The sequence below is a fragment of the Streptomyces sp. DH24 genome, assembly GCF_029813775.1.
GTDB lineage: Bacteria > Actinomycetota > Actinomycetes > Streptomycetales > Streptomycetaceae > Streptomyces.
Genome location: NZ_JARVKW010000001.1, coordinates 2,501 through 373,392, shown reverse-complemented (window position 1 = coordinate 373,392; position 370,892 = coordinate 2,501). Strand labels below are relative to the sequence as shown.

The window sequence follows — 370,892 nt, the reverse complement described above, 5'->3', positions numbered from 1 at the left end:
GTACGCCGGCGCGCCCCGGCCCAGGCCGTAGCCGCCCTGCGGCTGCGGGGCCGCGGGCACCGGCGTGTGCTGGAGGATCTCCTGGACGACCTGCTCCGCCGTGCGCCGGTTGAGCTGGGCCTGGGCGGTGGGCAGCAGACGGTGGGCGAGGACGGCCCCGGCGAGCGCCTGGACGTCGTCCGGCAGCGCGTACTCCCGGCCGCTCAGGGCGGCGGACGCCTTCGCCGCGCGCAGCAGGTGCAGCGTCGCGCGCGGGGAGGCGCCGAGTCTGAGGTCGGGGTGGGTGCGCGTGGCGGCGACCAGGTCCACCGCGTAGCGCCGGACCGGTTCGGCGACGTGGACGCCGCGCACCGCCTCGATCAGCTTCAGGATCTCGTGCGCGTGCGCCACGGGCTGGAGGTCGTCCAGCGGGTTGACCCCGCCGTGGACGTCGAGCATCTGGAGCTCGGCCTCGGCGCTCGGGTAGCCGATGGAGACGCGCGCCATGAAGCGGTCGCGCTGCGCCTCGGGCAGCGGGTAGGTGCCCTCCATCTCGACCGGGTTCTGCGTCGCCACCACCATGAACGGGCTGGGCAGCTCGTACGTGCTGCCGTCGATGGTGACCTGCCGCTCCTCCATGGACTCCAGGAGCGCGGACTGGGTCTTGGGCGAGGCGCGGTTGATCTCGTCGCCGATCACCACCTGCGCGAAGATCGCGCCCGGCTTGAACTCGAAGCCGGCGCGCTGCTGGTCCCAGATGGACACCCCGGTGATGTCCGACGGCAGCAGGTCCGGCGTGAACTGGATGCGCCGCACCGAGCAGTCGATGGACCGCGCCAGTGCCTTGGCCAGCATCGTCTTGCCGACTCCCGGGACGTCCTCGATCAGCAGGTGTCCCTCGGCGAGCAGCACGGTCAGCGAGAGCCGTACGACCTCCGGCTTGCCCTCGATCACGCGTTCCATCGAACCCCGTACGCGCTCCGCGACGTCGGTCAGTTCAGTGAGGCTCGCTCGATCGTCATAGGTCGTCACCCGGCCCTCCTCGGCCCTTCCCCGCGCTCACAGGGGAGCAGGGGGTACCCCAAATTTCCCGGGCCGACGCTCTGTGGTGCGGACCGGCCCACCCCGAACACGGACACCGTGCGTGAAAAGTTCCGCGCGATGCCACACCCGCATTCTTGCTGCCGTTACCGATTCGTGTCACTCGCCTGTGGACAACTGGCCGCGATATGTCGGGTCTTAGGATCTTTCGTGCGGTGCGCGGTGTGCCGTTTTCGGGGTGGGTGGCCTGGTCAGGCGGGGTCGATCTCCTTCAGCAGACCCGTCTTCACGTCGAAGACGAAGCCCCGGATGTCGTCGGTGTGCAGCAGGAACGGCGAGGTGCGCACGCGCTGGATCGACTGGCGCACGTCCTGCTCGACGTCCTTGAAGGACTCCACCGCCCAGGCGGGGCGCTGGCCGACCTCCATCTCGATGTCGTGCCGGAAGTCCTCGGTGAGGGATTCCAGGCCGCAGCCGGTGTGGTGGACGAGGACCACGCTGCGCGTGCCGAGCGCGCGCTGGCTGATGGTGAGCGAGCGGATCACGTCGTCGGTGACGACGCCGCCCGCGTTGCGGATGGTGTGGCAGGAGCCGAGTTCCAGGCCGAGGGCCGCGGGCAGGTCGAGACGGGCGTCCATGCAGGCCACCACGGCGACACCGAGCGCGGGGCGGGCGTCCATGCCGGGGTCGGTGAACGCGGCAGCGTACCGCTCGTTCGCCTCGACGAGACGGTCGGTGACAGTGCCGGCGGCTGCGGCGCCCTCGGAGCCTGCGGGTACCGATGCAGAAGTCGTCATGCGGAGAACGGTACTGGTCAGGAACGATTCAGGCTCGCTGTGAGACAGGACAAAGAACGTCATCGAGCCGTGTTGTGAGCTAATCCACAAGAGTGGCGGCCGTCCCGCCGGACGAGTGATTTCCCGTTGATTTCCCGCGCCGGAGAATCCGCCCGCGACCGGGACCCACGACGCGCAGGCCGGTTGATTGACCGGGCGACACGGTGGACTAAAGTGACGCGAAGCGGGAGGCGAGGCTCTCCCTGCTGGACTGAATTCTCCCGGAGACCCCGGCACGACGTCCGGAGATCTCCCCACGTGCGCGGCGCGTACGTACGGCTCGGCCTCCCCGCTCCCGGTCGGCTGACGCTTCCGGCGCCGGCCGGCCTCCCCTTTGCGAGCGGGGCGGGGACCGGGCGGTGCGGACGGCCTCGTGCCGGATCTGAGAGGGCCCCTTGAGTCAGAGTCGACACGTCCCGGTGATGCTCCAGCGGTGCCTGGACCTGCTGGCGCCCGCCCTGGAGCGGCCGGGAGCGGTCGTCGTCGACTGCACCCTCGGCCTCGGCGGCCACAGCGAGGCCCTGCTGGAGCGGTTCCCCGAGGCGCGCCTCGTCGCCCTCGACCGGGACAAGGAGGCGCTGCGGCTGTCCGCCGAGCGGCTCGCCCCGTACGGGGAACGCGCCACTCTGGTGCACGCCGTGTACGACGAGCTCCCCGAGGTGCTCGACCGGCTCGGCGTCCCGCGCGTGCAGGGCGTCCTGTTCGACCTCGGCGTCTCCTCCATGCAGCTCGACGAGGCCGACCGCGGCTTCGCCTACGCGCAGGACGCGCCGCTCGACATGCGCATGGACCAGACGACCGGCGTCAGCGCCGCCGAGGTCCTCAACACCTACCCGCCGGGCGAGCTCGTCCGCATCCTGCGCGCGTACGGCGAGGAGAAGCAGGCCAAGCGGATCGTGGCCGCCGTCGTGCGCGAACGCGCGAGGGAACCGTTCAGCAACAGCGCGCGGCTGGTCGAGCTGATCCGCGACGCGCTGCCGCAGGCCGCCAAGCGCACCGGCGGCAACCCGGCCAAGCGCACCTTCCAGGCACTGCGCATCGAGGTCAACGGCGAACTGGCGGTGTTGGAGCGGGCCGTTCCGGCCGCCGTGCGCGCTCTCGGCGTCGGCGGGCGGATCGCCGTGCTGTCGTACCACTCGCTGGAGGACCGGCTGGTCAAGCAGGTGTTCGCGGCCGGTGCCGCCAACACGGCGCCGCCCGGACTGCCCGTCGTGCCCGAGCGCTACCAGCCCCGGCTCAAGCTGCTGACCCGCGGTGCCGAACTTCCCACCGAGGAAGAGATCGCGGCGAACCGCCGGGCGGCACCGGCCCGGCTGCGCGGCGCCGAGCGCATCAGGGAGGACGTGGAGTGAGGCGGGTGCCGCACGGTCGGTTCGGAAAACGAACCCGGGGGAGGGCGCGTGAGTAGGAAAACCCAACTCGCTGGAAAACCGCAGTCGAGCGCGAAGCCCGGGGCGAGCGCCAAGGCGCCGCCGGCCGGCAAGTCCCTGCTGGGCAGGAAACCCGAACTCCGGGGGAGGGCGGCCCGTCTCGCGCAGCTCCTGCCGACCGGGCAGGTCGGCCAGGCGGCCCGCACCCCGTTCGTGCTGCTCGTCGTCCTGCTGCTCGGCGGCGGCCTCATCGGACTGCTGGTGCTGAACTCCGCCCTGAGCGAGGGTTCCTTCCGGCTGGACGACCTGGAGCGGCAGACGCAGGACCTCACCGACGAGGAGCAGGCACTCCAGCGGGACGTCGACGCCTACTCCGCCCCCGACGCCCTGCAGCGCCGCGCCCGCGAACTCGGCATGGTCCCCGGCGGCGACCCGGCCTTCCTCGGCCCCGACGGCAAGGTCAAGGGCGTCCCGAGCCCGGCCTTCGGCACGCAGACGGCGAGCCGTACGCCGCTCATCCTCCCGCCCCGGGCGATGCCCGCCGAGGGCCCGGCCGCGACTCCCACGGCGCCCGCGCCACCCGTGAGCACACCACCCGCGGGCGCGCCCGCCCCGGCCGCCACCGACCCCGCCCCGGCCGCCACCGACCCCGCCCCGGCGGCCACCGGCCTCGCCGCGCCGACTCCCTCGCCCGCACAGCCCGCCACGACCTCGACCCCCGGCAGGTGACGGAAAGTGTCCGACAGGGAACCGCCCCGCCGCCGCGTACCCGGACCCGCCGGGCCCGCGCGCCCCGGCGGCGCCCGGCCGCGCGGAAGCGGCGCCCGCCCGGCCGCCCGCCGCCCCGGCCCGCCCCGCCCCGCCTCCCCGCGCGTCATCCGGCTGGGCAGCCCCCGCCCCCGGCTGCGCATGGTCGGCGTCGCGCTCACCCTGGTGCTGATCGCCTTCACCCTGCGCCTGCTCCAGGTACAGGCCGTGGACGCGAGCACGTACAGCGCCAAGGCCCAGCAGAACCGGTACGTCGTGCACACCCTGGCCGCCGAACGCGGCGGCATCACCGACCGCAACGGCGTGGCCCTCGCGGCCAGCGTCGACGCGTACGACATCACGGCCGACCCGACGATGTTCACGCGCAAGCAGCTCAAGATCGGCGACGGACCCGAACAGGCGGCGGCCCTGCTGGCGCCGATCCTCGGCCTCGACCAGGCCGACCTGGCGAAGAAGCTGCGGCCCGCCAAGAAGGACCTGCGCTACGTCCGGCTCGCCCGCAGCCGCACCCCCCAGGTCTGGAACCAGATCAAGGACCTCAAGAGCGCGCTCGCGAAGAAGGCCGAGAAGGACAGGGCCACCGTCAACGTGCTCGCGGGCGTCTTCGCCGACCCCAGCAGCAAGCGCGTGTACCCCAACGGCGACCTCGCCGCCGGGATACTGGGCTGGGTCAACAGCGAGGGCAAGGGCGGCGGCGGCATCGAGTCCCAGCTCGACAAGCAGCTCACCGGCAAGGACGGCAAGGTCCGCTACGCCCAGTCCGGCGGCCGGCAGGTCCCGACCGCGGGCTCCAACGAGACGCCCGCCGTGCCCGGCAGCGACGTCGAGCTCACCATCGACCGCGACATCCAGTGGGCCGCGCAGAACGCGATCGCCGAGCAGGTGAAGAAGTCCCGGGCGGACCGCGGCTACGTGATCGTGCAGGACACGAGGACCGGCGAGATCCTCGCCATGGCCAACGCGCCCGGCTTCGACCCGAACGACCTGTCCGGCGCCAGCCCCGAGGCGCTCGGCAACGCGGCCCTCCAGGACGCCTACGAGCCCGGCTCCACCGCCAAGGTCATGTCGATGGCGGCCGTGCTGGAGGAGAACGCCGCCACGCCCATGACGCACGTCGTCGTGCCCAACCGGCTGCACCGGGGCGACCGGCTGTTCAAGGACGACGTCGACCACCCGACCTGGTACCTGACGCTCAACGGCGTCCTCGCCAAGTCCAGCAACATCGGCACGATCCTGGCCACCGGCCAGCTCGGCAAGACGCAGCGGGAGTCCAACCAGGTCCTGTACTCGTACCTGCGCAAGTTCGGCCTCGGGGGCTACACCGGGCTCGGCTTCCCCGGCGAGACCAGAGGCATCCTCGCCCCGCCCGACGAGTGGTCCACCTCGCAGCAGTACACGATTCCTTTCGGCCAGGGCGTGTCCATCAACGCGATGCAGGCGGCCTCCGTCTACTCGACCATCGCCAACGGCGGCGTACGCGTCGAACCCACCCTGGTGCGCGGCGCGAAGGGCGCCGACGGGCGCTTCACACCCGCCCCGAAACCCAAGAAGACGCGGGTCGTGAGCACGAAGACGGCGAAGACCCTCGCCGAGATGCTGGAGTCGGTGGTGGACGACGAAGAGGGCACCGGCACCAAGGCGCGCATCCCCGGCTACCGCGTGGCGGGCAAGACCGGCACGGCCAACCGTGTGGATCCGGCCACCGGCAAGTACCGCGGCTACACCTCGTCGTTCGCCGGATTCGCGCCCGCCGACAAGCCCCGCGTCACCGTCTACTGCGCCATCCAGAACGCCACGAAGGGCAGCTACTTCGGCGGCCAGATCTGCGGACCCGTCTACAAGCAGGTCATGGAGTTCGCCCTCAAGACCCTCCAGGTCCCACCGACCGGCGCCCCGCCCGCCCGGCTTCCCGTCACCTACCAGCCCTGATCAGCCCGCACCCCTGGCCGGTCGCACCCGGTCAGCACGGAACCACCCAGGAACACCTCGTGACAACGATCACCCCCGACCCCGGGAACCAGAGCGACCCCGGCCCCTCGCTTCGCTCCAGGACGGGTACGCCCGGTACGCTCACCGCCGTGCCACACGCTGATCAGTCCCAAACCACCCAGAAGGGCCACCCCGTGACATATCCGGGACCGCCCCGGCCGGAGCGGGTCACCGCCACACCCCTCGCGGAACTCGCCGGTCAGCTGGGTGCCGAGCAGCCGGAGACGGACCGCGCGGTCGAGATCTCGGGCATCACCCACGACTCGCGCGCCGTCCGGCCAGGCGACCTGTACGCCGCGCTGCCGGGCGCCCGCATGCACGGCGCCGACTTCGTCAGACAGGCCGCGGGCCTCGGCGCGGCGGCCGTGCTCACCGACCCCACGGGCGCCGAACGCGCCGCCGCCACCGGACTGCCGGTGCTGGTCGTGGCCGACCCGCGGGCCCGGATGGGCGAGCTGGCGGCCACCATCTACGGCCGGCCCGGGGGCGACCTGCTCCAGATCGGCATCACCGGCACCTCCGGCAAGACCACCACCGCCTACCTCGTCGAGGGCGGTCTGCGGACGGCGCACTCGACCGGCCTGATCGGCACGGTGGAGATGCGCATCGGCGACGAGCGCATCAAGTCCGAGCGCACCACGCCCGAAGCGACCGACCTGCAGGCCCTGTTCGCCGTCATGCGCGAACGCGGCGTCGAGGCCGTCGCCATGGAGGTCTCCAGCCACGCGCTCGTGCTCGGCCGGGTCGACGGCTGCGTCTTCGACGTCGCCGTCTTCACCAACCTCAGCCCGGAACACATGGAGTTCCACTCCGACATGGAGGACTACTTCCGGGCCAAGGCACAGCTGTTCACGCCGAAACGCAGCAAACTCGGCGTGGTCAACGTCGACGACGAGTACGGCCGCAGGCTCGCCAAGGAGGCCACCGTCCCGGTCGTCACCTTCTCCGCCGAGGGCCACCCGGACGCCGACTGGCGCGCCGACGACGTCCGGGTCGGGCCGCTGGACTCCACGTTCACCGTGATCGGCCCCAAGGGCGAGCGGATCACCGCCACATCGCCGCTCGCCGGCCCGTTCAACGTGGCGAACACCCTCGCCGCGATCGTCGCCCTCGCCGCCGCGGGACTCGACCCGCAGGCCGCCGCCGACGGCGTGGCCGCCGTACCGGGCGTGCCGGGCCGGCTGGAGCGCGTGGACGCCGGGCAGCCCTACCTCGCGGTCGTCGACTACGCGCACAAGACCGACGCCGTCGAATCGGTCCTGCGCGCCCTGCGCAAGGTCACCGAGGGCCGGGTGCACATCGTGCTCGGCTGCGGCGGCGACCGGGACACCACCAAGCGCGAGCCGATGGGCGCCGCCGCGGCCCGGCTCGCCGACACCGCCGTACTGACCTCCGACAACCCCCGCTCCGAGGACCCCCTCGCGATCCTCGCGGCCATGCTCCAGGGCGCGGCGTCCGTGCCGGCGCACGAGCGCGGCGAGGTCCAGGTCTTCGAGGACCGGGCCGCCGCGATCGCCGCCGCCGTCGCCCGCGCGGAGCCCGGCGACACCGTGCTGGTCGCGGGCAAGGGCCACGAGCAGGGCCAGGACATCGCCGGAGTGGTCCGTCCTTTCGACGACCGCCAGGTGCTTCGCGAAGCCATTCAGAAGACCCAGGGATGAAATCCCGCATGATCCAGGGGATGAACTTGTGATCGCCCTCTCTCTCGCCGAGATCGCAGAAGTCGTCGGCGGGCAGACGCACGACATACCGGACCCCTCCGTGCAGGTCACCGGGCCGGTCGTCCGGGACTCCCGCGAGGTGGAGCCCGGCAGCCTCTTCGTCGCCTTCGTGGGCGAGCGCGTGGACGGCCACGACTTCGCGGAAGCGGTCGTGGCCGCGGGAGCGGCCGCCGTGCTGGCGTCCCGCCCCGTCGGCGTGCCCGCGATCGTCGTCGAGGACGTGCAGGCCGCGCTCGGCGCCCTCGCCCGCCACGTCGTGACCCGGCTCGGCGCCACCCTCGTCGCCCTCACCGGCTCCGCGGGCAAGACCAGCACGAAGGACCTCATCGCCCAGGTGCTGCGGCGCAAGGCGCCGACGGTGTTCACGCCGGGCTCCCTCAACAACGAGATCGGACTGCCGCTCACCGCGCTCAGCGCCACCGAGGACACCCGGTTCCTGGTGCTGGAGATGGGCGCCCGGGGCATCGGCCACATCCGCTACCTCGCCGAGCTGACGCCCCCGAAGGTCGGCCTCGTCCTCAACGTCGGCACCGCCCACATCGGCGAGTTCGGCGGCCGCGAGCAGATCGCGCAGGCCAAGGGCGAACTCGTCGAGGCCCTCCCCACGGCCGACGAGGGCGGCGCGGCCATCCTCAACGCGGACGACCCGCTCGTACGGGCCATGGCATCCCGTACGAAGGCGAAGGTGCTCCTTTTCGGAGAGTCCGACGAAGCGGACGTTCGAGCCGAGAACGTGCGACTCACGGACAGTGGACAGCCCGCCTTCAGGCTTCACACACCCTCCGGTGCAAGCGATGTGACCATGCGCCTGTACGGTGAGCACCACGTGTCGAACGCGCTCGCCGCGGCCGCCGTCGCCCACGAGCTGGGCATGTCCGCAGACGAGATCGCCGTCGCGCTCTCCGAGGCGGGCTCCCTCTCCCGCTGGCGGATGGAGGTCACCGAGCGTCCGGACGGCGTGACGGTCGTCAACGACGCCTACAACGCGAACCCCGAGTCCATGCGGGCCGCCCTGCGCGCCCTGGCAGCCATGGGCGAAGCCGCACGGGCGAAAGGGGGGCGCACGTGGGCGGTGCTCGGCAAGATGGCCGAGCTCGGGGACGAGGCGCTCGCCGAGCACGACGCGGTCGGACGGCTCGCCGTCCGGCTCAACGTCAGCAAGCTCGTCGCGGTCGGGGGCAGGGAAGCGTCCTGGCTGCAACTGGGCGCATATAACGAGGGTTCGTGGGGTGAGGAGTCGGTGCACGTGTCCGACGCACAGGCGGCGGTCGACCTGTTGCGCAGCGAGCTGCGCCCGGGAGACGTCGTACTCGTGAAGGCGTCCCGGTCGGTCGGCCTGGAGAGCGTCGCCGAGGCGCTGCTCGCGGCCGGTGCCGAGGGTGAGGTTGCCGCCCGATGATGAAGCAGATCCTGTTCGCAGGAGTCATTGGTCTGTTCCTCACCCTGATCGGCACTCCGCTGCTGATCAAGCTGCTGGCCCGCAAGGGCTACGGCCAGTACATCCGGGACGACGGCCCGCGCGAGCACCACAGCAAGCGCGGTACGCCGACCATGGGCGGTATCGCCTTCATCCTGGCGACGATCGCCGCGTACTTCCTCAGCAAGGTCATCACCGGCTACCAGCCCACCTTCTCCGGCCTGTTGGTGCTGGGCCTGATGGCGGGCATGGGCCTGGTCGGCTTCCTCGACGACTACATCAAGATCGTCAAGCGGCGTTCGCTGGGCCTGCGGGCCAAGGCGAAGATGGCCGGCCAGCTCATCGTCGGCATCGCCTTCGCGGTGCTCTCCCTGCAGTTCGCGGACAACCGCGGCAACACCCCGGCCTCCACCAAGCTGTCGTTCATCACGGACTTCGGCTGGACGATCGGCCCGGTGCTGTTCGTGGTCTGGGCGCTGTTCATGATCCTCGCGATGTCGAACGGCGTGAACCTGACGGACGGTCTGGACGGTCTGGCCACCGGCGCCTCCGTCCTCGTCTTCGGCGCCTACACCTTCATCGGCGTCTGGCAGTTCCAGGAGTCCTGCGCCAACGCGCAGACCCTGACCAACCCGGGCGCCTGCTACGAGGTCCGCGACCCGCTCGACCTCGCCGTCGTCTCCTCGGCGCTCATGGGTGCCTGCCTCGGCTTTTTGTGGTGGAACACCTCGCCGGCCAAGATCTTCATGGGCGACACCGGTTCGCTCGCGCTCGGCGGCGTCCTCGCGGGCCTGGCGATCTGCTCCCGCACCGAGCTGCTGCTCGCCATCCTCGGCGGCCTGTTCGTCCTGATCACCATGTCCGTGGTGATCCAGGTCGGCTCCTTCCGCCTGACCGGCAAGCGCGTCTTCCGGATGGCGCCACTCCAGCACCACTTCGAACTCAAGGGCTGGTCCGAAGTCCTTGTGGTGGTCCGCTTCTGGATCATCCAGGGCATCTGCGTGATCGTCGGACTGGGCCTCTTCTACGCGGGATGGGCAGCGGACAAGTGACCGACTGGCAGGGGAAGAACGTCACCGTCGCCGGGCTCGGCGTCTCCGGCGTCCCGGCGGCCAAGGTGCTGCACGGGCTCGGCGCGCGGGTCACCGTCGTCAACGACGGCGACGACGAACGCGCCCGCGCCCAGGCCGCCGAACTGGAGGCCCTCGGCATCACCGTGCGCCTCGGCGACGGGGCGACCCTGCCCGACGGCACCGAACTGATCGTCACCGCGCCGGGCTGGAAGCCCGACAAGCCGCTGTTCGCCGCCGCCGAGCGGGCCGGCGTCCCCGTCTGGGGCGACGTCGAGCTCGCCTGGCGGCTGCGCGGCCCGGACGCCGCGCCCTGGCTCGCGGTCACCGGCACCAACGGCAAGACCACCACCGTGCAGATGCTCGCCTGCATCCTGGAGGCGGCCGGCCTGCGCACCGCCGCCGTCGGCAACATCGGCGTCTCGCTGCTGGACGCCGTACTCGGCGACGAGCAGTACGACGTCCTGGCCGTGGAGTTGTCCAGCTACCAGCTGCACTGGGCGCCCTCGCTGCGCGCCCACTCCGCCGCCGTGCTGAACCTCGCCCCCGACCACCTCGACTGGCACGGCTCCATGGAGGCCTACGCCAGGGACAAGGGCCGCATCTACGAGGGCAACCGGGTCGCCTGCGTCTACAACGCCGATGCCACCGGCAAACCGTCCACCGAGGACCTGGTCCGCGAGGCCGACGTCGAGGAGGGCTGCCGCGCCGTCGGCTTCACGCTCGGCACCCCGGCCCCGTCCCAACTCGGGGTCGTGGACGGCATCCTGGTCGACCGCGCCTTCGTCGAGAACCGGCAGAAGAACGCCCAGGAACTCGCCGAGGTCTCCGACGTCAACCCGCCCGCCCCGCACAACGTCGCCAACGCCCTCGCGGCGGCGGCCCTCGCGCGCGCCTTCGGCGTCCCCGCGCAGGCCGTGCGGGACGGGCTGCGCGCCTTCCGGCCCGACGCCCACCGCATCGCGCACGTCGCCGACGTGGCCGGGGTGGCGTACGTGGACGACTCCAAGGCCACCAACACCCACGCCGCGGAAGCCTCGTTGGCGGCGTACGAGTCGATCGTGTGGATCGCCGGCGGGCTCGCCAAGGGCGCCACCTTCGACGAGCTCGTCGCCCGGTCCGCCGGCCGGCTGCGCGGCGCCGTCCTGATCGGCCGGGACCGGGCCCTGATCCGCGAAGCCCTCGCGCGACACGCCCCGGAAGTACCGGTGGTCGACGTCGACCGGACCGACACTGGGGCGATGCTCCAGGCCGTCCGGGAGGCACAGCGGCTCGCGAGTCCCGGTGACACGGTGCTGCTGGCCCCGGCCTGCGCCTCGATGGACATGTTCGTGAACTACAACAAGCGCGGTGACGCGTTCGCGGAGGCCGTTCGCGAACTCGGCGCCTGACCCGGCCGCCTGCGCCGGGCGACTTCGGGAGGGACGCGTGGGACGGTCCAGGCCGACGGACAGCGGAGGCTGCGATGCCCGGTAGCCGTACCCGGCGTCCGCCCGTGCAGCGGGCCGTCAAGCGCCCCGTCGTCGGCGGACCGCCGCGCGACAACCCCGTACTCCGGCTCCACCGGCGGGCCCGCCGGGCCTGGGACCGGCCGCTGACCGCGTACTACCTGATCCTCGGCGGCAGTCTGCTGATCACCGTGCTCGGCCTGGTGATGGTCTACTCGGCCTCCCAGATCACCGCGCTGCAGATGTCGCTGCCCGGCTCGTACTTCTTCCGCAAGCAGCTCATCGCGGCCGCCATCGGCGGCGGGCTGATGTTCCTCGCCTCCCGGATGCCGGTGAAGCTGCACCGCGCGCTGGCCTACCCGATCCTCGCCGGTGCCGTCTTCCTGATGGCCCTCGTGCAGGTGCCGGGGATAGGGATGTCGGTCAACGGCAACCAGAACTGGATCTCCCTCGGCGGCTCCTTCCAGATCCAGCCCAGCGAGTTCGGCAAGCTCGCGCTCGTGCTGTGGGGCGCCGACCTGCTCGCCCGCAAGCAGGACCGGAAGCTGCTCACCCAGTGGAAGCACATGCTGGTGCCGCTGGTGCCGGCCGCCTTCATGCTGCTCGGGCTGATCATGCTCGGCGGCGACATGGGCACGGCGATCATCCTGACGGCGATCCTGTTCGGCCTGCTGTGGCTGGCGGGCGCGCCGACCAGGCTGTTCGCCGGTGTCCTGGCGGTCGCGGCGCTGCTCGGCGCGATCCTGATCAAGACCAGCGAGAACCGGATGGCGCGGCTCGCCTGCCTCGGCGCCACCGACCCCGGCCCCGGCGACGTCTGCTGGCAGGCCGTGCACGGCATCTACGCCCTCGCCTCCGGCGGACTGTTCGGATCCGGGCTCGGCGCGAGTGTGGAAAAATGGGGCCAACTCCCCGAAGCGCACACCGACTTCATCTTCGCCATCACCGGTGAGGAACTGGGCCTGGCAGGGACGCTGTCGGTGCTCGCCCTCTTCGCGGCTCTAGGCTATGCGGGTATCCGCGTGGCCGGACGCACGGAGGACCCCTTCGTGAGGTACGCCGCGGGAGGCGTGACCACCTGGATCACGGCCCAGGCCGTGATCAACATCGGTGCGGTGCTCGGTCTGCTGCCGATCGCCGGCGTCCCGCTCCCGCTGTTCTCCTACGGGGGTTCCGCCCTGCTGCCGACCATGTTCGCCATCGGGCTGCTCATCGCGTTCGCGCGCGACGAGCCCGCTGCGCGGGCGGCGCTTGCGATGCGGCAACCCCGCTTTGGTAGAAAGCGGGGGGCTGGGGGCCCGGCGGCCGGTCGGAGTCCCCGGAGTTGGAACACGATGCGACGGCGTGCCTCGGCGGCACGCTCGTCCGGAGAGCGGTGAATTTCGGTGCATGTCGTACTCGCCGGCGGAGGAACCGCGGGCCACATCGAGCCCGCGCTCGCCCTCGCGGACGCCCTGCGCAGGCAGGACCCGACCGTGGGGATCACAGCCCTGGGCACGGAGCGCGGTCTGGAGACCCGGCTCGTGCCCGAGCGGGGCTACGAGCTGGCGCTGATCCCGGCCGTACCACTGCCGCGCAAGCCCACCCCCGAGCTGATCACCGTCCCGGGCCGGCTGCGCGGCACGATCAAGGCGACCGAGCAGATCCTGGAGCGCACCAAGGCCGACTGCGTCGTCGGCTTCGGCGGCTACGTCGCCCTGCCCGGCTATCTCGCGGCCAAGCGGCTCGGCGTGCCGATCGTCATCCACGAGGCCAACGCCCGCCCCGGCCTCGCCAACAAGATCGGCTCGCGCTACGCCTCGCAGGTCGCCGTCGCCACCCCGGACAGCAAGCTCCGGAACTCGCGCTACATCGGCATCCCGCTGCGCCACTCCATCGCCACCCTCGACCGGGCCGCCGCCCGCCCCGAGGCCCGCGCGATGTTCGGCCTCGACCCGAACCTGCCGACGCTGCTGGTCTCCGGCGGCTCCCAGGGCGCCCGCCGCCTCAACGAGGTCGTCCAGCAGGTCGCGCCCTACCTCCAGCAGGCCGGCATCCAGATCCTGCACGCGGTCGGCCCGAAGAACGAACTGCCGCAGGTGCACCAGATGCCGGGGATGCCGCCGTACATCCCGGTAAGTTACCTGGACCGGATGGACCTCGCGTACGCCGCGGCCGACATGATGCTCTGCCGCGCGGGCGCGATGACCGTCGCCGAACTCTCCGCCGTCGGGCTCCCGGCCGCCTACGTCCCGCTGCCCATCGGCAACGGCGAACAGCGGCTGAACGCCCAGCCGGTGGTGAAGGCCGGCGGCGGCCTGCTGGTCGACGACGCGGAACTCACCCCGCAGTGGGTGCAGCAGAACGTGCTGCCCGTGCTCGCCGACCCGCACCGGCTGTACGAGATGTCCCGCGCCGCCGCCGAGTTCGGCCGCCGGGACGCCGACGACCTGCTCGTCGGCATGGTGTACGAGGCGATCGCCGCGCATCGTGCACAGCGCTAGACACGTGTGACGGAAGGCAGGAAGCGTGGCCGGAACGACGACCGCCGAGCGCGGTGAACGCCAGCAGGAGTCGTCCGGCCCGCCCGTCGTACGGCGCCTCGGACCGCGCCGCCTCCGTACGATCGCCGCCGCGGCCCTCGCCCTGGTCCTCCTGACCGCGGGGGCCGTGTGGCTGCTCTACGGCTCGGACCGGCTGCGCGTCGAGCGCGTGACGGTGTCCGGCACGCGCGTGCTGACGGACGCTCGGGTGCGCGAGGCGGCGGACGTGCCCCTCGGGGCGCCGCTGGTGTCCGTCGACACCGACGCGATCGCGGCGCGACTGCGGGAAAAGCTGCTCCGGATCGACACGGTCGACGTGGAGCGTTCCTGGCCGGACGGAATCGGACTGAAAGTGACCGAGCGAAAGCCGGTACTCCTTGTCCAAAAGGCCGGAAAGTTCGTGGAAGTGGACGACGAAGGTGTCCGTTTCGCCACGGTTTCCCAGGCCCCGAAAGGCGTTCCGCTCCTGGAATTGCGCCCCGCCCGGTCCGGTTCGGCCGCCGCGAGCCTGCGCCGCTTCGGCGAGGCCAGACTGGTGCGCGAGGCGGTGCGGGTCGCCGGTGACCTCCCGGCCGCGGTCGCCCGCGACACACGGAACGTCAAGGTCCGTTCCTACGACGACATCTCGCTCGAGCTGGCCGGCGGACGCACCGTCGCATGGGGCAGCGGCGAGCGGGGCGGGGCGAAGTCTCGCACGCTCACGGCCCTCATGAAAGCGACGCCGGACGCCGGGCACTTCGATGTCAGCGCTCCCAGCGCCCCTGCGTCATCGGGGAGTTGACGCACATCCGCGCAGGCCAGCACCCTGGTTGGGCGTCGCTGCGCCTGATCACATAGGGTGAAAAGAAAAACGGGAGGTTCGGCGTGTTCGTTGAACGGGCGCCACTTGTCGACTTAGTGTCCTGTTCAGAAGGGTCAGACGAAGACCAGCAACAGACACACTGGTAACCCTAAACTTCAGCGTTAGGGTTCGGGTCGGCGATACGGACCGTCCCATTCGGCATCAGTCGTCGGATCGCGGAGCGCGGCGCGTTACGGTGATTCGACGACACGTAACTCGAGGCGAGAGGCCTTCGACGTGGCAGCACCGCAGAACTACCTCGCAGTCATCAAAGTCATCGGTGTCGGCGGCGGTGGTGTCAATGCCATCAACCGGATGATCGAGGTCGGTCTCAAGGGCGTCGAGTTCATCGCCATCAACACCGACGCGCAAGCCCTGTTGATGAGCGACGCCGACGTCAAGCTCGACGTCGGCCGTGAACTCACCCGCGGACTCGGCGCCGGAGCCAACCCGGCCGTCGGCCGCAAGGCCGCCGAGGACCACCGCGAGGAGATCGAGGAGGTCCTCAAGGGGGCCGACATGGTCTTCGTGACAGCCGGTGAAGGCGGCGGCACCGGCACCGGCGGCGCACCCGTCGTGGCCAACATCGCACGCTCGCTCGGCGCCCTCACCATCGGCGTGGTCACGCGCCCGTTCACCTTCGAGGGACGGCGCCGCGCGAACCAGGCCGAGGACGGCATCGCCGAGCTCCGCGAAGAGGTCGACACCCTCATCGTCATCCCGAACGACCGGCTGCTGTCCATCTCGGACCGTCAGGTCTCGGTGCTCGACGCGTTCAAGTCGGCCGACCAGGTCCTGCTCTCCGGTGTGCAGGGCATCACCGACCTCATCACCACGCCCGGCCTGATCAACCTCGACTTCGCCGACGTCAAGTCGGTCATGTCCGAGGCCGGTTCGGCCCTCATGGGCATCGGCTCGGCCCGCGGCGACGACCGCGCGGTGGCCGCGGCCGAGATGGCGATCTCCTCCCCGCTGCTTGAGGCGTCCATCGACGGCGCCCGGGGCGTGCTGCTGTCGATCTCCGGCGGCTCCGACCTCGGCCTGTTCGAGATCAACGAGGCCGCCCAGCTGGTGAGCGAGGCCGCCCACCCCGAGGCCAACATCATCTTCGGCGCGGTCATCGACGACGCCCTCGGCGACGAGGTCCGGGTCACCGTGATCGCGGCCGGCTTCGACGGCGGCCAGCCGCCCAACAAGCGCGACAACGTCCTCGGCTCGTCCTCGGCCAAGCGCGAGGAGCCCGCTCCGGCACGGCAGCAGGAGAGCCGCCCGTCCTTCGGCTCGCTCGGCAGCGTCACGCCGAAGGAGGACCCGGAGCCCAAGCCCGAGCCGGTGAACGAGCTCCCGGTCGCCCCGCCGGTCCCGCCGGCCCCGCGTACCTACTCCGACAGTGCGGCCGAGGAGCTGGACGTGCCGGACTTCCTCAAGTGATAGGACAGCGCGACACCGCGAACGGCGCGCACTTCGCCTTCACCGACAGGTGGGGCGGGGTGAGCGCCGTTCCGTACGAGGAGCTCAATCTCGGCGGCGCGGTCGGCGACGACCCCGACGCCGTACGTACCAACCGCGAGCTCGCGGCCAAGTCCCTCGGGATCGACCCGGCCCGCGTGGTCTGGATGAACCAGGTGCACGGCAACGACGTCGCCGTGGTCGAGGAGCCGTGGGGCGCGCGCCCCGTGCCCGAGGTCGACGCGATCGTCACCGCCCGCCGCGGCCTAGCCCTCGCCGTCCTCACCGCGGACTGCGTGCCCGTTCTGCTCGCCGACCCCGTCGCCGGTGTCGTCGCCGCGGCCCACGCGGGCCGGCCCGGCCTGGTCGCCGGGGTCGTCCCGGCCGCCGTACGGGCGATGACCGAACTCGGCGCCGAGGCCTCCCGGATCGTCGCCCGCACCGGGCCCGCCGTCTGCGGCCGGTGCTACGAGGTGCCGGACGACATGCGCGCCGAGGTCGCCGCCCGCGAACCTGCGGCGCACGCCGTGACCTCGTGGGGCACACCGGCGGTCGACGTGAGCGCCGGGGTGCACGCGCAGCTCGACCGGCTCGGGGTGCGCGACCGGGAGCAGTCGCCGGTGTGCACGCTCGAATCGGGCGACCACTTCTCGTACCGCCGCGACCGCACCACCGGGCGGCTCGCCGGCTATGTCTGGCTGGACTGATGGGGCATGACGGACCGTAGGGACGCACTCGCCGGAAACCTGGCGAAAGTGGAAGAACGCATCACCGCCGCTTGTGTGGCCGCCGGTCGCAAGCGGGAGGAAGTGACCCTGATCGTGGTCACCAAGACCTACCCGGCGAGCGATGTGCGGATCCTGTCGGAACTCGGTGTGCGTCACGTCGCCGAGAACCGGGACCAGGACGCGGCGCCCAAGGCCGCCGCGTGTTCGGATCTGCCTCTCGCATGGCACTTTGTCGGTCAGTTGCAGACCAACAAGGTGCGATCCGTGGTCGGTTATGCCGACGTCGTGCAGTCGGTCGATCGTTCCAGGCTTGTCACAACTCTGTCCAAGGAGGCGGTGCGGGCCGGGCGCGAGGTGGGCTGTCTCATTCAGGTCGCTCTCGACGCCGGGGAGAGCGCGCGGGGAGAGCGCGGTGGCGTGGCTCCGGGAGGGGTCGAGGAGTTGGCCGACCTGGTCGCCGGTTCGCCGGGGCTGCGGCTCGACGGCCTGATGACCGTCGCTCCGCTGACCGGCGAGTACGCCGGGCGGCAACAGGCGGCGTTCGAGCGGTTGATGGATTTGTCGACCCACCTGCGCCGAGCCCATCCGACTGCGAACATGGTCTCGGCAGGAATGAGTGCGGATCTCGAGCAGGCCGTGGCGGCGGGAGCGACACATGTACGCGTCGGCACTGCGGTACTCGGAGTCCGCCCCAGGCTCGGGTAACGTCGCCAAGAAGTCGGACCACAGCAGAAAATATGGTCATTACCGCCGAAAGGCGGTCAAAACGACCTCGTGGATCGCGGGCACTTGGCAGTCAGCCGATCCACCACAGAGCGGAGGACTCAGAGCATGGCCGGCGCGATGCGCAAGATGGCGGTCTACCTCGGCCTCGTGGAGGACGATGGGTACGACGGCCGGGGATTCGATCCCGACGACGACTTCGAACCCGAACTGGACCCCGAGCCCGAGCGGGACCACCGGCGGCACGAGCCGTCGCACCAGTCGCACGGTGCACATCAATCCCAAAGGGATGAATCGGTGCGAGTGGTGCATCCTCCGGCGCCGCGCGAACCGGTGGCGCAGTCCGCTTCGCTACCCGCGGAATCCAGCCGCCCGGCGCGCATCGCGCCCGTGGCGTCCATCACACAAGAACGTCAGTCCCTGGAGAAGAACGCACCGGTGATCATGCCCAAGGTCGTGTCCGAACGAGAGCCTTACCGGATCACCACACTGCACCCCCGGACCTACAACGAGGCCCGTACCATCGGGGAACACTTCCGTGAGGGCACGCCGGTGATCATGAATCTGACTGAGATGGATGACACAGACGCGAAGCGACTTGTCGACTTTGCGGCCGGTTTGGTGTTTGGTCTTCACGGCAGCATCGAGCGGGTGACGCAGAAGGTGTTCCTGTTGTCGCCTGCTAACGTCGATGTCACGGCGGAGGACAAGGCCCGCATCGCAGAGGGCGGGTTCTTCAACCAGAGCTGAGACGCACGACCGGTAGAAGTACTTTGGAAGTACGCAGGCAGGGGAGAGGGAAGCACGAGTCATGAGCGTGGTCTTGGATGTCGTCTACATCGCGCTGATGTGCTTTCTCATCGTGCTGATCTTCCGGTTGGTCATGGACTACGTCTTCCAGTTCGCCCGCTCGTGGCAACCCGGCAAGGCGATGGTGGTCGTTCTGGAGGCCACCTACACTGTCACTGATCCACCGCTCAAGCTTCTGCGGCGGGTCATCCCGCCGTTGCGTCTCGGGGGCGTGGCGCTCGACCTGTCCTTCTTCGTACTGATGATCATCGTCTACATCCTGATCTCGATCGTGAGCCGGCTGTGAGCGATGTGACCTACCGTCTTGCCGAATGCCGACGACTACGTTGAGGTGAAGAGATGCCGTTGACCCCCGAGGACGTGCGGAACAAGCAGTTCACGACCGTCCGCCTCCGAGAAGGCTATGACGAGGACGAGGTCGATGCCTTCCTCGACGAGGTCGAAGCCGAACTGACGCGACTCCTCCGCGAGAACGAGGACCTGCGCGCCAAGCTCGCCGCCGCCACGCGTGCTGCTGCCCAGAACCAGCAGAACATGCGGAAGCCGCCCGAGCAGCAGGACCAGCAGCAGCAGGGCATGCGAGGTCCCGGCGCTCCGGTGCCCGCCGGCATATCGGGCCCGCCGCAGCAGCAGATGGGTGGCCCCATGGGTGGCCCGCCCCAGCTGCCGAGCGGTGCCCCGCAGCTGCCCGCCGGTCCCGGCGGTCAGGGTGGTCCGCAGGGTCCCGGCCCCATGGGTCAGGGTCCGATGGGCCAGGGCCCGATGCAGGGCCAGATGGGCCCCGGTGGCCCGATGGGCGGCCCCATGGGCGGCCCCGGCATGCCCGGTCAGGGCGGCCCCGGTGGCGACAGCGCCGCGCGCGTCCTGTCGCTGGCCCAGCAGACCGCCGACCAGGCGATCGCCGAGGCCCGTTCCGAGGCCAACAAGATCGTCGGCGAGGCGCGTTCGCGTGCCGAGGGTCTTGAGCGTGACGCCCGTGCCAAGGCCGACGCCCTGGAGCGGGACGCGCAGGAGAAGCACCGTGTCGCGATGGGCTCCCTGGAGTCCGCCCGCGCCACGCTGGAGCGCAAGGTCGAGGACCTGCGCGGCTTCGAGCGCGAGTACCGCACGCGGCTGAAGTCCTACCTGGAGTCGCAGCTGCGTCAGCTGGAGACCCAGGCCGACGACTCGCTGGCCCCGCCGCGCACGCCCGCGACCGCGTCCCTCCCGCCGTCCCCGGCGCCTTCCATGGCCCCGGCCGGCGCGAGCGCCCCGTCGTACGGCGGCGGCAACCAGACGATGGGCGGCAACCCCGGCCCGTCCGGCGGTCCGTCCTACGGCGGTCAGCAGCAGATGTCTCCCGCCATGACCCAGCCGATGGCACCGGTCCGGCCGCAGGGCCCGGGTCCGATGGGTCAGGCTCCCTCCCCGATGCGTGGCTTCCTCATCGACGAGGACGACAACTGACGGGTTGTAGTACGCCGTAGGCGTCGGCAGCGTTCAGGGCGGGGCCCCGGATCTCTCGGTCCGGGGCCCCGCCTTGTGCTGTGCGTGTTCGCGGTTCTTGGGGCGGCTGTTCGAAGGCCGGGGCAGTTGTCCGGCGTACGCAACGCCGAAGGCCCGGGCCCGCCAAGATTCTTGGCGGGCCCGGGCCTTCGTGCTGCCGGTTACACCTTGCGCAGGCGGAACGTCAGGGACAGGCCCTCGTCGGCGAACGGCTCGCCGAACGTGTCGTCCGCCTCGCCCTGGGCGTAGTCCGTGGCGAGGACCTCGTCGGAGATCAGCGACGCGTGCTCGGTCAGGGCGGCGGTGGTGGCCGGGTCCGTCGACGTCCAACGCAGCGCGATGCGGTCGGCGACGTCGAGGCCGCTGTTCTTGCGGGCCTCCTGGATCAGGCGGATCGCGTCACGGGCGAGGCCCGCGCGGCGCAGCTCCTCCGTGATCTCCAGGTCGAGCGCGACCGTGGCGCCCGCGTCGGAGGCCACCGACCAGCCCTCGCGCGGGGTTTCGGTGATGATCACCTCGTCCGGGGCGAGGGTGACGGTCTCGCCGTCGACCTCCACCGACGCCGTGCCCTCGCGCAGGGCGAGGGACAGCGCGGCCGCGTCGGCGTTCGCGATGGCCTTGGCGACGTCCTGGACGCGCTTGCCGAACCGCTTGCCGAGCGCGCGGAAGTTGGCCTTCGCCGTCGTGTCGACCAGGGAGCCGCCCACCTCGGAGAGGGACGCCAGGGACTCGACGTTCAGCTCCTCCGTGATCTGCGTGTGCAGTTCGCGGTCGAGGGTGTCGAAGCCGGTCGCCGCGATCAGCGCCCGCTTCAGCGGCTGGCGGGTCTTGACGCCCGACTCCGCGCGCGTGGCCCGGCCGAGCTCGACGAGCCGGCGCACCAGCATCATCTGCTTCGACAGCTCCGGGTCGATGGCGGTGAGGTCCGCCTCCGGCCAGGACGACAGGTGCACCGACTCCGGGGCGTCCGGGCTGACCGGTACGACCAGGTCCTGCCACACCCGCTCGGTGATGAACGGGGTGATCGGCGCCATCAGCTTCGTGACCGTCTCCAGCACCTCGTGCAGGGTGCGCAGCGCGGCCTTGTCGCCCTGCCAGAAGCGACGCCGGGAGCGGCGCACGTACCAGTTGGAGAGGTCGTCGACGAACGCGGACAGCAGCTTGCCGGCGCGCTGGGTGTCGTACGCCTCCAGCGACTGCGTCACCTGGTCGGTGAGCGCGTGCAGTTCGGACAGCAGCCAGCGGTCCAGCAGCGGGCGGTCGGCCGGGGCCGGGTCGGCCTCGGACGGGGCCCAGCCGGAGGTGCGGGCGTACAGGGCCTGGAAGGCGACCGTGTTCCAGTACGTGAGGAGCGTCTTGCGGACGACCTCCTGGATGGTGCCGTGGCCGACGCGGCGGGCCGCCCACGGGGAGCCGCCGGCCGCCATGAACCAGCGGACCGCGTCGGCGCCGTGCTGGTCCATCAGCGGGATCGGCTGCAGGATGTTGCCGAGGTGCTTGGACATCTTGCGGCCGTCCTCGGCGAGGATGTGGCCCAGGCACACGACGTTCTCGTAGGACGACTTGTCGAACACGAGCGTGCCGACCGCCATCAGCGTGTAGAACCAGCCGCGGGTCTGGTCGATGGCCTCGGAGATGAACTGCGCCGGGTAGCGGGACTCGAACAGTTCCTTGTTCTTGTACGGGTAGCCCCACTGCGCGAACGGCATCGACCCCGAGTCGTACCAGGCGTCGATGACCTCCGGCACGCGCGTGGCCGTCTTCGCGCAGCCGTCGTGCGGGCAGGCGAAGGTGACCTCGTCGATGAACGGGCGGTGCGGGTCCAGGCCCGACTGGTCGGTGCCGGTCAGCTCGCCGAGTTCGGTGAGCGAGCCGACGCAGGTGAGGTGGTCGTCCTCGCAGCGCCAGATGGGCAGCGGGGTGCCCCAGTAGCGGTTGCGGGACAGCGCCCAGTCGATGTTGTTGTTCAGCCAGTCGCCGAACCGGCCGTGCTTGACCGTGTCCGGGAACCAGTTGGTGTTCTCGTTCTCCTCAAGGAGGCGGTCCTTGACGGCCGTGGTGCGGATGTACCAGGAGGGCTGCGCGTAGTAGAGCAGCGCGGTGTGGCAGCGCCAGCAGTGCGGGTAGCTGTGCTCGTACGGGATGTGCTTGAACAGCAGGCCGCGGCTTTCGAGGTCAGCGGTGAGCTTCTCGTCCGCCTTCTTGAAGAAGATGCCGCCGACGAGCGGGACGTCCTCCTCGAAGGTGCCGTCCGGACGGACCGGGTTCACGACCGGCAGGCCGTAGGCGCGGCAGACCTTGAGGTCGTCCTCACCGAAGGCGGGGGACTGGTGGACCAGGCCCGTACCGTCCTCGGTCGTGACGTACTCCGCGTTGACCACGTAGTGGGCGGGCTCGGTGAACTCGACCAGCTCGAAGGGGCGCCGGTACGTCCAGCGCTCCATCTCGGCACCCGTGAAGCTCTGCCCGGTGGTCTCCCAGCCCTCGCCGAGCGCCTTGCCGACCAGCGGCTCGGCGACGACCAGCTTCTCCTCGCCGTCGGTGGCGACGACGTAGGTGACCTCGGGGTGCGCGGCGACCGCCGTGTTGGACACCAGCGTCCAGGGCGTGGTCGTCCACACCAGGAGCGCGGCCTCGCCGGCGAGCGGGCCGGAGGTGAGCGGGAAGCGGACGTAGACGGACGGGTCGACGACCGTCTCGTAGCCCTGGGCCAGCTCGTGGTCCGACAGGCCCGTGCCGCAGCGGGGACACCAGGGGGCGACGCGGTGGTCCTGGACCAGCAGGCCCTTCTTGAAGATCTCCTTCAGCGACCACCAGACCGACTCGATGTACTCGGGCTCCATGGTCACGTACGCGTCGTCGAGGTCGACCCAGTAGCCCATGCGGGTCGTCAGCTCGGCGAAGGCGTCGGTGTGGCGGAGCACGGACTCGCGGCACTTGGCGTTGAAGTCGGCGATGCCGTACGCCTCGATGTCCTTCTTGCCGGAGAAGCCCAGCTCCTTCTCGACGGCGAGCTCCACCGGGAGGCCGTGGCAGTCCCAGCCGGCCTTGCGGGCCACGTGGTAGCCGCGCATGGTGCGGAAGCGGGGGAAGACGTCCTTGAAGACGCGGGCCTCGATGTGGTGGGCACCCGGCATGCCGTTGGCGGTGGGCGGGCCCTCGTAGAACACCCACTCGGGGCGGCCCTCGGACTGGTCCAGGCTCTTGGCGAAGATCTTCTGCTCGCGCCAGAAGTCGAGCACCGCGTGCTCGAGCGCGGGCAGGTCGACCTGGGCGGGTACCTGGCGGTACTGCGGCTGCGTATTCAAGGAGCTTCCTCCGGCGGACGTGCTGCCTTCCGTCGGAGGGACGAGAGCCTTGTCTTTCCTGTACGCCGTGTGCGGCGCGCTCCCGCGGTACCACCCTCCTTGGCTCCCCGCGCGTGGTGTGCGGCGGTGAGCCCCCTCATTGGGGTCGCGAAGCCGGTTCTACTCGCCACGCTGGGCTTTCTTCCGGCGGCTCCGGGGTGATCTTCACGTCGCGCTCGCCCCCGGGCTCACACCGTCCCCGGGTCGCTCTGGGCTGCGTACGCCGCTACTCGTCCCCATCCACGCTTTTCGCTGCGCCCAGTGTACGGCGCCGCGCGGACAGCGGCCGACCGGTTTTCGGGGCCTCGGAGACCTGGGTGGCGTATGGCCCTGTTTGACCCGAATGGCACGGTATGCGCGTTCGGAACCCCAGGCGCCCGGCTCGGCGGATTACCCGGCGGGGAGCTGGGCACAACGCATGCATGCTTGCGCGCGCGATCCGCGAGGCGGGCGAATCGGGCGGTGTGCCCCGTTGCCGCGGGGCTCAAGTCGATTTATCGTCCCAGCACGATTCGCGAGCAAGATCACAATATGTGAAGGGGCCGCGGCCATGGTGGCGAAGAAGAGCGCACAGGGAGGCTCGGCGGCCCGGGCCGGCGGCGCGGCGACACGGGTGAAGAAGGCCGCCGCGAAGAAGACGGCGACCGGGAAGAAGAAGGCGGTGAGCGGGGGGACGAAGGCGGCGACCGGGGAGAAGGCGGTCGCGGAGGGGGTGACGGCCGAGAAGGAGACCTCGAAGAAGGCGCAGAAGGAGGCCTCGAAGAAGACGGTCGCGAAGAAGACGGTCGAGAAAACTGTGGTCGCGAAGAAGGCAGTCGCGAAGCAGGGGGCGGCGAAGAAGGCCGTCGCGAAGAAGGCCGTCGTCAAGAAGGAGGCCGCTCAGGCGGTCGCCGAGAAGCCGGTCGCCAAGAAGGCGGCTGCCAAGAAAGCCGTCGCCAAGAAGGCCGCGGCCAAGAAGGTGCCGGGCACGCCGGGCAAGAAGGAGGGCGCGAAGGAGCCGGTCGGCGGGGCGGCGGGTGCCGAGAAGGCCGCGGCGAAGAAGGTGCCCGCCAAGAAGGCGGGCGCGGGTGGGAGCAAGGCGGCTGCCGGGAAACCGGCTGCCGGGAAGAGCACAGCCAAGGAAGTGGGCGCGGCGCAGGCCGCGGAGCAGACGGGAGCCACGACGGTGGTTGCGAAGAAGACTCCTGGCACGGCCACGGCGGCGAAGACCGCCGTTCCCAAGGCACGGGTAGCCGCGGCGGAGCCCGGCGACCTCGCGGTGCGCCCCGGTGAGGACCCCTGGACCCCGGAAGAGGTCGCGGAGGCCCGCGCGGGGCTGCAGTCCGAGCAGGAACGGCTGGAGACCGAGATCGCCGAGTCCGAACGGTCCCTCGCCGGCCTGATGCGGGACTCCGGGGACGGTGCCGGCGACGACCAGGCGGACACCGGCACCAAGAACATCACGCGCGAGCACGAGCTGGCGCTGACCGCCAACGCGCGCGAGATGCTGACCCAGACCGAGCACGCCCTGGAGCGCCTGGACGCCGGCACGTACGGCCTGTGCGAGAACTGCGGCAACCCCATCGGAAAGGCGCGCATGCAGGCGTTCCCTCGGGCCACCCTGTGCGTGGAGTGCAAGCAGAAGCAGGAACGGCGGTACTGATCGGGACGGGGTGGAGGCGTGCCGTACCCTCGTGCTCAGTCAGGTACCTAGGTTGAGGGACTCACGTGGCAGAGGCGGAGCGCATCATCGGTACGCCGGACACCCCGGACACGGCGCGGGCGCGGCAGGACCGGCCCGAGGAGAACGCGTCGCCGGGCACGCCGTCCGGCTCCGAGGGGGCCGCGGCCCCGGCCGGCGGGTCCGGCACCGGTGGGGCGGCGCACCCCGCCGGTGAGGACCCGGCGGGGGCGGCGGACGGGACGGCGGCAGGGGCCGAGCGGCCTCGGGGCAAGCGCCGTATCGCCGTGCTGTTCGCGGTCGCCACGGTCGCGTACGCCCTCGACCTGATCAGCAAGATGATCGTGGTGGCCAAGCTGGAGCACCACGAGCCCATCGAGGTCGTCGGGGACTGGCTGAAGTTCGAGGCCATCCGCAACGCGGGCGCGGCCTTCGGCTTCGGCGAGGCCTTCACCGTGATCTTCACGGTGATCGCGGCGGTCGTGATCGTCGTGATCGCCCGTCTGGCGCGCAAGCTGTACAGCACGCCGTGGGCGATCGCACTCGGGCTGCTGCTCGGCGGCGCGCTCGGCAACCTCACCGACCGGATCTTCCGTTCGCCGGGCGTCTTCGAGGGCGCGGTGGTCGATTTCATCGCGCCCAAGCACTTCGCCGTGTTCAACCTGGCCGACTCCGCGATCGTGTGTGGCGGCATCCTGATCGTGCTGCTGTCCTTCCGCGGCCTCGACCCGGACGGCACCGTCCACAAGGACTGAACGCCCCGTTTGTCCACAGGCCCGGTCGGGACCACCGGGCGGGTCCGGCATACTCGACGGGTGAGCACGATTCCCGAGATCCGTACCCTGCCCGTGCCCGACGGCCTGGAGGGCGAGCGCGTCGACGCCGCCATCTCCCGCATGTTCGGCTTCTCCCGGACCAAGGCGGCCGAGCTCGCCGCCGCGGGGAAGGTCACGGTCGACGGATCGGTGGTCGGCAAGTCGGAGCGCGTGCACGGCGGCGCCTGGCTGGAGGTCGAGATGCCGCAGGCCCCCGCGCCCGTGCAGGTGGTCGCCGAGCCCGTCGAGGGCATGGAGATCGTGCACGACGACGAGGACGTGGTCGTGGTCGTCAAGCCGGTCGGGGTCGCCGCGCACCCGTCGCCGGGCTGGACCGGACCGACCGTGATCGGCGGCCTCGCCGCCGCCGGATACCGCATCTCGACGTCCGGTGCCGCCGAGCGCCAGGGCATCGTGCACCGCCTCGACGTCGGCACGTCCGGCCTGATGGTGGTCGCCAAGTCGGAGCGCGCGTACACGTCGCTGAAGCGCCAGTTCAAGGAGCGCACGGTCGACAAGCGGTACCACACGCTCGTGCAGGGCCACCCCGACCCGACGAGCGGCACGATCGACGCGCCCATCGGCCGCCATCCCCACCACGACTACAAGTGGGCGGTCACGGCCGAGGGCAAGCCGTCCGTCACGCACTACGACCTCGTCGAGGCCTTCCGCGCCGCCTCCCTGCTCGACGTGAAGCTGGAGACCGGCCGCACCCACCAGATCCGCGTCCACATGGCGGCCCACCGCCACCCCTGCGTCGGCGACCTGACCTACGGCGCCGACCCCACGCTCGCCAAGCGGCTCGGGCTGACCCGCCAGTGGCTGCACGCCGTCCGGCTCGGCTTCGAGCACCCCGGCGACGGCCAGTGGGTGGAGTACGCCAGCGACTACCCCGAGGACCTGCGGAAGGCCCTGGACCAGGTCCGCGAGGAGACCTACGCGTGAGCCGGCCGAGGTACGCGGTGCGCGTCGCCGAGGACCCCGCCGACCGCGAGGCGTGCTTCGCGGTGCGCAATGAGGTCTTCGTCGTCGAGCAGGGGGTGCCGGAGGACCTGGAGTACGACGCCTACGACGCCGGTGCCGTGCACGTGCTGGCGGTCCGGGACGACGGCATACCGCTCGGCACCGGACGGCTGCTGTACGGCGAGGCGGCCGCCGCGAAGAACGGCGGGGACCACGAGGTGGGCTCCCTGGGCCGGCTCGCGGTGACGAAGGACGCGCGCGGACTCGGCGTCGGGGCCGCACTGGTGCGCGGCATCGAGGACGCGGCACGCGCGCGGGGGCTGACGGCCGTCGACCTGCACGCGCAGACGCAGGCCCTCGGCTTCTACGAGCGGCTCGGATACGTGGCGTACGGGCCGGAGTTCCCGGACGCCGGTATGCCGCACCGGGCGATGCGGCGCCCCCTCTAGACCGGCTCCGACTGCCGGGCCGGCTCCGACTGCCGGGCCGGCTCCGACTTGCGGGCCGGCTCCGACTTCCGGACCGGGTCCAATGGTGTCACTCCCGGACCGGTTCCAACGGCGTCGCTCCGGACCGGTTCCAACGGCGTCGAACCGGCTGTTCGCAGGGCCGGCGTGGCAGGGTGGAGGGCGCCGTGTGACGTCGTACCCCCGGAGCGCTGACCGTGGATCAGTTGGCCCTGCTGTGCGTGCTGTTGCTGGGGGCCCTGGTGAGCGTCCCGCTCGGGGAACGGCTGGGGCTGCCGTCGCCGGTGCTGATGACGGTCCTCGGGATCTGCCTCGCGCTGCCCGACTTCGTGCCGAACGTCGACATCCCGCCGGACCTGATCCTGCCGCTGGTGCTGCCGCCCCTGCTGTACGCGGCCGTGCGGCGGACGTCGTGGCGGCAGTTCACCATCAACAAACGGCCGATCTTCCTGCTGGCGGTGGCGCTCGTCTTCGTCACCACCGTCGCCGTGGCCGCCGTCGCGGGCGCGATCGTGCCGGGCATCCCGCTCGCCGCGGCCGTGGCGCTCGGCGCGCTGGTCGCACCGCCCGACCCGGTCGCCGCGACCGCCGTGGCCGCACGGCTCGGCCTGCCCCGCCGCCTGGTCTCCATCCTGGAGGGCGAGGGGCTGTTCAACGACGTGACCGCCATCGTCCTGTACCACGTGGCGATCGCCGCGGCCGTCAGCGGGACGTTCTCGGCGTGGGAGGCCGGGCTCGACCTGGTGCTGTCCGCCGTCGTCGCCGTCGCGGTCGGGCTCGCGCTGGGGTGGGGCGCGGACAAGCTGATGAACCTGCTCGGCGACGCGACGCTGCAGGTCGGCCTGAGCCTGCTCGTGCCGTACGCCTCCTACGTGCTGGCCGAGGAGCTGCACGGCTCCGGAGTGCTCGCCGTGCTCACCACGGCCCTGTTCCTGACCGAGTACGCCCACGACGCCGACGACGTGATGACACGGCTCGCCGGGCACACGTTCTGGGACGTCGTCGACACCCTGGTCACCGGCGTCGCGTTCGGGCTGATCGGTCTCGAACTGCACAACGCGATCCGGACGGCGTCCGGGCGGTGGGGTGAACTCCTCGGCTGGGCGGGGGTGATCGTCGTGGTGGTGGTCCTGGTGCGGCTGCTGTGGCTGCTGCCGGCGGCCTGGCTGGCGAAGCGGCTGCACGCCCGGCGCGACCACGACGAGGACATCCCGATGAGCAAGCGGGAGACCGTCGTCATGTGGTGGGCCGGGATGCGCGGCGTCGCCTCGGTCGCGCTGGCGCTCGCCATTCCTCTGCACACCGACGACGGCAGCGCCTTCCCCAACCGGGACGAGATCGTGTTCATCGCGTTCGGGGTCATCATGGCGACGCTGCTCCTCCAGGGGACGACGCTGCCGTGGCTCGTGGAGCGGCTGGGCGTGCAGGCCGACACGGAACGGGAGAAGGCGTTCGAGAAGCAGCTCGCGGTGCGGGCGGCGAAGGCGGCGAAACGGCGGCTGAGGGAGATCGAGGAGGTCGAGGAACTGCCGGAGGACATCAGCGAGCAGATGCTGCGGCGGGCCTTCGACATCGGGTTGCGGATCAGTCCGGACATCGGGGAGGCGGAGCGGCGGGAGGCGTACGCGCAGCGGGCCCGGCGGATCAAGCGGGTACGGCGCATCCAGGGGGAGATGCTGAGCGCCGCACGGCACGAGGTGCTGGCGGCGCGCAGTGAGCCGGGGGCCGATCCGGAGATCGTGGACCGGGTGCTGCGGCATCTGGATGTGCGCAGCCTCCGCTGACTCCACGCCGATGCTTCGGTGACTTCTTCGGTGACCCCTTCGGGGGTTCCCGCCCGCGCGCCGGGCGCCGCCGCCGACGGCCGCGCCCGGCGCCGGGGTCAGTGCCGCGGCGTGCCGTGCGCGCGGCGCGTGACCTTGCCGTCGGGCGCCGACAGGTGGCCGTCCTTCACCGGGCGCCGGCCCTCGGGCAGGGTGCCGCGGCCGTCGCGGGGCGGCGGTACGGCGGCGTCCGCGGTGTTGACGCGGGGCAGGGCGTACGGGTGGTGGTCGGCCAGCCAGCGCAGCATCTCCTCGCGGACCGTGACCCGTACCGTCCAGATGTCGTCCGCGTCCTTGGCCGTCACCAGCGCCCGCACCTGCATGGTGTTCGGCGTGGTGTCCGTGACGGACAGGTTGTGGGCGCGGCCGTCCCAGGCCGGGCACTCGCGCAGGATGTCGCGGAGCTTCTCGCGCATCAGGTCCGTCGGCGCCGAGTGGTCGAGGTGCCAGTAGACGATGCCGGTCATCTCGGCGCCGCCGCGCGACCAGTTCTCGAACGGCTTGGACGTGAAGTACGACACGGGCATCGTGAGCCGGCGTTCGTCCCAGGTGCGCACGGTCAGGAAGGTCAGGGTGATCTCCTCGACCGTGCCCCACTCGCCGTCCACCACGACCGTGTCGCCGATGCGCACCATGTCGCCGAAGGCGATCTGCAGCCCCGCGAACATGTTGCTCAGCGTCGACTGGGCGGCGACACCGGCGACGATGCCGAGGATCCCGGCCGAGGCCAGCAGCGAGGCACCCGCCGCGCGCATCGCGGGGAAGGTCAGCAGCATCGCCGCGGCGGCGACCACGCCGACGATCGCGGAGACCACCCGCACGATCAGCGTCACCTGGGTCCGCACCCGGCGGACCCGGGCGGCGTTGTGATGGGTGCGCGCGTAGCGCGAGTACGACGTCTCCACGACGGCGGCGGCGATACGGATCACCAGCCAGGCGGTGGCGCCGATCAGTACCAGTGTCAGGACCCGGCCGACACCGACCTCGTATGTCTCCAGCACCTGCGCCTCGTCGTAGGCGCCTCTCAGGAAGGCGGCGCACAGCACGAGCTGGTACGGGATGCGGCCGCGACGCAGCAGCCCCCACATCGGGGTCTCCGGATGCCGCTGGTCGGCCTTGCGCAGCAGAAGGTCGGTGGCCCAGCCGATCACCAAAGTGAGCGCGACCGAACCGCCGACCACGATCAATGGACGGAGCAGGTTCTCCATGCCTTCGAACCTAACCGGCCCCCGGGGGTCACGAACATGTGACTTCCGGAACGCGCGGGGTACCGGGTGCCGACCGCCGGACCGACCGCCCGCCCGCCCGGCCGTGCCGCCGCGTTGTCGTACCCGGCTGGCACCATGGCCTCATGGACATCATGCTCTTTCACTCGACCTATGGCCTCAGGCCCGCGGTGCGCGCGGCGGCGGACCGGCTGCGCGCCGCCGGACACGAGGTGTGGACGCCCGACCTCTTCGAGGGGCGCACGTTCGACACGGTCGAGGAGGGCATGGCGCACCAGGACGAGATCGGCAAGGACGAGCTGCTGAAGCGTGCCGTGCTGGCCGCCGCGCCCTACTCGGACCGGGGCCTGGTGTACGCCGGTTTCTCGTTCGGCGCGTCCGTCGCGCAGACCCTGGCCCTCGGTGACGACAAGGCGCGCGGGCTGCTGCTCCTGCACGGCACGTCGGACATCGCGGCGAACGCCTCGGTGGACGACCTGCCGGTCCAGCTGCACGTGGCCGAGCCGGACGCCTTCGAGACGGACGACTGGCTGAGCGCCTGGTACCTGCAGATGGGCCGGGCCGGCGCCGACGTCGAGGTGTACAGATACGCCGGGGCCGGTCACCTCTACACCGACCCCGACCTGCCCGACTACGACGAGGAGGCCGCCGAGGCCACCTGGCGGGTGGCGCTCGGCTTCCTCGACTCGCTCGGGGAGCGTCAGCCGGCGGCCCGGTAGGCTGCCCAGTTCTCCTGCATGCGCGTCACCTGGCCCGCGGTGAACTGGTACATGCACGCGTCGTACGTGTAGTCCATGAAGTTGTGGATCGGGTCGGCGCCCGGCTTGTTGGTGCAGGTGTCGCGGCCCGTCGGGCACTGGTACGCGGCGCTCTTCTCGGCCGGGGTGTCGGTGACGTAGTCGCCGTTGCCGTTACAGCCGCCCTGGAAGGTGTGGTACAGGCCCATCCAGTGGCCGACCTCGTGGGTCGCGGTGTCGCCCTCGTCGTAGTTGGCGGCCGAGCCGCCCGGCAGCGAGGCGTCCAGGACGACGACGCCGTCCATCGACGGGCTGGACTTGTACGAGCTGGGGAAGGTGGCCCAGCCGAGCAGGCCGTCGCCGATGTTGGCGGTGTAGAAGTTGAGCGCGTTCGCGCCGCCCTTGCGCAGGGCGGACTTCATCGCCTTCTCCTCCGGCGAGCCGTAGCGGACGGTGTACCAGGCGGCGTTGTCGGTGTAGTCGGTGCCGGCCAGCGTGAACTGGAAGCCCGAGTCGGTGTTGCCGGTGCCCTGGCCGGCGTAGGCCGAGTTCAGGACGTTCATCTGGGCGGTGATGTCGGCGGAGCTGAGCTTGCCGGTCTCGCCGTCGTGGATGACGTGGAAGTAGACCGGGATGGTCGTCGAGGCGGCGGCCGTCGTGCTGCGGCCGTTGGCGCGCAGCTTGTCGAGCTTGGCGCGCAGGTCGGCGTTCATGGCCTGGGCGCGGGCCTCGCTGATCTCGTTCGGCTCGGCGACGTGCTCGCCGTGCCCGGGGCGGGCCTCGCGGGCCGCGGCGTGGGTGTGGGCGTCCTCGACGCACTCGGCGGCGGGGGTGCCGGCCGCGGCGACGCCGGTGGGCGCGGACAGGGGAGTGAGCATCAGGGTTCCGGCCATGACGGCCGTACCGAGAAGGCGTCTGCGCGACAGGGACGATATCCGGGCAAGCGCACGCATGCGGGCTCCTAGCGGATGCGGTGGGGAAATGGGGCACAGGGGTCTTCCTGGCCGCCGCCCGGAGATTACGTGGACATGCCCATGCGGCAAGAGCAGTGATCAAGCCCAATCAAATAACCGGCAAACAAGGGCAATCGGGAAAGTGTCGCGTGCAGAAACGTAACGTCGTCCGGAGTTTGAGATCCCGACGTAACGAGTTCGGTTACCAGGCGGGCGGTGTGTCCGCATTCGGCTCGCGGCCCGCACCACCCGCCGTAGCGATGTGATCTTTCGTTAACGCTTCGCGCTCTGGTCGGGGTTGGCTGAAAAGCGCCCCTGTGGAGGGAGGTGGCGGGAACTACACGGGGTCGTAGGTCCGCTCGACCTTCTGGGTGCCGCTGCGCGTGCGGTACGAGCGGGCCCAGGACGAGGTCGCGTCCCGCTTCGTGCGGTCGGACAGGACGTAGTAGTCCATCTGCGCGCGCTCGGCCGTGAGGTCCAGGACGCCGTAGCCGTGCCGGTCGGTGTCGACCCAGTGGACGTGCCGGTTCGCGGCGCGGATCAGCGGGGCGGCGACCGCCGAGACCGTGCCCTCGGGGACCTTCACGATGTCGTCGAGGTTGTCGGAGGAGACCGAGGTGACCACGAACTCCGTGGCGGCTGAGGCCGACAGCGGGTACGTACCGGCGTTCACCGGCACGTCGTTGGCCCACGCCATGTGGATGTCGCCGGTCAGGAACACGGTGTTGCGTATCGCGTGGGACCGCAGGTGCGCCAGGATCTCGCGGCGGTCGTCCGTGTACCCGTCCCACTGGTCGGTGTTGATGGCGAGGCCCTCCTGCGGCAGCCCCAGCAGCTCGGCGAGCGGCTTGAGCAGTTCGGCGGAGAGCGAGCCGATCGCGAAGGGCGCGATCATCACGGAGTTGCCGACCAGCCGCCAGGTCGTGTCGGACGCCTTCAGGCCGGACTTGAGCCAGTCGAGCTGGGCGCGGCCGGTGAGGGTGCGCTCCGGGTCGTCGACGTCGCCGTTGCCCATCTTGACCTGCTGCGAGCGGAACGAGCGCAGATCGAGCAGGGACAGGTCGGCGAGCTTGCCGAAACGCAGCCGGCGGTAGGTGGTGCCCGAGATCGCCGGGCGCACCGGCATCCACTCGAAGTAGGCCTGCCTGGCGGCGGTCTGCCGGGCGGACCAGGCGCCCTCCGCGCCCTCGGTGTGGTTCTCGGCGCCGCCCGACCAGGTGTCGTTGGCGAACTCGTGGTCGTCCCAGATCGCGACGACCGGCGCCGCCGCGTGCAGCGCCTGGAGGTCCGGGTCGGTCTTGTAACGGGCGTGCCGGGCGCGGTAGTCGGCGAGGGTGACGATCTCGTGCGCGGGCTCGTGCGGCCGTACGACGGTGCCGCGCGTGCCGTACTCGCCGGTCCCGTACTCGTAGATGTAGTCGCCGAGATGCAGCCAGGCGTCCAGGTCGCCGCGGGCCGCGAGATGGCGGTACGCGGCGAAGTGGCCGGCCTCCCAGTTGGAGCAGGAGACCACGCCGAAGCGGAGGTTGGCGACGGAGGCGCCGGCGGCGGGCGCGGTGCGGGTGCGGCCGACGGGGGAGTCGGCGGTGCCGGCGGAGAAGCGGAACCAGTAGTCGGTGGCCGGTTCCAGGCCGCGGATGTCCGCCTTGACGGTGTGGTCGGAGGCGGCGGTGGCGGTGAGGGAGCCCTTGGAGACGACGTCCGTCAGCGCCCGGTCCCTGGCGACGACCCAGCTCACCTCGGTGGCCGGGCCCGTCCCGGAGCCGGGTATCGCCTCGGGCACGGGTGTCACGCGCGTCCACAGCAGGACACCGTCGGGCAGCGGGTCGCCGGAGGCCACGCCGTGCAGGAAGGCGGGGGCGTCCGTGGCGGCGCGGGCGGGCAGCGCGCCGGTGAGCGGCCCGGCCAGCACCGCGCCGGCGGCGGCCGCCTTGACGACCGTACGGCGGCGCGGCGAGAGGGAGTTGGGGGAGGCCGTGTTCTCGGTTGATCTGTATCGACTGGTCACGGCCGATCAGATTACTGAGCGGTAGGAACAAGAGCGGGCGAACTCGTGAAAGTTCGCCCGCTCTTCGGCGCGGAGTCAGCGGCCCGTGGCCAAAGGCCGGTGGTCGGCGGCCGGGACCGGGGCCGGCTTCCGCTGGCTCAGGCCTTCAGCGCCGCCTCGATCGCCGTGTTGAACTCCTCCGCGGTCATCGGCGCGTTCTTGCCGTCCGCGCCGGTGAGCTTCTTGCCGTCCATGAGCAGGGTGGGCGTGCCCTGGAAGCCGTACTTCTCGCCGTCGGCGTCGAACTTCTCGCTCATGGTCAGCGCCCACTTGTCGAAGGTGCCGTCCTGGACGTCCTTCTGGAACGCCTTGTTGCCCTTCAGGGCCTCGACGCTGTTCGCCACCTCGATGAGGTAGTCGTCGTCCTTGAACTTGTCGTCGGTCTCCTCGGGGTGGAACTTCGCCGAGTAGAGCGCCGCCTTGTAGTCGAGGAACGCCTCGGGACTCACGTCCAGGGCGGCGCCCAGCGCGCTCAGGGCGTTCCTGGAGCCCTCGCCCGGCACGTTGTTGTCGATGAACGTGGCGCCGACGAACTGCACCTTGTACTTGCCGTCGTCCAGGCCCTTCTGCACGGACTCGCCGATGGCCTGCTCGAAGGAGGCGCAGACCGGGCAGCGCGGGTCCTCGTACATCACCAGGGTCTTCTTGGCGCTGCTCTCGCCCACGACGACGGTCGTGCCGTCCTTGCCGGTCGTGTTGGCCGGCTTCACGAGCTTGTCGTCCTTCGCCGCGTCCCAGTACTCCGGCTTGCTCGCCTGCACCGCCGCGTAGCCGATGCCGCCGGCTATCGCGAGGACGCCGACTATGGAGCAGGCGACGATGATCTGCCGCTTGACCTTCGCCCGCTTCGCCTCGCGCTCGCGTTCGATGCGCAGACGCTCCCGGGCCGCCGTCTTCGCCGCCTGGCTGTTCCGCTTGCTCATTGGGTTTTCTCCATGGGGGACGCGCACACGTCGTGTGCGGGATATGTAGGGGGAACTACTGGTGCTCAGGGTGGTGCCGACGTGGAGGCGGTGGCCTCAGACGAGGGCGGCCGGGCACGGAGGTCCACGCCGTCCCAGGGAGTGCGCGAGGAGCAGACCGCGGGCGGGCGCCGTACGGGGCGCCGGGCGCGGGAAGGGGCGCGGCGCCGAGCCGGTCCGCGCGGTCACGGCGGCCACGGCGATCAGCAGCGGCCGGAACGTGGCCGCCCCCACCGCCCGCAGCAGCTGGGCCAGGGCCCGCTCGCCGCGGCGCAGCCAGGCGGCCGCGAGCAGCCCGACGGCGAGGTGCGCGCCGAGGAGAAGCCAGGCGGTGGCCGGCTCGGCGTGCACGACGAGCGTCGCGAGCCGGTCGGTGTCGGCGCCGGTGACCTGGGCCAGCGGCGTGCCGACCGGGGTGCCGTCGCCGCACAGCACGTCGAAGCCGACGGAGCGCAGCGGTCCGGCGACCGGGCCGCCCGCCCTGCCGTAGCAGACGTGCTGGCCGGTGGTGAGGACGGTGTCCGCGGCCAGCTCCAGCGGGACCAGCAGCGCGGCGATCCGGCCGAAGGAGCGCTCGCGGCCCGCGAGGGCGTACGCGACGGCGAACACGGTGGCCGCGACCGCGGCCACCGTGTTCAGCGGCAGCGGGGCCCGCGACAGCAGCACGTGCGACGCGGTGCTGAGCGTCACGACGAGTGCCGTGAACAGCGCCGCGCGCAGGGCTCTGATCGGGGTCCCGGACATGTCCATAGCGAAAGGAGAGTCTGTCACGTGCTCCGGTAAGGGGCTCCTAAAGGGAACCTGTGAGCGGGGGGATGGATGGTTACAGACCCGGAATCCGGCCGTTGCGGAAGAGGTCCACGAAGATCTGGTGGTCGGCACGCGCGCGTGCGCCGTAGCTGTGCGCGAAGTCGACGAGCAGCGGCGCGAAGCCGTCCTCGTCCGCCGCGATCGCCGCGTCGATGGCGCGCTCGGTGGAGAACGGCACCAGCGACTCGCCGGACTGGTCGTCCGCCGCCGCGTGCATCGCCGCCGTGGCCCGGCCGAGGTCGGCGACGACCTGGGCGATCTCCTCCGGGTCGTCGATGTCGCCCCAGTCCAGGTCCACCGCGTACGGCGACACCTCGGCGACCAGCTGGCCCGCCCCGTCCAGCTCCGTCCAGCCGAGCCACGGGTCGGCGTGCGCCTGGAGGGCGCGCTGCGAGATCACCGTGCGGTGGCCCTCGTGCTGGAAGTAGTCACGGATCGCCCGGTCCGCGATGTGCCGGGAGACGGCCGGGGTCTGGGCCTGCTTGATGTAGATCACCACATCGTTCTCCAGGGCGTCGCTGTTGCCCTCCAGGAGGATGTTGTACGACGGCAGGCCCGCCGAGCCGATGCCGATGCCGCGGCGGCCCACGACGTCCTTCACGCGGTAGGAGTCCGGGCGGGCCAGCGACGACTCGGGCAGCGTCTCCAGATAGCCGTCGAAGGCGGCCAGCACCTTGTAGCGCGTGGCCGCGTCCAGCTCGACGGAGCCGCCGCCGGCCGCGAAGCGGCGCTCGAAGTCGCGGATCTCGGTCATCGAGTCCAGCAGCCCGAACCGCGTCAGCGCGCGGGCGTCACGCAGCGCGTCCAGCAGCGGACCCTGCGCGGTGTCCAGCGTGAACGGCGGCACCTCGTCGCTCTTGGCGCCGGTCGCCAGGGCGTGGATCCGCTCCCGGTACGCGCCCGCGTACGTCAGCACCAGCTCGGTGATCTGCTCGTCGCTGAGCGCCTTCGCGTACCCGATCAGGGCCACCGAGGCGGCGAAGCGCTTCAGGTCCCAGGTGAACGGGCCGACGTAGGCCTCGTCGAAGTCGTTGACGTTGAAGATCAGGCGGCCCGTGGCGTCCATGTACGTGCCGAAGTTTTCCGCGTGCAGGTCGCCGTGGATCCACACGCGCGAGGTGCGCTCGTCCAGGAACGGCCCGCCGCGCCTGTCCTGCTCCAGGTCGCGGTAGAAGAGGCACGCCGTCCCCCGGTAGAAGGCGAACGCCGAGGCCGCCATCTTGCGGAACTTCACGCGGAACGCCGCCGGGTCGGCGGCCAGGAGCTCGCCGAACGCGGTGTCGAACACGGCGAGTATCTCCTCGCCGCGGTGCTCGTCGCTGAGCTGCGGGACCGACATCGCTGGGTGCCTCCTGGTGCGGGTGGTGCGTGACAAGCGTGACAAGCGTGACAAGGGGGACGGGTGCGGCCGTCCGGCGGTGCGGACGCCCGTCGCCTCTTCCAACGGGCGAGGGTACGGCGGAGTGCCCGCGACCCGCGCACGAAGGTACGCGGGTCGGCCCGCGGGTGTCAGTGCCGAGGCATAGACTTCGACGCTGTCCCCCAGACTCGTCCGCAGCCTGTCGGACACCCGTCGACTCCCGTTCCCCTTGGAGGCCGCAGCCGTGTCGAAGCCGCCGTTCACGCACCTGCACGTCCACACCCAGTACTCGCTGCTGGACGGTGCCGCGCGGCTGAAGGACATGTTCAACGCGTGCAACGAGATGGGCATGACGCACATCGCCATGTCCGACCACGGCAACCTGCACGGGGCGTACGACTTCTTCCACTCCGCGCAGAAGGCCGGAGTCACCCCGATCATCGGGATCGAGGCGTATGTCGCCCCCGAGTCGCGGCGCAACAAGCGCAAGATCCAGTGGGGCCAGCCGCACCAGAAGCGGGACGACGTCTCCGGTTCGGGTGGTTACACCCACAAGACGATGTGGGCGGTCAACAAGACGGGTCTGCACAACCTCTTCCGGCTCTCCTCCGACGCGTACGCCGAGGGCTGGCTGCAGAAGTGGCCCCGGATGGACAAGGAGACCATCGCCCGGTGGTCCGAGGGCATCGTCGCCTCCACCGGCTGCCCCTCCGGCGAGGTCCAGACCCGGCTGCGCCTCGGCCACTTCGACGAGGCCCTCAAGGCGGCGGCCGAGTACCAGGACATCTTCGGCAAGGACAAGTACTTCCTGGAGCTGATGGACCACGGCATCGAGATCGAGCGCCGGGTCCGCGACGGCCTGCTGGAGATCGGCAAGAAGCTCGGCATCCCCCCGCTGGTCACCAACGACTCGCACTACACGTACGCGCACGAGGCCACGGCCCACGACGCCCTGCTGTGCATCCAGACCGGCAAGAACCTCTCGGACCCCGACCGCTTCAAGTTCGACGGCACGGGTTACTACCTGAAGTCCACCGACGAGATGTACGCCATCGACTCCTCGGACGCCTGGCAGGAGGGCTGCGCCAACACCCTGCTGATCGCCGAGATGGTCGACACCACGGGCATGTTCGAGAAGCGCGACCTGATGCCCAAGTTCGACATCCCCGAGGGGTACACCGAGGTCACCTGGTTCCAGGAGGAGGTCCGCCGCGGCATGGAGCGCCGCTTCCCCGGCGGCATCCCGGAGGACCGCCAGAAGCAGGCCGAGTACGAGATGGACGTCATCATCTCGATGGGCTTCCCCGGCTACTTCCTCGTGGTCGCCGACTTCATCATGTGGGCCAAGAAGCAGGGCATCGCCGTCGGCCCCGGCCGGGGCTCCGCGGCCGGCTCGATCGTCGCCTACGCCATGGGCATCACCGACCTCGACCCGATCCCGCACGGCCTGATCTTCGAGCGGTTCCTCAACCCCGAGCGCGTCTCCATGCCCGATGTCGACATCGACTTCGACGAGCGCAGGCGCGTCGAGGTGATCCGGTACGTGACGGAGAAGTACGGCGCCGACAAGGTCGCCATGATCGGCACGTACGGCACCATCAAGGCCAAGAACGCGATCAAGGACTCCGCGCGCGTGCTGGGTTACCCGTACGCGATGGGCGACCGCATCACCAAGGCCATGCCCGCCGACGTCCTCGGCAAGGGCATCCCGCTGTCCGGCATCACCGACCCCGAGCACCCGCGCTACTCGGAGGCGGGCGAGGTCCGCGCGATGTACGAGAACGAGCCGGACGTGAAGAAGGTCATCGACACCGCCAAGGGCGTCGAGGGCCTGGTCCGGCAGATGGGTGTGCACGCCGCCGGCGTGATCATGTCCAGCGAGACCATCACCGACCACGTCCCGGTCTGGGTCAGGCACACCGACGGCGTGACCATCACGCAGTGGGACTACCCGAGCTGCGAGTCGCTCGGCCTGCTGAAGATGGACTTCCTGGGCCTGCGCAACCTGACGATCATGGACGACGCCGTCAAGATGGTGAAGGCCAACAAGGGGATCGACATCGATCTCCTGAGCCTCCCGCTCGACGACCCCACGACCTTCGAACTGCTCCAGCGCGGCGACACCCTCGGCGTCTTCCAGTTCGACGGCGGCCCCATGCGCTCGCTGCTGCGGCTGATGAAGCCGGACAACTTCGAAGACATCTCCGCCGTGTCGGCCCTGTACCGGCCGGGCCCGATGGGCATGAACTCCCACACGAACTACGCGCTGCGCAAGAACGGGCAGCAGGAGATCACGCCGATCCACCCCGAGCTGGAGGAGCCGCTCAAGGAGGTCCTGGACGTCACCTACGGCCTGATCGTCTACCAGGAGCAGGTGCAGAAGGCCGCCCAGATCATCGCGGGCTACTCGCTCGGCGAGGCCGACATCCTCCGCCGCGTGATGGGCAAGAAGAAGCCGGAGGAACTGGCGAAGAACTTCGTCCTCTTCAAGGAGGGCGCCCGCAAGAAGGGCTACAGCGACGAGGCCATCCAGGCGCTGTGGGACGTGCTGGTCCCCTTCGCCGGCTACGCGTTCAACAAGGCGCACTCCGCCGCGTACGGCCTGGTGTCGTACTGGACCGCCTACCTCAAGGCGAACCACCCCGCCGAGTACATGGCCGCCCTGCTCACCTCGGTCAAGGACGACAAGGACAAGTCGGCGGTCTACCTCAACGAGTGCCGCCGCATGGGCATCAAGGTCCTCCCGCCCAACGTCAACGAGTCCGAGGCGAACTTCGCCGCCCAGGGCGACGACGTGATCCTCTTCGGCCTGTCCGCCGTGCGCAACGTCGGCACCAACGTGGTCGAGTCGATCATCAAGTGCCGCAAGGCCAAGGGGAAGTACACGTCCTTCCCGGACTACCTCGACAAGGTGGAGGCGGTCGTCTGCAACAAGCGGACGACGGAATCGCTGATCAAGGCCGGCGCCTTCGACTCGATGGGCCACACCCGCAAGGGCCTCACCGCGCAGTACGAACCGATGATCGACAACGTGGTCGCGGTCAAGCGCAAGGAGGCCGAGGGCCAGTTCGACCTCTTCGGCGGCATGGGCGAGGAGGACAGCAGCGAACCCGGCTTCGGCATGGACGTGGAGTTCTCCACCGACGAGTGGGACAAGACCTACCTGCTCGCCCAGGAGCGGGAGATGCTCGGCCTCTACGTCTCCGACCACCCGCTGTTCGGCCTGGAACACGTGCTGTCCGACAAGGCCGACGCGGGCATCTCCCAGCTCACCGGCGGTGACTTCGGCGACGGCGCGGTCGTCACCATCGGCGGCATCATCTCGGGCCTGCAGCGCAAGATGACCAAGCAGGGCAACGCCTGGGCCATCGCCACCGTCGAGGACCTCGCCGGCTCCATCGAGTGCATGTTCTTCCCGGCGACCTACCAGCTGGTGTCGACGCAACTCGTCGAGGACGCCGTGGTGTTCGTCAAGGGCCGGCTCGACAAGCGCGAGGACGTGCCGCGGCTCGTGGCGATGGAGCTGATGGTCCCCGACCTGTCCAACGCGGGCACCAACGCGCCCGTGGTCCTCACCATCCCGGCCACCCGGGTCACCCCGCCGATGGTCAGCCGCCTCGGCGAGATCCTCAGCCACCACAAGGGCGACAGCGAGGTGCGGATCAAGCTCCAGGGCCCGACGAAGACCACCGTGCTGCGCCTGGACCGGCACCGGGTCAAGCCCGACCCGGCCCTCTTCGGCGACCTGAAGGTGCTGCTCGGCCCGTCCTGTCTGGCCGGCTGACCCGTACGCACGGCGGAGGGGCGCACCCGGAACCGGGTGCGCCCCTCGTCATGTGCTGTGGGCCGCAACGGCCCGTTAACCAGCCGTCAGTTGTGACCGAAGCGCTTCTGCCGGCCCTTGCGGGCGACGTCACCGGGCGTCACCGGCGAGACACGCTCGTGCGCCTGCGTCTCCAGCGCCGTCTGCGTCGCCTCCTGGCCGCGCTCGGCCTGCGGCTGCTTGCGATCACGGTTCTTGTTCTTGGCCATGGTGATCTGCCTCCTGTGGGGGATCTAGGGGCCAGGGCCGGGATCAGATTCACATAGGCTGACAAAGAACGCATTTCGGGTAATTACCGTCCGTGACAGGGTTCGTCGCCCCGCGCGGACCCGAAACGCCACGCCGAAGATCGAGTTCGGGCCGTTAACCCAGGCGTGGTCGGGCAGACTCGAAGCAAGCCCGAAGCAAACCTCCCGGAAAGAGGGTGGACCGCGTGGACCGCTGCATCGTCCTGGTGGACGCCGGGTATCTGCTGGGGGCCGCCGCCAGTCTCCTCGCCGGGGAACCGTCGCGCTCCCGCATCACCGTCGACCACACCGCCCTCATCCGGGGCCTGCGAGAACGGGCCGAGGCCGAGACCGAGCAGCCCCTGCTGCGCATCTACTGGTTCGACGGCGCCCCCGACCGCGTCCCGCAGCCCGAGCACCGCAGGCTGCGCGTGATGCCCCGGGTCACCGTCCGGCTCGGCGCTCTCACCCGCAGCGACGGGCGCTGGGCGCAGAAGGGCGTCGACGCCGCGATGCACGCCGAGCTGACCGAACTGGCCCGCAACCGCGCCTGCTCCGACATCGTCCTGGTCACCGGCGACGGCGACCTGCTGCCCGGCATGATGGCCGCCAAGGAACACGGCGTCGCCGTCCACCTGTGGGCCGTGCAGGCCGCCGACGGCGACTACAACCAGTCCGAGGACCTGGTCGCCGAGGCCGACGAGCGCCGGGTCCTGGACCGCACGTGGATCACCCGGGCGGTCCGCGCGAAGGAACTCACCGGAGTGTGCGCGCCGCCGCCCGTGCCCCGGCCGGAGATCGCCGCGATCCTGTCCGCGCCGCTGCCCGAGTCCGCGCTCGCCGCTCCCGAGCGGCCCGTCGACGAGACCCCGCCGCCCGCCGCCGCGCCGAACGGCAGCCAGGACCGGGCGCCCGCCGCGAAGGGCGGCGTGCCCACGCCCAAGGACCTCGCCGCCCTGCGCGCCCACGGCCAGCACCCCGCGCAGCACCCCACGACCGCGACGCTGCGCTGGTCCTCCGACAAGGGCTGGGTGGACCGCCCGCCCACCGAGCCGCCGGAGGCTGCGTCCATGCCGACGCTCGCCCAGCTGACCACGGCCGAGCAGCGGTGGGCCGACCGGGAGGAGGACATCACGACCGTCGGCGGCGACCCGTTCGAGGTCGGGCAGGTCTTCGCTCGACGCTGGGTGGAGCGGCTCGGCGACCAGAGCCACCTCCAGCGGCTGTCCGGCATGTACCCGCGCGTCCCGCACCGCATCGACGGGGAACTGCTCAGGTACGCCGCCCGGTTCGGGCTGCTCGCCCACAAGGACGACCAGATCGACGAGCACGACCGCTATGCCATCCGGGCCGGATTCTGGCGCGAGATCGGCGTCCGCACCGGCGTCGAACACGCCCCGGCGGCCGACTGAGGCCCCCGCCGTCGCGGGCCCCGAGGACAGACCGGGCCCGCGGACCCCGTAGTCTCGTCCCTTGTGAGTACGCGCGCGGCACAGGCACTTCGGCACGGCGGAGACGTCGTGTGTGCGGTGCGCGGGCTGACCAAGACCTATCCGGCGGTACGGGGCAGGCGCGGCGTACCGGGCACGCCCGAGGTCAGGGCCACGGACGACGTCCGGCTCGACATCCGGGGCGGCGAGATCTTCGGACTGCTCGGCCCGAACGGCGCCGGCAAGTCCACCGTCGTACGCCAGCTGACCGGGCTGATGCGGCCCGACAGCGGCAGCGTCGAGATCCTCGGCCACGACATCGTGCGGCACCCGGAGCGGGCCGCGCGGCTCCTCGCCTACCTCGGCCAGGAGTCCACCGCCCTCGACGAGCTGACCGTGTCGCTGGCCGCCGAGACGACCGGACGGCTGCGCGGCCTGGACGTGCGCAGCGCGCGCGCCGAGCGGGACGGCGTCCTGGAGGAGCTGGGCCTCACGGCGATCGCCGGACGCCCGCTGAAGAAGCTGTCCGGCGGGCAGCGCCGCCTCGCCTGCTTCGCCGCCGCGCTGGTGGGGGAGCGCCCGCTGCTCGTCCTCGACGAGCCGACCACCGGCATGGACCCGGTGGCGCGGCGCGCCGTCTGGGCCGCCGTCGACCGGCGCCGCGCCGAGCGCGGCACGACCGTCCTGCTCGTCACGCACAACGTCATCGAGGCCGAGACGGTCCTCGACCGGGTCGCCGTCCTCGACCGGGGACGCGTGATCGCCTGCGACACCCCGGCCGGGCTGAAGGAGCAGGTCGCGGGCGAGGTGCGCGTCGACCTGGTGTGGCGCGAGACCGCCCCGCTGCACGTCCCCGAGGTCGCCGCGCTGCGGGACCACGCCGTGCGGTCGGGCCGCCGCTGGACGCTGCGGCTCGCGCCCGACGAGGCCCGCGCCGTCGTCGCCACCGTCACGGGCGGAGCCGCGTTCGCCGCCCTCGACGACTTCACGCTGGCCACGCCCAGCCTGGAGGACGTGTACCTGGCGCTGGGCGGCGCCGCGCAGCAGGGGCTGGTGAAGGCGTGAACCCGCGGGTCCTGAGCGCGACAGCCGCCGCATCCGTACCGGACGGGGCGAGAGCCGGAGTGGAACCTGGTGAAGGGGAGCAGCGCGACGTGAGTGTCGTACCCGCCGATGTCCTGCCGGGCGGTGCCCTGGCCGTCGAGGAGACCGCCACGCGCGCCGCCGAGCTCGCGCCGCGGGCGCGGCTGTGGCCGTCGCTGGCGGCCGTGTACCGGGCGCAGCTGTCCCGGGCGCGGGTCGCGCGGATCCCGCTGCTGTTCGTGGCGACCTTCCAGTCGGTCGGCATCATGATCCTCATGCGCGGCGTCGTGGACGGCGGCGAGGAGGCGCAGGCCGTCGTCGCGGGCTCCGCGGTGCTCGTCGTCGCGTTCGTCGCGCTGAACCTGCTCGCCCAGTACTTCGGCCAGCTGCGCGCCGGGGGCGGCCTCGACCACTACGCGACGCTGCCCGTGCCGCCCGCGGCGGTGGTGCTCGGCGCGGCCGGCGCGTACGCCTCCTTCACGGTGCCCGGCACCGTCGTGACCGCCGTCTTCGGCTGCGTGCTGTTCGGGCTGCCGCTGGCCCACCTGTGGGTCCTCATCGCCGTCATCCCGCTCGCGGGCGCCGCGCTGGCCGGACTCGGGGCCGCGCTGGGGCTGCTCGCGCCGCGGCCCGAACTGGCCACCCTGCTCGGCCAGCTCGGCATGTCGGCGGCGCTGCTGCTCGGCGTGCTCCCGGCGGACCGGATGCCCGAGGTGGTGCGCCTGGCGCGGGACCTGCTGCCGTCGACGTACGGCGTGGAGGCCTTCGCGCGCACCTTCGGGCCCGACCCCGACTGGGCCTTCGTACTCGGGGACCTCGCCGTGTGCGGCCTCGTCGGCGTCGTCTCGCTGGCCGTGGCGACCTGGGCCTACCGCCGGGCCGCCGTCCGGTGACGCGCCGTGCGGACCCGCCTGGCACGATGTCAGGGTGACCGCACCTCTTACTCCACCTCCACCACCGCACGAACAGTCCGCGCACCGGGCGTGGCAGCAGCCCGCCGCCGGGTACGCGGCGGACGCGCCCCGGGGAAGCGGGCTCGGCTGGTACGGACAGGACGGCCCCGGCATGAAGACGGAACTGCGGGAAGCCGCCGTGACCACGGTGGCCGTGACGCTGTGCGGAGCGCTGCTCGGGGTGCTGTGGTGGTGGCTGGCGCCGCACGTGCCGCTGGTCGGTGACGTGACCGGCGACAGCTGGGTGGTCTACCTCAAGGACACCGAGGGCGAGCAGGCGGTGGGCGTGGACGGAACGTTCACGCTGCTCGCGCTGGCCTTCGGCACCGTCAGCGCGGGCATCGCCTTCCTGGCGCGGCGGCGCGGGGGAGTCCCGCTGGTCGTGGCGCTCGCCGTCGGCGGACTGCTCGGCTCGCTGCTCGCGTGGCGGCTCGGGGTGTGGCTCGGGCCCGAACAGGACGTGGTCGCGCACGCCAAGCAGGTCGGCCAGGGCGTGACCTTCTCGGCGCCGCTCCGGCTCGGCGCGAAGGGCGCGCTGCTCGCGTGGTCCCTCACGGCGCTGGTCGTCCACCTCGGCCTGACGGCGATGTTCGGACCGCGCGACCCGGAGCCGTACCCCCCGTACCAGCAGGTCCAGACCCCGCAAGGGGTCCCGCCGAAGCAGTGAGCGCGCCGCGCGGGGCGGGCCTCCACCTCGCGCCGGGGCGGGTCTCCGCCACGGGAGGCCCCGTGCTCCGCCGCGCTCGGCCCTGCGTCCGGCGGGAGGTCCCATGTGCGGCCCCGCGCCCGGCTCCGCGCCCGGCCGCACGCGCCGCCGCGCGGCCCGTGGCTCAGGCCCGGCCGATCGGTGCCAGTACCGCGTCCGTCAGCTTGGCCAGGTCGTCCGGGGACAGCTCGACCTCCAGGCCGCGGCGGCCCGCCGAGACACAGATCGTGGCGTGCGACGACGCCGACGCGTCCAGCACCGTGCGCAGCCGCTTGCGCTGGCCGAGCGGCGAGATGCCGCCGCGGACATAGCCGGTGGTGCGTTCCGCGAGCGCCGGGTCGGCCATCGCGGCGCGCTTGCCGCCGACCGCCGCCGCCAGCGCCTTGAGGTCCAGCTGGCCCGCCACCGGCACGATCGCGACCGTCAGGGTCCCGTCGACGTCCGCCACGAGTGTCTTGAAGACCCGGTCCGGGGAGACCCCCATCGCCTCGGCGGCCTCCTCGCCGTACGACGGGTGGGCGGGGTCGTGGTCGTAGGAGTGCACCGTGTACGACACCCCGGCCGCCGTGAGCGCCACCGTCGCGGGCGTGCCGCCCGACCCCTTGTCCTGCTGCTTCTTCGACTTCTTCGCCATCCCGCCCTGTTCCCTGGGAGTTCCGCGCCTCAGTTGAGGCTCGTCGGGCCGCGCGTCAGTTCCGCCGCCGGCAACGACGGAAGACTACGGATGATCGCCGTCTCCGAGCGAAGGAGTTTCAGCTCGTCGCGCAGCCTGGACGCGGTGTCCGGCGCCTGGAGCAGCCGCTGCTTCGTCGGGGTGTCCAGCATCATCGCGGCGGCCACCAGGTACGACACCACGGACGGTTCGTCCGGCAGGTCGGCGCCGGTCGCCAGCGACCGCTCCCGCGCCCCCGCGAGCCGCTTCTGGTACTGCCGGAAGGCCCGCAGCACGCCCTCGGCCAGCGCGCCCGCCCCGTCGCCGGACTCCTCCTCCAGGGTCTCCAGCTCGGCCGTCAGGAACGGGCCGGAGGCGTCCACCGACACCAGTCGCACCCGGGTCGTGCCGGTCGCCAGCACCTCGAAGGTGCCGTCGGGACGCTCCCGGACCGTCGCCGCGTCCGCGACGCAGGCCACCTTGTGGAACGCCCTGAGCGGGTCCGGGCCGAAGCCGGCGGACGGCCCGCGCTCCGGCAGCGCCGTCGGGTCGGGCAGGCCGGGCGAGGTGGACGCCACCTCGTGGCCGTCGCGGATCGCCACGACGGCGAACCGGCGCGGTTCGTCCTCGGCGGTCTTGAGCAACTCGCGCATCATGGCGCGATAGCGCTCCTCGAAGACGTTGAGCGGGAGCACCAGCCCCGGGAACAACACCGAGTTCAGTGGGAAGAGGGGGAGCCGGACGGTGGTCACGACCCAGAAGCCTAATGCTCCGCGGGGCCGACACGTCCGCCCCGCTCACCGTGCGGGGGGCCGAAACCGGTGGCCGGAAGGGTGGCGGCCACCGCGGCGCGGACGTCGCCCCGGACCTGGAGGAACCGGCCGAGCGGGTCGTCGGTGTCCCGGTCCCAGGGGAAGGACGTGGCGTACGGGCCGGTCAGCCGGAACTCCTCCAGGGCGTCCCGGTACCGGTCCAGACGCACCAGCACGTACGCCAGCAGGTTGCGGAAGCCCGCCGTCCAGGGGTCGGCGGGCCCGGACACCGCGGACAGGGCGACGGCCCGGTCGGCCGCCGCGTCCAGCCTGTCCCGGCCCACGCCGGCCGGATCGCCCTCGGTCAGACAGGTGAACGCCGCCCGCAGCGGCAGGGCCTGGACCAGGGAGTCGAGGGGCGCGTCCTGCGCGGCCGTCTCGGCGAAGTCCAGGCACTCGCGGTGGGCGCCGGGTGAGGCCGCGGCCAGGTAGTCGAGGGCGGCGACATGGCAGCCGTAGTGGTGCGGGGCGCGGCGCACCGCCTGTTCCCACAGCGTCTCGAACTCGGCGTGCGGCGCGTCGGTGCCGCGGGCGTGGTCCAGCGCGACGCGCCAGGGGACCGGGTCGGGGCCGCCGCGCTCGACGGCCGCGCCGACCAGCGGGCGCACCCGGTGCAGGAGTTCGCCCGGGGCCGGCGACTCCCAGCAGCGGTCCACCGCCAGCCGGGCGCGCACCAGCAGCGCGCCCGGGTCGTGCGGGGCGGTGGCGCACCAGTGCTGGAGCCACTCGGCGCGGAACCGCGCGAAGTGCGCGAGCCGGGTCACGTACCGGTCGCGGCGCTCCCACTCGGCGCCCTCGCGGGTGCCGGTGAGCAGGCCGGCGGCGGGCCGGTACTCGCCGCGCGCGGCGGCGACCAGGACCGGGCCGAGCCGGTCGTCCGCGGCGTCCAGCAGTACCTCCCCGTCGCCGGGCAGCCCGAACGACAGGGGCGACGCCCTCCGCCGTGCCCGGCTCGTACGGAGGAACGCGTCCAGCAGAGCCATGGTGCGGGGCCCTCCTTCGCGCCGGGGACCGGCGCCGCCACGGCGGGGCCGGTTCGCTCACCGACGTGGTGGTGCGGTCAACGTTGTGCGGGTGTCCTGACCGGCGACGGGCGGTGATGGTTGTGCCCCCGTACGGGTGGTGTTGACGCGTGCGTACGGACGGCCCCGACGGCGGGGGCCGTTCCGCCCGGTCGGCGGACCCGGTGCCGTTCCGTCGGTTCCGGCGGCCCGTGCCGGTCTCCCGGCGTCAGTTCCGGTGCAGCAGCCGTGTCGCGCCCGCCGCCACTGTCGTGGCAAGTACCCAGCCCAGCAGGATCATTGCCGCGGCCAGCCACTGCCAGCCGCCGCTCAGCTGCCAGAAGCCCACCTGGCCCAGCTCGATCACCGGAAGCAGCAGGTCGAGGGCGAACAGGGCGGGGTCCCATTCGGGGTGCTCGCCCCGCTTCAGCGGTGGGTGGTCGGCCTGCGCGAAGGCGAAGGAGCCCGCCGCCCACAGCACCGCCATCCACACCGCGGCCCGCCCCGGCCGGTACCCGTAGGCGACCGTCCAGTCCTGCGCGTAGCCCCACATCTTCGCGGCGAGCGGCAGGCTCTCGCGGCGCCTGCGCTGCTTGGCGAGGAGCACCTCGCGGGCGTCCTCGTCCTCGCCGCCGGCCCGCAGCACGGCGGCGAGCAGTTCGTACGGCTCGGGGTTGTACTCGGCGGTCGCGGCGGCCACCCAGTCCAGGCGCTCGGTCAGCGTGAACGGGCCGCGCGGAACCAGGTTCTCGTAGGTGAAGCCGCCCATGTGCAGCCGGCCCGGTCCCGGCCAGCTGTCCGCCCGGTCCATCAGGTTGACGAACCGCGCCCCGGACAGCACCACCCGGCCGCGCTCCGGGCGGTCGCCGAGGAAGCGCAGCTCGGGCGTCTGCACCCGGCGCAGCGACACCTCCTGCTCGTCGGTGAGGACGAACCGGGCCTGGCCGAAATCGACCGCGTCCCCGAACCGGCCGTCGTCCAGCCGCACCCCGCCCCGGCACTCGAAGCGCTGGACGCGGGTGCCCTGCGCCGGTGTCGTGCCGCTCATCAGGGGGTTCCCGAGGCCGGCGGGCGTCAGGTACAGGGTGCGCTCCACGGTCAGCTGCGGGGCGTTCAGCGCGAGGCGCGTGTAGCGGTTGGCCAGCCGGGCGCCGCGCAGGCTCAGCGAGACGCCGACCGTGGCGCCGCGCAGGCTCAGCTCGCCGTCGGTCTCCAGCATCTCCGCCTGGAGGTCCTGGCCGACGGCGAGGCCGTCCGCGGCGATCGAGCGGCCGCTGCGGTCGCGGTGCACGATCGCCTGGTTGAGCATCAGGTCGGTGCCTATCTGGGCGTCGGTGAGCCGGATGCCCCGGTGGAACCGGCAGCGCGGCAGGTGCAGATCGCCCTCCGTGTGCACGCGGGCCGCCTCCAGCCGCGGCACGTCGCAGTCCACCAGCCGGACGGTGCTGAAACGGGCCTCCGGCAACAGGATCTCCCGCTCGAAACGGCAGCCGCGCATCTCCAGGTACGGCGCCACCGTGCCGCCCGCGAGGTCCAGCGAGCCGCTGATGTGCACGCCGACCAGCTTCAGCGCCGACACCCGGCCCGCGAGGGCGGGCGGCCCGTCCAGCAGCAGCCAGCACACTATGCGGGCCCGCACGGTCCGCTCCGGGCCCCACGGGTGCCCGCCGTGCGGGTCGTCCACCTGCGCGTCGCCGCTGCTCAGGTCGTACACGCTGCCGTTGCGGAAGGCCTGCCACATGCCGGCCTCGGCGGCGGTCAGGTCGTCCGGCAGGTCTCCGGCGCGGATGCCCGCCCCCTCGTTCACAGCAATCCCTCCCTCCACTGCTACTCGCGAGTCGGTGTCTTCGTACACCTGTTCATGCCCGCTTAGTGACGGGTCGAACACTGAAAGTCACCAAAAGTAAGGGGTGACTTTCCGGCTCGCCCGAGGGTGCCGCACCGGTCGGCGGGGAGGCCGCGCGAGGGGTTCGTATCAGCCATTGATACGCGGGCACGGTGCTTGTCACGGGTCTGAGAGAATTGAGCACGTGATCTCCCGAATCGATCTGCGCGGCGACACCCTCCCGGAGGGTCCCGCCCTGCGCGACCTGCTGCCCCGAGCCGACTTCGACGTCTCGGCCGCCCTCGAAAAGGTGCGTCCGATCTGCGAGGCCGTGCATCATCGGGGCGACGCGGCGCTGATCGACTTCGCCGAGAAGTTCGACGGCGTCAAGCTCGACCAGGTGCGCGTACCGGCCGCCGCGCTCACCCGTGCCCTGGAGGAGCTGGACCCGGCCGTGCGCGCGGCCCTGGAGGAGTCCGTCCGCCGCGCCCGTCTCGTCCACCGCGCCCAGCGCCGCACCACCCACACCACGCAGGTCGTGCCCGGCGGCTCCGTCACCGAGAAGTGGGTGCCGGTCGAGCGCGTCGGCCTGTACGCGCCCGGCGGCCGGTCGGTCTACCCGTCGTCCGTGATCATGAACGCCGTGCCCGCACAGGAGGCCGGCGTCGAGTCGATCGCGCTCGCCTCACCGGCCCAGGCCGAGTTCGGCGGGCTGCCGCACCCGACGATCCTCGCCGCGTGCGCGCTGCTCGGCGTGGACGAGGTGTACGCCGCGGGCGGGGCCACCGCCGTCGCGATGTTCGCGTACGGCACGGAGTCCTGCCCGGCCGCCAACATGGTCACCGGCCCCGGCAACATCTGGGTCGCCGCCGCCAAGCGCTACTTCACCGGAAAGATCGGCATCGACGCCGAGGCAGGCCCCACCGAGATCGCGGTCCTGGCCGACGCCACCGCCGACCCGGTGCACGTCGCCTCCGACCTGATCAGCCAGGCCGAGCACGACCCGCTGGCCGCCGCCGTCCTCGTCACCGACTCCCCGGAGCTCGCGGACGCGGTCGAGCGGGAGCTGAAGCCCCAGGTCGCCGCCACCAAGCACGTCGACGACCGGATCGTGCCGGCCCTCAAGGGCAGGCAGTCCGCGATCGTGCTGGTCGACGGCATCGAGGAGGGCCTGCGCGTGGTCGACGCGTACGGCGCGGAGCACCTGGAGATCCAGACCGCCGACGCCGCCGCGGTCGCCGAGCGCGTCAGGAACGCCGGCGCGATCTTCGTCGGCCCCTGGGCGCCGGTCTCCCTCGGGGACTACGCGGCCGGCTCCAACCACGTCCTGCCCACCGGCGGCTGCGCCTGCCACTCCTCCGGCCTGTCCGTCCAGTCCTTCCTGCGCGGCATCCACATCGTCGACTACACGAAGGACGCGCTGGCCGAGGTCGCGCACCACGTGGTGACGCTGGCGGAGGCGGAGGACCTGCCCGCGCACGGCGCGGCGATCAAGGCGCGGTTCGGATGGAAGGTACCTGAGAGCAAGTGAGCTTCGGCATCGACGACCTCCCCGTACGGGACGAGCTGCGCGGCAAGTCCCCCTACGGCGCGCCCCAGCTGGACGTCCCCGTACGGCTGAACACCAACGAGAACCCCTACCCGCTGCCCGAGCCGCTGGTCGAGCGGATCGCCGAGCGGGTCCGCGAGGCCGCCCGGCACCTCAACCGCTACCCGGACCGCGACGCCGTCGAACTGCGCACGCGGCTCGCCGGGTACCTGACGGACACCTCCGGGTACGAGGTCGGCCTCGCCAACGTGTGGGCGGCCAACGGCTCCAACGAGGTCATCCAGCAGCTGCTGCAGACCTTCGGCGGGCCCGGCCGCACGGCGATCGGCTTCGAGCCGTCGTACTCGATGCACGGTCTCATCGCGCGCGGCACCGGCACCGGCTGGATCTCCGGGCCGCGGGGCGAGGACTTCACGATCGACCTCGACGCCGCCCGGCAGGCCGTCGCCGAGCACAGGCCGGACGTCGTCTTCGTCACGACCCCCAACAACCCCACGGGCACCGCGGTCCCGCCCGAGACGGTCCTCGGCCTGTACGAGGCCGCGCAGGCGGCGAAGCCGTCCATGGTGATCGTGGACGAGGCGTACATCGAGTTCAGCCACGGCGACTCGCTGCTGCCGCTCATCGAGGGCCGGCCGAACCTGGTCGTGTCCCGCACGATGTCGAAGGCGTTCGGCGCTGCCGGGCTGCGCCTCGGCTACCTCGCCGCGCACCCTGCCGTCGTGGACGCCGTCCAGCTCGTCCGGCTGCCGTACCACCTGTCGGCCGTCACCCAGGCGACCGCGCTGGCCGCCCTGGAGCACACCGACACCCTGCTCGGCTACGTCGAGCAGCTGAAGACCGAGCGGGACCGGCTGGTCGCCGAACTGCGTGCGACGGGCTACGAGGTGACCGAGTCCGACGCCAACTTCGTGCAGTTCGGCCGCTTCGACGACGCGCACGAGGTCTGGCGGAAGATCCTCGACCGGGGCGTCCTGGTCCGGGACAACGGCGTACCGGGATGGCTGCGGGTCACCGCGGGCACCCCGGCCGAAAACGACGCGTTCCTCGACGCGGTCCGTGAGTTGAAGAAGGAGCAGAGCGCATGAGCCGCGTTGGGCGCGTGGAGCGCACCACCAAGGAGACGTCGGTGCTCGTCGAGATCGACCTCGACGGCACCGGGAAGACCGACATCGCCACCGGCGTCGGCTTCTACGACCACATGCTCGACCAGCTCGGTCGGCACGGTCTGTTCGACCTGACCGTGAAGACCGAGGGCGACCTGCACATCGACTCCCACCACACCATCGAGGACACCGCCCTCGCGCTGGGCGCCGCCTTCAAGCAGGCCCTCGGCGACAAGGTGGGGATCTACCGCTTCGGCAACTGCACGGTCCCGTTGGACGAGTCCCTCGCCCAGGTCACCGTCGACCTGTCCGGCCGCCCCTACCTCGTGCACACCGAGCCCGAGAAGATGGCGCCGATGATCGGCGAGTACGACACCACGATGACCCGGCACATCCTGGAGTCCTTCGTCGCGCAGGCCCAGATCGCGCTGCACGTGCACGTGCCCTACGGGCGCAACGCGCACCACATCGTGGAGTGCCAGTTCAAGGCCCTCGCCCGCGCCCTGCGCTACGCGTCCGAGCGCGACCCGCGCGCGGCCGGCATCCTGCCTTCCACGAAGGGCGCCCTGTGAGCGGCGCACGCCCGGCCGCCGGGCCGCGGACGACGACGAACGCCGCACCTCCGCGCCGCGCGGGCGGAGAAGCGAACGGAGGGGCACAGTGAACGGCCTGTCGACCCTGCTGATCGGCGTCGGCCTGTTCCTCACGGGCGGCGTGATCTCGTTCGTCAAGCAGCAGATGCCCAAGAGCCTGATCGTGCTCCTCTCGATCGGCGCCGCGATGTGCCTCGTCGCGGGCGTCATGAGGCTGGAGGTGTGGAATTGAGCGCCAAGAGCGTCGTCGTCTTCGACTACGGCTTCGGCAACGTCCGTTCCGCCGAGCGCGCCCTCGCCCGCGCGGGCGCCGACGTCGAGATCACCCGTGACTTCGACAAGGCCATGAACGCCGACGGGCTGCTGGTGCCCGGCGTCGGCGCGTTCGCCGCCTGCATGGACGGCCTGACCCGGGCGCGCGGCGACTGGATCGTGGACCGGCGGCTGTCCGGCGGGCGCCCCGTCATGGGCATCTGCGTCGGCATGCAGATCCTCTTCGCGCGCGGCATCGAGCACGGCGTGGAGGCCGAGGGCCTCGGCGAGTGGCCCGGCTCGGTCGAACCGCTCCAGGCCGAGGTCGTGCCCCACATGGGCTGGAACACCGTGGACGCACCGGCCGACTCCCGGCTGTTCGCCGGCCTGGACCCGGACGCGCGGTTCTACTTCGTGCACTCCTACGCCGTGCACGACTGGAACCTGGAGACGCACAACCCGACCTTCGCCGCGCCCAGGGTCACCTGGACCACGCACGGCAAGCCCTTCGTGGCTGCCGTGGAGAACGGTGCCCTGTGGGCCACGCAGTTCCACCCCGAGAAGTCCGGCGACGCCGGAGCCCAGCTCCTCACCAACTGGATCGAGACCCTGTAGAGATGAGCACGCTCGAACTCCTCCCCGCCGTCGACGTCCGCGACGGCCAGGCCGTCCGCCTCGTGCACGGCGAGTCCGGCACCGAGACCTCCTACGGCTCCCCGCTGGACGCCGCCCTCGCCTGGCAGCGGTCGGGCGCCGAGTGGCTGCACCTGGTGGACCTGGACGCCGCGTTCGGCACCGGCGACAACCGCGAGCTGATCGCCGAGGTCGCGAAGGCGATGGACATCAAGGTCGAGCTGTCCGGCGGCATCCGCGACGACGACACCCTCGCCGCCGCCCTCGCCACCGGCTGCACCCGCGTGAACCTCGGCACGGCCGCCCTGGAGACCCCCGAGTGGGTCGCCCGGGTCATCGCCGAGCACGGCGACAAGATCGCCGTCGGTCTCGACGTACGCGGCACGACGCTGCGCGGCCGCGGCTGGACGCGCGACGGCGGCGACCTCTACGAGACGCTGGAGCGCCTCAACAAGGAGGGCTGCGCGCGCTACGTGGTCACGGACATCGCCAAGGACGGCACGCTCCAGGGCCCCAACCTGGAGCTGCTGAAGAACGTCTGCGCGGCGACCGACCGCCCGGTGGTGGCCTCCGGCGGCGTCTCGTCCCTGGACGACCTGCGCGCCATCGCCGGACTCGTCCCCCTCGGTGTCGAGGGCGCGATCGTCGGGAAGGCCCTGTACGCGAAGGCGTTCACCCTGGAAGAGGCCCTGGAGGCGGTGGCCAAGTGAGCGATGTACGGCGCGTCACGACCGGAGCGCCCTGGGAGGAGACCTTCGGGTACTCCCGGGCGGTGGAGCTCCCGAACGGCCTGGTGCTGGTGTCCGGCTGCACGTCCGTGGTGGACGGCCAGATCGCCGGGGGAGACCCGTACGAGCAGACGGTCAACTCCTTCAACGTCGCGTTCGAGGCGCTGGAGCAGGTCGGCCTCGGCCGCGACGACGTCGTGCGGACGCGCATGTACATCACCCACGCCCGGGACGTGGACGAGGTCGGACGCGCCCACAAGGAGCTGTTCGACGCGATCCGGCCCGCCGCATCGATGATCATCGTCTCCGGCTTCGTGGACCCCAGCCTGGTCGTCGAGGTCGAGGTGGAGGCGTTCCGCACCGGCGGAGAACACGGAGCATCCGCATGACCCTGGCCGTACGAGTCATCCCCTGCCTGGACGTGGACAACGGCCGGGTCGTCAAGGGCGTCAACTTCCAGAACCTGCGCGACGCGGGCGACCCCGTCGAGATGGCCAAGGTGTACGACGCCGAGGGCGCCGACGAGCTGACGTTCCTGGACATCACCGCCTCGTCCGGCAACCGCGAGACCACCTACGACGTGGTGCGGCGCACCGCCGAGCAGGTGTTCATCCCGCTGACCGTGGGCGGCGGCGTGCGTACCGCCGAGGACGTGGACAGGCTGCTGCGCGCGGGCGCCGACAAGGTGGGCGTCAACACGGCCGCGATCGCCCGCCCCGAGCTGATCCGGGAGATCGCCGAGCGCTTCGGCCGGCAGGTGCTGGTGCTGTCGGTGGACGCGCGGCGCACCGAGTCGGGCTCCTTCGAGGTGACCACCCACGGTGGCCGCCGGGGCACCGGCATCGACGCGGTGGAGTGGGCGCACCGGGCGGCCGAGCTGGGCGCGGGCGAGATCCTGCTCAACTCGATGGACGCGGACGGCACCAAGGACGGCTACGACCTGGAGATGATCGCGGCGGTCCGCAAGCACGTGACCGTCCCGGTGATCGCCTCCGGCGGTGCCGGCAAGCTGGCCGACTTCGCGCCGGCCGTCGAAGCCGGCGCGGACGCGGTGCTCGCGGCGTCGGTGTTCCACTTCGGCGATCTGCGGATCGGCGAGGTCAAGCAGGCACTGCGCGAGGCCGGGCGGCCGGTCAGGTAGCACCCGGATTCCGGAACTCCGAGCCCCGGTCGCCCGTCGGTGGCGGCCGGGGCTTTCCCGTCCCCAGATGCGCAAGAGAAGTTGCGCAAAATATGTTGTGCAACTTTTCCTTCGCGTCTACGGTGAGCCCATGGCAAGCAAGGAGAACCGGCGGATCACCGACATGGGCACGCTCAAGGCGCTGGCCCACCCGCTGCGGATGCGGCTGTACCGGCTGCTGTACGTGAACCGCACGGCCACCGCCTCGCACCTCGCCGACCAGGTGGACGAGGCCGTGTCCCTGGTCAGCTACCACCTGCGCAAGCTCGCCGACCACGGCCTGATCGAGCAGGCCGAGCCGCAGAGCGGGGACGGGCGCGAACGCTGGTGGCGGCCCGCGTCGGACGGCCTCAGCATCCACGACGAGGACTTCAGCGACGCCCCCGAGAAGGTCGCCGCGCACACCGCGGCCTCCCGGCTCATCTACGAGCAGCGCAGCGAGCTCTACCGGCGGCACCTCGACGCCCGGCCCCACTGGAGCGCCGAGTGGAAGAGCGCCTCCTTCGACTCCGAGTACCTGGCCCGGCTCACGGCCGCCGAACTCGCCGAGCTGTCCGGGGAGTTGCACGCCCTGCTGAAGAAGTACGACGCCAAGGGCCGCGCCGCCGAGGCCGCCGGCGACAGCGAGGGGCGCGAGAACGTCGCGCTGCACGTGTACGGATTCCCGTTCCGCGTCTGAGAGGACGTCCGCCCGTGGCCACGACACTCCTGGGCAAGAGCCCCGTCACCGGCGGACCCGCGCACCGGGACGGCAACGTCCTGCGCTGGGTCGGGGCCTACACCGCCTCGATGGTCGGCGACCAGATGTACTACATCGCCCTGTCCTGGGCCGCCGTGAGCACCGGCACGCCCGCACAGGCCGGGCTCGTCATGACGGCGAGCGCGGTGCCGCGTGCGCTGCTGATGCTGGGCGGGGGAGTGATCGCCGACCGGTTCGGACCGCGCCGCGTCGTCATCGGCAGCGACATCGTGCGCTGCGCGGCCGTCCTCGCGGTGGCCGCCCTGCTGTTCCTGACCGAACCGGGACTGTGGCCGCTGGCCGCGCTGGCCCTGGTGTTCGGCACCGTCGACGCGGTGTTCCTGCCCGCCGTGGGCGCCCTGCCCGCGCGCCTGACGAGCCGGGACCAGCTCGCACGGGTGCAGGGCATGCGCGGCCTGGCGGTGCGCGTCGCGGGCGTGGTCGGCGCCCCGCTGGGCGGCCTCTGCGTGGCCCTCGGCGGCGCCGCCACCGCGTTCGCCGTGGCGGGCCTGCTGACCGCGGTGTCGGTGCCGCTGCTGATCGGCGTCCGCGTCCGGGACCTGCCGCCGGACGACACCGTGACCGCGCCCGCCGTGACCGCGCCCGCCAGGACCGCGCCCGCCGGTCCGACGGCCCGGGCCGAACTGCGCGACGGACTGCGCTACATCCGCCGGCACCGCGTCCTCGCCCCCCTCGTCCTCGCCATCGCCCTCGCGGACCTCGGGTTCGTCGGCCCGCTCAACGTCGGCCTGACCCTGCTGGCCGACGAACGCGACTGGGGCGCCACCGGCATGGGCTGGATCCTGGCCGGATTCGGCACGGGCGCCGGACTCGCCTCGCTGCTGCTGACCGTACGGGGACGGCTCCCGCACGCCGGGTACGTCATGGCGGGCACGATCCTGCCCGGCGCCGCCGCCCTCGGCTACCTCGCCCAGGCGCCCGGCGTGCTCGTGGCCGTCGGCACCGCCCTGCTCGTCGGACTGCTCGCCGGACTCAGCGGGGCCCTGTGCGGCGCGCTGTTGCAGACCACGTCGGAGCCCGCCTACCTCGGCCGCGTGACCTCCGTGGCGAGCATGGTCGCCCTGGGGCTCGCCCCGCTCAGCATGCCGGTGGCCGCCGCCGCGATCGGCGCCTGGGGCACCGGCCCGGTGTTCGCCGCCAGTGCGGCGGTCTGCGGCCTCGGCGGGATCGTCGTGCTGTGCTTCGGCGAGCTGAGGCGCGCCGAACTGCCGCGCTGAGCACCCGAGCCGAGCACAGCGGCGGGCCTCAGACCTTGGGCTGCGCCAGCTGGATCAGATTGCCCACCGTGTCGTCCAGCACCGCCGTGATCACCGGGCCCTGCTCCTGCGGCTCCTGCGGGAAGAGCACGCCGAGGCCGCGCAGCCGCTCGTACTGGGCGCGCACGTCGTCCACCGAGAACACGATGGCCGGCAGCCCCGCCTCGCGCACCGACCTGCGGTACGGCTCGGCGATCGGGCCCTGCCCGGGTTCCAGCAGCAGCTGGAGGTCCGGCTGGGCCCCCTCGGGCGCGCCCACCGTGACGAACAGGTCGCCGCCGCCCATGTCCATGCGGATGCGGGTCTCGAAGCCGAGGATGTCCGTGTAGAAGGCGTGGGCCTTCGCGACGTCGTCGACGTACACACTGGTCATGGCGACCTTGATCACGGGGCGTCCTTCCGCAGGCGGTCCGGGTCAGATCCCGAGCTGCTTCGACTCGTGCAGCCTGGCGATCGCGTCCGCGTCGCCGTCCGTCTCCACCTTGGCGGCGCTCTGCCGACCGTATGCGAAAAGCACCAGCTCCGACGGCTCACCGGTCACCGTCACCACCGGCGTGCCCCGCCGGGCCACCGCCGTCTGCCCGTCCGGACGGCGCAGCACCAGACCGGTCGGCACCCCCCGGCCCATCAGCCGTGCCGTGCGCTCCAGCCGGGACCACAGGGCGTCCTGGAACACCGGGTCGAGCTCGCGCGGCGTCCAGTCGGGCCGGGCCCGGCGCACGTCCTCCGTGTGGACGTAGAACTCGACCGTGTTCGACATCTCGTCGACCTGCTTCAACGAGAACGGCGAGAATCGCGGCGGGCCCGTCCGGATGAGCTGCATCAGCTCCTCGTACGGCTTCGCCAGGAACTCCGCCGTCACCCGCTCAAGGCGCGGCGCGAGCTGCTTGACCAGGATGCCGCCCGCCGCGTCCGGACGGCGCTCGCGCACCACCACGTGCGCGGCCAGATCACGGGTCCGCCAGCCCTCGCACAGGGTCGGCGCGTCCGGACCCGCCGTCTCCAGCAGGTCGGCGAGAAGAAGTCGTTCACGCTTCGCATGGGTCGACATGCCGCCAGCCTACGACCGCCCACCGGGTCCGCACAGTGGACGCTGCGCCGGACACCCGGGCGCCGCGCGGCACAATGGCCCCCATGACCAGCTCGTCCCCCCGGCCCAGCCGCCTCGACCCCGAGATCGCCGCGCGCCTCAAGCGCAGCCCGGACGGTCTCCTGCCCGCCATCGCCCAGCAGTACGACACCGGAGAGGTGCTCATGCTCGGCTGGATGGACGACGAGGCGCTGCACCGCACCCTGACCACCGGCCGCTGCACCTACTGGTCCCGCAGCCGCCAGGAGTACTGGGTCAAGGGCGACACCTCCGGGCACGTCCAGCACGTCAGGTCCGTCGCCCTCGACTGCGACGCCGACACCGTGCTGGTCAAGGTCGACCAGACCGGCGCCGCCTGCCACACCGGCGCCCGCACCTGCTTCGACGCCGACGTACTGCTCAAGGACGACGACAGCGGCCCCGCCGCCCAGGATCAGTAAGGTCACCCGCCATGGACCTCGACACGTTCCGCAAGCTCGCCGTCGACCGCCGCGTCATCCCCGTCACCCGCAAGCTCCTCGCCGACGGCGACACCCCGGTCGCCCTCTACCGCAAGCTCGCCGCCGAGCGCCCCGGCACCTTCCTGCTGGAGTCCGCCGAGAACGGCCGCTCGTGGTCCCGCTACTCCTTCGTCGGAGTCCGCTCCGCCGCCACGCTCACCGAGCGGGACGGCCAGGTCCACTGGCTGGGCGTCCCGCCCGTCGGCGTCCCCACCGACGGCGACCCGCTCGCCGCCCTGCGCGCCACCGTCGAGGCCCTGCACACCCCGCACCAGGAGGGTCTGCCGCCCTTCACCGGAGGCATGGTCGGCTACCTCGGCTACGACATCGTGCGCCGCCTGGAGAAGATCGGTCCCGGCGAGCGCGACGACCTGCGGCTGCCCGAGCTGACCATGCTCCTCACCAGCGACCTCGCGGTGATGGACCACTGGGAGGGCTCGGTCCTGCTGATCGCCAACGCGATCAACCACAACGACCTGGAGACCGGCGTCGACGAGGCGTACGCGGACGCCGTGGCCCGCCTCGACGCCATGGAGGCCGACCTCTCCCGGCCGGTCGCCCAGCCCCCGGCCGTGCTCCCGCCCTCCGAACTCCCCGAGTACACCGCGCTGTGGGGCGGCCCCGACTACCAGCGGGCCGTCGACGACATCAAGGAGCGCATCCGCGCGGGCGAGGCCTTCCAGGTCGTCCCCTCGCAGCGCTTCGAGACGCCCTGCACGGCGAGCGCCCTCGACGTCTACCGCGTCCTGAGGGCCACCAACCCCTCCCCGTACATGTACCTCTTCCGCTTCGAGGGGTTCGACGTCGTCGGCTCGTCCCCCGAGGCGCTGGTGAAGGTCGAGGACGGGCGGGCCATGGTGCACCCCATCGCCGGCACCCGGCACCGCGGCGCCACCCCGCAGGAGGACCAGGCCCTCGCCGAGGAACTCCTCGCCGACCCCAAGGAACGCGCCGAGCACCTCATGCTGGTCGACCTCGGCCGCAACGACCTCGGGCGGGTCTGCGAGCCGGGCTCCGTCGAGGTCGTCGACTTCATGTCGATCGAGCGGTACTCGCACGTCATGCACATCGTCTCGACGGTCACCGGACGCGTGGCGCCGGGCCGCACCGCCTTCGACGTCCTCACCGCCTGCTTCCCGGCCGGCACGCTCTCCGGCGCGCCCAAGCCGCGCGCCATGCAGATCATCGACGAACTCGAACCGTCCCGGCGCGGCCTGTACGGCGGCTGCGTCGGCTACCTCGACTTCGCCGGCGACTCCGACACCGCCATCGCCATCCGCACCGCCCTGCTGCGCGACGGCACCGCCTACGTCCAGGCCGGCGCCGGTGTCGTCGCCGACTCCGACCCGGTCGCCGAGGACACCGAGTGCCGCAACAAGGCCGCCGCGGTGCTGCGCGCGGTGCACACGGCCAACCGGCTGGGCCGGTAGGCGCCACGGAACGGCCGGGGGCGCGGTGGGGTGCTTCTCTCGTGAACCCCGGGTGACGGTTCGCCCCGGGCTCGGGCGACACTGGAGCACGTGACTGCTGCACCGCACCCCCGTTCCGAAGCCGAAGGACCCGCACGGGCCGGCCGCCGGAGCCTGGCCGCCGCCCTCCTCAGCGGCGCGCTCGGCGCGGCCGTGACCCTGCTGGCCACCCGTCAGCGCTGGTCGGAGGGCACCGCGACGGTGGCCGGCGGCGAGTTCCCGCTGACCGTGAAGGGCAGCGACGTCACCGGCGTCCCCGCCGCGCTCGCCGTCGTGGGCCTCGCCGCCCTCGTCGCCGTCTTCGCCGTCCGCCGCGCCGGTCGCGTCGCCGTCGCCGCCCTGCTCGCCCTGTGCGGCGCCGGCACGATCACCGCCGCCCTGCTCGGCGCCTCCGACAGCGGCGCCCTCGACGAGAAGGCCGCGCGGGCCACCGGCGACACCTCGGCCACCGTCGACGCGCTCAGCCACACCGGCTGGCCCTACGTCGCGGTCGCCGGCGGCGTGCTCCTCCTGCTCGCCGGACTGCTCGCGCTGCGCCACGGCCGGCTGTGGCCCGCGATGTCCGGCCGCTACGAGCGCGGCACCGCCCGCCCCGGCCGCCGCGCCGCCCCCGCCACCGACCCCGACCGCCCCGAGGACCTCTGGAAGGCCCTCGACCGGGGCGAGGACCCCACGGGAGCCTGATCGCCCCGGGCGCCACGCGCGCGTGGCGCACCCCCGCTCACGGCACGCGCACGCGTGCGGGACAATGAGCGCGAGCATCCTGCTCAGACACGTACACAGCAACGAGGAGCAAGCAATGGCGGGCAGCAGCCACGGTCACACCCCGGCCGCCTGGACCGGTGTCATCATCGCCTTCATCGGTTTCTGCGTCTCGGGCGCGTTCATGGTGATGTCGGTGCCGGCGGGCTTCTGGGCCGGCATGGTCATCGTGCTGATCGGCGGCGTCATCGGCGGCCTCATGAGCAAGGCGGGCCTCGGCCAGCCGCGCAACGCCCGCACCGCGCGCAAGACGCAGGAGCGCGAGCCGGCCGGCGCCTGAGCGGAACCCCGTACGACCTCGCCGAGGGGCGGACCCGGACCCACGGGCCCGTCCCTCACGCGCGTCCGCGCCCCGCGCGGGGCACAATGCGGGACGTGGAAACCGACAGCCCGCGCACGACGGACGTCCAGCACCCGGCGGCCCGGACGACGGGCCCGCCGCCCCCGCGTCCCGTGCTGCGCCGGCTCGCCGCACCCGCCGGGGCCCTCGCGGCCGTCGCCGGCGCCTTCGCGTACGTCGGCACGGTCGACCCGAACGAGCCCGGCCACTACCCGGCCTGCCCGCTGCTCCGGTTCACCGGCATCTACTGCCCCGGCTGCGGAGGGCTGCGCAGCGCGCACGCCGTCGTCCATGGCGACCTCGCGGCGGCGCTCCAGGCCAACGCGCTCGCCGTCGCCGGCTATCTGTTCTGCGCGGTGCTGTGGACCGTCTGGGTGGTCCGCGCGGCGCGCGGCCGGCCGTTCCGGCTCGACCCGGGGCCGGTCCACCTGTGGACCGCGGGGACATTGCTGCTGGTCTTCACGGTGGTCCGCAACCTGCCGTTCGGCGGCTGGCTGCACCCCTGATTGATTCCCACATGTCCAGTTTCTGGGACCGACGTCAACCGGATGCGAGACCGGGGCCGCCCTGCGGATACCATCGCAATGACCACCGGTTTCGCCCAGCGGTTCGCCCGGGAGGCGAGGACGGTGGCGCAAGCCCACCGTTTTGACCAACCGCTGGAAGGGGGCCGCTCGCGTGAGTGTGCTCGACGAGATCATCGACGGAGTCCGTGCCGACCTCGCGGAGCGGCAGGCGCGCGTCAGCCTCGACGAGCTCAAGGAGCGCGCGGCGAAGGCCCCCGCGGCCAAGGACGGCGTCGCGGCCCTGCGCGGCGACGGCGTCAAGGTCATCTGTGAGGTGAAGCGGTCCAGCCCCTCCAAGGGCGCGCTCGCCGCGATCGCCGACCCCGCCGGGCTCGCCGCGGACTACGAGGCGGGCGGCGCGGCCGTCATCTCCGTGCTCACCGAGCAGCGCCGCTTCGGCGGCTCGCTGGCCGACCTGGAGGCGGTCCGCGCGCGCGTGGACATCCCCCTGCTGCGCAAGGACTTCATCGTCACGTCGTACCAGCTGTGGGAGGCGCGCGCGTACGGCGCCGACCTCGCGCTGCTGATCGTCGCGGCCCTCGACCAGTCCGCCCTGGAGTCCCTCATCGAGCGTGCCGAGTCCATCGGGCTCACGCCGCTCGTCGAGGTGCACGACGAGGAGGAGGTCGACCGGGCGGTGGACGCGGGCGCCAAGGTGATCGGCGTCAACGCCCGCAACCTCAAGACCCTGGAGGTCGACCGCGGCACCTTCGAGCGGGTCGCCCCGGAGATCCCCGCCCACATCGTCAAGGTCGCCGAGTCCGGCGTCCGCGGCCCGCACGACCTCATCGCGTACGCCAACGCCGGCGCCGACGCGGTCCTGGTCGGCGAGTCCCTCGTCACCGGCCGCGACCCGAAGGCGGCCGTCTCCGACCTGGTCGCGGCGGGCGAGCACCCCGCGCTGCGGCACGGACGCGGCTGACACCCCGCTAGGCTTGCCCCGATGACGCTCCCCATCACCCTGACGACCCGGGACCCGCACGCCCGCCTCGCGCGCGGCTGCCGGCCCCGGGGCTGCCGCGCGCCCGCACGCCGGGTGCACGGCCGGCGGGTGCGGTACGTCATCGGTGACGAACCCGGGCAGGTCAACGGAAGGCGATGGCAGCGCCCCTTCTAGGGGCGCGGGGCTCTGTTCGATGCGCGGCCGCCGCCGCGCGGGCGCGACAAGCCACACCTGGTCCGCAGCCGCCGGACGACCTCGGCCCCCACGGCGATTTCGCATCCACAAGCTCACCGTGAGGTATCCGCATGCCCAGCGAGTTCTTCATTCCTGACCCGGGGGGTCGGATTCCCAGCGCCGAGGGCTACTTCGGCGCGTTCGGCGGCAAGTTCATCCCGGAGGCGCTCGTCGCCGCCGTGGACGAGGTCGCCGTCGAGTACGACAAGGCCAAGGCCGACCCCGAGTTCGCCCGCGAGCTCGACGACCTGCTCGTCAACTACACCGGCCGCCCGAGCGCCCTCACCGAGGTGCCCCGGTTCGCCGAACACGCCGGCGGCGCCCGCGTCTTCCTCAAGCGCGAGGACCTCAACCACACCGGCAGCCACAAGATCAACAACGTGCTCGGCCAGGCCCTGCTCACCAAGCGCATGGGCAAGACGCGCGTGATCGCCGAGACCGGAGCGGGCCAGCACGGCGTCGCCACGGCCACGGCCTGCGCGCTGTTCGGGCTCGAATGCACCATCTACATGGGCGAGATCGACACCCAGCGGCAGGCGCTCAACGTCGCCCGCATGCGCATGCTGGGCGCCGAGGTCGTCGCCGTGAAGTCCGGCAGCCGCACCCTGAAGGACGCCATCAACGAAGCGTTCCGCGACTGGGTCGCCAACGTCGACCACACGCACTACCTGTTCGGCACCGTCGCCGGCCCGCACCCCTTCCCGGCGATGGTCCGCGACTTCCACCGCGTCATCGGCGTCGAGACCCGCCGCCAGCTCCTGGAGCGCGCCGGACGGCTGCCCGACGCCGCGGTCGCCTGCGTCGGCGGCGGCTCCAACGCGATCGGCCTGTTCCACGCCTTCATTCCCGACGAGGGCGTCCGGCTGATCGGCTGCGAGCCCGCGGGACACGGCGTCGAGACCGGCGAGCACGCCGCGACCCTCACCGCCGGCGAGCCCGGCATCCTGCACGGCTCCCGCTCCTACGTCCTCCAGGACGACGAGGGCCAGATCACCGAGCCGTACTCGATCTCGGCCGGTCTGGACTACCCGGGCATCGGCCCCGAGCACTCCTACCTGAAGGACACCGGACGCGGCGAGTACCGCGCGGTCACCGACGACGCGGCCATGCGGGCGCTGCGTCTGCTGTCGCGCACCGAAGGCATCATCCCGGCCATCGAGAGCGCGCACGCGCTGGCCGGCGCCCTGGAGGTCGGCCGGGAACTCGGCGCGGACGGCCTGATCGTGGTCAACCTGTCCGGGCGAGGCGACAAGGACATGGACACCGCCGCGCGGTACTTCGGCCTGTACGACACCGACGCCGAGGTGGCCGCCGACGCGGCCGACACCGCCGAGATCGAGGGGGACGCCAAGTGAGCGGGAACATCCGGCTGCTGAACGACACCCTCGCGGCGGCGAAGGCCGAGGGACGTGCGGCGCTCATCGCCTACCTGCCCGCCGGTTTCCCGACCGTCGACGGCGGCATCGAGGCCGTCAAGGCGGCGCTGGAGGGCGGAGCGGACGTCGTCGAGGTGGGCCTGCCGCACAGCGACCCGGTCCTCGACGGCCCCGTCATCCAGACCGCCGACGACATCGCCCTGCGCGGCGGTGTGCGGATCGCCGACGTGATGCGGACGGTCCGCGAGGCCCATGCCGCCACCGGCAAGCCGATCCTGGTCATGACGTACTGGAACCCCATTGACCGCTACGGCGTCGAGCGCTTCACCGCCGAGCTCGCCGAGGCGGGCGGCGCGGGCTGCATCCTGCCGGACCTGCCCGTGCAGGAGTCGGAGCTGTGGCGCGAGCACGCCGAGAAGCACGGGCTCGCCACGGTCTTCGTGGTCGCGCCCAGCAGCAAGGACGAACGGCTCGCGAAGATCACCGCGGCCGGCAGCGGCTTCGTCTACGCCGCCTCCCTGATGGGCGTCACCGGCACCCGGGAGACGGTCAGCTCGCAGGCCCAGGACCTGGTGCGGCGCACGCGTGCCACCACCGACCTGCCCGTCTGCGTCGGCCTCGGCGTCTCCAACCCCACCCAGGCCGCCGAGGTCGCGCGCTTCGCCGACGGCGTCATCGTCGGCTCGGCGTTCGTGAAGCGGATGCTGGACGCGCCGGACGACGCGGCCGGCGTCGAGGGCGTCCGGGCACTCGCCGGCGACCTCGCGAAGGGCGTGCGCGGACAGGCGTAGGGCCCGCGCCGGAAGGCGTGGCGGACGGAAACCGTCCTACGGGTCCCTCGTACGGGTGGACCTGGGACCGGGGAGGCGCGGTGCGCCTCCCCGGTTCGTTCTGCGGGGTGTGAGCGAGAAGAACCGAGAGGCAAAGCGCACCGCCCGGGAGCGGCTGGCGGTCGAGCGCGAGAAGCAGAAGGCCGCCGAGAAGCGACGGCGTGCGCTCATCGTGGGCGCCGCCGTGGTCGGCGTCCTGGGACTGGCGGCGGTGATCGGCGTCGTTGCGGCGAACGCGGGCAAGGACGACGGCGGCGAGTCGGCGGGCCCGGTGGTGGTGCCGTCCGGGGCGCAGGGCAAGGACGGCCTCGCCATCCCGGTCGGCAAGGAGAGCGCCAGCTCGACGCTCACCGTCTGGGAGGACTTCCGCTGCCCGGCCTGCAAGGGTTTCGAGCAGGCGTACCGCTCGACGATCCACGAGCTGACGGCGGCCGGCCAGCTGAAGGTGAACTACCACCTGGCCACGATCATCGACGGCAACATGGGCGGCACGGGTTCGCGCACCGCGGCCAACGCGGCGGCGTGCGCGCAGGACGCCGGCAAGTTCACCGAGTACCACGACGTGCTCTACGACAGCCAGCCGCAGGAGGCCGACGACGCCTTCGCGGACACCGCCAAGCTGCTCGACCTGGCGGGCAAGGTGGAGGGCCTGGACACGGCCGAGTTCCGCAAGTGCGTCGAGGACGGCACGCACAACAGCTGGGTGGCCAAGTCCAACGAGGCCTTCTCCAAGGGCGGCTTCACGGGCACGCCGACCGTGCTGCTGAACGGCAAGAACATCTACCAGGACCAGACGATGACACCGGCGAAGCTGAAGCAGATGGTGCAGCAGGCCGCGAAGGGCTGAGGGACGGGCCCGGCCTGTTTCGACTCCGCCTGTTTCGTCCGCGCCCGTTATGGAGCCGTAGCCGGTCCGGCCGCCGAGGGCGCGGCCCGGCACGGTAGCGTCGACCCTGCCATGGAACTTGCCTACATTCCCAGCCCGTCGCGCGGGGTGCTGTACCTCGGCCCCGTCCCGCTGCGCGGCTACGCGTTCTGCATCATCATCGGCGTCTTCCTCGCCGTCTGGCTCGGCGGCAGGCGCTGGGTCGCCCGCGGCGGCCGGGTCGGCACGGTTGCGGACATCGCGGTCTGGGCCGTGCCGTTCGGCCTGGTCGGCGGCCGGCTCTACCACGTGATCACGGACTACCAGCTGTACTTCAGCGAGGGCCGTGACTGGGTCGACGCCTTCAAGATCTGGGAGGGCGGCCTCGGCATCTGGGGCGCGATCGCCCTCGGCGCGGTCGGCGCGTGGATCGGCTGCCGGCGCCGGGGCATCCCGCTGCCGGCGTACGCCGACGCCGTCGCCCCGGGCATCGCGCTCGCGCAGGCCATGGGGCGCTGGGGCAACTGGTTCAACCAGGAGCTGTACGGCCGTCCGACCGATCTGCCGTGGGCGGTGGAGATCACGTCGTCCGCGGACGGCCGGGTGCCGGGCACGTACCACCCGACGTTCCTGTACGAGTCGCTGTGGTGCATCGGTGTCGCGCTGCTCGTCATCTGGGCCGACCGCCGCTTCCGGCTCGGCCACGGCCGGGCGTTCGCGCTGTACGTCGCCGCGTACTGCGTGGGCCGGTTCTGGATCGAGTACATGCGCGTCGACGACGCCCACCACATCCTGGGCCTGCGGCTGAACAACTGGACCGCGCTGCTCGTCTTCCTGCTCGCGGTGCTCTACATCGTCGTGTCGGCGAAGAAGCGGCCCGGCCGGGAGGCCGTGGTGGAGCCGGCGGCGGAGAGCGCCGACGCCGACGGCGACGGTGACGCCGAGGAGTCCTCCGCCACGGCCGCCGCGGCCGGGGAGACCGACGCGGAGACGAAGACCGACGGCAAGTCCGACGGCGAGTCCGACGCGGTGGAGGACGCCGCCGCCGCCGACGACGTGGACGATGTGAAGGACGAGACCGAGGCGGAGCCGACGAAGAAGGCGTGACGCCCGGCAGTACGACGACGAGGGCGCCCGGAATTCTCCGGGCGCCCTCGTCGTGTGCGCGGCGGGCGCCGCTCAGCGCCGGCGGGACAGCGCCAGTGTGCGCCGGGCGGCCGTGACCACCGCCGCGTCCACGAAGCGGCCGTCCGGCAGGGCCTGCGCGCCCTCTTCCTGGGCCGCCGCCTTGACGACCGTCTCCGCCTGCTCGATCTCCTGCTGCGTGGGCAGATACGCCCGTTCGATCACCGGGAGCTGACGCGGGTGGACGGCGGCCCGGCCCCAGAAGCCCAGGGCGCGGCCACGTGCGCACGACGCGACCAGTCCTTCCAGGTCACGGGTGTCCGGGTGCACCGACTGGGGCGGTGGGGCGAGCCCGGCCGCCCGCGCCGCGACGACCACCCGGGAGCGGGGCCAGTCGAGACCCGCGTCGTCCCGTACGCCCAGGTCGGCCCGCAGGTCCGCCTCGCCGAGCGCGATGCCGCGCAGCGCGGGGTGGCAGGAGGCGACGGCGAAGGCGTGCTCGACGCCGATGGCTGTTTCCAGCAGGGCGTACAACGGGAGTTCGCCGGTGAGCAGTGCCGCCCGGACCACGTCCGAGGGGCGTGCCACCTTCGGCAGCCGCACCCCGCCGAGGCCCGGAGCCGGGGCGAGTGCCGTCAGGTCGGCCGGGCCCCACGGGCTGTCGAGGGCGTTGACCCGGACGTGGACCGGGACCGGCCGCGGGTCGCTCAGCAGCTCGGCGGTGGCGTCGCGGGCGTAGGCCTTGCGGTCCGGGGCGACGGCGTCCTCCAGGTCCACGACGACCACGTCCGCCCCGGCCGTCAGGGCCTTGGCGACCACGTGCGGCCGGTCGCCGGGGGCGTAGAGCCAGGTCAGCGGCGTGTCCGTCACAGCGCTCCCTCCGTGCGCAGCGCTGCCAACTCGGCCGGGGTGAGGCCCAGTTCGGTGAGCACCTCGTCGGTGTCGGTGCCGTGCGGACGGCCCGCCCAGCGGATCGCGCCGGGCGTGGCCGACAGCCGGAACAGCACGTTCTGCATGCGCAGCGGGCCCAGTTCCGGGTCGTCCACGGTGGTGACGGAGTCCAGCGCCTGGTACTGCGGGTCCGTCAGCACGTCCCGGACGTCCTGCACGGGCGCCACCGCCGCCTCCGCCTTCTCGAACGCGGCGAGGACATCGGTGCGGGAGTGCCGGGCGATCCAGTCGCCCACCGCCGTGTCGAGGACGTCGGCGTGCGCGGCCCGGCCGGCGCCCGTCGCGAACCACGGCTCGTCGATCAGCTCGGGCCTGCCGACCAGGTGCATCACGCGCTCGGCGATGGACTGCGCGGAGGTGGACACGGCGACCCAGTCGCCGTCGGCGGTGCGGTAGGTGTTGCGCGGGGCGTTGTTCGCGGAGCGGTTGCCGGTGCGTTCCTGGACGTGGCCGAGCTGGTCGTACCAGGTGGGCTGCGGGCCCAGCACGGTCAGGATCGGCTCGATGATCGCCATGTCGACCACCTGCCCCTCGCCGGTGCGGTCCCGGGCGGCGAGCGCGGCCATGACGGCGTAGGCGGTGGCCAGACCGGCGATGGAGTCGGCGAGGCCGAACGGCGGGAGCGTCGGCGGCGCGTCCGGTTCGCCGGTGATCGCGGCGAAGCCGCTCATCGCCTCGGCGAGGGTGCCGAAGCCGGGCCGGTGCGCGTACGGGCCGAACTGGCCGAAGGCGGTGACCCGGGCGAGCACCAGGCGGGGGTTGGCGGCGGACAGCTCGGGCCAGCCGAGGTCCCATTTCTCCAGGGTGCCGGGGCGGAAGTTCTCGATGACGACGTCCGCCCCGGCGGCGAGCCGGAGGAGCGTGTCGCGGCCGCCGGGCCTGGACAGGTCGAGCGTGATGGTGCGCTTGTTGCGGCCGAGCACCTTCCACCACAGGCCGACGCCGTCCTTGGACGGGCCGTGGCCCCGGGACGGGTCGGGTTTCCTCGGGTGCTCGACCTTGACGACCTCGGCGCCGAAGTCGCCGAGCAGGGTCGCGGCGAGCGGTCCGGCGAAGAGGGTCGCGAGGTCGAGGACGCGCAGGCCGGTCAGCGGGGCGTCGGGCGGTGTGCCGGGCGTGCTGCCTGTCGTGGCGGTGGCCGTCATGGGCGGGTGGCCTCCTGGTGGGTGAGGTGGGCGAGGGTGTCGAAGCCGGTGCCGTCGAAGTCGCCGACGGAGGTGGCCAGCCGGTTCTTCAGGGGCGCGGTCCAGCGGTCGGGCAGGGCGGCGGGGGCGCCCGCGAGGAGCCCGGCGACGCACCCCGCGGTCGCGCCGACCGAGTCGGTGTCCCAGCCGCCGGACACCGCCCGGCAGACCGAGCCGGAGAAGTCGCCGTCGGCGTGGGTGAGCGCGGCGGCGACCAGGGCGGTGTTGGGCACGGCGTGCACCCAGTGGTGGGTCGCGTCGTAAGTGGCGTGCAGGCGGTCCACCACCTCGTCGAAGTCCTCGTGGGACCCGGCGAGCCGGACGGCCTCCCGGACCGCGCCGGCCAACCGGGAGCCGGGCGGGACGACCGCGAGGCCGGTGCGCAGACAGGCGTGCACGTTGTGGTCGCCGGTCGCGGCGGTGGCGACGACGGCCGCCGTGAACATCGCCGCGTACACGCCGTTGGCGGTGTGCGTGAGGGTGGCGTCGCGGTGCGCCTGCTCGGCCGCCGCGCCCGGGTCGCCGGGGTTGGTCCAGCCGTGCACGTCGGCGCGGATCAGGGCGCCGATCCACTCGCGGAACGGGTTGCGGTGCCGGGCGGTCAGCGGAGGTTCGAGGCCGGTCAGCAGATTGCGGTACGCGACACGCTCCGCGGTGAAGGTGCGGCCCGCGGGGAGTTCGTCCAGCCAGAGGCGGGCCACGTCGGCGGTCGTGAAGGACCTGCCGTGGCGGCGCAGCAACAGCAGGTTGAGGACCGGGTAGTTGAGGTCGTCGTCCTCGGGCATGCCGTCGATGTTCTCGGCGAGACCGGTGGCGGCCGAGCGGCGGTTCCAGGGGTGCGCGGCGAGGAGTTCCGCCGGGACACCGCGGGCCGTGAACCAGGTGGTCAGGGGCCAGTTGCCGGTGGCGCGGGCGAGGGCACGGATGGCGTCGAGGGGCAGTTTCTCGACGGGCTTGCCCAGCAGACAGCCCGCCGCGCGGCCCAGCCAGGCGGCCTCCAGCCGGTCGCGCAGCCCGGCGTCCGGACGCCCGGCCGCGCGGCCCGGCCAGTCGGGGCACAGCGCCCTGATCCGCGCCAGGTCCGTCGGTTCGCTGTCGGCCAGCCTGCTCGGCAGGTCGGCGAGCTCGTCCAGCAGGTCGTTCGCCAGCCGCCGCAGATAGCCGGAGACCGGCCGCTCGGAGGCGCCGGCGCGTACGGGAGCCTCCGGGCCGCCCGCCGACCGCCACCGCTCGGCGATCACCGAGGCCTCGCGGCCGTCCAGCTCCGCCTGCCGCAACTCGTGCCCGATCAGGTCCTCGGGCTGCACCCACGTCAGGCGGAGCATTCCGGCCCCCCGAACTCCGCGAACGCCCGCTCGTGCGCCCGGCGCCGGTCGACGTCCCGCGCGAAGACCTCCCGCGTCACCTCGGTGAGCGCCCGGGGCGGTTCCCACAGGTCCAGGCGGCTGGCCTCGGCGACCGTCTTCGCCCAGTCCTCCGGGACGGCGGAGCCCAGCGCGCCCGCGACGGCCCCGGCCATGGTCGCGATGGAGTCGCAGTCGCGCCCGTAGTTCACCGCGCCCAGCACCGCGTGCCGCCAGTCGCCGCGCGCGACGACCAGCATGCCGAGCGCGACGGGGAGTTCCTCGATGGCGTGCAGCCGGGACGGGCGCCGGGCGCCCAGCGACGGCGAGCGGTAGTCCGGGCCCACCGTGTCGTACGGGGCCACCGCCTCCCGCAGCGGGACCAGCGCCGACTCGAAGTCCGTGTACCGGGCGGCCACTTCGCAGACCCGCTCGATCGCCGCCCGCGTGCCGTCCTTCGCCAGGGCCAGGCAGGCCGCCACCACCGAGTCCGGTGTCGCGCCCGGCGTGGCCGCCGCCGCGACCGCGGCCGCGAAGACGCCCGCCGCCTCCCTGCCGTACGACGACTGGTGCGCGCCCGCCACGTCCAGGGCCTCTGCGTAGGCGCCCGCCGGGTTCGCCGCGTTGACCAGGCCGACCGGGGCCATGTACATCGCCGCGCCGCAGTTGACGATGTTGCCGGTGCCGGCCTCGCGCGGGTCGACGTGGCCGTAGTGCAGGCGGGCCACGAGCCACTTCTCCGCGAGGAAGATCCGCTGGAGGGGCAGCGCCTCGGCCTCCAGTTCCGGGATCCAGCGCGGCTGCGTCATCAGGTCCGGCACCAGGTGGTCGGCGACCGCGTACGCGTCGAGATGGTCGCGGACCCGCGTGTACACCCGGATCAGCGCGTGCGTCATCAAGGTGTCGTCGGTGACGTGGCCGTCGCCCTTGTGGTACGGGGCGATGGGGCGGGCGGTGCGCCAGGCGTCGCCGTTCCAGGGGCCGACGATGCCGTGCACCCGGCCGCCGTGCCGCTGCAGGATCTGGTCGGGGGAGTAGCCCTCGACGGGGCCGCCGAGCGCGTCGCCGACGGCCGCGCCGACGAGGGCGCCGGTGATCCGGTCCTCCAGAACCGCCTCGCGGTTTTCTTCTCCTTTGGGCGTCATGCCCGAATCATCCTCCTGGAAGGGCCGGTTGTACGGCTTCCAGGAGTTCGGCGAGTTCCACCAGGTCGGTGCCGGTCAGGCGGGGCAGGGCGCAGCCGGACAGCGTGCGGCAGGTCTCCCGCCAGGACGCGGGGATCGCGGCGCCGCCGCCGAGCGCGCCGGTCAGGGCACCGGCCAGGGCCGGGGCGGAGTCCGCGACCCGGGACAGACAGGCCGCCGCCGGTACCGCCTCCGCGATCCTGCCGCGTGCGGCGCCGGCCAGGGCGAGGGCGACCGGGACGGTCTCGGCGGCGGCGATGCCGTAGCTGTAGACGTGGTCGACGATCTGGTGCTCAAGGCGCGGTACGAGGTCGAAGGCGCCGTCGGCGTCCCGGGCGAGCGCGAGGGCGTGCCGGGCGTTGCGCCCGATCTCCGTCGACTCGGGCAGCTCGGCGAGCGCGGCCGACACGCACGCGGTCACGTCCGCGCCGACGAGGGCGCACGCGACGGCCGCCGCCATGGCCCGAGCGCCGTGCACGCCGTCGCCGTCCTGGGTGTAGCGGGCGTCGAACTCGGCGAGGCCGGCGGCGCTGCGCGGGTCGCCGGGGTGGGCGACGGCCAGGACGCAGGCCCGCACGCAGGCGGCGTCGTCGAAGAAGTGCGGGTTGTCGTGGCCGGAGGCGGGCGGGCGCAGGCCGGTCGCGAGGTTGCCGAGGCCGGCCCGCACGGAGATACGGGCGCGCAGCGGGAGCACCGCCGACTCGACCTCGGGGGCGCGTTCGGCGGCGGCGGCGACCTCGGCGGCGACCGCGTTCCACGTGAGGTCGATGGCGGCGCGGGTGCGGCGTTCCCGGCTGAGGTCGCCGAGCGCGCCGTCGTCCCCGGCCCGCAGCACGGCCTCGGCCGCGAACGCCGCCCACTCGGCGTCGTCGGAGGGGCCGAGGCGCAGGGGTTCCGGGGGCTGGTTGAGGGCGATCGGGACGGGGAGGGTGGTGGTCGCGTTGTGCTCCGCGAAGGTGTCCAGCTCCCGGGTCAGGCGCCGGGTCCACTCGGGCATGCGGGCGGCGCGGTGGCGGGCGGCGGGCCAGCCGGCGGCGTCGCCCGCGGCCAGGCCGAGGAGGAGGCCCTCGACCCGGCGGTGGCGCGTCCCGGCCTCGGCTCCGCCTTCGGCCGGCAGTCCCGCTTTCCCACCCGCGCGCCCCGCGCGCCATTCGTCGCCGGACGCGGCTGGCGCCTGAGGAGGGCTCCCGCCGTCGGGGGGTGCGGGTGGTGTGAGGGGGAGCTGGTCGGGGTGGGCGGGTGCGGGGGATGTCTGGGAGGCGTCCCACGGGGCCGGTGGGGTCATGGCGTCACCTCCGGGGTCAGCAGGTCCGCCACGTCCAGCACATGGTGGCCCGCCATCGCCGGGAGGCAGCTGCCGCGGGCCGGGCCGATGGCCGCGGCCCACAGGGCCGGGACGGCCGAGGCCCCCCGGGTCGCGCCGGCCAGGGCGCCCGCCACGGCCGCCGTGGTGTCGGCGTCGCGGCCCATGTTCACGGCCGTCAGGACCGCCCCCTCGAAATCACCGTCGGCCGCCGCGTACGCGCCGAACGCCAGGGCGACCGCCTCGGGTGCCAGGTCGGTCCACGGGTAGCCGCCGATGACGACCGCGGAGCGGACCGCTCGTTCGCCGCGGTGGGCCACGGCCACGGCCCGGCGCAGGGAGCGCGCCGTCCACGAGTCGTCCGGCAGTACCGCGAGCGCCGAGGCCACCACCGCCATCGTCGGCGCGCCCGCCATCGCCGCCGCGACTCCGGCCGCCACCGCCTGGCCGCCGTAGATGCCCTCGCCGTCGTGGCTGACCGAGCCGTCGATCGCGACCAGCCGGGCGGCCTCGGCGGGGCGGCCCGCCGCGAACACCCCGAACGGCGCCGCGCGCATGGCGAGCCCGTCGCTCCAGGCGTGCCGGTGCTGCGCCGAGATCGGTGCCACGAGCCCTCGGCGCAGGTTCTCCAGCGTGCCCCGCTCGCTGAACCCGGCGCCCCTGAACGGGCCTTCGTCGCGGTCGGCGATCCACTCGTGCCAGGCCGCCTCCACATGGGCCGGGGTGAGCGCCGACCCGTGCCGGGCCAGCAGCAGTCCGGAGAAGATCGCGTACTCGGTGTCGTCCGTGCCGGCCGGGGTGTCCGCGACGTACCCGGTGATGCGGCCCCAGCGGGCGCGGATCTCGGAGGGCAACATGTTCTCGGCCGGTGCGCCGAGCGCGTCGCCGACGGCGAGACCCAGCAGCGCGCCGCGCGCCCGTTCGCGGAGTTCGGCGGCGTCCCCGGCCGCCGGGACGGGGGGACTGCAGGCGATCGATGCCATACGCGGGCTCTCCTCCCAGGGGTGCCTCGCAGGGGCGCCCGAGGGCGCGGAACCCCTTTGCGGAACTGTCCCCGGTGCGGCCTCCCGCGCAGCCTCACCCGCCTCAGCATCACCCGGTCGACATCTGTGCGAGAGCCTCCACGCATGAGCGCCGGAGGTAAAACCGCAGGTTAGCCCAGCCTTTCCTTGCTGGCAGAGCGGAAATGAACGGCGTACCTTTGCTGTTGTCGAAAAGTAGAACTCGTCCAAAGAGGCTTTTGGGGGACCGGTATGGCCATCATCGAGACCGAGGCGGCGCTGCACGAGGCGCACCGCGACAACCACACGCACCGGGATGTCAACGGCGGCTGGCTGCGTCCCGCCGTCTTCGGTGCAATGGACGGTCTGGTCTCCAACCTCGCCCTGATGACCGGCGTCGCGGGCGGTTCGGCAGGCCAGCAGACCATCGTCCTGAGCGGCCTCGCGGGACTGGCCGCCGGCGCCTTCTCGATGGCGGCCGGCGAGTACACCTCCGTCGCCTCCCAGCGCGAGCTCGTCGAGGCCGAGCTGGACGTCGAGCGCCGTGAGCTGCGCAAGCACCCGAAGGACGAGGAGGCCGAGCTCGCCGCGCTCTACGCGGCCCGCGGCGTCGAACCGGGGCTCGCCCGCGAGGTGGCCCGGCAGTTGTCGAAGGACCCCGAGCAGGCCCTGGAGATCCACGCCCGCGAGGAACTCGGCATCGACCCCGGCGACCTGCCCTCCCCGCTGGTCGCGGCCGTGTCGTCGTTCGGCTCGTTCGCGCTCGGCGCCCTGCTGCCCGTGCTGCCGTACCTGCTCGGCGCGACCGCGCTGTGGCCCGCCGTGCTGCTCGCGCTGGCCGGGCTGTTCCTGTGCGGCGCGGTCGTGGCCAAGGTGACGACGCGGACCTGGTGGTACAGCGGACTGCGGCAACTCGCCCTGGGCGGCGCGGCGGCCGGTGTGACGTACGCCCTGGGCGCGATGTTCGGAACGGTCGTAGGATAGTGCGGCTCCTACTTATGCGAGGGACCGCATAAGTAGCCGTTACTCGCTGGTTTCGAATGCTTAACCACCGGGCATGAGCCGTAAGCGCTGTGGGCAATGACGCCTGCCGCGCACCCGCGGGGCGGGCGACGCCGCCCGAACCGCCCCCGGGCCGACGGACATCGATCTGTCCGCATCGGCCCCCACAGCCTCCGCCGCCCGGCGCGGACCCACCCGCCGCGACCCCGCGGCGTCCGCATGTTGGAACGGAGTATCCGGTTCCCGAGAGCCGCTCCATCATGTAACCTGCACGAAATTTTGCACTCACGCAGAGGGCCAACGTCGTCCCTCGGCACTGCACATGCCACTGACGACGACGGGAGAGCCGATGCGTACGCCGCGCCAGCCGTCCCAGCATTCCGCGAATGGCCAGAACTGGTCGTTCATGGATGCTCGCCCTGCTGCGCAGGGTATGTACGACCCCCGCAACGAGCACGACGCCTGCGGCGTCGGCTTCGTCGCCACCCTCACCGGCGAGGCGTCCCACGCGCTGGTCGACCAGGCGCTGACGGTGCTGCGCAACCTGGAACACCGCGGTGCCACCGGCTCCGAGCCGGACTCCGGCGACGGCGCGGGCATCCTCTCCCAGGTCCCCGACGCGTTCTTCCGCGAGGTGGCCGGATTCGAACTGCCCGAGGCCGGTGCCTACGCGGTCGGCATCGCCTTCCTGCCCGAGGACTCCCTCGCCGACGCCGTCTCACGTATCGAGACGATCGCCGCCGACGAGGGCCTGACCGTCCTCGGCTGGCGCGAGGTCCCGACCGCGCCCCAGCTGCTCGGCGCCACCGCCCGCTCCACGATGCCCGCCTTCCGCCAGATCTTCGTGTCCGACGGCCGGAGCAAGGGCATCGACCTCGACCGCAAGGCGTTCGTGCTGCGCAAGCGCGCCGAGCGCGAGGCCGGCGTGTACTTCCCGTCGCTGTCCGCGCGGACCATCGTCTACAAGGGCATGCTGACCACCGGCCAGCTCGAACCCTTCTTCCCGGACCTGTCCGACCGCCGCTTCGCCTCCGCGATCGCGCTCGTGCACTCCCGGTTCTCGACCAACACCTTCCCGTCGTGGCCGCTGGCGCACCCGTACCGCTTCGTCGCGCACAACGGTGAGATCAACACCGTCAAGGGCAACCGCAACTGGATGGCCGCCCGCGAGTCGCAGCTGGTCTCCGACCTGTTCGGCGACCGCGACCTCGAGCGCGTCTTCCCGATCTGCACGCCCGACGCCTCCGACTCCGCGTCCTTCGACGAGGTGCTCGAACTGCTGCACCTGGGCGGGCGTTCGCTGCCGCACTCCGTGCTGATGATGATCCCGGAGGCGTGGGAGAACCACGACTCCATGGACCCCACCCGGCGCGCCTTCTACCAGTTCCACTCCACGATGATGGAGCCCTGGGACGGCCCCGCCTGCGTCACCTTCACCGACGGCACCCAGGTCGGCGCCGTGCTCGACCGCAACGGCCTGCGCCCCGGCCGCTACTGGGTCACCGACGACGGCCTCGTCGTCCTGGGCTCCGAGGTCGGCGTCCTCGACATCGACCCGGCCCGCGTCGTGCGCAAGGGCCGCCTGCAGCCCGGCCGCATGTTCCTCGTGGACACCGCCGAGCACCGCATCATCGAGGACGACGAGATCAAGGCGGAGCTCGCCGCCGAGAAGCCGTACGCCGAGTGGCTGGAAGCCGGCGAGATCGAGCTGAGCGACCTGCCCGAGCGCGAGCACATCGTGCACACGCACGCCTCGGTCACCCGCCGCCAGCAGACCTTCGGCTACACGGAGGAGGAGCTGCGCGTCATCCTGGCGCCGATGGCCAAGGCCGGTGCCGAACCGATCGGTTCGATGGGCACCGACTCCCCGATCGCCGCGCTGTCCGACCGCCCGCGCCTCCTCTTCGACTACTTCACGCAGCTGTTCGCGCAGGTCACGAACCCGCCGCTGGACGCCATCCGCGAGGAACTGGTCACCTCCCTGCGCAGCGCGCTCGGCCCGCAGGGCAACCTGCTGGAGCCGACCGCCGCGTCCTGCCGCTCCGTCGTCCTGCCCTTCCCGGTCATCGACAACGACGAGCTGGCCAAGCTCATCCACATCAACGCCGACGGCGACATGCCCGGCTTCAAGGCCGCCACGCTGTCCGGCCTGTACCGGGTGCACGGCGGCGGTGACGCCCTCGCCGCGCGCATCGAGGAGATCTGCGCCGAGGCCGACGCCGCCATCGAGAACGGCGCCCGCCTGATCGTCCTGTCGGACCGCCACTCCGACGCCGAGCACGCGCCGATCCCGTCGCTGCTGCTCACCGCGGCCGTCCACCACCACCTCATCCGCACCAAGCAGCGCACCCAGGTCGGCCTGCTGGTGGAGGCCGGCGACGTCCGCGAGGTCCACCACGTCGCCCTGCTCATCGGCTACGGCGCCGCCGCGGTCAACCCGTACCTGGCGATGGAGTCCGTCGAGGACCTGGTCCGCGCAGGGACGTTCCTGCCCGGCATGGAGCCCGAGAAGGCCATCCGCAACCTGATCTACGCCCTCGGCAAGGGCGTCCTGAAGGTCATGTCCAAGATGGGCATCTCCACCGTGGCCTCCTACCGCGGCGCCCAGGTCTTCGAGGCCGTCGGCCTGGACGACGCCTTCGTCGAGAAGTACTTCAACGGCACCACCACCAAGATCGGCGGCGTCGGCATCGACGTCATCGCCAAGGAGGTCGCCGCCCGGCACGCCAAGGCGTACCCCGCCTCCGGCATCGCTCCCGCGCACCGCGCGCTGGACATCGGGGGCGAGTACCAGTGGCGCCGCGAGGGCGAGCCGCACCTGTTCGACCCGGAGACGGTCTTCCGTCTCCAGCACTCCACGCGCACCGGCCGCTACGACATCTTCAAGAAGTACACCGAGCGCGTGAACGAGCAGTCCGAGCGCCTGATGACGCTGCGCGGCCTGTTCGGCTTCAAGTCCGACCGGAAGCCGATCCCGGTCGAGGAGGTCGAGCCGGCCTCCGAGATCGTCAAGCGCTTCTCGACCGGCGCCATGTCGTACGGCTCCATCTCCAAGGAGGCGCACGAGACCCTCGCCATCGCCATGAACCAGCTGGGCGGCAAGTCCAACACCGGTGAGGGCGGCGAGGACCCGGAGCGGCTGTACGACCCGGCGCGGCGCTCGTCGATCAAGCAGGTCGCCTCCGGCCGCTTCGGCGTCACGTCCGAGTACCTGGTCAACTCCGACGACATCCAGATCAAGATGGCCCAGGGCGCCAAGCCCGGCGAGGGCGGCCAGCTGCCCGGCCACAAGGTCTACCCGTGGGTGGCCAAGACCCGGCACTCGACGCCGGGCGTCGGCCTGATCTCGCCGCCGCCGCACCACGACATCTACTCCATCGAGGACCTGGCCCAGCTGATCCACGACCTGAAGAACGCGAACCCGCAGGCGCGGATCCACGTGAAGCTGGTCTCCGAGGTCGGCGTCGGCACGGTCGCCGCGGGTGTGTCCAAGGCGCACGCGGACGTGGTGCTCATCTCCGGCCACGACGGCGGCACGGGCGCCTCCCCGCTGACCTCGCTGAAGCACGCGGGCGGCCCCTGGGAGCTCGGCCTCGCCGAGACCCAGCAGACGCTGCTGCTCAACGGCCTGCGCGACCGGATCGTGGTGCAGACCGACGGCCAGCTGAAGACCGGCCGTGACGTCGTCATCGCCGCGCTGCTCGGCGCCGAGGAGTTCGGCTTCGCGACCGCGCCGCTGGTCGTCTCCGGCTGCGTCATGATGCGCGTCTGCCACCTGGACACCTGCCCGGTCGGCATCGCCACCCAGAACCCGACCCTGAGGGACCGGTTCTCCGGCAAGGCCGAGTACGTCGTGAACTTCTTCCAGTTCATCGCCGAGGAGGTCCGCGAGATCCTCGCCGAGCTGGGCTTCCGCTCCATCGAGGAGGCCGTCGGCCACGCCGAGAGCCTCGACGTGACCCGCGCGGTCACCCACTGGAAGGCGCAGGGCCTGGACCTGGAGCCGCTGTTCCACGTGCCCGAGCTGCCCGAGGGCGCCGTGCGCCACCAGGTGATCGCGCAGGACCACGGCCTGGAGAAGGCGCTCGACAACGAGCTGATCAGGCTCGCCGCCGACGCGCTGGCCGCCGACTCCGCCACCGACGCCCAGCCGGTGCGCGCCCAGGTCGCCATCCGCAACATCAACCGCACGGTCGGCACCATGCTCGGCCACGAGGTGACGAAGAAGTTCGGCGGCGCGGGCCTGCCCGACGACACCATCGACATCACCTTCACCGGTTCCGCCGGCCAGTCCTTCGGCGCCTTCGTCCCGCGCGGTGTCACGCTGCGCCTGGAGGGCGACGCCAACGACTACGTCGGCAAGGGCCTCTCCGGTGGCCGGATCGTGGTCCGCCCGGACCGCGGCGCCGACCACCTCGCCGAGTACAGCGTCATCGCCGGCAACACCATCGGCTACGGCGCGACCGGCGGCGAGATGTTCCTGCGCGGCAAGGTCGGCGAGCGGTTCTGCGTGCGCAACTCCGGCGCGCTGGTCGTCTCCGAGGGCGTGGGCGACCACGGCTGCGAGTACATGACCGGCGGTCACGCGGTCGTGCTCGGCGAGACGGGCCGCAACTTCGCGGCCGGCATGTCGGGCGGCGTCGCGTACGTCATCGACCTCGACCGGGACAACGTCAACGTCGGCAACCTGGACGCCGTCCGGGCGCTGGACGAGGCCGACAAGCAGTGGCTGCACGACGTGGTCCGCCGGCACCAGGAGGAGACGGGCTCGACCGTCGCCGAGAAGCTGCTCGCCGAGTGGGACACGGCCGCAGAGCGCTTCAGCAAGATCATCCCCAGCACGTACCAGGCAGTGCTCGCCGCCAAGGACGCCGCCGAGCGAGCCGGGCTCTCCGAGTCCGAGACCCACGAGAAGATGATGGAGGCGGCGATCAATGGCTGATCCGAAGGGCTTTCTGAACCACGGCCGCGAGGTCGCCAAGTCCCGCCCGGTCGAGGAGCGCGTCAAGGACTGGAACGAGGTCTACGTCCCCGGCTCCCTGCTGCCGATCATCAGCAAGCAGGCCGGCCGGTGCATGGACTGCGGCATCCCGTTCTGCCACAACGGCTGTCCGCTCGGGAACCTCATCCCCGAGTGGAACGACTACGCCTACCGCGAGGACTGGTCGGCGGCGCAGGAGCGGCTGCACGCCACCAACAACTTCCCGGAGTTCACCGGCCGCCTGTGCCCGGCCCCGTGCGAGTCGGCGTGCGTGCTCGGCATCAACCAGCCGCCGGTCACCATCAAGAACGTCGAGGTCTCCATCATCGACAAGGCGTGGGAGACCGGGGACGTCGCCCCGCAGATCCCCGAGCGCCTGTCGGGCAAGACGGTCGCGGTCGTCGGCTCCGGCCCGGCGGGTCTCGCCGCCGCGCAGCAGCTGACCCGGGCCGGCCACACGGTCGCCGTCTACGAGCGCGCGGACCGCGTCGGAGGTCTCCTGCGGTACGGCATCCCCGAGTTCAAGATGGAGAAGCGGCACATCAACCGCCGTATCGAGCAGATGCGCGCCGAGGGCACCCGCTTCCGCACCGGCATCGAGATCGGCCGCGACCTGAAGGCGACGGACCTGAAGAAGCGGTACGACGCCGTGGTCCTGGCCGTCGGCGCCACCACCGCGCGCGACCTGCCCGTGCCCGGCCGCGAGCTCAAGGGCATCCACCAGGCCATGGAGTACCTGCCGCTGGCCAACAAGGTGCAGGAGGGCGACTACGTGGCGCCCCCGATCACGGCCGAGGGCAAGCACGTCGTGGTCATCGGCGGCGGCGACACCGGCGCCGACTGCGTGGGCACCGCCCACCGCCAGGGCGCGGCGTCCGTCACGCAGCTGGAGATCATGCCCCGCCCGAACGACGACCGCGACCCGGTCTCCCAGCCGTGGCCGACCTTCCCGATGCTGTACAAGGTCACCTCGGCGCACGAGGAGGGCGGCGAGCGGGTCTACTCCGTCTCCACCACCCACTTCGAGGGCGACGAGGACGGCAACGTCCAGTGGCTGCACCTGACCGAGGTGGAGTTCGTCGGCGGGAAGCTGACCCCGAAGCCGGGCACCGAGCGCAAGATCCCCGCCCAGCTGGTCACCCTCGCGATGGGCTTCACGGGCACCGACCACGAGAACGGCCTCGTGGACCAGTTCGGCCTGGAGCTCGACGAGCGCGGCAACATCGCCCGCGACGCCGAGTACCAGACCAACGTGCCGGGCGTGTTCGTCGCCGGTGACGCCGGCCGCGGCCAGTCCCTCATCGTGTGGGCGATCGCGGAGGGCCGCTCGGCCGCCCGCGGCGTGGACCGCTTCCTGACCGGCGCGAGCGAGCTGCCGGCCCCGATCCGTCCGACGGACCGCGCCCTGATGGTGTGAGCCGCCGGATGACAAAGGTGACCTGACGGTCATTCATAAGCGTCCCGTACAACGGCGTACGGAACACTGACGGCGCCTGCCTCTCTGTCCCCGACCGGACGACCTGGCAGGCGCCGCCGCTTTGCCCCACGACGGTCAGGGGATGCGGGGTCAAGGGATGCGGGGTCAAGGGATGCGGGGTCAGGGGATGCGGTACGTCTCCCCGTACACCGCCCACGTCAGCGGCGGGTCCAGCGTCAGGTTGCCCTCGCGCAGGAAGCGGCGCTGGGCTGTGTCGACGCGGGAGGTGTCGGCGCCCGGCTCCTTCGCCAGCATGGCGGCCCGGCGCACGTCGAGGAACGCCTCCAGGTAGGCCTTCTCGTTGCCGCCCTCGCCCGGTGTCTTCGCCGTGCGCAGGGCCTGCTCGCGCATGCCGTAGAAGCCCTCGGGGCTCGCGTCCGGTCCGTGGAAGACCATCGCGTCGTAGTACACGAACTGGCCGAGCGTGCCGAGGCCGTCGAGCTTGGCCATGCGGACCGCCGGGTCGAAGTAGACCCGGTCGCGCTCGGCCTCCTGGGCGGCGCGGAACGCCGGTTTCCGCGACTCGGCCTGCCAGGCGGCCGTGAAGCCCGGGTCCAGCCCTTCGTGGGAGTCCGTGCCGTCGACCGCGCGCAGCGCGGGCAGGTAGGCGGCCAGGCCGTTGTCCGGGTGGTCCGCGGTGTAGCTCTCGACGAGGGTGAGCAGGTCGTGGGTGCCGGTGCAGAAGCCGGCGATGCCGGCGGTGTAGCCGACGCCGTCGCCGAGGTCCTCGATGGAGCCGTAGGTCTCGCGCCAGCGCAGCGTCGAGTTCTCGGCGCTCGCCAGGATCTGCTGGGCGAGCTCCTTCTTCGCCGGGTCGGCCAGGCCCGGCGGGCGGCTCGCGACCAGCGCGTCGTCCTTGGCCCGCTCCGACTCGGCGCGCTCCTTGGCCGCCTCGCGGGCGTTGGGGGAGGCCGACACGGCGGGGCCCGCCGGCGCGTCGCCGGACCCGCCCGGCCCCAGCAGGTACACGGCCGCCGTCGCGACCACGGGTACGGCCGCGAGCCACACCACACCGGAACGCTTCACTGGGGGGCACCTCCGCCGGTCAGTTCACTCACCTTGGCCACCGTCAGGACCACGAACAGCGCCAGCAGCGCCAGACCGGCCCCCGCCTGCACGAACACCCGGCGCCCGTCCCGGGGCGCGTAGGCGTACGCGAACGCCACCGCGCCGCCCGCCAGCAGTCCGCCCAGGTGTCCCTGCCAGGACGTGAGCCCGGCCGACAGCAGCAGCCACAGCAGCAGGAACGCCATGAACCGGTTGACGGCGGCCATGTCGGCGCCGACGCGGCGGGCCAGCACGTAGTAGGCGGCGCCCAGGCCGAAGATCCCGCCCGAGGCGCCCAGGAAGACCTGCCCGGCGTCGGCGGCGAGCAGTTCCAGCACCGCGCCGCCCAGCGCCGCCAGCAGGTACAGCGCCAGGTAACGGACCCGGCCCAGCTGGATCTCCACGACCCGGCCGAGCTGCCACAGCGCGAGCATGTTCAGCACGACGTGCGCGAGCCCGAACGTGCCCTCCGTCGGCTCCAGGTGCAGGAAGGCGCTGGTGAGCATCCGGTACCACTCACCCGCGGCGACGCCCTCGGCGTGGAAGTCCGCCGGGAACCCCGGCTGGTACACGTAGCGGCCCCCGTCCGGCCCGACCAGCCGGGCGCCGACCATCGCGAACCGGTCCACGATCTCCGGACGCACCACCTCCGCGAGGTAGGCGACGACGTTCAGCGCGATGAGGACGTAGGTCACGACGGGCACGGTCGAGATCCGGCCGCCGACCACGGTGCGGGCCTGCCGCACCGACCGCGAGCCCTCCCTCACGCACTCCGGGCACTGGTGGCCGACGGCCGCCTCGCGCATGCAGCCCGGGCAGATGAACCGCTCGCAGCGCGTGCAGCGGACGTAGCACTCCACCTCGGGATGGCGGTAGCAGGTGGTGACGGCGGACTCGGGATCCACGGGCCGGCTCCTCGCAGGGCTGGGACGGACGGTGAGCCGGTGGGGTCGGCGGCGAACAAAATAACGAACAGCTGTGGACGAAGCGAAAGCCGGGGCCGCCGTGCCGTACCCTCGGCACCCGGTCACGGTCGGCGAGGGGGGAACCGGATGACGGCGATCAGCCTGCGCAAGGTGGAGGAGACCGCGCCCGCGCTGGTGAGTCTGTACAAGACCGCCGGGCTGTCGCTCCGCAAGCACGGCCTCGACGGCCTGCGCGCCGCGGTCTACCTCGTCGTCGACTACTCCGGCTCCATGAGGCCGTACTACGACGACGGCACCGTGCAGGCGCTCGCCGACCGGGTCCTCGGGCTGTCGGCGCACCTGGACGACGACGGCGTCGTCCCCGTGGTGTTCTTCTCCACGGACGTCGACGCGGTCACCGACATCTCGCTCGCCGGCCACCAGGGGCGCGTCGAGCGGATCGTGGCCGGTCTCGGGCACATGGGCAGGACCAGCTACCACCTGGCGATGGACGCCGTCATCGACCACTACCTCGACAGCGGCTCCACCGCGCCCGCCCTCGTCGTCTTCCAGACCGACGGCGGCCCCATCAGCCGCCCCGCAGCCGAGCGCTATCTGTGCAAGGCGGCGAAGCTCCCCCTCTTCTGGCAGTTCGTCGGCTTCGGCGACCCGGACAGCAAGCAGTTCGACTTCCTGCGCCGACTCGACGAACTCCCCGTCCCCGCCAGGCGGATCGTCGACAACGCGGGCTTCTTCCACGCGGGCCCCGACCCGCGCCAGGTCTCCGACGCCGAGCTGTACGACCGGCTGGTCGCCGAGTTCCCGCAGTGGCTGGCGGCAGCCCGCGCCCGGGGCATCGTCGGCCCGTAGCCGAGGGAGCGCACCCTCGCCGGGTCCCGGCCGGTGTCCGCCGCGCCCTAGGTGTCGCACTCCAGCACCGTCCGGCACAGCGCGCACCGGGCCCGCAGCCGCCCGCGCACCGGCACCCGGATCCGCTGGTGGCACGTCGGGCAGGGGAAGGAGACCCGCAGCTGACCGCCGGTCTGCGGGGCGAAGGAGTAGGGCACGCCGGGCGCAGCGGCGTCGGCGTGCTCGTCCTGGGCGTGCCGGCGGTCCCGGGCGTAGCGGCGCCGGCCCGCCCAGCCGGCCGCCGTCAGCGGTGGCTGCCGCCCGTCGTGCCGGGCCAGCTCCAGGCCCTTCGTGTACGCCGTGTAGGCCTGCGGGCTGGTGAACCACACCGACGGGTCCTCGCCGAACACCAGGGCCCGCTTGGCGAGGACGTAGCCGAACTCCTCCGGGGTGAGGTACCCGAGCTTCTGCGACGTCACCGCGTCCTCCCGGTAGGCGTCCAGCAGCAGCCATCCCGCGCCCAGGTAGGCCGCCGTCGTGTCCGTGAGGATCTCGTTGTCCCGCGTGCCCGGGAAGGACAGCCCGAGGCGGTGCAGGTACACGTGCGTCACCTCGTGCGCCAGGGCCGCGCCGATGTCCCGCCGGTGGGCGCGGAAACGGTCGTTCAGCTCGACGAAGTACTCGGGACCGGCGGCCAGTTCGACGTTCGCCGCGTGCGTCATCCCGCGGAAGCTCACGATCAGCCGGGCGTCCGGCAGGCGGTAGTGCAGCACCAGTTCGCGCGCCACCCGCTGCGCCCCCGGATACAGGTCGTCGGTGTCGCAGAACGCCACGTCCGCCGGGGCCACACTGCTCCCGAACGTCCGGATCGTGTCGTACGACAGCCTCCGGTACAGCGCGGTGATCGCGGCCCGCACCGTCTCCAGGTGCGGGTAGCCGTGCTCGACAGGTCCGTCGTTCGCCACGCCCTTACCCCCAAGACGCCTGGCCCCGCTCCCACTCTACGGTGCCGACCGGCGCGCGGGCCGTTCCCGCCGGGCCGTACGCTGATCCACCATGACCACCAGCAACACCGGCGCCGTCGACCCCGCCGTCCGCGCGGAACTCGACCGGCTGCGCGACAGCATCGACAACATCGACGCGGCCGTCGTCCACATGCTCGCCGAGCGGTTCAAGTGCACCCAGCAGGTCGGCCACCTCAAGGCCGCGCACCGGTTGCCGCCCGCCGACCCCGACCGCGAGGCCCGCCAGATCGCCCGGCTGCGTGCCCTCGCCGAGAGCGCCAAGCTCGACCCCGCCTTCGCCGAGAAGTTCCTGGGGTTCATCATCGGCGAGGTCATCCGCCACCACGAGCGCATCGCCGACGACACCGTGAACGGCACCGCCCCCGCGACCGACTGACCCGGGCCGGACGTCCCCGGGGCGTGACACGGCGGCCCCGTACGGTGCATGCTGCTGTGCACTCCATGTCAGCTGACGAGCACACCGCGTCAGCCTCGGGCCCAAACTGGTCGCCCACCCGGCCGCCAGGAGGGAGGGACGTCGGGTCATGCCGTCGGATGCCGGAATCCTCATCGTCGACGATCACGAGGGCACCCTTTTCGCCCTGGAGAACGCCCTGGCCCCGCTGGGCTGCCGGCTCGCCCGGGCCACCAGCGGCGACGAGGCGCTCAAGCACCTGCTGCGCGGCCGTGTCGGGCTGGTCCTGCTGGACGTGCGCATGCCCGGCATCAGCGGTCTCGACGTGGTGCGCTACATGCGCCGCCTGGAACAGACCCGGCACATCCCCGTCGTCCTGCTCACCGGCTTCGGCCCGGACCACGTGCTGGCCGAGGCCGCCCACGGGCTCGGCGTCGCCGACGTCGTCGGCAAGCCCGTCGACCCGGCGGCCCTGCGCGCCAAGGTCCGCTACCTGTACGACGCGCACCAGCGGCAGCTCGCCCTCCAGCGGGAGGTGGGCGAACTGCGCGCCCTGCTCGGCGCCCGCACCGGCCCCGCGCGGCCGACCGCCCGGCCACACCCCGACCCCCGCGTCCCGCCCCAGCTGCCGGGCCCGGACCTCGTCGCGGAACCGGGCCGGGAGCGCGCCGGGGAACTGGAGAAGGACCGGACATAGCCCGTGAACCGATCCGCCCCTGTGCCGGGCCCACGGCATCAGGCAGCATGTCGTGCATGTCCGTACTGACGCGCGACGAAGCGCAGACCCGTGCCAGGCTCCTCGACGTCCACCGCTACACGATCGAACTCGATCTGACGACCGGCGACGAGACCTTCGACTCCCGCACCACGATCCGGTTCACCGTCCGCGAGGACGAGGCCGGCACGGACACCTTCGTCGAGGTCAAGCCCGCCGAGCTGCGCTCCGTCACCCTCGACGGACAACCCCTCGACCCGGACACCCTGGACGGCAACCGGCTGCCGCTGAAGAACCTCACCCCCGGCGAGCACGACCTGCGCGTCGACGCGGCCATGCGCTACTCCCGCACCGGCGAGGGCATGCACCGCTTCACCGACCCCTCCGACGGCGAGACCTACGTCTACACACAGCTGTTCATGGACGACGTGCAGCGCGTCTTCGCCGCCTTCGACCAGCCCGACCTCAAGGCCGTGTTCGACCTGGCCGTCAGGGCACCCGAGGGCTGGACCGTCCTCGCCAACAGCACCACCGAGCACCTCGGCGACGGCCGCTGGAAGGCCGCCCCCACCCCGCTCGTCTCCACCTACCTCGTCGCCGTCGCCGCCGGCCCCTGGCACTCGGTGCGCACCGAACACCGCGGCCTGCCCTTCGGCCTGCACTGCCGCCGCTCCCTCGCGCCGTACCTGGACACGGACGCCGACGAACTCCTCGACATCACCCGGCGGTGCTTCGACCGCTACCACGAGAAGTTCGAGGAGCCCTACCCCTTCGACTCCTACGACCAGGCGTTCGTCCCCGAGTTCAACGCGGGCGCCATGGAGAACCCCGGACTCGTCACCTTCCGCGACGAGTTCGTCTACCGCTCCGCCGTCACCGACACCGAGCGGCAGACCCGCGCCATGGTCGTCGCCCACGAGATGGCCCACATGTGGTTCGGCGACCTCGTCACCCTGCGCTGGTGGGACGACATCTGGCTGAACGAGTCCTTCGCCGAGTACATGGGCTACCAGACCCTCACCGAGGCGACCCGCTTCACCGACACCTGGACCGACTTCGGCATGGTCCGCAAGGCCTGGGGGTACGACGCCGACCAGCGCCCCTCCACCCACCCCGTCGCCCCCGACGCCGTCGGCGACACCGCCGCCGCCCTCCTCAACTTCGACGGCATCTCCTACGCCAAGGGCGCCTCCGCGCTGCGCCAGCTCGTCGCCTGGCTCGGCGAGAAGGACTTCCTCGCCGGCATCAACACCCACTTCGCCCGCCACAAGTTCGGCAACGCCACCCTCGCCGACTTCATCGACTCCCTCGCCTCCGCCACCGAACGCGACGTCCACGCCTGGGCCGACTCCTGGCTGCGCACCACCGGCGTCGACACCCTCACCCCGCGCGTCACCCCCGCCGACGCCGGCACCTTCGCCCTCACCGTCGACCGCACCGGCAGCCGCCCGCACCGCATCGCCGTCGGCCTCTACGACCGCGACCTCACCGACGACGGCCGGCTCGCCCTGCGCCGCCGCCTCGACCTCGACGTGCCGCAGACCGAGCCGCTGCCCCTCGGCAAGCGCCCCGCGCTGCTCCTGCTCAACGACGGCGACCTCACCTACGCCAAGGTCCGCTTCGACCCCGAGTCCTTCGCGACCGTCCGCGCCGCCCTGTCAGGCGTGCCCGAGCCGCTCACCCGCGCGGTCGTCTGGAACGCGCTGCGCGACGCCGTCCGCGACGGCGAACTGGCGCCCACCGCCTACCTGGAGGCCGCCCGCGCCCACCTGCCGCGCGAGACCGACCTCGCCCTGGTGCAGGGCGTGCTCGCCTTCGCCTCCACCCAGATCGTCGACCGCTACCTGAGCCCCGAGCAGCGGCCCGCCGCGCTGGCCACCCTGTCCGAGCTGTGCCGCGACCTCATCCGCCGCACCGAGGACGGCGACCACCCCGGTCTGCGGCTGATCGCCGTGCGCCACCGCATCGACGTCGCCGCCCACCCCGACACCATCGCCGCCTGGCTCGCCGACGGCATCGTGCCCGGCGGCCCGGAGCTCGACCCCGAGCTGCGCTGGCGCATCCTCGGCCGGCTCGCCGTCCTCGGCGCCACCGACGAGGCCGCGATCGCCGCCGAACGGGAACGCGACCCGAGCGCCGCCGGCCAGGAGGGTGCCGCCCGCTGCCTCGCCGCGCTGCCCGACGCGGCGGCCAAGAGCCGCGCCTGGGAGGCCATGTTCGCCTCCGACGCCCTCTCCAACTACCTGTTCACGGCCACCGCCCAGGGCTTCTGGCAGCCCGAGCAGGCCGACCTGGTCCGCCCGTACGTGCCGCGCTACTACGAGGACGCCGTCGCCGTCGCCGCCCGCCGGGGCCCCGCCATCGCCGAGGCCGCCGGCCGCTGGGCCTTCCCCGCCCACGCCGTCGACGCGGAGAACCTGCGCCTCGGGCAGCGGTGCCTGGACGAGGGCGAACCGATCCCCGCCCTGCGCCGCAAGCTGGCCGACCAACTGGACGACCTGGGCCGCGCGTTGCGGGTACGGGAGGCGTAGCGGACGGACGAACGCGGCAGGTCCCGTCCGTGAGGAAGCCTCGAAGGCTCATCCCCTCACGGACGGGACCCGGCAGTGCCGCGACGACCCGCGCGGCTAGAACACCGGAGTGCCGTCGCGCGTCAGACGCCAGTCCACCGACGCGAAGTCCTTCGGGTCCAGCACGCCCTTCGCGGTCACCCACTCCGCGATCCGGGTGCGGATCTCCGTCGACTCCGCCCACAGCTCCTTCGCCGTCGCCACGTGCGGGAACGCGCCGCCGCCGTTCGCCCGGTAGTTGTTCACCGCGAACACGAACTCCTGCGCGTCGGCCAGCGGGGCGCCGCCGTAGGTCAGGTTCCTGATCCGCGAACCGGCCGGCTGCGCGATGTCGATGTCGTACGACAGGCCCGACACGTAGTCGTAGTTGTAGTCCGGCCGGCCGTTGGCGTTGGTCAGCTTCGCCACGTCGACCGGCGCGTCCGGGGCCGTCCGCACGAAGTACTCCGCCGAGAACTCCAGGTACGCCCGCAGCTGGGCGCCCGTCATCAGCTTCGCGACCAGCGTGTTGTCGTACACGTACAGGCTGGACAGGTCCCGGATCGTCACGTCGCCCGCGGGGATCTCCGACGTCCGCGAGAACGGCGACGCCTGCGCCAGCACCGGCAGCGCGGCGTACTCGGTGCCCGCGAGCGCCTCCTTGACCACGTCCTCCTGGACCTTGGTGATCAGGTCGATGATCGGGGCGTCCTTGTACCGCGCCTCGACCGTCGTCAGCGGCGCCGTCGCGGTGCCGACGACCTGGTTGACGTACTCCACGACCTTCGCGTGCTCGTCGTTCAGCAGCGCGGAGATCTCCGGGTCGTCGGCCACGGTGTTCGCGTTCAGCAGCGAGGCGGCGACCGACTCGACCTCCCAGCGGCCCTTCGAGAACACCAGGTCGATGTCGAACAGCGTCAACCGCTCGGCGTAGCACAGCGGTTCGGACAGCACGACCGTCCTGCCGGTCTGCTCGTTGACGACCTTCAGCTCCGGGATCTCCACGTGCGCGTGCCCGACCAGGATCGCGTCGATGCCCGGCACCCGCTTCGCCACGTTCGCCGCGGCGTTCTCCACGTGCGGCAGCTGGTCACCGTACGACGACGTGCCCGACGAACCGGAGTGCGCCGACACGACGACCACGTCGGCGCCCATCGACCGCAGCCTGGGCACCCACTTCGCGGCCTGCTCCTCAAGACCGGGGAACTCCAGCCTGCCCTGCACGTACGCCTTGTCCCAGATCGCGATGCCCGGGTTGGTCAGCCCCAGCACCGCCACCTTCACCGGCGGCGCGCCCGGCACCCGGAACGTCTTCATGAAGTACGGCGGGAACGCCGGCTTCTGCGTCTTCACGTCCACGGCGTTGGCGCCCAGCAGCGGGAAGTCGCACTGCTCCTCGAACTTCCGCAGCGTCTCGATGCCGTAGTTGAACTCGTGGTTGCCGAGCGCCACCGCGTCGTACCCGATCGCGTTCATCGCCTGCGCCATCGGGTGCACCGGACCGCCCTCGGCGGTGATCGGGTCGACCTTCGCGTAGTAGTACGTCAGCGGCGTGCCCTGAATCGTGTCGCCCGCGTCGAGCAGCAGCGTGTTGCGGCGGCCCCGCTCCTCGCGGACCTGCTTCACCAGCGTCGAGACACGGGCCAGGCCCTGCGCGTTGCCCTTGGCGTCCGAGTACTCCGCGTCCTTGAAGTAGTCCCAGTTGAAGACGTGCCCGTGCAGGTCGGTCGTGCCCATCACGGTCAGCGAGTACCGCTTCTCGCGCGCCGCGGCGGACGTCTCGGCGGCCGCGGCAGCCGGAGCCCCCGCCGCGCCGGCCAGCGCCACCCCCGCCCCGGCCACGGCGGACTTCTCCAGGAATGTGCGGCGGTTCAGCGGCATGTGGTTCTCCTCGGGGACATTCGACAACGCGCGTAGATTCTGACCCGCGCATGACGGGCGGCAACAGGCCCGGCAGGTTTCGATCCGGTGACCACACCGCCGTCGGACGGGGTCCGCAGCGGACGAAGGGGTGACAGAGTGGGGCGTATGGCCACTCCTGACACCCCGTCCGACGCCGCCGCGCCGCCCGCCGTGCCCTACGGCACCCCCGACGCCCCGCGCATCGCCGTCCGCGGCGAGGCCCACCTGGAGGTCGACCCGGAGATCGCCCGCATCGGCATCACCGTCCAGGCCCGCGGCCGCGACCGCCGGGGCACCCTCGACGACCTCACCCGCCGCAACGCCACCGTCCTGGACCTCGTGAAGTCCTGCGGCGACGCGGTGGAACGCCTGGAGACCGGCGTCTTCAGCATCGCGCCCGAACCGGCCAGGCACGGCCGCAGCGAACGCGTCCGGACCTACCACGGCTCCGTCCACCTCATCGCGGAACTCACCGACTTCACCGCCCTCGGCGAACTCACCACGCGCCTCGCCGACCTGGACCTCACCGGCGTCGACGGCCCCTGGTGGGCGCTGCGCCCCGACTCGCCCGCCCACCGGCAGGCCCGGCAGCAGGCGGTGCGCGCGGCGGTGCAGCGCGCCCGCGAGTACGCCGAGGCGCTCGGCACGACCCTGACCGCGCTCGTCGAACTCGCCGACTCCGGCGCCGACGGGGCCCCGGCCCACCCGCCGGCCGGCCGCATGCGCTCCCTGTCGTACGCGGCGGCCACCGAGGACGCGGCGGCCCCCCTCGATCTCGAACCCCGGCGCCAGCACGTCCACGCCGAGGTCGACGCCCGCTTCACCATGGCACCGCCGAGCCTCTGAGGAACGGTGCGGAGCGCGTATGCGGGAAGTCGCCCATTCCGGTAATTCACCGCGCGAATGTCTGAATTCCAGGTCGTCAGCACGCATCGAGAAGCCCACCGGAATGCTCATCGGAGCACCCCGGTGCACAATTCAACACTTGTCAACAACCCTTCACGCAAAGCTCGTTGAGTAGTCATACACGGCCAATGGCCTACCGGGCGGTAAGGCCTAGGCTCGATTCATGCGCCGAGCGAAAATCGTTTGTACCCTGGGCCCCGCCACCGACTCGTACGACCAGATCAAAGCCCTGGTCGAGGCCGGAATGGACGTCGCCCGCTTCAACCTCAGCCACGGCGGCCACGCCGAGCACGAGGAGCGCTACCGGCGGGTCCGCAAGGCCGCCGACGAGTGCGGACGCAGCGTCGGTGTGCTCGCCGACCTTCAGGGCCCGAAGATCAGGCTCGGCCGCTTCGCCGAAGGCCCCGTACTGCTTGAACGCGGCGACACCTTCACCATCACCGTCGAGGAGGGCGCCGAGGGCGACCGCCACGGCTGCGGCACCACCTACCGGGGCCTCGCGGGCGACGTCACCCCCGGCGAACGCGTCCTCGTCGACGACGGCAAGGTGTGCCTGGAGGTCACCGGCGTCGACGGTCCCCGTGTCCGCACCACCGTGATCGAGGGCGGCGTGGTCTCCGACCACAAGGGCCTCAACCTGCCCGGCGTGGCCGTCTCCGTCCCCGCCCTCTCCGACAAGGACGAGGCCGACCTGCGCTGGGCCCTGCGCACCGGCTTCGACGTCGTCGCGCTGTCCTTCGTGCGCAGCGGCCGCGACATCGAGGACGTCCACCGCATCATGGACGAGGAGGGCCGCCGCCTCCCGGTCGTCGCCAAGGTCGAGAAGCCGCAGGCGGTCGACAACGTCGAGGAGATCGTCGCCGCCTTCGACGGCATCATGGTGGCCCGCGGCGACCTCGGCGTCGAAATGCCCCTGGAGCAGGTGCCGGTCGTCCAGAAGCGCGCGGTCAAACTGGCGAAGCGGAACGCCAAGCCGGTCATCGTCGCCACGCAGATGCTCGACTCGATGATCGACAACTCCCGCCCCACCAGGGCCGAGGCGAGCGACGTGGCGAACGCGGTGCTCGACGGCGCGGACGCGGTGATGCTGTCCGGCGAGACCAGCGTCGGCAAGTACGTCGTGGAGACCGTCCGCACCATGGCCCGCATCGTCGAGGCCGCCGAGGAGGACATGCTGGCGAAGGGCCTCCCGCCGCTGACCGAGCGCAACAAGCCCCGCACGCAGGCCGGCGCGGTGGCCCGCGCCGCGGCCGAGATGGGCGACTTCCTCGGCGCGAAGTTCCTGGTGGCCTTCACCCAGTCCGGCGACACGGCCCGCCGGCTGTCCCGCTACCGCTCGCCGATCCCGGTGCTGGCCTTCACCCCGGACCCGGCGACCCGTTCCCAACTCAGCCTCACCTGGGGCGTGGAGACGTTCCTCGGCCCGCACGTGGATTCCACGGACGCCATGGTCGACCAGGTCGACGAACTGCTCCTGGAATACGGCCGGTGCCAAAAGGGCGACACGGTCGTCATCACGGCGGGCTCCCCGCCCGGCGTCTCCGGCTCGACCAATCTGGTCCACGTGCACCACATGGGCGAGAGCCGCCGTCCCGAATAGCGGGTCGGCAACAAAAAAGGGCCCCTCGGAAGAGGGGCCCTCCGCGGTATGTCCACCCATTGAGCGGTGACCTTGGAATCGCAGGAAAAGTGCCCCGGGTCGGACTCGAACCGACACTGTACGGGTTTTGAATCCGTTGCCTGCTGCCAATTGGGCTACCGGGGCTCGAAGAATCCAAGGTTTCCCGGGACCCTCCGCGCGTCCACCTTACCGTAGCTAGGTAGGCTCTTGTCAGCAGTACCCCTGCCCCGAACGAGGAGCCCCTGTGACCGCCGAGTCGCCCCAGCCCGTAGACGTGCCCGACGACGACAAGTCGCACGTTCCTCCGGTGACGACCCGAGTCGTCATCGCGGAGGACGAGGCGCTGATCCGACTCGACCTGAAAGAAATGCTCGAAGAAGAGGGGTACACCGTCGTCGCCGAGGCCGGTGACGGCGAGCAGGCCGTCGAGCTCGCCCGCGAGCACAAGCCGGACCTCGTGATCCTGGACGTGAAGATGCCCAGGCTCGACGGCATCTCCGCGGCCGAGAAGATCACCGAGGAGTCCATCGCGCCGGTCCTCATGCTCACCGCCTTCTCGCAGCGCGACCTCGTGGAGCGCGCGCGGGACGCCGGCGCCATGGCCTACCTGGTGAAGCCGTTCAGCAAGAGCGACGTCGTCCCGGCGATCGAGATGGCCGTCTCCCGCTACACGCAGCTGAAGGAGCTGGAGAAGGAGGTCGCCGACCTCTCCCAGCGGCTGGAGACCCGCAAGCTGGTCGACCGCGCGAAGTCGATCCTGCAGACCGAGTACGGCCTGACGGAGCCGGCGGCCTTCCGCTGGATCCAGAAGACCTCGATGGACCGCCGGATGTCGATGCAGCAGGTCGCCGAGGCGGTCATCCAGGACAGCGAGGAGAAGAAGTCCTCGAAGTCCGGCGACTAGGACCCGCCCGCACGACCGACGACACGACGACGCGGCCCGCGCTCCCCGGAAACCGGGGGCGCGGGCCGCGTCGTCGTGCGGGGCGGGGTGCTCAGTCCTCGCCGAGGTACGCCTTGCGCACCGACTCGTCGTGCAGCAGGTCCTGCCCGGAGCCGGACAGCACGATGTTGCCGACCTCCATGACGTGGCCCTGGTCGGCCAGCGACAGGGCGGCCTGGGCGTTCTGCTCGACCAACAGGATCGTCGTGCCCTGGGACTTCAGCTCGGCGATCGTCGCCATGATCTTCTGCATCATGATCGGGGACAGGCCCATCGACGGCTCGTCCAGCATCAGCAGCTTCGGCTGGGACATCAGCGCCCGGCCCATGGCCAGCATCTGCTGCTCACCGCCGGACAGGGTGCCCGCGGCCTGCTTCCGGCGCTCCCCGAGGATGGGGAACAGCTCGTAGGCGTGCTGGATGTCCCGTTCGATGCCCGGCTTGTCGTTGCGCAGGAAGGCACCGAGGCGCAGGTTGTCCTCGATCGTCATGCGCGGGAAGATGTGCCGCCCCTCGGGGGAGTGGGCGAGTCCCAGCGAGACGATCTCGTGCGCCGGGAACTTCTTCAGCGACTTGCCGTTGAACCGGATCTGGCCGCCGACCGGCTTGAGCAGACCGGACAGCGTGCGCAGGGTCGTCGTCTTGCCGGCGCCGTTGGTGCCGATGAGGGTGACGACCTGGCCGGCCTCGACGGTGAAGGAGATGCCCTTGACGGCCTCGATCTTGCCGTAGGCGACCCGCAGGTCCTCGACTTCGAGCAGTGCGGTCATCGGTCGTTCTCCTTGCCGGGCGCGGCGTCCGAGTTGTTGTCGGCGTTCGCCTCGGCGGCCTCGACCTCGGCGGCCTCCTCGCCGCCGGGGGCGTCCTCGAAGGGCTCGCCGAGGTAGGCGGCGACGACGCGCTCGTCGCCCTGCACGGTCGCGGAGTCGCCCTCCACCAGCTTCTCGCCCTGGACGAGGACCGCGACGCGGTCGCAGAGGTTGAAGATGAACCGCATGTCGTGCTCGATGACGAGGACGGCGATGCCCTGGTCCCGGATGGCGAACACGAGTTCCTCGGTGGTCCGGGTCTCCTGCGGGTTCATGCCGGCCGTGGGCTCGTCCAGCAGCAGCAGCCCCGGCTCGCTCGCCAGCGCCCGGGCGATCTCCAGCTTGCGCTGCTCGCCGTAGGGGAGGTTGCGGGCGAGGTGTTCGGCCTTGTCGGCGAGGCCCACGAAGTCGAGGAGCTCCATGGCGCGGGCGCGTGAGGCCGCCTCGGCCCGGTGGAAGCCGGGACCGCGCAGCAGGGCGGACCAGAGGCCCTCCTTGGTGCGGGTGTGACGGCCCACGAGCACGTTCTCCAGGACCGTCATGTTGGCGAACAGCCGGATGTTCTGGAAGGTGCGGGCGATGCCGGCCGCGGTGACCTTGAAGGACTTGGGCGGCAGGACGTTGCCCTTGTAGCGGACCTCGCCCTCGGTGGGGATGTAGAGGCCCGTCAGGCAGTTGAAGAAGGTCGTCTTGCCGGCGCCGTTGGGCCCGATGAGGCCGACGATCTCGCCGCTGTTGACGGTGAGGTCGACGTTCCGTACGGCGGTGAGGCCGCCGAAGCGCATCGTGACGCCGCGGGCGTCGAGCACGGTCTCGCCGGGCGTGACGCCGGGGGCGGAGCCCTTGGTGGTGGTGTCGGTAGTCATCGTGGTCAGGCCCCTGCCTTGCTGAGGACTGCGGGCGCTTCCGCTTCTTCGTGGAATTCGAGCTGGCGGCGCCGGTTCGGGATGAGACCTTCCGGACGGAAGCGCATCAGCAGCACGAGCGCGAGTCCGAAGGCGAACAGCTGGTAGTCGCCGAGGAACTGGAGCTTGGCGGGGATCAGGTAGAGCAGCGAGGCTCCGACGAGCGGGCCGAGGATGGTTCCCATGCCGCCGAGGACGACCGCCGCCAGCAGGAACGCCGAGTTGGGCGGTACGACGTGGGCGAACTGGTACTGCTCCGGGGTCACCGTGTACGTGACGTGCGCCTGCACGGTGCCGGCCAGGCCGGCCAGCGCGGCGCCCAGGGCGAACGCGATCAGCTTGACCCGGAAGCCGTTGATGCCCATGGCGAGCGCCGCGGTCTCGTCCTCGCGGATGGCGACCCAGGCCCGCCCGATGCGGGAGTCGCTGCTGCGCCGGAAGACGACGACCACGATCAGCGTGACCAGCAGCATCAGCAGGAAGTAGTTGGCGAACCGGGCGATGGTGAACCCGGCGATGGTGTGTTCCTGGCCGAAGTCGAACCCGAGGATGTTGAGGTTCGGGATCGAGGAGATGCCATTGGAGCCGTTGGTGATGTCCGGACCGGAGGTGCCGTCCATGTTGAGGACGGTGATCCGGAAGATCTCACCGAAGCCGAGCGTGACGATCGCCAGGTAGTCGCCGCGCAGACGCAGGGTCGGGGCGCCGATGATGACGCCGAAGACCATGGCGACGGCCGCGCCGAGCAGGGCCGAGGCCCAGAACGGCAGCTGCAGGTCGAACGGCGAGGAGGGCGAGCCGGACACCATGGCCGCGGTGTAGGCGCCGACACCGAGGAAGGCGACGTAACCGAGGTCGAGCAGGCCGGCGAGGCCGACGACGATGTTCAGGCCCAGGGCGACCGTGGCGAAGATCAGGATGTACACGCCGATGGTGGCGTACTGGTCGTCGGACTGGGTGAACGGGAAGGCCACGGCGGCGGCGAAGGCGCCGGCCATGGTGACCGTGCGGTGCTTGGCCGTGATCGCCGAGATCCGGCTGATCAGGCCCGCCTTGGCGATGGCCGCGAAGCCGAAGCCCGCGATGATCAGGAAGCCGACGAACAGCTCGTCGTACTCGGTGCCGATGCCGTAGGTGAAGACCGTGAGGCCGATGGCGAGCACGGCGACGATGATCAGGATCTCGGCGTACGAGGGCAGCGTGACCGACGGCTTGGCGGGGGTGCCGCCGGCGAAGGCCGCGCGGTAGACGGCGAGCCGGGACCCCAGGTTGTGGCGGAAGTGCTCCCAGGACGTGTCGTCGGGGTCGATCGGCTCCGGCTCCGGCCAGGTGAACGGCAGGGCGAGCGCGCCGAGGAGCGCCACGAGCGTGACGGCGGCGACGACGTAGCCGCCGGGCTCCAGGTTGACGACACCGCCGAGCTTGGAGCTGATGGCGATGACCGTGAACCAGGCGGTGGCGAAGGTGCCGAGCGCGGCCGTCTTCAGGGCGGCGTCGGCACCCCCCGGCGTCAGCCAGCGCAGGCCCTTCACGCCGTACGAGGAGAGGCCGAACAGGGCCGTCAGGGCGCCGCCGATGAGGACGAGGACCTGCAGGCCGCCCGGGTAGCCGTAGACGGTGAGGTCGCCGGGGAACTCGGAGGTCCAGGTCCAGGCGAGGAACGTGGAGATCACGGCGAGGACGCCGCCGCCGGTGGCGAGGGCGCGTCCGATGTTCTCGGGCAGGTTGACGAGTCCCCTGGGGGCGCCCGCGGCGGGCGCGTCGGGGGTCTTCGGTGCGGTGGTCTGTGTGGTCATCGGTGTCACGCCCTGTCCGCGACTCGCTCGCCGAGCAGACCCTGGGGCCTGAGCAGGAGCACGAGGATGAGGAGTACGAAGGCCCAGACGTCGGCCCAGGACTGGCTGCCGAACTTGTCCATGCCGGGGATGTCGGCGATGTAGGCGGTGGACAGCGACTCGGCGATGCCGAGGACCACGCCACCGAGCATGGCTCCGTAGATGTTGCCGATGCCGCCGAGGACGGCCGCGGTGAAGGCCTTCAGACCGAGGATGAAGCCCATGCGGAAGTCGATCTGGCCGTACTTCAGGCCGTAGGCGACACCGCCGACGGCGGCGAAGACGGCACCGAGGGCGAACGCGATCACGATGATGCGGTCGGTGTTGACGCCCATGAGCTTGGCCGTGTCCGGGTCCTGCGCGGTGGCCTGCATGCCGCGTCCGGTGCGCGTGCGCATCACGAAGTACGCGAGGATCGCCATGCTGACGGGGGCCGCGATCAGCAGGAACACGTCACCGGTCTGGATGGTGACGTTGCCGATGTGGAAGGGCCCGCCGGGGATGCTGGGGAAGGTGCGTGCGGACTTTGCCTCGGGGTACCAGGCCCACACCGCCTGCTGGAGGGCCAGGGAGAGGCCGATGGCGGTGATGAGCGGGGCGAGGCGGGGGGCGCCGCGCAGGGGCCGGTAGGCGAACCGTTCCGCTCCCACGGCGACCAGCGAGGCGACCAGCATGGCGCCGATGAGCATGAGCGGCAGGGCGATCCACATGGAGGTGCCGCCCGGCAGGACGTACACGTAGACCGTGAGCGCGCCGAAGGCTCCGGTCATGAAGATCTCGCCGTGGGCGAAGTTGATGAGCTGGACAATGCCGTAGACCATTGTGTAGCCAATGGCGACCAGCCCGTACATGGATCCCAGTAGCAGGCCGTTGACCAGCTGCTGCGGCAGTTCGTTCACCGCATGTCCTCCGAGACGTTCGGAAAAGTTCGACGGATGGGGCCGGATGCGAGTCCGCGCGGGGCGCCTGTGGTGCAGCGCCCCGCGCGGCTCGTCGGTGGTGCGGGGTGGGTCAGCCGGTGTAGGTGCCGGACTTCACGGCCTTCCAGTCACCGTTCTCGACGGCGTACACGGTGAGCTGCTTGTTGGTGGCGTCACCGAACTCGTCGAAGGAGACCTTGCCGGTCACACCGTCGAAGGACACGTTCTGCATGGCGGCGGTGACCTTCTCGCGGGCGTCGTCCGGCAGCTTGCCGTCGTTGTCCTCGACGACCGCCTTCACGGCCTCGATGATCGCCCACGCGGAGTCGTAGGAGTAGCCGCCGTAGGCCTCGTAGGCCTCCTTGTAGCCCTCGGCCTTGTAGTTCGCGACGAACTCCTTGGCGGACGGCAGCTCCTCGACCGGCGCGCCGACCGAGGTGGCCAGGTCGCCGGTGCCGCTGGCGCCGGCCAGCTTGATGAAGTCGGCGCTGTAGATGCCGTCACCGCCGACCAGCGGGATCTTGGCGCCGGCGGCCTTGATCTGCTTGCTGAGCGGGCCGGCCTGCGGGTACTCGCCGCCGTAGTAGACGACGTCCGCGCCCGAGTTCTTCACCTTGGTGGCGACCGCGGAGAAGTCCTTGGTGTCGGGGTTGATGTGCTCGGTGCCGACGACCTTGCCGCCGAGCTTCTTGAACTCCTCGGTGAAGGTGGCCGCCAGGCCGGCGCCGTAGGTCTTCTTGTCGTCGATGACGAAGACCTTGCGCTTCTTGGAGTCGTTGTACAGGTACTGCGCGGCGAACGGGCCCTGGATGGCGTCCGTGGTCGCGGTGCGGAAGTACGACTTGTACGGGCGGACCTGCTCCTTCTGCCAGTCCGGGCCCTGGGTGAGAGCCGGGTTGGTGTTGGCCGGCGACACCTGGACCAGCTTGGCGTCGTCGAAGACCTTCTGCATCGACTCGGCGACGGAGGAGTTCAGCGGGCCGACGGCACCGAGCACGTCCTTGTTGGCGACGAGCTTGGTGGCGTTCTGCTGGCCCGAGGACGGCTGCGCCTGGTCGTCGAGCGCCTGGATCTTGAAGGTGACGCCCTCGACGAACTTCTCCTTGTTGGCGATCTTCGTCGCGAGGTCCACCGAGTTCTTGATACCGAGGCCCAGCGCGGACAGGTCGCCGGTCAGCGGGGCGTCGACGCCGATGACGACGGTGGTGCCGCCGCTACCGGAGTCCGAGCCGCCGCCGTCGTCGTCGCGCGAGCCGCAGGCGGTGAGTGTGAGTGCTCCCGCCGCCAGCGCGGCGGTGATGGCGATGAGCGAACGTTGACGCACGATCAGTCCTTTCCCCTGGCAGCCGCTTCCCGGTGGAAACGGCCGAGTCGAGCGCTGGGCGGAAGTGACAATCCGACGGCGCGGTGACTGGGCGTGACTCTAAGCGTGTGAGGGGAACGTGGAGGAGTGTCTGCGCCATGCTGTGACGCTCTTGTTATGACACGAGGTAATGCAGAGCGGTACTGAGCGGGTGGAAGAGGTGAATACAGGCTGATTCGTACCGTCCGCATTGTGAGAACCCGCAGGACTCGGCGCGGTCGTTCAGGCGTGTTCAAGGTTTTGATGATTACACAGAACTGTTGCTGCAGGCTACTTGGAGAGCCTCCGAGAGGTGCCGCGCGTAACGCGGACCAAGGATGAAACTGTGGACTTGTATTGCGCGTGCATTACGTAGAGTTACGTCCAGGAAAGGGAGTCCGGCGTTCTCCGGAACTTTTCCGCATTCCGTGACTCTCATGGTGATGATGATCTTGCGGGAGGAGCCCGCCTTTGTCCGGAAAGGCGGTCGCGGGGCGGATGTCACGGACAGGCCCGCATAGGGCTGCGCGATCCGCGTCACGGTGACCGGCGGGCCGGACGTCACGCCGAGCAGCACCTCGAAGCCGAAGGCGCGCGTCGCCTCGTCGGCGCGCGTCGCCGCCCGGCCCAGATAGCCGATGTCGACGACCTGCGAGGGGTACGGCGGAAGCGGCGGCGCCTGGGGGCGGGGGCGCGTGGCGTAGAGGTATCCGCCGCCCGCCAGCAGGGCGCAGGCCGTCGCGCCGGCGACCACGGCGCGGCGGTGCCGGTCGCAGCGGGCGGCGAGGCGGCCACGGGGCGGACGGGACGAGGGTGTGCCGCGCGTGCCCTCCCCGGGCTCGACGGGGCCGATGCCGCTCACTGCCAGGGGCCTCCGGTCGGCGTGCCGGTGCGGTACAGCTCCGCGCACCCGGCCGCGACGTCGCGCTCGATCAGGGCGGCGGCGGCCCGCGCCCCGCCGCGCCGCTTCTCGGCCCGCGCGGCGTCCACCACCTCGCGCAGCAACTCGTACTGGCCGTTGGACAGGCCCATCGACTGGTAGTCCCCGTACGTGCCGCCGTCCAGCACCTCGCGGGACCAGTGTCCGACGATTCGCGCGCACAGGTCCTGCGGCGACGTGGTCCGCGGGGCCGGGGCGGAACCGGTCCGCACGGCGCCGCCCTCCCGTGCCCGCTCCGCCGCCCCGCAGCCGGTGACCGGACCGGCGAACAGCAGCACGAGCGCCAGCGCCGCTCCCGGACGGAGAACTCCCGTTGCCATGCACCGACGTTACGGTCCGCGCCGCCGCCCGGACCAGAGGCGGGGCCGCGCACGGCCGACGGTGCGCGGCCGGGCGGCGCGTGCCGTCGGATGCGGTGCCGCACGGCCGTTGGGCCGGGGAACCGCCTGCACCCTCGGGTGCCGGGCTCCGGTGCCGCCGGGCGCCGGGTGCCGGGCGCCTGTGCCGTCGGGTGGGAGGCCGCGAGTGACCGACGGCGTGCAGGGGCGTGGCGTGTGCGAGGCGTGGCGTGCAGGGGCGTGGCGTGTGCGGTGGTGACGCGTGGGTGGTGTGCCGCGTGCGGTGGTGTGCCGCGCGCGGCCCGGGTCAGCCGGTGGCGCCGACCGGCTCGCCGTCGCCCGGGCGGACGTCCCGCAGCAGGCAGGTGAGACGGGCGGTGCACACCCGCCGCCCCTCCTCGTCGCTGATGACGATCTCGTACGTCGCGGTGCTGCGCCCCCGGTGGACCGGCGTCGCCACACCGGTGACCAGCCCGGAGCGCACGCCGCGGTGGTGCGTGCAGTTCAGGTCGACGCCGACGGCGAGCTTGGTGCTGCCGCCGTGCAGCATCGCGCCCACCGAGCCGAGCGTCTCCGCCAGCACCGCCGAGGCCCCGCCGTGCAGCAGCCCGTACGGCTGGGTGTTGCCCTCCACCGGCATCGTCGCGACGACCCGCTCGGCCGACGCCTCCACGATCTGCACGCCCATCCGCGTCCCGAGGTGCCCGGCGGAGAACAGCGCCCGCAGGTCCACGCCCAGTGCGGCGTACTCGTCGATGACCTCCTGCGGGAACTTCACGTCCTGCTGCTCGCCCATGGGCCAGGCTCCGTTCGTCGTGATCGGGACAGCTCCGTCCGGCTGAGCAAACGCTCAGTCGGACGCCGATTGTTCCAGACGGACCACGACGGACTTGCTGGCCGGGGTGTTGCTGGTGTCCGCGGTGGCGTCCAGCGGGACGAGGACGTTGGTCTCCGGGTAGTAGGCCGCCGCGCAGCCGCGCGCCGTCGGATAGTGCACGACCCGGAAGCCCGGCGCCCGCCGCTCCACGCCGTCCCTCCACTCGCCGACGAGATCCACGTACGACCCGTCCGCCACCTTCAGCTCGCGCGCGTCCTCCGGGTTCACCAGCACCACCCGGCGGCCGTTCCTGATGCCGCGGTAGCGGTCGTCGAGGCCGTAGATCGTGGTGTTGTACTGGTCGTGCGACCGCAGCGTCTGCAGCAGCAGACGGCCCTCGGGCAGCTCCGGGAACTCCACCGGCGCGGCGGTGAAGTTGGCCTTGCCCGTGGCCGTCGGGAAGCGGCGCTCGTCGCGCGGGGCGTGCGGCAGCACGAAGCCGCCGGGGCGCGCCACGCGCGCGTTGAAGTCCTCGAAGCCCGGGATCACGCGCGCGATGCGGTCCCGGATCGTCGCGTAGTCCTTCTCGAACTCCTCCCACGGCACCCGGCTGTCCGCGCCGAGCACCCGCCGGGCCAGCCGGCACACGATCGCCGGCTCCGACAGCAGATGCGGGCTCGCGGGCTCCAGACGCCCCCGCGAGGCGTGCACCATGCCCATCGAGTCCTCCACGGTCACGAACTGCTCGCCGCCGCCCCGCACATCGCGCTCGGTGCGGCCGAGGGTGGGCAGGATCAGCGCACGCGCGCCCGTGACCACGTGCGAACGGTTCAGCTTCGTCGACACGTGCACCGTGAGCCGGGCCCGGCGCATCGCCGCCTCGGTGACCTCCGTGTCCGGGGACGCCGACACGAAGTTGCCGCCCATCGCGAAGAACACCTTCGCCTCGCCGTCGCGCAGCGCCCGGATGGCCCGTACGACGTCGTAGCCGTGCTCGCGCGGGGGAGCGAAACCGAACTCCCTCTCCAGGGCGTCGAGGAACGCCGGGGCCGGGCGCTCGAAGATGCCCATCGTGCGGTCGCCCTGCACGTTCGAATGGCCGCGCACCGGGCACACGCCCGCGCCCGGACGGCCGATGTTGCCGCGCAGCAGGAGGAAGTTGACCACCTCGCGGATGGTCGGCACCGAGTGCTTGTGCTGCGTCAGACCCATCGCCCAGCACACGATCGTCCGCTCGGAGGACAGCACCATGCCGAGCGCCTTCTCGACGTCCTCCCTGCTCAGACCCGTCGCGGCGAGCATCTCGTCCCAGTCGGCGGCGCGGGCCGCCGCCGCGAACTCCTCGAAGCCGTGCGTGTGTTCGCGGACGAAGGCCTCGTCGACCGCGCCCCGCGTCTGAAGGATCAGCTTGTTGAGGAGCCGGAACAGGGCCTGGTCGCCGCCGATGCGGATCTGCAGGAACAGGTCCGTGAGCGCGGCGCCCACCGTCAGGCCCTTGGCGGTCTGCGGGTTCTTGAAGCGCTCCAGACCCGCCTCGGGCAGCGGGTTGACGCTGATGATCCGCGCGCCGTTCGCCTTGGCCTTCTCCAGGGCGGTCAGCATCCGCGGATGGTTCGTGCCCGGGTTCTGCCCGGCGACGATGATCAGGTCGGCCTTGTGGAGGTCCTCCAGCAGGACACTGCCCTTGCCGACGCCGATCGTCTCCGACAGGGCCGAGCCGGACGACTCGTGGCACATGTTGGAGCAGTCCGGCAGGTTGTTCGTGCCCAGCTCGCGCGCGAACAGCTGGTACAGGAACGCCGCCTCGTTGCTGGTGCGGCCCGAGGTGTAGAAGACCGCCTCGTCGGGCGAGCCGAGGGCCGCGATCTCCTCGGCGACGATGTCGAACGCCCGCTCCCAGGTGACCGGCTCGTAGTGCTCGCCGCCCTCCGGCAGGTACATGGGGTGCGTCAGCCGGCCCTGCTGGCCGAGCCAGTAGCCGCTGCGCCCGGCGAGGTCGGCGACCGGATGGGCCGCGAAGAACTCGGGCGTGACCCGGCGCAGCGTGGCCTCCTCGGCGACCGCCTTCGCGCCGTTCTCGCAGAACTCCGCCGTCGACCGGTGCTCCGGCTCCGGCCAGGCACAGCCGGGGCAGTCGAAGCCGTCCTTCTGGTTGACCCGCAGCAGCGTCAGCGCCGTGCGCTTCGTGCCCATCTGCTGCTGCGCCATGCGCAGGCCGTGCCCGATCGCGGGAAGGCCGACCGCCACGTGCTTCGGCTCGGCGACCTGCGGTGCGTCCTGGACCGGATCGCTCTTGGGCGGCTTCGTGGCCATCGCACGCTCCTCTTCGACTGCGTGTGTGAGGTACGTCTCCGATCCTCGCACGCGGCAACGACAATGATCAGAGGGCCTGTGCACGGAGAGCGCGGGCAAGCACCCACGACCGGCGCCCCGTTCCGGCCGGTGCCGCGCGCCGGCCGGCGGCCCGCGTCCCGCCGTGCCGTGCCGTACGGGGTCGGGAGAGACCCGGCTGTCAGTGGCACGTGGCAGGATCGGGGACGTGGCAGAGACAGCATCGAAGAAGACCGAGACCACCCCCGGCGGCACCCGCCCCCGCCTGATGCTCATGGACGGGCACTCGCTGGCGTACCGCGCGTTCTTCGCGCTCCCCGCGGAGAACTTCACGACCGCGACGGGCCAGCCGACGAACGCGATCTACGGCTTCGCGTCGATGCTGGCCAACACCCTGCGCGACGAGGCGCCCACGCACTTCGCGGTGGCCTTCGACGTCTCCCGCAAGACCTGGCGCTCCGAGGAGTTCACGGAGTACAAGGCGAACCGCTCCAAGACCCCGGACGAGTTCAAGGGCCAGGTCGAGCTGATCGGCGAACTGCTCGACGCGATGCACGCGCAGCGCTTCGCCGTCGAGGGCTTCGAGGCCGACGACGTCATCGCCACGCTCGCCACCCAGGCCGAGGCCGAGGGCTTCGAGGTGCTGATCGTCACCGGCGACCGCGACTCCTTCCAGCTCGTCAGCGAGCACACCACGGTGCTGTACCCGACCAAGGGCGTCTCCGAGCTGACCCGGTTCACCCCGGAGAAGGTCTTCGAGAAGTACGGGCTGACGCCCGCGCAGTACCCCGACTTCGCCGCGCTGCGCGGCGACCCGTCCGACAACCTGCCGGGCATCCCCGGCGTCGGCGAGAAGACCGCCGCGAAGTGGATCAACCAGTTCGGCTCGTTCGCGGAGCTCGTCGAGCGCGTCGACGAGGTCAAGGGCAAGGCCGGGCAGAACCTCCGCGACCACCTGGAGGCCGTCAAGCTGAACCGGCGGCTCACCGAGCTGGAGCGGCACGTGGAGCTGCCGAAGACGGTCGCCGACCTGGAGCGCGCCCCCTACGACCGCAAGACGGTCGCGATGGTCCTGGACACCCTGGAGATCCGCAATCCGTCCCTGCGCGAGCGCCTCTTCGCCGTCGACCCCGGCGCCGAGGAGGCCGAGACCACGCCGGTCGTCACGGGCGGCGTGGAGCTGGACGGCGCGGTGCTGGGCACCGGCGAGCTGGCCCCCTGGCTGACCGAGCACGGCACGGGCACGCTCGGCGTCGCCACCGTCGACACCTGGGCGCTCGGCGCGGGCTCGGTGGCCGAGGTCGCGCTCGCCGCGCCCGGGGGAGCCGCCGCCTGGTTCGACCCGGCGCAGTTGGACGAGGCCGACGAGAAGGCGTTCGCGTCCTGGCTCGCCGACGGTGCCAGGCCCAAGATCTTCCACAACGCCAAGGGCGCCATGCGCGTCTTCGCCGAGCACGGCTGGACCGTCGACGGCGTGACCATGGACACCGCGCTCGCCGCCTACCTCGTCAAGCCCGGCCGCCGCTCCTTCGACCTGGACGCGCTGTCCCTGGAGTACCTGCACCGCGAGCTGGCCCCCGCCGCCGCGGCCGACGGGCAGCTCGCCTTCGGCACCGACGAGGACGCCGAGCGGGAGGCCCTGATGGTGCAGGCCCGCGCGGTCCTCGACCTGGGCGAGGCGTTCGAGGGCCGGCTCCAGGACGTGGGCGCCGCAGACCTGCTGCGCGACATGGAGCTGCCCACCTCCGCGCTGCTGGCCCGCATGGAGCGCAACGGCATCGCGGCCGACCGGGCCCACCTGGAGGCCATGGAGCAGATGTTCGCCGGCGCGGTGCAGCAGGCGGTGAAGGAGGCGCACGCGGCGGCCGGGCACGAGTTCAACCTCGGCTCGCCCAAGCAGCTCCAGGAGGTCCTCTTCGGCGAACTGGCCCTGCCCAAGACCAAGAAGACGAAGACGGGCTACACGACCGACGCGGACGCGCTCGCCTGGCTGGCCACCCAGACGGACAGCGAACTCCCGGTGATCATGCTCCGCCACCGTGAGCAGGCCAAGCTCCGCGTCACGGTCGAGGGCCTGATCAAGACGATCGCCGGCGACGGCCGCATCCACACCACCTTCAACCAGACGGTCGCCGCGACGGGCCGCCTGTCCTCGACCGACCCCAACCTGCAGAACATCCCCGTCCGCACCGACGAGGGCCGGGCCATCCGCCGAGGCTTCGTCGTCGGCGAGGGCTTCGAGTCCCTGATGACCGCGGACTACAGCCAGATCGAGCTCCGCGTGATGGCCCACCTGTCGGAGGACGCGGGCCTCATCGAGGCGTTCACCTCCGGCGAGGACCTGCACACCACGGCCGCCGCGCAGGTGTTCTCGGTCGAGCAGAGCGCGGTCGACGCCGAGATGCGCCGCAAGATCAAGGCGATGTCGTACGGCCTGGCCTACGGGCTGTCGGCGTTCGGCCTCTCCCAGCAGCTGAACATCGAGGCGGCCGAGGCCCGAGCCCTGATGGACGCGTACTTCGAGCGCTTCGGCGGTGTACGGGACTATCTGCGCCGCGTGGTCGACGAGGCGCGGGCGACCGGCTACACGGCGACCCTCTTCGGGCGCCGCCGCTACCTCCCCGACCTCAACAGCAACAACCGCCAGCGCCGCGAGGCCGCCGAGCGCATGGCCCTCAACGCGCCCATCCAGGGCACGGCCGCGGACATCGTCAAGATCGCGATGCTGAAGGTGGACGGGGCGCTGCGCGAGGCCGGCCTGAAGTCCCGGATGCTCCTCCAGGTCCACGACGAAATCGTCCTGGAGATCGCCCCCGGCGAGCGCGCCACGGCGGAGGAACTGATCCGCCGCGAAATGTCCAACGCGGTCACCCTCCGAGTCCCCCTGGGCGTCTCGGTGGGCGCGGGCGCGGACTGGGAATCGGCGGCGCACTAGGCCTCCGGCGGGAGCGGGAAGCCGTTCACCCAGCCGGGGCTGGGCTGGGTGTCGGGTGCCAGGTGCTGGTGTCGGGTGCGCGTATGCGCGGTGGTCATGGGGCCAGGGCGTCGTTCGGTGTGTGCGTGCCCGCCCCGTCGTGGCTTCTTGTCCGGCGGGGGAGCCGTGCGGGGCGGGCGGGGTGCCAGGGTGGGCAGCACCTGGGCCCCCCGCACCCCAACCGGTCGGGGGCGAGCGCGGGCGCGGCGCGAGGGACTGCGGGCGGGCGAGGGCCGAACCCCGCAAGCCGCGGGCGGTCGTGCCGCCGGGGCGGCACGGGTGGGCGCGGGCGGCAACCCGACAGCGCCGGGCCGTGTGACCCACCCCGCCCCACCCCGAGGGCCCGTCACTCGCGTGGCCCCCGCGAAAACGCCCCCGCCCACCCCGCCGGTCAGGATGCGGGCATGGGTATACGCATGCTCCACCGCCGGACGGCGCCCCCGCGGGCGAACGCCGATGCGCTCACCCGCGTGCCACTCCCGCCGGTCCCGGCCTCCGCGGCCACCGCAAGCACCGCCCGCCTCCCCGCCACCTTCGCCTCCGCCCTCCGGCACACGGCCGAAGATCTCCGACGCCGGCTGACCCCGCGCGACCCCGTACTGCGCGCCATGGCCCTCGGCGACGCCGCCCGCCCGGAAGACCCCCCGCTCTGGCGGCAGTGGACGAACCTGGCCCTCGGCCGGATCGACCTGGCGCTGCGCGGCCCCGAGTCCCGCCCCGGCGACCCCGCGCCCTGGCGCCAGTGGGCCGACCTGGCCCGCACTCTGCTGCGCTCGGCGTCCCGCCCCGGCGAGACACTGCCGTGGCGGCAGTGGGCCGACCTCGTCCGCGGCTACCTGGCGCTCGCTCTCGCCGCGCTGCCCAGACCCCGCCCCGTACAGACGGTCACCGTCTTCGTCGCGGCCCCGGAGAGCGTCACCGGACGCCCGTACGGTCCGGCTCCGCACCGACGCCGCCGGGACGGCCGCGGACCGGAGCCGGACGCCACAGCCTGACCCCGGCCGCGTACAGCAGCACGCCGAGGGCGAGGCCCGCGCCCGCGCCGAAGCACACCGTCGGTATCAGTTCCCAGGGCTTGGCGACCGACCCCCAGTACGCCCACCACCGCAACGCCCGCTGCACCGCGGCCACCACCGCGCAGCCGCCGATGACCACAGCGGCCAGCCACCGGTCCCGTACCGAGAGCGCCGCCACCCCGATCACCTCGCCCCGGGGTGACCGCCGCAGCGCGAGCAGCAGGAACACGGCGATGACGACAGCGGCCACGGCCGAACCGCCGTACTGCAGGTACCAGTACAGCGGCGAGCCCGCCACCTCCCGGCCCAGCGCGGGAAACACGCGTATCCCCCAGCGGTCGAGATGCGTGAACGCGTCCCACACGACATGCGTCGACGAGCCCAGCACCGCCGACACGTACCACCGCCCCAGCAGCGACGGCGTGACACGCGCGCGTGGCGCCCCGCACCGCGTCAGAGCGGCCACCCGCCCCTGTCCCGCCGTCGGCAGCAGGGCCACCAGCGGCTCCCGCACCAGCAGCCACAGTCCCACCAGCGCCCAGGCGACCACCACGTCGATCGTGAGGACACCCCGGAAGGAGTGCGTCACGTCCCCGAACTCCATCGCCCCGGACAGCACACTCGCCGCGTAGTAGGTCATGTCGGGAGCGAACGAACCCGCCACGAGGACCGCCGGCACCAGTGGCCCGCGGCCTGTCCCGTCGGTGCGCACGGCGGGCAGCACGGCCACCGCATGGCTGAGAGTGAACGGCAATTCGGCTCCTCGACACGGTTGTTGACGAGACCCCCGGCCCCGAAGATCGCCCGGAGCCAGTATGCGCGACCCCGCCTCCCGCACCGCAGGTTTTCCACAGGGGTGGCCGACCAGGGAATACCGGGCGCGAACGGGTGTCCCAGGCAAGCAAGTTGTCGTAGGGTCGCCTGGGCTGCCGTGCCCGACGAGCCCGTGGAACGGACGGACAAACCGCGCGAAACAGCGGCACAACTGCACACAGGCACCACACGATCCGCGCGAGTCGGTAATCAATCGGCTCCACAAGGGCAACCGGCGCGGCGGGCCGACCGTCACAACAAGGCGAGCACACCAGGCAGAGACGGGCGCTCCGGCGTCCACGGGAGGGGGTTCACTCCATGACGGCGCATTTCGGCAGGAGGCTGCGCAAGGGGGCGGCGACCACCGCCGTGGCCGCGGCCGCGGTGGCGGCCCTGGCCGCGTCCCAGGCTCCCGGTGCGACACCGGGGGACCAGGGCAGACAGTCCACCGCCGACACCACGCCGTCGCCGGAGGCGAACGCCGACAGCGCGACCGGCAACTCGCCCTACTACACGGACCTGCCGCCGCTGAACAGCCCGAAGCCGTCGCCGACGGACGGCACGCCCGTCACGCCCGGTTCGGCCGAGGCCGGCATCCCCGCCACCGTCCTCGACGCCTACAAGAAGGCCGCCGCCGCACTCGGCGAGTCCAAGCCCGGCTGCAACCTGCCGTGGGAACTCCTCGCCGCCATCGGCAAGGTGGAGTCCGGCCAGGCCCGCGGCGGCCGCGTCAACGCCGACGGCACCACGATCACCCCGATCATCGGCCCGCAGCTCGACGGCAACGGCTTCGCCCTCATCCGGGACACCGACAACGGCGTCTACGACGGCAACAGCAGCTACGACAACGCCGTCGGCCCCATGCAGTTCATCCCGTCCACCTGGGCCTGGGCGGGCCGCGACGGCAACGGCGACGGCAAGAAGGACCCCAACAACATCTACGACGCGGCCCTCGCCGCCGGCCACTACCTGTGCCGCAACGGCTGGGACCTGTCCGTGCAGGCCGACCTGAACCGCGCGATCCTCAGCTACAACAACTCGCAGGACTACCTGCACACGGTCCTGTCGTGGCTGGAGTACTACCGCAAGGGCTCGCACGAGATCCCGGACGGCACCGGCACCCTGCCCGTGGGCCGCAGCGACGACAAGCAGGGCTCGGGAGCGAGCACCCGGCCGTCGGCGCCGCCCGCCTCGAACACCCCGAAGCCCGGCGGGTCCGACAAGCCGGGCAGCGGCAGCCCGAGCCCCAATCCGCCCTCCTCCGGCACCCCGAGCCCCAAGCCCACCCCGCCGCCCTCCCCGTCCCCCACGCCCACCGACACGGTGCACCACCTGGAGGACGCGGGGACCGAGAAGCTCACCGCCACGGCGGGCGACGCGTTCGCCGGACGGGTCAGCACCCGCGCCGAGACCCAGCAGGGCAAGGCGGTCGCCGCGGTGCGCATCCGGTTCACCATCAACGGCGCCACCGACGCCACCTTCTCCAACGGCGAGAGCGTCGCCACGGTCGTCACCAACAGCTCCGGCGTGGCGGTCTCGCCCGGCCTGCGCGCGGGTGAGAAGACGGGCGACTTCACGATCCGCGCCACCGTCGTCGGCCGCCTCGTCCCCGGCCTGGACTACTCGGCCTCCGTCACCGAGCGCGTGGCCGACGCCCTCACGCGCACCAGCGACACCGCCCTGACCTGCACACCCGGCGGCGAGTTCGCGAACCAGGTCGAGGTGAGGGCCACGTACAAGGGCGCCGCCGCGGACGGTGTCGCCGCCACCGCCACGCTGATCAAGTCGGCCGAGGACCCGACGGTCAACGACAAGGGCCCGCACTTCAAGGACGCCGAGGGCGGGGCCATCCGCACCCTCACCGGCCTGAAGACGGACGCGAACGGTCTGCTGAAGCTGCCGAAGCTCTACGCGGACGACACGAGCGGCACGTTCCTGCTCCGCATCACCACAGCGGGCGGCGCGACCCTCACGGTCGAGCTGACCGTGGCGGCCGCCGAGACGTCGTCGCCGAGCCCGTCCACCAGCCCGTCGCCGAGCCCGAGTCCGAGCGCGTAGTCCGCACGGAGCCGCAGGGCGCCCCGCCACGAAACGGAGGGGCGCCCTGCGCGTGTGCGGGCGCTTGCCGAGTGCCCGGCGGTCAGCGCCGCAGCCGGGCGTTGGTGTGCCGCGTCGGCTCGGCGGTCGCCGGGTCCTCGGGCCACGGATGCTTCGGATAGCGGCCGCGCAGCTCCGCCCGTACGCCCTTGTAGCCGTCCTTCCAGAAGGAGGCGAGGTCGGCGGTGACGGCGGCGGGCCGCCCGGCGGGGGAGAGCAGGTGCACCACGACCGGCACCCCGGCGACCCGGGGCGACTCCTGGAGCCCGAACATCTCCTGGAGCTTCACGGCCAGCACGGGCTGCTCCGGACGGGAGTAGTCGATCCGGATTCTGGACCCACTGGGTACGGCGATCCGCTCGGGGGCGAGTTCGTCGAGCCGCCCGGCCTCCCCGGACGCCCAGGGCAGCAACCGCGCCAGCGCCTCCCCGGCGTCGATCCTCGCCAGATCCGCCCGCCGCCGCGCCCGGCCGAGCTCCGGCTCCAGCCACTCGTCCACGCGCGCGTGCAGGGCGTCGTCGCCGACGTCCGGCCAGGGCTCGCCGAGGTGCAGCCGCACAAAGGCGAGCCGCTGCCGCAGCACCTCGGCGTCCGCCGACCACCGCAGCAGCCCGAACCCCTCGCGCCGCAGCCCGTCCAGCAGCGCCTCGCGCACGAGCCCGGCAGCGGCCTTTCTCAGCGGCCCGGCCGCGAGCTCGACCGCGCCGAGCCGCTCCACGCGCCGGGCGACGACGTCTCCGTCGCTCCAGCGCACCTCGTCGTCCTCCTGGCGGAGCGCACCGGCGGCGAGGCGGGCGGCGTCCTCGTCGATCGCCGCCGCGAGCTGCACACGCGCGTGCCCCCTGCCCACGGGGCGGTCGGCCACGGCGACGGCGACCCAGGGCGCGCCCCGCAGCGCGGATCCGTCGGACAGTTCGGCGCGGGTTCCGGAGACCATGAGGTACGAGCCACCGTCCGCCTTGGCGACCCGCTCGGGAAACGCGAGAGCGGCGACGAGCCCGACAGCACGGTCCTCGGGAACGGCGCCCGGGGCGGCCGGTCCGGACACCTCGCCCACGACGGCCCGCAGCCGCCGCACCTCCGCACGCCACCGCGTGGCATAGGCGTCGCCCCCGCGCCGCGCGGCCCGCAGCGCACCGGCGAGGTCGTCCCCGTACTCCCGCGGCGCCTCCTCGCTGAGCAGCGCGACCACCTCGGCGGCCCGCTCGGCGCCGACCTGTGCCGAGGCGTCCACCAGCGCCCGCCCCATCCGGGGATGCAGCCCCAGCCTCGCCAGCCGGGCGCCCCGCTCCGTGGCCCGCCCGGCGGAATCCACCGCCCCCACCGCCGTCAGCACCCGCCGCGCCGCCGCCATCGCCCCACTGGGCGGCGGGTCCAGCAGCGCCAGCCCCGACGCGTCCGGATCGCCCCAGCACGCCACCTGCAACGCGAACGCCGTCAGGTCGGCCACCTTGATCTCCGGCGCCGGGAAACGCGGCAGACGCGCGTCCTCCGCCTCCGCCCAGCACCGGTACACCGCGCCCGGTGCCTCACGCCCGGCCCGCCCCGCCCGCTGCCGCGCCGCCGCCTGCGAGGCCCGCACGGTCGTCAGCGCGCTCAGCCCGCGCGCGTGGTCGACCCGCGGCTCCCGCGCCAGCCCCGAGTCCACGACCACCCGCACGCCCGGCACCGTCAGCGACGACTCCGCCACCGACGTCGCCAGCACGACCCGGCGCCGTTCGCCCGGTGCCAGCACCGCGTCCTGCACGGCCGCCGGCGCCCGCCCGTGCACCTGAAGCACGTCCACGCCGCCGAGCCCACCGAGCAGGCCCGCGACCCGGGCGATCTCGCCGACGCCCGGCAGGAAGCACAGCACGTCCCCGTCCCGCTCGGCCAGCGCCCGCCGCACCACCGACGCCACGTGCGCGAGCAGCGCCGGATCGACCCGCATGCCGTGCGGCGGCCGTACCGGCCGGGCCGGCGGCGCCCACACCACCTCGACGTCGTACGAGGCGTCCGAGGCCTCGACCACCGGCGCCCCGCCCAGCAGCCGGGCCCAGCCCTCGGCGTCGGTCGTCGCGGACGCGGCCACCAGCCGCAGCTCCGGACGCAGCGCCTCCCGCACGTCCCAGAGGAAGGCGGCCACGGTGTCGGCGTCCAGGTGCCGCTCGTGGCACTCGTCGAGCACCACCACGTCCACGCCGGACAGTTCCTGGTCCCGCTGGAGGCGCTGCAGCAGCACGCCGGTCGTCACGACCTCCACGCGCGTGTGCCGCCCCACGACCCGCTCCCCGCGCACCGTGTAACCGACGCTGTCGCCGACCTTCTCGCCCAGCAGCCACGCCATGCGCCGGGCCGCCGCCCGCGCCGCGATCCGCCGCGGCTCGGCCACGACCACCCGCCGCGCGGGCCCCTCGCCGAGCAGCCCCGCGAGCGTCGGCGGCACCAGCGTCGTCTTGCCGGTCCCGGGCGGGGCGACCAGCACGGCGGTGCCGTGGCTCGCCAGGGCGTCGTCCAGCGCGGGCAGGGCGGTACGTACGGGCAGGCCGTCCAGAGCGTCGTAACGGATCACGCCCCCAGTGTCGTACGCCCCGCGGGGCCCGCACGCGCGCGTGCACGTACGCGTGCGGGGATCAGGGGATCAGGGGAAAGGCAGCCCTCAGTCCCGCTCGCACACGAAGATCGCCGTCCCCGGGATCAGGTTGCCGCGCAGCGGGGACCAGCCGCCCCACTCCGAGGTGTTCCAGGCCGGCCACTCCGGCTCCACCAGGTCGACCAGCCGCAGGCCCGCTCCCACCACGTCCCGGACCCGGTCGCCGAGCGTCCTGTGGTGCTCGACGTACACCGCCCGGCCCGCCTCGTCCTGCTCGACGTACGGCGTGCGGTCGAAGTAGGAACCCGAGACGCTGAGCCCCTCCGGGCCCGGCTCGTCCGGGAACGCCCAGCGGATCGGATGGGTCACCGAGAACACGAACCGGCCCCCCGGCCGCAGCACCCGGCGCACCTCCTTCAGCACCAGCACCGGCTCGGCGACGAAGGGCAGCGCCCCGTACGCCGAACACGCCAGGTCGAAGGAGCCGTCCGCGAAGGGCAGCGCGCCCGCGTCGGCGCACACCAGCGGGAACGATCCGCCGATCCGCAGCGCGTGCTGGAGCTGCCGGTGCGAGATGTCCAGGGCGACCGGGCGGGCGCCCTGCGCGGCCAGCCAGCGCGCGCACTGCGCCGCGCCGGCCCCGATCTCCAGGACGTCCTTCCCCTTCAGTTCGTCCGGCGGGCCCAGCAGCTCGGCCTCCACCTCGTCCAGGCCCTCGGGGCCCCAGACGAACCGGTCGTCGCCGAGGAAGGTGCCGTGCTCGGTCTGGTACTCGTCCGCGTTGCGGTCCCACCAGCCGCGGTTCGCCCGGACGCTTTCCGCGACTCCGGCGTCCCGACGGGTGGCCTCGGGTTCGGACGCTACGGGCTCTTGGATGATCGGCTCCCTCGTCGTACTCTTCCGTCCAGCCCGTCCCGGCGGTTCTCGTGCCTCGCGCGAGAGGGACAGCCCGGTGCCTGATGGCCTCGGGAGACAGGTTTTGTGCCGGGTATGCGGTGATCCGTCCCGGGTGCGCGGTTCGCGCATTGACCCTGCCCGGCTGCCCCCGTATGCTACAAGTTGCGCTGCGGGCCTGCGCACCTCAGACGTAGCAGGCTGCGCTCGCATCTGTTGTATGTCCCCTCGGTTGTCGAGGCGCCACCGGGCACCCGGTGTCTGGAATGGCGCTTCCTTGGCTGTCCGGCTTCTGCAGAGCGAAACGGGCTCCCGGCGTAAGCAGTACCTACGACTTCAATGTCCGTACCGGAGCCCTTTCCCACATGACGAGCAGCACCGAGACCACCGCCACCACCCCGCAGGTAGCGGTCAACGACATCGGTAACGAGGAAGCTTTCCTCGCCGCGATCGACGAGACGATCAAGTACTTCAACGACGGCGACATCGTCGACGGCGTCATCGTGAAGGTCGACCGGGACGAGGTCCTGCTCGACATCGGTTACAAGACCGAAGGTGTCATCCCGAGCCGAGAGCTCTCGATCAAGCACGACGTCGACCCGAACGAGGTCGTCGCCGTCGGCGACGAGATCGAGGCCCTGGTCCTCCAGAAGGAGGACAAGGAAGGCCGCCTGATCCTCTCGAAGAAGCGCGCCCAGTACGAGCGTGCCTGGGGCACCATCGAGAAGATCAAGGAAGAGGACGGCATCGTCACCGGTACCGTCATCGAGGTCGTCAAGGGTGGTCTCATCCTCGACATCGGCCTCCGCGGCTTCCTCCCGGCCTCCCTGGTCGAGATGCGCCGTGTTCGCGACCTCCAGCCCTACGTGGGCAAGGAGCTCGAGGCCAAGATCATCGAGCTGGACAAGAACCGCAACAACGTGGTCCTGTCCCGCCGTGCCTGGCTGGAGCAGACGCAGTCCGAGGTCCGCCAGACCTTCCTCACGACCCTCCAGAAGGGTCAGGTCCGCTCCGGCGTGGTCTCCTCGATCGTCAACTTCGGTGCCTTCGTGGACCTGGGTGGCGTCGACGGTCTGGTCCACGTCTCCGAGCTGTCCTGGAAGCACATCGACCACCCCTCCGAGGTCGTCGAGGTCGGCCAGGAGGTCACGGTCGAGGTCCTGGACGTCGACATGGACCGCGAGCGCGTCTCCCTGTCGCTGAAGGCGACCCAGGAAGACCCGTGGCAGCAGTTCGCCCGCACCCACCAGATCGGCCAGGTCGTGCCCGGCAAGGTCACGAAGCTGGTGCCGTTCGGTGCGTTCGTCCGCGTGGACGAGGGCATCGAGGGTCTGGTCCACATCTCCGAGCTGGCCGAGCGCCACGTGGAGATCCCGGAGCAGGTCGTCCAGGTCAACGACGAGATCTTCGTCAAGGTCATCGACATCGACCTCGAGCGCCGTCGCATCAGCCTCTCGCTGAAGCAGGCCAACGAGTCCTTCGGTGCCGACCCGTCGGCGGTCGAGTTCGACCCGACCCTGTACGGCATGGCCGCGTCCTACGACGACCAGGGCAACTACATCTACCCCGAGGGCTTCGACCCCGAGACCAACGACTGGCTCGAGGGTTACGAGAAGCAGCGCGAGGAGTGGGAGCGCCAGTACGCCGAGGCGCAGCAGCGCTTCGAGCAGCACCAGGCGCAGGTCATCAAGTCCCGCGAGGCCGACGCCGCCGCTGCCGCCGAGGGTGGCGAGGCCGCCGCTCCGGCCGCGTCCGGTGGTGGCGGTTCGTACTCCTCCGAGGGCCCGGACAACTCCGGTGCGCTTGCCTCGGACGAGGCGCTGGCCGCGCTCCGCGAGAAGCTCGCCGGTGGCCAGAGCTGACCACTGAGCAGTAGCTGATCACTGCGCAGTAGCTCGTGAACTGAGGGCCCGCATCCTTTCGAGGATGCGGGCCCTCAGCGGTTCCCGCGGTGACCGTTCGGTCGGCAACGTGTGCCGTGCCCTCACTCCGCGCACGCCGGGCCGTCGTCGCCCGCCGACGCGCGCGTGCCGACGACGCGACACGCCGCGCGCACATCAACGACCGCGACGGCGATGGGAAAAGGGCGGTAAAGACAGCCTGATCAGGCCACGGGCGGGGAATGCGCGTGTCCCGCACCACGTTGTGCGGTACGAACACGAGGAGGAGCGGTCACTGTGCCTGATCCGCAGGGTTTGTACGCATGGGAGCCGAAGGGCCTGGCCGTGGTCGACATGGCGCTCGCCCAGGAATCGGCCGGCCTTGTCATGCTCTACCACTTCGACGGCTACATCGACGCGGGTGAGACCGGCGACCAGATCGTCGACCGGCTGCTCGACTCGCTGCCCCACCAACTCGTCGCCCGTTTCGACCACGACCGGCTCGTGGACTACCGCGCCCGGCGCCCGCTGCTGACGTTCCAGCGCGACCGCTGGACCGACTACGAGGAACCCGCCATCGAGGTGCGCATCCTCCAGGACACCACCGGAGCGCCCTTCCTGCTGCTGTCCGGCCCGGAGCCCGACGTCGAGTGGGAAGGCTTCGCCGCCGCCGTCCGGGATGTCGTGGAGCGCCTCGGCGTGCGCCTGTCCGTGAACTTCCACGGCATCCCCATGGGCGTCCCGCACACCCGGCCCGTCGGCCTCACCCCGCACGGCAACCGCACCGACCTCGTCCCCGGCCACCGCAGCCCCTTCGAGGAGGCCCAGGTGCCCGGCAGCGCGGAGGCACTCGTCGAGTACCGCCTGATGCAGGCCGGACACGACGTCCTGGGCGTCGCCGCGCACGTCCCGCACTACATCGCCCGCTCTCCGTACCCGGACGCGGCGCTGACCGTCCTGGAAGCCATCACGGCGGCGACCGGACTCGTCCTGCCCGGCGTCACCCACGGACTGCGCACCGACGCGCACCGCACGCAGACGGAGATCGACCGGCAGATCCAGGAGGGCGACGAGGAACTCACCGCCCTCGTCCAGGGCCTGGAGCACCAGTACGACGCCGCCGCGGGCGCCGAGACACGCGGCAACATGCTCGCCGAAGCCGTCGAGATCCCGTCCGCGGACGAGATCGGGCGCGAGTTCGAACGATTCCTTGCGGAGCGGGAAGGGGAGGGCTAGGGCGCGTCCGTAAAGCGGCGACGTCGCCCGGAGCACGGCAGGCGCCACGTCGTGGACCCGGCCCGGCGGCGATGGCCGCCGGCCCGGGCGGGGCGGCCGGTACACCGCCGGTCCGCCGTCCCCGCCGCGTGGCTCGCCCGTCGCAGGGCCTAAGCTTCCGCTCATGCTGAAGGTGGGCCTGACCGGCGGGATCGGCGCCGGCAAGAGCGAGGTGTCACGGCTGCTCGTCGAGTGCGGGGCGGTCCTCATCGACGCGGACCGCATCGCGCGCGAAGTCGTCGCGCCCGGGACGCCCGGTCTCGACGCGGTCGTCGCGGCCTTCGGCGCGGACGTACTCGCCCCGGACGGCAGCCTGGACCGGCCCAGGCTGGGCTCCATCGTCTTCGCCGACCCGGAGAAGCTGGCCGTCCTGAACAAGATCGTGCACCCCCTGGTCGGCGCCCGCTCCCGCGAACTGGAGGACGCCGCCGCCGAGGACTCCGTCGTCGTCCACGACGTCCCGCTGCTCACGGAGAACGGCCTCGCGCCGCTGTACGACCTCGTGATCGTCGTGGACGCGAGCCCCGAGACCCAGCTCGACCGGCTGGTGCGGCAGCGGGGCATGACCGAGGAGGACGCGCGGGCGCGCATGGCCGCCCAGGCCACCCGCGAGCAGCGCCGGGAGATCGCGGACATCGTCATCGACAACGACGTACCGCTGGAGGAGCTGCGGCAGCGCGTGACGGAGGTGTGGGCCGAACTCGCCCGCCGGGCCCCCGCGACGCGGCAGCAGGCCGGCCGCCCGGAGGAATAGCAGCCCCCGGTTCACGCGTTGAACCCTTCCAGCGTGGGAAGGACTCAGCCGTGCCCGACACCAGCGGATCGACCGGACGTACTCCGGAGACCCATGTCATCGACTTCCGTGCCGCCGAGCAGCTGCTCGCCGCACGGGATCCGCGGGGCGCGGTGAAACTGCTCGACGACGTGATCGCCGCCCATCCGGAGAACACCGCGGCGCGACTGCTGCGTGCGCGCGCCTTCTTCGCCGCCGCGCAACTGCGACCCGCCGAACTGGAATTCAGCATCGTCCTGGAGCGCGAGCCCGACAACGCCTTCGCGCACTTCGCGCTCGCCCGCACCTACGAGCGTCTCAGCCGCCCCGACCAGGCCAAACGCCACTTCCGGCTGGCGGCCGCCCTCGACCCGAACCCGGAGTACCTGAAGGCCGCGCGCTTCGACTCCTGACGCCGTGCCACACGGTCCGCAAGGACCGTCACGCTGCCGTCACTCGGTCGGGTGAACCGTGCCCGAGGGGGAACGGGTGTGCGGACGCGGTCCGTTGGACGGGCATGAAACGGAAAATGCGTGAGGGCTACGAGGGGACGGGGCCGGGGGCGATCACCCCGGACGGCTGCGCGGTCGAGCTGTACTCACGGCTACCGGTGGGAAACGAGCCGGACGTGATCACCGCGGCCGTCCCTGCGGGGGCGCACATCCTTGAGCTGGGCTGCGGCGTGGGCCGGGTGACGCATCCACTGCTGGAACGCGGGTTCACGGTCACGGCGGTCGACGAGTCCGCCGAGATGCTGGAGCGCGTCCGCGCAGCGCGCACCATATGCGGCCCGATCGAGAAGCTCGACCTGGGCGAGAGATTCGACGTGGTGATGCTCGCGTCGTTCCTCGTGCACGCCGGCGACACCGAAGTGCGGCGCGGACTGCTGCGCACCTGCGTACGGCATGTCGCCGAGGACGGCTGTGTGCTGATCCAGCGGGAGGGCGAGGACTTCCACGCCCGCGTACCGCGCGAGCGCGTCGACCCCGCCGGGTTCACCGTGCGGATCGTGTCGGCGGAGCCTGTGGGCGACGGGGTCGACTCGGTCCACGTGGAGTACGAGTTCCCGGACGCGGTCTGGACCCAGACCTTCCTCTCCCGGCCGCTGACGAAGGAGCGGTTCGAGGAGGCGCTCGGCGAGGCGGGCCTGCGGGTGGACCGGTATCTGACGGAGGACGGGACGTGGGTGAGGGCGGTGCCGGTGGGGGCGTAGACGGAAGGCCGAGGCGAGGGAAGGTCGCGGCAGGGAAAGGCCGAGGCGGGGAAAGGCGGAGGCGGGGGGAGGCCGGGGCGGGGGAAGGCCGGGTGGCGAAAGGCCGGGGCAGGGGAGGAGCCCTGGGGGAAAGGCCGGCGGTGAGCGATGAGTTGTGAGGGCTGCGGCGGTCTTCCTCCGTGACAGCCACGACCGCTTCACACAGGAGGACGTATGTCCGGAAACACCGCTTCTGTCGTCGCCGGGTCCACGAGTGCCCGGGGCCGGCGTGCCCGTGTCGCCCTGCGCGTTCTGCAGGTCGTCCTCGCGCTCTTCTTCGGTATCGCGAGTGCCTTGCCGAAGCTGATCGCGCACTCGTCGGCCGTCGAGTCGTTCGACGAGCTCGGCTGGGGCAGTGCGGGCATGTACACCATCGGCGCACTCGAACTCGCCGGAGCCGTCGCGTTGTTGATACCCGTGCTGCAGTCGGTCGCGGCGATGGCGCTGAGCGCGCTGATGGTGGGCGCGTTCGTCGTCCAGGTCACCGTCTTCGACGGCGAGTACGCCGCGACGCCGGTCATCCTGATCCTGCCGCTCGCCCTCATCGCGTGGGCCCGGCGCGGGCACAACACGGATCTGTTGCGCATACTCAGACGGTGACGGTGACGGTGACGGTGACGGTGGCGTTCACGCCGTTGTCGTCGGTGGTGCGGCGCCCGGAGCGCGGAGCCCGCCCCGCGCCCAGGGCCTACGGCTCCGCACCTCCAGTCAGTGGCTGCCTCACCGGCCGCCGCGGGGCCGGCCGCCCGGGTTGCTCAAGCCTTTCAGGGCGCGCAGGCGCTCCAGCTCACGGCGGTCCCGCTTGGTCGGGCGACCGGCGCCGCGGCCGCGGATGCCGGCGGGGGCGACGGCCTCGCGGGGCGGGGGCGGCGGGGAGTTGTCGACATAGCACTGGACGGCGACCGGGGCGCCGACCCGCTTGCGGATCAGCCGCTTCACGATCACGACCCGCTCCCGGCCCTCGTGCCGCAGCCGCACCTCGTCACCGACGCGCACGGAATAGGCGGGCTTCACGCGCTCACCGTTGACGCGGACGTGGCCGCCCCGGCAGGCGGTGGCTCCGGCGGAGCGGGTCTTGATCAGGCGGACGGCCCAGATCCAGCTGTCGACCCGGACGGTCTCACCGCTCTTGGGGCCGGCGGCCTCGGCAGCGGCGAGGGCGGCGGCGACCTTCGGATCGAGGGTGTCCTGGGCGGCAGGGGCACCGCTCTGGGGAACGGCGGCGCCTTCGGCGCTGGCATGGGCATCGGCGTTGGCGCCGGTACCGGCATCGGCGTCGACATCGGCGTTGGCATCGGCACCGGCGGCGGCGCTGTTCGGGACCTCGGCCGTACGTGCCCGGTCGGCATCGCGGGAGCCGCCGCGCCGTGGGACCTCGTTCGCCCCGTGCCCGTCCACCCTGTCGTGGTGGTCCGCATCCTTGGCAACCATGCCCCCGACCTTAATACCGGGGCCGGGACAGGGCGCCGGAAATTACGTCGGCCTACCGTTGGGGCATGGACACCAGCGGCCTCGCCACTCTCGACCGGCGGATCTCGGACTGCCGGGCCTGTCCGAGGCTGGTCGCCTGGCGGGAGGAGGTGGCGCGGGTCAAGCGTGCCGCCTTCGCCGACGAGACGTACTGGGGCCGGCCCGTGCCGGGCTTCGGGCCGCCGGACGCGCGGCTGCTGATCGTCGGCCTCGCCCCGGCGGCGCACGGCGGCAACAGAACCGGGCGGATGTTCACCGGGGACCGTTCCGGAGACGTGCTGTACCGGGCGCTGTACGACGTGGGTCTCGCGACGCAGCCCACGTCCGTCGCCGTCGGGGACGGGCTGGAGCTGCACGGGGTACGGGTCACGTCGCCCGTGCACTGCGCGCCGCCCGCCAACAAGCCCACCCCCGGCGAGCGCGACACGTGCAGGTCCTGGCTGGTCCAGGAGCTGCGGCTGTTGCGGCCGACGCTGCGGGCCGTCGTCGTACTGGGCGCGTTCGGCTGGCAGGCGGCCCTGCCGGCGTTCGCGGAGGCGGGCTGGACGGTGCCCAGGCCGCGGCCGGTGTTCGCCCACGGTGCCCGGGTGACCCTCGCCGCCTCCGGCACCTCCGCCGGTCATGACGGCCGCGGCGAGCCCGTCGGCCGCGACGACGCCGACGGCAGCGATGAGGCCAACCGCCGCGACGGGCCTGACGGCCGCGACGGGCCTGACGGTCACAACGAGACCGACGGCCACCATGGTCCTGACGACTCCAGGGGGCTGGGCGGCGGAGGCCTCGACGGTCGGCGGCTGGACCTGTTCGGCTGCTTCCACGTGAGTCAGCGCAACACCTTCACCGGGCGGCTCACCCCCGAGATGCTGCGGGACGTCCTGAGAGCGGCGGCACGGGCGGCGGACCTCGCGGTCGCTCCGGAAAATTGAGACGACGTGTCCGGTGCGTGGACGTTACGGTGCCCGGATGGGCCTGTATCCGGAGATCGAACCGTACGACCAGGGAATGCTCGACGTCGGTGACGGCAACCGCGTCTACTGGGAGACGTGCGGAAACCCGCGCGGCAAGCCCGCGTTGGTGCTGCACGGCGGGCCGGGTTCCGGCAGCAGCCCCTACCTGCGTCGGCTGTTCGACCCCGCCGCCTATCGGATCGTGCTGCTGGACCAGCGCGGGTCCGGGCGTTCCACGCCGCACGCGAGCGCGTACGACACCGACATGAGCGTGAACACGACCCAGCATGTGATGGCCGACCTGGAGGTGCTGCGCCGGCACCTGGGGATCGAGCGCTGGCTGGTGTGGGGCGGGTCGTGGGGGTCGGTGCTCGGACTGCGGTACGCGCAGACGCATCCGGGCGTGGTGTCCGAGCTGGTGCTGACGGCGGTGGCGACCGGCGCGAACCGTGAGGTGACGCTGCTGACGCGGGGGTTGGGGAAGCTTTTCCCGGAGGCGTTCGAGCGGTTCCTCGCCCTGCTCCCGGAGGACGAGCGGGACGGCAATCCGGCCGCCGCGTACAACCGGCTCATCGAGTCCCCCGATCCCGAGGTGCGCGAGCGGGCGGCGCGCGGCTGGACCGACTGGGAGACGGCGATCATTCCGGCGCCGCCCCGCTCGGTGCCGCGCTTCGAGGAGCCGGAGTTCCGGATGGGCTTCGCCCGCACGGTGACGCACTACTTCGGCAACGACCATTTCCTCGGCGCGGACAACGACGAGGGGGTCGTGCTGCGCGACGCGCCTCTCCTCAAGGACATCCCCGGCACGATGGTCCAGGGCAGCCTCGACTTCGGCAACCTGCTCGGCACCGTGTGGCGGTTGCACCACGCCTGGCCGGGCAGCGAGTTGGTGATCGTGGACGAGGCCGGACACGACGCGGGCACCCCGGGAATGGTGGACGCGCTGGTGGCGGCGACGGACAAGTACGCGCGCGGTTGACCGGCAGGTGCCTACCGTGCCGCTCGCCGTCGCTCAGGCCCCGGGGCCGGTGCCGCCCCCCTCCGTTTCCTCACTCTCCTCCGCCGTCTCCCCGAACAGGTGCCGCACCGTCGAGCGGTAGTTGGCCTGGACGTGGCGCAGGGCGAGGGCGCGGGCGCGGTCCGGGTCACCGGAGGCGATGGCCTCGTACAACTCGCGGTGTTCGGTGAGGAGCTGGGGCCATTCCTCGTTGCGCCGGGTGAGCCAGCGGAGGCGGCCGTCGACCGGTTCCATGACCGAGATCAGCAGGCCGTTGCCGGCGGTGGCGAGGACGTGGTCGTGGAAACGGGTGTTGACGTCGGTGATCGCCTCGGCGTCCCCGGCGGCGGTGGCGCGGGCCGCGGTGTCCAGCAGGTCGCGCAGTTCCGCCAGGGCCTGCGGGGTCGCCCGCGCCGCGGCGAGCCCGGCCGCGTACACCTCCAACGCCTCGCGCAGCTCGAAGAGTTCCTTGACGTCGGCCGGGGTGAGCCGGCGTACGACCGTGCGGCGTGGCGTCTCGAACAGGACGAAGCCCTCGGCGACCAGGGCACGGATCGCCTCGCGGACCGGAACCCGTGAGACCCCGAAACGTTCGGCCAGTTCGCGTTCCACGAGCCGGTCGCCGGGGCGGAGCCGGCCCGCGATGATGTCCTGCCGCAGGCCGGCCAGGACGCGTTCGCGCACGGCGCCGAGGGGTTCGATCTTCGCCATGGGCCCATCTTCGCGGACTCCGGGCGCGTTTTACGGAGCGTTAACGGCAACGACATCGGTCCGAACGGTTGACGGGAGGAGCATGACCCCAGTTTGGTATACCAAACGCCCGGCAAAGCAGTCCTCCGCTCCCTCGCTCCTGGAGGTCCCGTGTCCCTCGCCGACCGTGCCGAAGCCACCGGCACAGCAGCGTTCGTCCCCGATCCCCGCCTCACCAACGAAGACCTGGCGCCCGCGAAGAAGCGCACCTGGAAGGTCTTCGACCTGTTCGCGCTGTGGATGTCCGACGTCCACAACCTCGGCAACTACACCTTCGCCGCCGGCCTGCTGTTCCTCGGCATGAACGTCTGGCAGATCTTCACGTCCCTGCTGGTCGGCTTCGTGATCATCTACGTCGGGATGAACATGATGGGCCGCATAGGGCAGCGCACCGGCGTGCCCTTCCCGGTCGTCGGCCGCATCGGCTTCGGCGTCTGGGGTGCCAACATCCCGGCGCTGATCAGGGCCGTCATCGCCATCATGTGGTACGGCATCCAGACCTACCTCGCCTCCGTCGCCGTCAACGTGATGCTGCTGGCGGCCTGGCCGGGCCTGGAGTCCTGGACCCACAACTCCTTCCTGGGGCTCGACGCGCTCGGCTGGGTCTCCTTCGTCGCGCTGTGGCTCGTGCAGGCGGCGATCATCAGCCGGGGCATGGAATCGGTGCGCAAGTTCCAGGACTTCTGCGGCCCGGCCATCTGGATCGTGATGATCGCGCTCGCCGTGTGGATCCTCGCCAAGGCCGGCTGGACCATCTCGCTGACCTCGACGCCGCACCCGGTGCCGGTGGGGGAGCAGTGGCGCCAGTGGTTCGGCGCGATCGGCCTGGTGCTGGCCACCTACGGCACGCTGATGCTCAACTTCTGCGACTTCTCCCGCTTCGCGCCCGACTACCGGACCGTCAGGCGCGGCAACTTCTGGGGCCTGCCCATCAACTCCACGGCGTTCGTGATCGTGTCGGTCATCGTGACGGCGGGCGCGTACGAGGTGTTCGGCAAGGAGATCACCGACCCGGCCCACCTCGTCGCCGAGATCGGCAACACCTGGGTGCTCGTGCTGGGCGCGCTGACCTTCGCCATCGCCACCATGGGCGTCAACATCGTCGCCAACTTCGTCTCACCGGCGTACGACCTCGCCAACGTCTGGCCGCAGAAGATCACTTTCAAGGTCGGCGGCATGATCAGCACGGTCGCGGCGCTGGCCGTCACCCCGTGGAACCTGTTCTCGAACCCGACGGTCGTCAACTACTTCCTCGGCGGCCTCGGCGCCTTCCTCGGCCCGCTGTTCGGCGTGATCATGGTCGACTACTACTGGGTCAAGCGCGGCCGCATCGACGTCGACCAGCTCTTCAACGCCGAGCCCGGCTCCCGCTACTACTACCGCAAGGGCGTCAACCCGAAGGCACTGTGGGCGTTCCTGCCGTCGGCGGCGGTCGCGGCGGTGCTCGCGCTCGTGAAGACCTTCGGCGACGTGGCGCCGTACTCCTGGTTCATCGGAACGGCACTGGCCGCGGGGCTGTACGTCCTGCTGTGCCGGAGCGAGCGCGCGGCGACGGAGGGCTGAGTGCGCAACGGAGTGCGGATCGTCGTCACGAACTGCAACACCACGCAGTCGATGACCGAGGAGATCGTACGAGGTGCCCGGGCCGCGGCGGGCCCGGGCACCACCGTGACCGGGCTGACCCCCGCGTGGGGGCCCGAGTCCGCGGAGGGCTGGCTCGACAGCTACCTCTCGGCCGCGGCGGTCATGGACGCGCTGCGGACGTACCAGGGACCGTCGTACGACGCCGTCGTCATGGCCGGCTTCGGGGAGCACGGGCGGGAGGGCGTCCGGGAGTTGGTGGACGTGCCGGTCGTGGACATCACGGAGGCCGCGGCCCATCTGGCCTGTCTGCTCGGGCGGCGGTACGGCGTCGTCACCACCCTGGAGCGGTCGTGCGGGCAGATCGAGGACAGCCTGGAGACGGCGGGCGTCGGCCGCAACTGCGCCGCCGTCGTCGGCACCGGCCTGAACGTCCTCGACCTGGGCGACGCCGAGCGCACGGAGTCCGCCTTCCTCGCCGCCGCAGAGCGGGCCCGCCGGGCCGGCGCCGAAGTCCTGGTGCTGGGGTGCGCCGGGATGACGGGACTGCAGCGGACGGTGGGGGAGAAGCTGGGGCTGCCGGTCGTGGACGGGGTGGGCGCGGCGGTACGGCTCGCGGAGTCCCTGGTGGGACTGGGCCTCACGACCAGCCGCGCCGGCAGCTACGCGAGACCGCTGCCGAAACGGCGGGTGTGGGGCGGGGGTGCCGGGGACTGACGCGGGAGCGCCGAGGGGCGCAGCCCTAGTGCGGGCGGCGGAGCGGAGCGCCGCTGGGAAGTATGTCGACGCGTAGCGCGTGGCGCGAAGCGCGCAGAGGGGGGCGGGCGATGCCGGTCGGTTCGACGGCCAGTCCCCCCGGGGGCCCGTCCCCGTCACCCGGACGCCCGACCAGGTCGCCACACGTACCGCACGTCCGGTTCCCGCTCCTCGTTGCCGCTGCCGTCCGTGCGCTCGACGGCCACGAAACCGTGCCGTTCGTAGAAGCGGTGGGCTGCCTCGTTGACCTGGAAGGTCCACAGGTTCAGCCCGGCCGGGGAGCGGTTCTTGGCCAGGGCGACGAAGCGGTCCCCGAGGCCGCGCCCCCGCCAGTCCGGGGCGAGATAGAGCTGCGCGAGCTCTCCGCCGTCGAGCACCATCACGCCCACCAGGTCACCGCCCGGCGCCTCGGCGACCCACGTCTCGGCCTGCGGTACCAGCACCTCACGGAAGTACCACCGCACCTCGTCGTCGGACCGTGGCCGTACGACGGTCGGCAGCGCGGCGGCGAACGACCGCAACCAGACACCGGCCGCCACCTCTGCATCGGTGGCCACGGCCCGCCGCAGCACGACGTTCGCCTCACCTGTCCCTGTCGTCTCGCGCACCTCGGTCACGGGCGGTGCTCCTCGGGTACGACGGCGGTCGCCGTGATCTCCACGAGCTGGCCCGGACAGCCGAGGCAGGCCACGCCGAGCAGGGTCGCCGCGTGCGGCCCGGCGCTCAGACCGGACGCCGTGACGACGTCCCACACGGCGGACAGCACCGCGGGCTGGTCGCTCACCACGTACACGTCGGTCGTCAGAACGTGGGTCAAGTCGCTGCCCACCGCCCCGAGTTGCTCGGCGAGGTTGGCGATCACCCGCTCGGCCTGCCGCACCGGGTCCCCCTCCCCGACGAGTTTTCCGTCGGCGTCGAGCGGCATCGCCCCGGCGAGGAAGGCGAGTCTCGTACCGGCCTCCACAACGGACGCGTGCGAGTAGGCGGGCGGCGGGAACAGGCCGGGTGCGGTGACGCGGCGGATCATGCGGGCTCCGGAGGATCGGTCGGACGAGGAGGCAACCCGCCGATGATGCGGCCTGCGATCGCGCGACGCACCCGGATATCGCCGTGCGTGCGCCGGGGCGAGCGGCGTACGCTTCCGCCGACCCCTGACGACCCGCGCCCCCGACCGGCAGGAGCCGCCGCCGTGTCCTCCCGTACCGACCAGGCCTTCCTCGACACCGTCGCCGACCGGCTCGCCGCGCTGCCCGGCGTACGGGCCGTGACCCTCGGCGGCTCCCGCGCGCAGGGGTCCGAACGCCCCGACAGCGACTGGGACCTGGCGCTCTACTACCGCGGCGCCTTCGACCCCGCCGACCTGCGGGCCGTCGGCTGGCCCGGCGAGGTCTCCGAGATCGGCGGCTGGGGCGGCGGCGTCTTCAACGGCGGCGCCTGGCTGACCGTCGAGGGACGGCGCGTGGACGTGCACTACCGCGACCTCGACGTCGTCGAGCACGAGTGGGCGGAGGCCGAGGAGGGCCGCTTCCGCATCGAGCCGCTGATGTTCCACCTCGCGGGCATCCCGACGTACCTCCTCGTCGCCGAACTGGCGATCAACAAGGTCCTGCGGGGCAGCCTGGAACAGCCCGACGGCTATCCGAGCGCGCTGCGGGAGAACGCCCCCGGCCGCTGGTACGGCATGGCCGCCGCCACCCTCGCCTACGCCAAGGCCGGCCATGCTCCCAAGGGCGCCGCCACCCAGGTCGCGGGCGCGATCGCGCTCGCGACGACCCACACGGCACACGCGGTGATGGCGGCGCGCGGCGAGTGGGTCACCAACGAGAAGTGGCTCGTCGAACGCGCGGGACTGGGCGGCGTCGACACCCTGCTGAGCGGCCTGCGACCCGACCCCGAAGCGCTGACCGCGGTCGTCACGGAGGTCGACGAACTCCTCACCGGGGCGGTGGCGGCGTTCAGCAGCGACGGGGTGGCGTCTTCTCGGTGACGGTGACGGTGACGGTGATGGTGATGGTTTCGTTCCGTCGGTGAGTCGGTGAGTCGGTGAGTCGGTGAGTCGGTGAGTCGGTGGGTGCGGGGTCGGTTTCGTTGTCGGCGCCGACCGTATGGGGCAGGTCGGCGCGACAGGCGGCCTCCTCCGGCGCCTGCCCCTCCCGCGCTCGCCCGTTCCGCGCACGCCCCTCCCGGGTTCGTCCGCCGCGAGACCCGCACGGAAGCCCGGCGTCACGCCGCCGAAACGCAGCCGTTTCCTCCCCTCCAACAACGCGGCCTACCCTGGACACCACACCCCGCCAGCCCGGCCACCGTCGCCCGAAGGCTCACCCCCGCCCTCGACCAGACGACTGGAGCCCCGTGTCGCGCCGCGCCGCCCCCGTCCTTCCGCCCTGGCTCGCGCACGCTCTGCGTGCCCACCGGGAGCCCGTGCCGTGGAGCGCGGTGACGCGAGGGGCGTTGGCCGCAGGGCCCCTGCTGCTCGCCGCCGTCCTCGCCGGCCGGGCCTCCCTCGGTGTCGTCGCCGCCATCGCCGCCATGCTCGCCGGCATCAACGACCGGCCCGGCAGCCGCCGCAGCTCCGTCAAGCGGCTCGGCCTGCCCGCGCTCGCCGGCGCCGTCGGCCTGTTCGCCGGGACCTGCGCCGGGGACCACGCCGGAGCCGTGGCCCTGACCCTCGGGCTCACCGTGCTCGGGTTCGCGGCAGGCAGCCTCAGTGCCGTCGGGCCCGTCGCGTCCGCCACAGGTACCCAACTGCTCGTCGCGACCGCCGTCGGCGCCGGGATGCCACTGCCCGACCCGGGCTGGCACAGCACCCTCGCCTTCCTCGCCGGCGCCGGGTGGCTGCTGCTCCTGCGGCTCGCGCTGCCCACGCCCGGCGCCCTGACCGGCGACTTCCGCTTCGACGGGGAGCGGCAGGCCGTCGCCGGGGTCTACGACGCGATCGCCGCACTGCTCGACGCCGCCGGCACCCGGCACGCCACCGCGCGCCGCGCCGCCCTCACCGCCGCCCTCGACCAAGCGCAGGACGCCCTCGCCGGACCCCGGCTGCGGCGCTGCGCCTCCGGTGCCGCCGAACGCCGGCTGCACGCGCAGTACGCCGCCGCCCTCCCGCTCGCCGAGGCCGCCACCGCCCTCGCCTGGGCCGGGCAGGGCGTCACCGCCCGGGCGTCCGAGGGACCCCGGCGGCTCGCCGCCGCCGTACGCGGTGGCACCCACACCGGGCCGCTGCCCGCCCCCACCCGCACCGGCCCCGCCCTGCGCGCCCTGGACGACGCCCTGCTGCACGCGGCCGAGGCCTTCGACCGGGCCGCCGGCGGCGACCTGCACACCCGCCGGCGTACGGCCCGGAACCGGCTCCGCGCGGTCGTCGGCGCCGGTGGCCGCGAATACGGCCTGCGCGTCGCCCTGTGCTTCGGCGTCAGTGCCGCCGTGGCCCAGGCCCTGCACCACGCCCAGTGGTACGGGCAGCACGCGCACTGGTACTGGCTGCCCGCCACCGCCGTCTTCCTGGTCAAGCCCGACCTCGGCCCGCTCGCCTCGCGCGTGCTGTGCCGGGCGGCCGGGACCGTGCTGGGCGCCGTCGTCTTTGCCGCCTTCGCGGCGGTGCTGCCCCGGCCGGAAGGCCTCGTGGCGCTCGTCGCAGTCTGCGGCGCGCTGATCCCCGTCGCCACCCGGCACTTCGCCGCCCAGACCGCCGTCGTGACCGTCCTCGTCCTCGCCCTGGTGATGGCCGGCGGCGAACCACAGGCATCCGTCAGCCGCATCGCCGAGACCCTGCTGGCCTGCGCCATCGTCCTGGTCGTCGGACACCTTCCGATGCCGGGGCAGCGCGCCGGCGGCGTACACGCCCGGCTCGCCACGGCGGGCGGTGCCGCGCACGCGTACCTCAGCCACGTACTCGGCGAGGGCCGCGCGCTCGGCGAGGGCCATGTACTCAGCGAGCGCCATGTACTCAGCACGAGCCACGTACTCGGCGAGGGCCGCGTACTCAGCGCGGGCGACGCTCTCGGCGAGGGCCGCGCGCTCAGCGAAGGCCACGTGCACAGCGAAGGCCACGTACTGCACGACCGCTACTCGCGGCACCACCGCCACTCGCCGAACGACAGCCGCCTGCCCGGCGAAGCCCTCGCCCCGAGCGATAACCGCCTGCCAGGCGCAAGCCCCGGACCTCATGACCAGCGTGCCGCGCGCTGGACCCTGCGCCGTGAGGCCTACCGGGCCCTGGCGGAGGCCCGTGCCGCCATCGCCCGCGCCTCCGCCGAACTGCCCGCCCTGGCCCGGCACACCGCGGGCACCGACGAGATCGCCGCCACCCTCGAACGGCTCGTCGACACCACCACCGCCTGCGCCGTGCACCTGGACGACACCGGCCGGCTCACGCCCCGGCACACCGCACGCCTCGCCGAGCTGCTGGACGAACTCGCCGTCCGGCGCCGGGAGACCGGTGTGCACCTGCCGGGTCTCTCCCTCGCCGGATAGCCACGGATAGTCAGGGATAGTCGTGGATGGTCATGGAGGGTCCTGTATGGCACCAGGCGGCACCCAATGGGCCTGGTGGGTCCGATCGTCCTGATGGACCCCGACAGTCCCGGACCGTCCGGGAGTCTCCTCCGCCCGGCCCGCGCGTCGTACCGTGGCGGGATGAGGCCTGCCACCGCGGAAGTCACCGTCGACCTCCTCATCACCGGCTGCACCGTCCTCGTGCACGACGACGAGGAACGGATCGGGTTCGCGGAGGACGCCGCGATCGTCGTGCGCGACGGCGTCGTCCAGGCCGTGACGACCGCGGCCAGCACCGACGGCCTGTCCGCCGCCGAGCACATCGACGCGCGCGGCCAGGTCGCGATGCCGGGGCTCGTCAACTGCCACACCCACGCGCCGATGGTCGCGCTGCGCGGTCTCGCCGAGGACCTGCCCACCGAGGAGTGGTTCAACGACGTCGTCTGGCCCGTCGAGTCCAACCTCACCGCCGAACTCGTCGAACTGGGCGCGCGGCTGGCCTGCGCCGAGATGATCCGTGGCGGCGTCACCTGCTTCGCCGACCACTACTTCGCCATGGACGCCGTCGCCGCAGTCGTCGCCGAGTGCGGTATGCGGGCCCTGCTCGGCGAGGCCTTCTTCTCCTCGCAGGGACCCGAAGGACGGGAGAGGTCCCTCGGCTTCGCGCTGCGCCAGCGCGGCACCGCCGGCGGCCGCATCACCACGGCCCTCGCCCCGCACGCCCCCTACACCGTCACCGACGCCGACCTCGCCGCCACCGCCGAACTCGCCCGCGCGCACGGCCTGCCCGTCCACCTGCACGCCGCCGAGAACCGCGACCAGACCGACGTGAGCCTCACCCGGCACGGCCGCACCCCCATCGAGGTCCTCGCCCACACCGGCATCCTCGACACCGACGTCCTCATCGCGCACGGCACCGGCATCCTCGAACACGATCTGCCGCTGCTGGCCGCCGCCGAGGGCCGTACCGCCGTCGCCAGCGCGCCCCGCGGCTACCTGAAGTTCGCCTGGCCCACCACCACACCGGTGCGGGCCCTGAGCGACATCGGCGTCCCGGTCGGACTGGCCACGGACGGCGCCGCCTCCAACAACACCCTCGACGTGTGGGAGTCGATGGCGCTCACCTCGCTGGTCCAGAAGTCCACCGAGGGCGACCCGCGCTGGCTGACGTCCCGCCAGGCCCTGCACCACGCGACGCTGCAGAGCGCCCGCGCCGTCGGCCTCGGCGACACCGTCGGCAGCATCGCGCCGGGCCGCCGGGCCGACATCGTCCTCGTGGACCTCACCGGACCGCACACCCGGCCCGTCCACGACCTCGCCGCCACGCTGGTGCACAGCGTCCGCTCCGCCGACGTCCGCACCACGATCGTGGACGGGCGCGTCCTGATGCGCGACCGCGAGCTGCTGACGATCGACGTGGCGGCGGTCGCGGAGGAGCTGGAGGCGCGGCTGCCCGCGCTCGTGGACCGCGGTCACGGCCGGCGCATCCAGGAGTACGACACCTGAGCGGGCTGGAACCCCAGCTCGCCCCGTCTCGTCGGAGCGTCGGAAAAAAATCGGCGCCGAGCGATGAGTTCTGCACAGCGCCGCGGTCACCACAGAGATCGGACCGCTGTACAGGAGGGCCCATGTCGCTTCCGGAGATCGTCTCGCGCGAGGAGTGGCGCGCCGCACGCGAGGAACTGCTCGCCAGGGAGAAGGAGGCCACGCGCGCACGGGACGCGCTCAACGCCGAGCGGCGCAGACTGCCCATGGTGGAGGTCGACAGGGAGTACGTCTTCGAGGGCGGCGACGGCGAGGCCTCGCTCCTCGACCTCTTCGAGGGCCGTGACCAACTGGTCGTCTACCACTTCATGTTCGCGCCCGAGTGGGAGGCGGGCTGCCGCAGCTGCTCGGCCTTCCTCGATCAAATCGGGCATCTCGCCCATCTCAAGGCGCGCGGTACGTCGTTCGCGGCCGTGTCCCGGGCGCCGTACACCAAGATCCTGCCGTTCAAGGCGCGGATGGGCTGGACGGTGCCCTGGTACTCCTCGTGCCTCTGCGACTTCAACCGGGACTTCGACGTGACGCAGGAGCACGAGGGGGAGCTCGTGGAGCGGCCCGGCCTCAGCTGTTTCCTGCGCGACCGCGACCGGGTCTTCCACACGTACTCGACGTACGAGCGCGGTCTCGACGGGCTCGGCTCGACCACCAGTCTGCTCGATTTGACGGCACTGGGGCGGCAGGAGGAGTGGGAGGAGCCCAAGGGGCGTGCGTCGGCTCTCGGAGCGCCCGCGGGCAGCGCGCGCATTCGGTACCACGACGAGTACGAGGACTGAAACGCCACCTGGGCGCGAAGGGAAACGCCACCCGGTACGCGGAGGGAAACGCAGCGTAATCGCGCACCCGAAATGCTGAGATTGTTCCCACATTCGGCGGTGAACGAGTGTCAACTATGTCTCATTACCGTCACTTCACGAGGCGTTCCGGGCCTCCATGGCGCTTTACTACACGAGTACAGCGCTACATGGAGGTGCAGGGTGAACGGGCGAACGGTGCTCGAACGCTTTCCCGCCGGCGGGCCGCGCGGCTCATGGCCGGCGGAGGAGTTCGCGCAGGCGCGGCGTCTGGAGGGCCTGCCCGCCGAGGTCGTCATGGATCTCGCGACGGACATGTTCCTGGTGGTCGTGCCGAGCGACGTGGCAATCGACGCGGTCGCGTGAACTCGGCGGCGGCGCGCACACCTCTTCGCCGCATACCTCTTTGCGCTGCAAGGGGGTCCGGCGCTAAGGGTCTTTTCGTCCTTCAACCCTTTTGGCTCTTTGCGTCGGCCAGGTCTCTTCGAGCCGGCTGAGCCTCGGATGTCTCCGGGCCATTCGGGTTCTTTGTTCCTTGCCCCGTGGATTGCTCGGCGCTGTTTTCCCGGCCCTTCGGGCCCGGCCGAGTCCTTTGAAATGCTTCAGGCGCTGACCGGTCGTGACCAGGCCGGCGTCGTGCCCGTCAGGCGGCACAGTGCGAGGTAGAGCGGAATGGGCGGCGTGTAGGGGACCATTCCGTCCGGCCGGTGGATCAGACCCGGCGCGCTCGGCATGTCGGGGACGACCGCACCGGTGGCGTAGCGCGCGGGCGCGGGCCACTCCAGGGCGTAGTCGGAGTCGGACGGAACGATCCACCACCAGTGCGTCTCATCGGCGTAGACGCACCCCACACGGGGCAGCCGGGGCATCACCAGCGGGCCGAAGCGGGCGGGAATCGCCACCGCGTCGCAGCCCAGCGGGGCCGTCATGTCGTCGGGCACGATCAGTCGCCGGGGCGTAGCCACCGGACGCAGTCCGCGCTGCAGGCCGACCAGCGTGTCCAGGCACATGGCCCGGCCGCCGGACGCAGCCCTCACACCCATTCGGCCCCCGATCCCGTGTGTGCTTCCGCTTCGTCCCCCTCGCCCGAACCGCCGGACGCACCCGGCTTCGGGCGGGCGCCCCAGCCCAGGTCGTTGCGCGGTTCGGACGGGTCGCGCGGTGTGTCCGCCTTGCGCGGCAGTTCGGCCCAGACCAGCAGTCCCGGGCCGTGCTCGTGGGCGCCCCAGGCGTGGCACATGGCGTCGACGAGCAGCAGTCCCCTCCCGTGCTCGTCCTCGGGGCGCCGCCGGGACGAGGCGTGCGGCTGACCCGGTGCGCATCCCTCGTCACGCACGGCTATGCGGACCAGGTCGTCACCGTCGTGTAGCTCGCACACTATGTGCGTGCTGGCGGTGTGCACGATCGCGTTGGTGACCAGCTCGGACACCACGAGGGCCGCGGTGTCGCAGGTGTCCTCGCACACCGACCAGCCGTTCAGTCGTGCGCGTGTCAGGCGTCTGGCCTGCGCGGGAGAGCCCGGATGTGCGGCCAGTTCGAAGCGGAACCGGCGCTGGGCAGCCGCCCCGTGAGGGGTGACTCCCGTGACGGCGCCGAGACCGATCGGGTCCGTGGCGGCGTCTGTTCCTAAGGGCGCGGACGGAATCACGCTTGCCACTATCTCCCCGTCGTGAACACTTGGCAAGTGTCACTCTGAAAAATGCAGAGTGCTGTGTGACGCGGTGAGACGTCGTGGCACACTGCTCGCAACAGCACGTCGAGCGGCGCCAATTGAGATCAAGAAGACCGTCCCGGTCTTCGAACGGGTCTTCGAATGGCGCCGCCGGGCTGTCGGGATTCTTTCGGGAACCCGCTGTGGATTCTTCTGGAGGTGGAGCGTGAGCGAACCGCGGTCCGCGCCGACGGTCGGACAGGTCGTCCTCGGTCGGCGCCTGCTGGACCTGCGGGAACGCGCCGGGATGAAGCGCGAGGAGGCCGCTGCCGTCCTCCGCGTCGCGCCCGCCACGGTCCGCCGCATGGAGACGGCCGAGGTCGCGCTCAAGATCCCGTACCTCCAGCTGCTGCTGAAGGCCTACGGCGTCCCGGAGGACGAGGCCGACGCCTTCGTCCAGCTCGCCGAGGACGCCAACAAGCCCGGCTGGTGGCAGCGCTTCCACGACATCCTGCCCGGCTGGTTCTCGATGTACGTCAGCCTGGAGGGCGCCGCCGGCCTGATCCGCAGCTACGAGCCCCACTTCGTCCCCGGTCTGCTCCAGACCGAGGACTACGCGCGCGGGGTACTGCGGTCCGGAGCCATCGGGCAGACCCGGCCCGAGGACATCGAGCGGCACGTCGCTCTGCGCATGCAACGGCAGGAACTGCTCACCCGTAAGGACGCCCCCCGGCTCTGGGTCGTGATGGACGAAACCGTGCTGCGCCGCCAGGTCGGCGGCCCGGAGGTGATGCGTGCCCAGATCGACCGACTGCTCGAGGCCGCGGAGCTGCCCCACGTGACGCTGCAGGTCGCGCCGTTCGCCAACGGGCACCACCCCGGCACCTACGGGCCGTTCGTGCTGTTCCGATTCGCCGTGCCCGAGCTTCCGGACATGGTCTACAGCGAGTACCTGACCGGCGCCGTCTACCTCGACGCGCGTACCGAGGTGGCGACCCACCTCGAGGTCATGGACCGCATGGCGGCGCTGGCCGCCACGGCACATCGCACGAAGGAGATCCTGCGGGATCTCCGCAAGGAGCTGTGAATGAACCGCATCAAACCCCAGCCCCAGCCGCGGGTCCGCACCGAGCGGATCTACAACGGCATGCCCGCGCGGGAACTGGGCAGCGAGGGCTGGCACAAGCCGTGGAGCGGCGGCAACGGGGGCAACTGCCTGGAGGCGATGAAGCTCGCCGACGGCAGGATCGCGGTGCGGCAGTCCACCGACCCCGACGGGCCGGCGCTGATCTACACCTCCGACGAGATGACGGCCTTCATCGAGGGCGCCAAGGCGGGGGAGGCCGACTTCCTGTTGTCCTGAGCACGCTTTTCTGAGCACGTTCTGCGTTGATCATTAACAGCTGCTTCCTCCCGCCACCCGTCGTCCGCCACCCCGGACGGCGGGTGGCGGCGTGTGCCGGCCCCACGGCGTCGGCACCGGCGTCTCGCCGGCCGGGCCCGGACCGTTCGCTCGGCGCCAGCCGCAGCACGGCGTGCCGCCCCGCCGCCACCCCGGTCACCCCGATGCGCGGGGAATGCGCGGCGAGGGCCGCGACGAGAGGGTCCCGGCGGCTCCGGTACCGCTGCCGCATGCGCCGCACATGACGGTCGTACGGTATGGAGGCCAGGAAGTCCGCCAGGCTCAGTCACCTCCCCATGGGCCGGGCTGTACCAGGCCCTCACACCACCATCGGCCGGTCGTACGGGCCTATCGGCGCGGGCAGTTGCGTGGTGCCCGTGAGGTGGCGGTCGACGGCCGCCGCGACCGCCCGGCCCTCCGCGATCGCCCAGACGATCAGCGACTGCCCGCGCGCGGCGTCGCCGGCGGCGAACACGCCGGGCACGTTGGTGGCGAAGCCCGCGTCCCGCGTGATCGTCCCGCGCGGATCGAGCTCCAGGCCCAGTTGGTCGACGAGCCCGTCGCGCCGGTCGGGCCCGGAGAAACCGAGGGCGAGCAGCACCAGGTCGGCGGGCAGCGTCCGTTCGCTGCCCGGCACCGGACGACGCCCCGCGTCCACCTCGACCACACGCAGTGCCCGCACGTGCCCGTCCGCGTCGCCCGTGAAGCGGAGCGTCGACGCCGCGAACAGCCGCGCGTCGGCGTCCGCGGCGGGCGCCGTCCGCAGCTCGCCCGCCTCCTCGTGGGCGGCGGACAGCCGGTAGATCTTCGGGTACGTCGGCCAGGGCTCGGCGTCCTCGTCGCGCTCCGTGCCGGGCCGGGCCTAGATGTCCAGCTGCGTCACGGACGCGGCGCCCTCCCGCACCGCGGTGCCCAGACAGTCCGCTCCGGTGTCACCGCCGCCGACGATGACGACGTGCTTCCCGGCGGCGGACAGCGGGGACGCCTCCAGGTCCCCCTCGCACACCCGGTTGGCCAGCGGCAGATACTCCATGGCCTGGTGGACGCCGGCAAACTCCCGCCCCGGCACGTCCAGTTCCCGCCACGCCGTCGCCCCCGTGGCGATCACCACGGCGTCGTAACGGGCCCGCAGAGCGGCGGCGTCGACGTCCCGCCCGACCGCCGTCGACGCGCGGAATCTGGTGCCCTCGGCCCGCATCTGCCCGATCCGCCGCTCCAGATGACGCTTCTCCATCTTGAACTCGGGGATGCCGTACCGCATCAGCCCGCCGATCCGGTCGTCCTTCTCGTACACGGCGACGGTGTGCCCCGCCCGGGTCAGCTGCTGTGCCGCCGCCAGGCCGGTCGGCCCCGAACCGATCACCGCGACCGTCCGCCCCGACAACCGCTCCGGTGGGCTCGGCCGCGCGAAACCCTCCTCCCAGGCCCGGTCGGCGACGGCACACTCGACGTTCTTGATGGTCACCGCGGGCTGGTTGATGGCGAGCACACAACCCGCCTCGCAGGGCGCCGGGCACAACCGCCCGGTGAATTCCGGGAAGTTGTTGGTGGCGTGCAGCCGGTCGGACGCCGCCCGCCAGTCCTCGCGGGACACCAGGTCGTTCCACTCGGGGATCAGGTTGCCGAGCGGGCAGGCGTCGTGGCAGAAGGGGATGCCGCAGTCCATGCACCGGTCGGCCTGCCTGCTGATGATCGGAAGCAGCGCCCCGGGGACGTAGACCTCGTGCCAGTCCCGCACCCGCTCCTCGACCGGCCTGCGCGGCCAGTCCTCGCGCGGCGTGGTCATGAAACCCCTGGGATCGCCCATGGCCGTGTTCCTCGGATGCGCTGGTGGCGGGCCGTGCGTCGTCGGGCGGCACTCTTCCGGCCACAATACGTCGCATCCGCCACCGGCGCAGAGCCGTCGCAGAGCGCTTCCGGTCAGGTGAGCGCCAGCAGATAGGACAGCGCGGCCGCGGCCGAGGCGACCGTGCGTATGTGGTTCCACGCCGTCCACTCGCGCAGGTACACCGACCAGTAGGCCGCCGCCTCCTGGGTGCCCGGCTCCATCTCCTGCAGCGTGTTGTTGCGCGGGACGTTCGCGGCGGCGGTCACCCCGAACGAGCCGAACAGGTACAACGCGCTGCCCAGCAGCAGTTCCACCACCGCCCCGTCGGGCCAAACCACGAACGTCACCACGGCCGTCACCGCGGCCAGTACCGCCGACCCGGCGAACACCAGCATGAACGCCGGCCGCACCGCCGCCACGTTGATCGCCTGCATCGCGGCGACGCCCTGCGCAGGTGGCAGCGCCGCCAGCCCTCTCATCACGAAGACCGAGAAGCCGCAGAACACCCCGGCCGTCAGCCCGGTACCGAGCACCGCCAGCACCGTCAGTACGAAGAACGGTCCGTCGATCATGCCGATGTCACCCCCGTCAGAACCTGAAAACCCGACCCCGGGAAGACCGGCCCGCGGCCGTCCGTCCCCCCGTCACCACCAGTGAAGCCCCGCCCGAGCACGACGACCACGGCCGAGCGGCACGGCCCCGTACGCGAACGCCCAGGGATCCCGGAGTGCGCAGGCCGCGCCCGCCCGCCCCCCGTGACTCTGCCACAGCCGGACGCCGAGCCGGGCCGCCCCGGCCGCCGGAAGGATGACCCCGTCCGGGACGGGAGGCCCGTCGAGCCCGTCGGCGGACGGCGCATCATGGGCCTGTGCGACTCGAAGCGATCACCTGGGACCGGCTCGGCGACCTGCTCGCCGAGCGCCTGCTCGACCTGGAGCCGGCCGACGGCAGTCCCTGGCCGCGCGTCGCCCTCGACGGTGCCCCGGCCGCCCGCCCCGGCGACCTCGCCGAGCGCGTCGGTGAGGCGCTGCGCGTGCGCGGCCGTCCCTCGCTCGTCGTGGGCACGGAGGGCTTCCTGCGCCCGGCCTCCCTGCGCCTGGAGTACGGCCGCCAGGACCTCGAGTCCTATTACGGCGGCTGGTACGACACCGGCGCCCTGTGGCGCGAGGTGTTCGGCCCTCTCGACCCCGGCGGCGACGGACGCGTCCTGCCCGACCTGTGGGACCCGGTCACCGACCGCGCCACCCGCAGCCCTTACGTCCAACTCCCGCCCGGTGGCGTCCTGCTGTTTCACGGTCCCCTCCTCCTGCGCCACTGGTTCCCCTTCGACCTGACCGTCCACGTCCTGCTCTCCCCGGGCGCGCTGCGCCGCCGCACTCCCGAGGCCGACCACTGGACCCTGCCCGCCTTCGAGCGCTACGAGGACGAGAGCGACCCCGCGGCCACCGCCGACGTCCTGGTCCGAGCCGACGACCCGAATCACCCGGCGTGGAACGGGTGAACCGGCCGGTCCCCGGCGCCGCCGGCGAAACGGCAACCGCACCGGCAAGCGCCCCGGCTCCGGATGCGAGTGCGGGGTGACGCGGTGAGGATGTAGACGCCGGGACCAGCGGTGCGCCCCGCGCCGCGCCGGCCGTCCGGCCCCAGGAGGTACCGAATGACCACCGCCGGAGACATCATGCACCGCGGCGCCCAGTGGATCCCCGCCCACGAAACCCTGGACCGCGCCGCCCAGCTGATGCGCGAACTGGGCGTCGGCGCCCTGCCCATCAGCGACGAGAACGAACGGCTCTGCGGCATCCTCACCGACCGCGACATCGTCGTCGGCTGTGTCGCCATGGGCCATGACCCGGCCCGGGTCACCGCGGGCGACATGGCCCAGGGCACCCCGCGCTGGATCGACGCGAACGCCGACGTCGATGACGTCCTCCGGGAGATGCAGGAGCACCAGATCCGCCGGCTGCCCGTCATCGACAACAAGCGCCTCGTCGGCATGATCAGCGAGTCCGACCTCGTCCGGCACCTGGCCGACGACCAGATCGCGAGCTGGGCGGAGAGCGTCTACGCCAAGAGCTCCGCGCGCTGAGCCGCCCGGCACGCCCCGAGCGCGTCACAGCCAGCCGTTGCGCCGGAAACCCCGGTACAGCACCAGGCAGGCGGCGGATATGACGCCGAGGACGAGGGGATAGCCGAACCGCCAGTGCAGCTCCGGCATGTGGTCGAAGTTCATGCCGTACATCCCGCACACCATCGTCGGCACGGCGATCACCGCGGCCCAGGCCGTGATCTTCCGCATGTCCTCGTTCTGCGCGACCGTGACCTGCGCGAGGTGCGCCTGAAGGATGGAGTTGAGCAGTTCGTCGAAGGCGGCGATCTGCTCGACGGCCCTCAGCAGATGGTCCGAGACGTCCCGGAAGTAGGCCTGTATCTCCGGGTCGACCACGCGTATGGGCCGCGTGGCGAGGTCCTCCAGGGGACGGCTCAGGGGTACCACCGCCCGTTTCAGCTCCAGCAGTTCACGCTTGAGCTGGTAGATCCGGCCGGGATCGACCCGGGCGCCCTGCTCGGCGAACACGGCCGTCTCGACCTCGTCGATGTCCGCGTGCACCGAGTCGGTGACGGACAGATAGTCGTCGACCACATGGTCCGCGATCGCGTGCAGCACGGCGGAGGGTCCCTTGGCGAGCTGCTGCGGTTCGGACTCCAGCTCCTCGCGCAACGGGCCCAGCGAGCCGTGCCGCCCGTGCCGCACCGTGACCACGAAGTCCTCGCCGACGAACACCATGATCTCGCCCGTGTTCACCACCTCGCTGGTGGCGGTCAGTTCGTCGTGCTCGACGTAGCACACCGTCTTGAACACCGCGAAGAGCGTCTCGCCGTACCGCTCCAGCTTGGGCCGCTGATGGGCCTCGACGGCGTCCTCGACCGCCAGCGGGTGCAGGTCGAACAGTTCGGCGATGCCGGCGAACTCGCGGCTCGTCGGCTCGTGCAGCCCCAGCCAGACGAAACCCTCGCCGCTCTTGCGGACCTGCCGCACGGCATCCACCAGGTCACCTCCCGTGGGGACCCGGCAACCGTCCTGATACGTCACGCAGTTGACCACCGAGGAGCCCAGCGGGGACCGGGCGGGGTGGCTCAGGTCGACGCGCGGGCGCCGCCGGGCCAGCCGTGCCACTCTGCGCAGGCCACTCACACCGCCGATGGTCCTGACCTTTCGCAGATTCCCTGCCATGGACATCTGGATCTCCTTGCGTGGATCTCCTCGCGCCGCGTTTCCGCGCCCTGATCGGGCCAGTTTGCCAGCACGGCACGCATGGCGGACCAGCCTGTGGAAACGGAATGTTCCGCTTTGTTCCCGCGGCGTCGCGCCGGGCGCGGGCGTGATCCTGCCGCTCTCCCGCTGTGTTCCGGGCTGTGGACACGGCCGTGGGGACCGGGGGCGGCGCTGCCGGAAAACCGGGGTGCCTCCGGTCGTACACAGCGCTGCCGCTCGCAGCCGTGCGCCCGAGGCCGCGGTCGAGGCCGACGTCGAGGCTCAGGCCGGGCGCGTGGCTCGCGCAGCGGTGCCGGCCCCGTTCTACAGCACGTCCGCGGTGTGCAGTGCCGCGTAGGCCGGGATGATCAGGGCGCAGGTGAGCCACCAGGAGAGCAGGCGGTAGCCGACCAGTAGGCGGAAACCGGCGATGGCGACGGCCGCCCACGTCAGGGACATCAGCAGGGAGGGAATCGCCTCCTGAAACCTTTCCGCGGTCGTCCGCTCACCGAAGCCCCACCCGGCGAAGCTCGCCGCGACCACGGACGCGATCAGGAAGCAGCCCAGACAGGCCAGTCCCAGCACCCAGCGAATGATCCGTGTGCCAACCGTGTGCTGTTCGTTCATGTCGTCTTTCCTGTGCGGTGACCGCCGTGGACCGGCGCGGAGCCCTCGGCCGAAGCCGTAGGCCGCCCGCGCCGGTCCACGGCGCATTCAGGCGTTCTTCTCAGCGGGTGTACTGGTACTGCTGTGCCGAGCAGCCGCCCATCCAGCCCGCGAGGCACTTCGGGTCGTCCAGCGCGTGATCGAAGACCAGCTTCAGGTTGTACGTTCCGTCGGAGTACTGGTCGTAACGGTAGAACTGGTGATTCGGCATCTTGTCATGGGCGCCGTAGACCCAGTGCGAACCGTTCTGGTACAGGTCCTGCTGGTTGTCGTAGCTGATGTCGGCGATCCCGGTGCAGTACGGGTTGCCGACGTTGTGCTCGATCACCGTGCGGGCGTACCGGCCGTCGTTCTGCAGCGGCCGGATGATGAAGCCGTCACCGCCAGCTGTGCGCTGGGAGTCGTAGTAGTACGTGCTTCCCACCTTCCGGTAGCGCTTGGTGGGGCTGATGCCCTTCGACGTCCAGGTCGAGGCGCTGGTCCAGTAGTGGTTGGAGGCGGCCTTGGTGCGGTTCTTCCCGGTCTCGTAGCCGGTGCTCCGGCCGTCGCCCGAGAACCACGGGGCATTGTCGTCCGCCGACTCGCAGGGGAAGCCGAAGCCCCAGCTCTCCCCTTGCAGGTAGCTCATGGGGATGTACGTCTCGTACGTCGTACGGGACGTCGTCAGGGCGCGGACGTTCGCGGGCAGGGTGTCGCCGGGCTGGGCGTCGCCAGGGGTCTGCGACACGTCCGTGGTGGCCGGGGTCACCTCGACGCCGTAGGTGGAGCGGGTGACGGTGTCCTCGGTGATCTCCTCGGCGGGCAGGTCCAGCTCGGCGTCGATGGTGTACTCGGCGCTCTCGCCCAGCGCCGTCTCGGTCGGCAACTGCACGGCGGAGGTCGTGGTGAGCTTCTTGCCGTCGGCCGTGATCTCGTAGCCGGCCGCGTCCGGCAGGGCGCCCCAGCCGAGGGTGGTGCCGTCGGGGGTGGTGACGGCGGTGAGCGGGGTCAGGCCCGAGGCCGCGTCGGGGACGGTGGCCAGCGTCTTGGCGACCAGGCGTGGGCCCTGTCCGGTCAGCGCGACGACGAGGACGGAGACCGAGGCCGGGGCCTGGACGGGGAGCCTGGCGGCGGTCTGCTCACCGCGCCAGAGCACCTCGTGTGCCCGGTCGTCGATGACCAGGTAGGCGGTGGCGCCGGAGACGGCGGACCAGCTCAGTTCGACGCTGTCGTCGGTGACGGAGACGGCCGCCGGGGCCGCGGGGGTGGCCGCCTGCGTCGGCAACGCGCCACCGAGCAGCAGGCCGGCGGCGAGCACCGGCGCGAGAAGAGTGCGGCGCAGGCGCCGGGCGGGGTGGGATCTCATGATGTCGCTGTTCTCACTTTCTTTCAGGCCGTGGTGCGGGAGAGGACTTCGCCCGTGCGGGCGTCCATTTCGACTCGGTCCGCGTCCGGGACACGGGCGTCGGGCCGGCCCGTCGGGCCGCGGTCGAAGGTGACCGTCCAGCGGCTGGTGTTCCAGGTGTCGGCCACCACGGTGGCGGCCGTGGTGTGATCGCCGGTCAGCTCGCGGGCCGTGGCCTCGGCCTGCTCGGCGGTCACCGGGAAGGCGGCGCTGTCGGCTGTGCCCCGGGCGGCGGAGAAGTGGACGACCGCGCCGCTGCGCCGGTCCAGCTCCACCGTCACCTCACGGGCGGCGTCCCGGCCGTCGGCGACGGTCCGCCAGCGCAGCAGCCGCAGCGCGTCTCCCTCGATGTGGCTGACGGGCTCGTCGGTCACCAGCCGCCAGTCGGGGCCGAAGCCGGGGACGTTGGCCTTCGCGAAGTCCTGGGCGGCGGTACGGGCGTCGGCGGCGGACAGGCGCACCTCACCCTCGGTCGAAGGGGTGCCCACGGCGTCCAGGACGGTGCCGTCCTGCCGCTGCCGGTACTGGACGCCCTCGGCAGTCGTCACATCCGTCAGCTCGGCGCCGTCCGGGCCGTCGGTGGTGGTCGACGAGGTGGCGGTGAGCCCGCTGAAGGTGGTGAACGGGACGGTGGCGAGCGGCTGGCTGTTCAGCGGCTCACCGCTCCCGGCGGGCTTGAGCCTGACGCCGGCCGGGTTGCTGACAGCGCCCCGGATCACGTAGTTGTTCCAGCCCCCGGCGCTGCCCTCCTTGGCCACCAGGTCGGTACGGGCCCGGTACAGCGCGGTGCTGATGGTCACGCCGGTCTTGGCGTGGTAGCCGAAGCGGTCCCAGAAGTAGTTGCCCGAGTAGTTGGTCGAGCCGATCGACGTTCCGGAGGTGGTCGCCGGGAAGTAGACGAGGCCGCTGAAGCCGACGACCGAGTCGACGCCCCGGGACACGGCGGCGTCGTTGAAGCTGCCCCACGGGCCGTTCAGCGAGGTGTAGCAGCCCGCCAGCACCATCAGCCGCATGCCGTCCGCCTCGACGTACGGCAAGTACTCGGAGATGAAGCGGAGGTTGGCGTACGGGCTGACCACGTCGGTGGCCGTACCGGCGGCCAGGATCGCGTCCTGGGCGTCAGTGGGGCCCTCGTCGGTCTGGAAGATCCCGGCGTTGGCGTGGCCGAAGAGGCCAAGGACGGCGGCCCCGGCGCCGTCGTCGAACGTGTCGTCGGCGCTGCGGCCGCCCGTGTGGCCGAGGGCGCTGTAGCCCATGGCGTTCGCGGCGCTGGTGAAGCTGGTGACGCTGTAGCGGCTGTCCAGGCCGTCGTTGTAGCGCTGCCCGATGTTCACGCCGGACGCGGCCTGGGACGGGGACGACAGCAGGGCCGCCGACGCCACACCGGCCAGCGTGAGCGTGAGCCCGCCGCGCAGGGCGCGCGTGGCGCCGCCGCCCCTTCCGTCTCTGCTTCGAGCCACTGAGTGACCTCTCGTTCGCAGCTGCTGCCACTGCTGGTGGCACTGTCAGCCGCTCTACGGGGAGAGGCGGGGCTTGCGTCGCACGGATTCGCGTTTTTTGGTGGCGGATTCGACGGGTGGTGGAGGTCGGCGGTCTACTCGACGGGCGGTGGAGGGGTGATGCCGGTGGCCTCTGCGAATGCCGCCGAAGCCGTGTCCCCGGGGCCCGGAATGTCCGGCTTCGGCAGGGCGGGCACTTCGACTTGCGGCAGCATGGGCGCCTCTGGCAATGCCGGGTGGGCTATCTCTGGCAGGCCGGGGGCTTCTGGCAATGCCGGGTGGGCCATCTCTGGCAGGCCGGGGGCTTCTGGCAATGCCGGGTGGGCTATCTCTGGCAGGCCGGGGGCCTCTGGCAATGCCGGGCCGGCCGCTTCCGGCTGCCCCTGCGTCCCCGGGAGCTCCGGGATGTCCGCCGCGCGGTCGCCCCGGCCCGGTAGCGCGCCGCCGTGGGGCAGTCCCGTGGCGGGATCGCCCGCCGGGGCGGCCGAACCCTTCGGAGCCCTCAGCTCCAGGACCGTCTGTGCCATCGGGCTGCCCGGCTCCGGGGCCCTGGGCAACGGGCGCGCCGGACCGCTCCCCGGCGCGGAGCCGGACGTACCCGGGGTGAGCAGGCTCAGCCCGGCGAGCGTCAGCGTCACGGCGGCCGTCACCAGCGGCGCCACTCCGGCCGGTACACCGCCGCCCACCCCGGTCGAACGGCTGCCCCGCCATGGCCACAGCAGGACCGCCAGGGTGCCGGCCAGCACGGCTCGCAGCGTCTTGCGGGAGCGGGCCAGCAACGACTGAACGGCCCGGTAGCTGAGCCCCATCCGCTGCGCGATCTGCCCCAGCTCCAAACCCTCCGCCCGCAGCCCGAGCGCCTCGGCCTGCCGCCCGGGCAACTCCTCCCGGCCGCGCCGCGTGAGCCAGTGGGCCTCGGCCCGGTCGCACACCGGGTCCTCGACGGTGACGTAGCCGGGCAGCCCCCGCGCCGCCCGCCGGTGCGCCTCCGCCTCCCGGACGACCTGACGGTGCCGGTCGACACACAGCCGCATCGTCACCGTGGTCAGCCAACCGCCGAGCCGCTCGTCGTCCAGCTCCGGCCGCTCCATGGCCCGCACCATCGCCTCGTGCACGGCGTCCTCGGCGTCCTCCGGGCTCGCCGACCGTCGCCGGGCCACCCGTAGCAGCGCCTCCCGGTGCCCCCAGACCCGCTGCCACCGCTCGGTACGCTCCCGGTCCCCCTCGGCCCCCGTCTCGCCGTACGTGCTCACGACCCCGCTCCCTCCCGCCGTGCGCCGGCACTGTTCCGTCCCTGCTTCCGGCACGGAACCTAACCAACCCGACCTCGATCAGAAGGGGCGGGGCCCGGTGAGGGGCGTCCGGACGACGAAAGGACGGGGTCGACGCCCCCTCCTACGGGTCCTGTTGAAGCGCGAAGCCGAGACGGTTGCGCTCCCCGCGCCGCTTCGCGATCGGCTTCCGGGCCTCCTCGTCAAGATCCAGTGCTTGGCGCCAACGGCTGTACCGATGATCCCCACGGCCGGGACAGGCGCCGGGTGCGCGTCTCACCGGAGCGTCGCCCCCTACGGACAACCGGGACAACTGGGATGATCGGGGCATGACGCGAACCGACGGGTATCTCCTCGACGACCGGCCTGCCGATGCGGAGCGCTTCGACGCGTTCGCCGCACTCTTCGACGCCACCACGTTCCGGCACCTCGAATCCCTCGGCGTCGGACCGGGCTGGCGCTGCTGGGAGGTCGGCGCGGGCGGCACCTCCGTGGCGTTCTGGCTGGCGAAGCGGGTCGGCCCGACCGGGCGTGTCCTCGCGACCGACGACGACGTCTCACGCTTCGTCAGGGCCGTGCGCCCGCCGGTCGAGGTGCGCGTCCACGACCTGTGCGCGGACGACCCGCCGGCGGAGAGATTCGACCTGGTCCACGCCCGCCTCGGCCTCGCCCACGTGCCGGACCGGGAACGGGCGTTGCGGACGATGGTCCGGGCCCTGCGCCCCGGCGGACGGCTCCTGGTCGAGGACGCCGACCCCGCTCTGCAACCACTGCTCTGCCCCGACGAGTTCGGCCCGGAACAACAGCTCGCGAACCGGCTGCGGCAGGGCTTCCGCCAGATGCTCGCCGACCGCGGGGCCGACCTCGCCCACGGCCGCAAGCTGCCCCGGCTGCTGCGCGCCGTCGGACTGCGCTGCGTGGAGGCCGACGTGTACTTCCCGCTCGCCTCGCCCGCCTGCGCGGCTCTGGAGAACGCCACGATCCGCCAGATCCGCGGCCGGCTCGTCGCCGCGGGCCTGGCCACGGACGAGGACATCGACCGCCACCTCGCCAACGTGGCGTCCGGCGCCATGGACCTCACGACGGCCCCGATGATCTCGGCGTGGGGACGCAAGGCGTAGTCGACGCCACGGACCCTGAGGACGCGACCCGCCCTTCCCCGCCGTCAGTCCCGTGCGGGTGGTCTGCCGCCCACCCGCTCGACCGCCCGGGCGCCCGCCCGGCAGCCCTCCCGCGCCGCCCCCTCCGGATCCGCACCTGCCAGCAGGGCGGCGAGGAACGCGCCGGTGAAGGCGTCACCGGCCCCGGTGGTGTCCCGGGGCGTCGCGGGTTCGGCGGCCACCTGGGCCGTCACAGCACCGGACCGGGCCACCAGCGCACCCTCCGCGCCCCGCTTGACCACCACCAGCGGCACGCGCCGGCTCAGCTCGGCCGCCGCGTCCGCCGCCCCCGACCGCCCCGTCAGCAGACACGCCTCGTCGCGGCTCGGCAGCAGCACGTCCACGCCCTCGACGAGCGCCAGGAAGCGGTCCGTGCCCAGGTCCTTGAGGAAGCCCGCGGACGCCGGGTCCAGGCTCACCGGCACACCACGCGCGCGTGCCGACGCCACGGCCGCCGCCACCAGGGCACGGCTCGGCTCGGAGAACAGCAGATAGCCCGACAGATGCAGGCGGGCGACACCGTCCAGGAGCTCCTCCGACCAGTCGCCGGGCCCGAGCCGCAGCGAGGCCCCGCTGTCCGTGAGGAACGTCCGCTCGGCCGCCGCGTCCGTGTCGACCAGGCAGATCACCGTGCCCGTCGGCGCCTCCGGATCGACGACCAGCCGCGGCAGCACCCCGTGCGCGACGAGCTCACACTCGTGCCACGCCACGGCCTCCGCGCCCACCCGGCCGAACATCCGCACCTCCGGACACCCCCAGTGCGCCGCCCAGCAGGCCACGTTCGCACCGGCGCCGCCCGGCACCCGCCGGATCACCGCCGCCGTGTCCGTGCCCGCGGCGAGCGGCCCCCGGTGCCGGGCCACGACGTCAGTGATCACGTCCCCGGCGACCAGCAGCGCACCGCCCGCCCCCGGCCCGGTCACGCCCCGGCCCAGGCCGCCGCGATCCGACCCGCGAGCCGTACGTTTCCGCGCACCGCCGCCAGATTGGCGCTCAGGGAGGCACCGTCGGTGTGCCGCACCAGGTAGTCGAGCAGGAACGGCGTGACTCCCTGCCCGCTGACCCCCTGTTCCTCGCACGCGCGCAGCGCCTCGTCGAGCACACGCGCGTGCAGCTCCGGATCGAGCTGCTCCTCCTCCGGGACCGGGTTGGCGACGATCAGCGCCGACTCCGGCACGCCGAGCGCGTCCTGGGCCCGCATGACGTCCGCCACCTGGCCCGGCGTGTCGAGCCTCCAGTCGACCGGGTGACCGGAGTCGGACAGATAGAAGCCGGGGAAACGCCGCGTGCCGTACCCGGCGACCGCGACGCCCAGCGTCTCCAGGCGCTGCAGCGTCGCCGGCACGTCCAGGATCGACTTCACTCCCGCGCACACCACCGTGATCCGGGTGCGCGCCAGCAATCCCAGGTCGGCCGACTCGTCCTGCGTGACCGTCCACTGCCGGTGCACTCCGCCCAGCCCGCCCGTCGCGAACACCCGCACGCCCGCCAGGGCCGCCAGCAGGGCCGTCGCCGACACCGTGGTCGCGCCGCTCGCCCCCGACGCCACCGCGAGAGGCAGGTCCCGATGCCCCAGCTTGCGGATCCCGTCCTCGTTCGCGACACGCTCCAACTGCTGCTTGTCCAGCCCGACACAGGGCCGGCCGTCCAGCACGGCGATGGTCGCGGGGACGGCGCCCTCCTGCCGTACGGCCGCCTCCAGCTCCAGCGCCACCTGGAGATTGCGGGGGCGCGGCAGACCGTGCGCGATGATCGTGGACTCCAGCGCCACCACCGGCCGACCTGCGCCGATCGCCTCCCGTACCTCTTCGGACACCGTCAGCACCACGCGTCTGCCTCCTGTCTGTCGGTCTTCCCTCATCTCTGGCGAATGGTGTGCCGGGTCAAACCCTTGCCGCCGGTGCGGACCGGCGTGAGCCTTGAGACATGACGGACAACACACCACGTCTCGACCACGTCGTCCTGTGGGTGCGCGACCCGGTCGCGGCGGCCGGGTTCTACGAGAAAACACTCGGCATGGAGCCGCTGCGCGTCACCGAGTACGCCGCGGGAACCGTGTCCTTCCCCTCCGTACGGCTCAACGAGGAGACGATTCTCGATCTGGCCCCGCTCACCATGGCGGCACGCATGACCATGGTTCCGGGCGCCGCCGACAGCGCGGGCCACCCCGTCAACCACGTGTGCGTGGCGCTGCCGCGGCACGACTTCGACGCGCTGCGCGACCGTCTGGAGCGACAGGGTGTCCCCGTCTCGGACTTCACCCACGACGCCTACGGAGCCCGGGGCATGGCCAGGCGCAGCTTCTACTTCCGCGACCCGGACGGCAACGTCTTCGAAGCGCGGCACTACACCTGACGCGCTCCGTCAGAACAGCGGCTCGGGCAGCACACCCTCCAGGGCGAGCAGCTTCCGCTTGGTCTCCAGGCCGCCGCCGAAGCCTCCGATGCCGCCGTCGCTCTCCACGACCCGGTGGCAGGGCACCACGACCGGCAGGGGGTTGGCGCCCATCGCCATCCCCACCGCCTGGGCGGCGCCCGGCTGGCCGACCCGCGTGGCCAGGTCGCCGTAGCCGACGACCGCGCCGAACGGCACGCCGGACGCCAGCTCGCGCAGCACCTGCCGGTTGAAGCCCGATATCAGCGACCAGTCCAGCGGCAGGTCGAAGTCCCGCCGACGGCCCGCGAAGTACGCCTCGACCTGCTGTATCGCCTCGGCCAGCAGAGGGGAGCCGGGCGCCTCGACGGGCTCGCCGCCCAGCCGGGAAGCGAGCCGGTCGAGCGTCCGGTCGCGCACCGCGTCCGTCGCGTGGAACACGACGTTGACCAGGCCGTCATGTGTCGCGGCGAGCAGCAGCGGACCGATGTCGGTGCCGACGACGGTCCACACGACCTGCTGCTCCACCTGCCCATGGCTCTCCATGCGCCCACCGTACGACCCGCCACTGACAACGCCCCGCCGGGCGGCCGGTAGATGCCGCCGGCGGGCGGCGGGTCAGCCGCCGTCCACCGCCGCCCGCACCACGTCCGGCTTGTTGCTGATGATCCCGTCGACCCCGTACCCGGCGACCCGCTCGGCGGTGGCCGCGTCGTCGACGGTCCAGGTGAAGACCTCCAGCGGCCTGCCGTGCGGCCCCGTGAAGGCCTGGACGGCGGACACGTAGCCCAACGACACCGTGCGGTAGGACGGGTTGATCTGGTCGGTGAAGTCCGCGTACTCGGGCAGTTCCGCCACGGACGGCGTACCGAGGAACCCGGTCTTGACAGCGGGCTTCAGCTCGTGGACGGTCCGCACGCTGTCCGCGCTGAAGCTCTGCACGATCAGCCGGCCCGCCACGTGCGGCCGGTCGAGCCAGCCCTCGTTGCTGAGCACCTTGAGGGTCTGCTTCTCGATGCCCGGGTACAGCTGCGGGTTCTTGATCTCCAGCAGCAGCTTCTGGTGGTGGTGGTCCACGCGGCGCACGTACTGCTGCAGCGTCGGCACGCGCGCGCCCGCGTACGCGGAGCCGAACCAGCTGCCCGCGTCGAGGCGCGCGATCTCGGCGGCGGTGAAGTCCTTCACCTTCCAAGGAGCGCGGCCGGGGAAGACCTCCTCGACGTTCGTGGTGCGCGCCAGGCTGTCGTCGTGGATGACGACGAGCTCGCCGTCCTTGGTCCGCTGGACGTCGTTCTCGACCCAGCGGAAGCCCAGTTGGGCCGCCTTGTCGACTGCGGCCAGGGTGTTCTCCGGCGCGTACGCGGAGGCGCCCCGGTGGGCGATGACCAGCGGCGGATCGGCCTCTGCCGCCACGGCCCCCGGAACCGGGAACACCGCGGCGACGGTTCCCAGGAGCGCCGTGGTCGTGGCGGCAACTGCGCGCGCGTGCATGCGTACTCCTCGCGTCGAGCGATCACGGACAGCTCAACTGTGACAGCGGACGGTCAACGCGAGAGGGGCGCAGAATGGCCACAGGGTGAATGGAGGGGCCACAACTCCACACACCCGGGCCGCACAACTGGGTCAAGGCCGTGTTTCTTTACCGGATAGTCGTTCGACCATTCCGGTGGACGTCATACTCTCTGCCTCAACCTCGACCGTTCTCGCGGTCCTGGGAGAGGGGACACAACGGGGAAATCCGGAACGCAAAAGGCGGAAGGGCAGCCGCGCATGCAAGGCACGGTCGACGGATTCAGCTACGGACTCGTCACACCGCTGGTGGCCTACCTCATGGCCTGCCTGGGCGGTGCTCTCGGCCTGCGCTGCACCACCAGGTCCCTGCTCGTGACCCGGTCGTGGCGACCCGGCTGGCTCGCCCTCGGAGCGGCGGCGATCGGCTCCGGCATCTGGACCATGCACTTCATCGCCATGATGGGGTTCACGGTCCAGGAGGCGCCGATCCACTACGACAAGGCGATGACGTACGCGAGCCTGGGCGTCGCCGTCCTCATGGTGGGCATCGGGGTCTTCATCGTCGGCTACCGCGGCGCGAAGGGCACCGCCCTGTTCACCGGAGGCACCGTCACCGGCCTCGGCATCGCCTCGATGCACTACCTCGGCATGGCGGGAATGCAGCTTGACGGCGAGCTCCGGTACAACACGGCCACCGTCGCCGCGTCCGTCGTGATAGCGATGGTCGCGGCCACCGCCGCACTGTGGGCGGCCTGCCAGGTCAGGGGTTTCCTGTGGAGCGTGGGCGCCAGCCTCGTGATGGGGCTCGCGGTCAGCGGCATGCACTACACCGGCATGGCCGCCCTCAGCGTCCACCTGCACGGCACGGCCGTCCCCGCCACGGGAGAGTCACCCGCCGCCCTGCTCGCCCCGATGCTGGTCGGTCCGCTCGCCTTCCTGCTCCTCGCCGGCGTCGTCGTGATCTTCGACCCGCTGATGGTCATGGGACGCGTCGCCGTCCCGCCCGTCGAGGACAAGCCGGGCGTCCCGGCCGGCGAAGTGGTCCACCGGCCGGGCCACCGACCTCTGCGGTCGCGCGGCGTCCGCACCCCGCAGAACCGCTGATCACGCCGCATTGTCAGTGGCGGGTCGTACGGTTGATTCCATGCGGCCCGTTTCCCAGATCGAACGCACGGTGGCGCCCTTCGAGGTCGTCAGCCCCTACCAGCCGAGCGGCGACCAACCGGCGGCCATCGCCGAGCTCGCCCGGCGCATCGAAGCCGGCGAGAAGGACGTCGTCCTGCTCGGCGCGACCGGCACCGGCAAGTCCGCCACCACCGCGTGGATGATCGAGAAGCTCCAGCGCCCCACGCTCGTGATGGCGCCGAACAAGACGCTGGCCGCCCAGCTGGCGAACGAGTTCCGCGAGCTCCTGCCGAACAACGCCGTCGAGTACTTCGTCTCGTACTACGACTACTACCAGCCCGAGGCGTACGTCCCGCAGTCGGACACCTACATCGAGAAGGACTCCTCGATCAACGAGGAGGTCGAGCGGCTGCGCCACTCCGCGACCAACTCGCTGCTCACCCGCCGCGACGTCATCGTGGTCGCCTCGGTGTCCTGCATCTACGGCCTCGGCACGCCGCAGGAGTACGTGGACCGGATGGTCCCCCTCCGGGTCGGCGACGAGATCGACCGGGACCAGCTGCTGCGGCGCTTCGTCGACATCCAGTACACGCGCAACGACATGGCGTTCACCCGCGGTACCTTCCGCGTCCGCGGCGACACCATCGAGATCTTCCCGGTGTACGAGGAGCTCGCCGTCCGCATCGAGATGTTCGGCGACGAGATCGAGGCCCTGTCCACGCTGCACCCGCTCACCGGCGAGATCATCAGCGACGACCAGCAGCTGTACGTCTTCCCGGCCTCCCACTACGTCGCCGGCCCCGAGCGCATGGAGCGGGCCGTCAACGACATCGAGAGGGAACTGGCCGAGCGGCTGACCGAGCTGGAGAAGCAGGGCAAGCTGCTGGAGGCCCAGCGCCTGCGGATGCGCACCACGTACGACATCGAGATGCTCCGCCAGATCGGCTCCTGCTCCGGCGTGGAGAACTACTCGATGCACTTCGACGGCCGCCTGCCCGGCTCCCCGCCCAACACCCTGCTCGACTACTTCCCGGACGACTTCCTCCTCGTCATCGACGAGTCGCACGTCACCGTCCCGCAGATCGGCGCGATGTACGAGGGCGACGCCTCCCGCAAGCGCACCCTGGTCGACCACGGCTTCCGGCTGCCCTCCGCCCTCGACAACCGTCCTTTGAAGTGGGAGGAGTTCCAGGAGCGCATCGGGCAGGCGGTCTACCTGTCGGCCACCCCCGGGCAGTACGAGCTGTCCCGCTCGGACGGCGTCGTGGAGCAGATCATCCGCCCGACCGGCCTGGTCGACCCGGAGGTCGTCGTCAAGCCCACCGAGGGCCAGATCGACGACCTGGTGCACGAGATCCGCAAGCGGGTCGAGAAGGACGAGCGCGTCCTCGTCACCACCCTCACCAAGAAGATGGCCGAGGACCTCACGGACTACTTCGTGGAGCTCGGCATCCAGGTCCGCTATCTGCACAGCGACGTCGACACGCTGCGCCGCGTCGAACTGCTGCGGGAGCTGCGCAGCGGCGAGTACGACGTCCTGGTCGGCATCAACCTCCTCCGGGAGGGCCTCGACCTGCCCGAGGTGTCCCTGGTGGCGATCCTGGACGCCGACAAGGAGGGCTTCCTGCGCTCCGGCACCTCGCTCATCCAGACCATCGGCCGCGCCGCGCGCAACGTCTCCGGCCAGGTCCACATGTACGCCGACAAGATCACCCCGGCGATGGAGAAGGCCATCGAGGAGACCAACCGCCGCCGCGAGAAGCAGGTCGCGTACAACAAGGCGAAGGGCATCGACCCCCAGCCGCTCCGCAAGAAGATCAACGACATCGTCGCGCAGATCGCCCGCGAGGACATCGACACGGAACAGCTGCTCGGCTCGGGCTACCGCAAGTCCAAGGACGGCAAGACCGCCAAGGCGCCGGTGCCGTCCCTGCGCACCCAGGAGCCCGGGGGCAAGGCGGCCAAGGGCAGGGGGAAGGCCAAGGCGGCCGAGACCGTGCCCACGGACCGCCCCGCCGCCGAACTCGCCGGACAGATCGAGGAGCTCACCGCACGCATGCGTGCCGCCGCGGCGGACCTCCAGTTCGAGATCGCGGCCCGGCTGCGCGACGAGGTCTCCGAGATGAAGAAGGAATTGCGCCAGATGCAGGAGGCCGGCCTGTCCTGACGGCAGGCCGCCCGCGGGGTGGCGCCGGTCGTTCCTCCGAGGGCACCGGCGCCACCGATCCGCCCCGGTGGTCCCACCTGGAACGCGCTGTGTTGCAAGACCGACACAAAGTGCGGACCGGGGTACGGCACTGTCAGTGGTCGTGCGTAGGGTTCTGGTCAACCGCGGCTCCGCGGCAACAGGGGAAGTTCGAGAGGGGAATCAGCGCGTGACCGTCAACATGACCAAGGGTCAGTCCGTCAGTCTGCAGAAGAGCGACGGCGGGAGCCTGACCGCGGTGCGCATGGGTCTCGGCTGGCAGGCGGCTCCCCGGCGCGGCCTGTTCGGTTCGCGTACGCGGGAGATCGACCTGGACGCCTCCGCCGTTCTGTTCGCGGACAAGCAGCCGGTCGACGTCGTCTTCTTCCGCCACCTGGTGAGCGACGACGGCTCGGTGCGCCACACCGGCGACAACCTCGTCGGCGGTGTCGGCCAGGGCGGCGACGACGAGGCGATCCTCGTCGACCTGCAGCGCATCCCGGTCCACATCGACCAGATCGTCTTCACCGTGAACTCGTTCACGGGCCAGACCTTCCAGGAGGTGCAGAACGCGTTCTGCCGCCTGGTCGACGAGACCAACGGCCAGGAGCTCGCCCGCTACACGCTCGCCGGCGGCGGCGCCTACACGGCCCAGATCATGGCGAAGGTGCACCGCTCGGGCCCGGGCTGGACGATGACGGCCCTCGGCACTCCGGCCAACGGCCGCACCTTCCAGGACCTGATGCCGTCCATCCTGCCGCTGCTCTGACGGCGGCCCGGCCGACCGGGGCCGGCGAGCGGCACACGACACCACACGAGTGACACAGGGGGACAAGGCGATGACGGCCGAGCTGGTGCGGGGGCAGAACCACCCGCTCTCCCAGACCCGTCTCGAGATCCGGGTCTCGGCCGGCACGCCGATCGTGGCCGCGGCCACGCTCAGCGACGAAGGCGGCCGGGTCAACGGGGTGGAGTGGGTGGCCCATCCGGGCACACCCACCCTGCCGGGTCTGGAGGTGTCCCGGCAGGCAGCCGCCGACCACCGCCTCGCGGTGGACCTGGACGCCGTGCCGGACGCCGTGCACCGGGTCAACGTGCTGCTCGCCCTGCCCGCCGCCGACGGGGGAGGCCCGGCCCGCTTCGGCGCCGTGGCCGCCCCCTTCGTGGCCGTCACCGGTCTCGACGGCTCCGAGGTCGCCAGTTACACGATCACCGGCCTCGACGCCGAGACCGCCGTCGTCGCCCTGGAGCTGTACCGGCGGCTGGACGCCTGGAAGGTGCGCGCCGTCGGCCAGGGCTACGCGGGCGGTCTCGCCGAGCTCCTCACCGACCAGGGCATGGCCGAGGCCCACCAGCTCTCCGCCGGCATCAACGAGGCGGTGGCCAGCGGTCTGGCCCGCTCGGTGTCGGCGCCCCCGCCGCGCACGGCGGACGCGGACCGTTCCCGGCAGACGGCGGGCCAGGCGCCCGGGCCGGACCAGGGCAGCCCCGCCACGCAGGGCGCCCCCGGCACCATTCCGCCGACGTCGCCGTACGGTCACCCGGGCACGCCCGGCCCGCAGCCCGCGTACCCGGGCGGGGCGGACCAGCCCGGCGGCACCCAGCCGTCGATGCCCGGCGCGGGCGGCCCGATCAACTACAGCCACCCGGGCCGGCAGACCTCCGCCGCGCCCCCGCCCCCGCCGACCGCGCCCCCGGCCCAGCCCGGCCGGCCCGCGCGGCCCGTCGCGGGCGACGCCACCGGCTGGTCCATGGACGAGCGGCTCTACAACCAGGTGTGGGGCATGTTCGAGGACCTGGCCCGCACGACCGCCGCGTACCGCAGCGCCGTCGACTTCGCCGACTCCCGCATGGAGAAGGAACTCGACCAGGTGCTGTCGGATCCGCGCAGCCGGATCGGCGGGCAGGGCGACGCCGCGCGCGAGGCCGCCCGCGCCCGGCACACCCAGCTCGTCACGCAGGCCAGAGAGGCTCTCGACCGGGACCTCGCCCAGCTCGCCGCCGAGGCCGAGGTCGTCGAGCCCGCGCTGCCGGCCGCGTTCGCCCGCTGGGACAACCCCGTCTGGCACGGCTACCGCGTGCCCATGGAGATGCCCATGGCCCTGCGGCTGGGCGACCTCCATGTGCCCGAGGCCGCCCAGGTACGCATCCCGATGCTGGTCCGGCTGCCGCTGGAGCGCGGGCTGTGGCTGGACAGCGGCCGGGCCGGTTCGCCGGACGGCACCTTCGCCGACTCGCACGAACTGCGTCGGCTGGCGCTGGAGTCGGCGGTGGCGCACGCCGCGCGGCTGCTCGCGGTCCACCCCGCGGGCGAGTTCTCCGTGCACGTCATCGACCCGGCAGGTTCGGGCGCGCAGCCGCTGGCACCGCTGGTGCAGAGCGGGGTCCTCGCGAGCCCGCCCGCACCGGGCGCCGCCGGTGTCGCCGACGTCCTGGCACGGCTCACGCAGCGCGTCGACCTCGTGCAGATGGCGGTGCGGGGCGGCGCGGCCGACGCGCTCCCGCCCGACCTGGACCTGGCCCAGCAGCTGCTGATCGTGAACGACTTCCCGCACGGTTTCGACGACCGGGCCGTGAACCAGCTGCGGTACCTCGCCGACGAGGGGCCGGCCGTCGGTGTCCATCTGATGATGGTCGCCGACCGGGAGGAATCCTCCGGCTACGGGCCTTTGCTCGACCCGCTGTGGCGTTCGCTGCTGCGACTGACGCCGGTGCCCGACGATCACCTGGCCGACCCCTGGGTCGGTCACGCCTGGACGTTCGAGCCCTCCATGATGCCGCCCGGCAGCCAGGTGCTCCAGCAGGTGCTCAGCCAGGTCGCGGCGGCCCGCCGCAACGGGCAGCGATGACGTCCACGGACTGGACCAAGCACACGTAAAGAGCCTCCCACCAGGCAACTTGGTCTTTCTTTTACCTAGCTCTTTACCTTTCCTTGGGTATTGGGGTACTGTTTTCCGTACGGAGGGGAGTACTCCCTGTCTGTGCGGCGTACCCGTCAATACGGATCTGGCCAGATCCCGGGGCGTCGGCCCGTCGGTTCCGGGCGCATCACGCGCTCAGGTCACCCGGGTGGAAGAGACCTCCGGCAGCGACGACGCTGACATTTGCCGTTACGACTGCCGGAGGCGCAGTGGATGTTTCCCTGACCCTGTGGGTCCTGACCGTTGTGGGCCTTGCCGCCCTGATCGCGGTCGACTTCTTCATCGGCCGCAAGCCGCACGACGTATCGATCAAGGAAGCCGGAATCTGGACGGTCGTCTGGATCGTCCTGGCCACCCTCTTCGGGTTCGGCCTGCTCGTCTTCGGCGGTGGGCAGCCCGCGGGCGAGTTCTTCGCCGGCTTCATCACCGAGAAGTCGCTGAGCGTCGACAACCTCTTCGTCTTCGTCCTGATCATGGCGAAGTTCGCGGTGCCGTCGCAGTACCAGCAGCGGGTGCTCCTCATCGGTGTGCTCATAGCCCTGGTTCTGCGGGCCATCTTCATCGCCGCGGGCGCCGCGATCCTGGCCAGCTTCTCCTGGGTCTTCTACATCTTCGGCGCCTTCCTGATCTGGACCGCCTGGAAGCTCATCCAGGAGGCCCGGGCCAACGAGCAGGACGAGGAGTACGAGGAGAACAAGCTGCTCAAGGCCGCCGAGCGCCGTTTCGGCGTGGCCGACCGCTACCACGGCACCAAGCTGTGGATCCAGGAGAACGGCAAGCGGGTCATGACGCCGATGCTGGTCGTCATGCTCGCGATCGGCACCACGGACGTGCTCTTCGCGCTCGACTCGATCCCGGCGATCTTCGGCCTGACGCAGGACCCCTACATCGTGTTCACCGCCAACGCGTTCGCGCTGATGGGTCTGCGACAGCTGTACTTCCTCATCGGTGGCCTGCTGAAGAAGCTGGTTCACCTCAGCTACGGCCTGTCGATCATCCTCGGCTTCATCGGCGTCAAGCTGGTGCTGCACGCACTGCACGAGTCCGGGGTCCACGTCCCGGAGATCAGCATCCCGGTCTCCCTCGGCGTGATCTGCTCCGTCCTGATCGTCACCACGATCACCAGCCTGCGGGCGTCCAAGAAGCAGGTCGCGGCCGAGGCGGCGCAGGGCGACGGGGCCTCGAAGGACAACGTCGACGTCTGACGGCACCGAGCATCGCGCCAACGGCCACCGGGAGGCCGGTCGTAGGCGCAGCACCGGGAGCGCAGCGGGAAGCACCACTTACCGCCGCCGCTCCCGGTGCTTGATCGCGGCCGGCGTGCGGGGTCCGGTGGCGTCTGCGACGATCGCCGCATGGTCACTCGGCTCCGGGCGCTCGCGACTCGGTGGACGACCGCGGTGCCCCTGCTGGCGGTCGTCCTGCTGGCCCTCACCTGGGGACGCGACCTGCCCGGCCTCGTCGTCGCGCTCGTCACCCTGACGCTCGCGGGGGCGGTGCTGGCGGCCGTCCACCATGCCGAGGTGGTCGCCCACCGGGTCGGCGAACCCTTCGGCTCACTCGTCCTCGCCGTCGCCGTCACGATCATCGAGGTCGCCCTGATCGTCACCCTCATGGCCGACGGCGGCGACAAGTCCTCGACGCTGGCCCGTGACACGGTCTTCGCGGCCGTGATGATCACCTGCAACGGCATCGTCGGACTGTCCCTGCTGTCGGCGTCGCTGCGGCACGGCACGGCCGTCTTCAACCCCGAGGGAGCGGGCGCGGCGCTGGCGACGGTGGCCACCCTGGCCACGCTCAGCCTCGTACTGCCGACCTTCACCACGAGCAGGCCGGGACCGGAGTTCTCGGGCGCCCAGTTGACGTTCGCGGCGCTGTCCTCACTGGTCCTGTACGGCCTGTTCGTCGCGACCCAGACCGTGCGGCACCGCGACTACTTCCTCCCCGTGGCCCGGCAGGGCGGCGTCCTCGACGCGGACGACCACGCCGAGCGGCCCGAGGCGCGTACCGCGTTGATCAGCCTGGGGCTGCTCGGGCTCGCGCTGATCGGAGTCGTCGGACTGGCCAAGGGGGTGTCACCCACCATCGAGTCCGGTGTCGAGGCGGCCGGCCTGCACCACGCCGTCGTCGGTGTCGTCATCGCACTGCTCGTGCTGCTCCCCGAGACCATCGCCGCACTGCGCTCGGCCCGGCGCGACCGGGTGCAGACCAGCCTCAACCTCGCGCTCGGCTCCGCCATGGCCAGCATCGGCCTGACCATCCCCGCCGTCGCCCTGGCATCCGTCTGGCTGTCCGGACCGCTCGTCCTCGGCCTCGGCGCCACCCACATGGTGCTGCTCGCCCTGACGGTGGTGGTGGGCTCGCTGACCGTGGTGCCGGGCCGGGCCACCCCGCTCCAGGGCGGCGTCCACCTGGTGCTGTTCGCGGCGTATCTGGAGCTCGCGATCAACCCGTAGCGGCTCGGACGCCGCCGTGCCGTCGGCGGCGCCTCCACCGCCGGAACCCGCACCGTACGGGCGGCGCGCGTCCGGCGTCAGTACGTGACGGTGATGCGCCGCGCCGGTCCGTCGACGCGTACGAGACCGCCGTAGGGGAGCACCAGTTGCGGATCGGTGTGCCCGAGGTCCACGTCGAAGACGATCGTGGTGTCGGGGGCGTACACCTCCATGGCGCGCAGCACGGCCGCACGCTGCTCGGCGGCGTAACGGGCCGCCTCCTGCGGGCCGTTGGGGCGCTCGAAGGACCAGGTCTTCGGCCGGCCCATCAGCAACGCGGAGAAACGCTCCAGCAACCCGCGTTCCCCCATGCTCCGCAGAGTCCGGAACACCTCGGTGGCGCTCGGGAGTTCCTCCGACGTCTCAAGGAACAGCACGCCGTCGTCGTACTCCGACAGATCGTGCGCGATCTCGCGGTCGGCCATCAGCAGCCATCCGACGATCTCCAGACAGCCGCCCCAGCTGCGGCCCTCGACCACCCGGCCGGGGTTCACCCAGGTCCAGCCCGTGCCCGGCCGCGTCTCCGGCTCCGCCGCGAAGGTGGCCGGGTCCGCCCAGTCCCGGTCGACGTCCCGGAAGCGCTCCGCCGGCCGCAACTCGTACGGGCCGGAGGTGAACAGGGCGGCCCGCAGCGAGTCCGCGGTCTGCGGATGCATCGCCCCGGGGCGGCCCAGCTCGACCATCACGCTGCCGCCGTGGTAGCCGACGATCCCGGTGTCGCGCAGGAAGGCGAGCAGGTTCGTGTTGTCGCTCGTGCCGAAGAACGGCTTGGGATTCGCGCGGATCAACGCGCGGTCCAGGAGCGGCAGTACGGTGATCTGGTCGTCGCCGCCGATGGTCGCGACCACGGCCCGCACGTCCGGGTCGGCGAACGCGGCGTGGATGTCGTCGGCCCGCTCCCGGGGTGTCGCGCCCATCCGGCGGGTGGCCGGAAACTCGACCGGCTCCAGCCCGTACTCCTCGCGCAGCCGCTCCAGGCCCAGTTCGTAGGGCAGCGGGAACAGTCCCGGCAGGCCGGCGGACGGCGACAGCACCGCCACACGGTCCCCGGGCGACGGCTTCGGAGGGTACGCGGGCAGGGCCATGCCGGGGAGCGTACGGGCCTCGGCGGGCTCGGCGCACCGTGATAAACCGGTGCCGAGCAGGGCCGTCGCCGGGCGGCCCGACCCCGAAGGACCGGAGGAACCGTGCCCCGCACCCTGGCCAACGCCCCGATCATGATCCTCAACGGCCCCAACCTGAACCTGCTCGGGCAGCGCCAGCCGGAGATCTACGGCTTCGACACCCTCGCCGACGTCGAGGCGATGTGCGCCAAGGCGGCGGCCGCGCACGGCGGCACGGTGGACCTGCGGCAGTCCAACCACGAGGGCGAACTGGTCGACTGGATCCACGAGGCCCGTCTCAACCACTGCGGCGTCGTGATCAATCCCGGTGCCTACTCGCACACCTCCGTCGCGATCCTGGACGCGCTGAACGCCTGCGACGGGCTGCCGGTGCTGGAGGTGCACATCTCCAACATCCACAAGCGGGAGTCGTTCCGGCACCACTCCTACGTCTCGCTGCGCGCCGACGGGGTCATCGCGGGGTGCGGGGTGCAGGGGTACGTGTTCGCCGTGGAGCGGATCGCGGCGCTGGCCGGTGCCGGGCGGGCCGACACGTAACAGCCGCGGGGCCGGCCCGTGCGAGGCGCCCCGTCGGCGGGAGCGCCCGCGCCTGGGCCGCCGGTCAAGGGCGGGGAACGAGGGAGACCGACGGCCCTGTGCCGCGCAGAATCCGTCCTCCTGTGCGGGGCCGCCACCAAGGGCTGTCACCAGTGGACCGCGTGAGCCCGTACGGCGGGAGCGCGCGCGGGGCGCGGACATGGGGGAAGCGTTCACACGGGGCGCGCGCCGCGGCGTTCACCATCCGCGTGCGCGCCACTCCGGCAGGTGCGGGCGCTCCGCGCCGAGCGAGGTGTCGTTGCCGTGCCCCGGGTAGACCCACGTCTCGTCCGGGAGCGCGTCGAAGATCTTGGTCTCCACGTCGTGGATCAGGCTGGCGAACGCCTTGGGTTCCTTGAACGTGTTGCCCACGCCGCCCGGGAAGAGACAGTCGCCGGTGAACACGTGCGGGTGGCCGTGCGGATCGTCGTAGACCAGGACGATCGAGCCCGGCGTGTGCCCGGTCAGGTGGCGCGCCGTGAGCTCCACGCGCCCGACCCGGATGACGTCGCCGTCCTCGACGAGGACGTCGGTCGGTACGGGGATGCCCTCCGCGTCGTACCGGCCCGCGTGGGTGCGGGCGCCGGTGGCGGCCACGACCTCGGCGAGCGCCTGCCAGTGGTCGCCGTGCCTGTGCGTGGTGACGACGGAGGCGATGCCGTCGTCACCGATCGTGCCCAGCAGCGTGGCCGCGTCGTTGGCCGCGTCGATCAGCAACTGCTCGTCGGTGGCCCGGCAGCGCAGCAGATAGGCGTTGTTGTCCATCGGACCGACCGCGATCTTGGTGATCATCAGGTCCTTGAGCTCGTGCACGTCGGCGGGCCCGCCGACCCTCACCTCTCCGCTGTACGTCATGTCCGTCAGCCTAGCGCCGGGGAGACGGGCAGGGAGGCCCGCCGGGCGAGCGGCTACAGCGGCGGGAGCGCCGGGAGCGAACCGCCCGCCACCGTGAGCCCCGACCCGTCGCGCCGGCCGGCGAGCCAGCCGAGCAGGTCGGCGGGCGACCCGGTGACGGTGATCTGCGGCTCGTCGGCCTCCCGGCCCGTGCGCCACGCGTGCGTGCCGTCCGTCAGACGGGTGGGCGGCACGTCGGGGTGCCCGGTGAAGCGGTCGGCGAGGAACTCGGTCTCCCGCTGCGCGAACTCCGCCGGCAGATCGTCCAGCTCGTAGCCGATCCCGAGGTCCACGTGGTGCAGTTCCACCTCGACCCAGCGCCGGAACGGCACCCGGGCCGCCGCGTCCGTCACACCGTTGCGCAGCTCCACCGTGCGCGACCAGTCGGACGGCACGGCCGCCGCGTCCTGGAAGCGGGCGGCGCTGTCGCGCACGTCGGCGAGCTGGACGTCCAGGGCGCGCGGGGCGTCCCGCTCGATGTCGGCGTCCCGGGCCTCGGCGGAGGCGTACATGGGCCGGCCCTCCATGACGTTCACGAGAGCGTCCGCGTTGCGGGCGAGGTGGGCGAGGACATGGCCGCGGGTCCAGCCGGGCAGTCGTGACGGTTCCGTCACGGCGGCGTTGTCCAGTTTGCCGACCGCGGTGAGCAGCCGTTCGGTCGCATCGCGTACAGCCGCCAGGTCATGAGCGTGATCAATCATGGTGCTGACCCTAGTCCCGCCACTCCTTCGGGTGAAGGTGGCGGACCGAGCCCGCTAATCGAATGCACGTGCTATATGGTCGAGTGCGGCGTCGGGCATGCTGGATGGTCGGGGATTGTTAAGCGACCGGGAATCCGACCGGCGTTGTCAGTGGCTCCCCCTAGTCTGAGAAAGCACGGGGGCCCCGCCCCTGTCACTTCTCTCAAGAAAGGTGCGGACCGGCGTGGCCGACCGTCTCATCGTCCGTGGCGCGCGCGAGCACAACCTGAAGAACGTCTCGCTCGACCTGCCTCGTGACTCGCTCATCGTCTTCACGGGCCTGTCCGGGTCGGGCAAGTCCTCCCTGGCCTTCGACACGATCTTCGCCGAGGGCCAGCGGCGCTACGTGGAGTCGCTCTCGTCCTACGCCCGGCAGTTCCTCGGCCAGATGGACAAGCCGGACGTGGACTTCATCGAGGGCCTCTCCCCGGCGGTCTCCATCGACCAGAAGTCGACCTCGCGCAACCCGCGCTCGACGGTCGGCACCATCACCGAGGTCTACGACTACCTGCGTCTGCTCTTCGCGCGCATCGGCAAGCCGCACTGCCCGGAGTGCGGCCGCCCGATCTCGCGCCAGTCGCCGCAGGCCATCGTGGACAGGGTGCTGGAGCTCCCGGAGGGCAGCCGCTTCCAGGTGCTGTCGCCGCTCGTCCGCGAGCGCAAGGGGGAGTTCGTCGACCTCTTCGCCGACCTCCAGACCAAGGGCTACTCCCGCGCGCGTGTGGACGGCGAGACCGTCCAGCTCTCCGAGCCGCCCACGCTGAAGAAGCAGGAGAAGCACACCATCGAGGTGGTCGTGGACCGCCTCACGGTGAAGGAGTCCGCCAAGCGGCGGCTCACCGACTCCGTGGAGACCGCCCTCGGGCTGTCCGGCGGCATGGTCGTGCTCGACTTCGTGGACCTCCCCGCGGACGACCCCGAGCGCGAGCGCATGTACTCGGAGCACCTGTACTGCGCGTACGACGACCTGTCCTTCGAGGAGTTGGAGCCCCGCTCCTTCTCCTTCAACTCGCCCTTCGGCGCCTGCCCCGAGTGCACCGGCATCGGCACGCGCATGGAGGTCGACGCCGAGCTGATCGTCCCCGACCCGGACAAGTCGCTGGACGAGGGCGCCATCCACCCCTGGTCGCACGGTCACACGAAGGACTACTTCGGACGCCTGATCGGCGCCCTCGCGGACGCGCTCGGCTTCCGCACGGACATCCCCTTCGGCGGCCTGCCCCAGCGCGCCAAGAAGGCCCTGCTGCACGGCCACAAGACCCAGATCGAGGTGCGGTACCGCAACAGGTACGGCCGCGAGCGCCGCTACACCACGCCGTTCGAGGGCGCCGTCCCGTTCGTGAAGCGCCGGCACAGCGAGGCCGAGAGCGACGCCAGCCGCGAGCGCTTCGAGGGCTACATGCGCGAGGTGCCCTGCCCGTCCTGCGAGGGCACACGCCTGAAGCCGATCGTCCTCGCGGTCACGGTCATGGGGAAGTCCATCGCCGAGGTCTCCGCGATGTCCATCAGCGACTGCGCGGACTTCCTGGGCGAGCTGAAGCTCAGCGCCCGCGACAAGAAGATCGCCGAGCGCGTGCTGAAGGAGGTCAACGAGCGGCTGCGGTTCCTGGTCGACGTCGGCCTGGACTACCTCTCGCTGAACCGCGCGGCCGGCACGCTGTCCGGCGGCGAGGCCCAGCGCATCCGTCTCGCCACCCAGATCGGCTCCGGCCTCGTCGGCGTGCTGTACGTCCTGGACGAGCCGTCCATCGGTCTGCACCAGCGCGACAACCACCGGCTGATCGAGACCCTGGTCCGGCTGCGCGACATGGGCAACACGCTCATCGTCGTGGAGCACGACGAGGACACCATCAAGACCGCCGACTGGATCGTGGACATCGGCCCCGGCGCCGGTGAGCACGGCGGCAAGGTCGTGCACAGCGGCTCCCTGAAGGAACTGCTGGCCAACGACGAGTCGCAGACCGGCCTCTACCTGTCCGGCCGGAAGGCCATCCCGCTGCCCGAGGTACGCCGCCCGCGCGACCCGTCCCGGCAGCTGACGGTGCACGGCGCCCGGGAGAACAACCTCAGGGACATCGACGTGTCCTTCCCGCTCGGCGTGTTCACCGCGGTCACCGGCGTGTCCGGGTCGGGCAAGTCCACCCTGGTCAACGACATCCTGTACACGCACCTGGCCCGCGAGCTGAACGGCGCGAGGAGCGTCCCCGGCCGGCACACGCGCGTGGACGGCGACGACCTCGTGGACAAGGTCGTGCACGTCGACCAGTCGCCCATCGGCCGCACCCCGCGGTCCAACCCGGCGACGTACACCGGCGTCTTCGACCACATCCGCAAGCTGTTCGCCGAGACCACCGAGGCGAAGGTCCGCGGCTACATGCCCGGCCGGTTCTCCTTCAACGTCAAGGGCGGTCGCTGCGAGAACTGCTCCGGTGACGGCACGATCAAGATCGAGATGAACTTCCTCCCGGACGTGTACGTGCCGTGCGAGGTCTGCCACGGCGCCCGGTACAACCGGGAGACCCTGGAGGTCCACTACAAGGGCAAGTCCATCGCCGACGTCCTGAACATGCCGATCGAAGAGGCTATGCACTTCTTCGAGGCCGTCCCGGCGATCTCCCGGCACCTGAGGACGCTGAACGACGTCGGCCTCGGCTACGTCCGGCTCGGCCAGTCCGCGACCACCCTGTCCGGCGGCGAGGCGCAGCGCGTGAAGCTCGCCAGCGAACTGCAGAAGCGCTCCACCGGCCGCACGGTCTACGTCCTGGACGAGCCGACCACCGGTCTGCACTTCGAGGACATCAGCAAGCTGCTCACGGTGCTGAACAACCTGGTGGACAAGGGCAACACGGTCATCGTCATCGAGCACAACCTCGACGTGATCAAGACCGCAGACTGGCTGGTCGACATGGGCCCCGAGGGCGGCGCGGGCGGCGGCCTGGTCGTCGCCGAGGGCACGCCCGAGCAGGTCGCCGGCGTCCCCACCAGCCACACCGGCAAGTTCCTGCGGGACATCCTCGACGCCGACCGGATCAGCGACGCCCCGGTCCCGGCGGCCCGCAAGCGCACGGCGGCGAAGACGACGGCCAAGACGTCGGCTGCCAAGTCCACCGCCAGGAAGACCGCCACCAAGACGGTCGACAGCGCGGAGAAGGCCGCCACCGGCGCCACCAAGAAGGCGTCACCCGCGAAGAAGGCGACCCGGGCCCGCAAGGCCTGAGCCCGCCCCACCCGCGCGCCGCGGCCCGACCGTACACAGCGGCGCGCCCCGCGGGACCAACTCCCCGTGGGGCGCGCCGGCCGCGCTCCGGGCACCCGGCACGGCTGAGCGTCCGGCGACCGCTCAGCCCTTCCGGTCTTCGCCCAGCTCGGAGGCGTACGGCGGTTCGGCGCCCGCCCGTGAGCAGGTGACCGCCGCCGCCCGGGCCGCGAACCGCAGGAGTTCCGTCCAGCCGTCCGCGCCGAGGCCTGCCAGCGCGGCGTCGCTCAGCGCGTCGCGTACGGCGAGCCCGTGCAGCAGCGCCGCGTTCACCGTGTCGCCCGCGCCGATGGTGTCCACCACGTCGACCCGCTCGCCCGGCACGGAGTACTCGCCGCCGTCCCGCGTGAACACCGTGAGCCCGTCGCCGCCCCGGGTCACCACGACCGCCGCCGGACCGGCCGCGAGCCACTCGCGGGGGGTGCCGCCGAGCCAGTAGGCGTCCTCCTCGGACAGCTTCAGCAGGGACACGGACGGCAGCCATCGCCTGAACCGCGCCCGGTAGGCGTCCGCGTCCGGGATCAGTCCGGCCCGGATGTTCGGGTCCAGGGCGGTGAACACCCCTTGGGCGGCGGCGCGTCGCATGAGGTCCTCGTAGGCGGTCGCCCCGGGCTCCAGCACGAGCGAGCAGGTGCCGAAGGAGACCGCGCGGACCCCGGACGGCAGCGCGTCCGGCGCCCTGAACAGCCGGTCGGCCGTGCCCTCCACGTAGAAGGAGTAGGCCGCCGAACCGTCCGCGTCGACCGTCGCGACGGCGAGCGTGGTCGGCTCCGCCCCGCGCGCCACCCACGACACGTCGACACCGGTCTCGCGCAGCCGGTCCAGCAGCGCCTCGCCGAACGCGTCGTCCGACACGCGGGAGCAGAAGGCGGTGGGGGAGCCGAGCCGGCCGAGGGCCACGGCCGTGTTGTAGGGGCCGCCGCCGAGCGCCGGCTTGAGGTCCGCGAGGGCACCCGTGCCCTGCGGTACCAGGTCTATCAGGGCCTCACCGGCGACGACGATCACGAGCGGGTTCCTCTCTCCAGCGGGGCTTCGGGTGTCTCGGGACAGCCGCACGAGGTGCGGTGGACGAAGGAGCAGGGCAGCCGCACGCTCTGCGCGGGCCGGTCGGGCTCGGCCAGGCGGTCGAGCAGCACCCGGACCGCTCGGGCACCGATCTCCCTGCTGGGCTGCGCGATCGCGGTGAGCCGGGGCCGGAACAGGTCCGCCCAGGCGAAGTCGTCGAAGCAGCACAGCGCGATGTCGCCCGGCACCGACAGACCGGCGTCGCGCAGGGCACGCAGCGCTCCGAGGGTCATGGCGTTGTTGGCGGTGACCAGTCCGGTGGGCCGGGCGCCGAGGGAGAGCAGGGCGGCGGTGGCCCGTTCGGCGCCGTCCGACTCGGAGTCGCCGTGCACCAGGAGCCGTTCGTCGTACGGCAGTCCGGCGGCGGCCAGCCCCTGGCGGTACCCGGCGATCCGTTCGCGTGTGGTGCTGAGCCCCGGCCGGCCGGCGACCAGGCCGATCCGGCGGTGGCCGAGCCCGGCGAGGTGGGTGACGAGCCGGGCGGTGGGCTCCGCGCTGTCGGCGCACACCTGGTCGAAGGCCGGGGCGTCGTCACCGGGGGAGTCGAGTGCGCGGTCCAGGAGGACGGTCGGCACGGCATGGCGCCTGAGGTAGGCGACGAGGTCGCCGGGTGCCGCCGAGGGGGCGACGATCATGCCGTCCACCCGGCGTTCGTGCAGGAGTCGGACGGCCTTGAGCTCGTGCCGGGGATCGTCGTGCGGGTCGGCGATGAGCAGGCCGTAGCCGTGCTCCAGGGCACTGGTCTCGACGCCCTGGAGGATCTCCGTGAAGTACGGGTTGCTGATCGCCGACACCGCGAGCCCGATGGACCGGGTGCGGGAGGTCACCAGGGAGCGGGCGAGGGTGTTGGGGGTGTAGCCGAGTTCCTCCACGGCGTCCAGGACGGCCTGGCGGGTGTGGGGCAGCACGGGCCGGGTGCCGTTCAGCACATGGGAGACGGTCGCCACGGAGACTCCGGCGCTCCGTGCGACGTCGGCCATCGTCGCCATGCGTGCTCCCCTCGGACGTGCCCCGGCCGGACCTCGGACGGACGGAAGTGGCGGATCAGGGACGGGCCCGACGGGCGGTGGACCGGCCCCGACCGAACCTCGACCGAGCCCCGGGACAGGGCGGACAGGCCCCGCCTTTCCCTCCCGAGGCGGGAACGTATCCCATTCCGAGGCCGACGTAAACGCTTGCGCAAGCGTTTACGTCACCTTCCGGGCGACCCGACCCACCTCGCCGGGGCCGCGGACGGGGCCGGTATCGTCGCCGTGCACACCCCCCTGACCTGTGGAGTTCTCATGCCCGGCCGTCCGTCCCCGAGCCGCCGTACCGTCCTGCGGGGCGCGGCCCTCACGCCCGTCGCCGGAACGGTCCTCGCGGCCTGCGGGCCGGGCGACGACGAGGGGGCGCTGCCGGCGACACCGACCGCGTCCGTCGAACTGGGCGCGCCGGGCGAGATCGCCGAGGGAAGCCCGACGCTGTACCGCGATCAGCACGTCGTCGTCAGCCGCGCCGGCGACGGCTCGCTGAAGGCGTACAGCGCCGTCTGCACGCACGCGGGGTGCGCCATCGACAAGCTGGAGGGCAAGAAGCTCGTGTGCGCGTGTCACGGCAGCGAGTTCGACGCCACCACGGGAGAGGTGCTGCGGTCTCCCGCCACGGTGCCGCTGGTCGCGCTCGACGTGTGCGAGGAGAACGGCCGGATCGTCGCAGGCCCGAAGCCCTGACCGGGCACGGTTCCGGATCAGCGCCGGTACAGTCCGGATCGGCCCTCGGAGCCCCGGATGAGCCTTCGGTGCAGCCACGGACCGGCCCCGGGCTCAGTCGCGACGGACTCCCGTACCGCCCTCGCACACCCGCCGCCTCACTCCCAGTCCCAGCCGATCCCCACGATTCCCGACCGCACCCGCGGCTCGACGAGGTGCACCGAGTGGTGCGGCCCGGTCAGGGCCAGTTCCTGGTGGCCGGTGCGCGGCGCCGCCGCCGTGTGCTGGGTGAAGCGGTGGCAGCGCACCGGCAGGGCCCGCGCGTCGAACCGCACCTGGAGCGCGTACTGCGCCCCGGCGGAGTCGAAGCCGCGCACGTACTCGCGCGACACACCGGCCGTGCCGTCCTCGACGGCGTAGCGGAACAGGAAGGTGTCACCGGCGCGCAGCCGGGTGTCGAACAGCAGCTCCGCCACGAGCAGTCCGGTCTCGTGGTGCCGGCGGACGCGTCCGGGGCGGCAGTTCTCCAGCGCACGCACCGTCATGCGGTTCGGCGCGCACCCCGGGTCGCCGTGGTGCACGGCCATGAAGCGGTCGACGCCGTCCCGGTGGGCCCGCACGATGTGGTGCGACTCGCGCCCGGCCAGTTCCCGTTCCGCCCCGATGCGCACCAGCTCGTGCTGGCCCAGGGTGTGCAGTCCGCCGTCCACGGTCGAGTCCAGCTCGGCCAGCAGCCGCTCCAGGACGCCCGAGGCCTCGACGAGGGCGCGGTAGGAGCGTGCGGAGGCGTCCCGGTCGGCGGGGTGTTTGTCGGTCTCGGCGAGCAGCCGGATCAGCGACTCGTCGGGCAGGTGCAGGATCTCCTCCAGTGCCCGCACGGCACGCAGGGACTCCGGGCGCTGCGGACGCCGGGCGCCCTGCTGCCAGTAGCTCAGGCTCGTCACGCCCACCTTCACCCCGAGGCGCGACAGATGGTGCTGCACACGCTGCAGGGGCAGGCCGCGCGCGGCGATCGCGGCGCGCAGGGCGACGTGGAAGGGGCCGCCTCGCAGGGCCGAGTCCAGTTCCGCGGTGGTGTCCGCGTGCTGTGTGGCGTGCGGCATGCACAGGGGCCTTTCTGTGAATGTTCACAACGGCTGGTCAGACCGTTCGCAGGGGGTCCCCGGGGCCGCCCCCGTGAGCGCAGGCGGCGTCCTTGGACACGCAGGCCGCCGTTCAGGGGCCCCGAGGTCCTCCGCATTGAAGCGTGTTGACCTAGTCCCGACAACACCTGAGTCGCAACCGCGACGTACGGCTGGCCGAGTCCGTACCGTGCGCGACCGGCCGCGCACGCCCGGCGGTGCACGCCGAGGTCCCGCGGCGCCCGGGGCCGCTGCCCCGCGGCCCCGGATCACCCCGGAGTGTCAGCGCTCGCCAGTAGGGTGTGAGACATGGCCGACCCCTCCAGCTACCGCCCCAGGCCGGGAGACATCCCGGACACCCCCGGGGTGTACAGGTTCCGTGACGAGCACCGCCGGGTGATCTACGTCGGAAAGGCGAAAAGCCTGCGTCAGCGCCTGGCCAACTACTTCCAGGACCTGGCGAACCTGCACCCGCGGACCCGCTCCATGGTGACCACGGCCGCGTCCGTGGAGTGGACGGTGGTGTCCACGGAGGTCGAGGCCCTCCAGCTGGAGTACTCCTGGATCAAGGAGTACGACCCCCGCTTCAACGTCAAGTACCGCGACGACAAGAGCTACCCCTACCTCGCGGTGACGATGGGCGAGGAGTTCCCGCGCGTACAGGTCATGCGCGGCCACAAGAAGAAGGGCGTGCGCTACTTCGGCCCGTACGCGCACGCGTGGGCGATCCGCGACACCGTGGACCTGCTGCTGCGGGTGTTCCCGGTGCGCACCTGCTCGGCGGGCGTCTTCAAGAACGCCGCCCGCACCGGCCGCCCCTGCCTGCTCGGCTACATCGGCAAGTGCTCCGCGCCCTGCGTGGACCGGGTCTCGCCCGAGGAGCACCGCGAACTCGCCGAGGAGTTCTGCGACTTCGTGGCCGGCCGCACCGGCACGTACCTGCGCCGTCTGGAGAAGCGGATGACGCTGGCGGCGGAGGAGATGGAGTACGAGCGGGCCGCCCGCCTGCGCGACGACATCGAGGCCCTGAAGAAGGCCATGGAGAAGAACGCGGTCGTGCTCGCCGACGCGACCGACGCCGACCTGATCGCCGTCGCCGAGGACGAGCTGGAAGCCGCCGTGCAGATCTTCCACGTCCGGGGCGGGCGCGTGCGCGGCCAGCGCGGCTGGGTCACCGACAAGGTCGAGGAGATCACCACCGGCGCCCTCGTGGAGCACGCGCTCCAGCAGCTGTACGGCGAGGAGAGCGGGGACGCCGTCCCCAAGGAGGTGCTGGTTCCGGCCCTGCCGGAGCCCGTCGAGCCGGTCCAGCAGTGGCTGACCGGCCGCCGCGGGGCGAACGTGTCGTTGCGCATCCCGCAGCGCGGCGACAAGAAGGCCCTCATGGAGACCGTCCAGCGCAACGCGCAGCAGTCGCTCGTCCTGCACAAGACCAAGCGCGCCTCCGACCTGACCACGCGTTCGCGCGCGCTGGAGGAGATCGCCGACGCGCTCGACCTGGACAGCGCGCCGCTGCGCATCGAGTGCTACGACATCTCCCACCTCCAGGGCGACGACGTGGTCGCCTCCATGGTCGTCTTCGAGGACGGCCTGGCCCGCAAGAGCGAGTACCGGCGCTTCCAGATCAAGGGCTTCGACGGCCAGGACGACGTGCGGTCCATGCACGAGGTGCTCAGCCGCCGCTTCCGGCGCTACCTCGCCGAGAAGGAGCGGACCGGGGAGTGGACGGAGGAGGAGCTCAAGGAGGACGACGGCCGTCCCAAGCGGTTCGCCTATCCGCCGCAGCTCGTCGTCGTGGACGGTGGGCAGCCGCAGGTCCGTGCGGCCCAGCGGGCCCTGGACGAGCTGGGCATCGACGACATCGCGGTGTGCGGCCTGGCCAAGCGCCTGGAGGAGGTCTGGCTGCCGGGCGAGGACGACCCGGTGGTCCTGCCGCGCACCAGCGAGGGCCTCTACCTGCTGCAACGCGTGCGCGACGAGGCGCACCGCTTCGCCATCACCTACCAGCGCAGCAAACGCGCCAAGCGGATCCGCGCCACCCCGCTGGACGACGTGCCGGGCCTCGGCGAGACCCGTAAACAGGCGCTGATCAAGCATTTCGGTTCGGTGAAAAAGCTCCGGTCGGCGACAATCGACCAGATCTGCGAGGTTCCCGGCATAGGCCGCAAGACCGCGGAGACGGTCGCCGTGGCGCTCGCACAGGCCGCACCGGCCGCGCCCGCCGTGAACACGGCGACTGGAGAGATCATGGAAGACGTGGAAGACGGGGCACCCGGGACGACGGCGGGTTCCCTCGGGGAGCCCGTGACAGCGGGAGTCCCGGACGATCGACGGGGGCAGGAGACATGACCGAGCACGACGCACAGCAGGAAGCGCTCCGCCAAGAGGCGGGTCAGGACGACGGAACACAGGTGAGTACGGGCAAGGAAGCGGCCGGGGCCCCCGAGGCGGCCATCCCCGAGCTGGTGATCATCTCCGGCATGTCCGGGGCCGGCCGGTCGACGGCCGCGAAGTGCCTGGAGGACCTGGGCTGGTTCGTGGTCGACAACCTGCCGCCCGCGCTGATCCCCACCATGGTGGAGCTCGGCGCCCGCTCGCAGGGCAACGTCGCCCGGATCGCGGTCGTCGTGGACGTCCGCGGCCGGCGCTTCTTCGACAACCTCCGCGAGTCCCTCGCCGACCTCGACACCAAGGGCGTCACGCGGCGCATCGTCTTCCTGGAGTCCTCCGACGAGGCCCTGGTGCGCCGCTTCGAGTCGGTGCGCCGCCCGCACCCCCTCCAGGGCGACGGCCGCATCGTGGACGGCATCGCCGCCGAACGCGAGCTGCTGCGCGAGCTGCGCGGCGACGCCGATCTGGTGATCGACACCTCCAGCCTCAACGTCCACGAGCTGCGCGCCAAGATGGACGCCCAGTTCGCCGGCGACGAGGAGCCCGAGCTGCGGGCCACCGTCATGTCCTTCGGCTTCAAGTACGGCCTCCCGGTCGACGCCGACCTGGTCGTGGACATGCGGTTCCTGCCGAACCCGCACTGGGTTCCGGAGCTGCGCCCGTACACCGGCGTGCACGAGGAGGTGGCGGCGTACGTCTTCAACCAGCCCGGCGCCAAGGAGTTCCTCGACCGGTACGCCGAACTGCTGCAGCTGATTGCCGCAGGTTACCGTCGGGAGGGCAAGCGCTACGTGACCATCGCCGTCGGCTGCACCGGCGGCAAGCACCGCTCGGTCGCCATGTCGGAGAAGCTCGCCGCCCGGCTGGCCGCCGAGGGTGTGGAGACCGTGGTCGTACACCGGGACATGGGACGCGAATGACGGGACGTACTCCGCGGCTGAGCCGGCTGCGCCGGGCGGTGCCCGAGGGACGCGGCGGCCGGCTCGCAGAGGCCCGGGGCGCCCGGCCGCGCCGCCGGGGCACCCAGCCCAAGGTCGTCGCCCTCGGCGGCGGCATGGGCCTGTCCGCCTCGCTCGCCGCGCTGCGCCGGATCACCGGCGACCTCACGGCCGTCGTCACCGTCGCCGACGACGGCGGCTCGAGCGGGCGGCTGCGCGACGAGCTGGGCGTGCTGCCGCCCGGCGACCTGCGCAAGGCGCTGGCCGCGCTGTGCGGCGACGACGACTGGGGCCAGACCTGGTCCCGCGTCATCCAGCACCGCTTCCAGTCCCGCGGCGACCTGCACGACCACGCGGTCGGCAACCTGCTGATCGTCGCCCTGTGGGAGCAGCTCGGCGACCACGTCCAGGCGCTCGACCTGGTCGGCAAGCTGCTCGGCGCGCACGGGCGCGTGCTGCCCATGTCCGCCGTGCCGCTGGAGCTCCAGGCCCTGGTCAGGGGCCACGACCCGGACCGGCCGGACGACATCGACACCGTCCGCGGCCAGGCCACCGTCGCCCTCACCCCGGGCGAGGTGCAGTCGGTGCACCTGGTGCCGCACGACCCGCCGGCCGTCCCGGAGGCCGTCGCCGCGGTGCTGGACGCGGACTGGGTGGTGCTCGGTCCCGGCTCCTGGTTCTCCTCCGTCATCCCGCACCTGCTGGTGCCCGAGCTCCTCGACGCGCTCACCCAGACGAAGGCGCGCCGGGTACTCTCGCTGAACCTCGCGCCGCAGCCCGGAGAAACCGAGGGCTTCTCCCCGCAGCGTCATTTGGAGGTTTTGGGACGACACGCCCCTAAACTCGCCCTGGACGTGGTGCTGGCCGACGAGGCCGCCGTGCCCGACCGCGATGCGATGACCGATGCCGCCAAGCGGTTCGGCGCCGCGGTCGAGCTGGCGCCGGTGGCCCGGACCGACGGAACTCCGCGGCACGACCCGGAGCTGTTGGCAGCCGCGTACGACCGTATTTTTCGGATGCATGGAAGGATCGGCCCATGGCGATGACGGCAGCGGTGAAGGACGAGGTTGCCCGGCTTCCCGTCACCCGTACCTGCTGCAGGAAGGCGGAGGTCTCCGCGATGCTGCGGTTCGCCGGCGGCCTCCACCTGGTGAGCGGACGCATCGTGATCGAGGCCGAGCTGGACACCTCGGCGGCCGCCCGGCGCCTCAAACGGGACATCCTGGAGATCTTCGGCCACAGCTCCGAGCTGATCGTGATGGCGCCGGGCGGGCTGCGCCGCGGCTCGCGATTCGTCGTACGGGTCGTCGCGGGCGGCGACCAGCTGGCCCGCCAGACCGGCCTGGTCGACGGCCGGGGACGCCCGATCCGCGGCCTGCCCCCGCAGGTGGTCTCGGGGGCCACCTGCGACGCCGAGGCCGCCTGGCGCGGAGCCTTCCTGGCGCACGGCTCGCTCACCGAGCCCGGCCGTTCCTCCTCCCTGGAGGTGACCTGCCCCGGCCCCGAGGCCGCGCTCGCCCTGGTCGGTGCCGCGCGCAGGCTGTCGATCGCCGCCAAGGCCCGCGAGGTGCGCGGTGTCGACCGGGTCGTCGTCCGCGACGGCGACGCGATCGGCGCGCTGCTCACCCGGCTCGGCGCCCACGACGCCGTGCTCGCCTGGGAGGAGCGGCGGATGCGCCGCGAGGTCCGCGCCACCGCCAACCGCCTCGCCAACTTCGACGACGCCAACCTGCGCCGCTCGGCCCGCGCGGCCGTCGCCGCCGGCGCCCGTGTCCAGCGCGCCCTGGAGATCCTCGCCGACGACGTCCCCGAGCACCTCGCCGCCGCCGGCCGGCTGCGCATGGAGCACAAGCAGGCCTCGCTGGAGGAGCTGGGCGCGCTCGCCGACCCGCCGCTCACCAAGGACGCGGTCGCCGGCCGTATCCGCCGGCTGCTGGCGATGGCCGACAAGCGCGCCTCCGACCTCGGCATCCCGGGCACGGAGGCCAACCTCAGCGAGGAGCTCGCCGACAACATGGTCGGCTGACACCGTTAGGACACGCCGACGCCGCGGCTGACGCCACGACAAAACGCCGGTACCGACGCCCACTTGGGTGGTCGGTACCGGCGTTTTCGTGTCGTTCCCGCCCTATTGACTCGATCATGGACTGTCATGAGCCTGGCATCAGTTCGCTGCTGTGGCGAACCACCGCTAGGGGGGTTCATGAGACATAGAGCGAGATCGATCCTCGCTGTCGGCACGCTCCTGATCGCCGGAGCGAGCATCGCGCCCATCGCCCAGGCGCAACCCGGGAATCCGGCCACGACCGACACGGACGAGGTCAAGGTGTTCCGCGCCGAGGTCACGCAGCAGCAGGTACCCCTGCTGCTGGCCGCCGGGCAGGACGGCCACGAACTCGGCGAACAGGTCCCCGCGAAGGGCACCGGCACCGTCGAGGTCTACCTCACCGACCAGCAGGCGAAGAAGCTGGAGAAGCAGGGCGTCGAACTCACCGAGCACAGGCTCTCCGGGAAGGCGGCATCCCGCGTCGAGGCCGCGGCCGAGGGCGTGTTCCGCCCCTACAGCGGCAGCGGCGGCCTCAAGGAGGAGATCGTCAGGACCGCCCAGCAAAACCCGGGCCTCACGAAGGTCGTCTCCATCGGCAAGACCCTCAAGGGCCAGGACATCCTCGCGCTGAAGCTCACCAAGGGCGCCAAGAAGCACAAGGACGGCTCCAAGCCCGCCGTGCTGTACCTGTCCAACCAGCACGCGCGCGAGTGGATCACGCCGGAGATGACCCGGCGTCTGATGCACCATTACCTGGACAACTACAAGAAGGACAGGCGGATCAAGCGGATCGTCGACTCCACGGAGCTGTGGTTCGTCCTGTCGGCCAACCCCGACGGCTACGACTACACCTTCGAGAGCGACGACAACCGCCTGTGGCGCAAGAACCTGCGCGACGTCAACGGCGACGGCACCATCACCACCGGCGACGGCGTCGACCTCAACCGCAACTTCCCCTACAAGTGGGGCTACGACGACGAGGGTTCGTCCCCCAACCCCACCAGCCAGACCTACCGCGGCGCGAGCCCCGGCTCCGAGCCCGAGACCAAGGCCCTGGACGCCTTCCAGAAGCGCATCGGCTTCGCGTACGGCATCAACTACCACTCCGCCGCCGAACTCATCCTCTACGGCGTCGGCTGGCAGGTCGCCACGCCCACCCCGGACGACGTCCTCTACGAGGCCCTGGCCGGCACGCCCGGCAACTCGGCGATCCCCGGCTACCACCCGCAGCTGTCCTCGGAGCTCTACACCACCAACGGCGAGGCCGACGGGCACGCGGCCAACGTCAACGGCATGGCGATGTTCACCCCGGAGATGTCGACCTGCCAGACGGCCTCCGACGTCGACCCCGGCGACGCCTGGAACGCGGGCGACTGCCGGTCGATCTTCACGTTCCCGGACGACGAGAAGCTGATCCAGCAGGAGTTCGCGAAGAACGTCCCGTTCGCGCTGTCCGTCGCCGAGAGCGCCGCCCACCCCGACCGCCCGGCGTCCTCGGTGGGCGTGACCGCCGCGGACTTCACCCCGGCGCCGTTCACCACCTCGTACTCCCGCGGCGCCGACCAGGAGGTCTCCGTCGTCGTACGCAAGTCGGTGCGCGACAAGGAGCTCAAGTACCGCGTCAACGGGGGCCGCGTCGAGGACATGGCGCTCAGGCCCTGGAAGGGCGGCGAGCGGTTCGGCGGCGAGGACAACCTGCACTTCGACGAGTACCGCGCGAAGGTCCGGGACGGCGACCCGGGCGACAAGGTCGAGGTCTGGTTCACCGGTGAGACACGCGGCGGCAGGGACGTCTCCAGCGAGCGCTTCACCTACACCGTCGCCGAACGCCCCCGCGCGGACGTCCTCGTCGTCGCCGAGGAAGGCGCGAAGGCCACCCAGGCGCAGACCTACGTCGACGCGCTGAGGGCGAACGGCCGCACGGCGGTCGTGTGGGACGTCGCCACGCAGGGCGCGCCCGACGCGCTGGGCGTGCTGAGCCACTTCGACACCGTCGTCCACCACACCGGCGCGGCCGTCCCCGGTGTCGCCACCCAGCTCGAACTGCGCGCCTTCCTCAACGAGGGCGGCAAACTGATCGAGGCCGGCGAGCAGGCCGGCGGCAACGTCGACCTCGGCGGCGCCCTGTCGAACGACTTCGGCCAGTACTACCTGGGCGCCTACACCCGCACCACCACCCCCGGCGCCACCGGCTTCACCGGCTCCGGGAAGCTGGACGGCTTCACCGGCGCCCTCGGCGCGGCCCCCGGCAACCCGCTCGACCGGGCCGGCACCTACAGCGTCACCTCCGACGAACTGCCCGCCGGCACCTACCCGCAGTTCGCGAGCGCCGGCGCCGGACAGTTCGCCGGGACCGTCAACCCGTACGGGCCCTACGCCGGCTCCTGGATGGCCGCCGCCGTCCACACCGACGACGCCTACAAGCGCCTCACCCGCACCGTCGACCTCACCGCCGTCGCCGCCGCCGACAAGCCCACGCTGCGCACCAGGCTGCTGTGGGACACCGAGCCCGGTTACGACAACGTCATCGTCGAGGCCCACACCGCGGGCGCCGACGACTGGACGACGCTCCCCGAGGCGGGCGGCGCCACCGGCACCGCCGTGCCCGCCGAGTGCGAGGGCGGCTTCTACGTCGGCGAGCACCCCTGGCTGGAGCACTACCTCACCGTCGGCGAGGGCGGCTGCGCCGCCACCGGCACCACCGGTGCGTGGCACAGCCTCACCGGCGCCTCCGACGGCTGGCAGCAGGTGGACTTCGACCTGAGCGCGTACGCCGGCAAGACCGTCGAGGTCTCCATCAGCTACGTCACCGACCCGGGCAGCGGCGGCCACGGCGTCCTCGCCGACGAGGCCTCCCTCGTCGTCGGCGGCACGGCCACCGGCACCGAGGGCTTCGAGGCGTCGCTGGGGGACTGGCGGGTCGGCGGACCGCCCGCGGGCAGCCCGGCCGTCCTGAAGGACTGGACCCGCACCGGGGAGCTGTTCCGCACCCACGGAGCGGTCACCACGGAGGACACCGTGCTCCTCGGCTTCGGCCTGGAACACCTCCCCTCCGCGGCCGAGCAGGCCGCCCTGCTGAGGAAGGCACTGACGGCCCTGGAAGGGTGACCTCTCGGTCAACCTCACGTGACCGTGCGTAGCGAAATCGAGGGACACGACCTCACGGTCCGAGCGGCCCGTACCCCTACTGGCGGGTACGGGCCGCGGCGCGGTGCATGGGCCTGCTCGATGTCACCCCCGGGGCCTCGGAGAGGTAGGGTCGTAGGCGGTCGGGGACATCCCATACAGCTCGCCGGTCTCGAACCGGCGTACCAACGAGGAGATCGGTTCGTGACGATCCGCGTAGGCATCAACGGCTTTGGCCGCATCGGTCGTAACTACTTCCGCGCGCTGCTGGAGCAGGGTGCAGACATCGAGATCGTGGCTGTCAACGACCTGGGTGACACCGCGACCACCGCTCACCTGCTGAAGTACGACACCATCCTCGGCCGCCTCAAGCAGGAGGTCTCGCACACCGAGGACACCATCACCGTCGGTGACAAGACCATCAAGGTCCTCGCCGAGCGCAACCCCGCCGACATCCCGTGGGGCGAGCTGGGCGTCGACATCGTCATCGAGTCGACCGGCATCTTCACCAAGAAGGAAGACGCCGAGAAGCACATCGCCGGCGGCGCCAAGAAGGTCCTCATCTCGGCTCCGGCCAAGAACGAGGACGTCACCATCGTGATGGGCGTCAACCAGGACACGTACGACCCGGCGAACCACCACGTCATCTCCAACGCCTCCTGCACCACCAACTGCGTGGCGCCGATGGCCAAGGTCCTGGACGAGAACTTCGGCATCGTCAAGGGCCTGATGACGACGGTGCACGCGTACACGAACGACCAGCGCATCCTGGACTTCCCGCACAAGGACCTGCGCCGCGCGCGTGCCGCCGCCGAGAACATCATCCCGACCACCACCGGCGCCGCCAAGGCCACCGCCCTGGTCCTGCCGCAGCTCAAGGGCAAGCTGGACGGCATGGCCATGCGCGTCCCGGTCCCGACCGGATCGGTCACCGACCTCGTCGTCGAGCTCGGTCGCGAGGTCACCAAGGACGAGGTCAACGCCGCCTTCCAGAAGGCCGCCGAGGGCGAGCTGAAGGGCATCCTCGAGTACACCGAGGACGCGATCGTCTCCTCCGACATCGTCAACGCCCCGGCGTCCTGCACCTTCGACTCCTCCCTGACCATGGTCCAGGAGGGCAAGAGCGTGAAGGTCATCGGCTGGTACGACAACGAGTGGGGCTACTCCAACCGCCTCGTCGACCTGACGGTCTTCGTCGGCAACCAGCTCTGATCGTCTGACAGGGACCTCGATGCGGGAGCAGGGCTCGGACAGTGCACCATGCATTGTCCGAGCCCTGACTCACGTGCAGGTCAGAGCCACCACTCGATCACGAGTCCTTCGCAGGAGACCCTCATGAAGACGATCGACGAACTGCTCACCGAAGGCGTCGCGGGCAAGCGCGTCTTCGTCCGCGCCGACCTCAACGTGCCGCTCGACGGCACCACCATCACCGACGACGGCCGCATCCGCGCCGTGCTGCCCACCGTCAAGGCCCTCGCCGAGGCGGGCGCCCGCGTGGTCGTCGCCTCCCACCTCGGCCGCCCCAAGGGCGCCCCGGACCCGGCGTTCTCCCTCGCCCCGGCCGCAGCCCGGCTCGGCGAACTCCTCGGCGCCGACGTCGCCTTCGCCACCGACACGGTCGGCGAGTCGGCCACGTCGACCGTCGCCGGCCTCGCCGACGGGCAGATCGCGGTCGTCGAGAACCTGCGCTTCAACGCCGGCGAGACCAGCAAGGACGACGCCGAGCGCGGCGCCTTCGCCGACCGGCTCGCGTCCCTCGCCGACGTGTACGTGGGCGACGGCTTCGGCGCGGTGCACCGCAAGCACGCCTCGGTCTTCGACCTGTCGGCCCGCCTGCCGCACTACGCCGGGTACCTCATCGCCACCGAGGTCGGCGTCCTGAAGAAGCTCACCGAAGACGTCAAGCGGCCCTACGTCGTCGCGCTCGGCGGCTCCAAGGTCTCCGACAAGCTCGCCGTCATCGACCAGCTGCTCGGCAAGGCCGACCGGCTGCTCATCGGCGGCGGCATGGTCTACACCTTCCTCAAGGCCAAGGGCCACGAGGTCGGCGCCTCGCTCCTCCAGGAGGACCAGCTCCCGGCCGTCACGGAGTACATCGAGCGCGCCGAGAAGAACGGCGTCGAGCTGGTGCTGCCGGTCGACGTCGTGGTCGGCGCCGAGTTCCCGGACCTGAAGACCAAGGCACCCGCGAACGCCACCACCGTCGCCGCGGACGCGATGCCCGCCGACCAGATGGGCCTGGACATCGGCCCCGAGACCCGCAAGCTCTACGCCTCGAAGCTCGCCGACGCGGCCACCGTCTTCTGGAACGGCCCCATGGGCGTCTTCGAGCACCCCGACTACGCCGAGGGCACCAAGGCGGTCGCCCAGGCACTCCTCGACTCCCCGGGCTTCACCGTGGTCGGCGGCGGCGACTCCGCCGCCGCCGTCCGCACCCTGGGCTTCGACGAGAACGCATTCGGCCACATCTCGACCGGTGGCGGCGCCTCCCTCGAATACCTTGAGGGCAAGACGCTCCCCGGCCTCGCCGCACTGGAGGACTGACCCTTTATGAGCACGCGCACGCCGCTGATGGCGGGCAACTGGAAGATGAACCTCAACCACCTCGAGGCCATCGCCCACGTCCAGAAGCTCGCCTTCGCCCTGGCCGACAAGGACTACGAGGCCGTCGAGGTCGCCGTCCTGGCCCCCTTCACCGACCTGCGCTCCGTGCAGACCCTGGTCGACGGCGACAAGCTGAAGATCAAGTACGGCGCCCAGGACATCTCGGCGCACGACTCCGGCGCGTACACCGGTGAGATCTCCGGCCCGATGCTGGCCAAGCTGAAGTGCACGTTCGTGGCGATCGGCCACTCCGAGCGCCGCCAGTACCACAACGAGACCGACGAGCTCGTGAACGCCAAGGTCAAGGCCGCCTACAAGCACGGCCTGACCCCGATCCTGTGCGTCGGCGAGGAGCTGGAGGTCCGCGAGGCGGGCAACCACGTCGCCCACACCCTCGCCCAGGTCGAGGGCGGTCTGAAGGACCTGCCGGCCGAGCAGGCCGAGTCCGTCGTGATCGCCTACGAGCCCGTGTGGGCCATCGGCACCGGCAAGGTCTGCGGCGCCGAGGACGCCCAGGAGGTCTGCGCCGCCATCCGCGGAAAGCTCGCCGAACTGTACTCCCAGGAGCTGGCCGACAAGGTCCGCATCCAGTACGGCGGCTCCGTGAAGTCGGGCAACGTCGCCGAGATCATGGCGCAGGCCGACATCGACGGCGCCCTGGTCGGCGGCGCGTCCCTGGACGCGGACGAGTTCGTCAAGATCGTGCGCTTCCGCGACCAGTAGCTCGACCGGTGAGTATGCGGTAGCGACGATCCGTCGTACTCTTGCGGGGGCATGGCCACAGCGCCGTGCCCCCGTCGTCCGTCCGATAGCGAGGAAGTTGGTCCAGCCGTGGTTATGGGGTTCTCGATCGCCCTGATCGTCTTCAGCGGGCTGCTGATGCTGCTGGTGCTGATGCACAAGGGCAAGGGCGGCGGCCTCTCCGACATGTTCGGTGGCGGCATGCAGTCGTCCGTCGGTGGCTCCTCCGTCGCCGAGCGCAACCTCGACCGGATCACCGTCGTGGTCGGTCTGCTGTGGACGGCATGCATCATCGTGCTCGGCCTGCTTATGAAGGCGAACAACTGAGCGGCACACGCATTGTGTACGTATGGCCCCATGTTGGGTACGCGCACCTGAGCGCGGCCTATCATGGGGCTTGCGTCTAGGTGCGGGGGCTGTAACTCCCATCACTGGACGCGCGTTGGGCCTTACGTAGACTGAGGCGCTCGCAGCGAAGCGAAACGCCGACTCGCTTCGCGGCACCATCACGCAGGGAGTTACGACCGTGGCAAGTGGCAACGCGATCCGAGGAAGCCGGGTCGGGGCGGGGCCGATGGGCGAGGCCGAGCGCGGCGAGTCCGCGCCGCGTCTGCGCATCTCCTTCTGGTGCTCCAACGGGCACGAGACGCAGCCGAGCTTCGCCAGCGACGCGCAGGTGCCCGAGACCTGGGACTGCCCGCGCTGCGGCTTTCCGGCCGGACAGGACCGGGACAACCCACCGGACCCGCCGCGCACCGAGCCCTACAAGACGCACCTGGCGTATGTGAGGGAGCGGCGCAGCGATGCGGACGGCGAGGCCATCCTCGCCGAGGCCCTCGCCAAACTGCGGGGGGAAATCTAGGAGTTGGGATCCGGCCGGGCACCGAGCGGTGCCTGGCCGGAGCTGTTCCGGCCCGCTGCCCCGGGCCTTCGGTCCGCCGCGCTCCGGACCGTTGTCAGTGGTGCCCCTTACGGTTTGTGCATCGGCGAATCGTGAGGGGGAGCGGTGGCGACGGTCGGGGCGGAGAGCGGGGCGTCGGACGTGGGTGTGCCCGCGTGGCGGGGCGGGTTCGGACGGCTGTGGACCGCCGCCGTGCTGTCCCGCTTCGGAGACGCGCTGCGTACGGCCGCGCTACCCCTGATCGCCGTGCAGCTCACGGACGACCCGCTGGTCATCGCCTCCGTGACGGCCTGCGGGTATCTGCCGTGGCTGCTGTTCGGACTGCTCGGCGGCGCCGTCGCGGACCGGGTGGACCAGCGGCGCGCGATGTGGGCGGTGGACCTCACGCGCGGGCTGCTCGTGGCGGGCTTCGCGCTCGCCGTCGCCCTCGGCCACGCCTCGGTCCCGCTGCTGCTCGCGCTCGCCTTCTCGCTGACGGCGCTCCAGACCCTGTTCGACAACGCCGCCACGGCTCTGCTGCCGTCCCTGGTCGAGCCCGCGGCCCTGGGCAGCGCCAACGCCCGGCTGATGACCGGGCAGCAGTTCGTGGGCGGCCTGCTCGCCGGGCCCTTCGTGCCGCTGCTGCTCGCCCTCGGTCTCGCCGTACCGTTCGCGGCCGACGCGGCCACCTATCTGCTGGCCGCCGCCCTCGTGGCCTCCCTGCGCGTCGCACCGCCCGAGCGGGAGCCGCGCCCGGCGGGCAGCACCCTGCGCGCGGAGATGCGCGACGGACTGCGCGCCCTGTGGGCCGACCGCCCGCTGCGGGCGGTGTGCGCGGCCACGCTGCTGTGCAACATCGGCATGGGCGCCCTGATCGCCACGCTCGTGCTGCACGTGACGCGCTGGCTGGACGCCGGGGACACCGGATTCGTGGCCGCGACGACGACGTACGCGGCCGGCGGCATCGCGGGCGGCTTCCTCGCCCGGCGCGTCGCCGACCGTGTCGGGCGGGTCCGCGCGCTGCTGCTCGCCGGAAGCGTCCAGACGGGGGCGCTGCTGCTCATGGGGACCGTGCGGCACCTCGGGGCGCTCCTCGCGGGCATGCTGTTGCTCGGCGCGATGGGCATGGTGTGGAACGTCAACCAGGCCACCCTCATGCAGCAGCGCAGCCCCCGGGCCGCGCTGGGCCGCATCGCCGCCGCGTTCCGCACCGCCTCGACGTCCGGGGCGCCGCTGGGGGCGCTCCTGGGCGGCGCCGTCGCCGGGCCGGCCGGGCTGAACGGGCCCGCGCTGCTCGCCGCCGCCCTGTTCCTCCTCGCCGTCGCCTGCCTGATACCGGCGCGCAAGCCGGACGTACCTGTTGTTGAACCGCACGACGCCCCGGCGACAGGTCGCGTTGCCCACTGATCAATTAGGTTGGGACCGGCAGCGGGGCAAGGCACGCAGCAGGGACAGGTAGGAAAGAGGCGTGAAGTCCGAAATGAACGCAGACGGCCGTACCAGGCTCAACCAGATGCCCGAGTGGACCGCGCTCGCCAAGCACCGCGAGGAGTTCGGCGAGACGCACCTGCGCGAGCTGTTCGCCGCCGACCCCGGCCGCGGCTCCGGGTACACGCTCCGGGTGGGCGACCTGCACGTCGACTACTCGAAGAACCTCGTCACCGACGAGACGCTGCGCCTGCTGCGTGAACTGGCCGCCGCGACCGACGTGTTCGGGCTGCGCGACGCCATGTTCCGCGGTGAGCGGATCAACACCACCGAGGACCGCGCCGTGCTGCACACCGCGCTGCGCGCGCCGGCGGGCGCCGTGATCGAGGCCGGCGGCGAGAACGTCGTGCCCAAGGTCCACGCCGTCCTGGACAGGATGACCGACTTCGCGAACCGGGTCCGCTCCGGCGAGTGGACCGGCCACACCGGTCGGCCGATCAAGAACGTCGTCAACATCGGCATCGGCGGCTCCGACCTCGGTCCCGCGATGGCGTACGAGGTGCTGCGCGCCTACACCGACCGCTCACTGACGTTCCGCTTCGTGTCGAACGTGGACGGGGCGGACCTGCACGAGGCGGTCCGGGACCTGGACCCGGCACAGACGCTGTTCGTCGTGGCGTCCAAGACGTTCACGACGATCGAGACGGTCACGAACGCGACCTCCGCGCGCGAGTGGCTGCTCGACGGGCTGGGCGACGGGGGGCAGGAGGCCGTCGCGAAGCACTTCGTCGCGCTGTCGACCAACGCGGAGAAGGTCGCAGCGTTCGGCATCGACACGGCGAACATGTTCGAGTTCTGGGACTGGGTCGGCGGACGCTACTCGTACGACTCCGCGATCGGCCTGTCCCTGATGATCGCGATCGGCCCGGACAACTTCCGGTCGATGCTCGACGGCTTCCGCCTCGTGGACGAGCACTTCCGGACCGCGCCCGCCGAGTCCAACGTGCCGCTGCTGCTGGGCCTGCTGGGCGTCTGGTACGGCAACTTCCTGGGCGCCCAGTCGCACGCGGTGCTGCCCTACAGCCACTACCTGGCCAGGTTCACCGCCTATCTCCAGCAGCTCGACATGGAGTCCAACGGCAAGTCGGTGGACCGCGAGGGCCGGCCCGTGGAGTGGCAGACCGGCCCGGTGGTGTGGGGCACGCCGGGCACCAACGGCCAGCACGCCTACTACCAGTTGATCCACCAGGGCACGAAGCTGATCCCGGCCGACTTCATCGGCTTCGCCGAGCCGGTCGCCGAGCTGAGCGACACCCTCAAGGCGCAGCACGACCTGCTCATGGCCAACTTCTTCGCCCAGACGCAGGCACTGGCCTTCGGCAAGACGCCGGACGAGGTGCGCGCCGAGGGCGTGCCGGAGGACCTGGTCGCGCACAAGACGTTCCGGGGCAACCACCCGACGACGACGATCCTGGCGCGCGAGCTGACGCCGTCCGTGCTGGGACAGCTCGTCGCGCTGTACGAGCACAAGGTGTTCGTGCAGGGCGCGATCTGGAACATCGACTCCTTCGACCAGTGGGGCGTCGAGCTCGGCAAGGTCCTCGCCAAGCGCGTCGAGCCCGCCCTCACCGAGGGCGCCGACGTCGAGGGACTGGACGCGTCCACGAAGGCGCTCGTCGCCACGTACCGGGAGCTGCGCGGCCGGCAGTGAGCGGTGCCGCGGGAAGTGGGCGGCGCGCTGCCGGCCACTTCCCGTAGACTCCCCGGCGATCATGGAAGCCATGGCTCGGGGGATGTCAACATGGCAGGAGGGCAAGGGAGTTGGACGGGCGGCACGCTCCGGGGGCGGGAGGCGCTCAAACCGAAGCATCTGGCGCGGGCCGTGTTCCACCCGGCGTGGATCCCGCCCGCGCTGGACCCGGCGGTGGAGCGGCTCAAGCGCGCGCGGCTGATCGCCGGGACCGTCGCGGCGGTCGGCGTCTACACGTTCGTCGAGGGCGGCTTCGCCTTCAGTGAGGTGCTCGAGAACATGCTGACGGCGTCCGCCGTGCTGCTGTTCATCACCCCGCTGACGGTCGGCGTGATGGTGTACGTGTGGCGGCGCGGCGGGCCGGTGCGGGCGCTGAGGCAGCCGCTGCTCAACTCGCTGAAGCTGCTGCTGGCGTTCGTCGGCACGGTCGTCGGGACGGTGCTGGTGTGGCGGGCGGCGGCTGCCACCGGGCTGTTGGTACTGGTGCTCTGCCCGGTGGCGATCTGGCTCAGCGCCGTCGTGATCCGCGGCGGCGTGCACGTCTCCGGGAACTTCTTCGGGACCGCGGGCGTGCACCGCTGTCTGCCCCCGCTGCTGGCCACCGTCACGACGTGGCTGATGGCCCTGCCGGACCTCGTGACGGGCGACCTGCACGGCCTTGGCCTGGCCATGGGCGTCTTCTTCATCCTCGGCGCGCCGGTCACCGTCACGGGCATCGCCCTGCTGGAGGCGAAACGGCTCAGGGACCGCTACGGCATCCGGCTGGGCGCCCACCCGGCCACCCTGCCCCTGATGCCCCACACGCCTCCGATGCCCCCGGCTCCGCCCTCGTACCCGCCGGGCGGCCCGGCACCGGGCCGGGTGCCACCGCAGGCCCCGCGGGGCAATCCGTACGGGCAGCCGTACGGCCCTCCGCACGCGCCGCAGGGTGGGCACCCGTCGTACCCACCGGGCGCCCCGAACCCGTACGCGCCCGGCGCCCCGAGCCCGTACGCATCCGGCGGCGGAAACCCCTACGCGCCCGGCGGCGGAAACCCCCACGCGCCCGGCAGAGGGAACCCCTACGCGCCGCCGCCCGGCCCGAACGGCTTCACGCCACGGCGCTGAGCGTGTCCGCCAGGCGGCGGCGGGCGGCGCGTGCCGCCGGGAAGGCGGCGAGGGCCACGGCGCCCAGCACCGCCGCCGCCGCGAACAGCAGCAGAAGCACCCCGGACGGGAACTGCGCGATCCCGGCACCGATGCCGCTCGAACTGCCCTGGGAGTCGATCAGCCAGTGCGCGAGCGGCAGCCCCAGGGCCGTGGCGACGAGCACGGCGAAGAGGGCGGTGCAGCCGGTCGCGGTGACGGTGATCGCGGTGATCTGACGCGGGGTGAGGCCGATGGCCTTCAGCGCCAGCAGATCGCGCTCGCTCTCGCGGACCGTGCCGCCGATCGCGGTCAGCAGTTCGATGAGCCCGATGAGGGCGAGCACGCCGATCACCCCGACGACCACGCCCCGCAGCGGGGACAGCCCGTCGACCGGGTTCGGCACGGTGTGCACGTCCAGGTTCCCGTTGCCCGCCGAGGTGAGCCGGGCGGCCACCGTGTCCGGGTCGGCGCCCGGTTCGAGCCGGACCTGGTACAGGGTGGGGCGGAGCTCCGGGTCGTTCTCGCGCAGGGTGTCGAGCGAGGTGGAGATGACCCGGCCGGCGTTCTCCGGTTCGATGCTGCGGCCCACGATGTGCAGGATCTGCGGCTGGTCGCCCACCATCATCCGCACCCAGTCGCCGACGCGCACGTCCAGCAGGTCGAGCAGGCCCTGCCCGGCGACGGCCTCGTCGGGACCGTGCGCGGCACGCCCCTCGGCGAGCGGGTAGGGGTACGGCTCCGCGCGGGTGCCGAGGCCGCGCAGCGCGATCGTGGCGGTCTGGCCCGGCACCAGCGCGGCCACCTCCACGCCGGGGTGGGCGGCGGCGACCTGCGGATCGCGCTCCAGCAGGGCGCGGGTGTCCCGGTCGCCCAGCCGGGCGTCCGCGCGGACGGTGAGCGCGGCGGGCATGCCGATGCGCTCGGGGTCGTCGTGGAAGCGCTCGATGGTGGTCCAGGCGCTCATCGCCACCACGATCAGCAGCAGCGGCAGCGCGAGCCGCGCGACCGTGCCGAGCGACCGCGGGCGGCGCGAGAACGCCTTGTGCCAGCCCAGCACGAGAGCAGGCGGCACCCGCATGCCCAGCGCCCGGCGCGCCGCCCTGGGCAGGCGTCCGCCCGACGGAGCGGCGGGCCTCGGCAGCGGCACCGGCGGAACCCGGCCCGCCCGCCAGGCCGCGAGCCCGGTCGTCGCGCCGATGAACAGCACCGCGCCCACCGGCACCACACCGAGCGCCAGGGTGTGGCCGGGCAGCCCCTGCCACACGCCGACCGCGTCCCCGAGCCGCCCCGGGATGCGGCTGCCCAGCGCCTCGGCGAGCGCGGCGGCGGACACGGCGCCCAGCAGCGCGTAGGCGATGTGCTGGAGCAGGAAGACCCGGACCACCTGGCCGGGCGTGAAGCCGATCGCCTTCAGCACCGAGATGTCCCGCAGATGGCCCCGGATGCGGGTGCCGATCGCCCCGTGCACCGCGAGCCCGGCGGCGACCAGCGCGCCGAGCCCGAACAGCCCGAGCACCTGCCCCAGCAGCCGGTTGTCGCCCTGCGCCTCGGCCCGCGCCTGTTTCCACGTGCTGACCTCGCCGATCGCGCCGGCGCCCAGCACGGTCACCGCGCGCTGCACGGCGTAGTCGGTGTCCTGCGGGTCGGTCAGGCGCAGCCCGATCGCCTGGCCGGTCGGGTCGGGCACGGCGGACGGCTGGGTCCACACGAGGCCGGGCCGCTCGCCCGGCCGGTAGCGCCGCTCGGCGCTGTCGGCGACGCCGAGCACGGTCAGGGTGCGGGCCGAGCCGGGCACGGTGACCGTGTCGCCGGGCTCGGCCAGCAGCGCGCGGGCCACGCGGGTCTCCAGGACCACCCCGTCGGGGGTCGCCGGGTCGAGCCAGCGCCCGGCGGTGAGCAGTGGGCGGCCGACCTCCGGCAGCTCGGGCGTGCCGCGCAGCTCGACGGAGGCGCGGGTGCCGCGGGCGGTGACGGCGGTGGACTCGGTGGGGTAGGGGCCGGCGACGGAGTCGACGCCGTCCAGCGCGGCCAGGGCGGCCGGGTCGGCGGAGACGGCGGTGTGCAGCCACACGTGCGCGCCGCGGGCCTGCGTGAAGACCCGCTGCCAGGGGTTGGTCGCGTACCCGAACAGTGCCGTGGCCAGCAGCAGCGAGGCGACGATGCCGGCGGTGGCGAGCACCAGGAACAGTGCTTCGCCGCGGTGTGTGCGCAGATCGGAGTGCGCCCAGCGCAGGGTGGCTCGCACGGGCTCAGCCTCCCGGCCCGCGCGTGGCGCGGCAGTCCCGGAGCAGGTGGTGGTCTCCGCCGCGGGGCCGTCCCGGCCCGTGCGCGGCACGGCAGTCGTACGGCATCAGTCGTGCCCCCCGCATCAGTCCCTGAGCTCCAGCACCCCGGATATGCCGGCGCCGCGCGAGGGCCTGCCGTCCAGTACGGCGTCGTCGGCGATCCGGCCGTCGAAGAAGCTGATGACCCGGTCGGCGGCGCTCGCCAGCCGGGCGTCGTGGGTGACCAGCAGGATCGTCTGGCCACGCTGGTGGAAGCGGGACAGCAGCCGCATCACCTCACGGGTGCCCTTGCTGTCCAGGCTGCCCGCGGGCTCGTCGGCCAGCAGCAGCGGAGGATGGTTGACCAGCGCCCGGGCCAGCGCGACGCGCTGCTGCTCACCGCCGGACAGCTCGCCGGGCATGCCGCGCTCCTTGCCGGCGAGGCCCAGCTCGGCCAGCAGCCGCTCCCGCTCGGCGCGTGCCTGCTTCGGCGGGACACCGGCGAGCAGCGCGGGCAGCTCCACGTTGTCGGCGACCGACAGGTTGGAGACGAGGTTGAAGAACTGGAAGACGATCCCGATGCGCTTCCTGCGCTCCACGGCCCAGCGCGCCTCGCTGTAGCCGTCCGCGCGCTCGCCGTCCAGCCAGATGCTGCCGGCGTCGGGGCGCTGCAGGCCGCCGAGCAGATGCAGCAGCGTCGACTTGCCCGCGCCGGACGGGCCGGTGATGGCCACGAACTCGCCCGCCCGCACGCTCAGGTCGACCCCGCGCACGGCGTGGGCGGGCGCGCCCTCGCCGTGGTGGGTCTTGACCAGGCCCTCGGCGCGCAGCACGGGAGCGGAACCGTCGCTCACTCCAGCTCCTCCAGCTCTTCCTGGCACCGCTCCAGCCAGTCGAGATCGGCCTGCAGGTGCAGCATCGCGCCCTCGATGAGGAGCTGCGCGATGCGGTTCTCCCGGTCTTCGGCGGCGGCCAGCTTGGACAGACTGCGCATGGTGTTGAGGTACTGGCGCCGCTGTTGGTTGATGAGGGCGATCTGGTCGGCGAGGCCGGTCTGCGGGGCGAGCGCGAGCTTCATGAAGAACTCGTCCCGCACCCGCGGCTCGTCCTCGGGCTCCTCGAACCAGGCGCGCAGCGCCTCGCGCCCGGCGTCGGTGAGGTGGTAGACCTTCTTGTTGGGCCGGCTGGACTGCTGGACGTCCTCGCCCTCGATCAGTCCGGACTTCTCGAGGCGGCCGAGGGTCACGTAGATCTGGCCGACGTTCGGCTGAGGGTACGCGGAGCCCAGCAGGAGCTCAAGGTCCTGTTTCAGCTCGTACCCGTGAGCCGGACCGCGCGCGAGGAGTGCCAGGAGGGGCAGACGCACTCGTGCTGTCCTCCTGTCCTCGGAATGTGCTCCAGGCCCTAGTATCGCCCATTACCTAACAGGTATACATGGCCGTGGACCGCGGGCGAAGAGGCCCGGTGCCGGTGCTCAGGGAGGAACCTATGCGGTGGACGCATGCCGCCGGTAGGTGCCTCCTCGCCGTCGCGGTGCTCCTGACCGGCTACGTCGCCTCCGGGGCGCGGGCCGACACCGGCTCCGGCGACGGACGCGGACCGCTCACCCTGGCCACCGCAGGGGACCTCACCGGATACCTCGGACCGCTGCTGGAGGGCTGGAACCGCACGCATCCCGGCGAGAAGGTCACCCTGGTCGAGCTGCCGGACTCCGCCGACGAGACCCGCGCGCAGATGGCCACCGATCTGCGGGGCGGCGGTGAGCGCAGCCGGTTCGACGTCCTCAACATCGATGTCAACTGGACTTCCGAGTTCGCGGCGGCCGGGTGGATCCGCCCGCTGCCGCGCGACCGTTTTCCGCTCGACACCTTCCTGCAACCGGTGGTCGACACGGCCACCTATGACGGCAAGCTGTACGCCGTGCCGTACGTGACCAACGCGGGGCTGCTGCTCTACCGCAAGGACGTCCTCGCGAAGGAGGGCGTGCCCCCGCCGCGCACCTGGGCCGAACTGGAACGGGCGGCGAAGACGATCGCCCCGAAGTACGGACTCGACGGCTACGCGGGCCAGTTGCTGCCCTACGAGGGCCTGACCGTCAACGCGGCCGAGGCCGTGTACTCGGCGGGCGGCACGATCCTCGGCGACGAGGGCGAGCGGGTCACCGTCGACTCGCAGGCGGCCCGCGAGGGCATCGGCTTCCTCGCGCGCGGCGTCCGGGAGGGCTGGATCCCGCGCCGGGCGCTGACGTACAAGGAGGAGGAGTCCAAGCAGGCCTTCCAGGACGGCCGGCTGCTCTTCCTGCGGAACTGGCCCTACGCCTACGTGGGCGCCTCCGCCCCGGGCTCCCGGGTCGCCGGCAAGGTCGGTGCCGTGCCGCTGCCGGGGCCCCACGGGCCGGGCACCAGTGTGCTCGGCGGCTCCAACCTCGCCGTCAGCTCCCGCGCGCGGCACCCCGACTCGGCGGCGCGGCTCATGGCGTACCTCACCAGCGAACGCGTCCAGCGCCAGGTCCTCACGAAGGGCGCGCTGCCGCCCGTGCGGGCCGACCTCTACCAGGACCCCGAGCTGATCGCCGCGTTCCCGTATCTGCCGACGCTGCGCCAGAGCGTGCTCGCGGCAGCGCCGCGCCCCAAGAGCGCGCGGTACGACCAGGTGTCCCTGGTGGTGCAGGCGGTCGTGCACGACGCGCTGACCGGACGCGGCACGCCCGAGGCCGCGGTGCGACGGCTCGCGCGTGAGCTGTCCGCGGTCTCTCGGTAGCCTGCCGGTACTTACCTGTTAGGTAACGCGTACATCTCAACTCAGTGCAGGATGCCCGAATGTGGCCGGATATCGGCTGGTCAACTGGCCGGTAGCATCCGCACGTTCATTGACACCCTCTCGTCACCGCTACTTAACATGCATGCATAACGTCAGGCATGACAGGCACGCACAGACAGGTCGACGGGGTGAGTCTCAAGCGCATCGACACCCACCGCTGGTGGCGTGACGCAGTGATCTACCAGGTGTACGTCCGCAGCTTCCTGGACAGCACCGGTGACGGCATCGGCGATCTCGCCGGCGTCCGGGCAGGACTGCCCTACCTCAAGAAGCTGGGCGTGGACGGGATCTGGCTGAGCCCCTTCTACCCCTCGCCGCAGCACGACCACGGGTACGACGTCGCCGACTACTGCGGTGTCGACCCCGTCTTCGGCGACCTCGACGAGTTCGACCGCCTGATGGCGACGGCCCGCCGGCTCGGCATCCGGGTGCTGCTCGACATCGTCCCCAACCACTGCTCCAGCGAGCACCCCTGGTTCCGCGAGGCCCTCGCCTCCCCGCCCGGCAGCCCGGCCCGCGCCCGCTTCCACTTCGCCGACGGCCGCGGCCCGGACGGCAGCGAGCCGCCCAACAACTGGCACGCCATGTTCGGCGGCCCGGCCTGGTCCCGCGTCACCGAGGCGGACGGCCGGCCCGGCCAGTGGTACCTGCACATGTTCACGCCGGAACAGCCGGACTGGAGCTGGCGCAACCCCGAGATCCCCGCCGAGTTCGAGCGCATCCTGCGGTTCTGGCTCGACCGGGGCGTCGACGGCTTCCGCATCGACGTCGCCGCCGGCCTCTACAAGCACCCCGAACTGCCGGACTCCGACGACCCGGAGGCCGACGCGCGCACCCGGGACTCGGTCAACCCGCTCGCCTGGAACCAGCCCGAGGTGCACGACGTGTGGCGCCACTGGCGGGCCATCTGCGAGGAGTACACAGCCCGCGACGGCCACGACCGCCTGCTCGTCGGCGAGGTGTCCGTCCCCAGCGCCCGCGAACACGCCAAGTACGTCCGCCCGGACGAGCTCCACCAGGCGTTCTTCTTCGACCTGCTCAGCGCGCCCTGGGAGGCCGACGCCTTCCGCAAGGTCATCTCCGAGGCCATGGAGGACATCGCGGGCACCGGCTCAACGGTCACCTGGGTCCTCAACAACCACGACCAGGTCCGCACCGTCACCCGCTACGGCGAACCCACCCCGCAGGGCAGCGGCCTAGGCGCCGCCCGCGCCCGCGCCGCCGCGCTGCTGATGCTGGCGCTGCCCGGCGCCGCGTACATCTACCAGGGCGAGGAACTGGGCCTGCCCGAGGTCGTCGACCTGCCCGACGACGTCCTCACCGACCCGATCTTCCGGCGCACCGGCAGCCGCGCCCGGATACGCGACGGCTGCCGGGTGCCGCTGCCCTGGTCCGGGCAGGCCTCCCCGTTCGGCTTCACCTCCGGGGCGGAGAGCGCCAAGCCGTGGCTGCCGCAGCCCGAGTACTTCGCCATGTACACCACCGACCGGGCGCTCGACGACACCCGCTCCTTCTGGCACCTCTACCGCGACGGCCTGCAACTGCGGTCCGCCCTGCCCCAGTTGGGCGAGGGCACGCTGCACTGGCTGGAGAGCGAGCCCGGCGTGCTGGCCTTCGACCGCGGCGACGGCCTCGTCTGCGCGGTGAACTTCACAACGGCCGACATCCCGGCCCCGGTTCCCGGTGCCCCACTGCTTGCCAGCGGCCCCTGCCCGGCAGGGGTCCTCCCCGGCTCAACGGCCGCCTGGTGGCTCACCGACCACTGAGCCCCCGGAACTTGCGTCAACCCCCATCCACGAAGGGACATCAACGATGATGCGACGACGTACCACCCTCCTGGCGAGTTGCACCGCCATAGCCCTCGCGTTCGGCTCGACCGCCTGCGGCGGTGACGACGACGTCTCCGCCGGCGGCGGCGACAAGGCCCTCAGCGGCCAGACCGTCACCGTGGCCGGCGTCTGGTCCGGCACCGAGCAGAAGAACTTCCAGAAGGTGCTCGACGCCTTCACCGAGAAGACCGGCGCCAAGACGCGGTTCGTGCCGACCGGCGACAACGTCTCCACCGTCGTCGGCAGCAAGATCGAGGGCGGCGACGCGCCCGACGTCGTGATGGTCCCGCAGGTCGGCGTGCTCCAGCAGTTCGCCAAGAACGGCTGGCTCAAGCCGCTTTCCGCGAAGGCGCAGACGGCCGTGGACGAGAACTTCGCGCCCGTGTGGAAGAACTACGGCAGCGTCGACGGCAAGCTCTACGGCCTCTACTTCAAGGCCGCCCACAAGTCGACCGTCTGGTACAGCCCCGACGCCCTCGCGCAGGCCGGCGTCGAGACGCCGAAGACCTACGACGAGATGCTCAAGGCCGGCCGGACCGTCTCCGACTCCGGTCTCTCCGCCTTCGCGGTCGCCGGCCAGGACGGCTGGACGCTCACCGACTGGTTCGAGAACGTCTACCTCTCCCAGGCCGGCGCGGAGAAGTACGACGCGCTCGCCGCCCACAAGCTGAAGTGGACCGACCAGAGCGTCGTCGACGCCCTCACCACGCTCGGCAAGCTGTTCAAGGACAAGCAGCTCATCGCCGGCGGTCAGAAGGGCGCCCTGAACACCGACTTCCCCGGCTCGGTCGAGAAGGTCTTCGGCCCCGAGCCCGAGGCCGGCATGGTCTACGAGGGCGACTTCGTCGCGGGCGTGGCCAAGGACCAGTTCGGCAAGAAGATCGGCGAGGACGCCAACTTCTTCCCGTTCCCGCCCGTCGGCTCCGGTGACGCCCCGGTCGTCAGCGGCGGCGACGCGGCCGTCGTCCTGAAGGACGGAAAGAACAGCGAGGCCGGCATGGCGCTCCTGGAGTACCTGACCACCCCCGAGGCCTCCGCCGTGTGGGCCGGGATCGGCGGGTACATCTCCCCGAACAAGAACCTCGACCTCGCCTCCTACGGCGACGACGTGACCCGCGCCACCGCCAAGTCCCTCGTGGACGCCGGCAACGCCGACGCCGTCCGCTTCGACATGTCGGACCAGGCCCCGGCGGCGTTCGGCGGCACCAAGGGCACCGGCGAGTGGAAGATCCTCCAGGACTTCCTGCGCGACCCGTCCAACCCGAAGGCCACCGCGGCCGAGCTGGAGAAGGCCGCGGCCAAGGCGTACGGGAGCTGACCTGCCATGACCGCCACCTTGGTGAAAGAAGCGGGGCCGCCCACCGCGGCCGGCCCCGCGCCGGGGCCCCGCCAACGGCGGCGCCGTGGACGGATCATCGCCCTGCTGTTCGTGTTCCCCGCGGTCCTCCTGCTGGGTGCCCTGGTCGTCTACCCGGTGCTGTTCTCGGTCGGGCGGAGCTTCTTCGACGCCTCCGGCAACAACTTCGTCGGCGCCGAGAACTACACCGAGATGTTCCAGGACCCGGCGACGCTCAAGGCCATCCGGAACACCACGATCTGGGTGGTGGTGGCGCCGGCCCTGCTGACCGGCCTCGGCCTGATCCTGGCCGTGCTGGTGGAGAAGGTGCGCTGGGCGACCGCCTTCAAGCTGCTGATGTTCCTGCCGATGGCGGTGTCCTTCCTGGCCGCCGGCATCATCTTCCGGCTCGCCTACGAGGAGGACCCGGACAAGGGCGTGCTCAACGCCGCCATGGTCTCGGTCCACGACGCCTTCGAGGACGCCGCGTCCTACCCGACCGCCCGCGCCCGCGAGGGCCAGGGCATCGTCAAGGACAAGGACGGCTCGTACCGCACCGGGGCAGCCGTGTCGCCCGGCGACACGGTCCACCTGGGCCTGGTCGGCGTCCTGCCGGACGACCTGCCCGGCGGTGCGGAGCCGGCCCACGAGGCCGCCGCCCGCAAGGCCGGCGCGGACGAGCTGAGCGGTGTGGTCTACCTGGACTTCACGCCCGGTGGAGGAGGGGAGCAGGGCCGCGTCGACCAGCGCGAGAGCGGCCTGCCCGAGATGAAGGTCGAGGCGGTGCGCGACGGCAGAACGGTCGCGACCACGACGACCGGATCGGACGGCTCCTTCCGCTTCACGGGTCTGGCGGACGGCTCCTACGAGGTGAAGCTGCCCGCGAAGAACTTCGCACCCCCGTACGACGGCATCTCCTGGCTCGGGCCGACACTCGTCACCCCGGCGATCATCGGGGCGTACCTGTGGATCTGGACCGGCTTCGCGATGGTACTGATCGGTGCGGGCCTCGCCACGCTGCCCCGGGACGCGCTCGAGGCGGCACGTATGGACGGAGCCAACGAGTGGCAAATCTTCCGGCGCATCACCGTACCGCTCCTCGCCCCCGTGCTTACGGTCGTCTTTGTGACGCTCGTGATCAACGTCATGAAGGTCTTCGACCTGGTCTACATCATCGCGCCCGGACCCGTGCAGGAGGACGCCACCGTCCTCGCGACACAGATGTGGCTCGTGTCGTTCGGCGGGGGCAACAACCAGGGCCTCGGCAGTGCGCTGGGTGTGCTGCTTCTGCTGCTGGTGGTGCCCGCCATGGTGTTCAACGTCCGGCGCTTCCGAAGGAGTCAGCGATGAACTCGGCGATGAACGTGATCCGCCGTGGGCTGAGCAGCGCCGTCGTACAGGCTTTCCTCGTCCTGATCGGCCTGGTCTGGCTGACGCCGCTGGCCGGACTGTTCCTGTCGTCGATGCGCTCCGCGGAGGAGACCGCGACGGGCGGCTGGTGGACGGTGTTCACCAGCCCCGGGCAGCTGTCCTTCGACAACTACTCGGCGCTGCTGGAGAACTCGGGCATCACGCAGTCCTTCTGGAACACCGTGCTGATCTCGGTGCCGACGACCGTCCTGGTCGTCGTCATCGCGGCGCTCGCCGGATACGCCTTCGCCTGGCTGGACTTCCCCGGCCGCGACGCGGTCTTCCTGCTGGTGGTCGCCCTGCTGGTGGTCCCGGTGCAGATCGGTCTGCTGCCGGTGGCCAAACTCTTCGGCGAGCTCGGCCTGTTCGGCACGATCCCGGGCGTGGTGCTGTTCCACGTCGCCTACGGGCTGCCGTTCGCGGTGTTCCTGCTGCGGAACTACTTCGCCGAGATACCCAAGGAGATGCTGGAGGCCGCCCGCATGGACGGCGGCAGCGAGTGGCGGATCTTCATCCAGCTGGTGCTGCCGGTGGGCCGCCCCGCGATCGCCTCGCTGGCCATCTTCCAGTTCCTGTGGGTGTGGAACGACATGCTGGTCGCGCTGCTGTTCGCGAACAGCTCCTCGCAGCCGCTGACCGTCGAACTGCAGTCGCAGATCCGCCAGTTCGGCAGCAACGTGGACGTGCTCGCCCCCGGCGCGTTCCTCTCCCTGATCGTGCCCCTGGTGGTGTTCTTCGCCTTCCAGCGGCACTTCGTGCAGGGCGTCATGGCCGGATCGGTCAAGTAACGCCCGCCCCACGAGCGCCGGCCCTCCCGCTTTCGGCGGAAAGCGGGAGGGCCGGCTTTTCGTCGTCCTCGCCTCAGGCCGTCGCCGGCGGGTACAGCGCCCTCGGCAGCTGCGAGGCCGCCGCCGCGTCCAGCAGCCACAGGGTGCGGCTGCGGCCGTACGCGCCCGCCGCCGGGGCCTGGATCTCACCGGCGTCCGACAGGGCGATCGCCGCGGCCTCCGCCTTGTCCTCCCCGGCGGCCAGCAGCCACACCTCGCGGGCCGCGCGGATCGCCGGAAGCGTGAGCGTCACCCGGGTCGGCGGCGGCTTCGGCGCGCCGTGCACACCGACCACCGTCCGCTCCGTCTCCCGGACCGCCGGGAGCTCCGGGAACAGCGACGCCACGTGCGTGTCCGGGCCGACGCCCAGCATCAGCACATCGAACGTCGGCACCGCGCCATGGTTCTCGGGACCGGCCGCACGGGCCAGCTCCTGCGCGTAGCCGGCGGCCGCCGCGTCCACGTCCGAGCCGTACGGGCCGTCCGACGCCGGCATCGCGTGCACCCGCTTCGGGTCCAGCGGCACCGAGTCGAGCAGCGCCGCGCGGGCCTGCGTGACGTTGCGCTCCGGATCGCCCTCCGGCAGGAACCGCTCGTCGCCCCACCACAGGTCGAGCCGCGTCCAGTCGACCGCGTCCCGGGCGGGCGCCGCGGACAGCGCCGCCAGCAGGCCGTTGCCGTTGCGGCCGCCCGTCAGCACCACGGACGCCGAACCCCGCGAGGCCTGCGCGTCCACGATCTTCGTGATCAGCCGGGCCGCCGCGGCCTGCGCCATCAGCTCCTTGTCGTGGTGCACGACCAGCTGCGGTGCCCTACTCATTTCGCCGCCGCCTTCTTCACGGGTGCCTTCTTCGCCGCACGCCTGGCGGGCGCCTTCGCCGCCGACTCGACGGGCTCCTCGACCGCCACGGGGACGTCGTCGGTCACCTGGGCGTTGCCGGCGTCCCCGGCCCCGTCGGCCCCGTCGGCCCCGTCGGCCGCCGCGGCCGCCGCGTTCAGCCGGTCCACGCCGTAGCGCAGCGCGGAGGCGTACGTGTCGTCCGGGTCGAGCCGCCGCAGCTCCTCCGCGATCAGCTCGGCCGTCTCCCGCCGCTTCAGCGCCACCGCGCGGGCCGGCTGGCCCTCGATGGACAGCGTCGCCAGGGAACCGTCCGCCCGGTCCAGCACGATCGCCCCGCAGTCGGTGTCCATCCGGACCGCGGTCAGCCCCGGCCCGTCCGACAGCGAGCGCTTCACGGGCACGTCCAGCCGGTCCGCGAGCCACATCGCCAGCAGCTCGCAGCTCGGGTTGAACTCCTCGCCCTCCACCTCGACGCCCCGCACCTCGCAGACGACCTGGTCGAGGGCCGCCGCCAGCATCGAGCGCCACGGCGTGATGCGGGTCCACGACAGGTCGGTGTCGCCGGGCGTGTACGACTCGGCGCGGGCCGCCAGCTCCCGCACCGGCTGCTCGGAGGCGTAGCTGTCGGTGACCCGGCGCTGCGCCAGGGCGCCGAGCGGATCGTCGGCCGGGTCCAGCGGGGCGTTCACCGGCCACCAGACCACCACCGGGGCGTCCGGCAGCAGCAGCGGCAGCACCACCGACTGGGCGTGCCCGACCACGTCGCCGTACAGCCGCAGCACGACCGTCTCACCGGTGCCCGCGTCCGCGCCCACCCGCACCTCGGCGTCCAGCCGGGACTGCGTGCGGTCGCGCGGGGTGCGCGAGACGCGCTTGATGACCACGAGGGTGCGCGAGGGATGCTCGCGGGACGCCTCGTTCGCGGCCCTCAGCGCGTCGTACGCGTTCTCCTCGTCCGTCACGATGACCAGCGTGAGCACCATGCCGACGGCCGGCGTGCCGATGGCGCGGCGGCCCTGCACCAGTGCCTTGTTGATCTTGCTGGCCGTGGTGTCCGTGAGGTCTATCTTCATGGCCGGCGCCAGCTCCGTCCGTCTCGCTCGAGCATTTCGTCCGCCTCGACGGGTCCCCAGGTACCGGCCGGGTACTGGGCGGGCTTGCCGTTGGTGTCCCAGTACTCCTCGATCGGGTCGAGGATCTTCCAGGACAGCTCGACCTCCTCGGTGCGCGGGAAGAGGTTGGAGTCGCCGAGCAGCACGTCCAGGATCAGCCGCTCGTACGCCTCCGGGCTGGACTCCGTGAACGACTCGCCGTAGGCGAAGTCCATGGACACGTCCCGGATCTCCATCGACGTGCCCGGCACCTTGGAACCGAAGCGGACCGTGACGCCCTCGTCCGGCTGGACGCGGATCACGATCGCGTTCTGCCCGAGCTCCTCGGTGGCCGTCGTGTCGAAGGGGGAGTGCGGCGCGCGCTGGAAGACGACCGCGATCTCCGTGACGCGCCGGCCGAGCCGCTTGCCGGTGCGCAGGTAGAAGGGGACGCCCGCCCAGCGGCGGTTGTCGATCCCGACCTTGATCGCGGCGTACGTGTCGGTCTTCGACGCCGGGTCGATGCCCTCCTCGTCGAGATAGCCGACCGCCTTCGCGCCACCCTGCCAGCCGGCCGTGTACTGGCCGCGCACGGTGTCGCGCCCCAGGTCCTTGGGCAGCCGCACGGCGCCGAGGACCTTGGTCTTCTCCGCGGCCAGCGCGTCCGCGTCGAAGGAGGCGGGCTCCTCCATCGCGGTCAGCGCGAGCAGCTGGAGCAGGTGGTTCTGGATGACGTCGCGGGCGGCGCCGATGCCGTCGTAGTAGCCGGCCCGGCCGCCGATGCCGATGTCCTCGGCCATGGTGATCTGCACGTGGTCCACGAAGGACCGGTTCCAGATCGGCTCGAACATCGTGTTGGCGAACCGCAGCGCCAGGATGTTCTGGACGGTCTCCTTGCCCAGGTAGTGGTCGATGCGGAAGACCTGGTCCGGGGCGAAGACCTCGTGGACGACCTTGTTGAGCTCCTCGGCCGACTTCAGGTCGTGCCCGAACGGCTTCTCGATGACCGCGCGCCGCCAGGAGCCGCCCGTCTGGTCGGCGAGACCGTGCTTCTTCAGCTGCTGGATGACCACCGGGAACGACCGCGGCGGCACCGACAGGTAGAAGGCGAAGTTGCCGCCCGTGCCCTGCGCCTTGTCCAGCTCGTCGATCGTGCCGCGCAGCCGCTCGAAGGCCTCGTCGTCGTCGAACGTGCCCTGCACGAAGCGCATGCCCTGGATGAGCTGCTGCCAGACCTCCTCGCGGAAGGGCGTGCGGGCGTGTTCCTTGACGGCGTCGTGGACCACCTGCGCGAAGTCCTCGTGCTGCCACTCGCGGCGCGCGAAACCGACGAGGGAGAAGCCCGGCGGCAGCAGACCCCGGTTGGCGAGGTCGTACACCGCGGGCATGAGCTTCTTGCGGGACAGATCGCCCGTGACGCCGAAGATGACCAGGCCCGACGGCCCCGCGATACGCGGGAGCCGTCGGTCCGCGGGGTCACGAAGCGGATTCGCTCCGGAACCGGAAACGGGGGGCAAGGTCTCAGCCCTCCGAAGGCGCGAGGCGCTGCAGCTCGGCCTCGGTCGACTTCAGCAGGTCGTTCCAGGACGCCTCGAACTTCTCGACGCCCTCCTTCTCCAGCAGCTCCACGACCTCGTCGTACGAGATGCCGAGCCGCTCGACCGCGTCGAGATCGGCGCGGGCCTGCTCGTAGGTGCCGGCGACGGTGTTGCCGGTGATCTCACCGTGGTCGTCGGTGGCCTCCAGGGTCGCCTCCGGCATGGTGTTCACCGTGTTCGGCGCCACCAGCTCGGTGACGTACATGGTGTCCTGGTACGCCGGGTCCTTCACGCCCGTGGACGCCCACAGCGGACGCTGCCGGTTCGCGCCCGCGTTCTCCAGCGCCGACCAGCGCTCGGAGGAGAAGACCTCCTCGTACGCCTGGTAGGCCAGCCGCGCGTTGGCGAGGGCGGCCTTGCCGCGCAGCGCCTTGGCGGCGTCGGTGCCGAGCGCGTCGAGCCGCTTGTCGATCTCGGTGTCCACGCGGGACACGAAGAAGGACGCCACGGAGTGGATCTTCGACAGGTCCAGGCCGCGCTCCTTGGCCTTCTCCAGGCCGGCGAGGTAGGCGTCCATGACCTTGCGGTAGCGCTCCAGGGAGAAGATCAGCGTGACGTTGACGCTGATGCCGTTGCCGATCACCTCGGTGATCGCCGGGATGCCCGCTTCGGTGGCCGGGATCTTGATGAGGGTGTTCGGCCGGTCCACCAGCCACGCCAGCTGCTTGGCCTCGGCGACCGTCGCCCGCGTGTTGTGGGCGAGGCGCGGGTCGACCTCGATGGAGACCCGGCCGTCCTGGCCGCCGGTGGCGTCGAACACCGGGCGCAGGATGTCGGCGGCGTCACGGACGTCCGCCGTCGTGATCATGCGAATGGCCTCTTCGACCGTGACCCTGCGGGCGGCGAGGTCGGCGAGCTGCTGGTCGTAGCCGTGGCCCTCGGAGATCGCCTTCTGGAAGATCGAGGGGTTGGTGGTGACGCCCACGACGTGCTGCTGGTCGATCAGCTCGGCCAGGTTGCCGGACGTGATCCGCTTGCGCGACAGGTCGTCCAGCCAGATCGCGACGCCTTCCTCGGAAAGGCGCTTGAGTGCGTCTGTCATGGAAATTCCATCTCCTACGTGTCGTATGTGAGCGTCAGCGCCGGGCCGCGGCGATCGATTCCCGCGCGACGGCGGCCACGTTCTCGGCGGTGAAACCGAACTCGCGGAAGAGCACCTTGCCGTCGGCGGACGCACCGAAGTGCTCCAGGGAGACGATGCGGCCGGCGTCTCCCACGTACTTGTGCCACGTGAGACCGATACCGGCCTCCACCGCGACACGGGCCTTCACGGACGGCGGCAGGACGCTGTCCCGGTACCCCTGGTCCTGCTCCTCGAACCACTCCACGGACGGCATCGACACCACGCGCGTCGGCACACCCGAGGCCTGGAGCTGCTCGCGCGCCTCCACGGCGACGTGCACCTCGGAACCGGTGGCGATCAGGATCACCTCGGGCTCGCCGCCCTCGGAGTCGAACAGCACGTAGCCGCCCTTGGCCGCGTCCTCGTTCGTCTCGTACGTCGGCACGCCCTGCCGGGTCAGCGCCAGGCCGTGCGGGGTGCCCTTGCCGAACTCCTTCGTCCAGCGGCGCAGGATCTCCCGCCAGGCGACGGCGGTCTCGTTGGCGTCGGCCGGGCGCACGACGTTCAGGCCGGGGATGGCGCGCAGCGAGGCCAGGTGCTCGACCGGCTGGTGGGTCGGGCCGTCCTCGCCGAGGCCGATGGAGTCGTGCGTCCACACGTACGTCACCGGCAGGTGCATCAGCGCGGACAGGCGCACGGCGTTGCGCATGTAGTCGGAGAACACCAGGAAGGTGCCGCCGTAAATGCGCGTGTTGCCGTGCAGCGCGATGCCGTTCATCTCCGCGGCCATCGCGTGCTCACGGATGCCGAAGTGGATCGTGCGCCCGTAGGGGTTCGCCTCCGGCAGCGGGTTGCCCGCCGGGAGGAAGGAGCTGGTCTTGTCGATGGTGGTGTTGTTGGAGCCCGCGAGGTCGGCCGAGCCGCCCCACAGCTCCGGGATCACCGCGCCGAGCGCCTGCAGGACCTTGCCGGACGCGGCACGCGTGGCGACCGCCTTGCCCGCCTCGAAGACCGGGAGCTTGTCCTCCCAGCCCTTGGGCAGCTCACCCGCGGCGACGCGGTCGAACTCGGCGGCCCGCTCCGGGTTGGCGCTGCGCCACTCCTGGAACGACTTCTCCCACTCGGCCTTCGCCTCCCGGCCGCGCTCCAGCGCCTTGCGGGTGTGGGCGATGACCTCGTCGGAGACCTCGAAGGTCTGCTCCGGGTCGAAGCCCAGGACGCGCTTGGTGGCGGCGACCTCGTCGTCGCCGAGCGCCGAGCCGTGCGCGGCCTCGGTGTTCTGCGCGTTCGGGGCGGGCCAGGCGATGATCGAGCGCATCGCGATGAACGACGGCCGGTCGGTGACCGCCTTGGCCTCCTGGATCGCGGCGTAGATCGCCGCCGGGTCCAGGTCGCCGTTCTCCTGCGGCTCGACGCGCTGCACGTGCCACCCGTAGGCCTCGTAGCGCTTGACCGTGTCCTCGGAGACGGCCGTCTCGGTGTCGCCCTCGATCGAGATGTGGTTGTCGTCCCACAGCAGGATCAGGTTGCCGAGCTTCTGGTGCCCGGCCAGCGAGGACGCCTCGGCGGAGATGCCCTCCTGGAGGCAGCCGTCACCGGCGATGCAGTAGACGAAGTGGTCGAACGGGGAGGTGCCCTCGGCCGCCTCCGGGTCGAACAGACCGCGCTCGTAGCGCGCGGCCATCGCCATGCCGACCGCGTTGGCGACACCCTGGCCCAGCGGGCCGGTGGTCGTCTCCACGCCCGTGGTGTGGCCGTACTCCGGGTGGCCCGGGGTCTTCGAACCCCAGGTCCTGAAGGCCTTCAGGTCGTCCAGCTCCAGACCGAAACCGGCCAGGTACAGCTGGGTGTAGAGGGTCAGGGACGAGTGGCCGGCGGACAGCACGAAGCGGTCACGTCCGACCCAGTCGGCGTCCGCCGGGTCGTGCCGCATCACCTTCTGGAAGAGGGTGTAGGCGGCGGGCGCCAGGCTCATCGCCGTACCGGGATGGCCGTTGCCGACCTTCTGTACGGCATCGGCGGCCAGGACGCGCGCGGTGTCGACGGCCCGCTGGTCCAGCTCGGTCCAGTCGAGGTCTGTGGTGGTCGGCTTGGTGCTCACCCTGAGTCAGGGCTCCTCTCCACATGTCGGATGCCGGTGCGCGTGACGCCCACCGGCTGCCGGCGTAACGCAGGACTTCGGCCGGCCGCAGCCGAGCCTACCTCCGAAATGCGTCCGATTTTCCGGCCCGTTCCAGACTGCCGGTCCTCTTTGTCACGTGCCTTTCGACCAGGCCCGTTCGGTGTTCGACATCTGAATACGGAGCTGGTCAAACGAGTGCTCAATCGAGCTTTTGAACGCCCGTCGGAGGTGCCCCCCGGCCGGTCGTCCCCACCCTCCGCGGGCCGGGCCCGCCAACACGACCGACCCCCGCGAAGGTCCGGGTATGGGCAACGTCTACAGTGGCGTGGTACGCGCGAGCCTTTACCGCGACTTCACACGGCGAGGCTTGCTGGGATGTCTCTGTAGGGGTGTGCGTGACGGCCGTCGAATCCCGTCCTGGGGGCACCCCCCAGGCCCTCAAGGCTCTGGGGGACGGTGCAATCGGGACGAGTCATAGCCCGGCCCACCGGCCGTTCGGGGCCCGTGTCAAGGGGTTCGTGGCTCTCACCAAGCCGCGGATCATCGAGCTGCTGCTCATCACCACGGTCCCGGTGATGTTCCTGGCGCAGCAGGGCGTGCCCGACCTGGGGCTCGTGCTGCTCACCTGCCTCGGCGGCTACCTCTCCGCGGGCGGCGCCAACGCGCTGAACATGTACATCGACCGCGACATCGACGCGCTCATGGACCGCACCTCCCAGCGCCCGATCGTCACCGGCATGGTCAGCCCCGCCGAGGCCCTCGTCTTCGGCATCGTCCTCGCGGTCGCCTCCACCCTGCTGTTCGGCCTCACCGTCAACTGGCTGTCGGCCTGGCTCGCCCTCGGCGCCCTGCTGTTCTACGTCGTCGTCTACACGATGATCCTCAAGCGCCGCACCTCGCAGAACATCGTCTGGGGCGGCATCGCGGGCTGCATGCCGGTGCTGATCGGCTGGTCGTCCGTCACGAACTCCATGTCGTGGGCGCCGGTCGTCCTCTTCCTGGTCATGTTCTTCTGGACGCCGCCGCACTACTGGCCGCTGTCCATGAAGGTCAGGGACGACTACGCGCGCGTGGGCGTGCCGATGCTCCCGGTCGTCGCCTCCAACAAGGTCGTCGCCCGCCAGATCGTCCTCTACAGCTGGGTCATGGTCGGCGTGTCGCTGCTGCTGACGCCGCTCGGCTACACCGGCTGGTTCTACACGGTGGTCGCCCTGCTGGCCGGCGGTTTCTGGCTGTGGGAGGCGCACGGGCTGCAGAACCGCGCCAAGGCCGAGGCGACCGGCGCCAAGCTGAAGGAGATGCGGCTGTTCCACTGGTCCATCACCTACGTGTCGATCGTCTTCCTGGCGATCGCGGTGGACCCCTTCCTGCGCTGATCCGGGGAACCCCTCCGTACCGGGCGGGGTGCGTGGTCAAGGCCACGCACCCCGCCCGTCGCCGTTTGGTCTACCCGTGGGTAGCATCCTGGCCATGGCAGACACCAAGCAGGTTGACGAGGGCAACGGCGTGCGGCAGGACGCCAAGGAGCAGCGCCGGGTGGCCAAGCTGGCCAAGCGCATCGAGGCCTTCGCCAAGGCGCACGGCGGCGCCGAGGGCCAGGTGGCCTACCTCGGGGAGCGCGGCTCCCGGATCGTGCTCGTCGGCGAGGACGGCGCCTGGGGCGACATCGTGGCGCCCACCGGGGCCGTCGAGAAGGCCGTCGAGAAGGCCGGCATCACCGTCCACGAGGCGTTCGACGGCGAGTTCGCGGCCAAGGTGAAGACCGGACCGTACGAGTGGTCCCGCATGGCGGGCATTCAGGTGGGCGGTCCGCGCAACACCTGAGACCCGGTTCACCCGTTAGGACCGTAGGAAGCCGTTCGCGGCGCGGTCCAGTCACGGGAGTCCGGATGATCGAAACGCCGTCCCTGGTGGACCAGTACTGCCACGGCGTGGTGCGGACGGAGCTGGGCCTGGGCACCTTCGAGGCCCGGCTGGCCCGCACCGAGGGACCTCCCGCGCCGGGCACCACCCTGTTCGACACCCAGACCGGGTTCGCGGTGCGCCGCTGGTGCCCGCCGCTGCTCGGCCTGGAGCCGCACTGCCCGCCCGCCCGCTATCTGGCCCGGCGCCGGGAACTCGGCGTGCTGGAGGCGGGCCGCCGGCTGCTGCGCGGCAGCGGCATCACCACCTACCTCGTCGACACCGGCCTGCCCGGCGACCTCACCGGGCCCGACGAGATGGCCTCGGCGGGCGCCGCCGAGGCCCACGAGATCGTGCGCCTGGAGCAGCTGGCCGAGCAGGTCGCCGACACCTCCGGCACCGTCGAGTCCTTCCTCGCCAACCTCGCCGAGTCGGTGCACGGCGCCGCGGCGCACGCCGTCGCCTTCACGTCCCTCGCGGGCGTACGGCACGGCCTCGCGGTCGCGCCGGAGCCGCCGGGGCCCGGGGAGGTGCGGGGCGCCGCCGCGCGCTGGCTGGCCGCCCGGCAGGTCGGCGGCGAGCTGAGCGACCCGGTGCTGCTGCGCCACCTGCTGTGGATCGCGGTCGCCTCCGGGCGGCCCCTTCAGCTGCACGCGGGGCTCGGCGAACCCGGCCTCAGGATCGACCGCACCGACCCGGTGCTGCTCACCGACTTCGTCCGGGCGACGGCCGGGCTCGGCACCGACCTGGTGCTGCTGCACGGCTATCCGTACCACCGCCACGCCGCCCATCTCGCCGAGGTGTTCCCGCACGTCTACGCCGACTCGGGCGCCGCGCTGGTGCGCACCGGGGCGCGGGCCGCGACCGTCCTCGCGGAGATCCTGGAACTGGCCCCGTTCGGCAAGATCCTCTTCTCCAGCGGCGCGCACGGGCTGCCCGAGCTGCACGTGGTGGGCGCCCGCCTGTTCCGCGAGGCCCTGGGACGCGTCCTGGGCACCTGGGTCGCCGACGGCGCGTGGTCCCTGGCCGACGCGGAACGGGTCGCCGGCATGATCGCGTCGGGGAACGCGCGGCGGGTGTACGGGCTGGACCGGTCGTAGGGCGGGGCGCTTCGGGTCCGGCCGCGGGCCGCTCAGGCGGTGGTCGTCAGGGTCGCCTCGGGCGCCGGGTCCGGCAGCTCGGCGCTGACCGCCGGACGCTCGCGCAGCGACAGCAGCACCCGCAGCACCGCGATCCACGTCACCGCGGAACCGAGCATGTGCAGGCCGACCAGCAGCTCGGGAAGGTCGGTGAAGTACTGCACGTATCCGATGGCGCCCTGCGCGAGCAGCACCAAAAACAGGTCACGCGTGCGGCCCAGCGGCCCGCGCGGCGCGTCGACCGCCTTCAGCACGAACCACAGCGCGAACGTCAGCGTCACCACGATCCACGCCAGCACGGCGTGCAGCTTGGTCACCGTCTCCCAATCGACCGGCATCCGCTCGACCTCGCTGGAGTCGCCCGCGTGCGGACCCGCGCCGGTGACGACCGTGCCGACCAGGATCAGCAGCACCGTCACGCCGACCAGCACCCACACGAGCTGCTGGACGGACCCGCCGACCAGCGGGCGCGGCGGCGTGTCGCCCTCCCGGGTGCGCTGCCACATCACCGTGGCGACCGCGATCAGCGCCGACGTCGCCACGAAGTGCGCCGCGACCGTGTACGGGTTCAGGCCGACGAGCACCACGATGCCGCCGAGCACCGCGTTGCTCATCACGATCCAGAACTGCGCCCAGCCCAGCCGGGTCAGACCCGCGCGCCGGGGCTTCTCGGCGCGCGCTGCGATGATCGCCCAGCCGACGGCGGCGCACAGGACGTACGTCAGCATGCGGTTGCCGAACTCGATGGCGCCGTGGAGCCCCATCTCGCTGGTCGCGGTGAGCGAGTCCGCGGTGCACTTGGGCCAGGTCGGGCAGCCGAGGCCGGAGCCCGTCAGCCGTACGGCACCGCCGGTGACCACGATGACCACCGACATGACGAGCGCGGACAGGGCCGCCCGCCGGACCGTCCGGGGGTCCGGGGTCCAGCGTTCGGCGATGAAGGCGAGCGGGTTGCGCACGGCGGCCAGGGCATCGGCGGGGGTCACGTTCGGCACGCGCACCATGGTAGGCCGCCCGCTTGTGCACGCTTTCACGAGGGTCCCGGTCCGGCGCCCGGCCTACTCCCAGCGGAAGAACCTGCCGGCGGCGGCCAGCCCCGCGACCGCCCACACCGCCAGGATCGCCAGGTTGCCCCAGGGCATGCCCGCCCCGTGCTGGAGCACGTCGCGCAGGCCGTCGGAGAGCGCCGAGATCGGCAGCAGGCCGAGGACGTCCTGCGCGCCGGACGGGAACTTCTCCAGCGGCACGATCACGCCGCCGCCGACGAGCAGCAGCAGGAACACCAGGTTCGCGGCGGCCAGCGTCGCCTCGGCCCTGAGCGTGCCCGCCATCAGCAGGCCGAGTCCGGAGAACGCCGCGGTGCCCAGCACCAGGAGCAGCAGCACGGCGAACGGGTTGCCGTGCGGCGACCAGCCCAGCGCGAAGGCGATCACCGTCAGCAGCACGATCTGCAGCACCTCGGTGACCAGCACGGACACCGTCTTGGCGGTCATCAGGCCCCAGCGGGGCAGGGGCGAGGCCGCCAGCCGCTTCAGCACGCCGTAGCGGCGCTCGAAGCCCGTCGCGATGGCCTGCCCCGTGAACGCGGTCGACATCACGGCGAGCGCCAGGACACCGGGCGTGAGGAAGTCGACGGCCTCACCGGAGCCGGTGTCGACGATGTCGACGGTGCTGAACAGGACCAGCAGCAGCGTGGGGATCACGACGGTCAGCAGCAGCTGCTCGCCGTTGCGCAGCAGCATCCGCGTCTCCAGCGCGGCCTGCGCGGCGATCATCCGGGGGAGCGGGGCGGCCCCGGGGCGAGGGCTGTACTGACCGGTACCGGTGGCGGTCATGAACGCGGCTCCTTGCCTGTCAGCTCCAGGCTGTGCTGTCCCGGGGGGCGACCCCCGGACCCCCGGCCGATCCCGGTGCGGGCGCCAGTCATGAACGCAGCTCCTTGCCTGTCAGCTCCAGGCTGTGCTGTCCCGGGGGGCGACCCCCGGACCCCCGGCCGATCCCGGTGCGGGCGCCGGTCATGAACGCAGCTCCTTGCCTGTCAGCTCCAGAAAGACGTCTTCCAGTGTGTGCCGTTCGACCGAGATGCGGTCCGGCATCACGCCGTGCTGCGCGCACCACGAGGTGACCGTCGCCAGCAGTTGCGGGTCGACCTTGCCGGTGACGCGGTACGAGCCCGGCGTCAGCTCGGCGGCCGAGGAGTCGGCGGGCAGCGCCTTGAGCAGGGAGCCGACGTCCAGGCCGGGGCGGCCGGTGAAGCGCAGGGTGTTCTCTGCGCCGCCGCGGCACAGCTCCTCGGGGGCGCCCTGGGCGACGACCCGGCCGGCGTCGATGATCGCGACGTCGTCGGCGAGCTGCTCGGCCTCGTCCATGTAGTGCGTGGTGAGGATCACGCAGACGCCGTCGGCGCGCAGGTCCTTCACGAGGTCCCAGGTGGCGCGGCGGGCCTGCGGGTCGAGGCCGGCGGTCGGCTCGTCCAGGAACACCAGCTCGGGCCGGCCGACGACGGCCATGGCGAGCGCGAGCCGCTGCTGCTGGCCGCCGGACAGGCGCCGGTAGGTGGTGCGGCCGCAGGAGCCCAGCCCGAGGCGCTCGATCAGCGCGTCGACGTCGAGGGGGTTCGCGTGCAGCCTGGCGACGTGCCGCAGCATCTCGTCGGCCCGCGCCGCGGAGTAGACGCCGCCGGACTGGAGCATCACGCCGATGCGGGGCCGCAGCTCGGCGGCCTGGCGCACCGGGTCGAGGCCCAGGACGCGCACCGTGCCGGCGTCCGGTTTCCGGTAGCCCTCGCAGGTCTCGACGGTGGTCGTCTTGCCCGCCCCGTTGGGGCCGAGCACGGCGGTGACGCCCGTCCGGGCCACCAGGTCGAGGCCGTTCACCGCGGTCTTCGTGCCGTACCGCTTCACCAGGGCCTGGACCTGGACCACGGGCTCACTTCGCATGGTTCCAGAGTCTAGGTAGGGGGCCGTGCCCTCAGACCGGCGGGTTGAGGAGTTCCTCCTCACGGGGCCGGTGCAGGAGCAGCCAGCGCTCCGCGTAGGCCACGGCGTCCGCCACCGGGAACAGCCGTACGTCGGCGGCGCCGGCCTTGCCCCGGACGACGGGACGGTCCCGCTCGAAGTCGTGGCCCAGCTCGTCGAACCGCTCCGAGGTGATCGACACCTCGGTGACCACCTCCCAGCCGTCCGGTGCGGGCCGCCCGACCCGGACCAGCGGGGAGGGGGTGCGGTACTCGGCGAGGTGGAAGCTGGTGCAGGCGTTGTACCCGGCGCCGAGCAGCAGCACCCGGGCGCCCAGCCGCTCCAGCTTCGCGAGGGGGCTGCGGGGACCGAGCCGGCAGTCGGTGGCGTGCCCGCCGACGATGTCGGCCGCGCGGGGGCCGACGGCCGCGAACGACGTCTGCGGGTGGGCGCTGCGCAGCGCGCCGGGCCAGGTGCGGACGGTCTCGGGGACGACGCCGACCCCGCGGCTCGGTGTGGTCAGGGGGTCGTAAGCGGGCATCGTGGCCCGGATGGTCTCCCACCATGCGCGGGGCACCGCCGGGTCGCGCCACAGGGCCGGGTCGGAGAGCTCGCCGGTCTGGGTGGGCACCACCAGCGTGCCGTCCGGGCCGAGCGCGTCGAGCAGCGCCCGGACGACCGCGACCGGCCCTCCGCAGACCCAGCCGAGCGAGCTCAGCGAGGTGTGGACGAGGAGGGTCTCACCGGGGCGGACGCCCAGTTCGCACAGGTCCGCGTGGATCGTGCCGCGTGTGACAAGAGGGCCGGTCGGAGGGGGTGTGGGCATGTTCCGGGAGTGTCCCGGACGGGCCCGCGCGGCGCCACCGGTTTGATCGATCAATGATCGTTCCCGCAGGTCATCTTAGGTTTACCTAAGTGATGCAGGGCACCATGGAGCGACCCGGACGCGGCTTGTCAGGCTCTGAGGAATTACGCAACAATGGCGTTGTGAAAAACGTCGGTGAGGCTCGGGCGACCCCCACGGGGACCCCTCAGGAGGAGCTGGCGACCGGGGAGCGTTCGACGCGCAACCGAGTCGCGCGGTCCATCCTGGACCACGGCCCGTCCACCGTCGCCGAACTCGCCGGGCGCCTCGGCCTCACCCAGGCCGCCGTCCGCCGCCACCTCGACGCGCTGGTCGCCGACGACGTGATCGAAGCCCGTGAGCAGCGGATCTACGGTGCGCGCACGCGCGGGCGCCCCGCCAAGGTCTTCGCGCTCACCGACTGCGGGCGCGACGCCTTCGACCAGTCGTACGACAAGCTCGCCGCGGACGCCCTGCGCTGGATCGCCCGGCAGGAGGGCGGGGAGCAGGCGGTCGCCGCCTTCGCCCGCGCGCGCATCGCCGACCAGGCGAAGGCGTACCGCAAGGCCGTCGAGGCCGCCGCGCCGGACGAGCGCACCGAAGCCCTCGCCAAGGCCCTCAGCGCGGACGGGTACGCTGCTACCGCACGCAGCGCCCCCCTCCCGCAGCAGGGCGAACAGCTCTGCCAGCACCACTGCCCGGTCGCCCACGTCGCCGAGCAGTTTCCGCAACTGTGCGAGGCCGAGACGGAATTTTTCGCCGAGCTGCTCGGTACGCATGTGCAGCGGCTGGCGACCATCGCGCACGGCGACGGCGTCTGCACGACGTTCATCCCCGCGGCGTCGAAGAAACCGGCGCCCCCCAAGATTTCCAACGCCACACGTAACGCATCTGCAAGCACGGCCGGGAGGAACCCCGCATGACTCTCCCCACGGAGACTGCCCACCCTGAGCTCGAGGGCCTGGGCAAGTACGAATACGGCTGGGCCGACCGGGACGAGGCCGGTGCGTCGGCGCGTCGCGGCCTGAACGACGACGTCGTCCGTGACATCTCCGACAAGAAGTCCGAGCCGGAGTGGATGACGAAGCTCCGTCTCAAGGGCCTGCGGCTCTTCGAGAAGAAGCCCATGCCGAACTGGGGTTCCGACCTGTCGGGCATCGACTTCGACAACATCAAGTACTTCGTGCGCTCCACCGAGAAGCAGGCCGCTTCCTGGGAGGAACTGCCCGAGGACATCAAGAACACGTACGACAAGCTCGGCATCCCGGAGGCGGAGAAGCAGCGCCTCGTCGCCGGTGTCGCCGCCCAGTACGAGTCCGAGGTCGTCTACCACCAGATCCGCGAGGACCTGGAGGAGCAGGGCGTCATCTTCCTCGACACCGACACCGCGCTGAGGGAGCACCCCGAGCTCTTCAAGGAGTACTTCGGCACGGTCATCCCGGTCGGTGACAACAAGTTCGCGTCGCTGAACACCGCCGTGTGGTCCGGCGGCTCCTTCATCTACGTGCCGCCGGGCGTCCACGTGGAGATCCCGCTCCAGGCCTACTTCCGCATCAACACGGAGAACATGGGCCAGTTCGAGCGGACCCTGATCATCGTCGACGAGGGCGCCTACGTGCACTACGTCGAGGGCTGCACGGCCCCGATCTACAAGTCGGACTCGCTGCACAGCGCCGTGGTCGAGATCATCGTCAAGAAGAACGCCCGCTGCCGCTACACGACCATCCAGAACTGGTCGAACAACGTCTACAACCTGGTCACCAAGCGCGCAGTGGCGTACGAGGGCGCGACCATGGAGTGGATCGACGGCAACATCGGCTCCAAGGTGACGATGAAGTACCCGGCCGTCTACCTGATGGGCGAGCACGCCAAGGGCGAGACCCTCTCCATCGCCTTCGCCGGCGAGGGCCAGCACCAGGACGCCGGCTCCAAGATGGTCCACATGGCGCCGAACACGTCGTCCAACATCGTGTCGAAGTCCGTGGCGCGCGGGGGCGGCCGTACCTCCTACCGCGGTCTGGTGGAGATCGGCGAGGGCGCCCACGGCTCCAAGTCGAACGTGCTGTGCGACGCGCTGCTGGTGGACACCATCTCCCGCTCCGACACGTACCCGTACGTGGACGTCCGCGAGGACGACGTGTCCATGGGCCACGAGGCCACCGTCTCCAAGGTCTCCGAGGACCAGCTCTTCTACCTGATGAGCCGCGGCCTCAGCGAGTTCGAGGCGATGGCGATGATCGTGCGCGGCTTCGTCGAGCCGATCGCCAAGGAGCTGCCCATGGAGTACGCCCTGGAGCTCAACCGGCTGATCGAGCTGCAGATGGAAGGCGCGGTCGGCTGATCGCCGGCGCCGCCCAGCAAGCCACTTACGCAACGGAAAGCGAGCACTACGACAGCCATGGCTGAGGCTCAGAATCTCCCGGTGGGATCCACCACCGCCGGCTCGGTCGCGGTGGCCGCCGAGTCGACCGTCGCCACGCGCATGAGCGCGCCCCCGTCCTTCGACGTGACGGACTTCCCGGTCCCGCACGGCCGCGAGGAGGAGTGGCGGTTCACCCCGCTGGAGCGGCTGCGCGGCCTGCACGACGGCACCGCCGTCGCCACCGGCACCGGCGTGAAGGTCGACATCCAGGCCCCCGAGGGCGTCACCGTCGAGACCGTCGGCCGCGACGACGCGCGGCTCGGCAGGGCGGGCACCCCCGTGGACCGCGTCGCCGCCCAGGCGTACTCCGCCTTCGAGAAGGCCTCGGTCGTGACCGTGCCGAAGGAGACCGTCCTCACCGAGCCGATCCGCATCGCGGTGCACGGCGAGGGCGGCGTCGCCTACGGCCACCAGGTCGTCGAGCTGGGCGCGTTCGCCGAGGCCGTGGTCGTCATCGACCACACCGGTGACGCCGTGCTCGCCGCCAACGTCGACTACGTCCTCGGCGACGGCGCCAAGCTGACCGTCGTCTGCGTCCAGGACTGGGACGACAAGGCCGTGCACGTGGGCCAGCACAACACCCTGATCGGCCGCGACGCCTCCTTCAAGTCGGTCGTCGTGACCTTCGGCGGTGACGTGGTCCGGCTGCACCCGCGCGTGTCGTACGCCGGTCCCGGCGGCGAGGCCGAGCTGTTCGGCCTGTACTTCACCGACCGGGGCCAGCACCAGGAGCACCGCCTCCTGGTCGACCACAACGTCCCGCACTGCAAGTCCAACGTCGTGTACAAGGGCGCCCTCCAGGGCGAAAACGCCCACGCCGTGTGGGTCGGCGACGTCCTCATCGAGGCCGCCGCCGAGGGCACCGACACGTACGAGATGAACCGCAACCTCGTGCTGACCGACGGCGCCCGCGTCGACTCCGTGCCCAACCTCGAGATCGAGACCGGCGAGATCGTCGGCGCCGGCCACGCCTCGGCGACCGGCCGCTTCGACGACGAGCAGCTGTTCTACCTGATGGCCCGCGGTATCAAGGAGCACGACGCCCGCCGTCTGGTGGTCCGCGGCTTCTTCGCCGAGCTGGTCCAGCAGATCGGTGTCCCGGACATCGAGGAGCGCCTGCTCGGCAAGATCGAGGAGGAGCTGGAGGCGTCGGTCGCATGACCTTCGTACGCGCCTGCGGACTCGGCGAGCTTCAGGAGGACACCCCGAAGCGGGTGGAACTCGACGGCACGCCCGTGTCCATCGTGCAGACCGAGGGCGAGGTGTTCGCGATCCACGACATCTGCTCGCACGCGAACGTGTCGCTCTCCGAGGGCGAGGTCGACGACTGCCACATCGAGTGCTGGCTGCACGGCTCGCGCTTCGACCTCCGTTCCGGCAAGCCCGACAGTCTTCCGGCGACGCGCCCCGTTCCCGTATACCCCGTAAAGATCGAAGGGGGCAGCGTCCTCGTTGACGTACGCGCCTCCGTCACCCAGGAGTCCTGAGGCACCCATGGCAACGCTTGAAATCCGAGACCTGCACGTCACCGTCGAGGTCGAGAACGGCACGAAGGAAATCCTCAAGGGTGTCGACCTCACCGTGAAGCAGGGCGAGACGCACGCCATCATGGGCCCCAACGGCTCCGGCAAGTCGACCCTCGCCTACTCCCTCGCGGGTCACCCCAAGTACACGATCACCGGCGGCACCGTCACCCTCGACGGCGAGGACGTCCTGGAGATGTCCGTCGACGAGCGCGCCCGCGCCGGCCTGTTCCTCGCGATGCAGTACCCGGTCGAGGTCCCCGGCGTCTCGGTCTCCAACTTCCTGCGCACCTCCGCCACCGCCATCCGCGGCGAGGCCCCCAAGCTGCGCACCTGGGTGAAGGAGGTCAAGGAGGCCATGGAGCGCCTCAACATGGACCCGGCCTTCGCCGAGCGCAACGTCAACGAGGGCTTCTCCGGCGGTGAGAAGAAGCGCCACGAGATCCTCCAGCTGGAGCTGCTCAAGCCGAAGATCGCGGTCCTCGACGAGACCGACTCCGGCCTGGACGTCGACGCCCTGCGCGTCGTCTCCGAGGGCGTCAACCGCGTCCGCGAGACCGGCGAGGTCGGCACCCTGCTGATCACGCACTACACGCGCATCCTGCGCTACATCAAGCCCGACCACGTGCACGTCTTCTCGGCCGGCCGCATCGTCGAGTCCGGCGGCGCCGAGCTCGCCGACAAGCTGGAGGAAGAGGGCTACGAGGCCTACACCACGAAGGGTGGCGCATCCCAGTGAGCGACGCACGCGAGGCCACCGGCCCGCGGATGCCCTGCGACCCGCAGGCGCGCCTCGCGGGCGGAGTGGCGAACGAAAGGGGCGGGGCGTGACACAGCTGCCGGGCCTCCTCGACACCGAGGCGATCCGCAAGGACTTCCCGATCCTGGACCGCCAGGTCCACGACGGCAAGAAGCTCGTGTACCTGGACAACGCGGCGACCAGCCAGAAGCCGCGCCAGGTGCTGGACGCCCTGAGCGAGTACTACGAGCGCTACAACGCCAACGTCCACCGCGGTGTGCATGTGCTCGCCGAGGAGGCCACGGCGCTGTACGAGGGCGCGCGCGACAAGGTCGCCGAGTTCATCAACGCGCCCAGCCGCGACGAGGTGATCTTCACCAAGAACGCCTCCGAGTCGCTCAACCTCGTGGCGAACATGCTGGGCTGGGCCGACGAGCCCTACCGCGTGGACTCGGACACCGAGATCGTCATCACGGAGATGGAGCACCACTCCAACATCGTGCCGTGGCAGCTGCTCGCGCAGCGCACGGGCGCGAAGCTCCGCTGGTTCGGCCTCACGGACGACGGCCGTCTGGACCTGTCCAACATCGACGAGGTCATCACGGAGAAGACGAAGATCGTCTCCTTCGTGCTGGTGTCGAACATCCTCGGCACGCACAACCCCGTCGAGGCCATCGTGCGCCGGGCGCAGGAGGTCGGCGCGCTGGTCTGCGTCGACGCCTCCCAGGCCGCGCCGCACATGCCGCTGGACGTGCAGGCCCTCCAGGCCGACTTCGTGGCCTTCACCGGCCACAAGATGTGCGGCCCGACCGGCATCGGCGTCCTGTGGGGCCGCCAGGAGCTGCTGGAGGACCTGCCTCCGTTCCTCGGCGGCGGCGAGATGATCGAGACCGTGTCGATGCACTCGTCGACGTACGCCCCGGCTCCGCACAAGTTCGAGGCGGGTACGCCGCCGATCGCGCAGGCGGTCGGTCTGGGCGCGGCGATCGACTACCTCGACTCGATCGGCATGGACAAGATCCTCGCCCACGAGCAGGCCCTCACCGAGTACGCGGTCAAGCGGCTCCTGGAGGTCCCGGACCTGCGCATCATCGGCCCCACCACGGCCGAGGACCGGGGCGCCGCGATCTCCTTCACGCTCGGGGACATCCACCCGCACGACGTGGGCCAGGTCCTCGACGAGCAGGGCATCGCGGTCCGGGTCGGCCACCACTGCGCCCGGCCGGTCTGCCTCCGGTACGGAATTCCTGCGACCACGCGAGCGTCGTTCTATCTGTACTCCACGCCGGCGGAGATCGACGCGCTCGTCGACGGCCTGGAGCACGTACGGAACTTCTTCGGCTGAAGGGCCGGCTGAAGCAGGTGGCGGGACGCTTGGCAGAGACGCGAGGTTGATTGGTGTGAAGCTGGATTCGATGTACCAGGAAGTCATCCTGGACCACTACAAGAACCCGCACGGGCGGGGCTTGCGGGATGGCGACGCCGAGGTGCATCACGTCAACCCGACGTGCGGTGACGAGATCACGCTGCGCGTGAAGTACGACGGCACGACCATCAAGGACGTCTCGTACGAGGGACAGGGCTGCTCCATCAGCCAGGCCTCCGCCTCCGTGCTGAACGACCTCCTCGTCGGCAAGGAACTGGCCGAGGCGCAGAAGATCCAGGAGACCTTCCTGGAGCTGATGCAGTCCAAGGGCCGGATCGAGCCCGACGACGCGATGGAGGAGGTCCTGGAGGACGCGGTCGCGTTCGCCGGGGTCTCCAAGTACCCGGCGCGGGTGAAGTGCGCCCTCCTGAGCTGGATGGCGTGGAAGGACGCGACGGCCCAGGTGCTGGGCGGAGCCGACGCCGAAAGGAAAACGGCATGAGCGAGACCGTTGGGATGAAGCCGGCCACGGAGGAAGAGGTCCGGGAGGCGCTGTACGACGTGGTCGACCCCGAGCTGGGCATCGACGTCGTCAACCTCGGTCTGATCTACGGCATCCACATCGACGACGCGAACATCGCGACGCTCGACATGACCCTGACGTCGGCGGCCTGTCCGCTGACGGACGTGATCGAGGACCAGGCCAAGTCCGCCACGGACGGCCTCGTCAACGAGCTGCGGATCAACTGGGTCTGGATGCCGCCGTGGGGCCCGGACAAGATCACGGACGACGGCCGCGAGCAGCTGCGGGCGCTGGGCTTCAACGTCTGAGCCAGTCCGCAGGCGGCGCGTACGCGCGCTGAGCGCGAAGGCCCCGGTTCTCCGACCGGGGCCTTCGCGCTGCGCCGGGCCGACGTATATGTACGCCCGTACACACCATGTGTACGCTCGTCCACATGGGATACCTGCTGCTCGCCGGGGCCATCGCCGCCGAGGTCGGCGCCACGACCGCGATGAAGTACAGCGACGGCTTCAGCAGGCTGTGGCCGTCGCTGCTGACCGCGATCGGGTACCTCGTCTCCTTCGCGCTGCTCGCCCAGACGCTGAAGACCGTCTCCGTCGGCACGGCCTACGCGATCTGGTCCGGCGTGGGCACGGCGGCGATCGCCACGATCGGCATCGTGTTCCTCGGGGAGGGCATGACCGCCGCCAAGGCGGCCGGCACGGCCCTGATCATCGTCGGCGTCGTGGTGCTGAACATGGGAGGCGCGCACTGAGGCCCCGGCGCCACGACCCCGAGCGGCGTCAGAGGATCATCGACGCGGCGATCCAGGTCGTGGGAGACAAGGGCCTCGCCGGGCTGAGCCACCGCTCGGTCGCCGCCGAGGCGGACGTCCCGCTGGGCTCGACCACGTACCACTTCGCGACCCTCGACGAACTGATGGTCGCCGCGCTGCGGCAGGCCAACGAGGGCTTCGCCAAGGTGATCGCCTCCCGCGGCGGCCTCACCGACCCGGGCACCGACCTGGCCGCCGAACTGGCAGGCCTGATGGGCGAGTGGCTGGCCGGCGACCGCACCGGCGTCGAGCTGGAGTACGAGCTCTACCTCGCGGCCCTGCGCCGCCCCGCCCTGCGCCCGGTCGCCGCCGAGTGGTCCCGCGACCTCGCCGCGCTGCTGGCCCGCCGCACCGACCCGGTCACGGCCCGCGCCCTCGTCGCCGTCCTGGACGGCATCTGCCTCCAGGTGCTGCTGACGGGCGTGCCGTACGACGAGGGGTACGCACGGGAGGTGCTGGGGCGGGTGTTGGGGGAGGGGTGAGGAGGGAGTGGTTGGGGACGTCCAGGTGTGGCGTGGGGCTGGGGTGCGCTGTGTGGGCGGTGAGTGGAGGGGCCGCGGGGCGCCGGTGGCGAGGTGGCGCAGGCGTTGAAGGCCTGGGCGTCGAGCGCCGAGGTGGTGTGTCGGCAGCCGGGCTGACACGCGCGTGACGGCCCGGACGGGACCGGAGCGTGAGACGGGGAGGGGCACCGGTTCGCACCTCCGAAGCCCGTCACGTTAGGTTTCCCCTATGACCGACACGACTGCACCTCGCACCACCGGCGCCGTTGCCGCCGGCCTTGCCACCATCGCCGCCGACGGCACCGTTCTCGACACCTGGTTCCCCGCGCCCGAGCTGGTCGCGGAGGCCGGTCCCGCAGGCACCGAGCGGCTGTCGGCCGAGCGTGCCGTGGAACTGCTCGGCGAAGGCGCCGCCAAGGCGATCGGCCCGGACGCCCGCCGCGGCGTCGAGGTGGTCGCGGTCCGCACGGTCATCTCCTCGATCGCCGAGAAGCCGGTCGACGCCCACGACGTCTACCTGCGCCTGCACCTGCTGTCGCACCGCCTGGTCAAGCCGCACGGCCTGAGCCTGGACGGCATCTTCGGCCACCTCGCCAACGTCGCCTGGACCTCCCTCGGCCCGGTCGCCGTGGACGACGTCGAGCGGGTCCGCCTGAACGCGCGCGCCGAGGGCCTGCACCTGCAGGTGACGTCGGTCGACAAGTTCCCGCGCATGACCGACTACGTGGCCCCGAAGGGCGTCCGCATCGCCGACGCCGACCGGGTCCGCCTGGGCGCGCACCTCGCCGAGGGCACCACGGTCATGCACGAGGGCTTCGTGAACTTCAACGCCGGCACGCTCGGCACGTCGATGGTCGAGGGCCGCATCTCGGCGGGCGTCGTCATCGGCGACGGCTCCGACATCGGCGGCGGCGCGTCCACCATGGGCACGCTGTCCGGCGGCGGCAACGTCATCATCTCCATCGGCGAGCGCTGCCTGATCGGCGCCGAGGCGGGCGTGGGCATCGCGCTGGGCGACGAGTGCGTGGTCGAGGCCGGCCTGTACGTCACCGCGGGCACCCGCGTCACGATGCCCGACGGCCAGATCGTCAAGGCCCGCGAACTCTCCGGCGCCTCCAACATCCTCTTCCGCCGCAACTCGGTCACGGGCGCGGTGGAGGCCCGGCCGAACAACGCGGTGTGGGGCGGGCTGAACGAGGTGCTGCACAGCCACAACTGATCGGCGGGGGCGGTGACTTGGGGTCGCCGCCCCGGTCGCGTCCTGACGTACCACTGAGGTGTCGGTGGCTGTCGGCGGTGGTTTTTGTCGAGCGCCCTTCCATGGCCCGGGTGGCCGGGGAGGGCGCTCGTGTGTGGAGGGAACGGAAGCCGACCGGGTGCCGGACCGCGCGCGGTGAGAGGTGCGGGCCACCTTGAGATCGGTGGGACGGTTGTCACTCATCCTGCGGCAAGGAACCGCGACCACCAGTGGCCGGCGGGCCGCAGTCCAGTTCAGCCGGCGAGCGGTTCCGCCCCGTGTGCCTGAGCCACGGCGTCGATGCGTTGGGCCAAGTCGAAGTCGGCAGCCGTCAGTTTGTGGCCGGCGTCGTGGGTGGTGATGGCGAAGCGGACTCGGTCCCAGCGCAGGTCGATGTCGGCGTGGTGGCCGACGAGGCGTTCGATGTCCGCGACGTGCACGATCATCGCGACGCCGCCGTGGTAGCGGATGCCGAACGTGCGCGTGATCTCGTCACCCACGCGGCGCCAGCCGGGCGCGTCGCGCAGGGCCGACTCGATCTCCTCCTCGGTCAACGGCACTGGCGCCTCTGCCATGTTCAGCTCTCCTTGCTCACGGGCGTCAAGGCGTTCCGAAGGTTCCGGTCGACGGGGGCATCCTGCCATGGGCTCATGGCTTGCCGGAGAGTTCGCGGCTCCCTGCGGCATGCGGGCGTCTCGCGGCCGCAGCCCAACCGTCCGTAACGTGCTCCACTCCCCGCCGACGAATATCTCAAGATCACATTCGGGTCACCCCCCGTGACCTCCCCCCACCTCCCGCTGATGAACCAGTCACACAGGTCCGATCAAAAGCCGAATCCGGTCGGACCGCAGGACACCGACAGGAACGAGGGGTCGAACGATGGCGAACGAGCGGATGCGGGGCGCGTGGTGGCGGGTGACCGGGGTGTTGGCGGTTGCCGTGGCGGTGTGCTGGGTGCCGGCCGGGGCCGCGCACGCCGACGAGAGCAACAGGGGGTCGCACAACGGGCACCGGTTCGGGCTGGTCAACATGGGGCAGGTCGACGATCCGATGGAGGACGTGCTGGAGCATGTGCTGCTGGTGGGCGGCCGGCACAGCTGGGGCTGATCCCCGCGCCCCGCCCTCACGTGGCGCCACGCCCTCCGCATGTTCCGCCCGCTCCGCGTCACGGGGCCCGGGTTCGTACGTACCGCGCAGGGAGACGCACCGGCGTGGACGTGCGGGCCCCGGACCATGCGCGCGACATCCCCCGTGGCACCTTTCTTTCCGGATGTGGCATAGCCACGCCTCCCCGCGCGCGTCTCAAGAGGGCGCAGGGGGCGGGCATCAGGTCCGCCCGGAGAAGAGAAGGTGACGATGGATGCCGAGGCACAGGAGAGTTTCCGCCAGTTCGTGGCGAACCGGTCGTCCGCGTTGCTGAGGACGGCCGTCCTCCTGACCGGCGGCGACCGGCACGCCGGTGAGGATCTGCTGCAGAACGCCCTGATCAAGGCGGCCGGACGCTGGAACCGCATCGACGAACCCGAGGCGTACGTACGGCAGATCCTCTACCGGCAGCAGGTCAGCCGCTGGCGGCTCAAATGGCCCCGGCGTGAACTGAGCGTCGCCGAGCCGCCCGAGGCCGGCGCCGGACCGGACGGCACCGCCGCCGCCGAACTGCGCCTGGTGCTGCGCGGCGCGCTGGCCCGGCTCACCGCCCGGCAGCGCACCGTACTCGTGCTGCGCTACTTCGAGGACCTGCCCGAGGCCGACGTGGCCCGCGTCCTCGGCTGCTCGGTCGGCACCGTACGGTCCACCACCCACCGTTCCCTGGCCCGGCTGCGCGCCCTCGCGCCCGAACTGGCCGCCCTCGGACCGGACGCTTCCGCCCGGCCCTCGTCCCGTGACCACTCGCCCGTGGAGGTGCGGCCGTGAACGTCGAGGAACTTCTGCGTGACACGCTGCGCGAGCAGGCCGGCGAGCAGGTGCCGGCCGGGCCCGGGTTCGCCGACCGGGTGCTGGCCGCCCGCCGTCGCCGCCGTGGCCGGCGCCTCGCGTCCGTCGCCGCCGCCACGGCCGCGGTGGTCGCCGTCGCCGTGGCGGTGCCGCTGCTGGACTCCGGCAAGGACGACGTGCGCCCCGCCGGCGTCGTGGAACCGGACGGCATCGGCGCCCACCCCGACCAGTCGCCGCCGCGCGACATGATCGCCGCCGGGCGCGTGGCGCTCGCCGCGTACTGGACGGCCCGGACCGTGCCACGGGCCGGGGACGCCGACACGGCGGTCTTCGAGCGGACCTACCGGCTCCTCGACCCGAGGACCGGCACGTACGAGAAGGACTCCCGCTGGTCCCGCGTCGCCGTGGCCCCCGGCCTGCGCACCGCCGCCGTGCTGGAGAGGGACCTGCCCGTCCGGCGGATCGGGCTGCTCGACCTGGCCAGTGGCCAGGTCGAGCGGTGGGTCCCGGTCGACCACGCCGTCGGCGGGCTCGCCTTCTCGGCCGACGGGACGAAGCTCGTCGCGACGACGTACGACGGGCACCCCGACGAGCTTCGGCGGCTGGACGGCGACCAAGGGTCCGACTGGGGTCCGCTGTTCGGCGGTTCGACCCGCACCGGTTTCACCGTCCTCGACGTGGCGTCCGGCACGGGCACCTGGGTCGCCGTCCCGCGTGACCGCCACACGTACAACGGCCAGGACTTCGCCTTCGGACACGGCGGACGGACGGTGTACTGCCAGGTGGTCGGCGAGCGCGACGGGCTCTCGCGGTTCTACGACCTCGCGGGCAACGAGATCGCCGCCCCGGCGAACGAGCGGCACCTGCGGTCCGACGTCGGCGCCCGGCTGTCCCCGGACGGCACCCTCGCCGCCTGGGGGCTGACGAAGGAGGTCGCGCCCGGCAAGTCGTACTCCTCGATCCGCGATCCCCGCACCGGCAAGGAGATCGCCAAGGTGCGCGGGGGCCGACTGCTCGCCTGGGTCGACGACAAGCGGCTGATCGCCTGGGAGCGGGTCACGGGTCTGGAGGAGCCGTACCGGCCCCGGCTCGTGCTCGTCACGATCGGCAGCGACAAGGTCGTGCCGCTGAGCGGGGTCCGCGAGCAGGACACGGACATGAGCCGGCACGGGTGGGAGCCCGTCTTCGCCGAACGGTGATCCATCGCCTGCCGGAAACAGCCAACCGCCGCCCGCCGCCCGCCGCCCGCCCCGGTCGTCGTCAGGGAGAGGCCGTCACCAGCCGTTCGTACGCCGCCCGCAGCCCGTCGGTCGCCTCCCGGTCGGCGGGCCTGAGCGGCGGGCGGGGCGGGCCCGACGGCAGGCCGAGCGTGCCGAGCAGGGCCTTCGCGGTGACCGTGCCGGGCAGGCCCGCGGCCATCATCGACTCCACCAGTTCGCACACCTGCCGCTGGAGCCGGGCCGCCTCGGCCGTGCGCCCCGCGTCGAAGGCGTCGAGGATCGCCCGGAAGTGCCGCGGCGCCACGTTCGACACGGTGCTGACGCAGCCCGCGCCGCCGTTCGCGTACAGGGCGAGCGTGTACTCGTCGCAGCCCGTGTAGTACGCCAACTCCGTGCCCGCCAGCACCTTTTGCGTGCCCAGCAGGTCGTACGCGCAGTCCTTGACCGCCACGATCCGCGGATGGTCCGCGAGCCGGAGCATCGTCTCCGGCTCGATGCGGGTGCCGGTGCGGCCGGGGATGTCGTACAGCATCAGCGGCAGCCCGGACGCGTCCGCGACGTCCCGGAAGTGCGCCTCGACGGCGTCCTGCGGCGGGCGGCTGTAGTACGGGGTGACCACCAGCACGCCGTCCGCGCCCGCCTTCTCGGCGTCCCGGGCCAGCTCGACGGTGTGGCGGGTGTCGGAGGTGCCCACGCCCGCGACGATGTGCGCGCGGTCGCCCACCGCGTCGCGGACGGCCCTGATGAGCTCCGCCTTCTCGGCGTCCGTCGTGGTCGGCGACTCGCCCGTCGTGCCGGACAGCACGAGCCCGTCGCAGCCCTCGGCCACCAGCCGCTCGGCGAGCAGCCCGGCGCCGTCGAGATCGAGCGCCCCCGACTCGGTGAAGGGCGTGATCATGGCGCACAGGAGGCGGCCGAAGGGCGGGGCGGGGGAGGGTGAGGTCGTCGTCATGGGAGTAGTCTCGGCACGCCGACAGTGAAGCTCTACTTAATTCTTCTTCATGGTATTGATTAGATTGTCTTAGAGCTGTGCTCTGCGGTACGAACCGGGCCCGACGCGTTCGAGGCGCGGTCGGCCGGCCTCGGCCGGGGCGCGGCGCGAGCGACGGAGAGCGGCAGGGGTAGCGGGGAACGGGCGGGGTACCCGGGGCCTCCGGAACCGAGAGGAGGCGGAACGTGACCGGGACCATGGACACCGGACGCCCCGTGCGCGACGAGCGGCACTTCGCGCGCGACGAGCAGCACTCCGTGGGCGAACTCGTCGGCCAGGCCACCGAACAGCTCTCCCAGCTCATACGGCAGGAAATGGCCCTCGCCAAGATGGAGCTGACCGAGAAGGGCAAGCGCGCCGGCATGGGCGGCGGCATGCTCGGCGGCGCGGGGGCGTTCGCCTACGCCGGGCTGCTCGCCCTGTCCGCCACGGGCATCGCCGCGCTCTCACTGGTGCTGCCGGTCTGGGCCGCGGCGCTCATCGTGACGGCGGTGCTGTTCGTGATCGCCGGCGTACTGGCCGTGCTGGGCCGGGCCCAGTTGCGCCGCGCCACACCGCCCACGCCCGAGGCGACCCTCGGCAGCGTCAGGGCGGACGTCGAGGAGATCAGGGAAAGGGCACACCGATGACGCCTGCCGGGGCCAAGGGGCCAGACGAGCTGAGGCAGCAGATCGAACGCACCCGCGCCCAACTCGGCAACACCGTCGAGGAGTTGGCGGGCAAAGCGGACGTGAAGGGTCGCGCCCGGGCGCGGGCGGCCGACCTGCGGGACAAGGCCGGCGCGATGACCGTGCAACTGCGCAGCTCCGCCGCGCATGCGGGACACGCGGTGCAGGGCAGGGCCGCCAAGGCCGGGCACGCCGTCCAGGGCAAGGCCGCCAAGGCGGGTCATGCCGTGCAGGACGGGGTCGCGGAGACCACGTACGCGGCCGAGCACAAGCCCGGCCCGGTCCGCGACGTCATCGACGTCGGGCGGCACAATTCCCGGACGATGCTGATGGCCGGGGCGGTGGTCGGCGCGGTGATCGTGGCGGCCTTCCTGCTGCGCCGCCGGAACGAGCACTGCTGAGCCACCAGCTGTTGAGCCACCAGTTGCTGAGCCATCAGCGGTGGAGTCACGGCTGATGAGCCGACAGCTGTGGGGCAGGACCTGTCAGGGCCGTCCGTGCGGGCCCGGAGAGATACGGCGACCCCCGGTCGAGGCCACTCGACCGGGGGCCGCTCGTGCGCGAGGCGCCGCCCGCAGCCCGTACGGCTTGACCTCAACCTCACTTGAGGGACCAACGTGTCGGACATGACTCGCCGTACCGACACGCATCCCGACCTCGCCGACCCCCGGATCGGCGCCCCCTTCTTCAGCACCTGGCGCCTCGGCACACCCGAGCGGCAGCACCAGGCCGTCGAGGCGGTGGCCGCCACCTGGGAACGCCGGCCCTGGCCCGCCGCCGACCTGCTCGGCTACCACCTCTACACCGGCCACGACGGCTCCACGCTGATGCACTACTCGCAGTGGCGCAGCGAGCAGGCGTACGAGGCCTTCGTGAAGACCCACCGGCAGGAACGCAACGACGAGATCGACACCGCCGTGCCCGGCATCGAGCGACTGCGGCTCGGCCGCTTCCGGCACTACCGCAGCGCCGGTGCCCCGGACTGGGGCGGACGCGTGCCCGGCTGCGTGGTGATCGTCGACGTGGAGTTCGAGGGGCCGGACCCCGAGCGGCAGCGCGCCTGGGTCGACGCCGTCCTTGAGGCCCTGGACAGCGATCCCCGCCAGCACCCCGGGGGCATCGCCGCCCACTTCCACCTCAGCACGGACGGCACCCGTGTCCTCAACTACGCCGAGTGGGAGAGCGCCCGGGCCCACATCGACGCGCTGGCCGCCCCGGGGGACGGCATCGGCGGCCCGACCGAGCAGTGGCGGCGGGTGCGGAACTGGCCGGGGCTCAAGAGCAGCACGGTCACGCGGTACGACCACGCGGCCGGGCTCGTACCCGACTGATCACCGCCGCGCACACGGAAGTGCCCCGGGGCCGTCCGGCCCCGGGGCACCTCGCGTCACCGGTGGGGATCAGGGGTGGAAGCGCAGCACCTGCGGGTCGTGGTCGCTGATCTGGTCGTGGAACTCGGCGTTGATGTGCACGCTGTCGTACTCGAAGTCGCCGCCGCGCCGGATCGCCGGGCTGACCAGGATCTGGTCGAGCGTCTGGCTGTTGCCCTGGTACGTGTAGCTGTACCGCTCGCTCGCGGGCAGCGACTTGATCGCCGACCACAGCGCGCCGTCCCCTTCGAGGATCTTCGTCGTCTCGGAGAACTCGAAGTCGTTGATGTCGCCGAGCGCGATCACGGCCGCGTTCTTCTGGACGTCGAGGACCTCCTTCGCGAACGCGTTCACGGCGGCCGCCTGGAGGTGGCGCTGCGTCTCGGAGCTGCGCCTCGGCGGCTGGTACTGCGAGGTCAGACCCTGGTCGCCGCCCTTGGAGCTGAAGTGGTTGGCGATCACGAAGACCGTGCGGCCCCGGAAGACGAACTCGCCCGCCAGCGGCTTGCGGCTGTCCTCCCAGGCCTCGTTCGCCGGGTCGACGCGGCCCGGGGAGACCGTCAGGGCCGCCTTGCCGCGCCGCTCGGTCACGCCGACGGCCGTCGTGGCGTCGCCGCCCGCGCGGTCCGTGAAGGACACGCGGTCCGGGTTGAACAGGAACACCTGGCGGATGTTGCCGCCCGGCTGGCCGCCGTCCGTGCCGTCGGCCGGGTCGATGCCGCGCCAGTCGTAGCGCGGGCCGCCCGCCGCGACGACCGCGTCGATCAGCTTCGTCACCGTCCCGTCGGCGGCGACCGTGCCGTCGTTCGTGGCGCCGCTGTTGTCCTGGATCTCCTCCAGGGACACGATGTCGGGCGACTGCAGGTTGTTCACGATCGCGGCGGCGTGCGCGTCGAAGGTGCCGTCGGACGGGTCCAGGTTCTCCACGTTGTACGTCGCCACGGCCAGCTCGCCGCGGCGCTGCGCACGGGTCGTCTCGCGCTCGGTGCCCCCGCTCCGCAGGGTGCCGAGCTCGCGGGCGACCAGCGTGTAGCCGCCGTACTGGCTGTAGTCCAGCGGGCCCGTCGTGGTGCCGGCGAGGGTGTCGCCCACGTTCGCGTCCGGGAAGTCGGCGGCGCGGCCGAGGGACTGGATCTGGAGGCGGCCGGTGTTCTGCGAGTCGTACGAGCCGTACACGGTGCCGCCGCGACGGTTGTCGTTCTCGTCCGGCTTCACCGTGACCCACAGCTCGGTGTACGGGTCGGTGGCGCCCACCACGCGGGTGTCGGCGACCTGGATGTTCATGCCCTCCACGGACTCGTAGAAGTCCAGGGCGTAGGTGCCGGGCTCCAGCGGCAGCGCGTTGATCGAGCCGTTCGGCCGCGGGGCGTACGCGTCCGGCACCGAGCCCGCGTCGACGACCGCCGGGGCCGGGACCTCGTTGCCGCGGGACACGACGGTGACGGTGGGCCGGGTGATCTCCGTCAGCGACTGGTCGCCGGACGAGGTGCCGCCCGCGACGTACTCCGTGACGGTGCCGGAGACGGTGACCGCGTCGCCGACGGCCACCTTCGGGGTGGAACTCGTGAAGACGAAGACGCCCTCACTGGTGGCCGGGTCGGCGTCCGGGTTCGGGTCCTGCATCCAAAAGCCCCGGGAGCCGTAGGCGCGCACCCCGGTGACGATCCCGGTCACGCCCGTGACCTGCTTGCCGGCGTACGGGGATATCCGGGTGGTGCCCTGAATGTCGTGCACGCGCACGGTGTCGGCGTGCGCGGGGGAGACGAGGACGACGGTGGACGCCGCGGAACACACGGCGGCGACGGTGAGCGCGGCGAGGCGCGCGGACGACTGGCTCGGCAACGGGATCCCTCCGGGGACGTGACGATGCGCCGGAAACGAGGGCGGATGAAAACGCGGGGAGCGCGACCGGATGGGGCGGTGCGACGCGCGTAGCGGTCGGTGAACAGCTGTCCCCCGACTTCTACGCGCGTCAATCTCCAGCCTGCTCACACCACTTGTCAAGGTTTCGGCCATGTACGACGGCCGACGAAGAGATGAACCGGGCGGCATGGGGCGAAATCCGTCTAGGCTGAGCGGCCGAGTCGTACGACACCCCCGGGCAGTCGTACGGCACCCGCACGGGTCGTACGGCCTTCGAGGCGTCCTAGGAGAATCCGCCGATGTCAGACAGCTCCCCCCTCCCGCCGGTGCGGCTGCACCCCGAAGCGGAGCTGGCGCGCGACGCGCTGTCCACGCCCCTTCTGTCGCGGGCGGCACGGATCGCCCGCTGGGCCGGGCCGGACACCAGGGTCGACGCCGGGGGCAGCCTCGTGGACGAGCAGCTGCCTGCGGCGGCCGAGGCGCTCGAGCTCACGGGGGACGACGCGGCGGCCGACGCCGCCGAGGCGTGGCGGATCGCCCTGGACACCGGACTCGTGGAGATCGTCGACGAGGAGGAGGGCACCGTCGCCCCCGGCGCGGACCTGGCGCTGCTCACCGGCGGCTCCCCGCACGACGTGCTCGCGGTGTGGCTCGGCGCGCTGGAGACGGTGCTGGCCGACGCGAGCGTGCCCGACCTCGACGGGCTGGTCGAGGCGGTCGACCGGGGCGGCGACATCGACCTGTCGGCCCTCGGCTGGGACCCGGAGGGCGAGGCGGAGTTCCTCGACGGGGTGCTCGGCAACCTGTACCTGATGAGCGTCAGCGAGGACGGCCCCGGCGACGCCGCGGTGCCGCTGCCCGCACTGGCCGCCTCGGTGATCGTGCCCGGCGACATGACGGAGCCCTCCAACGACGTGCTGGAGCAGGTGTCCGACGCGATGATGCGGCTCGACGACCAGTTCCGGATGCTGGAGCCCGTCGGGCTCGTCCGGTACCGGCCGGTGGACGAGGCGCTGATGGCCGACGCCGACGAGGAACCGGCCGCGCCCGTCGACGACACCGACGTCACCCGCTACGGCATGGTCCGGCTGACGCCGCTGGGGCGGTACGGGCTGCGGGCGCGCCTCGTGGAGGCCGGGTTCGAGGCACCGGCCGTCGGCGACCTCGCGGACAAGGGCGCCGACGCGCTCCTCGACGGGACGTCGGCGTTCGGGCCGGCGGCGGCCCAGGCCGAGACGGAGCAGTGGCTGGCCCGCCGCGAACCGCTCGTCGCCGCGCGGGAACTGCTCGCGGCGGCGCGCGGGTCGGACGCCGGGGCACCGCTGCGCCGGCTGCGCTGCCAGCAGGCGCTGTCGCTGGTGGGCGGGACGGCCGAACCGGCGCTGCGGGAGGTCCTCGACGACGCCGAGCTCGGCGGGCTGGCCCGGGTGTGGCTGACCGAGCACGGCGCGGCGGACGTCCCCCCGCCCTCCGAGGCGATGGTCTTCTGGCTGACCGTCGACACCGTCGCCGCACAGCTCGCCGCCGAGGGCAACTCCGAGGAACTGCGGGCCCTCGTCCAGGGACTGGCCCAGCAGCACGGCGGCTTCTTCGAGGCGGCCTGGCGGGTGGACCACCCGGCGACGGCGGACGTCCTGGAGGCCATGGGCCGGCTCCACCCCGACAAGCGCATCGCGAAGGAGGCCCGCAAGGCGGCCTTCAAGGCACGGTCGCAGCACGGAGGCTGAACGACAAACCCCGACGGGTGGGCGACGGCGCCGGTGCCCCGCATCGGCGCCGGTTGGTTCACCGAACAGGGAACGGTGGCGTCGACCGGCGTTCAGACGGTGTTCAGGCACGGGCGGGAACGTGGCGCGGAACGAGGTCCGCCGCCGCACCCACCGTCACAGGAGACGCCATGCCGCTCACCCGCAGGGACTTCGCCAGAACCTCCGCGTTCACCGGGGCCGGTGTCGCACTGGCGGGCAGCGTCGCCGCCCTCGCCTCCGCCCCGGGCGCCCTCGCCACCACGGACACCGAGAGCGTCGGCGACACGTCGCGGGACGCGCACGGCGGGGTGGGCTACGGACCGCTGATCCCCGACCCGGACGGCATCCTCGCGCTGCCCGCCGGGTTCACCTACCGCGTCCTCACGCACAGCGGCCGCACCAGGCTGGAGTCCGGGGAGTACACCCCCTCCAACCACGACGGCACCGCCGCCTTCGCCGGACCGCGCGGCACCACGCTCCTCGTCAACAACCACGAACTGAAGGGCCCGCGCGCCAACTGGGACCACCCCGTGCCGCTCACCGAGGGCCTCGTCTACGACCCGGCCGCGTCCGGCGGCTGCACCGTCGTCGAGGTGCGCCCCGACGGACGCGTCGCCGAGTGGGTCGGCATCGCCGGCACCTCCACCAACTGCGCGGGCGGCAGCACCCCGTGGGGCACCTGGCTGACCTGCGAGGAGAACTCCGACCGGGCCGGCGTCAACGGCATGACCAAGGACCACGGCTACGTCTTCGAGGTCGACCCCGCCGACCGGCGCGCCAACCGCGACCCCAAGCCGCTGAAGTTCTTCGGCCGTTACGACCACGAGGCCGTCGTCATCGACCCCAGGCGCGGCCACGCCTACCTCACCGAGGACGCCTCGGGCCCCAACGGCCTCTTCTTCCGCTGGACCCCGCCGGAGGACTTCGCCTACGGCCCCGGCAGGTTCCGTGCCCTGGCCGACGACGCGGGCCGCCTCCAGGCCCCCAGGTGCTACGACTCCGGCGGCAGGTTCGTCGACGACCTGTCCCGCGCCACGAGGACCGGCACCGTGTACGGCGTCGACTGGGTGGACGTCCCCGACCGCGACGCCCGCACCGTCCCCGTCCGCAAGCAGTTCGCCGCCGGTGAGATCACCCGCGCCCGCAAGCTGGAGGGCATGTGGTGGGGCGACGGCGGCGCCTACCTCGTGTCCTCCTTCGCCCGCGAGGAGAGCCCCGGCGCGGCGCACGACGGCCAGGTGTGGTTCTACGACCCCAGGCGCCGCACGCTCACCCTGAAGGTGCTGCTCGGCGTGAACCCCGACCCGTCGAGCGACGGCGCCTTCGACGGCCCGGACAACATCACCGTCTCCCCGTACGGCGGTCTGATCCTCGCCGAGGACGGGGAGGGCGTCTCGCACCTCTTCGGAGCGACCGACAGCGGCCGCACCTACCCCATCGCCCGCAACGAACTGAACGTGGGCACCGAACAGGAGCCGGAGTACAGCGAATTCGCCGGCGTCACCTTCTCGCCCGACGGCCGCACCCTGTTCGCCAACATCCAGGACCCGGGCATCCTGCTCGCCATCACAGGGCCCTGGAAGCGGCAGCGCCGCTAATCCCCGGTGCTCGCCCGGTAATTCACTCGCACCCCGCGAGCCGCGCCTCCTACAGTGAGATCAGAACGTCACGCACCTCCCGGTGCGACGGCGGCGGCTACTTCTCTTTCACAGAATCCGATGCCGCCGCCGACCTGATCTCGGGAGGCGCAGCTCAAGGTGGGTGTCCGGTGCGCAGCAGCGGATACTTCATTGGATCAGAGGGTTGCGGGTTCAAGTCCCGTCACCGACCTCGGGTCGGTGTAGCTCAAATGGGTAGAGCATCCGACTAAAAGCCCGTCGCCGACTTCGATCTCGGACATCCTCCTTTTGCTGTGCCTCCCTCCGAAAACACTGTGAATTCGGGGGAATTCAGCATGGCGCGATTCAACATACGGGGCGTGAAGGCGCAGCCCGCCTCGCGGGTGACGTCGACCGGCCGCCTGCTCCGCACCTTCGAGGGCGGCCGGGGCCAGGAGCGCGACGCCCGCTCCGAGCTCTTTCTGCTCGCCGTCTCCCACTTCGTCTCCCAGCAGACCTTCTACGAGACCGGCGCCGCCCGCGACGAGCGCTTCACGAAGCTGGTGCGCGAGCTCGCCGTCACCGACCCCGCCTGGACCGCCGGCCTGCTCGGCTGGCTGCGCGGCGAGGGCAACCTGCGCACCGCGTCGGTCGTGGGCGCCGCCGAGTACGTGAAGGCGCGCCTCGACGCGGGCGTGACCGACGGCCCCTCGAACCGGCGGGTCGTGGACTGCGTGCTGCGCCGGCCCGACGAGCCGGGCGAACTGCTCGCCTACTGGACGTCGGTGCACGGCCGTGCCGTCCCCAAGCCCGTCAAGCGCGGCATCGCCGACGCCGTACGCCGGCTCTACAACGGCAAGTCGCTGCTGAAGTACGACACCGCCTCCAAGGGCTACCGCTTCGGCGACATCCTCAACCTGGTGCACGCGGCGCCCGACCCGGACAAGCCGTGGCAGGGCGAGCTGTTCCGGTACGCGCTGGACCGCCGGCACCACCCGGAGACCGCCGAGCCGCCCGCGGCCGACCGGGTCCTGACCGCGCACCGCGAGCTGATGGCGCTGCCGGTCGAGGAGCGGCGCGCGGTCGTCACCTCGCCCGGCGGTGCCGAGCGGCTGGCGGCGGCCGGGATGACGTGGGAGGCGCTGGCCGGCTGGCTCCAGGGTCCGATGGACAGGGCGGCCTGGGAGGCCGTCATCCCGTCCATGGGCACCATGGCACTGGTCCGCAACCTGCGGAACTTCGACGAGGCCGGCGTCTCGGACGAAGTCGCCGAGCGGGTCGCGGCCCGGATCGCCGACCCGGCGGAGGTCGCGCGCTCGCGGCAGTTCCCGTTCCGGTACCTCGCCGCGTACCAGCACGCGCCGTCGCTGCGCTGGTCGTACGCGCTGGAGCGGGCGCTCGGGCACTCGCTGGCCAACGTGCCCGCGCTGCCCGGCCGGACGCTGGTGCTGGTCGACCGCTCGGGCTCGATGTTCTGCTCGCGGCTGTCGGACCGCTCGGAGCTCAACCGGGCCGACGCGGCGGCGATCTTCGGCACGGCGCTCGCGCTGCGGGCGGCGGACGCGGACCTCGTGGAGTTCGGCACTACGAGCAAGGAGGTGCGGTTCCGCCGGGGCGAGTCGGTGCTGAAGATCCTCGGGCGCTTCGGCGACCTGGGCGGCACCGACACGACCGAGGCGGTGCGCCGGCACTACAGGAAGCACGACCGGGTGCTGATCGTCACCGACGAGCAGTACACGTACCACCGGCACGGCGACCCGACCGAGCAGGTCCCCGCCCAGGTGCCGGTCTACACGTGGAACCTGGCCGGGTATCGCGCGGGCCACGGACCGTCCGGGAAGGCCAACCGGCACACCTTCGGCGGCCTCTCGGACGCGGCGTTCCGGATGGTGCCGCTGCTGGAGGCGGCCCGGGACGCCGACTGGCCCTGGGCGGCCTGAGCCGGGCGGCACGGCCCGCATCCCCTGCCGGGGGGTGCGGGCCGCACCCTTGTCCGCCCACGGATTGACATCTAACATTTCAGTCGTGGAGGCCATCAGACCCGTGCGCCGCACCCTGCTCAGGGACCGCGCCTACGAGGTGATCCGCGACGCCATCGTCGCCGGGGAGATCGAACCTGGCGCGGTGGTCCGCGACGCCGACCTCGCCGAGCGGCTCGGACTGTCCCGGGCGCCGGTGCGTGAGGCGTTCGCGCGGCTCGTGGACGAAGGGCTGCTGGAGAGCAAGCCGCAGAGCTACACGCGGGTCACCCCGGTCGTCGCCGCCGACGTGCGGGACGCGGCCGCCGTGGTCGGAGCCATGCACGAACTGGTCACGCGGGTCGCCGTGCCCCGGTTGCGCCCGGCGGACGTCGACGCGATGCGCGCGGCCAACGAACGGTTCGCCGCCGCCGTGCGAGCGGGCGACGTGGACGGCGCCCTGCGCGCCGACGACGAACTCCACGACGTCCTCGTCCGGGTGAGCGCCAACCGTGCCGCCGCCGCGACGATCACCCGCTACACCCCGCTCATCCGCCGGCTGGAGCGACGCCGCTTCGGCGAGGGCGGTGCCTGTCGTTCGGCAGGGCTGCACGAGCAGCTCATCGAGGCCTGCGCCGCCGGTGACACGGACGGCGCGGTACGGGCCACCGCGGACATCTGGCGGGGCCTGGAAGGGCCGGCCGACGCCCCGTGACGAAACCCGGAGGACCCGCATGTCCCTTTCCTCGTACGAGCGTTACCCCCTGCTGTTCGGGCCGTCGCCCGTGCACCCGCTGGAGCGGCTGACCGAGCACCTCGGCGGCGCCGCGCTGTGGGCCAAGCGGGAGGACTGCAACTCCGGGATCGCCTACGGCGGCAACAAGACCCGCAAGCTGGAGTACCTCGTCGCCGACGCCCTCGCGCAGGGCTGCGACACGCTGGTCTCGATCGGCGGCGTGCAGTCCAACCACACCCGGCAGGTCGCCGCCGTCGCCGCGCGCGCAGGCCTGAAGTGCGTGCTCGTGCAGGAGAGCTGGGTGGAGTGGCCCGACTCCGTGTACGACAAGGTCGGCAACATCCTGGTGAGCCGGCTAGCCGGGGCCGAGGTGCGGCTGGTGCGGGCCGGGTTCGGGATCGGCGTCAAGGAGAGCTGGGAACAGGCGCTGCGCGAGGTCGAGGATTCGGGCGGCAGACCGTACGCCATCCCGGCCGGCGCCTCCGACCATCCGCTGGGCGGCCTCGGCTTCGCGGGCTGGGCCTACGAGGTCGCCGAGCAGGAGCGGCAGTTGGGCGTCTTCTTCGACACCGTCGTGGTGTGCTCGGTGACCGGCTCGACGCAGGCCGGGATGGTCGCCGGGTTCCGCGCGCTGGAGGAGGCGGGCGGCCGGCCCAGGCGGGTGCTCGGCATCGACGCCTCGGCCGAACCGGCCCGCACCCGCGAGCAGATCGCCCGGATCGCCCACCGCACCGGCGGGCTCATCGGGGTCCGCGCGGAACTGACGGAGGCGGACATCGAACTCGACGAGCGCTACCACGCGGGTGTCTACGGCATCCCCGACGAGACCACCCTGGACGCGATGCGCCTCGCGGCCCGCACGGAGGGGATGGTCACGGACCCGGTGTACGAGGGCAAGTCGATGGCCGGGATGATCGACCTGGTCTCCCGGGGCGAGATCCCGCGCGACGCGACGGTCCTCTACGCCCACCTCGGCGGCCAGCCCGCGCTGAACGCGTACAGCGCGTTGTTCTGACATCGTGCCCTCCCACGGCGGCCGTCGGGTCGCCGTGGCAACTGCTCCCGGCGCCACCGTTCGCACACGGCCGGTCCGGCGGGCAGGTGCTCCACCCGCCGAATCGGCGCCGGCGTTCGGTCGGGTCAGTGCTCGCAGAGAGAGAACTCTCGCTCGTAGAGCTGCTCGTTGTGTTCGTCGACGAAGAACTTGCGTTCGTACATGAGTTGTTCGCGGTAGTCCTTGGCCTGTTCGAGCGTCATCGTCGAGGTCTCGGACCAGGGCTGTTGCGGTGGCACGTCGGAGGTCGAGACGATCTTTTCCGACGGGTCGACCAGGAAGAACGCGAGGATTTTGCGATGTCCCGGGCGGGTGGGGTCCGTGAGGCGGAATGAACCGACGCGGTGTTGCAGGATGTTCGGGAACGCCAGGCAGCGGCCCGCCGGCGTCGATGCCGAGCCGAGTGTCTGGTTCAGCGGGTCTTCGTCCTCCAGGCCGTAGACCTCACGCAGGCCGTTGTCGTCGTTCTGTTCGTAGTACGGGTCGTCGAGCGCGGCCCGGAAACCCAGCCGGCTTTCGGTGATGTTGTCGCTGTCCCAGTAGTAGATGCCGGTCGAGACGATCCGCTCGTTCAGCATTCCCTCGACATGCCAGGAACCGCCCGGGTATTCGGGCTTGTCCGGCGTGAGATGGATGGTGGCGAGCTTGGTGATGACCTGGAGACGGCGGCCCCGCAGGTCGACCCGGGCGGAGGCGTCGGGCACCTCGGGCGGGGCGAAGGCCGGGGCGTCCGGGACGACCGGGAGGCGGTTCTCCCACCAGTCGTCCTGGGCCTGGCCCCATGCGCGGACGGCTTCTTGGTAGGCCGCCTCATCGCTGTAGGCGGATCTGTCAGGGCGCTCCGGCTCCGAGTCGTACCAACCGTAAGGGTCCGCCTCGATCCGCAGGGGTCGCGGATGGCGCAGATCGGTGAGCACGTTCTCCAGGAGCGGGCGCATGCGCGCGAACAAGTCCGGCAGAACGGAGGCCAGTTCGCGATGGTCCTCGGGGTGGACGTTGTTGACGTACGAGAGGAACGTGACGTCGCCGTCGTCACTGACGTCGACATCCGTGGGCAGCCACTGGAACTTCTCCGAGAACTCGTATGTGGAGTAGCGGTCCGTCGGGTTCTGCCAGGCCCGCTCGGGCGCGTTGCTCACCCCTCTCACCAGGCAGAAGAGTGAGGGGTGCACCAAGTCGAGTACCTGGCCGTCGGATCCGGGGTGCCAGTCCCGTTCTGCTTCGGGGACCTCTTCCAGGACCCGGACCGCCTCGCGCAGTCGGGTTCTGAGCTTGTCGTCGACCAGCGTGTCCGACTGCCACACGCCGTCGACGGCGGACACCTCGACGCCGGTTCGTTCGTCCCGCAGCGCGGCGTAATGCGCGAGTTCGGCAAGCACGTAACGCACCTGCGCCTCGGTGAGGCCCTGGGCGACCGCTTCCCGCGTCCACCTGGCGACGATTTCGGCATCGTTCATCTTGTCGAACCACCCCGGCTTCGCCCGAATGTGGGCGCTGCACTGCATCATCTGAAGTTCACGCAGCGTTCTGGGTGTCGCGAACGATATGGAACGAGAGGCCTGAAAGGGCAGCGGGAAAGTGGGCAGGCCGGTCAATTCTCTGGGTCCCCCCGGTCGGTGTGCGGTGACGGGAAGGATACGTCAGCGCACTGACACGGCAGCCGAGTCGAGTGGTCCGGGCTGCCCGGCAGTCCGGCTGTCCGGCTGACTCGGTCCTCGGTCCAAGAGATCAGTGTCCTTCAGCAGCGGTATGCGAAACTGCGTCCGCAGGCTCTTACCCCCGGTGATTCCCGGAGTCTGCTGGAGCGGATGCGAGGAGCACTATGAGCCCCACCACCGAACTCGCCTGGTTCAAGAGCAGCTACAGCGGCTCGGAGGGCGACGACTGTGTCGAGGTCGCCGCCTGTACCGAGCTCGTGCACGTCCGTGACTCCAAGGACAAGGACGGTGCTCAGCTCGCCCTCGGGGCCGACGCCTGGGCGCGGTTCGTGTCGCACGCCGCTCGTGACTGACGGCTGAGGCCGGGTCCGTGCGTGCCGATGCCCGGCGCAATTACGAGCGGCTGCTGAAGGCCGCGGTGGAGGCCTTCTCCGAGCACGGGGAGCGCGCTTCGCTGGACGACATCGCCAAGCGGGCCGGGGTCGGGACCGGGACGCTGTACCGGCATTTCCCCAGTCGGCGGGACCTGTTGGAGGCCGCCTACCTCGACCGGATCGAGGCCATCGCCGCGCGTGCCGATGTGCTTGCCGCGCGGCTGGCGCCCGGCGAGGCGCTGGTCGCGTGGCTCGGGGAGCTGGGTGCCGGGGCCCTTCGGGTGTGTGGGCTGAAGGCGCTGCTGGGGTCGGCCGTCACCGACGACGGGCCCGCCTGCGGTGACCGTCTCCGGGTAGCCGCCGACCGGCTGGTGCGGGCCGCGCAGGACGAGGGCACGCTGCGCTCCGACGTCGAGCCCATCGAGGTGCTGCGGCTCGCTCACGCGGTGGCCACCGCGTCCGAGGCCGCCGATTCCGGTGGTGGGCAGATCCGCCGGTATCTGGAGCTGCTGCTCGGCGGACTGCGCCCCCGCGACGGCGGCTGAGGGCGCCGGGGGCACCCACCCGAACAGAGGGCGCCGGGGCGGCACCCAAGGACAGAGGGCGCCGGGGGCCCCGACAGCAGGCGCCCCCGGCGGCGTACGGTCGGCCCGGTGGCGCGCTACAGCGCCTGCGCCGCCGGCTTCACCATCCCCCGTACCGTGCGCGACTTCACGAAGTCGCCCATCGCCGTCATCTCCCACTCGCCCGAGAACTGCTTGATGAGCTTCGCCATCATCACGCCCGTCTGCGACTCGGCGTTGGTGAGGTCGAAGCGGACCAGTTCCTCGCCGCTCGCGGCGTCCAGCAGGCGGCAGTAGGCCTTGGCGACCTCCGTGAACTTCTGGCCCGAGAACGAGTTCACCGTGAAGACCAGTCCCGTGACCTCCTGCGGGAGGCGGCCCAGGTCGACCGTGATCACCTCGTCGTCTCCGCCGCCCTCACCCGTGAGGTTGTCGCCGGAGTGCTTGATCGCGCCGTTCACGATCTGGAGCTTGCCGAAGTAGCAGCTGTCGATGTGGTTGCGCTGCGGGCCGTAGGCGATGACCGACGCGTCCAGGTCGATGTCCTTGCCGCGGTACGCCGGCTCCCAGCCGAGGCCCATCTTGACCTGGCTGAGCAGCGGCTTGCCGCCCTTGACCAGGGAGACCGTCTGGTTCTTCTGGAGGCTCACCCGGCCCTTGTCCAGGTTGATCTTTCCGGCGCCGGGAGCCGGGGCGGGCGGCGCCGCGGGCGGGGCCGGGGGCGCGGCGGGCGCCTGGGGTGCCTGCGCCGGCGGGGCGGGCGGCGTGACCGGCATCTGCGCCGGAGCCGGGGCCGGTGCCGGTTCCTCCACCGAGACGCCGAAGTCCGTGGCGATGCCCGCCAGGCCGTTCGCGTAGCCCTGGCCGACGGCGCGCACCTTCCAGACGCCGCCGCGCAGGTAGACCTCAACGACCACCAGGGCCGTCTCCGCGCCCAGCTGCGGAGGTGTGAAGGTGGCCAGCGCGGAGCCGTCGTCGGCGTTGCGGATGGTGGCCGTCGGCTCGATGCCCTGGAAGGTCTGGCCCGCGGCGTCCGGGCTGGCGGTGATGACGATCTTCTCGATGCCCGGCGGCACGGCGCTGGTGTCGACGGTGATCGCGTCGGGGGCGGTGCCGCCGCCCGAGCGGTGGGTCACGCCGGGGCCCGTGGGCTGGTTGTAGAAGATGAAGTCGTCGTCGGAGCGCACCTTGCCGTCGGCGGTGAGCAGCAGGCCCGATACGTCGAGCCGCACCGGGGCGGCGACGTCCACCGTCACGCGCGCGGCGGGGAGAGGGATGTTCGAGCCGGGGGTCATAGCTGTCATGCCGGGTGAACGAGCGAGCCCGTTTTACCGTTCCCTTACCTGACGCCCGAATGGGTCAGGGCGCTTCCGCCGCGGACTCGGCCGGGGTCCGCGCCGCCGCCCGGCGCGGCAGCAGCAGCGGCGTCGCCAGCAGCAGGACTCCGGCCAGCGCGATCGCGACGCGGATGCCGACGAGCCCCGCGAGCAGGCCCCACAGGGCCGTCAGTGCCGCCACCGTGAGTTCGCCGGTCACCGACCAGGCCGACAGGGTGCGGGCGACGCGGTCGGTGTCCGTGTGGTCGAGGCGGGTCGTCGACAGCACCGGGTTGAACACGGCGGAGCTGAGGATCAGGCCGAACTCGACGCACATCACCAGGACGAGGCCCGCCGTGCCCGGTCCCGTGAACGCCAGGCCCACCGGCCAGCACGCCCGCATCGTCCCGGCCGTGATCAGCACCCGGTGCGGTCCGTACCGTGCCACCAGCCGGCGTGCCAGGCGTGAGCCGATCAGGCCGCCCAGGCACGGCACCGCGAAGGCCAGGCCGTACTGCCAGGGGGCGAAGCCCAGGTGGCCGACCATGAGGACCAGCAGCAGCGGCGACACCGCCATGATCAGGCCGTTGTTCAGCACCGTGTTCAGGAACAACGGGCGCAGGGTCGAGTGGGTGAGGATGTAGCGCCAGCTTTCCGCCAGGTCGCGCGGGCGGACGCGGGCCGGGGGCGCCGACTCCACGGGACGCGGCTCCTTGCCGCCCATCGCCCGCAGCCCCAGCGCCGACAGCAGGAAGCTCGCCGCGTCCGCCAGCACCGTCGTGACCGGGCCGAGGAGGCCGACGGCGGCGCCGCCGAGTGGTGGGCCCAGCATGGTCGCCGTCCACATCGTCGCCTCGAAACGGCCGTTCGCGGCGAGGAGGTCCTCCCGCCGTACGAGGGCCTTGAGGCAGGCGCCGCTCGCCGCCGTGAAGGTGATGCCGGCGGCCGAGACGACGACCGACACGATCAGAAGCTGCGCGAGGGTCAGCAGATCGAGGGCGTAGGCCACGGGGACCGTGAGGAGGGCCGCGCAGCGGATCAGGTCCGTGCCGATCATCACGGGGCGTTTGCGCCGGAACTCCACCCACGGTCCCAGCGGTACGGCCACCACCGCGCCGACCGCGAGTCCCGCGGCGGCCAGGACCGAGACCTCGGTCGGTCCGGCGCCGAGCACCATGACGGCGATCAGCGGGAACGCGTCGAAGGCGAGCCAGGTGCCGACGGTGCTGACCGTGTACGCCGCCCAGAGCCACCCGAAGCCCCGCCCCAGGGACGACCCGCCCGCCACCGAAGACCACCCCCGCCTCGTCCCGCCGCCCGGACAACCCACCCGTGGTGTCCGGTCGGCAGCGCGCGGCTCCCGGGACGGGGGAGGCACCGGGAGCCGCGCTGTCTGGGAGGGAGTGCCGTTACGGCACCACCACGATCTTCCGGCCGACGCCCGCCGCGAACTGCTCCAGCGCCTGCGGGTAGCGGTCCAGCGCGATGCGGTCGCTGATGAACACGTCGGGGTCGAGCACCCCGTTCGCGAACAGTTCGGCCGCCCGCTCGAAGCTGTGCAGCACGGCCATCGACCCGGTGATGGTGATCTCCTGGTTGTAGATCCGGTACGGGTCGATCGTGACACGTGTCGCGTAGTCGGCGACACCGAACTGCAGGAAGGTGCCGGACTTGGCGACCCGGTCCAAGCCGTCCTGGATCGCCGCGGCGTTGCCGGTCGCGTCGATCACGACGTCCCAGCCCTGCGGCCGGTCCAGTTCGTCGGCGCCCGCGGCGGAGCCGGACACGCCCAGCTGCCGGGCGGTCTCCAGGCGCGCCGGGTTCACGTCGACCATGTCCACGCTCGCCGCGCCGGTGCGCTTGGCGAGCTCCAGCATCATCAGGCCCATCGTGCCGGAGCCGTAGATCAGGACGTGCGCGCCGAGCCGGGACTTGAGGACGTCGTAGCCGCGCACCGCGCAGGACAGCGGCTCGACCAGGGCCGCGTCCTGGGTGCGGACGTGCTCGGGCAGTTTGACGCAGTTCGCCACGGGGGCCAGCGCGTACTGCGCGGCACCGCCCGGGACGGTCACGCCGATCGCGGCCCAGCGTTCGCACAGGTTGTTGTGGCCGCTGCGGCAGTAGCGGCACTCGTGGCAGTGCAGGGAGGGGTCCACCGCCACCCGGTCGCCCACGGCCAGCTCCGTGACCTGGGAGCCCACCTCGGCGACCACGCCGGCGAACTCGTGTCCCGGCACGATCGGCAGCTTCGGCGCGAACTCGCCCTGGAGGATGTGCAGATCCGTCCCGCACAGCCCGCACGCGGCGACCTCGACGACGACGTCGCGCGGCCCTGGCGTCGGGTCCGGGACCTCGGAGACGACGGCGCGGCCCACGGACTCGATGACGGCGGCCTTCATTTCACGGCTCCCAACGACAGGCCCTGGACGAGTTTGTCCTGGGCGGCGAACCCCGCGGCGAGCACCGGCAGGGAGACGACGAGCGACGCGGCGCACACCTTCGCCAGGAACAGGCCCTGGCTGGTGATGAAGCCGGTCAGGAAGACGGGGGCGGTCTCGGCGACCACGCCCGTCAGGACCCGGGCGAACAACAGCTCGTTCCAGCTGAAGATGAAGCAGATCAGGGCGGTCGCCGCCATGCCGGGCAGGGCGATCGGGGCGACCACGCGCGTGAGGATCGTCGGCAGCCGGGCGCCGTCGATCTGCGCCGCCTCGATCACGGCGACGGGGATCTCGGCGAGGAAGGACTGCATCATCCACACCGCGATCGGCAGGTTCATGGACGTGTAGAGGATGACGAGCAGCCAGACGTTGTCCAGCATCCCGGTGTTCTTCGCGAACAGGTAGATCGGCAGCAGGCCCGCCACGGCCGGCAGCATCTTGGTGGAGAGGAAGAAGAACAGGACGTCCGTCCACTTCTTCACCGGCCGGATCGACAGGGCGTACGCGGCGGGCAGCGCCAGCAGCAGCACGAGCAGCGTCGAGGCGACCGACGCCACCGTGGAGTTGACGAGCGCGGGCCAGGGGCTCGCGCCGCCGTCCGTGCCGAAGAACTCGCGGTAGCCGTCCAGGGTGAGGGCGGCGGTGAACGAGGGCGGGTTGGTCGCCGCGTCCTCCTCCGAGTGGAAGGAGGTGAGCGCCATCCAGGCGATCGGCAGGAAGAACACGATTCCGGCCAGCCAGGCCACCAGGCCCAGGCCGGCGCCCTTGCGGCGGGCTGTTGCGGCCACGGCACTCATGCGCGGGACACCTCCTCGCGGAACAGGGACGAGACCACGCGCAGAGCGAAGGTCGCGATGACGATCGAGCCGATGACGACCAGGACGCCCGCGGCCGAGGCGAGGCCGTTCTCGTGGGCCTGGTAGAAGCTCTGGTAGACGGTGTAGGGCAGGTTGGCGGTGCCGAGGCCGCCGGACGTGATCGTGAAGACCGCGTCGAAGTTCTGCACGATGTAGATGGAGCCGAGCAGCGCGCCCAGTTCGAGGTAGCGGCGCAGGTGGGGCAGCGTGAGGTGGCGGAAGATCTGCCAGTCGCTCGCGCCGTCGACGCGGGCCGCCTCGACCTGCTCGTGGTCGCGGCTCTGCAGGCCGGCCAGCAGGATGAGCATCATGAACGGCGTCCACTGCCACACCAGCGAGGCCTGCACCGCGAGCAGCGGGGTGTTCGCGATCCAGTCCGGTTGCGGGCCGCCGACATAGTGCAACAGGCCGTTCAGCAGGCCGTATTCGGGGTTGTACAGGACGTGCTTCCACAGCAGGGCCGCCGCCACCGGGACCACCAGGAACGGGGCGATGAGCAGGGTGCGGACCAGGCCCCGGCCGCGGAACCTGCGGTCCAGCAGCAGGGCGAGCAGCAGGCCGAGCACCAGGCTGGCGAGCACGACGCCCACGGTCAGCAGGACCGTCGTCCACACCGAGTGGCGCAGGTCCGCGTCGGTCAGGACCTCCTGGTAGTTGTCGAAGCCGGTGAAGTGCCGGGCCTTCGGGTAGAGCGCGTTCCAGTCGAAGAAGGAGATCACCAGCGTCGCCACGAACGGCAGCTGGGTCACCACGACCATGAAGACCAGGGCGGGCATCAGCGGGGCCCGCCTGGCCCAGGCGCGCAGCCGGGGGGAGGGCCGGCGCACCGGGGTGGTGCGCATCTCCGGAGCGGCCACGGGGGCCGGTGTGGTGGCGGTCATCGTCCCTCGTACTCCTCGGAGATCTTCTCGGCGAGCGCTTGCGACTTCTTCAGGGCCGTCTCGACGGACTGGCGTCCGGCGATCGCCGCGCTGATCTCCTGGGAGACCTTGGTGCCGAGGTCGGTGAACTCGGGGATGCCGACGAACTGGATGCCGGGTGCGGGGCGCGGCTGCACCCCGGGGTCGGTGGGCCGGGCGCCCTCGATGGCCTCCTTGGTCATCTCCTGGAAGGCGGCGGCCTCCTGGCGGTAGGCGGGGTTGTCGTACGTCGAGGCGCGCTTGCCCGCCGGGACGTTGGACCAGCCGATCTCGTCGCCGACCAGCTGCTCGTACTCCTTGCTGGACGCCCAGGAGACGAACTTCCAGGCCTTGTCGGGGTTGCGGGAGGCGTTCTGGATGCCCCAGGCCCAGGTGTAGAGCCAGCCGGAGGACTCGGTCTTCTCGACCGGCGCGGGCGCGTAGCCGAGCTTGCCCTGGACGGGGGAGTTGGCGGACTCCAGGGAACCGGCGGCAGAGGTGGCGTCGTACCACATGGCGACCTTGCCCTGGGTCATGTTGTTCAGGCACTCGGCGAAGCCGGCCTGGGAGGCGCCGGACTCGCCGTGCTCGCGCACCAGGTCGACATAGAACTTCGTCGCCTTCTCGAACTCGGGGGAGTCAAGGCGCGCCTTCCAGTCCTTGTCGAACCAGGTGCCGCCGAAGGTGTTCACCACGGTCGTCAGGGGCGCCATGACCTCGCCCCAGCCCGGCAGGCCGCGCAGGCAGATGCCCTTCATGCCCCGCTCGGCCCCGTCCAGCCGGGCGGCCAGCTCGGCGATCTGGGTCCAGGTGGGGTGCTCGGGCATCGTCAGGCCCTGCTTCGCGAAGACGTCCTTGCGGTACATCAGGAAGGACGACTCGCCGTAGAAGGGCTGCCCGTAGAGCTTGCCGTCGTCGCCGGTGAGCGACTCGCGCATCGGCTTCAGCACGTCCTGTTCGTCGTACGCCGCGTCCTTGGCGGCGTAGGAGTTCATCTCGCGCAGCCAGCCGTTGCGGGCGTAGATCGGGATCTCGTAGTTGGACAGGGTGGCGACGTCGTACTGGCCCGCCTGGTTGGCGAAGTCCTGGCTGATCTTGTCGCGGACGTCGTTCTCGGGCAGGACGGTGAAGTTGACCTCGATGCCGGTCTCCTGGGTGAAGTGCGCGGCGGTCAGCTTCTGCAGCTCGGTCATCTGGGGGTTGTTGACCATCAGGACGTTGATGGAGTTCCCGCCGGATCCGGCCCCGCCCGCTCCGACCCAGCAGCCGGAGAGCAGCGGGGCGAGCAGCGTCCCTGCGGCGGCCGCTGCGAGGGTCGCTCGCGGCCTCCGTCGGCTCTGGGTTCGCATGGATCGCTCCTGGAGGTACGTATCGGGGGATGAACCGGGAGATAAGCGTCGTCAGTGGGCAAGGGGGTGCCCGACGTGGGGGTGGGGTGGGTCATCGGAGGGCGGGCCGGTGCTTCAGACGCGGATCACCTGCGGGCCGAGCAGGGAGTAGCGGTGCGCCTCGGACGCCGGCAGCAGAGTGCTCGTCACGATCGCCTCCAGCGCGCCGATCTCCGCGAACCGGCAGAAGCTGACCGCGCCGAACTTGGTGTGCACGCCCGCGAACACGATGCGGCGCGCGGCCCGGACCGCCTGTGTCTTGACCTCGCTGACCGCCGGGTCGGGCGTGGTCAGACCGTGCTCGCGGGAGATGCCGTTGGCGCCGATGTAGGCCAGGTCGAGGACGAAGCCGGACAGCATCTTCGTCGTCCAGTGGTCGACGGTGGCGAGCGTGCCGGAGCGGACCCGGCCGCCCAACAGCAGGACGGAAACGTTGTCGGCCTCGGCGAGCGCGCCCGCGACCGGCAGGGACGCGGTGACCACGGTCAGCGGGCGGTCCCGGGGCAGGGTCTCGGCGATGAGCTGCGGGGTGAAGCCTTCGTCGACGAAGACCGTCTCGGCGTCCCCGAGGAGTTCGGCCGCCGCCGCGGCGATCCGGCGCTTCTCGGGCACGTGGCTGGTGGCGCGGAAGGCGAGCGTCGTCTCGAAGCCGGCGCTCTCCACGGGGTAGGCGCCGCCGTGGGTGCGGCGGACCAGGCCGTGGTCCTCCAGGGCCCGCAGATCCCGTCGTACGGTCTCCTTGGCCACGCCCAGCCGGGCGGCGAGCGTGGTGACGTCGACCGATCCGGTGGCGCGGGCGACCCGCACGATCTCGTGCCGGCGTTCCTCCGACGTCCTGGCGTCCATGGCCGTCATCGCCTCCGTGCGTCATTGCCCGTTCGGGCCCGGTGGGGCCCATGGGGGAAGTTCTACAGCGGGCGCGCGGCACTGACCAGGCCTGTTGGCGATTCGATGCTGCCCGTTTGGGCCCGACTCGGGCAGGGGTGGGCCCGCCGCGGACCTGCGCCGGGACCGGTGGAGGGGTGGAAACGGGCAGTGCGGATGCCCGAATGCGGAAGCGGGCGGGCCCGTTCGGTGCCCGCCCGCTTCCGCGGCCGATCGATGTGAGACGTGTCAGTGCCGCCGCGGGTCCCCGCGGTCCGGCTCAGTGGGGCCAGATCGGCGGGTCGGTGACGAAGTGGCCGCCCAGGCAGGCGTGTGCCGGATTGTCCGGGTCCAGCTCGCCCTGCTCGGCGATCAGCTTCTCGGCGAACACCTCGGAGTCGTCCTGCGGTTCGTAGCCGATGGCCCGCGCGGTGCCCAGGTCCCACCACAGGCGGGTGTTGGCGGAGGAGCCGTAGACGACCGAGTGCCCGACGTTCTCGGCGGTCAGCGCCGCGTGGAAGAGGCGGGCGCCGTCGGCGGGGCTCATCCACACCGAGAGCATGCGCACGCCGGTGGGCTCCGGGAAGCAGGCGCCGATGCGCACGGAGACGGTCTCCAGACCGTGCTTGTCCCAGTAGAGCTGGGCGAGGTCCTCGCCGAAGGACTTGGACAGGCCGTAGAAGGTGTCGGGGCGGCGCGGGGTGTCGACCGGGATGAGGGGGTCGTCGCCCCGCGGGCGCGGGGTGTAGCCGACGGCGTGGTTGGAGGAGGCGAAGACGACGCGTCCGACGCCCTCCTCGCGGGCGGCCTCGTAGAGGTGGTAGGTGCCCTGGATGTTCGCCGAGAGGATCTTCTCGAAGGGGGCTTCCAGGGAGATGCCCGCGAGGTGGATGATCGCGTCGACGCCCCGCACGGCCTCGCGCATCGCGTCCTGGTCGGCGAGGTCGGCGACGATCGCGTCCGGCTCGCCCTCGATGGGGCGCATGTCGAGCAGCCGGAGTTCGTAGCCGTAGGTGGGGAGCAGGTCCCGCATCAGGGTGCCGAGCCCGCCGGCGGCGCCGGTGAGCAGAACGGTGCGGGGAGCGGGCATCCTCGGTCTCCTTGGCTCAGCCGTGCACATGCGCGCACGCCATTCATATGCTTGGACACGCTAAGGAGCGCGGCCGTCGGGCGTCAAGTGTCCCGCGGAAGCGCGGAATCCGCTGCCGTGTCGCGCCTTGCCGCGCTTGACCGCCCTCGTGGGGGCGCTTTAGCGTGGGCGTGTTCAGAAATATAGACGCAGATCATAAATATGGAACCGGGAGTGCCCGTGACGCCAGCCCCCCTCGCCGCCCGGCTCGCAGTACCCAGCGGCCCGCTGTTCTTCCCCGTCACGGCGTACGGCCCGGACGGCGGCATCGCCACCGACACCTTCCGCGCGCACGTGCGACGCGGCGTCGAGGCCGGCGCCGCCGCCGTGTTCGCCTGCTGCGGCACCGGCGAGTTCCACGCGCTCACCCCCGAGGAGTTCCAGACCTGCGTCCGCGCCGCCGTCGAGGAGACCGGCGGACGCGTGCCCGTCGTCGCGGGCGCCGGCTACGGCACCGCCCTCGCCGTCCGCTATGCCCGCCTCGCCGCCGAGGCCGGGGCCGACGGGCTCCTCGCCATGCCGCCGTACCTGGTGGCCGCCGGCCAGGAAGGGCTGCTGCGGCACTACCGGGAGCTGGCCGCGGCGACGGACCTGCCCGTCGTCGTCTACCAGCGCGACAACGCCGTGTTCACGCCGGAGACCGTCGTCGAGCTCGCCCGCACGGACGGCATCGTCGGCTTCAAGGACGGCCTCGGCGACCTCGACCTCATGCAGCGCATCGTCAGCGCCGTGCGCACCGAGACACCCGGCGACTTCCTCTACTTCAACGGCCTGCCCACCGCCGAACAGACCCAGCTCGCCTACCGAGGCCTCGGCGTCACGCTCTACTCGTCCGCCGTGTTCTGCTTCGCCCCCGAGATCGCCGTCGCCTTCCACCGCGCCCTGCGCACCGGCGACGACGCCACCGTCCACCGCCTGCTGGACGGCTTCTACCGGCCGCTCGTCGAACTGCGCGCCCAGGGCCGCGGCTACGCCGTCTCCCTGGTCAAGGCCGGTGTGCGGCTGCGCGGACTCGACGTCGGGGAGGTCCGCCCGCCGCTGCACGAACCGGGCGAGGATCATGTCAAGCAGCTCGCTCGGCTGATCGAGCGCGGCTACGCGCTGCTGGAGGAGGGCAAGTGAAGGCGTCGGCATTCGTCTACCCCTGGGACGTCAACGGTGATCCACGGGCGGCCGAGTTCGTGGCGGGCCTCGGCGTACGGCAGGCGACACTCGCCGCCGCCTACCACTCCACGCGCGCGCTGACCCCCCGCCACCCCCGGCACCGGATCGTCACCGCCGAACACGCCGCCGTGCTGTACCCGCCCGGCGACCACTGGACGGGCCGCACCCCGCGCCCCTACCCGGCCGGCGACTGGGCGCCCGGCGACGCCTACGGCGAGGCCGCCGACGCGCTCGCGTCCGCCGGTCTTGAGGTGCACACCTGGGTCGTCCTCGCGCACAACTCCCGCCTGGGCGCCGAACACCCGGAGACCTCCGTCGTCAACGCCTACGGCGACCGCTACCCGTGGGCGCCCTGCATCGCGCAGCCCGGCACGCGCGCGTACCTCGTCGACCTGGCCGCCGAAGCGGCGGTACGGCCCGGCGCGCGGGGCACCGAACTGGAGTCCCTCGGCTGGTACGGGCTGGCGCACCTGCACGCCCACGACAAGACCGGCGGCGTCGGGCTCGGGGACGCCGGGCAGTACCTGATGTCGTTGTGCTTCTGCCCGGCCTGCCGGGACGGCTACGGCGCACACGGCCTGGACCCCGGCCAACTGGCCGCGGCCGTGCGGACCGCGCTGGAACCCGTGTGGCGGGGGGCGCCCTCGGACGAGGGCTGGACCGGGGTCGGGAAGCTGCTCGGGGAGCCGACCGCGAACGCCACGCGCGCGTGGCGCGACACGACGGCCCGCACGCTCCAGGAGGCGGCGGTCGCCGCGGTGCGCGCCGCCGCGCCCGAGGGCTTCCAGGTACTGCTGCACGCCGACCCGGTGTCGTACCACTGCGGCGCCAACGCCGGCGTCGACCCGGCGCACATCCTGTCCGTCGCGGACGGCGTCGTCGTGCCCTGCGCCGGCGGACCGGGACCGCTCACCCCGTTCGCCCGGGAGGCCCGCGAGGGCACGGTCCTCGCCGCCAACTTCACGGTGGTCTCCGGCATGGGCGGCAGCCCCGGCACCCTCGCGGCCGACGTCACGGAGGCCCGCCGCCTCGGCGCGACGGAACTGCGCCTGTATCACGCCGGGTTGGCGTCGGACGGGGACCTGGCGGCGGTGCGGGAGGTGCTCGCGGGGGTGTGACGGGGGGTGGCCGCCGTGAGATGCGGGGGTATGCGGGGGTTGGGAGGCGGTCCCGGTGTGCTCGGGGTGGACGTCGGGGAGGCCGGCGGCCCGGGTACGGCGCAACCGTGCCCGCTTCACGCGGGGTTGGTGTCGGACGGGGAGCCGGCAGGGGCGGGGGAGGTGCCCGCCGGGGTGTGACGCAGCGCCGCCGCCGTCAGCAGCAGCGCCGCGCCCAGGGCGGTCAGCAGCAGCCTGTGGTCGGCGACTTCGACCAGGACGGCCCCGGCCGCCAGGCCCAGCACGTTCGGCGTGAACACCAGGGTGTTGGCGGTGGCGGTGACCCGGCCGAGCAGCGGGCCCGGCGTCTCGCGCTGCACGGCGGTCAGCGCGGCGATGAGCACCGCGGGCAGCCCCGCCCCGATCGCCGCGCCGCTCACCACGGCCACCGCGTCGGACGGCACCGCCCGCAGCGCCAGGGCGACGGCGAAGAGGCCGATGCCGAGCGCCCCGAACCGCCGCTCACCGAGCCGGCGCATCGCCGGTCCCGAAACCAGCCCCACCACCACGGAACCGGCGCCCTGCGCGGCGTACAGCACACCGGCGAAGGCGGGGGAGCGGCCGAGGGCGTCGACCACGGCGTAGACCAGCGCGCCCCCGAGACCGGCACACAGCATGGTGACCCCACCGGCGAGCACGAGCGGCCGCAGCAGGGCGTGCGACCAGAGGTGACGCACACCCTGGAGGACGCCCGCGCGCTCCTCGCGGTGGCCCGCGCGCTCTCGGCGCGGACCGCGCCCCGGGGGGTCGTTCGCGTTGTCGTGGTGCCCGTCGCTCTCTCGGTGCCCGCCCGCGTCGTCCCCGTGCCCCGCGCCCCCGCCCGCCGCAGGCGCCTCCTCGCGTACTCGCAGGCCCAGGCACAGTGCCGCGGCCAGGGCGAACGTGGTCGCGTCCAGCAGGGCGACCGCCGGGCCGCCGCAGGCCGTGTACAGGCCCGCGCCGGCCAGGGGGGCCAGGAGTTTCATGCCCTCCGTGGCCGTCGTGCGCAGCCCGTTGAAGTCGCCGAGCAGCGTGGTGTCCACGGCGGTGGCGACCAGGGCCGACTCGGCCGCGTCGTGGACGACGCCCGCCGTGCCGTACGCGAACAGCACCGCGAACACGATCCACACCCGGTCCGGCGCGTCCACGGCCAGCAGTGCCGGGAGCAGCGCGGCCATGAGGAGGTTCAGCCCGATCAGCAGCGGCCTGCGGCGGACCCGGTCGGCGAGCGCGCCCAGCAGCGGCCCGGCCAGGGTGGGGGCCCACATGGCGAGCATGCACAGCGCGGCCAGGCCGTCCGAGCCGGTGAGGTCCTTGACCCAGACGCCGGCGGCCAGCCACAGCGCGGAGGTGCCGAAGCCGGAGACCACGACCCCGGTCAGACACAGGCCGGCGTTCCGGTCGCGCAGCACGCGCGCCACCGCCCACTTCGTCGATTCGGTGTGCTTCATGCCTGGTCATCGTGGCCCTGAGGGGGTGCCGCGGGGATCGGGAAAACGCCCTAGGAATCCGGGCCGGAACCGATGAGTCGCGGCGTCGCCGTCGGTCTACCTCCCGAGCGGGGCCCCGCGTTCTCCGGGGGCGGCCGCGCCAGGTACGCCGACGAGCCAGGAGCGCCTTGATGACCGACCCCAACCCGACCCCCGACCTCGCGGCCCAGGCCCGGATCGTGGCACGCCTCGCCGGGGGCGTGACCGACGAGCAACTGGGGGGCGCGACGCCGTGCCCGGCGTACGCCGTGCGCAACCTGCTGGGCCATCTGACCGGGCTCGCCGTCGCCTTCCGCGACGCCGCGCGCAAGGACCTGGGCGTCACCACGGACACCAGCCCGGAGGACTCCGTGCCGGACGTCGGGCCCGGCTGGCGCGAGGAGCTGCCCAAGGTGCTCGACGAGCTGGCCGGCGCGTGGCGCGACCCGGCCGCCTGGACCGGCATGACCCGCGCCGGCGGGGTGGACCTGCCCGGCGAGGTGGCCGGCGCGGTCGTCATCGACGAGCTGGTGATCCACGGCTGGGACCTGGCCCGCGCCACCGGCCAGGAGTACGAGCCCGACCCGGCGCTGCTGCGGGTCACCCTCGACTTCGTCACCGTGGCGGCCCAGGAACCGCCCGGCGAGAACAAGATCTTCGGCCCGGCCGTCCCGGTCCCGGCCGACGCCCCGCTGCTGGACCGCGTGGTGGGCCTGAGCGGCCGCGACCCGGGCTGGACGCCGCCCGCGTAACACCTGGCACGAACCTGAGCATTTCCGGCCCCCGGGGACAGCACCTCCGTCCCCGGGGGTCCACTCATGTCACCCGCAAAGCAGACACAAGGGGCAAGGCGCCGATAGGGGACCGATTCGGAGGTCACCCCGTCTTCTTCTGTTCGAAGCATTGACGAAACAGCAAGCCCTTTCTACCTTCAACGCGTCGTACTTCGTACGTCATATATGAGACGCGATACGCGAGATCCGAGAGGCGCGCATGACCTCTGTGCCCACGCCGATCCCCTCCCGCACGCAGTTCGTGCTGGAGGAGATCAAACGCCGCATACTCACCGGGCAGTTGACGCCGGGTCAGGCCCTGGTCGAGACCGAGCTCGCCGCCCGGTTCGGAGTCTCCAAGACCCCCGTGCGCGAGGCGCTCAAGACCCTGGCCGGCACCGGACTGGTCGTGATGAGCCAGTACAAGGGCGTCACGGTGCGCATGGTGGACGCGGACATGGCGCGCGAGGTCTACGACGTGCGGCTGCTGCTGGAGCCCGAGGCGCTGCGGCGGGCGGTGCTGCGCGGTTCCACCCTGGACGCCGCGAAGGACGCGCTCACCCGCGCCGACGGAGCCACGGACACCGCCGAACGCTCCCTGGCCAACCGGGAGTTCCACCGCGCCCTGTACCTGCCCTGCGGCAACCCGCTGCTCGGCCGGATGCTGGACGAGGTGCGCGACCAGGCGGCCCTCGTCTCCGCCGTCGCCTGGGCCGCCGACCCCTCCTGGGAGCGGGAGGCCTGCGAGCACCGCGAGATACTGCGCCTCGCCCTCGAAGGTGACGCGGACGGCGCGGCGCGCGCCCTCCACGCGCACATCGCGTCGTTCGTCGAGCGGGCCTTCCCCACAGCGGAATCCGAGGCCCAGGGAGAGGACGGCCAGGCATGACATCGACGTTCGAGACCCAGCGGGCGGCCCTGGCCGACGTGGTGGCGATCCCGGTGACCCCGTTCGCCGAGGACGGCTCCGTGGACCGGGACACCTACCGGGCCCTGCTGCGCCGGCTGCTGGACGGCGGCATCAGGACCCTGACCCCCAACGGCAACACCGGCGAGTTCTACGCCCTCACCCCCGAGGAGCGCAGCCTCGTCACCGAGCTGACCGTCGAGGAGACCGGCGACCGGGGCGCGGTCCTGGTCGGCGTCGGCCACGACGTGCCGACCGCCGTCGCCTCCGCGCGGCACGCCCGCGACCTGGGCGCCGGCATGGTGATGGTGCACCAGCCCGTCCACCCCTACGTCTCGCAGAGCGGCTGGGTCGACTACCACCGCGCCATCGCCGAGTCCGTGCCCGAGCTGGGCGTCGTGCCGTACATCCGCAACCCGCAGCTCACCGGCGCCCGCCTCGCCGAACTCGCCGACGCCTGCCCCAACGTCATCGGCGTGAAGTACGCCGTCCCGGACGCGTCCCGGTTCGCCGCGTTCGCGCGGGACGCCGGTCTGGACCGCTTCGTGTGGGTGGCCGGGCTCGCCGAGCCGTACGCGCCGTCCTACTTCTCCGCGGGCGCCACCGGCTTCACCTCCGGACTGGTCAACGTCGCGCCGTCCGTCTCGCTGAACATGATCGAGGCGCTGCGCGCGGGCGACTACCCGGGCGCCATGAAGGTCTGGGAGCAGATCCGCCGGTTCGAGGAACTGCGCGCCGCCAACGGCTCCGCCAACAACGTCACCGTCGTCAAGGAGGCCCTCGCCTCCCTCGGCCTGTGCCGCCGCGAGGTCCGCCCGCCGAGCAGGCCGCTGCCCGAGAGCGAGCGCGCCGAGGTCGCCGCCATCGCCTCCGGATGGTCGATATGAGCACGCCGAAGAAGCGTCCCGAGGACCTCAGAAGCCACCAGTGGTACGGCACCGAAGGGCTGCGGTCCTTCAGTCACCGGGCCCGTACCCGCCAGCTCGGCTACCTGCCCGAGGAGCACCTCGGCAAGCCGGTCGTCGCGATCCTCAACACCTGGTCGGACATCAACCCCTGCCACGTGCACCTGCGCGACCGCGCCCAGGCCGTCAAGCGCGGGGTGTGGCAGGCGGGCGGCTTCCCGCTGGAGTTCCCGGTCTCCACGCTCAGCGAGACCTTCCAGAAGCCGACCCCCATGCTCTACCGCAACCTGCTCGCCATGGAGACCGAGGAGCTGCTGCGCTCCTACCCGGTCGACGGCGCCGTGCTGATGGGCGGCTGCGACAAGTCCACGCCGGCGCTGCTGATGGGCGCCGCGTCCGTCGGCCTGCCGGCCGTGTTCGTGCCGGCCGGGCCCATGCTGCCGGGTCACTGGCGGGGGGAGACGCTCGGTTCCGGCACCGACATGTGGAGGTACTGGGACGACAAGCGGGCCGGGCTCATCGGTGACTGCGAGATGCAGGAGCTGGAGAGCGGCCTGGCCCGCTCGCCCGGGCACTGCATGACGATGGGCACGGCGTCCACGCTGACCGCCGCCGCCGAAGCGCTCGGCGTGACCGTCCCGGGCGCCTCCAGCATCCCGGCCGTCGACTCCGGGCACGACCGGATGGCAGCCCGGGCCGGCATGGCGATCGTCGACCTGGTCCACAAGGACCGCAAGCTCTCCGACATCCTCACGCCGGAGGCCTTCGAGGACGCCGTCACCACCGTCCTCGGTCTCGGCGGCTCCACCAACGCCGTGATCCACCTGATCGCCATGGCGGGCCGCGCCGGGGTGAAGCTCACGCTCGACGACTTCGACCGCATCGCCCGCACCGTCCCCGTCCTCGCCAACGTCCGGCCCGGCGGACAGACGTACCTGATGGAGGACTTCCACTTCGCGGGCGGACTGCCCGGGTTCCTCTCCCGGATCCCCGACCTGCTCCACCTGGACCGGCCCACCGTCGCGCACGACACCCTGCGTGAACAGCTCGCCGGCGCCCGGGTGCACCACGACGACGTCATCCGGCCGCGCGACAACCCGGTCGCCGCCGAGGGCGGGGTCGCCGTGCTGCGCGGCAACCTCTGCCCGGACGGCGCCGTCATCAAGCACATCGCCGCCGAGCCGCACCTGCTGCGGCACACCGGTCCGGCCGTGGTCTTCGACGACTACCGGACGATGCAGCGGACCATCAACGACCCCGGGCTGAACATCACCGCCGACAGCGTGCTGGTGCTGCGCAACTCCGGCCCCAAGGGCGGCCCCGGCATGCCCGAGTACGGGATGCTGCCCATCCCCGACCACCTGCTCAAGCAGGGCGTGCGGGACATGGTCCGCATCTCCGACGCCCGCATGAGCGGCACCAGTTACGGCGCGTGCGTCCTGCACGTCGCACCCGAGTCGTACGTCGGCGGCCCCCTCGCGCTGGTGCGCACCGGGGACCCGATCACCCTGGACGTCGAGGCGCGCACCCTGCACCTCCACGTGGACGACGCGGAGCTGGAGCGCCGCAGAGCGCGGTGGACGCCGCCGCCCGTGCGCCACGAGCGCGGCTACGGCGCGCTCTACAACGAGCAGATCACCCAGGCGGACACCGGCTGCGACTTCGAGTTCCTCGCGCGGCCGGGCAAGGTGCAGGACCCGTACGCGGGCTGAACGGATCCGGCCGGCCCGCCCGGCGGCCGGACCCACGCACAGCACGACAGAAAGCGCTTCACCCCGCACATCCCGCACATCCCGCACGAGAACGCTCAAGAACGGAGAACAGTCATGGCCCAAGCCGCAGCCGTGGCGAAACCGCCCGCGCCACCCCGGCGGCGCCGTGCCTCCGCCACCCCGCGCAGGCTCCCCTACCTGCTGATCACCCCGGCGGCCCTGCTCATGCTGGGCTTCATCGCCTACCCGGTCATCAGCGTCTTCTACTACAGCCTGCAGCACTACAACCCCACCAAGCCGTGGCGCAACGGCTACGCGGGCCTCGACAACTTCGTCCACGCCTTCACCGAGGACCCCATCTTCTGGGACACCCTCGTCTTCAGCGCCAAGTGGGTCTTCGTCGAGGTCACCCTCCAGCTGCTGTTCGGCCTCGCGCTGGCCCTCATCGTCAACCAGACCTTCGTCGGGCGGGCCGTCGGCCGCGCCCTGGTCTTCTCCCCGTGGGCCGTCTCCGGCGTCCTGACCTCCGCGATCTGGGTGCTCCTCTACAACTCCCAGACCGGCATCAGCCGCTACCTCGCGGACCTGGGCCTCGGCTCGTACGGCACCAGCTGGCTGTCGGACACCTCCACCGTGTTCCCGGCGGCGATCGTCGCCGACCTGTGGCGCGGCGTGCCCTTCTTCGCGATCCTCATCCTCGCCGACCTCCAGTCCGTCTCCAAGGACCTGTACGAGGCCGCCGAGGTCGACGGGGCCAGCCGCATCAAGCAGTTCTGGCACATCACCCTGCCCCACCTGAAGGACGCCATCATCCTGTCCACGCTGCTGCGCGCGGTGTGGGAGTTCAACAACGTCGACCTGCTCTACACCCTGACCGGCGGCGGACCCGCGGGCGAGACCACGACACTGCCGCTCTACATCGCCAACACCAGCGTCGACGCCCACAACTTCGGCTACGCGTCGGCCCTGACCACGGTGGCGTTCGTGATTCTGCTCTTCTGCTCGATCGTCTATCTGCGGCTGAGCAAGTTCGGAGGCGACAACAAGTGATCACCAAAGAGGCCACCCCGGTCGCCCCCGCACCCGCGCGCGCCACTCCCGCGCCACCCCGGCCGGCCGGCCGGGGCCGCGCCTGGGACGAGGCCCCGCGCTGGCAGATCTACCTGCCGCTGTCCGTCTACCTGGTCTTCACGCTGATCCCGTTCTACTGGATCCTGCTCTTCGCGCTGCGCCCGCCCGGCTCGACCTCGCTGGTGCCCTGGCCGATGACCTTCGAGCACTTCGAGAAGGTGTGGACCGAGCGCAGCTTCGGCGTCTACTTCCAGAACAGCGTGCTCGTCGGCCTCGCCACCCTGGTGATGACGACGGTCGTCGCGCTGGCCGGCGGCTACGCCCTCGCCCGGTTCGACTTCCGGGTCAAGCAGGCCTTCATGCTCGCCCTGCTGTGCTCCCAGTTCGTGCCCGGCGCGCTGCTGCTGGTCCCGCTGTTCGAGATCTTCGCCGAACTGCAGATGATCAACTCGCTGGGCAGTGTCATCATCGCCGAGACGGTGTTCCAGCTGCCGCTGTCGATGATCCTGATCAGCAACTTCATCAAGAACGTGCCGTACTCCCTGGAGGAGGCGGCCTGGGTCGACGGCTGCGGCCGCATGAAGGCCTTCCGGATCGTCGTCCTGCCGTTGCTGCGGCCGGGTCTGATCGCCGTCGGCTCCTTCGCGTTCGTGCACTCCTGGAACCACTTCCTGTTCGCCCTGATGTTCCTCAACAACCAGGACAAGCAGACCATCCCCGTCGGTCTCAACACCCTGATGAGCGCGGACAGCGTCGACCTCGGCGCGCTCGCCGCGGGCGGCATCATCGCGGCCGTACCGGTCGTGCTGGTCTTCGCGTTCATCCAGAAGTGGCTCATCACCGGCTTCAGCGCGGGGGCGGTGAAGGGATGAGGCTCCGGCACATCGCGGCCGCGGCGGCCCTGCTGGGTCTGCTCTGCGTCCCCGCCCACGCCGAGGACCGCGACATCAGCCGCGACACCCTGCCCCCCGGCGACGGCTGGGCCGCCGCCGAGGGCGGCACCACCGGCGGCGCCGCGGCCGACGACGCCCACGTGTACACCGTCACCGACCGCGCCGGCCTGGTGCGCGCCCTCGACGGCGGCAGCGACACCCCGAAGATCATCAGGATCGCCGGGACGATCGACGCCAACACCGACGACGACGGCCACCGCCTGGACTGCGCCGACTACACCACCGACGGCTACAGCCTGCGCGGCTACCTCGCCGCCTACGACCCCCGCACCTGGGGCGCCGCGAAGCCGTCCGGACCGCAGGAGGACGCCCGCAGGGCCTCGGCCGCCCGGCAGGCCGAACGGATCGTGCTGCCCGTCGGCTCCAACACCACCATCGTCGGCCTCGGCGACGACGCCGTCCTCAAGGGCGCGAGCCTCCAGATCAAGGACGCGGACAACGTCATCGTCCGCAACCTCGAACTGCGCGACGCCTACGACTGCTTCCCCGCCTGGCAGCCCCACCCCGGCGGCCTCGGCGACTGGAAGGCCGCCTACGACAACATCTGGCTGACCGGCGCCCGCCACGTCTGGATCGACCACGTCACCCTGTCCGACAAGGGGCACCCCGACGCGAAGGAACCCACCTACTTCGCCCGCAACTTCCTGCGCCACGACGGCCTGCTCGACATCACAGGCGGCTCCGACCTGGTGACCGTGTCCTGGAGCCGCCTCACCGGCCACGACAAGGCGATGCTCATCGGCAGCAGCGACTCGGCCACCGGCGACCGCGGCAGACTCCGCGTCACCCTGCACCACAACGAGTTCGAGTCGATCGTGCAGCGCGCCCCGCGCGTCCGCTTCGGCCGGGTCCACGTCTACAACAACCGCTACGTCGTCCCCGGCGGCACCGACCACCGCTACTCCCTCGGCATCGGCACCGAGTCCGCCGTGTACGCCGAGAACAACGCCTTCACCACGCCCGCCCACGTCGAGGCCGCCGACCTCGTCAAGAGCTGGAACGGCACCGCCCTGCACCAGAGCGGCACCCTCTTCAACGGCTACCCGGTCGACCTGCTCGCCATCAACAACTCCTACAACTCCGGCAGCGAACGCGACCTGACCGGCGACGTCGGCTGGACGCCCACCCTGCACGGACCGATCGACAGCGCCCGCGCGGCCGACCAGGACGTGGCACGCGGCGCCGGCGCGGGGAGGATCCCATGAGCGCACCGCTGCCCGTCGTCCTCGCCGGCGCCCGCGGCCACGGACGCTGGCACCTCGCCAACATCCGCCGCCTCCAGGACCGCGGCCTGGTCCGCCTGGCCGGCGTCTGCGAACTCACCCCGCTCACCGCCGGGGAACTCGACGGCCTCGGCACGCCCGAGCAGTCCGCCGACCTCGGCGCCCTGCTGGACTCCACCGGCGCCCGGATCGCCGTGATCTGCACCCCCATCCCGACCCACACCGACCTCGCGCTCACCGCGGCCGGACGGGGCGTCCACATCCTGCTGGAGAAGCCTCCGGCCCCTTCCTACGCCGAGTACCGGCGCATGGCCGACGGCGTCGCCGCCGCGGGCGTGGCCTGCCAGATCGGCTTCCAGTCGCTGGGCTCGCACGCCGTGCCCGCGATCCGCGAACTGATCGCCGAGGGCGCCGTCGGCGAACTCGTCGGGCTCGGCGGCGCCGGCGCCTGGGCGCGCGACGAGGCGTACTTCCGGCGCGCGCCCTGGGCGGGCAAGCGGCGCATGAACGGCGTCGACGTCGTCGACGGGGTGCTCACCAACCCGCTCGCGCACGCCGTCGTCACCGCCCTCGCCCTCGGCGGCAGCACCCGCGCCGAGGACGTCACCGGCATCGAGACCGAACTGCTGCGCGCCAACGACATCGAGTCCGACGACACCTCCTGCGTACGGATCACCACCGCGCAGGGCCACCCGGTCACCGTCGCCGTGACCCTGTGCGCAGAGGAGCCCGGCGAGCCGTACGTCCTCGTGCACGGCAGCAGCGGCCGGATCACCTTCTGGTACAAGCAGGACCGCGTGCTGCTCCAGCGCGCCGGCCACGGCCCCGAGGAGGTCGAGCACGGCCGCACCGACCTGCTGGAGAACCTCGTCGCCCACCTCACCGAGGGCGCCGACCTGCTGGCCGTCCCGGAGGCGACCGGTGCCTTCATGACGGTCGTCGAGGCGATCCGGCAGGCCCCCGACCCGGCCCCGCTGCCGGCCGGCTCCTGGCGCCGCGTCCCCGGCGAGAACCGCCGGGTCGTGCCCGGCGTGGACGGGCTCGTCGCAGCCGCCGCCGACACCCTCTCGCTCTACTCCGAGCTCGGCGCCCCCTGGGCGCTGCCCGCGGAGCACCGTCAGAAAGAGGTGAGCGCCCGATGACCGGCACCGACTCCCCGGTCCTGCGCGTCGCGGGCCGCCCGGTGGGCCGCTACGTCGTCCGGCCCGAACTGCCCGCCCGGCTGTCCCCGCGCCCGTACCTGCACCCCGTCACCACCCTGTCCGGCGTGGCCGTCACCGAACTGAGCCCCGCCGACCACCTCCACCACCTCGGCGTCGGTGTCGCCGTCCCCGACGTCGAGGGGTACAACTTCTGGGGCGGGCGCACCTACGTGCGCGACCGGGGCCCGACCGAGCTCGACAACCACGGCGCCCAGCGGCACACCACGTTCCAGCTCCGCGACCCGGACGGCTTCGTGGAGGAACTGCGCTGGGTGGCCGCCGGGAACGAGCTGCTGCGCGAGCGCCGCACCGTCGCCGCCACCGAACTGACCGACACCGCCTGGGCCCTGGACTTCACCTTCTCGCTCACCAACGTCACGGGCGGCTTGCTGTCCATCGGCAGCCCGGCCACCAACGGGCGCCCCGGCGCGGCCTACGGAGGCTTCTTCTGGCGGGCCCGCAAGGAGGACGGCGCACCGGACGTCTTCACCGCCGACGCCGAGGGCGAGAGCGAGGTGCACGGCAGCCCCGCCGACTGGCTGGCGCTCGCCGGTTCCTGCTGGACGCTGGTGTTCGCCGGGGCCACGGACGCCACCCGCCGCGACCCGTGGTTCGTGCGCACCGCCGAGTACCCGGGCGTCGGCTCGTCGCTGGCGCACACCGGACGCGTCCCCGTCCCGCCCGGCGACACCCTCGTCCGCCGCGTCGTCACCGTCGTCGCCGACGGCCGCCTCGACCGGGACACGGCGGCGGCCCTGATCCGAAAGGCCGTGAGCCCGTGACCGTCGAACAGACCGCCACCACCTACCGCAACCCGGTCCTGAACGCCGACTGGTCCGACCCCGACGTCGTCCGCGTCGGCGACGACTTCTACCTGACCGCCTCCAGCTTCGGCCGGGCCCCCGGCCTGCCGCTGCTGCACTCCCGCGACCTCGTCAACTGGACGCTGGTCGGCCACGCCCTCGAACGCCTCGAACCCGCCGAGGAGTTCGCCGTGCCCCGGCACGACTGCGGGGTCTGGGCACCGTCCCTGCGCCACCACGACGACCGCTTCTGGATCTTCTGGGGCGACCCCGACCACGGCATCTTCCAGGTCAACGCCCCCGGCATCCGCGGCCCCTGGACCGGCCCGCACCTGGTCAAGGAGGGCAAGGGCCTGATCGACGCCTGCCCGCTGTGGGACGAGGAGACCGGCGAGGCCTACCTCGTGCACGCCTGGGCCAGGTCCCGCTCCGGGATCAAGAACCGCCTCACCGGGCACCGCATGCGCCCCGACGGCACCGGCGTCCTCGACGAGGGCAAGGTGATCGTGGACGCCGACCGCATCCCCGGCTGGTTCACCCTCGAGGGCCCCAAGCTGTACCGGCACGACGGCTGGTTCTGGATCATGGCGCCCGCCGGGGGAGTGGAGACCGGCTGGCAGGGCGCCTTCCGCTCCCGCGACTTCTTCGGGCCCTACGAGGAGCGGATCGTCCTCGAACAGCGGGACACCGACGTCAACGGCCCGCACCAGGGCGGCTGGGTGCGCACCCCGGCCGGCGAGGACTGGTTCCTGCACTTCCAGCAGCGCGGCGCCTACGGCCGGGTCGTCCACCTCCAGCCCATGACCTGGGACGCCGAGGGCTGGCCGGTGCTGGGCGAGGACGGCGCCCCCGTCACCGAACACCGGCGCCCCGCGCTGCCGCCGCAGCCGCCCGCCGCACCCGCCACGGACGACGACTTCCCCGGCGGACGGTACGGCCGCCAGTGGCAGTGGACGGCCAACCCGCAGGACGGCTGGGCCACCCAGCACTCCGCCGACGGGCTGCGGCTGACCTGCGTCCGCTCGGCCGGCGCGCACGACCCGCGCACCCTGCCGAACGTGCTGACGCAGCGGCTGCCCGGCATGCCGTGCGCCGTCGAGGTCGAACTGAGCCTCGCCGGGCAGGAACCGGGGGCCCGCGCCGGGCTCGCCGTCCTCGGCGACGCGTTCGGCTGGATCGGTCTGGAGCGGGGCGCGGACGGCGCGGTGCGCCTGGTGCACCGGTTCGGCGAGAGCGTCGCCGAGAGGGAACGGGACGCCGCCCACCCCCGGCTCGCGCCCGACGGCCGGGCCCGGCTGCGGATCGAGACCGGCGCCGGCGCGCGCTGCCGGTTCTCCGCCGACACCGGTGACGGCTTCCGGCCCTCGGGACCGGTGTTCGCCGCCACCCCCTGGCGCTGGGTCGGCGCCCTGCTCGGCCTGTTCGCCGTCGCGCCCGCCGGCCACGGGCACGCCGGCACCGCGACGTTCACGCACTTCAGGATCACGCCCTCGTAACCCACCACACCCGTACGCCTGTTGGGAGCCGCAATGACGCACTTCCGGAGCAAGCGCTTGCCAGGTCCTGGGAGAACCCTGGCCGCCGTCGTGGCACTGGCCGCGGCCCTGGGCCTGGGCACGGCCGGGGAGGCACGGGCGGACGACCCCGCCGCCGGCACCGCCACCGCCACGGCGCCGGCGGACGGCACCGGCCCGGTCGCGGCGGCGGCCGACCGCTTCACCGACCGGGCGCACGGCTTCGCCTCCCTCGCGGGCGGCACCACCGGCGGCGCCGGCGGCAAGGTCGTCACCGTCACCGACCAGGCCGCCCTCGCCAGGTACGCGGCGGCCGAGGAGCCCTACGTCATCCGGGTCGCGGGCTCGATCGCCGTCGCGCCCTTCGGCTCGGACATCGTCGTGGCCTCCCACAAGACGATCATCGGCGTCGGCGACACCGGCGAGATCGTGCACGGCGAACTGCACCTGAACCCCGGCACGCACAACGTCGTCATCCGCAACCTGACGATCCGGGACTCCTACGTGGAGGGCGACTGGGACGGCAAGACCACCGACTTCGACGCCATCCAGATGGACTCCGTCCACCACGTCTGGATCGACCACAACCACTTCACGCACATGGGCGACGGACTCCTCGACGTCCGCAAGGACAGCGAGTACATCACCGTCTCCTACAACCGGTTCACGCACCACAACAAGGCGTTCGGCATCGGCTGGACGACCAACGTCAAGACGCAGATCACCATCGACCACAACCTCTTCGAGGGCACCAAGCAGCGCAACCCGTCCGCCGACAACTGCGCCTACGCGCACCTGTACAACAACTACCTGACCTCACCGGCCGACCTCGGCGATCCGGTGTGGACGTACGGCAACTGGGCGCGCGGCAGGACGAAAATGGTCGTCGAGAACAGCTACTACGACGGCGTCCAGCACCCCCACCAGGCGGACGCCACCGCCGAGTTGGTGGAGCGCGGCTCCATCCTGAAGAACACCGCCGGCCGGCACGACGAGTGGGGCGCCGCCTTCGACCCGCGCGACTTCTACGACTACCGGCTCGACCCCGCCTCCGCCGTCCCGGCGCTCGTCACCCGGTTCTCCGGCCCGCAGCGGCGGATCGGCACGGTGCTGCACGTCCCGGGCGCCTACCCGACCGTGCAGGCCGCCGTGGACGCCGTGCCCGACGGCAACGACGTGCCCGTGACGATCGCCGTCGCGCCGGGCACGTACCGCGCGAAGGTGTACATCCCCGCGGGAAAGCCGAAGATCGTGCTGCAGGGGACTGGACAGGACCGCGCGGACACCGTCATCGTCCATGACACGCCCGCCGCGTACGGCGGCTCCACCGGGAGCGCCACCGTACGGATCGCCGCGAACGACGTCACGGCGCGCAACCTCACCTTCAGCAACGACTTCGACGAGGCCGCGCACGAGCTCAGCGGCGAGCAGGCGCTGGCGATGAAGACGACCGGCGACCGGATCGTCTTCGAGAACACCGCCTTCCTGGGCAACCAGGACACCCTGATGACCGACAGTCCCAGGCTGACCACCATCAGCCGGGTCTACCTCCGCGACTCGTACATCGAGGGCGACGTCGACTTCATCTACGGGCGGGCCACCACGGTCGTCGAGCGCTCCGTCATCCGCGCGCTCAGCCGTGGCTCGGCCACCAACAACGGCTACATCACCGCCGCGTCCACCTGGAAGGGCAACCCGTACGGGTTCCTGATCACGGACTCGAAGGTGGTCAGCGACGCCCCGCCGGACTCCTACCACCTCGGACGGCCCTGGCACCCGGGCGGCGAGCCCGACGCGATCGCCCAGGTGCTGTTCCGGAACACCGAACTGCCGGCCGCGGTCAAGTCCGCGCCCTGGACGGACATGGGCGGCTTCTCCTGGCGGGACGCGCGGTTCGCCGAGTACCGCAACTCCGGTCCGGGCGCCGCCGTCACCGCGGACCGGCCGCAGCTGAGCGACGCGGACGCGACGGAGCACACCGTCGCCGCCTACCTCGGGGGCACCGACGGCTGGGCGCCGCACGCCCACCACTGAGTGCGCCCCGGAGCCTCGTCCCCCCACAACGTCACATCACCGCTGGAACCAGAAGAAGAGAGCCGACCAATGAAGATCAGCATTCGCAGCAGCAGAACCACAGGCGGGCGCCGCACCACGGCCGCCGTCGCCCTCGGTGCCGTGCTCGCGCTCACCGCCACCGCCTGCGGCGACGACGGCAGCGGTGCGGGCGGCGACAGCGGCGCCGACGGCAGCGGCAAGGGCAAGATCGTCTTCTGGGACAACAACGGCGGTGTCCGCACGGACATCTGGAAGGAGATCATCGCCGACTTCGAGAAGGCCCACCCGGACATCGACGTCGAGTACGTCGGCATCGCCTCCACCGAGTACCAGTCGAAGGTCGACACCGCCCTCCAGGGCGGCGGCCTGCCGGACGTCGGCGGTGTCGGCGCGGCGATGCTCGCCGGGTTCGCCGCGCAGGACGCGCTGGAGCCGCTGGACTTCCGCCTCGCCAAGTCCACGCTGAACGGCAAGCTCAACGAGGACATGATCACCTCCCTGAAGGCGGCGGGCGGCGGCGACGACCGGCTGTACTCGGTGCCGACCTCGGCCAACAACGGCGTCCTGTACTACCGCACCGACCTGTTCCGCAAGGCGGGCCTGGACGAGCCGTCGACCTGGGACAACTTCTACAAGGCCGCGAAGAAGCTCACCAACGCCGGCAAGAACGAGTTCGGCTACACCATCCGCGGCGGCGCCGGCTCCATCGCCCAGGCGCTGGACGCGATGTACGGGCAGTCCGGGATCACGTCCTTCTGGGACTCCACGGGCGAGAAGACCACCGTCAACGACCCGAAGAACGTCGAGGCGCTGGAGAAGTACGCGGCCCTCTACAAGAAGGTCACGCCGGCCGCCGACCTGAACAACGACTTCACCAAGATGGTCGCCCAGTGGGACTCCGGCACCATCGGCATGCTGAACCACAACCTCGGTTCGTACCAGGACCACGTGAAGGCCTTCGGCGCCGACAACTTCCGGGGCATTCCGCAGCCGACCGGTCCCGGCGGCAAGCGCGTCCAGGTGTCCAACCCGGTGGACGGGCTGGGGCTGTTCAAGAGCTCCAAGAACAAGGACGCGGCCTGGAAGTTCATCGAGTTCGCCGTCTCGCACGAGGAGAACTCGAAGTTCAACGAGTCGGCGGGACAGGTGCCGGCCAACAACGACGCCGCCAAGGACGCGTGGGTGTCGAAGGCGGAGCCGACGAAGCTGGCCGCCGAGGCGCTGTCGGACGGGTCGACGACGATCGTGCAGCTGCCGTACTACCTGCCGGACTGGAACACGATCTCCAAGGCCGACAACGAGCCGAACTTCCAGAAGGTGCTGCTCGGGAAGATGACCGCGAAGGACTTCCTGGACACGCTGGCCGGACAGCTGAACGAGGCGCAGGCCGAGTGGAAGGGGCAGCAGGGCTGACGCCCTTCCGATTGCCGGGTTTCCCGGGGCGGCTCGTGTGCGTTTCGGGCCGCGGGCCGTCCCCGGTTCCTCGCGCGGTTCCCCGCGCCCCTCGGGGCGTTGAGCCCTCCCCTTTCCTGAAAGGCAGCCTGTTGTGTCCATGAGCCGTAGACAAGTCGCCGTCGCCGCCATGGCCGCTGTTCCTCTTGTTCTCGGCGCGGGTGGTGTCGCCCGGGCCGGTGGGAAGGGTGCTCGGACCCTTTTCATCGCCGGGGATTCCACCGCCGCCCAGAAGTACGCCGACGCCGCTCCCGAGACGGGGTGGGGGATGGCCGCGCCGTTCTTCCTGCACTCCGGGATCGCGGTGTCCAACCACGCCGTCAACGGGCGGAGTTCGAAGAGTTTCGTCGACGAGGGGCGGCTGGACGTCGTTCTCGGGGCCGTTCGGCCCGGGGACATCCTGCTGATCCAGTTCGCGCACAACGACGAGAAGAGCGCGGACCCGACGCGGTACACCGAGCCCTGGTCGACGTACCAGGACTACCTGCGGACGTACGTCGAGGGCGCCCGGGCCCGTGGCGCCCGGCCCGTGCTGGCCACGGCCGTCGAGCGGCGGCGGTTCGACGCCGCCGGCAACGCGTTGGAGACGCACGGCGAGTACCCGGCGGCGATGCGGGCCCTCGCCGCCGAGGAGCAGGTGGCGCTGCTCGACATCCAGGCCCTGTCGCTCGCGCTGTGGCAGGAGCTCGGCGCCGAGGAGACGAAGAAGTACTTCAACTGGACCGCGACCGAGCAGGACAACACGCACTTCAATCCGCCGGGCGCGATCGAGGTCGCGCGGCTCGTGACGCGGGAGCTGCTGCGCACCGGGGTGCTGCGGCCGCGTGACGTGCGCCGCCTGGACGACGTGGTCCCCGAGTCGTGGATCACCTGGCCCGAGGCCACCGCGTAAAGACCTGAACATCCGAAGAAGGAGAGCCGCACAGTGAACAGACATCTATGGCATGGGCATGCCATAAAAGTGGGTGCGCTGGCCGGGTGCACCGCGCTCGTACTGTCCCTGACCGGGACCGCCGCCCAGGCACACGGCGACATCGCCAGGCAGACGCTCGGCGCGGGCGACGGCTGGGGCTCCCACGGCACCGGCACCACCGGAGGCGCCGCCGCCGACGCCGAGCACGTCTACACCGTGACGACATGGGCGCAGTTCAAGGCCGCCCTCGCGGCCGGAGGCGACGCGCCGAAGATCATCAAGGTCAAGGGCATGATCGACGCCGTGGCCGAGGGCTGCGAGGCGTTCGAGGCCGAGGGCTACGACTTCGACCAGTACCTCGCCGACTACGACCCCGCCGTGTGGGGCTACGACACCCCCGTCAGCGGCCCCCAGGAGGACCTGCGGGCCGCCTCGGCGAAGAACCAGGACGCGGGCATCAAGGCCAACGTCCCCGCCAACACCACGATCATCGGCGTCGGCCGCAACGCCGGGATCCTCGGCGGCAGCCTCCAGATCCGGGGCGTCGACAACGTCATCGTCCGCAACCTCACCATCGAGGCCCCGCTCGACTGCTTCCCGCAGTGGGACCCGACCGACGGCGCGACCGGCGCCTGGAACTCCGAGTACGACGCCGTCGTCGTGTACGGCTCGACCCACGTCTGGATCGACCACAACACCCTCACCGACGGCCGTCACCCGGACAGCGCCCTGCCGTCCTACTACGGCGAGGTCTACCAGCAGCACGACGGCCTCCTCGACGTCGTACGCGGCGCCGACCTCGTCACCGCGTCGTGGAACTCCTTCGAGGACCACGACAAGACCATGCTGATCGGCAACAGCGACAGCGCCGGCGCGACCGACACCGGCAGGCTGCGGGTCACCCTGCACCACAACCGCTTCGAGGGCATCGTCGAGCGCGCCCCGCGCGTCCGCTTCGGCCAGGTCGACGCCTACAACAACCACTTCGTCGTCACCGAGGACCAGAACTACGGCTACACCTTCGGCATCGGCAAGGACTCGCGGCTGTACGCCACGCACAACGCGTTCTCGCTGCCGGACGACGTCAGCGCCGCCAAGACGCTGAAGAAGTGGAGCGAGGCGCCGCTCACCGCCGAGCACAACCACGTCAACGGCCGCCTCACCGACCTGATCGCCGTGCACAACGCGGAGATCCCCGCCGAGACCCTGCAGTCCGGCGCAGGCTGGACGCCCACCCTGCGCACCAAGGTCGACCCGCCGCGCGCGGTCCCCGCGATCGTCGACCACCGCGCGGGCGCCGGCCGGCTGCGCTGACCCACCCCGAACCGGCCGGGGCGGCCCGCACCGCATCCCCAGCAGGGCTGCGCCCGCCCCGGCCCCGCACCTACCCCCCACGGCGAGGAAGTACCCGACCCACCCGCACCAGCCGCACAGCAAGGAGCACCCGCATGCCCTCGCCCCAACGTCCCCCGTCCAGAAGAGGGTTCCTGCTCGCGACCGCCGCGGCCGGCGCCGCGCTCGGCCTCGTACCCGGCACCGCCTCGGCCACCGCCCGCCCCCGCCCGTTCGGCCGGTACGGCTCCCCGGCCGCCCGCCTCACCCCGGGCACCCTGTACGTCGACCCGCACGGCCGCGGCGACTTCACCTCCGTGCAGGCCGCCGTGAACGCCGCCACCGGCAGCGCCCGTACGCTGGTCCTCGCGCCCGGCACCTACCGCGAGACCGTCTCGGTCGACGCCACCCGTACGGAGATGACCTGGCTCGGCGCCGGCGACGGCCCCCGCGACGTCGTCATCGTGTACGACAACGCGGCCGGCACGCCCAAGCCCGACGGCTCCGGCACCTACGGCACCACCGGCTCCGCCACCACCACCGTCAGGGCGGACGGCTTCACCGCCCACCGGATCACCTTCGCCAACGACTGGCTGCGCGCCGACCACCCCGGCCTCACGGGCACCCAGGCCGTCGCCATCAAGGTCATGGGCGACCGCTCCGCCTTCCACCACTGCCGCTTCCTCGGCCACCAGGACACCCTGTACGCCGACACCACCTCCCTGGACCGGTTCGCCCGCCAGTACTTCTCGCACTGCTACGCCGAGGGCGACGTCGACTTCGTGTTCGGCCGGGCCACCGCCGTCTTCGAGCACTGCCACTTCCGCACCCTGACCCGCACCGACCTGTCCGGCGCCCCGTACGGCTTCGTGTTCGCGCCGTCCACGGCGGGCGCCAACCCGCGCGGCTACCTCGTGACGAACAGCCGCGTCAGCAGCGAGGCCCCGGACGCCCACTACAAGCTGGCCCGCCCCTGGGTGCCCAGCTCCGACCGCACCGCCCGCCCCATGCTCACCGTCCGGGACAGCACCCTCGGCGCCGGCATCGACGCGGTCGCCCCCTACGCCAACATGTCGGACGCCCACCCGTGGCAGGCGCAGCGCTTCGCCGAGTACCGCAACTCCGGTCCCGGCGCCCGGATCACCGTGCCGGAGAACCGTCCCCAACTCACCGACGAGGAGGCCCTGTCGCACACCAGGGCCGCCTACCTCGGCGACTGGAGGCCCCATGCGTAGGGTCCTGACCGGCGCGCTGCTCGCCGGTGCCTGTCTGCTGGCCTCCCCGCCGCTGCCCGCCGCCGCGGCCGGGCCGGGCCCCGTCGGCTGGGCGTCCACCGGCGGCGGCACCACCGGCGGCGCGGGCGGCACCACCTGGACCGTGGACACCCGCGCCGAACTCAAGGCGGCCCTCGCCAACCACGGCGACCCGGCCGCCCCGAAGGTGATCCGGGTCGTCGGCGACATCGACGGCCACGAGGCGGACGACGGCACCCTGCTCGGCGAGCAGGACTACGCGCCCGGGTACGACCTCACCAAGTACATGTCCTGCTTCGGCCCGGACGGCACCACCTGGTCCGACACCCGCCACGAGTACTGCGGGCAGCAGCGCCGGCTGCGGCAGACCGGCTCCAACCGGGAGAAGGCGCAGATCCAGCTGACCGTGCCGAGCAACACCACGCTCGTCGGCGCCGGCGACGACGCCCGGCTGCTCGGTGTGTTCCTCACCGTCAACACCGGTAGCAACATCATCGTCCGCAACCTCCATCTGGAGGCCCCGGTCGACCACTTCACGAGCTGGTCCCCGGACGACGGCGCCCGGGGCAACTGGAACGCCCGCTTCGACGCCATGACGGTGATCACCGGCCGGAACATCTGGATCGACCACTGCACCTTCACCGACGGCCGGTACCCCGACCGCGAGGCACCCGCCGGCTTCCACGGCGAGCCCGTGCAGCGGCACGACGGGCTGCTCGACATCGAGGACGGCTCCGACCTCGTCACCGTCTCCGACAGCCGATTCACCGACCACGACAAGGCGCTCCTGATCGGCTCGGGCGACGGGCGCGGCGACCGGGACCGCGGCCGGCTCAGGGTGACGTTCGTCGGCAACCTGTTCACCGGCATCGCGCAGCGCGCGCCCCGCGTCCGCTTCGGACAGGTCCACGTCCTCAACAACGTCTACCGGGGCAGCGCGGACGGCACCCTCTACGCGCTGGGCGTCGGAGTGGAGTCCGCGGTCTTCTCCGAGCGGAACGTCTTCGGCTACCCCGGGGGCACACCGTCCCTGGTGATCGGCGCCTACGGGGGCGAGCACTTCCGCGACACCGGCTCCTGGTTCAACGGCCGCCCGGCCCGCCTGGACGAGGTGGCCGGCGGCCTCGGCCTCACCGGCGACGTCGGCTGGCACCCCGCCGACGTCTACGACTACCGGCCGTTCACCTCGGCGGCGGCCGTCGAGCATCACGTCCTGCGTCACGCGGGGACCGGGAGGCAGCATGACCGGCCGTGACGCCCTGGGCCGCAGGACGTTCGTGACGGGAGCCGCCGCCGCGGCGTTCGTCGCCGGTCCGGGCGGCGCGAGCGCACAGGCGGCCGAGCTCGTCGGCGGCAACCTGCCCGACTTCCACCGGGCCCTCAAGGACGAGCTGGACTTCCCGCTCGCCTGGGGCACCTCTCCGGTCCGTGACTTCGGGGCGTGGCGCCGCGCCGCCCGCGCCACGGTCGAGGAACACCTGCTCGTCGACCGGCAGCACGGCGTGCCGTACGCGCCCGAGTTCACCGACCGCGCCGAGACCCACGGCTTCACGCGCGAGCTGGTCACGGTGTCCCTCACCCGCTACGAACGGGTCCGGGGCGCCCTGCTCACCCCGCACGGCACCGGCCCCTTCCCGGCGGTGCTGCTGTTGCACGACCACGGCGCGAAGTTCGACATCGGCAAGGAAAAACTCGTCCGCCCCTGGTACGACGACACCCGGCTCGCCTCCGCGCGGGCGTGGGCGGACCGGTGCTTCAGCGGTCGCTTCGTCGGCGACGAACTCGCCCGGCGCGGCTACGTGGTGCTGTGCCTGGACGCCCTCGGCTGGGGCGACCGCGGGCCGGTCACCTACGAGCAGCAGCAGGCCCTCGCCGCCAACTTCTACAACCTCGGCTCCTCGCTCGCCGGGCTCGTGGCCCGCGAGGACGCCCGCGCCGCCGGGTTCCTCGCCGGCCTCGACCGGGTGGACGCCCGCCGGGTCGCCGCCGTCGGCTTCTCCATGGGCGCCTACCGCGCCTGGCAGACGGCGGCGCTCAGCGACCACGTGGCCGCGGCGGCGAGCGTGTGCTGGATGACCGGCCTGAAGGAGATGATGGTGCCCGGCAACAACACGCTGCGCGGGCAGTCGGCGTACTACATGCTGCACCCCGGCCTCGCCCGCCACCTCGACATCCCCGACGTGGCGAGCATCGCCGCCCCGAGGCCCATGTACTTCCTCGGCGGCGAACAGGACACCCTGTTCACCGCCGAGGGGGTCCGCACGGCCTACGGGAAGATGCGCGCGGTCTGGTGTTCCCGGGACGCCGGGGACCGGCTCCGTACCCAGGTGTGGCCGGGCCTCGGGCACGTCTTCACGGCGCCCATGCAGGACGAGGTGTTCGGCTGGCTGGACACGGTGGTGTGAGTCACCGCACCGGCCGGACCGACTCCAGCGTCGGCACCACCGGTTCGATCGTGCCGTCGGGCGCGAAGGCCAGGCGGTCGACGGTGGTCTCCCGGTGCGTGCCGTCGCCGCCCGGACGGCCGGGGCCGTTCAGGGCGAACCGGTGGTAGACGGCGTACCAGCGGTCGGTGCCCGGCGCGTTCACCACGGAGTGGTGGCCGGTGCCGAGGATGCCGTACTCGGGGCGCTTGGACAGGATCGTGCCCCGCTTGGTCCACGGCCCGAGCGGGGACGGTCCCGTCGCGTACGCCACGTGGTAGTTCTCGCTGCGGGTGTCGTCCTCGGACCACATGAAGTAGTAGGTGCCCTTCCGCTCGATCACGAACGAGCCCTCGCGGTAGTTGTCCGGGGTGATGTCCTTCACCCGGGACGCGTCGAACGACACCATGTCGTCGGCGAGCGGCGCCACGTACGCGCGCCCGTTGCCCCAGTACAGGTAGGCCTGCCCGTCGTCGTCCGTGAAGACCGCCGGGTCGATCATCTGGCCCGCGAACCGCCCCTTGGCGACGAGGGGTTCGCCGAGCGCGTCCCGGAACGGGCCGGCGGGGGAGTCCGCGACGGCGACGCCGATCTGCTGTTCCGCGCAGAAGTAGAGGTAGTACTTGCCGTCGCGCTCGGCGATCGCCGGCGCCCAGGCGTACTTGTCGGCCCACGCCACGTCCGGTCCCAGGTCCAGGACGACGCCGTGGTCCTTCCAGTGCACGAGGTCCTTGGACGAGTACGCCGTGAAGCGGGTGCCGCCCCAGCCCCGGAAGCCGTCCGTCGTCGGATAGATCCAGTACTCGCCGTCCATGAAGCGCACGTCCGGGTCGGCGTTGAGGCCCGGCAGGACCGGACTGCGGGTGGGCACCGCCTCCACCGTCCAGGTGCGCCGGGTGCCGTCCGGCGCCGTCACGGTGTACGTCTGCGGTCTGCGGAAGTCGCGGCGCGTGCCGGGGCGCGGGCTGACGGTGGCGCCCTTCGCGGCCCACAGCCGGGGCGCGAGGCGGGACAGGTCGGCGTCCGGGTCCATCGGCAGCACCACCTTCGAGGCGCTCTCGGTGACGACGCCGTAGCCCTTCTGCCCCTCGGCGGTCACGTCCACGACCGACGCGGGCGTGGCCGGGTAGGCGGCCAGCAGCCGGTCGTACTCCTCCTGCGTGACCGGCAGCACCGTGCCGTGCCGCGGGCTGGCCGGCAGCTGGTAGTCCGTGGACGGCGTCCATGTCCCGGAGTCCAGGTCGGTGGTCTCGAAGGGCAGATAGCCCCGGCCGCCGTACTCGTCGATGAAGAGGTACCACTTCTCCTCGGTGTTGGACTTGAACACCGTCGGCCCCTCGCCGCGGTCCATCGCCCCGCTGCCGATGCAGTCCGCGACGAAGTCGTACGACGTGTCCGTCAGCGACCGCGACTTCTCGGCGGTGACGAACTTCGAGCAGGGCGAGCCGGACGACGGGTCGCGCTCGTCCTTGGTGAAGCGGTGGTAGGTGCCCTCGTGCGCCACGACCGTGGAGTCGATGACCGAGTAGCCCGGGTCGTTCCACACCTTCGGCTCGCTGAAGTCGCGGAAGTCCTTCGTCGTCGCGTACAGCATCTTGTTGTACGTCGATCCGGTGTGGCCGGGGTCGTCCTCGGCGTACAGCTTCGACGCCCAGAACACGACGTACTGCCCGAGGGACTCGTCCCAGTAGGCCTCCGGCGCCCAGGCGTTGCCCGCGTTGTCGGGGGCGACCTTCACCAGTCGCTGGTCGGTCCAGTGCACCAGGTCGGTGGACTCCCACACCATGACCGACTTGCTGCCGTGCCGCTGGACCTCGTCCCAGCTGCCGCTGCTGTTGCGGTACATCCGCAGGTCGGTGGCGATCAGGTAGAACCGGTCGCCGTCGGGGGAGCGGATCACGAACGGGTCGCGCAGCCCCTGCTCGCCGACGGTGGAGGTCAGCACCGGCTTCCCGGCGTTCAACTCCCGCCAGTGCAGGGGGTCGTTGCCGCGGCTGAGGGCGTAGCGGATCTGTTCGCCGTCGGCCGTGCCCTCGCCGGTGAAGTAGGCGAAGAGGTAGCCGGCGTACCGGGGCTCGGTCAAGTGCGGGGCTCCTGGGCGTGCGGTGCCCGGTGGGGCGGTGAACAGGGAGAGGAGAAGGGCGGTCAGGGTGAGGAGGGGGACCAGGAGCGTGCGGGCGGTGGGACGGCGCATGACACTTCCTGTGGGAGTCTGGGGGATTCTGTTGGGCGGTGTGCCCTCGGAGTGTCATCAGCCGGGGACGGGGCGTCAACAGACCACGGTGCGCCGAAAGTTTCGGGTGTTTTCGTCCCCGCGCGCGGCGGCCCCCGCCGGTCGTCATGTCGTCGTCACCGGCGGGGGCCGCTTCGCGCAGGTGTCACTGGTAGCTGACGTCCGCGGACGTGAAGCGGCAGTACGTGCCGTCCGGGCCCGAACCGATTTCCTTGGGCTCGGCACCGGTGTCGTTGCCCTGGAAGCGGGTGCACGTCTTGATCTTCTTGCCGCTGTCGCCGTGGACGCGCACGTTGCGCAGCGCGGCCGTGTCGCCGTAGTTCTGGTTGATGCCCACGATCGACTTGCCGGGCGCCGTGATGTCGACGTCGTTGACGATGACCGTCCGCCTGTACTGCGTGGCGCAGTTGCCGCAGGACCGCACCAGCTTGCCGAAGTCCTCCACCTGGAACTTGGTGACGACCAGCTTGCCGGCGCCGTTGAACTGCAGCACCTTGTCGGAGGCGTTCCTCGCGCCGCCGCCGTACACGGTGTACACGGAGTTCGCCGACTTGCCCTTGAAGCTGGCCGCGTCCTCGCCGACGTCCAGCCACCACACGTTCCGCAGGGTGCAGCTGCCCAGGCAGTGCACGCCGTCCGCGGCCGGGGTGCCGATGACGACGTTCTTCAGGGTCGCGCCGTCGGCCAGCTCGAAGACCGGGTCCTGGCCCTCTTCCTGGCCGTCGCCACCCAGGGCGCCCGAGCCGTAGAACTTCTTCAGACCGCCGTCGTAGGTGCCCGACACCTTGATCGTGGACGGCACGGCCCGGCTGCCCTCGGCGGTCGGCCAGGGCGACGCCGCGCCCGCGGTGGACAGCGTCGTCGTCGTGACGATCGCCGCGCCCGTGATGCCTAGGGCGGCGGCCCCGGCGACGACAGCACGCCGCCCGGTGACCCGGCGGCGGTGGCGGACGCGCTGTTCGACTCGTGCAGTCATGCCCATTCCTTGCGTGGGAGGTGATCTTTCGCCTGCTGGTCGCCGCCCGTGCCGGAAGGGTTGCCGCGAGTCCGGGAACTTTCCCGAGTCGTCCCCGCCGGCAACTCCCACGAGTCCGCCCCGCCGCCGATTCCTACGAGTCCGCCCCGCCGCCGATTCCTACGAGTCCGCCCCGCCGCCGATTCCTGCGAGTCCGCCCCCGTCGCCCATTCCTACGAGTCGCCCTCGTCGGCGTCCGCGTCGTCGCGCGGCGCGAAGTCGCCGCCCACCGACAGCCGATCGGAGCCCGCCGTCGCCGCCGCGCCGTAGGAGTCGCCGCCGGCGTCGCGCCCGCCGCGCTCGTGGTCGTACTGCCCCGCGAACATCCACTCGCCCGCCGGGACCCTGCGGCCCTCCTTGAGCGTCCAGGTGTAGACGAGGAAACCGTCGCGCTCCTCGACGCTCAGCGTGAAGTCGCTCTCCGGCAGCGTCCGCCAGGCGCCCGTCGAGGACACCCCGCCGGTCTGCGCGATCCGCAACTGCACGGTGAGCGCGGTCAGTTCCTCGCTCGTCCTGAGCGTGACGTTGCTCTGCGCCCAGAACTCGTTGCTGTGCGGGTCGACCGAACCGTCCGACCACAGCGGCCCGTTCTCCACACCGGCGCCGGCGCCGACCACGGGCTGCCGGATGGTGGGGGACCCGGACGGCGGCCGGGAGGCGGGCCGGTCCGGCCGCCCGGCGGAGGGCGAGCCGCTCGGCGCCGGGTCGGCCGGCGGCACGGGGGCGCGGCTCGTCGCGTCCGGCGACGGTGCCGGGGTCGGCGAGACCGCGACCGTCTGCGGCGGGGTGTCCTCCTTCACCGCTGACGCCACCGCGTAGCCGCCGACGCCGAGCACCCCCGCGACCGCTGCCGTCGCCGACACCACCCGCACCCAGCCGGACACCGGCGGGCGGGTCGCCCGGCGCTCGGGCCGCGCGGGACCGGCCATGCCGTGCTCCACGCGGGCCAGGATGCGCGCCCGGTCCGGTTCGTGCCCCGCCGCCGCCTCGTGCAGCCGGGCGCGCAGCTCGTCGTGCACGTCCCGCTGCATGGTCATCGGTCCCTTCCCGCGGCCTGGCCGGTGCGCGGCAGTCCCGCCGCGTGCACCGTCCGCAGCGGGGCCTGCCGGGTGCCGAGCAGTCGCCCCAACTCGGCCATGCCCTTCGACGTCTGGCTCTTAACGGTACCGACCGAGATCCCGAGGGCCAGCGCGGTGTCCTTCTCCGACAGGTCGAACGCGTGCCGCAGCACCACGCAGGCGCGCTTGCGGAACGGCAGCCGGCGCAGCGCCTCCCGCACGTCGACGACTCCGGCGACGTCCGGGTTCTCGGTCCTCTCCTCGCGCTGCGGCCAGAACAGGGCGATGCGCCGCCGCTCCCGCACCGCGCTGCGTATCCGGGTGCGGGCCAGGTTGGCGACGACACCGCGCGCGTACGCCGCCGGGTGGTCCGCGGCGCGCACCCGGTCCCAGCGGTGCCACAGCGCCAGCAGGGCGTCCGCCGCCAGGTCGTCGGCGGTGTCGGACTCGCCGGTCAACAGGAGGGCGAGGCGGGAGAGTTCCGCGTAGTGGCGCTCGAAGAAGGCGTGGAACTCCGCGGAGGCGGCGTCGTCGACGACTGTGCCCACGGGCGACCTCTCCTCGCGGTGGCTCTCCGGCACCCGGCCGGATGCCTGTGCGTGTCATGCGTATGACATGTGACGGTCCGGAGCGGCCCCGGACGGGTTCCGGAGCGTAGCAGCGGCCCCCAGGCGTTCGTACGGGGGCTCGAACACTGTATGACCCGTCGACCCTGCTCCGGTAACACGGAAAAGACCTCGAAAAGGTTCGACGCGGGAACGGGAAGCGGGCGGCAGGGGTGTCTTGCGGCACCCCTGCCGCCCGCGCGGCGCTCAGTCCTGGAGCGCCGCCTCCATCATCGCCCTGGCCACCGGTGCCGCCAGCCCGTTGCCGGAGACCTCCGAGCGGGCCGCGTCCGACTGCTCGACCACCACCGCCACGGCGACCTGCTTGTCCGTCGAGTCGGACGTCGCGTACGAGGTGAACCAGGCGTACGGCGTCTTGCTGTTGTTCTCACCGTGCTGCGCGGTGCCGGTCTTGCCGCCCACCGTGGCCCCGTCGATGCGCGCGTTCGACCCGGTGCCCTCCTCGACCACCGTCCGCATCGCCGACGCCAGTTGCTCGGCCGTCGATGAGCTCACGATCCGCCGCGTGCTCGCCGAGTCGTCGTAGTCCTCCAGCACATCGCCGCCGCCGTCGGTGATCTGCGACACCATGTGCGGCGAGACCAGCTCGCCGCCGTTGGCGATGGCAGCGGACACCATCGCCATCTGCAGCGGCGTCGCCGTCACGTCGAACTGGCCGATGCCCGACAGCGCCGTCTCCGACTCGTTCATGTCCGACGGGTACACACTCGGGTAGGCCCGCACCGGCACGTCCTGCGTCTCGTCGTTGAACCCGAACCGCTCGGCCGTCTCCCGCACCTTGTCCCGGCCGAGGTCGACGGCCATCTTCCCGAAGACGTTGTTGCAGGAGTACTGGAGCGCGACCCGGATCGACGCGTTCTCGCAGGGCGCCGACGGGTTCTCGTTCGTCAGCTCCCGGACCGTGCCCGGCAGCCGGTACGGGTCCGGGCTGTCGGTCCGCTCGTCCACCGACCCGTAGAGCCCCTCCTCCAGCGCCGCCGCGGCCACCACCAGCTTGAACGTCGAACCCGGCGGCAGCGGCTGCCGCAGCGCCCGGTTCACCAGCGGCTTGTCCGGGTCCTTCGTGAGCCTCTTCCAGGCCTGCCCGGCGGTGTTGGCGTCCGTGAGCGACGACGGGTCGTACGACGGCGTCGACACCACCCCGAGGATCCGCCCCGTCGCCGGGTCGATCGCGACGGCCGCGCCCTTCTTGTCGCCGAGCGCCTCGTACGCCGCCCGCTGCACGTCCGGGTCGATCGTGGTGACCACGGTGCCCGGATCGGCCCGCGTGCCGGTGACCGTGTCCAGCACGGTCCGCAGCCGGCTGTCGGTGCCGTTGAGCAGGTCCTCGTAGATGCCCTCCAGTTGGGTGGGCGCGTAGGCCTGCGAGGCGTAGCCCGTCACCGCGGCGTACAGACCGCCGTCCTCGTACGTGCGCTTGTAGGCGAGGTCGCCGCCCTTCGTGCGCGCCGAGCCGGTGACCGACTCACCGGCCACCACGATGTTCCCCAGCGGCTCCGCGTACGTCTCGATCGCGCCCCGGCGGTTGTTCTTGTCGTCCGCGAGTGCCCGGCCCTCGTAGAACTGCACCCAGGTCGCCCGCAGCAGCAGGGCGAACACCAGCAGCAGAGTGAAGACCGCGGCACGCCTGATCGTCTTGTTCATGTCGACCTGATCGTCCTGTTCATTCCGACCGGCAAGACGAACGGCGACGGGCGGATCGTTCCCTTCCGCCCCGTTTTCTCATCGGGCGTTCATGAAGCCCGCCTCGTACGCGGCGATCACCGCCTGTGTGCGGTCCCGGGTGCCGGTCTTCGACAGGACCGAGGCCACGTGCGTCTTCACGGTGGCCGGCCCGACGTCCATGCGCCGCGCGATCTCCGCGTTGGTCAGCCCGCCCGCCATCAGCCGCAGCACCTCGCTCTCACGGCCCGTGAGCCGCGCCACCCACGGCGGCGGCGCGGGATTCGCGCGCGCGTGCTCGGTGGCCAGCGCCCGCACGGCCGCCGGGAACAGCAGGCTGTCGCTGCGCGCCACCAGCCGCACGGCCCCCACGAGTTCGTCGGCGCCGGCCCGCTTGAGCAGGAACCCGGCGGCCCCGGCGCGCAGCGCGTCGTACACGTACGAGTCGTTCTCGAAGGTGGTCACGACGACGATCCGGGGCGGGTCGTCCAGCGTGGCGAGGATCTGCTCCGTGGCGCGGATGCCGTCGGTCCCGGGCATCCGGACGTCCATGAGGACCACGTCGGGCCGGGTCTCGCGCACGACGGACACCGCCTCCGCTCCGGAGGCGGCCTCGCCGACGACCTCCAGGTCCGGTTCGGCGGAGAGGATCGCGCGCAGCGCGGTGCGCACCATGCGCTCGTCGTCGGCGAGGACGATCCTCAGGGGCGGGCGGCTCATGCGGGTCCCTTCATCGGCAGGCGTACGTGCAGCCGCCACCGCCCCCCGGCCGCGCCGGCCCGGGCGGTGCCGCCCAGCAGCCGGGCCCGGTCGGCGATGCCGCGCAGGCCGTGGCCGCCGCCGGGGCGGGCGGGGGCGCTCGCGCCGGCATCGCCCAGGGGGTTGGTGACGGTGATCTCCAGATGGTCGTCGGCGATCTCCACCCGCAGGTCCACGGCGACCTGGTCGCCGGCGTGCCGCAGGGCGTTGCTCAGGCCCTCCTGCACGATGCGGTACGCCTCCCGCGACACCAGCGGCGGCAGCGTCCCGGGGCCGGTGGCGACCGTCGCGGTCACGCGCGGCCCGCCCGCCCGGGTGCGGCGCAGCAGCCCGTCCAGGTCGGACTCCAGGGTGGGCGCGGGCGCGGTGCCCGGCGCGTCGCCGTCCCGCAGCACGCCCAGCACGGCGTCGAGTTCGCCGACGGTGCGCCGGGTGGTGTCCTCGATCGCGGCGAGGGCCTCCCGGGCGAACCCCGGGTCGGCGTCCAGGACCCGGCGGGCCGCGCTCGCCTGGAGCATGACCGCGCTCAGCGCATGGCCGACGGAGTCGTGCAGCTCCCGGGCGAGCCGGTTGCGCACGGCCAGGTCCGCGGCGCGCGCCTCGGCCGCCGCCAGCCGGTCCTCGGGGCCGGGTCCGAGCAGCGCGGGCGCCCACCGGGCCAGCAGGGCACCGCTCCCGGCCGCGCAGGACGCCAGCGTCAGCAGCACGGCGACCCCCAGGAACGGGGAGAGCGCCAGCAGCCAGGGCTCGCCGAACACCTCGGGCAGCCCGAGCCTGCTGTCGCCCAGGACGACGAAGAACGGCAGCACGATCAGCAGTGCCCCGAGCGGCGGCACGGCCAGGGTCATGCCCGCGACGATCCCGCCGAGCCCCAGGTGCAGCGTGAACCACAGGGCGGCACGGCCCTTCTCGCGCCGGCCGCGGGCGGGCCCGTAGGCCAGCCGGTCGGCGTCGACGTCGCACAGCCAGCGCACGGCTCCGGCCTCCAGCGGCCGGGTCAGCGGGAACAGCGACGTGACGGCGGCCAGCGGCAGGCCCACCGCGAAGGCGTACAACGGCATCGGCCCGAGGACCGCGTCCGTGGACTGGCCGAGGACGAGCTCGCCGACGAGGACGTACGGCATGGCGAGCGCGCCGCCGAGGATCAGGTGGATCCAGCGGCGGCGCGCCCGCCGGCCGAACAGCGGCCGGGCGAAGGCCCTCACGCCGTCGGGCGCCGCGCGGCCGTGGCGGACCGCTTCGCGAGGTAGTGGGCGCCGACGGAGGCGACGAGGAGACCGACGGTCATCTGGCCAGCGTAGGCCAGGTACATCAGCTGCGTGGGCCGGTCGGCGGGGTCGTCCGAGGGAACCAGGGAGGCGGCCGCCATCCAGCCGCCCCAGCAGGCCACGGCACCGGAGCAGACCCAGGCGAGCGCCAGCGGCACGCGCACCGGCAGCGCCCGGCCGCGCCGGAAGGCGAGCATGCCGCCCGCGGCGACCGCGACCAGGATGAACACCACATACAGGGCCTCCAGTACGTGGAAGTCGCTGCCGCGGTCCGCGATCACGCCCTCGCTCAGCCCGGTCGTGCCGCCGCACGCCCACAGCAGCCGCAGCGCGAGCGGGAACAGGGCGAGCACGGCGGCGGCGACGGCGGCGGCCCGCTGCGCCGGGCCCATGGTCCCGGCGGGCAGGTCCCACACCCGGCCCTGCCACAGGTGGCCCCAGCGGTCGCGGGCGTAGCGCACGAACAGCGTGCCCAGGGCCAGGCCCTGCACGATGAACCCGCCGTAGACGACGGCGAACACCCAGGAGTCGAGGAAGGGTTCGCCCGAGCCGCCGTCCGTGCCCGCCCTCCCGCCGCCGAACGCGGTCACCAGCAGCTGGAGCGGATACCCGGTCATGATCGGCGCGAGCAGCCCGGTCGCGGCCCACATCGGCAGGGTCAGCAGCCAGGCGGGCACCCGGCGCCCCCACGGCCGGGTCAGCAGCAGCGCCAGCACGATCACCGCGCTGTCCATCAGCACGGTGAGGAGGTTGGCGACGACCAGGCTCGTACGGTTCTCCAGCAGCGGACTGCCCGCCGGGACACCGATCCCACTGCCGGCGACCCAGGCGATCTTCAGGGAGAGGTACGGCAGGCAGGAGACGATGGCGACCGCGCGCAGCAGCCTGCCGGACCGGGGGAGGACGGGGGCGCCGGCGGGGTGGGCCGGTGCGGGGGCGAGTGACTGCGTCATGCGTCCAGACTCCCGCGCGGCCCGCCCCGGACACGTCCTGCACACCGACGATCCGCCTCCGCCGCACGGGGGAGGTGCCCTCGTCGTCCCCGGTGACTCGCGTCGTCCCCGGGAACTCGCGGCGGGCCGGTCAGTCCTCCAGCCGCAGGACGACCTCGTCGATCTCGGCGCCCCGCGCGGGCGCGTACCCGGTCGCCCGCGCGGACCGGCGGAAACCGCACTTCTCCAGCACGCGCAGCGACCCCGCGTTGTCCGCCGCCGCACGCGCGTACAGCGGGCGCTCCGGCACCTCGGCCAGCAGCGCCAGCAGCGCCCCCGTCGCGATGCCGCGCCCCCAGTAGGCGCGGTCCACCCAGTAGGTGACCTCGCGCTCGCCGGGCGGCCCGTACACCGCGGCGTGGCCCACCACGTCCCCGTCCAGCAGCACGGTCCGGGGCAGGACGTCGGCCGAGGCGCGCAGCCGCTTCCAGTGGGCCTCGAAGGCGTCCCGGTCGGCGGGGTCCTCGGGGGTGAACGCCGCCATGCGCAGCGACTCGGGGTCGTTCAGCTGCCGGTAGAACACGGGCAGATCGCTGTCGTGCACGGCACGGAGGGCGATGTCCACGGGTCAGAGCCTCCGGGTGGCGAGGGTGAGGCGGTCGCGCGCGTCGAACAGCGCGTCCTTGACCATCTGCTCGTGCGCGGGCGTCAGCCGCGCCACCGGCACCGAGCAGCTGATCGCGTCGCGGGCCGGCGTGCGGTAGGGGATCGCGACGCCGAAGCAGCGCAGCCCGAGGGTGTTCTCCTCGCGGTCCACGGCGAAGCCCTGCTCCCGCACCTGGTGCAGCTCCTCGATGAGCCTCTCGCGGTCGGTGATGGTGTTCTCGGTGAGCGCGGGCAGCGTCTCCGGGAGCATCTTGCGGACCTGTTCGTCCGCGTACGTGGCCAGGATCGCCTTGCCCAGCGAGGTGGAGTGGGCGGGCAGCCGGCGGCCCACGCGCGTGAAGGGACGCAGGTAGTGCTGCGACTGCCGGGTGGCCAGGTAGACGACGTTCGTGCCGTCGAGGCGGGCCAGGTGGATGGTCTCCGTGGTGTCGTCCGAGAGCCGGTCCAGCGTCGGCCGGGCCGCCGCGACCACCTCGTCGCCGTCGATGTACGAGGTGCCGACCAGCAGGGCCCGTACGCCGATGCCGTACCGCGTGCCCGTCGCGTCGGTCTCCACCCAGCCCAGTTCCACGAGGGTGCGCAGCAGCATGTAGAGGCTGGACTTGGGATAGCCGACGGCCTCCTGGACCGCCGCCAGGGAGTGCATTCCGGGTCGGCCCGCGAAGTACTCGAGCAGTTCCACCGTCCGCACCGCGGACTTGACCTGCGCCCCGCCGCCCGCCTCGCCTGCCGACATCGCCGTTGACCCCTTCGTTCGACGAGCACCTGGAGTTATAGTCTCCGAACAGCATTCATCATCAGAGACAGCGTTCAGTATATCGAACGCGCCTGGTGGATCGTACATAACTGCGGCATTGCATGCGGCAATCAATGTGGAGGGATCCGCGGTGGCAGCAGCACCAGTCTGGAGTGTCGACCCCCGAACCGGGAAGCAGCGTGAACAGGTTGCGGTGGAGGCCACAGCCCAGGAGGTGGACGCCGCCGTTCGCGCCGCGCACGCCGCGCGGGGCGCCCTCGCCGACCGCGCGGTGCGCGCGGCGTTCCTGCGCTCCGCCGCCGACGAGCTGGAGGCGGCCAAGGACGGTCTCGTGGAGACCGCCGACGCCGAGACCGCGCTCGGCCCGGTCCGGCTCACCGGCGAACTCGCCCGCACCTGCTACCAGCTGCGGGCCTTCGCCGACATCGTGGACGAGGGCGCCTTCCTCGACGTCGTCATCAACCACCCCGACGACACCGCCACCCCGCCGGTCCCGGACCTGCGCCGCTACAAGGTGCCGCTCGGCGTGGTCGCCGTCTACTCGGCGTCGAACTTCCCCTTCGCCTTCTCCGTCGCCGGCGGCGACACCGCGAGCGCCCTCGCCGCGGGCTGCCCGGTCGTCGTCAAGGCACACCCCGACCACCCGGCCCTGTCCGAGCTGGTCGCCAAGGTGCTGCGCCGCGCCGCCGCCCGGCACGACGTCCCCGAGGGCGTGCTCGCTCTGGTGCACGGCTTCGAGGCCGGCATCGAGCTGATCAAGCACCCGCTGGTCGCCGCGGCCGGCTTCACCGGTTCGGTGCGCGGCGGTCGCGCCCTGTTCGACGCGGCGGCCGCCCGCCCCGTCCCGATCCCCTTCCACGGCGAGCTCGGCTCCCTGAACCCCGTCGTGATCACCGAGGCCGCCGCGGGTGAGCGCGCCGAGGCGATCGGCGCGGGGCTGGCCGGCTCGATGACGCTGGGCGTCGGCCAGTTCTGCGTGAAGCCGGGCCTGGTGCTCGCCCCGTCCGGCGCGTCGGGCGACCGCCTCGTGAAGTCCCTGACGGAGGCCGTCAGCGACACCGACGCGGGTGTCCTCCTCGACCACCGCATGCGCGACAACTTCGTGGCCGGCGTCGCCGAGCGCGCCCAGCTGCCGGACGTGGACTCCCCGGTGACGCCGGGCGCGGGCGGCGAGCACACCGTCAGCGCGGGCTTCCTGACCGTCCCGGCGAGCCGGCTGGCCACCGAGGGCGAGCACGACCTGCTGCTGGAGGAGTGCTTCGGCCCGGTCACCGTCGTCGCCCGCTACGACGACGAGTCCGAGGTGCGGGCCGTGCTGTCCCGCCTGCCCGGCAACCTCACGGCGACCGTCCACCTCTCCGAGGAGGAGACGGCCGGACAGGGCCGCGGCACGGAGATCCTCGCGGAGCTGACCCCGCTCGCGGGCCGCGTCCTGGTCAACGGCTGGCCCACGGGCGTCGCGGTCGCCCCCGCCCAGCACCACGGCGGCCCGTACCCGGCGACGACGTCGACGTCCACGTCGGTCGGCGGCACGGCGATCGAGCGCTGGCTGCGGCCGGTGGCGTACCAGAAAACCCCCGAGGCGCTGCTGCCGCCGGAGCTGCGCGACGACAACCCCCTGGGCCTGCCGCGCAGGTTCAACGGCCGCCTGGAGCGCTGAGCGCGACGGCGGACGGACGAGACCTCCGACGCCGGCCGGCCGCGCGAGCGGAACCGGACCGGCGGAGGTCCCGTCCTCCTTCTCATGATCAGTGACCGTGGGACCGGGCGGCGGATCATCCGTACCGTGCTGCCCGCCGAGGCCGGGACCGTCGCCGCCCTGCACGCGCGGGCCCGGGCGACGTACTACCCGGGCGGGCCGCCGGACGACGGGACCGACTGGACGGCCGCCTGGCGCGGCGCCGTCGAACGGCCGGACGGCCAGGTGCTGTGCGCCGTGAGCGAGGGCCGGATCGTGGCCGTCGCCTCGTACCGCACCCCGCGCGGCGCACCCGCGGAAACGATCAAGCTGTTCCAGTTCCACGTCGAACCCGCCCACTGGGGCACCGGCATCGGCAGCGCCCTGCACGCCGCCTGCGTGGAGGAGTGGCGGGCCGACCGGCGCACGGCCGCCGTGCTCGACGTCCACGTCGGCAACCTGCGCGCCCGCGCCTTCTACGCCCGCCGCGGCTGGGTCCCCGACCCGCACACCCCGCCCGCGCCGGACGACCACCACCTCGCCCTGCGCTTCGCGGTCGGCGGGGAATGAGCCCGGACGTTTGAACGTTCACCTACCGGGCGGGGGAGCCTCCGTCCCCGTACGCCCGGAAGTGAGAGCGGACATCATGCGCGTCGAGATCTGGAGCGACATCGCCTGCCCCTGGTGCTACGTGGGCAAGGCCCGCTTCGACAAGGCCCTCGCCGCCTTCGAGTACCGGGACGACGTCGAGGTCGTGCACCGCTCCTTCGAGCTCGACCCGGGACGCGCCAAGGACGACGTGCAGCCCGTGCTGACCATGCTCAGCCGCAAGTACGGCATGACCGAGGCGCAGGCGCGGGCCGGCGAGGACAACCTCGGGCGGCAGGCCGCCGCCGAGGGACTTGAGTACCGCACCCGCGACCGCGACCACGGCAACACCTTCGACATGCACCGCCTGCTGCACTTCGCCAAGGAGCGGGGCCGCCAGGAGGCCCTGCTCGACGCGCTGTACCGGGCGAACTTCGCCGAGGAGCGGTCCGTCTTCGCCGACGACGAGCGGCTCGTGGAACTGGCCGCCGCCGCGGGCCTCGACGCCGACGCCGCCCGCGAGGTGCTCGGCGACCCGGCCGCCTACGCCGACGCCGTGCGCGCCGACGAGCGCGAGGCCGCGGAGCTCGGCGCGACCGGTGTGCCGTTCTTCGTCCTCGACCGCACCTACGGCGTCTCCGGCGCCCAGCCCGCCGAGGTCTTCACGCAGGCGCTGGTCCGGGCCTGGAGCGAACGGTCGCCGCTGACCCCGGTGGCCGACGGCGGCGCGGACGCGTGCGGTCCCGACGGGTGCGCCGTGCCGGGTGCCTGATCCCGCGACCGCGCAGGTCGGGCGCCATCCATAAGCGCTGCTTCGCGCATCCGTCAAGAAATACGCGATGGACTGAGGACCGGCCCGGCCTCACAGTGGGGGGCATGGAGACCTTCGAGAGCCTGGTCCGTGCCGAGTTCGCGCCGAAGAACACCTACCTGAACACCGCCAGCACTGGACTGCTGCCCGCCCGCACCGTGACCGCCCTGCACACGGCCGCCCAGGCCGCGGCGGCCGGGCGGCCGACCGACATGTTCGCCGACGTCGAGGCGGCCCGCGCCTCCTTCGCCCGGCTGACCGGGGTGCCCGCGAGCCGGGTCGCGGCCGGTGCCTCCGTCGCCGTCTACAGCGGACTGATCGCCGCGTCCCTGCCCGAGGGCGCCGAAGTCCTCACCGCGGACGGCGACTTCAGCTCCACGGTGAATCCCTTCCACGCGCGCGGCGACCTCAAGGTGCGGATCGTGCCGCTGGAGAGCCTCGCCGAGTCGGTGCGGCCCGGCACCGCCCTGGTCGCCGTCAGCGCCGCCCAGTCCGCGGACGGCCGGATCGCCGACCTGCCCGCGATCCGCGCGGCGGCACGCGAGCACGGGGCGCGCACCTACGTGGACGCCTCGCAGGCCGCCGGCTGGCTGGACCTCGACGCCGACGCCCACGACTACACCACCGCCGTCGCCTTCAAGTGGCTGCTCTGCCCGCGCGGCGTCACCTTCCTCGTCACGCCGGAGGACCCCGGCACGCTGCCCCCGCTGTTCGCCGGATGGGTGGCCGGGGAACGCCCCTGGGACTCCTGCTACGGCCCCATCGAGGAACTCGCCCACTCCGCACGGCGGTTCGACGAGAGCCCCGCCCTCTTCTCCTACGCCGGCGCCCGCCACTCCCTGGACATCGTCGAGGAACTGGGCGCGGACACGATCAGGGCCCACGACCTCGCGCTCGCCGACCGCTTCCGCGCGGGGCTCGGACGGCTGGGCCACGAACCGGTGCCCGCGCCGGGCTCGCCCATCGTCTCGGTGCCCGGACTCGGCCACCGCCAGGACGAGTTGAGCCGCGCCGGCGTCGAGGTCTCCGACCGCGCGGGCAACCTGCGCGCCGCGTTCCACCTCTACAACACCCCGGCCGACGTGGACCGCCTGCTGGACGTGCTGTCCGGCTGAGCGAACCCGGCCCGGACACACGGGCGGGCCGCGCCACCCGAGGGTGACACGGCCCGCCCGACGAACACGCGGAACGCGGAACGCGGAACCACCGCACCGGGGTGACCGTCATGGACTCACCGCACCGGCGTGAAGTCCCGAGCCCCGATGCTGTGTTGACCCGGGGGGCGACCCCCGGACCCCCGGCAGGGACTCACCGCACCGGCGTGAAGTCCCGAGCCCCGATGCTGTGTTGACCCGGGGGGCGACCCCCGGACCCCCGGCAGGGACTCACCGCACCGGCGTGAAGTCCCGAGCCCCGATGAACTCGGGGCGGCGCACCGGTGCCGCGAACGGCTCCACGGCCTCGTTCTCCACGCTGTTGAACACGATGAACACGTTGCTGCGCGGGAACGGCGTGATGTTGTCCCCGGAGCCGTGCATGCAGTTGCAGTCGAACCAGGTCGCCGAGCCGGCCCTGCCGGTGAACAGCTTGATGCCGTACTCCGACGCCATCTTCGTGAGCGCCTCGTCGGACGGCGTGCCCGCGTCCTGCATCTGCAGCGACTTCTTGTAGTTGTCCTTCGGCGTGGCCCCCGCGCAGCCGAGGAACGTCCTGTGCGACCCCGGCATGATCATGAGCCCGCCGTTGGTGTCGTAGTTCTCGGTCAGCGCGATCGAGACGGACACCGTGCGCATCCGCGGCAGGCCGTCCTCGGCGTGCCACGTCTCGAAGTCCGAGTGCCAGTAGAACCCGCTGGCACCGAAGCCCGGCTTGACGTTGATCCGCGACTGGTGGACGTACACGTCCGAGCCGAGGATCTGCCGCGCCCGTCCGACGACCCGCTCGTCGCGGACCAGTTGCGCGAACACCTCGCTGATCCGGTGGACCTCGAAGACGGACCGGATCTCCTTCGACTTCGGCTCCACGATGGAGCGTTCGTCGGCGCGGATCTCCGGGTCGGTGACGAGCCGCTCCAGCTCCTGCCGGTATACGGCCACCTCGTCGTCTGTGATGAGCTGGTCGACGGCGACGAAGCCGTCGCGCTCGAACCCCTGGAGGTCGGCGGCCGCGAACGGCCCCGGCGTGTCGGGCGCGCCCCAGACCACCGGGTCCTGGCGCGGGACGGCCACCTCGGTGGCGCCTCGGCTGGGATAGAGATCGGTGACGGTCGTGGTCACGATGAATCACACCTCCTCGGTGAGCAGCGGGTACACCCCGTTCTCGTCGTGGTCCTCACGGCCGGTCACGGGCGGGTTGAACACGCAGATGCATCGGAAGTCCTCCTTCACCTTCAGCGTGTGCCGCTCGTGCCCGTCCAGCAGGTACATGGTGCCGGGCGTGATCGTGTGGGTCTTCCCGGTCTCGTGGTCGGTCAGCTCGGCCTCGCCCTCGACGCAGACGACGGCCTCGATGTGGTTCGCGTACCACATCGACGTCTCCGTACCCGCGTACAGGATCGTCTCGTGCAGGGAGAAGCCCACTTTCTCCTTGGCGAGGACGATGCGCTTGCTCTCCCACGTCCCGGACGCTGACTTCACGTGCCGGTCGGTGCCTTCGACGTCCTTGAAAGAGCGGACAATCACGGTGTTGCGATGCCTCCTAGATGGGGTGTTTCAGATGCGTACGGTGCGTGCGGCCGGCCCGCGCCCAGGGCTCAGGCGGTCTCGCGCACCGCACGGGCGAGGGTCTTGAGGCCCTCGTCCAGCTCGTCCGGGCTGACGGTGAGGGCGGGGAGCAGTTTGACGACCTCGCTCTCCGGCCCGGACGTCTCGATGAGGAGCCCGAGCTCGAAGGCGCGCTTGGCGATCTTGTTCGCGCGGTCCTTGTCGTGGAACTCCATGCCCCACACCAGGCCGCGGCCCCGGTACTCCTTCACGTCGGCGAGGTTCTCCTCGGTGATGGCGATCATGTGCTGCTCGACCTGCTCACCACGGGCGCGGGTCTGCTTCTCCATCGCCGACCCGTCGGCCCAGTACGCCTCCAGCGCGGCGGTCGCCGTGACGAAGGCGGGGTTGTTGCCGCGGAAGGTGCCGTTGTGCTCGCCCGGCTCCCAGACGTCCAGCTCGGGCTTGAACAGGCACAGCGACATGGGCAGGCCGTAGCCGCTGATCGACTTGGACACGGTGACGATGTCCGGCGTGATGCCCGCCTCCTCGAAGGAGAAGAAGGCGCCGGTCCGGCCGCAGCCCATCTGGATGTCGTCGACGATCAGCAGCATGTCCTGCCGCTCGCACAGCTCGGCCAGGGCGCGCAGCCACTCGGCGCGGGCCACGTTGATGCCGCCCTCGCCCTGCACGGTCTCGACGATCACGGCGGCCGGCTTGTTCAGGCCGGAGCCCTGGTCCTCCAGGAGGCGCTCGAACCACAGGAAGTCCGGGACCTGGCCGTCGAAGTAGTTGTCGAACGGCATCGGCGTGCCGTGCACCAGCGGGATGCCCGCGCCGGCCCGCTTGAAGGCGTTGCCGGTCACGGCGAGCGAGCCCAGCGACATGCCGTGGAAGGCGTTGGTGAACGACACGATCGCCTCGCGGCCCTTCACCTTCCGGGCCAGCTTCAGCGCGGACTCCACGGCGTTGGTGCCCGTCGGGCCCGGGAACATGACCTTGTACGGCAGGTCACGCGGCCGGAGCACCAGGTTCTGGAAGGTCTCAAGGAAGCGGCGCTTGGCGGTCGTCGACATGTCGAGCCCGTGGGTGACGCCGTCGCGCTCCAGGTAGTCGATCAGCGCGCGTTTCAGCACGGGGTTGTTGTGGCCGTAGTTCAGTGAGCCGGCGCCCGCGAAGAAGTCCAGGTACTCGTGGCCGTCCTCGTCGTACATGCGGCTGCCGAGCGCGCGGTCGAAGACGGTGGGCCAGCCGCGGCAGTAGCTGCGCACCTCGGACTCCAGGGTCTCGAAGACACTGAGGTCGGGCTGGGTGATGGTCACGGCGAATCGCTCCTCGATGCGTGGATGCGTGGGGGGTCAGGCGGAGTGGACCGGAGAGAGTGGACCGATGCGGTAGAGGACTTCGGGGTCGTGCGGACCGTCGGGGAAGTGGTCCGTCTCGAAGAGCACCTCGCGCTCGACACGAGCGCCGTGCCGGTCGGCGAACGACTGGAACAGCCGCTCGGACGCGGTGTTGCCCGGGGTGATCGTGGTCTCGACGGCGGTCAGCCCGTGCTCGGCGGCGACGCGCCGCGTCAGCGCGTCGAGCAGCCGCGCGGCCAGCCCGTGCCCGCGGTAGGCGGAGTCGACGGCCACCTGCCACACGAGCAGTGTCCGCGGACTCTCCGGCCGCAGGTACCCGGTCACGAATCCGACGGGGCGTCCGTCGGCCGCCCGCGCCACCACTGAGGTCCCGGCGAAGTCACGGCACCACAGCAGGTAGCTGTAGGAGGAGTTCAGGTCGAGCTTCCCGGAGTCCTTGGCGATACGCCAGAGCTCCGCACCGTCCGAAACCAACGGGCGGTCGATTCGCAGCCCGTCCGGGATTTCCGGGCGAGAGGTGTGCAGGTCTGCTTGTGCGGCAGTCATGCAAATTGAATTTACCCAGGGAAAATTCGAATTGCATCGCCGGACGGGGTTACGTATCGGCGTGGCTTGTGTTATCACGCGGGCGCGTACGGACGCGTGAGAGCCTGGGGATAACTTGCGGTTTGTCCGGAAAATACGGGGCAAAAGGACAGCGGTGTGGAACGCGTCACAGCGGTGTAACCGCCCCGACGTCTGCCCGAATTACGTCGATTGGTGTTATCGGAATCTTAGTGTTTAGGGTCGGAGAAAGCGGGCAGAAGAATACGGGAAGCTGCTCACCGGAGAATTCAAGAAATGCGCTTGGAGTATCCAGATAATCGGATGGAATTCAGGTGTTGGTCACTGCCAAGCGGCCTCGGCGTCGCGCCGCGCGGCATCCGGGTCGACGGCCAGGCCCTGCTCGGCGAGCGCCGCGCCCAGTGCCGCAAGGCTGCCCTGCACCGCCCCGCGCGTGGCGTGCGGACCGTAGTGGTTGACCCGGATCATCTCCTTCGCCAGCGCACCCCCGCCCGCGGCCAGCGGCAGCGCCGGGTCGGTCTCCAGCGCCCGCGCCACCAGCTCGGCGGCCACGACACCCGGCGGCGTCCGCAGCGTCGTCGCGACCGGGGCCGCGTCCCGCGCCTCGTGCACGTACGGCTCCAGGCCGCCGCCCAGCGCGAGCGCGCCCGCACGGGTCGCCGCCGCGGCCGACCGGTGCCGGGCCATCACCTTCTCCGGGCCCGCCGCCTCGATCCGCTCGACGCACGCCTCCAGCGCCAGCATCTCCAGCTGCGCCGGCGCGTGCGGCAGCGCCTTGCGGCCGGCGTCGAGCCAGCGCTCCTTCCAGTCCAGCAGCGACAGGTAGGAGCGGCGCGGCGCGTGCGGGTTCGCCGCCATCCGCGTCCAGGCCCGCTCGCTCACCGACACCGCCGAGACCCCGGCCGGGCCGCCCATCGCCTTCTGCGCCCCGATCACGCACAGATCCACGCCCCACGCGTCCGGCAGCACCGGCTCCGCGCCCACGGACGCGACGGCGTCCAGGTAGAACAGCGCCCCGTGCGCCCGCACCACCTCGCCGATCTCCGCGACCGGGTTCGTGTTGCCGGTCGCGGCCTCGGCGTGCACCAGGGACACGAAGTCGATCTCCGGGTGCTCGGCGAAGGCGGCCCGGATCTGCTCGGCCGTGACCGCCGCGTGGAACGGCACGGACAGGTCGATCACCCGCGCGCCGCAGTCCCGCAGCCAGTCCCCGAACGTCTGGCCGTACGGACCGGTGATGACGTTCAGCGCGGTCGTGCCGGGCCCCGCCGTGCCCCGGATCGCGCCCTCCAGCGGCAGCAGCGCCTCGCCCTGCATGATCACGACGTCCTGGCGGGTGTCCAGCAGCCGGGCCACGCGGTCCTCGACGGAGGCGAAGTGCGCGGCGCTCAGCGGGGCGAGATCGAGGAAGGGGTGGGTCGTCACGGCGGTGCTCTCTTCGGTCACGGAGGTGGACGCATCGGTCACGGAAGTGGACGCGGATGAGCGTAACCGGCGCCCCGCGCACCCCGCCGCGACCGCCCACTTCTTAGGCCGTGCCACCCGTTCGCCATGGGTTTGGTTTGAGAGGCCCAAAGGTCTCCTTATAATCGGAAGCCACCGTTCCCGCACAGGAGGACACCAGTGAATACGCTCCACGGGCGCCGGACCCGCATCCTGGCCGCCACCACCGCGACGGCCGGGCTGCTGCTCGTGGCGGCGTGCACCTCCACCGACGACGGCGGCAGCGGCTCCAGGACCGCCGCAGGCGGCGTCGAACTCGTCAAGGCGGGACAGCTCACCACCTGCACCCACCTGCCCTACCCGCCCTTCCAGTCGGAGATCGACGGCAAGGTGCAGGGCTTCGACGTCGCCCTGATCGACCTCGTCGCCGAGGACCTGGGCGTCAAGCAGGACATCGTCGACACGCCGTTCGAGAACTTCAAGACCGGCGCGTTCCTCAACTCCGGCGAGTGCGACCTGGCCGCGGCCGGCATGACCATCACCGAGGAACGCAAGAAGAACGTCGACTTCTCGGACCCGTACTTCAACGCCACCCAGGCCGTCCTGGTCGACAAGAAGAGCGGCGTCACCTCGCTCGCCGACGTGAAGGCCAAGAAGGTCAAGCTGGGCGCCCAGGCGCAGACCACCGGCGAGGACCACGCCAAGAAGCAGGGCTTCGACCCGGTCTCCTTCGAGTCCTCCGACGCCGTCCTCAACGGCCTGCGCACCGGCCAGGTCAAGGCCGTCGTCATCGACTACCCGGTCGTCCAGGGCTGGCTGAAGGACAAGGCCAACGCCGAGGCCTTCGAGGTCGCCGACAACATCAACACCGGTGAGCAGTACGGCTTCACGGTGAAGAAGGGCAACACCAAGCTGCGCGAGGCCGTCAACAAGGCGCTCGCGGACGCCAAGGCCGACGGCACGTACAAGAAGCTGTACGAGCGGTGGATCGGCCCGTACGACGAGTCGGCCGCGTCGCCCGCCGCCTCATGACCGAGGCGGACACCGCACTCCAGCCGAAAAAGAAGGGCCTCACGCGACGCCAGAAGCGCGGCCTGTCGCGGGGTGTCCAGTACGCCGTCTTCGTCGCGGCCGTGATCGCCTTCGCGGTCTCGGCCGACTGGGGACGGCTGAAGAACCAGTTCGCGCAGCAGGACATCGCGCGGGAGATGTTCCCGGACGTCATCACGCTGGCGCTCAAGAACACCGTGCTCTTCACCGTGACCGGCTTCGCCGTCGGTCTGGCGCTCGGCATGGTCATCGCGCTCATGCGGCTGTCGTCCGTGGGCCCCTACCGCTGGCTCGCCGGGATCTACATCGAGATCTTCCGGGGCCTGCCCGCCCTGCTGATCTTCATCTTCATCGGCGTGGCCGTGCCACTGGCCTTCCCCGGCACCGAGATCGTCGGCGGCACGTACGGCAAGGTCGCCCTCGCCCTCGGCCTGGTGGCCGCCGCGTACATGGCGGAGACCATCCGCGCCGGCATCCAGGCGGTGCCCAAGGGGCAGATGGAGGCGGCCCGTTCACTGGGCTTCTCACCCGCGCGCGCGATGGTCTCCATCATCATCCCGCAGGCGTTCCGCATCATCCTGCCGCCGCTGACGAACGAGCTGGTGCTCCTGTTCAAGGACTCCTCGCTGGTGCTGTTCCTCGGCGTCACCCTGGAGGAACGCGAACTGTCCAAGTACGGCCGCGACCTGGCCAGCCAGACCGCCAACTCCACGCCGATCCTGGTCGCCGGCCTGTGCTACCTGCTGGTCACCATCCCGCTCGGCTTCGTCGTGCGCCGCATGGAGGCGAAGGCCCAGGAGGCCGTGAAATGAGCCGTCCGGAAATCCGAGTACGCGACCTGCACAAGTCGTTCGGCGACAACCACGTCCTGCGGGGCATCGACCTGGAGATCGGCCAGGGCGAGGTGGTCTGCGTCATCGGCCCGTCCGGCTCCGGCAAGTCCACGCTGCTGCGGTGCGTGAACCTCCTGGAGGAGCCCAGCAAGGGCCAGGTCTTCGTCGGCGGCACCGAACTCACCGACCCCGACGTCGACATCGACGCCGTGCGCCGCCGCATCGGCATGGTCTTCCAGCAGTTCAACCTGTTCCCGCACCTCACGGTCACCGAGAACCTCACGCTGCCGCAGCGCCGGGTGCTGCGCCGGGACAAGGCGCGGGCGGCGGAGGTGGCCGCCGAGAACCTGCGGCGCGTCGGCCTCGCCGAGAAGGCCGACGCGTACCCGTCGTCGCTCTCCGGCGGTCAGCAGCAGCGGGTGGCCATCGCCCGCGCGCTCGCCATGGGCCCCGAGGTGATGCTGTTCGACGAGCCGACCTCGGCGCTCGACCCCGAACTGGTCGGGGACGTCCTCGCCGTGATGCGCATGCTCGCCGACGAGGGCATGACGATGATGGTCGTCACCCACGAGATGACCTTCGCCCGCGAGGTCGCCGACCGGGTCGTCTTCATGGACGGCGGCGTGATCGTGGAGGACGGCACCCCGGAACGGGTCATCGGCTCCCCGAGCCACGAACGCACCCGCCACTTCCTCTCCCGCCTCCTCGACCCGGCGATGGCGGAGGTGGAGGAGGAGACCTCGGACCAGGTGGGCAAGGAGTAGCGGCCGACCGGGTGGGCGGGCACGTGGACGCGCTCACTAAGGTGCAGGGCATGAGCGATCGCACGGTGCTGCACGTCAAGGGGCGGGTGCTCGTCGGGGCGGAGGACGTCCGGGACGAGCTGTGGGTGATCGACGGGCGGGTCTCCTACGACCGCCCCGCCGGAGCCCGGGACGTCACGACCGTCGAGGGCTGGGCGCTGCCCGGCCTGGTCGACGCCCACTGCCACGTCGGTCTCGACCAGCACGGGGCCGTGCCCCAGGACGTCGCCGAGAAGCAGGCCCTCACCGACCGCGACGCCGGCACGCTGCTGATCCGCGACGCCGGTTCACCGTCCGACACCCGCTGGATCGACGACCGCGACGACCTGCCGAAGATCATCCGCGCCGGCCGGCACATCGCCCGCACCCGCCGCTACATCCGCAACTACGCCTGGGAGGTCGAGCCCGAGGACCTCGTCGCGTACGTCGCCCAGGAGGCCCGGCGCGGCGACGGCTGGGTGAAACTGGTCGGCGACTGGATCGACCGCGACCTCGGCGATCTGTCGGCGTGCTGGCCGCGCGGCGCCGTCGAGGCGGCCATCGCCGAGGCGCACCGGCTCGGCGCCCGTGTCACCGCGCACTGCTTCGCCGAGGTCTCCCTGCGGGACCTCGTGGAGGCCGGCATCGACTGCGTCGAGCACGCCACGGGACTCACCGAGGACCTGATCCCGCTGTTCGCCGAGCGGGGCGTCGCCATCGTGCCGACCCTCGTCAACATCGCGACGTTCCCGAAGCTCGCCGACGGCGGCGAGGCCAAGTTCCCGCGCTGGTCGGCCCATATGCGCCGGCTCCACGAACGCCGCTACGACACCGTCCGCTCCGCCTACGACGCCGGCATCCCCGTCTTCGTCGGCACCGACGCCGGCGGCACCCTGCCCCACGGGCTGGCCGCGGCCGAGGTCGCCGAACTGGTCACCGCCGGCATCCCGCCCGTCGACGCCCTCGCCGCGGGCACCTGGGCCGCCCGCGACTGGCTCGGCCGGCCCGGCCTGGACGAGGGGGCCGCGGCGGACCTCGTGGTGTACGACGCCGACCCGCGGACCGACGTACGGGTGCTGGCGGCGCCGCGCCGGGTGGTGCTGAACGGGCGCGTCGTCGGCTAGCGGGCCGAGACCCACGGGTCGGCGGGTCCGACGGCCCGGGTGGCTGCGCGCGTCGCGCACTCCCTCGGTCACCTCCGGCCGCCCACTCGTGAGGAGGCACCCGAGGGGCCGCGCGGGAACACCCGTGCCGGAAGGATCGAAAAGTCTCGCGGAAACCACCCGATGGAGTGAAGTAACGCTGGATTGCTGCCCGTTCACTCTCAGTACGTAATTCTTACCGGGTCCCGAGCAAGCCTCACCTGGGAGTCCCACCACCTTGAACCGCAACAAGTTCCGCATGCCCGCACGCCGTCTCGCCACCGTCGCGACGGCCACGGCCCTGGCCGCCGGTCCCGCGGCCCTGGCCGGCGCGGGCTCCGCTCACGCGACCGGCGAACACGGCCGCGCGAGCGCCGTCGTGCTGCGCACCGGGCTCGACGTGTCCCTGCTCAACAAGACCGTGAACGTCCCGCTCGCGGTCACCCTCAACGAGGTCCAGGCGCCGCAGACCGCCGAGAAGACCGCCCTCACCGCCACCCTCGAAGGCGTCGACGGCGGGCAGCCCTTCACCGTGCTGCGCGCCGACGTCGCCCGCGCGGCGGCGACGGCCACGGCCGAGAAGGCGGAGGGCTCCACCGAGCTCGTCCGCGCCAGAATGCACGTGCCCGGCCTGCCGCTGCTGTCCCTCATCGAGGTCGAGCAGGTCACGGCGAAGGCCACCTGCGAGGCCGGGAAGACGCCGGTCGCCGCGTCCAACGTGCTGGGCACGGTCACCGTGCTCGGCAAGCGCGTGACCCTGACCAGCGGCGGCACGACCGACGTGAACGTGCCCGGCGTCGGCGAGGTGCGGCTCGACCTGTCCGAGCGGGAGACCACGTCCCGCACGGCCGCGGCCACCGCCCTCGAACTCACCGTCGCCGTCAACCCGTTGAAGCTGAACGTCGCCGAGGTCCAGGGCACGGTGACCCTCGCCAAGGCCACCTGCGAGTCCCCGGTGGCCCCCGCCGCCCAGCAGTCCCCGGACGGTGTGGAGCCCCAGGGCGCCGCGGCCGAGGACGTCAACCTCGCCGAGACGGGCGGCAATTCGATGACGCCGTACATCGCGGGCGGCGCCCTGGCCCTGCTGGTCGCGGGCGGCGGAGCGGTGGTGATGGCCCGCCGGGGCAGCAGGAACTGACCCCCGGCGGCGCGGTCGGGCGTGACGTCGGCCCTGCGTCGGCGTCGTCGCCCGGCCGTCCGGCTCTGGTTGCCGTCGGCGTCCGGCCGTCCGGCTCGGTTGCCGTTGGCGTTCGGTCGTCCGGCCCGGGTCGGCGGCGTCGCCCGGTTGTCCGTTCAGCGTCGGCGCCATGACCCGGGCGTCGGACCCGGGTTGGCGCCGACGCGCGGTCGTCCGGCCCGCGCCCGCGCCCTGGACCTGTCGTCGGTCCCGCGCCGGCACCCCGGCCCGGTCCGTCAGTCCCGCGTCGGCACTCGGTCCTCGTCAGTCCCCGGTCGGCGCCATGGCCCGCTTCAGGGCCGTGAGGAAGCCGTTCACCGTGGTCCTGTCCCGGACCGCGAGGCGGAGCCACTCCTCGTCCAGGCCAGGGAAGGTGTCCCCGCGCCGCACCGCGAAGCCGAGACCGCGCAGGCGGTGGCGGACCGCGGCGGCGCGGGGCAGGCGCACGAGGACGAAGGGACCCTCGGCGGGGGTCACGACCCGTACCCCCTCCGGGGCGAACTCCGCGAGACCCGCGAGCAGATGGTCCCGGTCGGCGGCGACGCGGTGCGCCGCGTGCGCCGCCTCGGCCAGCGCCCGCGGGCTCACGCACGCCTCGGCCGCCGCCAGCGCCGGGGTGGACACCGGCCACAGCGGCTGGGCCCGCTCCAGCTCCGCGATCGTCTCCGGGGCGGCCAGCACGTAGCCGATGCGCAGCCCCGCCAGCCCCCACGTCTTGGTGAGGCTGCGCAGCACCACGAGGCCCGGCACGTCCGTCCGCCCCGCCAGCGTCTCGCGCTCGCCCGGCACCGCGTCCATGAACGCCTCGTCGACGACGAGCGTGCGCCCGGGCCGGGCGAGCCCCGCGACGCCGGCGGCCGGGTGCAGCACCGACGTCGGGTTCGTCGGGTTGCCGATCACCACCAGGTCGGCGTCCTCCGGCACGGCCGCCGGAGCCAGCCGGAAACCGTTCGAGGCCTCCAGCAGCACCCGGTGCACGGTGTGCCCGGCGTCCCGCAGCGCCGCCTCCGGCTCCGTGAACTGCGGGTGCACCACGACCGGTCGGCGCACCTTCAGGGCGCGCGCCAGCAGCACGAACGCCTCGGCGGCACCCGCCGTCAGCAGCACCCGCTCCGGCGGCAGCCCGTGCCGCCGCGCCACCGCGGCCCGCGCCGCCCGGCCGTCCGGGTACGCCGCCAGCGAGCCGAGCGACCCCTCGACGACCTCCCGGAGCCAGTCCGGCGGGGTGTCCGCGCGGACGTTCACGGCGAGGTCCACGAGCTTCGCGCCGTCGTCGCGCACCTCGGCGTCCCCGTGGTGCCGCAGATCGTGCCCGCCCCCGGCGGAACCCTCCGTGGGCACCTCAGTGGGCATGGGAGTGCGTGTGCCCGCCGTGATGGTGGTGCCCGTGGTGGTGGCCGTCGTCGTCCGGGTGGTAGTGCGGCTGCTGGGGCATCCCCACCTTGTCCTCGAAGCCCGGCAGCGCGATGCGGTACACGCACGAGTCGCAGTTCATCCGCAGATCGCCCTTGAGGGCCTCCGCGTACCGTTCCATCACCAGATCCAGCAGCTCCGGCTCCGGACCGATGACGTCCGCCGACCGCACGTCGACGCCCGGGTGCGCCTCCGCCCAGCCCTCCGTCTGCTGCCGCACCCGGTCCGGCAGGATCCCGGTGAACAGGAAGTACGGCAGCACGACGATCCGCTTCGCCCCGAGCCGCACGCACCGGTCGAGGCCGCTCGGCACGTCCGGCGCCGCCAGCGACACGAACGCCGTCTCCACGCCCGCGCAACCGCGCCCCTCCCACAGCAGCCGGGCCGCCTTGTGCACCTCGGCGTTGGCGTCGGGATCGGTCGAGCCGCGCCCCACCAGCAGCACCGTCACGTCGGACCGGTCCTGCGGCGAGCGGGCCGGGCCGCCCAGCGCCTCGTCCAGGCGCCGCTCCAGCACGCTCAGCAGCGCCGGGTGCGGGCCCAGCGGGCGGCCGTACGTGTACGAGATGCCGGGGTGGCGCTCCTTCTCGCGGGCCAGCGCCGCCGGAATGTCGCCCTTGGCGTGACCGGCGGACACCAGCATCAGCGGCACGGCGGCGAACCGGCGCACGCCCCGCTCCACGAGCTCGGTCACCGCCTCGCCCAGCGGCGGCGGGGACAGCTCGATGAAGCCGCCCGCGACGGGCAGTTCGGGGTTGCGGCGGCCCAGCTCCCGGACGAAGTCGCGGAACGCCTCGGCTCCGGCCTCGTCCCGGGTGCCGTGGCCGGCGATGAGCAGGGCGGGCGGGGTGGTCACGGGTTCTCCTCGGTGGTGGGGTGGTACAGCAGGGCGTTGAGCGCGGCGGCGGCGACCGCCGACCCGCCCTTCTCGGACACGTTGCTCACGGCGGGCAGCCCGCTCTCGCGCAACGCGGCCTTGGACTCGGCCGCCCCGACGAAACCGACGGGCAGACCGATGACGAGCGCGGGGGAGGCGTCCAGCGTCAGCAGTTCCTCCAGGGCGGTAGGCGCGCAGCCGATCACCCACAGCGCGCCGGGTCCGACCTGCTCGTACGCCAGGCGCATCGCGTGCGCCGAACGCGTCAGGCCCGGACCGGACTCGGCGTCCTTCAGACGGCAGACGGTGTCGCGGCGCGTGATGCCCGCCGCGACCATCTCCACGTCCACGACGACCGGCGCACCGGCGTGCAGCGCGGCGTGCGCCGTCGCCAACCGCCCCTCGTCCATGACGAGTTCGTCGGCGTAACCGAGGTCGGCGGAGGAGTGGATGACGCGTTCCACGACCGCCCGGGTCAGCGGCGGGAAGTGCGAGGTGTCCAGGCGGGCGCGCAGCCGCCGGAAGGACTCCTCCTCGATGGGGTGGACCACACGGTTCACCGGGACTCCTCCTTGTTCACGGCGTGTTCCGGGTGCCGCGTGGTCTCCGCGTGCTCGGGGTGCTTGGGGTGCTCGGGGTGCTCGGGGTGTTCCGGGGGCTTCGGCCGGCTCTCCTGCCAGCGGTAGCCGCGCGGCGTCACCATGCGGCCCGCGATCTCACGGGTCGCGGTGTTGCCGACCGTCACGACCGTCATCATGTCGACCGTCGCCGGGTCCAGCGCGGCCAGCGTCGTCAGGCGGCTGGACTCGTCCGGCCGGGAGGCGTTGCGGACGACACCGACCGGAGTCGCGGGCGCCCGGTGCTCCGCGAGGATGCCGAGCGCCTTCGGCAGCTGCCAGTCACGGCCCCGGCTGCGCGGGTTGTAGAACGTCACGACGAGATCCGCCTCGGCCGCCGCCCGCACCCGCCGCTCGATGACCTCCCACGGCGTGTGCAGGTCGGACAGGCTGATCGACACGTGGTCGTGGCCGAGCGGCGCGCCCAGGATCGCCCCGGCCGCGAGCGCCGCCGTCACGCCGGGCACGCCGACCACGTCGATGTCGTCGGACGCCTCGGCGAGCGCGGGGGAGGCCATCGCGTAGACGCCCGCGTCCCCGCTGCCGATGAGCGCGACGGCCTGCCCGCGCCGGGCCTCCTCGACCGCCGTGCGGGCCCGCTCCTCCTCGGCGCCGAGGCCCGACTCCAGGACGCGGGTGCCGGGCCGCAGCAGGTCGCGGATCTGGTCGACGTACTGGTCGAGCCCGACGAGCACGGACGCGCGCCGCAGCTCCGCCTTCGCGCGCGGCGTCAGCAGGTCCCGGGCGCCCGGCCCGAGCCCGACGACCGCGAGCCGCCCGCGCGCGGGCCGCCGCACGACGGCGCAGGTCGCCATCGCGGGCCGCCCGTCCGTCCGCTCGGACTTCCGCTTGGGGACGAGCAGTTCGCCTCCGCGTGCCAGGGCCGCGGCCTCCGCGACGGAGGGCGTCCCGACGGCGGCGAGCGGCGCGCCGGACGGGTTGGGCACGGCGACCCGGGCCAGTTCCCCGGCGGAGTACGTCACGAGAGGCACCCCGAGCCGCTCGGCGGCCCGCACGATGCCGGGCTCCTCCGCCTTGGCGTCGACGGTGGCCAGCTCGCCGACGCTCCGCGCGGACAGCCCGGCGTCCCGCAACGCCGCCTCGACCAGCCCGAGCACCTCCTCGACGGGCGCGCCCCTGGAGGCACCCACACCGACGACCAGGGACGGCGGCCGCAGCACCACCTCACGCTCGGGAACGGCGTCGAGGTGACGGTCCGTCAGCCGGATCGTGTACGCGCCCTCCGCGCCGACCGGCAGCGCGGGCAGCGGCCAGGACACCTCGGCCCGCAGCGCGACCGGCTCACCGTCCAGCAGCGCCCGCGACACCCCGGCGACGTCGCCCTCGACCGGCAGCCCCAGCGTGTCCAGTCCGGGCACCCCGACCGCGTCCGTCGCCGTCGTCACGACCGGCCGCGCGTCCAGCACCTCGGCCACCTCGCGGGCCAGGTCGTTGGCGCCGCCCCCGTGCCCGCCGACCAGCGACACGGCGAACCGCCCGCTCTCGTCGACGCACACCACGCCCGCGTCGGACGCCTTGTCGGACAGCAGCGGCGCGATCAGCCGCACCACCGCGCCCGTCGCCAGGAAGCACACGAGCTGCTCGCACTCCGCGAACGCGGCCCGTACGGCGTCCCGGGCGGGCCCGTCGTACACGCGCGTGCGCTCCGGCCAGGCCGCGGCCAGCCGGTCCCGCGCCGCCGCCCCCGCCGCGGTGGCGGAAATGAGGCCGATCACTGAGCAACTCCTTCGGTACGGGCCTGGGGCCTGACGCCCCACAGCAGGAAAACGGGATTGGTGGCCGCCAGCCGGGTCACGTCCCCCGGCAGCGGCGCGAGCCGCGACGACTGCAGCAGCACCCCGTCGCAGTCGAACCCGGCCCCGGTCAGCGCGTCCCGCACCGCCGGCACCCGGTCCAGCGCGGCCATCGCGACGACCACCGTCCGCCGGGCCCGCCGCGCGCAGGCCGTGACGATCCCGGGCAGCTCGCGGCCACCGCCGCCGACGAACACGGCGTCGGGATCGGGGAGATCGGACAGCACCGTGGGCGCCGCCCCGTGCACCACGTGCAGGTCGACACCGTGCGCGGCGGCGTTGGCGCGGACGCGCTCCACACCGTCCGGGGTCTTCTCGACGGCGGTGACGGCGGCGCCGAGCCGCGCGCACTCGACGGCGACGGAACCCGAGCCCGCGCCGATGTCCCAGACGAGGTCACCGAGGCGCGGCCCGAGCCGGGCCAGGGCGAGCGCCCGCACCTCGAACTTCGTGATCATCGAGTCGCGGTGCGCGAACGCGCTCTCGTCCAGGGCCCAGCCGTCCGGCTGGGCCGCGGGACCGGCGACCGTGCGGACGCCGCCGAGCGCGCGCGACGCGTCCAGGCACAGCACCACGCTGACGTCCGCGCCCCAGTCCCGGGCGGCGGCCTCCGCCGGCGTCACCCGCTCGACCCGCTCGTCCGGCGAGCCGAGCGCCGACGCGACGACCAGCACCCGCGTCCCGGTCCGGGCGAGCGCGGCGCCCAGTTCGGCCGGCCCGGCCCCGGGGCCGGTCAGCACGGCGACCTTGGGGCGCGCCAGGCACACGTGCACCGCGGTCCGCAGGTCCCGCCCGTGCGCGCTCACCACCACGGCGTCGTCCCACGGCAGCCCGGCCCGCGCGAACGCGGCGGCGACGGAGGACACGCCGGGCCGCACGTCCAGCCGCTCCGGGCCGAAGCGCTCGGCCAGCGCCCGCACGATCCCGAAGAAGCCGGGGTCCCCGGAGGCGAGCACGACGACCCGGCCGTCCGCCTCGCCCTTGTCCAGGTGCCGGGCGACGGCGTCCAGGGCAGGCGCCAGCGGCCCGAGCACGACCCGCTCCGCCGTGTCCGGCAGCCGCGCGGCGTCCAGGTGCCGCCGCCCGCCCACGACGAGCCGCGCCCCGGCGAGGACGTCCTCGTCGAGTGGCGCGCCCGTGCCCGTGCCGACGACCGTGATCTCGTGGATCACGTGCTCGCACCCCGGGTGCGCAGGGCCCGGCGGGCCTCCGGGTCGGCCTTGCGGTAGCCGTGGAAGTGACCGGGGTGGTACAGGTGCGAGCGGGTGCCGTGCGCGTCGAGGGCGGGGCCGACCAGGAACAGCGTGTGCTTCCAGAGCTTGTGCTCCTTGACCGTCTCCTCCAGCGTGGCGATCGTGCACTTCACGACCAGTTCCTCCGGCCAGGTCGCCTGGTACGCGACGACGACCGGCGTGTCCGTCGGGTAGCCGCCCTCCAGCAGCTCCCGCACCAGCTGGCCGCTGCGGGCCGCCGACAGGAACACCGCCATGGTCGTGCCGTGCCGGGCGAACTCGCGGACCTCCTCGCCGGGCGGCATCGGCGTCTTGCCGCCGCCGAGCCGGGTCAGCACGACGGACTGCGCGACCTCCGGGATCGTCAGCTCCCGCTGCGCGAGCGCGGCGACGGCGGAGAACGAGGAGACGCCGGGCACGATCTCGGTCGCGATGCCGATCTCGGCGCACCGGTCAACCTGCTCCTGGGTACCGCCCCACAGCGCCGGGTCGCCGGAGTGGATACGGGCGACGCGCAGGCCCTCCTCGGACGCGCGCCGGTACACGGCCACCACGTCCTCCAGGGACATCTTCGCCGAGTCGAGGATCTCCGCGTCCTCGCGCGCGTGCGTGAGTACCTCCTCCTGGACCAGGCTGGCGGCCCAGATCACGACGTCCGCCTCGGCGATGGCGCGCGCCGCGCGGAACGTCAGCAGATCGGCGGCGCCGGGGCCGGCACCGACGAAGGTCACCTTGCCGGTGGGGGCATCGGCCATGGGAATCGGTCCTCTCCTACAAGTCCTGCGAGGGTTCTGCGAGTTCTGCGGGTTCTGCGGGTTCTGCGGGTTCTGCGAGGTGCCGCGGTCCGGCACGGACCGCGCGTGCGCATGCGCGCGCCTGCCGGGGCCGGTGCGACGCGTCCTACGTGTCCAGCGGTCGCCGGCACCGGAGGGGCGCGGCCGGGGGCCGGACCGACGGCGGGGGCGCCGTCCCGTGCCGGGCCCGGCCGGTCGCCCGGACGGTCACAGCTTGCCGCCCCGGCCGCCGTCGCGCCGGGCGGGCGCGATGAGCGTCGACAGGTAGGGCAGGGCCCCGCCGTCCAGGTCGCCGGCCGGCCGGATGGACTCCTCGGGCAGCCCGAGCGCCGACCCCCACACGGCGTCGCCGATCCGCCCGGTCTCGCGCAGCGCCTCGGCGACCTCGCCGGCCTGCCGCCCGAACTTGTACGCCACGACCGTCCCGGGACCGTTCAGGGCGTCCTTGAGCACGGCGGACCCGGCGGTGACCGGCACCAGCGTGAGCGGCTCGGTCCCCTCCGTCAGCACGGCACCCGACCGGGAGGCGAGGTCCTGCATGGCGGTGATGCCGGGCACGGTCTCCACGACGGTCCCGGGCACCAGCTCGCCGACGGTCTGCGCGAGATACGTGAACGTCGAGTACACGTTGGGGTCGCCGATGGTCGCGAAGGCGACGGAGCCGTGGCTGCGCAGCAGCCCGGCGACGCGCGCGCCCGCGGCGTCCCAGGCGGCCTCGCGGCGGGCCCGGTCGGTGCGCTCGTTCAGCGCGAACACGACCCGGACCACCTTCTCCCCGGGCACGTAGCGCAGCACGGTCGCCTCGGCCCGCCCGCGCTCCCCGGTGTCCATCACCGGGACGACGACGACCTCGGCGGCCCGCAGGGCGTTGACGCCCTTCACGGTCACCAGCTCCGGATCGCCCGGACCGACCCCGACTCCGATCAGCCTGCTGCTCATGACGTCCGGCACCTCTCCACGAACCGACGGGCGACACCGGGCGCGGACGCCCAGTGCGTGTGCAGATAACTCGCGTGCACACCGCGCTGTACGAAACCTTCGACCCGCCGCGCGGGAGCGCGTACGCCCCAGGCGGGTTCGGTGCCCGCGCCGGGCTCGACGGCGGTGCGGTGGAACTCGTGGCCCCGCATCCGCGTCCCGGCCACGGCGAGCGAACTGTCCCCGACGGCCACGGCGTCCCGGTACCCGAGGGTGAGCCGCTCCGTCATCCGGGCCGTGGCGTCGAGCACCCCGCACATCGGCAGCCCGTCCAGCTCCCGGCACAGGTACAGCAGCCCGGCGCACTCGGCGGCGACGGGAGCGCCCCCGAGGGCCAGCTCGGCAACGGCCTCGCGCAGCGACTCGTTGGCGGACAGCTCGGCGGCGTACACCTCGGGGAACCCGCCACCGATCACCAGCCCGCGTGTCCCGTCGGGCAGTCGCTCGTCGCGCAGCGGATCGAAGGCGACGACCTCGGCCCCGGCGGCGGCGAGCAGTTCGGCGTGCTCGGTGTACGAGAACGTGAACGCGGACCCCCCGGCGACGGCGACCACCGGCCCGTCCGGCGCCTGCGGACCAGCCCCTGCGGACCGGAGCGCCGGTCCGGGGACGGCGGCCCCCGGCGACGGGACGGCACGAGGAGACAGGGGAGACGGGGAAGACAGGGGCGCCGGGGGCGAGGCGGCCAGCGCCTCGGCCGCGTCCCAGGCCGTGCCCGGCACCACCCCCGCACTGCGCGCCAGCGCCGTCAGCGCCTCCAGATCGCATCCGCCGGCCACCATCGCCCCCATGGCGTCCACGGCGTCCACGGCCCCGCCGCGCCGCTCGGCGACCGGCACCAGCCCCAGGTGCCGGGACGGCGTCTCCACCCGCGCGGCCCGCCGCAGCACACCGAGCACCGGCACCCCGACGGAGTCCAGCGCCTCCCGCAACAACCCCTCGTGCCGGTCGGACGCGACCTTGTTCAGGATCACGCCCCCGATCCGCACCTCCGGGTCCCAGGTCACGAACCCGTGCACCAGAGCGGCCACCGACCGTGACTGCGACGACGCGTCGACCACGAGCACCACCGGCGCCCGCAGCAGCTTGGCGACCTGCGCGGTGGACGCCAGTTCGCCCTCCCCGGCGGCACCGTCGTACAGCCCCATCACACCCTCGACCACGGCGATGTCGCAGCCGCGCGCCCCGTGCGCGAACAACGGCCCGATCAGCTCCGGCCCGCACAGATACGCGTCGAGGTTCCGCCCCGCGCGCCCGGTGGCGAGCGCGTGGTACCCGGGGTCGATGTAGTCCGGGCCGACCTTGTGCGGGGACACGGCGAGCCCTCGCGCGGTCAGCGCGGCCATCAACCCCGTGGCGACGGTGGTCTTGCCGCTGCCCGAGGAGGGCGCGGCGACGACCAGCCGTGGGACGGACGCTGTCACCACTCGATGCCCCTCTGCCCCTTCTGCCCGGCGTCCATCGGGTGCTTCACCTTGGACATGTCGGTCACGAGATCGGCGAAGTCGACCAGCTTGCCGGGCGCGTTCCGCCCGGTGATCACCACGTGCTGGGTGCCGGGCCGGTCGCGCAGCACCTCGACCACCTCGTCGGTGTCGACCCAGCCCCAGTGCATCGGGTACGCGAACTCGTCCAGCACGTACAGCCGGTACGTCTCGGCGGCCAGGTCCCGCTTGACCTGCTCCCAGCCCTCGCGGGCCTTCTCCTCGTTGTCCATCTGCGCGTCGCGCTGGACCCAGGACCAGCCCTCGCCCATTTTGTGCCAGTCGACGGTGCCGCCCTCGCCGGAGGCGCCCAGCACGCGCAGCGCGTTCTCCTCGCCGACCTTCCACTTCGCCGACTTGACGAACTGGAACACCCCGATCGGCCAGCCCTGGTTCCAGGCGCGCAGCGCGAGCCCGAACGCGGCGGTCGACTTGCCCTTGCCGACGCCGGTGTGCACGACGACCAGCGGCCGGTTGCGCCGCTGACGCGTCGTCAGACCGTCGTCGGGGATGACACTCGGCTGTCCCTGAGGCATTACGCCGCCCTCCTGTTGCCCTGAACTTCCCTGACCAGACCGGCGATCGAGTCCGCCCGCAGCTCGTCCAGCGTCACCGCCGTACCGCCGAGATCGCCCGCGAGCTGCCCGGCGAGCCCCAGCCGCACCGGCCCCGACTCGCAGTCCACCACCACCGAGGCGACACCCTCGGCCGCGAACAGCCGTGCCGCCCGCCCCGCCAGCGCGACCGGCTCCGGGCCGCCCGTGGCCCGCCCGTCGGTCACCACGACCACCAGCGCCCGGCGCGCCGGGTCCCGCAGCCGCTCCACCCGCAGCACCTCGTGCGCCCTGAGCAGCCCGGCCGCCAGCGGCGTACGGCCACCGGTCGGCAGCGACTCCAGCCGGACCGCCGCCGCGTCCACCGACGACGTCGGCGGCAGCGCCACGTCGGCGGCCGACCCCCGGAACGTCACCAGCCCCACCTTGTCCCGCCGCTGGTACGCGTCCAGCAGCAGCGACAGCACGGCGCCCTTCACGGCGCTCATCCGCTGCCGCGCCGCCATCGAACCGGAGGCGTCCACCACGAACAGCACGAGGTTGCCCTCGCGGCCCTCCCGCGTCGCCTGCCGCAGATCGTCCCGGCGCACCACCAGCCCCGGCCCCGACCGGCCGCGCGCCCGCTGGTGCGGGGCCGCCGCCTGCACGGTCGCCGCCAGATGCAGCTTGGTCAGCGCCCCCCGCGGACGCCGCGCCCCGGTGGTCCTGCCGTGCTCGGTCCGCGCCCGCGAACGCCGCCCGGCGGCGCCCTCACCGAGGCCGGGCACGCTCAGCACCTTGGTGCGGAACGGCTCGGCGGCCCGCACGGCGGACTGCTCCCCGGCGCCCCCGGACGGCTGCGGCTCCCCGTCCTCACCGGCCTCCGGCCGCGCGCCGGTATCCCCGTCCCCGGGCCCCTCCGACGGCGACTGACCACCGCCGCCACCACCACCGGGGCCGTCCGGGTCGGGGTCGTCGTCGCTCTCGTGCTCGCTCTCGCCGGAGAACTCCTCCAGCGTCTCGTCCAGCTTGTCCTCGTCCAGGCCCGGCGCGTCGAACGGGTTGCGGCGCCTGCGGTGCGGCAGCGCGAGCAGCGCGGCCTGCCGTACGTCCTCGGCCAGCACCTCGCCGCGGCCCGCCCACGCGGCCAGCGCGGTCGCCGTGCGCGCCATCACGATGTCGGCGCGCATGCCGTCCACCTCGAACGCGGCACAGGTCGCCGCGATCTGCCGCAGCGCCCCGTCGCCGAGGCGCACCCGCGGCAGCAGCGCACGCGCGGCCACGATCCGGGCGCGCACGGCGGCCTCCTCGTCGGCCCAGCGCGCGGCGAACCCGGCCGGGTCGTCGTCGTAGGCGAGCCGCCGCCGGACCACCTCGACGCGCTGGTCGGGCTCGCGCGAGGCGGTGACCTCGACGGTCAGCCCGAACCGGTCGAGCAACTGCGGGCGCAGCTCGCCCTCTTCGGGGTTCATCGTGCCGACGAGCAGGAACCGCGCGGCGTGCCGCACGGACACGCCCTCGCGCTCCACGTAGGAGGCACCCATGGCGGCGGCGTCCAGCAGCAGGTCGACCAGGTGGTCGTGCAGGAGGTTGACCTCGTCCACGTACAGGATGCCGCGGTGCGCGTCGGCCAACAGCCCCGGCTCGAAGGCCTTCACGCCCTCCGCGAGCGCCCGCTCGATGTCGAGCGCGCCGACGAGCCGGTCCTCGGAGGCGCCGACCGGCAGTTCGACCATGCGCGCGGGCCTGCTCACCCCGTCGCCGGCCTCGTGCGGCCCGTCCGGGCACCCCGGGTCGGGGGAGCCGGGGTCGCAGGAGAACCGGCAGCCGGGCACGACCGGCACCTCGGGCAGCAGCGCGGACAGGGCACGCACCGCCGTGGACTTGGCGGTGCCCTTCTCGCCGCGCACGAGTACGCCGCCCACCTGCGGCGAGACCGCGTTCAGCAGCAGCGCGAGCCTGAGGTCGTCCTGACCGACAACGGCCGTGAACGGAAAGGGGGTGGTCACTGGTCGCCCTCCAAGTCGCCTTCGAGCTCCAGGTAGGTGGCGCGCAGCCGCTCCAGGGTCTCCGCGTCCGGCTCCGCCCACAGACCGCGGTCCGCGGCCTCCAGCAGACGTTCCGTGATGCCGCGCAGCGCCCACGGGTTGGACTGCTTCATGAAGTCCCGGTTCTCCGGGTCGAAGACGTACTCCGCGCTGAGCTTCTCGTACATCCAGTCGTCCACCACCCCGGCCGTGGCGTCGTAGCCGAAGAGGTAGTCGACGGTGGCCGCCATCTCGAAGGCGCCCTTGTAGCCGTGCCGGCGCATCGCCGCCATCCAGCGCGGGTTGACCACGCGGGCGCGGAACACGCGGTGCGTCTCCTCGCCGAGCGTGCGGGTCTTCACCTGGTCCGGGGTGGCCGAGTCGCCGACGTAGGCCTCGGGGCTCGCGCCCGTGAGGTGCCGGACCATGGCGACCATGCCGCCGTGGTACTGGAAGTAGTCGTCGGCGTCGACGAGGTCGTGCTCGCGGGTGTCGACGTTCTTCGCCGCCACCGCGATCCTCTTGAACGCCGTCTCCATGTCGCCGCGCGCCGCCCGCCCGTCCAGCCCGCGCCCGTAGGCGTAGCCGCCCCACACCGCGTACACCTCGGCGAGGTCGGCGTCCGAGCGCCAGTTGCGGGCGTCGATCAGCGGCAGCAGACCGGCGCCGTACGCGCCCGGCTTGGAGCCGAAGATGCGGGCGGTCGCGCGCCGCCGGTCGCCGTGCTCGGCGGTGTCCGCGTCGGCGTGCGCCCGCACGTAGTTGGAGTCGGCCGGTTCGTCCAGGTCGGCCACCGCCCGCACCGCGTCGTCGATCAGCCCGACGACGTGCGGGAAGGCGTCCCGGAAGAAGCCCGAGATGCGGACCGTGACGTCGATGCGCGGCCGGCCCAGCTCCGCCAGGGGCACGACCTCGAAGCCGGTCACGCGGCGCGAGGCGTCGTCCCACACCGGGCGGCAGCCCAGCAGCGCGAGGATCTCGGCGATGTCGTCGCCCTGCGTGCGCATCGCGGAGGTGCCCCACACCGTGAGCCCCACGGACTTCGGGTACGCGCCGGTGTCCCGCAGGTACCGCTGGACCAGCGAGTCCGCGAGCGACTGGCCGACCTCCCAGCTCAGCCGGGACGGAATCGCCTTGGGGTCGACCGAGTAGAAGTTCCGGCCGGTCGGCAGGACGTTGACGAGACCGCGCGTGGGGGAGCCGGACGGACCGGCGGGCACGTAACCGCCGTCCAGTGCCCGCAGGATGTGGCCGATCTCGTCCGTGGTGCGGGCCAGCCGCGGCACGACCTCGTCGCAGGCGAACCTCAACACGGCGACCGCGTCGGGGAGTTCGGTGCCGACGACCTCACGCACGAGGGCGGGGACCGCCGCCGCGTCCCAGTCGCGGGCCTCCATGCCCTCCGCGAACCGCCGGCACAGCTGCTCCAGCAGGTCGATCGTGTCGGCGGCGGTGCGGGCCGGGCCCTCGACCAGGTCGGTCAGTTCGGCCGGCACCTTCACCGGCGCGCCCGGCTCGGCCAGCAGCTCCTTCTCGACCATCCCGAAGTGCTCGGCCAGCGCGGCCCTCAGGCCCGGCAGCGCGTTCGCCCGCCCGCCCCACACCTGCGAGGCCCGCAGCACCGCGAGCACCAGGTTCACGCGGGGTTCGCCGACCGGGCCGCCGCCCAGGATGTGCAGGCCGTCGCGGATCTGCACGTCCTTGATCTCGCACAGATAGCCGTCGATGTGCATGACGAACTCGTCGAACTCCGCGTCGTCCGGCTGCTCGTCCACGTGCAGGTCGTGGTGCAGTTCCGCGGCCTTGACCAGGGTCCAGATCTGCGCGCGCACCGCCGGGGCCTTCACCGGGTCCAGGTCGGAGACGAGCGCGTACTCGTCGAGGAGCTGCTCCAGCTTGGCCAGGTCGCCGTAGGTGTCGGCCCGCGCCATCGGCGGCACCAGGTGGTCCACGACGGTGGCGTGCCCGCGCCGCTTGGCCTGCGTGCCCTCGCCGGGGTCGTTGACGATGAACGGGTAGACCAGCGGCAGGTCGCCGAGGACGGCGTCCGGGGCGCAGCCGCCGCCGAGGCCGAGGCCCTTGCCGGGCAGCCACTCCATCGTGCCGTGCTTGCCCATGTGCACGATCGCGTCGGCGCCGAAGCTGTTCTCCAGCCAGCGGTAGGCCGCCAGGTAGTGATGCGAGGGCGGCATGTCCGGGTCGTGGTAGATCGCGATCGGGTTCTCCCCGAAGCCGCGCGGCGGCTGGATCATCACCACGACGTTCCCGAACCGCAGCGACGCGAGCACGATGTCGTCGCCGTCTACGTACAGCGAGCCCGGCGGCTCGCCCCACGCCTCCAGCATCGCGTCCTTCAGCCCCGGGTCGAGCGTGTCGAACCAGGCCCGGTAGTCGGCCAGCGGCACCCGCGCGGGCGCGGCGGCCAGCTGCTCCTCGGTCAGCCACTCGACGTCGTGGCCGCCCGCCTCGATGAGCCGGTGGATCAACTCGTCGCCGTTGTCCGGGTATTCGGTGAGCGCGTACCCGGCGTCCCGCAGCGCGTCGAGCACCCGCACCGCCGACGCGGGCGTGTCCAGACCGACCGCGTTGCCCACCCGCGAGTGCTTCGTCGGGTACGCGGTGAAGACCAGCGCGAGCTTCTTGTCGGCGTTCGCCTTGTGCTTGAGCCGGGCGTGCCGTACGGCGATGCCGGCGACCCGCGCGGCACGCTCCGGGTCGGCGACGTACACGGGCACGTCGTCCGGGCCCTGCTCCTTGAAGGAGAACGGGACGGTGATCAGGCGCCCGTCGAACTCCGGGATCGCCACCTGCATCGCCGCGTCCATCGGGGACAGCGCGGCGTCCGACTCGTCCCAGGCGGCCCGCGACGACGTCAGGCACAGCCCTTGCAGCACGGGGACGTTCAGGTCGGCGAGCGCGCCGATGTCCCACGCCTCCTCGTCGCCGCCCGCCGAGGCCTGCGAGGCGTGCGTGCCGCCCGCCGCCAGCACGGTCGCGACCAGGGCGTCCGCGGTGCCGAGCAGCTCGTACAGCCCGGCGTCGGCGCCGCGCAGCGAACCGCAGTACACGGGCAGCGCGTTGGCGCCGTGCGCCTCGATCGCGTCGCACAGGGTGTCCACGAAGGCGGTGTTGCCGCTCAGTTCGTGCGCCCGGTAGAACAGCACGCCGACCGTCGGGCGGCCCTCGACGGCCACGCGGGCGCCGTGCACGCCGTACTCCGGCATCTTCTGCGGCTCGGTGAAGCCCTCGCCGGTCAGCAGCACGGTGTCCGACAGGAACCGGGCGAGCTGTGTGAGGTTGTCGGCGCCGCCCTCCACGAGGTACTTCAGCGCCTCCGCCACGACACCGGCCGGCACCGACGACTCGGCCATCAGCTCCGCGTCCGGCACGGCCTCGCCGCCCAGCAGGACGGTGGGCACCCCGGACGCCTTCAGCGCCGCCAGCCCGTCCTCCCAGGCCCGCTTGCCGCCCAGGAGGCGTACGACGGCGATGTCCGTGCCGTCGAGCAGCGCGGGCAGCTCCCCGGCGACGTCCACGCGGGTGGGGTTGCCGATCCGGTAGGACGCGCCGGAGGCACGGGCCGCCAGCAGGTCCGTGTCGGCGGTCGACAACAACAACACTGTGCTCATGCGGGCGCTCCCGGTGGAATGAAGGGCAGTCCTTGTGGCGCGCCGGACTCGATGAGCCGCCACAGCGCGTCCGTGTCCGCGTGCTGTTCGATCAGGTCGCCGAGCCGGTCGAGCTGCTCCTCGCGCAGCGCGGCGAACGAGGTGTCGGGGGCCGGCACGAAGCGGCGGCCCGCGGCGGCCGCGACCTCGCGCAGGAACGCCCGCCGGAATCGGTCCGACTCCAGCGAGCCGTGCCAGTGCGTGCCCCAGACCTGGCCGACCCGGCAGCCGTCCAGGAACGGCTCACCGCCGAGGACTTCGGCCACCCCGTGGTGGATCTCGTACCCCTCGACGGGCTCGCCGAGGGCCTCGCCGGCCGGCCGCGTGAGGGTCTTCTCGCGGGCGAACCGCACCCGCACGGGCAGCACGCCGAGCCCGTCGACGTGCCCGCGGCGGCTCTCGACGTCGTCCTCGATGTGCTCGCCGAGCATCTGGAAGCCGCCGCAGATGCCGAGCACGGGCCGCCCCTCGGCGGCCCGGCGCACAACGGCGTCCGCCAGCCCCCGCTCCAGCAGCCACTCCAGCGCCCGGACGGTTCCGCGGGTGCCCGGTACGACGACGAGGTCGGCGTCCGCCAGTTCCTCCGGCCGGTCCACGAACCGCACCAGGACGCCCGGTTCGGCGGCCAGCGCGTCCACGTCGGTGAAGTTCGACATCAGCGGCACCGCGCACACCGCGACCCGCAGCACGTCCTGACCGACGGGCGGCGCGGTGTCCGACTCCCGCACCGTCCCGCGCAGGGAGACGGCCAGCCCGTCCTCCTCGTCGATGCCCAGCCCGTGCCTGAACGGCAGCACCCCGTACGAGGGCCGCCCGGTCAGGTCCCGCAGCATGTCGAGGCCGGGCTCCAGCAGGGACACGTCCCCGCGGAACTTGTTGACGAGGAAGCCCGCGACGAGCTCCTGGTCCTCGGGCGAGAGCAGCGCGACCGTGCCGAAGAACGACGCGAAGACGCCGCCGCGGTCGATGTCGCCGACGACGAGCACGGGCAGCCGGGCGCCCCGGGCGATGCCCATGTTCACGATGTCCGTCCGGCGCAGGTTGATCTCGGCCGGGCTGCCCGCCCCTTCACAGATCACCGCGTCATACGTGCCCCGCAACTCGGCGAGGCAGTCCAGCACCGTGCCCAGCAGCGCCTGCTGCCGTCCGCCGTGGTAGCCGCGGGCGCTGAGCTCGCCCACCGGCCTGCCCAGCAGCACGACCTGGCTGCTCTGCTCGCCGCCCGGCTTCAGCAGCACGGGGTTCATCGACGCGGTCGGCTCGATGCGGCACGCCTGTGCCTGCATGGCCTGCGCCCGCCCGATCTCCGCGCCCTCGCGGGTCACGAAGGAGTTCAGCGACATGTTCTGCGCCTTGAACGGCGCCACCTTCACGCCCTGCCGCACCAGCCACCGGCAGATCCCCGCCGTGACGACGCTCTTGCCGGCGTCCGAGGTGGTGCCGGCGACGAGCAGACCCCCACCGTTCACGATGCACGCCCCTTAAGGAGAAGCCGTCCGGCCACGCACACGCCGAACGCGAGCAGACCCACGCGCCGCGACAGCCGCACGGCCCGGTCGATGTCCCGTACCTCGACGGCGCGTCCCGCCGCCCCGTTGAGCACGGGCCGGTGCTCGACCCGCCCGCCGTAGGACAGCGTGCCGCCCAGCCGCACCCCGAGGGCACCGGCGAACGAGGCCTCCACGGGCCCGGCGTTGGGGCTCGGATGCTTGCCGGCGTCGGCACGCCAGGCCCGCAGCGCGCCCCGGGGGTTGCCGCCGGCGGCGGCGAGGGCGGCGGTCAGCCGGGCGCCGGGCCAGCCGGCGACGTCGTCCAGCCGGGCCGAGGCCCAGCCGAAACGGCGGTACCTCGGCGACTTGTGACCGACCATCGCGTCCAGCGTGTTCACGGCCCGGAAACCCACCAGCCCCGGCACACCGCCGACGGCACCCCACACCAGGGCGCCCACCACGGCGTCCGAGGTGTTCTCGGCGACGGACTCGACCACGGCCCGGGCGATGCCGTCGGCGTCCAGCGCCTGCGGATCGCGCCCGCACAGATGCGGCAGCCGGGCCCGCGCGGCGTCGACGTCCCCGGCCTCCAGCGCCCGCCCGACGGCCCGCGCCTCACGGGCGAGCGAGGTACCGCCGACGACGGCCCAGGTGGCGGCGCCGGTCAGCGCGACGGAGGCGGCGGGGGAGCGGCGTACGGCTCGGGCGGCGAGGGCGGCGGCCGCGACGGCCCCGCCGGCACAGACGGCGGTGTGCAGCGCGCCCCACCCGCGGTGGTCCCGCCACAACACCCGTTCCACGGCGCCCGCGGCCCGCCCGAACACGGCGACCGGATGCCCCCGGCGCGGATCGCCGAGGAGCAGGTCGCCCAGGAGGCCGGTGGCGGCGCCGTACGCGAAAACGCGGTCGGCACCCATCGTTCAGCCGACCGCTGTCACAGACGGGTCGGTGGTGGTGTACCTCGATCGGCAGCCGCGCATGGCGATATGTCCTCACTCAGGGTGTCCGCGCCCTGGTTCGACGAGACCGGCGGTGAGAGTTCCTGGCTCCCGGGGTTCACCCCGGTGACAGTGGCGGGACCGCGCCGGATTCGCACCGGCTTCCTCTCTTGCCGCCGTACTTGGCCCGAGGAAGTCCACCATGCCCGGGAACACCCGTCAACTTGCCTTTGACCTGCGAGGGCGGAGTGTGCGAAGGCCCACACGGCGGTGCCTTCGGCAGAGGTCGGAGCACGACGAAACGGGGTGCGGGACGGTGGTCCGTCCCGCACCCCGCGGTGCCCGAGCGTGGTCGCGTCAGGCGACGATCAGATAGATGCCGTAGCCCACGGCCGCCGCGCACGCCGCGAAGCACGCGTACGCGCCGGTGACCGCGAGGGCCGCGGAGCCGCCCTGCTCGGCGGCCCGCTCACGGCGGGACAGTCCGGCGATGCCGATGGTGAACAGGGCCACGAGGGCCACGGTGACCACGAGGCTGACTCCGAAGACGGAGCCGAGGGCCGCCCAGTCGATCTTCATGCTGCTTCTCTTCCTTCGTACCTGGCGTACCGGTCGAACCGGGGCGCCGGGTCAGACGGTCGTGGTGGCCGACGGGGTCTTGGGGTCGGCGGTGGCCTGGGCCGGGATGGTCGCCGAGAGCCCCTCGGCCACGGTGCCCGCGGGGGGCGGGGTGACGGCGGCCATCGCGGTGGTCACCACGCCGGCCGGCTCCTCGGTGTCGTTGACGTTCGTGTGGTCGACGATCTCGCGGCGGGAGATCTTCCAGATCGCGAAGCTGGAGGCGACGAGGAAGACCGCGACGAGCGCCGTGCCCCAGTCGCCCAGGCCGCAGACCCACTCGGCGAGGGCGGCGACCAGGGCCGCGGCCGGCAGCGTCAGACCCCAGGCGATGAACATCCGGGTGGCCGTCGACCAGCGGACCACGCCGCCCTTGCGGCCGAGGCCCGCGCCCATCACCGAACCGGACACGGAGTGCGTGGTGGAGAGGGAGAAGCCCAGGTGGGAGGAGGCCAGGATGACCGTGGCCGCGCTGGTCTGGGCGGCGAAGCCCTGCTGCGGCTGGAGGTCGGTCAGGCCCTTGCCCATGGTGCGGATGATGCGCCAGCCGCCGAGGTAGGTGCCCAGCGCGATGGCGATGCCCGCGGAGAGGATGACCCACATGGGCGGGTCGGAGTCGGGGGCGACGGCGCCGCCGGCGACCAGGGCGAGGGTGATGATGCCCATCGTCTTCTGGGCGTCGTTGGTGCCGTGGGCGAGGGAGACCAGGCCGGCGGAGGCGATCTGTCCGGAGCGGTAGCCCTTCGCGGCGGCCTTGCCGTCGGCCTTCTTGCCGAGGGTGTAGGTCAGCCGGGCGGCGATCATCGCGGCGACGCCCGCGACGAGCGGGGCGGCGATCGCCGGGATCAGCACCTTGGTGACGAGCACGTCGCCGTGCACCGCGCCGATGCCGGCGGAGGCGATGGTGGCGCCGATCAGACCGCCCATGAGGGCGTGCGACGAGCTGGACGGCAGACCGACCAGCCAGGTCAGCAGGTTCCAGAGGATCGCGCCGACCAGTGCGGCGAAGATGACCTCGGGACGGATGCCGGACTCGTCGACGAGACCCTTGGAGATCGTGTTGGCGACCTCCACCGAGAGGAAGGCGCCCACGAGGTTCAGCACGGCGGACATGGCCACCGCGACCTTGGGCTTGAGCGCACCGGTCGAAATGGTGGTGGCCATCGCGTTGGCGGTGTCGTGGAAACCGTTCGTGAAATCGAACGCGAGTGCGGTTACCACCACAATCGCGAGGATCAGCGAGAAGCTTTCCATTTACCCAGGCAATCGTTCGAGGTCGTTGTCCGGACGAACGTAGGTAACCAGGGTGAACGGAAGATGAACTGAGAGGGGCTTGAGGGTGTCTGTGGAAGGGGGTTGTCGCGCCCTTCTGGCCCCGGCGCCCGGCGCCCGGACGGCCGTGCGCCCCCGGCCGCCCTCCGGCCCGGTCCCGCGACCCGCGGAAGAGACCTTCGTCACCCCCGCCGGCCTGGCAGGATCGCGGCATGGCAGAGCACCGCGAGGAGGCAGAGGTGGCGGGGGACAGGCGCGCGGGCGACGCGGAGGCGCACGCCCGGAGTGAAGCGGAGGCGGAGGCCTGGAGCGAGCTGGTCGCGACGGCCTGCCGGACGGTCTGCGACGGCCTGGTCGTCGGCACCTCCGGCAACGTCTCGGTACGCGTCGGCGACACCGTCCTGGTCACCCCGTCGGGCGTCCCCTACGACCGGTTGACGGCGGACGACATCACCGGCGTCGCCCTCGACGGCCGGCAGGTGCTCGGCACCCTGGTCCCGACCAGCGAACTGCCCATGCACCTCGCCGTGTACCGCACCACGGACGCCCGCGCCGTCGTCCACACCCACGCCGTGCACGCGACCGCCGTCTCGACGCTCGTGCCCGAGCTGCCGCTCATCCACTACATGGCCGCCGCCCTCGGCGGCCCCGTCCGGGTCGCCCCCTACGCGACCTACGGCAGCGCGGAGTTGGCCGAGCACATGCTCACGGCCCTCACCGACCGCACCGGCTGCCTGCTCCAGAACCACGGCACCGTCACCTACGGCGCCACCCTCGACCAGGCCTACGACCGCACGGCCCAGCTGGAGTGGATGTGCCGCCTGTGGCTCACGGCGTCGTCCGTCCCGGGCACGGCCCCGGCACTCCTGACACGGGAGCAGCTGACCGAGGTGCAGGAGAAGCTGCGGGGCTACGGGCAGCGCCGCTGACCGGCACGGGCCCGTCCACTGGCCGGTGGGCGGGTCCACCAGGACACTGGACGGGTGCGCACAGTCAAAGCGACGGCCGCCGCCGTCACCGCAGCCCTGGCCGCCGGCGCCGCGAGCGTCGCCGTCGGCCGGTTCGCCGGCGACGCGGCGCTCAAGGCGCCCCCGGGCCGGCCCCTGCCGACCGAGCCCCGCCTCACCGTGCACGGCACGGCCGCGGGCCGCGTCGCGCTCACCCGGGACCCGGCCGCCCTGCGCCCCGGCCGCTACGGCCTCGCCGGCGACGGCTCCCACGCGGTCGTCGGCCCCGTCCTGCCCGCCGCCGAGCACACCGCCGACACCGTCGTACGCCGTCTGGAACGCGTCACGCACGGCACCCTCGAACCCGGCGACAGGGCCTGGCTCACCCCCAACCTCCACATCGGCAACCCGGGCACCGCCCTCGGCCTGGACCACGCCGACGTCGCCGTGCCCGGCGAACTCGGCGCCCTCCCGGCCTGGTTCGTGCCGGGCAACCGGGACACCTGGGTCATCGCGGTGCACGGCCTCGGCGCCACCCGCGAACTCACCATGAACGTCATGGCGTTCCTGCACCGCCACCACTTCCCGGTGCTCGCCCTCGCCTACCGCGGCGACCTCGGCGCCCCCCGCCCGCCCGACGGACTCAACCACCTCGGCGAGACCGAGTGGCGCGACCTGGACGCGGCGATCCACCACGCCGTGCGGTCCGGCGCCCGCCGGGTCGTCCTGCACGGCTGGTCCACCGGCGCCACCATGGCGCTGCGCGCCGCCGCCCGCTCGGAGCTGCGCGACCGCGTCTCCGGACTGGTGCTGGACTCGCCGGTGCTCCACTGGGAGACCACGCTGCGCGCCCTCGCCGCCGCCCGCCGCACCCCCGGCGTGCTGCTGCCCCTCGCGGTGCGCGCCGCACAGGGCCGCTTGGGCGGCTCCTCCGCCGACACCGCCCGCGTCGGCGGCCTGCACATCCCGACGCTCGTCGTGCACGGCCCCGACGACCGGGTCGCCCCCTGGCAGCTGTCCCGCCGGCTCGCCGACTCCCGGCCCGACCTCGTCGCCCTGCACACCGTCCGCGACGCTCCCCACGGCGCCATGTGGAACGCGGACCCGGACGGCTACGAAGAGGCCCTGCGCCGCTTCCTGACCCCCCTCATGTGAGCCCGGCCCCGCCACCTCCCCGGCGATTCCGTTTAATGCCGTACGGCTGGCCTGTTCCGGGCCCCTCACCACGCGCGGAACCCGGTGCCCGGACCGTCCCCGCGACCCCCAGGGGCATTCCGTTTGGGTTTTCGGACCGTCAACCGGAAGACTGCACCCGTGACGTCCCGTATCCCGCGCGACTCCAGGCTCCGACTCGTCCGCCCGCGACCCCTGGCCGCTGCCCCGAGAACCATGGACCAGCGGCCCTCGCGCCGCCCCGCCCCGCGCCCCCCGGAGGGCACTCCCGCCCGGTCCGAACTGGCCGGAATGGCACGCTCGGAGCTGGCCGGCGCCGCCCGAGTGGCCCGCTGGGCCGACAGCGCCCTCGGCCCCGGCCGCGGCGGCGCCACCGCCGACGGCAAGGCCACCCTCTCCGACGCGACCGCCGAACAGGCCGCCCAGGACCTCGGCCTGACCGCGGCTCAGGTGCGGGCCGACTGGGACACCGCCCGCCTCGCCGGCCTCGTCGAGGTGCACGGCGGGCGCGCCCGCCCCGGCTGGCGGCTGCGCGCCTGGAACCGCGACGACAGCGCCGTACTGCGCGGCTGGGTCGCCCTGTTCGACGCCTGGTCGCTCGCCTGCCCGGAGCCCGCCGGCCACGCGCCCGCCGCCGTCGCCGAGGTCGTCTCGGCCATGCCGCAGGTGCTCTCCTTCCTCCAGCTGTCCGCCGGACCCGTCCCCGTCGCCCAGCTCCTCGACCTCCTGGAGCAGCGCGTCACCGAACTGCGCACCGAGCGCTGCGAAATCCCCTACGGCCCCCAGCCCGAGCCCGTCGCGCCCCAGCCGGTCGACGACACCCCGCTCGCCCCGCTCCTCGACTGGGCGCTGCGCGCGCTCGCCTCGGTAGGCGCCCTCACCTACGGCGACGGGCAGGCCACGCTCACCCCGCTCGGCAGCTGGGCGGTCTGGGTCAAACTGGAGCAGATCTGCGTCGCCGCGCAGAGCCCCGCGGGGAACATCGAGCAGTCCGCCGAGGCCATGCTGCGCGGCTGCGCCCAGCTCCGCCCGAACGCGGCCCGCGCCGAGTACCGCGCCTGGCTCGCCGCCCGCCCCGTCGGCAGCGCCGTCACCGAACTGCTCGGCGCCGCCCGCGGCGAGGACGCCCTGCTGCGCGGACTGGCCTTCGAGGCGCTGCGCGTCGTCGGCGCCCCCGCCGAGCCCGACGTCCGCGCCGTGCTCGACGAGCCGACGCTGCGGCCGTACGCGCTGCTGTGGCTCGCCGAGCACGACGGCGTCGACCCCGAGGACGCCCACGAGGTCCTCACCCGCGAGGAGGCGACCTGGCTGTGGGTCGACACCGCGGCCGCCGTCGCCGACCACGGCGAGGCCCCGCTGCTCGTCCGGCACCTGGAGTCCGCGGTGCAGCCCACCGTCCCGGCGCTCCTGGACGAGGTGCGCGCCGTGGGACACCCGCGCACCGTGCAGGTGCTGGTCGCGCTGGCCGCCGCGCACCCCGATCCGGCGCTGGCCAAGGCCGTGCGCCGGGCCGCCTTCCAGGTGCACACCGGGGGCAGCTGACCGCCGGGGCCGCCCGGTGTCAGCCGCCGAGCGCCGGTGCGTACGTGCCGAAGCTCCAGAGGTTGCCCTCGCGGTCCCGGGCCATGTAGTCCCGCGAGCCGTAGTCCTGGTCCGTCGGGGGCATCAGGATCTCCGCGCCGTGCTCCACGGCCCGCTGGTGGTGCGCGTCGACGTCGTCCACGACGACGTACACCCCGGTGGTGCCCGCGTCCTTCATCGCCGCGTCGAACGTGCCGCCGCGGCCCTTGGAGCCGAGCATCACCGCGCCGTTGCCCTGGGCCAGCTCGGCGTGCATCACCGTGCCGTCCTCGGCCTCGTAGACCGACAGCTCCGTGAAGCCGAAGGCCTCCGTGAGCTGCCGGATCGCCGCCTTCGCGTCCGCGTACAACAGCGTCGGATAGATGCTCGGGGGTCCGCCGACCGTGCCTGCCATGCCGATCACTCCCTTGTGATCACTGCCGGAACCATCACCTGCCGTCAAGTCTGGCAGCCGCCACCGACAACGGCCCCCGGCGCGACCCGGGCCGATGATCGAACACGCGAACGCAGAAAAGTGGTTGCACGGCCCCGCTAGACTGGCCCCCATGGCCATTCTCCTCGCGCATTAGACGGCGGGAACGCCCCCAGCCGCCCATCCCGCCACCACCCGCCCTGGAGTCTGACCCGTGATCTCCGCCTCCGGCATCGAGCTGCGCGCCGGTGCCCGTGTCCTCATCGAAAGCGCCAGTTTCCGCGTCGCCAAGGGCGACCGCATCGGCCTCGTCGGCCGCAACGGCGCGGGCAAGACCACCCTCACCAAGTGCCTCGCCGGCGACGGCATCCCGGCCGCCGGCACCATCACCCGCTCCGGCGAGGTCGGCTACCTCCCGCAGGACCCCCGCACCGGCGACCTCGACATCCTCGCCCGCGACCGCATCCTGTCCGCGCGTGGTCTGGACGTCCTGATCCGCAAGATGCGCGACAACGAGCAGCGTATCGCCAACGGCCAGGGCGCCACCCGCGAGAAGGCGCTCAGGCAGTACGAGCGCCAGGAGACGGAGTTCCTCACCAAGGGCGGGTACGCCGCCGAGGCCGAGGCCTCCACCATCGCCGCCGCGCTGAACCTGCCCGACCGGGTGCTGGGCCAGCCCCTGCACACGCTCTCCGGCGGTCAGCGCCGCCGCGTCGAACTGGCCCGCATCCTGTTCTCCGACGCGGACACCCTGCTGCTCGACGAGCCGACGAACCACCTCGACGCCGACTCGATCGTGTGGCTGCGCGACTACCTGAAGACCTACCGCGGCGGCTTCATCGTGATCTCCCACGACGTCGACCTGGTCGAGACGGTCGTCAACAAGGTCTTCTACCTGGACGCCAACCGCGCCCGGATCGACATCTACAACATGGGCTGGAAGCTCTACCAGCAGCAGCGCGAGGCCGACGAGAAGCGCCGCAGGCGCGAGCGTGCCAACGCCGAGAAGAAGGCCGCCGCCCTGCACTCGCAGGCCGACAAGATGCGCGCCAAGGCCACCAAGACGGTCGCCGCGCAGAACATGGCCCGCCGCGCGGACAAGCTGCTGGCCGGCCTGGAGGCCGTGCGCCAGTCCGACAAGGTCGCCAAGCTGCGCTTCCCCGAGCCCGCGCCGTGCGGGAAGACCCCGCTGATGGCCGAGGGCCTGTCGAAGTCGTACGGCTCCCTGGAGATCTTCACGGACGTCGACCTGGCCATCGACAAGGGCTCCCGCGTCGTCATCCTCGGCCTCAACGGCGCCGGCAAGACGACCCTGCTGCGGCTGCTCGCGGGCGTCGAGCAGCCCGACACCGGCATGGTCGTCCCCGGCCACGGCCTCAAGCTCGGCTACTACGCCCAGGAGCACGAGACCCTCGACCCCGACCGCACGGTCCTGGAGAACATGCGCTCCGCCGCACCCGACCTGGATCTCGTGGAGGTCCGCAAGGTGCTCGGCTCGTTCCTGTTCTCCGGCGACGACGTCGACAAGCCGGCCGGTGTCCTCTCCGGCGGCGAGAAGACCCGGCTCGCCCTCGCCACCCTGGTGGTCTCCTCGGCGAACGTGCTGCTCCTGGACGAGCCCACCAACAACCTCGACCCGGCCAGCCGCGAGGAGATCCTCGGCGCGCTGCGCACCTACAAGGGCGCCGTCGTCCTCGTCACCCACGACGAGGGCGCCGTCGAGGCGCTCCAGCCGGAGCGGATCATCCTGCTCCCCGACGGCGTCGAGGACCTGTGGGGTTCCGACTACGCGGACCTCGTCGCCCTCGCCTGACCCCGCCCGGACGGGACCGGACCGTACTGATCCACTCCGTATGGATCATTCGGCCCATCGGTGATCCACCATCTGAGTGAGATCTCCTCGTATCGAGGTGTGTCCTACACGGATTTCGCGGCCGATCCCTTGCTGCCCGAGGGGTCGGCCGTCGCGCTTCCCTGACCAGGAACTTCACGGAACAACCCGTTCGGACGTACGGACCGCACAACGTGGAATAGTTGATTCCGCTTGTGCGGACGCGCTCCCGTCGTCACAACGATGTCTCACGGACCTTGCCGAATGGGTGGCCATCCTGCCCCGGAGGGGTGATCATGAGGAGACCAGAGCGCACTTCCCATGAGGAGGCACGGGTGGCCGAGACTCTGAAGAAGGGCAGCCGGGTGACCGGCGCCGCGCGCGACAAGCTCGCGGCAGACCTGAAGAAGAAGTACGACGCCGGTGCGAGCATCCGGGCGTTGGCCGAGGAGACCGGCCGCTCGTATGGCTTTGTGCACCGCATGCTCAGTGAGTCGGGCGTCACGCTACGAGGGCGTGGCGGGGCGACGCGGGGCAAGAAGGCCGCATCGGCCTGACACCCCGGGTGGCCCCACGGCTCCGATGGTGGCCACCCGGTCGGCGGACCAACCGGCCGGGTGGTTACTGTGCAGTCACTTAAGGGTGCCCGTACGGACTTCCGTACGGCATCCGCACTGACCGCACCCATCGGAGGCGCCCCATGGCTTCGCCCGCCAAGGACCTCGGTCCGGTACTCGACAAGGACGGGGTACGGCTCACCGTCGACGACGCGATCGCCACGGTGACGCTGACCAACCCCGCCAAGCGCAACGCGCAGAGCCCCGCTCTGTGGCGGGCGCTGGCCGAGGCGGGCCGGCTGCTGCCGGGCGCCGTCCGGATCGTCGTGCTGCGCGCCGAGGGCAAGTCGTTCTCGGCCGGGCTCGACCGGCAGGCGTTCACGCCCGAGGGATTCGACGGGGAACCGTCGTTCATCGACCTCGCGCGCGGCGGCGACGCCGAGCTCGACGCGACCATCGCCGAGTACCAGGAGGCGTTCACCTGGTGGCGGCGCAGCGACATCGTGTCCGTCGCCGCTGTCCAGGGGCACGCCATCGGGGCGGGCTTCCAGCTCGCGCTCGCCTGTGACCTGCGCGTCGTCGCGGACGACGTGCAGTTCGCCATGCGCGAGACCAGCCTCGGACTGGTGCCCGACCTGACCGGCACCCATCCGCTCGTCGGTCTCGTCGGATACGCCCGCGCGCTGGAGATCTGCGCGACCGGGCGCTTCGTCACGGCCGAGGAATCCGTCGCCACGGGCCTCGCCAACCTCGCCGTGCCCGCCGACCAGCTCGACGACGCCGTACGCGACCTGGCGTCGGCGCTGCTCGCCGCGCCCCGCGACGCGCTCGTCGAGACCAAGGCGCTGCTGCGCGGCGCGCTCGACCGGGACTACGAGGCCCAGCGCGTCGCCGAACGCGCGGCGCAGGCACGCCGGCTGCGCGATCTGGCCGGGATCGGCGACTGACCCGTCCCGCGCCGTCACTCCACGGCGGTGACCAGGACCGTCACCGTCGGCCGGTCCGGCAGCGCCTCACCCGCCCGTGCGCGGACCTCCCGGGCCACGTCCAGGGTCCGGTGGTCCGCGCGCACGGCGCACTGCACCTGAACGTGCCGCCTCGGCAGCGCCGCCTCTCCCGCCGTCTCCGCGATCCGCACCGGCCGCCCCAACGGGCCGCTCAGCCGGGCGACACCGGGGACGGCGAGCACGGCACGGGCGACGCGGTCGGCGTCCCCGGAGTCCGCGGCACGGTCGTCGCCGTCCGCCTCCGCGCCGCCGGACGCACCGGAATCCTCCGCGCCGCCGGGCCCCTCCGCGCCGCCGGGCCCTACGGTTCCACCGGTACCCCCGACCTCGCCGGGACCCCCGGCTCCGCCCGGACCGGGCCCCGTGTCGGAGTCCAGCAACGCCGTCACCCGAAGGTCCACCTCCGTCACCCGCAGCCCCAGCCGGTCCGCCGCCGCGGCCGACAGGGCCGCCCGGAGCCGGGCCGCCGTCGTCGGCAGCGGCTGCGCCGCCGTCGCCGCGAAGTCGGCCGTCACGCGCAGCGGGCCCGGCGGCAGGGCGCCGGGCGGGGGCGGCACGACGGGCTCGTCGGTGTCCTCCGGGTCGGCGAGGGCGACCCGCACCCCGTCCGGCCGTACGCCCGGCACCTCCAACGCCGCACGCCGCAGCACCACCCCGGCCGCGGCCTCCGCGAGCCACACCCCGTCGCGCGGGCCGCCCAGCGGCAGGAGCCTGCCGAGGCCCAACTGTCGCCGCACCGCCTGTGTCCACCGATCAGCCGTCATTCCTCCAGCGTGCCGCATCCCTGGCGCGCGAGCGGGCAACGGCACTTACGGTGGTCATAAGGACGACCGAAAAGGACGTGCGGACATGAGTGACATGACCGAGCCGAACCGGACGGGTGCGCCGCAGGGCGGCAGGGAACTGCCCGACACCTCCGGTGCCCGAAAGACACAGTCGGCCAAGCGCGGCGGCGGAGACCCCGCCGGCCGGGGACGGACCACCATCGCCGACGGGGTGGTCGAGAAGATCGCCGGACTGGCGGCACGGGACGTCGACGGCGTACACGCCATGGGCAGCGGCATCTCGCGGACCTTCGGGGCCGTACGGGACCGGGTGCCCGGCGGGGCCAAGTCGGTGACACGCGGAGTGAAGGCCGAGGTCGGCGAGGTGCAGACCGCGCTCGACCTGGAAATCGTCGTGGTCTACGGCGTCGCCATCGCCGACGTCGCACGCGACGTGCGGGAGAACGTCGTCGCCGCCGTCGAGCGGATGACGGGCCTGGAGGTCGTGGAGGTCAACATCGCGGTGAGCGACGTGAAGCTGCCCGAGGACGAGGAAGAGGAACCGGAGCCCCGGCTCCAGTGAGCCGCGTACGACGATGAGCTGAGGAGCGCAGCATGAGCATGGCCGTAGTCGGCTTGATCGCCGGAATGGCGCTGGGTTTCGCCGGGTATTTCGGCGGCTTCGGCGCGTTCCTGCTGGTGGCGGCGCTGGGCGCCGTCGGCTTCGTCGTCGGCCGGTTCCTGGAGGGGGACCTGGAGTTCGGCGACATCTTCCGTACGCGCGACGACCGGCGGCGGTGACGCCGGTGAGTACCGCGGCCGAGGTGTTCCGCACCCCCCGGGCCGGTGAGCCGCCGGGTGAGCGCGGGGCGACCCGGATCGCCGACCGGGTCGTCGCGAAGATCGCCTCACAGGCGGCACGCGAGGCACTGGGCGCCCCGACGCCGGACGGCAGGCCGCCGCACGCCACGGTGGCCATGCTCCCCGCCGCCGGCCGAGCGGCGGGCACGCCCGGTGGCGTCGCCCGCGTCCTCGTACACGTCGAACTCGACTACCCCTGCGACATCGGCGCCCGCTGCCGCGAGGTGCGTCGCCAAGTCGCCGAACGGGTAGGCACGTTGGTGGGCATGAAGGTGCCGGAGGTCGCGGTCCGGGTGGAGCGGCTGCACCTGCCCCCGGCGCACGGCGCGGCACAGGGGAGGACCCGATGAGCGAGCCCGAGGGCTCCGAGGGGACCACACGGCGGATGCCGGTCATCGAGAAGGACACCGGCCCCGGCGACGGACCGGGCCGCCCGGACCAGTCGGCGTCCGCCGCGTACGACGCGCCGCCCGCGCTCGACGGCGACGCCGGCGGCAGCGGACGGTTCTGGTCGGCGCGCCGCGTCCCCGCGGGCATCGTCGCGCTGCTGCTCCTGGCCGGGACCGGACTGCTGCTGTACGACGTCGCGGCCGTGCGCGTCGACCGGCCCGCCATGGGCTGGCGCCGCGAACTGGCCCGGCAGCTCGCACAGCGGCACCTGGACGACTTCTGGGTGCTGGTGGGCGCCGGGGTCGCCGCCGCCCTCGGCCTGTGGCTGGTCGTGCTGGCCGTCACGCCCGGTCTGCGGGACCTGCTGCCGATGCGGCGACCGCACGCCGACGTGCGCGCCGGGCTGCACCGGGACGCGGCCGCCCTGGTGCTGCGGGACCGGGCCATGGAGGTGGCCGGGGTGCAGTCGGCGCGGGTGCGGATGCGCCGCTCCCGGGCCGACGTCCGCGCGGTGTCGCACTTCCGCGCGCTGGACGACGTACGCGCCGACCTGGACGACGCGCTCGCCGAGGCGGTCCGGGGGCTCGGCATGGCCCGGCCGCCCGCGCTGTCGGTGCAGGTCCGGCGGCCCGGCAGGAAGAAGGGGTGAGGGCCGTGCTCAGGACCGTCAACCGTGTGCTGCTGGGCCTGCTGGGACTCGTCCTGCTCGCCGTCGGCGGCTCCGTGCTGGCCATCGGGCTGGGCGCGCCGGCGCCGTCGTGGTGGATCCACCACGGGCGCCACGACGTCCTGCTGAACGCGGCCGAGCGGACCCGCTGGCGGGACGCCGGCTGGTGGTGGCCGGCCGTCCTCGCCGCGCTCGCCGTCCTGGTGCTGCTGGCCCTGTGGTGGCTGCTCGCGGTGCTGCGCCGGCGGCGCCTGGCCGAGGTGCTGGTCGACACGGGCGACGGCGAGGGCGCCCTGCTGCGCGGGCGCGCCCTGGAGGGCGTCGTCGCGCAGGACGCGGGCGCCATGGACGGCGTCGAACGCGCGGATGTCGCCCTGACCGGCCGTCGCAGCGCGCCCTCGGCCCGGGTCCGGCTGCTGCTGGCGCCGCACGTCGCCCCGGGCACCGCGCTGCACCGGCTGACGACCGGGGCCCTCGCCCACGCCCGCGACTCGGCGGGCCTGGCGTCCCTGCCGGCCGAGGTACGGCTCAAGGGCGCCAGACACCGCGCCGAACGGGTGGGCTGACGCCGGGCGGCACGGGCGCGGCGGCCAGGGTTCGTGCCGTACGCGCCGCGCGCCGTCCCCCCGGCAGCTTGGTGCCCGTCAGATACCGGGCCGTATGGGTCGGCTGACGCAGAGCGACTGGCCCCGGGGCAGGATTGGTGCCTCCCGCCACCGCCGTTCCCGGCGGCTCGGTGCCCGTCCGGCACGGCGCCCTACCCGTCGGCTTGCCGGGCGGCATGGCCCCGGCGGTGAGGATTGGTGCCTCCCGCCACCGCCGTCCCCGGCAACTCGGTGCCCGTCCGGCACGGCGCCCCACCCGTCGGCTGACGCCGGGCGGGCGGCATGGCCCCGGCGGTCAGGATTCGTGCCGTACGCCGCGCCGTCCCGGCAGTTCGATGCCCGTCAGGCACCCCGCCCCACCCGTCGGCTCACGCCGGGCGGCAGGGGACCGGCGTTCAGAATCCGTGCCGTACCCCGCCGTCCACCGGCAGCATGATGCCCGTCAGGTACGAGGCCGCCGGGGAGAGCAGGAATGCCGCCGCGCGGCCGAACTCCTGCGGGGCGCCGTACCGCCGCAGCGGGATGCGCGACTCGGCGGCCGTGCGGGTCGCCTGCGGGTCGGCGGACAGCGCGTCCAGTTCCCGCACCCGGTCGGTGTCGATGCGGCCCGGCAGCAGGCCGACGACGCGGATGCCGCGCGGGCCCAGCTCGTCGGCGAGGGACTTCGCGAAACCGGCGAGGCCGGGGCGCAGCCCGTTGGAGATGGTCAGGCCCGGGATCGGCTCGTGCACCGAGCCGGACAGCACGAACCCGATGACGCCGCCCTCGTCCAGCTCCGTCGCGGCCGTCCTCGCGAGCCGCACCGCCCCGAGGAACACCGACTCGAACGCCGCCTGCCACTGCTCGTCCGTGGTGTCCGCGACGAACCCCGGCGGCGGCCCGCCCACGCTGACGAGGACACCGTGGAAGCCGCCGAAGTGCTCACGGGCGGCGGCGATCAGCCGCTCGGCCACCCGCGGGTCGGCGTTGTCCGCGGCGACACCCACCGCGTCGGGGCCGAGCGCGGCGGCGGCTTCGGCCACGGTCTTCTCGTCCCGCCCCGTGACGACCACCTTCGCGCCGTCGGCGACGAGCTCGCGCGCGGCGGCGTTGCCGAGGCCCCGGGTGGCCCCGGTGACGACGTACACCCGGTCCTTCAGTCCAAGATCCATGGCCCCTATCCTGCCCCGTCCTCCCCGTACAGGGCGAGGGCGGTGTGCACCAGTCCGATGTGACTGAACGCCTGCGGGAAGTTGCCGAGCTGGTGGCCGGCCACCGGGTCGTACTCCTCGGCCAGCAGACCGACGTCGTTGGTGAGCTCCACCAGCCGCTCGAACAGCTCGCGGGCCTCCTTGGTGCGGCCCGTGGCGTGCAGCGCGTCGGCGAGCCAGAAGGAGCAGACGAGGAAGGTGCCCTCGCCGCCGGGCAGGCCGTCCACGACCGTCTCGTCGGCGGTGTACCGGTGCAGGAAGCCGTGGTGGCCGAGGTCCTCGCGGATCGCCTCGATGGTGCCCAGCACCCGGGGGTCGTCGGGCGGCAGGAAGCCCACGCGCGGGATCAGCAGCAGCGCGGCGTCCAGTTCGCGCGAACCGTAGGACTGCGTGAAGGTGTTGCGTTCCGGGTCGTAGCCCCGCTCGCAGACCTCGCGGTGCACCTCGTCGCGCATCGCCCGCCAGCCGTCCAGGTCGCCGGGCAGCTCCGGGTGCTCCTCCAGCGCGCGCACCGCCCGGTCGGCGGCCACCCATACCATCACCTTGGAGTGCACGAACTGCCGGCGGCCGCCGCGCACCTCCCACAGCCCCTCGTCGGGCTGCCGCCACGCCGTGCGCAGGAAGTCCATCATCGCCCGCTGCACCGCCCACACGTCAGGCTTGGCGGACAGCCCCGAACGGCGGCCCAGCGCCAGGGAGTCCATGACCTCGCCGTACACGTCGAGCTGCAGCTGGTTCACGGCGTCGTTGCCGATCCGGACGGGCGTCGACTCGGCGAAGCCGGACAGCCACGGCAGTTCGAACTCCGGCAGCCGTCGCTCACCCGCCAGCCCGTACATGATCTGGAGGTCCCTGGGGGAGCCGGCGACGGCGCGCAGCAGCCAGTTCCGCCATGCCTCGGCCTCTTCCTGGTAGCCGGCCGACACCAGCGCGCCCAGGGTGAGGGTCGCGTCGCGCAGCCAGCAGTACCGGTAGTCCCAGTTGCGCACGCCGCCCAGTTCCTCGGGCAGGGAGGTGGTGGGCGCGGCGACGATGCCGCCGGTCGGCGCGTACGTCAGTGCCTTCAGCGTGATCAGGGAACGGATGACGGCGTCCCGGTGCGGCCCGTCGTAGCGGCACCGTGCCGCCCACGCCCGCCAGTCGGCGACGCTGTGCTCCAGCGACTCGTACGGGTCGACCAGCGGGGGGCGCGGCTCGTGCGAGGGGTGCCAGGTGAGGACGAACGCGACCTTCTCGCCGGCGGCGACGGTGAACTCCGAGTGCGTGCCGAACTCCTCGCCCCAGGTGGGCACCTCGGGCTCGGCGCGCAGCCACGCCGAGTCCGGGCCGGCGACGGCCACCCGGTGGCCGTCCACGCGGCGCACCCACGGCACGATCGAGCCGTAGTCGAAGCGCAACCGCAGGACGCTGTGCACGGTGACCTCGCCGCTGAGACCCTCGACGACGCGGACGAGGTCGGGTGCGCGGTCGCGCTGCGGCATCAGGTCGGTGACGCGCACGCTGCCCTGCGGGGTGTCCCACTCGGTGTCCAGGACCAGGGTGTCGCGGCGGTAGGCGCGGCGGGTGCACAGCTCCGCGCCCTCGGGGGCGATGCGCCAGTGTCCGTTGTCCTCGTCGCCGAGGAGCTTCGCGAAGCAGGCGGCCGAGTCGAAGCGGGGCAGGCACAGCCAGTCGACCGAGCCGTCCTGGCCGACGAGCGCGGCGGTCTGTTCGTCGCCGATGAGTGCGTAGTCCTCGATGTGGGGGTGCACCAAGTGCGGGTGCCCGGCGGACCTGTGCCGCAATCAGCACCGGGCCGGGCGGGTGACGCGAGGACTGTGACGTCGGTTACACCGGGGCGGTCGTCCGGCGGTGGCCGTCGGTCACACCGCGGCGTGTTCCGCGTCCGTGGCCTCGTCCGTGCCGCTCTTGGCCGCCGCCTCGGCGCGCTCGCGCATCTCGCGGCGGACCAGGACGAACCAGCCGACCGGGACGCCCGCGGCGAACAGCCACCACTGGACGGCGTACGCGTAGTTCAGCGCGGCGTTCTCGCGGCCGGGCTCGCCGATCGGTTCCGGGGTGCCGCCCTTCGGCTCGGGCGCGGTCTGCACGATGTAGCCGCCCAGCACCGGGGCGTCGAGGCGCCGGGCCTCCTGCTCGCTGTTGATGAGCATGATCTGCCGGTCCGGCAGGCCCTTGAGGTCCTTGATGCCGCTCGCCTCGGTCGTCTCGTCCGGCATCAGCCGCCCGGTGACGGTGATCTCGCCGCGCGGCGGTGCGGGGACGGTGGGGAAGTCGGTCTGGCTCGGGCCGTCGGCGGGGATCCAGCCGCGGTTGACCAGCAGGATCTTGCCGTCCGCCAGGACGAACGGGGTCAGGACGTGGTAGCCGACCTCTTCGTCGGAGTTGGTGCGGCGGCGGACGACGACCTCGTCGTCGGTGTCGAAGTGTCCCCTGGCGGTCACGGTGCGGTACCGCTCGCCGGTGGTGACGGCGTCGTGGGGGGCGGTGAGCTGTTCCACGGGCACCGGGTCGGCGGCCAGGGCGTCGGAGACCAGCTGGTTCCGGTCGGTGCGCTGCTCGTAGCGGTGCATCTGCCAGATGCCCAGCCTGATCATCGTGGGGATGAGGAGGAGGGCGACCAGCGTGAGGATCACCCACTGCCGGGACAACAGGAAGCGGTACACCCCACGACCGTACAACTCGGTCGTGGGGTCTTTCGCGCCGGGTACTGCTTCAGACCTTGTCGACGATGCCCGCCTTCCCCTCGGCTCGGGCGCAGTGGGCGCCGCAGTACCAGTGGCCCTCGACCTCGACGCCCTGCCCGATGATCTGGACGCGACAGTGCTCGCAGATGGGCGCCATGCGGTGGATGGCGCAGGAGAAGCAGTCGAAGACGTGGACGGCGCCCTGCGCGTGCACCTCGAACGTCATGCCGTAGTCGTTTCCGCAGACCTCGCAACGTGCCATGCGCCACAGCGTGGGCGCTCGGCGCCGCGCGGGCGAGCGGGCGCCGGGCGAGTCGCCCGGCAATCACCCGTCCGTACGGGTCACCCGTCCGCGGGTTCGACGTCCCGCAGCAGTTGTCCGAAGGCCGCCTCGTCGACCACCGGTGTGCCGTACTGCCGGGCCTTGACGACCTTCGAGGTGCCCGAGTCCGGGTCGTTCGTGACGAGGAGGCTGGTCAGCCGGGACAGGCTCGACGCGACGTGCAGCCCGGCCTCGGTCGCCCGGTCCTCCAGCAGCTCGCGGTCGACGGAGGTGTCCCCGGAGAACGCCACGCGCATTCCCTGCTTGAGGGGCCTGCCCTCTTCGTAGCGGCCCGGGTTGGGATAGGGGCAGGCGGGCCTTCGGCGGGAGGGGCGCCAACTGGTCGCCCGGTAGCCGCCGGGGCCACCCTGCTGTCCGATGCGCGGCGTGGGCCGGTCCGACCACTCGGTCAGCGGCCGGCACTCGTGCAGCGGCAGCCGCAGACCGCCCGCCGCGGCGGCGTGCAGGCTGGGCCGGAACGCCTCCGCCAGCACGCGCGCGTCGTCCAGCGCGTGGTGGGCGCGCTGCTGCACCACGCCGAAGTGGGCGGCGAGCGACTCCAGCTTGTGGTTGGGCAGCGGCAGGCCGAGTTCCTTCGACAGCGCGATGGTGCACAGCCGCTGCCGCACCGGCGCCTCGCGCTCCGCGCGCGCGTACTCACGCGCGATCATCTGCCAGTCGAAGACGGCGTTGTGCGCGACGAGCACCCGGTCGCGCAGCCGGTCCGTGAACTCCTCGGCGACGTCGCGGAAGAGGGGCGCGCCTTCGAGCACGTCGCTCGTCAGACCGTGGATCCACACCGGGCCCGGGTCGCGCTCCGGGTTGACCAGCGTGTACCAGTGGTCCTCGACCTCACCGCGCGCGTCCAGCCGGTAGACGGCCGCGGAGAGTATCCGGTCGTCCCGTGCGAGGCCGGTGGTCTCCACGTCAACGACCGCGTATCCCTGGGGATACGCGGCCGGCCACGCAGCCGGGGACGCTGCGGTCGTCATGCGGTCTTCGAGCATGGTCCCTGAGGATACGGGCCGCGACTGACAGCGCGGGCCGGGAGGGGCACACCGAACCCGGCGTCACATGCCCGGAACCACACCACAAGTGACGGAGGGTTCGCCCGCCCGCGGTGCCGGAGCCGGGGGCGTGACCCGCCTCGCCGGGTCGCTGCTGGGCGCGGCGGGCGTCCGACGCGCGGCGGGCGTCCGGCGGGCGTCCGGGGCGTTCCGGCAAGGCGTTCGCTCACCGGTCCGAGGTGTCCATTGGCGGAGATCGCCAACAAGTAAGCGCGTACCCGAGGTAATACTTGTCGGTAACAACCCCTGGCCGTGGCCCGCCCCGCGGTCCTACGGTGCACTCATGCCGAACCTGCCCGATGTCGTGCTGTGGTCGATACCCGCCTTCGTGCTGCTCACCGTGATCGAGATGATCAGCGTGCGCCTCCATCCCGACGAGGAGGCGGCGGGCTACGAGGCGAAGGACGCCGCGACCAGCGTCGGCATGGGCCTGGGCAGCCTCGCCTTCGACTTCCTATGGAAGATCCCGATCGTCGCCATCTACACGGCGCTCTACGAGCTCACACCGCTGCGCGTGCCGGTGCTGCTCTGGACGGTCCCGCTGATGCTGCTCGCGCAGGACTTCTTCTACTACTGGTCGCACCGCGGCCACCACGTCATCCGCATCCTGTGGGCCTGCCACGTGGTCCACCACTCCAGCCGCAAGTTCAACCTCACCACCGCGCTGCGCCAGCCCTGGACCTCGCTGACGGTCTGGCCGTTCTACGTCCCCCTCATCCTCTGCGGTGTGCACCCGGCGGCCCTCGCGTTCTGCTCCTCGGCGAACCTCGTCTACCAGTTCTGGATCCACACCGAGCGCATCGACAGGATGCCCCGCTGGTTCGAGTGCGTCTTCAACACGCCCTCCCACCACCGGGTGCACCACGCCTCCCAGGGCGGCTATCTGGACCGCAACTTCGGCGGCATCCTCATCGTGTGGGACCGGCTGTTCGGCTCCTTCGTGCCCGAGACCGAGCGGCCGGTGTACGGACTGACGAAGAACATCACCACGTACAACCCGCTGAAGGTCGCCACGCACGAGTACGTCGCCATCGCCAAGGACCTCAAGGCGGCCCGGAGTTGGCGCGAGCGGGCCGGGCGGGTCTTCCGCGGCCCCGGCTGGCAGCCCGCCCCGCCCGCGACGGCACCCGTCGAGGAGACCTCGGCCGCGTGAACCCGTCACGCGTTCTGCTCGCCACATTCGCCCTCGTCGTCGCCGTCGACCTCACCGCCCTCGTCGCCGGCCACGACACCGCCCACACGATCGCCAAGCCCCTGCTGATGCCGCTGCTGGCCGCCTGGGCCGCGGCCTCCGGCGCGCCCCGCCTGCTGGTGGCCGCGCTCCTCTTCGGCTGGGCCGGCGACACCCTGCTGCTGTTCGACGCGGATGCCGCCTTCCTCGCCGGCATGGGCTGCTTCGCGGCCGGACACGTCTGCTACCTCGCCCTGTTCGGGCCGTACGTCCGCGCCGGGGCGCCCCTACGCGCGCGTGCCCGGCTCCTCGTCCCCGGCTACGCCGTCGCCCTGGCCGGCACCGTCGCCCTGCTGTGGCCGGACCTGCCCGCCGGCCTCCGGGTCCCCGTCGCCCTCTACAGCGCCCTGCTCACGGCCATGGCCTGCACGGCGGCCGTCCGGATCGGGGTCGTCGCCGGGCTCGGCGGGGCACTGTTCCTGCTCTCCGACACGCTCATCGCGACCGGCATCGCCGACTGGCCGCAGCTCCCGCGCCCCGACTTCTGGGTCATGCTGACCTACGTCGCGGCACAGTCCCTGCTCACCGCCGCCCTGCTCGCCGCCCGGCGCCCCCGACCGGCTCCGGCGACGTCCGGCGCGACGCCCTGAGCACCGGGAGCGGCCCGGCGGAAGTCCTCGGCACCATCGGCGTTCGCGTGTGGATCGGCGGCGGCCCTGTCGTGCGCCTCGATGTCCACCGGCGGGTCGGCGGCAGCCTGGCGTGCACGCCGGTGTTCGCCGGGGGGAGGAGGACGGCGGCCCTGTCGTGCGCCTCGGAGATCGCCTGCGGATCGGCGGCGGCCGGTCGCGCGCCTCGTGTTCTCCGGCGGTCGGGCGGCAGCCCCGCCATGCACCCCGGCGCTCACCAGCGGATCGGCAGCGGTCGTACACGCCGGTGTGCACCGGCGGGTCGGGCGGCAGCCCCGCCATGCCCCCCGCGTTCACCAGCGGATCGGCAGCGGAAGTGCCGTCAGCAGGCCCGACAGCGCGACCACCAGCGCCAGGACGGCGACCTCCGCGCGTGCCGGTGCGCACGCCGTGAGCGGGTCGGCCGCGCGGCGCAGCAGGAGTCTCGCGCGCAGGGCTAGCCCCGCGACCACCGCCACCAGCAGCAGCTTGGCGAGCAGGGCCCGCCCGTACGCCGTCGTCGTCAGCTGATCCAGGATCGTTTCGGGCGGCATCCGGCGCAGTGAACTCCACACGCCCGTCGCCGTGACGGCCGCCAGCAGGACCGCCGCCACGCGCGCGTAGAGACCCAGCAGCGCGGCGCCCGGCCCCGGGGTGCCCCAGTGACGCAGGGTGCGCAGCGCGTGCAGCAGGCCGCCCGTCCACAGCGCCGCGCACGTCAGGTGCACCAGGGTCAGCGCGGCACCGGTCAGGGGAGTGTGCTCGGATGCCGGATGGGCGCGCAGCGCCTCCGCGACGACGACGGCGGCCAGCGGCCACAGCTGGGTGGCCGGGCGGCGCGAGTGCGCGCACAGTCCCGCCACGACGAACGCGTTGACCTCCAGGAGCGCGAGCCTGCCCTCCCGCGAGGCGTGGAGACCGCCGACGTCCAGGTCCGCGAGGTCGTGCGGCACGAGATTGCCGGTGGACACCACCGAGGCCAGGCCGAGCGCGGCGACGAATCCGGCGCCCGCCGCGACCACCCCCCAACTGCGCGGCGCCGCCGGGGGAGCACCGGGCACCGCGCGCGCCAGCCGGTTCACGAACAGCTCGCCCACCGGCACGGCCAGCGCCGCGAACAGCACCGTACGCAGCAGGGCGACGCCTCCCGAGCCGGGCGCGGCGGCCTCCCCGGTGCCGTGCAGCGCGGCGGACGGGCCGAGCAGGGGCGTCAGTGCCGACAGCGCCACCAGCGCGAGGACGGCGACGGCGCGGCCCGCCCCGGCGCGTGCCGCGGGTCCGCCCGCGCCGGCCACCTCCGGAGTGGATCTTGTCAGGCTCACCCCAGGATCTTCACCAGCCCGCCCGGACCCGGGCAAGTCAAGGAGGGCGACGGCGGTAGCGCGACGCCCGTGTGCCGCCGGGCGGCCGGACGCGCGAAAGGGCTGCGCACGCGAAAGGGGCTGGACACGCGAAAGGGCCGGGCATCTGGCCCGGCCCCGTCGCTCACACCGTCACCGGTGCGACCGGTGCGGCTACTTCGTCACCGCGTCCAGCGCGTCGGTCATGCCCCAGCCGTAGAAACCGTTGCGGTTCTTCGTGCCCTCGCACACCGCGTCGATCTTGCCGTCGCCGTTGATGTCGTACGGGTCCGTGCACGACGTGGCGTCGGCCTGCGCGAACAGCAGCTTCTTCACCTCGGCCGGAGAGGCCTTCGGATGCGTCGACTTGATGAGCGCGGCGACGCCCGCGACGTGCGGCGACGCCATCGACGTACCGGCCATGTAGCCCCAGGTGCCGCCGGGCATCGTGCCCAGGATGCGGCCGTCCACGGCGGGCGGCGCCGGCGTCTGGTACACCGTGCGGTCGCCGCCGGGAGCGGCGATGTCGATCACGCCGAGGCCGTGGTTGGAGAAGGAGGACTTCAGGCCCTTCGCGCCGGTCGCCGCGACCGTGACGACACCGGGCAGCTGGGTCGGGATGTCGTAGCACTCCGACGGGTCGATCACCCGCTCGGTGGGCGTGCTGTCGTTGGGCGACACCGGGTCGGTGATCTCGTCGGCGGCGAAGTCGTAGTTCTCGTTGCCGGCCGCCGCGACGTTGACCGCGCCCTTCTTCTCCGCGTACTTCGTCGCCCGGGTGAGGGCCTCGACGAGCGCCTTCTGGTCCGGGTCGTCCGTGCAGTTGAAGTACCACGGGTCGGTGTAATAGCTGCTGTTGGTGACGTCGACGCCGTGCTCGGCCGCCCACACGAAGCCGCAGACCACGGCCTCCGTGTAGAAGAAGCCGTCCGGGTTGGACACCTTGATGCCGGAGACCTTCACGCCGGGCGCGACGCCCGTCATGCCGATGCCGTTCTTGGCCGCGGCGATCTCACCGGCCACGTGGGTGCCGTGCGGGCTCTCCGTGGCGCCCGGCCGCCAGGCGCCGTCGGAGGTGTCCGGCTTGCCCGACACGCAGTTCACGGACGCGGCGCGGTCGAAGTTCGGCGCCAGGTCCGGGTGGGTGTCGTCGACACCAGTGTCGATGACCGCCACGGTCACCTTGTCGCTGCCCAGCGACTTCTCGTGCGCCTTGTCCGCCTTGATGGCGGGCAGGTCCCACTGCAGCGGCTCCAGCGGGTCCTGCCCGGCCACGGCCTGCGCACCGGCCGCCTGGGCCGCGCTGAGCACCTTCGGCGTGCCCACGTCGGTCGTCGACTGCGCGGGCAGCGGCGCGGTACGGGTGGCACCGGCCGACTGCACCCCGCGCACCGTGCGTATCCGCTCGGCGAAGTCGGGGTTGGAGGAGTGGACGACGACGACGCCGATCCGGTCGTACGACGTCACGAGGGTGCCGCCGAACTCGCCGATGGCCTTCTTCAGCGCGGCGGAAGGGGCCTGCCCCTGGCGGATGTTGACGACGTAGCTGAGCGAGGTCGCGTCCGCGGCGGCCTGCCCGGGGGTCTCCGCGGCGGACGCGGTGACGTTCGGCAGGAACGCGAGCGCCGTCGCCATCGCCATCCCGGCCGGAATGGCGATCGCGCGACGGAAGCGCGGGTGAGGCGCGGTCATGAGGTGTCTCCAGTTCGTTCGCGGTACGAGAGGGCCGTGCGGGAGGTTCCGGCGGGCGCCGGTCACTTGACCGCGCGCAGCGCGTTCACGATGCCGAAGCCGTAGAAGCCGTTCACACGCGGGCCGCCCTCGCACACGGCGTCCTGCGTGCCGTCACCGTTCTGGTCGTACGACTCGGGGCAGCCCGGGTTGTCGGCCTGCGCCTTCAGCAGCGCCTGCAACTGGGCCGGGCGGGCGTGCGGGTACTTCGACTTCAGCAGCGCGGCGACACCCGCGGCGTGCGGCGAGGCCATCGAGGTGCCCTGCAGGAACGCGTACTGGCCGTTCGGCATGGTGGACAGGATGCGGCCGTTCTTCGACGGCGTGTCCGGGATCTGGTAGAGCCGGTCACCGCCCGGCGCGGCGACGTCGGCGACCTTGTAACCGTACGAGGAGTAGTACGACTTGAGGTTCTGCACGCCCGTCGCGCTGACCGTGACGACGCCCGGCAGCTGGGTCGGCAGGTCCAGGCACTCGCTCGGGTCGATGGTGCGCTCGACCGGAGTGGTGTCGTTGGGGCTGGACTTGTCGACGATCGCGTCCGAGCCGAGGTCGTGGTTGGAGTTGCCCGCGGACGCGATGTGCAGGGTGCCCTTCTTCTGGGCGTACAGCTGGGCCCGGTTCACCGCGTCGACGACGGCCCGCTGGTCGGGGTCGTCCATGCAGTTGTACAGGTACGGGTCGATGTAATAGCTGTTGTTGGTGATCTCCACGCCGTGGTCGGCGGCGAACACCATGGCGCAGACCACGGCCTCCGGATAGAAGAGGCTGGTGTCCGGCTCGCTCACCTTGATGGAGGACACCTTCACGCCCGGGGCGACGCCCGCCACGCCGACGCCGTTGCGCGCGGCGGCGATCTCACCGGCCACGTGCGTGCCGTGGTAGTCGTCGGAGGTGTACGGGCGCCAGGCGCCCTCGCTGGTGTCGGCCTTGCCGCCCACGCAGTTCGCCGACTGGGCCGCGGAGAAGTTCGGGGCGAGGTCCGGGTGGGTGTCGTCGACGCCGGTGTCGATCACGGCGACGGTCACCTTGCTGCTGCCGGGGTTTATTCGCGAGGCCTGGTCGGCGCCTATCGCGCGCAGGTCCCACTGGTCGGCCTCAAGAGGCTCGCTGCCCTCCGTCGCGGCGGAGGCACTCGCGGTGCGCGCGGCCTGCTCGTCCGACAGCATCTGGACGGCGCCCTCGTCCGTCGTACCGGCGGCGGTCAGCGGCGCCGTACGGGTCGCGCCCGCCGACTGCACGCCGCGCACGGCGCGCATCTGCTGTGCGAAGGACGGGTTCGCCGAGTGGACGACGAGCACGCCGATCCTGTCGTACGTGGCGACGACGGTGCCGTCGGCCGCGGTGACGGCCTTCGTCACCGCCGCGATCGTGTCCCGGTCCGTCGAGGTGTTGACGACGTACGTCAGCCTGGGCGCGTCCGCGGCCCGCGCGGCGGGTTCCGCCTGCGGGGCGGCCGACGCGGCGGCCGGCAGGAAGCCGAGCGAAGCGGTCAGCGACAGCACGACGGGAACGGCGAGCGCGAGAGTGCGTCTGGAACGCAGATGAGCCATGGGGTCTCCACATCATCCGGAAACGAAACCGGCCCGAGACACAGGTGGTGCTCGGGCAGGTACATGACGATTGGTGCCGAGGTGAAGCTATCTCCCCATGTCGCTGGCCAGCAATGACCTGCCGGACGCGACTTGGGAAAGAAGTCGAAAGGAGTTGAACCGGTCCTCGCGTGGCGCCGTGACCTTGTGCAGGGAAGGCGAGGACACTCGCCCCCGCCCCTTTGCCGAAACCGCATCCGCAACGCGAGGAGACTCCGTGGCCACCGACGCACCGCCCCCCTCGAAAGAGCCGCACGTCCTACCCTCCGCCGAGGAGTTCGCCGAGGTGCACCAGAGCGCGGAATTCGGTGAACTGCGCCGCTCCTACCGGTCGTTCGCCTTTCCGCTGACCGTCGCCTTCATCGCCTGGTACCTGCTGTACGTCCTGCTGTCGAACTACGCCGGCGGCTTCATGGGCACCAAGCTGTTCGGCAACATCAACGTTGCCTTCGTCTTCGGCATCCTCCAGTTCGTCACCACGTTCCTCATCGCCTGGTGGTACTCGCGGCACGCCGCCGCGAAGCTCGACCCCAAGGCCGAGGCCATCAAGTCCCGGATGGAGAACCGCGCATGAACCTCGCGACGACCCTGGCGGCCAACGAGGCCAGCGAGCACCGGCCACTGATCATCACCCTGTTCGCGATCTTCGTGGTCGCGACCCTCTTCATCACCGTCTGGGCGGGCCGGCAGACCAAGGACGCCGCCGACTTCTACGCGGGCGGACGCTCGTTCAGCGCCTTCCAGAACGGCCTCGCGGTCTCCGGCGACTACATGTCGGCCGCGTCGTTCCTCGGCATCGCGGGCGCCATCGCCCTCTTCGGATACGACGGCTTCCTGTACTCCATCGGCTTCCTGGTCGCCTGGCTCGTGGCCCTCCTGCTGGTCGCCGAACCGCTGCGGAACTCCGGCCGCTACACCATGGGCGACGTCCTCGCGTACCGCATGCGCCAGCGCCCGGTGCGCACCGCGGCCGGCACCTCCACGATCGTCGTGTCGATCTTCTACCTGCTGGCCCAGATGGCGGGCGCCGGCGTCCTCGTCTCGCTGCTGCTCGGCATCACCTCAGACGCCGGCAAGATCCTCATCGTCGCCCTCGTCGGCATCCTGATGATCGTGTACGTCTCCATCGGCGGCATGAAGGGCACCACCTGGGTCCAGATGGTCAAGGCCGTGCTGCTCATCGGCGGCACGCTCCTGATCACCTTCCTGGTGCTGCTGAAGTTCAACTTCAACATCTCCGACCTGCTCGGCACCGCCGCCGAGAACAGCGGCAAGGGCGCCGCCTTCCTGGAGCCCGGCCTGCAGTACGGCGCCACCGGCACCTCCAAGCTGGACTTCATCTCCCTCGGCATCGCCCTGGTCCTGGGCACCGCCGGCCTGCCGCACATCCTGATCCGCTTCTACACCGTGCCCAACGCCAAGGCCGCCCGTAAGTCCGTCAACTGGGCCATCGGCATCATCGGCGGCTTCTACCTGATGACGATCGCGCTCGGCTTCGGCGCCGCGGCGCTCATCTCGCAGGACGAGATCATCGCGTCCAACCCGTCCGGCAACACGGCGGCCCCGCTGCTCGCCCTGCACCTGGGCGGCGTCGACTCGGCCTGGGGCGCGATCCTGCTCGCCACCATCTCGGCGGTGGCCTTCGCCACCATCCTCGCCGTCGTCGCGGGCCTGACCCTGGCGTCGTCCTCGTCGTTCGCCCACGACATCTACGCCAATGTCATCAAGAAGGGGACGGCGTCCGAGAAGGAAGAGGTCAGGGCGGCCCGGCTGGCCACCATCGGCATCGGCGCCGTCTCCATCCTGCTCGGCGCCCTGGCCCGCGACCTGAACGTGGCCGGCCTGGTCGCGCTCGCCTTCGCGGTCGCGGCCTCCGCCAACCTGCCGACGATCCTCTACAGCCTGTTCTGGAAGCGGTTCACCACCCAGGGCGCGCTGTGGTCGATCTACGGCGGTCTCGTCGTGGCCGTCGGTCTGGTGCTGTTCTCGCCCGTCGTCTCCGGCGACCCCAAGGCGATGTTCCCCGACGTCGACTTCGCCTGGTTCCCGCTGAAGAACCCGGGCATCATCTCCATCCCGTTCGGCTTCCTGATGGGCTGGCTCGGCACCGTCCTGTCCAAGGAGGAGCCCGACACCGCCAAGTACGCGGAGCTGGAGGTCCGGTCCCTGACCGGCACCGGAGCGCACTGACCCCGCCTCGCACGCGGCCGTGTCGTAGCTCTCTACGACACGGCCGCGCGGCACGTCGTGGGATCGGGCCCCTGCCGTTGTCGGCGGCGTCACGTAGGCTCACTGTGACGGCGGAACGTGATCCGTGACGAGGGAGGGGGCCCACGTGCTCATCGACACCTACGGCCGGGTGGCCACCGACCTGAGGGTCTCGCTGACCGACCGGTGCAATTTGCGCTGCACCTACTGCATGCCCGAGGAAGGCCTGCAGTGGCTGGCCAAGCCCGACCTGCTCACGGACGACGAGATCGTCCGCCTCATCGACATTGCGGTGACCTCCCTCGGCATCGAGGAGGTCCGCTTCACCGGCGGCGAGCCCCTGCTGCGGCCCGGTCTGGTTGGCATCGTGGAGCGGGTCGCCGCCCTGGAGCCGCGCCCCCAGATGTCCCTCACCACCAACGGCATCGGCCTCAGGCGCACGGCGGAGGCACTGAAGACGGCAGGCCTGGACCGGGTGAACGTGTCGCTGGACACCCTGCGCCCCGACGTCTTCAAGACCCTGACCCGCCGCGACCGCCACCAGGACGTGCTCGAAGGCCTGGAGGCCGCCCGCGCGGCGGGCCTCACCCCGGTCAAGGTCAACTCGGTCCTGATGCCCGGACTGAACGACGACGAGGCCCCCGACCTGCTCGCCTGGGCCGTCGAGCACGACTACGAGCTGCGCTTCATCGAGCAGATGCCCCTGGATGCCCAGCACGGCTGGAAGCGCGACGGCATGATCACCGCCGGGGACATCCTGACCTCCCTGCGCACCCGCTTCGAGCTCACCGCCGAGGGCTCCGAGGAGCGCGGCTCCGCCCCCGCCGAGCGCTGGCTCGTGGACGGCGGACCGTACCGCGTGGGTGTCATCGCCTCCGTCACCCGCCCGTTCTGCGCCGCCTGCGACCGCACCCGTCTCACCGCCGACGGCCAGGTCCGCACCTGTCTGTTCGCCCGCGAGGAGACCGACCTGCGCGCGGCGCTGCGCTCCGGCGCACCCGACGAGGAGATCGCCCGTATCTGGCGCCTGGCGATGTGGGGCAAGAAGGCGGGCGCGGGCCTCGACGACCCGTCCTTCGTCCAGCCGGACCGCCCGATGTCCGCGATCGGAGGCTAGGCCCCCGGCCGCTCGGAGCCCTCGGGGGCCTGCCACTCGCTCAGCGGGACGACGTCCTTCAGAAAGCCCCGGACCCCGAGGAACTGCGAGAGGTGCTCCCGGTGTTCCTCGCACGCCAGCCACGTCTTGCGGCGCTCAGGGGTGTGCAGCTTGGGGTTGTTCCAGGCCAGCACCCACACGGCGTCGGCGTGGCAGCCCTTGGCGGAGCAGATCGGGTTTTCGTCACTCACGAGGTCGTCTCACAGGTCCGCAGACAGGGCGACGCCGAGCAGCCACGGGGGGAGCTGCCCGGCGTCGGTCCGTCGCTCCGACGGGGGATGCGGAGCGCTTACGAAGTATGTCACGGGTAACCCGCCGCCCGGCACTGGAATGGCACGATTGATCTGAGGATTTCCTGAGCTTTGGCGAGAAACCCGCTTCCGCTTCCGGCCGGGACGTATCCTCAGGAGTTTTCGTGCCGTTCACTCCGGGCGCCCGGCATCGCGTCGGACACCGCGTCTTCCGGGACGGATTCCGTCGTGCCGACGTCCGTACGGGGCGGCGCGATCATCGGCCGGGTCGGCGCCACGACGAACGTCGACGGCAGCGACGGCGCGTTCTCGCGCCCGGCGTTGGCGATCACCACCGCGACGTAGGGAAGCACCACGCCCAGCACCAGCGCCACGATCGCGACGTGCCGTTCCACGTTCCACAGGGTCGCCGCGAGGATCACCGACAGGGTGCGGACCGTCATCGAGATGACGTACCGGCGCTGCCGGCCGCGCACGTCCTCCTGGAGGCTTGTCCGGGCCCCGGTGATCCGGAAGACCTGGGCGTTGCCGCCGTCACGTTGTTTCCGCATCACAGTCCACCATCCGCCCGCGTTGTCGCCCCGCCCCGTCACCCGGTCCGAGGCCGGTCGGGGAAGCCGTGCCCGGACCCCTCCCACGGTACGCCGCGCGATCGCCGGTCACGAGACCGGGGCCTCGTCACCTGGCGGCCCCACGACCTGCGCCGTCCCCCGTACGGCCCAATCCGGAATGCGCCGTGCGGCAGACGGGCCGAGACTGGCGGTAATGCTCACGTCGAGCCGGACGAGGAGGCAGCCATGGGCTGGTTGTGGGCGATCATCGTGGGATTCGTACTGGGGTTGCTCGCCAAGGCGATCATCCCGGGCAAACAACACAGTCCCCTGTGGCTGACCACCATCTGCGGCATTCTGGGCGCCATCGCGGGCAACGCGATCGCCCGTGGCTTCGGCGTGGACGAGACCGCGGGCATCGACTGGGCGAGGCACGCCTTCCAGCTCGCGGCCGCCGTCGTCATCGTCTTCCTGGTGGACATGGCCTACATGACGATGCGGGGCAAGAAGAGGGAGCGGGCCTGACGCGACACGCAGCACCCCGGTTTCACCCACGCCGAAGGGGCGGTCTCCCACCGGGAAACCGCCCCTTCGCATGCCGGGTACCGGGTCAGGCGCCGGTGACCTCCACCGCGGCCAGGTTCTTCTTGCCGCGCCGCAGCACCAGCCAGCGCCCGTGCAGCAGGTCCTCCTTGGCCGGGACGGCGTCCTCGGCGGTGACCTTCACGTTGTTCACGTAGGCGCCGCCCTCCTTCACCGTGCGCCGCGCGGCCGACTTGCTGGCGACCAGGCCGACCTCGGCGAACAGGTCGACCACCGGGCCGAGCTCGGCGACCTTGATGTGCGGCACCTCGGACAGGGCCGCCGCCAGCGTCCTGTCGTCCAGCTCCGCCAGCTCGCCCTGACCGAACAGCGCCTTGGACGCGGCGATCACGGCGGCCGTCTGGTCGGCGCCGTGCACCAGCGTCGTCAGCTCCTCCGCCAGCGCGCGCTGCGCGGCACGGGCCTGCGGACGCTCCTCGGTCTGCTTCTCCAGCTCCTCCAGCTCCGCGCGGGACTTGAAGGACAGGATCCGCATGTAGCCCGAGATGTCCCGGTCGTCCACGTTCAACCAGAACTGGTAGAACGCGTACGGCGTCGTCATCTCCGGGTCGAGCCACACGGCGCCGCCCTCGGTCTTGCCGAACTTGGTGCCGTCCGCCTTCGTCATCAGCGGCGTCGCCAGCGCGTGCACCGAGGCGTCCGGCTCCAGGCGGTGGATCAGGTCGAGGCCGGCCGTCAGGTTGCCCCACTGGTCGCTGCCGCCCTGCTGGAGCGTGCAGCCGTAGCGCCGGTAGAGCTGGAGGAAGTCCATGCCCTGCAGGAGCTGGTAGCTGAACTCGGTGTAGCTGATGCCCTCGGAGGACTCCAGACGGCGGGCGACCGAGTCCTTCGTCAGCATCTTGTTGACGCGGAAGTGCTTGCCGATGTCCCGCAGGAACTCGATCGCGGACAGGTTCTGCGTCCAGTCGAGGTTGTTGACCATCACGGCCGCGTTCTCGCCCTCGAAGGACAGGAACGGCTCGATCTGGCCGCGCAGCCGCTCGACCCAGCCGGCCACGGTCTCCGGCGAGTTCAGCGTGCGCTCCGCGGTCGGGCGCGGATCGCCGATCAGGCCCGTGGCGCCGCCGACCAGCGCCAGCGGCCGGTGCCCGGCCTGCTGGAGCCGGCGCACGGTGAGCACCTGCACCAGGTGCCCCACGTGCAACGACGGCGCCGTCGGGTCGAAGCCGCAATAGAACGTGACGGGACCGTCCGCGAGCGCCTTGCGCAAAGCGTCCTCGTCAGTGGACAGGGCGAACAGCCCGCGCCACTTCAGCTCGTCGACGATGTCCGTCACGGTTCTCGTGTCTCCTTGGTGATCTTCGGGCAGCCGGGTGACTCCGGCTGCGAACGCCTACGAGGTTATACGCCCCGGCTGACAGAGCTCATATTGAAATCCGGGACCCTGAGCGGCGGCATCGCGGCCCGGGTGAACCAGTCGCTCCACTCCCGCGGCAGGGTCTGCTCCGTGCGTCCCGCCTCCGTGGCCCGCCCCAGCAGGCCGACCGGCGACTCGTTGAACCGGAAGTTGTTGACCTCGCCGGTCACCTCGCCGTTCTCGACGAGGTAGACGCCGTCCCGGGTCAGCCCGGTCAGCAGCAGGGTCGCCGGGTCGACCTCGCGGATGTACCACAGGCAGGTCAGCAGCAGCCCGCGCCCGGTGTCCGCGACCATCTCGTCCAGCGAGCGGTCCTCGCCGCCGTCCAGGATCAGGTTCTCGATGCCCGGCGCCACCGGCAGCCCGGTCAGACCGGCGCTGTGCCTGCTGGTCGTCAGGTGCGTCAGCTCGCCCCGGCGCATCCACTCCGTGGCGGTCAGCGGCAGCCCGTTGTCGAACACCGACTGGTCACCGCCGGAGGAGTGCGCGATCACGAACGGCGCCGACTGCAGACCCGGCTCGTGCGGATCGCTGCGCAGCGTCAGCGGCAGACCGGTCAGCCGCTCGCCCACGCGCGTGCCGCCGCCCGGCTTGGAGAACACCGTGCGGCCCTCCGCCGCGTCCCGGCCCGACGCCGACCACATCTGGTAGATCAGCAGGTCCGCCACGGCCGTCGGCGGCAGCAGCGTCTCGTACCGGCCGGCCGGCAGCTCGATCCGCCGCTCGGCCCAGCCCAGGCGTACGGCCAGCTCGGCGTCCAGCGCCGCCGGGTCGACGTCCTTGAAGTCCCGGGTCGAGCGGCCCGCCCACGCCGACCGGGCGCGGTCCGGCGACTTGGCGTTCAGCTCCAGCGTGCCGTTCGGCTGGTCGTGCCGCAGCCGCAGGCCCGTGGAGGTGCCCAGATAGCTGGAGACCATCTCGTGGTTGGCGAAGCCGTACAACTCGCGGCCACCGGCACGCGCGCGTGCGAACGCCTCACCGAGCGCCGGCGCGAAGTCGCCGAACACCGCGGACGACGTCTCGGCCGGCGCCTCCGTGAACTCCGGCGACGGCGCCACGCCCGTCACGAGCGGCTGCGCGTCCTCGGCGGGCGCGGCACCCCGCGCGGCGGCCTCGGCGGCCCGCACCAGCGGCTCCAGGTCGTCGGCCGTGACCGCCGACCGGGACACGACGCCGGAGGCGGTGCCCTCCTTGCCGTCGACGGTCGCGACGACGGTGAGCGTCCGCCCGCGCGTCACACCGTTCGTGGTGAGCGCGTTGCCCGCCCAGCGCAGGTTGGCGGTGGAGTGCTCGTCGGCGATGACGACACAGCCGTCCGCGCGGGACAGGCCGAGGGCGCGCTCGACGATCTCGTGGGGCTTGCTGACACGGGCGCTCATCGACCGGCCTCCTGCGTGGTGTTGAGACTGTGCTGTTCCGGGGGACAACCCCCGGACCCCCGGCCGACCTCGGTGCGGGCGCTCATCGACCGGCCTCCTGCGTGGTGTTGAGGATGTTGACGCCCCTGAAGAGGGCGGACGGGCAGCCGTGCGACACGGCCGCGACCTGGCCGGGCTGGGCCTTGCCGCAGTTGAACGCGCCGCCCAGCACGTACGTCTGGGGGCCGCCGACGGCCGCCATGGAGCCCCAGAAGTCGGTGGTGGTCGCCTGGTAGGCGACGTCGCGCAGCTGCCCGGCGAGCCTGCCGTTCTCGATCCTGAAGAAGCGCTGCCCGGTGAACTGGAAGTTGTAGCGCTGCATGTCGATGGACCACGACCGGTCGCCGACGACGTAGATGCCCCGCTCCACGCTCCCGATGAGGTCCTCGGTCGACATCCCGGCCGGGTCCGGCCTGAGCGACACGTTGGCCATGCGCTGCACCGGCACGTGCCCCGGGGAGTCGGCGTACGCACACCCGTTGGACCGCTCGAACCCGGTCAGCCGGGCGATCCTGCGGTCCAGCTGGTAACCGGTCAGCACCCCGTCCTTCACCAGGTCCCAGGACTGCGCCTCGACGCCCTCGTCGTCGTACCCGATGGTCGCCAGGCCGTGCTCGGCGGTGCGGTCACCGGTGACGTTCATCAGCTCCGAGCCGTACCTCAGCCTGCCGAGCTGGTCGAACGTGGCGAAGGACGTGCCCGCGTAGGCGGCCTCGTAGCCGAGGGCCCGGTCCAGCTCGGTGGCGTGCCCGATGGACTCGTGGATCGTCAGCCACAGGTTGGACGGGTCGACGACCAGGTCGTACGTCCCGGCGCGGACGCTCGGGGCGCGCATCTTCTCGGCGAGCAGCTCCGGCAGTTCGGCGAGCTCGGACTCCCAGTCCCAGCCGGTGCCCGTCAGGTACTCCCAGCCGCGGCCGACGGGCGGCGCGATGGTCCGCATCGAGTCGAACTCGCCGCTGGAGCCGTCCACCGCCACCGCCGTGAGCTGCGGGTGCAGCCGCACCCGCTGCTGCGTGGTCACGGTGCCGGCCGTGTCCGCGTAGAACTTGTTCTCGTGGACGGTGAGCAGCGAGGCGTCGACGTGGTCGACCCCGTCCGCCGCCAGCAGCCGCGCGCTCCACTCGGCGAGCAGCCCGGCCTTCTCCTCGTCCGGCACGGTGAACGGGTCGATCTCGTACGACGAGACCCACGTCCGGTCGGCGTGCACCGGCTCGTCGGCCAGCTCGACCCTCTCGTCGGACCCGGCCGCCCTGATCACCTGCGCGGACAGCTTCGCCATCGCCACCGCCTGCGAGGCGACCTTCGCGGCGGCGTCCATGGACAGGTCGACACCCGAGGCGAACCCCCAGGTGCCGCCGTGCACGACCCGCACCGCGTATCCGAGGTCGGTGGTGTCCGACGACCCGGACGGCTTGGCGTCCCGCAGCCGCCAGGAGGCACTGCGCACCCGCTCGAAGCGGAAGTCCGCGTGTTCCGCCCCCAGGGCCCGCGCCCGGGCGAGCGCGGCGTCGGCGAGGGCGCGCAGGGGCAGTGCCGTGAAGGCTTCGTCGATCGTATGAGGCACCGGCGTCTCTTTCTGTGGACGTGACCTGGCTGCCTCCGATCATGTCCTTCCGGGCCGCCCGCGGACCACACCTTTCCCGAGGCGGCCCGACGGGTTTCTGTAGGGACCCGACAGTGAGTCCCGTAAGCCACTGTGGGTGCCCGAATGTCCCCGGCCGGTACGGGACCGATAGGTTTTCCGGGAAGCCGCCTGGAAGCCGGGGGTAACCCATGGTTCGGGCGGTGTGTCAGACCGCTAAGGAAAGGGTGATCCGTTGAGCCGCTCGGTTCTCGTCACCGGAGGAAACCGGGGCATCGGCCTCGCCATCGCCCGCGCTTTCGCCGAGGCCGGCGACAAGGTCGCGATCACGTACCGGTCGGGCGAGCCGCCCGCCGCGCTGACGGAACTGGGCTGCCTCGCCGTCAGGTGCGACATCACCGACACCGAGCAGGTGGAGCAGGCCTACAAGGAGATCGAGGCCGAGCACGGCCCGGTCGAGGTCCTCGTCGCCAACGCCGGCATCACCAAGGACCAGCTCCTGATGCGCATGAGCGAGGAGGACTTCACGTCCGTCCTCGACACCAACCTCACCGGCACCTTCCGGGTCGTCAAGCGCGCCAACCGCGGCATGCTGCGCGCCAAGAGGGGCCGCGTCGTGCTCATCTCGTCGGTCGTCGGCCTGTACGGCGGTCCGGGCCAGGCGAACTACGCCGCCTCGAAGGCCGGCCTCGTCGGCTTCGCGCGCTCCCTCGCCCGTGAGCTCGGCTCGCGCAACATCACCTTCAACGTCGTCGCGCCCGGCTTCGTGGACACCGACATGACCAAGGTGCTCACCGACGAGCAGCGGTCGAACATCGTGGCGCAGGTGCCCCTCGGCCGTTACGCGCAGCCCGAGGAGATCGCCGCGACGGTGCGGTTCCTCGCCTCGGACGACGCCTCGTACATCACTGGAGCCGTCATTCCCGTTGACGGCGGACTGGGAATGGGTCACTGATCACCATGAGCGGAATTCTCGAGGGCAAGCGCGTCCTGATCACCGGTGTGCTGATGGAGTCCTCCATCGCCTTCCACACCGCGAAGCTGGCCCAGGAGCAGGGTGCCGAGATCATCCTGACCGCGTTCCCGCGGCCCACGCTGACCGAGCGCATCGCCAAGCGGCTGCCCAAGCCCACCAAGGTCGTCGAGCTCGACGTCACCAACGACGAGCACCTCGGCCGCCTCGCGGACGTCGTCGGCGAGGAGCTGGGCGGCCTGGACGGCGTCGTGCACTCCATCGGCTTCGCGCCGCAGGACGCCCTCGGCGGCAACTTCCTCAACACGCCGTTCGAGTCGGTCGCCACGGCCATGCACGTCTCGGCGTTCTCCCTGAAGTCGCTGACCATGGCCTGCCTGCCGCTGATGCAGAGCGGCGGCTCCGTCGTGGGTCTGACCTTCGACGCGCAGTACGCCTGGCCGCAGTACGACTGGATGGGCCCGGCCAAGGCCGCCCTGGAGGCCACCAGCCGCTACATGGCGCGCGACCTGGGCAAGCAGAACATCCGCTGCAACCTGATCTCGGCCGGCCCGCTCGGCTCCATGGCCGCCAAGTCCATCCCGGGCTTCGGCGAGCTGGCCTCCGTGTGGGACGACCGCGCCCCCCTGGAGTGGGACCTGAAGGACCCGGAGCCGGCCGGCCGCGGTGTCGTCGCGCTGCTGAGCGACTGGTTCCCGAAGACCACCGGCGAGATCATCCACGTCGACGGCGGTCTGCACGCCATCGGCGCCTGATCGCCGCAGCCGGTCGCTACGACCCGGACGCCCCGTTCCCCGCCCCGCGCGGGGAGTGGGGCGTCACCCGTTCGGCCCTGCCGGCCGGGCGGGGGACCAGGCCTTCCGCGCACTCTGGAGGCACGCGGTGACCGCGTGATTCCCTCCCCAGCGCGGCCGAGGAGGTCCCTGTGCACCTGATCCACAGCCTGGCCTCAGTGACCGTAGCCGCAGCCCTTCTGATGAGCCTGCCGTGCGAGGCGCTCGCGCACGCGCGCGTGCCGCGCGAGGCGGCGCCGCACGCGCGCGTGGCGGCCGCGCGGCCCGCCGTGCCGACGCCGTTCGGGGCCGAGTGCCGGATCGCCGTGCGCGGCTCGCAGGCGGTCGCCCACTGCCACAACCCGTACGTGGACACCGACCGCGTGCGCCTGCACGTCGAGTGCGAACGCTGGTGGGACCTCGACACCGACAGCGCTCCCGCCGACACCGGCCCGGCCGAGACCGTACGGCTCACCGGCCGGTGCTGGAAGGAGGTCCGCGCGGTGTGGGTCAGCCACCAGAACCGCGGGAGCTGAACCGCCCCGGGCGGCACAGGAACGGGTAGCTCGCCGCCTCGGCGGCGGCCGCGGCCGTGTCGCCCGCGCGGATCGCGTCGACCAGCCGTGTGTGGTCCATGTGCGTCTCCGGCGTCAGCTCCGCGCCGACGTCCTCGCGCAGCCAGTCCCGCAGCACCTCGCCGAGGTCCGCGTACATCGCCGTCATCACGTCGTTGTGGGAGGCCGACACCACGGCCAGGTGGAAGGTCGCGTCCGCCGTCACGAACGCCTCCGTGTCGCCCGACTCCCAGGCCTCCTCGCGGCGCAGCAGCAGCGCGTCGAGCTGCTTGAGGTCCTTCTCCGTGCGCCGCTCGGCGGCCAGCTTCGCGGCGCCCGACTCCAGCGTGGACCGCAGCTCGGCGATGTGACCCGGGTCGGCGCCCGCGAAGCGGCGGTGCATCACGCCGGCCAGCTCACTGGTCGCCGCGACGTACGTGCCGGAGCCCTGGCGGATGTCCAGCAGGCCGTTGTGCGCGAGGGCGCGGACGGCCTCGCGGACCGTGTTGCGGGCGACCCCCAGCTGCTCGACCAGCTCCGGCTCAGTCGGGATGCGGGAGCCGACGGGCCACTCGCCCGAGGTGATCTGGGTGCGCAGCGCGGCGATGACCTGCTCGGAGAGCGCGGAACGCCGGGGATGGCTCAGGGGCATGTCACACCTTCGCACGGCCGCTCCGGCAGCGGACCGCCGGATCATGGACAACCAATCATCCCATGATTCTATGATGGTCCCCATGGCTAGTGAGGAAAACCGGTCACCGGAGTCCACGACGACCACGACGACCACGACGACCACACGCACAGCGGCCGCCGTGCCCGGCGCCCGTGAACCCGCGGTGCCCGGGGAGGAACCCGGGCAGGCCGCCACGCGCGCGTGGACGGTGCGGCTGCTCGTCGTCGCCATCGTGCTGGCCGCCCTGAACCTCCGCCCGGCCATCACCAGCCTCGGCGCGCTCCTCGAAGAGGTCCGCGACGGGCTCGGCATGAGCGGCAGCGTGGCGGGGCTGCTCACCTCCGTGCCCCCGCTCTGCTTCGCGGTCTTCGGCGTCACCGCCCCCCGGCTCGCCCGGCGCTTCGGCCCCGGCGCGGTCGTCTGCGCCGGCATGGCCGCCATCGCCGCGGGCCTGCTGATACGCCCGTACGCGGGCAGCACGCCCGCGTTCCTGGCCGCCAGCGCCCTCGCGCTCATGGGCATCGCGGTCAGCAACGTCCTGATGCCGGTCATCGTCAAGCGCTGGTTCCCCGACCGCGTGGGTTCCATGACCGGCGTGTACTCGATGGCCCTCGCCTTCGGCACCTCCGTCGCGGCCGCTGCGACCGTGCCCGTCACCGACGCGCTGGGCGGGAACTGGCAGTCCGGCCTCGCCGTGTGGGCCGCGCTGGCGGCGGCGGCCGTCCTGCCGTGGCTCGGCTTCGTACGGGACCGGGGCGCGCCGGGCGCCGAACAGTCCCCGGCGCCGCAGGACGGCACGGGCGGGGAGCGGCCCGCGCTGCGCATCACCCGGAGCCGTACCGCCTGGGCGCTCGCGGTGTTCTTCGGGCTCCAGGCCACCGCCGCCTACATCACGATGGGCTGGATGGCGCAGATCTTCCGGGACGCGGGCGTGCCCGCGGGCACCGCCGGGCTGCTGCTCGCGGTCACCATGGTGATGGGCGTGCCGCTGGCCTTCGTCATCCCGCGCCTGGCGACCCGGCTGCCCAGCCAGGGCCCGATCGTCCTCGCGCTCGGCGTCTGCGGCCTCGCCGGATACGCCGGCCTGTACTTCGCCCCGGCCGGCGGTGCCCTGGCCTGGGCCCTGCTGCTCGGCGTCTCCAACTGCGCCTTCCCGCTCGCGCTCACCATGGTCGGAATGCGCGCCAGGACCGGCGCGGGCGTCGCCCAGCTGTCGGCCTTCGCGCAGAGCACCGGCTACCTGATCTCCATCCCGGGCCCGCTGCTGGTGGGCGTGCTCTACCAGCACAGCGGCGGCTGGGGCCTGCCGATCGCGCTCATGACCGCCCTGATGATCCCGCAGATGCTGGTGGGCGTCCTGGCGGGCCGCGACCGCACCGTGGAGGAGGAGGCGGCCCGCTGACCCGGGCCGGCCGGACGCACCGGCCCCGTCCGGGTTCGCGCACCCCGTGACGGGGTCCGGGCCGCCGGGGTGCGAGACTTGCCGTATGCCAGTGCTCGACCCGAACCCCCGCAACGGCCAGAAGAAGATGCTGCTCGTCTTCGGCGCGTTCTTCGCCATCTTCGTGATCATCGGCGTGGTGGCGTCCATCGCGGCGCCCTGACCGCCCTCGTCCGGCCGCCCCCCAGGGGATGGTGGGGCTGGCCCCCCATCCCCTAGGGGGACAGGGTCAGGGTCAAGTGGGTGGATCTCCGGATGGGTTGGGGACCGCGGATTCCGTAGCTTCGAGATGTGGCCGCGTACGACGGACCACTCGGCGCGGACCACTCGTCCCGGAGACCTGCGGAGGCACCCATGTCGGCCCCCACGCACACCCCGCCCCACCCGGCTTCCCGGGGTGGCGTCGACAGCAGGCTGCCCTGGTGGGCCCTCGCCCTGCCCACGTTGTCCTTCGTCGCGCTGCTCGCCCTGATACTGCACCCGTCCGACGCCCACGCGGCCGCGGGCGACCCGGCGATCAGCCGGCTCCTTGAGCACCTGCGGCACCTGATCATGCGCTGACCGTCCGCCGATCATGCGCCGACGGGTGTCCGCCGGGGCGGTCAACTCCCTGCGCCTCGTGGCCTGTTTCGTGCGAAGCTGGGACGCATGAGCGTCGCAGAACCCCGCAGGATTGTCCTTTTCCGGCATGCGAAAGCCGACTGGCCACCGGTGACCGACCACGAGCGACCGCTCGCCGAGCGGGGGCGCATGGACGCCGCGTTCGCCGGACGCAAGCTGGCCGACACCGGCATCCCCTTCGACCTGGCCCTGTGCTCCACCGCGACCCGGACCCGCGAGACCTGGAAGCTCGCCGTACACGAGTTCGAGCACCGACCGAAGACCGTGTACGAGGAGCGGATCTACGAGGCCTCGCCCGGCGAGCTCATCACCGTGCTCAACGAGACCCCCGACGACGTGCGCAACGTCCTGCTGGTCGGCCACAACCCCGGCATCCACGGCCTCGCCGACGTGCTGGCCGGCTCGGCCGAGGGCGACGCCCGTGACCGGATGGTCCGCCGCGGCTTCCCGGCCGCCGCGTTCGCCGTCCTGACGTTCACCGGGGACTGGAAGTCCGTGGAGCCCGGCGTCGCCACACTCGTCGACTACTGGGCGCCCACGGAGTAGGCCCCGAGGCCTCCCGGCACCGGCGGACACGACGGGCGCCGGACGGACACGACCGGCACCGGCGGACACGGCCGGCGCCGGACGGACACGACGCGGGCCCGGCACCACGAGGTGCCGGGCCCTTCACGTACCCGTCGGAGCCGGCCGCGTGCGTCGAGATGCCCGGCAGTTCAGTGCGCGTCGAGGTACCCGTCGAGGTGCGCGTCGTGCGTGTCCGCCGCCTCGACCTCCTCGCGGGTGATGCCGAGCAGATACAGCACCGTGTCCAGGAACGGCACGTTCACCGCCGTGTGCGCGGCCTCCCGCACCACCGGCTTGGCGTTGAAGGCGACGCCCAGACCGGCCGCGTTCAGCATGTCCAGGTCGTTGGCGCCGTCACCGATCGCCACCGTCTGCGACAGCGGTACGCCCACCTCCGCGGCGAACCGGCGCAGCAGCCGCGCCTTGCCCGCCCGGTCCACGATCTCGCCGGTGACCCTGCCGGTCAGCTTCCCGTCGACGATCTCCAGCGTGTTCGCCTGGGCGAAGTCCAGCCCGAGCCGCTCCTTCAGGTCGTCGGTGACCTGCGTGAACCCGCCGGACACGACGCCCACTTGGTAGCCGAGGCGCTTCAGCGTACGGATCAGGGTGCGCGCGCCGGGCGTCAGCCGCACCTCGCTGCGGACCTTGTCCACCACCGACGCGTCCAGGCCCTCCAGCAGCGCCACGCGCGCGTGCAGCGACTGCTCGAAGTCCAGCTCGCCGCGCATCGCCGCCGCCGTCACCTCGGCGACCTTGTCCTCGCAGCCGGCGTGCGCCGCGAAGAGCTCGATCACCTCGTCCTGGATGAGCGTCGAGTCCACGTCCATGACGACCAGCCGCTGCGCGCGCCGGTGCAGCCCCGCGGCGACGACCGCCACGTCCACGCCGAGCGCCGCCGCCTCCGTGACCAGGGCGGTGCGCAGCGGCTCGGTCTCGACGCCGGAGACCGCGAACTCGACGGCGGTCACCGGGTACTTGGCGAGCCGGAAGATGCGGTCGATGTTGCCGCCGGTCCCGGTGATCCGGGCGGCGATCGCGGCCGTCGCCTCCGCGGTGAGCGGGTGGCCCAGCACGGTGACCAGGGAGCGGCCGAGGCCGCGCGGACGGTTGTCTCCGATGCCGGAGATGATCTCCGCCTGCATCTTCAGCGACTCCGCCCAGTTGTGGACGGTCGCCCGCAGCTCGCCCTCCTGGCCCCGGGGCGGCTCGGTCACGAGCGCGCACAGCACGATCCGGCCACGTGTGACGACCTGCTCGATGTCGACCACGTCGACGGAGTAGGCGGCGAGAGTGTCGAAGAGGCCGGCCGTGATGCCCGGCCTGTCCTTGCCGAAGATCTTGACAAGGAGCGTGGGGACGTCGGAGGTCTGCGATGCGCTCATGGTGCTTCCACCGTATCCGGCACGCGGTGCCCCCCGCCCCCGAGGTCCGCCAGCCGGACACGGAACAGTCGGTGTCCCACGGGTTGCGCGGGGATTGCGGGGGCCGGGATGCGGGGTGCTCCGTGCCGGCGGGGCCGCTCGGGCGTCCCGCGTCCTCGGGCGCTCACGGCGGCAGCGCCCCGGCGCCCGCGGCGTCCGCGCCCGGGCGCACCGGCCGGGCCGACACCGAGTGGCGTGATCTCGACGGCGGTGCGTACCCGGAACCGTGTCGACGCCGAACGCGGACCTCCCGCCGGACGGCGCGACCCGACCGCCCGCGCCCGGGACGTGTCCGCACACTGACGCCTGCCGCGCGGGCGGCGACGCCACTGTGCGGGCACGGCCCGGTGCCACGACCGCCGCGCATGGCCTTCTCGGGGGGATTGCCACCCTCCGGGCCGTTTTCAACCGCGTGCTGGGAAACCGGCGAAGGGCCGCTGCGGGGTCTTCACAAGGCCCGACTTTCGGTCAGGGGCCCGAGCCTGAAATAGTTCCCCCGATGTTCGACATCCCTAGACTCCCCGCGACGGGGGCAATTCGGGGGACAACTCAGTGGGGCATGGAGTGCCGGAACTCGTACTGGAATCGAATGGACGGACGTGGACGCTCGATCCGTCCAGGTCATACACGCTCGGACGCGATCCGCAGGGAGACGTCGTGTTCGACGACGCCAGGGTGTCCTGGCGTCACGCCACGGTCAGTTTCAACGGCCGTAGTTGGGTCGTCGAGGACCACGGCAGCACCAACGGCACGTTCGTGCAGGGCCAGCGGATCCATCAGCTGGAGGTCGGCCCGGGCACGGCCGTGAACCTGGGCAACGCGACCGACGGACCGCGCGTGACCCTCTCGGGTTCCGCCGCCGTCGCGACGCCGCAGGCGCAGTCCCAGCAGCAGCCGTACACGGCGCAGGGCGCGAACGCCGGCTGGGCGCAGCAGGCGCCGCCGCAGCAGCAGGCCCCGGGGGCCGGCTGGCAGCAGCCGCAGCAGCCCGCCGCGCACATCCCGCAGCAGCAGGCACCCGGTGGTGGCGCGGGGGCGCCACCGGTCTACGGCGACCGCAGCCCGACCACGTTCCACCAGTTCGCCCTCGGCCGCGTGATGCGCATCGGCCGTGCCCTGGAGAACGACCTGGTCGTCTCGGACCTGCAGGTCTCCCGCCACCACGCCGAGTTCCACTCGACGCCCGACGGTCGCATGGAGATCCGCGACCTGGGCTCGCACAACGGCACGTACGTCAACGGTCAGCCGATCGCGAAGGGCGGCTCGCAGCTGCTCGGCCCGACCGACATCGTCGGCGTCGGCCACTCGACGTTCCGGATCGTCGGCGACCGGCTGGAGGAGTTCGTCGACACCGGTGAGGTGTCGTTCTCCGCGCGCCACCTGACCGTCACGGTCGAGGGCGGCAAGCAGATCCTGAAGGACGTCTCCTTCGGCGTCCCGGAGAAGTCGCTGATCGCGGTCATCGGACCGTCCGGTTCCGGCAAGTCGACGCTACTCAAGGCACTCACCGGCTATCGCCCGGCCGACCAGGGCGAGGTCCTCTACGACAACCGGAACCTCTACAAGCAGTTCGCCGAGCTGCGCCAGCGCATCGGTCTGGTCCCGCAGGACGACATCCTGCACAAGGAGCTGACCGTCAAGAAGGCCCTCAAGTACGCGGCGAAGCTCCGCTTCCCGGCCGACACCACGGCCGCCGAGCGCGACGCCCGCATCGACGAGGTGCTGCGCGAGCTCAAGCTCGACATCCACAAGGACAAGAAGGTCACCTCCCTCTCCGGTGGCCAGCGCAAGCGTGTCTCGGTGGCCCTTGAACTGCTCACCAAGCCGTCGCTGATCTTCCTGGACGAGCCGACCTCCGGCCTCGACCCGGGCATGGACCGCGACGTCATGCAGCTGCTGCGCGGCCTGGCCGACGACGGCCGTACGGTCCTCGTCGTCACGCACTCGGTGGCCGAGCTGGCGATCTGCGACAAGCTCCTGGTGATGGCGCCCGGCGGTTCGGTCGCCTACTTCGGTCCGCCCGAGGAGGCGCTGAACTTCTTCGGCTACGACACCTGGGCCGACGTCTTCTCCGCCTTCGAGAACTACCGCGACTACGACTGGGCGGGCCGCTGGAAGGGCTCGCAGCACTACCAGATGTACGCCGCGGACATCGACGCCGTCGCCCCGCAGTCCGTGCAGATGCCGCCGATGCAGGCGATGCGCCCGCCGAAGCCGCAGGGCTGGATGTCGCAGTTCGTCACGCTGGTGCGCCGCTATGTGTCGGTGATCGCCTCCGACCGGGGCTTCCTGGCGCTGATGCTGATCCTGCCGGCCGTCCTCGGCGCGGTGAGCCTGCTCATCGACCCGGACCGCGGTCTGCTGCCCAACCCGGTGAACCCGCAGACCGGCCGGACCATCCCGAACGGCACGGCCACCACGGTCCTGCTGATCCTCGCGGTCGGCGCCTGCTTCGCCGGCGCCGCCAACTCGGTCCGTGAGCTGATCAAGGAACGGGTGATCTACGAGCGGGAGCGCGCGACCGGCCTGTCCCGGTCGGCGTACCTGATGTCGAAGGTGTTCGTGCTCGGCATGATCACCGTGCTGCAGGGCCTGTTGGTCGGTGTCATCGGCTTCTCCACCCGGGAGATCCCGGAGGAGGGCCTGGTGCTCGGCGGGCTCACGCTGGTCGAGCTGTCCCTGCCGATCATGGCGCTGGGCTTCACGTCGATGATGTTCGGCCTGATCATCTCGTCGCTGGTGAAGACGGCCGAGAAGACCATGCCGCTGCTGGTGATGTTCGCGATCATCCAGGTCGTGTTCACGGGCTGCCTGTTCGCCCTGAACGGCACGGCCGGCGTCAACCAGTTCTCGTACCTGATGCCGTCGCGCTGGGCCGTCGCCGCCGCGGGCGCCACGCTGGACTTCAACCGGATCAGCCCGCCCGAGGAGGGCGCCGACACGGACCCGCTGTGGGAGCACAGCGTGGGTGCCTGGAGCATGGACATGGCCGCCCTGATCTTCCTGGGCGTGGTCTGCGGCTTCTTCGTGGCCCGCTTCCTGCGCCGCCACGAGCCCGAGGTCATGCGCAAGTAGCCTCGCCCGTCATGCCCGGAGGGCGGCACCCCGTCAGGAGGGTGCCGCCCTTCGGCGTTCACGAGAGAGGTCCGCGCCGACCTCAGTACGCGCTGTTGACGTTGTCGATCGAGCCGTAACGGTCGGCCGCGTAGTTGGCGGCGGCCGTGATGTTGGAGACCGGGTTCCAGATGTCCTTGGGGGTGCCGGACACGTGGTACGCCTCGAAGGTCGGCGGGATCACCTGGAGCAGACCCTTGGACGGGATGCCGTTCTGGGCGTTGATGTCCCAGAGGTTGATGGCCTTCGGGTTGCCCGAGGACTCCCGGATGATGTTCTTGTGCAGGCCGTGGTAGGAGCCCGGGATGCCCTTGGCCTTCATGATGTCCAGGGCCTCACGGATCCAGCCGTCGAGGTTGTTGGCGTAGGTCTTCTTGACCGGGGCGCGCTGCGCGGAGCGGCTGGCGGCCTCCTTGGCCTTGCGCTCCTGCGCGGCCTTCTTGGCGGCGGCAGCGGCGGCGGCCTTCTTCTCGGCCTCGGCGGCCTTCTGCTTCGCGGCGGCCTCGGCGGCGGCCTTCTGCTTCGCGGCGATGGCCTCGGCCTTGAGGTTCGCCTCGGCGAGCTGGTCGGTGACGCTGGTCTTCACGTCCGTGATGCGCTCGGAGCTGTACTTCACCGGAGCGGCGGACACGGCCTCGGTCGTGGTCGTCGTCGACGCGTTGCTGGGCACGGCCGAGAAGGCCAGGGCGGAGACGCCGAGGGTGGCGGCACCGGCAACAGCGATCTTGTGCTTGCGGTTCAGGGCACGACTGAGACCACGGTTCAGGCTGATCTTGGGCATGGCGAATGGACCTCTTCGGATAGCGCGGAGGTCGCTCGTCGTCCGGTGGGGACAGTTGGTGCTTCCGGCACAAACGCCGCGGAAGAACTTGCGGCGCTGAGCGACGAGAGCCATTGTTAGCGGCCGCAAAATCCGGAGGCAAAGGTGTGACGTACGAAGCCCGGTAGTGGATCTAGAAAGGGCGAAACGGGGCAGATCGGACAGTCCGCCCCGCTCATGTGGAGTGACTTGAGGGTGTTTACCTCCTATTGACCTTCGTACGTGACCTGCGTCCTATGCCCGGGCTCACACCGGTCGCCCTTCGCTCTCACGGCCTGTCGGCCGTGCACTGCTCTGCGTAAGCAAACTCCCCGGCCGTGCGCGGCAGTACGAGATGGACGTCCCCGAACTCGTGCCACAGGTAGCGCCCGCGCAAGGCCTCCTCGTAGCCGCGCTCCACCGCCGCCCGCCCCGCGACCGCCTCCAGCATCAGCAGATGCGAGGCCTCCGGCTCGTGCAGGCCCGTCAGCAGCCCGTCCACCGCACGCACCCCGCGCTCCGGCGTCACCACCAGACCGGTCCACCCCGACCGCGCCCGTACGACCCCGTCGGCGCCGGCCGCCGACTCCACGGCCCGCACGGCGGTCGTGCCCACCGCGATCACCCGACCGTCACCCGCCCGCACCGCGTTGATGACCCGCGCCGACGCCTCCGGCACCGCGAACCGCTCCGGATACGGCGGCTCGTGCGCCTCCGCCGAGGCCACCCCCGTGTGCAGCGTGACCGGTGCGAACTGCACCCCCCGGCTCACCAGCTCCGCCACCAGCCGCGCCGTGAAGGGCCGCGCCGCACTCGGCATCTCCGCACTCCCCAGCCCGTCGGGCGACGGCAGCGCGAACACCGTCTGGTACACGGACAGCGGCTGGTCCCGTTCCGTGTACGAGTAGCGGATCGGCCGCCCGTGCGCGCGCAGCATCCCGAGCACCCCCGGCCCCGACGCCCGCGCCCACCACAACCGGTCGCTGCCCGCGTCCAGCGGCTCGGCCAGCACCAGACGCACCCCGCCCGGCAGCCGCACCTCCGTACCCGCGGGCCCGCCCGCCCGCCTCCCGCCGCCACCCTTCCGGGGAACGGCCCGCGCCCCCTTCGAACCACGCGCGCGCGTAGTGCCCCGTCCGTCGGGGTCCCGCAGCTCGACCGCCCACCGGCCGTCGTCCCCGAGCGTGGAGAAATGCACCACCACGCGCGCGTGCCCGATCCACCCGTCGACGGCCGCGGCCAGCGTGGCCGAAGTGTTGACGACGAGCAGATCACCGGCCCGCAGCAGCCGCGGCAGCTGGGCGAAGGTGTGATGCGACACCTCGGTCCCGCGCGACACCAGCAGCCGCACGGCGTCCCGGTCGAGCCCGGGGCCCCGCTGCTCGGCCGGCACCCGCGCCGACAGCTCCGCCGGCACCCGCCACGCCCGCCCCGGCTCCCGCACGGGCATCCCCGGGGCCCGCGTCACCGCCGTCCCTCCAGCAGCGCCGGAGCGGCATACCGCCCGCTCACCGGCCGCTCCTCCAGCAGCCGCAGGAAGGCCGGCGCCACATCGGCCGGATCGGGCCGCGGACCGTCGTCGTCCGGTACGGCCGCCGCGTACAGGTCCGTCGCCATGTCCCCGGGATCCACCGCCCACACCCGCAGCCCCGGCTCCTCCACGGCGAGGACCGCCGCGAGCTGGTCAAGGGCCGCCTTGGACGCCCCGTACCCGCCCCACGTCTCGTACGCCTCGGCCGCCGCGTCCGAGCTGACCGCGATCACCGTGCCCGCCCGGGAGGCCCGCAGCAGCGGCAGCGCCTCCTGGACCAGGCCCAGCGCCGCCACCACGTTCACCTCCAGAGCCCGGCGCAGCCCCTCCAGCGGCAGCTCCTCCAGCCCCACGAGCGGTTCGGCGCCCAGCGCGCTCGCGTTGTGCACCAGCAGATCCACCCCGCCCAGCCGCCACGCCGCCGCCACCAGCTCCGCGCGGTGCCCGGCGTCCGTGACGTCCCCGGGCAGGGCCGTCACCCGGGTGCCGCGCGCCGACACCAGCCCGGCCGCCTCCGCCAGCGGGACCGGGTCCCGCGCGTCCAGCACCAGATCCCAGCCCCGCCCGGCCAGCGCCTCGGCGAGCGCCAGCCCCAGCCCTTTCGAGGCCCCCGTGATGATCGCAACCGGCATGACGTCCGTCCCCTCGTCGTCGGCACCGCCCCATCGGCGTGCCCTCAACCTACGAATCCGCCCGGCCCACCGCCTCGGGCCCCGGACGCAGACCCCCGGGGCCCTTCGGCCTACGCCGCCGTCCCCGGGTCCGCGGCCCTACGCCTCCGCTCGCTCCCGGGACCACGGACCTAGGACCACCGGCCCCGACAGGGCCGTCACCCGACCGATCCGCACCGTCACCGCCCGCCGGTACCGTGAGGACATGAGCCACGCCCCCCGGTCCGGCCTCGCAGCGGTGAGCTCCGCGCTGCTGGCCATGAGCAGACACCTGGAGGTGCGCGACGTCCTCAAGACGATCGTCGCCTCGGCCCGTGAGCTGCTCGACGCGCAGTACGCCGCGCTGGGCGTCCCCGACGACCACGGCGGTTTCGCCCAGTTCGTGGTCGACGGAGTGAGCGAGGAGCAGTGGAAGGCCATCGGCCCCCTCCCGCGCCAGCACGGCATCCTCGCCGCGATGCTGCGCGAGGCCCGCGCCGAGCGCCTCGCCGACGTCCGCCAGGACCCCCGCTTCGAGGGCTGGCCCGCCGCCCACCCCGACCTGGCCGACTTCCTCGGCCTGCCGATCCGCGACGGCGACGACGTCATCGGCGCCCTGTTCCTGGCCAACAAGAAGTGCCCGAGGAATCCAGGCGGCTGCGGCTTCACCGAGGAGGACGAGGAACTGCTCGGCATCCTCGCCCAGCACGCGGCGATCGCCCTCACCAACGCCCGGCTCTACGAGCGCAGCCGCGAACTCACCATCGCCGAGGAGCGCTCCCGCCTCGCCCACGAACTGCACGACGCGGTCAGCCAGAAGCTGTTCTCCCTGCGCCTGACCGCCCAGGCCGCCGCCGCCCTGGTCGACCGCGACCCGGCACGCGCCAAGGACGAGTTGCAGCAGGTCACCGCGCTCGCCGCCGAAGCCGCCGACGAACTGCGCGCCGCGGTCGTGGAGTTGCGCCCCGCGGCCCTCGACGACGACGGCCTCGTCGCCACCCTCCGCACCCAGACACAGGTCCTCGACCGTGCCCACACCGCGCGCGTGACGTTCGAGAGCCACGGGGTGCGCGCCCTCCCGGCCGCCCAGGAGGAGGCCCTGCTCCGGGTCGCCCAGGAAGCACTGCACAACGCGCTGCGGCACTCCGGGGCGGACCACGTCGACGTCACCCTCGACCGGCTCGGCGGCGGCGCCGTCCTGCGGGTCAGCGACGACGGCAGCGGCTTCGACCCGCGCTCGGTGCGCCGCGCGGGACGGCACCTGGGCCTGGTCTCCATGCGGGACCGGGCCAGTGGCGTGGGCGGCAGCCTGACGGTGGAATCGATGCCCGGCAAGGGCACCACGATCGAGATGGAGGTCCCCGGTGGCTGACGCAATCAAGGTGCTGCTCGTCGACGACCACCAGGTGGTCCGCCGGGGCCTGCGCACCTTCCTCGAAGTACAGGACGACATAGAGGTCGTGGGCGAGGCGGCCGACGGCGCCGAGGGAGTCGCCCGCGCCGAGGAGCTCGGGCCCGACGTCATCCTCATGGACGTCAAGATGCCGGTCATGGACGGCGTCGACGCGCTGCGCCGCCTCCACGAACTCGGCAACCCCGCGCGCGTGCTGATCGTCACCAGCTTCACCGAACAGCGCACGGTGGTCCCGGCCCTGCGCGCCGGCGCCGCCGGATACGTGTACAAGGACGTCGACCCGGACGCCCTGGCCGGCGCGATCCGCTCCGTGCACGCGGGCCACATCCTGCTCCAGCCCGAGGTCGCCGGTGCCCTGCTGTCCCAGGAGGAGTCCAACTCCGGCCAGGGCAGGGGCGGTTCGCTCACGGAACGGGAGCGGGAGGTGCTCGGCCTGATCGCGGACGGCCGCTCCAACCGGGAGATCGCCCGCGCGCTGGTCCTCTCCGAGAAGACGGTGAAGACGCACGTGTCGAACATCCTGATGAAGCTCGACCTGGCGGACCGCACCCAGGCGGCGCTGTGGGCCGTCCGGCACGGCCTGTGCGGCTGACCGGCAGCCCGGAAGGTTCCCTTCCGGGCTGAGATTCATACCGTCGTGGGAATGTCCCCCACATGGCGCATCCTCCGTGCGCCCCGGCCGTTCTCCAGTACGTGCCGCGGCGACTGCCGCGGTGATCGCTAGGAGGGCTCAGAAGTGAAGAACCTGAAGAAGGCCGTGGCCATGACGATGATGGCGGGCGGCCTGGTCGCCGCCGGTGCCGGCATGGCCTCCGCGACCGGCGGCGCGCACGCCGAGGGCCAGGCCGTGGCGTCGCCGGGCGTCGGCTCCGGCAACCTGGTCCAGGTCCCCGTGCACATCCCGGTCAACGCCGTGGGCAACTCGGTGACCGTCATCGGCGCCCTCAACCCGGCCTTCGGCAACCTCGGCCTGAACCGCTGACACACGCCGACTCATGACGGGGTGCCGACATCCCGCGGGCATACGTGCCACCCCCGAGCGTTTCGAGCGGGGGACACCCCACCGGGGGCGGTACGGACGAGCGCGGGCGGCACCCCGTCGACGCCGGGTGGGCACACCCCACCCGGCCCCTCCGGCACCGGCCGCAAGGCCACCGGCGTCTCAGCGCAGCCCGCGCTCCCGCTCCTCCACCACGGAGTTGTACGCCGCGACCTGCGCCCGCCGAGCCGTCCGCTCCACCGGCCGCAAGGCCTCCGCCCGCGCCGCGATCTCCGAGGCGCTCACCGCCCCGCCGTGCCCGTTCTCGTACGCCACGGAAATCAGCACCCCCACCCGCTGCGCGAGCTCCAGCACCCGCACCGCGCGCGGCGGATACCCCGGGGCCAGCACCTCCCGGCCCCGCTCGGCCCGCGCCCGGTACGCGTCGATCGCCGCCTCCGCCACCGGCCCCGACCCGGCCACGTCCAGCCGCGACAGCACCTCGGTCGCGTCCCGCAGCGCCTCCGCCAGCTCCCGCTCGGCCTCCCCGAGCGACGGCACATCGGCGGGCGGCGCCTCCCGCACCGGCAGGCAGTGCCACACGACCTCGACATGCACATCACCGTCCGGCCCGGCCTCGTACACCTCGGGCACCAGGCCGAAGGCCGCGCCGTGACAGACCACGGCCTCCTCCGCCTCCAGCGCCCGGGCGTTGAACTCCGGCGGCCCGCTCAGCCCCAGCGGATGCCCCGGCGCCGGCAGCGCGACCCGCAGCGCGGTCACCCCCAGCGTCCGCAGTCTGCCCAGCGCCAGCGTCAGCCCGACCGGCGCGGACTCACCCGGCAGTCCCTCCACCCGGTGCACGGCGTCCTCGTCGACGATCGCGAGCACGGCGTCATCCGGGGAGACAAGTCCGGCCAAAAGGGCGTTTCCCCACGAGGCCAGTCGTCCAGAGCGTGGTTCCGAGAGCATGCCCCCCACCCTAAGGACAGGACCGATGGAATGGATGCGCCGACCGGTGGCGTAGATTTCCTAGAGGGCTGCGCCCATCGGCGCGGCGGACCGAGCCACAGGCGAACGCGACAGCCGAGACCGGCCACACTGCAAGGGGAGACAACGCGCTCATGAGCGATGTTCTGGAGCTTCAGGACGTATCCGTGGTCCGCGAGGGCCGGGCTCTGGTGGACCAGGTCTCCTGGTCGGTCAAGGAAGGCGAACGCTGGGTCATCCTCGGTCCCAACGGCGCCGGCAAGACCACCCTCCTGAACGTCGCGTCCAGCTACGTCTACCCCAGCAAGGGCACCGCCACCATCCTCGGCGAGACCCTCGGCACCCCCGGCACCGACGTCTTCGAGCTGCGCCCCCGCATCGGCATGGCAGGCATCGCCATGGCCGACAAGCTGCCCAAGCGCCAGACCGTCCTGCAGACCGTGCTGACCGCCGCGTACGGCATGACCGCGCACTGGCAGGAGGACTACGAGGACATCGACGAGCAGCGCGCCCGCGCCTTCCTCGACCGCCTCGGCATGTCCGAATTCGTGGACCGCGAGTTCGGCACCCTCTCCGAGGGCGAGCGCAAGCGCACCCTCATCGCCCGCGCCCTGATGACCGACCCCGAACTGCTGCTCCTCGACGAGCCCGCCGCCGGCCTCGACCTCGGTGGCCGCGAGGACCTCGTACGCCGCCTCGGCCGCCTCGCCCGCGACCCCATCGCACCCTCCATGATCATGGTCACGCACCACGTCGAGGAGATCGCCCCCGGCTTCACCCACGTCCTGATGATCCGCCAGGGCAAGATCCTCGCCGCCGGACCGCTGGAGCTCGAACTCACCTCCCGCAACCTCTCCCTCTGCTTCGGCCTGCCCCTCGTCGTCGAGCAGGTCGGCGACCGCTGGACCGCGCAGGGCCTCCCGCTGTCCTGAAACGCCAAAAACCCGCACCGGCAAGCACGTTGAACTGATCGGTGCCCTGTCGGGGACCGGGTCGCCGGTCCTACGATGACCACGTGGACATCGACGCATGGGTGTGGTGGCTGGTCGGAGCGGCAGTGCTCGGGATCGCGCTGGTGGTCACCGCCATGCCCGAACTCGCAATGCTCGCGGTGGGCGCTGTCGCCGCGGCGACGGTCTCCGGCTTCTTCGGCGGCGGCGCCGTCGCCCAGGTCGTGACCTTCGTCGTCGTCTCGACCGCCCTCATCGCCGTCGTACGGCCCATCGCCACACGGCACCGCACCCAACGACCCGAACTCGTCACCGGCGTCGACGCGTTGAAGGGCAGGACAGCCGTCGTGCTGGAACGCGTCGACGCGAGCGGCGGCCGCATCAAGCTCGCCGGAGAAGTCTGGTCGGCACGCGCCCTCGACACCGGGACCGCGTACGAAGTCGGACAGGAAGTGGACGTCGTGGACATCGAGGGGGCCACGGCGATCATCATGTGACCTCGCACGACGCAGACTGCACCGAACGTCCCACGTGACACACGACGGTCTGTCAGACTCGACCAGCAAGATCTTCAACAGCCGTAGGATCCAAGGATCTTCCACGAGCGCCGAGGCGGAGAAGGGTACGGGGAACGTCGATGGAACCGGTCATCATCGTCCTGATCATTCTGGTGGTGTTGGTCTTCATCGCCCTGATCAAAACCATCCAGGTCATCCCACAGGCGAGCGCCGCCATCGTGGAGCGCTTCGGCCGCTACACGCGCACACTCAACGCGGGGCTCAACATCGTCGTCCCGTTCATCGACACCATCCGCAACCGCATCGACCTGCGTGAACAGGTCGTCCCGTTCCCGCCCCAGCCGGTGATCACCCAGGACAACCTGGTCGTCAACATCGACACCGTCATCTACTACCAGGTGACCGACGCCCGGGCCGCCACCTACGAGGTCGCCAGCTACATCCAGGCGATCGAGCAGCTCACCGTCACCACCCTGCGCAACATCATCGGTGGCATGGACCTGGAGCGGACCCTGACCTCCCGCGAGGAGATCAACGCGGCCCTGCGCGGCGTCCTCGACGAGGCCACCGGCAAGTGGGGCATCCGCGTCAACCGCGTCGAACTCAAGGCGATCGAGCCGCCGACCTCCATCCAGGACTCGATGGAGAAGCAGATGCGCGCCGACCGCGACAAGCGCGCCGCGATCCTCCAGGCCGAGGGTGTGCGGCAGTCCGAGATCCTGCGCGCCGAGGGCGAGAAGCAGTCCCAGATCCTGCGCGCCGAGGGTGAGGCCAAGGCCGCCGCCCTGCGCGCCGAGGGCGAGGCCCAGGCCGTCCGCACGGTCTTCGAGGCGATCCACGCCGGTGACCCGGACCAGAAGCTGCTCTCCTACCAGTACCTCCAGATGCTCCCGAAGATCGCCGAGGGCGACGCCAACAAGCTCTGGATCGTCCCCAGCGAGATCGGCGACGCCCTCAAGGGCCTGTCCGGCGCCATGGGCAACTTCGGTGGCATGGGCGGCGGTTCGGGCGGCGGCAACGGCGGCGCCGGCGTCCCGGCGCAGGAACGCCGCGAGAAGCCGTCGATCGACTGACGACACCTGGAAACCAGGCGACACCTGGAAAACCAAAGGTTCCCCGCATCCCCGAAGGGGCGCGGGGAACCTGCGCGACAAGCCACAACCCACCTCGTTGGCAGGACGACCGGAACCCGGCAGACGCTAAGCCGCGTCCCGCGCGAGCCACTCGGGCAGCGCGTCGAAGTCGTCCCGGGCCAGCGCCAGCAGCATCGCACCGGCCGGCGTCGGCTCGAACGGCTCCCGAAGCAGCGGCATACCCGCCTCCTCCGGCGTCCGGTTCGCCTTGCGGTGGTTGTCCTCCGCGCACGAGGCCACCGTGTTCAGCCAGGTGTCCCGACCACCCTGCGACCGCGGCACCACGTGGTCCACGGTCGTCGCCCGCCGGCCGCAGTACGCACACCTGTGCCGGTCCCGCACCAGGACACCCCGCCTCGACCACGGAGCCCGTCTTCGGAACGGCACCCGTACGTACTGGCACAGCCGTATGACCCGGGGCGCCGGTATGTCGACCGCGGCTCCCCGCATCCGCAGTTCGGGGTGGGCCTGCTCGACGACGGCCTTGTCCTGGAGCACCAGAACGACGGCTCGGTTCAGCGTCACCGTCGACAGCGGCTCGAAGCTCGCGTTGAGTACCAGCGTGTCCCGCATACCAGCCCACCTCCCGTGTGCACCGGCCCACCCCCTGGCGGGCTGGGATCAACTCTGGCCGGGCTCGCCGAGATGGACAACGCAATATCTGCTGCTCCACGAGGGGTGCCCCTCGCGGCCCCCGGCAACAAAAATGCCCGCCCCTGATCACTTCCAAGACCAGGGGCGGGCAAACGTTCCGTGAACGCTCGGATTGCTCAGCCTTCGGCGGGCACCTCGTACTCGCCGATCAACTGGGCCCGCGCGATCGTGTGGAACCGCAGGTTGAAACCGACGAAAGCGGGCGTCGCGTCGGCGTCGGGACCGAGCTTCTCCTGGTCCACGGCGTACACCGTGAACACGTACCGGTGCGGACCGTCCCCGGGCGGCGGCGCGGCACCGCCGAAGTCCTTCGTCCCGTAGTCGTTGCGCGCCTGGACCGCACCCTCCGGCAGGCCCTCGAACTTGCCGCTGCCCGCACCCGCCGGCAACTCCGTCACGGAGGCCGGGATGTCGAACACCACCCAGTGCCAGAACCCGCTGCCCGTCGGGGCGTCCGGGTCGTAGCAGGTCACGGCGAAGCTCTTGGTCTCGGGCGGGAAGCCCTCCCACCGCAGGTGCGGCGAAGTGTTGCCGGCCGCGTGGACCTGAGCGTCCTTGAGGGTCGCGCCCTCCGCGACGTCCTCACTCGTCACCGTGAACGACGGCACGGGCGGGTGGAAGTCGTGGGGGAGCGGCCGCCTCTTGAGCTCGGTCACCTCGGTACCTCCTGATCGGTTCGTTCAGTAGGTGTCGAGCCTAGAACCAGTTGCGCTTGCTGCCGACCTCGGACAGCCACTGGTTGAGGTACGCCGCCCAGTCGGTCCCCTGATAGTCGTTCAGCCCGACCTGGAACGAGCGGAACGAGTCGCTGCCCTCGCTGAACAGCCCCGGCTTCTTGTCCATCTCCAGCACGACGTCCATCGCGTTCTGGTCGGCGACGAAGCTCAGCTCGATCTGGTTCAGCCCGCGGTACTGCTGCGGCGGGAAGAACTCGATCTCCTGGTAGAACGGCAGCTTCTGCCGCGTACCGCGGATGTGCCCGCGCTCCATGTCCGCGTTCTTGAAGCGGAATCCCAGCTGGATGAACGCGTCCAGGATCGCCTTCTGCGCCGGCAGCGGGTGCACGCTGATCGCGTCCAGGTCGCCGGAGTCCACGGCACGGGCGATCTCCAGCTCCGTGGTCACGCCGATGTTCATCCCGCGCAGCGGCTGGCCGTCGATCGTCGTGATCGGCGTCTCCCAGGGGATCTCCAGGCCGAACGGCACCGCGTGCACCGCGTTCGCCTGAAGCTCGAAGGCGCCGCCGAGCCGCTGCTTGGTGAACTCGATGTTCTGCTTGTACTCCTCGTCGCCGCTCTCCACCTCGACCTTGGCCTGCAGCCCGACGGACAGACCCTCGATCTGCTGGTTCACGGACCCGCCCTGGATCCGCACCTCACCCTGGACGACACCGCCCGGAACGACGTTGACCTCGTTCAGCACCGTCTCGACGGAAGCCCCGCCGGCCCCCAGGCTCGCGAGCAGCTTCTTGAACGCCATGTCTCTCCCTTTCCAGACGGGCCCCCGGGGCCCGGCACCTGTTCCGTGAACCGAGATCCTCTGATCCCTACAAACGCGATCCGGCGGTGACCGGTTCCGTCCTCACCCTCGCAAGCCCGGAGCCCGCGGACCACCCCGTGGCCCCCACCCGCCTCCAGTACCCTCGGAGAGCATGATCGCGAGCCCCGACCGTACGCCCCTGCCCAGAGAGTTCTTCGACCGCCCCGTCCTTGAGGTGGCCCCCGATCTCCTGGGCCGCATCCTGGTGCGCGGCACCCCGGACGGTCCGATCGCGCTCCGCCTGACAGAGGTCGAGGCCTACGACGGTCCGAACGACCCCGGCTCCCACGCCTACCGCGGCCGCACGCCCCGCAACGACGTGATGT

335 protein-coding genes, 1 tRNA gene, 3 pseudogenes and 1 riboswitch (1 of these 340 cut by a window edge) are annotated in these 370,892 nt (G+C 72.1%); of the genes and pseudogenes, 197 read left to right on the top strand and 142 right to left on the bottom strand.

What is annotated here, in order from left to right; all coding sequences use genetic code 11:
• Both QC282_RS01700 and QC282_RS01695 read right to left on the bottom strand, forming a co-directional pair.
• A partial coding sequence (locus QC282_RS01700) for a MoxR family ATPase (RefSeq protein ID WP_279547324.1) occupies nt 1–1,011 on the bottom strand: 1,011 nt, incomplete at its 3' end.
• Between the two features lie 260 nt (nt 1,012–1,271).
• Nucleotides 1,272–1,817, bottom strand: coding sequence for a carbonic anhydrase (locus tag QC282_RS01695; protein ID WP_279547323.1), 546 nt, complete (start codon nt 1,815–1,817; stop codon nt 1,272–1,274).
• Between the two features lie 434 nt (nt 1,818–2,251).
• Between QC282_RS01695 and rsmH the strand changes: the two genes are divergently transcribed.
• The 16 genes from rsmH (at nt 2,252) to QC282_RS01615 (ending at nt 20,158) form a co-directional block, all read left to right on the top strand.
• The gene (gene rsmH, locus QC282_RS01690; protein WP_279547322.1) at nt 2,252–3,208 is read left to right on the top strand and encodes a 16S rRNA (cytosine(1402)-N(4))-methyltransferase RsmH; all 957 of its coding nucleotides are present in this window, start codon (nt 2,252–2,254) and stop codon (nt 3,206–3,208) included.
• 138 nt (nt 3,209–3,346) lie between these two features.
• Nucleotides 3,347–3,955 (top strand): hypothetical protein, encoded by a 609-nt coding sequence (locus QC282_RS01685; RefSeq protein WP_279547340.1) that lies wholly within the window; start codon nt 3,347–3,349, stop codon nt 3,953–3,955.
• A gap of 6 nt (nt 3,956–3,961) precedes the next feature.
• The gene (locus QC282_RS01680; RefSeq protein WP_279547321.1) at nt 3,962–5,923 is read left to right on the top strand and encodes a penicillin-binding protein 2; all 1,962 of its coding nucleotides are present in this window, start codon (nt 3,962–3,964) and stop codon (nt 5,921–5,923) included.
• 194 nt (nt 5,924–6,117) lie between these two features.
• Complete coding sequence (locus QC282_RS01675) at nt 6,118–7,644, top strand: UDP-N-acetylmuramoyl-L-alanyl-D-glutamate--2,6-diaminopimelate ligase (RefSeq protein ID WP_279547320.1); 1,527 nt, start codon at nt 6,118–6,120, stop codon at nt 7,642–7,644.
• 28 nt (nt 7,645–7,672) lie between these two features.
• Nucleotides 7,673–9,103: a UDP-N-acetylmuramoyl-tripeptide--D-alanyl-D-alanine ligase gene (murF, locus tag QC282_RS01670; RefSeq protein ID WP_279547319.1), complete on the top strand. Its 1,431-nt coding sequence runs from the start codon at nt 7,673–7,675 to the stop codon at nt 9,101–9,103.
• Nucleotides 9,103–10,173 (top strand): phospho-N-acetylmuramoyl-pentapeptide-transferase, encoded by a 1,071-nt coding sequence (gene mraY, locus QC282_RS01665; RefSeq protein ID WP_279547339.1) that lies wholly within the window; start codon nt 9,103–9,105, stop codon nt 10,171–10,173. The genes murF and mraY overlap by 1 nt, the downstream gene beginning before the upstream one ends.
• Entirely contained in the window at nt 10,155–11,582 is a 1,428-nt protein-coding gene (gene murD / locus QC282_RS01660) for a UDP-N-acetylmuramoyl-L-alanine--D-glutamate ligase (protein WP_279547318.1), read from the top strand. The genes mraY and murD overlap by 19 nt, the downstream gene beginning before the upstream one ends.
• Nucleotides 11,583–11,656: 74 nt before the next feature.
• Complete coding sequence (gene ftsW, locus QC282_RS01655) at nt 11,657–13,018, top strand: putative lipid II flippase FtsW (protein WP_279547317.1); 1,362 nt, start codon at nt 11,657–11,659, stop codon at nt 13,016–13,018.
• A gap of 6 nt (nt 13,019–13,024) precedes the next feature.
• Nucleotides 13,025–14,122 (top strand): undecaprenyldiphospho-muramoylpentapeptide beta-N-acetylglucosaminyltransferase, encoded by a 1,098-nt coding sequence (gene murG / locus QC282_RS01650; protein WP_279547316.1) that lies wholly within the window; start codon nt 13,025–13,027, stop codon nt 14,120–14,122.
• Nucleotides 14,123–14,147: 25 nt separating this feature from the next.
• Nucleotides 14,148–14,942: a cell division protein FtsQ/DivIB gene (locus QC282_RS01645; RefSeq protein WP_279547315.1), complete on the top strand. Its 795-nt coding sequence runs from the start codon at nt 14,148–14,150 to the stop codon at nt 14,940–14,942.
• A 297-nt stretch (nt 14,943–15,239) separates the two neighbouring features.
• Entirely contained in the window at nt 15,240–16,433 is a 1,194-nt protein-coding gene (gene ftsZ, locus QC282_RS01640; protein ID WP_279547314.1) for a cell division protein FtsZ, read from the top strand.
• Nucleotides 16,430–17,158, top strand: a complete 729-nt coding sequence (gene pgeF / locus QC282_RS01635) for a peptidoglycan editing factor PgeF (RefSeq protein ID WP_279547313.1) — start codon at nt 16,430–16,432, stop codon at nt 17,156–17,158. The genes ftsZ and pgeF overlap by 4 nt, the downstream gene beginning before the upstream one ends.
• 6 nt (nt 17,159–17,164) lie before the next feature.
• A complete protein-coding gene (locus tag QC282_RS01630) occupies nt 17,165–17,884 on the top strand; it encodes a YggS family pyridoxal phosphate-dependent enzyme (RefSeq protein WP_279547312.1) in 720 nt (239 codons plus the stop codon).
• 126 nt (nt 17,885–18,010) lie between these two features.
• On the top strand, nt 18,011–18,652 hold the full coding sequence (locus QC282_RS01625; RefSeq protein ID WP_279547311.1) for a cell division protein SepF: 642 nt from the start codon (nt 18,011–18,013) through the stop codon (nt 18,650–18,652).
• 61 nt (nt 18,653–18,713) lie between these two features.
• On the top strand, nt 18,714–18,998 hold the full coding sequence (locus tag QC282_RS01620; RefSeq protein ID WP_030248691.1) for a YggT family protein: 285 nt from the start codon (nt 18,714–18,716) through the stop codon (nt 18,996–18,998).
• A 53-nt stretch (nt 18,999–19,051) separates the two neighbouring features.
• Nucleotides 19,052–20,158, top strand: a complete 1,107-nt coding sequence (locus QC282_RS01615) for a DivIVA domain-containing protein (protein WP_279547310.1) — start codon at nt 19,052–19,054, stop codon at nt 20,156–20,158.
• A 200-nt stretch (nt 20,159–20,358) separates the two neighbouring features.
• Here the strand turns inward: QC282_RS01615 and ileS are convergent, their stop codons facing one another.
• A complete protein-coding gene (ileS, locus tag QC282_RS01610; RefSeq protein WP_279547309.1) occupies nt 20,359–23,505 on the bottom strand; it encodes an isoleucine--tRNA ligase in 3,147 nt (1,048 codons plus the stop codon).
• A gap of 589 nt (nt 23,506–24,094) precedes the next feature.
• Here ileS and QC282_RS01605 point away from each other — a divergent pair.
• The 5 genes from QC282_RS01605 (at nt 24,095) to QC282_RS01585 (ending at nt 29,233) form a co-directional block, all read left to right on the top strand.
• Entirely contained in the window at nt 24,095–25,186 is a 1,092-nt protein-coding gene (locus QC282_RS01605) for a TraR/DksA C4-type zinc finger protein (protein ID WP_279547308.1), read from the top strand.
• A gap of 65 nt (nt 25,187–25,251) precedes the next feature.
• Entirely contained in the window at nt 25,252–25,959 is a 708-nt protein-coding gene (gene lspA / locus QC282_RS01600) for a signal peptidase II (RefSeq protein WP_279547307.1), read from the top strand.
• 60 nt (nt 25,960–26,019) lie between these two features.
• Nucleotides 26,020–26,964, top strand: coding sequence for an RluA family pseudouridine synthase (locus tag QC282_RS01595; protein ID WP_279547306.1), 945 nt, complete (start codon nt 26,020–26,022; stop codon nt 26,962–26,964).
• The gene (locus QC282_RS01590) at nt 26,961–27,431 is read left to right on the top strand and encodes a GNAT family N-acetyltransferase (protein WP_279547305.1); all 471 of its coding nucleotides are present in this window, start codon (nt 26,961–26,963) and stop codon (nt 27,429–27,431) included. Before QC282_RS01595 ends, QC282_RS01590 begins: the two co-directional genes overlap by 4 nt.
• Before the next feature lie 215 nt (nt 27,432–27,646).
• Entirely contained in the window at nt 27,647–29,233 is a 1,587-nt protein-coding gene (locus tag QC282_RS01585; protein ID WP_279547304.1) for a Na+/H+ antiporter, read from the top strand.
• Between the two features lie 98 nt (nt 29,234–29,331).
• Here the strand turns inward: QC282_RS01585 and QC282_RS01580 are convergent, their stop codons facing one another.
• Entirely contained in the window at nt 29,332–30,480 is a 1,149-nt protein-coding gene (locus QC282_RS01580) for a mechanosensitive ion channel family protein (RefSeq protein ID WP_279547303.1), read from the bottom strand.
• A gap of 143 nt (nt 30,481–30,623) precedes the next feature.
• Between QC282_RS01580 and QC282_RS01575 the strand changes: the two genes are divergently transcribed.
• The gene (locus QC282_RS01575; protein ID WP_279547302.1) at nt 30,624–31,217 is read left to right on the top strand and encodes a dienelactone hydrolase family protein; all 594 of its coding nucleotides are present in this window, start codon (nt 30,624–30,626) and stop codon (nt 31,215–31,217) included.
• Here the strand turns inward: QC282_RS01575 and QC282_RS01570 are convergent.
• The 5 genes from QC282_RS01570 to QC282_RS01550 form a co-directional block, all read right to left on the bottom strand.
• Nucleotides 31,199–32,188 (bottom strand): zinc metalloprotease, encoded by a 990-nt coding sequence (locus QC282_RS01570; protein WP_279547301.1) that lies wholly within the window; start codon nt 32,186–32,188, stop codon nt 31,199–31,201. The two genes, QC282_RS01575 and QC282_RS01570, sit on opposite strands and share 19 nt — an antisense overlap.
• A gap of 337 nt (nt 32,189–32,525) precedes the next feature.
• Complete coding sequence (locus QC282_RS01565) at nt 32,526–34,196, bottom strand: alkaline phosphatase (protein WP_279547300.1); 1,671 nt, start codon at nt 34,194–34,196, stop codon at nt 32,526–32,528.
• Nucleotides 34,197–34,333: 137 nt separating this feature from the next.
• Nucleotides 34,334–35,158: a thioredoxin domain-containing protein gene (locus tag QC282_RS01560; RefSeq protein WP_279547299.1), complete on the bottom strand. Its 825-nt coding sequence runs from the start codon at nt 35,156–35,158 to the stop codon at nt 34,334–34,336.
• A gap of 96 nt (nt 35,159–35,254) precedes the next feature.
• A complete protein-coding gene (locus QC282_RS01555) occupies nt 35,255–35,947 on the bottom strand; it encodes a hypothetical protein (protein WP_279547298.1) in 693 nt (230 codons plus the stop codon).
• Nucleotides 35,948–36,020: 73 nt separating this feature from the next.
• Complete coding sequence (locus tag QC282_RS01550) at nt 36,021–37,346, bottom strand: DUF2252 domain-containing protein (protein WP_279547297.1); 1,326 nt, start codon at nt 37,344–37,346, stop codon at nt 36,021–36,023.
• 265 nt (nt 37,347–37,611) lie between these two features.
• On the opposite strand from QC282_RS01550, the gene dnaE reads away from it, so the two are divergent.
• A complete protein-coding gene (gene dnaE, locus QC282_RS01545; protein WP_279547296.1) occupies nt 37,612–41,151 on the top strand; it encodes a DNA polymerase III subunit alpha in 3,540 nt (1,179 codons plus the stop codon).
• An 86-nt stretch (nt 41,152–41,237) separates the two neighbouring features.
• On the opposite strand, the gene QC282_RS01540 is transcribed toward dnaE, so the two are convergent.
• Nucleotides 41,238–41,399: a hypothetical protein gene (locus QC282_RS01540; RefSeq protein WP_279547295.1), complete on the bottom strand. Its 162-nt coding sequence runs from the start codon at nt 41,397–41,399 to the stop codon at nt 41,238–41,240.
• A gap of 224 nt (nt 41,400–41,623) precedes the next feature.
• On the opposite strand from QC282_RS01540, the gene QC282_RS01535 reads away from it, so the two are divergent.
• The 4 genes from QC282_RS01535 to QC282_RS01520 all read left to right on the top strand — a co-directional run bounded on the left by QC282_RS01535 (nt 41,624) and on the right by QC282_RS01520 (nt 45,550).
• Nucleotides 41,624–42,829 (top strand): NYN domain-containing protein, encoded by a 1,206-nt coding sequence (locus QC282_RS01535; RefSeq protein ID WP_279547294.1) that lies wholly within the window; start codon nt 41,624–41,626, stop codon nt 42,827–42,829.
• Nucleotides 42,830–42,937: 108 nt separating this feature from the next.
• Nucleotides 42,938–43,912, top strand: coding sequence for an ABC transporter ATP-binding protein (locus QC282_RS01530; protein ID WP_279547293.1), 975 nt, complete (start codon nt 42,938–42,940; stop codon nt 43,910–43,912).
• 89 nt (nt 43,913–44,001) lie between these two features.
• Nucleotides 44,002–44,823: an ABC transporter permease gene (locus QC282_RS01525; protein WP_279547292.1), complete on the top strand. Its 822-nt coding sequence runs from the start codon at nt 44,002–44,004 to the stop codon at nt 44,821–44,823.
• A 34-nt stretch (nt 44,824–44,857) separates the two neighbouring features.
• Nucleotides 44,858–45,550, top strand: a complete 693-nt coding sequence (locus QC282_RS01520; protein WP_279547291.1) for an AAA family ATPase — start codon at nt 44,858–44,860, stop codon at nt 45,548–45,550.
• Nucleotides 45,551–45,713: 163 nt separating this feature from the next.
• Here QC282_RS01520 and ybaK read toward each other — a convergent pair whose 3' ends face one another.
• The 4 genes from ybaK to QC282_RS01500 form a co-directional block, all read right to left on the bottom strand.
• On the bottom strand, nt 45,714–46,223 hold the full coding sequence (gene ybaK, locus QC282_RS01515; RefSeq protein ID WP_279547290.1) for a Cys-tRNA(Pro) deacylase: 510 nt from the start codon (nt 46,221–46,223) through the stop codon (nt 45,714–45,716).
• Between the two features lie 29 nt (nt 46,224–46,252).
• A complete protein-coding gene (locus QC282_RS01510) occupies nt 46,253–46,993 on the bottom strand; it encodes an LON peptidase substrate-binding domain-containing protein (protein ID WP_279547289.1) in 741 nt (246 codons plus the stop codon).
• An 11-nt stretch (nt 46,994–47,004) separates the two neighbouring features.
• Nucleotides 47,005–48,036, bottom strand: a complete 1,032-nt coding sequence (locus QC282_RS01505; protein ID WP_279547288.1) for a hypothetical protein — start codon at nt 48,034–48,036, stop codon at nt 47,005–47,007.
• 247 nt (nt 48,037–48,283) lie between these two features.
• Entirely contained in the window at nt 48,284–49,861 is a 1,578-nt protein-coding gene (locus QC282_RS01500; RefSeq protein ID WP_279547287.1) for an oxidoreductase, read from the bottom strand.
• A gap of 223 nt (nt 49,862–50,084) precedes the next feature.
• On the opposite strand from QC282_RS01500, the gene hisD reads away from it, so the two are divergent.
• The 10 genes from hisD to QC282_RS01450 all read left to right on the top strand — a co-directional run bounded on the left by hisD (nt 50,085) and on the right by QC282_RS01450 (nt 57,897).
• Nucleotides 50,085–51,410: a histidinol dehydrogenase gene (gene hisD, locus QC282_RS01495; RefSeq protein ID WP_279547286.1), complete on the top strand. Its 1,326-nt coding sequence runs from the start codon at nt 50,085–50,087 to the stop codon at nt 51,408–51,410.
• The gene (locus QC282_RS01490) at nt 51,407–52,516 is read left to right on the top strand and encodes a histidinol-phosphate transaminase (RefSeq protein ID WP_279547285.1); all 1,110 of its coding nucleotides are present in this window, start codon (nt 51,407–51,409) and stop codon (nt 52,514–52,516) included. The genes hisD and QC282_RS01490 overlap by 4 nt, the downstream gene beginning before the upstream one ends.
• Nucleotides 52,513–53,106, top strand: coding sequence for an imidazoleglycerol-phosphate dehydratase HisB (gene hisB, locus QC282_RS01485; RefSeq protein ID WP_053129260.1), 594 nt, complete (start codon nt 52,513–52,515; stop codon nt 53,104–53,106). The genes QC282_RS01490 and hisB overlap by 4 nt, the downstream gene beginning before the upstream one ends.
• 88 nt (nt 53,107–53,194) lie before the next feature.
• Nucleotides 53,195–53,359 carry a hypothetical protein gene (locus QC282_RS01480; RefSeq protein ID WP_279547284.1) on the top strand — a complete coding sequence of 55 codons (165 nt, stop codon included), beginning with the start codon at nt 53,195–53,197 and terminating at the stop codon, nt 53,357–53,359.
• On the top strand, nt 53,356–53,994 hold the full coding sequence (hisH, locus tag QC282_RS01475; protein ID WP_279547283.1) for an imidazole glycerol phosphate synthase subunit HisH: 639 nt from the start codon (nt 53,356–53,358) through the stop codon (nt 53,992–53,994). Before QC282_RS01480 ends, hisH begins: the two co-directional genes overlap by 4 nt.
• 2 nt (nt 53,995–53,996) lie before the next feature.
• Nucleotides 53,997–54,722 (top strand): bifunctional 1-(5-phosphoribosyl)-5-((5-phosphoribosylamino)methylideneamino)imidazole-4-carboxamide isomerase/phosphoribosylanthranilate isomerase PriA, encoded by a 726-nt coding sequence (gene priA / locus QC282_RS01470; RefSeq protein ID WP_279547282.1) that lies wholly within the window; start codon nt 53,997–53,999, stop codon nt 54,720–54,722.
• Entirely contained in the window at nt 54,719–55,129 is a 411-nt protein-coding gene (locus tag QC282_RS01465) for a RidA family protein (protein WP_279547281.1), read from the top strand. The genes priA and QC282_RS01465 overlap by 4 nt, the downstream gene beginning before the upstream one ends.
• Complete coding sequence (gene hisF / locus QC282_RS01460) at nt 55,126–55,881, top strand: imidazole glycerol phosphate synthase subunit HisF (RefSeq protein ID WP_279547280.1); 756 nt, start codon at nt 55,126–55,128, stop codon at nt 55,879–55,881. The genes QC282_RS01465 and hisF overlap by 4 nt, the downstream gene beginning before the upstream one ends.
• 130 nt (nt 55,882–56,011) lie before the next feature.
• Entirely contained in the window at nt 56,012–56,599 is a 588-nt protein-coding gene (locus QC282_RS01455; RefSeq protein ID WP_279547279.1) for a helix-turn-helix domain-containing protein, read from the top strand.
• A 14-nt stretch (nt 56,600–56,613) separates the two neighbouring features.
• Complete coding sequence (locus tag QC282_RS01450) at nt 56,614–57,897, top strand: MFS transporter (protein ID WP_279547278.1); 1,284 nt, start codon at nt 56,614–56,616, stop codon at nt 57,895–57,897.
• Between the two features lie 28 nt (nt 57,898–57,925).
• Here the strand turns inward: QC282_RS01450 and QC282_RS01445 are convergent, their stop codons facing one another.
• Both QC282_RS01445 and QC282_RS01440 read right to left on the bottom strand, forming a co-directional pair.
• A complete protein-coding gene (locus QC282_RS01445) occupies nt 57,926–58,324 on the bottom strand; it encodes a VOC family protein (protein WP_279547277.1) in 399 nt (132 codons plus the stop codon).
• Nucleotides 58,325–58,351: 27 nt separating this feature from the next.
• Nucleotides 58,352–58,987, bottom strand: a complete 636-nt coding sequence (locus QC282_RS01440) for a TIGR03085 family metal-binding protein (RefSeq protein ID WP_279547276.1) — start codon at nt 58,985–58,987, stop codon at nt 58,352–58,354.
• An 83-nt stretch (nt 58,988–59,070) separates the two neighbouring features.
• On the opposite strand from QC282_RS01440, the gene hisI reads away from it, so the two are divergent.
• From hisI to lgt, 11 genes are all read left to right on the top strand, one after another.
• Complete coding sequence (gene hisI, locus QC282_RS01435) at nt 59,071–59,466, top strand: phosphoribosyl-AMP cyclohydrolase (protein WP_279547275.1); 396 nt, start codon at nt 59,071–59,073, stop codon at nt 59,464–59,466.
• A gap of 11 nt (nt 59,467–59,477) precedes the next feature.
• Nucleotides 59,478–60,956: an anthranilate synthase component I gene (locus tag QC282_RS01430; RefSeq protein WP_279547274.1), complete on the top strand. Its 1,479-nt coding sequence runs from the start codon at nt 59,478–59,480 to the stop codon at nt 60,954–60,956.
• Between the two features lie 81 nt (nt 60,957–61,037).
• Nucleotides 61,038–61,679, top strand: coding sequence for a TIGR02234 family membrane protein (locus tag QC282_RS01425; protein WP_279547338.1), 642 nt, complete (start codon nt 61,038–61,040; stop codon nt 61,677–61,679).
• Nucleotides 61,680–61,794: 115 nt separating this feature from the next.
• Nucleotides 61,795–62,037 (top strand): HGxxPAAW family protein, encoded by a 243-nt coding sequence (locus QC282_RS01420; RefSeq protein ID WP_279547273.1) that lies wholly within the window; start codon nt 61,795–61,797, stop codon nt 62,035–62,037.
• 86 nt (nt 62,038–62,123) lie between these two features.
• Entirely contained in the window at nt 62,124–62,603 is a 480-nt protein-coding gene (locus QC282_RS01415; protein ID WP_279547272.1) for a DUF2752 domain-containing protein, read from the top strand.
• Between the two features lie 172 nt (nt 62,604–62,775).
• The gene (gene trpC, locus QC282_RS01410; protein WP_279547271.1) at nt 62,776–63,585 is read left to right on the top strand and encodes an indole-3-glycerol phosphate synthase TrpC; all 810 of its coding nucleotides are present in this window, start codon (nt 62,776–62,778) and stop codon (nt 63,583–63,585) included.
• 21 nt (nt 63,586–63,606) lie between these two features.
• Nucleotides 63,607–63,780 carry a tryptophan biosynthesis modulator TrpM gene (gene trpM, locus QC282_RS01405; protein ID WP_279547270.1) on the top strand — a complete coding sequence of 58 codons (174 nt, stop codon included), beginning with the start codon at nt 63,607–63,609 and terminating at the stop codon, nt 63,778–63,780.
• 131 nt (nt 63,781–63,911) lie between these two features.
• On the top strand, nt 63,912–65,195 hold the full coding sequence (trpB, locus tag QC282_RS01400) for a tryptophan synthase subunit beta (RefSeq protein ID WP_279547269.1): 1,284 nt from the start codon (nt 63,912–63,914) through the stop codon (nt 65,193–65,195).
• On the top strand, nt 65,192–66,007 hold the full coding sequence (gene trpA, locus QC282_RS01395; RefSeq protein WP_279547268.1) for a tryptophan synthase subunit alpha: 816 nt from the start codon (nt 65,192–65,194) through the stop codon (nt 66,005–66,007). The genes trpB and trpA overlap by 4 nt, the downstream gene beginning before the upstream one ends.
• A 109-nt stretch (nt 66,008–66,116) precedes the next feature.
• On the top strand, nt 66,117–66,893 hold the full coding sequence (locus tag QC282_RS01390; protein ID WP_279547267.1) for a thioredoxin domain-containing protein: 777 nt from the start codon (nt 66,117–66,119) through the stop codon (nt 66,891–66,893).
• Between the two features lie 111 nt (nt 66,894–67,004).
• Entirely contained in the window at nt 67,005–68,018 is a 1,014-nt protein-coding gene (gene lgt, locus QC282_RS01385; protein ID WP_279547266.1) for a prolipoprotein diacylglyceryl transferase, read from the top strand.
• A gap of 72 nt (nt 68,019–68,090) precedes the next feature.
• Here the strand turns inward: lgt and QC282_RS01380 are convergent, their stop codons facing one another.
• From QC282_RS01380 to QC282_RS01355, 6 genes are read right to left on the bottom strand one after another with little or no spacing between them, the layout of a single operon-like run.
• Nucleotides 68,091–68,906, bottom strand: coding sequence for a CoA ester lyase (locus QC282_RS01380; protein WP_279547265.1), 816 nt, complete (start codon nt 68,904–68,906; stop codon nt 68,091–68,093).
• Nucleotides 68,903–70,132 carry a CoA transferase gene (locus QC282_RS01375; protein WP_279547264.1) on the bottom strand — a complete coding sequence of 410 codons (1,230 nt, stop codon included), beginning with the start codon at nt 70,130–70,132 and terminating at the stop codon, nt 68,903–68,905. Before QC282_RS01375 ends, QC282_RS01380 begins: the two co-directional genes overlap by 4 nt.
• A complete protein-coding gene (locus QC282_RS01370) occupies nt 70,129–71,496 on the bottom strand; it encodes an ADP-ribosylglycohydrolase family protein (RefSeq protein WP_279547263.1) in 1,368 nt (455 codons plus the stop codon). The genes QC282_RS01375 and QC282_RS01370 overlap by 4 nt, the downstream gene beginning before the upstream one ends.
• Nucleotides 71,484–72,659 (bottom strand): ADP-ribosylglycohydrolase family protein, encoded by a 1,176-nt coding sequence (locus QC282_RS01365; protein ID WP_279547262.1) that lies wholly within the window; start codon nt 72,657–72,659, stop codon nt 71,484–71,486. Before QC282_RS01365 ends, QC282_RS01370 begins: the two co-directional genes overlap by 13 nt.
• A gap of 7 nt (nt 72,660–72,666) precedes the next feature.
• Entirely contained in the window at nt 72,667–73,983 is a 1,317-nt protein-coding gene (locus QC282_RS01360) for an ADP-ribosylglycohydrolase family protein (RefSeq protein WP_279547261.1), read from the bottom strand.
• Entirely contained in the window at nt 73,980–74,984 is a 1,005-nt protein-coding gene (locus QC282_RS01355; RefSeq protein WP_279547260.1) for an ADP-ribosylglycohydrolase family protein, read from the bottom strand. The genes QC282_RS01360 and QC282_RS01355 overlap by 4 nt, the downstream gene beginning before the upstream one ends.
• A gap of 270 nt (nt 74,985–75,254) precedes the next feature.
• Between QC282_RS01355 and QC282_RS01350 the strand changes: the two genes are divergently transcribed.
• The 3 genes from QC282_RS01350 to QC282_RS01340 all read left to right on the top strand — a co-directional run bounded on the left by QC282_RS01350 (nt 75,255) and on the right by QC282_RS01340 (nt 82,402).
• On the top strand, nt 75,255–75,986 hold the full coding sequence (locus QC282_RS01350; protein WP_279547259.1) for a VIT1/CCC1 transporter family protein: 732 nt from the start codon (nt 75,255–75,257) through the stop codon (nt 75,984–75,986).
• A gap of 367 nt (nt 75,987–76,353) precedes the next feature.
• Nucleotides 76,354–80,946 carry a glutamate synthase large subunit gene (gene gltB / locus QC282_RS01345; RefSeq protein WP_279547258.1) on the top strand — a complete coding sequence of 1,531 codons (4,593 nt, stop codon included), beginning with the start codon at nt 76,354–76,356 and terminating at the stop codon, nt 80,944–80,946.
• Nucleotides 80,939–82,402 carry a glutamate synthase subunit beta gene (locus tag QC282_RS01340; RefSeq protein WP_279547257.1) on the top strand — a complete coding sequence of 488 codons (1,464 nt, stop codon included), beginning with the start codon at nt 80,939–80,941 and terminating at the stop codon, nt 82,400–82,402. The genes gltB and QC282_RS01340 overlap by 8 nt, the downstream gene beginning before the upstream one ends.
• Before the next feature lie 180 nt (nt 82,403–82,582).
• On the opposite strand, the gene QC282_RS01335 is transcribed toward QC282_RS01340, so the two are convergent.
• Both QC282_RS01335 and QC282_RS01330 read right to left on the bottom strand, forming a co-directional pair.
• Entirely contained in the window at nt 82,583–83,488 is a 906-nt protein-coding gene (locus QC282_RS01335; RefSeq protein ID WP_279547256.1) for a chitosanase, read from the bottom strand.
• Nucleotides 83,485–84,414, bottom strand: a complete 930-nt coding sequence (locus QC282_RS01330; protein WP_279547255.1) for a rhomboid family intramembrane serine protease — start codon at nt 84,412–84,414, stop codon at nt 83,485–83,487. The genes QC282_RS01335 and QC282_RS01330 overlap by 4 nt, the downstream gene beginning before the upstream one ends.
• 147 nt (nt 84,415–84,561) lie before the next feature.
• Between QC282_RS01330 and QC282_RS01325 the strand changes: the two genes are divergently transcribed.
• Nucleotides 84,562–85,284, top strand: a complete 723-nt coding sequence (locus QC282_RS01325; protein ID WP_279547254.1) for a VWA domain-containing protein — start codon at nt 84,562–84,564, stop codon at nt 85,282–85,284.
• Nucleotides 85,285–85,331: 47 nt separating this feature from the next.
• On the opposite strand, the gene QC282_RS01320 is transcribed toward QC282_RS01325, so the two are convergent.
• Nucleotides 85,332–86,228 carry a hypothetical protein gene (locus QC282_RS01320; RefSeq protein ID WP_279547253.1) on the bottom strand — a complete coding sequence of 299 codons (897 nt, stop codon included), beginning with the start codon at nt 86,226–86,228 and terminating at the stop codon, nt 85,332–85,334.
• A gap of 91 nt (nt 86,229–86,319) precedes the next feature.
• Here QC282_RS01320 and QC282_RS01315 point away from each other — a divergent pair, with 91 nt between their 5' ends.
• From QC282_RS01315 to pepN, 3 genes are all read left to right on the top strand, one after another.
• Nucleotides 86,320–86,664 (top strand): chorismate mutase, encoded by a 345-nt coding sequence (locus QC282_RS01315; RefSeq protein WP_279547252.1) that lies wholly within the window; start codon nt 86,320–86,322, stop codon nt 86,662–86,664.
• Nucleotides 86,665–86,812: 148 nt separating this feature from the next.
• Nucleotides 86,813–87,379: a response regulator gene (locus tag QC282_RS01310; protein ID WP_279547251.1), complete on the top strand. Its 567-nt coding sequence runs from the start codon at nt 86,813–86,815 to the stop codon at nt 87,377–87,379.
• Between the two features lie 56 nt (nt 87,380–87,435).
• Complete coding sequence (pepN, locus tag QC282_RS01305) at nt 87,436–89,928, top strand: aminopeptidase N (protein ID WP_279547250.1); 2,493 nt, start codon at nt 87,436–87,438, stop codon at nt 89,926–89,928.
• Nucleotides 89,929–90,024: 96 nt separating this feature from the next.
• On the opposite strand, the gene QC282_RS01300 is transcribed toward pepN, so the two are convergent.
• Nucleotides 90,025–91,827 carry a bifunctional UDP-sugar hydrolase/5'-nucleotidase gene (locus QC282_RS01300; protein ID WP_279547249.1) on the bottom strand — a complete coding sequence of 601 codons (1,803 nt, stop codon included), beginning with the start codon at nt 91,825–91,827 and terminating at the stop codon, nt 90,025–90,027.
• A 147-nt stretch (nt 91,828–91,974) separates the two neighbouring features.
• Between QC282_RS01300 and QC282_RS01295 the strand changes: the two genes are divergently transcribed.
• Both QC282_RS01295 and pyk read left to right on the top strand, forming a co-directional pair.
• Nucleotides 91,975–92,694 carry an SIMPL domain-containing protein gene (locus QC282_RS01295; protein ID WP_279547248.1) on the top strand — a complete coding sequence of 240 codons (720 nt, stop codon included), beginning with the start codon at nt 91,975–91,977 and terminating at the stop codon, nt 92,692–92,694.
• 223 nt (nt 92,695–92,917) lie between these two features.
• A complete protein-coding gene (gene pyk / locus QC282_RS01290) occupies nt 92,918–94,354 on the top strand; it encodes a pyruvate kinase (protein WP_279547247.1) in 1,437 nt (478 codons plus the stop codon).
• Between the two features lie 90 nt (nt 94,355–94,444).
• Here pyk and QC282_RS01285 read toward each other — a convergent pair.
• Nucleotides 94,445–94,519: transfer RNA gene (locus tag QC282_RS01285), tRNA-Leu, on the bottom strand.
• Between the two features lie 100 nt (nt 94,520–94,619).
• Between QC282_RS01285 and QC282_RS01280 the strand changes: the two genes are divergently transcribed.
• The gene (locus tag QC282_RS01280) at nt 94,620–95,279 is read left to right on the top strand and encodes an ANTAR domain-containing response regulator (protein WP_279547246.1); all 660 of its coding nucleotides are present in this window, start codon (nt 94,620–94,622) and stop codon (nt 95,277–95,279) included.
• A 91-nt stretch (nt 95,280–95,370) separates the two neighbouring features.
• Here QC282_RS01280 and QC282_RS01275 read toward each other — a convergent pair whose 3' ends face one another.
• The 9 genes from QC282_RS01275 to QC282_RS01235 form a co-directional block, all read right to left on the bottom strand.
• Nucleotides 95,371–96,087, bottom strand: a complete 717-nt coding sequence (locus tag QC282_RS01275) for an ABC transporter ATP-binding protein (RefSeq protein ID WP_279547245.1) — start codon at nt 96,085–96,087, stop codon at nt 95,371–95,373.
• Nucleotides 96,084–96,992, bottom strand: coding sequence for an ABC transporter ATP-binding protein (locus QC282_RS01270; protein WP_279547244.1), 909 nt, complete (start codon nt 96,990–96,992; stop codon nt 96,084–96,086). Before QC282_RS01270 ends, QC282_RS01275 begins: the two co-directional genes overlap by 4 nt.
• A 5-nt stretch (nt 96,993–96,997) precedes the next feature.
• Nucleotides 96,998–98,827: a branched-chain amino acid ABC transporter permease gene (locus tag QC282_RS01265; RefSeq protein ID WP_279547243.1), complete on the bottom strand. Its 1,830-nt coding sequence runs from the start codon at nt 98,825–98,827 to the stop codon at nt 96,998–97,000.
• 5 nt (nt 98,828–98,832) lie between these two features.
• On the bottom strand, nt 98,833–99,765 hold the full coding sequence (locus tag QC282_RS01260) for a branched-chain amino acid ABC transporter permease (RefSeq protein WP_279547242.1): 933 nt from the start codon (nt 99,763–99,765) through the stop codon (nt 98,833–98,835).
• 112 nt (nt 99,766–99,877) lie between these two features.
• On the bottom strand, nt 99,878–101,110 hold the full coding sequence (locus tag QC282_RS01255; RefSeq protein ID WP_279547241.1) for a branched-chain amino acid ABC transporter substrate-binding protein: 1,233 nt from the start codon (nt 101,108–101,110) through the stop codon (nt 99,878–99,880).
• 286 nt (nt 101,111–101,396) lie between these two features.
• Nucleotides 101,397–101,990 (bottom strand): Tat pathway signal sequence domain protein, encoded by a 594-nt coding sequence (locus tag QC282_RS01250; protein WP_279547240.1) that lies wholly within the window; start codon nt 101,988–101,990, stop codon nt 101,397–101,399.
• Nucleotides 101,987–102,388 (bottom strand): hypothetical protein, encoded by a 402-nt coding sequence (locus QC282_RS01245; protein ID WP_279547239.1) that lies wholly within the window; start codon nt 102,386–102,388, stop codon nt 101,987–101,989. Before QC282_RS01245 ends, QC282_RS01250 begins: the two co-directional genes overlap by 4 nt.
• A 325-nt stretch (nt 102,389–102,713) precedes the next feature.
• A complete protein-coding gene (locus tag QC282_RS01240) occupies nt 102,714–103,202 on the bottom strand; it encodes a hotdog fold thioesterase (protein WP_279547238.1) in 489 nt (162 codons plus the stop codon).
• Between the two features lie 54 nt (nt 103,203–103,256).
• Entirely contained in the window at nt 103,257–105,536 is a 2,280-nt protein-coding gene (locus tag QC282_RS01235; protein WP_279547237.1) for an FdhF/YdeP family oxidoreductase, read from the bottom strand.
• A 226-nt stretch (nt 105,537–105,762) separates the two neighbouring features.
• Here QC282_RS01235 and polA point away from each other — a divergent pair, with 226 nt between their 5' ends.
• A complete protein-coding gene (polA, locus tag QC282_RS01230) occupies nt 105,763–108,489 on the top strand; it encodes a DNA polymerase I (RefSeq protein ID WP_279547236.1) in 2,727 nt (908 codons plus the stop codon).
• 443 nt (nt 108,490–108,932) lie between these two features.
• Complete coding sequence (locus QC282_RS01225) at nt 108,933–109,523, top strand: hypothetical protein (RefSeq protein ID WP_279547235.1); 591 nt, start codon at nt 108,933–108,935, stop codon at nt 109,521–109,523.
• On the opposite strand, the gene QC282_RS01220 is transcribed toward QC282_RS01225, so the two are convergent.
• Nucleotides 109,444–110,298, bottom strand: a complete 855-nt coding sequence (locus QC282_RS01220) for a DUF4184 family protein (RefSeq protein ID WP_279547234.1) — start codon at nt 110,296–110,298, stop codon at nt 109,444–109,446. The genes QC282_RS01225 and QC282_RS01220 overlap by 80 nt on opposite strands.
• Nucleotides 110,299–110,675: 377 nt before the next feature.
• Here QC282_RS01220 and QC282_RS01215 point away from each other — a divergent pair, with 377 nt between their 5' ends.
• Nucleotides 110,676–112,415, top strand: coding sequence for a lytic transglycosylase domain-containing protein (locus QC282_RS01215; RefSeq protein ID WP_279547233.1), 1,740 nt, complete (start codon nt 110,676–110,678; stop codon nt 112,413–112,415).
• Between the two features lie 82 nt (nt 112,416–112,497).
• Here QC282_RS01215 and hrpB read toward each other — a convergent pair whose 3' ends face one another.
• On the bottom strand, nt 112,498–115,005 hold the full coding sequence (hrpB, locus tag QC282_RS01210; protein WP_279547232.1) for an ATP-dependent helicase HrpB: 2,508 nt from the start codon (nt 115,003–115,005) through the stop codon (nt 112,498–112,500).
• A gap of 87 nt (nt 115,006–115,092) precedes the next feature.
• Nucleotides 115,093–116,052 carry a class I SAM-dependent methyltransferase gene (locus tag QC282_RS01205; RefSeq protein WP_279547231.1) on the bottom strand — a complete coding sequence of 320 codons (960 nt, stop codon included), beginning with the start codon at nt 116,050–116,052 and terminating at the stop codon, nt 115,093–115,095.
• 233 nt (nt 116,053–116,285) lie between these two features.
• Between QC282_RS01205 and rpsA the strand changes: the two genes are divergently transcribed.
• The 6 genes from rpsA (at nt 116,286) to QC282_RS01175 (ending at nt 121,699) form a co-directional block, all read left to right on the top strand.
• Nucleotides 116,286–117,782: a 30S ribosomal protein S1 gene (rpsA, locus tag QC282_RS01200; RefSeq protein ID WP_279547230.1), complete on the top strand. Its 1,497-nt coding sequence runs from the start codon at nt 116,286–116,288 to the stop codon at nt 117,780–117,782.
• 315 nt (nt 117,783–118,097) lie between these two features.
• Complete coding sequence (locus QC282_RS01195) at nt 118,098–119,036, top strand: PAC2 family protein (protein WP_279547229.1); 939 nt, start codon at nt 118,098–118,100, stop codon at nt 119,034–119,036.
• A gap of 163 nt (nt 119,037–119,199) precedes the next feature.
• Nucleotides 119,200–119,829, top strand: coding sequence for a dephospho-CoA kinase (coaE, locus tag QC282_RS01190; protein ID WP_279547228.1), 630 nt, complete (start codon nt 119,200–119,202; stop codon nt 119,827–119,829).
• Nucleotides 119,830–119,879: 50 nt separating this feature from the next.
• Nucleotides 119,880–120,260 carry a tetratricopeptide repeat protein gene (locus tag QC282_RS01185; RefSeq protein ID WP_279547227.1) on the top strand — a complete coding sequence of 127 codons (381 nt, stop codon included), beginning with the start codon at nt 119,880–119,882 and terminating at the stop codon, nt 120,258–120,260.
• A 116-nt stretch (nt 120,261–120,376) separates the two neighbouring features.
• Nucleotides 120,377–121,060 carry a class I SAM-dependent methyltransferase gene (locus QC282_RS01180; protein ID WP_279547226.1) on the top strand — a complete coding sequence of 228 codons (684 nt, stop codon included), beginning with the start codon at nt 120,377–120,379 and terminating at the stop codon, nt 121,058–121,060.
• 213 nt (nt 121,061–121,273) lie between these two features.
• Complete coding sequence (locus QC282_RS01175; protein WP_279547225.1) at nt 121,274–121,699, top strand: DoxX family protein; 426 nt, start codon at nt 121,274–121,276, stop codon at nt 121,697–121,699.
• 120 nt (nt 121,700–121,819) lie between these two features.
• On the opposite strand, the gene QC282_RS01170 is transcribed toward QC282_RS01175, so the two are convergent.
• Nucleotides 121,820–122,530 carry an RNA-binding S4 domain-containing protein gene (locus tag QC282_RS01170; protein ID WP_279547224.1) on the bottom strand — a complete coding sequence of 237 codons (711 nt, stop codon included), beginning with the start codon at nt 122,528–122,530 and terminating at the stop codon, nt 121,820–121,822.
• Nucleotides 122,531–122,595: 65 nt separating this feature from the next.
• On the opposite strand from QC282_RS01170, the gene QC282_RS01165 reads away from it, so the two are divergent.
• The gene (locus QC282_RS01165; protein WP_279547223.1) at nt 122,596–123,495 is read left to right on the top strand and encodes a uracil-DNA glycosylase; all 900 of its coding nucleotides are present in this window, start codon (nt 122,596–122,598) and stop codon (nt 123,493–123,495) included.
• A 37-nt stretch (nt 123,496–123,532) separates the two neighbouring features.
• Nucleotides 123,533–124,495 carry a prolyl aminopeptidase gene (gene pip, locus QC282_RS01160; protein ID WP_279547222.1) on the top strand — a complete coding sequence of 321 codons (963 nt, stop codon included), beginning with the start codon at nt 123,533–123,535 and terminating at the stop codon, nt 124,493–124,495.
• Nucleotides 124,496–124,528: 33 nt separating this feature from the next.
• Here the strand turns inward: pip and QC282_RS01155 are convergent, their stop codons facing one another.
• On the bottom strand, nt 124,529–125,224 hold the full coding sequence (locus QC282_RS01155; protein WP_279547221.1) for a GntR family transcriptional regulator: 696 nt from the start codon (nt 125,222–125,224) through the stop codon (nt 124,529–124,531).
• 150 nt (nt 125,225–125,374) lie between these two features.
• On the opposite strand from QC282_RS01155, the gene QC282_RS01150 reads away from it, so the two are divergent.
• Entirely contained in the window at nt 125,375–126,826 is a 1,452-nt protein-coding gene (locus QC282_RS01150; RefSeq protein WP_279547220.1) for an NCS1 family nucleobase:cation symporter-1, read from the top strand.
• Nucleotides 126,827–126,838: 12 nt separating this feature from the next.
• Nucleotides 126,839–127,561 carry an aspartate/glutamate racemase family protein gene (locus QC282_RS01145; RefSeq protein ID WP_279547337.1) on the top strand — a complete coding sequence of 241 codons (723 nt, stop codon included), beginning with the start codon at nt 126,839–126,841 and terminating at the stop codon, nt 127,559–127,561.
• A gap of 155 nt (nt 127,562–127,716) precedes the next feature.
• Here the strand turns inward: QC282_RS01145 and QC282_RS01140 are convergent, their stop codons facing one another.
• Nucleotides 127,717–128,217, bottom strand: coding sequence for a GNAT family N-acetyltransferase (locus QC282_RS01140; RefSeq protein ID WP_279547219.1), 501 nt, complete (start codon nt 128,215–128,217; stop codon nt 127,717–127,719).
• Entirely contained in the window at nt 128,214–128,627 is a 414-nt protein-coding gene (locus QC282_RS01135; protein WP_279547218.1) for a RidA family protein, read from the bottom strand. The genes QC282_RS01140 and QC282_RS01135 overlap by 4 nt, the downstream gene beginning before the upstream one ends.
• A 162-nt stretch (nt 128,628–128,789) precedes the next feature.
• On the opposite strand from QC282_RS01135, the gene QC282_RS01130 reads away from it, so the two are divergent.
• The 5 genes from QC282_RS01130 (at nt 128,790) to QC282_RS01110 (ending at nt 134,796) form a co-directional block, all read left to right on the top strand.
• Nucleotides 128,790–129,587, top strand: coding sequence for a nucleotidyltransferase domain-containing protein (locus QC282_RS01130; protein ID WP_279547217.1), 798 nt, complete (start codon nt 128,790–128,792; stop codon nt 129,585–129,587).
• A gap of 365 nt (nt 129,588–129,952) precedes the next feature.
• Nucleotides 129,953–132,073, top strand: a complete 2,121-nt coding sequence (locus QC282_RS01125; protein ID WP_279547216.1) for an FUSC family protein — start codon at nt 129,953–129,955, stop codon at nt 132,071–132,073.
• Nucleotides 132,074–132,235: 162 nt separating this feature from the next.
• Nucleotides 132,236–133,600, top strand: coding sequence for an amidohydrolase (locus QC282_RS01120; RefSeq protein ID WP_279547215.1), 1,365 nt, complete (start codon nt 132,236–132,238; stop codon nt 133,598–133,600).
• A gap of 122 nt (nt 133,601–133,722) precedes the next feature.
• Entirely contained in the window at nt 133,723–134,412 is a 690-nt protein-coding gene (locus QC282_RS01115; protein WP_279547214.1) for a DUF899 domain-containing protein, read from the top strand.
• Nucleotides 134,413–134,613: 201 nt separating this feature from the next.
• On the top strand, nt 134,614–134,796 hold the full coding sequence (locus tag QC282_RS01110; RefSeq protein ID WP_279547213.1) for a hypothetical protein: 183 nt from the start codon (nt 134,614–134,616) through the stop codon (nt 134,794–134,796).
• A gap of 236 nt (nt 134,797–135,032) precedes the next feature.
• Here the strand turns inward: QC282_RS01110 and QC282_RS01105 are convergent, their stop codons facing one another.
• Both QC282_RS01105 and QC282_RS01100 read right to left on the bottom strand, forming a co-directional pair.
• Nucleotides 135,033–135,473: a hypothetical protein gene (locus QC282_RS01105; RefSeq protein WP_279547212.1), complete on the bottom strand. Its 441-nt coding sequence runs from the start codon at nt 135,471–135,473 to the stop codon at nt 135,033–135,035.
• Nucleotides 135,464–136,087 carry an ATP-binding protein gene (locus tag QC282_RS01100; protein ID WP_279547211.1) on the bottom strand — a complete coding sequence of 208 codons (624 nt, stop codon included), beginning with the start codon at nt 136,085–136,087 and terminating at the stop codon, nt 135,464–135,466. The genes QC282_RS01105 and QC282_RS01100 overlap by 10 nt, the downstream gene beginning before the upstream one ends.
• Before the next feature lie 220 nt (nt 136,088–136,307).
• On the opposite strand from QC282_RS01100, the gene QC282_RS01095 reads away from it, so the two are divergent.
• Entirely contained in the window at nt 136,308–137,168 is an 861-nt protein-coding gene (locus QC282_RS01095) for a helix-turn-helix transcriptional regulator (protein WP_279547210.1), read from the top strand.
• Nucleotides 137,169–137,444 (top strand): DUF397 domain-containing protein, encoded by a 276-nt coding sequence (locus QC282_RS01090; protein WP_279547209.1) that lies wholly within the window; start codon nt 137,169–137,171, stop codon nt 137,442–137,444.
• A gap of 151 nt (nt 137,445–137,595) precedes the next feature.
• Here QC282_RS01090 and QC282_RS01085 read toward each other — a convergent pair.
• The 3 genes and pseudogenes from QC282_RS01085 to QC282_RS01075 form a co-directional block, all read right to left on the bottom strand.
• Nucleotides 137,596–137,769 (bottom strand): annotated as a pseudogene (locus tag QC282_RS01085) (PLP-dependent aminotransferase family protein); the annotation flags it as partial.
• Between the two features lie 33 nt (nt 137,770–137,802).
• Nucleotides 137,803–139,290, bottom strand: a pseudogene (locus QC282_RS01080) (glutamate synthase subunit beta).
• Between the two features lie 113 nt (nt 139,291–139,403).
• On the bottom strand, nt 139,404–139,883 hold the full coding sequence (locus QC282_RS01075; protein WP_279547208.1) for a DUF1772 domain-containing protein: 480 nt from the start codon (nt 139,881–139,883) through the stop codon (nt 139,404–139,406).
• Nucleotides 139,884–140,179: 296 nt separating this feature from the next.
• Here QC282_RS01075 and QC282_RS01070 point away from each other — a divergent pair, with 296 nt between their 5' ends.
• Complete coding sequence (locus QC282_RS01070; protein WP_279547207.1) at nt 140,180–140,812, top strand: uridine kinase; 633 nt, start codon at nt 140,180–140,182, stop codon at nt 140,810–140,812.
• Between the two features lie 156 nt (nt 140,813–140,968).
• Entirely contained in the window at nt 140,969–141,397 is a 429-nt protein-coding gene (locus tag QC282_RS01065) for a CBS domain-containing protein (protein WP_279547206.1), read from the top strand.
• 24 nt (nt 141,398–141,421) lie between these two features.
• On the opposite strand, the gene QC282_RS01060 is transcribed toward QC282_RS01065, so the two are convergent.
• The 5 genes from QC282_RS01060 to QC282_RS01040 all read right to left on the bottom strand — a co-directional run bounded on the left by QC282_RS01060 (nt 141,422) and on the right by QC282_RS01040 (nt 147,366).
• Nucleotides 141,422–142,549, bottom strand: coding sequence for a magnesium and cobalt transport protein CorA (locus QC282_RS01060; protein ID WP_279547205.1), 1,128 nt, complete (start codon nt 142,547–142,549; stop codon nt 141,422–141,424).
• 339 nt (nt 142,550–142,888) lie between these two features.
• The gene (locus QC282_RS01055) at nt 142,889–143,191 is read right to left on the bottom strand and encodes a hypothetical protein (protein ID WP_279547204.1); all 303 of its coding nucleotides are present in this window, start codon (nt 143,189–143,191) and stop codon (nt 142,889–142,891) included.
• 100 nt (nt 143,192–143,291) lie between these two features.
• Complete coding sequence (locus QC282_RS01050; protein WP_279547203.1) at nt 143,292–144,575, bottom strand: hypothetical protein; 1,284 nt, start codon at nt 144,573–144,575, stop codon at nt 143,292–143,294.
• Between the two features lie 23 nt (nt 144,576–144,598).
• Nucleotides 144,599–146,074: a PepSY domain-containing protein gene (locus tag QC282_RS01045; protein ID WP_279547202.1), complete on the bottom strand. Its 1,476-nt coding sequence runs from the start codon at nt 146,072–146,074 to the stop codon at nt 144,599–144,601.
• Nucleotides 146,075–146,208: 134 nt separating this feature from the next.
• Nucleotides 146,209–147,366: a sigma-70 family RNA polymerase sigma factor gene (locus tag QC282_RS01040; protein ID WP_279547201.1), complete on the bottom strand. Its 1,158-nt coding sequence runs from the start codon at nt 147,364–147,366 to the stop codon at nt 146,209–146,211.
• A gap of 347 nt (nt 147,367–147,713) precedes the next feature.
• Between QC282_RS01040 and QC282_RS01035 the strand changes: the two genes are divergently transcribed.
• Nucleotides 147,714–148,505 (top strand): class I SAM-dependent methyltransferase, encoded by a 792-nt coding sequence (locus QC282_RS01035; RefSeq protein ID WP_279547200.1) that lies wholly within the window; start codon nt 147,714–147,716, stop codon nt 148,503–148,505.
• A 44-nt stretch (nt 148,506–148,549) separates the two neighbouring features.
• Here QC282_RS01035 and QC282_RS01030 read toward each other — a convergent pair whose 3' ends face one another.
• Together QC282_RS01030 and QC282_RS01025 are read right to left on the bottom strand one after the other, a co-directional pair.
• A complete protein-coding gene (locus QC282_RS01030; RefSeq protein WP_279547199.1) occupies nt 148,550–149,467 on the bottom strand; it encodes a carbohydrate kinase family protein in 918 nt (305 codons plus the stop codon).
• On the bottom strand, nt 149,464–150,372 hold the full coding sequence (locus QC282_RS01025) for a pseudouridine-5'-phosphate glycosidase (protein ID WP_279547198.1): 909 nt from the start codon (nt 150,370–150,372) through the stop codon (nt 149,464–149,466). Before QC282_RS01025 ends, QC282_RS01030 begins: the two co-directional genes overlap by 4 nt.
• A 98-nt stretch (nt 150,373–150,470) precedes the next feature.
• Here QC282_RS01025 and QC282_RS01020 point away from each other — a divergent pair, with 98 nt between their 5' ends.
• Nucleotides 150,471–150,899, top strand: a complete 429-nt coding sequence (locus tag QC282_RS01020) for a VOC family protein (RefSeq protein WP_279547197.1) — start codon at nt 150,471–150,473, stop codon at nt 150,897–150,899.
• 9 nt (nt 150,900–150,908) lie between these two features.
• On the opposite strand, the gene QC282_RS01015 is transcribed toward QC282_RS01020, so the two are convergent.
• Nucleotides 150,909–151,463: a methylated-DNA--[protein]-cysteine S-methyltransferase gene (locus QC282_RS01015; RefSeq protein ID WP_279547196.1), complete on the bottom strand. Its 555-nt coding sequence runs from the start codon at nt 151,461–151,463 to the stop codon at nt 150,909–150,911.
• A gap of 72 nt (nt 151,464–151,535) precedes the next feature.
• Nucleotides 151,536–152,408 carry a glycerophosphodiester phosphodiesterase family protein gene (locus QC282_RS01010; protein WP_279547195.1) on the bottom strand — a complete coding sequence of 291 codons (873 nt, stop codon included), beginning with the start codon at nt 152,406–152,408 and terminating at the stop codon, nt 151,536–151,538.
• A 279-nt stretch (nt 152,409–152,687) separates the two neighbouring features.
• On the opposite strand from QC282_RS01010, the gene QC282_RS01005 reads away from it, so the two are divergent.
• From QC282_RS01005 to QC282_RS00980, 6 genes are all read left to right on the top strand, one after another.
• Nucleotides 152,688–153,533 carry an MHYT domain-containing protein gene (locus QC282_RS01005; RefSeq protein ID WP_279547194.1) on the top strand — a complete coding sequence of 282 codons (846 nt, stop codon included), beginning with the start codon at nt 152,688–152,690 and terminating at the stop codon, nt 153,531–153,533.
• A gap of 40 nt (nt 153,534–153,573) precedes the next feature.
• Nucleotides 153,574–155,721 carry an excinuclease ABC subunit UvrB gene (uvrB, locus tag QC282_RS01000; protein WP_279547193.1) on the top strand — a complete coding sequence of 716 codons (2,148 nt, stop codon included), beginning with the start codon at nt 153,574–153,576 and terminating at the stop codon, nt 155,719–155,721.
• Nucleotides 155,722–155,929: 208 nt separating this feature from the next.
• A complete protein-coding gene (locus tag QC282_RS00995; protein ID WP_279547192.1) occupies nt 155,930–156,508 on the top strand; it encodes a TerD family protein in 579 nt (192 codons plus the stop codon).
• A 70-nt stretch (nt 156,509–156,578) separates the two neighbouring features.
• Nucleotides 156,579–158,588: a TerD family protein gene (locus QC282_RS00990; protein WP_279547336.1), complete on the top strand. Its 2,010-nt coding sequence runs from the start codon at nt 156,579–156,581 to the stop codon at nt 158,586–158,588.
• A gap of 281 nt (nt 158,589–158,869) precedes the next feature.
• Nucleotides 158,870–159,865: a TerC family protein gene (locus tag QC282_RS00985; protein ID WP_279547191.1), complete on the top strand. Its 996-nt coding sequence runs from the start codon at nt 158,870–158,872 to the stop codon at nt 159,863–159,865.
• A 150-nt stretch (nt 159,866–160,015) separates the two neighbouring features.
• On the top strand, nt 160,016–161,116 hold the full coding sequence (locus QC282_RS00980) for an ionic transporter y4hA (RefSeq protein ID WP_279547190.1): 1,101 nt from the start codon (nt 160,016–160,018) through the stop codon (nt 161,114–161,116).
• Nucleotides 161,117–161,193: 77 nt separating this feature from the next.
• Here the strand turns inward: QC282_RS00980 and QC282_RS00975 are convergent, their stop codons facing one another.
• On the bottom strand, nt 161,194–162,240 hold the full coding sequence (locus tag QC282_RS00975) for an LD-carboxypeptidase (RefSeq protein ID WP_279547189.1): 1,047 nt from the start codon (nt 162,238–162,240) through the stop codon (nt 161,194–161,196).
• Nucleotides 162,241–162,342: 102 nt separating this feature from the next.
• Between QC282_RS00975 and aroQ the strand changes: the two genes are divergently transcribed.
• Nucleotides 162,343–162,816 carry a type II 3-dehydroquinate dehydratase gene (gene aroQ / locus QC282_RS00970; protein WP_279547188.1) on the top strand — a complete coding sequence of 158 codons (474 nt, stop codon included), beginning with the start codon at nt 162,343–162,345 and terminating at the stop codon, nt 162,814–162,816.
• Nucleotides 162,817–163,053: 237 nt separating this feature from the next.
• Here the strand turns inward: aroQ and QC282_RS00965 are convergent, their stop codons facing one another.
• Together QC282_RS00965 and QC282_RS00960 are read right to left on the bottom strand one after the other, a co-directional pair.
• Nucleotides 163,054–163,710 (bottom strand): MBL fold metallo-hydrolase, encoded by a 657-nt coding sequence (locus QC282_RS00965; RefSeq protein ID WP_279547187.1) that lies wholly within the window; start codon nt 163,708–163,710, stop codon nt 163,054–163,056.
• Nucleotides 163,711–163,763: 53 nt separating this feature from the next.
• Nucleotides 163,764–164,450 carry a maleylpyruvate isomerase family mycothiol-dependent enzyme gene (locus QC282_RS00960; protein ID WP_279547186.1) on the bottom strand — a complete coding sequence of 229 codons (687 nt, stop codon included), beginning with the start codon at nt 164,448–164,450 and terminating at the stop codon, nt 163,764–163,766.
• 223 nt (nt 164,451–164,673) lie between these two features.
• Here QC282_RS00960 and uvrA point away from each other — a divergent pair, with 223 nt between their 5' ends.
• Nucleotides 164,674–167,706, top strand: coding sequence for an excinuclease ABC subunit UvrA (gene uvrA / locus QC282_RS00955; protein WP_279547185.1), 3,033 nt, complete (start codon nt 164,674–164,676; stop codon nt 167,704–167,706).
• Nucleotides 167,707–167,829: 123 nt separating this feature from the next.
• Here the strand turns inward: uvrA and QC282_RS00950 are convergent, their stop codons facing one another.
• Together QC282_RS00950 and QC282_RS00945 are read right to left on the bottom strand one after the other, a co-directional pair.
• Nucleotides 167,830–168,750 (bottom strand): carbohydrate kinase, encoded by a 921-nt coding sequence (locus QC282_RS00950; protein WP_279547184.1) that lies wholly within the window; start codon nt 168,748–168,750, stop codon nt 167,830–167,832.
• Nucleotides 168,747–169,799 (bottom strand): LacI family DNA-binding transcriptional regulator, encoded by a 1,053-nt coding sequence (locus QC282_RS00945; protein ID WP_279547183.1) that lies wholly within the window; start codon nt 169,797–169,799, stop codon nt 168,747–168,749. The genes QC282_RS00950 and QC282_RS00945 overlap by 4 nt, the downstream gene beginning before the upstream one ends.
• Before the next feature lie 294 nt (nt 169,800–170,093).
• On the opposite strand from QC282_RS00945, the gene QC282_RS00940 reads away from it, so the two are divergent.
• Nucleotides 170,094–170,522 carry a Rieske (2Fe-2S) protein gene (locus QC282_RS00940; RefSeq protein ID WP_279547182.1) on the top strand — a complete coding sequence of 143 codons (429 nt, stop codon included), beginning with the start codon at nt 170,094–170,096 and terminating at the stop codon, nt 170,520–170,522.
• 137 nt (nt 170,523–170,659) lie between these two features.
• Here QC282_RS00940 and QC282_RS00935 read toward each other — a convergent pair whose 3' ends face one another.
• A complete protein-coding gene (locus QC282_RS00935) occupies nt 170,660–171,604 on the bottom strand; it encodes a hypothetical protein (protein WP_279547181.1) in 945 nt (314 codons plus the stop codon).
• 327 nt (nt 171,605–171,931) lie between these two features.
• On the opposite strand from QC282_RS00935, the gene uvrC reads away from it, so the two are divergent.
• The 13 genes from uvrC (at nt 171,932) to QC282_RS00870 (ending at nt 188,637) form a co-directional block, all read left to right on the top strand.
• A complete protein-coding gene (uvrC, locus tag QC282_RS00930) occupies nt 171,932–173,971 on the top strand; it encodes an excinuclease ABC subunit UvrC (protein ID WP_279547180.1) in 2,040 nt (679 codons plus the stop codon).
• Nucleotides 173,968–174,933: an RNase adapter RapZ gene (gene rapZ / locus QC282_RS00925; protein ID WP_279547179.1), complete on the top strand. Its 966-nt coding sequence runs from the start codon at nt 173,968–173,970 to the stop codon at nt 174,931–174,933. The genes uvrC and rapZ overlap by 4 nt, the downstream gene beginning before the upstream one ends.
• Nucleotides 174,930–175,997, top strand: coding sequence for a uridine diphosphate-N-acetylglucosamine-binding protein YvcK (gene yvcK / locus QC282_RS00920; RefSeq protein WP_279547178.1), 1,068 nt, complete (start codon nt 174,930–174,932; stop codon nt 175,995–175,997). The genes rapZ and yvcK overlap by 4 nt, the downstream gene beginning before the upstream one ends.
• Nucleotides 175,988–176,977 (top strand): DNA-binding protein WhiA, encoded by a 990-nt coding sequence (gene whiA / locus QC282_RS00915; protein WP_279547177.1) that lies wholly within the window; start codon nt 175,988–175,990, stop codon nt 176,975–176,977. The genes yvcK and whiA overlap by 10 nt, the downstream gene beginning before the upstream one ends.
• Before the next feature lie 177 nt (nt 176,978–177,154).
• Nucleotides 177,155–180,106, top strand: coding sequence for a M14 family metallopeptidase (locus QC282_RS00910; protein ID WP_279547176.1), 2,952 nt, complete (start codon nt 177,155–177,157; stop codon nt 180,104–180,106).
• Nucleotides 180,107–180,328: 222 nt separating this feature from the next.
• Entirely contained in the window at nt 180,329–181,336 is a 1,008-nt protein-coding gene (gap, locus tag QC282_RS00905) for a type I glyceraldehyde-3-phosphate dehydrogenase (protein WP_279547175.1), read from the top strand.
• A gap of 123 nt (nt 181,337–181,459) precedes the next feature.
• On the top strand, nt 181,460–182,671 hold the full coding sequence (gene pgk, locus QC282_RS00900) for a phosphoglycerate kinase (RefSeq protein ID WP_279547174.1): 1,212 nt from the start codon (nt 181,460–181,462) through the stop codon (nt 182,669–182,671).
• Nucleotides 182,672–182,677: 6 nt separating this feature from the next.
• Nucleotides 182,678–183,454: a triose-phosphate isomerase gene (gene tpiA, locus QC282_RS00895; RefSeq protein WP_279547173.1), complete on the top strand. Its 777-nt coding sequence runs from the start codon at nt 182,678–182,680 to the stop codon at nt 183,452–183,454.
• Nucleotides 183,455–183,568: 114 nt separating this feature from the next.
• Nucleotides 183,569–183,799 carry a preprotein translocase subunit SecG gene (secG, locus tag QC282_RS00890; protein ID WP_279547335.1) on the top strand — a complete coding sequence of 77 codons (231 nt, stop codon included), beginning with the start codon at nt 183,569–183,571 and terminating at the stop codon, nt 183,797–183,799.
• Between the two features lie 199 nt (nt 183,800–183,998).
• On the top strand, nt 183,999–184,334 hold the full coding sequence (locus tag QC282_RS00885) for an RNA polymerase-binding protein RbpA (RefSeq protein WP_003976875.1): 336 nt from the start codon (nt 183,999–184,001) through the stop codon (nt 184,332–184,334).
• 231 nt (nt 184,335–184,565) lie between these two features.
• Nucleotides 184,566–185,759 carry an MFS transporter gene (locus tag QC282_RS00880; protein WP_279547334.1) on the top strand — a complete coding sequence of 398 codons (1,194 nt, stop codon included), beginning with the start codon at nt 184,566–184,568 and terminating at the stop codon, nt 185,757–185,759.
• 73 nt (nt 185,760–185,832) lie between these two features.
• Nucleotides 185,833–187,491 carry a glucose-6-phosphate isomerase gene (gene pgi, locus QC282_RS00875; RefSeq protein WP_279547172.1) on the top strand — a complete coding sequence of 553 codons (1,659 nt, stop codon included), beginning with the start codon at nt 185,833–185,835 and terminating at the stop codon, nt 187,489–187,491.
• A gap of 90 nt (nt 187,492–187,581) precedes the next feature.
• Entirely contained in the window at nt 187,582–188,637 is a 1,056-nt protein-coding gene (locus QC282_RS00870; RefSeq protein ID WP_279547171.1) for a hypothetical protein, read from the top strand.
• Here the strand turns inward: QC282_RS00870 and QC282_RS00865 are convergent.
• The 3 genes from QC282_RS00865 to QC282_RS00855 form a co-directional block, all read right to left on the bottom strand.
• Nucleotides 188,621–190,903 (bottom strand): ABC transporter permease, encoded by a 2,283-nt coding sequence (locus tag QC282_RS00865; protein ID WP_279547170.1) that lies wholly within the window; start codon nt 190,901–190,903, stop codon nt 188,621–188,623. The genes QC282_RS00870 and QC282_RS00865 overlap by 17 nt on opposite strands.
• 123 nt (nt 190,904–191,026) lie before the next feature.
• Complete coding sequence (locus QC282_RS00860; protein ID WP_279547169.1) at nt 191,027–191,776, bottom strand: ABC transporter ATP-binding protein; 750 nt, start codon at nt 191,774–191,776, stop codon at nt 191,027–191,029.
• Nucleotides 191,773–192,288 (bottom strand): PadR family transcriptional regulator, encoded by a 516-nt coding sequence (locus QC282_RS00855; protein WP_279547168.1) that lies wholly within the window; start codon nt 192,286–192,288, stop codon nt 191,773–191,775. Before QC282_RS00855 ends, QC282_RS00860 begins: the two co-directional genes overlap by 4 nt.
• A 122-nt stretch (nt 192,289–192,410) precedes the next feature.
• On the opposite strand from QC282_RS00855, the gene QC282_RS00850 reads away from it, so the two are divergent.
• The 5 genes from QC282_RS00850 (at nt 192,411) to QC282_RS00830 (ending at nt 199,105) form a co-directional block, all read left to right on the top strand.
• The gene (locus QC282_RS00850) at nt 192,411–193,682 is read left to right on the top strand and encodes an ABC transporter substrate-binding protein (RefSeq protein ID WP_279547167.1); all 1,272 of its coding nucleotides are present in this window, start codon (nt 192,411–192,413) and stop codon (nt 193,680–193,682) included.
• A gap of 158 nt (nt 193,683–193,840) precedes the next feature.
• Nucleotides 193,841–195,508, top strand: coding sequence for a glycoside hydrolase family 13 protein (locus QC282_RS00845; protein WP_279547166.1), 1,668 nt, complete (start codon nt 193,841–193,843; stop codon nt 195,506–195,508).
• Nucleotides 195,509–195,554: 46 nt separating this feature from the next.
• Nucleotides 195,555–196,889, top strand: a complete 1,335-nt coding sequence (locus QC282_RS00840) for an ABC transporter substrate-binding protein (protein ID WP_279547165.1) — start codon at nt 195,555–195,557, stop codon at nt 196,887–196,889.
• A 6-nt stretch (nt 196,890–196,895) separates the two neighbouring features.
• Entirely contained in the window at nt 196,896–198,257 is a 1,362-nt protein-coding gene (locus tag QC282_RS00835) for an ABC transporter permease subunit (protein ID WP_279547164.1), read from the top strand.
• Nucleotides 198,258–198,265: 8 nt separating this feature from the next.
• On the top strand, nt 198,266–199,105 hold the full coding sequence (locus QC282_RS00830; protein ID WP_279547333.1) for a carbohydrate ABC transporter permease: 840 nt from the start codon (nt 198,266–198,268) through the stop codon (nt 199,103–199,105).
• A gap of 73 nt (nt 199,106–199,178) precedes the next feature.
• Here the strand turns inward: QC282_RS00830 and pgl are convergent, their stop codons facing one another.
• The 5 genes from pgl to tkt are packed head-to-tail and all read right to left on the bottom strand — an operon-like array spanning nt 199,179 to nt 205,838.
• Complete coding sequence (pgl, locus tag QC282_RS00825; RefSeq protein ID WP_279547163.1) at nt 199,179–199,964, bottom strand: 6-phosphogluconolactonase; 786 nt, start codon at nt 199,962–199,964, stop codon at nt 199,179–199,181.
• A complete protein-coding gene (gene opcA, locus QC282_RS00820; RefSeq protein ID WP_279547162.1) occupies nt 199,961–201,058 on the bottom strand; it encodes a glucose-6-phosphate dehydrogenase assembly protein OpcA in 1,098 nt (365 codons plus the stop codon). Before opcA ends, pgl begins: the two co-directional genes overlap by 4 nt.
• A complete protein-coding gene (gene zwf, locus QC282_RS00815; RefSeq protein WP_279547161.1) occupies nt 201,055–202,593 on the bottom strand; it encodes a glucose-6-phosphate dehydrogenase in 1,539 nt (512 codons plus the stop codon). The genes opcA and zwf overlap by 4 nt, the downstream gene beginning before the upstream one ends.
• 4 nt (nt 202,594–202,597) lie before the next feature.
• Complete coding sequence (gene tal / locus QC282_RS00810; RefSeq protein WP_279547160.1) at nt 202,598–203,716, bottom strand: transaldolase; 1,119 nt, start codon at nt 203,714–203,716, stop codon at nt 202,598–202,600.
• A 34-nt stretch (nt 203,717–203,750) separates the two neighbouring features.
• Nucleotides 203,751–205,838 (bottom strand): transketolase, encoded by a 2,088-nt coding sequence (gene tkt, locus QC282_RS00805; RefSeq protein WP_279547159.1) that lies wholly within the window; start codon nt 205,836–205,838, stop codon nt 203,751–203,753.
• 467 nt (nt 205,839–206,305) lie between these two features.
• Between tkt and QC282_RS00800 the strand changes: the two genes are divergently transcribed.
• The 3 genes from QC282_RS00800 (at nt 206,306) to QC282_RS00790 (ending at nt 208,861) form a co-directional block, all read left to right on the top strand.
• On the top strand, nt 206,306–207,235 hold the full coding sequence (locus QC282_RS00800; RefSeq protein WP_279547332.1) for a heme o synthase: 930 nt from the start codon (nt 206,306–206,308) through the stop codon (nt 207,233–207,235).
• A gap of 94 nt (nt 207,236–207,329) precedes the next feature.
• Nucleotides 207,330–207,683 carry a hypothetical protein gene (locus tag QC282_RS00795; RefSeq protein ID WP_279547158.1) on the top strand — a complete coding sequence of 118 codons (354 nt, stop codon included), beginning with the start codon at nt 207,330–207,332 and terminating at the stop codon, nt 207,681–207,683.
• Between the two features lie 65 nt (nt 207,684–207,748).
• The gene (locus QC282_RS00790; protein ID WP_279547157.1) at nt 207,749–208,861 is read left to right on the top strand and encodes an amidohydrolase family protein; all 1,113 of its coding nucleotides are present in this window, start codon (nt 207,749–207,751) and stop codon (nt 208,859–208,861) included.
• A 32-nt stretch (nt 208,862–208,893) separates the two neighbouring features.
• On the opposite strand, the gene QC282_RS00785 is transcribed toward QC282_RS00790, so the two are convergent.
• The 4 genes from QC282_RS00785 to QC282_RS00770 form a co-directional block, all read right to left on the bottom strand.
• Complete coding sequence (locus tag QC282_RS00785) at nt 208,894–209,904, bottom strand: heme A synthase (protein WP_279547156.1); 1,011 nt, start codon at nt 209,902–209,904, stop codon at nt 208,894–208,896.
• Nucleotides 209,905–209,958: 54 nt separating this feature from the next.
• A complete protein-coding gene (locus QC282_RS00780; RefSeq protein ID WP_279547155.1) occupies nt 209,959–210,735 on the bottom strand; it encodes an ABC transporter permease in 777 nt (258 codons plus the stop codon).
• Nucleotides 210,736–210,915: 180 nt separating this feature from the next.
• The gene (locus tag QC282_RS00775) at nt 210,916–211,839 is read right to left on the bottom strand and encodes an ABC transporter ATP-binding protein (RefSeq protein WP_279547154.1); all 924 of its coding nucleotides are present in this window, start codon (nt 211,837–211,839) and stop codon (nt 210,916–210,918) included.
• Between the two features lie 31 nt (nt 211,840–211,870).
• Nucleotides 211,871–212,683, bottom strand: a complete 813-nt coding sequence (locus QC282_RS00770; RefSeq protein WP_279547153.1) for an AAC(3) family N-acetyltransferase — start codon at nt 212,681–212,683, stop codon at nt 211,871–211,873.
• A gap of 161 nt (nt 212,684–212,844) precedes the next feature.
• On the opposite strand from QC282_RS00770, the gene QC282_RS00765 reads away from it, so the two are divergent.
• From QC282_RS00765 to dapD, 11 genes are all read left to right on the top strand, one after another.
• On the top strand, nt 212,845–213,624 hold the full coding sequence (locus QC282_RS00765) for a transcriptional regulator (RefSeq protein ID WP_279547152.1): 780 nt from the start codon (nt 212,845–212,847) through the stop codon (nt 213,622–213,624).
• Nucleotides 213,621–215,042, top strand: coding sequence for a Fe-S cluster assembly protein SufB (gene sufB / locus QC282_RS00760; protein WP_279547151.1), 1,422 nt, complete (start codon nt 213,621–213,623; stop codon nt 215,040–215,042). The genes QC282_RS00765 and sufB overlap by 4 nt, the downstream gene beginning before the upstream one ends.
• 57 nt (nt 215,043–215,099) lie before the next feature.
• Nucleotides 215,100–216,284 carry a Fe-S cluster assembly protein SufD gene (sufD, locus tag QC282_RS00755; RefSeq protein WP_279547150.1) on the top strand — a complete coding sequence of 395 codons (1,185 nt, stop codon included), beginning with the start codon at nt 215,100–215,102 and terminating at the stop codon, nt 216,282–216,284.
• Entirely contained in the window at nt 216,281–216,610 is a 330-nt protein-coding gene (locus QC282_RS00750) for a non-heme iron oxygenase ferredoxin subunit (protein WP_279547149.1), read from the top strand. Before sufD ends, QC282_RS00750 begins: the two co-directional genes overlap by 4 nt.
• Nucleotides 216,611–216,617: 7 nt before the next feature.
• Nucleotides 216,618–217,385 carry a Fe-S cluster assembly ATPase SufC gene (gene sufC / locus QC282_RS00745; protein ID WP_279547148.1) on the top strand — a complete coding sequence of 256 codons (768 nt, stop codon included), beginning with the start codon at nt 216,618–216,620 and terminating at the stop codon, nt 217,383–217,385.
• 88 nt (nt 217,386–217,473) lie between these two features.
• On the top strand, nt 217,474–218,730 hold the full coding sequence (locus QC282_RS00740; RefSeq protein WP_279547147.1) for a cysteine desulfurase: 1,257 nt from the start codon (nt 217,474–217,476) through the stop codon (nt 218,728–218,730).
• A 55-nt stretch (nt 218,731–218,785) separates the two neighbouring features.
• The gene (gene sufU / locus QC282_RS00735; protein ID WP_279547146.1) at nt 218,786–219,253 is read left to right on the top strand and encodes a Fe-S cluster assembly sulfur transfer protein SufU; all 468 of its coding nucleotides are present in this window, start codon (nt 218,786–218,788) and stop codon (nt 219,251–219,253) included.
• Entirely contained in the window at nt 219,250–219,582 is a 333-nt protein-coding gene (locus QC282_RS00730; protein ID WP_279547145.1) for a metal-sulfur cluster assembly factor, read from the top strand. The genes sufU and QC282_RS00730 overlap by 4 nt, the downstream gene beginning before the upstream one ends.
• Before the next feature lie 125 nt (nt 219,583–219,707).
• On the top strand, nt 219,708–220,028 hold the full coding sequence (locus QC282_RS00725) for a multidrug efflux SMR transporter (RefSeq protein ID WP_279547144.1): 321 nt from the start codon (nt 219,708–219,710) through the stop codon (nt 220,026–220,028).
• On the top strand, nt 220,025–220,570 hold the full coding sequence (locus QC282_RS00720) for a TetR/AcrR family transcriptional regulator (RefSeq protein WP_279547331.1): 546 nt from the start codon (nt 220,025–220,027) through the stop codon (nt 220,568–220,570). Before QC282_RS00725 ends, QC282_RS00720 begins: the two co-directional genes overlap by 4 nt.
• Nucleotides 220,571–220,817: 247 nt before the next feature.
• Nucleotides 220,818–221,807 carry a 2,3,4,5-tetrahydropyridine-2,6-dicarboxylate N-succinyltransferase gene (gene dapD / locus QC282_RS00715; protein WP_279547143.1) on the top strand — a complete coding sequence of 330 codons (990 nt, stop codon included), beginning with the start codon at nt 220,818–220,820 and terminating at the stop codon, nt 221,805–221,807.
• A 272-nt stretch (nt 221,808–222,079) separates the two neighbouring features.
• Here the strand turns inward: dapD and QC282_RS00710 are convergent, their stop codons facing one another.
• Nucleotides 222,080–222,400: a 4a-hydroxytetrahydrobiopterin dehydratase gene (locus tag QC282_RS00710; protein ID WP_279547142.1), complete on the bottom strand. Its 321-nt coding sequence runs from the start codon at nt 222,398–222,400 to the stop codon at nt 222,080–222,082.
• 304 nt (nt 222,401–222,704) lie between these two features.
• On the opposite strand from QC282_RS00710, the gene QC282_RS00705 reads away from it, so the two are divergent.
• From QC282_RS00705 to QC282_RS00695, 3 genes are all read left to right on the top strand, one after another.
• Nucleotides 222,705–222,932: a hypothetical protein gene (locus QC282_RS00705; RefSeq protein ID WP_279547141.1), complete on the top strand. Its 228-nt coding sequence runs from the start codon at nt 222,705–222,707 to the stop codon at nt 222,930–222,932.
• A gap of 249 nt (nt 222,933–223,181) precedes the next feature.
• Entirely contained in the window at nt 223,182–223,739 is a 558-nt protein-coding gene (locus QC282_RS00700) for a SigE family RNA polymerase sigma factor (protein WP_279547140.1), read from the top strand.
• Nucleotides 223,736–224,959: a WD40 repeat domain-containing protein gene (locus QC282_RS00695; protein ID WP_279547139.1), complete on the top strand. Its 1,224-nt coding sequence runs from the start codon at nt 223,736–223,738 to the stop codon at nt 224,957–224,959. Before QC282_RS00700 ends, QC282_RS00695 begins: the two co-directional genes overlap by 4 nt.
• 61 nt (nt 224,960–225,020) lie before the next feature.
• Here the strand turns inward: QC282_RS00695 and dapA are convergent, their stop codons facing one another.
• Nucleotides 225,021–225,932, bottom strand: coding sequence for a 4-hydroxy-tetrahydrodipicolinate synthase (gene dapA / locus QC282_RS00690; protein ID WP_279547138.1), 912 nt, complete (start codon nt 225,930–225,932; stop codon nt 225,021–225,023).
• 224 nt (nt 225,933–226,156) lie between these two features.
• On the opposite strand from dapA, the gene QC282_RS00685 reads away from it, so the two are divergent.
• The 3 genes from QC282_RS00685 (at nt 226,157) to QC282_RS00675 (ending at nt 227,970) form a co-directional block, all read left to right on the top strand.
• Nucleotides 226,157–226,600: a phage holin family protein gene (locus QC282_RS00685; RefSeq protein ID WP_279547137.1), complete on the top strand. Its 444-nt coding sequence runs from the start codon at nt 226,157–226,159 to the stop codon at nt 226,598–226,600.
• Complete coding sequence (locus QC282_RS00680) at nt 226,597–227,040, top strand: DUF3618 domain-containing protein (protein ID WP_279547136.1); 444 nt, start codon at nt 226,597–226,599, stop codon at nt 227,038–227,040. Before QC282_RS00685 ends, QC282_RS00680 begins: the two co-directional genes overlap by 4 nt.
• Before the next feature lie 225 nt (nt 227,041–227,265).
• Nucleotides 227,266–227,970 (top strand): antibiotic biosynthesis monooxygenase, encoded by a 705-nt coding sequence (locus QC282_RS00675; protein WP_279547135.1) that lies wholly within the window; start codon nt 227,266–227,268, stop codon nt 227,968–227,970.
• A gap of 69 nt (nt 227,971–228,039) precedes the next feature.
• Here QC282_RS00675 and QC282_RS00670 read toward each other — a convergent pair whose 3' ends face one another.
• Nucleotides 228,040–229,851, bottom strand: coding sequence for an endonuclease/exonuclease/phosphatase family protein (locus QC282_RS00670; protein ID WP_279547134.1), 1,812 nt, complete (start codon nt 229,849–229,851; stop codon nt 228,040–228,042).
• A gap of 320 nt (nt 229,852–230,171) precedes the next feature.
• Between QC282_RS00670 and QC282_RS00665 the strand changes: the two genes are divergently transcribed.
• From QC282_RS00665 to QC282_RS00645, 5 genes are all read left to right on the top strand, one after another.
• A complete protein-coding gene (locus tag QC282_RS00665) occupies nt 230,172–231,599 on the top strand; it encodes a hypothetical protein (RefSeq protein WP_279547133.1) in 1,428 nt (475 codons plus the stop codon).
• A 170-nt stretch (nt 231,600–231,769) separates the two neighbouring features.
• Nucleotides 231,770–233,218, top strand: a complete 1,449-nt coding sequence (locus QC282_RS00660) for an alkaline phosphatase PhoX (RefSeq protein ID WP_279547132.1) — start codon at nt 231,770–231,772, stop codon at nt 233,216–233,218.
• A gap of 356 nt (nt 233,219–233,574) precedes the next feature.
• Nucleotides 233,575–235,158 carry a TROVE domain-containing protein gene (locus tag QC282_RS00655; RefSeq protein WP_279547131.1) on the top strand — a complete coding sequence of 528 codons (1,584 nt, stop codon included), beginning with the start codon at nt 233,575–233,577 and terminating at the stop codon, nt 235,156–235,158.
• An 85-nt stretch (nt 235,159–235,243) separates the two neighbouring features.
• Complete coding sequence (locus QC282_RS00650; RefSeq protein ID WP_279547130.1) at nt 235,244–235,891, top strand: GntR family transcriptional regulator; 648 nt, start codon at nt 235,244–235,246, stop codon at nt 235,889–235,891.
• Nucleotides 235,892–235,910: 19 nt separating this feature from the next.
• A complete protein-coding gene (locus tag QC282_RS00645; protein ID WP_279547129.1) occupies nt 235,911–236,927 on the top strand; it encodes a 1-aminocyclopropane-1-carboxylate deaminase in 1,017 nt (338 codons plus the stop codon).
• A 125-nt stretch (nt 236,928–237,052) separates the two neighbouring features.
• Here QC282_RS00645 and QC282_RS00640 read toward each other — a convergent pair whose 3' ends face one another.
• Entirely contained in the window at nt 237,053–238,561 is a 1,509-nt protein-coding gene (locus tag QC282_RS00640; RefSeq protein WP_279547128.1) for a DUF4246 domain-containing protein, read from the bottom strand.
• Nucleotides 238,562–238,687: 126 nt separating this feature from the next.
• Here QC282_RS00640 and QC282_RS00635 point away from each other — a divergent pair.
• The 3 genes and pseudogenes from QC282_RS00635 to QC282_RS00625 form a co-directional block, all read left to right on the top strand.
• A pseudogene (locus tag QC282_RS00635) lies at nt 238,688–238,792 on the top strand (transcriptional regulator); the annotation flags it as partial.
• The gene (locus QC282_RS00630; RefSeq protein ID WP_279547127.1) at nt 238,789–238,977 is read left to right on the top strand and encodes a DUF397 domain-containing protein; all 189 of its coding nucleotides are present in this window, start codon (nt 238,789–238,791) and stop codon (nt 238,975–238,977) included. The pseudogene QC282_RS00635 and the gene QC282_RS00630, both read left to right, overlap by 4 nt.
• A 17-nt stretch (nt 238,978–238,994) precedes the next feature.
• The gene (locus tag QC282_RS00625) at nt 238,995–239,543 is read left to right on the top strand and encodes a helix-turn-helix domain containing protein (protein ID WP_279547126.1); all 549 of its coding nucleotides are present in this window, start codon (nt 238,995–238,997) and stop codon (nt 239,541–239,543) included.
• Between the two features lie 116 nt (nt 239,544–239,659).
• On the opposite strand, the gene QC282_RS00620 is transcribed toward QC282_RS00625, so the two are convergent.
• The 8 genes from QC282_RS00620 to QC282_RS00585 form a co-directional block, all read right to left on the bottom strand.
• The gene (locus QC282_RS00620) at nt 239,660–240,856 is read right to left on the bottom strand and encodes a TerD family protein (protein ID WP_279547330.1); all 1,197 of its coding nucleotides are present in this window, start codon (nt 240,854–240,856) and stop codon (nt 239,660–239,662) included.
• 64 nt (nt 240,857–240,920) lie between these two features.
• The gene (locus tag QC282_RS00615; RefSeq protein WP_279547125.1) at nt 240,921–242,165 is read right to left on the bottom strand and encodes an MFS transporter; all 1,245 of its coding nucleotides are present in this window, start codon (nt 242,163–242,165) and stop codon (nt 240,921–240,923) included.
• A 121-nt stretch (nt 242,166–242,286) separates the two neighbouring features.
• Nucleotides 242,287–243,276, bottom strand: a complete 990-nt coding sequence (locus tag QC282_RS00610) for a zinc-dependent alcohol dehydrogenase family protein (RefSeq protein ID WP_279547124.1) — start codon at nt 243,274–243,276, stop codon at nt 242,287–242,289.
• Nucleotides 243,273–244,115, bottom strand: a complete 843-nt coding sequence (locus QC282_RS00605) for a carbohydrate ABC transporter permease (RefSeq protein WP_279547123.1) — start codon at nt 244,113–244,115, stop codon at nt 243,273–243,275. The genes QC282_RS00610 and QC282_RS00605 overlap by 4 nt, the downstream gene beginning before the upstream one ends.
• A complete protein-coding gene (locus tag QC282_RS00600) occupies nt 244,112–245,056 on the bottom strand; it encodes a sugar ABC transporter permease (RefSeq protein WP_279547122.1) in 945 nt (314 codons plus the stop codon). Before QC282_RS00600 ends, QC282_RS00605 begins: the two co-directional genes overlap by 4 nt.
• Entirely contained in the window at nt 245,053–246,423 is a 1,371-nt protein-coding gene (locus QC282_RS00595) for a sugar ABC transporter substrate-binding protein (RefSeq protein ID WP_279547121.1), read from the bottom strand. The genes QC282_RS00600 and QC282_RS00595 overlap by 4 nt, the downstream gene beginning before the upstream one ends.
• A 114-nt stretch (nt 246,424–246,537) precedes the next feature.
• On the bottom strand, nt 246,538–247,317 hold the full coding sequence (locus tag QC282_RS00590) for a DeoR/GlpR family DNA-binding transcription regulator (protein ID WP_279547120.1): 780 nt from the start codon (nt 247,315–247,317) through the stop codon (nt 246,538–246,540).
• A 289-nt stretch (nt 247,318–247,606) separates the two neighbouring features.
• Nucleotides 247,607–248,416 (bottom strand): NAD(P)-dependent oxidoreductase, encoded by an 810-nt coding sequence (locus QC282_RS00585; RefSeq protein ID WP_279547119.1) that lies wholly within the window; start codon nt 248,414–248,416, stop codon nt 247,607–247,609.
• Nucleotides 248,417–248,635: 219 nt separating this feature from the next.
• On the opposite strand from QC282_RS00585, the gene QC282_RS00580 reads away from it, so the two are divergent.
• Nucleotides 248,636–249,577, top strand: coding sequence for a 5-dehydro-4-deoxyglucarate dehydratase (locus tag QC282_RS00580; RefSeq protein WP_279547118.1), 942 nt, complete (start codon nt 248,636–248,638; stop codon nt 249,575–249,577).
• Nucleotides 249,574–250,737, top strand: a complete 1,164-nt coding sequence (locus QC282_RS00575) for a hypothetical protein (protein WP_279547117.1) — start codon at nt 249,574–249,576, stop codon at nt 250,735–250,737. The genes QC282_RS00580 and QC282_RS00575 overlap by 4 nt, the downstream gene beginning before the upstream one ends.
• Before the next feature lie 116 nt (nt 250,738–250,853).
• Here the strand turns inward: QC282_RS00575 and QC282_RS00570 are convergent, their stop codons facing one another.
• The gene (locus tag QC282_RS00570) at nt 250,854–252,206 is read right to left on the bottom strand and encodes an MFS transporter (protein WP_279547116.1); all 1,353 of its coding nucleotides are present in this window, start codon (nt 252,204–252,206) and stop codon (nt 250,854–250,856) included.
• Nucleotides 252,207–252,376: 170 nt separating this feature from the next.
• Between QC282_RS00570 and QC282_RS00565 the strand changes: the two genes are divergently transcribed.
• From QC282_RS00565 to QC282_RS00485, 17 genes are all read left to right on the top strand, one after another.
• The gene (locus QC282_RS00565) at nt 252,377–252,976 is read left to right on the top strand and encodes a TIGR03086 family metal-binding protein (protein WP_279547115.1); all 600 of its coding nucleotides are present in this window, start codon (nt 252,377–252,379) and stop codon (nt 252,974–252,976) included.
• A gap of 241 nt (nt 252,977–253,217) precedes the next feature.
• Complete coding sequence (locus tag QC282_RS00560) at nt 253,218–253,886, top strand: GntR family transcriptional regulator (RefSeq protein WP_279547114.1); 669 nt, start codon at nt 253,218–253,220, stop codon at nt 253,884–253,886.
• Nucleotides 253,883–254,791, top strand: a complete 909-nt coding sequence (locus tag QC282_RS00555; RefSeq protein WP_279547113.1) for a dihydrodipicolinate synthase family protein — start codon at nt 253,883–253,885, stop codon at nt 254,789–254,791. The genes QC282_RS00560 and QC282_RS00555 overlap by 4 nt, the downstream gene beginning before the upstream one ends.
• Nucleotides 254,788–256,521 (top strand): L-arabinonate dehydratase, encoded by a 1,734-nt coding sequence (gene araD / locus QC282_RS00550; protein ID WP_279547112.1) that lies wholly within the window; start codon nt 254,788–254,790, stop codon nt 256,519–256,521. Before QC282_RS00555 ends, araD begins: the two co-directional genes overlap by 4 nt.
• A 114-nt stretch (nt 256,522–256,635) precedes the next feature.
• Entirely contained in the window at nt 256,636–257,571 is a 936-nt protein-coding gene (locus QC282_RS00545; protein ID WP_279547111.1) for a sugar ABC transporter permease, read from the top strand.
• Nucleotides 257,568–258,464 carry a carbohydrate ABC transporter permease gene (locus QC282_RS00540; RefSeq protein ID WP_279547110.1) on the top strand — a complete coding sequence of 299 codons (897 nt, stop codon included), beginning with the start codon at nt 257,568–257,570 and terminating at the stop codon, nt 258,462–258,464. The genes QC282_RS00545 and QC282_RS00540 overlap by 4 nt, the downstream gene beginning before the upstream one ends.
• Nucleotides 258,461–259,750 (top strand): pectate lyase, encoded by a 1,290-nt coding sequence (locus QC282_RS00535; protein ID WP_279547109.1) that lies wholly within the window; start codon nt 258,461–258,463, stop codon nt 259,748–259,750. The genes QC282_RS00540 and QC282_RS00535 overlap by 4 nt, the downstream gene beginning before the upstream one ends.
• A complete protein-coding gene (locus QC282_RS00530) occupies nt 259,747–260,910 on the top strand; it encodes a Gfo/Idh/MocA family oxidoreductase (RefSeq protein WP_279547108.1) in 1,164 nt (387 codons plus the stop codon). The genes QC282_RS00535 and QC282_RS00530 overlap by 4 nt, the downstream gene beginning before the upstream one ends.
• The gene (locus QC282_RS00525) at nt 260,907–261,752 is read left to right on the top strand and encodes a PmoA family protein (RefSeq protein WP_279547107.1); all 846 of its coding nucleotides are present in this window, start codon (nt 260,907–260,909) and stop codon (nt 261,750–261,752) included. The genes QC282_RS00530 and QC282_RS00525 overlap by 4 nt, the downstream gene beginning before the upstream one ends.
• A complete protein-coding gene (locus QC282_RS00520) occupies nt 261,749–263,269 on the top strand; it encodes a glycoside hydrolase 43 family protein (RefSeq protein ID WP_279547106.1) in 1,521 nt (506 codons plus the stop codon). The genes QC282_RS00525 and QC282_RS00520 overlap by 4 nt, the downstream gene beginning before the upstream one ends.
• A gap of 33 nt (nt 263,270–263,302) precedes the next feature.
• Nucleotides 263,303–265,321: a pectinesterase family protein gene (locus tag QC282_RS00515; RefSeq protein WP_279547105.1), complete on the top strand. Its 2,019-nt coding sequence runs from the start codon at nt 263,303–263,305 to the stop codon at nt 265,319–265,321.
• 69 nt (nt 265,322–265,390) lie between these two features.
• A complete protein-coding gene (locus QC282_RS00510) occupies nt 265,391–266,755 on the top strand; it encodes a sugar ABC transporter substrate-binding protein (protein WP_279547104.1) in 1,365 nt (454 codons plus the stop codon).
• A gap of 133 nt (nt 266,756–266,888) precedes the next feature.
• The gene (locus QC282_RS00505) at nt 266,889–267,686 is read left to right on the top strand and encodes a rhamnogalacturonan acetylesterase (RefSeq protein WP_279547103.1); all 798 of its coding nucleotides are present in this window, start codon (nt 266,889–266,891) and stop codon (nt 267,684–267,686) included.
• Nucleotides 267,687–267,719: 33 nt separating this feature from the next.
• A complete protein-coding gene (locus QC282_RS00500; protein WP_279547102.1) occupies nt 267,720–269,021 on the top strand; it encodes a pectate lyase in 1,302 nt (433 codons plus the stop codon).
• Between the two features lie 134 nt (nt 269,022–269,155).
• Nucleotides 269,156–270,274 carry a pectinesterase family protein gene (locus tag QC282_RS00495; protein ID WP_279547101.1) on the top strand — a complete coding sequence of 373 codons (1,119 nt, stop codon included), beginning with the start codon at nt 269,156–269,158 and terminating at the stop codon, nt 270,272–270,274.
• Entirely contained in the window at nt 270,267–271,547 is a 1,281-nt protein-coding gene (locus QC282_RS00490) for a pectate lyase (protein ID WP_279547100.1), read from the top strand. Before QC282_RS00495 ends, QC282_RS00490 begins: the two co-directional genes overlap by 8 nt.
• Nucleotides 271,534–272,697: a dienelactone hydrolase family protein gene (locus tag QC282_RS00485; RefSeq protein WP_279547099.1), complete on the top strand. Its 1,164-nt coding sequence runs from the start codon at nt 271,534–271,536 to the stop codon at nt 272,695–272,697. The genes QC282_RS00490 and QC282_RS00485 overlap by 14 nt, the downstream gene beginning before the upstream one ends.
• A gap of 1 nt (nt 272,698) precedes the next feature.
• On the opposite strand, the gene QC282_RS00480 is transcribed toward QC282_RS00485, so the two are convergent.
• The 10 genes from QC282_RS00480 to QC282_RS00435 all read right to left on the bottom strand — a co-directional run bounded on the left by QC282_RS00480 (nt 272,699) and on the right by QC282_RS00435 (nt 283,670).
• Nucleotides 272,699–274,909: a family 43 glycosylhydrolase gene (locus QC282_RS00480; protein ID WP_279547098.1), complete on the bottom strand. Its 2,211-nt coding sequence runs from the start codon at nt 274,907–274,909 to the stop codon at nt 272,699–272,701.
• 184 nt (nt 274,910–275,093) lie between these two features.
• A complete protein-coding gene (locus QC282_RS00475) occupies nt 275,094–275,924 on the bottom strand; it encodes a pectate lyase (RefSeq protein ID WP_279547097.1) in 831 nt (276 codons plus the stop codon).
• 212 nt (nt 275,925–276,136) lie between these two features.
• The gene (locus tag QC282_RS00470; protein ID WP_279547096.1) at nt 276,137–277,000 is read right to left on the bottom strand and encodes a hypothetical protein; all 864 of its coding nucleotides are present in this window, start codon (nt 276,998–277,000) and stop codon (nt 276,137–276,139) included.
• Entirely contained in the window at nt 276,997–277,569 is a 573-nt protein-coding gene (locus QC282_RS00465; RefSeq protein WP_279547095.1) for a SigE family RNA polymerase sigma factor, read from the bottom strand. The genes QC282_RS00470 and QC282_RS00465 overlap by 4 nt, the downstream gene beginning before the upstream one ends.
• Nucleotides 277,570–277,833: 264 nt before the next feature.
• Nucleotides 277,834–279,291, bottom strand: a complete 1,458-nt coding sequence (locus QC282_RS00460) for a penicillin-binding protein 2 (RefSeq protein ID WP_279547094.1) — start codon at nt 279,289–279,291, stop codon at nt 277,834–277,836.
• 78 nt (nt 279,292–279,369) lie between these two features.
• Nucleotides 279,370–280,029: a response regulator transcription factor gene (locus QC282_RS00455; RefSeq protein ID WP_279547093.1), complete on the bottom strand. Its 660-nt coding sequence runs from the start codon at nt 280,027–280,029 to the stop codon at nt 279,370–279,372.
• Nucleotides 280,026–281,273, bottom strand: coding sequence for a histidine kinase (locus QC282_RS00450; protein ID WP_279547092.1), 1,248 nt, complete (start codon nt 281,271–281,273; stop codon nt 280,026–280,028). The genes QC282_RS00455 and QC282_RS00450 overlap by 4 nt, the downstream gene beginning before the upstream one ends.
• Nucleotides 281,270–282,289 (bottom strand): hypothetical protein, encoded by a 1,020-nt coding sequence (locus QC282_RS00445; RefSeq protein ID WP_279547091.1) that lies wholly within the window; start codon nt 282,287–282,289, stop codon nt 281,270–281,272. Before QC282_RS00445 ends, QC282_RS00450 begins: the two co-directional genes overlap by 4 nt.
• A gap of 130 nt (nt 282,290–282,419) precedes the next feature.
• A complete protein-coding gene (locus QC282_RS00440) occupies nt 282,420–282,893 on the bottom strand; it encodes a GNAT family N-acetyltransferase (RefSeq protein ID WP_279547090.1) in 474 nt (157 codons plus the stop codon).
• 3 nt (nt 282,894–282,896) lie between these two features.
• Entirely contained in the window at nt 282,897–283,670 is a 774-nt protein-coding gene (locus QC282_RS00435) for an IclR family transcriptional regulator (protein ID WP_279547089.1), read from the bottom strand.
• A gap of 151 nt (nt 283,671–283,821) precedes the next feature.
• Between QC282_RS00435 and QC282_RS00430 the strand changes: the two genes are divergently transcribed.
• The 4 genes from QC282_RS00430 (at nt 283,822) to QC282_RS00415 (ending at nt 287,883) form a co-directional block, all read left to right on the top strand.
• A complete protein-coding gene (locus QC282_RS00430; RefSeq protein ID WP_279547088.1) occupies nt 283,822–285,351 on the top strand; it encodes an aldehyde dehydrogenase (NADP(+)) in 1,530 nt (509 codons plus the stop codon).
• Nucleotides 285,352–285,435: 84 nt separating this feature from the next.
• Nucleotides 285,436–285,939, top strand: coding sequence for a GNAT family N-acetyltransferase (locus QC282_RS00425; RefSeq protein ID WP_279547087.1), 504 nt, complete (start codon nt 285,436–285,438; stop codon nt 285,937–285,939).
• Between the two features lie 76 nt (nt 285,940–286,015).
• Nucleotides 286,016–286,729: a DsbA family oxidoreductase gene (locus tag QC282_RS00420; RefSeq protein WP_279547086.1), complete on the top strand. Its 714-nt coding sequence runs from the start codon at nt 286,016–286,018 to the stop codon at nt 286,727–286,729.
• A 104-nt stretch (nt 286,730–286,833) separates the two neighbouring features.
• Nucleotides 286,834–287,883 carry an aminotransferase class V-fold PLP-dependent enzyme gene (locus QC282_RS00415; RefSeq protein ID WP_279547085.1) on the top strand — a complete coding sequence of 350 codons (1,050 nt, stop codon included), beginning with the start codon at nt 286,834–286,836 and terminating at the stop codon, nt 287,881–287,883.
• 270 nt (nt 287,884–288,153) lie between these two features.
• On the opposite strand, the gene thpD is transcribed toward QC282_RS00415, so the two are convergent.
• The 5 genes from thpD to QC282_RS00390 all read right to left on the bottom strand — a co-directional run bounded on the left by thpD (nt 288,154) and on the right by QC282_RS00390 (nt 292,844).
• Nucleotides 288,154–289,047 carry an ectoine hydroxylase gene (thpD, locus tag QC282_RS00410; RefSeq protein ID WP_279547329.1) on the bottom strand — a complete coding sequence of 298 codons (894 nt, stop codon included), beginning with the start codon at nt 289,045–289,047 and terminating at the stop codon, nt 288,154–288,156.
• Nucleotides 289,048–289,050: 3 nt separating this feature from the next.
• Nucleotides 289,051–289,449, bottom strand: a complete 399-nt coding sequence (locus tag QC282_RS00405) for an ectoine synthase (RefSeq protein ID WP_279547084.1) — start codon at nt 289,447–289,449, stop codon at nt 289,051–289,053.
• A 71-nt stretch (nt 289,450–289,520) separates the two neighbouring features.
• Nucleotides 289,521–290,792, bottom strand: coding sequence for a diaminobutyrate--2-oxoglutarate transaminase (gene ectB, locus QC282_RS00400; RefSeq protein WP_279547083.1), 1,272 nt, complete (start codon nt 290,790–290,792; stop codon nt 289,521–289,523).
• Nucleotides 290,793–290,828: 36 nt separating this feature from the next.
• Nucleotides 290,829–291,380: a diaminobutyrate acetyltransferase gene (ectA, locus tag QC282_RS00395; protein ID WP_279547082.1), complete on the bottom strand. Its 552-nt coding sequence runs from the start codon at nt 291,378–291,380 to the stop codon at nt 290,829–290,831.
• Between the two features lie 339 nt (nt 291,381–291,719).
• Nucleotides 291,720–292,844, bottom strand: a complete 1,125-nt coding sequence (locus tag QC282_RS00390) for an alanine--glyoxylate aminotransferase family protein (RefSeq protein WP_279547081.1) — start codon at nt 292,842–292,844, stop codon at nt 291,720–291,722.
• Nucleotides 292,845–293,021: 177 nt separating this feature from the next.
• Between QC282_RS00390 and QC282_RS00385 the strand changes: the two genes are divergently transcribed.
• The 5 genes from QC282_RS00385 to QC282_RS00365 all read left to right on the top strand — a co-directional run bounded on the left by QC282_RS00385 (nt 293,022) and on the right by QC282_RS00365 (nt 297,786).
• Complete coding sequence (locus QC282_RS00385) at nt 293,022–293,873, top strand: transporter substrate-binding domain-containing protein (protein WP_279547080.1); 852 nt, start codon at nt 293,022–293,024, stop codon at nt 293,871–293,873.
• On the top strand, nt 293,870–294,703 hold the full coding sequence (locus tag QC282_RS00380; protein ID WP_279547328.1) for an amino acid ABC transporter permease: 834 nt from the start codon (nt 293,870–293,872) through the stop codon (nt 294,701–294,703). Before QC282_RS00385 ends, QC282_RS00380 begins: the two co-directional genes overlap by 4 nt.
• Entirely contained in the window at nt 294,700–295,488 is a 789-nt protein-coding gene (locus QC282_RS00375) for an amino acid ABC transporter ATP-binding protein (RefSeq protein WP_279547079.1), read from the top strand. The genes QC282_RS00380 and QC282_RS00375 overlap by 4 nt, the downstream gene beginning before the upstream one ends.
• Nucleotides 295,489–295,538: 50 nt before the next feature.
• Nucleotides 295,539–296,630: an amidohydrolase family protein gene (locus QC282_RS00370; RefSeq protein WP_279547078.1), complete on the top strand. Its 1,092-nt coding sequence runs from the start codon at nt 295,539–295,541 to the stop codon at nt 296,628–296,630.
• Between the two features lie 256 nt (nt 296,631–296,886).
• A complete protein-coding gene (locus QC282_RS00365; RefSeq protein ID WP_279547077.1) occupies nt 296,887–297,786 on the top strand; it encodes an SCO1860 family LAETG-anchored protein in 900 nt (299 codons plus the stop codon).
• Between the two features lie 303 nt (nt 297,787–298,089).
• Here QC282_RS00365 and cobC read toward each other — a convergent pair whose 3' ends face one another.
• From cobC to QC282_RS00290, 15 genes are all read right to left on the bottom strand, one after another.
• Nucleotides 298,090–299,178 (bottom strand): Rv2231c family pyridoxal phosphate-dependent protein CobC, encoded by a 1,089-nt coding sequence (gene cobC, locus QC282_RS00360; RefSeq protein ID WP_279547076.1) that lies wholly within the window; start codon nt 299,176–299,178, stop codon nt 298,090–298,092.
• On the bottom strand, nt 299,168–300,094 hold the full coding sequence (locus QC282_RS00355) for a sirohydrochlorin chelatase (protein ID WP_279547075.1): 927 nt from the start codon (nt 300,092–300,094) through the stop codon (nt 299,168–299,170). The genes cobC and QC282_RS00355 overlap by 11 nt, the downstream gene beginning before the upstream one ends.
• Nucleotides 300,091–300,675, bottom strand: a complete 585-nt coding sequence (locus tag QC282_RS00350) for a precorrin-8X methylmutase (protein ID WP_279547074.1) — start codon at nt 300,673–300,675, stop codon at nt 300,091–300,093. The genes QC282_RS00355 and QC282_RS00350 overlap by 4 nt, the downstream gene beginning before the upstream one ends.
• Complete coding sequence (gene cobJ / locus QC282_RS00345) at nt 300,672–302,468, bottom strand: precorrin-3B C(17)-methyltransferase (protein WP_279547073.1); 1,797 nt, start codon at nt 302,466–302,468, stop codon at nt 300,672–300,674. The genes QC282_RS00350 and cobJ overlap by 4 nt, the downstream gene beginning before the upstream one ends.
• Nucleotides 302,465–303,718, bottom strand: coding sequence for a precorrin-6y C5,15-methyltransferase (decarboxylating) subunit CbiE (gene cbiE / locus QC282_RS00340; protein WP_279547072.1), 1,254 nt, complete (start codon nt 303,716–303,718; stop codon nt 302,465–302,467). Before cbiE ends, cobJ begins: the two co-directional genes overlap by 4 nt.
• Nucleotides 303,715–304,533 carry a precorrin-4 C(11)-methyltransferase gene (gene cobM / locus QC282_RS00335; protein ID WP_279547071.1) on the bottom strand — a complete coding sequence of 273 codons (819 nt, stop codon included), beginning with the start codon at nt 304,531–304,533 and terminating at the stop codon, nt 303,715–303,717. The genes cbiE and cobM overlap by 4 nt, the downstream gene beginning before the upstream one ends.
• A 246-nt stretch (nt 304,534–304,779) precedes the next feature.
• Nucleotides 304,780–305,511 (bottom strand): precorrin-2 C(20)-methyltransferase, encoded by a 732-nt coding sequence (gene cobI / locus QC282_RS00330; protein WP_279547070.1) that lies wholly within the window; start codon nt 305,509–305,511, stop codon nt 304,780–304,782.
• Nucleotides 305,508–306,977 carry a cobyrinate a,c-diamide synthase gene (locus QC282_RS00325; RefSeq protein WP_279547069.1) on the bottom strand — a complete coding sequence of 490 codons (1,470 nt, stop codon included), beginning with the start codon at nt 306,975–306,977 and terminating at the stop codon, nt 305,508–305,510. Before QC282_RS00325 ends, cobI begins: the two co-directional genes overlap by 4 nt.
• Nucleotides 306,971–307,570 (bottom strand): cob(I)yrinic acid a,c-diamide adenosyltransferase, encoded by a 600-nt coding sequence (cobO, locus tag QC282_RS00320; RefSeq protein WP_279547068.1) that lies wholly within the window; start codon nt 307,568–307,570, stop codon nt 306,971–306,973. Before cobO ends, QC282_RS00325 begins: the two co-directional genes overlap by 7 nt.
• Nucleotides 307,570–309,576, bottom strand: coding sequence for a putative cobaltochelatase (locus QC282_RS00315; protein ID WP_279547067.1), 2,007 nt, complete (start codon nt 309,574–309,576; stop codon nt 307,570–307,572). The genes cobO and QC282_RS00315 overlap by 1 nt, the downstream gene beginning before the upstream one ends.
• Entirely contained in the window at nt 309,573–313,223 is a 3,651-nt protein-coding gene (gene cobN / locus QC282_RS00310) for a cobaltochelatase subunit CobN (RefSeq protein ID WP_279547066.1), read from the bottom strand. Before cobN ends, QC282_RS00315 begins: the two co-directional genes overlap by 4 nt.
• Nucleotides 313,220–314,731 (bottom strand): cobyric acid synthase, encoded by a 1,512-nt coding sequence (locus QC282_RS00305; protein ID WP_279547065.1) that lies wholly within the window; start codon nt 314,729–314,731, stop codon nt 313,220–313,222. The genes cobN and QC282_RS00305 overlap by 4 nt, the downstream gene beginning before the upstream one ends.
• Nucleotides 314,728–315,669 carry a cobalamin biosynthesis protein gene (locus QC282_RS00300; protein WP_279547064.1) on the bottom strand — a complete coding sequence of 314 codons (942 nt, stop codon included), beginning with the start codon at nt 315,667–315,669 and terminating at the stop codon, nt 314,728–314,730. The genes QC282_RS00305 and QC282_RS00300 overlap by 4 nt, the downstream gene beginning before the upstream one ends.
• 98 nt (nt 315,670–315,767) lie before the next feature.
• Nucleotides 315,768–315,908, bottom strand: a riboswitch (cobalamin riboswitch).
• 139 nt (nt 315,909–316,047) lie between these two features.
• Nucleotides 316,048–316,269: a hypothetical protein gene (locus QC282_RS00295; RefSeq protein WP_279547063.1), complete on the bottom strand. Its 222-nt coding sequence runs from the start codon at nt 316,267–316,269 to the stop codon at nt 316,048–316,050.
• Between the two features lie 51 nt (nt 316,270–316,320).
• Entirely contained in the window at nt 316,321–317,562 is a 1,242-nt protein-coding gene (locus tag QC282_RS00290) for an inorganic phosphate transporter (protein ID WP_279547062.1), read from the bottom strand.
• A gap of 230 nt (nt 317,563–317,792) precedes the next feature.
• On the opposite strand from QC282_RS00290, the gene QC282_RS00285 reads away from it, so the two are divergent.
• The 3 genes from QC282_RS00285 (at nt 317,793) to QC282_RS00275 (ending at nt 321,242) form a co-directional block, all read left to right on the top strand.
• Nucleotides 317,793–318,509, top strand: a complete 717-nt coding sequence (locus tag QC282_RS00285; protein WP_279547061.1) for a class II aldolase/adducin family protein — start codon at nt 317,793–317,795, stop codon at nt 318,507–318,509.
• Nucleotides 318,510–318,563: 54 nt separating this feature from the next.
• Entirely contained in the window at nt 318,564–319,682 is a 1,119-nt protein-coding gene (locus QC282_RS00280; protein ID WP_279547060.1) for an alpha/beta hydrolase, read from the top strand.
• Nucleotides 319,683–319,841: 159 nt separating this feature from the next.
• On the top strand, nt 319,842–321,242 hold the full coding sequence (locus tag QC282_RS00275) for a hypothetical protein (RefSeq protein WP_279547059.1): 1,401 nt from the start codon (nt 319,842–319,844) through the stop codon (nt 321,240–321,242).
• A 19-nt stretch (nt 321,243–321,261) separates the two neighbouring features.
• On the opposite strand, the gene QC282_RS00270 is transcribed toward QC282_RS00275, so the two are convergent.
• Entirely contained in the window at nt 321,262–321,675 is a 414-nt protein-coding gene (locus tag QC282_RS00270; protein ID WP_279547058.1) for a VOC family protein, read from the bottom strand.
• Between the two features lie 232 nt (nt 321,676–321,907).
• Between QC282_RS00270 and QC282_RS00265 the strand changes: the two genes are divergently transcribed.
• The 3 genes from QC282_RS00265 (at nt 321,908) to QC282_RS00255 (ending at nt 325,028) form a co-directional block, all read left to right on the top strand.
• A complete protein-coding gene (locus QC282_RS00265) occupies nt 321,908–323,506 on the top strand; it encodes an ABC-F family ATP-binding cassette domain-containing protein (RefSeq protein ID WP_279547057.1) in 1,599 nt (532 codons plus the stop codon).
• A gap of 353 nt (nt 323,507–323,859) precedes the next feature.
• Nucleotides 323,860–324,081: a helix-turn-helix domain-containing protein gene (locus QC282_RS00260; protein ID WP_018567695.1), complete on the top strand. Its 222-nt coding sequence runs from the start codon at nt 323,860–323,862 to the stop codon at nt 324,079–324,081.
• Nucleotides 324,082–324,224: 143 nt separating this feature from the next.
• Nucleotides 324,225–325,028: an enoyl-CoA hydratase/isomerase family protein gene (locus QC282_RS00255; protein WP_279547055.1), complete on the top strand. Its 804-nt coding sequence runs from the start codon at nt 324,225–324,227 to the stop codon at nt 325,026–325,028.
• 14 nt (nt 325,029–325,042) lie between these two features.
• Here the strand turns inward: QC282_RS00255 and QC282_RS00250 are convergent, their stop codons facing one another.
• Nucleotides 325,043–325,852 (bottom strand): nucleopolyhedrovirus P10 family protein, encoded by an 810-nt coding sequence (locus QC282_RS00250; RefSeq protein WP_279547054.1) that lies wholly within the window; start codon nt 325,850–325,852, stop codon nt 325,043–325,045.
• Nucleotides 325,853–325,937: 85 nt separating this feature from the next.
• On the opposite strand from QC282_RS00250, the gene QC282_RS00245 reads away from it, so the two are divergent.
• Genes QC282_RS00245 through amaP form a run of 5 tightly spaced genes read left to right on the top strand, consistent with a single transcriptional unit; the run spans nt 325,938 to nt 328,336 of the window.
• A complete protein-coding gene (locus QC282_RS00245) occupies nt 325,938–326,435 on the top strand; it encodes an Asp23/Gls24 family envelope stress response protein (RefSeq protein ID WP_279547053.1) in 498 nt (165 codons plus the stop codon).
• A 32-nt stretch (nt 326,436–326,467) separates the two neighbouring features.
• Nucleotides 326,468–326,653, top strand: a complete 186-nt coding sequence (locus QC282_RS00240) for a hypothetical protein (RefSeq protein WP_279547052.1) — start codon at nt 326,468–326,470, stop codon at nt 326,651–326,653.
• A gap of 5 nt (nt 326,654–326,658) precedes the next feature.
• Nucleotides 326,659–327,063: an Asp23/Gls24 family envelope stress response protein gene (locus tag QC282_RS00235; RefSeq protein WP_279547051.1), complete on the top strand. Its 405-nt coding sequence runs from the start codon at nt 326,659–326,661 to the stop codon at nt 327,061–327,063.
• Nucleotides 327,060–327,752 (top strand): DUF6286 domain-containing protein, encoded by a 693-nt coding sequence (locus tag QC282_RS00230; RefSeq protein ID WP_279547050.1) that lies wholly within the window; start codon nt 327,060–327,062, stop codon nt 327,750–327,752. Before QC282_RS00235 ends, QC282_RS00230 begins: the two co-directional genes overlap by 4 nt.
• Complete coding sequence (amaP, locus tag QC282_RS00225) at nt 327,749–328,336, top strand: alkaline shock response membrane anchor protein AmaP (RefSeq protein ID WP_279547049.1); 588 nt, start codon at nt 327,749–327,751, stop codon at nt 328,334–328,336. The genes QC282_RS00230 and amaP overlap by 4 nt, the downstream gene beginning before the upstream one ends.
• A gap of 434 nt (nt 328,337–328,770) precedes the next feature.
• On the opposite strand, the gene QC282_RS00220 is transcribed toward amaP, so the two are convergent.
• The 5 genes from QC282_RS00220 to QC282_RS00200 all read right to left on the bottom strand — a co-directional run bounded on the left by QC282_RS00220 (nt 328,771) and on the right by QC282_RS00200 (nt 333,581).
• A complete protein-coding gene (locus tag QC282_RS00220) occupies nt 328,771–329,526 on the bottom strand; it encodes an SDR family oxidoreductase (RefSeq protein WP_279547048.1) in 756 nt (251 codons plus the stop codon).
• A gap of 5 nt (nt 329,527–329,531) precedes the next feature.
• Nucleotides 329,532–331,316, bottom strand: a complete 1,785-nt coding sequence (locus QC282_RS00215; RefSeq protein ID WP_279547047.1) for a glycoside hydrolase family 15 protein — start codon at nt 331,314–331,316, stop codon at nt 329,532–329,534.
• Between the two features lie 111 nt (nt 331,317–331,427).
• Nucleotides 331,428–332,231, bottom strand: a complete 804-nt coding sequence (locus QC282_RS00210) for an SURF1 family protein (RefSeq protein ID WP_279547046.1) — start codon at nt 332,229–332,231, stop codon at nt 331,428–331,430.
• Between the two features lie 49 nt (nt 332,232–332,280).
• Nucleotides 332,281–332,514, bottom strand: coding sequence for a hypothetical protein (locus QC282_RS00205; protein ID WP_079168513.1), 234 nt, complete (start codon nt 332,512–332,514; stop codon nt 332,281–332,283).
• Between the two features lie 80 nt (nt 332,515–332,594).
• Nucleotides 332,595–333,581 carry a DEDDh family exonuclease gene (locus QC282_RS00200; protein WP_279547045.1) on the bottom strand — a complete coding sequence of 329 codons (987 nt, stop codon included), beginning with the start codon at nt 333,579–333,581 and terminating at the stop codon, nt 332,595–332,597.
• 343 nt (nt 333,582–333,924) lie between these two features.
• Here QC282_RS00200 and QC282_RS00195 point away from each other — a divergent pair, with 343 nt between their 5' ends.
• Together QC282_RS00195 and QC282_RS00190 are read left to right on the top strand one after the other, a co-directional pair.
• Nucleotides 333,925–334,794: a sterol desaturase family protein gene (locus QC282_RS00195; RefSeq protein ID WP_279547044.1), complete on the top strand. Its 870-nt coding sequence runs from the start codon at nt 333,925–333,927 to the stop codon at nt 334,792–334,794.
• Nucleotides 334,791–335,462: a lysoplasmalogenase gene (locus QC282_RS00190; RefSeq protein WP_279547043.1), complete on the top strand. Its 672-nt coding sequence runs from the start codon at nt 334,791–334,793 to the stop codon at nt 335,460–335,462. Before QC282_RS00195 ends, QC282_RS00190 begins: the two co-directional genes overlap by 4 nt.
• A 332-nt stretch (nt 335,463–335,794) precedes the next feature.
• Here QC282_RS00190 and QC282_RS00185 read toward each other — a convergent pair whose 3' ends face one another.
• The 3 genes from QC282_RS00185 to QC282_RS00175 all read right to left on the bottom strand — a co-directional run bounded on the left by QC282_RS00185 (nt 335,795) and on the right by QC282_RS00175 (nt 340,104).
• Nucleotides 335,795–336,802 (bottom strand): CopD family protein, encoded by a 1,008-nt coding sequence (locus QC282_RS00185; protein ID WP_279547042.1) that lies wholly within the window; start codon nt 336,800–336,802, stop codon nt 335,795–335,797.
• 192 nt (nt 336,803–336,994) lie between these two features.
• Nucleotides 336,995–338,512 carry a S8 family serine peptidase gene (locus tag QC282_RS00180; RefSeq protein WP_279547041.1) on the bottom strand — a complete coding sequence of 506 codons (1,518 nt, stop codon included), beginning with the start codon at nt 338,510–338,512 and terminating at the stop codon, nt 336,995–336,997.
• 62 nt (nt 338,513–338,574) lie between these two features.
• Entirely contained in the window at nt 338,575–340,104 is a 1,530-nt protein-coding gene (locus QC282_RS00175) for a S8 family serine peptidase (protein ID WP_279547040.1), read from the bottom strand.
• Between the two features lie 256 nt (nt 340,105–340,360).
• Here QC282_RS00175 and QC282_RS00170 point away from each other — a divergent pair, with 256 nt between their 5' ends.
• From QC282_RS00170 to moaA, 3 genes are all read left to right on the top strand, one after another.
• Nucleotides 340,361–340,717 (top strand): DUF485 domain-containing protein, encoded by a 357-nt coding sequence (locus QC282_RS00170; RefSeq protein ID WP_279547039.1) that lies wholly within the window; start codon nt 340,361–340,363, stop codon nt 340,715–340,717.
• A complete protein-coding gene (locus QC282_RS00165; protein WP_279547038.1) occupies nt 340,714–342,333 on the top strand; it encodes a cation acetate symporter in 1,620 nt (539 codons plus the stop codon). The genes QC282_RS00170 and QC282_RS00165 overlap by 4 nt, the downstream gene beginning before the upstream one ends.
• A gap of 145 nt (nt 342,334–342,478) precedes the next feature.
• Nucleotides 342,479–343,468 (top strand): GTP 3',8-cyclase MoaA, encoded by a 990-nt coding sequence (moaA, locus tag QC282_RS00160; RefSeq protein WP_279547327.1) that lies wholly within the window; start codon nt 342,479–342,481, stop codon nt 343,466–343,468.
• On the opposite strand, the gene QC282_RS00155 is transcribed toward moaA, so the two are convergent.
• Nucleotides 343,465–343,698 (bottom strand): hypothetical protein, encoded by a 234-nt coding sequence (locus tag QC282_RS00155; protein WP_279547037.1) that lies wholly within the window; start codon nt 343,696–343,698, stop codon nt 343,465–343,467. The genes moaA and QC282_RS00155 overlap by 4 nt on opposite strands.
• A 212-nt stretch (nt 343,699–343,910) precedes the next feature.
• Nucleotides 343,911–344,309, bottom strand: a complete 399-nt coding sequence (locus tag QC282_RS00150; RefSeq protein WP_279547036.1) for a DUF3099 domain-containing protein — start codon at nt 344,307–344,309, stop codon at nt 343,911–343,913.
• 246 nt (nt 344,310–344,555) lie between these two features.
• Between QC282_RS00150 and QC282_RS00145 the strand changes: the two genes are divergently transcribed.
• Nucleotides 344,556–344,834, top strand: a complete 279-nt coding sequence (locus QC282_RS00145) for a GlsB/YeaQ/YmgE family stress response membrane protein (protein WP_279547035.1) — start codon at nt 344,556–344,558, stop codon at nt 344,832–344,834.
• Between the two features lie 85 nt (nt 344,835–344,919).
• Here QC282_RS00145 and tyrS read toward each other — a convergent pair whose 3' ends face one another.
• The 3 genes from tyrS to QC282_RS00130 form a co-directional block, all read right to left on the bottom strand.
• A complete protein-coding gene (gene tyrS / locus QC282_RS00140; RefSeq protein WP_279547034.1) occupies nt 344,920–346,188 on the bottom strand; it encodes a tyrosine--tRNA ligase in 1,269 nt (422 codons plus the stop codon).
• A gap of 65 nt (nt 346,189–346,253) precedes the next feature.
• On the bottom strand, nt 346,254–347,648 hold the full coding sequence (locus QC282_RS00135; RefSeq protein ID WP_279547033.1) for a metallopeptidase TldD-related protein: 1,395 nt from the start codon (nt 347,646–347,648) through the stop codon (nt 346,254–346,256).
• A gap of 82 nt (nt 347,649–347,730) precedes the next feature.
• The gene (locus tag QC282_RS00130; protein ID WP_279547032.1) at nt 347,731–349,254 is read right to left on the bottom strand and encodes a TldD/PmbA family protein; all 1,524 of its coding nucleotides are present in this window, start codon (nt 349,252–349,254) and stop codon (nt 347,731–347,733) included.
• Between the two features lie 253 nt (nt 349,255–349,507).
• On the opposite strand from QC282_RS00130, the gene fabG reads away from it, so the two are divergent.
• The 3 genes from fabG (at nt 349,508) to QC282_RS00115 (ending at nt 351,554) form a co-directional block, all read left to right on the top strand.
• Complete coding sequence (gene fabG / locus QC282_RS00125) at nt 349,508–350,227, top strand: 3-oxoacyl-[acyl-carrier-protein] reductase (protein WP_279547031.1); 720 nt, start codon at nt 349,508–349,510, stop codon at nt 350,225–350,227.
• Nucleotides 350,228–350,232: 5 nt separating this feature from the next.
• Complete coding sequence (gene fabI, locus QC282_RS00120; protein ID WP_279547030.1) at nt 350,233–351,000, top strand: enoyl-ACP reductase FabI; 768 nt, start codon at nt 350,233–350,235, stop codon at nt 350,998–351,000.
• 170 nt (nt 351,001–351,170) lie between these two features.
• Nucleotides 351,171–351,554, top strand: a complete 384-nt coding sequence (locus QC282_RS00115) for a hypothetical protein (RefSeq protein WP_279547029.1) — start codon at nt 351,171–351,173, stop codon at nt 351,552–351,554.
• Here the strand turns inward: QC282_RS00115 and QC282_RS00110 are convergent.
• Nucleotides 351,529–352,224 carry a FadR/GntR family transcriptional regulator gene (locus tag QC282_RS00110; RefSeq protein ID WP_279547028.1) on the bottom strand — a complete coding sequence of 232 codons (696 nt, stop codon included), beginning with the start codon at nt 352,222–352,224 and terminating at the stop codon, nt 351,529–351,531. The genes QC282_RS00115 and QC282_RS00110 overlap by 26 nt on opposite strands.
• An 82-nt stretch (nt 352,225–352,306) precedes the next feature.
• Here QC282_RS00110 and QC282_RS00105 point away from each other — a divergent pair, with 82 nt between their 5' ends.
• The 4 genes from QC282_RS00105 to QC282_RS00090 all read left to right on the top strand — a co-directional run bounded on the left by QC282_RS00105 (nt 352,307) and on the right by QC282_RS00090 (nt 354,853).
• Complete coding sequence (locus QC282_RS00105) at nt 352,307–353,647, top strand: CynX/NimT family MFS transporter (RefSeq protein WP_279547027.1); 1,341 nt, start codon at nt 352,307–352,309, stop codon at nt 353,645–353,647.
• An 85-nt stretch (nt 353,648–353,732) separates the two neighbouring features.
• Nucleotides 353,733–353,849, top strand: coding sequence for an SGM_5486 family transporter-associated protein (locus QC282_RS00100; protein ID WP_279547026.1), 117 nt, complete (start codon nt 353,733–353,735; stop codon nt 353,847–353,849).
• A gap of 191 nt (nt 353,850–354,040) precedes the next feature.
• Nucleotides 354,041–354,247 carry a hypothetical protein gene (locus QC282_RS00095; protein ID WP_279547025.1) on the top strand — a complete coding sequence of 69 codons (207 nt, stop codon included), beginning with the start codon at nt 354,041–354,043 and terminating at the stop codon, nt 354,245–354,247.
• Between the two features lie 87 nt (nt 354,248–354,334).
• Entirely contained in the window at nt 354,335–354,853 is a 519-nt protein-coding gene (locus QC282_RS00090; protein WP_279547024.1) for a histidine phosphatase family protein, read from the top strand.
• Nucleotides 354,854–355,023: 170 nt separating this feature from the next.
• Here the strand turns inward: QC282_RS00090 and serB are convergent, their stop codons facing one another.
• Entirely contained in the window at nt 355,024–356,256 is a 1,233-nt protein-coding gene (gene serB, locus QC282_RS00085) for a phosphoserine phosphatase SerB (protein WP_279547023.1), read from the bottom strand.
• A gap of 603 nt (nt 356,257–356,859) precedes the next feature.
• Between serB and QC282_RS00080 the strand changes: the two genes are divergently transcribed.
• Nucleotides 356,860–359,370, top strand: a complete 2,511-nt coding sequence (locus QC282_RS00080; RefSeq protein WP_279547326.1) for an FHA domain-containing protein — start codon at nt 356,860–356,862, stop codon at nt 359,368–359,370.
• 82 nt (nt 359,371–359,452) lie between these two features.
• Here QC282_RS00080 and QC282_RS00075 read toward each other — a convergent pair whose 3' ends face one another.
• The 3 genes from QC282_RS00075 to QC282_RS00065 form a co-directional block, all read right to left on the bottom strand.
• Complete coding sequence (locus tag QC282_RS00075; protein WP_279547022.1) at nt 359,453–360,190, bottom strand: transglycosylase SLT domain-containing protein; 738 nt, start codon at nt 360,188–360,190, stop codon at nt 359,453–359,455.
• A 307-nt stretch (nt 360,191–360,497) separates the two neighbouring features.
• Entirely contained in the window at nt 360,498–361,658 is a 1,161-nt protein-coding gene (locus QC282_RS00070) for an S-adenosylmethionine:tRNA ribosyltransferase-isomerase (protein WP_279547325.1), read from the bottom strand.
• Nucleotides 361,659–361,672: 14 nt separating this feature from the next.
• Nucleotides 361,673–362,371: an SDR family NAD(P)-dependent oxidoreductase gene (locus QC282_RS00065; protein WP_279547021.1), complete on the bottom strand. Its 699-nt coding sequence runs from the start codon at nt 362,369–362,371 to the stop codon at nt 361,673–361,675.
• A gap of 244 nt (nt 362,372–362,615) precedes the next feature.
• Between QC282_RS00065 and QC282_RS00060 the strand changes: the two genes are divergently transcribed.
• The 3 genes from QC282_RS00060 (at nt 362,616) to QC282_RS00050 (ending at nt 364,785) form a co-directional block, all read left to right on the top strand.
• Nucleotides 362,616–363,761: a GAF domain-containing sensor histidine kinase gene (locus tag QC282_RS00060; RefSeq protein ID WP_279547020.1), complete on the top strand. Its 1,146-nt coding sequence runs from the start codon at nt 362,616–362,618 to the stop codon at nt 363,759–363,761.
• Nucleotides 363,754–364,395 (top strand): response regulator transcription factor, encoded by a 642-nt coding sequence (locus tag QC282_RS00055; RefSeq protein WP_279547019.1) that lies wholly within the window; start codon nt 363,754–363,756, stop codon nt 364,393–364,395. Before QC282_RS00060 ends, QC282_RS00055 begins: the two co-directional genes overlap by 8 nt.
• A 144-nt stretch (nt 364,396–364,539) precedes the next feature.
• A complete protein-coding gene (locus QC282_RS00050; RefSeq protein ID WP_279547018.1) occupies nt 364,540–364,785 on the top strand; it encodes a chaplin in 246 nt (81 codons plus the stop codon).
• A gap of 180 nt (nt 364,786–364,965) precedes the next feature.
• Here the strand turns inward: QC282_RS00050 and QC282_RS00045 are convergent, their stop codons facing one another.
• The gene (locus QC282_RS00045; RefSeq protein ID WP_279547017.1) at nt 364,966–365,754 is read right to left on the bottom strand and encodes a hypothetical protein; all 789 of its coding nucleotides are present in this window, start codon (nt 365,752–365,754) and stop codon (nt 364,966–364,968) included.
• A gap of 152 nt (nt 365,755–365,906) precedes the next feature.
• On the opposite strand from QC282_RS00045, the gene QC282_RS00040 reads away from it, so the two are divergent.
• The 3 genes from QC282_RS00040 (at nt 365,907) to QC282_RS00030 (ending at nt 368,313) form a co-directional block, all read left to right on the top strand.
• The gene (locus QC282_RS00040) at nt 365,907–366,704 is read left to right on the top strand and encodes an ABC transporter ATP-binding protein (RefSeq protein WP_279547016.1); all 798 of its coding nucleotides are present in this window, start codon (nt 365,907–365,909) and stop codon (nt 366,702–366,704) included.
• 83 nt (nt 366,705–366,787) lie between these two features.
• Nucleotides 366,788–367,219 carry an NfeD family protein gene (locus QC282_RS00035; RefSeq protein ID WP_279547015.1) on the top strand — a complete coding sequence of 144 codons (432 nt, stop codon included), beginning with the start codon at nt 366,788–366,790 and terminating at the stop codon, nt 367,217–367,219.
• Between the two features lie 140 nt (nt 367,220–367,359).
• On the top strand, nt 367,360–368,313 hold the full coding sequence (locus tag QC282_RS00030) for an SPFH/Band 7/PHB domain protein (protein ID WP_279547014.1): 954 nt from the start codon (nt 367,360–367,362) through the stop codon (nt 368,311–368,313).
• 126 nt (nt 368,314–368,439) lie between these two features.
• Here the strand turns inward: QC282_RS00030 and QC282_RS00025 are convergent, their stop codons facing one another.
• From QC282_RS00025 to QC282_RS00015, 3 genes are all read right to left on the bottom strand, one after another.
• Nucleotides 368,440–368,946: an HNH endonuclease gene (locus QC282_RS00025; RefSeq protein WP_279547013.1), complete on the bottom strand. Its 507-nt coding sequence runs from the start codon at nt 368,944–368,946 to the stop codon at nt 368,440–368,442.
• Between the two features lie 197 nt (nt 368,947–369,143).
• Nucleotides 369,144–369,683 (bottom strand): YbhB/YbcL family Raf kinase inhibitor-like protein, encoded by a 540-nt coding sequence (locus tag QC282_RS00020; protein WP_279547012.1) that lies wholly within the window; start codon nt 369,681–369,683, stop codon nt 369,144–369,146.
• Between the two features lie 40 nt (nt 369,684–369,723).
• A complete protein-coding gene (locus QC282_RS00015) occupies nt 369,724–370,506 on the bottom strand; it encodes a sporulation protein (protein WP_279547011.1) in 783 nt (260 codons plus the stop codon).
• A 172-nt stretch (nt 370,507–370,678) separates the two neighbouring features.
• On the opposite strand from QC282_RS00015, the gene QC282_RS00010 reads away from it, so the two are divergent.
• Nucleotides 370,679–370,892, top strand: the start of a protein-coding gene (locus QC282_RS00010) for a DNA-3-methyladenine glycosylase (protein ID WP_279547010.1). The gene runs 437 nt beyond the window's last position; only the first 214 of its 651 coding nucleotides appear in the window; the start codon lies at nt 370,679–370,681; its stop codon lies beyond the right edge, outside the window.

Excerpts from the sequence above, each read along its gene's own strand:
- QC282_RS01695 (WP_279547323.1), bottom strand. The coding sequence starts at position 1,817 with ATGACGACTTCTGCATCGGTACCCGCAGGCTCCGAGGGCGCCGCAGCC.
- mraY (WP_279547339.1), top strand. The coding sequence starts at position 9,103 with ATGAAGCAGATCCTGTTCGCAGGAGTCATTGGTCTGTTCCTCACCCTG.
- murD (WP_279547318.1), top strand. The coding sequence starts at position 10,155 with ATGGGCAGCGGACAAGTGACCGACTGGCAGGGGAAGAACGTCACCGTC.
- ftsW (WP_279547317.1), top strand. The coding sequence starts at position 11,657 with ATGCCCGGTAGCCGTACCCGGCGTCCGCCCGTGCAGCGGGCCGTCAAG.
- QC282_RS01630 (WP_279547312.1), top strand. The coding sequence starts at position 17,165 with ATGACGGACCGTAGGGACGCACTCGCCGGAAACCTGGCGAAAGTGGAA.
- QC282_RS01625 (WP_279547311.1), top strand. The coding sequence starts at position 18,011 with ATGGCCGGCGCGATGCGCAAGATGGCGGTCTACCTCGGCCTCGTGGAG.
- QC282_RS01620 (WP_030248691.1), top strand. The coding sequence starts at position 18,714 with ATGAGCGTGGTCTTGGATGTCGTCTACATCGCGCTGATGTGCTTTCTC.
- QC282_RS01615 (WP_279547310.1), top strand. The coding sequence starts at position 19,052 with ATGCCGTTGACCCCCGAGGACGTGCGGAACAAGCAGTTCACGACCGTC.
- QC282_RS01605 (WP_279547308.1), top strand. The coding sequence starts at position 24,095 with ATGGTGGCGAAGAAGAGCGCACAGGGAGGCTCGGCGGCCCGGGCCGGC.
- QC282_RS01580 (WP_279547303.1), bottom strand. The coding sequence starts at position 30,480 with ATGGAGAACCTGCTCCGTCCATTGATCGTGGTCGGCGGTTCGGTCGCG.
- QC282_RS01575 (WP_279547302.1), top strand. The coding sequence starts at position 30,624 with ATGGACATCATGCTCTTTCACTCGACCTATGGCCTCAGGCCCGCGGTG.
- QC282_RS01570 (WP_279547301.1), bottom strand. The coding sequence starts at position 32,188 with ATGCGTGCGCTTGCCCGGATATCGTCCCTGTCGCGCAGACGCCTTCTC.
- QC282_RS01560 (WP_279547299.1), bottom strand. The coding sequence starts at position 35,158 with ATGAGCAAGCGGAACAGCCAGGCGGCGAAGACGGCGGCCCGGGAGCGT.
- QC282_RS01555 (WP_279547298.1), bottom strand. The coding sequence starts at position 35,947 with ATGGACATGTCCGGGACCCCGATCAGAGCCCTGCGCGCGGCGCTGTTC.
- QC282_RS01550 (WP_279547297.1), bottom strand. The coding sequence starts at position 37,346 with ATGTCGGTCCCGCAGCTCAGCGACGAGCACCGCGGCGAGGAGATACTC.
- QC282_RS01540 (WP_279547295.1), bottom strand. The coding sequence starts at position 41,399 with ATGGCCAAGAACAAGAACCGTGATCGCAAGCAGCCGCAGGCCGAGCGC.
- ybaK (WP_279547290.1), bottom strand. The coding sequence starts at position 46,223 with ATGGCGAAGAAGTCGAAGAAGCAGCAGGACAAGGGGTCGGGCGGCACG.
- QC282_RS01505 (WP_279547288.1), bottom strand. The coding sequence starts at position 48,036 with ATGGCTCTGCTGGACGCGTTCCTCCGTACGAGCCGGGCACGGCGGAGG.
- hisB (WP_053129260.1), top strand. The coding sequence starts at position 52,513 with ATGAGCCGCGTTGGGCGCGTGGAGCGCACCACCAAGGAGACGTCGGTG.
- priA (WP_279547282.1), top strand. The coding sequence starts at position 53,997 with ATGAGCACGCTCGAACTCCTCCCCGCCGTCGACGTCCGCGACGGCCAG.
- hisF (WP_279547280.1), top strand. The coding sequence starts at position 55,126 with ATGACCCTGGCCGTACGAGTCATCCCCTGCCTGGACGTGGACAACGGC.
- QC282_RS01455 (WP_279547279.1), top strand. The coding sequence starts at position 56,012 with ATGGCAAGCAAGGAGAACCGGCGGATCACCGACATGGGCACGCTCAAG.
- QC282_RS01440 (WP_279547276.1), bottom strand. The coding sequence starts at position 58,987 with ATGTCGACCCATGCGAAGCGTGAACGACTTCTTCTCGCCGACCTGCTG.
- hisI (WP_279547275.1), top strand. The coding sequence starts at position 59,071 with ATGACCAGCTCGTCCCCCCGGCCCAGCCGCCTCGACCCCGAGATCGCC.
- QC282_RS01430 (WP_279547274.1), top strand. The coding sequence starts at position 59,478 with ATGGACCTCGACACGTTCCGCAAGCTCGCCGTCGACCGCCGCGTCATC.
- QC282_RS01420 (WP_279547273.1), top strand. The coding sequence starts at position 61,795 with ATGGCGGGCAGCAGCCACGGTCACACCCCGGCCGCCTGGACCGGTGTC.
- QC282_RS01415 (WP_279547272.1), top strand. The coding sequence starts at position 62,124 with ATGCGGGACGTGGAAACCGACAGCCCGCGCACGACGGACGTCCAGCAC.
- trpM (WP_279547270.1), top strand. The coding sequence starts at position 63,607 with ATGACGCTCCCCATCACCCTGACGACCCGGGACCCGCACGCCCGCCTC.
- trpB (WP_279547269.1), top strand. The coding sequence starts at position 63,912 with ATGCCCAGCGAGTTCTTCATTCCTGACCCGGGGGGTCGGATTCCCAGC.
- lgt (WP_279547266.1), top strand. The coding sequence starts at position 67,005 with ATGGAACTTGCCTACATTCCCAGCCCGTCGCGCGGGGTGCTGTACCTC.
- QC282_RS01375 (WP_279547264.1), bottom strand. The coding sequence starts at position 70,132 with ATGACGGCCACCGCCACGACAGGCAGCACGCCCGGCACACCGCCCGAC.
- QC282_RS01370 (WP_279547263.1), bottom strand. The coding sequence starts at position 71,496 with ATGCTCCGCCTGACGTGGGTGCAGCCCGAGGACCTGATCGGGCACGAG.
- QC282_RS01365 (WP_279547262.1), bottom strand. The coding sequence starts at position 72,659 with ATGACGCCCAAAGGAGAAGAAAACCGCGAGGCGGTTCTGGAGGACCGG.
- QC282_RS01360 (WP_279547261.1), bottom strand. The coding sequence starts at position 73,983 with ATGACCCCACCGGCCCCGTGGGACGCCTCCCAGACATCCCCCGCACCC.
- QC282_RS01355 (WP_279547260.1), bottom strand. The coding sequence starts at position 74,984 with ATGGCATCGATCGCCTGCAGTCCCCCCGTCCCGGCGGCCGGGGACGCC.
- QC282_RS01350 (WP_279547259.1), top strand. The coding sequence starts at position 75,255 with ATGGCCATCATCGAGACCGAGGCGGCGCTGCACGAGGCGCACCGCGAC.
- gltB (WP_279547258.1), top strand. The coding sequence starts at position 76,354 with ATGCGTACGCCGCGCCAGCCGTCCCAGCATTCCGCGAATGGCCAGAAC.
- QC282_RS01340 (WP_279547257.1), top strand. The coding sequence starts at position 80,939 with ATGGCTGATCCGAAGGGCTTTCTGAACCACGGCCGCGAGGTCGCCAAG.
- QC282_RS01325 (WP_279547254.1), top strand. The coding sequence starts at position 84,562 with ATGACGGCGATCAGCCTGCGCAAGGTGGAGGAGACCGCGCCCGCGCTG.
- QC282_RS01315 (WP_279547252.1), top strand. The coding sequence starts at position 86,320 with ATGACCACCAGCAACACCGGCGCCGTCGACCCCGCCGTCCGCGCGGAA.
- QC282_RS01310 (WP_279547251.1), top strand. The coding sequence starts at position 86,813 with ATGCCGTCGGATGCCGGAATCCTCATCGTCGACGATCACGAGGGCACC.
- pepN (WP_279547250.1), top strand. The coding sequence starts at position 87,436 with ATGTCCGTACTGACGCGCGACGAAGCGCAGACCCGTGCCAGGCTCCTC.
- QC282_RS01300 (WP_279547249.1), bottom strand. The coding sequence starts at position 91,827 with ATGCCGCTGAACCGCCGCACATTCCTGGAGAAGTCCGCCGTGGCCGGG.
- QC282_RS01295 (WP_279547248.1), top strand. The coding sequence starts at position 91,975 with ATGGCCACTCCTGACACCCCGTCCGACGCCGCCGCGCCGCCCGCCGTG.
- pyk (WP_279547247.1), top strand. The coding sequence starts at position 92,918 with ATGCGCCGAGCGAAAATCGTTTGTACCCTGGGCCCCGCCACCGACTCG.
- QC282_RS01275 (WP_279547245.1), bottom strand. The coding sequence starts at position 96,087 with ATGACCGCACTGCTCGAAGTCGAGGACCTGCGGGTCGCCTACGGCAAG.
- QC282_RS01270 (WP_279547244.1), bottom strand. The coding sequence starts at position 96,992 with ATGACTACCGACACCACCACCAAGGGCTCCGCCCCCGGCGTCACGCCC.
- QC282_RS01265 (WP_279547243.1), bottom strand. The coding sequence starts at position 98,827 with ATGACCACACAGACCACCGCACCGAAGACCCCCGACGCGCCCGCCGCG.
- QC282_RS01245 (WP_279547239.1), bottom strand. The coding sequence starts at position 102,388 with ATGGCAACGGGAGTTCTCCGTCCGGGAGCGGCGCTGGCGCTCGTGCTG.
- QC282_RS01240 (WP_279547238.1), bottom strand. The coding sequence starts at position 103,202 with ATGGGCGAGCAGCAGGACGTGAAGTTCCCGCAGGAGGTCATCGACGAG.
- QC282_RS01235 (WP_279547237.1), bottom strand. The coding sequence starts at position 105,536 with ATGGCCACGAAGCCGCCCAAGAGCGATCCGGTCCAGGACGCACCGCAG.
- QC282_RS01225 (WP_279547235.1), top strand. The coding sequence starts at position 108,933 with ATGGGTATACGCATGCTCCACCGCCGGACGGCGCCCCCGCGGGCGAAC.
- QC282_RS01215 (WP_279547233.1), top strand. The coding sequence starts at position 110,676 with ATGACGGCGCATTTCGGCAGGAGGCTGCGCAAGGGGGCGGCGACCACC.
- QC282_RS01205 (WP_279547231.1), bottom strand. The coding sequence starts at position 116,052 with ATGCGCGAACCGCGCACCCGGGACGGATCACCGCATACCCGGCACAAA.
- rpsA (WP_279547230.1), top strand. The coding sequence starts at position 116,286 with ATGACGAGCAGCACCGAGACCACCGCCACCACCCCGCAGGTAGCGGTC.
- coaE (WP_279547228.1), top strand. The coding sequence starts at position 119,200 with ATGCTGAAGGTGGGCCTGACCGGCGGGATCGGCGCCGGCAAGAGCGAG.
- QC282_RS01180 (WP_279547226.1), top strand. The coding sequence starts at position 120,377 with ATGCGTGAGGGCTACGAGGGGACGGGGCCGGGGGCGATCACCCCGGAC.
- QC282_RS01175 (WP_279547225.1), top strand. The coding sequence starts at position 121,274 with ATGTCCGGAAACACCGCTTCTGTCGTCGCCGGGTCCACGAGTGCCCGG.
- QC282_RS01170 (WP_279547224.1), bottom strand. The coding sequence starts at position 122,530 with ATGGTTGCCAAGGATGCGGACCACCACGACAGGGTGGACGGGCACGGG.
- QC282_RS01165 (WP_279547223.1), top strand. The coding sequence starts at position 122,596 with ATGGACACCAGCGGCCTCGCCACTCTCGACCGGCGGATCTCGGACTGC.
- pip (WP_279547222.1), top strand. The coding sequence starts at position 123,533 with ATGGGCCTGTATCCGGAGATCGAACCGTACGACCAGGGAATGCTCGAC.
- QC282_RS01155 (WP_279547221.1), bottom strand. The coding sequence starts at position 125,224 with ATGGCGAAGATCGAACCCCTCGGCGCCGTGCGCGAACGCGTCCTGGCC.
- QC282_RS01135 (WP_279547218.1), bottom strand. The coding sequence starts at position 128,627 with ATGATCCGCCGCGTCACCGCACCCGGCCTGTTCCCGCCGCCCGCCTAC.
- QC282_RS01120 (WP_279547215.1), top strand. The coding sequence starts at position 132,236 with ATGAGGCCTGCCACCGCGGAAGTCACCGTCGACCTCCTCATCACCGGC.
- QC282_RS01115 (WP_279547214.1), top strand. The coding sequence starts at position 133,723 with ATGTCGCTTCCGGAGATCGTCTCGCGCGAGGAGTGGCGCGCCGCACGC.
- QC282_RS01105 (WP_279547212.1), bottom strand. The coding sequence starts at position 135,473 with ATGGGTGTGAGGGCTGCGTCCGGCGGCCGGGCCATGTGCCTGGACACG.
- QC282_RS01090 (WP_279547209.1), top strand. The coding sequence starts at position 137,169 with ATGAACCGCATCAAACCCCAGCCCCAGCCGCGGGTCCGCACCGAGCGG.
- QC282_RS01075 (WP_279547208.1), bottom strand. The coding sequence starts at position 139,883 with ATGATCGACGGACCGTTCTTCGTACTGACGGTGCTGGCGGTGCTCGGT.
- QC282_RS01065 (WP_279547206.1), top strand. The coding sequence starts at position 140,969 with ATGACCACCGCCGGAGACATCATGCACCGCGGCGCCCAGTGGATCCCC.
- QC282_RS01060 (WP_279547205.1), bottom strand. The coding sequence starts at position 142,549 with ATGTCCATGGCAGGGAATCTGCGAAAGGTCAGGACCATCGGCGGTGTG.
- QC282_RS01055 (WP_279547204.1), bottom strand. The coding sequence starts at position 143,191 with ATGAACGAACAGCACACGGTTGGCACACGGATCATTCGCTGGGTGCTG.
- QC282_RS01050 (WP_279547203.1), bottom strand. The coding sequence starts at position 144,575 with ATGAGATCCCACCCCGCCCGGCGCCTGCGCCGCACTCTTCTCGCGCCG.
- QC282_RS01035 (WP_279547200.1), top strand. The coding sequence starts at position 147,714 with ATGACGCGAACCGACGGGTATCTCCTCGACGACCGGCCTGCCGATGCG.
- QC282_RS01020 (WP_279547197.1), top strand. The coding sequence starts at position 150,471 with ATGACGGACAACACACCACGTCTCGACCACGTCGTCCTGTGGGTGCGC.
- QC282_RS01015 (WP_279547196.1), bottom strand. The coding sequence starts at position 151,463 with ATGGAGAGCCATGGGCAGGTGGAGCAGCAGGTCGTGTGGACCGTCGTC.
- QC282_RS01010 (WP_279547195.1), bottom strand. The coding sequence starts at position 152,408 with ATGCACGCGCGCGCAGTTGCCGCCACGACCACGGCGCTCCTGGGAACC.
- QC282_RS01005 (WP_279547194.1), top strand. The coding sequence starts at position 152,688 with ATGCAAGGCACGGTCGACGGATTCAGCTACGGACTCGTCACACCGCTG.
- uvrB (WP_279547193.1), top strand. The coding sequence starts at position 153,574 with ATGCGGCCCGTTTCCCAGATCGAACGCACGGTGGCGCCCTTCGAGGTC.
- QC282_RS00990 (WP_279547336.1), top strand. The coding sequence starts at position 156,579 with ATGACGGCCGAGCTGGTGCGGGGGCAGAACCACCCGCTCTCCCAGACC.
- QC282_RS00980 (WP_279547190.1), top strand. The coding sequence starts at position 160,016 with ATGGTCACTCGGCTCCGGGCGCTCGCGACTCGGTGGACGACCGCGGTG.
- QC282_RS00975 (WP_279547189.1), bottom strand. The coding sequence starts at position 162,240 with ATGGCCCTGCCCGCGTACCCTCCGAAGCCGTCGCCCGGGGACCGTGTG.
- QC282_RS00965 (WP_279547187.1), bottom strand. The coding sequence starts at position 163,710 with ATGACGTACAGCGGAGAGGTGAGGGTCGGCGGGCCCGCCGACGTGCAC.
- QC282_RS00960 (WP_279547186.1), bottom strand. The coding sequence starts at position 164,450 with ATGATTGATCACGCTCATGACCTGGCGGCTGTACGCGATGCGACCGAA.
- QC282_RS00945 (WP_279547183.1), bottom strand. The coding sequence starts at position 169,799 with ATGGCGACGATGGCCGACGTCGCACGGAGCGCCGGAGTCTCCGTGGCG.
- QC282_RS00940 (WP_279547182.1), top strand. The coding sequence starts at position 170,094 with ATGCCCGGCCGTCCGTCCCCGAGCCGCCGTACCGTCCTGCGGGGCGCG.
- QC282_RS00935 (WP_279547181.1), bottom strand. The coding sequence starts at position 171,604 with ATGCCGCACGCCACACAGCACGCGGACACCACCGCGGAACTGGACTCG.
- uvrC (WP_279547180.1), top strand. The coding sequence starts at position 171,932 with ATGGCCGACCCCTCCAGCTACCGCCCCAGGCCGGGAGACATCCCGGAC.
- rapZ (WP_279547179.1), top strand. The coding sequence starts at position 173,968 with ATGACCGAGCACGACGCACAGCAGGAAGCGCTCCGCCAAGAGGCGGGT.
- yvcK (WP_279547178.1), top strand. The coding sequence starts at position 174,930 with ATGACGGGACGTACTCCGCGGCTGAGCCGGCTGCGCCGGGCGGTGCCC.
- whiA (WP_279547177.1), top strand. The coding sequence starts at position 175,988 with ATGGCGATGACGGCAGCGGTGAAGGACGAGGTTGCCCGGCTTCCCGTC.
- QC282_RS00910 (WP_279547176.1), top strand. The coding sequence starts at position 177,155 with ATGAGACATAGAGCGAGATCGATCCTCGCTGTCGGCACGCTCCTGATC.
- pgk (WP_279547174.1), top strand. The coding sequence starts at position 181,460 with ATGAAGACGATCGACGAACTGCTCACCGAAGGCGTCGCGGGCAAGCGC.
- tpiA (WP_279547173.1), top strand. The coding sequence starts at position 182,678 with ATGAGCACGCGCACGCCGCTGATGGCGGGCAACTGGAAGATGAACCTC.
- secG (WP_279547335.1), top strand. The coding sequence starts at position 183,569 with ATGGGGTTCTCGATCGCCCTGATCGTCTTCAGCGGGCTGCTGATGCTG.
- pgi (WP_279547172.1), top strand. The coding sequence starts at position 185,833 with ATGAACGCAGACGGCCGTACCAGGCTCAACCAGATGCCCGAGTGGACC.
- QC282_RS00870 (WP_279547171.1), top strand. The coding sequence starts at position 187,582 with ATGGCAGGAGGGCAAGGGAGTTGGACGGGCGGCACGCTCCGGGGGCGG.
- QC282_RS00850 (WP_279547167.1), top strand. The coding sequence starts at position 192,411 with ATGCGGTGGACGCATGCCGCCGGTAGGTGCCTCCTCGCCGTCGCGGTG.
- QC282_RS00845 (WP_279547166.1), top strand. The coding sequence starts at position 193,841 with ATGACAGGCACGCACAGACAGGTCGACGGGGTGAGTCTCAAGCGCATC.
- QC282_RS00840 (WP_279547165.1), top strand. The coding sequence starts at position 195,555 with ATGATGCGACGACGTACCACCCTCCTGGCGAGTTGCACCGCCATAGCC.
- QC282_RS00835 (WP_279547164.1), top strand. The coding sequence starts at position 196,896 with ATGACCGCCACCTTGGTGAAAGAAGCGGGGCCGCCCACCGCGGCCGGC.
- QC282_RS00830 (WP_279547333.1), top strand. The coding sequence starts at position 198,266 with ATGAACGTGATCCGCCGTGGGCTGAGCAGCGCCGTCGTACAGGCTTTC.
- pgl (WP_279547163.1), bottom strand. The coding sequence starts at position 199,964 with ATGAGTAGGGCACCGCAGCTGGTCGTGCACCACGACAAGGAGCTGATG.
- opcA (WP_279547162.1), bottom strand. The coding sequence starts at position 201,058 with ATGAAGATAGACCTCACGGACACCACGGCCAGCAAGATCAACAAGGCA.
- tal (WP_279547160.1), bottom strand. The coding sequence starts at position 203,716 with ATGACAGACGCACTCAAGCGCCTTTCCGAGGAAGGCGTCGCGATCTGG.
- QC282_RS00795 (WP_279547158.1), top strand. The coding sequence starts at position 207,330 with ATGGCAGACACCAAGCAGGTTGACGAGGGCAACGGCGTGCGGCAGGAC.
- QC282_RS00790 (WP_279547157.1), top strand. The coding sequence starts at position 207,749 with ATGATCGAAACGCCGTCCCTGGTGGACCAGTACTGCCACGGCGTGGTG.
- QC282_RS00785 (WP_279547156.1), bottom strand. The coding sequence starts at position 209,904 with ATGGTGCGCGTGCCGAACGTGACCCCCGCCGATGCCCTGGCCGCCGTG.
- QC282_RS00780 (WP_279547155.1), bottom strand. The coding sequence starts at position 210,735 with ATGACCGCCACCGGTACCGGTCAGTACAGCCCTCGCCCCGGGGCCGCC.
- QC282_RS00775 (WP_279547154.1), bottom strand. The coding sequence starts at position 211,839 with ATGCGAAGTGAGCCCGTGGTCCAGGTCCAGGCCCTGGTGAAGCGGTAC.
- QC282_RS00770 (WP_279547153.1), bottom strand. The coding sequence starts at position 212,683 with ATGCCCACACCCCCTCCGACCGGCCCTCTTGTCACACGCGGCACGATC.
- sufB (WP_279547151.1), top strand. The coding sequence starts at position 213,621 with ATGACTCTCCCCACGGAGACTGCCCACCCTGAGCTCGAGGGCCTGGGC.
- sufD (WP_279547150.1), top strand. The coding sequence starts at position 215,100 with ATGGCTGAGGCTCAGAATCTCCCGGTGGGATCCACCACCGCCGGCTCG.
- QC282_RS00750 (WP_279547149.1), top strand. The coding sequence starts at position 216,281 with ATGACCTTCGTACGCGCCTGCGGACTCGGCGAGCTTCAGGAGGACACC.
- sufC (WP_279547148.1), top strand. The coding sequence starts at position 216,618 with ATGGCAACGCTTGAAATCCGAGACCTGCACGTCACCGTCGAGGTCGAG.
- QC282_RS00730 (WP_279547145.1), top strand. The coding sequence starts at position 219,250 with ATGAGCGAGACCGTTGGGATGAAGCCGGCCACGGAGGAAGAGGTCCGG.
- QC282_RS00725 (WP_279547144.1), top strand. The coding sequence starts at position 219,708 with ATGGGATACCTGCTGCTCGCCGGGGCCATCGCCGCCGAGGTCGGCGCC.
- dapD (WP_279547143.1), top strand. The coding sequence starts at position 220,818 with ATGACCGACACGACTGCACCTCGCACCACCGGCGCCGTTGCCGCCGGC.
- QC282_RS00710 (WP_279547142.1), bottom strand. The coding sequence starts at position 222,400 with ATGGCAGAGGCGCCAGTGCCGTTGACCGAGGAGGAGATCGAGTCGGCC.
- QC282_RS00705 (WP_279547141.1), top strand. The coding sequence starts at position 222,705 with ATGGCGAACGAGCGGATGCGGGGCGCGTGGTGGCGGGTGACCGGGGTG.
- QC282_RS00700 (WP_279547140.1), top strand. The coding sequence starts at position 223,182 with ATGGATGCCGAGGCACAGGAGAGTTTCCGCCAGTTCGTGGCGAACCGG.
- dapA (WP_279547138.1), bottom strand. The coding sequence starts at position 225,932 with ATGACGACGACCTCACCCTCCCCCGCCCCGCCCTTCGGCCGCCTCCTG.
- QC282_RS00680 (WP_279547136.1), top strand. The coding sequence starts at position 226,597 with ATGACGCCTGCCGGGGCCAAGGGGCCAGACGAGCTGAGGCAGCAGATC.
- QC282_RS00675 (WP_279547135.1), top strand. The coding sequence starts at position 227,266 with ATGACTCGCCGTACCGACACGCATCCCGACCTCGCCGACCCCCGGATC.
- QC282_RS00665 (WP_279547133.1), top strand. The coding sequence starts at position 230,172 with ATGTCAGACAGCTCCCCCCTCCCGCCGGTGCGGCTGCACCCCGAAGCG.
- QC282_RS00660 (WP_279547132.1), top strand. The coding sequence starts at position 231,770 with ATGCCGCTCACCCGCAGGGACTTCGCCAGAACCTCCGCGTTCACCGGG.
- QC282_RS00655 (WP_279547131.1), top strand. The coding sequence starts at position 233,575 with ATGGCGCGATTCAACATACGGGGCGTGAAGGCGCAGCCCGCCTCGCGG.
- QC282_RS00645 (WP_279547129.1), top strand. The coding sequence starts at position 235,911 with ATGTCCCTTTCCTCGTACGAGCGTTACCCCCTGCTGTTCGGGCCGTCG.
- QC282_RS00630 (WP_279547127.1), top strand. The coding sequence starts at position 238,789 with ATGAGCCCCACCACCGAACTCGCCTGGTTCAAGAGCAGCTACAGCGGC.
- QC282_RS00620 (WP_279547330.1), bottom strand. The coding sequence starts at position 240,856 with ATGACCCCCGGCTCGAACATCCCTCTCCCCGCCGCGCGCGTGACGGTG.
- QC282_RS00610 (WP_279547124.1), bottom strand. The coding sequence starts at position 243,276 with ATGAAGGCCGCCGTCATCGAGTCCGTGGGCCGCGCCGTCGTCTCCGAG.
- QC282_RS00605 (WP_279547123.1), bottom strand. The coding sequence starts at position 244,115 with ATGAGTGCCGTGGCCGCAACAGCCCGCCGCAAGGGCGCCGGCCTGGGC.
- QC282_RS00600 (WP_279547122.1), bottom strand. The coding sequence starts at position 245,056 with ATGACCGCCACCACACCGGCCCCCGTGGCCGCTCCGGAGATGCGCACC.
- QC282_RS00595 (WP_279547121.1), bottom strand. The coding sequence starts at position 246,423 with ATGCGAACCCAGAGCCGACGGAGGCCGCGAGCGACCCTCGCAGCGGCC.
- QC282_RS00590 (WP_279547120.1), bottom strand. The coding sequence starts at position 247,317 with ATGACGGCCATGGACGCCAGGACGTCGGAGGAACGCCGGCACGAGATC.
- QC282_RS00585 (WP_279547119.1), bottom strand. The coding sequence starts at position 248,416 with ATGCCCGCTCCCCGCACCGTTCTGCTCACCGGCGCCGCCGGCGGGCTC.
- QC282_RS00570 (WP_279547116.1), bottom strand. The coding sequence starts at position 252,206 with ATGAAGCACACCGAATCGACGAAGTGGGCGGTGGCGCGCGTGCTGCGC.
- QC282_RS00565 (WP_279547115.1), top strand. The coding sequence starts at position 252,377 with ATGACCGACCCCAACCCGACCCCCGACCTCGCGGCCCAGGCCCGGATC.
- QC282_RS00560 (WP_279547114.1), top strand. The coding sequence starts at position 253,218 with ATGACCTCTGTGCCCACGCCGATCCCCTCCCGCACGCAGTTCGTGCTG.
- QC282_RS00555 (WP_279547113.1), top strand. The coding sequence starts at position 253,883 with ATGACATCGACGTTCGAGACCCAGCGGGCGGCCCTGGCCGACGTGGTG.
- araD (WP_279547112.1), top strand. The coding sequence starts at position 254,788 with ATGAGCACGCCGAAGAAGCGTCCCGAGGACCTCAGAAGCCACCAGTGG.
- QC282_RS00545 (WP_279547111.1), top strand. The coding sequence starts at position 256,636 with ATGGCCCAAGCCGCAGCCGTGGCGAAACCGCCCGCGCCACCCCGGCGG.
- QC282_RS00535 (WP_279547109.1), top strand. The coding sequence starts at position 258,461 with ATGAGGCTCCGGCACATCGCGGCCGCGGCGGCCCTGCTGGGTCTGCTC.
- QC282_RS00530 (WP_279547108.1), top strand. The coding sequence starts at position 259,747 with ATGAGCGCACCGCTGCCCGTCGTCCTCGCCGGCGCCCGCGGCCACGGA.
- QC282_RS00525 (WP_279547107.1), top strand. The coding sequence starts at position 260,907 with ATGACCGGCACCGACTCCCCGGTCCTGCGCGTCGCGGGCCGCCCGGTG.
- QC282_RS00515 (WP_279547105.1), top strand. The coding sequence starts at position 263,303 with ATGACGCACTTCCGGAGCAAGCGCTTGCCAGGTCCTGGGAGAACCCTG.
- QC282_RS00510 (WP_279547104.1), top strand. The coding sequence starts at position 265,391 with ATGAAGATCAGCATTCGCAGCAGCAGAACCACAGGCGGGCGCCGCACC.
- QC282_RS00495 (WP_279547101.1), top strand. The coding sequence starts at position 269,156 with ATGCCCTCGCCCCAACGTCCCCCGTCCAGAAGAGGGTTCCTGCTCGCG.
- QC282_RS00490 (WP_279547100.1), top strand. The coding sequence starts at position 270,267 with ATGCGTAGGGTCCTGACCGGCGCGCTGCTCGCCGGTGCCTGTCTGCTG.
- QC282_RS00485 (WP_279547099.1), top strand. The coding sequence starts at position 271,534 with ATGACCGGCCGTGACGCCCTGGGCCGCAGGACGTTCGTGACGGGAGCC.
- QC282_RS00480 (WP_279547098.1), bottom strand. The coding sequence starts at position 274,909 with ATGCGCCGTCCCACCGCCCGCACGCTCCTGGTCCCCCTCCTCACCCTG.
- QC282_RS00475 (WP_279547097.1), bottom strand. The coding sequence starts at position 275,924 with ATGACTGCACGAGTCGAACAGCGCGTCCGCCACCGCCGCCGGGTCACC.
- QC282_RS00470 (WP_279547096.1), bottom strand. The coding sequence starts at position 277,000 with ATGACCATGCAGCGGGACGTGCACGACGAGCTGCGCGCCCGGCTGCAC.
- QC282_RS00460 (WP_279547094.1), bottom strand. The coding sequence starts at position 279,291 with ATGAACAAGACGATCAGGCGTGCCGCGGTCTTCACTCTGCTGCTGGTG.
- QC282_RS00455 (WP_279547093.1), bottom strand. The coding sequence starts at position 280,029 with ATGAGCCGCCCGCCCCTGAGGATCGTCCTCGCCGACGACGAGCGCATG.
- QC282_RS00445 (WP_279547091.1), bottom strand. The coding sequence starts at position 282,289 with ATGACGCAGTCACTCGCCCCCGCACCGGCCCACCCCGCCGGCGCCCCC.
- QC282_RS00435 (WP_279547089.1), bottom strand. The coding sequence starts at position 283,670 with ATGTCGGCAGGCGAGGCGGGCGGCGGGGCGCAGGTCAAGTCCGCGGTG.
- QC282_RS00425 (WP_279547087.1), top strand. The coding sequence starts at position 285,436 with ATGATCAGTGACCGTGGGACCGGGCGGCGGATCATCCGTACCGTGCTG.
- QC282_RS00420 (WP_279547086.1), top strand. The coding sequence starts at position 286,016 with ATGCGCGTCGAGATCTGGAGCGACATCGCCTGCCCCTGGTGCTACGTG.
- QC282_RS00415 (WP_279547085.1), top strand. The coding sequence starts at position 286,834 with ATGGAGACCTTCGAGAGCCTGGTCCGTGCCGAGTTCGCGCCGAAGAAC.
- ectA (WP_279547082.1), bottom strand. The coding sequence starts at position 291,380 with ATGACTGCCGCACAAGCAGACCTGCACACCTCTCGCCCGGAAATCCCG.
- QC282_RS00380 (WP_279547328.1), top strand. The coding sequence starts at position 293,870 with ATGACCGAGGCGGACACCGCACTCCAGCCGAAAAAGAAGGGCCTCACG.
- QC282_RS00375 (WP_279547079.1), top strand. The coding sequence starts at position 294,700 with ATGAGCCGTCCGGAAATCCGAGTACGCGACCTGCACAAGTCGTTCGGC.
- QC282_RS00370 (WP_279547078.1), top strand. The coding sequence starts at position 295,539 with ATGAGCGATCGCACGGTGCTGCACGTCAAGGGGCGGGTGCTCGTCGGG.
- cobC (WP_279547076.1), bottom strand. The coding sequence starts at position 299,178 with ATGCCCACTGAGGTGCCCACGGAGGGTTCCGCCGGGGGCGGGCACGAT.
- cobM (WP_279547071.1), bottom strand. The coding sequence starts at position 304,533 with ATGGCCGATGCCCCCACCGGCAAGGTGACCTTCGTCGGTGCCGGCCCC.
- cobI (WP_279547070.1), bottom strand. The coding sequence starts at position 305,511 with ATGAGCAGCAGGCTGATCGGAGTCGGGGTCGGTCCGGGCGATCCGGAG.
- cobO (WP_279547068.1), bottom strand. The coding sequence starts at position 307,570 with ATGCCTCAGGGACAGCCGAGTGTCATCCCCGACGACGGTCTGACGACG.
- cobN (WP_279547066.1), bottom strand. The coding sequence starts at position 313,223 with ATGAGCACAGTGTTGTTGTTGTCGACCGCCGACACGGACCTGCTGGCG.
- QC282_RS00300 (WP_279547064.1), bottom strand. The coding sequence starts at position 315,669 with ATGGGTGCCGACCGCGTTTTCGCGTACGGCGCCGCCACCGGCCTCCTG.
- QC282_RS00295 (WP_279547063.1), bottom strand. The coding sequence starts at position 316,269 with ATGAAGATCGACTGGGCGGCCCTCGGCTCCGTCTTCGGAGTCAGCCTC.
- QC282_RS00290 (WP_279547062.1), bottom strand. The coding sequence starts at position 317,562 with ATGGAAAGCTTCTCGCTGATCCTCGCGATTGTGGTGGTAACCGCACTC.
- QC282_RS00285 (WP_279547061.1), top strand. The coding sequence starts at position 317,793 with ATGGCAGAGCACCGCGAGGAGGCAGAGGTGGCGGGGGACAGGCGCGCG.
- QC282_RS00270 (WP_279547058.1), bottom strand. The coding sequence starts at position 321,675 with ATGGCAGGCACGGTCGGCGGACCCCCGAGCATCTATCCGACGCTGTTG.
- QC282_RS00255 (WP_279547055.1), top strand. The coding sequence starts at position 324,225 with ATGGCTTCGCCCGCCAAGGACCTCGGTCCGGTACTCGACAAGGACGGG.
- QC282_RS00250 (WP_279547054.1), bottom strand. The coding sequence starts at position 325,852 with ATGACGGCTGATCGGTGGACACAGGCGGTGCGGCGACAGTTGGGCCTC.
- QC282_RS00245 (WP_279547053.1), top strand. The coding sequence starts at position 325,938 with ATGAGTGACATGACCGAGCCGAACCGGACGGGTGCGCCGCAGGGCGGC.
- QC282_RS00240 (WP_279547052.1), top strand. The coding sequence starts at position 326,468 with ATGAGCATGGCCGTAGTCGGCTTGATCGCCGGAATGGCGCTGGGTTTC.
- QC282_RS00230 (WP_279547050.1), top strand. The coding sequence starts at position 327,060 with ATGAGCGAGCCCGAGGGCTCCGAGGGGACCACACGGCGGATGCCGGTC.
- QC282_RS00220 (WP_279547048.1), bottom strand. The coding sequence starts at position 329,526 with ATGGATCTTGGACTGAAGGACCGGGTGTACGTCGTCACCGGGGCCACC.
- QC282_RS00205 (WP_079168513.1), bottom strand. The coding sequence starts at position 332,514 with ATGGCACGTTGCGAGGTCTGCGGAAACGACTACGGCATGACGTTCGAG.
- QC282_RS00200 (WP_279547045.1), bottom strand. The coding sequence starts at position 333,581 with ATGCTCGAAGACCGCATGACGACCGCAGCGTCCCCGGCTGCGTGGCCG.
- QC282_RS00195 (WP_279547044.1), top strand. The coding sequence starts at position 333,925 with ATGCCGAACCTGCCCGATGTCGTGCTGTGGTCGATACCCGCCTTCGTG.
- QC282_RS00180 (WP_279547041.1), bottom strand. The coding sequence starts at position 338,512 with ATGACCGCGCCTCACCCGCGCTTCCGTCGCGCGATCGCCATTCCGGCC.
- QC282_RS00175 (WP_279547040.1), bottom strand. The coding sequence starts at position 340,104 with ATGGCTCATCTGCGTTCCAGACGCACTCTCGCGCTCGCCGTTCCCGTC.
- QC282_RS00165 (WP_279547038.1), top strand. The coding sequence starts at position 340,714 with ATGAACCTCGCGACGACCCTGGCGGCCAACGAGGCCAGCGAGCACCGG.
- QC282_RS00150 (WP_279547036.1), bottom strand. The coding sequence starts at position 344,309 with ATGCGGAAACAACGTGACGGCGGCAACGCCCAGGTCTTCCGGATCACC.
- QC282_RS00145 (WP_279547035.1), top strand. The coding sequence starts at position 344,556 with ATGGGCTGGTTGTGGGCGATCATCGTGGGATTCGTACTGGGGTTGCTC.
- QC282_RS00135 (WP_279547033.1), bottom strand. The coding sequence starts at position 347,648 with ATGAGCGCCCGTGTCAGCAAGCCCCACGAGATCGTCGAGCGCGCCCTC.
- fabI (WP_279547030.1), top strand. The coding sequence starts at position 350,233 with ATGAGCGGAATTCTCGAGGGCAAGCGCGTCCTGATCACCGGTGTGCTG.
- QC282_RS00110 (WP_279547028.1), bottom strand. The coding sequence starts at position 352,224 with ATGCCCCTGAGCCATCCCCGGCGTTCCGCGCTCTCCGAGCAGGTCATC.
- QC282_RS00105 (WP_279547027.1), top strand. The coding sequence starts at position 352,307 with ATGGCTAGTGAGGAAAACCGGTCACCGGAGTCCACGACGACCACGACG.
- QC282_RS00100 (WP_279547026.1), top strand. The coding sequence starts at position 353,733 with ATGCCAGTGCTCGACCCGAACCCCCGCAACGGCCAGAAGAAGATGCTG.
- QC282_RS00095 (WP_279547025.1), top strand. The coding sequence starts at position 354,041 with ATGTCGGCCCCCACGCACACCCCGCCCCACCCGGCTTCCCGGGGTGGC.
- QC282_RS00090 (WP_279547024.1), top strand. The coding sequence starts at position 354,335 with ATGAGCGTCGCAGAACCCCGCAGGATTGTCCTTTTCCGGCATGCGAAA.
- serB (WP_279547023.1), bottom strand. The coding sequence starts at position 356,256 with ATGAGCGCATCGCAGACCTCCGACGTCCCCACGCTCCTTGTCAAGATC.
- QC282_RS00075 (WP_279547022.1), bottom strand. The coding sequence starts at position 360,190 with ATGCCCAAGATCAGCCTGAACCGTGGTCTCAGTCGTGCCCTGAACCGC.
- QC282_RS00070 (WP_279547325.1), bottom strand. The coding sequence starts at position 361,658 with ATGCCCGTGCGGGAGCCGGGGCGGGCGTGGCGGGTGCCGGCGGAGCTG.
- QC282_RS00065 (WP_279547021.1), bottom strand. The coding sequence starts at position 362,371 with ATGCCGGTTGCGATCATCACGGGGGCCTCGAAAGGGCTGGGGCTGGCG.
- QC282_RS00060 (WP_279547020.1), top strand. The coding sequence starts at position 362,616 with ATGAGCCACGCCCCCCGGTCCGGCCTCGCAGCGGTGAGCTCCGCGCTG.
- QC282_RS00045 (WP_279547017.1), bottom strand. The coding sequence starts at position 365,754 with ATGCTCTCGGAACCACGCTCTGGACGACTGGCCTCGTGGGGAAACGCC.
- QC282_RS00040 (WP_279547016.1), top strand. The coding sequence starts at position 365,907 with ATGAGCGATGTTCTGGAGCTTCAGGACGTATCCGTGGTCCGCGAGGGC.
- QC282_RS00030 (WP_279547014.1), top strand. The coding sequence starts at position 367,360 with ATGGAACCGGTCATCATCGTCCTGATCATTCTGGTGGTGTTGGTCTTC.
- QC282_RS00025 (WP_279547013.1), bottom strand. The coding sequence starts at position 368,946 with ATGCGGGACACGCTGGTACTCAACGCGAGCTTCGAGCCGCTGTCGACG.
- QC282_RS00015 (WP_279547011.1), bottom strand. The coding sequence starts at position 370,506 with ATGGCGTTCAAGAAGCTGCTCGCGAGCCTGGGGGCCGGCGGGGCTTCC.